We start from the raw sequence: 326,252 nt of genomic DNA, 5'->3' as shown, positions 1-326,252 counted from the left end.
CCGCCGCGGATCGCCAGAAAGACGCCAGCCATGAGAGCAGTGAATGAAAATATCAAAATGGCGATCGCCATAAATCCTCCACGAATCTTTAGGAGCAATTTTAAGGCTTAATTCCCAGCCAGTCGAGTCAAAGGAAAATTTAAAATATGTAGAAATTATAGAATGAACCAACGCCCGACACCTCGAAAGTGTTAGGCATTGGTTCATCAATTAAATTCGGCACATGAATCTACGCATGCATCAAAACCCATTTAGGCAATTTAAATTGCTTGCGCAGAGAGTTTTTATTTATGGCCCAAAGCCAGCGCCGAGCCGCGCACGATTCGCGGTATCGGCGAGCTCTGCTTCGGAGGCGGGCCCATCACCGCTTAGATCTCTATTTGCTATATATCCCCCTGCAGCAGCTCCTGCCATAGCACAGTAAGGGGCGGCTTTGGTTATAGGGGGCGGAGAGCATACAGCGGCTCCAATAACTCCGCCAATCAGTGATCCAAGAATAATGTCATCATTATCGTTCCACCAGGGATTGTCGTCAACCGATTCGCTCTCCTTTTCGGGTTCAGGTTTAGAACCTCCATTATCATCTTCGCCGAATCTGAAACCTCCGGCAACCAAACCCACCTCATCCAAATTCAACTCACGCAGCATCTCTATTCCTCCGGTTTGGAGTGACACCCTATGCATCACATTAGAAATCCTAAGGAGGGAAAATTACTCGCGTCAAGAGGCGATTTAAATTTCTAAGATTGTGCTTCGGATTATCCGCCCCTGCCCCACCCCGGGCTAAACTCCCGCCCATGGCTCATCGCGACCCGCGCGCCGCGCCCCGCAAGCGGAGGCGTCTATCATCCCCGCATCAGCGGACCGGACGGGCGCAGAAGGAGGATGGTGATAATAGTGATAAGAACCGTCCCGGGGCGTTTTTCACGAAAACTCTCACCCCACGCTCGCCGGCGGGCTGTCGCACAGCCCTAGCGCGGCGCGCGCTTGGCCAGGATGCGCTGCAGGGTGCGGCGGTGCATGTTCAGGCGGCGGGCGGTTTCGGAGACATTGTGGTCGCACAGCTCGAACACGCGCTGGATATGCTCCCAGCGCACCCGGTCGGCGCTCATGGGATTGTCGGGCGGTTCGGGCTTGGCGTCGGGCGAGGCGAGCAGGGCCTTGACCACATCGTCCGCATCGGCTGGCTTGGACAGATAATCGATGGCGCCCGATTTCACCGCCGCTACCGCGGTGGCGATATTGCCGTAGCCGGTGAGCATCACCACCCGGCAATCGGGGCGCGAGGCGTAGAGCGTGCGCACCACGTCCAGCCCGTCGCCATCGTCCAGGCGCAGATCCACCACCGCGAAGGCGGGCGGCGCGCTGCGCGCCTGGGCCATGGCTTCGGCGACGCTGGATACGGCGGTGACCTCGAAGCCGCGCGCGGTCATGGCCCGGCCCAGCCGGTTGAGGAAGGGCGCGTCGTCATCAACGATGAGCAGGGTCTTGTCCTCGGGCAGTTCAGGATCGCTCATGGGCAGGCCTCCGGCGCAGGGCGGGTTTGCCGGATAGTTAGACGATGCCGCGCGGTTTTCGAAGCCTTTTGGCCAAAACGCCGCACCCCCTTGCGGCATATCCCCCCGGCCCGGGCCTAGGCGGATGCTTCCAGCCCGGCGCGCGGCAGGGCGATCTCCACCCGCGCACCGCCGCCGGGCGCGTTGGACAGGGCCACAACGCCGCCCACCCGCTCCACCAGGGTCATGGCGATGAACACGCCCAGGCCCAGCCCGCCATGGCCGGGCTCGGCCTGGCGGGTTGTGACATAAGGCTCGCCCAGCTTGGCCAGGATGTCCGGCGGAAAGCCCGGCCCGTCATCGGCCACGATGAAACGCACCTGGCGCGCATCCCAGGCGCCGGTGAGGGTGACGCGCGCATTGGCGAAATCCACTGCGTTCTCGATGAAATTGCCCAGCGCATAGAGGATTTCCGCCCGCCGCTGCAGGACCGGCGCGCCGGGCTCGCCCGGCGGCGGGTCCAGCTGCACGCTCACCGGCGCGCCCACCCCGCGCAGGGGCGCAGCGGCCTCTTCCATGGCCTCGGCCAGGCCCAGCCGGTCATGCATGCGGTCGCCGGGCTCCTTCATCTGGGACAGGCGCTGCAGGATTTCCCGGCAGCGCCGGGCCTGGGACACCAGAAGCTCGGCGTCTTCTTTCAACAGCGGGTCCTCGGCGGCGCGCAGCATCTCCTTGGCGGTGAGCTGGATGGTGGCCAGCGGCGTGCCCAGCTCGTGGGCGGCGGCCGCCGCCAGCGCGCCCAGCGCAGACAGGCGCTGCTCACGCGCCAGCACGCTCTGGGTGGCCGCCAGCGCCGCGCCCATGCGCCGGGCCTCGGCGGCCACGCGCCAGGCATAGACGGCGGTGAACGCGATGGCGATGGCCAGCGCCAGGCCCGTGGCGGCCAGATACAGGCTGGGCAGGGCGAAAACCTCGCCGGGAAGCCAGGGCATGGGCATATGCCACACCCCGATCACCGCAGCGCCGGTAATGGCCACCGCGCCCAGCGCCAGCCACCAGCGCGCGGGCAGGGCGGCCACCGAGATCACCACAGGCCCCACGATCATCACCGCGAACGGATTGGCCAGCCCCCCGGTCAGCGCCAGCAGGGCCATCAATTGCACCATGTCCCAGGCCAGCTGGGCGAAGGCTTCGCCGTCGCGCGCCAGGCGCTGGGTGGAGACAAAGACCGGCAGCACGGCGTTGAGCCCGGCGCTGGCCGCGATCAGGGCGAGGCAGGCGGCCAGCGGCAGGTCAAAGCCGAGCCCGTAATGCACGCCCAGCACGGTGGCGGTCTGCCCCGCCACCGCCAGCCAGCGCAGGAAGATCAGCGTGCGCAGGCGCACCCGGCCGAAGACCGGGGCCAGATCAACCCCGTCAAGCCAGTCGTCCGGACCGGGCGGACGGGCGGCGGGCGCCGTCGGGACTGCATTCATGGGCTTGGGTGATCCTTGATGGCGAGCGTGTCAGGCGCCGCCAGCAAGCGCGACGGCGCAGCGCGCGTCAAGCGGACCGGAAGCCGCAGGCTGGCCATGGAGATAAGGGCGTCAGCCGTCGAGCAGCTCCAGGCGCATGGCGGTGAAGTCGATGAGATAGCCCGAGCGGGCGCGCAGCACGTCCTGCCCGAGCAGGCCGTGCAGGCCCGATTGCTGGTGGCTCAGCATGCGCACATCCTCCAGCGTGACGCTCTGGTCTGCGACCAGAAGCGTGAGCCGGGGAAGGCTCATGGCGTCTTCATCGACCCTGACCCCGCCAGCTCCGCCCAGGCGCGTGGGCGAGGCCTCAACGCCGTGCAGAAGCCCGGGAATGGCTTCACCCGCTGAAAGGTACAGAAGCGTGGCGCGCGCGCCGGTATCGATCATCAGACGCAACCGGCCTTCGCTTGCCTCCACGCGGGCCAGCAACACCGGGCGCAAACCCTCCATCACCATGTTGGGCGGCGGCCCGCCGCCTGTGGAGAGCTCGAAATCGAGGGTTTCACGCCGTCCATCCGGCGTTATGCGCAGCCGCTCCAGTCGCGCCAGCACGGGCAGGCCGAGGATCGCCGGGATGCGGTACGCCCCGCCGGCAAAACTCAGCGCCTCATCCGGAAGCACAATGAAAACAACATTGTGGAAGATCACTCCGCCAAAATCGAGCTGGTTGGCGACACCCAGCCGGCCCGGCACAGACTCTTCCACCGAGGAGCCGACCGAGATATCGGAGTCCAGCATCCGCACGCCCAGCCGCTCTGCGGTGCTTTCGGTGACAGTGGAGAAGGCCGCGCCGGTATCAATCACCATATCCTGACGCCGTCCGTTCACCTGCACGCGCGCGCGGGGCAGGCCGGCCCTGTCCCGGCGCATGCTGACCGAACCGGGGATCAACGCCTCGCGGGTCATGGCCGGTTCGTCACGCAGGGCGGCGGCCAGATCACGCGCCTGACGCTGGCCCGGCTCCAGCGCTTCTCCTGAGGCGGCCTCAGCGGCGTCGTAGGCGATGACTGATGCGGCATAATCCCCGGCCCGCAGGCGCACCCCGGCCAGCGTCAGGGACGCCTCCCGGCGCAAGGATGGCGCGAGCGTTTCATCACGCTTGAGGGCAGCCAGCCGCGTCTCGGCCTCGCCGTCCCGGTTGAGCATGGCGGCCAGCGCGCCGCGCAGGAGATCAGCCTGTGGGCCGGAATACGCATCGCTGGCGATCGCTTGCGCGTAGACCGCCGGATCCCCGCTGGCGATCACCGTCTCGAAATCAGCCCCCTGGGGGCCAGACCGGGCCCCGGCGTCCGCCCCTTGGACGAGCACCAGACAGGCCGCCGCACACAGCACTCTCAACATATCAACATCTCACATGTGAGTTTTCACATGTGACAAGATAGAAAAGCATCGGGAATCCGGCAAGGATGCAACGCATTCATCAATGGAGCCGGCCGCCGCCATGACCTTGCGTCACGCCATACTGGGCATAATCGCACAAAAGCCATCCACCGGATTCGAGCTGCTGCGTGAGTTTGATGCGGGCCATTCGGTGATCTGGCCGGCCCCTCAGAACGAGGTCTACCGGGTCTTGCGCCAGCTCAAGGACGAGGGGCTGGCCGAGATCGTGGCCGAGGGCGCGCGCGGCAGCCGGACCTATGCCGCGACCGATGCCGGACGCGCGGAGCTGGGCGCATGGCTGGCCGCCCCCAGCGACTACACCTTGCGATATGAGCCTGTTTTGAAAGCCTGTTTTCTTGACCAGACCGATCCGCAGTCCCGGATCGCACGGGCGCGCCAGGACCTGGCCTTCTTTCAGGAACAGCTGCGCGTTATCGAACGCACGGCCCGCCAGAAAGCCGGGCAGCCCGGTCCCGTGCGCGAGGATGCGCGTGCGATGGCCGTCGCCCTCTACACCGCCCTTTCCGGTTGGGCGCGGGCCATCGTTGAAGAGGGCGGCTCAGAGCCCTAGCGGGGCGGCCAGGGCGCCGGTCCGGCTCGACAGGGCGCGGGCTGCGGGCCATGTAACAGGGCGCAACGCGCCAAGCGGACCGCAAGCCGCAGGCCTGAAGCTGACAGGCGAGGACATGACATGATCGATCTGAAAAACCGCCCCGTCTGGCTGATCCCGGTGATCGCCACCGTGCTGGCCACCGCCGCCGGCATCGCCCTGCTGCTCTCCGCCCTGCCCGGACAGGGCGGGGACGGGACGCCCCGCCCGTCGCCGGTGCGCGTGAGCGGCGAAGCCCAGATCGGCGGGTCCTTCACCCTGGTCAATCACCATGGCGAGACGGTCACCGACGCCGATTTCGCCGGGCGGGCCATGTTGATCTATTTCGGTTTCACCTATTGCCCGGATGTGTGCCCGGCCTCGCTGCAGGTGATGGGCGCGGCCATGGACCAGCTCAGCGAGGCCGAGCGCGCCCATATCCAGCCCATACTGATCAGCGTGGACCCCGAGCGCGACACGCCCGAGCTGCTCGCCCAATACGTCACCGCCCCGGCCTTCCCTGAAGGACTTGTGGGCTTGACGGGAAGCCTTGAACAGGTACGCAATGCTGCGCGTGCTTACAGAGTCTTCTTCGCCCGGGTGGAGGATGACGGCGTGTCATCGGACTATACCGTCGATCACAGCTCCATCCTTTACCTCATGGACCGCGAGGGGCGGTTCGTGGAGCTGTTCCCGCACGGGACGGCGCCGGCGGTCATCGCCGCACGCCTGCAAGCCTTTCTTGAGACATCCCCGTCATAATCTGATCTGAACACAAGCGCCCCCAGAGGGGCGCGCACCGGAGGCCGTAGCGGCCATGCTCTATTCGTTTCTGGAAATGTCGCGCGCGGCCATGCTGCCCTGGCGCGCGGCGGCCAATGTTACGCGGCGCACCCTGCGCAATCCGCTCAATCCGGCCGGCGAGACCCTGGCCGGGCGCGCCATGGCCGCCTCGGCGGACCTGTTTGAAAGCCTGACGCGCCAGTATGGCAAGCCGGCCTGGGCGCTGGAGCCGCTGGAGGTGAACGGCCAGACCATTCCCGTCGAGATCGAGACAGTATGGAAAAAACCCTTCTGTGCGCTCACCCGCTTTGCCCGTGACGAGGCGGCGCTTGCCGCGGCGCGGGGGATCAAGCCGGCTGAGATCAAGGATCCCAAAGTGCTGCTGGTGGCGCCCCTGTCGGGCCATTACGCCACCTTGCTGCGCGGCACGGTGGAGGCCTTCATCCCCGATGCCGACGTGTACATCACCGACTGGGCCGATGCGCGCATGGTCTCGCTGTCCGAAGGCCGGTTCGATCTGGATGACTATGTCGCCTATGTGCGCGAGATGATCAGCGCCATCGGCGCGGGCGTGCATGTGGTTGCCGTGTGCCAGCCCGGCCCGCCGACGCTGGCGGCCTGCGCCCTGATGGCCGAGGATGACGATCCGCTGCGCCCGGCCTCCATGACCTTCATGGGCTCGCCCATCGATGCGCGCAAATCGCCCACCGTGCCCAACAAACTGGCCGAGGAGCGCCCCTATGCCTGGTTCCGGGACAATCTGATCCAGACCGTACCGGTGCTCTATCCGGGCGCGCTGCGCCGGGTCTATCCCGGCTTCCTGCAGCTCACCGGCTTCATCAACATGAATTACGAGCGCCATGTGGACGCTCATTACCGCTTCTTCCAGCAGCTGGTGGACGGCGATGGCGACAGCGCCGACAAGCACCGCGCCTTCTATGACGAATATCTCGCCGTGATGGACCTGACCGAGGAATTCTACCTCCAGACCATCCGCGACGTGTTCCAGGAACACAAACTCGCGCGCGGGACCATGACCGTGAAGGGCCGCCCCGTGCGCCCCGAAGCCATCACCGACATCGCCCTGATGACGGTGGAGGGCGAGAACGACGACATTTCCGGCATCGGCCAGACCCAGGCCGCCCACACGCTGTGCGCCAATCTGCCCGCCGCCCTGCGCCTTGACCACGTCCAGCCCGAGGTGGGCCATTACGGCGTGTTCAACGGCCGCCGCTTCCGCGAACAGATCGCCCCGAAAATGAAGGCGTTTATGGCGCAGCACGCGCGCGATGGCGTGAAGGCGCGCAAGGGGAAGGCGGCCTGACCCCTACCCCCCGTTGCCGGCGTCCCGCCCGGCCTTGATCAGGCCGCTGAGATAGGCGCCATAGCCGCTGCGGCCGATGGCGCGGGCAGAGGCGGCGAGCTGGGCGTCGGTGAGCCAGTTCTGGCGCCAGGCGATTTCCTCGGGCGCGCAGATGGACACGCCCTGACGGTCGGTGAGGCTGGCCACGAAATTGGATGCGTCCAGCAGCGAGCCGTGAGTGCCGGCGTCAAACCAGGCATAGCCGCGCCCGAAGCGCTCTACATGCAGGTCGCCGCGCGCCAGATAGGCGCGGTTCACATCGGTGATCTCCAGCTCGCCGCGCGCGGACGGGGCGAGCCCTGCGGCGATCTCCACCACGTCATTGTCATAGAGATAGAGCCCGATCACGGCGTAGTTGGATTTGGGCTTTTTGGGCTTTTCCTCGATCGAGACGGGCCGCCCCTCCGCATCGAAGGCGATCACGCCATAACGGCCCGGATCGGCCACCTGATAGCCGAAGACGGTGGCGCCGCGCGGGCGGGATGCTGCGCCCGAGAGAATATCTTTCAGCGCGTGGCCGTAGAGGATGTTGTCGCCCAGCACCAGCGCCACCGGGTCATTCCCGATGAACTCGCGCCCGATGATAAAGGCCTGGGCGATGCCATCGGGCTTGTTCTGGACGGCGTAGGTCAGGGACACGCCAAAGCGCGAGCCGTCGCCCAGCAGCGCCTTGAACGCGCCCGCGTCGCGCGGCGTGGTGATCACCAGGATCTCGCGCACCCCCGCCAGCATCAGCAGGGAGAGCGGGTAATACACCATAGGCTTGTCATAGACCGGCAGGAGCTGTTTGGAGACCGCCAGCGTGACCGGATGCAGGCGCGAGCCTGCGCCGCCGGCCAGAATAATGCCCTTCATGTGCTGGCGTCCTCCCCTGACGCGGCCGGACCGGTCTGTGCGCCCAGCCCGCGCCGCTGCGCCCCGCCGCTGCGGGCGAGCACGCGCCGCCACCAGTCCTCATGTTCGAGATACCAGTCAAGCACGCCCTTGAGGGCGTCCTCGAAATCATGCACCGGCGTCCAGCCCAGGGCGGCGGTGAGCTTTGAGTGATCCATGGCGTAGCGGAAATCATGGCCGGGCCGGTCGGCGACGAAGGCGATGAGATCGCTATGGGGCGCAGCCTCCGGAAAGCGCGCATCCAGCGCCGCGCACAGGGCGTGGACGACCTGAAGATTGGTGCGCTCGGCGCCGCCGCCAATATTGAACGTATCGCCCGCCCGGCCGCGCTCCAGGATCAGATGCAGGGCGCGGGCGTGATCGTCCACATGCAGCCAGTCGCGCACATTCGAGCCATCGCCATAGACCGGCAAAGACTGGCCGCTGATGGCCCGGGCGATCATGTGGGGGATGAGTTTTTCCGGGTGTTGCCAGGGGCCGTAATTGTTCGAGCAGTTGGAGATCATCACCGGCAGGCCGAACGTCTCGCCCCAGGCCCGCGCCAGATGGTCGGACGCCGCCTTGGACGCCGCATAGGGCGAGCGCGGGTCATAGCGCGTGGTTTCGGAGAAGGCCGGATCGTTGGGGCCCAGCGATCCGTATACCTCGTCGGTTGAGACGTGCAGGAAGCGAAAACTCGCGCGCGCCGCCGTGTCCAGCGTGTCCAGATGGGCGCGGGCGGCCTGCAGCAGCACATAGGCGCCGGTGATATTGGTCTCGATGAAGGCGCCCGGGCCATCAATCGAGCGGTCCACATGGGTCTCGGCGGCCAGATGCACCACCCGGTCCGGGCGCCAGGCCTCGAACACAGCCCGAACCCGGCCTGCGTCGCGGATATCGCCCTTTTCCAGATGATAGCGCCCGGTGGGCTTGCACATGGCCACCGCCTCGGGGCTGGCGGCGTAGGTCTCAGCGTCCAGCACCACCACCGTGCCACCGGTGTGCTCGATCAGCCGGCGCACCAGCGCCGACCCGATAAAGCCAAGCCCGCCAGTGACCAGCGTGATGATAGGGCGCGCCGCCTGCGTCATGACTGCAGTCTTAGCGCGACACGCCGCGACAGTGGAACGGGTTTTGTCGCCTGCAGGGCAGCTCGCCTGAACCTCTCAACCCGCGTTTCCCCGGCGGGCGCGGAAGAAGTTTTTGAGCAGGGCTGAGGATTCTTGCGCGCGCACGCCGCCAGTGACCTCCGGGCGCCAGTGGCAGGTGGGCTGGGTGAAGAATTGCGGGCCGTGGGCCACCGCCCCGCCTTTGGGATCGTCTGCGCCATAGACCAGCCGCCCGATGCGCGCATGGCTGATGGCGCCCGCGCACATGGCGCAGGGCTCCAGCGTCACATAGAGCGTCAACCCGGTCAGCCGGTAATTGCCCCGCTTCGCCGCCGCCTGGCGCAGGGCGCGGATCTCGGCGTGGCCGGTGGGATCGATGTCGCCAATAGGCGCATTGCCGGCCTCGGCGATGATCTCGCCAGAGGCCGGATCGACGATCACGGCGCCCACCGGGGTCTCGCCCGCCGCAGCCGCGGCTTGCGCCCGGGCCAGCGCCCGTCCCATAAACTCATCATCACGCGCGCAGGTCATAGCCTGCGCGCCTTACCCTTGGCCGGGAGCGCCGTAAAGCCTTGAGCGGGACTGAAGACAAGGATGCCGGACCAGGCGAGCGCATCGCCAAGGCGCTGGCCCATGCAGGCGTGGCCTCGCGGCGCGAGGCCGAGCGCCTGATCACAGAAGGCCGGGTGGCGGTCAATGGCAAGGTGCTCGACACGCCTGCCTTCAAGGTCACGGCCGATGATCTCATCACCGTGGACGGCAAGCTGGTGGGGCCGCGCCCGCCCACGCGCCTGTGGCGCTATCACAAGCCCGCCGGGCTGGTGACCACCCATGCCGATCCGCAAGGGCGCGAGACGGTGTTCTCCAAACTGCCGCCGGAGCTGGGCCGGGTGATCTCGGTGGGCCGGCTCGATCTCAATTCCGAAGGCCTGATGCTGCTGACCAATGATGGCGAGCTGGCCCGGGTGCTGGAATTGCCCGCCACCGCCTGGACGCGGCGCTACCGGGTGCGCGCGTTCGGGGACGCCGACGAGGCCGCTCTGGCCAAGCTGGCGGGCGGGGTGACCGTGGAGGGCGTCGCCTACGGCCCGGTGGATGTGGCGGTGGACCGGCGCACCGGCGCCAATGTCTGGCTCACGGTCGGCATCAAGGAAGGCAAGAACCGCGAGGTCCGCAAAGTGCTCGCCCATGTGGGGCTGAATGTGAACCGGCTGTTGCGCACCGCCTATGGCCCGTTCCAGCTGGGCGCGCTGGCGCCCGGCGCGGTGGAGGAGGTGCGCCTGAGCGTGCTGCGTGAGCAGATGGGCAAGCTCTATCCGCTGGGCGCCGACGGCCATCCGCTGAAAGCCGGCGCGGCGTCCGCCCCGGCCCAACCCGATGGCGTGCGCGGCCCGGGCCGCGCCCAGCGCCGCGAACGCAAGGGGCCGTCCCATGCGGATCGTCGCCGGCGTCCATAAGGGCCGCCCCCTGGCCGCCCCGCGCGGCATGACCACACGCCCCACCGCCGACCGGGCGCGCGAGGCCCTGTTCAACAAGCTCGCCCACGCCCCCTGGGCGCCGGACATCGCTGGCGCGCGGGTGATTGACGTGTTTGCGGGCTCCGGCGCGCTGGGCTTCGAGGCGCTGTCGCGCGGGGCGTCTTTCGTGTTGTTCGTGGAGACCGATCCGGGGGCGCGCGGGGCGATCCGCACCAATGTGGAAGCCCTCCAGGCTTTCGGAATCACCAAGCTGCACAAGGGCGATGCGGCGCATCTGGGGCTCAAGCCGGAAAAGGTCGGCGCGCCGTTCGCGCTCGCCTTTCTCGATCCGCCCTATGGCAAGGGTCTGGGCGAGCGCGCGCTCCAAAGGCTCCATGAGGGCGGCTGGCTGGCGCCGGGCGCGCTGGCGGTGCTGGAGACGGGCGCGGAGGAAACGCCAGACCTCTCAGGCTGGGATGTACTGGATACGCAAGACGCAGGCGCGGCGAAGTTCTGGTTCGTGCGGCGGGGCTGACGCCCTACTTGCCCTCTATCGTCTTTTCCTGACGGGCCATCAGGGCGCGCGCCAGCGGGTCGGGCAGGATGCGGGCCAGGGCGGTCATGAATTTGTAGAAGGCGCCGGGCACGCGCAGCGGCACGCCACGCTCCACCGCGTCATAGCCTGCGGCCGCCACGTCCTCGGCTTTGAGCATCCAGTAATCGGGCACATTGTTCACGGTCTCGCGCGCGCCGTTGACGTCGTGAAACTCCGACCAGGTATAACCCGGCGCCACGACGGTGACGTGGACGCCCTGATCGCGCAGCTCCGCGCCCAGCGCCTCGGACGCCTTGATCAGCAGCGATTTGATGCCCGGATATATCGTACCCGAATAGCGCGTATGCGCCTTGGCGGTGGGGACCAGGGCGGAAACCGACGAGATATTGATGATGCGCCCGAAACCGCGCTGCGCCATGCCCGGGGCGGTGAGGTGCATGAGTTTGAGATAACTTGTGACCATCAGCTCCAGAAAGCGCGCCTGATCGGCCCATTCGGTATCGCAGAAATGGCCCGGCTGGCCGGCGCCGGCGTTATTGACCAGGGCGTCGATCTGGCGTCCGGCCTTGGCCACCTTGTCCACAATGGCCTGGGGCGCGCCGGGGTCGGCCAGATCGGCGGCGATCACCAGCGTTTTCGCGCCGTGCTTTTCTTCCAGCTCGCTGGCGAGTTCCTTCAGCTTGTCCTCGCGGCGGGCGACCAGCGCCACGTCCCAGCCCTGACGGGCGTATTCGCGCGCGAAGGCGGCGCCGATGCCGGAGGAAGCGCCGGTGATCAGGGCGAGACGGCGGGCCATGGGGGTCTCCTTGGCGAAATCATGTTGCAGGGCAAGGGTGTGCGCACACGGCGCGCTTGTCCAGCCGCTCAGGCGGGCAGAAGGCTCGCGCGCATGACGTCGGCCAGCGTGCGGGTCTCGTCGGCGCGGGCCGAGCCCTTGCGCCAGACCATGCCGATCTCGCGGCCCGCCACCGGCGGGTCGAAGGCGCGGATGGCCAGATCCAGCTGGTCGGCCAGTCCCGCCTCCACCGCCAGGCGCGGCAGGAGGGTGGCGCCCAGCCCGCTTCTGACCATTTGCACCAGGGTGTGCAGGCTGGTGGCGGCGAAATCCGACCGGCCCGCGCCGCGGCGTTCAGAACTGACCGCACACACCGCCAGCGCATGATCACGCAGGCAATGGCCGTCCTCCAGCAGCAGGAGCGGGGTATCGCCCAGCATGTCCGGACGCAGCGGATCGGCGTCGGCCAGCGGATGACCGGGCGGGGCGGCGAACAGGAATTCGTCGGCCATCAGCACCTGGGCCTCCAGCCCGTCGGCCTCATAGGGCAGGGCGATGACCGCCGCGTCCAGGCGCCGCTCGCGCAAGGCGTCCACCAGGCGGTGGGTGAGATCCTCGCGCAGGAATAATTCCAGTTCGGGAAAGCGCGTGCGCAGATCGGGCAAGGCGCGCGGCAGGAGGAAAGGCGCAATGGTGGGGATCACCCCCAGGCGGAACGGCCCGCTCAAGGGCTGGCCGGCGGCGCGGGCGGCGTGGACCAGGTCTTCAGCCTCGGTCAGCACCACGCGCGCGCGCGTCACCGCCGCCTCTCCCGCCGGGGTCAGCGCCGCGCCGCGCGCGCTGCGCTCCACCAGTACGGCGCCCAGAATGCCTTCAAGCTCCTTGATGGCGGCGGACAGGCTCGGCTGGGTGACGTGACAGGCCTCGGCGGCGCGCGAAAACGTGCCGGCATCGGCCAGCGCGACGAGAAATCTCAATTGCCGGAGTGTGGGCAGAAGCGTGCTCATGACCATAGGGTTAGGCTATAGCCGCCAAAGATACAAATGATTTGAACTAAGACGCAGCGCACTGCATGTACGTGGCGATTGCTGCGCCGCACCAGATTGTGCTGCAGCGCAGCGTTCCGCGCGGCGGCGCCGCGATCCCGCGCCGTTCAGGTTCAAGGTCAACAGGAGAGTCACATGCTCGGCATCGGCGACAAGCTGCCCGAATTCGAAATCACCGGCGTGAAGCCGAAATTCAACGCCCATGAGGAAAACGGCGTAAGCGCGTTCGAGGCGCTCACCCATGAGAGCTTCCCGGGCCAGTGGAAGGTGATCGTGTTCTACCCGAAGGACTTCACCTTCGTGTGCCCGACCGAAATCGTGGCTTTCGCCAAGCTGAACGGCGAGTTCGCCGACCGCGACGCGGTGGTGATGACCGGCTCCACCGACAACGAATTCTGCAAGCTGGCCTGGCGGCGCGAGCACGCTGACCTGCGCTCGCTGGACCAGTGGCAGTTCGCCGACCCCACCGGTTCGCTGGTGGACGCTCTGGGCGTGCGCTCTCCTGAAGGCGTGGCCTACCGCTACACCTATATCGTGGATCCGCATGGCGTGATCCAGCACGTCTACGCCACCAATCTGAATGTCGGGCGCAACCCGGAAGACACGCTGCGCGTGCTCGACGCCCTGCAGACCGACGATCTGTGCCCCTGCAACCGCCCGGTGGGCGGCGATACGCTGGCGGCCTGATAGCGCTGCGGCCAGCCGGGCGGGACCTCAGTCCCGTCCGGCTGGCAAGCGCAAAACGCTTCCTCCCCTCCTCCCCTTCAGTTTTCAGGATTGCCGCGATGAGCCTCGACGCGCTGAAAGACGCCCTTCCCGACTACGCCAAGGACATCAAGCTGAACCTGTCCACTCTGGCGCGTGAGAGCGTGCTGGACGACCAGAAGAAATTCGGCTGCTTCCTGGCCAGCGCCCATGCCTGCGGCGAGCCCGCCGTGATGCGCGCCCTGACCGCCGAGTTTGAAGACCGGCTCGCGCCCGAGGCCGCCCAGGCGGCCAAGGCGGCGGCGGCGGTGATGGGCATGAATAATGTCTATTACCGCTTCGTCCACCTGGCTGCGGCCAAGGATTACAAGACCTTGCCCGCGCGCCTGCGCATGAACGTGATCGCCAGTCCCGGCGTGGACAAGGCCGATTTCGAACTGTGGTCGCTGGCGGTCTCGGCCATTAATGGCTGCGGCATGTGCATCGACGCCCACGAGCACGAATTGCGCAAGGCCGGGCTCTCCGCCGAGCAGATCCAGGCCGCCGTGCGCATCGCCTCGGCGGTGAACGCCGCCAGCGCCATCCTGCGCGCGGAAGCCGCCCTGGCTGCCTGATCCTGCCGTTTCAGTCTGTCCGGATCGCCCGTCTGCGCGCCCCGCAGGCGGGCGCAAGGCGTTTTAAATCAGGCTTTGACAGCGCGCGGATTTATCCGTATTCTGAACATATGAGCACGTTGTTGAACCATAGCGAACAGATGCGCCGGGCCCGGGACCGGGGCCGGACATCGCGCGCCTGGCGCTGGTTCTCGCGGCGCACCATTCATGCCGGGCGTCATTATCATGATCTCAGCTGGCGCACGGTCGCCGTCCAGGCCGGGCTGTCGGCGGGGCTGATCGCGCTGTCGCGCATCGATCCCGGTTTCGCGCTGGCGCCCTGGATGCTGATCGCGGGCGTGGTCTGGGCCGTGCTGATCGCGCGCATCGCGCTGCTCAAGCTGTCCGGCCCGGCGCAGCGCGGCTGACGCAGCAGCGTTGACCTGACACGCGGGCGGCTTAGGCTGGCGCGTCAGTGAGCAGCGTCCAGCTGGAAGGGGCTTTCATGAACTGGTGGTTCGGGACCGCGCTGTGGATGCGCGTCTTGGGGGCGCTTGCGCTGGGCGTGGCGTTTGCATTGATCGTGGTCCAGATCATGGGCCAGGAGGCCGGTGCGGCCTTTATCGAGGCCTTCATCAAGCCGGTCGGCGACCTGTTCTTCAACCTCATCCGCATGCTCATCATCCCCCTCATCCTGACCACGCTGGTGGCCGGGGTGGCGAGCCTGGGCGACCCGAAAAAGCTCGGCTCCATCGGTGGCAAGGCGGTGGCGCTGTATCTGTGCACAACCTTCTTTGCGGTGTGGATCGGCATCGGCTTCGGCCTCGCCTTCCAGCCCGGCGCCGGGGTGAATCTGGGCGGCGCCGACCCGATCCCGGTGGACACCGACCAGCCCGGCATTGTCGAGCGCCTGATCGCCATCGTGCCCACCAATCCGGTGGCGGCGCTGGCCGACACCGATGTGCTGGCGGTGATCTTCTTCGCCATCCTTCTGGGCATCGGCATCATCATGGCCGGCAAGTCCGGCAAGCCGGTGGGCGATCTGTTCAACTCCGCCGCCGACGTGGTGCTGAAAATCACCCATATCGTAATGGAAGTGGCGCCGTTCGGCGTCTTCGCCCTGGTCGCCTATACCGTGGCGGCGCAAGGGGTGGAGGCGCTGGCCTCCATCGGGGTGCTGATCGCCACGGTCTACGCCGCGCTCATCGCGCACGCCATTCTGGTCTACGGGGGATTTGTCCGCTTTGTCCTGAATCTGCCGGTGTTCAGCTTCGCGCGCGGCATCGTGGACGCCCAGGCGGTGGCCTATTCCACCGCGTCCAGCGCGGGCACCCTGCCGGTGACCATCGCCAATGTGACCGAGAATCTGGGCGTGAAGCGCTCGGTAGCCGGCTCGGTCCTGCCGCTGGGCGCCACCATCAATATGGACGGCACGGGCATTTATCTGGGCATTCTGGCGCTGTTCACCGCCCAGGCCTTCGGTTATGACCTCACCCTCACCCAATACGTGCTCATTGCGGTAACAGCTGCGCTGGCCTCCATCGGCGCAGCGGGCATTCCCAGCGCCGGGCTGTTCCTTCTGGCCATCGTGCTGGGCACGTTCGACGTGCCGCCCGAGCAGATCGCCATCATTGTCGGCTTCATCCTGCCGGTGGACCGGATCATGGACATGGCGCGCACCGCGCTCAACGTCACCGGCGACGCCATGGTGGCCACCGCTGTGGCCAAATGGGAGGGCGAGCTGGACGAGGACCGCTTCCGCGCCCCCGCCGACAAGCCCTATGAGGCGCCGGAGCCCGCGCGCGAGATCGCCGACGCCGACCGCGACTGATCGCGGGCGGCGCACGGCCTGCCAGATCTGCTGAAAAACGCCGCTCAGGCCGCGTTGGAGTGCACGCCGCCTGACAGGATCGCGCTGATGGCGTTGGCGTCGGGCGCGGCGCGCACGGCGCGGCGCACATCCTCGCGCCGGAACAGGCGCGAGATCTGGGCCAGCGCCTTGAGGTGCTCGGCCCCGGCGTCTTCAGGCGCCAGAAGCAGGAACACCAGATCGGCGGGCTGGCCGTCCACCGCGTCGAAATCCACGCCCTGTTTGAGCCGGGCGAACACCCCGCACACCCGGTCCACATGATCGGTGCGCGCATGGGGAATGGCCACGCCGTCGCCCACGCCGGTGGAGCCGAGGCGCTCGCGCTCGATGACCGCCTCCAGCACCGGACGGGCCGGGATATTCAAGCTGCGCTGCGCCAGCTCGGCCAGGCCGTGCAAGGCTTGCTTGCGGCTGGTGGCGTTCATGTCCGCCACGATGCCGCCCTGCGGTATCAAGTCGATCAAGGCCATTCCCTGCTCAGCCTGGCTGCTTCTGGCGCGAGGCCGCGCCCGATGCCCTACCCCTATGCGCGGGCTGGAGCGCCCGCCGCCGGTTTCGCGCCGTCTTTAGCGCTTCGCGCCGGATCAATCCACCCCACATGACCGTCCGGACGGCGGTAGACGATATTGACCGAGCCGTTGGCCGCATTGCGGAACATCAGGAAGGGCGCGTCGGCCAGATCCATTTCCAGCACCGCCATGGAGACGGTCAGGGTGCGCAGCTCGCCCGCGGTCTCGGCGATGATGACCGGCTCGTCGCCGCCTTCAGCGCCGCCATCATCCTCATCCTCGTCCATGTCGGCGTCCTCGCCGCCATTGATCCGGGCCGATTGCAGCACCCGGATCGGCGTTTCCTCCGCAGGCAGGGCCAATTTGTTGTCGTTGTGATGGTCCTTCAGCTTGCGCTTGTAGCGGCGCAGGCGCTTTTCCAGCCGGATCGCGGCGGCCTCGGCGGCGGCATAGGCGTCCTCGCCGGCGCCCGAAGCCTGCAGGAAGGCGCCCGAAGGCAGATGCAGCGAACAGTCCACCTTGAATCCGAACCCTTCCTTGGCGGCGACCACGAAGGCTTCAGAGGGACGGTTGAAATATTTCGCCGCCGCGTCGGAGACGCGAAGCTCGATGCGCTCGCGCAGCGCCGGAGAAACATCAATGCCCTTGGAGACGAACTGGATGTGCATGGGAACTCCCTTTGCAGCTGACGCCGCACACCGCATTCGGCGCGTTCGGGTTCTCCCGCCGCGCCGGTGCGCGGCCCCGGTCTGAACCAGACCCGGACAAACACGGTATCGGCGCAAGTCAGGGGGCGTCAATGCGCGATGCAGGCGCCAGACCCGCCCGGCGCTGCTTGTGCTGAAAAATCCGTCAAGGATCGAAACGGCCTAGCCTGCGCCCTTCATGATCCGGCGGCGCTTGACCGAGGAGGGGATATTCATCGCCTCGCGGTATTTGGCCACGGTGCGCCGGGCGATATCCACCCCGTCGGCCAGCAAGCGCTCGACAATGGCGTCATCGCTGAGCACGCCGTCGGCCGTCTCGGCGTCGATCATGGCCTTGATGCGGTAACGCACCGCCTCGGCCGAATAGGCCTCCCCGCCATCGGCCGACGCGATGGACGAGGTGAAGAAGTATTTCAGCTCGAACAGGCCGCGCGGCGTGGCGATATATTTGTTCGAGGTGACCCGGCTGACCGTGCTCTCATGCATGCTTACCGCATCGGCCACGGTCTTGAGATTGAGCGGGCGCAGCCAGGCCACGCCCTTGGCCAGGAAGGCGTCCTGCTGGCGTACGATCTCGCTGGCCACTTTCAGGATGGTGCGCGCGCGCTGATCCAGGCTTTTGACCAGCCAGGAGGCGTTCTGGGTGCATTCGGAGATGAACTGCTTTTCCTCGTCCGAACGCGCGCCGCGGCTGATCTGGGCGGCGTAGCGGTTATTCATCAGGACGCGCGGCAGGGTGTCGGTATTGAGTTCCACCGCCCAGCTGCCGTCCGGGCGCTCGCGCACCGTCACGTCAGGCTCCACCGAGCGCGCGCCGTCAGCGCCGAAGCCGAGACCCGGCTTGGGCGTGAGGCGCTTGAGCTCGGCGATCATGTCCTCGAGATCCTCGCCATCCACATCGCAGGCGGCTTTCAGCGCGGCGTAATCATGCTTGGCCAGCAGGGGCAGATTATCCACCAGGGCGGCCATGGCCGGGTCCAGCCGGTCGCGCTCTTTCAGCTGCAGGGCCAGGCATTCCTGAAGCGAGCGGGCCATCACCCCGCACGGCTCGAATTGCTGCAAGCGCTCGAGCACGGCTTCGGTTTCCGAGCGGGTGACTCCCAGGCGCTCGGCCGTCTCTGTGAGATCAGCGCGCAGATAGCCGTCCTCGTCAGCCAGATCGATCAGATGAGCCGCGATCATCCGGTCCGAGGCGCACAGCGCCAGGTCGGCCAGCTGGTCATGGAGGTGCTCGCGCAGGGTTTTCTCGCGCGCGCTGTTGGCGGCGGCGTCATAGGCCTCGCCGTCAAAACCTGCGCCCCCGCCCTTGCCCGCGCGCGACCAGTCCACCGCGCCGCCCGCCGGCTCGGCGCCGGCCATGTCGGACTTGGAATCGGAATACATCGTCTCGGCGTCGGCATCGATGGCGTCGTCGGCGCGCCCGGGCGCGTCAAAGCTCAGCTCCTCGCCGTCAGACGCATCCGCCTTGACCTCGCTGCGCTCCTCGCTCTCGGCCTGTTCAGCGCGTTCGTCACGCTCCAAGAGCGGATTGCGCTCCAGCTCGGCTTCAACGAACTCGGCCAGCTCCATATTGTTCAGCTGCAACAGCTTGATCGCCTGCTGCAGCTGGGGCGTCATGACGAGCCCCTGGCCCTGGCGCGCCTCGAGCTTGTGTCCGAGCCCCGCCATACGCCCTCCTAGTTGAACAGCTCGCCGAGATAGTGACGGCGCACGCTTTCGTCGCGCCGCACTTCCTCGGGCGTGCCCTCAAAGAGCACTTCGCCATCAAAAATGATCGTGGCGCGGTCGGTGATCTCCAGCGTCTCGCGCACATTGTGATCGGTGATGAGAATGCCGATGCCGCGTTCCTTGAGATAGGTGATCAGCTCGCGGATATCGGAAATGGCCAGCGGGTCGATGCCCGCAAACGGCTCGTCGAGCAGGATGAAGCTCGGCTGCGCGGCCAGGGCGCGGGCGATCTCCACCCGGCGGCGCTCGCCACCGGACAGGGCCACAGCCGGGCTCTTGCGCAGATGGGCGATGTTAAGCTCGTCAAGCAGCTCGTCCACCAGCGCCTTGCGCCGGGTGCGGTCCGGCTCGGCCAGCTCGGCCACCGCCGCCACATTGTCCTCAACCGACAGGCCGCGGAAGATCGAGGCTTCCTGCGGCAGATAACCAATGCCCAGGCGCGCGCGCTGGTACATGGGCAGGTCGGTGATGTCGGCCCCGTCGAGCATGATGGTCCCGCTATCGGCCCGGATGAGCCCCGTGATCATGTAGAAGCAGGTGGTCTTGCCCGCGCCGTTCGGCCCCAGAAGTCCCGCCACCTCTCCGCGCTGGAGAGCGAGCGACACGTTCCGGACCACCGCCCGCCGGCCATAGGTCTTGCCCAGACCACTGACCGAAAGCCCCGAATCGCCAGCTGCGGGTGCGTGCGCATCCGCCTGCTTCGCCGTATCCGTCATGGTTAGCTCCAGCACGCCTAAGAATTCGTGAAGCCCGCGCCGCGCGTGCGGGGCATGGAAAGGGCCCTTGCCGCCAGGGATGCAGGTCAGCGCCCGCCCGGGAAGGGGCGCGGGCCCTCGCCCGGCACGTCCGGGGCCGGGCAGTCGCGCGTGTCCGCGGGCCCTTCGGAACCGGTGAAGAAGATCGAGCGCACCCGCCCGCCTTCGCCGCCGAACAGGCGCGCCATGCCGCCGTCCAGATCAGCTTCCAGCCGCTCGCCGGTGGACACGTTGCAGCCCTGGGTCAGCACCACCGCCCCGGTCAGGGTGATGGTGTTGGCTTCCAGGTCATAAATGCCGTGATCACCGCGGGCGATTTCGCCGGGCCGGATATAAAACACCTCGCCCGTGGCGATGACCCGGCGCAGCCCGCCGTCTCCACCGTCCTGGCGGCGATTGAACAGGGCCTCGACCCGGTCGGCGCGCAGGCGCTCCTCACCGCGGATGATATTGACATCGCCCCAGTAGATGAGGCGGCCCTGAGGATCGAGAATCTCGGAGTTTTCAGCGCTGATATCCAGCGGGCCTTGCTGCTGGGTCTGGGCATGAGCGCCCGTCAGGGGACAGACGGCGGCGAGAAGGGCGGCGCAGAACAGGCGGCGGAACATGGGATCGGTCTCCTGACGTCACGGCGCCTCACCGCCGGGATAGATACGGGTGCGCACATCGCCGGTGAGGATAACCCGGTTGGCGCCGTCTTGCACCTCGAACGCATCAGCGCGCACCCCGCCCCAGGGCGCCGTGCCGGACACGCCCTCATCTCCGCTTACTGTGCCCTCGCGCAGGCTGATGCGCGCGGACGGAGCGTTGAAGCTGTAGCCGGTGGGCGTGGTGAAGCGCACATTGGTGCGCAGGAACAGGGTCTCGGCGGCCTCGTCAAAGACGCCGGTTTCGGCCAGCGCCTGGGAGCCGTCATCAGCGCCCTCCAACCAGGCATAGCTCAATGCCGGGCGTTCAAGATCGGTCAGGGGGGTCACGCCGCCCAGCCGCCGCACGGCGGCGTCGGCGATGACTACGAAGGGCGTGCCCGCCCGGTCCCGGCCGGTAAAGCGCGGATTGGTGATGCGTTCGGCGTCGCTGGCCGGGGCGAAGGCCGGCTCGGAGGATGCGCGCGCGCCGGACAGGACGGCCTGGACGATGGCGTTGCCGGCCACCGCGGCCATGGCGATCAGCAGGGCGGCGCGCAACAGCCTGATCCGGACCGTCTGCGCGCGCGCTCCCGCCAGCGAGCGGGCCCGGCGCTCGCCGATCAGGCTGTCATGCGTAGCGGCGGCGGAGGTCATGAGTGCGCAAAGATATCCGTGTCAGCCCAGCCCGCCAGATCCAGACGCGCCCGGGCGGGCAGAAACCCGAAACAGGCCCGGGCCAGCGCCGTGCGGTTCTCGCGCGCCAGCATGGCCGACAGGCCGTCGGCCACCTGATGGAGATACAGGACGTCCGAGGCGGCGTATTCCAGCTGGGCCGGGCTGAGATCATCCGCCGCCCAGTCCGAGCTCTGCTGCTGCTTGGACAATTCCACCCCGGCGATCTCGCGCACCACGTCTTTCAGTCCGTGGCGGTCGGTATAGGTGCGGATGAGCTTCGAGGCGATTTTGGTGCAAAAGACCGGCGCGGTCTCCACCCCCAGATCGCGCAGCAGCACGGCCACGTCGAAGCGGGCGAAGTGGAAAATCTTCTCCACTGACGCGTCGGCCAGCAGGGCTTTCAGGTTCGGACAGTGATAGCCGTCCCGGTCAAGCTGGACGATATGGGCGTCGCCGTCCCCGGACGAGAGCTGGACCAGGCAGACCTTGTCGCGCACCAGGGACAGGCCCTGGGTCTCGGTGTCCACCGCCACGCGCGCACCCAGATCAAGTCCGTCAGGCAGGTCGCCCGCATGCAGATGGATGGTCATGATTTCGTCTGTATGCCCGGCTGTGATAAGGAAGAGACATGGGTATCGGTCCTTCCGCGCGGCGCGTCAATGCGTGCACGCGCCTTGGCGCAAGACGGCCATGCGCCCATGGCCTTGCTGCAAGGGATGCGATCAGGGCAAGCGGCGGATCCAGCCGCCAGCAGGCCGAGGCATACAGGACGCCATGCTCAAATTCCGCCTGACGAGTGACAACGCCGCCGCCGTAGATATCCGGTTAGAGCGCGAAGCGGGCCTGATCAGCTTCCTGTTTGAGGGGGTGGTCAGCGAGGCGGACTTGTACAAGGCCCAGCGCGAGGCCGAGAACATGGCAAGCGGACATGCTGTGCGCGCCATGATTGTGGATGTGCGGCGGTCAAGTCCCGGCTATCAGGCTCAACAACTGGTCGAGCCTCTGTCAGCCGTTCTCGAAGACATGATGATCCAGCGCCTGGCTTTTGTCTCCACGCGCGGGCGCGATGATGTTCTGGGCGTCATCGAGGCGGTGAGCCTGCCTTACGCCGTGCGCATACGCGCGTTCGAAGACGGCGAAGACGCGCGCGCCTGGGTGCTGGGGCTCAGCTGAACAGCGGCCAGCGGCCCTTGCGGAAAGTTTCGTACAGCGCCGGATCCGCGGCATCGGTGATGCGGGTGAAGAATTGTGCGTGCAGATCCTCGCGCACAAACACCGCATCACACTGCCAGAACGCGCCGTCATAATAGCATGGCTCGGCCAGGTCGAAGAGGCGGAAGCCGGCCGCCTGCACCGCGGCGATGCGCTCACAGAGCGTGTCAGCCGTGCATTCCACGATCACAATCGAGCAGCGCTCCAGGGTTTCTTGTGCACCGGCCAGCACCTGCAGCTCCGCCCCGTCCACATCAATCTTCAGAACAAAGGGCTCGGGCAGATCGCGGCCTTTGAGAAAGCCGTCCAGCGTCACCGCCGCCGTCGTGCGGCGCGCGCCGCCGCGTCCGGCGCCGGGGGCGACCATGCCGGCATGGGTCACAGCGCCATTGTCCTTGTCGGTGTGTATCTCGATCTCCACCTCGCCCTCGGCGTCGCTCACCGCCGCCGTCACGATCTGGTGCAACACGCCGCGATAGGTGGCGCTGATGGCGTCCTTGAGCTCGGCCACCGGCTCGAACAGGATATGGGGCAGGTCCGGATAGGCGCGGATCAGCTCCGGCGTTCCGGTGAGCACGCCCACATCCAGAACGCAGCGTGCAGGAACGGCGCGGCGCACCAGCTGATCTAGCGCGTCTTGCTTGAGCGGGGCGCGGCGGGGCATGGTCTTCGAGTCTCCGGTGAGGGCGTGTGCGGCATACAACGCCGCAGCGCGCCGCCGGGCAAGGCGCTGCGGCGCCTGTTGCCTGCAGGACGGTCATGGCGCTGGTCAGCTATCGCTACGGGTTCGTGTTCATCAAGACCCAGAAGACCGCCGGCACCAGCCTGGAGGCGGACCTTTCCGCACGCCTTGAGCCCGATGCGGTGGTGACGCAGCTGTTCCCGCCCGTACCCGGCCACGCCGCGCGAAATCACACCCGCGACGGCGTCACCCTCAAGGCCCACGCGCCGGCGAGCGATATCCGCGCTTTTATTGGAGAGGCGGATTTTTCGAGCTTTACCCGCTTTTGCGTGGAGCGCGAGCCGGTGGACAAGTGCCTGAGCCATTTCCACATGCTCCACCTCTCCCCTGACCATGCCGAAGCGGATGGCGGGCGGCCTGAAAGCTGGGACGCCTATTGCGAGGCCGGGCGCTTTCCGGTGGACATCGCCAAATACGCTGAAGCAACACCGGACGGCTGGCGCCTGCAGGTCCATCACGTGCTGGCCTATGAGCGCCTGGCGGGCGATGTGCGCGCTCTGATGGCCCTGCTGGGCCTTTCAGGCTTCCAGCTCGCCACCCGGGCCAAGTCGGACTATCGCGCCCGTCCGGTGGTGCGGCGCGAGGATGTCACGCCCGCCCAGATCCGGCGCATCCGCGCGGCCTTTGCCGAAACCTGCGCGCTGACAGGGCTGTACCGCGATTAGGAGGCTTTAGCGGCTGCCCGCGCCGCCCAGGGTGAACAGCACGATTTCGAACTTCAGGGATTCGCTCGGCCCCAGCCTGCTCACGCGCTCGTTCTCGCGCTGGTAATACACGCGCAGGATCGTGCATTCGTCACGATACAGGAAACCGGTCTGAATCCGGCGCGATTCGCCCGCGTCGAGATCGTGCAGGTGACGGTAGAAGCCGGACCAGCGGTCGGTCAGCTCCAGCTGGGTGGAGACGCTGATTTCGCGCAGGTTCCGCGCTGCGCCCGCGCCCGACACATCGGTATAGCGCGCTGACAGGCTGGCCCGCCATAATTGCACGGCGGCGTTGGCGTCCACCCGGTTGGCGCTCCATGTATCGCCATCCAGGCGCGCGCGCGCGCCCAGGCGCAGCCAGTCATAATCGAGCCGGCCTTCAGCCACCCAGTCGGAACGGTCCTCGGAGACCCCCGAGCCTTGTGGAAAGCGTTCATCGCCTGACAGGCGGATGCTGCGTCCGGCGAACAGCTCCACGCCGCGCGAACCGCCTGCCTCGCTGAACTCCGCTGACAGGCCGATATCCGCCCGCGCGCCATCCTCCCATAGATCAAAGCCGGGCGAACGCACCGGCGCGAACATGAAGGAACGGTCCAGATCGATCGTCTGGCTGTCGAAATTGGGAGGGATGGTTGCGTCCACACCCGTCGCCGCCACCGCTGACAGGCGCGGCGCCAGGATCACGTCCACCCGGTCGCCCGGGCGCAGGAAGGGCCAGCTGACATCCGCTCCGGCCGCACCCAGCGCGCGCGATCCGTCAAACCGGCCGGTCTCCACACCCGCATTGGTGCGCTCTGTGATGTCGAAGATATCGGCCCGGCCCACCGCGAAGGGCTCGGCGCGCAGCCCGCCGGGCAGAATCACGGGCCGGCTCCACTCCACGCCCGCACTGGCGCGGTGATAGTCATCGCCCAGCTCTCGCGTCAGGCTGAGGGCATTGAACGAAAACTCTGCAACGCCCGTATTGGCGGGCAGAGCCAGCTGGTAATGGCCGCGCAGCTGGGGGGCGGCGACCGGCAGGCGCTTGTCGTCGAAGGTGTCGCTGAGCCGGTTGAACTGATAGGCGGCTGCATCGGCATACCAGGCCTGGCCGCGCCCGGCGGTCCAGATCTGGCTGATCAGATCGCGGCGCGGGGCGGTGAACAGGCTCTCGAAACCCTCGGCGTCTTCCGAATAGCCATAGCGGCGCAGGAACAGGTCTCCGCCGGTCACGGCCTGCACGCCAAAGCCCCAGCGCCAGAAGCGGTTGATGTCAAATTCGCCGGTGGCGAACATGTGCCCGCGCAGGCCGGCATCCCCGAACTTGCCGTCCCGGTCGAACTCACGCTCCCAGGTGGCGGCGGTCTGGGCGCGCACATAGCCAGACCAGAAGCGCTTGCGCCAGGTCAGCTCCAGAAGCGGATTGGCCTCGGTCATCACGCGCGGCGCGATGGTCAGGTCCTGATGCGGGCTGATGGCCCAGAAATAGGGCTGGCGCCAGGTGAAGCCGAGCCGGTTTGAGATGTCGATATCGGGTCCCATGAAGCCCGATTTGCGGCCCACGCTGGGGTCGGCATGGGCGAAGACCGGCGCGTAGAAGACCGGCACGCCGCGCACATCCAGGCGGACATTGCGGTAGCGGATCATCTGGCTGCCGGTGTCCTGGATCACCTGGTCGGCGCGCAGCCTCCAGGTGGGCTGGCGCGATCCGTCCTCGCACAGCTCGCAGGCGGTGTAATAGGCGTCGCTCAGCTCCACGCCGCCATCAGCGCGGCGCAGCGCCAGCGCCGCCGCGGTGCGGCCATTGTTTTCAAGAAGTGCGGCGAAGCCGCGTGCGAAACCCTCGCGCAGCTCGTCATCCAGCTCCACATACTCGGCGGTCTGGCCGGGCTGGCCGGGCTCGTGGATTTCCACCGAGCCGCGCGCGGTGATGCGTCCCAGCGCCGGGTCATAATGGATCTCGTCGGCGCGCACTGTGCGCCCGTCAGAATACATGACGACCTGGCCGCGGGCGATATAGACCCCGCGGGCCCGGTCCTCGACCAGTTCATTGGCTTCCAGATAGGCGCGGCCGTCCTCGTCCTGCAGGGCTTGCGCAGGGACCGATATGATGGCGAACGCCAGGGCGCACCCTAATGACAGCAGAGCCCGTCTCACCATGCCCCTCGCTCGCGCTGTGCGCCACAGGCGCCTGAATGAGCGGGTTTACCGGAACTCTCCGGCGCCGTCCACGGGCCGCTCAGACGGCGGGCAGCGCCGCGCTCAGCCGCCCGCCTGCGCGCACCGGCTCGCAGCGCAGGGCCAGGCCTGTTCTGGAATCGGTCTCGATGAACACCCCGCTCACTGTCGCCTCGCCGCTGGCGGGGGTGAAGCGGCCGCCGCGCATATGGGTGACAAAGCGCGAGATGGGCTCGGCCTTGTCCATGCCGATCACCGAATCATAATCGCCGCACATGCCCGCATCGGTCATATAGGCCGTACCCTCATTGAGGATCATGGCGTCCGCGGTGGGAACATGGGTGTGAGTGCCCACCACCAGGCTCGCCCGCCCGTCGCAATAATGGCCCAGCGCCATTTTCTCGGACGTGGCCTCGCCATGCATGTCCACGATGACAGCGTCGGCGGCCTGGCCCAGCGGACAGGCCGCCAGCTGGCGGTCCACCGCCGCGAACGGGTCTTCCAGCGGCTGCATGAACAGGCGCAGCAACACGTTCATCACCAGCACCTGGCGGCCGTCCGGCAGGGCGTAGAGCGAGGCGCCGCGTCCGGGCGCTGCGCCTTCGGGATAATTGACCGGGCGCAGGAGGCGCGGCTCGCGCTCGATATAGGTGAGCGCTTCGGCCTGGTCCCAGGCGTGATTGCCCAGGGTGAGCACGTCCGCGCCCGCATCAAACAGCTCCGCCGCCGTGCGCTCGGTGATGCCGAAACCGCCCGCCGCATTCTCGGCGTTCACGACCACGAAATCGAGCTTCAGGCGCTTGCGCAGACCGGGCAGGTGCGCGGCCAGTCCATCGCGGCCGGACTTGCCCACCACATCGCCGAAAAACGCCAGACGCATGATTTGTCCTTATCCTTGGCGCCCGGGTGAACGGGCCGTTTCTGGCGCGCGATATAGCGCACTGCGCCCGTCACGGCCATGCGCGGGGTCAGGGCGCCAGCAGGGCGGCGGCGGAATCGGCGAAGGCGCGTCCGGACCGGGTCAGCACCAGGCGAGACCCCTCGCGCCGCACATGGCCGCGTGCGAGGGCCCGGGTGAGCCCGTCCTCATCCACGCCATGGCCGGTCAGGGCGGCGAGGCGGTCTGTATCGAGCCCCTCCTCCACCAGGCGCAGCCCCATCAGCACGCGCTCTATCGCCTCGGCGCGCGCGTCCAGCGTCTCCAGGCTCTGGGCCGCGCCGGACGCCGCCCCGGCGATATAGTCCGCCGGGCGGCGCGCCGCCTCCGCTGCGACCCGCCCGCCCCTGGCATGGGCGCCCAGGCGCGAATGGGCGCCGGGCCCCACCCCGATCCAGTTCGCCCCTTCCCAGTAGAGCCGGTTGTGCACCGAGTGATGGGCCGCGCTGCGGGCGTGATTGGAAATCTCGTAGGCGGGCAGCCCCGCCGCTTCGGTCATGCCTTGCGTCAAGAGATACATGTCCGCCGCTGCATCATCGGGCGGCGGAATGAGACTGCCGCGCTCGGCCTGACGGGCGAAGGCGGTGCCCGGTTCGATGGTCAGCTGGTAGAGCGAAAGATGATCAAGGCCCAGATCCAGCGCCCGGCCCAGCTCGCGCGCCCAGCCGTCCGGGCTCTGGCCCTCGCGCGCATAGATGAGATCGATGGAGACGCGGGCGAACTGCCTCTGTGCGGCCTCTGCGGCCTTGAGGGCCATGGCCGCATCATGATCGCGGCCCAGCCGGGCAAGGCTCGCATCATCCAGCGCCTGCACCCCCAGCGACAGCCGGTTGATCCCGGCCTGCGCCAGCCCGGCGAAGGCCGGCGCTTCCTTGGGATTGGCTTCCAGCCCGATCTCCGCCCCGGGCGCCAGGCCCCAGAGCGTTTCGGCGCGGTCCAGCACCGCCGCCACCTGAGAAGGGTTCATCAGCGAGGGCGTGCCGCCGCCGAAATGGACGCTGGCCAGCGCGCGCGGCCCGGTGCGCGCGCGCCAGTGATCGAGATCGGCGAGGATCGCCGCCGTCAGTGCGTCTGCATCCGCGTTGGCCGCCTTGTAGACGTTGAAATCGCAATACGGGCAGATGCGCGCGCAATACGGCCAGTGCACATAGAGACCCAGAGCGGCTGGGGCCGGGCTCATGAGCCGAAGATATCCGCCGTCAGGCGCGCAAAGGCGCGCGCGCGGTGGCTGAGGGCGCGTTTTTCATCTGCGGTCATCTCGGCGAATGTACGCTTATGACCGTCGGGCACGAACACCGGATCATAGCCGAACCCGCCCGTCCCGCGCGGCGGGAAGGTGAGGGTTCCGCGCACCTCGCCCTCATAGAGCCGGACCTCGCCTTCAGGATGGGCCAGCGCCAGCACGCACACGAAGCGCGCGGCGTGTGTCACATCGCCCAACGCCTTGAGTTCGCGGCGCACGCGGTCCATGGCCAGCGAGAAGTCCTTGTCCGGTCCCGCCCAGCGGGCCGAATACACGCCCGGGGCGCCGTCCAGCGCATCCACCGCCAGACCGGAATCATCAGCCAGCGACACGCGGCCCGACGCACGCGCTGCAGCCTCGGCTTTCAGCTGCGCATTGCCCGCAAAACTGGTTTCAGTCTCTCCGGGCTCGGGCAAACCGAGCGCGCCAGCGCCCAGAACCGATAGTCCGCGGGGCGCCAAAAGCGCATCTAACTCTTTGATTTTGCCTGCATTATGGCTTGCGAGCACCCAGGCGTCTGTCCGTATGAAGACATTCATGCATAACCGTCCTGTCAAAAATTCATATCGCCTTTCGGAAAATTAATATCGAATTTCGATATATTTTTGTTGCCAAGCGATGTCGGATGTCCTAGATAGGGTCTCGAGGCGAGCGGGAACGCAAACCTCATAAAGCCGACAGCCCGGCGGAACAATGACCGGGCGGGGCAAAAAGTTGGTCGACACGAGACACAAGGAGAGTATGAGATGGTCAGGACCACTAACACTGCCGGGCACGCCGCCCTCGCCATGGTAATCAACCTGGCTCTGGTGGCGGGCGTGTTCGCCGGGATGGCCGCCGCGATCGCACCGCTGGTCGCGTGAGGCTGTGGCGACGGCTGACAGCCGGAAGCCCTGAACCGACCCGCTCCTCCCCGGCGGATCCCGGTCCTGGCGCTTCCGGCTCAAGCCGGTTCGTCGCCCGCAACTGAAGTACGCACGGGGAGGGGAGCAGCATGAGAACGCTTGGCGCCGGTTCGCTGGCTTCCATCCTGAAGCTGCTGCTGGATATCGGGTTTTTCGCCCTGCTGGCCATTCTTGGCCTGGCGAGCCTGATCTTTGTCCTCATTATTTTCAGCGGTGTTTACGCGCTGATCGGGTTCGGGCCGGAGCTGCCGGGCGCCCTGCGGCAGTGGCTGGCGCGCGATTTCGTACTGGCCTTGCCCATGGCGATTCTGGCCTGGGCGGCGCTGACCTTCATCATCTACCGGCTGCGCCTGATCTTCGCCACGCTGACGGCGGGCGATCCCTTCGTGCCGGAAAACGCCAATCATCTGCGCGCCATCGCGCTGGGGATCGCGGTCTATCAGCTGCTGCACTACGCCGCCCATGGCGTGCTGGCGCTGGTGATTACGCTGCTGGGCCGCGCGCCTGTGGAGAGCGGGGCGCGCATCATCCCCGATTTCAGTCTGAATCTGGCGGCCTGGTTCTCGGTGCTGGCGATCCTGGTCCTGGCGGAAGTGTTCCGCGAGGGCGCGCGCCTGCGCGACGAACAGAAATTCACCATTTAGGGGAGCGCGGGAAACACCATGCCCATCCGCGTCACCCTTGACCGCATGCTCCTGGAGCGGCGCATGTCGCTCACCGAGCTGTGCGACCGCGTGGGCATCACCATGGCCAATCTGTCCATCCTGAAGACCGGCAAGGCCAAGGCGGTGCGCTTCTCCACGCTGGAGGCGCTGTGCCGCGAGCTGAACTGCCAGCCGGGCGATCTTCTGGTGTTCGATCCCGACGGCGATCCGGACGATGACGATCCGGACGTGGATGAGAGCGGGTAAGCGCGCCTACTCCGTGCAGAACATCAGTATGGCGCAGAACACCAGCGGCACGCTGGCCATGGCCAGGAACACCATCACGCCCGGCCCGAACACCCACACCAGCGCAGCCAGCGACAGGGCGAGATTGAGCGCGATCCACGGCCCGGCCCGGTTCGGATCGGCGGCGATCTCGCGCAGCATGTGGCCGATCACCGGCACGGCCAGCAAGAGCCGCCCGGCCTGACGCAGACCCATGAGCACGCCCGCCGCAGGCGCGGTCAGCATATGGCCGAAGGAGCGGCTGCTTTCCGCCCCGGCCAGACTCAGCGCCATGAACAGACCCAGCGCGGCCACGCCCGCCATCGCATAGGCGCTCTCGCCCAGTGAAGCGAGCCAGGCCAGCGATCCGGCGGTCAGCAGAATGGTGAGCGGCGCCATGGCCTGGCCGAAACGGCGCGCCGGCGTCCAGACCGGGGCGGTCTCGCCCGTGCGCCCGGCCATGGAATTGGCCACAAACGCCAGCCCCGCCAGCGAGTGATAGGCCACCAGCGGCAGCGACACCATCAGCATGGAGGCTGTCAGCGGCGCATCGGTGACGCCCCATTTCGGCCCGGGCATGATCACGTAGAAGCCGGCCCAGATGAAAAAGGGCGTGAGCAGGAATATCCCGATAGCGTAGGGCAGGAACTGCATGACGGCGCTCCAGCATTTGCGGTGGCGTTTGGATGGCCGTGCATATCCCGTCCGGCGGCGCCGGAATCAAGGCAGACTGGTGCGGCCTGAAAGCGCCCGCTGGGAGTGGGGATATTACCCCTTCCGCCCCGCAATCAGGCTGTCCACCACGCCGGGATCGGCCAGGGTGGATGTATCACCCAGCGCGCCGGTCTCGCCTTCGGCGATCTTGCGCAGGATGCGGCGCATGATTTTGCCTGAGCGGGTCTTGGGCAGGCCGGGGGCGAACTGGATGGCGTCCGGGCTCGCCACCGGCCCGATCTCCTTGCGCACCTGATCCTTGAGGGCCTTTTCCAGCGCCGCATCCGGCTCGCGCCCGGCGGCGAGGGTGACATAGCAGTAAATTCCCTGGCCCTTGATATCGTGGGGATAGCCCACCACGGCCGCCTCTGAGACCGCCTCATGGGCGACCAGCGCGCTTTCGATCTCGGCGGTGCCCAGCCGGTGGCCGGAGATATTGAGCACGTCATCCACCCGGCCGGTGATCCACCAGTATCCGTCCGCATCGCGGCGCGCCCCGTCGCCGGTGAAATACATCCCCGGATAGGTGCTGAAATAGGTGTCGATGAAGCGCTGGTGATCGCCATAGACCGTGCGCATCTGGCCCGGCCAGGAGCCCAGCAGCACCAGATTGCCCTCCTGCGCGCCCGTCTCGGGCAGGCGATTGCCTTCATTGTCCACCAGGGCGGGCCGCACGCCGAACATGGGAAAGCTCGCCGAGCCGGGTTTGAGCGCATGAGCGCCGGGCAAGGGCGTGATGAGATGGCCGCCGGTCTCGGTCTGCCACCAGGTGTCCACCACCGGGCAGCGCCCCTCGCCGCACACCTGATGATACCAGCGCCAGGCTTCCGGGTTGATCGGCTCGCCGACACTGCCCAGCAGGCGCAGCGATGACCGGTCATGGGCGCGCACGGGTTCGTCGCCAAAGCGCATCAGCGCGCGGATGGCGGTGGGCGCGGTGTAGAGCACGGTGACCTTGTGCTTGGCCACCACCTCCCAGATGCGGTCCGGACCAGGCCAGGTGGGCACGCCCTCGAACATCAGCGAGGTCGCGCCATTGGCCAGCGGGCCGTAGACGATATAGCTGTGCCCGGTCACCCATCCCACATCGGCGGTGCACCAGAACACGTCATCCTCGCGATGATCGAAGGTATAGGCGTGGGTCATGGCCGCCCACACCAGATACCCGCCCGTGGTGTGCAGCACCCCCTTGGGTTTTCCGGTGGAGCCCGAGGTGTAGAGGATGAAGAGCGGGTCCTCGGCGTTCATGGGCTCGGGCGCGCAATGGGCGTCGGCGTCCAGAAGCCGCTCATGCAGCCAGTGATCGCGGCCCTCCACCCAGCCTACATCGGCGCCGGTATGGCGCACGCTCAGCACCGCCTTCACGCCCGGCGCCAGCTCAAGCGCGGCGTCCACATTGGCCTTGAGCGGCACCGGCTTGCCGCCGCGCACGCCCTCGTCGGCGGTGATGACAAACGCGCTCTCGCAATCGCGGATGCGCCCGGCCAGCGCCTCGGGCGAGAAGCCGCCGAACACCACCGAATGCACCGCGCCGATGCGCGCGCACGCCAGCATGGCGTAGGCGGCTTCCGGGATCATCGGCATGTAGAGCGTGACCCGGTCGCCTTTCCTCACGCCCAGACCTTTGAGCACATTGGAAAAACGGCAGACATGGTCATAGAGCTGGGCGTAGGTGATGGCGTGATGGCGCGAGGGGTGATCGCCCTCCCAGATCAGCGCCGGCTTGCTGGCGCGTGCGGGCAGATGCCGGTCGATGCAGTTCCAGGCGACATTCAGCACCCCGTCCTCGAACCAGCGAATGTGCAGATCGTCCCGGTCAAACGACACGTCCGAGATCTGCGAAGGCGCCCTGATCCAGTCCACGCGCTTCAGTTCCTCACACCAGAACCCGTCCGGGTCAGCAATCGAGCGCTGATAAAGTTCGGCGTAACGCTCTGGCGTGATGCGCGCGTCCTTGAATGAGGCGGGGACAGGGATGGGGGCGTCGGTCATCGCTCGCTCCGGATCAGGCTGGCGGAAGCCCAGACCATGGACCGCAGGGCGGGCCCGGAGCAAGCCGGGCACACGCACGCGCACCCTTATGGCTCGCCGGCACTTGCGCGCCTCAGGCTGTCAGGCTGGCCGTGTCATCGCGGTCCCGGTCCGGCGTGCGCCCGCCTGCGCGCGCCATGACGGCCAGGCCCGGAACATCCGCTCCGCGTTCGCGGCGCAGCGTGCAGGCGCTGATCTCCACCCTGGTGAAGCCGGCCTGGTCCATCAGAGCGCTCAGGTAATCAGGCGCGTGGGCGAAACGCATCGTCTCGCGCAAGGTGACGCCCGCCTCGCCCGCTTCCAGCGCGCAGGCGAACCAGCCGCCCGGCTCCAACGCATCAGCGCACCAGGCCACCACGCGCTCCAGCGCGCCCACATAGGTGAACACGTCCGCCGCGGCGATCAGGTCATAGCGCGGCCCGCCCATCTCCAGCGCATTGATGTCGCGGCGCGCCAGCGCGTCATAGACGCCCCGCGCGCGGGCGCGGGCCAGCATGGCCGCGGAGATATCCCAGCCTTCGAGATGATCGCAAGAGCTACGCAGCGCCGCGCCCATCAGCCCGGTGCCGCAGCCCAGATCCAGCGCCCGGGCGGCGCGCGCAAACCCGGCGCGGCCCAGAACCTCCATCACGATCTGCGGGCCGCGATAGCTCAGCGATCCGGTCAGGGACGCGTCAAAGCGCGGCGCATACTGGTCGAACAGCGTCTCCACATAGGCCGGCGGCAGGCTTTCCGATACCGGCGCGCCGCTCATCAGATCAAGCCGGGCGCGCGCGCCGAACCGATCGCGCGGATCGGCCTCCAGCGCCCGGCGCCAGGCCGAAGCCGCGCCATCCCGGTCGCCGGACGCCAGACGCCACTCGCCCAGCCGGTGCCAGCCCGCCGCCCATCCCGGCGCACGCTCCAGCGCCCCGGCCAGCGCCTCGGCGGCGGCCTCCATATCTCCTGACGCCGCCAGCGCCTCGGCGAACCCATGCCGGCGGTCCGCCTGGGGATCGCCGGAAGAAAACCCGTACGGGCTCATATTCGGTCCATGGTGAGAGTGTCTTGCTGGCGCGCATTTAGGGCGCACGCCGCATTTGCGCCAGAGGAATTTTTTCAGACAAAGGCGCTCTCACCCCTCTCCCCCATGGACATGGGGGAGAGGATAAAGGTGTGGGGGCGCGGTTAAACATCTGAACGCCAGCCTCCTCACCCGCGTTTCCCCGGCGAAAGCCGGGGCCCAGGAGAGCCGCTGGTCTGGATCCCGGCTTTCGCCGGGAAAACGCAAAGGGGGGGATGGATAGGGCCTTTTCAGCCACCCCTAGCCCAGCGTTTCCACCGTCAGATTATTATTGGAGAAGACGCAGATCTCGGACGCGATCTCCATGGCGCGGCGGGCGATGGCTTCGGGGTCGTCGAGATGGTCCGTCAGGGCGCGCGCCGCCGACAGGGCGAACTGGCCGCCCGATCCGATGGCGGCGATGCCGTGCTCGGGCTCAAGCACGTCGCCGGCGCCGGTGAGGATGAAGGTCTCACGCGCATCGGCCACGATCAGCATGGCTTCCAGCCGGCGCAAATACCGGTCGGTGCGCCAGTCCTTGGCCAGCTCCACACAGGCGCGCGCCAGCTGGGCGGGATATTGCTCCAGCTTGGCTTCCAGCCGTTCAAACAGGGCGAAGGCGTCCGCCGTGGCGCCGGCGAAGCCTGCGATCACCGCCCCGCCCGCCAGCGGGCGCACCTTGCGCGCGCTGGCCTTGACCACGGTATTGCCAATGGAGACCTGGCCATCGCCGGCGATGCACACGCGCACGCCCTTGCGCACGCACACAATGGTGGTGCCCCGCCAGCCGGGAAAGGCGCGCTCTTCGCTCATGCGAGCCTGCGCTTGTCGGCAAACTGCCCGCCCTTGCGGTAGCGGGCGAGATAGGCGGGGGTGACCGCCTCGATGCTTTCAGGGCTGACGCCGAAATCGGAGATCCGGCCCGTATCGGCGCCCCCGGCGCCGGCCACATTGTCGGACTTCAGAAGCGTCACCTGATCACGGGTCAGGAAGGGCTCCACGAAGGGCAGCGCACCCATGATCTCACCGGCGAGCCCCATCATGGAGGCGATGGGGAACGGCACGGGGATGAGCAGGCGCGGGCGCTCGATGGTGTTCAGGATGAAGGCCATCAGCTCACGGAAGGTGTAGGTTTTCGGTCCACCCAGCTCATACACCCGCCCGCGATGGGCCTCGCCTTCCAGCGCCTTGAGGGCGCATAGCGCCACGTCGTCGCAATAGACCGGCTGGAATTGTGTCGCGCCGCCGCCGATCAGCGGCAGGGCGGGGGCGAAGCGGGCCATGTCGGCGAAGCGGTTGAAGAAGCCGTCCTCGGGTCCGAACACGATGGAGGGGCGAAGGATCACCGCGCCGGGCATGGCTTCGAGCACGGCCTGCTCGCCCAGCGCCTTGGTGCGGGCATAGCGCGACTTGCTGTGGGCGTCTGCGCCGATGGCCGAGATGTGGACGAAGCGCTCCACCCCCGCCTCGCGGGCGGCGCGCGCCACCAGGCCTGCGCCTTCGGCCTGCAGGGACTGGAAGGTCTGGCGCCCGCCCTCGGCCAGAATGCCCACCAGATTGACCACGCCATGGGCGCCGTCCACCGCGCGCGCCACCGAGGCGGGATCGCGCAGATTGGCCTGCACCAGCTGCACCTGGCCCACCACGCCCATGGGCTTGAGCTCATGAGCCAGATGCGGGCGGCGCGTGGCCGCGCGCACCCGGTAGCCCGCCTTGGCCAGGCGGCGCACCACATACCGGCCGATAAAGCCGGAAGCGCCGAACACCGTGATCATCTCGTCGCGCAAAATCGTCATGGGGCCTCCGGCTCGTCAGCGGCTGGCGGCGCGAAGGGCCGGCCAGCGCGCCAGGGGGACTGCGTGCTGACACGCGATAGACCAAAAATCACCGCCCCTGTCCATGCGGCCCGGCGTCCCGGCTGCACAGGCCTGAGATAAGAACGCCGGCGACCCATGTGCAAATCGCCGCCGCGCCCCCGCGCGAGGGCGTTGACACCCCGCCCCCCGCGCCGTATCACCCGCGGCCTCTGTTGCCTTGCCCAGGTGGCGGAATTGGTAGACGCGCTGGCTTCAGGTGCCAGTTCCCGAAAGGGAGTGGAAGTTCGAGTCTTCTCCTGGGCACCACAGACCTGCGTCCGATCCTTTGAAATTCATAGTTTTTGAAGCGGGGGTTTTCACCCCCCGTGCGCCCCCTTTGGCGCTTTGGCCGAGCAAGCTCCGCGCTGTCACCGCAGCGGGAGCGGAGCGGTCAGGCCGCAGGTTTCGCTGTGGCGCCAGCCTTTAAATTTTACTCTGAGGGCTGTGGCAAGGCCGCATAATCGGGCGCCACAAGGAAGAGAATCAGGACGGGCGCGACCAGGAGCGCGAGCAAAGCGGCACGCCGTGTCGAAGCGCGCAGCGCCAGTGTGACCGCCACATAAACGGTAACGGCGACATAGAGCACAGCCAGAAGGTATTTGATCGCATATTGGGGATCCGCAAAGCCTGCGGCCTGTCCCACAAAAAAGAAAATAACCAAAATCAGGCCGCCATAAACCATGCCGGCAAGTGCGGTGAGGGCGCCAAAAACCCTCAGCGCTATTTCGACGACCTTATGCAATATGAAGTCTCCTGCATGGAATTTTGATGCAGCTGATAAGCCAGCCGACATTACCTAAGCTGATCTGCAATTTGACCCAAAGCTTGCCTGATGGGCTCGCGGAATCAAGCACTCTCACGCTTGAGGACCCCTGCCCCGCGCCATCGGGATTAGGGTGGCGGCCCGTGCCCTCACCCCTCCCCCACGCACAGCCACCGTGTCGGATTGATCACCCGGGCATGGGCGATCCAGCCCTCAACGCGGGGGGAGACCAGGGCGCGCTGGTTTTCGAAAAAGATCGGGATGTAGTGGGCGCTGTCCAGCAGCATCTGCTCGGCCTCGGCCAGCAGCGCGCCGCGCGCGTCCGGGTCCAGCTCGAAATGGGAGCGAGCGAGGAGCGCGTCGAATTCCGGGTCGGTCCAGCGTGAGTAATTATACTCTCCCGCCGCGCTTTCGGTGACCATGAGATAGCCGTAGGCGTCGTCGAAATAGGGCGCCCAGCCATCACTGGCGATGTCGAAATCGCCCGCCTGCATCTGGGCGTAATGGATGGGCGTGTCGGCGGTCTCGATGGTCACTGTCACCCAGGGCGCGATCGCGGCGAGATCGGCCTGGATCACCGGCGCCAGGCGCGGCCAGCCGGCGGCGGGCTGGTGGGAGAAGGTCAGGCGCAAGGGATTGTCGGGGCCGTATCCGGCCTCGGCCAGCAGGCCCCTTGCGGCGATGCGGCGCGCCGCCATGGGATCGTCCGCGAAAGCCATCCGGGCCGGGCCGGTGCGCCCGGGCACGTCATCGGGCATGAACTGGACGGCGGCGGCATCGGCGCCGGCCAGCACCTGATCGGCGATGAAGCCGGTATCGATGGCCATGGCCACCGCCTGGCGCGCGCGGATATCGTCAAAGGGCGCGCGCGCAGCATTGAGCGTGATCATGCGCAGGACCCGGCCCGGAACCGATTGCACCAGCTCCGGCGCCTGGCGGCGCAGGAAGGCTTCATTGCTGGCGAGATAATCGGCGTTGAGGTCCAGCTCGCCATTGCGCACCCGGCGCTCGGCGGCGGCGGCATCGGCGGTGGGGTAGTAATAGACCGTGTCGATGCAGGCCTCGTCCGCCTCATGGAAGGCCTCATTGCGCACCAGACGGATATGTTCAAACGAGCGCCAGGCCGCCAGCTTGTACGGCCCGCTCACCACCATGTTTTCAGGCCGCGTCCAGCGCTCGCCATGCGCGGCGATGACGTGCAGGGGCACAGGCACGGCGGTGCTCTGCATCAGCACATCCAGAAGATAGGGCGCGGGATAGGCGAGGGTCAGCCTGACCGTGCGCTCGTCCAGCGCCTCAGCCCCCAGCGCCTCTGGCGGCGCCTCGCCGGCGTTCACCTGCGCCGCGTTCTCGATGGAGAACAGGAGGGCTGGAAACGGGTTCAGGGTTTCAGCATCCAGCGTGCGGCGCAAACTGCCGACCACGTCATCAGCCGTGATGGGCTGGCCATCCGACCAGTTCGCCTCGCGCAAATGGAACACCCATTCCAGGCCGTCTTCGCTCACCGTCCAGCGTTCGGCGAGGCCGGGGATAGGCCGCCCGTCTGGGCCAGGCTGAGCCAGGCCCAGGAACAGATCATAGAGGATCGCCTGCTCATTGGAGATCAGCGCGCGGTGAGGATCGAGCGTGCCCGGCTCGATGGAATTGCCGCGATGCAGGACCGCGCCGTCATCACGCGCCGGCTGGCCGCAGGCCGCCAGCGTCAGACAGAGCGCCGCCAGCGCTGCAGAACAGGTCCATCGGATCATATCGCTCTCCCTTTGCGCCAGAGTGGACGGGCCGCACGCGCGGGACAAGGCCGCGCTGGAGCCATTTGCCTGACACGGGCTCGCGTGTTGAACTGCGGGACACGCAAGCAGAGGAGACAGCCATGGCCAACCCTCTCGTCCTCCTGCGCCGCCGTCTGTTCAGCGCGCCCATGCTGGGCTTTGTGCGCAAGGTTCTTCCGCCCCTGTCAGACACCGAGAGCGCAGCGCTGGAGGCCGGCAGTGTCTGGTGGGACGCCGAGCTGTTCTCCGGCGATCCGGACTGGTCGAAACTGCTCGCATCCGGCCCCTTTGCGCTCACCGGCGAAGAGCAGGCCTTCATTGACGGGCCGGTTGATACGCTGTGCGCCATGCTCGATGAATGGCGCATCACGTTCGAGCAGCGCCAGCTGCCTCACGACGCCTTCGAGTTCATGAAGGCCAACGGCTTTTTCGGCATTATCATCCCGAAGGAGTATGGCGGGCTGGGCTTTTCCGCCGCAGCGCATTCCGAAATCGTATCGCGCCTGTCCACCGTCAGCCTGACTGGCGCCATCACGGTGATGGTGCCCAACTCGCTCGGCCCCGGAGAGCTCTTGATGCTCTACGGGACCAAGGACCAGCGCGATCACTACCTGCCGCGCCTGGCCAGCGGCGAGGACATCCCCTGTTTCGGCCTGACCAGCGAAAGCGGCGGCTCGGATGCTGCAGGCATGGAGGATGTGGGCATTGTCTGCGAGGGCGAACATGATGGCGAGCGCGTGCTGGGCATCCGGCTGAATTTCGCCAAGCGCTACATCACTCTGGCGCCGGTCGCCACATTGATGGGTCTGGCGTTCAAGCTGCGCGATCCTGACGGCTTGCTGGGCGGCGCCGAAGACCTTGGCATCACCGTGGCCCTCATCCCCGCTTCCGCGCCGGGCGTCACCATCGGGCGGCGTCACTATCCCGCCTTCCAGCCATTCGCCAACGGCCCCATCGAGGGCAAGGACGTGTTCGTGCCGCTCGACGCCATCATCGGCGGGCGGGCGCGCGCCGGCGATGGCTGGCGCATGCTGATGGGCGCGCTCGCCGCCGGGCGGGGCATATCCCTGCCGGCGCTCTCGACCGGCTCGGTGAAGTTCGCTGCTCACGCAACGGGCGCCTATGCCCGCGTGCGCGAGCAGTTCGGCCTGCCGGTGGGCAAGTTCGAGGGTGTCCAGGAAGCGCTCGCGCGCATTGCGGCCACCGCCTACGAGATCGAAGCGGCCCGGCGCCTGACCGCCCAGGCGATCGATGCCGGCGAGAAGCCGGCCGTCATCTCGGCGATCATGAAAGCTCACGCCACCGAGCGCATGCGCCAGGCCGTCAACGACGCCATGGACGTGCATGGCGGCAAGGGCATTTGCGACGGACCGAAGAATTATCTCGGCTCGGCCTACCGCGCGCTTCCCATCGGCATAACGGTGGAAGGGGCCAATATCCTGACCCGCAGCCTCATTATTTTCGGCCAGGGCGCGATCCGCTGCCACCCCTATCTTCTGGACGAGATGCACGCGGCGCAGAACCCGGACAAGAGCCAGGGCCTGGCCGATTTCGACAAAGCGCTCGCCGGACATCTCGGCCACCAGATCGCCACGGCTTTGCGGGCATACTGGCGCGCCCTCACCTTCGGGCGCACGGTGCGCGCATCCGAGTTCGGCGCGCTCGCTCCCTATGTGCGGCGACTGACCCGGTATTCAGCGACGCTGGCCTTCATGGGCGAAATCGCGCTGGTGTCGCTTGGCGGCGAGCTGAAACGCATGGAGATGATCTCGGCGCGGCTGGGCGATGTTTTGTCCGAACTTTATATCGCCAGCGCCGTGGCGGCGCGCTTCGTCCATGACGGCCAGCAAGAGGCCGATCTGCCGCTGGCCCGGTTGTCACTGGAGAACGCCCTGCATCGTATTGAACAGGCTCTGGACGGGGTGATCGCCAATTATCCCTCGCGCACGCTTGCAGTTTTGATGCGCCCGGCCGCCTTCCCTTGGGGACGCCGCCGCCGCCCGGCGCCGGACGCGCTGCGCCGTGAAGCCGCCGAGCTGCTGCTCGCCCCGTCCGCAGCCCGCGACCGGCTGGTGGACGGGATATATTTGGGCCAGGAGGATGACGAGATCGCCCTTCTCACCCGCGCCTTCGCCAAGGCGCACGAGAGCGCGCCCTTGCGCCGCAAACTCCGGGACGGCGATTTCGAGACCTCTCAAGCTGCGCTGGAGGCGGGCGCCATTACCGCTGAGGACAAGGTCCTGCTGGATGACGCTGACCGCCTGGCGCGCGCCGTGATCGCCGTGGACGATTTTGCTGAAGACGGGCTGTGCGCCGCCGAGGCGGACGCCGGGACGCTCACCGCCGCCAGAAAGGCGGCGTCATGAGCGGCGCGCCTGTGATCCATACCCGCGTCGAGGCCGCAGTCGACGCCCTTCTGGCCGAAACCGGCAACGACATCGTGCTCGGACTTCCACTGGGGCTGGGCAAGCCCAACCCGTTCGTAAACGCGCTCTACCGGCGCGCCGTGGATGACCCCGCTCTCAAACTCACCATCCTGACCGCGCTGACCCTGGACGTTCCCGAGCCGGCCCCTGGCCTGGAGTCGCGGTTCATGGCCCCGATTCTCGAGCGGCTCTATAAGGATTATGAACCCCTAGCCTACGCGGCTGACCGGCGGCGCGGAACACTGCCGGCGAATGTGCAGGTGCACGAATTCTTCATGCAGCCGGGCGCCCTCACCTCAAACAGCCAGGCCCAGCAGGCCTATATGAGCGCCAATTACACCCATGCCGCGCGTGACCTGCTGGATCGCGGCGTCAATGTGATCGCCCAGCTCGTCGCGGTGGAGGGCGCCGCGCGCGACCGGGTGAGCCTGTCGTGCAATCCGGACGTGGCGGCCGATCTCATGCCTGTTGTGGAGGCCGGCCGGCGCGGGGGACGGCGCATCCACGCCGTCGGCCAGATCCACCCCGGCCTGCCTTACATGTATGGTCCGGCCGATCAGCCCGCCTCGGCCTTTGATCACCTAATCGATGATCGCGATGCAGACTTCACCCTCTTCGCCACGCCGCGCCGGCCGGTGGATTCGGCGGACCAGGCCGCGGCCCTGCACATTGCTGGGCTGGCGCCGGATGGCGGCACGCTGCAGATCGGCATCGGCTCGCTGGGCGATGCCGTCTCGGCGGCCCTGATCCTGCGCCATGAACAGCCCGGGACCTTCGCCGAGGCCCAGGCGCGCCTGGCCGCCAGCGATGCTCAACATGCGCCGGAGACCGGCGCCTTCGAACAGGGGCTGTATGGCTGCAGCGAAATGTTTGTCGACGGCTTCCTCCAGCTCTATCGCGCCGGCGTGCTCAAACGCCGCGTCTATGATGATCTGGACACCCAGCTGGCGGTGAATGCCGGCAAGCCGGGCCCGCACGATGGCGGCGCGGTGCTGCACGGGGGCTTCTTCCTTGGTCCGCCTGATTTCTACACCGCCCTGAACGCCCTGAGCGCCGGGGAGCGCGCCCTGTTCCCCATGGCGCCGGTCAGCCAGATCAACCAGCTCTATGGCGGCGAGGCGCTCAGGCGCGCCCAGCGCCAGGGCGCGCGCTTCATCAATAACGCCATCATGGCGACGCTGATGGGCGCGGCGGTGTCCGACCAGCTGGAGGACGGACGCGTCATCTCCGGCGTTGGCGGGCAATATAATTTCGTCGCCCAGGCCCACGAGCTCGACGGCGCGCGTTCCATCCTGATGGTGCGCGCCACCCGCACCAAGGACGGGGAGGTGCGTTCCAACATTGTGTGGAATTACGGCCATGTGACCATCCCGCGCCATTTGCGCGACATCATCGTCACCGAATACGGCGTTGCCGATCTGCGCGGGCAGTGCGACCGCGACGTCATCGCCGCGATGCTCAACATCGCCGATTCACGCTTCCAGCCCGGCCTGCTGGCGCAGGCCAAAAAAGCGGGCAAGATCGAGCCGGACTATGAAATCCCCGCCGGCTACCGCAATAACAGGCCCGAACGCATCGAGGAGGCGCTGGCGCCTGCGCGCAAGACCGGGGCTTTGAAACCCTTCCCGTTCGGCAGCGAGTTTACCGATGAGGAGATTCGCCTGGCCAAGGCGTTGCGCCAGTTGCAGGCGCGCACGCGCTCACCCTTGCGCAACGCCGCCTGGCTGGCCGGAGCCCTGCTGCGCAAGCCCCGCGCAAATCATGCCAGCGCGCTTGCAAGAATGGGCCTGGCCGAGCCCGGCAAGCTGCGCGATCGCGCCTATGCGCGCCTGCTGTCCGCAGTCCTGCCGCAGGACTGACGCGCCTTCACCCTCATTAGCAACCAGGCGGAAGAATCCCCGGCCCGGCAGGTGTCAGGAGAAAAAAATTGTGCGAGTGTCCAATTTGCTAGACACTTGCCGCTCTGGCAGTTCGAGGCGCATTCATGACCCCAGTTTTTCCCTTCCCCGCCATTGTCGGGCAGGAGGAGATGAAGCAGGCCCTGCTCATCGCGTGCGTGGAGCCGCGTGTGGGCGGGGTGCTGGTGTTCGGCGACAGGGGCACGGCCAAGTCCACTGCAGTACGCGCGCTGGCCGGGCTTCTGCCCCCCATCGAGACCTATGAGCACTGCCCCTACAACTCCGCGCCCGGCTCGGCGCCGGTCAATGGCGACGGGCGCTCGCGCGGCAATGTGGTGAGCAAGCCCGCCCCGGTGGTGGATTTGCCGCTGGGCGTCACCGAGGACCGGGTGGTGGGCGCGCTGGATATCGAAAAGGCGCTGCGCAAGGGCGAGAAGGCGTTCGAGCCGGGTCTGCTGGCGCGCGCCAACCGGGGCTTTCTCTATATCGACGAGGTCAATCTTCTCGAGGATCACATCGTCGATCTCTTGCTCGACGTGGCGGCCACCGGCGAGAATGTGGTGGAACGCGACGGGCTGAGCGTGCGCCATCCGGCGAAATTCGTGCTGGTGGGCAGCGGCAATCCGGAAGAGGGCGAGCTGCGTCCGCAATTGCTCGACCGGTTCGGCCTGTCGGTGGAGGTTGAAACGCCGCGCGATATCGAGATGCGCATCGAGGTGGTGCGCCGGCGCGATGCGTTTGAACGCGATCCCCATGGCTTCTGTGCTCAGTGGGCCAGCGAGGTGGATGCGCTGCGCACGCGCATCGCCGAGGCGCAGGGACGCATCGGTGCGCTGGAAACCCCCGAGGCGGTTCTGCGGCGCGCGTCTGAAATCTGTCTGGCGCTGGGCGCGGACGGGCTGCGCGGCGAGCTGACCCTGATCCGCGCGGCGCGCGCAGCGGCGGCGCTGAACGCAGCCGACGAGATATCGCTGGAGCATTTGCGCGCCGTGGCGCCCGCCGCCCTACGCCACCGCCTGCGCCGTGATCCGCTGGACGAGGCGGGCTCATCGGCGCGCATCGAGCGGGGCCTGGCCGAGGCGTTCGCCGCGTGAGCGCGGACATTCCCCTTCCCCATGCGCCGCCCCTTGAGGGCTGGGCGCTGGCGCGTCTGGCGGCGGCCTTGATCGCCGTCGATCCGGGTCTGGGCGGGGCGCTGGTGACCGCGCGCGCCGGGCCGGTGCGCGAGGCGTTTCTGGACACGGTGCGCGCGCTGATCAATGAGGACGCGCCCTGGCGGCGCATCCCGGCAGGGATCAGCGACGAGGCGCTGCTGGGCGGGATGGATCTGGCCGCCACGCTGAAAACCGGCAGGCCGGTGATGCGCGAAGGGCTTCTGGGCGAGATACGCGGCGGGGCGGGCGTGCTGGCCATGGCCGAGCGCGCCGGGCCAGGCCTGGCCGCCCGGCTTGCGATGGCGCTGGACGGGCCGGACGCGCCGGTGATCCTGGCGCTGGATGAAAGCGCGGACCCGGATGAAGGCGCGCCGCGCGCGCTGGCCGAGCGCCTGGCCCTGCATATCAACCTCAGCCAGGTGGCGCTGGGCGATCTGGATGCCGCAGGCGAGGGTGTGGACCGCGAGACGGCGGCCATGGCGCGCATGCATCTGCCTCATGTGCTCAGTGGCGAGGCGGCGCGGGCGCTCACCGAAACGGCCGCCGCGCTGGGCATAGATTCCTTGCGCCCGCCGCTGATGGCGCTGCGCGCGGCGCGGGCGGCCGCCGCGCTGGAGGGGCTGGACGAGGTGACCGACGCGCAGACCGTGCTGGCCGCCCGGCTGGTGCTGGCGCCGCGCGCCACGCAGCTGCCCCGGGCCGAGGGCGATGAGAATGACGCGCCGCCGGACGATCCGGCCAATGATCGCGAGACCCGCAATGAAGACCCGCCCGCCAGCGATGACGAGACGCCGAGCCCGGACGCCCTGACCGAGATTACCCTGGAGGCGGCGCGCGCCGCCATTCCGGCTGATCTGCTGGCGCGGCTGGAGGCGGGCGTGCCGAACGCGCGCAGCCGCGCTGCCGGCAAGGCCGGGGCGGCCAAACGGGGCGGCCTGCGCGGGCGTCCGGCCGGCTCGCGCCGGGGCGATCCGGGCGAGGGGCGCCGGCTGGACGTGCTGGCGACGTTGCGCGCGGCGGCGCCCTGGGGCCGCATGCGCCGCAAGGGCTGGAAGCGCCTGGCGCCCGGCCCGGCGGTGGAGGTGCGCCGCGAGGATTTCCGCATCAAGCATTTCAAGGAGAAGGCCGAGACCCTGACCCTGTTCGTGGTGGATGCGTCGGGCTCGCTGGCGCTCAACCGCCTCGCCGACGCCAAGGGCGCAGTGGAGATGATGCTGGCCCAGTCCTATGTGCGCCGCGACCAGGTGGCGCTGATCGCGTTTCGCGGGCGCGGGGCGGAGACGCTGCTGCCGCCCACCCGCTCGCTGACCCGCGCCAAGCGGTGTCTCGCCGCCTTGCCGGGCGGGGGCGGCACGCCGTTGGCCGCCGCCATCGAGGCGGCTGAGGCCCTGGCCCATGGCGCAGCGCGTCAGGGGCGCACGGTGACGCTGGTCTTTCTCACCGACGGGGCCGCGAACGTCACCCGCGACGGCCATGGAGGGCGCGAAGCGGCCATGGCCGAAGCCAGCGAGGCCGCCCGGCGCCTGCGCGCGGCGGGTCATGGCGCGATCATCGTGGATGTCTCCAAGCGCGGGGCGGAGACCGCGCGCGTCATCGCCCAGGACATGGCCGCGCGCTATGTGCGCCTGCCCGCCGGCGATTGCGGCGCGTTGGCCCAGCTGGCCCGCAAGGCGGCGGCATGAGGCGCGCGCGCATCCCCGCCGGCTGGCCCTTCGCGGAGGCCAGCCAGATCGTGCCTGCAGGCGGGGTGAACTGGCATGTGCAGCGCTTCGGCGCCGGCCCGGCCCTGCTGCTCATTCATGGCGCAGGCGCCTCGACCCACTCCTTCCGCGAGCTGGCGGCCCGGCTCAAAGACAAGTTCGAGATCGTCATGATCGACCTGCCCGGGCTTGGCTTTTCCAGCAGCCTGCGCGCGCCGGACGTGGCGGCGGTGGCGCGCGCGCTGGGCGCTTTGCTGCGCGAGATCGGAGCGGCCCCGGCTGTGATCGCAGGCCATTCGGCGGGCGTGGCGGTGGCCCTGCGCCTGGTGCTGGACGGTCATGCAGCCCCGCGCGCCATTGTGGGCTTCGCCCCGGCGCTCAAACCCTATGGCGGGCGCGCGGACGGCATCGCCTCGAAAACCGCGCGCCTGGCCCTGCTCAATCCGCTGGCCGCGCGCCTCCTGTCGGCCCAGGCGAGCCAGACCCGTGTGGCGCGCCTGATCGAGCGCACCGGCTCGCGCCTCTCGCCCGAGGGTCTGGCGCTCTATCAGCAGCTCTTGCGCCAGCCCGGCCATATCGCGGGCACGCTGCGCCTGATGGCGCACTGGAAGCTGCGCCCGCTGCAGGCCGAGCTGCATAACATCGCCCTGCCTGTCACCTTCGCAGCCGGAGAGGCCGACAGCGCCACCCCCGCCCGCGCCATTGAAGCGACCGCGCGGCTGATCCCGGACTGCCGCCTGATCAGCCTGCCGGGCCTTGGCCATCTGGCGCACGAGGAAGATCCGGCGCGCGCCGCGGACATCATCCTTGAGGCGGCGCGGGCGGCGGGCGTCACCGTCCAGGACACGCAAACCGACACTCATCCCGGGTTGCGGCTCGCAGGAGGCGCATCATGCCCAGCCTGACCCTGCCGGCCAGCCATCCCCACCGCACCGCGCTCAGCGAGGAGGTGCATGCGCGCCCGCCCCAGCCGCTGACCGGGCCTTTGAGCGCGTCCTATCTGGTGCTCTATACCGGACCGGAGGACCGGGATGCGGACCGGGCCGCCATCGCCGATCTGGCCAAGCGCTTCAGCGCCGCGGCGCCCTCACCGGACGCGACCCATTACAGCGCTCATCTGGGCCCGGTGCGGGTGATCTGGGAGCGCCATACCGAGTTCACCCGTTACACATTCATCCGCCAGAATGGAGACGAGCGCGCCCCGTTCGACAATCCGCCCATCGCCGAGGCGCCGTCGGACTGGCTGGAGAGCCTGCCCGGCGAGATCATTTACGCCGCTCATGTGCTGATGGTGAATGCGGCTGGAGACGGTCCGGCGATTGACGAGACCGCGCGCGCCCTGTTCGGAGACGCCGAGCTGGTGGGGGCGCGCATCGGGGCCGGTCACAGCGTGGTGCTGACCAGCTTCCGCAGCCATGGCGACGGCTTCAACCGCTTCCTGATCCGCAATGCGTCCCTGAATCCGATCCAGGCCGGGCGCCTGATGCGCAATCTTCTGGAGATGGACACGTATCGCATGATGGCCCTTCTGGGCCTGCCGCCGGCGCGCCAGATGGGCCGCACCCTGACCGAGCGCGAGCGCGAGCTGGCCGAAATCACCCATGAAATGGCGGACGGGGTGCATAGCGACGAGAGCGGGCTGCTGGACCGGATCACGCGGCTGCAGGCCGATATCGAACGGCGCCATTCCCAGCACCGCTTCCGCTTCACCGCCTCGGAAGCCTATTACGGCATAGTTCAGGCGCGCATTGACGAGTTGCGCGAGCAGCGCCTTGAGCGCCTGCAGACCTTCGCCGAATTTGTCGAACGCCGTCTGGCGCCCGCCATGAACACGGTCAAGGCCGTGTCCGAGCGGCTGGGCTCCATGTCGGAACGCCTTTCACGGGTGACCCAGCTCTTGTCCACGCGCGTGGCGCTGACCCAGGAACAGCAGAGCCGCAAGCTGCTGGCCGCCATGGCCCGGCGCGCCAAGCTGCAGCTGCGCCTGCAGCGCACGGTGGAGGGGCTCTCCATCGCAGCCATCAGCTATTACGTGGTCGGCCTGTTCGCCTATCTGGCCAAGGGCGGGGAGGATCTGGGCCTGCCCTACAACGCCACCCTGGTCACCGCTGCCGCCATTCCCATCGTGGTGTTCATGCTGGCCTATGGCCTGCGCCGGGTGCGCGCCGGCCTCAACCGGACGGGAGACTGATCCATGCCCAGAGACACAGCCGACACACGGCCCCATGCGGTGGTCATCGGCGCCGGGTTTGGCGGGCTCGCTGCGGCGGTGCGCCTGGGCGCGCGCGGCTACCGGGTCACCGTCCTGGATAAACTCGATGCGCCGGGCGGGCGAGCTTATGTCTACCGCGAAGGCGGCTATGTGTTCGACGCCGGCCCCACCATCATCACCGCGCCCTTCCTGTTCGAGGAATTGTGGGCGCTGGCCGGTCGCAAGCTGGAAGACGATGTGGAGCTGCGCGAGATCTCGCCTTTCTACGGCATTCGCTTTGATGACGGCTCGGTGTTCCAGTGCTCGCGCGACGCCGGGGCCATGCGCGCCGAAGTGGCCAAATTCAATCCCGCAGACGTGGCCGGCTATGAACGCTTTTTGAAGAAGAGCGAGGAGATTTTCCGCGTCGGCTTCGAACAGCTCGGCCATGTGGCGTTTGACACCATCGCCGACATGGCGCGCATCGCGCCGGACCTGATCCGCCTGTCCGGGCACCGCTCGGTGCATGATCTGGTCTCGCGCTATGTGCGCGACCCGAAAGTGCGCACGGCGCTGAGCTTTCACCCGCTTCTGATCGGCGGCAATCCGTTCGAGGCGAGCGCGGTCTACTGCCTGATCTCCTATCTCGAACGCAAATGGGGCGTGCATTTCGCCATGGGCGGCACCGGCCAGCTGGTCGACGGACTGGTCAGCCTCATCGAGGGCCAGGGCGGCGTGGTGCGCTGCAATACCGAAGTCAGCCAGATCACCGTGGACGCCGGCCGCGCCACGGGCGTGCGCCTGAGCGATGGGCAGGAGATCAGGGCGGACATCGTGGTGTCCAATGCCGAAACCGGCCACACCTACAAACACCTTCTGTCTGACGCCCCGCGCAAGCGCTGGACCGACGCCAAGGTGGACAAGGCGCGCTACTCCATGAGTCTGTTCGTGTGGTATTTCGGCGTGCGCCGCACCTATCGGGACGTGGATCACCACACCATCGTTCTGGGCCCGCGTTACAAGGGCCTTCTGGACGACATTTTCCGCCGCAAGCATCTGGCGGACGATTTCAGCCTCTATCTGCACCGGCCCACCGCCACCGACCCCAGCCTGGCGCCGCCGGGATGCGAGGCGTTTTATGTGCTCTCGCCCGTACCCAATCTGGAGGGCGATGCGGACTGGACTGAAATCGCCGAGCCCTACCGCCAGGCCATCGAAAAGCGTCTGGAGGAGACGCTCCTGCCGGGGCTGAAGGAGGCGGTGGAGGTGTCGCTGACCCTGACGCCGCTGGATTTCCGCGACCGGCTCAATTCGCTGCGCGGCGCGGCCTTCGGGCTGGAGCCGGTACTGACCCAGAGCGCCTGGTTCAGGCCCCATAACCGCAGCGAGGACATCATGGGGCTCTATCTGGTGGGCGCAGGCACCCATCCCGGCGCAGGCGTGCCGGGGGTGTTGTCCTCGGCCCGGGTGCTCGACAGCGTCGTGCCGGATGCGAGGGCCCATGTCTGAGCGCTTCGCCAGCCCCGCCGATCTCGAGGCCTGCCGCCGCGCCATCCGGGGCGGGTCGAAGAGCTTCTACGCCGCCTCGCTCCTGCTGCCGTCCGGCGTGCGCGCGGACGCCTATGCGCTCTACGGCTTCTGCCGGCGCGCCGATGACGCGGTGGATGACGGGCGCAATCCGGGCGCGGCCTGCATTGATCTGAGCCGGCGTCTGGACGCCATCTATGCCGGGCGCCCCGGACCGGACCCGGTGGATCGGGCCTTCGCCGATCTGGTCGAGGCGCGCGCCATACCCCGCGCCCTGCCCGGCGCCCTGATCGAGGGGTTTGTCTGGGACGCGCAAGGCCGGCGCTTTGACACTATTGGCGATGTGCGCGCCTATGGCGCGCGGGTGGCGGGCACGGTGGGCGTGATGATGACGCTGGTCATGGGCGTGCGCGATCCGCACGCGCTGGCCCGCGCCAGCGATCTGGGCGTGGCCATGCAATTGACCAATATCGCGCGCGATGTGGGCGAAGATGCGCGCGCGGGCCGGCTCTACCTGCCGCGTCAATGGATGGAGGAGGCGGGGCTCGACCCGGACGCCTTCCTGGCCGCGCCCTGCTTCAGCCCGCAATTGGCCCAGGTCATCGCGCGCGTGCTGGACGAGGCCGACCGGCTGTATGAGCGCGCCCGGCCGGGCGTGGCCCTGCTGCCTTCAGGGTGCCGGGCCGCCATCCATGCCGCCTCGCGCATCTATCGCGATATCGGCGGGCAGATCCGCCGCGCAGGGTTTGACAGCGTCACCCGGCGCGCGGCGACCTCGAAACGGCGCAAGCTGGCGCTGGCCGCCGCCGGGCTTCTGGACGCCGCCGGCGCCGGGCGGCAGGACGCTGGAGGCCCGCTGGCCGAAACCCGGTTTCTGGTGCAGGCCGTGCCGCCCGCCCCGCCCCGGGCGCCGGACCTGGCCTGGTGGCGGCTGGGCGAACACTGGGGGCGGATGTTTGAGATTCTCCACGCCCTGGAGCAGCGCGAACAGGCCGCCTTGCGCCAGTCCATGGCGAGCCGCCAGCGGAGAGGGTGATGCAGGCCTATCTGCCGCTGGTGTTTGAGCTTCTGATCGCCGGCGCCGTGATCGGCTGGTGCGTGCGCGAGCTGATCCTTCTGCGGCGCGACGACGCCAAGGACAAGAGCGATAGCGAAGACGGGCCGTCCTGAGCCGCACCGTTCTGGATCCGCCCCATTGCCGCCCCCGCGCCCGGCTCTAGTCTCTGGGGGCCCTTCCTGCATCAAGGACACGCCATGACCGAAGCGCCGCTCTGGACCCTCGCGCCTTTTCTGGGCCTGGTCTTTCTCGCCTCGCTCACCGGCGCGGTCTTCCGTCCGGGCGCCTGGTACAAATCGCTCCGGAAACCGTCCTGGACGCCGCCCGATTTCGTGTTCCCGTTGGTCTGGGGCCTTCTCTATGCGGCCATGGCCTATGCCGCATGGCGGGTGTGGGCCACCGCCGAACTGCATCCCGCGCTGGCGGTGTGGGGCGTGCAGCTGGCGCTCAATGCGCTGTGGTCGGCAGTGTTCTTCGGCCTCAGACGCCCCGGCTGGGCGCTGGCGGAGGTGGCGCTGCTCTGGCTGGCGGTAGCGGCGAATATCTACGCCTTCACCCAGGTGGACGCCCTCGCCGCCTGGCTGCTGGCGCCGTATCTGGCCTGGGTGAGCCTGGCCGCCTTTCTCAACCTGGAGATCGTGCGCCTGCGAAAGGCCGCAGCATGAGCAATGACATGATCTTCCTGGTGGAGCTGATCCTGATCTTCGGCGCCATCATGGCGTTCGGGGTCTGGGAGCTGATCAAGCTCCACCGCGAGGAAAAAAAGGACGACCAGAACCCAAGCTAGCGCCAGAACGCGCGCGGCATGCGGAAGGGCAGCATCATCTTGACCACGGGTGACGAAAACCGCGTCAGGTCCAGGCTCTCATGCATGGACTTGCGCGGCGCGCCCAGGAGCTCCGTGCTGATCAGCGAGCGCGCATAGAAGGGCGTGTCTTCCAGCGTCTGTTGCACCTGCGCTGACCCTTCCGAACGCGCCGCGCGCGCCACCCGCCACCCGGTCAGGGGCAGGTCCTTGAGCGGCGGGGGATCGAAGGCGGCCGCCTTGCCGTCCGGCCCGATGCGCAGGGCGAGGCCCTGGCCGCCGCCGTCTTTCCAGACCGAATCATAAAGAATCGCCGCGCCGTCCGGCAGCGCCGTGCGCGCCCAGTTCCAGGAGCGAAACCCCGCTTCCAAAGGCTCCTCGCCCGCATTCATGTCCACATAGGCCTCGCCGGAAAAGCGCAAGTCCGGCGCGGTGAAGCGCGCCTCCACCCGCGCGCGCGGCCAGATCGGACGCCAGACATGGCGGCCTGCCGCATCCAGCGTGAAGGTCTCGCTCTGCTCGGCCTCGGGGCGGATCACCACCTGGCCGCGCACGCGCAAGGGGACGGGCGCGCCATACTCGGCGATGTCATAGATCAGCGCCCCGTCCTCAAACCGCACCGCGCTGGGGCCGAGCCGCACATGATCTTCACCCGCCTCCACCTCGCCTGCGCGGCGCTCGGTCATGGCCCAGCGGCGCACCCCGGGGCCATAGAGGCAGACATTGAGCGCGCAATGATCCAGGGGCGCGCGCCGGCCCGCCCAGGCGTAATAGGGCGAGAATACGCTGCCCAACAGGGTGATCAGGACGAGGCTGAAGCGTCCGTCCGCGCTGATGGCGTCGGCGTAGAGCCAGCGATACCCGCCGGGCGCCAGCGGGGCGTCGAAGCGAAATCGGCCAGAATCGCGCGCGCCGCCGTGCGGCCCGACAGCATGGAGGTCGGAACCCCCGGCCCAGGATGGGTCCCGCCCCCCGCCAGATAGAGGCCCGGCAGGCGCGTCTTCGCCCCCGGCCGCGCAAACGCCGCCCGCCATCCGTGCAGGGCCCGCCCGTAGAGCGCGCCGCCCGTCCCGGGAAAGCGCGCCGCGAAGCCGTCCGGCGCCGTCGTCTGATACGCATCCAGTTCCAGCGTCAGCCCGCTGGCCCTGAGGCGCGCCTTCACTTGGGTCAGCCATGATCCGGTCTCCTGAAGCCCATAGGCGCGCCGCTCCCCGTCGGGCGGCGCGTTGATGAGGATGAGAAAGCGCTCTGCGCCCCGCGGCGCCGGTCCCGCCCCTCGGTCCTGGGCGCAGATATAGATGGTCGGATCATCGGGCATGCGCTGCTCATCGAACAGGGCTCCGAACTCGGCGCGGTAATCGCCCGAGAAGAAGACATTATGGCGCTCCAGCGCAAAGCCCTCAGCCTCGCCTACGCCCGTCCAGACCACAGCCGACAGCGAGCGCGGCCCGTGGGCGGGCGCCATGGCCTGCGCCGCCGCCGGCCCCAGACACCCGGCCCGCAGGGCGTCGGGATCGCCATTGGCCAGCACGGCGCGCGCCGCAATGATCTCGCCGCCCGCCAGGCGCACCCCGCTCACCCGGCCATGCGCGGTCAGCACCGCCTCGGCTTTCGTGTCATAGCGCAGCTGTGCGCCCAGCGCGCGGGCGAGCCCGGCCATGGCGCGCGATAATTGCGTCATGCCCCCGTCCACAAACCACACGCCCTGCTGCTCGAGGGCGGCGATCATCATCAAGGTGGCCGGCGCCTCGAAAGGCGAGGACCCGCAATAGGTGGCGTAGCGGCCATACAGCTGGCGCAGGCGCGCATCGGGGAAATACCCGCCCAGCACATCCCACAGCGCGGAGAAGGGCCGCAGGGTCGTGACGCCCGCAGGGTTCTGCGCCAGCATGCGAAGGGTCAGACCGGGCGGGCTGGGCCTTGAGGCGAACAGGAAGCTCGGCTCAAGGGCCTCATAGAGCTTTTGTCCGTCGCGCAGGAAGCGCGCGAAGGCGCGCGCCTGGGCTGCGCCGGCGAAGCGCCCGGCTTCATCCACGCTGCGTTCGGGGTCAGGATAGAGATCAAAGCCCTGATCATCGCCCCAGGCATGACGGGCCAGGCGCTCTGCGCGCGTCAGGGAAACATGATCGGCCAGCGATGCGCCCGCATCGGCGAATAATTGCTCAAACCCGGCGCGCAGGGTGAGGACGGTGGGTCCGGCGTCGATTGCGGCGCCGCCCGCCTCCAGCGTGCGCATCTTGCCGCCGGGTTCCGGGGCGCTTTCCACCAGGGTCACCGGTACGCCGCGCGCGGCCAGATCAATGGCCGCGGCCAGACCACCCATCCCCGCTCCGATGATCACGGCGCGATCCGGTCCGCGCGCGCCGCTCATTGACAGGCCGGGAAAGAGTGTCCAGTCTTCATGACAGTCAAACTGACAGGAAAACTGGACGCCGACAACCGCAAGGTCAGGCTTCAGGGGGAGGACGACGCCATGGAGGCCGATGCACGCATCGAGGCGGAGCTTCGCGCCGCCCTGGGACGGGCCGCCGGGACGGGATGTCCGCCCCGTTTCGCCGCCGCCCTGGAGCATGCGGTCTTCCCGGGCGGGGCGCGGGTGCGGCCCAAACTCTGCCTGGCGGTGGCGGGCGCCTGCGGCGATCCGGACCCGGCCCTGTCGGGCGCGGTGGCGGCGGCTCTGGAACTCTTGCACTGCGCCTCCCTGGTTCATGACGACCTGCCCGCTTTCGACAATGCTGATGAGCGCCGCGGCCACCCGTCGGTGCACGCCGCCTATGGCGAGCCGCTGGCGATCCTGGCGGGCGATGCGCTGATCGTGCTGGCCTTCGAGACCGTGGCGCGCGCCGGCGCAGCCGCGCCCGAGCGCCTGCCCGGCCTGTTATCGCTGATCGCCCGGGCCGTCGGCGCGCCGGTGGGAATCGCCGCCGGTCAGGCCTGGGAAAGCGAACCGGAGGTGGACGTGGCCACTTATCACCGGGCCAAGACCGGCGCGCTGTTCGTCGGTGCGGTGATGGCGGGCGCTGTGTCGGCGGGCGCAGACCCGGCGCCCTGGCGGCTGATGGGTGAAAAGATCGGCGAGGCCTATCAGGTGGCCGATGACCTGCTGGACGCCATGGGCTGTGCGGACGCGGGCAAGCCCATCGGGCAGGACGCGGCCCTCAACCGGCCCAGCTGCGCGCGCGCGCTGGGGCTGGACGGGGCGGTGGCCCGGCTGAGGACCCTGGTGGCCGAGGCCGCAACCGCCGTTCCCGACTGCGCCGGCGCGCCCATGCTGCGTGAGCTGGTGACCGCGCAAGCCAAGCGTCTGGTTCCGAAAAACCTCGCCGCAGCCGCCGCTTGAGCGCGGCCATGGGCTGGCGCGCCGTGCTCGGGGACTGGCGCAACCGGCTGGTCTCCCGCCCGGGTTTCCGCCGCTTCGCCAAGGCCTTCCCCCTGACCCGCGCCAAGGCGCGCGCCGAGGCGCGCGCGGTGTTCGATCTGATGGCGGGCTTTGTCTATACCCAGACCCTGCTCGCCTGCATCGAGACCGGCCTGTTTGAATGTCTCGCTGACGGCCCGCAATCGCTGGACGCCATCGCCGGTCACGCCGGACTGCCGCGCGAAGGCGCACAGCGGCTCGCCGAAGCCGCCGCCTCGCTGGATCTTCTGGAGCGCCGCTCGGGCGGACGCTATGCGCTGGGGCGGCTGGGCGCGGCGCTGGCGGGCGAGACGGGCCTTGCGGCCATGACGCGCCATCACGCCCTGCTCTATCACGATCTGCAAGACCCGCTGGCGGTCCTGCGCGGCGAGGCGCGCGAGGGACGGCTGGCGCAATTCTGGGGCTATGGGCGCGGCGAGGGCGTGGGCGGGCGCACCGACGCCTATTCGGAGCTGATGGGCGCCACCCTGCCCATGGTGTCCGAGGAGATTTTCGCCGCCATAGATCTAAAGCGCTACCGCCAGCTGCTCGATGTGGGCGGAGGCGAGGGCGCCTTCCTGATCGAGGCGGCGCGCCAGGCGCCCCGTCTGAACCTCGCCCTGTTCGACCTGCCCGCCGTGGCGGACCGGGCCCGCCAGCGCCTGGAAGCAGCGGGGCTCGGCGCCCGCGCGGCGGTCCATGGCGGCAGCTTCCTGACAGACCAGCCCCCGGCCGGCGCCGATCTCATCTCGCTGGTGCGCATCGTCCACGACCATGACGATGAGGATGTGATGACGCTCTTGCGCGCCTGCCGGGCGGCCCTGGCGCCGGGCGGGACCTTGTTGCTGGCCGAGCCCATGGCCGATGCGCCGGGCGCCGCGCCTATGGGGGAGGCGTATTTCGGATTTTATCTGGCCGCCATGGGCAAGGGGCGCCCGCGCAGCGCGCCGGAACTGATCGCCATGCTGGAGGCGGCGGGCTTTGAGCAGGTGCGTCTGCACCCTCCCAGAATGGCGCTCATCGCCAGCGTCATGACCGCCCGGGCCGCGCCTGATCGTAAATCATAATTGACTGTTGTGAGTGTCAATGTAAACTGACACGCAATTGGCGAATGAGAGATAAAGCCTGGGGAGGCGGGATTTGGACGCCCTAGCCATCGTACTGGAAGAGCCCAAGCGCATTGCGCTGAACCGGCTGGCGATCGCCGCCGCGGGGCCGCAGGACGTGGTGGTCGAGATCGCCTGGTCAGGCGTCAGCACGGGCACCGAACGCCTGCTCTGGTCGGGGGCGATGCCGCCCTTCCCGGGCATGGGCTATCCGCTGGTCCCCGGCTATGAATCCATCGGACGCGTGATCGAAGCCGGAGCGGACTCAGGCCGGCATGAAGGCGACTGGGTGTTCGTGCCCGGCGCGCAATGCTTCGGCGCGATCCGGGGCCTGTTCGGCGGCTCGGCGTCGCGCGTCACCGTGCCCGGCGCCCGGGTCACCCCGGTGGATGAAAATCTGGGCGAGCGCGGCGTCATGCTGGCGCTCGCCGCCACCGCCTGGCACGCCATGGCGGGCGATCACGCCGCGCCGGACCTGATCATCGGCCACGGCGCGCTGGGCCGGCTGCTGGCGCGTCTTACGCTGGCCGCGGGCGCGCCTGCGCCGGTGGTGTGGGAGATCAATCCGGACCGCATGGACGGGGCTGAGGGCTATCGGGTCCTGCGCCCCGAAGACGATCCGCGCCGGGACTATCGCGCCATTTATGACGTGAGCGGGGATGCGAATCTCCTGGACTCGCTGGTGGGCCGCCTGGCCAAGGGCGGGGAGATCGTGCTGGCGGGCTTCTACGCCGAACGGCTGAGCTTCAATTTCGCACCCGCCTTCATGAAGGAGGCGCGCCTGCGCATCGCGGCGGAGTTCAGCCCCGCCGATCTGGACGCCGTCGGGCGCCAGATCGCCAGCGGCGCGCTCGGCCTGGACGGCCTCATCACTCACCACAGCGCGCCCGGCGAAGCCGGGAAGGCCTATGACACCGCCTTCACTGACGCGTCCTGCCTGAAGATGGTCATTGACTGGAGAACGTGCTGATGGACGGCGATTTCAAGGCAAACGGCAAGTCTGGCGGCCAATCGGACGCGCTGCGCCGCGAGGCGGCCCAGGCGCCTGATCCGGTGCACACAGGACCGGTGAAGAAAGAGACCCAGATCATCGCCATCTACGGCAAGGGCGGGATCGGCAAGTCGTTCACCCTGTCCAATCTCAGCTATATGATGGCCCAGCTGGGCAAGAAGGTGCTGCTGATCGGCTGCGACCCCAAGAGCGACACCACCTCGCTTTTGTTCGGCGGGCGCGCCTGCCCGACCATTATCGAGACCTCCTCGCGCAAGAAAGAGGCCGGCGAAAGCGTCCAGATCGGCGATGTCTGCTTCAAGCGTGACGGCGTGTTCGCCATGGAGCTGGGCGGTCCCGAAGTGGGCCGCGGCTGTGGCGGGCGCGGCATCATCCACGGCTTCGAGCTCCTGGAATCGCTGGGCTTCCACGAGTGGGATTTCGACTATGTCCTGCTCGATTTCCTGGGCGATGTGGTGTGCGGCGGGTTCGGCCTGCCGATCGCGCGCGACATGTGCCAGAAGGTGATCGTGGTCGGCTCCAACGATCTGCAATCGCTCTATGTGGCCAATAATGTGTGCTCGGCCGTGGAGTATTTCCGCCGGCTGGGCGGCAATGTGGGCGTAGCCGGCCTGGTCATCAACAAGGATGACGGCACGGGCGAGGCCCAGGCCTTCGCCGAGAAGGTCGGCATTCCGGTTCTGGCGGCCATTCCCGCCGACGACGATATCCGCCGCAAGAGCGCCAATTACGAGATCATCGGCAAGCCGGGCTCGCCCTGGGCGGCGCTGTTTGAAGAGCTGGGGATCAATGTCGCCGAGGCGCCCCCGGTCCAGCCCCGCCCGCTCGACCAGGACGGGCTGCTGGCCCTGTTTGATTCCGAAGAGGCCGAAGGCATGGCTCTGGTGCCCGCCACATCGGCGGACATGTGCGGGGTCAATCACGTCGAAAAACCCTCCCTCGAAGTCGTGTACGACGAAGTCTGAGGGGCAAGGCCATGGCCAAAGACACCGTCACCCTCCTCAATACGCGCCCTCAGGGCGCCGGCGACGCAGCTGCGCCGCGCGAAGAGGCCGTGCCGGCGGACGCCAACGCATCCGGCTGCCATGCTGGCGCGGAGAAAATGCGCGCCCAGGCCGCCGCGTCCGGGGCCGCCGAAATCCTGGAGCAATACGAAAAAGACTATCCCAAGGGGCCGCATGACCAGCCCCAGTCCATGTGCCCGGCCTTCGGCTCGTTGCGCGTGGGCCTGCGCATGCGGCGCACGGCGACGATCCTGTCGGGCTCGGCGTGCTGCGTGTACGGGCTGACCTTCACCTCCCACTTCTACGGCGCGCGCCGGACGGTGGGCTATGTGCCGTTCAATTCCGAAACCCTGGTCACGGGCAAGCTGTTCGAGGACATTCGCGACGCGGTGTTCGATCTGGCCGATCCCGAGCACTACGACGCCATCGTGATCACCAATCTGTGCGTGCCCACCGCCTCGGGCGTGCCGCTGCGGCTTTTGCCCAAGGATATCAATGGTGTGCGCATTATCGGCATAGACGTGCCAGGCTTTGGCGTGCCCACCCATGCCGAGGCCAAGGACGTGCTGGCGGGCGCCATGCTCAATTATGCGCGCACCGAGGCCGAGCTGGGCCCGGTCCAGGCGCCCGACCGCGCCCGCGACGAGCGCCCGTCCGTGACGCTGCTGGGCGAGATGTTCCCGGCCGATCCGGTGGTGATCGGGCGCCTGCTCGACCCCATGGGGCTGGCCGCCGGGCCGGTGGTCCCCACGCGCGAATGGCGCGAGCTCTATGCCGCGCTCGACAGCCCGGTGGTGGGCGCGATCCATCCTTTCTACACCGCCTCCATCCGCGAGTTTCAGGCCGCAGGCCGCGCCATTGTCGGCTCGGCGCCGGTGGGCCTGGACGGCACGGCGGCCTGGCTGGAAGCCATTGGCGAGGCCGCCAATGTCCCGGCGGCCAAGATCGAAGCGGCCAAGCAGGCCGTGCTGCCCGCCATCAAGGGCGCGCTGGCGGCCAAGCCCATCAAGGGGCGCATCACCCTGTCGGGCTATGAGGGCTCGGAATTGCTGGTGGCGCGCCTCTTGGTCGAGAGCGGAGCCGATGTGCGCTATGTAGGCACGGCCTGTCCAAAAACGCCGTGGTCTGGGGCCGATCTGGCCTGGCTGGAAGCCCATGGCGTCCAGGTGCGCTTCCGCGCCTCGCTGGAACAGGATCTGGCCGCGGTGGACGAGTTCAAGCCGGACCTGGCCATCGGCACCACGCCCGTGGTGCAGGCGGTCAAGGAGAGCGGCACGCCCTCGCTCTACTTCACCAATCTGATCTCGGCCCGGCCCCTGATGGGTCCGGCGGGCGCCGGCTCGCTGGCCGATGTGGTCAACGCCGCCATGGCCTCCAAGCCGCGCTTTGACGAGATGCGCGCCTTCTTCGAGGGCGTGGGGACCGGGCATGCAGCGGGCGTCTGGGAGACCACGCCCGAAGACAGCCGCACCTTCCGCATGAAGGAAGCGCGCAAGCGCATCAGCGCCGAACAGGCGCGCCAAAAAGCGATCGAGGCGCCCACAGGATGCTAGTGCTCGATCATGACAGGGCCGGGGGATATTGGGGCGCGGTGTATGTGTTCACCGCGATCAAGGGCCTGCAGGTGGTGATCGACGGGCCGGTCGGGTGCGAGAACCTGCCCGTCACCTCGGTGCTGCACTATACCGACGCGCTGCCGCCGCACGAGCTGCCCATCGTGGTCACGGGCCTGAGCGAAGACGAGATGGGCGCTGGCACCGAAGAGGCCATGAAGCGCGCCCATGCCGTGCTGGAGCCGGACCTGCCCGCCGTGGTGGTCACCGGCTCCATCGCCGAGATGATCGGCGGCGGGGTCACGCCCGAAGGCATGAATATCCACCGCTTCCTGCCGCGCACCATCGACGAGGACCAGTGGCAGAGCGCGGACCGCGCATTGCTGTGGCTATGGACCGAGTACGGCGCCAAGCACGGCAAGCGGCCCAAGGCCAAAAAGCGCGCCGAAGGCGCCAGGCCGCGCGTGAATATCATCGGCCCGTCCTACGGCATGTTCAACATGCCCTCCGATCTGGCTGAAATCCGCCGTCTGGTGGAGGGGCTGGGCGCGGATGTGAACATGGTCATGCCGCTGGGCAGCCATCTGGCCAATGTGCCGCGCCTGGTGGATGCGGACGTAAATATCTGCATGTACCGCGAGTTCGGGCGCCTGCTCTGCGAAGAGCTGGACATGCCCTATCTGCAGGCGCCCATCGGCCTGCACTCCACCACCAAATTCCTGCGCGCCCTGGCCGAATTGCTCGGTCTGGACGCCGAGCCCTTCATCGAGCGCGAGCGTCACACCACCATCAAGCCCTTGTGGGATTTGTGGCGCTCGGTGACCCAGGATTTCTTCGGCACGGCAAGCTTCGCCATCGTGGCCAACGAGACCTATGCGCGGGGCCTCAAGCACTTCCTGGCCGACGAGATGGGCCTGCCGTGCACGTTCGCCGTCTCGCGCTGCGCCGGGGTGAAGCCTGACAACGCCGCAGTGCGCCAGGCGATCAAGGACACGCCGCCCTTCATCCTGTTCGGCAGCTATAACGAGCGCATGTATCTGGCCGAGAGCGGGGCGCGCAGCCAATACATCCCGGCCTCCTTCCCCGGCGCGGTGATCCGGCGCCATACCGGCACGCCCTTCATGGGTTATGCCGGGGCGACCTATCTGGTACAGGAAACCTGTAACGCCCTGTTTGACGCCCTGTTCCACATCCTGCCGCTGGCGACCGACATGGACCGCGCGCCGGCCACGCCCGCGCGTCTGGCGCGCGAGCTGACCTGGGAGGCCGAGGCGCGCGACGCGCTCGACGCCCTGGTGGAGCGTCAGCCGGTCCTGACCCGCATTTCAGCCGCCAAGCGCCTGCGTGACGCAGCTGAAGCGCGCGCGCGCCAGGACGGCGCGGCCCGCGTGAGCCTGGCGCATGTGCGCGCAGGCGAGACATCTCTTCTGGAAAGGCAAGGCGCGTGAGCGCGCGCAAACCCTTCCTTCCTGCGTTCCGGACCGGTGATGAGCCGGTCCGGGAACGTGCCGGACCACGCTTGGCCCGGCATGACCCGCTGCGGGGATGCCGCAGCGTCTATGGGAGTAATGTCTCATGAGTGACTCAATGTCCGGACTGTCGGAAGGAGAGGCGAAGGAGTTTCACAAGATCTTCGTCTCTAGCTTCCTTGGATTCACGGCAATTGCGGTCGTCGCCCACGTTCTCGTGTGGTTCTGGCGTCCGTGGCTCGGTTAGGAGGAAAGAACCATGTGGAAAATCTGGCTTCTTTTCGATCCGCGCCGGGCGGTTATCGCCTTGTTCGTGTTCCTCTTCACCCTGGCCATCCTGATCCATTTCATCCTGCTCTCTAGCGAGCGGTACAACTGGATTGATGGCGCCGCAGGTGGCGGCATGGCCGCCATTACGACCGAGTCTGTCAACTTGTAACGAGTTGGCCGGCGCTTTGACGCCGTCTTTGACGGGCGGCGAGCCAGACGCGCAATAGCGTTCTGGTCAATCCTGACGGCCGTACAGCGGGGCCGGGCGCTACGGCGCCCGGCGCCGCCCGGGCGACCGATAACGGAGATAGTGCAATGGCATTATTGAGTTACGAGCGCAAATATCGGGTCCGAGGCGGGACGCTTATCGGCGGAGATCTGTTCGATTTCTGGATTGGCCCCTTCTTTGTCGGCTTTTTCGGCGTGACGACACTGTTCTTCTCGGCGATCGGCACCGGCCTGATCCTTTACGCCGCCTCTCTGGGCGATACCTGGAACCCCTGGCTGATCGACATTCAGCCGCCTGACATCAGCTACGGGCTCGCCCTGGCGCCGATGCGTGAAGGCGGGCTGTGGCAGATCATCACGATCTGCGCGACGGGCGCCTTTGTTTCCTGGGCCCTGCGGGAGGTGGAGATCTGCCGCAAGCTGGGCATCGGCTATCACGTGCCCATCGCTTTCGGGGTGGCGATCCTGGCCTTTGCGACCTTGAACATCTTCCGGCCCTTGCTCCTGGGCGCCTGGGGGGAAGGTTTCCCCTACGGCATCATGAGTCATCTCGATTGGGTCTCGAACGTGGGCTACGCCTTCGTCAACTTCCACTACAACCCGGCGCACATGATCGCGGTGAGCTTCTTCTTCGTCACCACGTTCGCGTTGGCGCTGCATGGCGCGCTGGTCCTGTCGGCCACCAATCCCGGCAAGGGCAAGACGGTGAAGACCCCCGACCATGAGGACACCTTCTTCCGGGACATCCTGGGCTATTCCATCGGCCCGCTGGGGATTCACCGGCTGGGGCTGTTCCTGGCTCTCTCGGCGGGCTTCTGGAGCGCGGTCTGCATGATCATTTCCGGCCCGTGGGTCCGGTCATGGGTGGACTGGTGGAGCTGGTGGCGCGAGCTGCCGATCTGGAGCTGAGCGGAGACATATGATGACCACTTATCAGAATATCTTCACCCAGGTTCAGGTCCGCGGTCCTGTCGAGCCGGGGGTCGAATTGCCCCCGGGTGACGAGGCGCGGACCGGCAAGGGCTTTTTCAGCCATCTGATCGGACGGATCGGCAACGCCCAGATCGGCCCGATCTATCTCGGCTTCACCGGCGTGGCGTCGCTCATCTGCGGCTTCATCGCCATCGAGATCATCGGCTTCAACATGCTGGCCTCGGTCAACTGGGATCCCATCGCCTTCGGGCGGGAGTTCTTCTGGCTGACCCTGGACCCGCCGGGGCCGGAATACGGCTTCCAGCCTTTCGTGCCTCTCAATGAGGGCGGATGGTACATACTGGCCGGGTTCTTCCTGACAGCCTCCATCATCTTGTGGTGGGTGCGCACCTACCGGCGCGCCATCCAGCTGGGCCTGGGCACGCATGTGGCCTGGGCGTTCGCCTCGGCGATCTTCCTCTATCTGGTGCTGGGCTTCATCCGGCCGATGTTGATGGGCGATTGGTCCCAGGCGGTGCCCTTCGGCATCTTCACGCACCTGGACTGGACGAACAATTTCTCCCTTATGTACGGGAACCTGTTCTACAACCCCTTCCACATGCTCTCGATCACCTTCCTGTATGGGTCAGCCCTGCTCTTCGCCATGCATGGCGCGACCATCCTGGCGGTGGGCCGTTATGGCGGCGACCGGGAGATCGAGCAGATCAGCGACCGGGGCACGGCCACCGAACGGGCCGCGCTGTTCTGGCGCTGGACCATGGGCTTCAACGCCACAATGGAGTCCATTCACCGCTGGGCCTGGTGGTTCGCGGTCCTGACCACCCTCACCGGCGGTATCGGGATCCTGATCACAGGCACTGTAGTGGACAACTGGTTCATCTGGGCCAGCGAGAACGGGATCGCGCGCCCGCTCTGAGAGCGGAACCGCCTTCCCGTCCCGGCTGACGGTAAGACCCCCCCCACCCCCGGACCGCACGCGCGGCCCGGGGGTTCTTTTTGTCTGGTGAAATGAGGAGAAGCACTCGGGCGGCGCGCCGCCAGCGGGCGCTCAGAGAAACCCTAACGGTCCAGTCCCAGCGCGGCCCAGCGTTCGAGATAGATGCGCAGCCAGGGTGCGAAGCGGTCCGGCGCGGCGGCGATTTCCGCAATCAGGGCCGGGCGGCTGATCCAGCGCACCTGCGCCACTTCGGCAGGATCGGGATTGAGGACGAGATCGCGCCGGTCCACCCGGGCGCGGTACAGGCGCACGCGCTCATGCTCGATGAGCCCGCCGCCCACATCGGCGTGATAGGTGGTCTCGCCGCAGGCGGTCAGGGGCAGGTCCGCGCCCAGCTCCTCGCGCACGCGCCGGCGCGCGCTCGCCTCATGGCGCTCGCCCCAGTCGGGATGGGTGCAGCAGGCGTTCGCCCACATCAGCGCGCAGTGATACTTGCCCGCCGCGCGTTGCTGCAGGAGCATGTCGGCGCCGTCGAACACAAACACCGACACCGCATCATGCAACAGGCCCTGGCGGTGCGCTTCCATCTTGTCGACGGGATAGCGCGTTCCGTCCGCGGCTATGGCGGGGATGATACGGTAATCGGACCGGCCGCTCAGGCCACGTTGTAGTTTCTGTGCAGGGCGCATTCCGACCAGATTTCCGACAGGGCTGCGATGAGCCGGTCAATATCGCCGTCGCTGTGCACCGGAGAGGGGGTGATGCGCAGGCGCTCGGTCCCCTTGGGCACGGTGGGATAATTGATCGGCTGGACATAGATTCCGTGCGTGGCCATCAGCCAGTCGCTGATGCGCTTGCACTTGACCGGATCGCCCACCATCACCGGCACGATATGGCTGGGATTGTCCAGCGTGGGAATGCCGATGCCCGCCAGCCGCGCGCGCACCAGGCGCACATTGCGGCGCTGGCGCTCGCGCTCCATCTGGGACGTCTTGAGATAGCGCACCGCCGCGCACGCGCCGGCCGCCACGGCGGGCGGCAGGGCGGTGGTGAAGATGAAGCCCGAGGAGAAGGAGCGCACGAAGTCGCACATGGCCGCCGAGCCGGCGATATAGCCGCCCATCACGCCATAGGCCTTGCCCAGCGTGCCCTCGATCACCGTGATGCGGTCCATCAGCCCTTCGCGTTCGGCGATGCCGCCGCCGCGCGGGCCGTACAGGCCCACCCCGTGCACTTCATCAAGATAGGTCATGGCGCCATGGCGCTCGGCCACGTCGCAAATCTCGGCGATGGGGGCGATGTCGCCATCCATGGAATAGACCGATTCAAACGCTACCAGCTTGGGCGCGTCCGGATCGAGCTGGCTCAGGCGCCGGTCGAGATCGGCCGGGTCATTATGGGCGAAGACATGCTTCTGGGCGCGCGAATGGCGGATGCCCTCGATCATGGAGGCGTGATTGAGCGCGTCGGACAGGACAATGCAGCCGGGAATGCGCGAGGCCAGCGTGCCCAGCGTGGCCCAGTTGGACACATAGCCCGAGGTGAACAGGAGCGCAGCTTCCTTGCCGTGCAGATCGGCCAGCTCGCGCTCCAGCAGCACGTGATAATGATTGGTGCCCGAGATGTTGCGCGTGCCGCCGGCGCCCGCACCGCACCGCTCAAGCGCCTCGTGCATGGCCTCGAGCACCACCGGGTGCTGGCCCATGCCCAGATAGTCGTTGGAACACCAGACCGTGACCTCGCTCTCGCCATCCTCATGGTGGCGGGTGGCGCAGGGGAAGGCGCCCTTGCGCCGTTCGATGTCGGCGAAGACGCGATAATTGCCCTCGGACTTGAGGCGGGCGAGCGAGTCTTGGAAAAACGCGTCGAAATCCATGGAACGTTCCTTCCGTCACAGATCAGGCGAGCGGCGCGGGTCGCGCGCCGGAAGCAGCCACCGCCACAGCGCCCCGTCGGGCACGGGCAGAGCGAGAAACAGGTGCTCGAGCACCCCCAGAGCGGCCAGCGTGGCCAAAAGCGCAAAGGCGGCGGCCTCGAACGGCGAGGCGGCGGAGGCTGCGGCCCAGAACAGGGCGCCGGCCACGACCGCCATGGCGGCGGTGGTCACGGCGAAGAAGGCCCCGGCCGGGCGGGGGCTGAAATAGCTGCGCAGATGCGACAGCCGGCCCGGCAGGAAATGGTCGGTGAAGTGCGGCGCGGCCACAAACAGGTTGAGCTTGGAGCTCAGGCGCAGGACGAACAATAGGGCGAACACTTGGAAGGCCACTGCGTTGGCCGCTCCCAGACTCATCACACCCAGACCGATCACCGTGGCGGCCAGCGCCAGCTCGTGATGGATCAGGGTCGCCGCCGCAGCGCGGAAGCGCGGCCAGCCGGTCAGGCCCGGCGGGCAGGGCGCCCGGTTGGGTCCGGTGACATAGCCGAACAGGAAGCTCATCTCGTGCCAGGCCCAGATCGCCAGCGCGCTCAGCGCCCCGGCATAGGCGGCCATGGGCGCGGTGATGTCGCGCAGGCCCCACACGCCCGCCATCCCGGCCAGCGCCAGAACGCCCGCCGCCGCCATGGCCGCCCGCCGCGCCCCATCTGACCGCTCGCCCAGGACCAGAATGATCCCGGTGGACAGCCACCAGAGCGCCAGCGTGGCCAGGATGGGGGCGATCAGGCTCATGGGCGCGCCTACCAGACCGGCTGCAGGCGCACGGTGTCCGGCGCATCATTGCGCTCGACCCGGTGCATATAGAGGCCCACAAACGTCCCGAAAGCCTGCAGCGCGCACACGCCGCGCTTGAGGCCGCCGATCACCCCGCCTTGCGCCTTGGCCGCGTCCATGCGCGCGCTGATGGCGCGCATGCGCTCCAGCCCGGCGCGGAATTTGGGGCTGTCGGTATCCAGCGTGATCGGGAAGACCTGGCGGGTGATCTCGGTGGTGAGGGCGAACACCTCGTGGTCGTACTCGGTGGGATCAACGCCCAGCGCCGCATGGAAATGGGGCCGGTTGTGATCGCGCACATACATGGTGGCGTAGACCGCCACCAGGAAGAAGCGGATCCACAGCTTGTTGACGCCCCGCAACAGTTCGGGATTGCCCCGCATGATCAGGGCGAAGGCCTCGCCATGGCGGAATTCGTCATTACACCATTCCTTGAACCAGTTGAAAATCGGGTGGAACTGGTATTGCGGATTGCGCTCGAGCTGGCGGTAGATGGTGATGTAGCGCGCATAGCCGATCTTCTCCGACAGATAGGTCGCGTACAGGATGAATTTCGGCTTGAAGAAGGTGTATTTCTTGGTCTTGGTCAGAAAGCCCAGATCCACCCCGATGCCATAATCCTTCAGACAGGTATTGATGAAGCCGGCATGGCGGCTCTCATCGCGGGCCATCATCTTGAACAGCTTGCGCCAGTCGGGGTTGGAGGTGTTCTTGACGATCTCCCCGTACAGGACGCAGCCGGAGAATTCCGAGGTCAGCGAGCTGACCAGGAAGTCGACGAATTCCTTGCGCAGCCCTTCGGGCAGGCTCATCAGCGCATTGTCGAAGGCCTCGGTGCGCTTGAAATGGCCGCGATTGGGATCGGCCTCCATCTCCGCGATCAGCTTGTCCCATTCGGCGCGCACGGCGTCCACGCCCAGCGCGTCCAGCTCCTTGAAATCGGTGGTGTAGAAGCGCGGGCTGAGAATGGTGTCGGTCTGGGCCAGGCGCGTGGTTTCGCTCGGCTCGGTGCGGGCGCGCCCGGCGGGCGCGGCGTCTAGGGTCGCGGTGGTCATAGTTTCCTCGCGGCTGAAAAGCTGACTTCGTAGAGTTCCATGATCTCCAGACGCGCCATCAGGCGCGTCCACTGACGTGACAGCCAGCCCGCGCGCATCACGGTGGCGACCCGGTCATAACGGGCCGCCTCGCCGTACTGGACCGTGATGGGAGAGCCGTGCACGCGCACCCGGTCGCCCGGATAGATCGGCACATCGCCCTCCAGCGCCACATGGGCGTGGAGATGCTCGTTAGTGTGCTCCACCTCGATGGTGCAGTTCACGTCAAAACGGCGGGGATTGCGGCTCATGGCTGGCCTCCGGCGGCCTCGGCGCGCAGGCTGGCTGTGCTGCGCTCGAGCAGATCGTCGAACGCATCGCGATTGTCCGGGCCGAAAGCGTTGAGATAGATGTTCACCCCGCTGGCCGGGTCGATCAGCCAGAGCTGGCCGTCCTCGAACCGGGCGAGCCGGACGGGGGTCTCGCGCCCCAGGCCGCGCATGCGGCGCTGGCGTGCGACAGTGCGCATCACGCCGCGTACAAACACGCCCTCATTCTCGCCATACTCAATGAGGCGCGCGCCATTGGCGGCATTGTTAACCGTGACCAGGCCCCGGGCGCCATCGTCGAACAACAGCTCGGCGGAGAACACCGGATCATCACCCGGCGCATATCGCGCGCCGGCCCCGGTCCACTGGGCGAAGGCCGCGATGATCATGGTCGCCACCACCAGCACGCACATGGCGAAGACCGCACGCTGGTGGATGATTTCCTGACGGCTCTGGGACATGGGTGACACTCCTGCTGGTCCGTTATGAATTGGCGGCGGCGGCGCGGTCCGGCATGGGCTGGCGGCGCGGGCGCGCGGCCGGCCTGGCGCTGGCCGTCCTGGCCACGCGCACCGGCGACTGGCCGGCTTTCTCTGCCAGCGCAGCGCCCAGCACCTCGGCCGCCTTCGCCGCGTCAGGCACGCCGCGCAGCATGGGCTGGGCGTTGTTCAGCCGCCACGGACGCACATGCGGCCACAGCGAGAGATACGCCGCCCGGTCCGGGCCGCTGAGCTGGAGCGGGATGTCGCCATGACCGCTGGCGCGCACATTGAGCGCCGCCGAGCCGATGATGGCGAACGGGATGTTGACCGCCTTGGGCAGGGCCACGCCGGCGCGTATCACAACCCGGCCTGAGGTGATCGTGTAGACGGTGGACCGCGCGATCAGCCATGCGAACAGGCACAGCAGGGCGATGGCCGCTGCGCCGGTGAGCGCCTGAAGCGAGGCGGTGGAGGCCGCCAGCCCCGCCCCGCCGCCGCCTGACAGGGTGGCGCTGGCCTCCCAGGTCATCAGCACGGCGAAATAGAGCGCTACAAAGCGGATGTGGAATACATGCACCGCCAGCGATTTCCAGTCAGGCGCGCCTTGCCAGAGGACGCGCTCGCCCTCGGGCAAATCATCCGGCAGGCCGGGAATGGGCTCAGGCTTCATTTTGTCAGGATCACACATCAGAACCACGGCTCCGCTTTGTCAGACGTGGCGTACAGCGTACCCGCCCCGTAATAGGCGCTGATCTTCTCTTCCTCGAGGCGCGTGACCTGGTCGGGAGACTTGTGCGCGGGAACCCCGGCGAACTGGCTGGCCTGGATCGCGCTGACCAGGGCCTTGCGCGCCTTGCCGCGGATATTGGTGAAGGCGAAGGGCAAGAGCACCTTGCGTCCGCCTTTAGCCAGCTCGACTTCGTAATATCGCACCAGCGCCTCGGCCCGGTCGACCCAGATATCGCTGATCACGCCGGCGCTTTCGCCATCGGCGCCGATCACCGTCATGCCGCGCGGATCGATCTTGGGCCGGGCCACGTCAAAGTCCGGCAGGGCGCGCATGGGCACGATCTTGGGCAGGTTTTCATGGGTCAGGTCCGGCTTGTCCTCACGCTGGGCGTAGGCGCCCGGACCGACGCCCGCCGCCATGGGATCGCCCACCGGCTGGGACGGGGCGCCGGGCCACACGGCCAGACGCTCCATATTGGGCGACGGGGCGTCGCGGGTCATGTCCGGCTTGAAGACCGTCTCACCACTCGGCAGCTTGAAGGCTTTGCGGGTGGGGAACCACACCGCGCCGGGCTCTTCCAGCTTGCCGGTGGTGTCGGCCTCGAGGGGATAGCCCTCGCGCCGGTCCTCGCGGCGCAGGTAGAAGACCAGGCCGATGAAGAACAAGGTGAACGCCATGAAGAGCAGCGTTGTGAGGTCCAGTGACCCGATAATCGCTCCGTCAGACATGATAAGGCCTCCCTTTCGAGCCTCTTATCCGGGGAATTCGGCCAGGCCGAACTTTCCGGGTTTGCGCTGCGCCAGGCCGCCGGCATGGCGGGCGAGCGGACCGATCGCCGCCAGGGCGGCGAACAGCAACGCGATTTCGATGTGATAGACGACTGAATATCCGACCGAGGGACCGGTCATGGCCGGGCCGAGATGGCCGGCTTGGGCGAACGCTTCGACCAGATCGCGCACCCCCCCGCCAATGGCGATGGCCGCGCCGGCCGCCGTGGCCTGCACCGCGCCCCAGGCGCCCAGCGCCATGCCTGATCCGCTGCCCTTGCCCAGCTCCATGACCGCGGTCAGCGTGCCCACGGCGAACAGGCCGCCGCCCAGACCGATCAGCACCGCGCCGGCCTGGAACAGGATGGGCGAGCCCAGCGGGTCGGAGAGGATCACGAAAGCGAAGGCGAACACGCCCACCACCATGCCGTAAGCGGCCAGGCGATGGGGGTCGAATCCGGCGCCGAGACCGCGCGCGGCCAGGCCGAAGCCCGCCAGCGCGCCCGCCGCCCACAAGGCGGTCAGCACCGTAGTGCCCGCCACCGACAGCCCCAGCACTTCCGCGCCATAGGGCTCCAGCAGCACGTCCTGCATGGAGAAAGCCGCAGCCCCCAGGCCCACCGCCACCAATAGGCGCATATGCCGGCCGCTGGCGGCGAATACCGCCCAGGCCTGAGCGAAACTTGGCCGGTCGCGGCCGGCGCGGGTCAGTTCGGGCGCGCGCGCTTCCTGGCGCCACAGCGCGGCGATATTGAGGATGATGGTCAGCGCCGCCGCCCCCTGCACCACCCGGATCAGTTTCAGCTCGGAGAAGTCCACCAGGAGCAGGCCGATGACGATGGCGCTGAGCACCATGCCCACCAGCAGCATCACATAGAGCAGCGCCACCACGCGCGGGCGGTTCTCCTCGGTGGCCAGATCAGTGGCCAGCGCCAGTCCCGCCGTCTGGGTGGTGTGCATCCCTGCGCCCACCAGCAGGAAGGCCAGCGCGCTGGCGGCGAAGCCCACCCAGGCCGGAGCGTTGGAATCGCCCGACAGAAGGATCAGGGCGAACGGCATGATCGCCAGCCCGCCAAACTGCATCAGCGAGCCGAACCAGATGAACGGCACGCGCCGCCAGCCCAGCGCCGAGACATGGGTGTCGGACTTGAACCCGATCAGGGCGCGCAAGGGGGCGAACACCAGCGGCAGGGCCACCATCACCGCCACCAGGACGGCGGGCATGCCCATATCGGCGATCATCACCCGGTTGAGCGTGCCGGTGAGCAGCACCGCGGCCATGCCCACGGAAATCTGGAACAGGGACAGGCGCAGGATCTGGCTTAGGGGCAGGTCCTTCGTCGCCGCATCGGCAAAGGGTAGCAGGGCGATGCCCAGCTGCGCCCAGCGGCGTGAAAAACGGGCCCCGTCGCGTTTCATCGGCGCACCAGCTCCATGGCCTGGGAGATGTAGAAGAAGCTGTCGATGCGCACGGTGCGCCCGATGCGCCAGTCCTGCAGGCCCGGATGGGCGCCGATGCGCCGGCGCAGGCCCTGCTCGGAGATCGGCACGATGGCCGGGGCGCGGTCAGACTTGGGAAACAGCTTGCCCGCCGCATGCATCACCGTCAGGAGCGGCGTGCGCGGGGCGAAGCTGAACATCACCGAGGTGCGCGCCCGGCCGGCGAGAGCCGCGATCATGGCGGTCATGTCCTCGGGCCCGTAATGGATCACCGAATCCATCGCCACCACCCGGTCCACCGGACCGGCGGACGCGTCGAGCATGTCGCCGGCGCGGAAGCGGACCGTGCCGGGCAGGTCCTTCGGCGCGCGCTCGGCGGCCAGGTCCAGAAGGGTGGGCGACAGGTCGACCGCCTCCACATGGGCGCCGCGCGCGGCCATGGCGAAGGCCAGCTGGCCCGCCCCGCAGCCCGCGTCCAGCACCGCCTCGCCGCCCATGTATGACGGCAGCCAGGACAGGAAGGTCTCGCGCAGCTTGTCGCGTCCGGCGCGCACGGTGGCGCGCACGCCGCTGACTGGCGCTTCGGAGGTGAGCTTGGCCCAGGCCTCCACCGCCGTGCGGTCGAAATAGGTCTCCAGGGCGTCGCGGCGCTGATGATAGGTGGTGTCAGCCATCATTCGAACCCCAGGAAGTCGAAGATTTCGCGGTCTTTCATGGGCGTGGCCACGCACGGATCGATGCCCGCCAGCAGCGAGGCGGCCAGGCGCAGATATTCTTCCTTCACCGCCTCGAGCTCGGGGCTTGAGTCCATCTCGAACAGGGTGCGCTTTTTCAGGCGCGACAGGCGGATGGCGTCCAGATCCGGGAAATGGGCCAGGCGGTTGAGCCCGGTCTCGGCGGCGAAACGGTCGATCTGGTCGGTGGCCGCCGAACGGTTGGCGATCACCCCGCCCAGACGCACCTGGTAGTTTTTCGACTTGGCGCCGATGGCGGCCATGATGCGGTTCATGGCGAAGATGGAATCGAAATCATTGGCCGCCACGATCAGGCCCCGGTGGGCGTGCTGGAGGGGCGAGGCGAAGCCGCCGCACACCACATCGCCCAGCACGTCGAAAATCACCACATCGGCATCGTCCAGCAGGTGGTGTTCTTTCAGCAGCTTCACCGTCTGGCCGACCACATAGCCGCCGCAGCCCGTGCCCGCAGGCGGGCCGCCCGCTTCCACGCACATCACCCCGTTATAGCCCTCGAACACATAGTCATCGGGGCGCAGTTCCTCGGTGTGGAAATCGACGCTCTCGAGCACGTCGATCACGGTGGGCGCCAGGCGCTTGGTCAGGGTGAAGGTGGAATCATGCTTGGGGTCGCAGCCGATCTGCAGCACCCGCTTGCCCAGCTTGGAGAAGGCCACCGAGAGATTGGACGAGGTGGTGGACTTGCCGATCCCGCCCTTGCCGTACACGGCGAAGACCTTCGCTGAATCGATCCCCAGAGAGGGGTCCAGATGCACCTGCACGCTGCCCTCTCCGTCAGGGGGGCGGGGGATGGTGCGGCTGATGTTCAGCATGGTCATGTGGAGATCCTTGCAAACGCGGTCATGCGATTTTCACAGCGGCGGGGGCGACGCCCTCCAGCCGGTCTTCCAGAGCTTCTCCGGCGCGCTGGAGCGCGGCCAGGGTTTCGGGATCCGGGCGCCAGTAGGCGCGCTCATGGGCCTCGATCAGGCGTTCAGACAGGCGCGCAGAGGCCTTGGGATTGAGCGCAGCGAGCCGCTCGCGCATGGCCTCGTCGAGCACATAGGTCTCGGTGATTTTCTGATAGACCCAGGGGTCCACCTGGCCGGTGGTGGCCGACCAGCCCATGGTGTTGGTCACATGGGCCTCGATATTGCGCACGCCTTCATGGCCGTGGCGCAGCATGGCCTCGTACCAGCGCGGATTGAGCATGCGGGTGCGCGTTTCCAGCGCCACCTGTTCGGACAGCGAGCGCACCTTGCCCTCACCCGAGGTCTGGTCGCCGATATAGACCGGCGCCTCGGCCCCGCCGCGCGCCCGGCTCACCGCCCGGCCGATCCCGCCCAGCGTATCGAAATAATGGTCGATGGTGGTGACGCCCAGCTCGATGGAATCGAGATTCTGATAGGCCATGTCCACATCGGCCAGGATGGCGCCCAGAAGCCCGTCCTGCTTGGCCGGCTGGCCGTTGCGGCCGAAGGCGTAGCATTTGCGGGTCTGATAGGCGTCGGCCAGCTCGTTCTCGTCATCCCACATGCCGCTGTCGATCAGCTGGTTGACATTGGCGCCATAGGCCCCGTCGGCGTTGGAGAACACCCGCAAGGCCGCGGTTTCCATGTCCACGCCGTGGGCCGCGGCATAGGCCAGCGCATGGCGGCGGATGGGATTGAGCTCGGCGGGCTCGTCGGCGGTGGCGGCCAGATAGGCGGCTTCCGCCAGCATTTTCGTCTGCAGGGGCAGGAGATCGCGGAAAATGCCCGACAGGGTCATAAGCACGTCAATGCGCGCCCGGCCCAGCTCTTCGAGCGGGATCAGCTCCGCGCCAGACAGACGTCCGAAGGAATCCTGACGCGGGCGCGCGCCAATCAGGGCCAGCGCCTGGGCGATGGGCCCGCCCTCGGTCTTGAGATTGTCGGTGCCCCACAGTACCAGCGCGATGGTTTCGGGAACAGCGCCGGTGTCCTGCACATGGCGGTCGATGACGCGCCGGGCCTGGGCCGCGCCGTCGCGCACCGCCCAGGGGCTGGGCAGGCGGAAGGGGTCAAAGCCGTGCAGATTGCGCCCGGTGGGCAGGATGTCGGGATTGCGCACCAGATCGCCGCCCGCCACCGGCGCCACGAAGCGCCCGCCAATGGCTCGCAGGGTCGACTCCAGCTCGCGGTTGGCGGCCAGGCCCGATTTGGTCGCCGCCAGACGGTCAAAGACCGGCGCCCACTGGGCGCGCTGGGCGGCGGGCAGAAGCGACAGGGCCGAGGCCGCCTGGCCGGTTTCCATCAGCGCGTCCAGCGCCGCGTCGGGCGGCGGCGCCCCGCGCTCGATCTCGGCGATGGCGGACAATAGATCGCGCTGGGCCGCGTCATCGGGGATTTCACCCAGCACATGCAGGCCATTGGGAATGAGGGTGGCTTCCAGCTCGGTGAGCTGATCACGCAGCGCCTCGATCTCGCTGACATGGGCGCCGGTCCAGACCGGCTCGGGCGCGGCCAGATCCAGCACGCCGGCTTGCGACTGGATCAGCTCGGCCAGCCCATCGCGGCGCGCGGCGGTCGCATCGGGGGGCAGAAGGCGCCAGTCGCTGAGCGAGGCCTTGAGCTCGGTCATGCCCCGGTACAGCCCGGCCTTGGAGATGGGCGGGGTGAGATAGCTGATCAGGGTGGCCGCGCTGCGCCGCTTGGCGATCAGGCCTTCGGACGGGTTGTCGGCGCAATAGAGATAGAAATTGGGCAGATCGCCGATCAGCCGGTCCGACCAGCACTCGCCCGACAGGCCGGTCTGCTTGCCCGGCATGAATTCCAGCGCGCCATGGGTGCCGAAATGCAGCACCGCGTCGGCGGCGAAATCCTCGCGCAGATAGCGGTAGAAGGCCGAGAAGGAATGGGTCGGTGCAAATCCGCCCTCGAACAGAAGGCGCATCGGGTCGCCCTCATAGCCGAAGCCCGGCTGCAGGCCGACCATCACATTGCCGAACTGCGCGCCCATGACGTAGATCGAGCGGCCATCAGTGTCCTTGCGGCCCGGCGCCGGACCCCACTGGGCCTCGATGTCTTTGAGATAGCGCTCTCGCCGGACATGATCGGCCACAGGAATGCGCGCCAGGATATTGGCGTCCGTGCCCAAGCGCTCGGGATCGCCCTCCAGCAGCGCGGCGCGCAGGGCGTCAATGCTGTCGGGGACCTCCACGTTATAGCCTTCGGCCTTCATGGCGCGCAGGAGATTATGAAGCGAGGCGAACACCGACAGGTTCGCCGCTGTGCCCGCCGCCCCGGCATTGGGCGGGAAGTTGAACAGCACCACGGCGATCTTGCGCTCTTTCAGCCGCGCGCGGCGCAGGGCCACCAGGCGTGCGGTGCGCGCAGCCAGCATTTCGGCGCGTTCGGCGCACACCTGCATGGCGCGCGGATGGCCGGGCGCGAACGCGCACTGGCGCGCGCAGCCCCGGCACACTTCGCCATCGGCGCAGCGCCCGCCGAACACCATTGGATTGGTGGCGCCGTCCAGCTCGGGGATGGTCACCATCATGGACGCTTCCACCGGGGTCAGACCGGCGGTGTTGGCGCGCCAGTCCTCCAGCGACTGGAATTCCAGCGGATGGGCGGCCAGATACGGCACGTCCAGCTTGGCCAAGAGGGCCTCGGCGGCGCGCGCATCATTATAGGCCGGCCCGCCCACCAGCGAGAAACCGGTCAGCGAGATGACCGCGTCCACGCGCGCCCTGCCCTGCTCGATGAAGAAATGCTCCACCGCCGGGCGCGCATCCAGCCCGCTGGCGAAGGCCGGGATCACATCCAGCCCCTGGGCCTCCAGCGCGCGGATCACGCCGTCATAATGGGCGGTGTCGCCCGCCAGCAGATAGGAGCGCATGACCAGGAGGCCCACCGTCCCCTTGCCCGCGCGGCGCCCGGCCGGCAGAGCCGAGACCTGTTCGGCGATGCGGCCGGGGCAGTCGGGGTGGTAGAGGCCTTCCTCGGGATACTCCACCGGCGGCGCAACACGCACCCGCCCGCGAAGACCCGCGCGCGGTCCCGCAGCGTAGCGGTCCACCAGATTGCGGATCATGTTGGCGAAATTGGTTTCAGACCCGGCCAGCCAGTATTGCATGGTCAGGAAAAAGGCGCGCAGGTCCTGGGCCTTGCCCGGCAGGAAGCGCAACAGCTTGGGCAGGCGGCGCAGCATGGCCATCTGGCTCTTGCCGCCCGCCTTGGGCGCGCCGTTATTGGACGCTCCCCCGCGCAGCTTCTTGAGCGCCATCATCAGCCCGCTCTGGGGCGCGCTCATGTCGAGCCCGCCCAGGCGCGTCAGGCGCACCACTTCCGGCGCGGACATGGAGCCCACAATGGCGTCGCATTCGCCCGCACGCGCCTGCAGGGCGGGCAGGACGGCCTGGATATGGTCCTCCAGGAACAGCATGTTGGCGGCGATGATGTCGCCGCGCGCAATGTCATCGCGGCAGCGATCCAGCGCGTCCGGGCTGGCGGCCCAGTCGGCGGCGGCGTGGAAGGCGAGCTCCAGCCCGGGATAGTCGGCGCGCAGGGCGTCGCGCGCACGTCCGGCGGCGCCCGCCAGATGATTGTCCAGCGTGACGATGACGACGCGTATCGGGACCGCCTCAGCGGCCAAAATGGGCTTTGGCATCGTAAAGCGTCTCCAGCGTGATCACCTCTGCGCCACACTCGGCGGCGTAGACTTCGGCGTTGCGGCGCGCCTTGCCACGCACGAAGAAGGGGATCTTCTTCAGCTCGGCCAGAGCGTCCTCACGCCACACGGCGTCAGCTGTCTCGGGTTGATCCCCGGCCGGTCGGGCCGGGGCGGCAGGCATAAGCTCATGCATGATTTCGGACGCCGCCGCCGCAGGCGCGGCGCGCGGCGCGCCATGGGCGCCCAGGTGAGAGGGTCCGGCGTCGTGGCCGAATTCGAAATCCTCCCGGAACATGCCCAGAAGGTGCTCTTCGAGCCCCATGACCAGCGGATGCACCCAGGTGTCGAAAATCACATTGGCGCCCTCGAACCCCATCTGGGGCGCGTAGCGGGCGGGGAAGTCCTCCACATGGACCGGGGCGGAGATCACCGCGCAGCCAATCCCGAGGCGCTTGGCGATATGGCGCTCCATCTGGGTGCCCAGCACCAGCTCGGGCGCGGCGGCCTCGATGGCGGCCTCCACCTCGAGATAATCGTCGCTGATCAGCGCCTCGACGCCATAGCGGGCCGCAGCCTCGCGCACAGGGCGCGCAAACTCGCGGTTATAGGCGCCCAGCCCGACCAGCTCGAAGCCCATTTCCTCCACCGCGATGCGCGCGGCGGCGGCGGCATGGGTGCCGTCGCCGAACACGAAGACGCGCTTGCCGGTGAGGTAATTGCTGTCCACCGAGCGTGACCACCAGGGCAGGCGCAGATCGCCATCCTCCAGCGCAGGCGCGGGATCGACCCCGGCGAGCCGGGCGGCTTCCTCGATGAAGTCGCGCGTGGCGCTGACCCCGATGGGCACGATGGTGGTGCGCGGCTGGCCGAAAGCTTTCTCCAGCCAGCGGGCGGCCTCTTCGGCGATTTCGGGATAGAGCACCACGTTGAAATCGGCCTCGCCCAGCCGGGCGATGTCCTGCGGGCCCGAGCCCATGGGCGCGCTGACGGCGACCTCGATGCCCATGCGGGCGAGCAGGCGGGTGATTTCCTTGACGTCGTCACGGTGACGGAAGCCCAGCGCCGAAGCGCCCAGAAGATTGCAGCGCGGCGGGCCGGGGCGGCGCTCGGCGCGCGCCTCGCCCGGGGCCGGCGCGTAAGGTCCGGCCAGCCCGCGCACCAGGCGGTAGAAGGTTTCCGACGCGCCCCAGTTCTCCCGACGCATATAGGAGGGCAGCTCCAGCGGCAGCACCGGACAGGGCAGGCCCAGCGTGGTGGCGAGCCCGCCAGGATCGTCCTGGATCAGCTCCGCCGTGCACGAGGCGCCCACCAGCATGGCGGCGGGCTTGAAGCGCTCATAGGCGTCTTTTGCCGCATCCTTGAACAGCTCGGCCGTATCCGAGCCCAGATCGCGGGCCTGGAAGGTGGTGTAAGTCACCGGGGGGCGATGGCCGCGCCGCTCGATCATGGTGAAGAGGAGGTCGGCATAGGTGTCGCCCTGGGGGGCGTGCAGCACGAAGTGCACGTCCTTCATGCCGGTGACCACCCGCATGGCGCCCACATGGGGCGGACCTTCATATGTCCAGACCGTGAGCTTCATGAGACCCTCAGCACGTCGCGGCGGCGCAGGGGCCGGGTGAACAGCTCGGCCAGATCGCCGGCCTGCTCGAAGCCCTGGATGGGGGTGAACACCAGCTCGATGGCCCATTTGGTGGACAGGCCCTCGGCCTCCAGCGGATTGGCCAGGCCCAGCCCGCACATCGTCAGGTCCGGACGCGCGGCCCGGCAGCGGTCGAGCTGGCTGTCCACGTGCTGGCCTTCGCTCAGGAGCACGTCCGCGGGCAGGCGCGGCAGCTCGCAATCGAGATGACCGCGATGGAGATAGGGCGTGCCCACCTCGATCAGGCGCGCATCCAGCTCCTCATGGAGAAAGCGCGCCAGCGGGATTTCCAGCTGGGAATCAGGGAAGAAGAACACGCTGCACCCGCTCAGCGCCTCGCGATGGCGGGCCAGAGCCTTGGCGGCCCGGGCGCGCGGCGCGGCGACCACGGTCTCAAAGCGTTCGCGGTCCACGCCCCAGGCGTCCGCCGCGGCGCGCAGCCAGGCTTCGGTGCCTCTGGCGCCCAGTGGAAACGGCGCGGCGATGCGCTTGGCGCCCCGGCCCTCAAGGGCTGCGCCCGTGCGCCCCAGGAAGGGCTGGGCGAGAAGATAGCGGGTGTTGGGGCCCACGGGCGGCAGACCGGACGCATTGCGCGCAGGCAGAAACCGCACCGGGCCCACGCCCAGCATGTCGAACAGCCGGGCGAACTGGTCCTCCACCACATCGGCCAGCGCCCCCACCACCAAAAGAGAGGCGGGCGCGTCAGGGTCTTCGGCGGGCAGTTCGGGCACGAGCGCTTCCAGGCAGGTGTCCTCGCCCTCGGTGAAGGTGGTCTCGATGCCGCTGCCCGAATAGGCCAGCACCCGCACGCCGTCATGGGCGGCGTTGAGCCGCTCGGCGGCGCGCGACAGGTCCATCTTGATCACTTCGCTGGGGCAGGAGCCCACCAGAAACAGCATCTTGATGTCCGGGCGCCGGGCCAGCACCTGGGCGGCGACGCGGTCAAGCTCGTCATTGGCGTCGGCCATGCCGGCCAGATCGCGCTCTTCAATGATGGCGGTGGCGAAGCGCGGCTCGGCGAAGATCATCACCCCGGCGGCCGACTGCATGAGATGGGCGCAGGTGCGCGAACCCACGATCAGGAAGAAGGCGTCCTGGATCTTGCGGTGCAGCCAGACAATGCCGGTGAGGCCGCAAAACACCTCTCGCTGGCCGCGCTCGCGCAGGACGTCCCGCTTGGCGCCGGGAGCGGCGATGGCTGTGTCCGGGGCGCAAGCCAGGGTCAAGAGGCCGCCCCCTCCAGCCGCGCCAGGCGCAGCTTCCACAGGAACTGGCCCGCATTGATGACGTAGGTGAAATAGGCCGCCAGCGCGATCATCATCTGCTGGTCAGCCGTGCCGATGGAGAAGATCACCGCCGCCAGATAGGCGGTGTGCAGGGCCAGCACGACCATGGAGAAGACGTCTTCCCAGAAGAAGGCCGGGGCGAACAGATAGCGCCCGAACACCACCTTCTCCCAGATCGCGCCGGTGACCATGATGGCGTAGAGCACCAGGGTCTTGATCACCACCGAGGCCGTGGCCAGCGCATAGCCCTCGCCCACAGCCAGATAGCGCACCACCAGATAGAGGCTGGCTGCGAAGATCACGAATTGCAGGGGCGCGAGCACGCCCTGGACCAGCGTCCAGGGGGTCGCGTCACGGATGCGGCGCTGCTCGGCGGTGTAGATCGGTGCGCGCGTCCCGGCGCGTACGGCGCGCACCCGGCGGCGCGCCGCGATGGAACTGCCGGCATGAGCCGTCCACGGACAGGGCGCCACGGTGTCGATAAACGCCTGAAGCCAGCGGTCCGTCATGCCTCCTAGGCCTGCCGCAACATCTCTTTGGCGGCCTTGGCTGAGTGAAAACTGGCGATGATTGCGTCCGGTATCGGCCTGCATGACTCGCCCTCCCTTGCGCTTCTTGCAGCCTGGAGCGTAAGGCAGCGATAAAGCGAGTGTCAACAAAATTGGACGTTCTGTTGATTTGACAGTCGCTTGCCCGCGGGCAACGGGCTCTATCGGGCGGCGCAGCAAAGATTTCTCTGGCGCACGCACCGATTAACTGTCAGGTTTGAAGCATAATTAGGGGCGGTCCGATCCTCAGGCGCCCTAGCTAAGTCCTGGGCGGTCCGTCACCGCCGCTACCACCCGAAATTGGCAGCGGTCACTAAAAGCGTGGCGCCCGGGCGGCCCCTCCGCCCCCGGCAGACCGCGTGGGGAGGATAGGCATCTGGCATGGCGCAAACGGAATTCGACCCGTTCAAACTGGCCGGTCTTGCGAAGCAAAGGCACGCGCCGTTCGCCTGGAAGTTATGGGGGCTAGGCCCGAAGCCGGGTCCCTGCCAACTGGACAAGGCCGGCCCGCCCAAGGATGTGCTCGACAAGCTGATCGAGGCGGAGATCATTCCCCGCCTGATGCTGATCAATCGCGAGGCGGCGGCGGCGCTTGACACCCCGCCGCGCCCGTTCCCGCCCGCCCCGTTCAGCCCCTCGCAGATCGAACAATTCGCCCGCCGGGCCGTGGACAGCGATGCATGTGTGCTGGTCGATGACATTGATGCACTCATCCAGGACGGCTTCAGTCACGAAGACATACTGCTCAAGCTGCTCACCCCGGCCGCGCGTCATCTGGGCTGGCTGTGGGAAGAGGACCTGGTTGATTTCACCGATGTCACCATCGGTCTGATGAAGCTGCACCGCGTGCTCGACGGGCTGAGAGCCGATACGCCCGGCAGTCTGGGCTCGGGTAAAGCCTCGCCGCGCATCCTGCTGGCGCCCTCGCCAGGCGAACAGCATGTATTCGGCGTGGTTATGGTGGGCGAATTCTTCGCCCGGTCAGGCTGGCGCGTGCACTGCGAATCCGCGCCCGAGGCAGGCTATCTGACCGAGGCGGTGGCCCAGACCCGCTATGACGTGGTGGGCCTGTCGGCGAGTTGTGCGGTCAAGGTCAAGCCGCTGCGTGAGCTGATCCGTCAGCTGCGGGCTCAATCCCGGAACCCTGATCTGATCGTCCTGGTTGGCGGACCGGCGTTCAATGGGGATATGGAAATGGCGCGGCGCATCGGCGCGGATGCGACCGCAACGGACGGCGTGCGCGCGGTTGTCACAGCGGAACGTTTGGTCCATAGGCTTACAGCTGCTGTGTGAATACAAGGCATAACGGTCACAAGGCGATTCCATGGACACAAAGGCCACCGAAGGCCCCAATGCCCAATTCCGGTCCAGAGATGTCGCCCTCTCGGCCTTCATTGATGAGATGGCGGCGGACCTGGCCGCGAATGCGGCTGATCTCGCCCTGCTGGTCGATCACCGCGGGGTGATCCGTGATGCAGCCTATTCCGGTGACGAGTTCGCCGACGAAGACGCCGTGGACAGCTGGATCGGGCGTAAATGGATCGAGCTGGTCCAGGATGATTCCCGCGACAAGATCAGCGCGCTTCTGAACGCGCCGGCTCATGCCGGCAAGCGCCGCTGGCGCCATGTCAATCACGCCCAGCCTGGCGGGCATGACCTGCCGGTGCGCTACTTCACCCTGCCCACAGGGCGCGAGGGGTGGACGCTGGCCATCGGGCGCGATTTGCGCGCGGCGGCGCGCATGCAAAAGCGCCTGATCGAGGCCCAGCGCGCCATGGAGCAGGACTATGCCCGCGTGCGCGAGGCCGAAACCCGCTTCCGCCTCCTGTTCCAGCTGTCGTCCGAAGGCGTCATCATTGTTGAAGGCGCCAGCTCCAAGGTCACCGATGTCAACGCAGCGGCGGCGCGCCTTCTGGGCCGGCCGGCCCAGCGTCTGGAAGGGCGCACGCTGGACGGCGTGTTCGGACCGGCCCGGTCCGAAGCGGTGCGCGAGACGCTGGCCGTGGCGCGCAAGACCGGACGCACCGAACGCGTGGAGCTGACGCTTGAGGGCGCCCATCAGCCCTGCCAGCTGTCCGCCTCGATCTACCGCCAGGGGCGGGATGTCCATTATCTGGTGCGCATCGCGGAGATGAATGCGCCCGCCGCCGCCCAGAGCGGCGCCTCGCTGGCGCGCCTGGCCGCCATACTGCCTGACGGGCTGGTGCTGACCGGCGAGGACGGCAAGATCCTCTCGGTCAACGAAGCCTTCGCCGACATCGTCCAGCTGAGTGATGTCAAGGCCGCAGCCGGCACGCCTGTCGAGACCTATCTGGGCCGCACCGAAACCGAAGTGAACGTGTTGATGGCCAATCTGCGCGAGCACGGCGTGATCCGCAATTTCGCGACCATGGTGCGCAGCCAGCATGATCTGCGCGAGCCGGTGGAAGTGTCCGCCGTGGCCGCGCCTGGACCATCGGGCACGGTGTACGGATTTTCCATCCGGCCCGTGGGCCGGCGCCTGGTGGCGGGCCGCCGCGAGAGCGGGGCGGCCATGCCCGCCAGCGTTGACCAGCTCACCGATCTGGTGGGACGGGTGGCGCTCAAGGATATCGTGCGCGAAAGCACGGACATGATCGAGCAGAGCTGTATCGAGGCGGCGCTGGCCCTGACCAATGACAACCGCGCCTCGGCGGCGGAGATCCTCGGTCTGAGCCGCCAGAGCCTGTACGCCAAGATGCACCGCCACAAGATCGGCGAACTGACTCCCAAGCCCGAACATTAATTCGGCCCCGATGGAGCCGGAAGGCGTCAAGTTTGGTGGACATTATGCACTTTACATACCGGCGACAATTGAGGCATTTTAGCCCAAACAGGCAAGCGCATAACTGCCGAATATTCTTGCTAAATCAGGGGGATTCACATATATAGATAGCACAACGGCCCGCCGGGGTGGAACCAGACGAGCCATTGCTCCTTTCCCCCGTGTGGACTGGGGGTGGAAATATGATTGCCGATTAAAGGCCGCGATCTTTCCTTGTCACGGGAGCGGGATCGCGGCCTTTCCTGCTTTTCCGGGCCCGCAACGCCGGTCGGCGAAGACGAAGCGGGCTCTTACCCTCCTGAACATGGCGCACCGCCCTTTCTGCGAATCGCGCGGCTGGATGCCGCGGGTCCTATATCGCCATAGCGTGGTGGCGCCGTCAACCCGGGAACTCCGGTTGCTTCCGCTTCGTTTGCTTTTTCCGCTGAGCGGCTGTATACGTCTTTGCAGTTCGGAATAGAAGCGGAGAAAGCCATGCCTCGCCAGCAAAGCCCTGGGTACCCGAATATGTCGCTTCAAAAGGCGATTGATCGGGTCCGAAAAATTCATGACGCCGATCGCACTGCTGAGATCGATCGGGAAACCGCCGCAATCCACCTTGGATATAGCGGCCTCTCCGGCGCTTCGGATAAGGCAATTGCCTCTTTGGTCCATTACGGCCTGCTGGAACGCGGCGGTAAGGGGCTCGTGCGCGTGAGCAAGATGGCCGTGGACATACTTCACCCCGATAGTCCTGCGGGGAAGCGTCGGGCGCTTGTAGAGGCCGCGTTCCATCCACAGGTTTTTCGCTCGATAAAAGAGCGGTTCCCGCATGTGCCGTCCGAGCCCGCTCTGAAATCATGGCTCGTACGGGAGAATTTTCAGGACCGGGCTATCGGTCCTGTCACTCAGGCCTACTTGGACACTTGCCGCTATCTTGAGCAGGAAGAAGTTGACGGAAGTGGTGGCCCTTCCGCCGGTGAAGCGGGAGAATCGTCGTCAATGCAGCCCCTAGAAGGGTCCGCGACTACACCGAAGGTCGGTGACTACGTCCAATGGGACTCTGGCGGAGCGCTGCAGTTCGAGAAGCCACGCCGGATACGCTGGGTCAGTGATGACGAGGCGTGGCTGGCCGTGGAAGGCAGCGACACAGGAATACCCATGACCGAAGTATCAATTGAAAAGCCGCCAGCTCCTCCGTCAGGCGTTCGAGTTCCGCCGGAGGGCGGGATGACGCCTCCGCCAGCTCCGCCCTCGCCAAACACTTTAAAGACGCAGGGGGGTGAGCGGCCTCCCTTCAAGGTCATTCAAGAGGGGGCTAAAATCCATGTTGAGGCGTATGACCTCAATGCGAGCAGTCTCGCACGCCTGCGACGGAAGCTTGAGAAGTATCAAGAGATACTGGAGATGGATACCGATGAGGACGAAGAAGAAGGCGATCTCTGACCCAAAGGGCTGTCTGGAAGCTGACGCGCGGCGTGATGAGGTGCTCAGGATTATGCTCGCCACGCCGCCGAAACCGAGGCCTAAATCTGAGCCGGGCGGAAGACGCGGCAGGCCTATCGCCGCCGCGTCTTCGTCCACCAGCGGGAACGACGCTTCTTAGCCTGCAAGCGCCGCCGTTTCCGGGCCACAAGGCCTTTGATATTTGAGGCGCTTGCCAATGGCTCCAGTGATCGCTTTCGCAGCCCGCATATCGTCGTCCACGCCGCGCGCGATGCGGTGGGTATAGCGGAAATCGAACTCAGCCATGTAGCGGTGAAGGTGCCGCTTGGCGCAGTGCTGGTATATGCCGCGCATCCCTCGCTTAAAGATCGCGAAGAAACCTTCAATCGTCTGCGTGTTGATGGTGCGATCCTCCCGAGAGACATACTCATCGCGGGCGTGAGAGACAGAGCCGTGCGCGGCGAAGTCTTTGCCGAGAGCCCGGTAGTGGGCGGCCTCGTCGGTGATCAGACGGGCCTCCTTCGCGATGTTCTCTTGCAGGATCGGTGCGATGGTTTTGGCGCTGAGATGATCCATGACGAATGAGCGAGCGCGACCGGTGTCCCGGTCTACCAGCGTCAGAACCTTGCACATGCTGCGGTAAGGCAAACGGCTTTCCGGCACATCGGAGTCACGACCGATGAACGTTTCATCGGCTTCCACATCGCCGCCACCACCGCCCATCGGGGTTTCAAGGCTGCCCTCGCGCATCGCTTCGCGGATACGGTGAGCCACAAACCAAGCCGTCCGGTAGGAGCCGAGGCCGAGATTACGTTGAAGTTGGGCCGCGCTAATGCCCTTCTTGCTCGATACCATGAGTTGAACCGCCAACAGCCACTTGGTGAGGGGCAGCTTCGAGGACTCAAAAACGGTTCCCATCGTGGCAGTGAACGGCTTCTCACAGCCCTTGCACTTATAGAGGCCAGGGCGGTGGGATTTGCCTTGCATGAGGGTGGAGTTATCGACCTCGCCGCAGTGCGGGCAGGTGCGCCCGTTCGGCCAGCGCAGCTTCTCAAAATGCTCGCGAGCGGCTTGTTCATCGTGAAAGATCGGACTGGTAAGATCGGTCATTGCTCTAACTCCTTGAGCAAGAACCTAGCCGATCACGCTCGGTATGTAAAGTGCATAATGTCCAGTTTGGTTGACGGTATTGACTGTGAGCCGTAGCTTACAGTCATGGATCACACTGCGGCAGCACCGGCCCCGCGCCTGAAAACATCGCTTCTGGCGGTGGTGGAGCTGTCAAAGCCTGTCACCTGGTTTCCGCCCATGTGGGCGTTCGGCTGCGGGGTGGTGTCCTCGGGCCAGATGAGCTTTGACAATCTCTGGCTTCTGATCGGCGGGGTCTTGCTGGCCGGGCCGCTCCTGTGCGCGGGCAGCCAGGCGGTCAATGACTGGTTCGACCGGCATGTGGACGCCATCAACGAGCCCGGGCGCCCGATTCCGTCGGGCCGGATTCCCGGCCGTTGGGGCCTATGGATTGCAATTTTCTGGTCTGTGGCCGGGCTGGTCTGGGCGAGCTTTCTGGGCGTGTGGGTTCTGGCGGCGGCGGCGGCGGGCGTGGCCCTGTCCTGGGCCTATAGCGCGCCGCCCGTACGCCTGAAGCGCAGCGGCATATGGGGCCCGCTCTCGGTGGGCTTCTCCTATGAGGGCCTGGCCTGGTTCACCGGCGCCGCCGTGATGGCCCAGGCCCTGCCCGATGCGCGCACCATCACCTTGGCCGTGCTCTACAGCCTGGGCGCTTACGGCATCATGGTGCTCAATGATTTCAAGGCCATCGAGGGCGACCGGGCCATGGGGCTGAAATCCCTGCCCGCCGCGCTGGGCCCGCGCAAGGCGGCCTGGATCGCCTGCGTGACCATGGCGGTTCCCCAGGCGGTGGTGATCGCTCTGCTGATGATCTGGAACACGCCCCTTCATGCCGGACTGGTGGGCCTTTCCCTTGCGATCCAGATCGCCCTGATGGCCCGCCTGATGCGCGATCCCAAGGCCCTGGCGCCCTGGTACAACGCCACCGGCGTGATGCTTTACGTGCTGGGCATGCTGGCGAGCGCTTTCGCCCTGTCCGGACTGAACCAGGCCGCGCTGTAACGCGCGCCAGACCTGCGCCGTGCGCGGCGCGTCTTGAAGGAGGCCCTTCGCGTGAGCCAGACGATGGAAACCTATGACGCTGTCGTGGTCGGCGGCGGGCCCGCCGGGGCCACCGCCGCCCAGACGCTGGCCAGGGCCGGCGCTTCGGTGCTGCTGATCGACAAGCCCGGACGCATCAAGCCCTGCGGCGGGGCGGTGCCGCCCAAGCTGATCCGCGAATACCGCATACCCGACGCCCAGATCGTGGCGCGCACCCAGGGTGCGCGCATTCTCGCCCCTTCCGGCAAGGAAGTGGATATGCCCATTGGCCAGGGCTATGTGGGCATGGTGGACCGCGAGCATTTCGATGAATTCCTGCGCCAGCGCGCCGCCGACGCGGGCGCGGTGCGCCGCGACGGCGCGTTTGACCGGTTCGAGCGCGATGAAGACGGGACGGCGGTCATCGTGTTCGCGCCCGCCGAAGCGCCTGACGACGAAGTGCGGGTGCGCGCGCGCGTGGTGATCGGCGCGGACGGGGCGCGCTCCAGGCTCGCCCGGCAGACGGTGAAGGGCGCGCACAAGGTCAAGAGCGTGTTCGCCTATCATGAGATCGTGCGCGCGCCTGAGGCCGGTTCGGGCTCACATTACGATCCGCGCCGCTGCGACGTGTATTATGACGGGCGCATCTCGCCGGACTTCTATGGCTGGGTCTTTCCCCATGGCGCCGTCGCCAGCGTGGGCACGGGCAGCCAGGTCAAGGGCTTTTCCTTGCGCGGCGCGGTCAAGGCCTTGCGCCAGTCCGCCGGACTTGACGGGTGCGAGATCGTGCGCCGCGAAGGCGCGCCTTTGCCCTACAAGCCCGCGCCGCGCTGGGATAATGGCCGCGACGTGGTGCTGTGCGGCGACGCCGCCGGCGCCGTCGCGCCGTCATCGGGCGAAGGGATATTTTACGCCATGACCTCGGGCGAGATGGCTGGCGATGGCGCTTTGGCGTTCCTGGCCACCGGCGATGCGCGCGCTCTGGCGGGGGTGCGCAAGCGCTTCATGAAGGATCACGGCAAGGTCTTCTGGATCCTGGGGATCATGCAGCACTTCTGGTATCGCAGCGACAAGCGGCGCGAGCGCTTCGTGTCGATCTGCGCCGATGAGGATGTGCAGCGCCTGACCTGGCAGGGCTATATGGAAAAAGAACTGGTGCGCCGCGATCCGGGCGCCCATGCGCGCATCTTCTTCAAAGACCTCGCCCATCTCCTGGGCATGTCGCCGCGCTGAGCGGGGCGGGCATGCCTGTCTGGCTGGAAAGCCTCTTCGTCACGGGGCGCGTGGTCGATCTGATCCTGGTTCTGGTGGTGGCGGAATGCGCCGTGCTGGCCCTGTGGCCGCGCCTGCGCGGGGCGATGAGCCTTCTCGACATCGCCGCGCTGATCGCGCCGGGCGTGATGCTGCTTCTGGCCGTGCGCGCGGCGCTGACCGGCGCCCCCCACATGCTGACGGCGGCCATGCTGGCCGCCGCCTTTGCCTGTCATATCGCGGATGTGGCGCGCCGGCGCCGGTTCAAGGCGCCGGACCGGCCCTGACGTGAGGCCTATTCGGCCACCCCGCCATTCTCTTTCATCCAGGCGATGAGATCCGCACGCTGCTGCTCATTGCGGATGCCGGGGAACACCATATTGGTGCCCGGCATGAAGCGGCGCGGATTTTCCAGATACTCGAACATGACTTCGGCGTCCCACACCACGCCGGAATCGCGGTTGGCGGCGGAGTAGCGGAAGCCTTCCACCGTGCCCGCAGTGCGCCCGAAAATACCATACAGGGACGGGCCGGTGCGGTTCACGCCCTCGTCCATGACATGGCAGGTCTGACACTGCACGAACACACGGCGGCCCGCCTGGGGATTGCCGGTCAGGCCAGCAACCAGGAACTCGCCATCCCCCACGGCGCCGGCGCCATTGCCATTGGTCTCGCTGGCGGCGGGTTCTTCAGCCTCAGGCTCTTCCCCGGCGGCGGCCTCCGTCTCAGAAGGGCTGTCAGGCGTTTCATCAGCGGCGTCTTCAACCGTTTCTTCCGCGTCGGCCGCGTCTTCATCCGCTTCGGTCTGCGCGGCGGCCTCATCGGGTTCGGGCGCAGCGGCCGGGGGCGGCGCCGGCTGGTCCGCCGCAGGCTGGTTATTGTCTCCACATGCGGCCAGAGCCGTGGACGCCATAAGCGCTACAAAAAGATGCGTCGTCTTCATTGAGCCTGCTCCTCCCAAATTGGCTGAGTGAAGATAGCGCTGAATAGGCTGACGGCTAGTCCCGCCGGAAAATTTCACACACACCCGCCCGGAAGGCCGTGAGCGGGCCTTATTGCGGCGGGATATGACGCACTGACAGGCCCAGATCGGACAGGACGGACATGTCCTCGTCCAGCTTGAAAAACAGGTCCATGCCCACGGGCTCGTCCGGGTTCATGACCAGCTCCACCGCGCCGCCCTCCGAGATCAGGGCGCTGATGGCGCCGCCCAGCTGCAGGGCCAGGCCGTCAGGCAACATGCCCCCAGCCATGGCGATGCCCAGGCTGACCATGGTGGCCGCCTGCATGCGCGCCTCTTCCGGGCTGACGCCCTGCATCTGCGCATTCATGGCGATCAGGCGCGACACCAGATCGCGATCTTCGATGCGGATCGTCATCGCGTTCACCTTGAGATGGCCATAAGCCTCCAGAAGGCGCTCATCGGCGGCGTCAAGCTGGGCCGGGTCCTCCTCGGCCAGGATGATCATCTCGCTCATCAGGGCGGCGGTGGCGTCCGAATAGGCCTGCAAGCCGGTCACGTCCTGGGCCAGGGATATGCGCAGCCCGTCCGTGAGCTCGAACCAGTAATCATCCAGCGTGGTGGTGGCCCGGTCGGCTTGCGGATCGAAACGGGTGCGGCTGTAAGCGGCGAACTCCAGAACCTCATAGCCCATCATCGCCAGCATCTGTGAGGCTTCAGCCATTTCAGGGGCGTCCGGGGACAGCGCGATGCGCAGGCTGGGCATCTCGGCGATGATGTCGATGCTGTCATCACGCCGCGTCTCATAGCGCATGTCCATAGAGGGCATGTCGATGGACGCGCCGCCTGCAGCCAGCTCAAGACCGCGCACACGCATGGCGTCAAACGCGCCCGTCGGGCGCATCCAGGCTGACATGGCGTCGCCGAACGCGTCGCCCAGCGCCGGGAAACCGGTCTCGTCGTCCAGATTGAGGAAGATTTCCGCAAACAGGGCGTCCATTCCGGTCATGGAGAATTCCTCCAGAGCGAACATGAACGCTTCGCCCGCCTCGCCCGCATCACGGAAGGCCATGCCCTCGATCACCGCGCGGCCCAGCTTCTGACCGTCGAAATCCTCCAGCGCCATGCGCGCGATCCGGCCCGTGGGGGCGGCCCCATTGTCGCGCGGGGCAATGGTCATGCCGCTCATGGAGACTTCGGAGAACGTGTAATCGGCGGCGCTGCGCGAAGGCGGCTCATAGCCCCCCTCATTCATCCGGCCCGCCATCACGTCGGACAGCCACTGCGACAGGCCCGGTCCGGGCTGGTCCACCTTCAGGCGCTCCAGCCGGGTGATCTGGTCCTCGTCCTCAACGGTGAGGTCTTCGGCCTCCAGCGCATCAAACCGGGTCACCCCGCCTTCCACGCGCGGCGCGGCGATGGAGAAGCGCCCGATGCGTCCAGGAAGCTCGCTGTCCGGGCGGGTCACGCCGGTGAAAACCGCCACGCCCCCGTCAATGACAGAGGAGTCCCATTCCATGCGGGACTCTTCGGCCATGCCCAGAGCGCCCAAGCCTTCCTCGATCTGATCGCGGGTGACCTCGGTGCGCGGTCCCTCGCCCGGGCGATCCGGCCCGCAGGCGGTGACGGCGATGGCGGCGAAGGCGCTAATGGCGGCCAGCTTGGATAGGCGGATGGCGTCAGTCATGGCGAGGTCCCCTGTTTCGCACGGCAAGGCGCGCACATTAGCGCCTGAGTGTGCGGCGCGCATCTCATAGTTTTGCGTCAAGCAGTTGATTTCAGTCCCCGCCCATGCGTCCCAACAGGGCCGCGATAGGGTCGTCCCCGTCCGGTTCCGGATCGGGCTCTGGCGCAGGCGCCGGCATCTCGAGCAGGGCCGCTATGGGATCATCCCGGCGCGCAGGCTCGATCAGCAGGGCGTCCAGCGGCGCGGGATAAACCGGCGCAGCGTTGATGAAGCGGGCGAAGACCTGGGCCGGACCCGCCCCGCCCAACGCTTCCTGCGTAGGGGAGAAATCGTCATTGCCCATCCACACCACAGCGGCCATCCCCTCCGACCAGCCCGCGAACCAGGCGTCGCGATGGCCGTTGGTGGTGCCGGTCTTGCCGCGCACCTCACGGCCGGGAACGCGCGCGCTGCGCCCGGTGCCGGTCTCCACGGCGGCGGCGAAGATGCGGTCCATGTCCGCGGCCACGCGCCCGGCCAGCACCACCGGTCCCGGCGCGTCCTCGCGCGCCCAGATCACCCGGCCGTCCGGCGCCTCGATGGCGGTGATGGCGTAAGGCTCAGCCGCACGCCCGCCATTCATGAAGGGCAGATAGGCGCCGATCAGCTCCAGCGGGGTCACCTCATAGGCGCCCAGGGCCGCCGACGCCGTGTTCTGGATCGGGCTGGTCACGCCCATGCGGCGCGCCGTGCGCAACACCCAGCCGCGCCCGGTGGTCTCTGAGACCTGCACGGCGACCGCATTGGAGGAACGCGCGAACGCGGTCTCCAGCGTCATCGGGCCCTCATAGCGATTGTTGAAATTCTCCGGCGCCCAGGAGCCGTAACGCACCGGCTGGTCCTCGAACACGTCATCGGGGGTCAGCCCGCCCTCGAACCCCGCGGCGTAGACGAAGGGCTTGAACGCCGAGCCGGGCTGGCGCCGCGCGCTGACCGCCCGGTTGAAGGGCGAGCGCACATAATCGGCCCCGCCGGCCATGGCCACCACGGCGCCGGTGTGATCAAGCGCCGCCAGCGCGCCTGTTCCGGCGCCGCGCGCCAGGGCCGGATCATTGAGGCCCTCGCGCAGGGCCTGTTCGGCGGCGCGCTGGGCGGCGATGTCGAGCGTGGTGCGCACCACCAGATCGCCCGTGTGACCGGGCGCGAGCTCGCGCACCTGGGGCAGCACCCAGTCGGCGAACCAGCCCGCGCCCGGGCTGGCGTTTCCACGCGACACCCGGATGGGCGCCTCGGCGGCGGCGATGCGTTCAGCCTCGGTGATCCGGCCCGCCGCCAGCATCAGATCGAGCACCACCGTGGCGCGCACCGAGGCGCGGCGCGCGTCCGAGGTGGGGGCGTAGCGCGAGGGCGCCTTCAGAAGGCCCGCCAGCAGGGCCGCTTCGCCCAGGGTGAGTTCGTGCGCGCTCTTGGAGAAATAGCGCTGGGCGGCGTCCTCCGCGCCCCAGGCGCCGGCGCCGAAATAGACCCGGTTGAGATAAAGCGCGAGGATCTCGTCCTTGGTGAAGCGCTGCTCCAGCCAGAAGGCGAGCATCATTTCCTGCACCTTGCGCTCCAGCGTGCGGTCGGGCGTCAGGAACAAATTCTTGGCCAGCTGCTGGGTGATGGTGGACCCGCCCTGCACCACGCGCCCGGCGCGCATATTGGCCAGCGCCGCCCGGCCTGCGCCGATCAGATCGACGCCGAAATGGCTGTAGAACCGCCGGTCCTCCACCGCCAGAACCGCGTCCACCAGCGTGCCCGGCAGATCCCCGGCGCGGATGGCGGCCTGTCCGGCCTCGCCGCGGCGCACAATGGTGCGCCCGTGCCGGTCCAGCAAAACGATCGCGCCCGCCGAAGGCGCAGGCTCCAGCCCGGACAGCTCGGGCAGGGTGCGCGCCAGCGAGGCCAGCCACACCGCGCCGGCCAGAGAGGCCAGCAGAACCGCCGACGCCCCCAGACGCAGCCAGCTCCCCGCCCCCGCCCGGCGTTTGCGGGACGGGCGCACGCGCGAATAGGGCCGCGGGCTCTTATGATCAGGCATGGATTGCGCGCTCTGTCTGACCGGTCATGACCGGCCCCACAAAGCGTCAGCAGGGTTAAGGGCGGGTGAAACATCATCCCGATTCCTGTCTTGCCCGCGCGCCTGGGCCGCGCGATCATGGGCGTTGAGCCTCCAGAGGGAATGATCTCATGGCCCGACGCTTGTTCAACCGCGCCGCCTTGCGCGGCGCCGCCGCTGCGGGAGGCGCGCTGGCGCTCGGGGCGTGCGCGCTGATGCCTGATGGCGAGAGCGTGTGTCCCGACCGCGGACCCAATACCGGCAGCTGGCCCTATTGCGGCGAAGCCCCGCCGGGCGGACCGGGCGCAGCGGACGACCGGGTCAATCCGCGCGGCGGGCCCAGCCGGGGCTGACAGGCGCATGAACGCCCTGTGAACCGGGCCTTCAGGCGCGGTTCGCCCGGCCTGGCGTGATATGGGCGGTGCACGCGCGCCGCGTGCGGACAAGACCGGTGGGGAGGGCGTGATGCTGGCGGAATACCCGGCTGAGCTGGTGATGATCGCATTGGCGTTGACGGCGAGCCTTGTCGTGGGCCTGCCGGTGCGCATTGTGGGCTGGCGCGCGACGCTGGCCGGTTTTGGCCTTGTGCGCCGGGGCCTTCGCGCCCACCGGTGGAAAATCCTTCTGGTGCTGGTGATCGGATCGCTGGCGGGGCTGTGGCGCTTTGACAGCGTGCGCGATCTGGCCTTCTCGCTGTTCTGACGGGCGAAGCCGTCACGAAATCATCACGCGCAGGCAAGGGCGCGATTGGCTAGTGTGCCCGGGCGCTGATTCACGCCTGCCGGAGGCCCGCCATGATCCGCCTTGCCGCCCTGACCTTGTGGGCATCCCTTGCCGCCGCCCTGGCCGCTTGCAGCGGCGCGGCGGATACGCCCGCTGCGGCTGAAGCCGGCTGGAACACGCTGACGGGCGAAGCCCCGCAAGTGGTCGCCCATCGCGGCGCTTCGGGCTACCGGCCCGAACACACGGTCAGCGCCTTCCGCCTGGCGTTTGAACAGGGCGCAGACATTCTCGAGCCCGATCTGATGATGTCATCGGATGGCCAGCTGATCGTGCGCCATGACCCGTATCTGTCCACCTCCACCGATATCGCCGACCGGCCCGAATTCGCCGATCGCCAGCGCACGCTGATGGGCCGCGAGGACTGGTGGGTGATGGATTTCACCGCTGACGAGCTGCGCTCGCTGCGCGCCCGTCAGGTCTTCGCCGACCGAAGCCAGGACTATAACGATATCGATCCGGTGATGACGCTGGATGATTTCTTCGATCTGGTGGAAGAGCTGGAAGCCGAATGCAGCTGCACCATCATCACCGAGCCTGAAATCAAGCTGCCCGCCGAGCACGCCGCCTTCGGGCTCGACCCGCTGCCTGCCTTGCTGGACGCGCTGGAGCGGCGCGGCCTGAACCGTGAAGGCGCTCCGGTCATCGTCCAGTCGTTTGACGCGCCCTTCCTGCAGCGCCTGCGTCCGCTCACCCCGGTGACGCTGGCCATGCTCTATTACGGCCCTGACGCGCAGGGCTTTGATGCCGGCGGGCTCAGCCTTGAGGAGATCGCGCAATTTGCCGACGCGGTGGGGCCGCACATCTCGGTGCTGCTCAATCCGGACGGGACCAGCACCGGTTATCTGGAGGCCGCCCATGCGCTGGGCCTCGCCGTCCATGTATGGACCGTGCGCGATGACCGCCCGCCCCATGCGGGCGAGAGCGTCCAGGACGAGCTGCGCGCGCTCTATCAGCTGGGCGTGGACGGGGTGTTCACCGACCAGCCGGACACGGCTGTGGCCGTGCGCGCGGCGATGTCAGCGGCGGAGCAAGCGCGCCGTCAGCGGCAATAGCCCGCCGCCTGGTTCAGCGCGGCGGTCACGCCCAGGAGCGAGAATTCATACACCGTCGCCGTGCCGCGCTGGCTGGAGGCCTCCACCCGCATGGTCGCGCCCCGGCGCATGGCGCTCACCAGGCGCGAGGCGTCGCGCTCGGCCTCGATAAAGCCCTCGTTCTCGGAGACATACATGGCGAAGCGGTCCGAGCCCACGCGCGCGCGCGGCGGGCTGTCGGGGCGCAGGGGATAGCCGGCCAGGAAGCTGGGCTGTTCGCTGGCCGCGCCCGAGGCCCAGCTGGAGATCAGGAAGAACACCTCGCCATGCTGGACATTGGCCGGCAGGGACTCGGTGGGGCGGCTCACCACATAGCAGATGCGCTCGCGCCCTTCGCCCTTGGTGAAGACCAGCCAGGCGTTATGGGTGGCCCTGAACACAGGCTCGGGGCCAGATTCAGACTGGAGGGCGGCGGCAGGCGCGGCGGCGGCGAGGGCAAGGCTCAAAACAGCAGCAATCAGGCGCATCATGGGTCTCGGCAGGTTGCGGGGGCTGGCGTGACGTCTCGTCCGGCTATAAACAAGTGCTTGAGGGCGGATTCAAGGCGAGGCGGGTTGATAAATCCTCTCCAAGCCTGTGTGATGTTCCCTAAATCCAGCCGCTAGGTGATCCAGACTTGCCCGACGCGCCCGCCCCCGCCGAACCGGCGCTTGACCGGGATGAGCTCGACCGTCTGGTCGAAGCCGCGGCGGCGCGTGACCGGGATGCGTTCGCTGCGCTGTTCAATTTCTACGCCCCGCGGGTGAAGGCCTATCTGTTGCGCCTCAATGCCGGTGACACGCTGGCCGAGGAGCTGACCCAGGAGGTGATGCTCACCGTCTGGCGCAAGGCCGGCCAGTTCGACCGCACCCAGGCCTCGGCCTCCACATGGATTTTCCGCATTGCCCGCAACCGGCGCATAGACGCCGCCCGGCGTGCGGCGCGCCCGGCGCTGGACGAGACCGACCCGGCCCTGCAGCCTGAACCCTGCGCTCCGCCTGACGAGATGGCCCATGCCGCTGCGCGCGACGCCCGGGTGCGCAAGGCGCTGGAGGACCTGCCCGGCGAACAGGTGGAGTTGTTGCGCCTGGCCTTCTTTGACGGATTGTCTCACCGCGATATCGCAGAGCGTCTCGGCGCGCCCCTGGGCACGGTCAAGTCGCGCCTGCGCCTGGCCTTCGACAAGCTGCGCCGGGTGCTCGACCCGGACACGCTTTGAGCTGCCGGTGTGATGATTATGCCATGCGCGCGCCCGGACCTCCGCCTTGCCCTTGAACTGATCCTCGCGCGCTCAATATTGCGCCTCCTGAAGACGCCAGCCTGGCCACAGACGCGACGACGCCCATGACAAATCATCCTCTCGGTGACGAGCTTTACGCCGCTTACGCCTCCGGCGCCCTGTCCGCGCCCATGCGCCTGCTGGTGGAGACCCAGGCGAGCCTGAACGGGGATGTGGCGCGCCAGCGCGCGGCCGCCGAGGCGGTCGCCGGCGTGATGCTGGAGACCTCATCGCCCGCCCCCATGCGCGCCGGTGCGCTCAGCGAGGTGATGGCGGCGATCGATGCTGAAGAGGCCGGAATTGGCGAAGCGGCCCTGCGTCCCGGCGCGGGCGACGCCGCCGCCCGGCGGGCAGCGCAGGCGGCGGGCAAGGCGCTGGACGAAATCCTGAAATTACCGGCGGGCGTGCGTGATCTGGCGCTTGACGCCGGCGCGGCCTGGCAGTTCGCCGGACCGGGCGTGCGCACCATGACCTTGATGGAAGAAGACGGCGCCAAGGCCGAGCTGATCCGTCTGGAGCCGGGCCGGGGCGTGCCTCGTCACGGCCATGACGGGCGCGAGATGACGCTGGTGCTGACCGGCGCGTTTCACGACGGGCTGGGCCGCTATGCCCGCGGCGAGCTGTGCGCCGCCGATCCCGATACCGAGCACAAGCCGGTGGCTGAAGCGGGCGAGGTGTGCATTGCGCTGGCGGTCACCGACGGTCCCCTCGCCTTCACCGGCCCGCTGGGCTGGGTGCAGCGCGCGCTGGGCGTCTAGTTTTCGGATTTTCAGTGTCTTTGGGCCACGGCGCTGTTGCGGGTGACGCGGCCCGCCGCGACCAGGCGCCCGCCTTCGCCAGCCTGCACCAGCACCGCGCTGGACAGGCTCGCATCATCAGGCCAGGCCGCCTCAAAGGTCTGGACGCCGCCGGACCATAGCCCGGCATGTTCGATGGCGCGGACCATGTTGTAATGGGTCATCTCCACGCCTTCATTGGCCCCGGTTTCGATCACGCGCACATGGCGTCCGGGCGCAAAGTGGATCACCCAGACATCCGCTCCGCCCTCCGGCGCGGCGCCCTCCAGATGGATGGTGATGGCGCCATTGTCGCGTACAGCGCTGACCTGAGCCAGCGGTGCGGCGGCCTCGAAGGCGGCCTGCATGCGCTCGGGCGAGAAACGGATGCGCTCAGGCCCGCCATTGATCACGAAATGCGGGGTGAACACCCGGCGCGCCTCGCCAGCCTTCACATAGGCTTTCTGGCGGGCGGCGAAGTCGGGATGGGCGTATTCATCGCGCCAGCCATGGATCACGTCCCAGTAATCCACCCCGTAGGCCAGGGCGAGCATGTCTGCGCGCCCCTCGGCGGCGTCGGCGAACCAGGCGTTGGCGGACGGGCAGAAGCGGCAGGCCTGGCTGGTGAACAGCTCGGCCACGACCAGCCCGGCGGACGGATCGCGCTCCGGCGCAGGCGCTGCAGCTTGGCCATTGGCCTGCACCAGAGCCAGCACGGCGATGATCGGGACAGCAAATATGCTCATGGTGATTTAGCTAGCCCAAAGCGCGTGAAGATTGAAGTCACAGCGCCGTGACGGACTGCATCACTGCGCCGGCGAACCGGCCTCATCGCCCGAACCCGGTTCGCGGGCGTATTTGAGCGTGATCGGCACGTTCAGCAGCACGAAGATGAAGAATAGCGGATAGGTAGCCCAGAAGCGGAAATTCACCCAGAAGCTTTCGGTGATCTCGAAGCCCTCGATCCAGCGCGCGGCCTGCATGAAGGCCGGGTCCACCGATGAGTCGGTGATATGGCGCCACAGCGATTCATTCATCAGCGCGAGGAAGGCGAAGAACAGCGCCCAGCGAATGGCCAGGATTGTCCAGGCGCGCTCGGGCATCTCGAAAATGGAGCCGAACAGGGCCCGCCAGACATTGAAGCCGAACGCGAAGGAAATCAGGATCGAAAAGCAGAACAACAGATTGATGATGGTCGGCTTGATATAGATGAAGACCGGATCCTGCAGATAGATGGTCATGGCGCCGAACGCCGTGACGATGACGAAGGTCACCACCAGCATGGGCGGAAAGCGCTTCTGGGTGATCAGCGCCCAGACCAGCGCCAGCGCCGTGGCGGCCATGAACAGGCCGGTGGCCCAGTAGATCGCCTGATCGCCGATCTGGCCGCGCGCCACGTTATAGCTGATCATGAACACCGCCGCCGGGCCCACATCGACCAGCAGCTTGGAGCCTTGTCCCACCGTCTTGCCGGCGGCTTTGCCCTTCGCGGTCTTGGTGTCCGCATTTTCGGGCCGGGCTTGGGTCTCGGTCATGGGGCGCTCCGTGGCTTCAAATCCCGTCATGCCTTAATACGCCCGCCAAGGCCAGCCGGATCGCAGGGGCGCTGCAGGCGGGCTCAGCCGGTGCGCCGGCCCCAGCGCGCGCGCCAGCCGCGCTCGTCCACATGGACGAAGCCGCCATGGAAACGGGTCGGGCCGTACTCGCCCAGCCCGCCCAGATGGCGGGCGAAGTCGGGGCTCGCGCCATACAGATTCTCGATGAGGTCAAACAGCAGCGCCGCATCGCGCCGGTCGACCACCCCGTCGCCATTGAGATCGCTCATGCGCCCGTCGCCTTCCAGATCGATGAAGATATCCGCCGCCCCGCCATAGACATGGCGCGAATTGGCGCCATTGCCGATGGCCCGGTTATAGGCCGGCGTGCGGTAGCCGCTCATGACCCCCAGCGTATCCACGCGCCAGCCCGCCTCGTTCACCGCCTCCAGGATATGCTCCAGCTTGACCAGCAGGGCCTCGGTCACCAGCACGTAGGGCGTGCCGTCATGGGCCTGCTTGCACAGGAACTGACCCAGGGTGAAGTGCGGCGTGACGCGCAAGTTCGCCAGCGCGCCGCTCACCTCCACCAGCGCCTCGGGCGCGCGGTAGGCCGCCTCGCCGCGATAGGGCTCTGAAGGGTACTCGCCGATGCGGTAACCGTTGAGCACGCCGCCGCGCGCTTCCGCGAGGGCGCGCATGGTGACCAGATTGAGCGTCATCGCCGCCCCCTCTTCGCCCTCAAGAATGAGGGTGGACAGGCCCGGCTGTGACGGCGCCGTCCAGACATGGCGCGGCGACGGCGCTGTCGCGCCCGGCCAGCGCACCGGCGCATCGGCTTCCAGCAACACCCGCTCGCCAGGACGGGCGAACACGGTGAACACGGCCAGGTCCGTCACCAGCTCGCCGCGAAGGGTCAGATTGAACCCGGCTTGCTTCCGGGCGAAAGGCGCGCGCGGCGGCGCGCGGCGCGGAGACAGGCGCGGCACGGGGGCTTCAAGCCGGAGCGGCTCGGGATCAGCCACAGGCTCCATAGCCCGCACCGGGGCCAGCCGGGGCGCAGGCGCGCGGACGAGGTCGCTGGCGCTTGATTGCGCAGGCGCAAGCGGCGCTGCGGCGGCCAGGGCGAGAGCGCAAAGGGCGCCCGCGGGCGCACGCATCCATGGGGTCAAGCAGGGTTACTCCACGCGCGGCGCGGCGGCATCCAGCGCCGCGATCAGGCCCCCGTCGCGCTCGTATAGATCGTCCACGAACCGCACGCCAGCCTCTGCGTCAGAGACGGCGGTGAGATAGAGGATATGGACCATGACCGGCCGGCGAAGGCTGACCCGGGTCTCATTGCCCCGCTCCACGATGGTGCGCATGCGCTCGGGCGTGAAGTCGGGGGTTTCCGCCGCCACCCAGTCGGCCAGGCGCATGGGATCGTGCACCCTGATGCAGCCCGAGGAGAAGTCCCGGCGCACCCGCGCAAACAGCCCGCGCGTGGGCGTGTCGTGGATATAGACATTGTGCCGGTTGGGGAACATGAACTTGACCACGCCCAGCGCGTTGAGCGGTCCGGGCGCCTGGCGCACCCGGTAGGGGAAGTTCTGGGCCGGCACGGCGTGCCAGTCGATGGTGGACGGGTCCACCAGCTGGCCCTGGCGGTCAATCACCTGGAAGCCCAGGCGCTCCACCGAGCCGGGATCATTGCGGAAGGCGGGCAGCTTGTCACGCACGGTCAGGCTCGGCGGGGTCTCCCACCACGGATTGAGCACGAAATAGGTCATGGAGGCCGAGAAGACCGGCGTGCGCCGGAACAGCCGGCCCACAATCACGTCATGGCGCTGCTCCACCACGCCGCCTGCGCGCGCCTCCAGCGTGAAGTCGGCGATATTGACCCGGATATGGCGCTCGCCCAGATCCTCGGGCAACCAGCGCCAGCGCTCCATATTGGCGCGCAGCTGGTTGATGCGCTGGGCGGGCGTGGTGTTGAGCTGGGCCAGCGTGCGCGCGCCCACAACCCCGTCCGGCTCCAGGCTCAGCCGGCGCTGGAAACCGCGCACGGCGGCCTCCAGGGCGCTGTCGAACAGCTCCGGGTCTTCGCTTTGCGCATCGGCTTCGGCCAGATCGCCCGACGCCGCCAGGCGCGCGCGCATCTGGGCCACGCGCGCGCCCCGGTCGCCCGGGCGCAGAACGCCGCCTTCATCCACGCGCGCCCAGCCCCCCGCCGCCTCCAGCGCCCGGTAGCGCTCCAGCATATCCATCAGCGCGCGATAGCTGTCAGACGCCGGAGCCAGGCCTTCCAGGCTCTCCTCCACGGCGTCTTGGGTCAGGGCCACATGAAGATAGGCCGCCAGATCGCGCTCGCGCCGCGCTGCGGTCCAGTTGGGCTCGATGCTCACCGGATCCACCCGGCCCGAGAGCAGATGAGCGGCCAGCGTGATATAGGCATCCGTGGCCAGGCGGTCGATGCGTTCGTCAGGCGTTTCAGCGTCCGCCGCCGCCAGCTCGGCCAGATGATAATCGGCGGCGCGCAGGCCATGACGCTGCGCGCCCTCCACCGCGCGCACCAGCGCACCGAGATGATGGGCGTTGGCCGGACCAGTCCAGGACAGGGCGCCCGCGCGCAGATCATAGAAGCGCTGGGAGGTCTCGCAGGCCCGGCAGTCGAACACTGCGCTGGCTGAAGCCGGCGCGCTCCACATGCAGGCGGCGGCGAGGCTGGCGGCGATGAGCAGGCGCATTATGGTCTCCAGGCGTCTTGGCCAAGGGGCGTTTCAGGTCTCAAAGATGGCGGATTATGGCCGGGTTTCAACGCCGCGTCAGGGGCGATCTCCTTTCGATAGCGCGTTCATGGCCCTGAACCGGGGCTGAACCGGGGGTCCAGCACGCGTTCAGACGGCAGGGGGGATGATCGGCTCCAGCATCGCGGCGCCTAGCGCCCCGATCATCCGCCACAATGTTGAAGGAGACCGCGACATGCGCGCCTTAGCCGTTCTGTTCGCAGCGGCCGCCGCCTTCTCGGCCGCCGCCGCCCTGCCTGCCCCCGCCGAAGCCCAGCGCTATGCGCCGCGCGCACCCGAGGGCCATTTCGTCGTCAACGCCTCCGCCTGCCCCCAATTGCAGCGCGTAGCGGTGAACTTCCATCGTTCGCAACCGGCCCGGTTCAGCTGCCCGCGCCAGGCCTGGCGCTATGTGCCCAGCCGCCGGGAGGTGCGCTTGGGCGTTCCCGCGCCGCGGCACAATGCAACGGCTCAGTACAGCCGCCGGGCCGACAGCTATGTGATGCGCACCCGCGCCGGCGCGGTTCCGGTGCGTATTGTCTGGCGCGCGCCCGCGCCCCGGCGTGCGCACCCTCATCACAGGGCGCCGCGCCGGGTGTTCTAGATCCGGATGACGCCGTCGAGATAGCGCCGGGCTCCGCCGGTCAGCACCACCCGTCCGTCCGGGCGCGCCTGCAGGGTCAGGGCGCCCGGGCGCGGACCGATCTGGCGGGCGGTGAGCGTGCCGCGGCCCAGCACCCCGGCCCAGTAGGGCGCCAGCGTGCAATGGGCCGAGCCGGTGACCGGGTCTTCATCCACGCCGCTGGCCGGCGCAAAGAAGCGCGAGACCACGTCCGCGCTTCTCCCCCGGGCCGTGGCGATGACATTGATCCCGGCGCGCTTCAGCGCGCCGGTGTCCGGGCGCAGGGCCGCGATCTGGTCTTCGCTTTCAAACACCAGCATCTGATAGCGTGCGCCGTGGACCCGCTCGACCTCGAACGCCGCCTGCGGGGTCCCTGCGCCCAGCGCCTTTACCGCCTCGCTCGCCGCCTCGCCCGCGCGCCAGCCGATCACCGGCAGGTCCATGGCGTAGCGCCCGGGCTCAAGCCGGGTCACGCTGAGCCGTCCCGAGCGGGTGTCGAAACGGGCCTCGGGCCCTGTCACATGACCGCCCTCGAACAGGAAAGCCGCCGAGGCCAGCGTGGCGTGGCCGCACAGATCGACCTCCACCTCCGGCGTGAACCAGCGCAGACCCCACGCATCGGCCTCGCCCGAGGCGCTCAGATAGGCGGTCTCGGACAGATTATTGGAGCGCGCGATCCCCAGAAGGTCCGCGTCCGCCAGCGGTGCGTCGAGCCACACCACGCCGGCCGGATTGCCGCTATGGGGCCGGTCTGCGTCCGGGAAGGCGTGAATCTCGGCATAGGCCAGTTCCATCAGCCGGCCACCGCCACGCGGTCGGTTTCATCCGGCGCAGGCGCGGTGATGAGGGCATGGAACCAGTCGGCCACGTCCTGGGGCGAGCGCTCGCGCGCGGTGCGCCATTCGGCGGCGTTGGCGCGGTTGATCACCACGCCGTCCGCCGTGGTCACCACCACGGTGGGATAGCCCTCCAGCCGCCCCTCATAGCCATAGCGCGCCAGCGCTTCGGCATTGAGTTCGCCGGTGCGTTCGGCGTCGATCTTCACGATCACGAAATGGCGCTCAACAAAGGCGGCCAGCTCAGGGATCTCCAGCATGCCCGCAAAAATGCGGCAGTCCGGGCACCAGTCCCCGCCAAAGATGGCGGCCACGCGCCGGCCGTCGCGCGCGGCGGCCTCAAAGGCGGCGTCCAGCGCTTCAAGCGCGGGCGGGGCGGCGGCGTAGGCGTCTTCGGGCGCGGTGATTTCAGCGTCAGCGGGGATGATCGGGCGGTCCAGGGCGGTCTCTCCTTCAGGGGCGCTGCAGGCGGCCAGCAGGATCAGGGCGAAGGCGGGGGCGAGGGCGGTCAGGACTATGCGCATGGCGTCACTCCATCAGATATGCAATCGCCACAGCTAGCCGCCTGAAGCCGGCAGGCAAGCCCAGCGCGCCTGCCTGCTGGTTTAGCCAGGCTAAACAGTCAGCCTTACAAGGCGGCATCCGCCTCGCCCCGGTCGGCCTTCACCCGCAGGCGGGTGATCTGGTTGCGCTTGCGTTCGAGGATTTCAAACTGAACGCCGTGGAAGCGGAACACCTGGCCGGTTTCGGGGATGGTCTGGGCCTCGTGGATCACCAGGCCGGCCAGGGTGATCGCCTCGCTGTCGGGCAGGCTCCAATCCAGCGCCCGGTTGACGTCGCGGATCGGGGTGGCCCCGTCCACCAGCACGAAACCGTCAGCCATGGGGGTGACCCCCGCCACGCTCACGTCATGCTCGTCCTCGATATCGCCGACGATCTCCTCAAGAATGTCTTCCAGCGTCACCACGCCCATCAGCGCGCCATATTCATCCACCACCAGGGCGAAATGCTCGCGCTTGGTGCGGAAGGCGGCCAGCTGGTCCTGGACCTGGGTGGTTTCGGGCACGAACCAGGGCTCGCGCATGACCGCGGCGATATCCAGCGCGTCCGGATCGCCCCCGGCCTGGTGCAGGGCGCGGGCGAGATCGCGCGCATGCAGCACCCCGACGATATTCTCCGGATCGCCCTGATAAAGCGGCAGGCGGGTGTGCGGGCTGTTGAGCGCGGTCTCCACAATGTCCCGGTTGGGCGCGTCGATATCGAGCATGATCAGGTTCTTGCGGTGGATCATGATGTCCACCACCGACAATTCGCGCAGATCCAGCACCCCGCCCAGCATGTCGCGGTCGGTCTTCACCAGGGAGGCTTCCTGGTGATGCAGGTCGATCTGGCCGCGAATCTCCTCATGGGCCGACAGGACCGGGCCCTCCACCCGCGCGCCGATCAGGCGCAGCGTGGCGCGCACCAGGGTCTGCACCGCGGCCACCACAGGCGCGAAGAGAAAGACGAAAAACCGCAGCGGCCAGGACACCGCCAGCGCCATCCGGTCCGGATTGGACAGGGCGTAGGTCTTGGGCAGCACCTCGGCGAAGATCAGCACCAGCAGCGTCATCACCAGCGTGGCGATGGGCACGCCCGCCTCGCCGAACAGGGTCAGGAACACGGCCGCGGCAATGGATGAAGCCAGGATATTGACCAGATTATTGCCCAGAAGGATCGCCCCGATCAGGCTCTCGCGGTCGGCGATCAGGCGGTTGACCCGCGCGGCGCGGTGATCGCGGTCCTTCTCCAGCGCCAGCATGCGTGCGCGCGAGGTGGCCGTCAGCGCCGTCTCCGATCCGGAGAAGAAGGCCGAAAAGGTCAAAAGGACCAGAACGCCGCCGCCCGCCCAGAGCATCCAGGGTTCGATTGTGACGCTCACCGGTCTGTCTCCTCTTGCAGGAAGGCGGTCAGGTCCGCCGCGTCCGCGCCGGGCGCGATCATGGCCTCGCCGATGGCGCGCGCAAGCACCAGCGTGATGGCCCCGCCTGTATTCTTCTTGTCCGAGCCCATGCGCGCTGTCAGCCGGGCCGGCTCATACGGCCCGCCAGGCAGATCGGCGATGCGTGCGGGCAGGCCCGCCGCGGCGATATGGGCTTCAGCCCGGTCCGCATCGGCTTGAGGGCACAGGCCGCGGCGCACCGAATACCGGAACGCCAGCACCAGGCCTGCGGCCACCGCCTCGCCATGGACCAGGGCGCCGGGACGCGCCTCGGCCTCAAAGGCGTGCGCGAAGGTATGGCCCAGATTGAGCAAGGCGCGCACGCCGCGCTCGGTCTCGTCCTCGGCGACGATGCGCGCCTTGAACGCCACGGCGTCTGCTATCGCGCGCACCAGCGCATCGCCCTGCAGCGCCTTGGGTCCCAGCGCCTCCAGGCGCTCGAACAGCGGCGCATCGGCGATCAGCCCGGCCTTGATGATTTCAGCATAGCCCGCGCGGATTTCGCGCTCCGGCAGGGTGTCGAGGACCCGCGTGTCGGCGATCACCAGGGCGGGCTGGTGGAAGGCGCCGATCAGATTCTTGCCCTGGGGCGTATTGATGCCGGTCTTGCCGCCCACCGAGCTGTCCACCTGGGCCAGGAGGGTGGTGGGGATCTGGATGAAGCCGCAGCCGCGCTTCATCACCGCAGCCGCGAACCCGGCCAGATCGCCCAGCGTGCCGCCGCCAAAGGCGATCAGCGCCTCGCCGCGCTCCATGCCCTGATCCAGCATCCAGCCGGTCAGGGCGTCCAGCCCCGCCCAGCTCTTGGCGCGCTCCCCGCCTTCAATCTCATGGACGAGGGGCGTCAGCCCGGCGGCGCGCACCGCGGATATCAGACGTTCGCCATGGGCGGCGAAGGCGGCGCGGTCCGCCGCGATCAGGGCGCGCCCGCGCGGGCAGTATTGAGGCAGGCGCGCCGCCCCGGTCTCCAGCGCATCGGGGCCGATAAGCACATCATAGCTGCGCGCGCCCAGGGCGACGGGGACGGTGAGCGCGCTCACGGACGCGCCCCCTCCAGCCAGTCCGACAAGGCTTCAAGCACCAGGCGGGCGGTGACGTCATGGGAGCCTGCATCGGAGTCCACCACGATATCGGCCTGGCCATAGGCCGGCGCGCGCGCCTCCATCAGCCGGGCCATCACCGCGCGCGGATCATCGTCATTGAGCAAAGGGCGCACGCCGGGGCGGCGAGAGACCCGGCTCATCAGCGTGTCGAGATCGGCGCGCAACCAGATCGAGATGGCGCGCGCCTTGACCAGGGCGCGCACCTCGTCCTGGACAAAAGCGCCGCCGCCCAGCGCCAGCACCATGGGCGACGGGCTTTCCAGAAGGCGCGCAATCACCCGGCGCTCGCCGTCGCGGAAGGCGGCCTCGCCGAAATCGGCGAAAATCTCCGCGACAGGCCGCCCGGCGGCGGCCTCGATTTCCTCGTCGGCGTCGATAAAGGGGCGGTTGAGGCGCGCCGCCAGGCGGCGGCCCACCGTGGTCTTGCCCACGCCCATCAGTCCTACCAGGACGACGGGGCGGTCCAGAGCGCGCAAGGGATCAGGATGGTTCATGGCCTAGGGTATACGCCAGCGCGCCCGCGCGCCGCAATCGCGCGGGCCTTCTGGATGCGCTGTCTGGAAAACGCCCCAATCTCCTGCGATATAGAAGCCTGAAAGCGCAAGCGAAGGAGCAGTGGCGCGATGCGGGGTGTGCTGATCGGACTGGCCGTGGCGGTGGTGATCGCCGCTGGCGCCTTGGGGGCTTTGCTGGTGATTGCCGAATCCGGCGCGCCCGAGCCGCAGGAAATGCGCGTCGAGGTGGGCGATGAGCTGGGCCTCTAGCCTCGTCCCGTCCGTGCTGGCGCTGGCGTTGAGTGCGCCTGTGGCCGCCAGCGCCGCGGCCCAGCAGCCCGAACGCCGCCCGGTGGAGGTGCGCACGCTGGAAGTGGCCGATCCGTTCGAGATCGGCGCCCCCGGCGGGGCGCTAGAGGGGGACGCCTGGTCCTCGGGCGATGCGCGCGCCTTGCGCGCCCTTCTCGACGTGCTGCCTGAAAGCGCCGGCCCCGGCTGGCGCTCGCCTGCCGCCTCGCGCCTGGCCGTGCGTGCGCTTCTGAGCGCGGGCGAACCGCCCCGGAGTGCACGCGGCGACAGCGAGCTGGCCGCCATGCGCGCGGGACGGGCGCTGTCTGCGGGACGGGCCGAGCCGGTCCATGCCCTCATGCAGCGCACCCCGCGCACCCATGAATCGCCCGCCCTGTCGCGCATCTATGCCGAAACCGCCTTTGCGCTGGGCCACCGCGAGGAAGGCTGCCGCATCGCCGAGACCCTGATCCGGGGACGCGAGACATCCTACTGGCTGCGCGCGCGCGCCGCCTGCCAGGCCTTCGCGGGCAATATCGCCGCCGCCGAGCTGAGCGCGGAGCTGGCCCGCGCCCAGAATGAAAACCCGGCCTTCGAGCGCCTGTTTGACGCCCTGGCCCTGGAGCGGGGGCTGCCTGAGAACGCCGCGCCCATGAGCGGGCTGCAGCTGGCCATGGCCGAGTTTCTGGCGCCGGAAACGCGCATCACCCCGGGCCAGGAGGCGCCGCGCTGGCTGCACCGCGCCGCCGAACGCACCGGCGAAAGCGTGGTGCTGCCTGAGGATCTGGGCGAAGCGCTGGAGGCGGCGGAAGCCATGGAGGGCGCCCTGCGCGCTGCGGCGCTGGGCGCGCTGATCCAGCAGGATCTCGACCGGGAGATCGCCGCCGAGGCGCTGGCCATTGCGCTGGACGATGCGGCGCGCAACGGATCATTCGTGGAGACCGCCAGCGCCTATGGCATCGAGGTGGCCGAGATTCCCATCACCGCCGACACGCTGGCCCACGGCCCCCGCTTCATGCTGGCCGCGCTGGCGGCCGACGACATCATCGCCGCCAATGCCTGGCGCGAGGCGCTGCTGAGCGGGCCGCCGCGCGAAGTCTCGCCGTTTGAAGGTGCACCCTGGCTCAGCGATGAGGATGCGTATGGAGAGGGGTTTGAGGCCCCTCCGCCGCCCGCCTCCGCCCGGACTGAACCGGATCCCGACTGGACCCCGCCGCCGCCCGGCGTGCTGGTGGCGCTCGATTTCGCGCGCGCCGTGGCCACTGGTGAAATCACCGGCGGCGGGTTCGAGGCCCTGCTGGCTGCGCGCATGGAGGCGCCCAATCCCGCCCGTCTGTGCCAGGCTGCGGCGCTCAGCGCGCTGGGCGCGCCGGACGGGGCGGCCATCCGCACGGCTTTGACCGGGCTGACGCGCGATCCTGAAGTGCCCGCCCCCCTGATCGTGCCGGCCTTGCTGGCCGCTGTGGCGGGCGCCAAGGGCGAGACCCAGCTGCATGCCGCGCGCCTGATCGAGCAGGGCGGGCGCGACCCCGAAGCCTGCGCGGGCGCGGCGCTGGCGCTGGACCGGGCGGGTCTGCGCATCGAGGCGCTGCGCTTTGTGCTGGAGCTGATCCTGGACGAGGAAGCGTGAGCGCGCGCGCCATCGCGCTGTTCCTGGACATGATGGCCGCCGAGCGCGGCGCGGCGCGCAACACGCTGGACGCCTACCGGCGCGATCTCGAAGACGCCTCGGCGCGCCTGACGGCGCGTGGCGTGGACCTGGATGACGCCGCCACGCCCGATCTCGAGGCCCTGCTGGCGGCTCTGGCCCGCGACGGGCTGGCGCCGGCCACCACGGCGCGGCGGCTGAGCGCGCTCAAGCGCTATTACCGCTTCCTCCTGAAAGAGGGCCTGCGCGCCGATGATCCCGCCGCGGCGCTGTCAGGCCCCAAACGCGCCCGGCCCCTGCCCAAAGTGCTCAGCGAAGCCGATGTGGACGCGCTGTTTGCTGCGGCGGACGCGCTGGACGGTCCGGGCGGCGCGCGGGCGCGCGCCCTGCTGGAGTTGCTCTATGCAGGCGGGTTGCGCGTCACCGAGCTGGTCAGCCTGCCGCTGGCCGCGTTCGCCCGCGCCGAGCGCTGCGTCATCGTCACCGGCAAGGGCGGGCGCGAGCGCCTGGTCCCGCTCACCAACGCCGCGCTCGAGGCGGTCAGCGCCTACAAGGCGGTGCGCGATGTCCATCTGCCGCCCAGGACCGCGCCCTCAAGATCACGCGCCGAGCGCTATCTCTTTCCCTCGCGCACCGGGACGCAGGGCCATCTCACTCGCGAGCGCTTCGCCCAGCTGCTCAAGGACATCGCGCTCGAAGCCGGGCTCGACCCCGCCGCGATCAGCCCGCACGTGCTGCGCCACGCCTTCGCCACCCACCTTCTGGCCCATGGCGCGGACCTGAGGAGCGTGCAGCTCCTGCTGGGCCATGCCGACGTGTCCACCACCCAGATCTACACCCATGTGCTCGAGGAGCGCCTGACGCGCCTGGTCCATGATGCTCACCCGCTGGCCCGCAAGCCGGAGTGAAGCGCCGCCGCGCCGGGTGATTGCGCCGGGCGAAAGCGGGCTCTAGTTTGCAGTTCATCACAGTGACACGCCTTTCCAGGACGGCTCATGTCGGATCCGACACGCACCTATCTCGACTTTGAACGCCCCATCGCCGAACTCGATTCCAAGATCGAGGAATTGCAAGGCGTGCTCGCCCGCAATGGCGATGACGCCCCGGACGCGGCTGAAGAAGTGTCCAGGCTGCGCCAGAAATCGGCCGAGCAGCTCAAAGCGCTGTATTCAAAGCTGGACGCCTGGCGCAAGACGCAAGTGGCCCGCCATCCCGAGCGCCCGCATCTGCGCGATTATCTGGACGCGCTGGTCAGTGATTTCGAAGAGCTGTCCGGCGACCGCCGCTTTGGCGAGGATTGCGCCATTCTGGGCGGGATGGGCCGGTTCCGCGGCCGCCCGGCGGTGATCATGGGCCACGAAAAGGGCCACGACACCCAGACCCGCATCAAGCATAATTTCGGCATGGCCCGCCCGGAAGGCTATCGCAAGGCGATCCGCCTGATGGATCTGGCCGAGCGCTTCGGCCTTCCGGTGATCACGCTGGTGGACACCGCCGGCGCCTATCCCGGCGTGGGCGCGGAGGAGCGCGGCCAGTCCGAAGCCATCGCCCGCTCCACCGAGCGCTGCCTGACGCTGGGCACGCCGCTGGTTTCGGTGATCACAGGCGAGGGCGGATCGGGCGGCGCGGTGGCGCTGGCCTCGGCCAACACCGTGATGATGCTGGAGCACTCGATCTATTCGGTGATCTCACCGGAGGGCTGCGCCTCGATCCTGTGGCGCGACGGCGCGCGTGCGCGCGATGCGGCCATGGCCATGAAGATCACCGCCCAGGACCTGATCGAGCTGAAAATCATCGATTCCATCATCCCCGAGCCGGTGGGCGGCGCCCATCGCGACCGGGCCGCAGCCATCGCGCGCGTCGGTGATGCGGTGGAAAGCGCCCTGTCGGCGCTGGACGGGCTGGAGCCTTCGGAGCTGCGCAAGCGCCGGCGCGAGCGCTTCCTGGCCATCGGACGCACGCTGGGCGAGGCGTAAGGCCTCAGGCCAGTCAGGCCAGCCCGCCGCGCCCGGTCTTCTTCCAGTCGGCCAGAAACGCTTCCAGCCCCGCATCGGTGAGCGGGTGGCGGATCATCTGGTCGAACACTTTGGGCGGAATGGTCACCACATCACAGCCAATGCGCGCAGCCGCCTCCACATGGGCCGGCGAGCGCAAGGACGCGGCCAGAAGCTCGGTCTCGTAACCGAAATGGTCATAGACCTCGCGAATGCCCATCAGCAGGTCCATGCCGTCCCCGCCCATATCCTCCACCCGGCCCACAAACGGCGAGATATAGCTGGCCCCCGCCTTAGCTGCGAGCAGGGCCTGATTGACCGAGAAGCACAAAGTGACATTGGTCTGCACGCCCTCGCTTGCGAAGACGTGGCAGGCTTTCAGGCCATCGGGGGTGAGCGGCAGCTTGACCACCACATTGGGCGCGACGGCCGCCAGCTTGCGTCCCTCGGCCAGCATGGCGTCCAGGTCCGTGGCCACCACCTCGGCGCTGACCGGCCCGTCCACGGCGGCGCAGATCTGCGCAATGCGCTCGAATATATCCGCGCCCGAGGCGGCGATCAGCGAGGGATTGGTGGTCACCCCGTCCACCAGCCCGCCGCCGGCGCGCGCGGTGATGGCCTCGATATCGGCGGTGTCGAGAAAGATCTGCATGGCGGGCTCCATCGCGGGGGGCGGCGTCGTCCCCGTCTTATCGGGCGCGCGTAACGATTTGGCAAACGGGGCTGGCCCTTCAGGCGGTCTGGCCTTCATCGCGCCCGCGCGCAGGCAGCGCCAGCTCCGGCGGCGCGGCGGCCGGATCGGCGATCAGCGGCAGGTGACAGGTCACGCGCGTGCCCTCGCCCGGCGCGCTTTCCAGCGCCACCCAGCCGCCATGCAGGCGCACGATGTCATTGACCAGCGCCAGGCCCAGCCCGGCGCCGCCGCCCTCGCCGCGCTCGAAGCGCTCGAACACATGGGCCTGGCGCTCGGCGGCGATGCCCGCCCCGTCATCGCTGACCCACAAGGTCACGTCTTCCTCGCCCGCCCCGGCGCCGATCTCCACCTGGCCGCCCGGCTGGATATGGTCCAGCGCATTGGTCAGCAGATTGTAGAGCACCTGCTTGAGCCGCTTGGCGTCGGCGCGCGCGGTGGGCAGTTCGCTGTCAGCGGCGATGGCGATGCGCACGCCGGCGTGCTCGGCGCGGGTGGCGATCAGCTCGGCGGTCTCGGTCACCAGCGCGTCCAGGCGCACATCGCCCAGCTCCAGCTCCAGCTGGCCGGCGTCGATGGCGGCGATGTCGAGAATGTCGTCGATCAGCTTGCCCAGCTGGCTGGAGGCCTGCTGGATGGCGGTCAGATGATCGCTCTGACGCTCATTGAGCTCGCCGGCGAACCCGCCCGCCAACAGATCGGCATAGCCATGGATCGTGGTCAGCGGCGTGCGCAGCTGATAGCTCACATGCTCCACGAAGCCGGTCTTGATCTTCTCTGATTCCTGCAGCGCCTCGGCGCGGTCGCGCAGGGCGGCCTCCACCCGGCGGGTGTCGGTGATGTCGTCCCAGGCGATCAGGGTGGCGCCATCGGGCAGGGGCCGGGTCAGCCAGGTCAGCACGGACTGGTCGGTGCGCCGGATCTCGCCGGCCACGGGCGTGCGCGCCTCGGGGCTGGGATCGGTGATGCGCGCCTTGAGCGCCTTCCAGGCGTCAGCGTTGGGATACAGCGCCATGCACCCCTCGGACACATCGTCGAAACCGGCCTCGTCCAGCCCGTCCGGATCCAGCCCCCAGAGCGTCTCGAAGGCGGCGTTGCGCAGTTTCAGCCGCCCGTCCGAGCCGAACACCGCCACCGCCTCGTGCAGCTTGTCCAGCGTCGCGCGCTGGACCTTGATCAGGGTGTTGTAGCGCGCCTGCAGGGCGAGCTGGTCGGTCATGTCCTCGAAAATCAGCAACAGCCCGCCCATGAGATGGCGCTGGCGCGCCACGCGCAGCATGCGTCCGTCGGGCAAGGCCCACAGCTCGTCAGGCATGTCCGCGCCGGGCGGGGATTCATAGAGCGCCAGCTCGGCCGCCTTCCAGCGCGCATAATCCTCCTGCTCGGGCAGACGGCGCGCGGTGCGCAGCCGGTCCAGCAGGGCCGAATGGGCCGGGCGCTCGTTGAGCATGGCCTCTTCCAGGCCGAACACGCGCACAAAGGCCTGATTGTAGAACACCAGCCGCTTGGCCCGGTCGAAAATGGCCACCGCCTCGGCCATGTGGTTGAGGGTCTGGTCGTGGGCCTGACGGAAGCGCTTGAGGGCGGCCTTGGCTTCCTCCCCGTCAGTGACGTCCACGGCGAAGCCCGCCACGCCGCCGCTCACCGGATAGACATGGAAGGCCAGGATGCGCCGCTCGCCCTTGGCCACCGCGCCGCGCACGCTTTGCTGGGCGGACCCGGCCTTGAGCGCCTCGCGGGTCTGCTCGGCCAGCGCCGGCTCCAGCAGGATCTGGTCCTCCACCACATCGGCGGCGCTGCCAGCCTCCACCGCCTCGGCATAGGCGTCATTGACCCAGACCAGCCGCCCGGCGGCATTCATGCGCCAGGCCGGAACGGGGCTGCGCGCAGCCATGTCGAGACAGGCCGCCGGGTCCGCGTCCGCCGAACGGCGCGCTTCCTCCACACGTCCCTTGAGCCCGGCTTCCTCCAGCTCGCGTATGGTGGCGTCGGTGAGCCAGACCACCAGCTGGCGCCCGGCGGCGCGGCCATCGGCTTCCAGCAGCCGGCCTGAGGGTCCGGCGATTTTCAGGGAAAAGCCCTGCCCGGTCTCCATCAGCCGGCGCAGGCGCTGGCGCAGGGTGACCGTGTCGCCGCGCGCGCTGCGCGCCTCGAAATCGGCGATGCCGTCGAGAATCTCGCGCCCCGCATCGCCGCTGGCCGCGGCGCCCTGGCCGAGATCGGCGAACTGCACCATGGAGGCCAGCGCCTCGGGCGAGCCGTAAATGCCCGGCTGGCCCCAGTCAGGCGCATCGGCGTCAGGCGGCGCGTCCCAGACCAGTATCAGGCCGGGATGGGCGCCCAATACGCCGCCGGCGCGCTCCAGCCGGTCTTCCAGCCGGGCCATTTTCGCGCGCCAGTCCGCCCGCGCCGCGCGCGCCCCGGCGGTCATGCGAAAAGCCCACACGCCCGCCGACACGGCGAAAGCCACCGCGCCTCCGGTGACAATCAGCGTGGCGAGCTGGATCGGCTCGGCGTCCGTCATGCGTACTGGCGCCCCCGGGCTGACCGGCCGCGCCTAGACGGGCGGGCCATGAACGAATCACATCTTACCGGAAGGTGAATCGCGAGGCGACGGGGCAATGCCCCGGGGTCTACCGGACCCGCACAAGCCCTTGCGTGAACTCGAACAGCACCACGCAGCCAGTCAGTTGCTCGCCCGGTTCCAGCGGGGCGAAGCGCCAGTCACGCACAGCGCGCTCGGCTTCACGGTTGAAACTGCCGCCGGGCACGCCGCGGGCCACATGCACGCCTTGGGTGAGGCCATCCTCGCGCACGTCGAATTGCACCACCGTCCAGCCCTGCAGGCCCCGCGACCAGCCCCTTGCGGGATAGTCAGGCAGGCGCGCCTCCACCGCGTTGAGCTGCCCGCCGGAGCATCCCGATGCGTCAGCGGCGCGCTCCACATTGGGCGGCACAGGCATGTCGGAGGTGACGCGGAACACCTGATCGCGCGGATCGGCGAACGGATTGGCCGAGGCGCACCCCGCCAGGGCGAGCAGTCCGCAAGTCATCAGGAGGGGGCGCAGGGCGGTCATGAACGGACTGTGCCGGGAGCCGGGCGCGCCATCAAGCCGCTCGGGCGCCGCGGCTGAGATTGTCATGTGTCAAACGCGCGCGGAGCCATTAGGTTACACGCCATGACACGCGCCGAGCGCCGCCTGGCGGCCCAGATCGCGACCGCCCGCGCCGCGCTCCTGTGGGAGCGCGCCGCCCCCGTGCTGGCTGCGCCTCTGGCTGCGCTCATCGCCTATCTGATCCTGGCTGTGTTCGGCGTGTTCGAGCGTCTGGGCGATCCCTGGCGGGTGATGGCCCTGCTGGCGCTGATCGCGGCGGGCGCCTGGGGCGCGCTGATCATGGCGCGCGGCTGGCGCTGGCCCTCCGCACGCGAAGCCGAGCGCCGGCTGGAGGCCGATTCCGGCCTGGACGGACGTCCCATCGAGGCCTTGCGCGATGCGCCCGCCCGCGCTGGCAAAGAGGGCTGGTGGGCCGCCCACCGCGCGCGCATGGCCGCCCGGCTTGGGACCGCCCGCGTCCGGCGTCCGCGCGCGGCCTGGGCGCAGATGGACCCGTGGGGCCTGCGCCTGTCAGCCCTGGTCGTGTTCGCCAGCGGCGTCTTCCTGGCCGGCGATCTGGCCGCGCCGCGCCTGTCCGAGGCCTTTTCACCGCGCCCGCTGGCGGGCGGGTCGGCCCTGGGCGCCAGCGTGGAGATGTGGATCGAGCCGCCCGCCTATACCGGGCGCCCGGTGATGTATCTGCGCGACCGGCGCGAGGCGCGCGCGCCCGAAGGCTCGGTGCTGGCCGTGCGCATCGCCGGGCTGGCGCGCGATCCGTCCGTGCATGGCGCGCCGGCCGAGCTGGAGGCGCTGTCGCGCGATGTGCGCCAGCTGCGCATCACCCCTGATGGCGATGGCGAGATCCTGATCCGCGCCGGAGGCCTGCGCGAGCGCGTCAACCTGACCCTGATCGAGGACCGGCCGCCCGAGGTGCGCCTGGCCGCCGAACCGTCCGGCGACGCGCAGGGGCGCCTGGTGCTGGAGATCTATGCCGAGGATGATTACGGCGTGGAGGCGCTGGCCTTCGAGTTCGCCCCCGAGGCGGGCGGTCCGCACGAGCACATGGAGATACCGCCCGGCGCGGTTACGGATACAGGCGATGACGGGCTCAAGCGTATCCGGCTTGATCTCTCGCGCCATGCGCTGGCGGGCGAACGGGTGACGGCGCGCGTGGCCGCATTTGACGCCATCGGCCAGCGCGGGGCGTCCGGAGAGATCAGCCTGACCCTGCCCCAGCGCGTTTTCCTCAACCCGCTGGCCCGGGCCGTGGCGTCGGAGCGCCGCCGCTTCATCCAGGTGGGAGAGCCTTACGCGCCCATGCCCGACACGGTGTCGGTGCTGACCCTGGCGGACGCGTTTGTCGACGACCAGCCTGACCGGCGCATTGACCGCGCCCCGCCCGGCGTGCAGCGCCTGGCGCTGGCGCTGGATGCGGTCAGCGATGCGCCCCATCCCTATTTCGACGACCCGGTGGTGTGGATGGGCCTGCGCACGGCCCTGCGCGAGGTGCGCCGCGCCCGCGAGCTCGACGCCCTGGCCCATCTGGATGAAGACCTGTGGCAGATCGCCCTGCGCGCCGAGCTGGGCAGCCTGGCCGACGCTGAAGCCGCCCTGCGCGCCGCCGAGGAGGCGCTGATGGATGCGCTGGCGCGCGGCGCCGACCCGATCGAGCTGGCCGCCCTGTTCGACGCCTTCGAGCGCGCCGTGCAGGTCTATATGCAGGCGCTGGCCCGCGAGGCGGCCGAGGCCGGGCGCTTCGCCGAGGGCAATGGTGCGGCGGGCATGAGCGGCATGGACGCCAACGCCCTGCAGGAGCTGCTCGACGCCATCCGCGAGGCCGCCGAGCTGGGCGATACGTCCGGCTCGCGCCAGGCTCTGGCCCAGCTGGCCGAGCTGTTGCGCAACATGCAGCTGACCCTGTCCCAGGGCGGGGGGGGAGGCGAGGCGGACAGCCCCATGGCGCGCGCCCTGCGTGAAGCCCTCGAAGAGCTCTCCGAAGCCATCGGCGAGCAACGCTCCCTGAGCGAGGACACCTTCCAGCGCGACCGCCAGGGCGGCGGGGCCGGAGCGCCGCCGCCGCCGGGTGCGGACGCTGTCCCGGAGGAAGATGAGGACGGTACGGGCGAAGGCGCGCGTCCTGACGAGACAGGGCCGGCGGATTTCGCCGATCTGGCCGAACGCCAGCGCGCCCTTCGCGACCGGCTGGAGAACGCCGAAGAAGCCCTGTCCATGATCCCGGGCGAGCGCGCGCAAGACGCGCTGGAGGCCGCCCGGCGCGCCATGGACGCCGCCGAGCGCGCCTTGCGCCAGGGCGATGCGGAGCGCGCGCTCAGCGATCAGGACGAGGCCGTGCGGGCCTTGCGCGAAGCCTCGCGCGAGGCGGCTGAAGCGCTCGAACAGGAAGGCCAGGGCGAGGGCGGCGACCCGCTGGGCCGTGAAGGCGGCGTGGAGGGCGAGACCGCCATCCCCAGCGAAGCCGAACGCCAGCGCGCCCGCGACATACTGGAAGAACTGCGCCGGCGGGCCGCCGAACGCGGCCGCCCCCAGGAAGAACTTGATTACATCGACCGCCTGCTGGAGCGCTTCCGGCGTTAGCGCACCGCCGCTTGCAGGATGGCGGCCACGATGGCCAGGGCTGCGCGGTACTGGTCCAGGGTCTCGGGCTTGCGCACCGAGGAGACCACATTGGGGAAGCTGGACGAGGCGCGCTGGATGCGCTGAAGATCGCCGGAAAAGACGATGACGGGAATGCGCGCCAGCGCCTCATCCTCCAATAGCCGGTCCAGCAGCCACAGCCCGTCCTCGCCGCTCAGCCGCAGATCCAGCACGATGCAGTCCGGCGCCGGGCCCTGTTGCAGCATCTCCAGCGCGCCAGCGCCTTCCACTGCGCGGTCGATCTGCGCCGCGCCGGCCTCCTCGCGCAGCATTTTCGAGAACAGAAAGGCGTCCTGCTCGTCATCCTCGACCAGAAGCACGCGCGCACCGCTTCCATTGTCCGTCATTGAATAACATCCCCAAATGCCTGTCCGGGAATGAGCGTAGCGCGTTTCTTTCAGCCAATGGAACTGGAATCGGGACGGCGCTGGACGGGCGCGGCCATGCGCCGCTCAGGCGATGTCTGCGCCCAGGGCGGCCATGTCGTCAAAAAAGCCGGGATAGGAGGTGGCGATCATGGCGGCGTCATCCACGCTCACCGGCTCGCGCGCGCCAAGCCCCATCACCAGCCCGCTCATGGCCAGGCGGTGATCGTGGCGGGTCTCCACCCGCCCGCCGCCGGGAACCCCGCCCGCGCCGCAGCCATGGACCACCAGATAATCCTCGCCCAGCTCGATCCTGACCCCGTTGGCCGCCAGCATCGCCGCCGAAGCGGCCAGACGGTCGCTCTCCTTGGCGCGCAGTTCGGCCAGCCCCTTCATCACGGTGGCCCCTTCGGCGAACGCCGCGATCACGGACAATATGGGATATTCGTCAATCATGGATGGCGCGCGATCGGCCGCCACCTCGATCCCTGTCAGCATGCCCGAGCGCGCGGAGATATCGACCAGCGTCTCCCCGGCGCGGGTTCCGGCGGGTGTGAGGGTGAGATCGGCGCCCATATCGCGCAAGACCGCGTAGAGCCCGTTGCGGGCGGGATTGTCCATCACGCCGGTGAGCGTCACATCGCTGTCCGGCGTGATCAGGGCGGCGGCGATGGCGAAAGCCGCCGAGGACGGATCGCCGGGCACCGCCAGATCATGGGGCGTCAGCACCCGCCCGCCGCGCACCCGCGCGACAAGGCCCGCCCCGTCCGCCCGGGCCGACATGTCCGCGCCATAGAGGGGAGCCATGGTTTCGGTATGGCCACGCGTGGCGTGGGCCTCGCGCACGGTCGTCTCACCGTCGGCGCCCAGCCCGGCCATGAGGATTGCGCTTTTCACCTGGGCGGACGCCACCGGCGGGGCGTAATCAATGGCCCTGAGCGCGCGCGAGCCGGTCAGGCGCACCGGCAGGCGGCCGTCGCGCGAGCGGCTCTTCACCCCCATCAGGGCGAGCGGATCGAGCACCCGGGCCATGGGCCGGGCCGACAGGCTCTCATCGCCGGTGAACACCGCTTCGAGATCAAAGCGCGCCGCCGCGCCCATCAACAGGCGCACGCCTGTGCCCGCATTGCCCAGGTCCAGCGGCCCGGCCGGACTGGTCCATGCGCCGCGCCCCGTCACCGTCCAGGCGCCCGGCCCGTCGCGGCGCACATCGGCGCCCAGCGCCGCGACCGCGCGCGCCGTGGCGGTCACGTCGGCGCTTTCCAGCAGGTTGGAAATCCGGCTGGTCCCGTCCGCCAGAGCGGAAAACATCAGTGCGCGATGGGACACCGACTTGTCCGCCGGGGCTGGCAGGCGCCCGGCCAAACGCTTGACGGGACTGGCGGTTCTCGGTCCGCTGACAGACGGATTGGCAGGGATCATGGGCACGGATCGCTCATAAGGGTGGAAAAACGCGAAATCGGGTTTTGACAGCGCGCGCCGAACGTGGCAACTGGCGCGCCGATTTAAAGCCGCCATCCAGCGCTGAAGGACCCAACCCCGTGCCCAAGACCGATCTCGGCGTGAAGCGCGTCTGCCCCGAAACGGGCAAGAAATTCTACGACCTGGGCAAGGACCCGGTCGTATCCCCGTTCACCGGCAAGGAATATCCCGTCTCCTTCTTCGAAGAAGAGGCGGTCAAGGCGCCCCCGCGCAAGGCGCCCCGCCCCAAGCCCGATCCCAAAGAGGATGAGGACGAGGACGATAACGAGGACGAAGCGCTCGACGACGCCGGCGACAGCGATGACGAGGACGGCGATGATGACGCGCCCGAGCTCGACGAGGAGCCCATCGATATGGGCGAGGACGAGGATGACGACACCGACGCCGCGCCGGTGAAGGCCAAGACCGCCGCGCCGGCCGATGAAGACCTGGACGGCTTCTCTGACGAGGAATCCGATCTCGACGATGACGAGGACGATAGCGGCATCCTCCTGGACGACGATGACGATGATATTGATGACGTCGTGGTCGGCGATGATGACGACGACGATCTGTAAGCAATAAGGGGCGCCAGCGGCCGGGCGTGAGCCTGGCGCACGCCCGCCCGGCCGCGCTGCACAAGGCGGCGCCGGGCAGGCTTGATCGGGGCGCGGCGCGCGACTAATGTCCGCGCTCCTGATCCGGCGGGGGTCCCTCCCCGCCCGCCCTACGGGCGATTTCGGGGCCATAGCTCAGTTGGTAGAGCGCTTGAATGGCATTCAAGAGGTCGGCGGTTCGATTCCGCCTGGCTCCACCAGTTCTCCAGACCCCCGCAGCCCGATGGCGCGGGGGTTTGTTGTGTTTGGCTCAACCCTTGACGCGTGCGCGCCTGCTTCCCACGTACTTGTCCAGACATTGCGCCAGGAAAGGAGCGCGTCATGAGTGAAGCGATGACCCATAATCCGGACGAAACGGCCGAATCCGGCCCGACCGTTTATGTGCGGGCCATAGCCGGCGCCGAGGTGATGGACGCGGCGGCGGCCAGCGACATCCAGATCCGGGCTGACGACACGCTGTACGCCATTCATGACGAGCGCGGACAGCGCATGGCCGTGTTCTCCGACCGCGACGCCGCCTTCGCCGCGGCGCGCTGGCACGGCGCCCAGCCGGTGAGCGTGCACTAAACCCGAAACCGGTTCCCGATCTGGCTCGAATGGCTCTAGAAAAGGGCCATGAGAGGTTATTTCGCAGTCGGGCTGGAGGGCGTGTCCAAGGCGATGAATCTGGGCGCGGTGATGCGCACGGCTCACGCCTTCGGCGCCCATTTCGTCTTCACGCTCGGCGCTGAACACCGCGCGCGCGAGATCGCCCACGCCGATACCTCCCGCACCCAGGACAGCGTCCCGGCCTATCACTGGCAGGGGGTGGAAGAGATGCGCCTGCCGCGCGGCTGCCAGCTGGTGGGGGTGGAGCTCACCGATGACGCCGTGCCCATGCCCAGCTTCCGCCATCCGCACGCGGCGGCCTATGTGTTCGGCAGCGAGCGCGGCGATCTGAGCGAAGACCTGCTGGCGCGCTGCGCCCATGTGGTGAAAATCCCCACCCGTTTCTGCCTCAACCTGTCCATGGCTGCTGCGATCACGCTCTATGACCGCACGCTGTGCCTGGGCGGGTTCGCAGAGCGGCCCGTGCGCCCCGGCGGGCCCCATCCCGCCCCGCCGCACACATGGGGCGCGCCGCGCAAACGCACCTGACCCCTTCAGAACGCGCCGAACAGACCGCCCAGCACCACCACGGCGGCCAGCGCGGCCACCGGGATCACCACCGCCACCATGAAGATATCGCCATAGGCCTGGCGGTGGGTCAGCCCGCACACCGCCAGCAGCGTCACCACCGCGCCATTATGCGGCAGGGCGTCGAGCCCGCCGGTGGCCAGCGCCGCCACGCGGTGCAGGAGCTCGGGCGAGATCCCCGCCGCGCGCGCCTGTTCAAGATAGCCCGCCCCCAGCGCGTCCAGCGCAATGCTCATCCCGCCCGAGGCCGAGCCGGTCATGCCCGCCAGCACGCTGGCCGAGACCGCCAGGCCCAGCACCGGGCCGCCGCCCAGCCCGTCTATCGCCGCGCGCACCAGTTCAAAGGCGGGCAGGCCCGCCGCCACCGCGCCAAAGCCCACCAGGCTGGCGGTGTTGAAAATCGGCAGGAGGGCGGTATTGGCCCCGGCGCCCAGCGTGGCGGCGGGACTGGCCAGGCGCCGGACATGCACGGCCAGCAGCACCGCGATCGCCAGCGTCAGGGCGGCGATGATGGCCCACAGCCCGCGCACCGCGCCGATATCGGTGGCGCCAAAGCGCGGCTCGGCCAGATAGGGCGCGTCCATGGCGCCGAAAACTATAGTGCTGAAGACATAATTGCCCGCCAGCACCAGGGCGATGGGCGCTACCGCCAGCCATAGCGGCGGATCGCCGGCCCGCGTCCCGGTCTCGCCCGGCGCGCCGATGGCCGGCGTCAGCTGCGGCGCGCCATGATCATAGCCCTGGCCCAGCGCTTTTGCCCGGCGCAGCCGCCAGCTGATCCAGGCCTGGCCCAGACCCAGCATGACCGCCGCGGCAATCAGGCCCAGCCCCGGCGCGGCGAAGGGCGTGGTGGAGAAATACGGCATGGGGATGGCGTTCTGGATGGCCGGCGTGCCCGGCAGGGCGGTCATGGTGAAGGTGAAGGCGCCCAGCGCCACCGCCGCCGGGATCAGGCGGCGCGGCAGGTCCGCCTGGCGGAACAGGGCGTCGGCCACGGGATAGATGGCGAAGGCCACCACGAACAGCGACACCCCGCCATAGGTCAGCACCGCGCAGGCGATCACCACGGCCAGGCTCGCCTGGCCCGGCCCCAGCCGGCGCGCGGCGGCGTCAGCGATCACCCGGGCCGAGCCGGTATGATCCATCAGCCGGCCAAACACCGCGCCCAGCAGGAACAGCGGAAAGAAGCGGGCGATGAACTCCGCCGCGGCGGGCATGAACACCTGGGTATAGCTGGCCATGACCGGCTCGCCCGGCGCCGCCAGCACGGCGGCCAGCGCCATCACCGGCGCCAGCACCAGGACGCTGACGCCGCGGTAGGCGAGCCAGATCAGCAGCCCCAGCGCCGCCAGCATGCCCAGTAAGGAGATCATGACCGCACTCCGCCCAGCGTTTCGCTGCACTGCAGCATAAGCCATGGCGCGGGACTTCAGGCAAGGTCCGGCTTGCCGCAGGCGGCGTCAGATCAGGCCGCAACCACCATCCCGTCCGCCACCTGCACCGGCACCGCGGTCAGGCGCGATCCGCCCGCCGGGCCGCCAGCGCAGGCGCCGGTGGCGATATCAAAGCTGGCGCCATGGAACGGGCAGACCAGAAACCGGCCCTCGCTGACCAGCGTGCGCCCGGATGGCAAGCAGAGGGGGCGGCCCTGATGGGGGCAGACATTGAGAAAGGCGGTGACCGTCTCGCCGCTGCGCACGATGAGGATCGGCGCAGGCGCGTAATCGGCCGGCGCGCCGCCGGGATCGGGAATGGCGTCCAGGGCTTTCAGCGCCGTGCCCGGCGCGGGCAGGGCCGCGCTCACGCCAGCCCCTGCGGCGGATTCAGCGTCCAGCGGAAAGGCATCCAGACCACATCGGCGAACAGATCCGCCCTGGCGTAGGGGTCCTCTTTCAGAATGGCGCGCAAATGCTCGCCATCCTCGGCCTCCACGATCAGGAGCGAGCCCGCGGGCTGGCCCTCGCCATCGAGCAGCGGCCCGCCCATTTTCACCGGCGAGTCCGGCGCGCCCGCCCAGGCCAGATGGGCCGCGCGGTTTTCAAGGCGTACAGACAGGGCGCCCGCCCGGTCGGTACAGGTGACAGCAAACAGCATGGGGCCTCCGGTTCAGGCATGATCATCGCACGCTGGTTACCCCGCCCGCCCGTTCCCGCCAAGCCCTGCGCGGCGGGCTTGGCGGGCGCGAACGGACAGCCTAGCTCTGCGGCCCATGACCCTCGCCTCGCTCGCCGCCTTCGCCGGCGCCATTTTCGTGCTGTTCTTCACGCCGGGGCCGGGCAATCTGGCCATGGTGGCGCGCACCCTGGACGCCGGGCCTGTGCATGGCTGGGTTTATGGCGCAGGGATCATTATCGGCGATCTGTTCTGGCTCACCGTGGCGGTGTTCGGCCTCGCCGCCGCCGCCCAGCTGGCGTCTGATCAGCCCGGCCTGTTCTGGGCGGCGCGGCTTGTGGGCGCGGGGCTGTTGTTCTGGTTCGCGTATGGCGCCTTGCGCGGGGTCTGGCGCCCGGCCAAGGCCGCTGCGCCCCTGCCGCGCGTGACGCCGGGCGGGCTGGCGGCCACGCTGGCGGCGGGCGTGGCCATGCCGCTGACCAATCCCAAGCCCATCGTGTTCTATCTCGCCTTCCTGCCCGCCTTCTTTGATCTCTCCCGCGTGGATGCGGCCAGCTATCTGGCCATGGTCGCGATCATGCTCATCATGTTCGCGCTGACCGCCGGGGTGCATGTGACGCTGGCCGACCGGGCGCGCGGCTGGATGGCGGCGCGCGGCGTGCGGCGCTGGGCGGATCTGGTCACCGGGCTGGTGCTGGCGGGCGTCGGGCTTGTGTTGCTGGTGCGCTGAGCGCCCTCGCGCGCGCGCGCGAAACCCTCTAAAAGGACACCCATGTCAGAGAACCCGAATCAGGAATACGGCGCGGACTCCATCAAGGTCCTCAAGGGGCTGGACGCCGTGCGCAAGCGGCCGGGCATGTATATCGGGGACACCGATGACGGCTCGGGCCTTCACCACATGGTCTATGAGGTGGTCGATAACGCCATCGACGAGGCGCTGGCCGGCCATTGCAGCCAGGTCACCGTGACCCTGCACGCCGACGGCTCGGCCTCGGTCACCGATGACGGGCGGGGCATCCCCACCCAGATTCACGCCGGCGAGGGCGTCTCGGCGGCCCAGGTGATCATGACCCAGCTCCATGCGGGCGGAAAATTCGACCAGAATTCCTACAAGGTCTCCGGCGGCCTGCACGGCGTGGGCGTGTCGGTGGTCAACGCCCTGTCGGACTGGCTCGATCTCACCATCTGGCGCGACGGCAAGGAGCACTATATGCGCTTCCGGCTGGGCGAGCCGGAAAATGGCGAGGATCTGCGCGTCACCGGCGACGCCAATGGCCGCAAGGGCACCAGCGTGCGCTTCCTGCCCAGTGAGGCGACCTTTTCTGAAATCGTGTTCGACCGCTCGCGCCTGCACCACCGCCTGCGCGAGCTGGCCTTCCTCAATTCGGGCGTGCGCATCGTGCTGCGCGACGAGCGCGAGGCCGAGCCGGTGGAGGAAGTGCTGCAATATGATGGCGGCGTGGCCGCCTTCGTCAAGCATCTCGACCGCAACCGCTCGGCCCTGTTCCCCGAACCGGTGCTGATCGCGGGCGAGCGCGACGGCGTCTCGGTGGAAGCCGCCCTGCAGTGGAATGACGGCTATCACGAGACCATGCTGTGCTTCACCAACACCATCCCCCAGCGCGATGGCGGCACGCACCTGGCCGGTTTCCGCGGCGCCCTGACCCGGGTGATCAACCAGTATGCGGCCACCTCCGGCGCCGCTGCCAAGGCCAAGGTCGCCATCACCGGCGATGATGCGCGCGAGGGGCTGACCTGCGTGCTTTCGGTGAAAGTGCCCGACCCGAAATTCTCCAGCCAGACCAAGGACAAGCTGGTGTCCAGCGAGGTCCGCCCGGCGGTGGAAGGCGCGGTCTATGACACGCTGTCGGAATGGTTCGAGGAGCACCCGTCCGAGGCCAAGGCCATCGTCGCCAAGATCGTCGAGGCCGCAGCCGCGCGCGAGGCCGCGCGCAAGGCGCGCGAGCTGACCCGGCGCAAGAGCGCCCTGGACATCACCTCCCTGCCCGGCAAGCTGGCCGATTGTCAGGAAAAGGATCCCGCCCGCTCCGAACTGTTCATCGTGGAGGGCGATTCGGCCGGCGGTTCGGCCAAGCAGGGCCGCAACCGGGAGAACCAGGCTGTGCTGCCCCTTCGCGGCAAAATCCTCAATGTGGAGCGCGCGCGCTTCGACAAGATGCTGTCCTCAGACCAGGTGGGCACGCTGATCACCGCGCTGGGGGCGGGCATTGGCCGCGACCAGCTCGATCTGGACAAGCTGCGCTACCACAAGGTCGTGATCATGACCGACGCCGACGTGGACGGCGCCCATATCCGCACGCTCTTGCTGACCTTCTTCTACCGCCAGATGCCCGAGCTGATCGAGCGCGGCCATCTCTATATCGCCCAGCCGCCGCTCTACAAGGTGAGCCGGGGCAAGTCGGAGCGCTATCTCACCGATCAGGCCGAGATGGACGCCTTCCTGATCGAGGAAGGCGCCAGCGAGGCGGTGTTGGAGCTGGCCAGCGGCGCCAGCATCACCGGCGCCGATCTGGCCGGACGGGTCAAGGCCGCGCGCGGCGTGCTCTTGTCGCTCGAACGCCTGGCCGCGCGCGCGCCCATGTTCGCGCTGGAAGCCGCCGCCCTGTCCGGCGCGCTCAGCCCTGATGCGGAAGCTTCCGCCATCGAGGCCGCCGCCAGGCGCCTGGCGGCCATGGCCGACGAGGGCGAGGACGGCTGGACCGGCGGTCCGGCGCCCGAGGGCGGCATCGTGTTTGCGCGCGAGGTGCGCGGCGTGACCGAAAGCGTGACGCTGGACGACCGGGTGCTGGCCAGCCCCGACGCCCGGCGCCTGGCCGAGCGGGCCATGGCCATTGCCGGCGATTATGGCGGCCCCGCCGTGTTCCGCCAGCGCGGCCAGGAGACGATCATCCACACCCCCGCCCAGCTGGTGCGCGCGGTCCAGGCGTCTGGCGCCAAGGGCCTCAAGATCCAGCGCTACAAGGGTCTGGGCGAGATGAACCCGTCCCAGCTGTGGGAAACCACGCTGGACCCCGAGGCGCGCTCGCTCCTGCAGGTCTCCATCGAGGAAGCCGACACCGCCGACGAGCTGTTCTCCAAGCTCATGGGCGACCTGGTCGAACCTCGCCGCGACTTCATCCAGGAGTTCGCGCTGGAAGCGGAGGTGGATGCTTAAACCTGCCTTCCCGGGCGACCGCAGGGAGACCCGGGACCCATCCACCGGTCATTCGCCACTGTTGAGGCGGTCGGACTCTATGGGGGATGGATCCCGGATATGGGCTTCGCCCATTCCGGGAAGGCAGATGTGGGCCGGGGCGAGCTTTACTGATCTCCCGCACCCCCTCACCTTTATCCTCTCCCCCATGGTCATGGGGGAGAGGGGTCATCCACGCCGCGCTTTATCCTTTGGGCTTGGGATCAGGCTTTTCCGAAAGAATCTCAACGCCTAAGCCCCCTCTCCCCTCTGGAGGGGAGAGGATAAAGGTGAGGGGTGCAGCGCCAGCACCCAAGGATTATCCGCGCGCTTTCCATTTTGCGTTTTCCCGGCGTTCGCCGGGGAAACGCGGGTGGAGAGGGCAGAGCCCCTTCAATCCCCCGCCACGCTCACCGACGGCGCCGCGGCGAACGGTCTGATGCCGAACTCGGGATAGATCTCTTCGGGGAAGTAGACGACGCCGTCAGCCATCACCATGGAGATGGTCTTGATGGCCTTCAGGTCCTCAGTCGGATCGCCGGGGATGAGGAAGACATCGGCGTAATAGCCCGGCGCGATACGGCCCAGCTCATCGCCAGCGCCCAGATAATCGGCCATGCCATGGCCGGCCCAGGCGAGAATCTCCGCCGGGCTCATCCCGGTCTCCTGATAGAGCTCCAGCTCGCGGTGATAGGTGAAGGAGCCGCCGGTATCGGTGCCGGGCACCAGGAAAATCCCCCGCTCGCGCATGCGGCGCAGGGTTTCGAGGATCTGGTCGAACGCGCCGCGATAGGCCGCGTCATCGTCCTCGCTCTCAATGGCCACCCAGGCGCTGCGCGCCGAGCGCTGGCTCGCCACCGGCATGTGGTCGATATAATCCACCGCGCCGGGATTGATCTCGCCATTGCGCGACAGCAGAAGCGATTCATGTATCACCAGGGTGGGATCGATGGACACGCCCCGCTGGGCCATCGCATCCAGCGTCGCATTCACCGCTGCGCTGTCCAGATCGAGATCCGGCAGGCGTTTCAGCGCGGTGAGCCGCAGCAGCGTGCGCGTGTCCTCGTCGGCATCGAGCACCCAGCCCAGCATGAGCTGGTTGATATGGGTGATCTCGTCATAGCCCGCCGCGATCATGGCGTCGGCGTTTGTGAAGGCCGGGATATGGCCGGACACGCGCATATCGCGCTCGCGCGCCGCGGCGATCACCTCGGGGATCCAGTCCGGGCTCATGGAGTTGTAGATCTTGATCTGGTGGAACCCGCCCCGGTCGGCATAGGCGTGAACGGCGGCCACGGCGTCCTCCACCGAATCCACCAGCACGCCGGAATTGGAGTTGAACGGGCTGCGCCCCTCGATGAAGGCGCTTCGGAAAATGCGCGGCCCCGCCATGCGCCCGGCTTCGATCTCCGCTTCCAGCCGGTCCAGGCTGTCATTGTCATTGCCCATATCACGCACGCTGGTCACGCCCGCAGCCACATTCAGGAAGGCCGCCGTCTCGCCTAAGTGCGCATGCATTTCAAACAGGCCGGGGACCAGCGTTCCGCCCGCGCCATCGATGACCGTCTCGCCCGCGCGGCGCACATCCGGCGCGTCTAGGCTCACAATGCGCTCGCCCTCGATGAGCACCGACACCGGCGCCGTCAGCGCCTGCGCATCGGGATCGAACACGCGTACATCGGCGATGCGCACCGGCCCGTCATAGCGCCGGGCGACGCGGCTCTGGATACCGGCATAGCGCTCGGCCTCCCAGGCGCCGGCGCGCTCGCGCAGGCGCGCATCCTCGCCCTCGAACCCTTGGGCGATCACGGCAAAGCGCGGCGAGACGCTGGCGAAGAACCGGTCGCCATCCATGATCACCCAGGACGGGTTGAGGCTGGCGCCTGACAGGGCCCAGGCCTGCACCTGGCGCACCGCGCCGTCTGCACCCGTCACCTCGAGGGTCTCCACCGGGTCCAGCCGCAGCTGCCCGCCGGGCAGGGCCGGAAGCGTGCGCCCGGGCGCGGCCATCAGCGCGCGCGCAGCCAGTCCCAGCGCATAGGGGCTGGCGTTCTGCGGCACATAGAGCGCCGGGCCGCCGGGGTGAGCCTGCCCCTCGCCGGTGGAATCGCGCCAGTGCGCTGCGCCGTCACCCTCGCCCTCGTCCTCGCGATGAAAATGCTCGTCCACCTGATTGCCGAACGTGGTCGCGCCCTCAATCGTCCAGTGGACGGGATGGCCGCCGGCGCCCAGATGGATGGCCTCCTCAAAGGTCGGCCCGCGCCCGTTATTGCGGAACTCGTAGCCGATGGCGTAGCGGTCCGCCTCGCGCCAGACCTCCAGCGCGCCAATGGGCGTGCCGCTGGTCATCACGGTGAAGACGGCATCCGCCGCCCGGGTCTGGCCCCAGCGATCAGCCCCCGCCGCCGCCTCGCCCGCCGCCTCGTTCCCGGCCTCACGCGTGCCCGAAGGCTCGCCGCACGCCGCCAGCGCCAGCATCGCACCCGCCGCCATCCCGGCCGCGCCCCGCGCCATCCATCCCGCCATCACCCATACTCCCGCACAAACCATCGTGAGCGCAAAGGGTTAGCACGCGGGCGCGGGGCTTGTCTGTGCGTTATAGAATTACGGGGGGTGTGGGTCTTTTCCCTCCCCTTGATGGGGAGGGTGGGCCGGAGCATCGCTCCGGCTCGGGTGGGGTGGAGAGGCAAGCGCCCGGCGATCTCCCGCACCCCCTCACCTTACCTCTCCCCCATCTCCATGGGGGAGAGGGGGCTTCGGGCGCAGCGATTTATCCTTTGAGCCAGGCGACTGGCAGTTCCGAGAAGAATTCAGCGTCAAAGCCCCCTCTCCCCTCTGGAGGGGAGAGGTAAGGTGAGGGGTAGGCGCCAGCGCGCGGTGATCCTCTACGCGCTCAGCGTCTTGCGTTTTCCCGGGCGGCCCCGGACTTGATCCGGGGGAGACCCGGGACCCATCCACCGGTCGTGCGCCGCCGCTGAGGCGGTAGAGCCTTACGGGGGCTGGATCCCGGATATGGGCTTCGCCCATTCCGGGAAGGCAGATATGGGTCAGGTCACGCTGGAGCGATCTCCCGCACCCAAGGATTGTCCGCGCGCATTCCATTTTGCGTTTTCCCGGCGAACGCCGGGGAAACGCGAGGTGGAGAGGGTAGCGCTGAAATGATGTCCGGCGCCTGTGAGCTCCCCCCTTATCCACCCCAACCCCGCCCGGGCCTAAACTCCCGCCCATGGCTCACGCAGACCCACGCCCCGCGCCTCGCGAGCGGAAGCGCCCATCATCCCCGCACCCGCGGGACGGGTGGGCGCAGAAGGGGGATGGTGATAACAATGATAAGAACCGTTCCGGGGCGTTTTTCGCGGAAACTCTCACGCGGCCCTCGCCGGCGCCCCCCTCACTCCGCCGCCTTGGGCGCTTCGCCCGCATCATAGCGCTCCCCGTCGGCCTTCATCTCGTCGATGCCCAGAAGCGTGTTGAGCTGGCCGAAATCGAGCATGCGGTCGCGGTATCGCGCTGTGGCGCCGTCGGTTTTCAGGGCAGCCAGGAAGTCGCGGGCCATGAAGGCCAGGGCGCGCACCAGCGCGCCCGGCGTGATCACGAGGCGGTATCCGGCCGCGGACAGATCGTCCAGGGTGCGCAGGGGCGTGCGTCCGCCCTCCACCATATTGGCCAGCAGCGGCGCACGGCCGGCAAAGCGGGCGGCGGCGGCGTTCATCTGGGCCATGTCCTGGGGCGCCTCGATGAACAGGATGTCGGCTCCGGCTTCGAGATAGGCTTCGGCGCGCTCCAGCGCGGCGGTGAAGCCCTCCACGGCGATGGCGTCGGTGCGCGCAATGATCAAGGTGGCCTCGCTGGCGCGCGCATCGACCGCCGCGCGCACCTTGCCGGCCATTTCGGCCAGGCTGACCAGGCTCTTGCCGGCCAGATGGCCGCAGCGCTTGGGCAATTGCTGGTCTTCGAGCTGGATGGCGCTGGCGCCCGCGCGCTCGAAGGTTTTGACCGTGCGCTGCACATTGAGCGCATTGCCAAAGCCGGTATCGGCGTCGACGATCAGGGGGATGGGCGTGCGCTCATGGATGCGCGCGATCGTGTCGGCCACCTCCTTGGCGCTGACCAGGCCCAGATCGGGCCGACCCAGCTGGGTGTAGGCGATGGAGGCGCCCGACAGATAGGCCGCCTCGAACCCGGCCTCGGCCACCAGCAGCGCGCTGAGCGCGTCATACACGCCCGGCGCCAGCACGGCGGGGCCGTCAGCGGCCAGACGGGTCTTGAGATCGGTCATGTGAGGCTCCCTGGGGCCGCGCCGTGTCCGGCGTCTTGTGGTTCTGGGTTAAAGCGGCGGGCCAGGCTGGCCATCAGCCCGCCCTCCGCGATCATGGCCATGAGGTGCGGCGGCAGGGCCGCCACCGTCCAGCCCTCGCCTGTGGTCAGATTGTCGAGGCGCCCCGCCGCCAGATCAAAGCGCAGCCGGTCGCCGGTCTTGATGCGCCCGGCCGGATCAAAGCGCATGGCGGGCAGGCCGATATTCATGCAATTGCGATAGAAAATGCGCGCAAAACTCGCCGCGATCACCGCCGACACGCCCAGCGTCTTCAGCGATATGGCCGCCTGCTCCCGGCTGGATCCGATGCCCAGATCCTCGCCCGCCACCAGCATGTCGCCGGGCCGGACCTGCGCCGCGAAATCCGGATCGACGGCTTCCAGCGTGTGCCTGGCCAGCTCTTCAGGGCTTTTCTTCATGGCGTAGCCGGGGGCCAAGAGATCGGTGTCGATCCCGCCGCCATAGACCCAGGCCCGGCCCTCGCGCACGCTCATGCCGCCGCCCTCCGTCCGGTGAGGAAGGGGCGCGGATCGGCCACCCGGCCCTCAATGGCGCTGGCCGCCACGGTGTAGGGCGAGCCCAGATAGACCGAGGCGTCCTTGTGGCCCATGCGGCCCTTGAAATTACGGTTGGTCGAGGAGATGCACACCTCCCCCGCCGCCAGCAGCCCCGCGCCCAGCCCGGCGCACGCGCCGCAGCCCGAGGGCAGCATCACCGCACCCGCCTCGATCAGGGTTTCCAGCGTGCCGTCTTTGGCCGCCGCCGCCGTCACCCGCGCCGAGGCCGGCGCCACCAGAAGCCGCACGCCAGGCGCGATCTTGCGGCCTTTGAGCACCGCAGCGGCCATGCGCAGATCGGAGAGCTTGGCGCCCACGCAGGCGCCGATATAGGCCTGATCAATGCGCGCGCCGTCATGATCGCCCACATCGGCGCTGTTGGCGGGCGAATGGGGCGCGGCGGCCTGGGGGGCGAGCGCCGCGCCGTCGAGCTTGAAGGTCCGAGCGAACACCGCATCACCATCGGAGCGCCAGCGGTCGGGCGCATCATCCCCGACGGTCCCGCCATGGGCGCGGATATGGGCGAGCGTCACGTCATCCGGCGCGATCAGGCCCGTCTCCGCGCCCAGCTCGGCGGCCATATTGGCCAGCACCATGCGCGCCTCCATGTCCATGGCGCGCACCGCCTCGCCGTCATACTCCACCGCCTTGAAGTGATTGCCCATGCCCAGATCCCGGCACAGGGCGAGCATCACGTCCTTGGCTGTGACGCCGTCGCTCAGGGTCCCGGTGATCTCCACGCGGATGGTGTCCGGCACGGTGGTCCAGGTCTCGCCCGTGGCGGCTATGGCGGTCATGTCGGTGGCGCCAAAGCCCGCCGCATAGGCGCCGAACGCGCCGGCATTCGTGGTGTGGCTGTCGCCGCCCGCAATCACCATGCCGGGGATCACGTGCCCGTTCTCGGGCAGGATCACATGGCAGATGCCCTTCATGTCGTAGAAATGCTTCACGCCATAGTCGCGCGCAAACGCGCGGGTCTGTTTCAGGATGGCGGCGGATTCGGCGTCGACAGCCGGGACATAATGATCCGACACGATCACCACGCGGTCCGGATCCCACAGCCGCGCGCCCAGCGCTTCCAGCCGGGCCTGCCAGCGGCGGGGCCCGGACGAATCATGGGCCATGGCCAGATCCACGCCGATGGTCACGATGTCGCCCGGCGACACCGCGTCGCGCCCGGCGGCGCGTGCGAGGATCTTTTCAACAAGGGTTGCGGCCATAGCTTGCCCTCAGTACCACACTGCCAGACTACACGCCGAAACGGTTTTCGGGCAAAGGATATATCTTTATAACATTTCTGACCCAAGCCCCCGCCTCAGACTGGCGGCGATGGTTTGGACCTGACGAGGAGATGACCATGGCCGCGCTGGACGCCGCACACGAGACTTCGCTGAGCTTTTCCTGGGAGGACCCGCTCCATCTTGATCACCAGCTGAGCGAGGAGGAGCGCATGATTTCCGACGCCGCGCGCGCCTATTGCCGCGAGCAATTGCTGCCGCGCGTGATCAGCGCCTATCGCGAGGAGCGCTTTGACCGCGAGATCATGACCGAGATGGGCGAGCTGGGCCTTCTGGGCGCCACGGTGGCCGAGGAATATGGCGGCGCAGGGCTCTCCCACGTGGCCTACGGCCTGATCGCGCGCGAGGTGGAGGCGGTGGATTCAGGCTATCGCTCGGCCATGAGCGTGCAGTCCTCGCTGGTCATGTACCCGATCGAGGCGTTCGGCACTGAAGAGCAAAAACGCAAATACCTGCCCAAACTCGCTACCGGCGAATGGGTGGGCTGTTTCGGCCTGACCGAGCCTGATGGCGGGTCGGATCCGGGCGCCATGCGCACCACGGCGAAAAAGGTCGAGGGCGGCTATCTGCTCAACGGGTCCAAGATGTGGATCACCAATTCGCCCATCAGCGATCTGGCTGTGGTGTGGGCCAAGCTGGACGGCGTCATCCGCGGCTTCGTCGTGGAGCGCGGGGTGAAGGGCTTCGAGACCCCGAAGATCGAGGGCAAGCTGTCCTTGCGCGCCTCTATCACCGGCTCGATCTCTTTAAGCGACGCGCTGGTGCCTGAAGACGCGCTGCTGCCCAATGTGAAGGGCCTGCGCGGGCCGTTCTCCTGCCTCAACAAGGCGCGCTACGGCATCGCCTGGGGCGCCATGGGCGCGGCGGAATTCTGCTGGCGCGCCGCCCGCGACTACGCCATGGAGCGCGTGGTGTTCGGCAAGCCCATCGCCGGCACCCAGCTGGTGCAGAAAAAGCTCGCCGACATGCAGACCGAAATCGCGCTGGGCTATCAGGGCGCGCTACAGCTGGGCCGCCTGCTCGACGAGGGCGCTTTCGTGCCCGAGGCCATCTCCCTGATGAAGCGCAATAATTGCGGCAAGGCGCTGGCCATCGCCCGCGAGGCCCGCGACATCCATGGCGGCAACGGCATCGCGGAGGAATACCATATCCTGCGCCATGCCATGAATCTGGAAACCGTGAACACCTATGAGGGCACCCACGACGTGCACGCCCTCATCCTCGGCCGGGCCATGACCGGCCTGCAGGCGTTTTCGTAAGGGACACAGCGGGCGCGGCGGCCCAGGCCGCGCTTCCGCGCTAAACGCCTTTTCGCGGTGCAGCATGCGCGCTATGTGACACGGCTTCGCCCGTGACCGGCCTTTTCTTGTCCGAGACCTGACCCATGCCCGCTTCAGCATCCCGCCCCCCGTCCGCTGACTGGTCCGCTTCGGCCCGCCCCTGGGTGGTGATGAAGTTTGGCGGCACGTCGGTGGCCGCGCCCGAGCGCTGGCGTGTGATCGCCGATATTGCGCGCGAAAGGCTGGACGCCGGCGAGCGGGTTCTGATCGTGCACTCAGCGCTGGCGGGCGTGTCCAACCTGCTTGAAGCCCTGCCCGCCGCCGCGCTGGCGGGCGCGGGCGAGGGCGCAGCCGAAGCGGTCAAGGACGCACACCGCGCCTTCGCGGCCAAGGCCGGGCTGGACGCGGACGCGCTGCTGGCCGGACCCTTCGATCTCATCACCCGGCGCGCCGCCGGCATCGCCTATTCGGGAGAGGCCAGCGCGCGCCTGCGCGCCGAGCTGATGGCCCAGGGCGAGCTGATGGCGAGCGTGCTGGGTCTCGAATGCCTCAGGGGCGCAGGGCTCGAAGCCGAGACGCTGGACGCGCGCGAGGCGCTGGTAGCCCTCAACACCGCCGACGAGGCGCGCGCATGGCTCGACAATAGCGCCGGCGAGGACGCCGATCCCGCCCTGCAGGCGCGCCTGGCAAACGCGCAGCTGGTCCTCACCCAGGGCTTTATCGCGCGCCACCGCGATGGCGGCACGGTGCTGTTGGGCCGGGGCGGGTCGGACACCTCGGCGGCCTATTTCGCCGCCCGCATCGGGGCCGCGCGCCTTGAAATCTGGACCGACGTGCCCGGCCTGTTCAGCGCCGATCCGCGCCTGACCGAAGGGGCCAGGCATTTGCGCGCGCTCTCCTATGAAGAGGCGCAGGAAATCGCCACCATGGGCGGCAAGGTGCTGCATCCACGCTGCATCGGCCCGGCGCGCCGGGCCAACATCCCGCTGGAGGTGCGCTCCACCTTGCGCCCGGAGCTCGCCGGCACAACCATCAGCGCCTCGCCCGGCGATGACGCCCCGCGCCTGAAGGCCGTCTCGGTCAAAACCGGGGTGCGCCTGGTGGCCATGGAAGGCTCAGGGATGTGGCGCCAGGCGGGTTTCCTCGCCGATGTGTTCGCCGGCTTCAAGGCGTGCGGGGTGTCGGTGGATCTGGTCTCCACCTCGGAAACCAACGTCACCGTCAGCCTCGATCCCGATCCGGGCCTGGACGCGGCGCGGCTGGAGCGCCTGCGCGAGACCTTGGCGCCGCTGTGCCGGGTGCGCATTATCGAGAACGCGGCCGCCGTGAGCCTTCTGGGCTATGGCATCCGGCGCATTCTCCACCAGCTGGCCCCGGCGCTGGAAATGTTCCAGGACAAGCCGATCCGGCTGGTCAGCCAGGCCGCCAATGATCTCAACTTCACCGTCGTGGTGGACGAGGCCGAAGGCGCAGCGCTGGCCAAGCGCCTGCATGAGGAACTGATCAGCCCGGCGCCCGAAGGCCCGGTCTTCGGTCCAAGCTGGGCCGAGCTCGCCCGCCCCGCCGATGCGCGCCCGGCCCGGTCCGCGCCCTGGTGGCGCACGAAGCGCGCCGCACTTCTCGACGCAGCGCCCGATACCGGCGGGCTCTATGTCTACGATCTTGAAACCGTCAGCGCGCGCGCACGCGCCGTGGCGGGTATCCAGTCGCTCTCGCGCGCCTTCTACGCCATGAAGGCCAACGCCCACCGCGACGTCTTGCGCGCCATCCGCGCAGCGGGCCTCGGATTTGAGTGCGTGTCCCCCGGCGAGATCGCGCGGCTGCAGGAGACGTTTTCAGACCTCACCCCGGACGAGGTGCTGTTCACGCCCAATTTCGCCCATCGCAGCGAGTATGAGGCCGCGCGCGCCTTTGGCGCCCATCTGACCATTGACGGGCTACACCCGCTCACCCACTGGGCGGAGACTTTACGCGGGGCGGAGGTGATCCTGAGGGTCAATCCCGACCGCCCGCGCGGACACCACCAGCACGTCAAGACCGCCGGGCCCAAGGCCAAGTTCGGCATTCCGCTCGAAGCCCTGGACGAAGCGCGCGCAGCCGCCGAGGCCGCAGGCGTGCGCGTTATCGGCCTGCACGCCCATGCCGGGTCTGGCGTGACCGAGGCCGATCACTGGCGCGAGATCGGCGCGATCCTGGCCAATGCGGCGCGCCATTTCCCGGATGCGCGCATCCTCAATTGCGGCGGCGGGCTCGGCGTGCCTGAAAGCCCCGACGCGCCCGCCCTTGATCTGGCCGAAGTGGACGCCCAGCTGGCGCTGCTAAAAAAAGCCCATCCGCGCTTCGAGCTGTGGATGGAGCCCGGGCGCTATCCAGTGGCCGAAGCCGGCGTGCTGCTGGCGCGCGTCACCCAGGTCAAGCACGCCTTCGGGGCGCGCTTTATCGGGCTGGGCACGGGCATGAACTCGCTGATCCGCCCCGCCCTCTACGGCGCACGCCATGAGATCGTGAACCTCACCCGCCTGGATGAGCCCGGCGCCGGCCTCGCCTCGGTGGTCGGCCCGATCTGCGAAAGCGCGGACCTGCTAGGCGCTGAACGCCTGCTGCCCGAGACGCGCGAGGGCGACGTGATGCTCATCGCCGAAGCCGGCGCCTACGGCGCGGTCATGGCCTCGCGCTATAATCTGCGCGAGCCGGCGGGGGAGAGAGTGATTTAACGTCTGGAGTCTAGCCCGCCCGCCTCTCATCGCACAGCGTGCGGCGGACCAGTACGCCGTCCCTGAACCAGTGCCAGGTGCGCGCGCGGGTGCGCCCGTCCGGAGCCATGACGATGATTTCGGTGAAATGGGCGCCCGGCTCGTCCTTGCGGTCCAGATTGAGCAGGACCAGCCCTGCGCTCTCCCAGGCCCGGCCGGAGAATGTGGGCGTGTCGAACACGATCTCATCGCCTGAAATGCGCCCGTCAAACCGGTCCTCGCGCAGCCGCCCGTCCGGCCACTCAAAGCGAATATGCTGGACGTAGAAAGGATCGCCGGAAGCCGGGAAGTCACAGATCACCCGCGCCTTATGCCGGTCGACCACCGCGCCGTCAGTATCGAGATGGGTGTAAACCCCCTCCCAGACGCCTTCATGGGCGCGCATGGCGGGAAAGTGGGTCATCACCGGCTCCTGTGTTGAGGTTGGGCGCCGCACCCCTCACCTTTATCCTCTCCCCTCAAAGAGGGGAGAGGAGGCTTATGCGCTGCGTTTGTTTCGGAAATGCTTGACCCCAAGCCCAAAGGAAAAAGCGCGGCGTCAATGCCCCCTCTCCCCCATGGAGATGGGGGAGAGGATAAAGGTGAGGGGGTGCGGGGAATCATAAAGCGCGACCTTCAAATCACCCCGCGCGCCTTCATCTCTGCGATGCGCTCAGGATCAAACCCGGCCTCTCTGGCGAGCGCCTCGGAGTGCGCGCCAAACCCCGGCACGGACGGATCGGGCTGAGGCGGCTCTTTCGCGAAACGGATGGGCGGGCCGATATGGCGGTTGCCGGCGGCGTCCTCGAACACCATGCCGCGTGCGCGCGTATGGGGATCGTCGAACGCGTCTTTCAGCGAACGCACGGGCGCCCAGCACACATCGATGTCTTTCAGGAAATCGCTCCATTCGGCCAGCGTGCGGCTGGCGAAGGTCTCTTTGAAATAGTCTCGCAAGGGCGCCTGGTCCGGGCCGGGCTCAAGGCGGGCGAAGTGCAACAGGTCCGGACGGCCCAGCGCCTCGAGCAGGTTGGCGGCGAACTTGATCTCCGACCCACCCAGCACCAGGTGTTTTTCGTCTTTCGTTTCATAGACATGATACATGGCCGCCCCGCCGAACGAGCGCATGTCCTTCACCGGCGGATGAGCGTCCTCAGCGAAGACAGGCCCGGTGACATTGGGCGTCCAGGCCAGCGCCGCATCATACATGGCCAGATCGATGAAATCGCCCTCGCCCGTCTGCTGGCGCCTGTAGAGCGCCATGAGCACCGCTGACAGCGCCATCAGCGAGGCGGCCATGTCGGCCACCGGCATGTTGGGGCTGGCCGGTTTGCCATCCTCCAGCCCGCGATTGAGATCGGCGAGCCCGGCCAGCGCCTGCACGGTCAGGTCATGGGCGGGCTTCATCGCATAGGCGCCGTCCTGCCCGAAGGCGGAGATGGAGCAATAGACCAGACGCGGATTGATCGCGCTGAGCGTCTCGTAATCGGCGCCGAGCCGCTTGGCGACACCGGGGCGGAACGCCTCCACCACCACATCGGCCTCGCGCGCCAGCGCGTGTAGCAGGGCCTGGCCGTCCGGGTCTTTCAGGTTCAGCGCCAGCGAGCGCTTGCCGCGCGCGATATTGCGGAACCAGACCGACACGCCGTCGGCGGTCTTCCAGCCGATCTCGCGCGTCGGCTCGCCGGTCCCGTTGGCCGGCTCGATCATCACCACATCCGCGCCGTGATCGGCCATCATCAGGGTCATGTGCGGACCGGGCAGGAAGGCGGAGAGGTCAAGGACTTTGAGGCCGGAGAGTTTCATGGGGAAGGCTTCCCTTCAAAGGGCGCACGCGAATGGCGCGATCAGTGACGACAACGAAATGGCCCGTGACGCGGTGCAGCGTGTCCAGCACGGCTTGCGTGCAGCGGGCAGGGTCATCGCAGCGGAAATAGACAACGCCGACAGCGTCACGAGAATCACGAAACAGCAGCGCGCCAAAATCGCGATCTTCGGTGAGCAGAACCGCTCTGCTTTTCAAAGCCGCCTCAAGCACACTGTCATCGGCTGCACCGCGAGCAGAAAAATCGGGCTGGAGGACTTCGTGGCCTGCGCTGCGCAATGCGCGCACGATGCGCATATCCACGCATTCGTCAGCGAAGAACCGCACTACTGGGCCGCCACGACAGGCTCTTCCAGCTGGTCGGCGGCATACGCCAAGACGGCCTGCACATCGCCTTGTTCAAGGTGCGGATAGGCCTCGTGAATCTCCGCCTCGCTCATCCCGGACGAAAGCTTTCTCAAAATCAAGTACACCGGCACGCGCGTGCCCTTGATGCACGGCTTGCCGAACATGATCGCGGGATCGATGGAAATCCGGGGATGGTCCTGCTCGATATTCATGGGTTCAGCCTAGCATATCCGGCGGACAAAATCCCTCATCCCTTTGGCCACAGATTGAGCTGGGTCTGGAGGGTGATGGAGACGAGCTTGCCCGCTTCGGTCTCGATGCGGGTCTGCCAGACCTGGCTGGTGCGGCCCTTGTGGACGGGGGTCGCCGTGGCGATCACCACGGCGCCTTCAGGCGGGCTGGAGATCATGTTGGTCTTGCTTTCCGTGGTGGTGGTGCCGACAGCCCCTTTGGGCAGGCTGATATAGGCGCCGGTGGCCCCGGCGATGTCGGCCAGGCTCATCATCGCCCCGCCATGCAGCGTGCCGCCCAGGGTGCAGATCTCCGCAGTGACCTTCAGGCGCGCCACCACGCGCTCGGGGCCCGCCTCCACCATCTCCACCCCCAGCGTGCGCGAGAGCGGGACGGGATGCTGGTTCAGAAGCTCGGGCGTGAGGATCATGTCTGGCCTCGTCTCAGCGGTCCCAGCACCGCGTCATCATGCTCGCCCAGCTGCGGCGCGCGGGTCTGGGAGGGCCGCTCGCCATTGATGCGGATGGGTTCGCGCAGCAGCTTCAGCCCGTCCGGGCGCTCGGGGTGCTCCACCGTCTCTATCATGGCGCGCGCATCGGGCGCGTCCAGCGCCGCGGCGATGTCATGCACGGGCGCCACCGGCACCTTGCCGCCAAGCGCCGCCATCCAGTCTGCTGTCGTGCGGGTGCGGAACAGGGCGTCGAGCTCGTCCTGCAGCGCCGCGCGGTTGGCGGCGCGCGCACCCACGTCGGCGTAATCGGGGTGGTCCGCCAGATCACTCCGGCCCGCCGCCTGGCAGAACACGTTCCAGAATTTGGGCAGCTGGCACATCAGGAAAATCCAGCCGTCCCGGGTGGGAAAGAGCTGGCTCGGCATCACCGACGGATGGGAGGAGCGCGCCAGGCGCGTGGTGACATCGCCCTCATTGAGATGCCAGGTGGCCGGATAGGAGAGCTGGTGCAGGGCGGTGTCGAGCAGCGACACGTCCACGTCACAGCCCTGACCGTTGCGCCGCGCACCCAGAACCGCCGAGACCAGGCCCAGCGCCATCATGGTCCCGGTCATGAAATCGACCATGGACAGGCCAAAGCGCGCCGGCGGGCCGTCCGGCTCGCCCGTCAGCGACAGAAAGCCGGCTTCGGCCTGCATGAGATAGTCATAGCCCGGCCAGGCCGCCCGCTCCCCCTCGCGCCCATAGGCCGAGAGATGGGCGCACACGATGGACGGCTTGATGGCCTGCAGCGCGGCGTAATCCACCTTCAGCTTGGCCGGCAGATCACCGCGCAGATTATTGGCCACCGCGTCAGCGTCCTTCACCAGCGCCTCGAACAGGGCGCGGTCCTCAGTCTCTTTCAGATCAAGGCAGACCGATTTCTTGCCCCGGTTGAAGGTCTGGAAGAACTGGCTGTCATGCGCGCCGAGGAAATGCGGCCCCGCCGCGCGCGAGGAATCCCCGCCGCCGGCCCGGTTCTCGATCTTGATCACGTCTGCGCCCAGCGCCGCCAGAAGCTGGGTGCCGTAAGGCCCCGCGCCATACTGCTCGATGGTCAGGATGCGCAGGCCTTGAAGCGGTTTGTGCATGGGTGATCCTTAAATGTGGGCGGGGCGGCTGGTTTGTCCTCCCCCGCCTGCGGGGGAGGTGTCCGCGAAGCGGACGGAGGGGGGATAGCAACGCCTCAAACCCTTGCGTCTGCCTGAACCGCCCCATCCCCCCTCGGCCCTTCGGGCCACTCCCCCCGCAGGCGGGGGGAGAAAGATGTTTGCGCTTTGAGCCCCCTCAGACCGGGTTCCGCTTGACCAGCTGTTTGGCGATGATGATGCGCTGCATCTCGTTGGTGCCCTCGCCAATGCACATCAGGGGCGCATCGCGGTAAAGGCGCTCGATCACATATTCCTTGGAATAGCCGTAGCCGCCATGGATGCGCATGGCTTCGGTGGCTACTTCCACCGCGGTTTCAGAGGCGAAATACTTGGCCATGCCCGCTTCCATGTCGATGCGCGCCCCGGTGTCGTAGGCGCGCGCGGCGTCCTCCACCAAGAGCTCGGCGGCGCGGGTGCGCGCGGCCATGTCGCCCAGCTTCAGCTGGATCGCCTGATGCTCGCAGATGGGCTTGCCCATGGTCTTTCGGGTCTGGGCGTAGGCGACGCTTTCGCGCAGGGCCCGCCTGGCGATGCCCACCGAGCGCGCGGCGATATTGATGCGGCCTATCTCCAACCCGCCGGTAGCCATGAAGAAGCCCTGGCCCTCCTCGCCGCCGACCAGCGACAGCTCGGCGTCGCACTCATAGTCCTCGAATACGAACTCGCCTGAATCGATGCCTTTATAGCCCAGCTTCTCCAGCTTCTTGCCGTTGCGGATGCCGGGCAGAGCTGCGCCGGTTTCCGGGTCCGTCTTGGTGACGATCAGCATGCTCATGCCCTTGTAGCGGGGCTCGGCGGCCGGATCGGTCTTCACCAGAAGCGCGCTCGCATGACCCTGGATGGCGTTGGAAATCCAGGTTTTCGCGCCGTTGATGACGTATTTGTCACCCACACGCTTTGCCGTGGTGCGGATGGCCTGCAGGTCTGTGCCGGCGTCCGGCTCGGTGAGCCCCAGCCCGCCGCGAATCTCACCCGTGGCGAAGCGCGGCAGCCAGTATTCCTTCTGCTTCGCCGTCCCAAAGCGCTGGACGATCTGGGCCATCATCAGGTGGGAGTTGAAAATGCCGGTCAGGCTCATCCACTCCTCGGCGATCATCATGACGATCTTCGAATAGGTGGCCGCGCTCAGGCCCAGCCCGCCATATTCGGGATCGATGAGCGCGCCGAACAGGCCGAGCTCCTTCATGTCCTCGACCAGCTCGGCCGGCCAGACATCGTCATGCTCCAGCTGCATGGCCACGGGCGCGACTTTCTTCCCGATCCATTTCTGGATCGCGTCGAGCATCTGGCGCTCGTCGGCCTCGGTCATCTGATAGGTTTCGGCAGCAGCCATGACGAGCTCCCTGATGTGTTTTCCTCCCCCGCTGGCGGGGGAGGTGGATGACGCGAAGCGTCAGACGGAAGGGGGGAGAATGAAGCGGCGCATCCCCCCTCAGTCCGCTTCGCGGACAGCTCCCCCGCAAGCGGGGGAGCAAAACGCCGGCGCGGCTCAGTAATTTCCAACCTTGTCCTCGACCGCATTGCCGCGGCCGGGGATGAGCATGTTGCGCTTGAAGGTGCAGACCATCTCGCTGCGCTGGTTGAAGCCGCGGGTCAGGACCGTGACGATGCCCTGACCGGGGCGAGACTGGCTCTCGCGCTTGGCCAGCACCTCGCTCTCGCCATAGATCGTGTCGCCCGCAAACACCGGCGCGGTGAATTTCACCTCGTCCATGCCAAGATTGGCGATGGCCTTCTGGGACACGTCGGTGACGCTCATCCCGATCAGGATCGCCAGCGTGTAGGGGCTGACCACCAGATTGCGCTTGAACTCCGAGCCCTTGGCGAATTCGGCGTCGAAATGCATGGGATGGGTGTTCATCGTCATCAGCGTGAACAGGTGATTGTCGTATTCGGTCACCGTCTTGGCCGGGCGGTGCTCATACACATCGCCCACGGTGAAATCCTCGAAATAGCGCCCGAAGGTCTCGCGATAGCGCTGCGGGCCGATTTCCTTGATATTCTGGACCAAGATATTCCCCTTCAATCCTGGGCGGCGGCGAGCGTGCGGCGCGCCGCGCGGATCACCGGCAATTCGATCAGCTTGCCCTTGAACAGCGCCGCCCCGCCCTCGGCCGCCTCGAAGGCCTCCAGAACCGCGCGCGCGTGTTCCAGTTCTTCCGTTGAGGGCGTGAAGGCGGCGATGACGCCCGCCACTTGCGCCGGATGGATGCAGGAGCGGCCGGTAAAGCCAAGGGCCCTGGCCCGGCGCGTGGTCTCGATAAGGCCCGCCTCATCAGCCACATCCAGAAACGGCACGTCCATCAGCGCCACGCCCGCCGCCGCCGACGCAGACACCAGCGTTCCGCGCGCATGCAGGAGCGGCTCCCAGTCCAGCGAAATTCCAAGATCAGCGGCGAAATCGGCGCCGCCGAACAACACGCCCTCCACGCCCGGCGCAGCGGCGATGGCGTAGGCCTGCTGGAGCCCCGCCGCGCTTTCCACCACCGGCCAGAGCGCAGGGCAGTCCGCCCCGCCCAACGCCTCGCGCACGATGGCGAGCTCCTCGGCGTGGGAGACTTTGGGCAACATCAGGAAATCAGGCCGCGCCGCGCCTTGCGCCAGCGCCGCCAGATCGGCCAGCCCGGCCGGCGTGCGCGGGGAATTGACCCGCAAGCCCAGGCGCGGCGAGACCGCTCGCGGCTCGGCCAGCGCCGCCAGCACGGCGGCGCGCGCGCCGGTCTTGTCCGCGGGCGCCACCGCGTCCTCAAGGTCCACGCACACCCCATCAGCCCCGGCGCCCAGCGCCTTGGCGATACGGTCAGGGCGCGATCCGGGCACGAAGAGCAGGCAGCGCATGGAAGTCCTTTGCGGGATTGTTGTCCGGACAAATTAGGCTCGCCAACTTGTCCGGTCAACCCGCTCATCAAAGCAGGGCGCAGCCCGCCGCAAGCCGCGCCTGTGGCGATTTCGTGACCAAAGATTAAGCTGCTCAAGGCTTGGCCCGTTACGCTCTGGCGGCCTAGATTGCGCATTGCAACTTGTCCGGGGAGGGAAATCCATGATCGCTCAGAGCAGCCGCTGGATCGCGGCGCTGATTGCTCTTGTCTTGTTCAGCGCAGGCGCGCTGGCTGATGACAAGACCATCGAGGAATACACCGAGGACGAAAAGTTCGAGCGCACGGACGGCCTGTTCCCGCTTTATCGCAATACCGAGAACGGCGATCTGTTCATGGAGATCTCCGGCGACATTCTCGGCGATGAGATCATCTATTTTACCTATACCGAGGACGGCGCGCCGCGCGTCGGCCATTTCCGCGGCATGTTCCGCGCCAACCGGGTGCTCGTGTTCGAGCGCCGCTTCGGCAAGATCGAGATCGAGGCGGTCAATACCAGCTTCTCCTTCGATGAGGACAACGCCCTGTCGCGCGCCGCCGACGCCAATATCACCCGCGCCCTGCTGGCGGTGCTCGATGTGGTCGCTGAAACGCCGGCTGAAGACGGTGAAGACGGCGAGGCGGGAAGCCCGGCGCGCTATCTGATCAATGCCGGCCGCTTGTTGCAGTCGGAAGACATGCACCAGATCAAGCCGACCCCGCCCACCGGTCCGGCGGCGCAAAACATGTTCCAGCTGGGCCGCCTGGACTCGGGCCGGACCCGGGTGCTGGAGGCGCGTTCCTATCCGCTCAATACCGACGTGATCGTGGAATACGTCTTCACCAACGACACGCCGCGCGGCGCCATCGGGCCGGAAATCACCGATCCGCGCACGGTAGCGGTCAAGCTCCAGCACTCCTTCATCGCCATGCCCGAAAACGGCTATGAGCCGCGCAGCGATGATTTCCGCGTGGGTTATTTCGGCCAGCGCGTGACCAATCTGACCGACACCACCGTCACGCCCTTCGATGACGTGATCAATCGCTGGCGGCTGGTCAAACAGGATCCGGACGCGGAGATTTCCGATCCGGTCGAGCCCATCGTGTGGTGGATCGAGAACACCACCCCGCACGAGCTGCGCGACGATATCCGCGAGGCGGCGCTGACCTGGAATATCGCATTCGAGGCGGCGGGCTTCTCCAACGCCATCGAGGTGCGCGTCCAGCCCGACGATGCGGACTGGGATGCAGGCGATATCCGCTACAATGTCCTGCGCTGGACCTCGTCGCCCACCCCGCCCTTTGGCGGCTACGGGCCGAGCTTCACCAATCCGCGCACCGGCGAGATCATTGGCGCGGACATCATGCTGGAATACGTGTTCATGACGAACCGTATCCGCTTCTCGGAAATCTTCGACGTGGCCGGGCTCACCCCTTGGCTGCCCGCAGACATGCTGGCGGAAATGACCGGCCGGCCCGAGCTGGCCCATGTGCACGACCACGCCCATGGCGAGATGTGCAATTTCGCCGAACACCTGCAGTTCGAGACACAGGCCGCGCTCGCCACATTGCAGGCGCGCGGCGCCAGCCAGATGGAAATGGACGAGCTGCAGCGCCAGTCGCTGGCCTATCTGGTGATCCACGAGATCGGCCATACGCTGGGCCTGATGCACAATATGCGCGCCACCTCCGAGGTGCCGCTCGAGCATCTCCATGACGGGCGGCCGGTGACCAACTCGATCATGGATTATCCCGCGCTCAACATCGCCCCGGCGGGCGTGGAGCAGGGCCCCTGGTCGCTGGACACGCCCGGACCCTATGACATCTGGGCGATCCAGTACGGCTACACCACCGACGAGGACGCCCTGCCGGCGATCCTGGCGCGCTCCACCGAGCCGGAGCTGGCGTTCGGCAATGACGCCGACGACATGCGCGCGCCCGGACGCGGCGTCGACCCGCGGGTGATGATCAATGACCTGTCCGACGATCCGGTGGGCTGGGCCGCCCAGCGTGTTGATATCATCAATGACACCCTGACGGCCCTGCCTGAGCAATTCGAGAAGGAAGGCGAGACCTATCAGGCGCTGCTCACCAGCTATCTGATCCTGACCGGGCAGCGTTTCGGCGCAGCCAATGTGGCCACGCGCCATATCGGCGGGGTGTACAATAACCGCGCCGTGGTCGGCCAGCCCGGCGCCGAGCGGCCCTTCATCCCGGTGCCCCGCGCCAAGCAGGAAGAAGCCCTGCGGGTGCTGGAGGCGTCCATGTTCGGCCCGGACGCCTTCACCGCCGAGGAGGCCTTCGCCGACCGGCTGCAGCGCCAGCGGCGTTTCTTCGACCATTTCGGCTCCAATGAAGACCCGTCCCTTCACAGCCGCGCCTTCGCCCAGCAGATGGCGCTTCTGGCCCATCTCACCCACCCGAACGTGCTTGAGCGGCTGCAGGATTCCCGGCGCTATGGCGGGACCTACAGCCCGGCCGAATACATGCGCGACCTGACCCGCATCATGTACCAGGCCGATGTGGGCGGTGAGCCCAACTCCTACCGGCAGAACCTGCAGGTGGCCTATCTCCAGCGCCTGATCGCCATCACGTCCGACTCCAGCTTCTCGCCAGCTTCGCGCTCGGCGGCGCTGGCCTCGATCGGCGACATCAAGGGCTGGGTCGGGCCGGGCTGGATGCCGGACCTGTTCGGTTCACGCGAGGCGCGCGCCCATCGCGCGCATCTGCGCCGGCTGATCGCCGCTTCCGAGGCCTGATCTGGCGCATGGCGGGGGCAGGCTGCTCAAGTCCGCCCCCGCTTGTCATTGGGGTTCCGCCCTTCGTATTCGAGCCATTGGCCCGCCTAGGCGTCGTTTGAGTCATCGCGCCCGCCGCGAATAATGCGCAGCGCCGGGCGGGCGGCGCGGGCAGGCGACAAGCCCGGCGCCTCATCGCGAACAGTGGCTTCCGGCGCCGGCGCCGCCTCCGGCATGTCCTCGTGAATATCGCGCGCCCGGGCCCTGGAGGCCGGCGCCTTGGGACGGAAGCTGGAGCGGCGGTTAAAGCCCTTGCGGGGCTTGCCGCGGGCCTTGGCCTCGATCTCTTTGAGCTTGACCAGCTGCAGATGGGACAGCGCCTCGCCCGGCGCGCCCTTGGCCGGATCGGCGAAGGCCGAGCCGAAGCGCGTCAGGCGCGCCTCCACCGAGCTCATGAATTCATCTTCCCAGTCGGTCAGCGCGGCGCGGGCGGCCTGAGCCGCGTCCGGGTCCTCGGCGTCCGCGATGGCGCGGTCCACGGCGGCGCGCGCCTTGCGGATGCGGGCCAGCGCCTTGCGCGCGGCCCGGTCATCGCGGGCGGCCGGCTTGCCGTCTGGCGGCGCATCATCACGCCCGCGGGCCATCAGCGCCCCTTTTTGGTTTCCGGCCCGGTGTCCGGCGCAAGATGTGCGGCTCAGAACTCTCCCACCGCGCCCAGATACAGCTCCAGCAGGGCTTCCTGCTCCTGGCGCTCATTGCGGTCCTGCTTGCGGATCGAGATCACCTTGCGCAACACCTTGGTGTCGAACCCGAAGCTCTTGGCCTCGGCATAGACTTCCTTGATATCGGCGGCGATGCCGGCCTTTTCCTCTTCCAGGCGCTCGATGCGCGACACGAAGCTTTTCAGCTGATCGCGCGCCGCCGCGCCGATGGCGTCGGATTCGTCTTTTTCGGGAAGGGCGGCGATATCGGCCATGAGCGTGTCTCCTGGGTGGGCGGGGTCAAGGGATCGGCCCGGATGCATAGGCGAGGCGGGGCCTCAAGGGCAAGCGCGCGGCTCAATGGTTACGCGCATCCGGCGCGGTCAAACGCGCCCGCACGGTCTCCAGCGCCTCCACAACCGCAGCCGCGCCCGCCTCGCCATGGTGCGGGTTATGGCCCGCCGCGTCCAGCTCGCGCAGCTCGCCCGCCGGCAGGGTCTCAGCCACCGGGTGCGCGTGGCGCCGGGTGGAGACCACCGAGTCCTGCGGCCCGGCGATCAGGATCACCGGCTGGGTGATCTCGCCATAGCGCTCTTCCTGGGCGGCCAGATGGTCATTGACCCGGGCCATGTCTTCGGCATTGGCCCGCCACGGGCCGGGGCGCAGGATCAGCGCCAGGCGAACGCGCTCCACATAATTGTCCGGCAGGGGTTCGGGATGGAAGGCGCTCGCCGCCCCACTCTCCAGCTGGCCGGGACCGGACAGCGGAACCACCGCGTGCGTGATCACCGGACCCACCACCGGCCAGAGCGTCGCCCGGTTGTAGAACGCCGCCTCGCCCACATGGGCGCGCAGGGCCGGCGCGATCAGCACCGCCCCGGCGGTCTTGTCAGGATGGTCCATCATCAGGCGCAGCGTGATCGCCCCGCCCCAGGAATGACCGATCACCGTGACCGGTCCGGTCTCCATCGCATCCAGAAACGCCGCGATCAGCGCCGCCTCGCGCTGCGGGCTCCAGGCGCCGGACGGGCGTTCGCTCCAGCCCAGCCCCGGCCGGTCGAGCCAGATCACCCGGTAGTGCGCCAGCGGGCCTTCCAGCGCGCTCCTGAGCTCATGCAGATTGGCCGAGGCGCCGTGCAGCGCCAGCACCGCGGGCGCGCCCTCCGGTCCCGTCACATGATAGTGCAGCGCCACGTCCTGCACGGTGAGGAACGCCCCATCGGGGGCGAAACGCTCGGCGATGTCTGATGACCGCCCGGCGCCGGCCGCGCACGCCGACAGCACCAGAACCGCCATTATCAAAACGGAAATCGCCGTTATCACTACGGGAACCGGGGGATAAGCAAGGCTAGCGCTCACAGGGCGCGCCCCGCCAGATCACGCGACAGACGCGCTTGCGCCTGGCCCGCACGGGCGTGGTGAGGATGGACGCCGAGCGCCTCTTCATACGCTTCCAGCGCCGCTTCACGCGCCCCCGCGCGCTCCAGCGCCTGGCCCAGCATGACCCAGGCGTCAAACCGGCGCGGCTCATGGGTGACAGCGGTGTTGAGCGCCTCCAGCGCAAAGCTCCAGTCCTCGTCCTCGGCGGCCAGCCGGGCCGCCGCGACCCAGCCTTCGGCAAAGTCCGGTTCCAGCAAGTGCAAGTGATTCAAGGATCTGCGTGCGGTGTCCCGGTCGCCGCGCTCGCTCGCCTCATGCGCCCGCTTGAGCAGGAGATCGGCCACGGGACCGGCCTGCTGGCGCCAGAGTGAGATGACCTCATCGGCGATCATGTCCGCCGAGGCGGGCGTCTCCGCCTCTTTCAGGGCGGACAGACGCGCCTCAAGGCGCTCCTCCAGCGTCTGATGCGCCCGCGCTTCGTCGAGACGAATCACGGGGGCGGCATCGGCCTGGGCTAGGGCAAGAACCAGCTCAATCATGGGGTTTGAACAATAGGCGTCTGTGCTCTCCAGGCAAGCGCAGCCGCGCAGATCACGCCCCTCACAGACTTGTGACCGACGCACGCTTGCGCCTGTCCGCGCCAGCACGCTCTAATGACAATGAAGTTAACGGGGCATGGGCAGAACAGCCCGGGCAAGAAAATCAGACTCTTGGCGATTTCGGGTTCATCGCGCGCACGCGCGCCGGACCCGGCCGGCAGGCAAGGCGGGGCGGATAACACACAGCGAACAGTGCTTGCACATTGCGTGCTGCGTATTATATCTCGGGACAGGTTGAACAGCTTCACAAAACGCGTACAGCAAACAGGCCTCAGAGTGCGTCCCCCCAGCCTGCCCGATGAGGCCTGCAGGCGCCGCCGGACATGCCTGTCCCCGTCCGGCGGCGCCGTCCCCTCAAGTCAAACGCCCCGCGCTTGAGCGCGGGGCGTTTTGCATTTCAGCTCAAGAGCCTGAACTACCAGGGCAGGTCCTGGCCGCTGACATGGAAGAAGCGCCCGCTCATGGCCGGATTGGCCCGGGCGATCAGGTCAAGCTGCCCTTCCACCGATTCGGTGACCGTCAGCTGGCCGCCCGGCCCGCCCATATCGGTTTTCACCCAGCCCGGATGCAGGATCAGCACGATCACGCCCTTGGGCTTGAGATCGATGCTCAGCGATTTGCCCACAGCGTTGAGCGCCGCCTTGGAAGCGCGGTAAGCGTACATCCCGCCCGACGTATTGTCGGCGATAGAGCCCATGCGGGTTGATTGCAGCGCAATCACCTTGAGCTGGCTGCGCGCCACCTGGTCGGCGAACGCTTCGGCCAGCGCCAGCGGCGCCTGAGCGTTGATCTGCATGGCGGTGATGAAATCCTCGCCGGCGGCGGAGCCGAACCCGGCGCGGCTCATCACGCCGGCATTGGCGAACACGATGTCCAGCGGGCCGCTGACCTTCGACTGCAAGGCTTTGGCCGCGCCGGGATCGCTGGCGTCATAGGCCTCGATGCGCAGGCGCCCGTCGCCGGGGTCAAGCGATTTGAGGTCTGCAGCGCCCTGGGGATCGCGCACGGCGGCGGTGACGGTCCAGCCGCGCTGCAAGAGCTGGCGGACATGTTCCAGGCCAAGGCCGCGATTGGCGCCGGTGATCAGGGCATGGGGCATGGGGCGATCCTTCCGATAAAGGGACGTTTTGGCGTCCTTGCGTGCTGGCGCGCACATGACCACAGCCCCGATGACAGGTCCAGACGCCGCGCAGCGCTTGAACGGTACGGCGGGCGCAGTAGTGTGCGGCCAGTCATCTTTCCTTGGAGGCGCGCCGCTTCGCGCGCGCCCCACACTCCGGGAGCCGCCGGTCATGAACGCTGTCGTCAGCGTCGCACACGCTTACAATCAGGACGCCTTCGAGAAGGCTGGACAAACCCTGTTCGCCAAGCGCTTCAAAGCCTGCGGGTCGGATGCGCAGAGCTATCTCCAGCAGGTCTGGAGCGACGCTCTGGCCGATGACATGTCTGGCCTGTCCATGGACGATGCGCTGGCCCTGGCCGCGGAGTTCTGGGCTTACGCTGCGGAGCGCCCGGGTGAAAAAATCAAGGTGCGCGTGCGCTGCGCCCAAGGCGCGGACGGGCGCGAGCTGGACCGCGATATTCTCGAGGTGATCGGTCAGGACCGCCCCTTCCTGGTGGATTCGGTAATGGGCGAGATCGCAGGCATGGGCCTGGATGTGCTGGCCATGTTCCATCCCATCGTCCAGGTGCGCCGCGATTCGGACGCCAACCGGGTCGGGAGCGGCGGGCGGGTGATCAAGGAATCCATGATCCAGGTGCATGTGGACCGGCTCTCGCCGGAGAGCCGCGCCCGCCTGGAGCAGGAGATCATGGCCGCCCTGATCGATCTGCGCGATGCGGTGGATGACTGGCAGGGCATGCTCGACCAGATGGACGAGGTGATCGGCCATATCGCCTCGGCGCCCACCAGTGCGCCCAAGGACGAGCTTGAGGAGTCGCTGGCCTTCCTGCGCTGGCTGCGCGAGGGCCATTTCACCTTCCTGGGCTGCCGGGACTATCGCTATATCGTGGGGCCGGACGGCAAGCTGGAACGCAAGGAGCCCGATATCGTGCCCGATTCCGGGCATGGCGTGTTGCGCGATCCCGACCGCAATGTGCTGCGCTCCACCGCCGAGCCGCTGCTCCTGAGCCCGGCCATCGAGGCGTATTTGCGCGCGCCGTCTCCGGTGATCGTCGCCAAGTCCAACATGAAAAGCCGCGTCCACCGGCGCGTCTACATGGACTATATCGGGGTCAAGCGTTACCGCAGCGACGGCTCGGTGATCGGCGAGACCCGGTTTGTGGGCCTGTTCACCTCCGACGCCTATGACCAGATGGCCCGCGAGGTGCCGCTGATCCGGCGCAAGGTGCGCCGGGTGATCGAGCGCTCGGGCAAGCCGGCGGGTTCGCACTCCTACAAGAAGCTCCAGAACATCGTGGAGAACTATCCGCGCGACGAGCTGTTCCAGACAGAGGAAGACGATCTGCTGCAGCTGGCGCTGGGCATTTTGCATCTCAATGACCGTCCGCGCACCAAGCTGTTCATGCGCCGCGACCAGTTTGACCGGTTCGTCTCCTGCCTGCTGTTCGTGCCGCGCGAGCGCTATAACTCCAAGGTTCGCGAACAGGCGGGCGAGCTGATCCGCGAGGCCTTCAACGGACGGCTGTCGGCCTTCTACCCCAATTTCGGCGACGGCCCGCTGGCGCGGGTCCATTTCATCATCGGCCTGGACCCGTTCAAGCATCCCGAGCCCGATCCGGCCGAGCTGGAGCGCCAGGTGGCCGAGCTGGCGCGCACCTGGGAGGACGAACTCAACGCCGCGGCGCGCGCCGCCTCCGACACGGCCCTGCGCCGGGCGGCGCTCAATTATCTGGACGGCTATTCGGCCGGCTATCGCGAGCGTTACAACGCCGCCGAGGCGCTGGCCGACATCCAGCGCATGGAGACCATCAGCGCCGACCGCCCCCTGGCTGCGCGCGCCTTCAACGCGCCGGGCGAGGGCGCCGGGCGCATGCGCCTGAAGCTCTACCGCCACGGCGAGCAGGTGGCCCTGTCTGAAGTCCTTCCCGTGCTGGAGAATCTGGGCCTGCATGTGCAGGCTGAATCGGGCTATGCCGTGCGCCGCAAGCGCGAGGGTGAGGACGCCGAAACCTTGTGGGTGCACGAGTTCGAGGCGCGCCTGACCACCGGCGCCATCAAGGACGCCGCCAGCGCCGCCGAGCCCTTCGAGGCGGCCCTGCTGGCGGTTCTGTCGGGCCAGGCCGAGGATGACGGCTTCAACCGGCTGGTGCTGGCCATCGGCGTGACCTGGCGCCAGGCCGCCTTCCTGCGCGCATGCGCGCGCTACCGCCAGCAATCGGGCCTGGACCCCTCCCAGTCCTTGCAGGAAGAAGCCTTCGCCGCCCATCCGGACATTGCGCGCGGGCTTCTGTCACTGGCGGAAACCCGGTTTGACCCGGCCCTCGAACTGGACCTCAAGGCGCGCGAGGCCAAGGCCAAATCCATCGCCCAGGAGCTGCGCGTCCAGCTCGATGCGGTGGAGAGTCTCGATCATGACCGGGCCCTGCGCCGCATACTGCGCCTGATCGAGGCGGTGCTGCGGACCAATTTCTACCAGACCGATGAACACGGCGCGCCCAAGCCCTGGATCTCGCTCAAGATCGCCAGCCGCAAGCTGCGCGACCTGCCCGAGCCCAAGCCCTATCGCGAGATTTTCGTGTGGAGCCCCCGGGTGGAAGGCGTGCATATCCGCTTCGGTCCGGTGGCGCGCGGCGGCTTGCGCTGGTCGGACCGGCGCGAGGATTTCCGCACCGAGGTGCTCGGTCTGGTCAAGGCCCAGCAGGTCAAGAACGCGGTCATCGTGCCGGTCGGCTCCAAGGGCGGGTTCTACGCCAAGCAATTGCCCGACCGCTCCGACCGCGAGGCCTGGCTCGCCGAAGGCCAGGAGGCCTACAAGGTGTTCCTGCGCGGGCTGCTGGACATCACCGACAACCTCTCCGAGGACGCGGTCAAGCGGCCCGGAAATGTGGTGTGCTGGGACGATGAGGATCCCTATCTCGTCGTCGCCGCCGACAAAGGCACGGCCACCTTTTCCGACATGGCCAACACCGTGGCCCAGAGCGAGTATGATTTCTGGCTCGGCGACGCCTTCGCCTCGGGCGGATCTGCGGGCTATGACCACAAGAAGATGGGCATCACCGCACGCGGCGCCTGGGTCTCGGTCCAGCGCCATTTCCGCGAGATGGGCAAGGACATCCAGACCGAACCCTTCACCGTGATCGGCGTGGGCGACATGTCCGGGGACGTGTTTGGCAATGGCATGCTGTTGTCCAAGCAGATCCGGTTGCTGGCCGCCTTCGACCATCGCGATATCTTCATTGATCCGGACCCGGCCGATCCGGCTGTCTCCTGGGCCGAGCGCGAGCGCCTGTTCAAGCTGCCCCGCTCCAGCTGGCAGGACTATGACGCCTCGCTGATCTCCAAGGGCGGCGGCGTGTTCTCCCGCTCAGCCAAGGCGATCACGCTCAATGACGCGATCCGCGCCCTCACCGGCCTTGAGGGCAAGACCGCTACGCCCAACGAGTTGATGCGCGCCCTGCTCAAAGCCGAGGCCGAGCTGATCTGGTTCGGCGGCATCGGCACCTATGTAAAGGCGTCCCAGGAACAGGACTATGAAGTGGGCGACCGGGCCAATGACCCGATCCGCATCAATGGCGCCGAACTGAAGGCCGCCGTCATCGGCGAGGGCGCCAATCTGGGCCTGACCCAGGCTGCGCGCATCGAATACGCCCGCAGCGGCGGGCGCTGCAATGCGGACTTCGTGGACAACTCGGCCGGAGTGGACAGCTCCGACCATGAGGTCAACATCAAGATTTTGCTCAACCCCATGGTCCGCGACGGCCAGATGGACCTGAAGGCGCGCAACGCCCTGCTGGAATCCATGACCGACGCGGTGGCCGAGCACGTGCTGGCGCATAATTACGACCAGTCCCTGGCGCTCACCATCGCGCGCGAGCACGCCGCCGAGGACATCGACGCCCATGAGCGCCTGATGGACCGGCTGGAGCGCGCCGGGCGCCTGGACCGCAAGGTGGAGGGCCTGCCCTCGGCCGAGCAGATCCGCGAGCTGAAAGAGCAGGGCCTGGGCCTGACCCGGCCCGAGATCGCGGTGCTGATCAGCTATGCCAAGATCACATTGTTTGATGAGATCGTGGCCTCCGGCGCGCCGGACGACCCCCATTTCACCGACATGCTGGTCACCTATTTCCCGCATCAGCTGGCCCGCCACGGCGAAGCCATGCAGGGCCACCGGCTGAAACGCGAGATCATCGCCACGCGCCTGGCCAATGACATGGTCAATCTGGGCGGCCCCACCTTCCTGTCGCGCGCCATCGAAAGCACGGGCGCATCGGCGGACGCCATCGCCCGCGCCTTCGAGGCGGGCCGGCGCATCTTCCGCTTCAAGGACTTCACCGACCGCATTAATGCGCTGGACAACCAGGCCCCCGCCTCGGTCCAGACCGCCTTGCATGACGAGGTGATCCGGTTGTTGCGCCGTCAGACCTACTGGCTGGCGCGCCGGGCCATGGGCGGCGAGGCGGTTCCGGTCGCCGATGTGATCGCGGCCTATCAGCCCGGCGTGGATGCGCTCAAGGCCATGGCCGACGACGTCATCTCGCCGTTTGACGCCGATGGCGTCGCCCACCGCATGGCCGGCTATGCCGAGCAGGGCGCGCCCGAAGACCTGGCGCGCGACGTGGCGCGGCTCAAGCCCCTGACCTCGTCCTCGGACGTGATCGATCTGGCGCGCGAGGCGTCCTGGCCGCTGGCCGCGGCGGCCTGTCTCTATCACGCCGTGGGCGCGCGCTTCCGGTTCGACGTCCTGCGCGGGGCGGGCGGCCAGCTCTCCTCCAGCCTGCACTGGGACCGCCTGGCCATGCGCCGCCTGATCGAGGACCTGTACGCCAGCCAGTACGCCCTGACCCATCAGATCATGGCCTATGCCGGCGAGGCGGGCGGGTCCCTGGCGGCCGGCGTGGAATCCCCGGACCGCAACTGGGCCGGGGAGCTGGTGGCCTCCTGGACCTCGCGTCATGACGCGGAGGTGGACCGGGCCGACCGCACGCTGGAGGAGCTGGGATCGTCGGGCGTGTGGGCGCTGTCAAAAGTGGCCATCGCTTCGACCCAGCTGCGCGAGCTGGCCACGCCTCAGACCGGTTCGTAGCCGCCTGCAGAACGGCGGCGCACGCCGAACACCTGCGCCAGCAGCTCTGCGTTCAGCGCAGCGCGGGGCGCGGCGTCGGCAGCCACCCGGCCCTGATCGAGCACGATCACCCGGTCGGCCCACAGCATCACAGCGTCCAGATCGTGCAGTGCGGCGATCACCGAACGGCCCAGATCGGCTTCGGCGCGCAGCACCGCCATGGCTTCATATTGATGACGCAGATCCAGCGCGGCGGCCGGTTCGTCCACAGCCAGCAGCGGCGCGCGCGCCGCCAGGGCGCGGGCCAGATGGGCGCGCGCCTGCTCACCGCCGGACAGGGCGTCCAATGGCCGGTCGGCCAGCGCCGCTGCGCCCGCCCGGGCCAGCGCGTCATCGACGATTGCCCGGTCCGCCTCAGCCAGCCGCTCATAGGGCGCGCCCGACCAGGCGAACCGGCCAAGGGCGGCCAGATCCTTGACCCGGATCGACCAGGCGCTGGCGCGCTCCTGGGCGAGCCAGGCCGCCTTGCGGCCCCGCTGGGTGGGCGAGAGCGTTTTCACATCCGTCCCGCCGAGCTGCGCCTCGCCTGCGCTCAAGGGCGCCAGGCCTGCAAGCGCGCGCAGCACTGTGGACTTGCCCGCGCCATTGGGTCCAGCCAGCGCCACCAGCTCGCCGGGCGAAACAGACAGGCTCACCTCCTCCAGCACGCACCGTCCGCCCAGCGTGACGCTGGCGTGGATGAGGGCCCCCGCGCTCATCGTCCTATGCTCCGGCTGCGCGCGGCGATCCAGATGAAGGCGGGTGCGCCCACCAGCGCAGCGGCGACGCCGAGCTTGAGCTCCTGGGGGAAGGGCGCCAGGCGCAAGGCAAGATCGGCGAGCGCCAGCAGCGCGCCCGCGGCCAGCGCGCTGGGCAGGACCAGGTCGCCGGGATCATGACGCACCAGCGGGCGCACCAGATGCGGGGCGACAATGCCGACAAAGCCGATAATCCCGGCCACCGCCACCGCTCCGCCGGTCAGGAGCGCGCTGGCGATAATGGCGCACAGCCGGGTGCGGGTGATGTCCGCCCCCAGGCTCGCCGCCGTCTCCTCGCCCAGCGTCAGGGCGCGCAGCCCCGGCAGGGCGAACACGGCGATGACGGCGCCGGCGATCCAGAAGGGCGCGGCCAGCGCCAGATCGGCGAAGGACCGGTTGGCCACCGAGCCCATGAGCCAGTTGACCAGATCACTTAAGGTGAAAGGCGTGGGCGCCAGATTCATCGCCAGCGCGCTCAGCGCCCCGGCAAAACTCGACAGCCCCACCCCCGCCAGGATGAGCTGCACCACCGACAGGCGCGTGGCGGCGAGCCCGGCCAGCACCGCTGCGGCCAGGCCCGCAAACGCGATCGCCATGACCGGCACGGCGAAAGCGCTGAGCGCCGAAAGGCCGAACCAGATGGCGATCACCGCGCCCAGCGCCGCCATGGCGCTGACGCCCAGCACGCCCGGATCAGCCAGCGGATTGCGCAAGAGACCCTGCAGCAACGCCCCTGACGCGCCCAGCGCCGCACCGGTGAGGAAGGCCGCCAGCACGCGCGGCAGGCGGATCTCCAGAACGATCAGGCGCGCGCCGTCCGGTCCCGCGCCGATGAGCCCGGCCAGCGTATCGGCAAGCGAGAGCGGCGCGCTGCCCGCCATCAGCCCGGCGAGGATCGCAGCCAGCCCCGTCAGCGCCAGCACGCCATTGAGTTGAAGCCGCGTCATGAGCCCGGCTCCAGCAGGCTGTCGGCCTGCTCGCGCACCTGCCGGGCGGCTTCAGCCAGCGTCCAGTGGCCGCAGCCGATCATGGCGCCGCCGAGATGAATGACCGGCGTGCGCTCCAGAAGGCGTGTGAGCACCGGATGGCGGGTCTGGCTCCAGTGATCGGCGGCGATGTCGGGCTGGTCGAAAAATCCGGTGATGATCAGTTCGGGCGGGTCCAGCACCAGCGCCTCCAGCGGCAGGCTGGTCCAGCCGATAGCGCCATCGCTGGCGGCGGCGTTCTCCAGCCCCGCCGCCTCGATCATGGCATGGATCAGCGTGCCCGAACCGGTGGTGACGCCGCCCGGCGTCAGATATAACGCGCGCGCGCGCGCGCCCGGCCTGGCGGCGGCGGCGAGATCGGCGCGCATTTGTGCGATCAGGGCCGTCCCGCGCTCACCTTGACCCAGCGCTTGCGCGGTGCGGGCGATGACCGCTTCCATATCCTCGAAACTGCCCGCATAGCCCAGATCATGTACGGCGAGCCCGGCGCGGGCGTAGAAGCCTTGCGCGCGCACGCCGCCGCCAAAACTGCGCACGATGAGATCGGGATGGAGCGCCAGCACGTCCTCGGCGTTGTCGCGCACCCGGCGCAATCCGGCCGCACGCGCGCGCAGGGCGGAATGGGCGTCATCGGGACCGGTGGCGAGGCCGGCGATCTGGTCCCGGTCGGCCAGCGCCAGCACGTATTGATCGGCGCAGAAATCAAGGGAGACAACGCGCGGGCGCTCACCCGCACCGGCCGGGCCGGTGAGGATGAGGGCGGCCAGAGCCGCCAGAACGCCCGCGCGCTGCACCATCTTCACTCCCTAGCGCGACAGCCTGACGCCCACCCAGGCCGAGCGGCCCGGCGTGCCGAAGCCGAACACCTGCTGGTAATGGCGGTCGAGCAGGTTCTCCACCCGGCCATAGAGCTGCAAACGCGGCGTCAGCTGGTAATGGGCGTTGAAGTCCAGACGCGTCCAGGCGCCCGCAGTCCCGAAGGAGTCGGTTTCCGAGCTGTTATAGCGTCCCGAAAGCGTGGCGCCCCAGAGCTCCTGGGTATAGCTCAGCGCCGCATCGGCGGTATGGCGCGGCAGGCGGGCCAGCCGGTTTCCATCGCCGTCCTCGGCCTCCAGCCAGGTATAGCTGGCGCTGGCGCTCCAGCCCTGCGCCAGCCGCACCCGGGCGCCCAGCTCCACGCCGGACGTGTCGGCCCTGGCGATATTCTCGTATCCGCCGGCGGCGAAGGAGAAATCGATGAGGTCGGTGATGTCCTGGGCGAACCAGGTCGCCTCCAGCATCACCGCGCCGCCGGCCAGCGCCAGATCGGCGCCGATATCATAGCCTGCACTGCGTTCGGCCTTCAGGTCCGTGTTGGGTCCCGCGGCCCCGCAGCAGAAAAAGGTGGTCTGGAAAATACTCGGCGCCTTGAAACCCGTGCCGGCATTGGCGCGCAGGCGCAGCGTACCGGCCGCCTGGACCGAGGCGCTGACGCGCCCGGTGGTGGCCCCGCCATAGCGGTCGGATTCATCACGGCGCACGCCGCCGGTCAGCACCACGCCCTCAGCCGGGCGCAGCTCGCCCAGCACGAACAGGCCCTCCTGCCGCGAGCTTTCGCCATCGGCCTTGGAGCGCTCCAGATCCAGCCCCGCCGCCAGGCGGTGGCCCGCCTGAAGCGTCCAGGCCCCGTCCAGGCGCCCGGTCACGCGCTCGCCGCGCGCATCAAAGGAAAACGCGCCATTGGCGAAGGCGTCACGCTCGATATCGGCATAGCCGATCAGGGCCGAGGTGGTGAGGGAGTCACCGGCGAAGCTGTTGGACCAGCGCAGCGAGGCCGAGCGGTCGCGGGTCTTGTCGAATTCGTCGCCATCTTCAACGCCGGTGACCGCGCCGAACGAGTCGTATTCGGTGCGCGCGCGGGTCTGGCGGGCCGCCAAATCCAGCTGCCCGGCTTCACCCAGCTCCAGCCGTCCGCTGGCGTGCAGCGTCACGGCGTCGAACCGGTCGCGCTCGGTATTGCCGTCGCGCTCGTCAGCCTTGGAGATGCCCCCCGTGGCCGTGCTGGTGACGCCCAGACGCAGGGCGCCCGGCTCGCCGGAGGCTTCAAAGGCCGCGCCCCCGCGCAGCGTGTCGAACGAGCCGGCCTCAACAAATCCGCTCACGCCGGTTCCCGGCGCGGCGCGGCGGGTCTCGATGGCGACCACGCCGCCAATGGCGTCCGACCCCCACAGCACCGACTGAGCGCCGCGCAGCACCTCGATGCGCTCCACCGCGTCCGGGTCCAGCGCCGCGAAATTATAGGCGCCGCCCGGCGAGGTGGCGTCATTGACCGGCACGCCGTCGATCAGCACCAGGGTCTGGCCGCCCGAGGCGCCGCGAATGCGCACCGTGGAGGCGCCGCCGAACGCGCCGGTCTGATTGATGGTGACGCCCGGCGCCGCAGCCAGCGTCTCCACCAGAAAGGCGGTCTGGTCCAGTTCGGTCCGTCCGATCACGGTCAGGGCCGTCCCGCTCTCGCGCGCCAGCACCGGCAGGCGCACGGAGGTCACCTTGATCACGTCGGACGTTTCAGATGTTTGAGTGTCAGCCGCCGGCGCGCCTTGCGCCAGCGTCAGGGCCGCAAGGCCCGCAAGGGTGAGGGTCATGTCAGACTCATCCCGATGATGCGCAATCGTGCGGGAGTGAGCGCCCCGCCGCCGCGACTTGTTGAACACCGCGCGCCGGGGAATGCAGACAAGGGCAAACACCGGCGCTCACGCGCTTATCGGTGTCGTTTCACGTGGGATGAACCCGCGCCGGCCTTGGCGTTTTCCCGCGCCCGGTCCGCACGACGTGACGGCAGGTCTCCTGGCTTGCAGATCAACGCGCGTCCGCCGCCTTCCCGAAGCCTTGCGGCCCAGTGGCGATGCTGGCGGACGCCCTCCCTGCTCACAGTTGCGGGTACAGCCCCGGACCTGGAGGCGTTCAGGCCTCCGCACCGGTGTTCCCTCTTTCACCCGCTCGCGCGGGACCGTCGGGGCGCAGGCTTAGGCCCCGTGCGGCTATGCGTCAAGCGTGGCCGGGCGCAGCGCTGCCCGCGCACCCTGTCCGGACATATGAAGTCAGAGCCGATTGCCTTCCCCTGCATCCGGCGCTAGACCCCTTGCCATTGCATTTGTGCGCCTGCGAAGCGGGCGCGGCGGCTCACTTTCCAACCCTCAAGGGGATTAGCTCACATGGCTCGCAAGAAGATCGCCCTGATCGGCGCCGGCATGATCGGCGGCACGCTCGCTCACATCTGCGCCCGCGAGGAGCTGGGCGATGTGGTGCTGATGGATCTGGCCGAGGGCGTGGCCAAGGGCAAGGCGCTCGATCTGGCCCAGGCCAGCCCGGTGTTCGGCAAGGACAGCGCCCTGTCTGGCGGCTCGGTGGAGGATTACGCCCCCATCGCCGGCGCCGATGTGTGCATCGTCACCGCCGGCGTGCCGCGCAAGCCGGGCATGAGCCGCGATGACCTGCTGGGCATCAATCTGAAAGTCATGAAATCGGTGGGCGCGGGCATCAAGGCCCACGCGCCGGACGCCTTCGTGATTTGCATCACCAATCCGCTGGACGCCATGGTGTGGGCGCTGCGCGAGTTTTCCGGCCTGCCTCACGAGAAGGTGGTGGGCATGGCCGGCGTGCTGGATTCGGCGCGCTTCCGCTGGTTCCTGGCCGAGGAGTTCGGCGTCTCGGTGGAGGACGTGACCGCCTTCGTCATGGGCGGGCATGGCGACACCATGGTGCCGCTGACGCGCTATTCCACCGTGGCGGGCATTCCGGTGCCGGACATGATCAAGATGGGCTGGTCGACCCAGGAGCGCATTGACGCCATCGTCCAGCGCACCCGCTCGGGCGGCGGCGAGATCGTCCAGCTGCTGGGCACCGGCTCGGCCTTCTACGCCCCGGCCGAAAGCGCCGTGGCCATGGCCAAATCCTATCTCAACGACAAGAAGCGCATCCTGCCCTGCGCAGCCCATCTGACCGGCCAGTTCGGCGTGGACGGCATGTATGTCGGCGTGCCCATCGTGATCGGCGCGGGCGGCGTGGAAAAGATCGTCGAGATCAGCCTCAACGCCGACGAAAAGGCCATGTTCGACCACTCGGTGGACTCGGTGAAGGGTCTGGTGGAAGCCTGCAAGGGCATTGATCCGGAACTGGCCTGAACCTTTCCTCCCCCGTTTGCGGGGGAGGTGTCAGCGAAGCGGACGGAGGGGGGAGGCCGCACGTTCAAAGTTTGATGATGCGTGCTCCGCCGCTGCCCCCCTCGGTCCTTCGGACCACTCCCCCCGCATGCGGGGGGAGGAACCCCATTCGAGGAACCCGCCATGCCCCTCAATATCGCCGTTCTGGGCGCCACCGGTGCGGTCGGCGCGGAAATGCTCACCATCCTGGCCGAGCGCCTGTTCCCGGCTGAAACTGTCCATGCGCTGGCCAGCCGCAAGTCCATCGGGCGTGAGGTCTCCTATGGCGAGCGCACGCTGAAGATCAAGGACGCCGAGACCTTCGACTACGCAAGCGTCGATCTGGTGCTGATGAGCGCGGGCGGCGATCTGTCGAAAGACATGGCGCCGAAAATCGCCGCGGCCGGCGCGCTGGTGATCGACAACTCCAGCGCCTGGCGCATGGATCCGGACGTACCGCTGGCGGTGCCGGAGGTGAACCCGGACGTGCTCGGCCAGCGGCCGAAAAAGAACATCATCGCCAATCCCAATTGCTCGACCATCCAGACCGTGGTGGCGCTCAAGCCCATTCATGATGCGGCCGGCATCGCGCGCGCCAGCGTGGCGACCTATCAGTCGGTCTCCGGCGCGGGCAAGGAGGCCATGGACGAGCTGTGGACCCAGACCCGGGGCATTTTCGTCAATGACGAGGTGACCCCTGAGCATTTCATCAAGCAGATCGCGTTCAACGTGATCCCCAAGATCGATGTCTTCCTGGACGATGGCTCCACCAAGGAAGAGTGGAAGATGACGGCCGAGACCCAGAAAATTCTCGACCCCTCCATCCGCCTGTTCGCCACCTGCGTGCGCGTGCCGGTGTTCGTGGGCCATTGCGTGGCCGCACATCTGGAGCTGGACCGGCCCTTGAGCCCGGCCAAGGCCCGCTCGATCCTGCGCGAGGCGCCGGGCCTGATGGTGGTCGACCGCGCCGACGAGGATGATCCCCAGCTGGTCACCCCCATCGAGAGCGTGGGCGAATTCGCCACCTTCGTCAGCCGTATCCGCAAGGACCCCACCGTGGAGAACGGGCTGGCCCTGTGGATCGTGTCCGACAATCTGCGCAAGGGCGCCGCGCTCAACGCCGTCCAGATCGCCGAGACCTGCCTGAATGCGGGCTGGCTGAAGGGGCGGTGACCGGGCAGGAAAACCGGCTTTTGCGTTGATCGCCCCGGCAGGCTCTTCTAGGCTCGCGCGTGACGCGAATGGAGAGCCCCATGCTCGCAACACTTTTGCTTCTGACAGCAGGCGTGACGGAACACAGCTGCGACATCCATTTCCCCGAAGGCCAGAACCGGCCCCAGGCGGTCTGCGCAGATGCATCAGCGCAAGCCGCACTGGATCAGCGCCTGGCCGGCGTGCGCCTGCCGCGCGATCTGCAGGGCGCCCCGCCCGTCACGGCGGCGCTGACGCCTGACGCGGATGGCGGCTGGCGGATCCCAACTCAGAGACTGGCGGGTCCGGGATTTGCGATCCCCGCTCAAGCCGTCGGCCGGGGCTGGCACCCGGCCGCCTGCGCCGTGGCCGCGAATGTAAGGCCGAACGGCCGCAGCTCGGATTTACGCGTCGAATGCGCCTTCGGCGCGCCGCCGGGCGAGATGGATTCCCGGCATGTCAGTCTGGCCACATCCGACTACCGCAACGCCGTGAGCCGCTGGCTGCGCGCCCAACGCTTCCTGCCCGGCGATGACGGAGCATGCTTCTCCACCTTGCTGGTGGTCGAGATCAACCATCACGCCTGGGATGAGGCGCTCGAAGAAGGCTGGGCCACGGAGCCTGAGGCCGCCGCGCTGTGCGGACGCTGACGCCTTAGCCCGTAAACGGCGGCGCCTGGCGCGGCTTGGGCGCCTGGAAGGCGCGCTCCGCGCGGCGGGGCGGATAGATCAGCGACAGGGTCGAGCCCAGCGTGTAGTAGGAGCGCAGGAAACGGAAACCCATATAGAGCGGCAGCACCCATAACAGGTCAAAACGCCGCCAGACGATCAGCACGGTCAGCGCCAGAATGAACGGCATGCCCAGGATCACCGCCACCACGGTGGCGAAATCGGGGTGGCCGTAAACGCCCCCGAAAATGAAGAACACGATCAGCCCGTAGATCAGCAGCGGCGTCATCATCGCCCGGCGCGCGCCATTGAGCAGTGTGAAGGGCAAAACCACGCACCCGATGATCGAGCCGTTGCGGAACAGCGCGGTGCGGTTATGGGCGGTCACGTGGTAGAGCGAGCGGAACCAGCGCGTGCGCTGCTCGCGCAGGAAAGCCAGCGTGTCGGGCGTCTCGGTATAGAATTTCGCACGCGGGTCGGAGACCATCCGCCAGCCCAGGCTGGTCATGGCCAGGGTGATGTCGGTGTCCTCGCCATTCATGCCCTCGGTGAAACCGCCCGCCTCGTCCAGCGCGCGCCGGCGATAGATCACGAACATGCCCGGCAGGCCGAAAATCCCGCCGAAAGCCCCAAAGCTCACCTGCACGAAGCCGTGGCGCAACAAGACCTCGATGGCGCGCACCTTGGAGAGCAGGCCCTCATCCTCCTGGGGCAGGGGCAGGCCGCCCACCCCGCCGACCTTGGAATTGGCGAAATGGCGCATGGCGGTACGGATGGCGTCCGGCCCGATCATGGTGTCGGCGTCAATGCGCACCACATACTCGTCCTCGATGAGATCGAGCCCGCGATTGAGCGCCTTGGCCTTTCCGGGAATGGTGCTGACGTCCACCGTCCAGCCTGCCAGATGAAGGCATCCGCCCAGCGTGGTTTCTGCCAGCCGGGCGGTGGCGTCGGTGGAGCAGTTCTCCATCACCACCACCCGCACCGGCCCGTCATAACGCTGCGCGGCGGCGTCCACCGCCAGCAGGGTCTCGCGGATCTGGTGGGCCTCGTTATGAGCCGGCACCAGCACGGTGACCGGCGGGGCGTAGGCGCGCCGGCGCGAGACCATATTGCGCATCCAGCCGATGGTGGCCAGCTGGCCGGTCATCAGCTGCTGGGCCAGGAACACGCCCGGCCCCATCCCGCCCAACAGCGCGATGGAGCGCACATAGCCCGCCTCGTCGGCATAGACCGTGGCCACAATGATCGCGATCACCGCGGCGATGCCCGCCGCAATCAACAGCACCGCGTATTCATGGATCTTGCCGGTGCGCAGATTGGCCACGCCGGAATCCACCGGCAGGCGCGCATTGGAGATGAGGGTGTGGGGAAAGATGGCCAGCCCCGCCATGCCGGCCAGGAATTGCTGGAAATGGATCGGCCAGACCGCGTCCACAAAGCGCCAACTGGCCCACGCCGCACCGTCAATGACCGCGCAAGCCAGGGTGAACTTCAACACAAACAGCCCGCCCAGCCTCATGCGCGTCAGCCGCGAGCCATAGGCGAAAATGGCATAGGTCAGGAAGAAGGACAGGATGAAGCTGCGCACCGGCAGCATGACATTCACCCGGTCGGCGGTGAACAGCACATAATCGCGCGCCACAGGCAGATTGAGCACGCCGGTCTGGACCAGCTCGGGCAGGGCCAGGACGATCACCGCCACGAAGGCGAATGTGACCAGCGCCACGTCCTGCACCGAGCGCGGCCGCGCGACAGACACCGCCTTGGGCGCGGAATCCACGGATCGGAAAAAATCCGCCGCACGGCCCTGATCGTCCAGCGCCTGGCGTGCAGGACGCGATTTGACGGCAGCCTCGCGCGGCGCATCGGGCCGTGTGCGCGCCTTGATCTCATCGTCCATGGCAGGCCCCCTCGCCTGAAAATCGCCCAATCTGCGCCCCTTCAACTCCCCATTCGGGCGCGATGACCCTATCTTAACGCCGCATTAACCGGCAAAATAAAGGCGAAACTGATATCGGGCCGGGCCAGGGCCGAAATTCTTTGAGGGGGACCCCATGCGCAACACCATCGCAGCCGCCGGCCTGGCGCTGGCCGCAAGCGCAGCGGCCGAGGCCCAGCAAGGCCGGTTCGAGTTCACGTCCGACACCATGATCGCGCGTGATGATCCGTTCGCGCCGGACGAGGCGCTGGACGCCGGACCGGGCGGCCAGCCGTTCGGCCTGGCCACGGGATTTGACTCCAATAACTGGGCGCGCTGGGTGCAGCCCCTGTCGGGCCGCCAGGTGCTGCGCTTCGAGCAACAAGCGCGCGTGCGCAGCTTCTTCGACCGCGACGGGCTGGACTCTGTCCTGCTCACCCCGCGCATCCAGTACTGGAACACCACCCAGGACAATACGATCCAGTTCCGCATCCATGCCGCCTACAGCCATTTGTCGCGCAGCGGCTCGACCCACTGGACCCGGCCCGAGGCCGAGGCCCAGCTGCGCTGGCGCCCGCGCGGCGACCGCACGCTGGAAACCGTGGGCCGGCTGCGGCTGAACGCCTATGACTTCCGCAGCGCGCCTTTGCAGGGGCTCAGCTCCACACGCGTGCGCGCCGGACTGGAGCAATACTGGCGCGCGCCGGACGACGCCTGGGAAGTGCGCCTGTCGGCTTTTCGCGAAAGCGCGGATGCGGACGAGCGGCGCTTTTCCTTTGACGAGACCCGCGTGGGCGCGGGCGTGAGCTGGCGCGCGGGCGACCGCACCACGCTGGGCCTGGCCGCCGATTACCGCATGCGCGACTATCGCGGCGCCTTCTCCCAGGCCCTGCCGGTCAACCGCGAGGACCGCCGCCTGCTGGCCGAAGCGCGCGTGGAACGCCAGATCAGCGAGCGCGCGAGCCTGTTCGCAGCGGCCGGTTATCTCGACAATGACTCCAATATCGCCGCGCGCGATTATGGCGGTCCAGCCTGGCGGGCCGGGTTGCGGTTCCGGTTCTGACAACCCGAGTGGCGGACCATTCTGACACAAAGGCGCCTTAATATTACCCGCCAGGCGCCTAATTCGGGTCGCGTGGGGGCCTCATTGGGCGGCGAGACAAGTATGGTGAATTCTCTCTTAACGCCGGGGGCGGGCGAGAGCGACAAAGAGAGCTCAGGGGCTGATCATGAAATCCAGCAAAGAAGACAGACGCCGCTTTCCGTGGTTTTCCGCCTCGCTTGGCGTGATTGCACTGGCGAGCGTGGCGACCTTGTTTGTTTCCGGCCAGCTCAATGCCGGCCAGGGCGATTTCGGCCTGTTCGTCACCCGCATGGCCGAGCGCGTCACCAACGCCCAGGCGGTGATCGGCGTGGAGGGCCGCCACCGCATCAAGTTTGAGGACGCGGGCGCTGACAGCGGCGTCGTTGTCGCGGGCTTCCCCTCGTTCGGCTCTGTGACCCTGCCCCTGGTGCGCGACCAGGCCCCGCGCGCCGTGCGTCTGGTGCTGACCGGCGAACAGGATGTGGGGCCGGACACGGTCACCGCCCTGCAGGTGACGGTCAATGGCCGGCGCGTGATGGAACGTCGCCTGACGCCGGGCCGGCGCAATTTCAACTGGGTGTTCGACCTGACCCAGGAACTGGCCGGCGCTCCCAATGCCCGCGTGGCCTTCAATCTCAGCGGCGACCTGCCTGAAGACCTCTGCCATAACGAGCGCTCCATGGGCGCCATGGTGTCCTTCGCCGCCCAGTCCGGCCTTGAAGTGGATCTCGAGGGTCCGCTGAGCTCGGTGCGCGACGTGATGGCCCTGACCCCCCACCGCGTGACCCTGGCGCTGGACGAAGGCGAAGCCTGGTTTGAACTGGGCGTGCGCCTGGCCGCGCGCCTGGCCCGCAATGGCTATCAGATCGATATCGTCGATCTGGCCACCGCCGCGGCGGACGTGCGTCCTGATACGCGCGGTCTGATCCTGGCCGCCTCTCCCGAAGCCCTGCGCCGGGCCGGCTTCTCGCCTGTGCGCGAGCGCGCACCGGCGGGTGCGGGCCTGTACCGCCGCGCCGGCTCCACCATGGTGGCGGTTCTGGACGCCAGCCGGTTTGAAACCGTCGACTTCCTGACCAGCGAGCTGGCGGCCATCGCCCGCGCTGACGTGATCGACCCTGTGGCTTTCGATGTGCTGGGCCCCGAGTCCGCCCATACGCCGCTGTCCGCCTTTGGCGCCGACACCTCGGTCCAGAACATCGCCAACAGCCGCAACTGGCGCGTGGATTACGCCCTCTCCGACCTGCCGGGCGGACGCCTGCCGCAAGCCGTGGCGCTGGATCTGCGCCTGCCGGAAGGCCCGGACGGCTACACCAATCTCATCCACACCCTGCTCAATGGCGAGATGATCGATTCACGCCGTCTGCAGCCGGGCATGGAGAACCGTTTCACCGTCAATCTGCCCGCTCATCTCCAGGGTCTGGGCAATGCGCTGGAAATCCGCCTGCAGCGCCACAGGGACGTGGGCGGTTGCGCCATCGCCCAACAGCGCTATCCGGTGCAACTGAGTGCTGACAGCGCCCTGGTGTTCGACCAGGGCGAGGGCGCGGCGGGCTTTACCGCCCTGCCGCCGGCTTTCGCCAACGGGCTTGTGGTGCGCCTGCCCGGCGATCTGGAGGGCGCCGAGCGTCTGACCACTGCACGGGTGACCGCCGAGGCGCTGGCGCGCTTCGCGCCGCGCAACACGGCGCTGGAGTTTGAGTTCACCTCTTTGGACAATGGCGCCAGCGGGCGTATCACCCGCCCCTTCCTGGCGATCAATAACGCGCCGTCCAACGCCGAGGCGCCGCTGCGCATCATCGGCGACCGGGTGGCGATGGATTCGCGCGCCGACGTGCGCGATCTGACCAATCTCGCCCTTGTGCAATTCGCACGCGCCCGCCTCAATCCGGGCGCGCCCGAGGACGAGGCGCCGCGCTATGTGCAGGGCCTGATGGTGCACGCTATTGAAGATGCGCCCTCGCTTCTGGGCGCAGCCTTCGGGCGGGAGTTTGTGAGCATCGTCCATGCTGACGGCGAAGCGGTCGTTCCGCGCACCGCCTCCGTGGCCGGCATGAATGCGGTGCTGCCGAGAGGCTAGACGATCAGGCCAGCGCCTTGAGCTGTTCGCGGGTGAGGCCGGCGGGAATCACCGTGACCGGAATCACCCGCTCGTCGAACAGGCCCTTGCCGCGCGCCAGCCCCGCCACCAGCGGACCGGGCCCGTCGCCTTCGGGCGCAGCGCCCAGCACCAGGATGGCGATGGCGTCATCCTCACTGATCAGCTTGCGCAATTCATCCAGCATGACGCCCTCGCGCAAGATCACCTCCGGGCGCGCGCCGGTGACCTCCTCCACGTCTTCGGCCAGGCATTCCAGCGCCGTTTCGGCCCGGGTCAGCGCCTCGGCGCGCATGGCCTCGCCCACGCCCAGCCACAGCTCGCCCGAGCCGTCGGCTTCCGCCACCGCCAGGATCGTCACCGCTCCGCCGGTATTGCGCGCCCGGCGCGCAGCGAAGTATGCAGCCATCCGGCTCTCGTCCGAGCCGTCGGCGACCAGAAGGAATTTGCGCGTCATGGTCATGGAAACAACGGTGGCCTGTTCGCGCGCCCGGAGCAAGAGCGGGCGCGCGTCATGAGGTCAGACGCCCCGCTGATCGTCATGGAAGTGCGCCGCTCGCCGTTTGCGCCCACGCGCACGCTCAGCCTCTATCGCGACCGGATGGACCTGTCGGACAAGGGTTCGCTGGCCCTGCGCATTGATCTGGCCCAGGTTACAGAAGTGCGCCTGACCGTGGAGCCTGCGCCGGGCGTGAAGGGCGCCGCGCTGGTGGTGTGCCGGGTGCGCGCGGGCGGCAAGACCATGGCTTTCGCCTCGCGCCGCCTGCGGCCCGATGGCGGGTGGAGCGATGAAAGCTATGCCTTCCGCCGCGCGCTGACCGGCCTGCATGACGCGCTGAGGCCGCGATTTGGCGAAATCGCCTTCCGCGAAGGCCCGTCCTTGCGCGCCCGGCTGATCCTGTCAGGGACCGGCGCTGCGCTGGCGGCGGGCGCCGTGCTGTTTTCCGGATTTATGCTGTTTGAGCGCCAGGCCGGGCTGCTGGCCGTGATCGGCCTGCCCTTCGCCCTGACCGGCGGCGCCATCACCTGGATGTTCCGTCCGCGCGCCGACAAGGCCTATGACCCGGACGCCCTGATCCAGCGGTTTTCAGGATAGGCCTGCGACAAGGCGAGGTCGCGCGCCGCGCGCACATTCGCATCTGTGACATTTTCCGTGACGAAGCGGTCCACGGGCAAATCAAGGCCCAGCGCCTGAACCGCCATGGATTGCGCCTCCCACTGCCCGCCCACGGGCCAGGCGCATCCGGTTGAGGCAAAGGCCGAGACCCGCAGCGGCAAACAGCCCGTCAGGCAGGCATAGGCCTCGAACGGGCGGGTCACGGCGTCCGGCGCATCCAGCGGCGCTATGGGCACGCCGTCATAAATCTCGCCGCGATCCTCGGTGGCGTTCATCGTCTCGTAGTCGGCATCACTAAGCAGCGTCGCCCACACCCGCGCGGTCCCGCCGGGACGCCCCACCAGCGTGGCGGGCACCGAGCCATAGGCCGCCAGCCGGTTGGCGTAGGCCACGATATGGTCCGGCACGGTGATCTCGATCACCGGGATGGCCACATCATCCAGCTTGTGAGCGAATTTGCGCCGCAACTGGCCCGGCGCGGCGTTGGAGCCCACCGCAGCCACCGCGTGATACTCGCCCGCCTCGAACGCGCCCAGCTGTCGGCCGGTGAGCAACGCCTTCAGGCGCACAGCCTCCCGGCCCGTCTGCACGCGCCAGCCGCCAAACCCGCCCTCGCTGGACAGCAAGGGCCAGCTGGCGCCGTTGACGAAGATGAAGGCCTGCTGCGGGCGCGCGAAGGGATAGCTCAGCGCCCATTGCAGGCTCAGCGTGACCGGGTCGATCGCGCTCATGCGCGCTTCGCCTCGATCCAGTCGGCGATGACGGCCGAGCCGTCCACGCCGGAAAACCGCCGCAGCTCCTGCAGTCCTGTGGGCGAAGTGACGTTGATTTCAGTCAGATAGCGCCCGATCACATCAATGCCCACAAAAACGAGGCCCCGGCGCTTGAGCTCCGGGCCGATGATGGCGCAGATTTCCAGATCGCGCTCGGACAGAGCCGATTCCACCGCCTTGCCGCCCACATGCATATTGGCGCGCACCTCGCCCTCGGCCGGCACCCGGTTGATCGCCCCGATGGGTTCGCCATCGATCAGGATCACCCGCTTGTCGCCATTGCGCACGTCGGGCACGAAGGCCTGGGCCATCAGCGGATCACGGCTGACCTGCTGGAACAGCTCCACCAGCGAGGCGAGATTTTCCGCCGTGTCGCGGATGCGGAACACGCCCGCCCCGCCATTGCCGAACAGCGGCTTGACCACGATGTCGCGGTTATGGAAGGCGAAAAAGGCCCGGATTTCCTTTTCGTCCGAGCTGATCAGGGTCGGCGGCATCAGGCCTTCAAATTTGGTCACGAACAGTTTTTCAGGCGCATCGCGCACATGGCGCGGATCATTGACCACCAGCACGCCGGGCTGGAGATGCTCTAGGATGTGGGTGGAGGTGATATAGCTCATGTCAAAGGGCGGGTCCTGACGCAGGAAGACCACGTCCACGCCATGCAGGTCGAGCGTTTCCGGCGCCGACAGCTTCACATGCCCGCCCTGTACGCGCCTGAGGTCCTCGACCTTTTGCGCCTTTGCGCGCACCCGCCCGTCCTCGAAGCTGAGATGGCGCGGCTCATACACCCACAGCTCATGGCCGCGATTGAAGCATTCCAGCGCAATGTCGAAGGTGGAATCGGCGTTCACATCGACCCCGGTGATGGGGTCCATCTGGAAGGCGATGGTCAGCATGGGCGCGCTCCGGTCAAACAATGAGCGCTAGAGGTAGGCGATGGCGCGGCGCGATGGAAGGCGCTGGACTCTCCTGGCCCCCGCCCGCACTCTGGCCTCATCGCCATGACGAGGGGGGATGGCCTGGGGGGATGGGACTGGATGGACGCCGCCGCGCAAGGCTGGAGCGGGCTGCCCGGCTGGGTGCAGGGCGCGGTGCTGACGCTGGCGGGCGTGTATGCGCTGTGGGCGGTGCTGTTCGTGGCCCAGCGCCGGCTGATCTATTTCACCGACCCCACCCGCATCGCCCCCGCCGAGGCCGGCCTGACGCGCGCGCGAGAGACCGAGCTAAAGACCCGCGACGGCCAGACGCTGGTGCTGTGGCGCGCTGACCCGGCCTGGGAGGGCGCGCCTCATATCCTCTATCTGCACGGCAACAGGCGGGCGCTGTGGCGCCGGGCGCGCTTCTTTCGCATGTTCCTGGCCGCCGGCTGGGGCTTCACGGCGCTGGCCCACCGGGGCTTTAACGGCTCCACGGGACGTCCCGGCGAGCGGGTCAATGTGGCCGACGCCATTCTCACCCTCGACCAGCTCGCCTGCGAAGGCGTCGATCCCCAGGGCATTGTCATCTATGGCGAATCCATGGGCTCGGGCACGGCGGTGCAGGCCGCCGCAGTGCGGCCTGTGGGCGGGGTGATCCTGCATGCGCCCTATGACAGCTTCCGCGATATCGTGCGCGCGCGCACCGGCTGGATCCTGCCGCGCATGCTGTTCCGGGAGCGCTATGATTCCATCCGCCAGATCGCCCGCGTCACCGCGCCCATCCTGTGGCTGCATGGCGATGACGACCGGGTGATACCGCTCAGGCGCGGGCGCAGGCTCTATGACGCCGCGCAAGGGCCGAAATACGCCGCCCTGGTGAAGGGCGCCAACCATTTCGGCATCTATACCCAGCAGGTCTTCAACCAGCATATCCGGTTTTTCTGCGAAAGCGCCGCGCGCGCCAGCGCCGATCCGCGCGCCGAGGGCGAGATGAGCGTCATCGACCCGGTCATCCCCACCGAGGACGCCCGCCCCGAGCTGTGAGCGCTAGAGCGGCGCTTGCGCCCAGGCCACGAAGGGGCCGTTGAGATAGTCGGTTTCGGTCTTGCCGTAGCGGAAAGGACCGCCATCAGGACGCGTCACGGCGCCCCCCGCAGCGCTGAGCACGGCATGGCCTGCGCCGGTATCCCACTCCTTGGTGGGGCCGAAGCGCGGATACACGTCCGCAGCGCCTTCCGCCACCCGGCAGAATTTCAGCGACGAGCCGGCGCTCACCGCATCGGTAACACCCAGTTTCTCGGCGAAGCGGCGGGTTTGTTCGTCCGCGTGAGAGCGGCTCATCACAGCGGTCAGGCCGTTCGCCGGCGGCTGGCGCGTCGCGATGGGGCGGGCAGCGTCAGGATCGAAGGCGGCGCCCGGCGCCAGCTCTGCAGACGCCGCGCGCGCGCCGCCCAGCCAGATGCGCGACAGGGCCGGCGCGTAGACGCAGCCGGCCACCGGCGCGCGATCGCTGATGAGCGCGATATTGATGGTGAACTCATCATTTTTATTGATGAATTCCTTGGTGCCGTCGACCGGGTCCACCAGCAGGAATTCGCCTGCAATATCCGGGCGCAGGCCCGCCTCGAAGCTCTCTTCGGCCAGCACGGGCACGCCGGGCATCAGGCCTGCCAGTTCGTGCAGGATCACCGCTTCGGCGCGCTTGTCCGCCTCGGTCACGGGGGAGCGGTCGGATTTCTGCTCTGCCGAGAACTCACCGGCATAGACCTCCATCACCGGCACGGCGGCCTTGGCGCAGATGACCGCGAAGGCGCGCGCGAGCTGGTCGATATCGGTGATCATGACTTCTCCTTGCCGCCTGGCGCTCAGGCGCGCGCCGCTGCGCTGACCGCTGCGCAGATATCATCGACCACATGGGCCACCAGCTTGCGCTCGCCCTCGGCCATGACCCGGATGAGAGGCTCGGTGCCCGATTTGCGCACCAGCAGCCGGCCCTTGCCATTCAGGCGCGCCTCGCCCGCCGCGATGGCGGCCTGGACCGCGTCGGCGCCCAGCGGGTCGGCGCCGGGCGCATAGCGCACATTCTTCAGGATTTGCGGCGCCGGCGTGAACACGCGCATAAGCTGGCTGGCCTTCTTGCCGGACTCCACCAGCAGCGCCAGCACCTGCAGAGCGGCGATCAGCGCATCGCCCGTGGTGGCGAAATCGGACAGCACCAGATGGCCTGACTGCTCGCCGCCCAGATTGAAACCGCCCGCGCGCATGGCCTCGACCACATAGCGGTCGCCTACCTTGGCGCGCTCCATGCGGATGCCGGCCTCGGCGAGCGCTTTTTCCAGCCCGATATTGGTCATCACCGTGGTGACCACAGTGTCATGGGCCAGCCGCCCCGAGGCCTTGAAGGCCAGGGCGATGAGGCCGATCAGCTGATCGCCGTCAATGACCCGGCCGGTTTCGTCGCTGACGATCAGCCGGTCCGCATCGCCATCAAAGGCGATGCCGATATCAGCGCGGTATTTGAGCACCTGCTCGGCCATGGTCTGGGGCGAGACCGCGCCGCATTCCTCATTGATATTGAAGCCGTTGGGATCGATGTTCAGCGGCACCACGTCCGCGCCCAGCTCCCACAGAATGCGCGGGCCCACCTTGTAGGCCGCGCCATGGGCGCAATCGACCACGATGCGCAAATTCGACAGGCGCATGGCGCGCGGGAAGGTCGCCTTGACGATTTCCATATAGCGCGCGGCGGCGTCATCCACGCGCTTGGCCCGGCCCAGATCGGCGGGCGCGGCCAGCGCCTCGGCCGGATCGGAGTCCATCAGGGCCTCGATCTCCAGCTCGGCCGCGTCATCCAGCTTGAACCCGTCAGGGCCGAACAGCTTGATCCCGTTATCCTTGTAGGGGTTGTGCGAGGCGGTGATCATCACGCCCAGATCGGCGCGCAGCGAGCGCGTCAGCGTCGCCACAGCCGGGGTCGGCACCGGTCCGAACAGGGACACGTCCATCCCTGAGCTGGTGAAGCCCGCCGTCAGCGCGTTTTCCAGCATATAGCCCGACAGCCTTGTGTCCTTGCCGATCACCACTGAATGGCGCCCGCCCCCGGCGCGGCGGAAATAGCGCGACGCCGCCATGCCCAGGCGCAGCGCGGTTTCGGCCGTCATGGGGAAGCTGTTGGTCTCGCCGCGCACGCCGTCCGTGCCGAAATAGCGCTTGGTCATGAAGCTCTCCTGCGCGTCAGGTCCCAAGACCTGTCTGACTTATGGCTGATCCGCAAGACCGGCGCCAGTGCGCGGGTCTGCGCGCGCCCTCACGCATCGCTTGAACTTTTCCGCGCAAAAGCGGATTCTGCCGTCCATGAGCGAGGCTGCACCCCCTGACGACGCCGATCCGCTGGCCGAGGCCGGCGCCCGGCTTGAGCGCGCGGTTTCGGCTGTGGCCGCCCGCATGGACGGCCTGTCCCGGCGCGCCGGGGATGCGGGGGCGGAATCCGCCGCCGCCCGCAGCGCCGATGAAGACCGCGCCCGGCTCGCCGCCGCCCTGGACGAGGCGCGCGGGCGCGAGCACGAACTGGCCGGGGCCGCCCGGGACGCCAGCGCCGCGCTGGTCCAGGCCGAACAGGCGCTTCAGGCCCTGCTCGACGCCAAACCGGCGCCAGAAGACCCCGCGGTGGATGATGCGGAGGACGAGGCGTGAGCAAGGTCACGATTTCCCTCAATGGCCGCGCCTTCACCATTGGCTGCGAGGACGGCCAGCAGGCCTATCTGCGCGAGCTCGCCGCTCATCTGGACGGGCATGTGCGCGATCTGGCCGAGCGTGTCGGACAGATCGGCGATGTGCGCCTCCTGCTGATGGCCGCCCTGATCGTGGGCGACGAGCTGCGCGAGGCGCAGGGGCGCATCGAGGCGCTGGAGGAGGACCTGACCGAAACGCGCGGGCGCCTGTCCCAGGCCGAGGCGCGCAGGCGCGCCGACAGGGCGCGCGCCGCCGAAGCGATCAATACTGCAGCCGCCCGGCTGGAAGCGCTGGTTCAACCCGGCGCAAGCGATGAGCAAGACGCTTGAGGCCGGACCGGTTCAGCCCCATCTTCTGTAACGGCGGTAGCTCGTTCGTGCGCCAGGCCTTAACATCCCGGCGACCTTACATCTCTGAGAGGGAGCTGCCTCTGACGCGGACCGTGGTCCCCGTCACGCGGCGCCCACCTGGTTTACCGGGTCATCAGGGTTGGACAACGGCCAGCGGCGAAACCGGCGCCGCCACCTTTCCCCTTCCAAACAGGACAGGGGCATGCTGACCATCTGGCGCAAACAGCAGGCGCGCAAGCGCGCACTGAAAACCCGCCTGGCGGCTCACAAGGCCGATCCGCAAGCCGGCGAACGTCTGGCCGCCCGCTTCCCTGACGCCCTCTGGCCGCCGCTCCACAGCGTTGTGGCCGGCTACCGCCCGGTGCGCGGAGAGATCGACCCCGGCCCGCTGATGGAAACCTTCTGGTGCGAGCAGGCGCGCCTGGCCCTGCCCTGCGTCGACGGGCCGGACCAGCCACTGACATTCCGGGCCTGGGCGCCGGGCGATGAGCTGGAAACCGGCGCCTATGGCATCGAAACGCCCGGCGCGGGCGCGCAAACCCTCACCCCCGCCCTCATCCTGGTTCCCCTCCTGGCCTTCGATCATGAAGGCCGCCGGCTGGGCTATGGCGGGGGATATTATGACCGCACGCTGGCGTCCTTGCGCGCGCAAGGCCCCGTCACGGCGGTGGGTCTCGCCTATGCCGCCCAGCGCATGAAGCGCGTGCCCTGCGCGGGCCATGACATGCGCCTGGACTGGATCGTCACCGAAGAGGGCGCGCTGAAGGCGGGATCGTGAGTTCCGGCCCCCCTGCGACACAGTGCGGCGGTTGGCAAGCGCATGGCGCGCGCCTAGAAGCCTTGCCAGACTGAGGCCAAGGACGGGGTTCGCGCATGGCGGCGGTGACGGAACAGACTGTGCTTTCGGTGCGTCATTACACTGACCGGCTGTTCGCCTTCCGGGTGACGCGCCCGCAGAGCTTCCGCTTCCGCTCGGGCGAGTTCGTGATGCTGGGGCTTGAGGTGGACGGCAAGCCGCTTCTGCGCGCCTATTCGGTGGCCAGCCCCGCCTGGGACGAGGAGCTGGAATTCTTCTCCATCAAGGTGCCTGGCGGCCCGCTGACCTCGCGCCTCCAGCACATCCAGGTGGGCGACAGGATCCTTCTGGGAACCAAGTCGGTGGGCACTCTGGTGCTGGACGCGCTCGTGCCCGGAGAGCGGCTCTATCTTTTGTCCACCGGCACCGGCATCGCGCCCTTCGCCGCCGTCGTGCGCGACCCGGAAACCTATGAGCGCTTTTCCAAGGTGATCCTTACCCATACCTGCCGCGAAGCCGCAGAGCTGGATTATGGCCATGAGCTGGTGGCGGCGGCGCGCGCGGACGTTCTGGTGGGCGAGATGGCGTCCAAACAGCTCATCCACTACCCCACCACCACGCGCGAACCCTCAGAGCGCATGGGGCGCATCACCACGCTGATCGAATCTGGCGAACTCTTCAATGAACTGGGCGTGGCGCCGTTTGATCCGGCCCGCGACCGGGTGATGATCTGCGGCTCCATGGAGATGCTCGCCGACCTCAAGGCCCTGTGCGAAAAAGCCGGTCTGGAAGAAGGCTCCAACGCCCGCCCCGCCCATTATGTGGTTGAAAAGGCGTTTGTGGGGTAGGGGGCGCTTGCCTGAGTCTGAACGCGGGCGTTAATCTCGCGCATCAGGAGTGCAGGAGGGGCAAATGCTCGCACTGATCTTAGCGCTGACGCTGGCAGGCGGCCTTCCCGGCACAGAAGTTATCTGCACTCTCCTTGCAGAAAGCGAACAGCCAGATGGTGAGCGCGGGCCTGACCGGCTGTTGGCTGACTGCCCTGCCGGTCTTCCCGAAGCGGCAGACATACAACTGGCCGCCGACTCCGCCCTAGCGGCCATTTCATTGCCATTGCCGGAGCCAAGCAGGCGTTGGGGACCGCCTCCTCATATCGAAATTGCCGAAAATCTGGTCATGGTGCGCCATGAAGCGGGCTGGGCGCCAGCGTTGGGTCAAATTCTGGTCCGCGCAGAGCCGTTAATGCCGGTTTCGGCCGTAGAGATGGGTGCACGCCATATGGCCTGCGCCCTGGCGCTGCGGCCTGATTCCGCTGGCGTGCCGGTTGATCCCGAGGTCCATTGCGCTTCTGGGCGACAGACCCGGCGCGTTAGCCGTGTCACCAATCCCGCCATGCAGGATGCTGCAACCCGTATGCGGCTGGCCCCGGTGGAAATGCTCTACTGTCTCGATGAACAGGTCGCTGTGCGGGCCCTGGTTGTCTACCGGGACTCAAGCGCGAGAAACTCTGAAGGCCAGATACCTATATCCGATATCAACGCTCTTCCCAATTTGTGCGTCACGCCTGATTAGCCTGTTAGCCCCATCCATTTGCGCGGCAATGCTGGAACAACAGTTGAGACCTTCCGCCTCACCCCTCCACGATCACCTCGACGCGCACCGCGGCGTCGGGCGGGGCGGTCATCAGGGTGCGGAAGCGCTCTGACCCGCCGCCTGGCAGGGCGGTGGATTCCAGAACGACGCGCCATTCGGCCAGCACATTGCCGTGCTCATCCAGCGCCATGGCCTTGAGCGGCGCAGTACGGCGCAGGCGCGCTGTGGTGTTGCGCACCACGCCTTCCACGATCAGGGAGGGCGCGCCGTCCACATCTTCAAACATCGCGCCGAGATCTTCCACCTTCAGGCCTGTGGGATGGGTCTCCAGCCCCACAGCGGCATAGGCGCCCGCAGCATGCGGGAAGGCCGACACGATATCGGCGCGCAGGAACACCGCGCCAGCCAGCATGACCACCAGGGCGGCTGCCACGCCCGCCCAGCCCGCGCCTTCGGCGGCCAGGCGCGCCTTGCGGCGGCGGGCCTCGGCGCGCGCGCGCACGGCGGCGGCGGGCTTGTCCTTCAGGCTGGGCGCAGGCTCAGGCTCGGGCGCGGCGGGTTTGGGGCGCGGCTCGGCGGGTTCTGACAGCGTCAGCGCCTCGGCCTCCACCTGCCAGTGATGGCCACAGGACGCACAGCGCACCCGTCCGCCCCGCGCCTCCAGCGCGGCAGGCTCGACGCGGTATTTCGCATCACAGCTCGGACAGGTGACGATCATGGACGCACGGCTCGCTTTTCCTGCATAGTTGACGGCGAATCCTGCAACTTCGTACAGGCCCGCACCGCCGAGTGATGACCCCGACACCGCGCCCTTCACCGGACCTGACGCGCGAGACCGACCCTGCGGTGCGGTTCGATGCGGTAGGCCTGCGTTATGGCCGCGGACCGGAAATCCTCAGCGATCTCAGCTTTGATCTACCAAGCGGAAGTTTCCATTTCCTCACCGGACCGTCCGGCGCGGGCAAGTCGTCGCTCCTGCGCCTGATCTATCGCGATCGCCAGCCCTCGCGCGGGCTGATCTCCCTGTTCGGGCGCGACACCGCCCTCATGCCGCGCGAGGATCTGCCCGGGCTGCGCCGCCGGATCGGGGTGGTGTTCCAGGATTTCCGCCTGCTGGGGCATCTTAGCGTATTCGACAATGTGGCCCTGCCGCTGCGCGTGGCTGGACAGGCGCGCGCCAGTTACGCTGATGACGTGGCCGATCTGCTGGCCTGGGTGGGGCTGGGAGAGCGGCTCCACGCCCTGCCCGCCAGCCTGTCAGGCGGAGAACAGCAGCGCGCCGCCATCGCCCGGGCGGTGATCTCGCGCCCTGATCTCCTGATCGCAGACGAGCCCACCGGCAATGTGGATCCGGCCATGGCGCACCGGCTCCTGCGTCTGTTTGTGGAGTTGAACCGGCTGGGGACCACCGTGCTGATCGCCAGCCATGACATCACCCTGGTGCGCTCGCTGAACGCGCCGGTTCTGGAGCTGGCGGAGGGACGGCTTGTCAGCAAGCCGAAAGCCGCATGAGCACACAGGACAAGCCCCGCCGCACCGCGCCGCTGCTGCCGCCTGACCATGCGCGCGACCGGCCCCTGTTCGCCGTAGCGGCGATCCTGGTGTTCCTGGCGAGCCTGGCCGCTCTGGGCGCGGCGGGCGCCTGGCGCGCCTCGGATGGCTGGACCGCTCAGTTGGCGGGCGAGTTGACCGTGCAGCTCATCGCCGTGGATGGCCGCGATGCGGACGCCGACGCCTATCTGGCCGCCCAGCAGATTGCGCGCCTGCCCGGCGTGATTTCCGCCGATGCGCGCAGCCGGGCCGACGCCGAAGCGCTGCTGCGTCCCTGGCTTGGGCCGGCGGGCCTGCCCGATGACCTGCCCGTGCCGCGCCTGATCGCCGTGCGCATCGATCCCGAAAACCCGCCCGCGCCGGGCGCCATCGAGACGCTCCTGAGCGATGAGCCCTATGAGGTGGCGGTGGATGATCACGCCCGCTGGGAGGCCGCCGTGCAGCAGGCCGCCGGGGCGGTGCGCTATTTCGCTCTGGCGCTGATGGGCGTGCTGGTGCTGGCGGCGGGCGCGGTGATCACATTCGCTGCGCGCGCCTCGCTGGCGGCGCGCTGGGATGTGGCCGAGGCGCTGCACCTGGTCGGCGCGCCGGACCGGTATGTGACCGGGATATTCCAGCGGCGCTTCTTCTTCCTGGGCCTGAAGGCCGGGCTGGCGGGCGCGGTGCTGGCCGTGGGCGCCGGGCTGGCGCTGGCTGAAGCGGGCGGCGCGGCGGGACAGGCCTTCTTCCTGCCCGGGCTGGATATCGGCTGGAGCGCCGCGGCCATCCCGCCCGTGGCGGCCCTGGCCTCGGCCCTGATCGCCGCTGGCACGGCGCGCCTGGCCGTGGGTGCCGAGCTGAAGGCGCGCTGGCCATGAGGGGCGCATTGTCGGCTGCACGCCTGATCGCGTTTGTGGCGCTGTTCGCCTTCGCCACCGGATTCGCCCTGTTCCTCAACGAGGCGCGCGGTTATGGCCCTGACCCGTTGGTGAGCGCGCCGGGCGCGGTGGTGCTCACCGGCGGGGGCGGGCGGGTGGCGACGGGGGTGGAGCTGTTGCAATCGGGACAGGCCGGGCGCCTGCTCATCTCCGGGGTCAATCCGGGCAGCCCGCCGGCTGATATCGCCGCCGCCGCCGGCGCGCCGGACGATCTGTTTGACTGTTGTGTGGATTTCGGGCTGGAGGCGGCCAACACCGCTGGCAATGCGATTGAAACCGCGGCCTGGGCGCGCGAACGCGGCTATGGCGCCATCCTGGTGATCACCAGCGATTACCACATGCCCCGCGCCCTGCTGGAATTGCGGGCTGCAGCACCCGATCTTGACCTGATCGCCTATGGCGTGTCCGCTCCCGCTCCCTGGTCCAGCACCGCCCAGGCGCGCCGCTGGCTGCAGGAATATCTCAAATACGCCGCCGTGTTCGCGCGCGAGCGCGCGGCGGGCCGCTGACGGCCCCAGACCCTTGGATGACCCCTTGTGATGCATGTGATCGGTTCGGCCCTGTTTGTAGTGTGGATGTACGGGCTTATGGCCGTGCTGGGCGTCCTGTTCGCGCCCACCCTCCTGGGTCCGCGCGAATGGACGCGCGCCGCCTTCCGGGTCTATCTCGCACTGGTTTTCGCAGGCTTGCGCGTGCTTTGCGGCGTGCGTTACCAGGTGAAAGGGCGCGAGTTCTTGCCCGAGGGCGGAGCGCTGGTCGCCTCCAAGCACCAGTCCATGTTCGAGACCCTGGCCCTGTGGGCGATCCTGCCCGATCCGGCCATCATCCTGAAAAAAGAGCTCAGCTATCTGCCCTTTTTCGGCTGGTACGCCATGAAGCTGAAAAATATCAAGGTGGACCGCGCCGCCGGGGCCAAGGCGCTGCGCGCCATGCTCAAACAGGCCCGCGAACGGGCGGGCGAAGGCCGCCAGGTGGTGATCTTTCCGCAAGGCACCAGACTGGCGCCGGGCGAGCATGAGAGCTACAAGCCGGGCGTGGCCGGGCTGTATTCGGCCATGGGCGCGCCCTGCATTCCGGTGGCGCTCAATTCAGGGCTTTACTGGCCGCCGCGCGGCTTTGTGCGCCGGCCCGGGACCATCATCGTGGAATTCCTGCCCGCGATTGAGCCGGGCCTTGCCAAGGACGCGTTCATGGCCGAGCTGGAAACCCGCATCGAGACCGCCTCCAACGCCCTTCTCGCCAGCGCCCGGGAGGGCTGACCCCAAGATGAGCCGCTCCGCCTCACCATCCTCGCGCCTGACCCTGTTCATCCCGTTCGCCCTCTTGGCGGCTGCGGTCATCATCCATGGCGCCTACTGGGTCTGGATGTCGGGCGAGATTCGCGCCGCCGCTCATGACTGGATCGAAGAACAGGAAGAGGCCGGTTACACCATCGCCTATCAGGACCTGGAGGTGACAGGTTATCCCTTCCGCTTCTCGGTGCGCGCATCTGACCCGCACATCACAGCGCCGGCGCAAGCGGGCGGGTGGAGCGCGCGCTATCAGCGCCTGGCGGCCACGGCGCAGTTCTACAATCTCAATCACTGGATTTTGGTGCTCGATGGCGCAGGCGAATTCGCCGTGGATATGGCCGGCGGCCCGGCGCGCTACCGCATCGATGCGGACGCCGCGCGCGTCTCCGTGGTAGCGGCTGGCGGCGCCACCACGCGGTTGGGCGCAGAGTTCACAGGCCTGGCCCTGACAGCGCTGGAAGGCCCCGAACCGGTGTTCAGCGGTCTGGACCGGCTGGTCGCCGAAGGACTGGCCGGCGCGGACGACACCTTCGCCCTGCGCCTGGAAGTCACCGGGGCGCGCTATGGCGCTGGCGCCTTGCCGGAGAATGTGGCGCAGGCCTTCGGGCGCGAGGCGGAGCTGGTGCGGCTGGATGCGCGCCTGCGCGCCTGGCCCTTGCTGGCGGCCACGGGCGATACCGGACACTGGGCGCGCGAGGGCGGCGCCATCGAGGTGCGTCAGGCGCGCCTGGAATGGGGCGCGGCCCTGATCAGCGGTTCGGGCGAGCTGACGCTGGACGCGCTGACGCGCCCGGCGGGACGGCTCAGCGTGATCGTGTCCAATCCCGAACGCCTGTCGGGCGCGCTGGTGGCGGCCGGCCTGGTCAATGAAGAACAGGGCCAGGCCCTGCGCCTGGCCGCGCTGATGGCGCCGCCGCGCCAGGAAGGCATCGCCTTGCCCCTGCGCCTGCAGGACGGTGCGGTGTTTCTGGGGCCTGCGCGGCTGGGCGCGCCGCGCCGCCTGAATCCGGAAACGGGCGCGCCTGCGGAAAACCCGCTATAAGTATCGCTAGAGCGTAATCGGCAAAACTGGGAACCGGTTTTCGGATAAATTGCGCTCCAGATCATAGCCCTGGAGCGTGTGGCCTGACGCAGTCAGGTCCGGTCACGCTCTAAAGGCTGAGCGGCTCGCCGCGCAGAAGGGCAGGCAGATCGCCAGTCTCGCCGCCCGCCGTGCGCATGAAGAAGCGCCGGGCCGCCGGAATGCGGTCCACCATGGACAGGCCGAGCCCGCGCACGGTGCGGATCATGGCATGATCATTGGCGAACAGGGCGTTGATGGCGTCCGTGCCCAGGGCCAGCGCCGCTGAGTCGGTCCGCCGCCAGCGGTCATACCGCCCCAGCACCGCTTCAGATCCGATATCCAGCCCGGCCCGCTTGGCCTCCACCACGCCGTCGGCCAGCGCCGCCGCATCGCGTATGCCCAGATTGAAGCCCTGACCGGCGATGGGATGGATGGCCCGGGCCGCATCGCCCACCAGCGCCAGGCGCGGCGCGTGAAAGCGCTCGGCCATGCGAAGACCCAGGGGATAGCGCCAGCGCTGGCTGACCGGGCGCACCGCGCCGAGAAAATCACCAAAGCGCGCCTCCAGCGCCTCCTGGAAGCCGGCCTCGTCCATGGTTTCAAGCGCATGGGCCGCCGCTGTGCGTTCGGTCCACACCAGGCTGGAGCGCTTGCCCGGCAGAGGCAGGATGGCGAAGGGACCGGCGGGCATGAATACCTCATAGGCCACGCCCTGGTGATCGCGCTCATGCTCCACCGTGAGCACCAGCGCGTCCTGATTATAACGCCGCCCGAAAGTGCGGATGACCGCCTGTTCGCGCAAGGGAGAGGCCTTGCCGTCGCACGCCGCCACCATCGCGGCCTCCAGCATGCGCCCGTCGTCCAGGGTCACGCGCGCGCGCGCGCCCAGATCTTCCATGCCCGTTACCCGGGCGGGCGCAAACACAGTCAGCCCCGCCGTATCAGCGGCCCGGGCCAGCGCCAGGCGCGTATGACGGTTTTCGGCCATCCAGCCCAGCGGCTCGCCATCGTCTTCGGGATGAATTTCGCGGCGGTCGAAATGCAGCTGGTCCGGGCCCGGCCCGCCGCGCTTCAGCCCGTCCAGGGGCCGCGAATCCACCACCAGAATGTCTTCAATGCGCCGGGCATGGGGCTGGAGATGATCCGCTGCGCCCACCGCCTCGAGCACGCGCCAGCTGGTGTAGGCCAGCGCCGAGGCGCGCCCGTCAAAGGCTGGCGCGGTGCGCGCGTCCAGCGCCAGCGCATCCACCACCGCCACGGCAAGGCCCGCGCGGTGCAGGGCCAGCGCCAGCGTCAGGCCGGCCAGGCCGCCGCCCGATACGATCACATCACCGGAAAACACAGCTTTGCTCATGGGCCACACCATAACGCGCGCAGCGCCCGGGAAAAGCGCCACGGCGCCGCAGGGCGCGGGCAGGCCAGCGCTGAAACGGAAAACGCCCGCAGCCGAGGGGGGGCTGCGGGCGTTCCTCTAAAGGCGATGGTGGAGCCAGGCTCTCGTCCGATCGAGGGGGGATGGACGGTTAGACACCAAAGCCTTTGAACTTGTCCTTGAATTTCGAGACGCGGCCCGCGCGGTCCAGGAGGGTCTGGGTCCCGCCGGTCCATGCCGGATGAGTGCGCGGGTCGATGTCCAGGTTCAGAACATCGCCTTCTTTGCCGTAGGTGGAGCGGGTCTTGAACCGGGTCCCGTCGGTCATCACCACCTCGATGAAGTGGTAGTCCGGGTGAATGTCCTGTTTCATTGCGCCGCTCCGGCCCTCATCCGTCAGCCCCGCCCGAAGGCGGACAGTCTGACATGTGTTGCGTTTCGATCCTCCGGACAGTCTGCACGCGGGACTTGCCGCCCGCACATGCAATCCTGCCGAAATTGAGCGGCGGTGTATATACCCCACACGCGCGCGAGACAAGCGCCCAGACTCAGCGTGAAGCAGGTCAAGGACTTAACCGTAACAGCGCCGTTACAATCTTGTGGATATCCGTGCCCGGACGGTTTGGCGGCGCCTCTGATCGCCTATCGCGCGTCCAGTTTCAGCTCGATTCTGCGGTTGCGGGCATAGGCTTCCGCGGTGCGCCCCTGGGCGATGGGGTGATGCTCGCCAAAGCCCGCCGCCAACAGGCGCCGCGACGGCACGCCGCGCGATTCCAGATATTCGATCACTGACAGGGCGCGCGCGGTGGACAGCTCCCAGTTGGACCGGAAGGGCGCGCTGGGACCCAGCGGCACCCGGTCGGTATGGCCGTCCACGCGCAGCACCCAATCCAGATCGGAGGGCAATTCACCGATCAGCTGCAGAATCGCGTCGGCGATGGGGGTGAGCGCCGCGCGGCCATCCTCGGACAGCTCCGCTGAGCCCGAGGCGAACAATATGTCGGTTTCGAACACGAAGCGGTCACCCGATACGCGCACGCCCGAGCGGTCGCCCAGAACGCCCATCATGGCTTCCAGAAAATCGGAGCGGTAGCGCGCCAGGCGCGCCACCTCGCTGGCCAGCGCCGCATTCAGCCGGCGGCCCAGATTGACCACTTCGGCCTCCAGCTCGGCCTCGCGCGCCTCGGCGGCGTTCAGAGCCTCATTGAGGCGCGCCAGCTCCTCGCGCAGGGCGGCCATCTGGTTGTTCAAAAGCGCGATGGTGGCCTGGGCCTCCTCGCTCAGCGCCTCTTCCTCCTCCAGCGCAGCCCGGGCCGCGGCCAGCCCTTCGCGCAGGCCCGCCATGGAGGCTTCCAGCGCCAGGTTGGTGGCGGCCAGCGCGTCGCGCTCGCTCTCCAGCCCGCGCACGCGCAGGGCCAGCTGCTCGTTCTCGCTGCGCGCCAGATTGAGCTCCTGGGCCAGGGTGGACAGGCGCGCATTGAGCTCGGCGAGCTGTTCGTCCCGGCCTGACAGGGCGGTGGAAAGGGCGAACTGGCCCGCCGTGAACACCGCCAGCAGGAACACGATCACCAGCAAGAGCGTCGCCAGCGCGTCCACAAAGCCCGGCCAGTAATCGCCCTGGTCGTTCTGGCCGAACTGGATATGGCGCGGCAGGGCCATGGGCTAGCGTCCCTCGCCGCCGCGTTCGCGGTTGAGCCGGGCCTGGGCTTCCAGCGCGCGCACCAGCACCTTGATCTCATCGCGCAGGAGCCGGGCGGCCTCGCGCTGGCTTTCGGCCGAATCCTCGGCGAAGCGCGTCATGATGGTTTCCAGCTGGCGGGTGTGGCGCTCCAGCGTGTGGGAGAGCCGGTCGAGCGCGTCCGCGCTCTGCTCCAGCAGCGCGCCCACATAGGCGCCGCCCGTCTCCTCGCCCGCCCCGGCAGGCCCCGCCGCCGACAGGCGCGAGATGGAGGAGAGCCATTCCTCCACCTCGTTATAGAAACGGTTCTGCGCCCGGCTCGCCTGCAGCTCCAGGAACCCGATGATCAGCGACCCGGCCAGGCCGAACAGGGATGAGGCGAAGGCCGTGCCCATGCCCTGGACCGGTTCTTCAATGGCGGCCATCAGGGCCATGGCGTCGGCCTCGCCGGCGCCCGTGGCGGTGGCTGACACTGCGCGCACGGCGTCGCCCACATCCGACACCACCAGCAGCAGGCCGTAGAACGTGCCCAACAGGCCGAGGAAGATCAGAAGCCGCCCGAAATAGCGTGTGAACGCGCCGCTCTCCGCCATGCGCGCAGCCACTGAATCCAGCACCACGCGCGCCGAGGCCGCCGACAGGCGCGAGCGCCCGTCCGCCGCATCGGTGATCAGCGCCGCCATGGGCGCGATCAGGGCCGGCGGAGACGGCAGGTCTTCAGGGTGATCGGCATCATGCAGGCGCACCAGCCAGCGCGCGCTCGGCCCGATGGCCAGCGCCTGCTGGAAGGTGTAGGCGATGCCGATCACCAGCACGCCCAGAATGACGCCATTGATCGCCGGATTGGCCTGAAATGCGGTGACCAGCGGCGCAGCCAGCAAGGCGCATATGCCCGCCACCGCGGCGATGAACACCATCATCCACAGGATGTACTGGCCCGGCCCGGTAAAGCGCGCCTTGCGCGCCACAGGCTGGCGGGTGGCGGAATCATACTGCGTCATGACCGTCCCTTGATCTGGCGGTACCGTTCGCCGTCGGCTGGCAGGCCTGCAGACTGGCTTGGCCCCTTCAGCCATGAAAGGCAAGGCTTCGGGCGGAAATTGGGCGCGCCGGGACCGTCATGCAGCGCACGCGCCCGGCTTGACCGCGCCCCGCCCCGCGCCCACTTTGCGCGCGCATGAACGAGCTGGACGCCATCACCGCCCCCGAGGTTCCCGAACAGGGCCCTGACGCGCCTGCGCGCGGGGTGGAGATCGTCACCTTCGGCTGCCGGCTGAACGCCTGGGAGAGCGAGGTGATGCGCGATCACGCCCGCGCCGCCGGCCTTCAGGACGCCGTGATCGTCAACACTTGCGCGGTCACGTCGGAAGCCGTGCGCCAGGCGCGCCAGACCCTGCGCCGGCTGCGCCGCGAACGCCCCGATGCGCGCCTGATCGTCACCGGCTGCGCCGCCCAGATCGAGCCCGAGCGCTTTGCGCGCATGGCCGAGGTGGACACAGTTCTGGGCAATGCCGAGAAGCTGCGCGCCGAGAGCTTCCAGACGCTGGCGGTATCCGGCGGCGAGCGGGTCAGCGTCGGCGATATCATGCAGGTGCGTGAAATCTCGCCCCATCTGGTGGACGGGCTGGAGGACCGGGCCCGCGCCTTCGTGCAGGTCCAGACCGGATGCGATCACCGCTGCACGTTCTGCGTCATCCCCTATGGCCGGGGTAATGCCCGCTCCGCGCCGGCGGGCGAGGTGGTCGATCAGGTGCGCCGCCTGGTGGAGACCGGCCATAGCGAGGTGGTGCTCACCGGCGTCGATCTGACCAGCTGGGGCGGCGATCTGCCCGGCGCGCCCAAGCTCGGCCGTCTGGTGCGCGCGATCCTGAAGCAAGTCCCCGAGCTGAGGCGCCTGCGCCTGTCGTCCATCGACGCCATCGAGATTGATTCCGACCTGATGCGCGTGATCGCCGAGGAGGAGCGGCTGTGCCCCTATATGCATCTGTCGCTGCAGGCGGGCGATGACATGATCCTGAAACGCATGAAGCGCCGTCATCTGCGCGATGACGCTATCGCCCTGACCCGGACTTTACGCGCCGCGCGGCCCGATATCGCGTTCGGCGCAGACCTGATTGCGGGCTTTCCCACCGAGACCGAAGACATGTTCGCCAACACGCTGGCTCTGGTGGAGGAGTGCGATCTCGCCTTCGTGCACGCCTTCCCCTTCTCGCCACGGCCCGGCACGCCCGCCGCGCGCATGCCCCAGCTGGACCGCGCGGTGATCAAGGATCGCGCCGCGCGCCTGCGCGAGGCCGGAGCGAAGGCGCTCGCCCGCCATCTCGAGCGTCATCAGGGCGCCGAGCTGGAGGTGCTGATGGAGCGCGGCGGCCAGGCCCGCGCGGCCGATTTCACCCCGGTGCGCATCGACGCCCCCGCCCGGCCCGGCGCGCTGATCCGTGCGGCGGTCACCGGTCATGACGGGCAGAGACTGACCGCCCAGGCGCTGGAGGCCGCCCCATGAGCTGGTTCCGTTTCGGTTTTGGCAAGAAGGATGCGGCAAAAGACGCGGTGAAAGACGAAACGCCCACGCCGGAGGCTGTTGAGTCTGAGGCTGTTGAGTCTGAGGCTGTTGAGATTGAGGCGCTGGCGGAGCCGGACGCCGCCTCTGAACCTGCGCCGCAAGCTGCACCTGCCCCTGAACCCGCCCCACAACCTGCCACCGAACGGGCCGCAGAACCTGAACCCGCCCCGGCCCCTGACATTCCCGCCGAGCCTGCCCGCAAGGGGCTGCTGGCGCGGCTGGCGGCGGGGCTGAAGAAATCCTCCTCGCGCCTGTCGGACTCCTTCACCACGCTGTTCTCAAAGCGCCGCCTGGATGATGCGGCGCTGGAAGAGCTGGAGGAATTGCTGATCGCGGCCGATCTGGGCGCCGCCGCCGCAGCACGCGTCACCGCCCGGCTGGCCCGCGACAAGTTCGACAAGGAAGTCACCGGCGACGATATCCGCGAGGCGCTGGCCGGGGTGGTCGCCGAAACTTTGACCCCGTGTGAGCAGCCGCTGGACATGTCCGGCCCGGCCCCGCGCGTGGTGGTGTTCGTGGGCGTCAACGGCTCGGGCAAGACCACCACGCTGGGCAAGATCGCAGTGAAAATGGCGCGCGAGGGCGCCTCTGTCGTCACCGCAGCGGGCGACACGTTCCGCGCCGCCGCCGTTGAGCAATTGCAGGTCTGGTCAGAGCGTGCGGGCGCGCGGTTTTTATGCCGGCCCATCGGCTCGGATGCGGCGGGGCTGGCCTATGACGCGGTGGAGACGGCAAGGCGCGAGGGCGCGAACGCCGTGCTCATCGACACGGCAGGACGGCTGCAGAACAAGGCCGAGCTCATGGAGGAGCTGCGCAAGATCATCCGTGTGATCCGCAAGATCGACGAGAGCGCGCCCCACCATGTCATTCTGGTGCTGGACGGCACGGTGGGCTCCAACGCCCTGTCCCAGGCCGAAGCCTTTATCGAGGCGGGCGGGGTGACCGGCGTGATCATGACCAAGCTGGACGGCACCGCCAAAGGCGGCGCGCTGGTCCAGGTGGCCGAGCGGTACAATCTGCCCATCCACTTCATCGGCGTCGGGGAGGGCGAGGCGGACCTGCAAGCCTTCAGCGCCCGGGATTTCGCCCGGGCGCTGTCCGGTCTTGAAGTGTGATGGCTCAGGCTTGAGCGCGCGTCAGGACAGGATCGACGCCGCCGTATCAAAGCCGAGCTTGGGCAGGCGCGGGAATAGCTTGTCCTCGGTGCCATAACCCAGATTGATCAGGAAGTTGGAGCGCCAGGCGCCCATCTTCTCATCACCCTTGAAGAAGGTCTCGTCCACGCCCGCCTTGTCAAAGCCGGACATGGCGCCGCTGTCCAGGCCCAGCGCGCGCGCGGCCAGGATCAGATAGGCGCCCTGGAGCGAGCTGTTGCGGAAACCGTTCTCAAAGCGCGCCTCGTCGCTGGCGAACCAGTCGCGCGCTTCGGGATTGTGCGGGAACAGCTCGGGCACCTTGTCATGGAAATTCCAGTCCCAGGCCAGCACCACGGTGACCGGCGCGGTCATGGTCTTCTCCACATTGGACTCAATCAGGTGCGGGCGCAGACGCGCCTTGGCGTCACCTTTCAGGAACAAAAAGCGGGCCGGGCTCTGATTGGCGCTGGTGGGGCCGTATTGCAACAGCTCGTAGAGCGCCTTGAGCGTGGTGTCGGAGACATCCCGGTCAGTCCAGGAATAGAAGGTGCGCGCGCCGCGGAAAAGCTGGTCGAGCGCATGATCGTCCAGCGGATTGTGACGGTCGGCAAGGGCGAGCGGGGCGTTGGACATGGGCAGGTCTCCTGAAAGCTTGGGCCGTTATGATCAGGGTCTGGACTTAGGTCACGGCCCCGCCAGGCGCCACCCCGCGCCCGGGAAACACCCTGTTTCGCAGCCGGAAACGGCCTAAACCACCGCCTCCACGGCCGTGACCTCAGGCACATAGTGCTTGAGCAGATTCTCGATGCCCTGCTTGAGGGTGTAGGTGGAGGACGGGCAGCCCGCACAGGCGCCGCGCATGTGCAGCTGCACCACGCCGCTGCCCTCGTCATAGGCGTGGAAGACGATATCCCCGCCATCGCGCGCCACAGCCGGGCGTACGCGGGTGTCGATCACGTCCAGTATCTCTTTCACAATACCTTCGGCCTCGCCCTCATAGGCGGCGTGGCCGGTTCCGGCGGCGCCGTCGAACAGAGGCCGGCCCGACTGCACCGCATCCATGATCACGCCCAGAATGGCCGGGCGGATATGGATCCAGTCAGCGTCCTCGTGCTTGGTGACGGAGACGAAATCCTCCCCGGCGAACACCCCGGCCACGCCTTCAATGGCGAACAGATCACGGGCCAGCAGAGAGGATTGCGCAGCTTCCGCCGTGGCGAAATCGCGCGGCGTATCCGGCGAGATGGCCTGGCCGGGCAGGAATTTCAGCGTGTCGGGATTGGGGGTGGGTTCGGTCTGGATGAACATATCGGGGCCGCCTTTGCCGTGTCGGTCAACACATGGCGCGGCGGCGGCGCAGGTTCAACCCTTCGAGGTTTGCGGGCTTTGCGCCTTACCGAGCCGCATCACGCAGCGCCTCAAGTGCGCGCGCGTGCAGGCCGGGGCTGGCCGCGGCGACCACCTGACCGCCTTCATGGCAGGGTCCGCCGCGCCAGTCGGTGATGACGCCCCCGGCGCCGGTCACAACGGGCGCCAGCGCGGCCACGTCCCAGGGCTTGAGCCCGTTCTCCACCACCAGATCCACACCGCCCAGCGCCAGGGCGGCGTAGCCATAGGCGTCCAGCCCGTAGCGGCGCACCCGCGCCTGAGCGGCCAGACGGCTGAAGGCTTCAGCCTCCGCGCCCGCAAACAGGCCGGGGTCGGTGGTGGAAATGATCATCTCGTCCAGCCGGGTGACGGGCCGGGTGGCCAGCGGCGTGCGTTCGCCCTGGTGATCGAGCCAGGCGCTCTGGCCCGTGATCCCCAGAAAGCGCTCGCCGGTGAAGGGCTGGTCGATAACGCTGGCCAGAGGGCCGTTCGCATCGTTGAGCGCGATCAGTACGCACCAGGTGGGCAGACCCGCGATATAGGCGCGCGTCCCATCAATAGGGTCAATGACATAGGTGCGGCCGGTGCGCGATGGGCTCGCCGCATGCTCCTCGCCCAGCACGCCATCGCCGGGCCTGTGTTGTGCGATCAGGGCGCGCAGGGCGGTCTCGATATCCCGGTCCGCAATGGTGACAGGATCATACGCCGCGCCTGAAGCAGCGCCCTTGGAGTCAGCGCCGATCCCGGTGCGGAAATGGCGCAGGGCCAGCGGACGCGCCGTATCCGCCAGCTGCGCCAGAAAGACCAGCTCGTCCTGAAGGCCGTGTGCGGACCGCATCGCGGTCAGGCGGCGTCAGTCTTGCTATCGGGATCCAGCGAGCGGGCCAGCTCCAGCAGACGCCGGCGCGGACGCTCATTGAGCTTGTAATAGGCCCGGATCAGATCGAGGGTCTCTTTTTGCGACAGGATGTCGGCGGCGATGTGCTCGCCTTCAGGCACCGCGCTCTCGCCGCGGCCCGACAGCCCTTCGTAGAAATACTGGACCGGAACGTCCAGCGCTTCAGCGATCTCGAACAGGCGGCTGGCGCTCACGCGGTTGGCGCCGCTTTCATATTTCTGGACCTGCTGGAAACGGATGCCCACGGACACCGCCAGCTGCTGCTGGGTCAGGCCCAGCAGGCGGCGGCGGCGGCGAATGCGCTTGCCGACATGGTGATCAATGGCGTTGGTCATGTCCGTCAGTTCCTTACAAACGTCCGAAGCGCCGAATCGGCGCGATATGGTCCGGACAAATTATATTAGCGCTCGGGCACCAAGTCACACGCTTTTTCCCCGTGCAAGGGTATAGCGCAGGCTTGCTCGCCATGTCACGGTAAAGTCACTGAATCATTCAGCAGCCCGCAGCACGCCGGTGCTGTCTTCGATCATCGCTTCAATCCATTGAGTCAGCGCTTTTGTCAGGGCTGGCATGCGCGCCGAAGGCCGCACCTGGCGTTCATCCAGATACAGGCCGCGATTGATTTCGATCTGAAGCGCCTGAACCCCGGAGGCCGGGCGCCCGTAATGTTCGGTTGTATACCCGCCCGCATAGGGCCGGTTGCGCATCACCGTGAAGCCGAGGGCGCGGAACTGGGTCTCGGCGCGCGCCGTCAGGGCGCGGCTGCAGGATGCGCCATAGCGGTCGCCCAGAACAATATCCGCGCCGCGCGCACTGGCCGCCGGCATGGAATGCCAGTCAATCAGCACCGCCTCGCCACAGACTTGCCGGGCCGCCTCCAGCTCGCTGCGCAAGGCTGTGTGATAGGGCCTGTAACAGTGCGCCAGCCGCTCATGCGCCTCGCTCAGCGCCAGGCGTCCGGCATAGAGCGCGCGGCCATCCGCCGCCACGCGCGGGATAACCCCCAGCCCCGCAGCCGCCCGGGCGCTGACCTGAGCCAAACCGGCAGGCGGCGGATCAAACATGTCGGGGTCCAGCTCGTCTTCACTGCGGTTCACGTCCACAAAGACACGCGGGAACAGCGCCTTGATCACCGGCACGCCCAGATCCGGCGCCCGTGCAAGGAGCTCGTCCACATAGGCGTCTTCAGACTGGCGCAGCACGCCCAGCGGCAGGCTGGCGCGCGCCAGGGCCCGCCCTGTATAATCCCGGCCTGAATGAGGGGACGCAAAGACAAGGGGCGAAACCCGCCGGGCCGGCGCGTGCACGTGTACCGGCGCTCTTTCAGGCGCCGCATCAGTTTTGGGATCGGGGCCGGTCATATATTGCAGTCTCGCCTTGCGCTCATGTGAGGTCAATCTCTGGCCCGCCAACACCGTTCAGCAGACCTTTACCCTGATGTGTCAGGCTGAAAGACGGTGGAAACAAGAAGGGGGCGCCTGATGGCCCGCATACTCCTGGCCGAAGACGACGATTCCATGAGGGATTTCCTGGCCAAGGCGCTGGAACGCGCCGGCCATGAGGTGGACAGCGTCGCAGACGGCGAAGAAGGTCTGACCGCTCTGGGCGAAGCGCCCGGCGGTTATGACCTGCTGCTGACCGATATCGTCATGCCCGGCGTGGACGGGATCGAGCTGGCCCGGCGGGCCGCCGAGATCGATCCGCGCCTGAAGATCATGTTCATCACCGGCTTCGCCGCCGTGGCCCTGAACGCCGGCGCCAACGCCCCGGCCCAGGCCAAGGTGTTGTCCAAGCCCTTCCATCTGCGCGATCTGGTCAATGAAGTCGCCCGGGTCATGGAAGCAGCCTGAGACGCCAGCGCCGCTGACATACAGACCATGATGAAAAAGGCCCGCCGGATCGCTCCGGCGGGCCCTTTAGCGTCTGGAGCCGTGAGCGGGATTACATCCCGCCGGGCCCGCAATCATTGGCGAGATAGTTCTCGATCAGACCAAGGGTCTCGGTATGGTGACGCGGATACCAGGGCAGGCTGTGAGGCATGTCCCGGATGATATGCAGCTGAGCCGGCACCCGATTGCGCACCTGGTTATAGAAATTGCGCGCATGGAAGGCCGGGGTCCGCACGTCGCGGTCACCCACATAGAGCATGACCGGGATGTTGGCGCGGTCGGTATGACGGATCGGGTCCATACCCGAGACCGTCCGGCCCTGGAAAGCACGCTGCAGGCGGTTGCTGCTCCAGTTATTGCCAATCCTGGTCAGATCGGTCACCGGCGCGCCCGAAATCGCACAGCGGTAAGGGCTGTTCTCGCGCACCACAGCCGCCGCAGCCGCAAACCCGCCATAGGAATAGCCAAAGATGGCGATGCGGTCGCGATCAGCGATGCCCTGCTCGACGAGCCATGCCGCGCCGTCATCCTTGTCATCCTGCATCGCCTGGCCCCACTCATTATCGCCGGCGAGCCAGAGCTCACGGCCGAAACCGGTGCTGCCGCGATATTGAGGCTGCAGCACGGCATAACCGCGCGAGGCCAAGAATTGGGGCCAGCCCGAGCTGTCCCAGGCCGTTGTGTCACGCACCCACGGGCCGCCGTGCGGCAGAACGATCGACGGCAAGGGGCCGTCCTCAGGCGACCAGCCTGCCGGCAAGGTCACAATGCCCGGGATTCTCAGACCGTCACGCGCCTCATAATAAATCAGCTCGGGGTCGCTCATGGGATAGTCCGCCAGCCACGGACGCGAGTGCCCGACGAGATGCACGTTCTGCATATTGGAGAGCAGGTAGTATGACGGCGCGCGTGCGCCACTGCTCACAGAGAACAGGATGCGGTCCAGATTGTCTGACCAGCTGTTCAAAGACACGTTCAGTCCCGGGAAGGCGGCATCAAGCCCGTCCTGGATTGAGCGCATCTGCTCATCGAGCCAGAACACCTCGCTGCGCGCGCCCAGATATCTGAAGCCCAGCAATTGGTTGAACTGGGACGGGTTGCGGCCGAGAATGACGCTGGACGCACTGAAATCAGGATGGGCCAGAATAGGCTCATCGCTGAACTGGCGCTCATTGGCGTCGTAGAAGTAAACCGCAGCCAGATCAGAAAACTTGTCAGTCACGACATAATACTGGCCGCTCTGCTCGTCGCGGCCAACGATGTTCACATTGAAACGGTCGGTCGCCCGCGTCGTGAACGCGTCATGGAGCTCGAACTCGCCATTGCCATCATTGCGGATCAGGTATTCGATCCGGAAGTCAGATCCTTCCGCCACCGTGCGGCTTTGCACGAGAACCGAACCGTCGCGCGGATCGATCACGTCCGGACGCGCGCGGCCAGCGATACGCTGGTGCAGCTCGGTCGAACCCGTGCGCAGGTTCATCCGGTAGTAGTCCGAGCTGGAGGTGCGCGGATTGAACTGGCTGACCAGCACCACATCCGGCTCAAGCGGCAGCGTGCTCACCAGCCCTGACGTATTGACCAGATCCAGGCAGCGCTGCTGTTCGCGGCTGATATCGACATTGCGGGAAACGTTCTCGAACGCCCGGTCGAAGCTCGAATGCTGCTGGTCGGTGATATATTGGCGGAAAATGAAGGTGGAAGTGGCGCCGGAAGTAAAGCCCTCGCCGCACCCGCCAAGCCGGCCCGTCCAGGCCTGACGGCCGACAGCCAGCACCTTGCCGCCGGGCAGCGCGCTGGCCTGGACGAACTCCATGCGGTCGCCGCTGGGCGTAATCACGCTGGCGGACAAAACCTGGGGCAGCGAGTCACCACTGAGATCCCATGTGGCCAGCGCCGTGCGCTGATTATCCGATGACGGATCCGCCACCAGCCCGACCAGCGTCCGGCCGTCATCCGACATGGACACGGACTGGATATCGGGCACCTTGGCGAACGCCTCAGCCGGTATCGGCCGGGCGCTCTGGGCGGACGCGTCATGCGCCAGGATGATCGCAGCAGCAGCCGCCGCCATCACGTGAAGATGCATGATTAACCTCTCCTGATCTCAGATATACGGCGCATATGCGCAATCCCCTGCTGCTTGCAAGGTAAGCCATGGGCCGCGCCTGTCAACGCAGACACGCTGATCGGCGAACAAGCCCCGAGCCTTAAAAAAGCAATGGGGCGGCGCTTTCGCACCGCCCCAAAACCTTGGCGTCAAGCCTGTGTGCCGTCCGCGTCTAGAAGCGGCGCGACACGTTCACGAAGCCGGTCCGGCCGCGCAGGTCGTACTGGGTGCCGAAGATCGGCGCAGTACCGACCCGCGAGGACCCGGCGCCTGACGAGATCGCCGGCGGCGCCTCGTCAAACAGGTTGTTGATGCCGGCGATGATCTGCCAGTCAGACGCTTGGTAACGCACCGAAGCGCCATGGTAGATCGTGGTTTCGGCGTGACGTTTGCGCAGGGTGTTCGGGCGCCCCAGATAGGTGAAGGGGTTGGCCGCCGTCACAATGTCCTCGTTGGAGGCGCGCTGCACATAGCGGGAGAACCAGCTGAACGTCCAGTCGCCACGGTTGAATTGAAGCGTGCTGTTGGCGACGAAGTCAGGATCACCGATGGTCCCGTTGAAGTCATTGGTTTCAAAGCCGTCCAGGCCGCCAAAGACATCGGTCTCGTCGGTGAAGGTCCAGGTGCCGGCAAAATCAGCGACCAGCCGGCCGAAGGAGAACTCGTGCTCATAGCGCGCGGTCACGTCGATACCAGAGGTGCGCTGCGAGTTGATGTTCACATAGTCGTCCTGGATGCGGGTCAGCGTCAGGAACGTGCTCGAAGCGGGATCGCGGTTCCGCTCGATCAGGTCACAGAACGCATTCGGGAAGTTCGGACGGCCATAGCAAGCCGCCAGAATGTTTGAAGCCCCCAGAACCGTGATCTGGTCGTTCACCTCGATCTCGAAATAGTCGAGCGCCACGGACAGATTGAGTTCGGTCGGCGTAAAGACGAAACCGAACGTCATGGCGTCAGAGGTTTCCGGGGTCAGGGCCGAACCGCCGCCACGCACCGTGGTGAAGGTCGGCGCGGACGTGTTGAAGTCATCCGGAATGCCGTCCGCCGCACAGTTGTCGCGCAGGGTCTGGTTCGTGCTCAGCCCCCAGTTCCGGCACGGGTCAACGCTTTGAGCGGTGAAGCCGGTCTGGTCGGCCAGGAAGCGCTCGAACAGAGCCGGGGCCCGGAACGAGGTGCCGTAGGTGCCGCGCAGGCGGATCAGCGGATTGACCTGCCAGTTGGCGCCCAGCTTGTAGACATAGTCAGAGCCGAAAGCCTGATAGTCGAAATAGCGGATGGAGCCGCTGAAGGTCAGGTCCTCGATCAGCTGAACGCCCCGAATGATCGGCACTTCAACCTCGGCCACGGCTTCCCAGACGCGGTCGGTGCCCGCCGTGCGGCCAGCCGAAGCGCGGCCCCAGGACGTGCCGCTGATGCTGAGCGGGCCAGGCGTGTCGTCAATGGAGACTTCACGGTACTGAACGCCAAACGCAGCGCCCACAGGACCGGCCGGCAGCTCGAAAACATCGCCGGTGATCAGCGCATTGACCATGGTCTGTTCAAAGATCGTGGTGCCCTTGTCCGAAGAGAACACGAAGTTGAACTCTTCATCGGTCAGGTCGCCGCGCAGCACGCGGGGGTCAAGATAGTTGACCACCGGGCAGGACGAACCGTCGGCGCGCGTACAGATGATGTTGCCGCCCGCATCGAAGGAGTGGCTGATCTGATTGCCCGGACGCGCGGCGTCATCCACATTATTGCGGTTGATGGCCGTCACGTCATAGCTGCCGTCCGAACGCGAATAGCTGACATTGACGTCATAGGTCCAGTTGGCGAGCAGACCGGCGTCAGAGCCGAAATCACCGGTGAAACCAGCCACGCCATAGTAATAGTCCACGGTCGTGTCCTGGTTGGACGGCACCAGGATAATCGGATCGATCTCTTCGACCAGAATGCCAGGCGCCACCTGCACCACCGGCGGACGGCCGGCGAACGGGTTGCCCATGGCCGGACCGAACGCGTTCTCAACGAACGGATGGTCGGCCATAACACGCGGGAAGAACTGACGGATGCCGCGCGATTTCGTTTCACGGCGGTTATACAGCAGCTCGCCATACAGCTCGCCGCCCGCGACATCGAAGCTGGCCGTCGAATAGAGGCTGAAGCGGGTCACTTCAGGCAGGATGTCCGCTTCACGCGTGCGCGGATCATTCCATTCCATTTCACGGTAGCCGGTAAGATCCGCCACCACCCAGCGGCCCAGCTGGGCGTTGTCATTACCGATCAGGCGCATGCCGTCGATAAAGCCGGAGCCGGGCTTGCCTGCGGCATCGGGATCAAACACGAAGTAGTGCGAAGAAAGGGCCGCACCGGCGCCGCGCAGGTTGATCCCGAAGGCGTCAAACGTGTTGCCGAAGGGATTGAAGCAGATCGGATTGCCGATATCGCCCGGCGCGTTGGGCGTCAGGGCCGTGATATCCACGCGCTCACCGGTCGTGGCGTCGAACATGTAGTCTTTGCCGCACGCCAGGAAGTCACGGTCGCCGCGGCGCAGGCGCTCGAAGCGCTCATATGAAGCCGACAGCGTGATATTGCCGCGGTCGAAGTTGAAGCCATAAGCGCCGTCAATGCTATAGTTGGCGCCGCCGGACTCGAACGGCACGCTGCCGCGCACCGTCAGCTCGGGACGATCAATGGAGCGGCGGGTGATCACGTTGATCACGCCGGCCAGCGCGTCAGAGCCATAGATCGAGGACGCGCCGTCCTTCAGGATCTCATAGCGCTGCACAACCGATTGCGGGATGACGTTCAGGTCAACCGCGCCGACCTGGCCCTGGGTGCCCGCCGGGCCGAGACGGCGGCCGTTGAACACGACCAGCGTGCGCTGCGAGCCGAGGCCGCGGAGCGACACGGTGTTAACGCCCACGCCGCCCTCGATCACGAACCCGCCAAACTGCGTGTTGATCTGGGTCGAGCCGGCCGCCACAGAGGCGCCCTGGAGGATTTCAGCGGTGTCGATCAGACCCTCGAGAGTCGCCGCTTCAGCGGTGATGACCTGGATCGGCGAGGATGAGGTGAACTCGTCGCGGCGCAGCAGCGAGCCGGTGACCACAACGCGGTCTTGCACGGCGGCCGGCGGCGGCGTCTCTTCTTCATCTTCCTCATCGGCCTGAGCAAAGGCTGACGCGCCGGTCATGCTGACCGCGGCGAAGCCCGCCAGAATTGTGGAGCGCAGGAGACGCTCCTTTTCCCAAATTTTCACGATCGTTCCCCTTGTGTTTGGACCGTTTTGTTGCGCCGGCGACCGGCCGCAAGCGCGGATCGCCGCACTTGACCGGGACTATGGAGGGCGCATCACAGATACGTAAAGCGCCCTGTGTGGTTAATCCCCCGCCCTGAGGCGCTTTTGACAAGGAAATGTTGCAGAAAAGCCATAATCGGGTCCGGCAGCCTCAACCGATTGACAGCCCGGGCGCGGGCGGACTAATACCCGCCACCTTCAGCGGGCGCGCCACAGCGCCCGGAAATGCAGTGCGGGCGCGTAGCTCAGTTGGTTAGAGCGCTACGTTGACATCGTAGAGGTCACAAGTTCGACTCTTGTCGCGCCCACCATTTTTCTTGTCCTTCCTCACATCCGTTCGGTCGGTTCCGGCCATCAGGCCGGGCGCGCGGTCGCGCTTGCGGCGCTATCGCGCCGGGGAGATAGCCCCTGCCTGACCCGTATTTGCGCCCCGGCCCCGCCAGGGGCCGCAAGGCCGAATGGCCGCCCGCGCTCATGCGCGGAACATCGCAGCCCGGACGGGCTGCGGAGCTAAAATCCCGCTAAAACCCTTTATTTTCCATCAGGCGCTCGAACTGACGCAGGCGGGCGCGGGCCTTGCGCCATTCCCACCACAGGATCAACACTTTGGGCCCCTCAACGAGATAGCGTTTCCACATCCGCCCGGGTTCCTCGAGCAAGCGGTGCAGCCATTCCAGCCGCGCGCGCTGCATCCAGCGCGGCGCCCGGCGCGCCTCGCCGGACAGGAAGTCCAGCGCCGCGCCCACGCACAGGCCCACGCCCTTGCAGTCGCCGCGATTGAGGCAGGCCTCGGCGATCATCTCCTGCTGGGGCGAGCCCACGCACAGGAACACAAACCGCGCCGGATTGGCCGCCACGAAGGCGGCGCACTCGGCGATCGCCTCGGGCTTGTGGCGCAGGCCCATGGGCGGGACATGCCAGCGCACGTCGGTGAGGCCATAGCGCTCTTTCAGCCCGGCCATCATGGCCTGGCTGCCTCCGACCACCACCACCGGCTCGTCGCGGTCGATGGCGGTCTCGAACAAGGCTGCGGCCAGGTCCGAGCCCGGCGTCACATCGATATCCTCGCCCGACAGGGCCGCGATCAGCTCCAGCACCCGGCTGTCGCATACGGTCAGCCAAGCCTGGGCGTAGAGCGTGGCGAAGGCGCCATCGCGGCGCAGGCGCACCAGATGATCCACATTGGGCGTGACGATGAAGGCGAAGGGCGCGTTCGGATCACGCATGGCCACGCGCTCCAGCGCGGTGTCAAAGCCGATGCGGTCAAAGGCCGAGTTCAAAAACCACACATGGCGCTCACGCACCCGGCGCTCGACAGCCGGACGCCCCGCGGGCGCGGCGCCGGTCAGCATGTCTTGTGTCACGGGCGCAGTCATGGCGTGCCGTTTTGCTCCAGAGAGGCGGCGTTCGCCCTCCTCCGCGCAAAACCCGTTCCGCCCGGGCCTTTACACGCTGCGCCGCAGCGCTCTGAAGGCCAGCCGGGCCGGATGCAACGCCTCCATCCCGGCGCGCTCCAGCGCGGCAGGCTCGCCGCCGAGCGCCGAGGCCAGTGCCTCGGCCAGCAGGGGCGCATGGGCGAAACCGCGCGCGCCAAAAGCGCTGAGCGCCATCACCCGCCGGGACAATCCTGCGCCCGGCTCTGGCGCAGTCCTGACCGCGCCCCGCGCCCACGCGCGCCAGATCTCGTCAAAACCGGCTGAAGCAACCGGCCCCGTAACCGGCAAGCGGTCCGCCGCCGCCGCGCGCACGCCCGCCCAGCTCTGGTTCACTGGCCCCAGCGCCTCAGCCAGCCCCGGCGGCCCCTCAGCCGCCAGCGCGCGCAACAGGGCTTCAGCCCGGGCCGGATCACCGGGATCATCGCCCTTGTCATGGGTGGCGCCCGCCATCAGCCCGCGCGGTGCAGCCGCCGCATATCCGCCCCAGGCCGCGGGCGTACGCGGCGCCAGATCACTGTCAAACACCGCCACCCGGCCAGCGCCCGGCTCCAGCGGCAAGGCCGAGCCCAGAAGGCTCCGCCCCGCCGCCCCGCCCGCCAGAATCACCCCGGCGAACTCACCCAGCACATGCCCGTCCGCGCCGGTCAGGCGCACGCCGTCTTGCGTTTCCTCAATCCCCGCGACCAATGCATCGCGGGCCGGAGCACCGCCCGCCAGCGCCTGGACCAGACGGGCCGGCTCGAACGATCCGGCCCGCGCCATGAACAGGCCATCCGCCGTCCAGCCGGTGCGTTCATGGGCTGCTTGCGCCTCCAGCCAGACAAAATCCTCGTCCAGCGCGCCTGCGAGCCTTTGCAGCCGGGCGTCCTCGCCCAGGCGCAATACGCCCTCGCCCCGCCAGCCGGCCAGATCCGCGTAGCGATGCGCGGCGAAATCAAACGCGGCCAGCAGCGCACGGCCATGAGGCCTGTCGGCAGCCTCAAGGCGCGGCGTCAGAAGGCCCAGCGGCGCACCGGACGCCCCCGACGCCCAGCCGCCCTCAGCCAGTACGCTCACTTCGCGGCCCCGTCTTGAAAAGGCGTCCACAAGGCTTGCCGCCGCGATCCCGCCGCCGACCACCGCCAGAGGTCCGTCCAGCGGGCGGGCCGGCGCTAGCGGACCGGGGGCGGCCTGGCCTTGCGGGCCCTGACAGACCGCCTCCAGCCGTTCGCGCTTGCGCCCGAAGCCGGGCTGTTTGGAGACGGCGAAGCCGGCGTCCGCCAGCGCCCGGCGCACCGCACCCGCCACGGTGAAGGTCGCCACCCGCGCGCCGGGCTTTGACAATCGTCCGATCCGCGCCATCAGGGCGGGCGTCCACATGTCCGGGTTTTTCGACGGCGCGAAGCCGTCCAGGAACCAGGCGTCTGCGGCCATGTCCATGGCCTCCAGCGCACGCGCGGCTTCGTCATGCCAGACGGTCAGCGTGACGCGTCCGCCCTCGAACACCCGCCGGTGCGGCCCGCAATGGGGCGAGGGCCAGGCCTCCACCAGCGGCCCGGACAGGGCCTCCAGCTCAGGAAACATCGCCAGCGCCCGGCGCGCATCGGCGCGCGCCAGCGGAAATCCCTCCACGCTGACAAAATGCAGGCGAGCGCCCGCAGGCGCATGGCGGCGCAAAGCGTCCCACAGGGCGAGAAAGTTGAGCCCGGCGCCAAAGCCCAGCTCGCCTGCCACATTCACCCCGTCATGGAAGCGCTCAGGATATCCCGCGCCCGCCACATAGACCGCGCGCGCCTCGGCCAGCCCGTCCTCGGGCTGGAAATACACATCGCCCATATCCGCCGCCGCCAGTCCCGAAGACCAGTCGAGGCGCGCATGGGGACGCTTGAGCGTGAGGGTGTCAGAACCATGCGATGACATGGCCGCGTGTCTAGCCACTTGCCGCGCCCGCCGCCAGCGCCTCGCGATCACGCTGGCGCGCAGGGCTGCAACTTGTATGATGGGCGGAGTCGGGCATTACAGTCGCGGGGGCGGCATGGCAGCGGACGGCTTTCGGCGGATCAGCGCCCTCTGGCGCACCAGCCTTGGTGCTGTGCTGTCGTGCTTGAAGCGCTGCTGGCGCTTCGCGGCATCACTTCCAAAGATGGCCGCTGACTGGCTGCGCCGCCTGGGGCTGCTCTCGCGCTATGTGATGGCCCTGGCCCTGGGCGCAGGCCTGGCCTTCGCCAGCCCGTTCAATCTTTCCGACTATACAGACCAGGGCCTGCGCTCGATCTTCATGCGCATCGCCAGCTTCACCCTGATGGACGAGTCCCGTTGGGTGGCCGTGGCGATCCTCAATGACCGGGCCCTGCAGGAGGAAGAGCTGACCTGGCCGCTGGATGCGGTGACCCATCTGGCCTTGCTGGAGGGTTATGCCCGGCTCGACCCGTCCCTGATTTTCATCGATCTTCTGTTTCTCGACGAGCGCGATGACCCGACCATGCCCGCCCTGGCCAGCGGATTGGCCCGGCTGGCGGACGACACCCCGCTTCTGATCGCCGCTCCCCCGCGCACCGAGCCTGGAACGCCGCTGGCGATCGCCCCGATCGCCGCGCTCGAAGCCCATCCCAATATCCATTTCGTGTCGGTGGAATCGCGCTTCAGCAACCGCATTCCCGGCGCTTACGACTTGCGCCAGGATCAGCGCGACAGCGCAGCGCTGCGGGCCTATGCGATGACGTGCGAGCACAGGCGCAAAGGCTGCGTAGACCTGTCGGAGCTGGAGGTCATTGACCCGGTCTGGCCGCCGCCTTCGGCCCATGCCTGCGAGCAGCACCCGGAGCGCTGCGCCCAGGTCCCCCGCAACGCGCTGAGCCGCGCCACCCGGATTTTCTTCAGCGGCCTGCTTCAGAATTTGGGGCTGAGCCCGCCCGCTCAGCTCAATCCGGTGGGACTTTATCCGGTCAATGCATTCGACGCGTTCGAGCTGGCCGATGGCGACTTCGCCGCCCGCCAGCGCAGCCGCGTGGAAGGCCGGGTGCTGATGTATGGTCAGTCCCTGCTGGGGCTGGGCGATGTGGAGCATACGCCGCTCTATGGCGCGCAGCCCGGAATCATGACGCACGCCGTCGCCTATGAAAACCTGATGCAAAGAGATCGCTCGAGCCTGAGCGCCGCCAGCGCCCTGTCCAATCCCAAGGTGGGTATATCCGTACTCGCCGCCTGCCTGGCCGCGCTGGGCTATGCCGCCTGGCGCGCCGCGAAGAGTCAGGACCGGTCGGTCTCGCGCCTGATTATATGTGCGGTGGCTTTCGCCGCCCTTTTGATCGCCGGCGCGATATATCTTGCGGACCCGTCAGGCAGCCTGTTTGCAAGCACTGACCAGTACAGCGATCTGGCGCTGTTCCTGATGGGGTTTTCATGCCTGACCCTTCTGGGCGCTGCTTGCCGCCAGGCGATGACGCGCATTGGCCGGCCCCATGCTGACCGTCTGGCGAACCTTGTGGCGATCATCCTGTTCAGCATCGCTGCAGCTGGCGTTTTCGTCTATGCCTTCAACCTGTCGCCCGCCTTCTGGTACGGCCTGCTGATGACCCCGCTGGGCGCGCTGTCGGTTTTCCGTCCCGCTTCAAGCAGATAGTCCGGCAGAGCCGGAAAATGGGGTTCTGCGCCCTGTTTGCGCTGGCTTTGCAACCTCCAAGGCATTAACATCCTCTTCATAACGACCAGGGGGGGCGATAATGGGCTTATCCGGCTTGCTCACGGCCATTCTCAGCCTGGGCGCTGCACAAGCAGCCCAGCCGGCTGTTACTGAGTTCACGATTGATATGGTGCCGCTCTATGACGAGACGCGCACCCAGACCGGCGAACGCCATCACTGCGATTTCGGAGACTTGCCGCTGGCGGTGCTGGAGCGCAGCACGCGTCTTGGCTTGGTCCAGATTGACAGCGAGGACGGCCCCGTCTGGTTGCGCATCTCGGATGTGCGCATGGGCGACCGTCAGTTCCGCATGGTGGAGGCCCCGCCGTCCAGCGGCGCGCCCCGGGCAGGCCGCGCCCTGCGCCCGGTGACCGGCACGGACTTATCCCGCCCTGAGGGCTGCCCCCAACCCGATTGACGCCGGCCGGGCCCTCGCCCCCGTCCCATTATGGAGTATCAGCATGCCCATGCGTTTCCTGATGCGCGCCGCCCCCTTTGCTGGCGCATTTTTGTTGTCCGCCTGCGCCACGACGGCCGATCCGTCACTGTCGCGCAGCTTCGTCAACCAGGCGATGGAAGCGCGGGTGTCGGACAATATTCACAATCAGCCCGAAGTGCTCTCCGAATGGCGCACGCTGAACGCCAATCCGCAAGGCATCACTCGCGCATTGCAGCGCGAACAGGTGCTCCATGGCGCGCCCAGCCAGCCGCCGGCCCTGATCAGCCGGACAGTGGATTCGGTATTCCGCCGGGTGGCCGCCGCTGCGCCGGACGGCTCTGCGGCCCATATCCAGCTGATCGTGAATGATTGTTCCGATTACGGCGCGGAAGCGGTTTCAAGCGGGTTCATCCGCCTGTGCCGCGGCGTGGTGGAGCGCGCCGAGACCGAGGACGAGCTGGCCTTCGTGATCGCCCATGAAATGTCGCACCTGATCCTGGGCCATGAGCGCGCCGATTCCCGGATCGCAGCGATGGCCGATTACACACGCATGGGCACAGGCCTGGTGATGGGGACCGACGCCGTTCAGAGCCGGCTGCAGAATATCGGGCTCAATGACGAATGGACGCAGCGCGTCACCGCCTTCAGCACCAATATCGGCGGCCATCTCGCCGGCTCCATCGGCCAGCGCGAAGTGCCCATGCAGGAAAAGGCCGCCGACCTCTATGGGCTCGATCTTCTGGCCGCAGCGGGATATTCGCCCGAAATCGCCCTGGCCGCTTTCAGCCACATGGCCGACAACCGCAATAGCGCAACCTCCAGTGCGGACGGCATGCGCGTGATGAAAATCCTGACGGGTGAAACCGTGGCCACGCGCGATTTCGGCGACGCCCACCCGGACCTTTCGGAACGCCGCCAGCTGGCGCGCAATTACGTGGCGCGCCATTATCCCGATTTCTCGCCCTCCACGCCGGTCCCCTGGCATCCCGAGGCCGAACCGGGCGCCGCCAGCCCGGCGGAAATCGCCCAGGTGCAGCTCTATTTTCAGGCCTTCCGCCAGGCCGGCCTGGCCATTTATGAGGCGGCCTACGCCAGACAGCTCGAAAATCAGAACGACCAGGCCGGTCATCAGGAGGCCTGCGCCTCGGCGACGCTGCGCATGCGTCATGCCCTGATCAATGGCGGCGAGTTTGACCGCGATCTGCGCCGCCGCGCCCTGGCCATCGGTTATGTGTGCGAGGACGGCAATCTGCTCAACAACCCCATGGCCGGGCTTTCAAGCAGCGACCAGGCGGGCATAGAGGCCCTGTTCGACGTGGCCTCTGCGGCCCTCGTGGTGGACAATACCCGCATGTATAATGAAAGCAGCCAGGCGCTGCTGGCCCGGGTGGTCCCCGGCGACACCTATGAGCCGGTGGTGCAATATTTCTTCCGCGTCGGCGATGAGCGAAATGCCGGTGCCGCCCGCCGCGAATGCCGCACGCAGGTCTCGCGCGGGTATAATGAGCGCATCAGCGAACTGGACGGCCAGATCCGCCAGGCCCGGCAGGCCAATAGCGGCACGGAACTGCTCCAGAACCAGCGCACCCGGGTGCGCGAACAACGCGATGCGGCCCTGACCTCGCGCTGTGACACGCCCTATGAGCGCATCGAGGCCAGCATGCGCTCCATGCTGGACGCCAACCGCAATAACCGGCGCGGGCTGGCGGCCCATGCCGCGGCCAATGGCGGCTATATCCGCGAGCTCAGCCGCATGGCCGAGGCCCGGGCTATCGACAATCCCGAGGAGCTGCGGGCGAACTTTGTCCGCGATCCAGAAGGCCCCGCCACCTTGCGCGCCGCCTCCACCGTCAATATGCGCGCCGGGCCCGGGACCCAGCACCGTGTGGTGGGACAGCTGCGCGCAGGCGCGGCGGCCCAGTCGCTCGACATTGTCCAGGGGGGCTGGGTGCTGGTGCGCTCGGGCCGGACCCAGGGCTGGGTGCGCCGCGACTTCATCCAGCCCCTGCCCGGCGCCGCGCGCGCCACGGCCGCCTGACTCACAGCGAAAGCCGGTTCAGCGTCATGCTGAACCGGCTTTGACCGCACGATCAGACAGGCCTCAGGCGGCCTGGACGCTGGAGATGGCTTCTTCCAGCTCAAGGAAGCTCGGCTGGAAGGCGCTGGGCACCGAGCCGCGGCCGATCTCCACCGAGATCTGGGCGGCGTTGCCGTGCAGATGGGCTACCAGCACATTCTGGATGATCTTGTAGAAGATCGCTTCCTCGTCATAGACCGCCTGCAGGCGGGTGGCGAACGGCCCCACAAAGCCATAGGCCAGATAAACGCCCAGGAAAGTGCCGGTCAGTGCGCCGCCGATCATCTTGCCCAGGATTTGCGGCGGCGCGTCGATGCCGCCCATGGTCTTGATGATGCCCAGCACGGCGGCCACGATGCCCAGCGCCGGCAGGGCGTCGGCCATCAGCTGCACCGCATGAGCCGGCGCGGCGGCCTCGTGATGGTGCTTTTCGAGCTGTTTTTCCATCGCATCCTCGACCTGGTGGGGATCTTCCAGATTCATGGTCATCATGCGCAGCGTGTCGCAGATGAAATCCACCGCGAAATGGTCCTTGAGGATGCGCGGATAGGCGGTGAAGATCGCGCTTTCGTGGGGCTTCTCGATATGGGTCTCGAGCGCGATCACACCCTTTGTCTTCATGGTTTTGGTCAGCTGGAACAGCAAGGTGAGCAGGTCCACATAGTCCTGCTGTTTCCACTGTGATCCGGAAACGATCTTGCCGAAATCGCCCAGCGTCTTCATGACGGTCTTGGGCGCATTGCCGATCAGGAAGGCGCCGACCGCCGCCCCGCCAATCATCATCATCTCGAAGGGCAGCGCCTTCAGGATGATCTCGAAATTGCCCCCCGACAGCATAAAGCCGCCGAACACGAGCACGAACACGGCGATAACGCCGACGATCTGGAACATATCCCACCACCCGTTTCCTGCCCGGCCGTCTCCGCCCTGGCGGGTGATCCCGCTCTTTGAGCACTCCAGGAGACGTCCGATTTCGGGACGGTTATCGCAGAAGAGGCTTAAAGCCCGGTTTGCGAGGCGTTAGCCGGTGATTCACCATCACAGCGCCGCGCAGCGTCAACCAGTGCGCGGAACAGAACCCGCATATCACGCCGATGGAGCATCAGCTCCGGATGGAATTGCACGGCCATGCGCAAGACGCCCGGCGGGCCTTCCAGGGCCTGCGCCTCGCCATGCTCGCCGCGCGCGCTGACGCGCAACCCCTCGCCCAGCTCGGCCACCGCTTGGCGGTGCAGCGAATTGACCCGCGCGCGCGTCCGGCCCCAAAGCTCGGACAGCCTCGTGCCGGGCGCGATGTCGACGCTTTTGCGATAGAGCATGTATCCCAGCGGCGTGGAGGGCAGCGTGCGGAGCAAGTCCTCGTCCAGAATATCGTTCACCGCGCCGCCGCGGGCCACATTGAGAAGCTGCATGCCCCTGCAGATCGCCAGCACGGGACGCTTCAGCGCCCAGAAGGCCTGCGCCCATTCCAGCTCCAGCCCGTCGCGGCCGCGGTCATAGCGGGCTGCGGGATTGACGGCGCGGCCATAGTTATCAGGATGAATATTCAACCCGCCCGCCAGTATAAGGCCATCAAACGCATCGGGCTGCACATCCCGCGTGCGCGAAGTGACCCGCACAGCGCGCCCGCCGGCCAGGCGCACCCCCGCCCAGATCAGCGCGAATACGCCATAATCGGTCCCGGCCGAACTGGTGACGGCGATAACCGGACGGCGCGCGGCACAGGAAGGCTCACTCATCGAATCTCAACTCCGGCGGCAACTGGCCGCGCCGGATCATGGAGGACAGAACGAACAACACCCCCAGCGTGGCGCCCGGATCATCCAGCGGGATGAAATCCGTGGCCGCTCCGGCAGTCTGTTCGCGGGTCTGCCTTAGCGCCTTGAGGTAGGCGCCCAGCGATTTCACATCAAACAGGCCGTTGACGAAGGCGCCAAAACCCTTCTGATCACGGTAGGCCAGCTTGTCCCATCGCTCCGAGAGGGTCTTGAAATAGGAGTCCTCTTCGGCAATGGCCTGGGCGGCGCTCAGGAAGGCCAGAAGCGGCACCTTGGAGCGTCGGCCGATCGTCACCTTGGGCGGCTCCATCACCGGATCGCCGGTGACCTGACGGTACAGCAGCCAGGGGAAGTCCACCCCGCTGGCCACTGACTGGAACAGGCCGGCCCAGAAGCGCGGATTGACCTCGATCAAGGACGGCGTGTCTTCGGGCTTGCCGGTCCAGCGGTAATCGATCTCGCACACGCCCGACCATTTGAGATGGCGCAGGAGTTTCGCTGCTTCCTCCTTGAATGGCGCGCTGTCCACGGTCTCGCGCAGGACCCCCGCGCCGCGCTTGGGCGGGAAGCCGTGCAGGCTGCGATAGGTCATCCAGGCGCGCAACTCGCCATCCTCGCACAGGGCGCAGAAGCAATAATCATCCCCCGGCGCCGCCTCCTGGATCAGCGGCCATTCCGCCTTGCTGCGCGGCGGCTTCGCCTCCAGCCAGGCTTTCAGTTTCGCGGCGCTGTCATGGCGCGCCACGCCGCGCCCGCCCACGCCGCGCGCCGGCTTGGTGATCAGGGGCAGAGCAAGGCTCTCCAGCGCCGCATCCAGAGCCTCCATGGAATCGGGATAGATCGTGCGGGGGAAATTCACCCCGGCGCCCTGCGCCGCCGACGGCAGCCGGTCCTTGGGCTCCACCTGCACGATGGAGCTGTGGTCGGGCGCCGCCACGATCAGGCCGGCTTCGCGCAGCTCACCGGCATGCTCGGCGATGATCGAGGTTTCCTCGAAGATCGGCATCAGCACGAAGGGGGCGTCTCCGCGCGGGCGAAGCGCGTCGGCCGCCTTGATGAGATCAGAGATGAATTTCTCCGGCTTCTCCCGATGATCAGCGAGCAGCTTGTGGCCTTTGCAATGCTTGGAAAACTGCAGCACCGTCATGTCGACGCTGTCACAGCCCACCACGTCTATGCCGTGATCGGACAAAGATTGCGCGGCCGTCAGCGCCATGAGGGAGCGCGAATAGGTCAGCAGGACGCGCGGGCGGGGCTGTTTGGTCATTGGGTCTCCGTCAAAACAAGCTTATCCGCCAAGCCTAATGCCTCCGGCGCGTGAGCGTTAGGCGCCATAGACGCCGCCATAGAGCGGGCGTAAGTCTGGCGCTGTCATGAACCCGCCCTTCAACCCCGCCAATCCGTCCGGCCCGCAGGCGCGCAGCCGCGCCTTCCGGCTGTTATTCGTGTGCCTGATGGCCACCGGCATCGGCAATTCCATGCTGTTCGCCATCCTGCCGCCGCTGGCGCGCGAGCTGGATGTGGCCGAGGTGTATGTGGGCGCGATTTATACGCTCTCCGCCCTCCTCTTCCTGACCATGAGCCCGGTCTGGGGCGCGCTGTCTGACCGGCTGGGCCGGCGGCCGCTGATCGTGTTCGGGCTGGCGAGCTTTGCGGTCTCCACCCTGGTGTTTGCAGCCGGCGCCTGGGCGGGACAGATCGGGCTGTTGCCGCCTTTGGCCGCGATTGTGGCCATGGCGCTGGCGCGCTGCCTGTTCGGCGGGCTGGGCTCGGCCACCAATCCGGCCGCCCAGGCCTATGTGGCCGACCGCACCAGCCCCATGGAGCGCACCAAGGCGCTGGCCGGGCTCACCGCCGCGTTCGGACTGGGCGGCATGATCGGCCCGGCGCTGGCGGCGGGGTTTGTCGAGCGCATCGGCATCGCGCCCTTCATGATCGTCATCGCGGCCCTGGTGGGCGCCGGCGCGCTGGTGGTGCGCTTCACCCTGCCGGAGAACACTCCGCCGAAACGCCAGGGCCGGCCGATCAATCCGCTGGTCCAGTTCCGCTTTGCGCTGGACCCGCGCCTGACCGCCTTCATGATCTATGGCTGCGCGCTGTGGCTGTCCCAGGCCGCCAGCCTGCAGGCCCTGTCCTTCTATGTGATGGACCGTCTGGCCATCGGCCCGGATGAGGGCCTGCAGCTGGCCGGGGTGGCGCTGAGCGCAGGCGCGGCGGCGCTGATCTTCGCCCAGCTGGCGGTGATCCCGGCGCTCAAGACCAGTCCGCGCGTGCTGATGATAATCGGGGCTGCGCTGGTGGCGGCGGGCAATCTGGAAATGGTGTTCGCGCCCAATTACGCGGCCATCGTGGTGGGCTTCATGCTCAACAGTTTCGGCTTTGGCCTGGCCCGGTCCGGCTTTACGGCAGGCGCCTCGCTGGCGGTGAGCCCTGAGGAGCAGGGTCGCGCAGCCGGGCTGACCACCGCCACGGCGGGCGTGGGCTTCCTGATCGCGCCCCTGACCGGGCTGTGGCTCTATCAGGTGCTGGCGCCCGAAGCCCCGTTCTGGCTCAACGCCGCGCTGGGCCTTGTGGGCCTGGCGGTGGCCTTCGCCCATCCGCGGGTGCGCGCCGCCGCCGCCCGGGCGCTGGAAGAGCCCGGCCAGGACGGGACAGGACCGGTCTAGCGCTGGCCCTGCTGGGCGTGCGCGGCCATCACCGCGTCATAGGCGCGCCGCCCGGCATAACCGTCAGGCGTCAGCCCTGCGCCCGCCTGGAAGCGCTTGAGCGCAGCGCGGGTATTGGCGCCGACAATCCCGTCCACCCCGCGCGTGTCATAGCCCAGCGCGGTCAGCGCCTCCTGCAGCTCGCGCGACTGGGTGCGGTTGATGGGCGGATCGTTTTCCGGCCAGCCGCCCGGCGGCTCGGTCCCGTCCTCCAGGCGCCGGGCCAGATAGGCCACGCCCAGGCCATAGGCGGTGGAGTTGTTATAGCGCATCAGCGCCTCGAAATTGCCGAACGCCATAAAGGCCGGCCCCGCCGCCCCGGCCGGCAGGATCAGGCGGGCGGTACGGTGCAGATCGTCCGCCGCCCACTCCCCGCTGGCCGGGCGCAAGCCGTCCAGCGCCCAGGCCCGCAAGGGCCGGCGGGTGTTTTCATTCCAGCCCTGATAGTCGAAATCCTCCGGCAGGACGGTGCGGACCGCCACCGGCGCGCCGCGCTCCCAGCCCGCCTGGACCAGGAGATTGGCCGCCGAGCCCAACGCATCGGCCTCGCTGGTCCAGATATTGCGCCGCCCGTCGCCATCCACGTCCACGGCGCGTTCGAGATAGGTGGTGGGGATGAACTGGGTCTGGCCCATGGCCCCGGCCCAGCTGCCTTTCAGCTCGGCGCGTGTGGCGTAGCCGCGCTCGATCATGCGCGCCGCCGCGATCAGCTGGGCTTCGGCGAAGGCGCGCCGGCGTCCTTCCCAGGCCAGCGTGGCCAGCGAGCGCACCACGTCGAAATCGCCCTGAATGGCGCCATAGGCGCTCTCCAGACCCCAGATGGCGGTGAGAATCTCGCGCTCGACCTCAAAGCGCGCCGCCACCTGATCCAGCGCGCCGGCATGACGCTCGGCGGCCCGGCGCCCGCCCGCAGCGCGCTCGGCGGAGGCTGCGCCGGCCAGATACTGCCAGATGGGGCGGACGAATTCGGGCTGGGTGCGGTCGCGCTCGACAATGCGCAGATCGGGCTCCAGCCCCTCCAGCATGGCCGCACGCACATCGGCGCGCACGCCCTCGGCCTCCAGGCGCTGGGCGAAGGCCTCGCGCCAGGCCGGGAAGGTGGCCGGATCGGGCATGTCCGCGCGCGCAGGCGCAGACAGCGCTATCATGATCAGCGCAATCAGAGCCCAGAAGCCGGGATTGGAAGGGGTCTTGAACAGGTTGGCGGCGCGCATGGACGGATCGTCTCCCGGTGTCAGGCTCAAGGTCTGTAATCCGAAGCCTAACCCGGCGATTGCGGCGAGGCGAGGGCGCCCGGCGCCCTTCAGCCAGGCAGGCCAATTGTACAATGCCGCGCGTTTACCAGGCGCTAACCCTCTCTCCCAATCGGGCATTAACGCCGCCGCCCTAGACTGGCATGAAATATGAACGCCAAGGGGCGTATGCGCCGACCCGGCGCAGGAGGTGGTCATGATGAAGCTGCTCAAGGACAAGGCGGGCAATGTGGCGGTGACGTTCGCCCTCGCCCTGGTGCCGCTGTGTGGTGCTGGCGGGCTGGCTGTGGACACCGCCCAGCTGATGGGCGTGCGCGCCTTTCTCCAGAACGAGGCCGACCAGGCCGCGCTCAATGGCGCGGTGGAGGGGCCGGATGGCGATTATGCGCGCTACCGCTCCATCGCCGTGGACCGCATTCAGTCCCGGCGCAATATGCAAAATCTCGCCGTCACTGGCGCCTGGACCGGCCATGATTACGCCGTCGAGATCAGCGGTACGGTCAATACCGCCCTGGTCCATGTCATGCCGGGCCTGGGCGACAGCGTGAATGTGCGCGCCGAGGCGGTGGCCCGTCTGCACCAGCCCTTGCTGCAATACGAGCCCCCGCTGATCAGCGAGCTCGACCCGGATGCCGGCGACTATAACCGCATCTATGTCTATTGCTTCGACCCCGATCCGGAATCGGACAAGACGCTGGAGGAGCGCCGCACCCAGCGCACCGCCATCCAGGACAATGCGGGCACGCATTATTCCTATACCTGGCCGCGCTGCGAACCGGGCGAGACCATCAGTTTCGAGCTGTACAATGTGCGCTTCTCGCGCACCGCGCCCCACCGCTGGGACGATGCGTCCAATGATCACGGCTCCTGGTGTCATCACCGGCCCGATCCGTGCCGCTTCAACTATTTCACCGACACGCGCCTCATCAATAATGTGGAGCACCATTCCGGTCTGGAACTCGATATTCTCGAGACCAAGCTGTGCGATACTTATGAGGAGTGCAAACCGGTCAGCCAGGGCGGGGTGATCCCGCAGGGAACCAATCGCACGCCCAACCGCGAAACGCGCCCATGCCAGCCCGGCAAGTTCATGTATTATGGCTGGGAAGACCGCCCGCCGGGCATGCCTGGGCCGGACAGCAACTGGACCCAGATCGGGTGGACCGACCGTGACTATGACGATATCCGCGTGATCATGGAGTGCCCGCAATACGACGAGGTGGGCGAGCGCTTCGTGCGTCTGGTCCGCTAGTTCGTCCAGCTTTGCCGGGTGCGTCAGCGCGCCAGCCCGGCGGCCTGGAGCCGCCGGGCGTAGGCGTCCATGAGATCGCCCGCATTCTCGCCCAGCTCGCGCAGATAGCGCCAGGAATAAATCCCCGAGGCATGACCGTCATCAAAGGTCAGGCGCACCGCATAACGGCCCACGGGCTCGGCGGCGGTGACCTGGACGCGCGACTTGCCCGCCACCAGTTTTTTCTGATGCGGACCGTGGCCCTGCACCTCGGCGGACGGGCTTTCCACGCGCAATAATTCAAAGGGAATGGCCAGGGTCTCGCCGTCATCAAAGCGGACCTCGAGGGCGCGCGCGGCGGCGCGGAAGACCAGTGTTTCAGGCCAGGGACCCGATCCGGTCATGACCCTCAGCCCTCCAGTTCACGCGCTTCCTCGACCAGCATGATCGGCACGCCCTCGCGGATCGGATAGGCCAGCCCGGCCTGGCGCGAGATCAGCTCCTGGGCGGCGCGGTCGTATTCCAGCGGCCCGCGCGTCTGGGGGCAGACCAGGATTTCCAGCAATTTGGGATCAAGCCCGGCGCTGGCGCGCGCGGCGGCGTCCGGATCGGGGCGGTCAGCGTCAGAAGTCTTTGTCATGGCTCAGCACATAATCCCGGCGGGCGGGCGCGTCCAGTGCGCGCAAGTGTCAGGCATGCCCCGCCGGGCGGGTCTTGGCCAGAGCCTCTTCCATAAGGGCGCACAGGCATTCGGCGCGCGGCGCGCCGCCGGGCGCGGCCAGCAGGGCCTGCTTGTCTTCCACGCTGAACGGCGCGGCCATGGCCACCCGGTCCACCAGCGCATTGACAGGCGCCGCGCGCAGCGCGTCCCAGTCCGCCGTCAGTCCGGTATGAGAGAAATATCCGGTCATCAGGCCCATGAGCCGGGCGCGATGGCCTTCAGCGGGCGCGGGCGCGATGAGATCGCCCTCAAATTCTGCATAATCGGCCCGCGCCACCCGGTAGGGCGTCTTGCGGTCCAGTTCGGCGGCGATGGCAAAGCGGCTCACACCTGTCAGCACGATCAGATAACGGCCGTCCTGGGTTTCGGTATGGCTGACAATGCGCCCTGCTGTGGCGATACGCTCCAGCGCGGGCTTGTCCGGCGCGCCGCCCGGGCGCGGCTGCACCATGGCGATATGACCGCTGCCGGCCATGGCGTCGTCCACCATGTTGAGATAGCGCGGCTCGAAAACGTTCAGCGGCAGATTCTCGCCGGGCGGCAGGATGCAGCCGCGGATCGGAAACAGGGCGATCTCCCTGGGCAGGGCGTTGGTCTGGCTCATGGCGGTCCGAATTGTGGCTTACGAACTAATCTAGTCCAACACCTTGCGCTGGCCACCCATGGCGTGCGGGCGCAGCGTGACCCTGCGGCCACAGCCCGGCGCCGATCTGGCGCATGGACCGCGCTTGATGCTGGCCAGGCCCGCCGGGCTGGTTCACCTTGACTTGGCCTTGTGCGCTGACTGCGCCATGCACCGGGAGGCTAGACGGAACCATGCTGCGAGCGGCCTGAGACATTTGACGCGGCCCGGCTTGACGCCGGGCGCGCTGCGCTTGGCCCTTTCCCGGCGCGCCCGCATGAGGGGCGCGCGCATGCTTTTTTCCGGATCATTCTTATGACTGACATCTCCGCCGCCGCGCCCGGGCGCGAGGCCCGCACCCTGTCCAATCTGGCTGTGGCCGGCTTTGTCTGGCGCCAATGGATGCGCAAGCCGCGTCTTTACGGGGCCTTTATCGGCTTTATGGGGTTGGCCACGCTGGCCGATGTATTTGTACCCGTCGCCGCCGGGCGGCTGATCGATTCCCTGTCGGGCGGGGGCGCGGATGCGTCCGGCCAGGCCCACTGGCTGGCGCTGGGCCTGTTCCTGGCGCTGGCCGCCGGGGTCAATATCGCCCGCCAGATCGGCATCCGCATGGAAATCCTGGCCTCCAGCGCGGTCATGGCCGACATGACCGCCGACGCCTACGCCCGGGTCCAGTCCATGTCGGCGGACTGGCACGCCAACGCGTTCGCCGGCGCGCTGGTGCGCAAGATCACCCGCGGCATGCACGCCTATGACGAGATCACCATGTATTTGTGGGGCGGCGTCCTGCCCGGGCTGGGCGTGACCTACGGCCTGGGCGTCTACATCCTCATCAACTGGCCGCTGGCGGGCCTCTATGTGCTCGCCGTCAACACGCTTTTCATCGTTATGACGATGGCGATGATCGAGCGCTATGTGCGGCCGCAGAACCTGGTCTCCAATGCCCGTGACGCCGATCTGGGCGGCGCGGTGGCCGATGCGCTGACCTCCATCAACACCGTCAAGAGCTTCGGTGCGGAGGCGCGCGAGACCGGACGCTTCGCCCGGCTGGCGGGAGACTGGCGGCGCGAGGTCCGCAAGACCTGGTACCGCTTCGCCAATACCTGGCTGGTGCAGATGATCGCCGTGCTCGCCCTGCAGGCGGGGCTGGCCGGGCTGTTGCTGGCCCAGTGGCAGGCGGGCGAGGCCAGCGCGGGCGATGTGGCCTTCGCCCTGACCGCGTTTCTTGTGATGGCCGGCTATATGCGCCGCTTCGGCGAGGAGGTTCAAAGCCTGCAAAAGGGGCTGGACGATATCCAGGATATCGCCGGCTTCATGGCGGGCGAGCCCCAGATCGCCGATGCGCCCGGCGCGCCGGACTTCCGCCCCGGCGCGGGCGCCATCGAATTTGATCAGGTGCGCTTCACCTATGGCGGGCAGGACAGTCCTCTCTATGAGGGTTTTGACCTGACCATCGCGCCGGGTGAGAAAATCGCGCTGGTGGGACCGACAGGCTCGGGCAAGTCCACCTTCGTGAAGCTGATCCAGCGCCTCTATGACATTGATAGCGGCGCCATCCGCATTGACGGCCAGGACGTGCGCAGCGTGACCCAGGCGAGCCTGCGCCAGTCCATTGCGGTGGTGCCCCAGGACCCGGCGCTGTTCCACCGCACGCTGGCTGAAAACATCGCCTATGCCCGCCCCGGCGCCAGCCGGGAGGACATTATCGAGGCGGCCCGCCGGGCGCGCGCCCATGACTTCATCACCGACCTGCCCCAGGGCTATGACACGCTGGTGGGCGAGCGCGGGATCAAACTGTCGGGCGGGGAGCGCCAGCGCGTGGCCATCGCCCGCGCCATACTGGCCGATGCGCCCATCCTGGTATTCGACGAGGCCACCAGCTCGCTGGACAACGAGACCGAGCGCGACATCCAGGCGGCGCTGGCTGAGGTGATGGCGGGCAAGACCGCCATCGTCATCGCCCACCGCCTGTCCACCATTCGCGACGCCGACCGCATCCTGGTGTTCCAGGACGGCGCCATCGTGGAGCAGGGCACGCACGAGGCGCTCAGCGCGAAGGCCGGCGGGGTTTACTTGCGCCTGGCGCAGCTGGCGCGGCCCTAAGCGCAATCGGCAAAAGTGGGAACCGGTTTTCGGAAACATTGCGCGCCAGACCATAGACTTAGAGCGTACGGCCTGACCCAGTCAGGCCGTACGCTCTAAGCGGCGCGGCGGCGCGTCGCGAACAGGATCACCAGCGGCGGGATCCAGGGCAGGAGGCGCTCATAGAGCCCGCCTGGCCCCTGGCCGGTCTGGTTGAACCAGACCGTCAGGGCGAAACCCGCCAGCATGGCCGCAATCACCGGCCCCGCGCCCGGGCGCCAGCGGAAAACCCGCGCCAGAATGATCGGACCGAAGGCGGCGCCCAGCGCATTCCAGGCGAACAGCACCCGGCTGAAAATGTCCGACGGGGCGGCCAGCGTCAGATACACCGCCGCCGCGCACAGGCTGGCCATCACCACCCGCGCGATCAGCACTTCGCGGCCCGGCCACAGGCGCGAGGCGCGCGCATCATGGGAAATTGACGCCGAGGCGCTCAAAAGCACCGAATCCACCGTGCTCATAACCGCTGAGAGAAGCGCGGCCAGCACCACCCCGGCCATCACCGGCGGGAAGAGCTGATAGATGGCCGCGAACAGCACCTGCTCATGCTCGCCGGCCTCGAGGCCCAGCGCCAGCGTGCGCCCGGCCAGACCCAGGATCGCCATGCCGATGAAGACGCTGACCGCCCATGTGATGGCGATGGCGAAGGCGCGCCGGCGCGCGGCGTCGTCCCTCACCCCCATCACCCTTGCGGCCAGCTGGGGCTGGCCCGCCGTGCCGAGGCCTATGGCCGAGAGCCCCAGAATAAAGCCCGCCGCAGCCATGCCGGCCCGTCCGCCAAAGGTTTCGAGATGTCCGGGATGATCGGCGGCCAGAGCGGCGAACACCGCCTCTGGCCCGCCCGCAGCAATCACGGCGGCAATGGGCGCGATGATGGCGATGAAGGCCATCACCAGCCCTTGCAGCATGTCGGTGACCGAAATCGCCCAGAACCCGCCCAGCAGGGAATAGATCAGCACCACGCCTGTGCCCAGCAGCACCGATTCGGCCACGCCCAGGCCGAAATAGCTCTGCATGGCCGTGCCGGCGGCCTGCAGCTGCGCGGCCACGTAGAAGATGAAGCAGAACACCACCAGCGCCGCTGAAATCAGTCCGATCAGGCGCTTGCCGCGCTCGCCCGCATCGCCTGAGAGATAATCGGCCAGCGTGATATGGCCGCGCTCGGCCGCCTCGCGGTGCATGGCGCGGCCCATGACGATCCACAGCAAGGCATAGCCGCCCCAGATGCCCGGCAGCATCCACAAGGCGCTCACCCCCACCAAAAACACGAAGCCGGAAAAGCCCAGCAGCACCCAGGCCGAGGACGAGGTGGCCGCATAGGACAACCCCGCCACCCACGGCCCCAGCGTGCGTCCGCCGATCAGGTAATCGGCTTCAGTGCCGGTGCGACGGCTCGCCCACACGCCGATGGCGATGAGCAGGCCCTTGTAGACGATAAGCGTGGTCAGAATGATGGCGGCATTGGACATGGCTTGCCCCTCCCCCTTGAGCGACGGCGCCACCTCAGGCCATTCGCGCCGGGCTGGCAAGCCTGACGGTTCGCTTGCGGGTCCGTGCGGCTTGATCCAAAACCGGATTTCAGTACGCAGACCATACGGTTTTCATGAAGGGAGCGGGGCATGGCGGCCAGGCCGGATCAGGCGTCCCTGACGGGCGTGATGGCGCTGCTGACCGCAGCCTGCGTGATCGGGTTCGCTGCGCCGCTGGTCAAGCTGAGCGAGCTGGGCCCCCAGGCCATCGCCTTCTGGCGCCTGGCGCTGGCGGTTCCGGCGCTGGGGCTGTGGCTGATCTTCGAGGAGCGGCGCAATCGCGCCCGCCCGGCCCCCATCAATCCTGCCCCCGCCGGGCGCCAGTGGCGGCTTCTGGCGCTGGCTGGCGTATTCTTCGCGGGCGATCTGGCTTTCTGGCATGCGGGCATCAAGATCACCACGGCGGCCAACGCCACTCTCCTGGCCAATCTCACCCCCGTGATCGTGGCTATCGCGGCCTGGCTGCTGTTCAAGGAGCGCATCTCCACCCGCTTCGTGATCGCCGCCATACTGGCGCTGGGCGGGGCGGTGCTGTTGTCGGCCGCCAATGTGCGATTCGCCCCCGAACGGCTCACCGGCGACATCCTCTCGGCGCTGACGGCCTTGTGGTATGCGGCCTATATCCTGACCGTGCGGGCTGCGCGCATGACCGGGGCGGGCACGGCCAGGGTGATGTTCTGGTCCACGCTGGCCGCTGCGCCGATTTCGCTGGCCATCACGCTGATCGCAGGCGAGCGCGTGTTTCCGCAAACGCTGGAAGGCTGGGCGCCCTTGCTGGCGCTGGGCGTCATCGTCCATGCGCTGGGACAGGGCGGCATCGCGTTCGGCCTGGGGCGCACGCCTGCTTCCATCGCCTCGCTGGTCATTCTGGTCCAGCCTGTGGTGGCCGCGGCGGCGGGCTGGATCCTGTTTGGCGAGACCCTGGTCATGGTGCAATGGTTCGGCGCCGGGCTGGTGCTGAGCGGGGTCTATCTGGCCCAACGCACCGGGCCGCGCGCCGGGCCAGGACCGCGTCCGCGCGGCTGATCAACGCGCGCCCATGCCCTCGATCAGCAGGGCCAGGCGCTGGCTGAGCGCGGCGTGGGGATCCTCGCCATCAGGGCGCCGGCATTCGCGCAAGGCGCCCATGAACACGTCAATGGTGCAGGCGAACGCCACGGACGGATCGAGATCGGCGCGCAACTCCCCCGAGCGGACGCCCGCCTCGAACACGCGGCGCACCGGCTCCCAGGCGAAAGCCATATCGTCGAATGCGCGCTGAAACGCCTCGCCATCATCAAGCCAGCTATGGCCAATGGCGGCGGAGATCAGCTCGATCTGGCGCAGATGCGCATCCATCATCAGCTGCAACAGGGCAGCCAGACGGTCTCCGGCCCGGCCCGAAAGTGCAGACTCCAGATGGCCGGCGCTTTCGGCCAGCGTCTCGTAATGATCGCGCATGATCGCCATCAGCAGCGCGGCCTTGGACGGCTCTGCATTGAGCACTGTGCCTGCAGACACGCCGGCGCGCTGGGCGATCATCTTGATCGTTGCGCCCTCATAGCCCTCGCTGAGAAAGACTTCCCGGGCCGCCAACAGCACGGAAGTGCGCGTCGCCTCGCGGCGCTCGTCGCGCCGGGTTATCCGCTTGCCTGCCATATCACGCATAGGTGTCCCTGCCCGTCCCTTATGCACCCGGGCCGTGATATAGGCCGATCCGGTTGGGGCTCCACATACACGCGCACACAATTTGTGACAAAGAAAATTAACCATGATCTGCGCTTAGGACTTATGTCCTTCACACTGCTCTGCACGGGCTGGTGCGCGGCCCCACCGCACCCGGCCTGCATTGCGCCTGATCACCGCCCGGTGTAGGTCAGCGCTCATGAACACCGTTCTAGATCTTATCGTCTATGGCTCGATCGCCATCGTCTTCGTCATTCTCCTGGCGGGCATCTACGCCTTGTTCCGGGGGGGCGATTTCGGGCGCACCTGGTCGAACCGGCTGATGCGCGCGCGCGTCCTGTTCCAGTTCATCGCGATTGTGGCGGTGGTCGGAGCCGTCTGGGCCAAGCAGGCCTTCGGGCTTTAATCGTCCGCCAGCGCTGCGCGCACCGGGCCGGACACCTGGTCGAGACGGCCGTCATTGACGCCGGCCACGCCAGCCCAGCCGGCCTGCGGGTCGATCACCGCCTGCACCAGCCAGAGCGTGTTGGACCCGGCATGGGATAGCCGCCCGTCCTCGCTTACGCCCCAGCCCAGCGCGTATTCGCCCTGGGGCGCATGAAGCCGGGCGAAGCTGCCCGCCTGGAGATAATCCGTCGCCGCGCCCGCCGCGCCGCGCCGGTGCAGGTCTAGAAAAGTCAGAATATCGCGTGCGTTCATATGGATGCGCCCGGCCGGATTGAGTGCGGGGGGATTATCCGCGTCAGCGCCAGGCTCATGGCTGCGCACCCCCATCCCGAACAGGCCGGGGCCATGACCGCGCGGCTGATCCATCCGGCCCGGCTGGCCGGGCGGCCCCCAGCCCGCACTCCCCAGCCCCAGCGGGTCGAACACTTCGCGCGCCATCAGCGCCTCGTAAGCTTCGCCCGCTGCGGTCTCCATCATCAGGGCGGCGACCACATAACCGGCATTGGAATAGACAAACTCGCCCGGCGCGCCGCCCGGACGGCGCAACACCTCGCGCGCATAGACCCGGCGGTCCGCCGCCGCGTCCCGGTCACCATCCGCGCCAGCCAGGCGCACGCTGGTCAGCAGCCCCGCATTGGCGCGCATGCCCGACCGGTGGGACAGAAGTGCTGTCAGGTCAGCGCGCGCCAGATCAGGGTGAATGTCCAGATCCAGTCCCGCCAGCACATCGCCAACACGCGCATCCCAGCTGATCACGCCTTGCTCCACAAGGCGCGCGGCCAGCGTGGCCGTCACCGGCTTGGTGACCGAGCCCAGATGCCACAGATCGTCTTGCGTCACCGGCGCTTCAGACCCGTGCGCGCGCACGCCTGCCACGGCGATCTCATACCCCTCATCACTGATGACAGCGACCAGGGCCGCCGGCGATCCGCTCTCATCCAGAAGGGTGTTGACCCGCGCGTCCAAATTCCATTGCCCCGGCGCCAGCGCCATCATGGCGGCTATCAGGCTCAGCATGGCCGTTCCTTTCATGGCAGGCTATGACAGCCATCATGAAACATCGCGCTGCGCGCGCAAGCATTCCCGCCCGGAGGCCGCCATGGTTCGACTGACGAAAATCTACACCCGCACCGGCGATGAGGGCCGCACCCGGCTGGGCGACATGACCGAGACCGTCAAGCATGACCCGCGCGTGGAGGCCTATGGCGCAGTGGACGAGGCCAATGCCGCGATCGGCCTGGCCGCAGCCGCGCTGGAAGACGGCCATGAGTTGCTGGCGCTGCTTACCGCCATCATGAACGACCTGTTCGATCTGGGCGCCGATCTGTGCGTGCCCGAAAGCGACGAACCGCGCGAGTGGACCCCGCTGCGCATGACGCCCGGCCAGACCGTCAGGCTGGAACAGGCCATCGATGCGCTCAACGCCCGGCTGGACCCGCTGGACAGTTTCATCCTGCCCGGCGGGTGCGAAGCGGCGGCCCGCCTGCACATGGCGCGCACCATAACGCGGCGGGCCGAGCGGCGAGTGGTGGCCCTCAAAGACACCGGCGCTGCGGTGAGCGCTGCGGTGATCACCTATCTCAACCGGCTGTCCGACCTGTTATTCGTGGCCGCACGCATCGCCAATAACGAGGGCCTGGCGGATGTGAAATGGATTCCCGGCGCAGGCCGGGGCGCTTAGCGGCGCCCGCCTTTTTCCGAACCGGAAACTCTGGATTTTCGCCAGCGCCTCTGGCGCCGGGGCGGAGGCGGCCATATGTCCATCCCGGTGCGGCAGCCCGCCGCACGCCTGAACCATGCGATTACAGATCAAAGGGGACCCCCCATGAAGACCGCCTACGCCGCCGCCTCGCTGGCGGCCTTCCTCCTCGCCCCGGCCCTGACCGCTGACGCGTTCGCAGACCCGCGCGAGTACGCCTTCGACAAGACCCACACCACCATCCGCGCCACCTGGGACCATCTGGGCCTGTCTTTTCAGTCCCTGCACTTCACCGATTTTGACGGCGTGCTGCTGCTGGATTTCGACTCACCGGAAAACTCCACCGTGGACGTGACCTTCAATCTGGAGGGCGGCTACTGGGTTGGCCCCGATCAGGGCCGGTTCGAGGCGCACCTGGCCTCGGACGACCTGTTCCACGTGGCAGAGCATCCCACCGCCCGTTTTGTCGGCACGCGCTTTGAGACCGAAGATGGCGAGACCGGGCTGATGACCGGCGACCTGACCCTTCTGGGCCAGACCCATCCGGTGACCCTGGAAGTGACCCTGAACCAGCGCGGGCCGCATCCGATGGGCGGCCATGAAGTGGCCGGCTTCTCGGCCACCGGCGTGATCCAGCGCTCCCAGTGGGGCATGGGCTTCGCGGTCCCGGCGGTGTCGGACGATATCCGTATCGATATCGAGACCGAACTCAGCCTGGTCACTGCAGACGAGTAACCTATCTCAATATAGCGCGCCGCCGCCCCCGAGGCGGCGCGCCTCCCTGCCGGCCGGCGCTTGCCCTCAAGCGCCGGCCGTGCGCGTTTCAAGGGGCTGCTGGCGCATTGCCGCGGCATAATGTCCGGACAATTGGGCGCATGCGTTGACATCGCCGGGAGGCGAGGGCAGTTTCCGCGCCGACTGACAGTCCTTGCGGACGGCGCGCGCCGTCCGGCCTATCTTTTTCTGGATAGTGTCATCCAGCCAACAGAGCACCGGAGCCGTTGATGAAGATCCTCGTCCCCGTCAAACGGGTGGTCGATTACAACGTGAAGGTCCGCGTCAAGCCGGACCAGAGCGGGGTTGATCTGGCCAATGTGAAGATGAGCATGAACCCCTTCTGCGAGATCGCCGTGGAAGAGGCGATCCGCCTGAAGGAAAAGGGGCTGGCCGAAGAGATCATTGCGGTCTCCATCGGCCCGGCGCAGGCCCAGGAAACCATCCGCACCGCGCTGGCCATGGGCGCTGACCGGGGCGTGCACGTGACCACGGACGCCACGGTCGAGCCGCTGGCGGTGGCCAAGATCCTCAAGGCGGTCGCCGAAGAGGAACAGCCCGGCCTGATCATCCTGGGCAAGCAGGCCATTGACGACGACACCAACGCCACCGGCCAGATGCTGGCCGCCCTGCTGGGCTGGCCCCAGGCCACCTTCGCCTCGAAGGTGGAAAAGGACGGCGATGCGCTCAACGTCACCCGCGAGATCGATGGCGGGCTGCAGACCCTGAACGTGGCCCTGCCGGCCATCGTCACCACCGATCTGCGCCTGAACGAGCCGCGCTACGCCTCGCTGCCCAATATCATGAAGGCCAAGCGCAAGCCCATCGACGCGAAAACCCCTGAGGATTACGGCGTCGACATCACGCCGCGCCTTGAGGTGCTCAAAGTCGCCGAGCCGCCCAAGCGCCAGGCCGGTGTGAAAGTGGAAAGCGTGGCCGATCTGGTCGCCAAGCTGAAAAATGCAGGGGTGCTGTGATGACGGTCCTGGTTATCGCCGAACACGACAACGCCGCCCTCAATGACGCCACGCGCGCCGCAGTCACCGCCGCGCAGGCGATGGGCGGTGACGTGCATGTGCTGGTCGCGGGCAAGGGCGCCAAGGCTGTCGCCGACGCCGCAGCGAAGCTCGACGGGGTGAAAACCGTCCTGCACGCCGACGCGGACGCGCTGGACAAGCGCCTGGCCGAGGCCATGGAGACTTTGGTGCTCTCCATCGCCGACCGCTATGACGCGATCCTCGCCCCGGCCACCACCGGCGGCAAGAATTTCATGCCCCGTATCGCCGCGAAGCTCGATGTGGCCATGATCTCCGACATCACCTCGGTGGAAAGCGCCGACACCTTCGTGCGCCCGATCTATGCCGGCAACGCCATGATGACGGTCAAATCCAAAGACCCGAAGAAAGTCATCACCGTGCGTCCGACCACCTTCGAGAAGGCCGGCGATGGCGGCTCCGCCAGCGTGGAGGCCCTCGACGCGCCCGCACCTGCGGCGGCGTCGAAATTCGTCAAGGAAGAGCTGTCCAAATCCGACCGCCCGGAACTGGCCCAGGCCAAGATCGTGGTGTCGGGCGGGCGCGGCATGGGTTCGGGCGAGAATTTCGCCATTATCGAGAAGGTGGCCGACAAGCTCGGCGCAGCCGTGGGCGCCTCACGCGCAGCGGTGGATGCGGGCTTTGTGCCCAATGACTACCAGGTCGGCCAGACCGGCAAGGTGGTGGCGCCCGAGCTCTACATCGCCGTGGGCATTTCCGGCGCCATCCAGCACCTGGCGGGGATGAAGGACTCCAAGGTCATCGTCGCCATCAACAAGGACGAGGAAGCCCCGATCTTCCAGGTAGCCGATTACGGCCTGGTGGCCGACCTGTTCAAGGCGATCCCTGAGCTGGAAGAAGAGCTGGGCAAGGCCGGTTACTGACCGCCCTGAGCGCTTCTTGAGACTGTAAAAGCCCCGGAGCCCGCTCCGGGGCTTTTTTCTGGACAGGGCTGCGCGTTTCAGGGACGCTTGGCGCCATCCCTGATGGAGGTCCCGCCCATGGCGCCGCGCCGTTTCCTGCTTGCCGCCGCCGGCGGGGCGGGCCTGCTGGCCCTGATCTACGCGCTGGCGGGCAGCGCGGTCATCGCCTTCGCCGCCAGCCGCATGCTCACTGTGGGCCTGCTGCTCGAGGCCTTTGAACCAGACGAGCGCCCGTCCGATCCGCTGGTGCTGGGCTATCGCGGCGATCCGGGCGAGGCGTTCGGGCTCGCCTTCGAGACGGTGGAGATCACAACACCCCTGGGCCCGGCGCCGGCCTGGTGGGTTCCAGCCCCCGAATCCGGGGCCGATGACGCCCTGTCAGGCCTCGCAGCGGTCTATGTCCATGGCGTGGCCGGAGCGCGCGAGGACGGCTATCGCCATCTCTCCCTTCTGCACGCGCGCGGCATTCCGGTCCTGCTCATCACCTACCGCAATGATCTCGGCGCCCCGCCCGCGCCCCACGGACGCTACGCCTTCGGGATGGAGGAGTGGGAGGACCTGGAGGCCGCCATTCTCTGGCTGGAGGGCGAGGGCCATGACAGGCTCATTCTGGCAGGCGAATCCATGGGCGGCGCCATAGCGGGCCAGTTCCTGATTCACTCGACCCACGCCGGACACATCGTCGGGCTGGCGCTGGATTCACCGGCGCTGGACTTCACCCCGGTGCTGGTGCGTGTGGGCGAGGCGATCGGCCTGCCCGGCGCCGGCCTGCTGGCCCCGCCTGCGCGTCTCCTGCTCAGCCTGACCGGCCCCACCGATTTCTCGCGCACGACTCTCATCGATGACATAGCCGGCTTTGACCGCCCGTTCTTCCTGGCCCATGGCCAGACCGACAGCGCCGTGCCCTATGCCATCAGCGCCCGGCTCGCCGCCCGGCGCACAGGCCCCATGGTCTTCATCACCACCCAGGCCGATCATCTCCAGTCCTTCGCCGAGGACCCCGATCGCTATCGCAGCGCCTTCAACGCCTTTCTGGACACGGCAGCGCAGGACCTGACGCAGGCGCAGGACGGCGCGCCCTAATCTACCGCCTCGAACGCCCGGTCCACCGGCCAGTCCGCATCGGCGGCGCGCCAGGCGATGGCGGCGATTTTCCAGTCTGAGCCCACGCGCATCAAGGTGACCATATTGACGCCCACGGCCACCTCCTCGCCGGTATCGGCGCGCACCGCCTCATAGGCGCTGAGGATATGGGCCAGAGCGCCATAGACATGGGTCTGGCGGCGCGTCTCGACCTCGGTGAAGCCGATCTCGGCCAGGCGCTCGCCATTGAGCGCGATATAATCGTCCACCGTCAGGGTCACGGCCCGGTCCGCGCCCTCCGGGCCGGTCACCGACACATGCATGCGCGCGCCGTCCAGGAACAGGGCGCGTAAGGAATCCCAGTCGCGCGCCTGCCCCACCGGGCCGGAAATCGCCGCGTACAGCGCCTCCAGCGCCGCGCCGGGCGTCTCCTGCGCCTCAGCCTCTTGCGCCGCGCCCAGCGCCAGCGCCAGCGCCAGTGCGGCCCCAGCCATCCATGCCTTGCCCATCACGCCCTCCATGATCACGCGCCAATCCTCGAAGCCTCCAGACAAGCCCGGATCGCGCCAGCGCGCACCTTAAGGATCGGAGAGGCGGGGCCATCAAACCCGCCCATCTGACAAATCCCGCCCGCCATCGGCGCCGCGGCTTTGCAATGCGGGCGCTTTGCGCCGATGATTGACGCAAACGCCTTATAGGGAAGGACACACTCATGGCCGTCAGCCGCAAGGATGAAGCCCGCCTGTTCAGCAAGGACGAGCTGGAGCTGGTGGAGCGCTCGCACCACCCCGCCCTCGCCGACATCGACGATAAAACGCTGGCCGAGACCCGCAAGCTGGTGCGTGAGCGCCGTCAGCGCGCGCTGGACATATCCAAGCGCCAGCGCCGCGAGATGCGCGGCAAGGCCAAAGCCCAGGGCGCCAAGCCGGCCGCTGACAATCTCGGCTCCAAGGAAAAGGCCGCCGCCCTGTCCAACGCGCTCAAACGCCTCAATGCCGAGCACGCCCGGCGCTCAGAGGCTTCAGCGCGCGAAGCGACCCGCTCGGGCATGAAGAAGGCGCTGGAGATGAAGCGCGCGGCCTCTGCGGCCAAGCGCCCCGCCTCGCGCACCGCCAGCGAGGGCATGAAGAAGAAGACCAGCGCCAAGCGCGAGCAGATCACCGATCCGCGCGAGGTGGGCCGGGTGTCCCAGAAGATCAAGAAGGCCCAGGCCAAGCGCGACGGCTAGGCGCAGCTGGCGGAGCCCGGCATGGACGCGCGTGAACAGCCCGGAACCCTCTATCTGGTGGCCACGCCCATCGGCAATCTGGAGGATCTGACCTACCGGGCGGCGCGCATCCTGGCCGAGGCCGACGTGATCGCGGCTGAAGACACGCGCCATACCCGCAAGCTTCTGGATCATTACGGCATTGCGCCCCGGCGCCTGATCGCCTGCCATGACCATAATGAGCGCCACAGCGCGTCCGGCATCGCCGATCTGGTGGCGCGCGGGCAGACCGTCGCGCTGTGCAGCGATGCAGGCACGCCGGGCGTCAATGATCCGGGCTTCCGCGTGGTGTCGGCCTGCTATGAGCGCGGACTGGAGGTGCGGGTGATCCCGGGCGCCTCGGCGGTCTTAAGCGCGCTGGTCCTGTCCAACCTGCCCGCCCACGAGTTTGTGTTTCTCGGCTTTCCCCCGCGCAAGAGCGGCCAGCGGCGCAACTGGCTCGACCGCGCCCGGCGCCATCAGGCCACGCTGGTGATGATGGAGGCGCCCCACCGTCTGCCGGGCCTTCTTGAGGATGCGCTGGCGGTGCTGGGCGATATTCAGGGCGCGGTCTGCCTGGAAATCACCAAAATGTTCGAGCTGACCGAGCGCGCGAACCTCTCGGCACTCAGCGCCCGCTTTTCCGAGCCCCCGCGCGGAGAGGTGATGGTGGTCATTGACGGCGCCAGCGCCCCGCCGCCCGAGCCCGAAGCGCCCCGCCGCGAACGCGGACGGCGCAAGGACGCGGACAAGGATTAACCGGCCTTCCTGAACCGGGCGACGAAGAAGGCTTCCAGAAACGCGCTGGGCAGCACCCGGCGGGCGTGGCTGAGACGCGGATCGAAGGCCTCGCCCTCCCAGCGCGTGCGCGCCGGGATCAGGCCGGGCGCAGCGATGTCCACAGGCTCCAGCGTCATGTCTGCGTTGCGCGACAGCAGGGTGTGGACCGGCGCCTCGTTTTCTTCCGGGGCGATCGTGCAGGTGGAATACACCATCACCCCGCCGGGCTTGAGCAGCTTGGCTGCAGCGCTGAGCATCTTGCGCTGCAGCCGGCCATATTCGGCGATGCGCTCCATGGACCAGTAGCGCAAGCTCGCCGGGCGGCGCAGATCGATCATCCCCTCCCCGGTGCACTGGGCGTCGATCAGGATGCGGTCGAACGGCCCCTCCAGAAAGCGGTCGATGAACTGGCCGGGATGGCCGGTGATCTCAACCGTTTGCACATGCAGGAGATCCAGCACCTCGTGCAGCTTGGGCAGGCGGGCGGGCAGAGCGTCATTGGCCCAGATCTCGGCGCTGTTGCCGGTCAGCGCGGCGATATGGGAGGTCTTGCCCCCCGGCGCCGCGCACAGATCGAGAATGCGCTCGCCCGGCTGCGGGTCGAGGGCCAGCACCGGGATGAAGCTCGAGGCGTTCTGGATGAAGGCCTGGCCGCTGACGAACATGTCTTCGGGCAAGACCCCGCCGGGCGGCAGATCCATGTGCCAGGCGCCGTCGCACCATTCTATGGGCGTCAGGCCGTCCGCCCATGGCGCCAGGGCGGCCTCGAAGGAGGCGCGCGGCGCGCCCGCCAGCGGGTTGAAGCGCAGGCTCTGGCGCCGGCCCTGGCTCATGAGCTGTTCGGCCGCCGTCTCCGACAGATCGAACACGCGCGCGGTGCGGGTCAGGAATTGCTGGCGGCGTGACGCCGCGCCGCGCCCTGACCGGGAGGGTTTTGAGCGGCCCGCGCCCTTGCGTTTTGCGTTGCGAGCCATGGCCCCGCCTTTCTGTGCGCGATGGCGCCTGGCGGACCGGTTTCAGCTGAGCTCGCCGAAGCCGGACTCCACCAGCGCCGCCAGTGCGTCGACGGCGCTTTCAGCCGCTTCGCCCTCGGCGCGGATCGTAATCGCCTCACCCGGGCCGGCGGCCAGCATAAGGAGCTCCATGATGGAATCAGCGGCCACTTCCTCGCCCTTGCGCGCCACAGTCACCCGAGCCCCGGTGGCGGCGGCCTCGGCCACGAATTTCGCCGATGCGCGGGCATGCAATCCTTTGGGATTGCAGATGGTCACCGTACGCTCCGCCTTCATGCCGGCCCGTCCATCAGCCGCGACGCCACGGCGATATAGCGCTTGCCCGCATCACTCACGCAATCGGCCAGAGCGGTGAGCGGCAAGCTTCCGCGCGCTTCAGCCAGCTTGATCATCATGGGCAGATTGGCGCCGGCAATGACCTCCACCCGGCCCCGCTCGAGGAGCGAGATGGACAGATTGGAGGGCGTGCCGCCGAACATATCGGTGATCACGATCACGCCTTCGCCCTGATCTGCGCCGCGAATCGCATCGCGAATGTCACCGCGGCGGGTCTCCATATCGTCGTCCGCGCCGATGGAGACCGCCCGGCACGCCTTGAGAGGCCCCACCACGTGCTCGGCGGCCAGGATCAGCTCGTCGGCCAGACGGCCATGGGTGACGACGACGATGCCGATCATGACGGCGCAATCAGTTCCTGTGTCCGTGAGCCGCTTTTCAGGGCGGGCGCTTGTGACAGCCATGTAAGACTGGTTTTTCGTCTGCGAAAAGACCCGGCGGGCAGAAGGGTCACACACTGTGGCGCCAGAGACGCGTCAGCGGGCGGCGGGCAGGTCCACCGTGAACACCGCCCCGCCCCGGGTCCGGTTGCCCGCCCGGATGGTCCCGCCATGGGCGTTGATGATCTGGCGCGCAATGGCCAGGCCCAGCCCGGAATGGGCGCCGAAGGCCGTCCCGTCAGGGCGCTTGGTGTAGAAGCGCTCGAAAATCGATTCCAGCGATTCCTCGGGAATGCCCGGCCCTTCATCCTCCACCGTCACGATCAGGCGCCCATGAGCACCGCCGGCGCGGCGCGCCGTTACGCGCACGCGGGCGCCCTCTGGCGAGAAGGTGCGCGCATTGTCCACCAGATTGATGAAGACGCGGCTGAGCGGGCCTTCATGGCCGCGCATCACAAGCGGCCCGCCCGCAGACTCCAGCACCACTTCTGCGCCGGGTTCATCGGCGTCCGGATCGGGCCGGTAGAGCCCGGCGATATCGCCCAGCAGGCGTTCGAGATCGATGAGGGCGAGATCCTCGCGCGCCAGCTCCGCATCCAGGCGCGAGGCGTTGGAGATGTCGGTGATCAGCCGGTCCAGCCGGCGCACATCATGCTGGATCACCGCGATCAGGCGCGCACGCTGGGCGTCATCGCGGGCCGAGGGCAGGATTTCCGCCGCAGAGCGGATCGAGGTGAGCGGGTTCTTGATCTCGTGGGCCACGTCGGCGGCGAAGCTTTCGATGGCGTCCAGCCGGTCATAGAGCGCATTGGTCATCTGGATGAAGGCGGTGGAAAGCGCGCCGATCTCGTCAATCGTTCGCCCCAGCTGGGGCATGGGCACGCGCGCCCCGCCCGCCAGCCGGACCTGACGGGCCGCATGCGCCAACCGGCTCAAGGGCCGCGCAATGGACACGGTCAGCAGCACCGTGCCCACGAAGATGATCACGAAGGCGGTGAGCAGGAAATAGGTCAGGAAGACCCGCTCCTCAGCGATCAGCTCGTCAAGATCGTAGGATTCATAGGTCACCGTGCCCACCACCGCCTGGATCAGCTGGATGGGCAGGGTGACCGACACCACGCGCGAGCCGTCGGCTGCGCGCCTCACCCCGCGCTGGGGATCGCCGGTCTCGAAGGCCAGCGCCACTTCATCGGCCAGGGTGAGATCGAGATAGGCGCGCGTTTCGCGCGTGGTCCACAGCATGGAAATCCACTCGCCCAGTGGAGCCAGCAGGTCGCCGGCGGGGCGGGACGGGGCGGAGGGGGCTTCGCCCGGCGGCGGCAGGAGCGTGGTCTCCACCTGTCCTGCGATCAGGTCGCTGTCAGCGATGCGCGACGGGCCGGGGGCGTGCAGGATGGCGCGCGACTGGGCGGGCACGTAGAGCGAGGACAGCCGCCGCAGCACTTCGCGCGCCGAATCATTGTCCATGCGCGGGCCGGGCTCGTCGCCATAGACCGCCGTTTCGGTGATCACGCTGGAGATGATCTCGGCCTGGGCGGTGAGGGAGTCCAGCTTGGCGGCCACCAGGCCGCGGCGCGCCTCGGTGATGGCGTACATGCCGATCGCCATGACGATCAGGGCCAGAGCATTGACCCCGGCGATCCACATCCACAGCCGCAAGGGCGGCAGGCGGGTCAAACGCAGCCGCTTGAACGCCCGGCGCAGGCGCGCGCGCAGGGGCTCAAGCCTCCTTGTAACGGTAACCCACGCCATACAGGGTCTCGATGCCGTCGAACTCGGAGTCGACCTCCCGGAATTTCTTGCGGATGCGCTTGATATGGCTGTCGATGGTGCGGTCATCGACATAGACCTGATCGTCATAGGCCGCGTCCATGAGATTGTCGCGGCTCTTCACGAAGCCCGGCCGGTTGGCCAGCGCCTGCAGGATCAGGAATTCGGTCACGGTCAGGCGCACGGGCCGGCCGTCCCAGGTGCAGGCATGGCGGTTGGGGTCCATGATCAGCCGGCCGCGCTGGATCGCCTTCTGGTCGCTCTCGCCCGCTGCGCCCGGCGTATCGGGATCAAACTGGGCGCGGCGCAGCACCGCCTTGACCCGGCGCGCCAGCAGCTGGTGGGAGAACGGTTTGGCGATATAATCGTCCGCACCCAGATCGAGCCCCAGCGCTTCGTCAAACTCACCATCCTTTGAGGTCAGGAAGATCACCGGAAGGTTGGAGGTCTGGCGCACCCGGCGCAACAACTCCAGCCCGTCCATGCGCGGCATCTTGATGTCGAAAATCGCCAGATCGGGTGGTTGGGCCGACAATTCGCCCAGGGCGGCCGCCCCGTCAGTATAGGTGCGCACCGCATAGCCTTCGTTTTCCAGAAAGATCGAGACCGATGTGAGGATGTTCTCGTCATCGTCAACCAGCGCGATCGTGGCCATGGGCGCTCTTTCCTGTTGCAGCGTCGAGCGATTCACTGGCGAACCGCTCCCTTGTCGACGTCTAGCTTATCGGCGCCCGGCGCGCGTGCAAAGCATGGTTACGCGCGGTTAAGCCTGCGGCGCCATTCTGACCCCTGTGATTGAACCGGGGGCAGACCGGCATGGCGGGCAGAGACATCCATTTCGAGGTGTTCGTCAAGAAGCACCGCAAGGCGTCCTGGACGCTGGCCGAAGCCCTGCATGACCGCGACGCCGCCCTGAAGCTGGCGCGCGAACTCAAGGACAAGTCGCCCCAGGGCTCGGTGCGCGTGGTGCGCGAAGTCTGGAGCGCCGAAGAAGGCGCGTTCCGCGGCGGCGCGATTTTCGAGGCCGGCCCCGAGCGCTTCAGCGCATCAGACGAGAAGACCGGCGAGGCGAGCCTGCCTTGCGTTACGCCCTCGGACTTTTTTGGCGCCTCGGCGCGCGACACGATCCGGCGGGTGTTGTCGGGCTGGCTGGAGCGCCGACAGGTCTGCCCGCTTGAGCTGCTCAGCCGGCCAGACCTCATAGAGGATCTCGACGGCTCGGAGACCGATCTCCAGCACGCCGTGCAGAAAGTGGCCATCGCCCGCGCCCAGTCCAGCGACGCGTCGGTCCAAGCCTATGTCAAACTGCTCAACGCCCTGGTGGAACGCGCCACCACCGAGGCCCGGCGCGAGATCAAGGCTGGCAAGGCGCCGCCCAAGGCCAACAGCTTCGCCGAACTGACCGACAAGATTCTCGCCGAAGGGGGGCCGGAGAAGCGTATGCGGCGGGCCATTGCCGACCGGCTGGCCGATGCACGCGATATCAGCGCCAAGACCGTGCTCCTGCTGGACATGCTCGAGGACCTGCCCGCCGCGCCCGAGGCGCGCGCCTTCGCCCTGGCCCAGGCCGACGCCTTCCTGGCTGAAATGCTGAGTTTCGAGAGCGCGGTGAATGCCCTGACCGGTCCCGGCCCGGACGCCGGCGCCCATGTGGAGCGGCTCACCGGCCTTTATGAGGCCAAGCCCGCCCACCCCGATCTGGCCAGCGCCCCGGACGAGGCGCGGCGCCTGGCCGCCCGCTTCGCGGCGCGCGAACTGCCCGATGCGAAGGGCCAGATCGCCAGCCGCATCCTGTCGCTGCTGCGCTCGCCCAAGCGGCTGCGTCCTGACAGCGTGATGCGCGAGATCGAGCTGTCGCGCAAACTCGCCCAGCGCCTGATCATGGTGTCAGGCCCCGATCTGCATCCCGATGCGCTGGTGGAGGCCTTCACCAGCCGGTCCGGGCGATTGCTGGCGCCAGAGGCCGTGGAAGAGGCGCTGGAGGGGTGCATGGGCCCGCCCGAAGCCTTCGACCGGCTGTTCGCCATGGAAGACAATATTGTGGGCGAGACCAACAAGAAGAAGCTCGCCAGCTATATCCGGGCCCGGCTCAAGACGCCGGGCGTTGAAACCTGGTTCCTGCGCGGGCCGGGCCAGCCGCTGGAAAGGCTCTCGCGCCTGACCCAGCTGCAGGCGCGCGCCCTGAAAGGATCCTTCCCCGAAAGCGACAAGGCCGAACTGGTCGAGGCCTTCGACGCGCTGGGACTTCAGATACTGGACGAGACGAAAATTCTGGCGCGGGTGGATGAATCCGGGCGTCCCGCCCTGGACCGGGCCGCCGCCTTGCTCAAGCTGGCCGCTTCGGGCGTACTGCCCCTGGGGCGTTGCCGCCAGGACGCTCAGGGGCGCGCCATGCGGGCGCTGTCATCGGAAATGGGCCGTACCGAAGCCGCCAGCCCGGACGCGCGGCCCAAGTTGGCGCAAATCCAGTCCCTGCTGGCGGGCGGGGAGGCGGCCTAAAGCCTTTTCAGTGAAAGCGGGAACCGGTTTCGCGGTTCGAAAATGCGCCTGAAAGCCGGTCACAGACCCATCTGGCGCACGGCCAGATCGCGCATGATCTCCTCCGACCCGCCGCCAATGGCCATCACCTTGACCTCGCGATAGATGCGCTCCACGGCGCACCCGCGCAGATAACCCGCCCCGCCCAGCACCTGCATCGCCTCGCTGGCGCAGTGCTCGGCCACGCCCGAGGCGAGGAATTTCACCTTGGCCAGGCCCGCCGCCGGCAGCGGGCCGCCCGTCTCGCGCGCGGCGTTGATGGCGGCGGCCAGCACCTGCAGATAGCCGTCCAGCGCATCAATCCGCGCACTCATCTCAGCGATCTTGTGACGGATCACCTGATGGCGGATCAGCGGCTTGCCGAAGGTCTCGCGCTGACGCGCCCAGTCCACCGCGTCATCCAGGCACCGGCGGGCCATGCCCAGGCACCCGGCCGCCAGGGACAGGCGCTCATAATTGAAATTGTCCATCACGGCGAGCAGGCACAGCCCCTCCTCGCCCAGCTGGGCGGAGGCCGGCACGCGGCAGGCGTCAAAATGGAGCGTGGCTGTGTCTGAACACCACCAGCCCATCTTGCGCTCCAGCGGCGTGCGGGCGAACCCCGGCGCCTCACGAGGCACCAGGAAAAGCGAAATGCCGCCAAACCCCTCACCGCCCGTGCGTGCGCCCACCACATACCAGTGCGCCTTGATGCCGCCGGTGATGAAGGTCTTCTCCCCATCAATCAGCCAGTCATCGCCCTCGCGCCGGGCGCTCGTCTTCATGCGCGCGAGATCCGATCCGCCCGACGGCTCGGTCATGGCCAGCGCCCCGCCGACGCGGCCCGAGACGATCTCGGGCAGCACAGCTCGCTTCACGTCTTCGCTGGCCAGCGACAGGATCGGACCGGTCATGATGTTGCGCGCGCCCAGCGAGGCGTTGACTCCGCCCACCCCCGCATAACCCAGCGCCACGCCGGCATCGAGGCGCATGAAGGCGTCGTCAAAGCCCGCCCCGCCGTATTCCTCAGGGATGCCCAGGCCAAACAGGCCCAGCGCGCCGGCCTTTTCGTGCAATTCCCAGGGAAAATCCCCCGCCTCGTCCCAGACGTCAGCATGAGGCGCGATCTCGCGCGCGACAAACCGCTCCACGCTCTCGCGGAAAGCCTGGCGCTCGGGCGTATCGAACGGACGGGCGACGGGATCGGAAACGGGCATGGGCGCTCTCTTGGGCTGGAAGACTCGCGGCGCAGTCTAGACCCCCAAACCCGCCAGAGGCATAGCCCGCAGCGCATGACGCATTGACGCCGCCGCGCGGGCGCGCTCGATTGCCGCTCATGAATTTCCTGTCCGACACCACCGCCCCGGCCCACCCCGTCCTGATCGAGGCGATCGCGCGCGCCAATGAGGGCTTTGCGCCCAGCTATGGCGCTGATCCGTTGAGCGCGCAGGTCACGCAGCGCCTGCGCGATATTTTCGAGACCGATCTGGCGGTTGTGCTGACCGTGTCGGGCACGGCCGCCAATGCGCTGGCCCTGTCTGTGCTGTGCCCATGCGATGCGCAGGTATTGTGCCATGACGAGGCCCATATCCACCGCGACGAGCGCGGCGCGCCGGAGTTTTTCACCGGCGGCGCCAAACTGCTGCCGCTTCAGGGCGAACACGGCAAGATCGATCTCCAGGCGCTGGACAGCGCGCTGGCCCAGTGGCCCGCCGATTTCGTCCACGCCCCGCCTCCGGCCGTGCTGAGCCTGTCCCAGCTCAATGAGGCGGGTTGCGCCTATAGCCTTGATGAACTCCACGTCCTCACGAGCCGGGCGCGCGAGCGTGGCCTGTTCGTACACATGGACGGGGCGCGCTTCGCCAGCGCGCTGGTCTCGCTGGGCTGCACGCCTGCGGAAATGAGCTGGAAAGCCGGCGTGGACGCGCTGTGCCTGGGCGCCACCAAGACCGGGGCGCTGGGCGCGGAAGCGGTAATCCTGTTCCCGTCCGTGATGGACCGCCTGCCCGCCCTGCAGGCGCGGCTCAAGCGGTCCGGCCACATGGCGCCCAAGGCGCGCTTCATGGCCGCCCAGATGGATGCCTGGCTCAAGGGCGATCTCTGGCTGACCCTGGCCCGCCAGGCCAACGCCGCCGCCGCGCGCCTGGCCGAGCGCCTCGCCCGTGCGGACGGCGCCGAACTCGCCCACCCGGCTGACGGCAATGAGGTGTTCGTGCGCCTCACCCCGGCCCTCAGCCAGCGCCTGCGAGACGCCGGCGCGCAATTCTACGCCTGGCCCGACGGTTCAGCCCGCTTTGTCACCAGCTGGTGCACCACCAGTGAAGAGATTGACGCAGTGCTGAAAGCGGCGCGGGGTTAGGCGAAGCCCTAACCGGCGTCCTTGTCCGCGTTCTGCTCGTCCGTGGCGCGGCGCCAGGGGCCGTTATAGCGCGGATCCTGGCGGCGGCGGCGGTCGGGGCCGAAATAGCCGGGCGCCTTGACGAAACGGCGCGGGCGCTCGATCAGCGAGACCAGCCGGTTATACAGATCTACCGGGCGCACCGGCTTGGCCAGATACTCGTTCACGCCCGCATTGATCGCCTCCATCACCCGTTTGCGGTCGGTATGGCCGGACACCATGATGATGGGCAGGTATTTGTTGGGGCTGTCGGACGCGGTGCGGATCAGGCGGGTGAATTCCAGCCCGTCCACATCGCCCAGCATGTAGTCCACCAGCGCCAGGTCGGGATTGGTGCTGCGCATGGTTTCGAACGCATCGGCGGCGTCGCGCGTCTCGGCGATGGCGCGCACGCCGAACCCCTGCAGAATCGTGCGCAGGATGGTGGACATGTGCGCATTGTCCTCAAGGATCAGGACCCGCACGCGATCAAAGCTGCCTGACATGGCTTTCCCGCCCCGGCGTGGACTGGACCCCACACTGCCCGGGCAGGGTTAACCAACACTTGCGCGCCTGTTCAAGCCCGCCGTCACCCGCCATATTGGCCGTCATGGCGCGCATTACCGCAGACGATACGCTGGCCCCGGACGGGGTGTCGGACATGGGTCAGGCGGCCTTTGAGGGCGGACCCCTGCCCGATGGAATCACCGATCCGCTGAGCCTGCCGGCCAGCTGGACGCCCCACCGCCCCGACCGCCCGGACAAGTCCGAGGGCGGCAAGGCCTTCATCCTGGACGCCGAATACCGGCCCGCCGGCGATCAGCCCCAGGCCATCGAGGCCCTGTGCGCGGGCGTGAAGGAGGGCGAGCGCGACCAAGTGCTGCTGGGGGTGACCGGCTCTGGCAAGACCTTCACCATGGCCCAGATCATTGACCGGCTGCAGCGCCCGGCCCTCATCCTGGCGCCCAACAAGACGCTGGCGGCGCAGCTTTATGGCGAGTTCAGATCATTTTTTCCGGAAAATGCGGTGGAGTATTTCGTTTCCTATTATGATTATTACCAGCCTGAAGCCTATGTCCCGCGCACCGACACCTTCATCGAGAAGGATTCCTCCATCAACGAGGCCATAGACCGCATGCGCCATGCGGCCACGCGCTCGGTGCTGGAGCGCGATGACGTCATCATCGTCGCCTCGGTCAGCTGCATTTACGGCATAGGCTCGGTGGAGACCTATACCGCCATGGTATTCGACCTGAAGCGGGGGGAGGAGAAAAATCCCCGCGAGGTGATGCGCCAGCTGGCCGCCCTGCAATACGCCCGCAATGACGCCGCCTTCACCCGCGGCACGTTCCGGGTGCGCGGCGATGTCATCGAGATCTTCCCCGCCCACGCCGACTCCCGCGCCTGGCGCGTCAGCTTTTTCGGCGACGAGATCGAGTCCATTGACGAGTTCGACGTGCTCACCGGCCGCGCCGAGGCGAGCCTGGACGCCGTGCGCGTCTACGCCAACTCCCACTATGTCACCCCGCGCCCCACCCTCAACCAGGCCATCGCCGCCATCAAAACCGAGCTGAAAGAGCGCCTCGACTGGATGGAGGCCAATGGCAAGCTGCTGGAAGCCCAGCGCTTGGCCCAGCGCACCGCCTTCGACCTGGAAATGCTGGAAGCCACCGGCAGCTGCAACGGCATCGAGAACTATTCGCGCTATCTCACCGGCCGCAAGCCCGGCGAGCCGCCGCCCACCTTCTTCGAATACCTGCCCGACAACGCCCTGGTCTTCGTCGACGAGAGCCATGTCACCATCCCGCAGCTGGGCGCCATGTACCGCGGCGACTTCAACCGCAAGCGCACCCTGGCCGAGCACGGCTTCCGCCTGCCCTCCTGCCTGGACAACCGCCCGCTCAAATTCGAGGAATGGGAGGCCATGCGCCCGGCCACCATCCATGTCAGCGCCACGCCGGGCAAATGGGAGCTCAACCAGACCGGCGGCGCCTTCATCGAACAGGTGATCCGCCCCACCGGCCTGATCGACCCGCCGGTGGAAGTCCGCCCCGTGGCCGCCAAGGGCTTCAGCCAGGTCGATGACGTCATCGACGAGGCCCGCGCCGTGGCCGCCAGGGGCCTGCGCACCCTCATCACCACGCTGACCAAACGCATGGCCGAGGACCTGACCGAATACATGCACGAGCAGGGCGTGCGCGTGCGCTACATGCATTCGGACGTGGACACGGTCGAACGCATCGAGCTGATCCGCGATCTGCGCCTGGGCGTCTATGACGTGCTGGTGGGCATCAACCTGCTACGCGAGGGCCTCGACATCCCCGAATGCGGCCTGGTCGCCATTCTCGACGCCGACAAGGAAGGCTTCCTGCGCTCCGAAACCAGCCTCGTCCAGACCATCGGCCGCGCCGCGCGCAACTCGGAAAGCCGCGTCATCCTCTACGCCGACCGCATCACCGGCTCCATGCAGCGCGCCATGGACGAAACCGAACGCCGCCGCACCAAACAGATCGCCCACAACACCGCCCACGGCATCACCCCCACCACCGTGGTGCGCGGCGTCTCCGACGTGCTCCAGGGCGTGATGGAAGAAACCGCCAAGGGCCGGTCAGCGAAGGCGCGGGGGCGCGGGCGGGATAGCAAACGCTTGACGGTTGCAGAAGAACACGCTCCATTTGAACCCAATAATCTGCGGGCGGTCATCGCCGATCTGGAGAAACGCATGCGCGAAGCGGCGGCGAACCTGGAGTTCGAGGAAGCGGCGCGGTTGCGGGATGAGATAAAGCGGTTGGGGGAGTAAGCAGGGGCAAAAAAGTTCAACCTTCCGCTCATATCTCGTGGAAGCTTCTCTACACAAGCCTATACAAATTGGCAAAAATAATAACTAAAGAATGAACATCCCATGGGAAAGTAATTATAATGCTTACAAACATCAAGGTTGACGGATATAGGTCCCTTCACGAATTCGAGATAGCGCTCGAACCGGGATTAAATGTTTTTATTGGCCCAAACGGATCTGGGAAGACAAATATATTTGCCTTTTTCGAATTTGTATCAAATTTATCTAAAATTGGCCTCCGGCGGGCAATCGGTCACTCAGGGGGCGCCCCTGGTGTATTTAGCCACGAGAACCTTCAAAGCGGCTCACCAATCCTCAACTTTACGCTTTATGGCCTGAGCAAAGCTTATGGAAATGAGGCGGAAAGTGGAATTAAATCGTTCCGCTATAGGTATGAGGGGAGCATATATTTTGACAAAACAATCTCAGAGGCACGATTTAGGCGTCAGTCTTTTTCTGTTAAAGCAATGTCACGGCAACCACGGACTTTGTCGCTAATCGCCCCAGACAATGTTGATTGGGACTTCAACGCAGAGATAATAGAAAATAATGAAGGCCCCAAGCCATTTATAACAAAAGTTGAAGTAAAAAATGGCGATCTATTTGATGAATATGTTAGAAAATACCCCAGGGAAGAGTCTATTGATTCAGTAAAGCGGTCTCTATCTTATGCCGCCTACGAACAGGCGTGCATTTTAAGGTCTCTCTCATTAAGCTTCAGCGTTATGCGGTCTATCGAAGCGGATTTGGCAGCTGGATCTCCTTACAATATTGATCCAACCAAAGCCAAAGCTCCTGACGATATTGCAAGTGGGTTTGGTTTGGGATCCGATGGATCAGGTCTAGCAGCGACCCTTCACTCACTCAAACTCGCGCAGGAAGGCCTCCGCCCACAAATCCGTTATATTGGCGGTCAACGCCACCGTGTTTCTCGAAGCGCCTTTAAAATAATATCGAAATACATGAAACTAATTAATACCAGCATAGAATCTATGAATGTAAAATCAGACTATCTCCTTAACAAGCACATAGTTTATTTTCAAATGAAAGTCGATGACAAAAATATTGATATACCACTTTCATCGATGAGTGACGGAACTGCAAAATGGCTTTCTTTAGTCACTGCTCTTCATAGTGAATTTGGTATATTTAGCATTGAAGAGCCAGAAAACTTTCTACACCCTAAGATGCAAAGAGAGCTATTCGATCTGATTAGAGAGAACAGCTCCATATCATCGGGTCGCGGGATTGCTATGGTTTCAACACATAGCATGACTCTGCTCGATTACTGCCAACCTGAAGAGGTGATCGTAACAGACTATAGAGATGGGAGGACTGTCGCATCAAGGCCGAAAAATTCTGAAATTATCCGGGAAGAAATAAAAAATACCGGCTTTGGACTTAGTTATTATGCCCTTGCAGGATCCCTTGGAGATTACTAGATATGATATTTATAGTAGATGGAGATATGGAACGGGATTTCATTGAGGCTATTTGCGGCAGGCGCTTTCCAATAAGGATTATTCCCAATGGCAACACTGTATGTAAAGAACGCTTATGGAAACACATTTCAACTCACCTAAGAGCACTAAGGAATTCTCATCAGTGCGCAATCATCTGGATCGATCATGAATCGAACCCAGAACCGATTGATGAGGTAATTAGTTACCTAAAATTAGAGTGCAAAAATGAATTGGGTCCGGGTTTTGATTTACGCATCGGCATTGCTAATAAAATGAAAGAAAATTGGATGCTTGCAGACGAGATCGCTATGCAAAACCACTACGGGCATGGCTATGTTTATGATCCAGATTATGAGGGCTCCGGCGGAAAAACAAAAATAAAATCCTTTGCAAAAAAATGTGACGACAATTATCTTGAAAGAGTAGACGGGGTTCAAATATTACGTAACTCCTGCATATACAGGATGGCAAGAAATAGCGCTTCTGCTGCAATTTTTTTATCACAAATGCAGGGAATCAATTGCGCGTGGTTTTGGAGAAATGGTCAGCAATAAGATTAATGTAACTTATATTGGTAATTGATTTGGTTTTCATGCTCCATTTTGGAATTATCATAGAATAGACAGAGCGCCCATTTCCCGTCTCAGCCTTCCCCTCAACCCCACAGCCGCCCATTCTCGGCAGCGCTCCGGCGGTTCAAGGCTGACCGGACTGAAGTCCGGGACGGTATGGGGGATTATCACATCAACCCACGCTGCCTTCCCGGGCGACCCCGGACTTGATCCGGGGGAGACCCGGGATCCATCCACCGGTCATTGGCGGCCGCTGCGGCGGTTGGAAACTATGGGGGATGGGTCCCGGATATTTGCTTCGCAAATTCCGGGAAGGCAGATGTGCGGATTGAGGGCGGTGTCACTTTTGCCCTCCCCTTGATGGGGAGGGTGGGCCGGGGCGTCAGCCCCGGGCCGGGTGGGGTGAAGCGCCATACGGTGCAGGATTGTAGGGGCCGCCTTCGGCGGCGCTCCCGCCCGGCATCGCTGCGCTCAGCCACCCTCCCCACGAGGGGGAGGGGGAAATATGTCTTTTTTCCTCCCCTGCTTGCGGGGGAGGTGTCCGCGTAGCGGACGGAGGGGGGATGGGGCGGTTCCGGGTTTGAAGGCGGTGCAGGCGGCGCGGGGCGTTTCCCCCCTCCGGTCCTTCGGACCACCTCCCCCGTAAACGGGGGAGGAAAGGGCGGCTGCATCTCCCCCCTCACCGTTCAGCCCGTCGAACGATCCCCCGGACCAGACTTTACGGCCTCACCCCCGGAAAGCTCCCCACTTCCTGCACCCTTATATCCGGGAAGCTGTCCACATACGCGATGGTGAAGTCGGGAAAGCTGGTGACCTCGCGCCAGCGGCCGCATGAATCGGGGAAGCTGGACACCCACTGGACGCGCAGATCGGGGAAGCTGGTGACGCGCTGGACGCGGATATCGGGAAAACTGGTGACCACCTGGACCCGGCCGTGCAGGGGCTGGCCGTTCCAGGTGCAGTCCGGCGCGATATCGGCCGCACTGGCGCCGCTTACAAGCGCGAGCCCCGCCGCCGCCGCCTGTCCCGCCCCGGTGAGCATCGCCGCCATGAGACGCCTCCCCCTGTCTTGCGCCCGAGCGTGATCGGGCCGGGCTGAACCGGCGGTGAATGGGGGCGCAGGCCATCCCCCCCTTTGCGTTTTCCCGGCGCACGCCGGGACCCAGAGCCGCGGTCTGTCTGGGCCTAGTCTTTCGACGGGGAAACGCCGGTTGTGGCGGGGCGTGAGTTCAGGGGATCGTCCCGGCGCCAATCCCCCTCCCGGCCTGCGGGCCTTATCATGTCACCCATGACAAACTGGCGATGTGATGAGGAACGGGCGGATCTGATCGCGGCGGCGCGCGCGATGCGCGAGGAAGGCGTGGTGATGCACGAGGTCGCCCGCCAGCTGGGCGTGCCGGTCTCCACCCTGCACCGCTGGGCGGCGGAAGGGGGCTGGCGCACCATGGACATGGCCGCGGCGCGCATGCGCGCCGCCTTCGGCGAACGGGCGGAGGCAAGCCCGGCCCCAGGCGAAACCGGAGCGGACACGGCGCCGCAGGCGGAGGGCGGGCCGGAGCCTCACCCTGAGCCCGGACCTGAGCCTCAAGCCGGGCCCGCGCCCGAGCCTCGGCCTGAACCCGGACCGGGGGACGAGCCGGACGCCCCGTATCAGTTCATCTGCCCGATACAGGCCCGGATTGCGGGCGAGCGGGCGATGAAAGCCGCCTTTGCGCTGATGGTGGACGGCGAGCTGAAATCGGCCAGCCAGACCATGCAACTGGCCGAGCGCATGCTGGGCGCCGCCCGGGTGCTGGGGGAGCTGCCCCTGCCGCCGGAGAATGATGAGGCCGCCCGGCGCGAGAGCGAGAAGAACCACGCCGAGCTGACCCGGCGGATCCGCAATCTGGTGAAGATGGCGCTGCGCGGCGAGGTGAGCTGCCTGCCGAAATGGGCGACGTCGAAATCCTTCCTGGCCGACACGCTCTATCCCGACCAGTATAACTGGGACGATACGGCCGAGCAGGAGTGAGGCGCGGGCGCAGCGCGCCGCCTACAGCGCGTCCACCGGGATTTTCAGATAGGTCAGGCCGTTATCGTCCGCCGGGGGGAAGTGGCCGGCGCGCATGTTCACCTGCACCGACGGCAGGATCAGCACCGGCATGGCCAGCGTGGCGTCGCGCTGTTCGCGCATTTTCACGAATTCATCCTCGCTGACGCCCTCATGGACATGGATATTGTGCGCCTTCTGGGCGCCGACCGTGGTCTCCCACTGATAGTCGCTGCGCCCTTCGGGCAGATAGTCGTGGCACATGAACAGGCGCGTCTCGTCCGGCAGGGCGAAGATTTTCCGGATGGAGCGGTAGAGCTGGCGCGCATCGCCGCCGGGGAAATCGCACCGCGCCGTGCCGTAATCGGGCATGAACAGCGTGTCGCCCACAAACCCCGCATCGCCGATCACATAGGTCATGCAGGCCGGCGTGTGGCCGGGCGTGTGGATCGCCTTGGCCTCGATAGAGCCCAGTTGAAACGTCTCGCCGTCCTCGAACAGGCGGTCGAATTGCGAGCCGTCGCGGGCGAACTCGGTGCCGGCGTTGAACACCTTGCCGAACACGTCCTGCACGGTGCGGATATTCGACCCGATGGCCAGCTGCCCGCCGACCTGGTCTTTCAGATAGGGCGCGGCCGAAAGGTGGTCGGCATGCACATGGGTCTCCAGGATCCACTGCACGGTGAGGCCGTTCTCGCGCACATAGGCGATCATCGCATCGGCGCCAGCCTTGGAGGTGCGGCCCGATTTCGGGTCGTAGTCCAGCACCGAATCGACCAGGGCGGCCTGCTTGGTGGCCGGGTCGGACACCACATAGCTCACCGTATGGGTGGCTTCGTCGAAAAAGGCTTTCACATCCGGTCTGGCGGTCATGGCGGTCAGTCCTTGTGGGTTTGCGCCGCTGGGGGCGATTTGAGGTCGGAGGCGAAGGCCGCGCACAGCGCGCCCATCAAAAGCGTGATGCGCGCATCCTTCAGCCGGTAATGCACCGTCTTGCCGTCCCGGCGCGCGGCCACCAGGCCGGCGGCCCGAAGCCGGGCGAGATCACGCGACAGATTGGGCTGGCGCACGCCGGTGCGCTGCTCGATCTGGCTGACCGTGCGCTCGCCCTCCATCAGCTCGCACGCGATCAGCAGGCGGCCGGGATTGGCCAAGAGCTTGAGCAAGCCGCTCACCTCGCCCGCCCGCATGCGCAGCTGGGCGATGTCGATATCCGGGACTGGCTTTGCAGGCGGGACGGAATTCATGGACGGGCCTCTTGCGTTTCGATGAGACATATATCATTTATCAAAACTGATAATCAAGGGGCCGGACCCGGATGCGCCCGTCTGCCGCACCCGCTCACCCACCCCGGCTGAACCGAAAGGATGTCTCATGGACGCCGTTACGCCCTTCACCCCGGTCTCCGCCCTTGTGGGCGGCGCGCTGATCGGGCTCTCCGCCGTCTGGCTGATGGCCGCCAATGGCCGCATCGCCGGCATATCGGGCATTGCCGGCGGCGCGCTCGCCCCGTCCATCCCCGACCGGCTCTGGCGGCTTATGTTTGTCATCGGCCTGATCGCCGCGCCGCTGATCGTCATGCTGGCCGCCGGACCGGTGGCGATCACCATCGAGGCCGGCCCCCTGACCCTGATCGCCGCCGGCCTGCTGGTGGGCATCGGCACGCAGATGGGCTCGGGCTGCACGTCCGGCCATGGCGTATGCGGGATGAGCCTTCTGTCCCCGCGCAGCCTCGTCTCCGTCGCCGTATTCATGGCCGCGGGCGCCGCCGCCGTCTTCATCACCCGCCATCTGATCGGATGAGGTTCGTCATGACCGATACGCAAACCGCCCGCCCCGCCGCCTCGCTGCCCGCTCCGCTCGCCGCCCTGGGCGCCGGGCTCTTGTTCGGGCTGGGGCTTGTCATTTCCGGCATGATCAATCCGGCCAAAGTGCTCAATTTCCTCGATGTGGCCGGAAGCTGGGATCCCTCGCTGGCTTTCGTGATGGGCGGGGCGCTGGCTGTAACCGCCATCGGCTACCGCCTGGTCCTGCCGCGCGGCAAGCCGCTCTTCGCCGAGCGTTTCGCCCTGCCCGCGGCCCGCCAGCTGGACCCGCGCCTGATCGGCGGCGCCGCCCTGTTCGGCATTGGCTGGGGCCTGGCCGGCTTCTGCCCCGGCCCGGCCCTCTCCGCCGCCGCACTGGGCATGGCAGAGGTCTATATCTTCCTCGCCGCCATGCTGGCCGGCATGGCCGGGTGGAGATGGATTGTGAAGTAGGGGGAAAGCCGTTCTTTCCCCTCCCCTCGATGGGGAGGGTGGGCCGGAGCGTGAGCTCCGGCTCGGGTGGGGTGGAGAGGCAGGGCGCCTAAGTCCCAATAGCTAGCGCCTTCCCCCCTCCGCACGCTTCACGGACGTTCAGCCCGTCGAACGATCCCCCGTATCGGGGGAGGAAAGAAACGAAGCAGCCAAGTCTTCTCTCCCTAATCCCTTGACAGCCCATTCTCGCAAGCGCTCTGGCATAGGGTTAAGGGCTGGTCCGGACTCGAATGCCAGCCCACCCTCAACGCAGACGCGCAGGACGCAAATCCGTCACGATTTTCCGCTTGCCCGCCTGACGTGTATTAACCATTATGAACGCCTCTGACGGGGAGGCTGGCATCATGAAACGGATCAAGCACACCGTTCTGGCGGTGGTGATCGCGCTGTCGACCAGCGCGTGCGCCAATCTGAGCACGGTGTACCGGGCGCCGGATCTGACCGGCGCAGAGAATCGGACTCTGCTTCAGCCTCGCGCCCGCAGCCTGGTGCTGGACGCCAACCAGTCTGTGGTGCTGCAGGGCACGCCGAGGAAGGGCGATAAAGAAAATCATACATATAATGTCTTCTGCGCCCAGCCTTCGCCTGACGCCATCACAGCGGTCGCGGCATCAGGGGGGCTGAACGCCGCCTTCCGCGACATCAGCGCGGAAACCGCCTTCGCGCTTGGACAAACCACCGCCTCTATCGGCCTGCGAACCCAGTCGATCCAGCTCCTGCGCGATCACAGCTACCGCCTGTGCGAAGGTTATCTCAGCGGCGCCATTGATGAATTCAATTTCCGCATCCTGCAGCGCCGCTATCAGAACCTGATGACCGCCGTGCTGGCGATTGAACAGCTGACCGGCCCTGTCATGGCGCAACAGGCCGCGATCGGCGTACACGGTGATGCGTCCGCAGGCGCGTCAATCCGCAGCCTGGTCGATTTGCGCATAGACCTCACTGAAAAGATCGCCGCTGACGAAGCCGCCCTCAAAGAGGCCCGGGACACAGCTGCGGCTGATGATGACTCCGAAGAGAAAAAGCAAGACGAGAAGGACCCTGGAATCACGGCCATCGAGGAGCGGCTGGATTCCCGCCGCAAGGGCGTCGCCGCCATTGATACGCTGATGGGAAACCTTGAACCTGGCTCCGCCAGCACGCACGTAGTCCAGGCCCTCGCCGATCTGCGCCAGGCCGCATCGCTGGACGCGGCCTCTATCAAGCATGTATCCAAAGCAGTCGAGAATATATCAAGATTGGTCCTTGAGGCGGATTATACTGGACAAATGTGTTTTGATTTCCTGATGCAAGGCGGACAATCATCTGGTCCAGCCAATCAAGGTAATGATAATTTGACAAAATTCTGCAGAGATTACTTTAAGTCCATTAATTCTATTAACGCCCTTGCCGTAGACATTATAAACGAAGAAAAATATAAAGGGCTTAGCAACGATGAAAGGTTGGAATTATTCAGGCTGCTTATCGGATCGCGCGGCCAAATCAGAAATGCGAATATTAAAGAAAATGAACCCGATATATTTGGGGGCATAAATCACAGAATAATGATTCCTATAGACCCTAGCTTCTAATCCGCACCAATAAAATCATGGATAGAAGCGAAGATAGAGACTTACAGAGTGAATAAAAATCATTAGCATTGATAGGGTTCCTTCCCCCCGCGACATGCGCCCCTGACCCCGCTAGGCTCCGCTGCGTCACGTCCCGCCTGATCCGGAGCCGCTATGTCCGCCTTTGCCTTGCTCGCCGCCAACGCCGCCATCGTGATCGTGTTGTTCACTGCGCTCTGGCTATTGGCCCAGCGCACGCGCGATCCCAGCTTTGTTGACGCCTTCTGGGCGTTCGGCATCACGCTGATGGCGGTGACCAGTTTTGCGATGGCGGATGGCTGGGAGATGCGCCAGCTGGTGATCACCGGGCTGGCGCTGGTCTGGGGCCTGCGCCTGGGCGGCTATCTGTTCTGGCGCTGGCGCCATGAGGGCGCCGACAAGCGCTATGCCGCCCTGGTGCGCCACGCCGGGGAGAAACGCGGCTGGAGCTTTGGCAGGACCACGGCCCTGTTCGTGTTCGGGCCGCAAGCCGGCCTGCTCTTCATCGCCAGCCTGCCGGTCCAATTGGGCCAGGTCGCGGCCGAGCCCGCCGCCTTCGGCGTCCTGGCCTTTATCGGCATCACGCTGGCCGTGTTCGGCATCGGCTATGAGACCCTTGCCGACTGGCAACTCGCCCGCTTCAAGGCCGACCCGGCCAATAAGGGCAAGGTGCTCGATACCGGGGTGTGGGGCTGGAGCCGCCATCCCAATTATTTCGGCGAGGCCTGCGCCTGGTGGGGCATCTGGCTGATCGCAGCCGAAACCACGCCCGGCCTGTTCGCGGTCATCGGCCCCCTGTTCACCACCTGGACCCTGATGCGCTGGTCCGGCGCGCCCCTGCTGGAGCGCGGGTTGAAGAAATCGCGCCCTGGCTATGAGGATTACGTGGCGCGGGTGTCAGCCTTTGTGCCCATGCCGCCGAAGAAGGGGTGAGGGGGCATCGACCTCTATCCTCCCCCGCTTGCGGGGGGTGAGGCCCTCAACGATCCGGGGGATCGTTCGAAGGGCCGAACGCCCGAAGGACCGGAGGGGGGACACGCCCGTAACGCCCACATCGCCCTGCCTTCCCGGAATGGGCGAAGCCCATATCCGGGATCCATCCCCCATGCCTTATAGCCGTCTCAGCGGTGACGAATGAGCGGTGGATGGGTCCCGGGTCTCGCTCCGCTCGCCCGGGAAAACAAGTTGGGTTGTCTGATCCACACACGCCCTCCAAACCCCATGCTGAGGCTCCCCCGAGGCGTCTCCATGGCGCAAAAAGCCGCCCCCTCTCCGGGTCAGATAGAGTGTGCTTGCTTGATGTGTTGAAGGAGGCCGAACATGACGATCGAAGAATTCAAGTACATGCTGCCTTGCCCGATCTGTGGCGGGCAGTTTCAGTGCGGTCCGCACCGCTACGAAGGCCACACGCTGGATGTCTACCGTGTCCACGTCTGCGGGGGCTGCGAGCTTGGCAATCACGATGGTTGGGGGCGTGAACACGAAGCCAAGCTCATTGCGCTTTGCGAGCGGAACGGTGAATCCATCCCGGAAAGACTGCCGAATGGCCTGCTGCCGTTCAATCCGCCGCGTCGGAGAGGGTAAGGGTGAACATTAGCTAAGATCATACCTTCGCTGCTAGAGACCGCATTCTACTGTTTCAACTCAAGCACCCTTTCATAAAGACTAAAAAGTGCTTCGCGTTGTTTCCCGTGATCTGATGACTCATACTCCAGTGCTTGGCAGTTGAAGCTGGTTTCGAGTGAGCGAACTTGGGATCGATTTCGCTCTTTCGGCAGAAGAATGACATGCTTCATAGAAGTCGAATGTTTGAGATTAATGTTCTCGAGAATAAGTCTTAAATCCGGATCAGATAACGAATACCCAAAGAAAATCACAGTATTTAATGTAAATAATGATTCTAAAAGATCAAAAAATGCTTGGTCGGTTCTTCTTGACCGAAAATAGTCGCCACGGCTCAGTAGAGCTTTATCCGGATCAGATATACATCCATGAATTTTCAAAATCGGTATTGAGCGCGAGCGAATATCATTTAGCGCATGCTGCTGATAGTATGTGCATACGTTGTGTCCATGATCGGCACCGGATTTAACAAAGCTATTTTCAATAGCTTTGTCAAAGTTAGTGGTTACAATAGCAGGAAAGTCAATCAGCGCTATTTTCTCGTACAATTCGCTATCGATCACGTTAATATTTTGAAAGTAGCTTCTTAATATAGCATTTATTTCATGTTGCTGCAAATTATCTTTTATAATCTGAGCCGCATCAAGCGGGTGTCCATTTTTATACAATTTTCGAGCTTCTTTTTTTCTTGTTTCTATATTTATTTTGCTGAGCATTTTTTCCAATAAATCTCCCCATGTGGGCAGGGGATTGCCTTCGCTATCTTGGCAGGTCGCTCGTGAAATCCCAGAACCAATAAAAATTATCGCGCGACGATCAGCTACTTCTTGTACAACTGTGTCTGGCCACGGATCATACATCTTTTTGACCCTCCAGATTCTTATATAGATTCTTTGAGACTTGTCCAATAATGTCCGTATAATTTGATACTTGTATATATTGACTGCCGACCAATCCGTCCCTGGTTTTTAACTCGAACACGGGAGCGCTAACTCCCTGTGCGAGTGGAATAAGAGAAAACATATTTGGCACATCGCCAAGATGAAGCCTTGTATTATTTAGTCCCCTAGGGGTAAACTCACCTAAGCGCCCATGGACCTCATCTGGAATAGTTTGAATTATTCGCTCAAATGCCTTGGTGGGGCGCTTAACGCCTTTCTTGCGTTTTGCTATATATTGTTGCATCGTGTAGCCAACAAAGCCACTTGTAATTGAAACGGTATCATCTATACCAAACCGCTCCATTGCCTCAGGATTCAGCCGCACTCCTTGCTCTATCCCAGCCGTGTAATATTTTTTCCAAAGGCTGATCCATTGAGATATATTCCTCAGCCCCAAAACACTAAATACATCGGCGCTGAGAGGCGACACAAAGTAGTCACAATTAATCAAAATTGATCGATTAAGAGATCCCAATGAGGGGCTTACGTCAATAAATACATAATCATAGTCCGCGTTCAATGTTTCAATTAAACTGCCAAGCCAGCGAGTAATTCTTATCGCGCCTGGTTTGCCTGCTGGTAGTTCAGTCCATGCACGAGATATCGGATCTTCTAATAATGAGAGCTGCGGGTGTCCCGGTATTAGGTCAACACCAAATCTATTATTTTTTCCTCTTTCCATCTTCCTTGGCTTTTCTATATTTGAATCGCCATCAAGTATGGGTTCGACACAGTCTTTAATTGTATCGACATTATTCTGCTTGCCATCATTCCAATATAGGTTTATCGTTTTTTCGTCACCAAGTATCAGTTGCGTTATATTGCATTGAGGATCGCAATCTATAACTAGTACTCGCTTTTCAAGTTTAAGAGCAAAATATGCAGCTATGTTTGCAGTAAGGGTGGTTTTTCCAACACCTCCTTTGTTGTTAAAAAAAGTCATCGTTTTCATTGGTTAAATATCCCTATCTGCCAATTATCAGGCTTGACCTATCGACCTTAGTGCGCACACACATTGTAGTGGTTAGCTCAAATTGAGCGTGTTCTTCTGCAACGGTCAAGCACATGTTATGGAAGCTCGCGCGCCTGGCACGTGGCTTGCGCCGAAAAAATCGTGACTTGGGTAGACTATTCCCCAGCCCAAAAGCTGGAAGGGAAGCCTGCCCCCTCCCCCCTAAGCCTCCACCTTCGCGGGCGCGTTGGCTGACGCGGCAGGCCGCTTGAGCATCACGCGCAGGAGATTGCCGATCACGCGGGGCAGGTCCTGGCGGGCGACCACCTTGTCCACCATGCCTTTGGCCAGCACGTATTCGGAGCGCTGGAAGCCTTCGGGCAGTTTTTCGCGGATGGTCTGTTCGATCACGCGCTGGCCGGCGAAGCCGATCAGGGCGCCCGGCTCGGCGATATGGACATCGCCCAGCATGGCGTAGCTGGCCGTCACCCCGCCCGTGGTGGGGTCGGTGAGCACCACGATATAGGGCAGGCGCGCATCTTTGAGCATTTCCACGCCCAGCGTGGTGCGCGGCATCTGCATCAGCGACAGGCAGCCCTCCTGCATGCGCGCGCCGCCCGCGGCGGTGAACACCACTAGCGGGGTGCGCCGGGCCAGCGCCGTCTCGCAGGCTTTCAGGAAGGCTTCACCCGCGCCCATGCCCAGCGAGCCGCCCATGAAGGCGAAATCCTGCACCAGCACGGTGGTCTCCACGCCCCGGATCGATCCCACGGCGATGGCCATGGCGTCCTCGCGGCCGGTTTTCTTGCGCGCCGCGGTCAGGCGGCTGACATAGGGCTTGTCATCGCGGAATTTCAGCGGATCGCGCGCCACTTCGGGCAGGGGGATGTCGGTCCAGTCGCCATCGAACGTGAACTTGAAGCGGTGCGCCGGGCCGATGCGCATGTGATGGCCGGCGGGCGTGACGAACTGGCCGGCTTCGAGATCCTTGGTGAACACCATCTCGCCGGACACCGGACACTTGACCCAGAGATTCTCCGGCGTGTCGCGCTTTTCGAACATTTTCTGGACGCCCGGGGGGGTCAGTCTCTGCAGCCAGCTCATCGCTTACCCTTTCAAAGGCGCATTATCTCTTTGGCCCATGGCCTGGTCTTCTAGCGCGCGGCGGCCCGCACCGCGCCGGCCAGATCGCGCGCCAGCGCCAGCGCGGCGCCTTCGCCCTCGCGGTGCAGGGCCTCGACAATCGCCGAGCCCACCACCACCGCATCGGCGGCCGCCGCGATCTCGGCGGCCCGCTCAGGCGTTTTTACGCCAAATCCCACCGCCACGGGAAGCCCGCTGGCCGCACGCACCCGCGCCACCGCTGCGGCGATGTCCCCGGTTTCGCCCGAACCGGCGCCCGTGACGCCCGTGGTGGAGACGTAATAGACAAAGCCCGAACAGTGCGCGGCCACCTGGGGCAGGCGCGCATCGTCCGTGGTCGGCGCAGCCAGGCGCACGAAGGCGAGCCCGCGCCCCTCCAGCGCCGCGCGCAAGGGCGCATCCTCCTCGGGCGGAATATCCACGCAGATCACCCCGTCCGCGCCCGCATCGGCCGCCGCATCGGCGAACGCCTCATAGCCCATGGCGTGAAACGGATTGGCGTAGCCCATCAGGATCACCGGCGTATCGGGGTGGGTGGCGCGGAAATCGCGCACCAGATCGAGGGTTCCGGCCAGCGTCATGCCGCCCGCCAGCGCCCGGATCGCCGCGCGCTGGATCACCGGCCCGTCGGCCATGGGATCGGTGAACGGCACGCCCAGCTCCAGAATGTCCGCGCCCGCATCGGCCAGGCCGCGCATGGCCGACAGCGTCGCGCCCGCATCCGGATCGCCCGCCATCACATAGGCGATGAACCCGGCGCGGCCTTCAGCCCGCAATTGCCCGAAAACGCCCGAAAGCCGCGTCATCACTCCGCCTTCCACCCCCGCAGGAACAGGACAATCCCCGCCCCGCCAACACGAGCCGCCAGCTTCACGATGACCACGCCAGGGTCAAGCGGGGGGATGCAGGGGGCTAATCCTGATCCATTTTCAGCGCCGCGATAAACGCTTCTTGCGGAATCTCCACGCTGCCGTACTGGCGCATTTTCTTTTTGCCGGCTTTTTGTTTTTCCAGCAGCTTGCGTTTGCGCGAGACGTCGCCGCCATAGCATTTGGCGGTCACGTCCTTGCGCAGGGCGGCGATGGTTTCGCGGGCGATCACGCGCCCGCCAATGGCGGCCTGGATCGGGATTTTGAACTGGTGGCGCGGGATCAGGTCCTTGAGCCGCTCGCACATGCCCCGTCCGCGCATTTCGGCGCGGGTGCGGTGCACGATCATGGCCAGCGCGTCCACCGGCTCCTCATTGACCAGCAGCGACATTTTCACCAGATCGCCCTCGCGGTGCTCGAGGAACTGGTAGTCGAAGCTGGCGTATCCCTTGGTCACCGATTTGAGCCGGTCATAGAAGTCGAACACCACCTCGTTGAGGGGCAGTTCATAGACCAGCATGGCGCGGCTGCCGGCATAGGTCAGGTCGCGCTGGATGCCGCGCCGGTCCTCGCACAGCTTGAGCACTCCGCCCAGATACTCGTCGGGGACCAGGATGGTCGCCTTGATCCACGGCTCGGCGATGGCGTCGATCTTGACCGGGTCGGGCATGTCGGCCGGGTTGTGCAGATCCACCACCGAGCCGTCGGTGAGGGTCATCTTGTAGATCACCGAGGGCGCGGTGGTGATCAGGTCCACATCATATTCGCGCTCGAGCCGCTCGCGGATGACCTCCAGGTGCAACAGGCCCAGGAAGCCGCAGCGGAAGCCGAAGCCCAGCGCGGCCGATGATTCCATCTCAAAGCTGAACGAGGCGTCATTGAGCGCCAGGCGCTCCACCGCGTCGCGCAGATCCTCAAACTCGGCTGAATCCACCGGAAACAGGCCGCAGAACACCACCGGCACCGCCGGCTTGAAACCGGGCAGAGGCGTGGTTGTGGGGCGTTTTTCCTCGGTGATGGTGTCGCCCACGCGCGCATCGCGCACCTGCTTGATGGAGGCGTTCAGAAAGCCGATCTCGCCCGGGCCCAGCGTGTCCACAGTGACCTTGGCCGGGCGGAACACGCCCACCCCGTCCACGCCATAGCTGGCGCCCGTGCCCATCAGGCGCACGCGCATGCCTTTTTTCAGCGTGCCCTCGATCACGCGCACCAGACAGATGACGCCCAGATAGGTGTCGTACCAGCTGTCCACCAGGAGCGCCTTGAGCGGCGCTTGCGGATCGCCGGCGGCGGGCGCGGGCAGGCGCTCGACAATGGCGTCCAGCACGCTCTCGATGCCGATGCCGGTCTTGGCCGAAATCTCCAGCGCGTCATGGGCCTCGATGCCGATCACGTCCTCGATCTGCTCGCGCACCCGGTCCGGGTCGGCGGCGGGCAGGTCGATCTTGTTGAGCACCGGCACGATTTCCAGATTCACATCGATGGCCTGATACACATTGGCCAGGGTCTGGGCCTCCACGCCCTGGGCTGCGTCCACCACCAGCAGCGCGCCCTCGCAGGCATAGAGCGAGCGCGAGACCTCATAGCCGAAATCCACATGGCCGGGCGTGTCGATCAGATTGAGCACATAGGTCTGGCCGTCCTTGGCCGGATATTCCAGCCGCACGGTCTGGGCCTTGATGGTGATGCCGCGCTCTTTCTCGATATCCATATTGTCGAGGACCTGTTCGGTCATCTCGCGCGCGGTCAGCCCGCCGGTGACCTGGATCAGCCGGTCGGCCAGGGTGGACTTGCCGTGGTCGATATGGGCCACGATGGAGAAATTGCGGATCAGGGCGGGATTGGTGCTCATGGCGCGGGAGTTAGCACTGGCGCCGCCCCGCGCCAAGCACAACAGGCGGTGCGGGCCGAGCGCCGCGCATTAACGGTCAGTCAAGCGGGGCGCCCCATCCCTGCCCCATGCCCGCCGCAATCGGGGGCAAGGCTCGTGCGCTTGATAGAGGCGCCGTTGCTGAAAGGGAGAATCGTCACCATGACCTGCCTGTCTTCCGTGCGCCCCCTGGCCGCTTTCGCCGCGGCCCTGGCGGGCGCAGCCCTGCTTGGCGCGTGCAGCGCCACCGGTTCGGGATCCTCCGACGCGCGCGCCAGCGCCGCGTCCGACCGCCCCGATTACGGCCAGCCCAGCCAATACCAGTCCGATATCGACACCTATTCGCGCGACGAGATCGTGGAGGCCGCGGCGGATTTCTTCGGCGTCACCGCTGAAGCCGCCGCCAGCGCGCTGGAGCGCGTGTTCGCCGATCTGGGCCGGCCCGTGGGCTATATCGCGGGCGAGGAAGTGTCCGGCGCGGTGGGCGTGGGCCTGCGCTATGGCGAGGGCTATCTGGTGATGAAATCGGGCGAGCCGCGCCGCAAGGTCTACTGGCAGGGCCCCTCGGTGGGCTTTGACGCGGGCGGCAATGCCAGCCGGGTCTTCACCCTGGTCTATGACCTTCATGACACCGACCGGCTGTTCCAGCGCTTTCCCGGCGTGGAGGGCTCGGCCTATTTCGTGGCCGGGCTGGGCGTGAACTACCAGCGCGCCGACAATATCACCCTGGCGCCGGTGCGCTCGGGCGTGGGCCTGCGGGCCGGGGCCAATGTGGGCTATCTGTCCTATTCGCGCCGCCGCAACTGGCTGCCCTTCTGATCGCGTGACGCCGATTTAAGGGTTAACGCCCCTCGCTCCGCGCCCCGTCAGCGTCTAGACTGGCGGGGCGCGGCTGTGAGGGGGCGCGCCGGACGCCATGAGGACCGGACCGCCGGTCCGCTATCGAGGGGGATGCGCGCGTGACCGAGACCGTGACCGAGGGCCTGTCCAATCTGGCCTGGCTCGCCGCAGGGCTGGCCGCCGGGCTGATCCTGGCGCTGATCATCTATATCGTGCGCGCCAGCGCCCGCCCCCTGGTCAGCGGGCTGCTGCGCGCGGCCACCTTCCCCTACCGCTTCGTCCTGCGCCTTCTGGGCTCGGGTCGGCGCGCCGCGGCTGGCGCCGGTGATGAGGCTGTGGAGGCGGCGGCCGCCGCGGCCGTATCGGGCCGGCGCACCCTGACCGAGGCCGCGCTGGGCGATGATTTCGCCCATGAAGACAGCTTTCTCCAGCGCCAGGGCGTGTTCTTCAAATGGCTGTCGGTGCGGGTGGGCTATATGCGCATGCCCGAAGAGCTGACTGACGCGCTGGCCAAAGACTACGCCAGGCTCGCCAACGGATTTCTCGGCGGCAAGGTGCCCATCGAGTCCGATGCGCGCGCCCTGTTCGAGGACGTCGAGGGCGCGGTGATCGCGCACCAGTTCCATGAATCCGACCGCGGCGCGATCTATCTGCTCAATGAGAGCCGCAAGCTGATGAACGCCAATGTGCTCAAGCTGGCCAGCTGGTTCTCGCTGATCCTGGGCGCGGTGCTGCTGATCAATATCGTGCTCAACGATACCGGCATGATCGCGGCGCTGAGCCCCATCGCGGACGAGGCCGCCGGGCCGATCACCGGGGCGCAGCTGTCCTCGCTGATTGCGGGCGCGGGCTCATGCCTGCTGGCCGCGCTGGTGATGTGGGCGCTCTACTATGCCGAATACAGCCCCTATCAGCGCAACACCGCGCGCGAGACAGCCAATTTCCTCACCCGCTATCTGGCCCGGGTGAACGATCATTACCGCACCGCCATCGGCAAGGCTAAATCGGTCACGGTGGGCCAGGAGCGCGATTCCAAGCATCTGGCCGAAGAGGCCCAGCTGTGGGCGCTGAACATCAACTGGCTGGCCCTGCGGGTGTTCTTCATCGAGACCTATGTGCGCAATATCCAGTTCCAGATCCGGCGCAACTCCATCTATTATCTGATCTTCGTGCCGGCGGCCTTCCTGGGCGCGCTGATCGGCGTGCTGACCATCCTGGCCTCGTTCACCGGGCTGAGCCCGTTCGAGACCATCGCCGCGCTGGGCTGGGTGTTTCTCATCCTGTTCGTGCTGGTGGCCGCGCTCTACGCCTTCTTCCTGTCCAGCTCCATGAAAAGCCTGGACGAAATCGACCAGGGCGAATGGATCAGCTTCCACACCCTGCGCCTGAACGCCGTGCTGGGCGAGGTGGTGGGCAAATACGCCGAGGATGTGGGCTATTGGAAGAACCGGGTCGGCGGCGGGCTGTGAGCCGTCAGGCGCCAGCCCCCGCCCCATCCCCCGCCCTTGCCCTTGGCGCTGTGATGGCGTAGATACGCGCGCGCTTTGAACACGGCCCCGGCCGGATTTGAAGCGTTTCGCCGGGCGGCGTGCGCCGCCCATCGTCATCAACCCGACGCCTTGCGCCTAAGCGGTCCTGCCGCGCATCGCAAGGCCCAGACCCGAACGGTTTGCCCCGCGCGCGCCATTGAACCTCGCGCCCGCCGCCTGCCCGCGCTGATGCGCTGGGCCCCGCAGACCGGATTGAGATCAAGAAAGCCATACATGTCCAACACCTCCACCGCGGCGCCGAGCCGTGATGATTTCGCCCAGATGCTGGAAGCGAGCCTGGCCGGCCGCGACCTGATGGAAGGCGCCGTTGTTCAGGGCCGCGTCACCGCGGTCGAAAACGACATCGTCGTCATCGATGTGGGCCTGAAGACCGAAGGGCGCATCTCGCTGCGCGAGTTTACCGGCCCCGGCGCCGAGACGCCCAAGACCGGCGACACCGTCGAGGTGTTCCTGGAGCGCATCGAAAACGCCATGGGCGAAGCGGTGCTGTCGCGCGACAAGGCCCGCCGCGAGGAAGCCTGGGACCGCCTGGAGCAGCAGTTCGAAGGCAAGGAGCCGGTCACCGGCGCCATTGTCGGCCGGGTCAAGGGCGGCTTCACCGTCGATCTGGGCGGCGCCAGCGCCTTCCTGCCGGGCAGCCAGGTGGATATCCGCCCGGTGCGCGACGTCACCCCGCTGATGAACAAGGAACAGCCCTTCGCGATCCTGAAAATGGACCGTCCGCGCGGCAATATCGTGGTCTCGCGCCGCGCCGTGCTCGAAGAGTCCCGCGCCGAGCAGCGCGCCGAGCTGGTCGGCCAGCTGGGCGAGGGCGAAGTGCGCGAAGGCGTGGTCAAGAACATCACCGATTACGGCGCGTTTGTGGATCTGGGCGGCATTGACGGCCTGTTGCACGTCACCGACATGAGCTGGAGCCGCGTGGGCCATCCCAGCGAAGTGGTCGAGGTGGGCCAGACCGTCCAGGTGCAGATCATCAAGATCAACAAGGAAACCCAGCGCATCTCGCTGGGCATGAAACAGCTCCAGTCCGACCCGTGGGAAGGCGTGGGCGCCAAATATCCGGTGGGCGCGACCTTCAAGGGCCGCGTGACCAATATCGCCGAATACGGCGCCTTCGTGGAGCTGGAGCCGGGCGTGGAAGGCCTGGTGCACGTCTCCGAGATGAGCTGGACCAAGAAGAACATCCACCCGGGCAAGATCGTCTCCACCTCCCAGGAAGTGGACGTGATGGTGCTGGACGTGGATTCCGAAAAGCGCCGCGTCTCCCTGGGCATCAAGCAGACCCAGCGCAATCCCTGGGAAGTCTTCGCCGAGACCCACCCCGCCGGGACCGAGGTCGAGGGCGAGGTCAAGAACATCACCGAGTTCGGCCTGTTCATCGGCGTGGACGAGGACATCGACGGCATGGTGCACCTGTCCGATCTGGACTGGGACCGTTCCGGCGAAGAGGCCATCCAGGACTACAAGAAGGGCGATATGGTCCGCGCCAAGGTGCTCGATGTTGACGTGGAGAAGGAGCGTGTCTCCCTGGGCGTCAAGCAGCTGGCCGGCGACCCGATGGAAGACGGCGCCTACAAGCGCGGCCAGACGGTGACCTGCACCGTGACCGAAGTGACCACCGGCGGCATCGAGGTGGCGCTGGGCCCGGACAACCAGGTCAAGGCCTTCATCCGCAAGTCCGACCTGTCGCGCGACCGCGCCGAGCAGCGCCCCGAGCGCTTCGCCGTGGGCGACAAGACCGACGCGCGCGTCACCGCCGTGGACAAGGCCACCCGCAAGGTGTCGGTCTCGATCAAGGCGCTGGAAGTGGCCGAGGAGAAGGAAGCGGTCGAGCAGTACGGCTCGTCGGATTCCGGCGCCTCTCTGGGCGATATCCTGGGCGCTGCGCTCAAGCAGCAGGAAACGACCAAGAAAGACGACTGATCACGCATCCGGGCTGCGGCCCGGTGAGGATCGCCCCCGGCGCTCGCCAGCGCCGGGGGTTTTTCTTTGCCCGGAAGGTTTTTTGGCGATTGACGCGACTTGTCCGGACTCCCTAAAGTCGTGTTGGATAAAGGGGACGCGTCATGATCAAATCCGAACTCATCGACCGGCTGGCCCAGGCTCACCCGCATCTCTACCAGAAGGACCTGGAGCGCGTGGTGAACGCCGTGCTGGAGGAAATCGCCGGAGCGCTGGAGAACGGCGACCGGGTGGAGCTGCGCGGCTTTGGCGCCTTCTCGGTGCGCAACCGCCCGCCGCGCCAGGGCCGCAATCCGCGCACCGGGACCTCGGTCTCGGTCAAGGAAAAGCACGTGCCCTTCTTCAAGACCGGCAAGGAATTGCGCGAACGCGTCGACGGCAAGGGCTGACGCGGGCAGGGGCGCCAGATCCGCCCATCCCTTACAATCTCCGGACATGGCTGCGCCGCCCGGACACGCCCGCCGCGGCGCCGGGCCGCATCGCTCTGGCGTGCGCGCCATCTTGCCGCGGCGGGCGCTGACCGCTAGGTGAGCGGACATGTGGAGTTATCTGGCCAATCCCGAACGCTTCGAGCGCATGGCGCGCGTCCTGGTCCCGGCGCTGTGGGCGCTGGCCGCGGTGCTGTTTCTCATCGGGATCCCGTGGGCGCTGGTGTTCTCGCCGCCGGACTATCAGCAGTCCGACACGGTGCGCATCATGTATGTCCACGTGCCCGCCGCCTGGCTGTCCATGGCCGCCTATGCGGGGATGGGGATCGCCAGCTTCGTGTATTTCGTCTGGCGCCATAACCTGGCCGATCTGGCCGCGCGCGCGCTGGCGCCGGCGGGGGCGGTGTTCGCCTTTGTGTGCCTGGCCACCGGCTCCATCTGGGGCCGGCCCATGTGGGGCGCCTGGTGGGTGTGGGATGCGCGCCTGACCTCCATGCTGGTGCTGTTCCTTCTGTTCCTGGGCTATATCGCCCTGCGCGCGGCCATTGAGGACGAGCGCCTGTCGGCGCGTTCGGGCGCGATTCTGGCCATGGCGGGCCTGATCAATCTGCCGGTGATCAAGTTCTCGGTGGACTGGTGGAACACGCTGCACCAGCCCGCCAGCGTGCTGCGCTTTGACGGGCCCACCATCCACGCCAGCCAGCTCTGGCCGCTGCTGATCATGGCGCTGGCCTTCACCATGCTCCTGGGCGCGCTGGCGCTCACCGCCATGCGCACCCAGATCGCCCGGCGGCGCGCGGACATGCTGTTGCGCCGGCGCGAGCAGCGCCTGGAAGCTGAAGAGCTGAAGGCCGGGGAGTTGAAATCATGAGCGCCATCGCCGACTGGGCCGCCATGGGCGGCTATGCCGGATGGGTGTGGAGCGCCTGGGGCCTCACCGCGCTGGCCGTCGGGGCGCTCAGCGTCCTCACCGTGCGCGCGCGCCTGGCCGCCCGGGCGCGCCTGAAGGCGCTGGAAGCCGAGCTCAAAGACGAGGCCCGGTCATGAACCGGCTGGTGGTCTGGGCGCCGCTGGCGGTGATCGCGGTCCTGATCGCCGTGTTCGCCATCGCCTTGCTGGCGCCGTCGCCCGGCCATGACAGCCATGAGGGCCGGCCCCTGCCCGACATGCCGCTTCAGCCCTTTCCCGGCGGGCGCGGCGCCTATGTTCCCGATGCGGTGGAGGGGCCTTACCTGCTCAATGTCTGGGGGTCCTGGTGCCCGCCCTGCCGGGTGGAGCATCCCGTCCTGATGGCCCTGCACGACAGCGGCGCGCCGATCTACGGCATCGTCTATCGCGACCGGCCCGAGCGGGCGCTGGCGTTTCTCGACGAGCTGGGCGATCCCTTTGCCGGGCTGGCCAATGATCCAGAGGGACGCGCCGCCTTCGAGCTGGGCGTCACCGGCGCGCCGGAAACCTTTGTGATTGATGGCGAAGGGCGCATCCAGGCGCGCTGGCGCGGGGCGGTGACCGATGTGGTGTGGCTGCGCCATCTCGAACCGGCCTGGCGGGCCGCCGGCGGCGCGCCGGTGGACCATGAGTCCTTGCGCGAGGCCTCGCGCTGGTAGGGGCCAGAACCGTCCGGGCTGCGGACTATTTGTCCTTTTTCTTCTTTTTCTTCTTCTTCTTGTCGCCGCGGCCCTTGTCGGCCTTGGCCTTCTTGGCCTCGGCGCGCGCGGCCTCGGCGCCCAGATCGATGGCGCGGGAGATGCGGGCGAGGGCTTCGGCGAAGCTGGCGCGCTTGTTCTTGGGCAGGGCGGACAAAATCGCCTCGTCCGCCGCGCGCGCACCGTCAATGGCGGTGCGGTAGAGGGCGCGGCCCTCATCGGTCAGGCGCACCGCATTGGCGCGCGCATCGCCCGGCGCCTTCTCGCGCAGGAGCAGCCCCTTGGCCGCCATGCGCGAGACCAGCTCGGCCAGGGTGGAGCGGTCAATCCCTGTGGCCTGGACCAGCTGGGTCTGGGTCAGGCCTTCGGCGTCATGGACCGCGCACAGAACCGCGAACTGGCGCTGGGTCAGTTCGACGCCGCCCGTGGCCTCCGAGAACTGGTCGGACGCAAATTGCTGGGCGCGGTGCAGCAGATGGCCGGGAGAGGCCGCGAGGATGAAGGCCGGCGGCGCGGATTTATGTGCCTGGGGCATGTGTGACCTATGTTCAGGCAACGGAATGATTGCACTCTACGCGAATTTGATGACGTTTCAATTAGCGCCCTTTCCTTGTACGGATCAACGCCATCTGAGCGGCCAGAGGAGACCGTCCGCGCCATGACCGCATCCGGGCCCAGCTTTGAAATACGCACGCCTGAAGGCGAGGACCGCGAACGGCGCGTGTGCGGCCAGTGCGGCTTTATCGACTATGTGAACCCGAAAATCGTCGCCGGGGCGGTGGTGGCCGATGATCTGGGCCGCATCCTGATCTGCCGGCGCGCCATCGCGCCGCGCACAGGCTTCTGGACCCTGCCGGCCGGCTATATGGAAGAGGGCGAGAGCGTGGAGGCCGCCGCCCGGCGCGAGGCGCGCGAGGAGGCGTGCGCCGATATCGAGCTGGACGCGCTGCTGGGCGTCTATTCCATCCCGCGCATCTCCCAGGTGCAGATTTTCTTCCGCGCCCGGCTGAAGTCAGAGATTGCGCCGGGTCCGGAAAGTCAGGAAGTGCGCCTGTGCGCGTTCGAGGACATCCCGCGCGCCACCCTCGCCTTTCCGTCCGTGCACTGGGCGCTGGACGACTGGATGGCGGCGCGCGGCCAGCCCGCCCCGGTCCCGGTCATGCGTACGCAGAACCCGGGCGATCAGCCGTATTGACCGCCGGTGAGGCGGGCGAGACCGGGACGCTCAGCACGGACAAATGCTTGCCTGCGAACGCCAGGCGCGCGGCCAGCTGTACGGGGCTGGCGCGCTCCCAGGGGGTGGCGGCGTCCGGCAGCGCCGGGGCGTCAGCGGCGTCCATGAAGGCCATGGACCAGTTTTCGAACAGGCGCCTAGACGCCCGCGTGCGCCAGAGTATCTTGAACAGGCCGTGGCGCACATCGGTCTCGATATCGTCCAGCAGGGCGTCCACCGCCTCTGCCGGGCCCTCCAGCAGCTGCACGAAGCGCCCGCGCTCATAGATCAGCACGCCGGTGACGCCCAGGCGCGGATTGCGCCGGGCGCAGGCTTCCAGAATGGAGGCCATCTCGGCCCGGAACGCGCCCGGCGACCGGCTGATCAGGCTGGTTGAGAGATAGACCACGCGCAACAGATCGCCATTTTCCTGGCTCATGAGGCTTGCCTTCCCTGGGCTTGCGGACCCGGCGCCGTTGCGGTCAGGTCCAGTTGATACGGGGGCCGGGCCCGCCGCGCCGGCTCGCCGGTCAGCGGCCCCGAAATATAGTGCACGCCTGCATCCAGCGCCGCGGCCAGCTGGGCGGCGTCGCAGCACCCGCCCATGGCGGTTCGCGCCCCCAGCCGCGCAGCGCGCTCGCTCAACCGACTGATCGCCTCCAGGGCGGGCGCGCTGAACGGCGCCGGACCGGGCGCTGTGAAAAAGAACACATCCGCGCGCGCATCCACGAAGCGGTCGAGCTTCACCTTCATCAGATCGATCTCCACGATCACCCGGGGAAAGAGCGCCTTGGCGCTGCGGCAGACTTCGGTGAGCCGGGTATAGGGCGCGTCAACCGGGGACGCCCGGATGAGGGCCATAACCGCCTTGCGCTCGGCTTCCTCCAGCGCGCTGAACGAGGCCAGATAGGGCAGGCGGCATTTGAGCTGGGCCAGGGTCTCGTAATGCACCGGCGCCGCCAGCACGCCCGGCGCCCCGCCCCGGCCTTCACGCCAGGCGCGCGCCGCCGCCATCAGCACGCGCCGGTCCAGCTCCATGCGCATCGCCGCGCCGCCCGCCGAGGGCGCCAGCGCGTGTCCGCGCATCAGGCCCGCCCCCAGCGAGGACACGCCCGCAGGCTCCGCCGCATGCAGGGCCACAAACCCCGATGCTGCAGTCCAGACCGGCTCGAAATACAGCTCGAAATCGGGCAGGACAGGCGGCGCCGGTTCATCAGGCGCTGCGGCGGCCTCATGGGCTTGAGCGGCCTCTTCCATGGCGCTCGAGCCCAGCGCATCCAGCAGACACGCTGCGGGCAGGGGCGTGTGCCGGGCCTGCACCTGCAGCGACTGGAGATGCTCCACGCCCAGGAAAAACGCCTGCAGCTCGCGCTCGATGCGCGCTGTGAAGGCGGCCGCCGTCTCGGTGCGCCCGGGACCGGGCAGCACCAGAAAGCCTGTCGCGGCGCGCACGGCCAGATCACCCGGCGCCAGGCGCCGCTTCACGAAGGCGTCGCAGACATCGAAAATGCGCTCGCGCACCTGCGGCCAGCGCGCACCATAGCGATCGCGCAAGGGGCCGAGATTGATGAACTCGATCTGGGTCGCATCCAGCGGATCACGATCGCGGACGGACGCGCGATACTGAGCCAGTGCAGCGTGCAGATCCATGGGTTCAACAGCCATCCCTTGCGGCGCTCTGCCGGCACGGATCGGCCGAGCCGGTCAGAGCCCGTATTTGTCACATGACACGTTAATGACAGGCTGTGCATGTGGTCGGGCGCCTGGCTGACGGCGCGCGCCCCTCTGGCGAACGATCGTTCTAGGTTTCGGCGCCCGAATCGGACGATCAGGCTTCTCTTTACCTTTCATACGTCATACATAGCGGCGACCCCTCGCCCGCGCGCCCCAGGGCGCGTTTCTCCGCTCGCGGACATATGGCATCCATGGCTGACGCACGCTCCTCTGCAAACCAGACCTTCCTAGACACCGCCTTCCTGTTCGGCGGCAACGCCGCCTATATCGAGCAGATGGCCGCGCGATACGCCGAGGATCCGGCCAGCGTACCGGACTCCTGGCGCGCCTTCCTGGATGAAGTGGGCGATGAGGGCGGCGATGCGCGCCAGGCCGCCAAGGGCCCGGCCTGGAAGCGTCAGGGCTGGCCGCGCCGCCCCAATGGCGAGCTGATCGCGGCGCTGGGCGATATGGAAGCGGCCATGACCGCCCTGCCCGACGCGGTGGCCCGGCACGCCGGCGCCAGCGCTGCGCCCGCCGATGTTCACAAGGCGGTCAAGGATTCCATCGCCGCCATCATGCTGATCCGCGCCTATCGCATGCGCGGGCATCTGGCCGCCGATCTGGACCCGCTGGGCCTGACCGATTTCGGCCCCCAGCCGGAGCTGGAGCCGGAGAATTACGGCTTCACCGAAGCCGATTACGACCGCGAGATCTTCATCAACGGCTATCTGGGGCTGGAAACCGCCACGGTGCGCCAGATGCTGGACATCCTCAAGCGCACCTATTGCTCCACCTTCGCGGTGGAGTTCATGCACATCTCCAACCCCGACGAGAAAGCCTGGCTGCAAGAGCGCATCGAGGGGCCGGACAAGGGCGTGGCCTTCTCGCCCGAGGGCAAGCGCGCCATCCTGCGCAAGATCATCGAGACCGAAGGCTTCGAGCGCTTCTTGCACAAGCGCTATCCCGGCACCAAGCGCTTCGGCATTGATGGCGGGGAATCCCTGATCCCGGCGCTGGAGCAGATCATCAAGCGCGGCGGCGCGCTGGGCGTTGAGGAAATCATCATCGGCATGCCCCACCGGGGTCGGCTGAACGTGCTCGCCGCCGTGATGGGCAAGCCCTATCACGTGATCTTCCACGAGTTCCAGGGCGGGGATTCGCTGGGCGACGAAGACTACGCCTCGGGCGATGTGAAATACCATTTGGGCTCGTCGTCCGACCGGGAGTTTGACGGCAATACCGTCCATCTGTCGCTCAGCCCCAACCCGTCCCACCTGGAGGCGGTGAACCCGGTGGTGATGGGCAAGGCCCGCGCCAAGATGAGCAAGATGCTGCGCGAGACCGGCGAACCGTCCTGGCACCGGGTCATGCCGCTGCTGCTGCACGGGGACGCGGCCTTCGCCGGCCAGGGCATCGTGGCCGAGTGCTTCGGCCTGTCCGGGCTGAAGGGCCACCGCACCGGCGGGGCGGTGCATTTCGTGGTCAATAACCAGATCGGCTTCACCACCGACCCCAAGGATTCGCGCTCCTCGCCCTATCCGTCCGATGTGGCCCTGATGGTCCAGGCGCCCATCTTCCACGTCAATGGCGACGACCCCGAAGCGGTGGTGTTCGCGGCGAAAATCGCCGCCGAATACCGCCAGAAATTCGGCAAGGACGTGGTGGTGGACATGTTCTGCTACCGCCGCTTCGGCCATAATGAGGGCGATGATCCCTCCTTCACCCAGCCGGTGATGTACCGGGCCATCTCCAAACACCCCACCACGCTGGAGCTTTACGGCCAGCGCCTGATCGATGAGGGCCTGGTCACCCGGGACGAGATCGACGGCTGGGCCGAAGACTTCGCCGGTTTCCTCGACGCCGAGTTCGACGCCGGCAAGAGCTACAAGACCAACAAGGCCGACTGGCTGGACGGCGTGTGGTCAGGTCTGGGCCTGCCTGAAGAGGATGACCGGCGCGGCCAGACCGCGGTGGAGACCGACAGGCTCAAGACCGTGGCCGACCGGATGACCACGATCCCCGACGGGATCAATATCCACCGTACGCTCAAGCGCGTTCTGGAAGGGCGCCGCAAGGCGGTGCTGGAGGACGGGGACGGCATTGACTGGGCCACCGCCGAGCATCTGGCCTTCGGCACGCTGGCGATGGAAGGCTTCCCGGTGCGCCTGTCGGGCCAGGATTGCGGGCGCGGCACCTTCTCCCAGCGCCATTCCCACATCATCGATCAGGAGACCCAGGAGCGCCACACCCTGCTCAATCATCTCAGCGAGGACCAGGCCCGCTATGAGGTGATCGATTCCATGCTCTCGGAAGAGGCGGTGCTGGGCTTTGAATACGGCTATTCCACCTCCGCGCCCAACACGCTGGTGATGTGGGAGGCCCAGTTCGGCGATTTCGCCAACGGCGCCCAGATGATCGTCGACCAGTTCATCTCCTCGGCCGAGCGCAAATGGCTGCGCATGTCGGGCCTGGTGATGCTTCTGCCCCATGGCTATGAGGGCCAGGGTCCCGAGCACTCCTCGGCGCGGCTGGAGCGCTTTCTGCAGCAATGCGCCCAGGACAATATGCAGGTGGCCAACTGCTCCACCCCGGCGAATTATTTCCATATCCTGCGCCGCCAGATCCATCGCGGCTTCCGCAAGCCGCTGATCCTGATGACGCCCAAGAGCCTTCTGCGTCACAAGCGCTGCGTGAGCGCGCTCATCGAGTTCGGCCCGGGTTCGGCTTTCCACCGCGTCTTGTGGGACGATGCCGACAGCCATGCCCGCAAGAGCCATCCCGACACCGGCCCGGCGCGCACCACCGTGACCTTGCAGGCGGATGACAAGATCCGCCGGGTGGTGATGTGCTCGGGCAAGGTCTATTTCGACCTGCTCGAGGCGCGCGAGGAGCGCGGGCTGGACGACATCTATCTCCTGCGCGTGGAGCAGTTCTATCCCTTCCCGGCCAAGTCGGTGATCGACGAGCTCAAGCGCTTCCCCAACGCCGATGTGGTCTGGTGCCAGGAAGAGCCCAGGAATATGGGCGCGTGGACCTTCGTGGAGCCCTATATCGAGTTCTGCCTGGACAAGGCCGCCACCCGCAGCGCGCGTCCGCGCTATGCAGGCCGGGCGCCGTCCGCCTCCACCGCCACCGGCCTGCTGTCGCGTCACCAGGCCCAGCAGAAGGCGCTGGTGGACGAGGCGCTGACCCTCGACGCTGACGACTGATCCCCTTCCGCCAATCCTTCCGCCCCGCGATACAGAAAGACCCATCATGACCGAGATCAAAGTGCCCACACTGGGCGAATCCGTCTCCGAGGCCACGGTCGGCGCCTGGCAGGTGTCCAAGGGCGATTCGGTGAAAAAGGATGATGTGCTGGTCGAGCTGGAGACCGACAAGGTCGCCGTCGAGGTGCGCGCCGAGGAAGACGGCGTGATCGAGGAGATCCTGGCTGAGGAAGGCGACACGGTGGAAATCGGCGCGGCGCTGGCCAGGCTGGGCGCCGGATCGGGCGCCAAGACGGACAAGTCCGGCGACAAATCCGCCGCAAAATCCGAAGGCAAGGATCAGGACAAGGACAAGTCCGGCGAAAAGGACAAGGAGAAGTCCGAAGGCGAAGCTGACGACAAGTCCGCGGACGCGTCCGGCGCCAAGGCCATGCCCGCGGCCAAGCGCGTGGCGGCGGAAAACGATCTCGACCTGTCCAGGGTCGAGGGCACGGGCAAGGATGGCCGGGTGACCAAGGGCGACGCCCTGAAGGCGCTTGAGGGCGGGGCGTCTGCACCCGCGCCTGCAGCCTCCGCGCCGTCCGCGCCGCGCGAGACCGGCGAGCGCGAGGAGCGGGTGAAAATGACCCGACTGCGCCAGACCATCGCCCGGCGCCTGAAAGAGGCCCAGAACTCGGCGGCCATGCTCACCACCTATAACGAGGCGGACATGAGCGCCATCATGGCCCTGCGCAAGCAGGTCCAGGACGATTTCACCGCCAAGCATGGCGTGAAACTCGGTTTCATGAGCTTTTTCGTGAAGGCCTGCGTGGCGGCCCTGAAAGACATCCCGGCGGTCAATGCCGAGATCGACGGCACCGATATCATCTACAAGAATTACTACGATATCGGCGTGGCCGTGGGCACCGACAAGGGCCTGGTGGTGCCGGTGGTGCGCGATTGCGACGTGAAATCCCTGGCCGAGATCGAATCCGGAATCGGCGATCTGGGCAAGCGCGCACGCGACGGCAAGCTGGCCATCGAGGACATGCAGGGCGCCACCTTCACCATCTCCAATGGCGGGGTGTATGGCTCGCTGATGTCCTCGCCCATCCTCAACGCGCCCCAGTCGGGCATTCTGGGCATGCACAAGATCCAGGAGCGCCCCATGGCCATCAATGGCGAGGTGAAAATCCGCCCGATGATGTATCTGGCCCTGTCCTATGACCACCGTATTGTCGACGGCAAGGAAGCCGTCACCTTCCTGGTGCGCGTCAAGGAAAGCCTGGAAAACCCGCAAAGGCTGCTGCTGGATATCTGACGTTTCCCTGTGGCCCCGCCGCCACGCGCTGGCATAGCCGGCGCGCGAGGCATTGAACCAGGGCCGCCTCTGGCGCCATGGTGCAAGCGTGGGAGAGGGGGCGTGATGAACCCGCACGATGAGGGCCGGCGCTTCAGCGCGCTGTTCGCTGATACGGCGTCTGCGCAGCCCGCGCTGGCCTCGCCGCGCGCGCCGCGCACCGGCGCGCTGATGACCGATCTGATCGCCGGCCTGGCCGTGCGCGCCGCCCTGGCGGTCCAGTTCTGGACCTGGGCGCGGGCCAACGCCCTGCCGGTGAGCGAGCGCGCCGACTGGCGCGCCTGGGTGACGCCCGATCCGGGCCTTGTGGACGCCGCCCGCCTGTGGACCCAGAACCAGATCGACCCGGCGCTGGCCGCCATGGCGCTGCTGGCGGCGGCCAGCCTGATCGCCATGAGCCTTGCTGCAGGCCTGCTTGCCCGGCTGGCGGGGCTGGCGGTGTCCGCAGGCGCGCTCTGGCATATGGCCTTCATCCTGCCTGAAGCCTGGCCCTCGACCCTGGCCTGGGGCGCGCTGGGGCTGTATCTGGCGCTGCGCGGGGCCGGGCCGGCCTCGCTGGACTGGATGATCGCGCGTCTGGCCCGGCTGGGCTGAAGCCCGCTTCAAATGCATGAGCGGGCGCCAGCGCCGCGTCTTGCGCCGCAAGCGCGCGCGTGATGTCTTGCCTCATCGCCACAGCAGCCGCCCGAAGGACCCGGTCATGGTCATCTACCGCAATGTCGCCACGGTGATGGCCGCCACGCTGCTGCTGCAGGTGGCGGTGGGGGCGCTGGGCGTCGCCCTGCCGCTGGCCATGAATGCGGCCGCCTGGTCAGCGCTGTCCATCGGCGCGGTGGTGGCGGGCTATAGCGCGGGCTTCATGGCCGGCGCCTTCACCGCGCCGCGCATCATCCGCTCCATCGGCCATATCCGCGCCTATGCCGCCTATGCCGGCGGGGGCGCGGCCCTGACGCTGGCGCTGGCGCTGGATTCGGATTTCACCTGGTGGCTGCTGGCGCGTTTCGGCTTCGGGGTGTGCGCGGCGGGCATTTTCGCCGTGGCCGAAAGCTGGATCGCCGACGCCACCCCGTCCGAGCGCCGCGGCACGGTGATCTCCATGTATCAGATCCTGGGCCGGGCCGGGCTGATACTGGGCCCCTTCCTGATCGCCATTCCCGGCCTGGTGCTGGGCGACAGCTTCGTGATCGCGGGCATTTTCCTGTCCCTGGCCCTGATCCCCATCGTCTTCACCCGGCGCGGCGAGCCGTCCCTGCCCACCGGCGAGACCGTTTCGCCGCTGCGCCTTCTGTCCATCGCGCCGGCCACCGCTGCGGCCGTCTTCATCGCCGGAGTGGTCAATTCAGGCACGCTGGCTTTCGTGCCCATCTGGGCCGAAACCCTCAATCCCGAAGCCGCCGCCGGCGCGGCGGCGCTGGTGATGGCGGTGATCTACGCCGTGGCCATGCTGGCCCAGTGGCCTGCAGGCTGGGTATCCGACCGCATTGACCGGCGCCTGGTGATCGCAGCCCTGGCTGCGGCGTCGGCGCTGTTCGCCATCGTGCTGGCCGTCCTGCTCAATCCCGGCCTCGCTGGCGGCGCCGTGCTGGCGGGCCTGTGGGGCGCGGCCAGCCTGTCCTATTACGCGGTGGGCATCGCCCACGCCGCAGACCGCTCACGGGTCGAGGACCTGCCGGCCATCGCTTCGGGAACCCTGCTGGTCTGGGCCGCCGGATCGGTGATCGGGCCGATCCTGGCCGGCATCGCCTATGCCGGACCGCTGGGCGCGCGCGGCCTGTTCCTGTTCGCCGCGGTATTCAGCGCCATCCTGGCCGCCGCCATGATGTGGCGGCGCACCGTGCGCGCGCCGGTCGCTCAAGAAGAGCGCGAACCCTTCCTCTATCTCACCGCCACCTCGGCGGAGCTGGCCGAGATCGAAGCCCCCGAGGACAGCGCCGATGAAGCTGATGAAGCCGATGAAAGCCCGGCAGGCGCCCCGGCGCCGGAGCCGCGACCATGACCTTCTTCGCCCTGCTCGCCATCGCCGCGCCGGCAGCCGCATGCGCGGGACTGGCCCTGTGGCTGCGCGCCTGGCTTCGCGCACTGACCTTTGCCGGCTGGATGGGCTGGACGCTGGTGGGCGCGGGCCTGCCGGTTCTGGCCGGCCAGCTGACCGCGCTGGCGCTGGCCGCCATGCTGGAGACCGCCGCCGAAGCCTGCATCGCGGCGGGGGGAACGCCGCAGAGCTGTGCGGGCGACCCCGCCGGCGTGATCCTCGCCCTGAGCGCCGGTCTGGCCGGCGGGCTGGGCTGGGCGGCGGGCGCGATTTCAGCGCGCCTGGCCCCGGGCGCCCGGCGCGAATGAGCCTGCGCAACTGCATTGCCCGCACAGCTGCGTTGCCAGCACCCTGACGGGTGTTATAACGCGGCCCGGCGCGCCGTTGCTGCGGCGCATCCTTCCTTTCCGCCTGATCAGGAGCGTGCGGCCCCATGAACATCCACGAGCACCAGGCCAAGGCCCTGCTGAAATCCTTTGGCGCCCCGGTCGCCGACGGCGTCGCCGTGTTTTCCGTGGAGGAAGCGCGAAAGGCCGCTGACCAGCTGCCCGGCCCGCTCTGGGTGGTGAAATCCCAGATCCATGCCGGCGGGCGCGGCAAGGGCAAGTTCAAGGAGCTGGGGCCGGACGCCAAGGGCGGCGTGCGGCTGGCCTTCTCCAAGGACGACGTGGTGCGCCACGCCGAGGAGATGCTGGGCAAGACCCTGGTCACCCACCAGACCGGCCCGGCGGGCCGGGTGGTGAGCCGGCTCTATATCGAGGACGGCGCCGATATCGAGCGCGAGCTCTATCTGTCCCTGCTGGTCAACCGCGATGCCGGGCGCGTGGCCTTTGTGGTTTCCACCGAGGGCGGGATGGATATCGAGGAGGTGGCCGAGCACACGCCCGAGAAGATCATCACCCTCAACATCAATCCCGAGACCGGGGTGACCGGCTCTGACGCCGCGGCCATCGCCGATGCGCTAAAGCTCACCGGCCCGGCGCGCGAGGACATGCTGGCGCTGGCCGGCGTGCTCTACCGCGCCTTCACCCAGACCGATATGAGCTTGCTGGAGATCAACCCGCTGATCGTCATGAAGGACGGGCGCATCCGCGTGCTCGACGCCAAGGTCAGCTTTGACGGCAACGCCCTGTTCCGCCACGACGATGTGCGCGCCCTGCGCGATCTGACCGAGGAGGACGACAAGGAAATCGAGGCCTCCAAATATGACCTGGCCTATATCGCCCTGGACGGCGAGATCGGCTGCATGGTCAACGGGGCGGGCCTGGCCATGGCGACCATGGACATCATCAAGCTCTATGGCGCCGAGCCGGCCAACTTCCTCGATGTGGGCGGCGGCGCCAGCAAGGAGAAGGTGACGGCCGCCTTCAAGATCATCACCGCCGACAAGAACGTCAAAGGCATTCTGGTCAATATCTTCGGCGGCATCATGCGCTGCGACGTGATCGCCGAGGGCGTGGTCGCCGCGGTGAAAGAGGTGGGCCTGAAAGTCCCGCTGGTGGTGCGCCTGGAAGGCACCAATGTGGAGCTGGGCAAGCAGATTCTCGACCAGAGCGGCCTGGACATCACCAGCGCCGACGATCTCGACGACGCCGCCCAGAAAATCGTCAAGGCGGTGCGGGGGTAGGCTCGTACTCATGGCCTCGCTCCCCACCTTGAAAAACTGCCTTTAGGAAACCCAAACCCATGTCCATTCTCGTCAACAAAGACACCAAGGTCATCGTCCAGGGCCTGACCGGCAAGACCGGCACCTTCCACACCGAGCAGGCGCTGGCCTATTACGGCACCAAGATGGTGGGCGGCGTGCACCCCAAGAAGGGCGGCGAGAGCTGGACTAGCGGCATGGACGGCGCGGCGGACCTGCCGATCTTCGCCTCCGTGGCCGAAGCGCGCGAGGCCACCGGCGCGGACGCCAGCGTGATCTATGTGCCGCCTGCGGGCGCAGCCGACGCCATCATCGAGGCCATCGAGGCCGGGATCGGCTTCATCACCTGCATCACCGAAGGCATTCCGGTGATGGACATGGTGCGGGTCAAGGCGCGCCTGGAGCGCTCCAGCTCGCGGCTTCTGGGCCCCAACTGCCCCGGCGTGCTGACGCCTGAAGAGTGCAAGATCGGCATCATGCCCGGCTCCATCTTCAAGAAGGGCTCGGTGGGCGTGGTCTCGCGCTCAGGCACGCTGACCTATGAGGCGGTGTTCCAGACCAGCCGCGAGGGTCTGGGCCAGACCACGGCGGTAGGCATTGGCGGCGACCCGGTCAAGGGCACCGAATTCACCGACATTCTGGAGCTGTTCCTGGCTGATGAGGCGACGCAGTCCATCATCATGATCGGCGAGATCGGCGGCTCGGCCGAGGAGGAAGCCGCCCAGTTCCTCAAAGACGAAGCCAAGAAGGGCCGCAAGAAACCAACGGTCGGCTTCATCGCCGGGCGCACCGCGCCTCCGGGCCGCACCATGGGCCATGCCGGCGCCATCGTGTCTGGCGGCAAGGGCGGCGCGGACGGCAAGATCGAGGCGATGAAATCGGCCGGGATCGTGGTCGCCGACAGCCCGGCGCGCATGGGCGCCACGCTGGCTGATCTGCTGAAGTAGCCTCTACTCCAGGCGGGCGCGCAGGGCCGCGCCCGCGCCCAGCGGCGCCAGCACCATGGCGGCCAGCGAGAAGGCCAGCGCCAGCATCAGATTGGCGCCGGTCAGTCCCGTGCCGTCCATGGCCGCGCGCGCCGCACCGGCGGCGAACACCAGAAGCGGCGCCTGCAAAGGCGCGGCGATCAGCGCGATGATCAGCCCGGCCCGGCGCAAGCCCGCCGCCAGCGCTCCGGCGAAGGCGGCGATGAACACCAGGCCCGGCGCGGCCAGCGCGATCCCCGCCGCCAGCGCCAGCGCCGCCTCCAGGCTCAGCCCGTAGGCGAGAGCGCCCATCCCGGCGATCACCGGCGCGGGCCAGAAGGCGGCCAGCGTATAGGCCAGCGCCTTGATCAGGGCGCACGCCGACAAGGGCAGTCCGGACAGGGCGTAAAGCTCCAGCGTGCCGTCAGAGGCGTCGTCGGCGAACATGCGCTCGGCGCCCTGCAGGCTGGCCAGCAGGGCGCCGAACACGATCACGCCCGGCCCGGCGGCGGCGAGAATGGCCGCATCCGGCCCGATGGCCAGCGGCGCCAGCGCCAGCGCGGCGAGATAAAACGCCGCCGGCCCCGCCGGACCGCCGCCGCCCGCAAACGCCAGGCGCGCCTCGCGAATGAACAGCCCCCGCGCGCTCACGCCGCCGCCTCCGCACCCAGATCCAGGCGCTGCACGTCCGGCCAGCCCAGATCGGCATGGGTGGCGGCCAGGATGATCCCGCCGCGCGCACGGTGGGCCTGCGCCAGCCGGGACAGGCGCTCGCGCCCGGCGGCGTCCAGCGGCGCAGACGGCTCATCCATCAGCCACACCGCCCGGCCCGACAGGGCGAGGCGGGCGAGGCCAGCGCGCCGTTTCTGGCCCGCCGACAGGGCCCCGCAGGGCCGGCGCGCCAGATGGCCCAGCGCCAGAGCGCGCATCACACCCTCCACCGCGTCGCGGGGCTGATCAGACAGCGCAGCCCAGAAATCCAGCGCCTGACGCACGGTTTCGGCCGGTTTCAGCCCCTCGGCATGGCCCAGCCAGCCCGCAGGGCCGGGCTCCAGCGCAATCTCGCCGGCCGCCGGGCGCAACAGCCCGGCCAGCGCGCGCAGGAGCGTGGTCTTGCCCGCGCCATTGGGCCCGGTCAGCACCAGCGCCTGCCCCGGTTCCAGCGCCAGCGAGATATCGCGCACCAGCACCCGGTCCCCGCGCTCCAGGGTCAGGTTTGTGCATGAAAGAACTGCATCGTAGTGGGTCATTGCAGGGAAGCGATAATGCGCTACGGCTCTCGTGTCCAAGAGCACGTTGTTGCCAAGTGCGTTCGGTGCCCGATAGTCTACTTCTGATGAATCATTTCACGTTATCTATGTAAGATCATGAGGCCTTAACAAGTTGAGCACTGAGCCATGGCTGCAACGCATTGCACTCGCGGTCGATACAGCCGATCGTGACGGCAACCTTATTGCACTGTATGGCGCAATCCGACGCTGCAACGCCCTTTCATTTCGCGCCCCGGACAAAGTCGCCCTCGAGCTATATTATTATGAATCAAATTGTTGGTCAGCTATTGCCAGGCTGAAGCTATCATCAAAAACACAATGGAGCTGGCATCAGCCGGAATATGTAAACCAGGTTTTTTGTCTAAGGCGAATTCTAAATTCGCCGACATTCAATGAACTCTCTGTGACTCGTCAACAGCAAACACGAACAAACTTCGCTAATATTATGAACACACTCGGTCGCCCAATCGCTGCGATCAACGCGTGGGGAGAAGTGATTGCTGAGGTGCCGGAGTTTGCCGCGGCGCTCGGAAATCGGGGTTTCGGTCTCATATATCTTGCAAAGCATTTACCTGATATTCAAGATAAAATTCGAATAGCAGAGCTGGCCCGACATCATTTGACACTAGCAATATCTGACGAAGCTATTTGGGACAGCGGACAGAAAGAGGAAGCGCACCCAATATTCGTAAAGCACCTAAAAGAAGTTCGTAACTTTTTGGATGGAAAGAAAAATAAACCAAGAAAATCAAAATTTAAATCAACAGATAAAAATTATTATAATTGGTGCGAAAAAGAAAAGCTTCATATTGATCCATTGAATATTTTTGGCATAGACAATTTTGAACGGGAAGACTGGATGCATTTGCCTCCTCACACGTATAATATCCGCACTAATTCACTCCGATATGTTAATATGTACAATCAATTAAAATCCGACTATGCATACGCGCGACGGAATTTATATGAGGGCATTAATTATAAAGGTTTTGATCACACACCAGTTAATTTGTTTGACCCGTTTGATGATACTATTTATGGACACAGTATTGAGAAATTTAAATCTTCTCTCTGTGATTCATACGCAATTTTTGATAAAATTGCTGTATTTATCAATGACTATTTCAATTGTGAAGCAAATATTAAGAGGGTAAATTTCAGAAAAGTATGGTACGATAAATTAGACGAAAACAAGCCGATAAGAGCTGCATTTTACGGAAACAATAATTGGCCCCTCCGGGGACTCTTTTTCCTTTCTAAAGACCTCTTCGATAAAGATTTCAATGGCATTGCCGATCCAGACGGGGAAACCCTTGACCGAATTCGAAACCAAATCGAACATCGATTCTTATCGGTCACGGCTGATGAATCAACGGTGCTAGGCGACGAAACACTTTCATACATAAATTTGGATGCCCTTCAAAAGTATGCTCTTCAAATGCTGGTGAAAGCTCGCGAGGCTTTAATTCTTCTGTGCTTGGCAATGCATACGGAAGAATTCCAGCGAAAGCAAAACGCCGCTCAACACGATAAAGATTCTATTGTGATTCAAGAGCCAGCTAGACCCGCAAATAAGATGAGTGCGCCCTAACGCGGCTATATCGAGACCTATTTGCGGCTGTGTCGCGCTTCCGTCTGCGGTGATGCACGCCCAGTCGCATTGCAGGGCGGGCCTAGGGGCGCTAAAAGGCGCGCGACCCTCATTGCGTGCTGCGCTGCGGTATTCCGCGCGCCGCCGCAGCCACACCACGAAGGATGACCCCCATGGCTTCACTGGACAGCTTCAAATGCCGGCGCGAAATGACCGTTGCGGGCAAGACCTATGTCTATTTCGACCTGAAACAGGCCGAGGCCAACGGGCTTCAGGGGGTCTCGAAGCTGCCCTATACGCTCAAAGTGCTGCTGGAAAACCTGCTGCGCTTTGAAGACGGACGCACGGTGACCAAAGCCGATATCGAGGCGCTGGCGGCCTGGGTGAAGAGCGGCAAGTCCGATCACGAAATCCAGTACCGGCCTGCACGCGTGCTGATGCAGGACTTCACCGGCGTGCCCGCCGTGGTCGATCTGGCCGCCATGCGCGACGCCACCACGGCCCTGGGCGGCGATCCCAAGAGCGTCAACCCGCTGGTGCCGGTCGATCTGGTCATCGACCACTCGGTGATGGTGGATTATTTCGGCGGCGCCGACAGCTTCCAGCGCAATGTGGACCGCGAATACGAGCGCAATGGCGAACGCTACAAATTCCTCAAATGGGGCGCCAGCGCGTTCGACAATTTCCGCGTGGTGCCGCCGGGCACCGGCATCTGCCACCAGGTCAATCTGGAATATCTCGCCCAGACGGTCTGGACCAAGGATGAGGACGGCGTCACCTACGCCTTCCCCGACACGCTGGTGGGCACTGACAGCCACACCACCATGATCAACGGCCTGGCGGTGCTGGGCTGGGGCGTGGGCGGCATCGAGGCCGAAGCGGCCATGCTGGGCCAGCCGGTCTCCATGCTGATCCCCGAAGTGATCGGCTTCAAGCTCACCGGCAAGCTGCCCGAAGGCGCCACCGCCACCGATCTGGTGCTGACCGTCACCCAGATGCTGCGCAAGAAGGGCGTGGTGGGCAAGTTCGTGGAATTCTACGGCGCGGGCCTCGACAGCCTGTCGCTGGAGGATGCGGCCACCATCGCCAACATGGCCCCTGAGTATGGCGCGACCTGCGGCTTCTTCCCCGTGGACAACGAGACGCTGGAATACCTCACCGCCACGGGCCGCGAGGCCGGCCGGGTGGCGCTGGTGGAGGCCTATTCCAAGGCCCAGGGCATGTTCCGGCCCGAGCGCCAGGACGATCCGGTCTATACCGATACCCTTCATCTCGATCTGGCCAGCGTGGTCCCCTCTCTGGCCGGGCCCAAACGGCCCCAGGACCGGGTGGCGCTGGCCGATGCGTCAGACGCCTTCGCCTCGGCGCTGGCGGGCGAGTTCGGCAAGGCCGAGGACGGCGCGCGCCGGGTCAAGGTCGAGGGCGGCGATTACTCCATCGGTCATGGCGATGTGGTGATCGCGGCGATCACCTCGTGCACCAACACCTCCAACCCGTCGGTGATGCTGGGCGCGGGCCTGGTGGCGCGCAATGCGCGCAAGCGCGGCCTGACCGTCAAGCCGTGGGTGAAGACCTCGCTGGCGCCGGGCTCCCAGGTGGTGACCGATTATCTCGCCCGCGCCGGCCTGCAGGACGATCTCGACGCCATGGGCTTCAATCTGGTGGGCTATGGCTGCACCACCTGCATCGGCAATTCCGGCCCGCTGCCCGAGCCGATCTCGAAAGCAGTCAAGGACGGCGATCTGGTGGCGGCCTCGGTGCTGTCGGGCAACCGCAATTTCGAAGGCCGGGTGAGCCCGGATGTGCGCGCCAATTATCTGGCCAGCCCGCCTCTGGTGGTGGCCTATGCGATTGCGGGCACCATGAACATCAATCTGACGCAAGACCCGGTCGGCTATGACGGCAATAACGAGCCGGTCTATCTCAAGGACATATGGCCGAGCTCGGCGGAGATCGCCGATGTGGTGCGCCAGGCCGTGACGCCGGAGATGTTCGCCAGCCGCTATGCCGACGTGTTCAAGGGCGACGAGACCTGGCAGGCGGTGGAGACCGCCGGCGGGCTGACCTATGACTGGCCGTCCAGCACCTATGTGGCCAACCCGCCCTTCTTCGAGGGGATGTCCACCGATGTCACCGCCCCGGGCGAGGTCGCCAATGCGCGCATTCTCGGCCTGTTCGGCGATTCCATCACCACCGACCACATCTCCCCGGCCGGCTCGATCAAGGCCGACAGCCCGGCAGGCCTCTATCTGCAGGAGCACGGCGTCAAGCCGCTGGACTTCAACTCCTACGGCGCGCGCCGGGGCAATCACGACGTGATGATGCGCGGCACCTTCGCCAATATCCGCATCAAGAACCAGATGGTGCCCGGCGTGGAGGGCGGCGTGACCGTGCACCAGCCCTCCGGGCGCCAGATGGCCATTTATGACGCGGCCATGGCCTATCAGGGCGAGGGCGTGGACCTGGTCATTTTCGGCGGCAAGGAATACGGCACCGGCTCCTCACGCGACTGGGCGGCCAAGGGCACGCGCCTTCTGGGCGTCAAGGCCGTGATCGCCGAGAGCTTCGAGCGCATCCACCGCTCCAACCTGATCGGCATGGGCGTGCTGCCGCTGGTGTTCCAGAACGGCGAGAGCTGGTCCTCGCTGGGCCTGACCGGCGCGGAGACCGTCTCGCTGGACGGCGTCGGCGCCCTGACCCCCGGCGGCGAGGTGACCGCTTCGATCACGTTTGCGGACGGTTCGGAGAAGACCACACGCCTCAAAGCGCGGATCGATACCGAGAACGAGCTGGATTACTTCAAAAACGGCGGCATCCTGCACTACGTCCTGCGCCAGCGCGCCGCGGCGTAAGGCGCTTCAGCCGCCCGGCAGACAAAACCCCCGGCGGATCGCTCCGCCGGGGTTTTTTCATGGGCGTGGATCACCGGCTTTTGTGTCAAACCGGCGCGCCATTCCGGACTTTGAGTAAAATGAAATGCGTTTCGTTTGACATTAACGGGTGAATGCCCGCCGCCGCCCGGTCCTGACCCCATGAGCCCTGACGCCATGACCCCTCAAGCCCCCGCCCTTGACGCCCTCGCCCGCGCGCTGGCGGGTTTGCGGCCCGGCCATACCGCCCGGGTGGCGGTGGACGGGCGCACGGCGGCGGGCAAGACCACGCTGGCGGACGCGCTGGGCGCGGCGGTCCAGGCGCTGGGCCGGCCGGTGATTCGCGCCGGGTTGGACGGGTTTCACCATCCGCGCGCCCGCCGCTACCGCCAGGGCCGCTTCTCGGCCCGGGGCTATTATGAGGACGCGCGCGATCTGGACGCCCTGCGCCGCCTTCTGCTCGACCCGCTGGGGCCGCAAGGCGATGGCCGCTTCCGGCTGGAGAGCTTTGATCTGGAGGCCGACCGCCCCGTCAGCGCCCCGGTGATGACCGCGCCGCCCGGCGCGATCCTGATCCTGGACGGCAGCTTCCTGCAGCGCCGCGAACTTGGCCCATGCTGGGAGGCGGTGGTGTTCGTGGACGTGTCCGAGGCCGTCGCCGCAGCCCGCGCCGCCGCGCGCGACGGGGATGGCGCTCATCGGCTCTATGCCGAGCGCTATGGCCCGGCCTTCGGCCTCTATGAGGCCGAAGCGGACCCTGCGCAAACCGCCGATGCGGTCTGGAACAATGAAGATCCCGGCGCGCCTCGCCTGCATATCCGCGCGAACGGGCGGCTGGGAGCGTGATCCGCCCCGGGCGCTTTACGCCGCCGGGCTTGTTTCCTGAGCGGCCTGGCGGCGCCAGACCGTCGGGCTGACGCCGAAGCGCTTTCTGAAGGCGCGCGAGACATGGCCCATATCGGCAAAACCCCATGAACTCGCAATATCGGTGACCGAGCGCGAGCCATAGCGCGGGTCGCGCAGATCGCGCGCGCAGCGTATCAGGCGCTGCTCCGTCACCCAGGCGGTCAGCGTGGTGTCCTCGCTCTGGAACAGGCGTTGCAGCTTGCGCCGGGTGATGTTGAAGCGCGCCGCCAGCGCCGCGCCGTCGGCGCGCACCGGATCGGCCAGGCGTGAGGCCAGATCGGCCTTGATCCGCCCCAGCAAGAGCCGGTCGCGCTCGGCGCGGCTCGCCGCCAGCGGCTCCAGCGCCGCATCAATACTGGCCGCGGCCATGCCCAGGAAATGGGTGTAGAGCCGGTTCTCCAACGCGGCCGATCCGTCCTGGGCCTTGATGGCGGTGAGCAGGGCGGCCACCGCCGGGCCGGCCGGCGGGGCGATCTCGCCGCCATGGGCCAGCGCATAGCGCGGCGTGAGCGCTTCGATATCTTCAGCCGGGATCATGGCGCTGATAAAGGCGAAATCGGCCTCGAACTCCAGCGTGAACGGCGTGTCGCCCGACACATAGGTGACCTTGCCCGTCTCGCCGCCCCGGCGCGCGCCATTGGCCTCCAGCCAGCCGCTATGGCGCGTCATGGTGGAGATGAAGCACACCCCGCGCGCGCCTGCATCGATCTGGGCCTGGTCGCGGATCAGGCGCTGGGCCGAGCCGGACACGTCAATCAGGGTGATCGGGCCGAACGGGCGCAGGCGCAGCCGGGCGCTGAACGGCCCCGCCCCGGCCTCCACCCGCATGGGCAGAGCCATGCGCGCCAGCGTGGCGCGCCAGCCCGCCAGCGCCGCGGCGCTGTCCAGACCCTGGCTGGACCAGCTCCAGCCGCCGGGCAGATTGTCGTTTGCGTCAAGCAGGTTTGTCGCTCCCGGCGAAGCCTCGATGCGCCCGAGCCGCTAGCCTCAAAGACCTGATTATAGAGCGTAAAGGCGGAACGTCACCTTTGCGGCCAGCGCAGCTTTGCCCGTCTGCCAGAACGGCGGGGCCCCCGGCCGGTCCGCTGCGCCACGAGCAGGAGCTGAACCATGCCGAATGTTTTCAAGTCACGGGGCGCCCAGGCGCGGCGGATCAAATGGGCCGTGCTGACCACGACAGCCCTCCTGCCGCTGGCGCTGGCGGCCGAGGCGGCCGGGCAGACGCCTCGCGAATGTCCTGATGGCACGACCGGGCCGGGCGAGCAGGACGGAACCGGAAATGCGGCCTGCCAGACCACCGCCAGCGCCTATGGCCAGTTCAATCTGGCGAGCGGCGGCAGCAGCAGTGCCTTCGGAAGGTCCAACACCGCCAGCGGCGGCGGTAGCAGCGCATTCGGCATTTCAAATATCGCCAGCGGCAGCGGCAGTAGCGCGTTCGGTAGACTCAACATCGCCAGCGGCTTCACAAGTAGCGCGTTCGGAAACGACAGCACCGCCTCTGGTGGATTTGCTTCAGCCTTCGGGTGGGGCAACACCGCTAGCGGCAATTCCAGCATTGCAGTCGGAACCGGCAACACCGCCAGCGGAGCTCAGAGCAGCGCTTTCGGCTTCCGCAGCATTACCGATCCGGGTGCAGATGGCGCGCTGGCGGTCGGTGGCTGGTATGACCGCAACGGCAACACGGCGGTCAATGCGGCAACCGAGCTTACCTTTGCCCTTGGCCGCTATTCAGCCGCTGTCGGGTCCGGTGTGCGCGCGGAAGGCGAAGCCTCGTCCGCCTTCGGGGTGGGCAGCACGGCTGAAGGCGATTTCGCCAGCGCGTTCGGATTTCTCAACACTGCGGGTGGCGATAACAGCGTTGCTTTCGGTTATGAAAACACCACGGGCGCCAATTTCAGCAGCGCGGTCGGCTATACGAACACGGCCAGCGGCGAGGAAAGCCATGCCCTTGGCGGCTTCAATGAGGCGCAGGGCTTCCAGAGCAGCGCGGTGGGGTATTTCAATATCGCCTCCGGACTTCAGGGCAGCGCCTTTGGCGCGTTCAGCCAGGCCAGCGGCGATCGCAGCAGCGCCTTCGGTTACGGCTCGATCGCCAGCGCGGAAGGGGCCACCGCCATCGGCTTTGAAGCCGTGGCGGACAGGGCCTTTACGGTCGCAATCGGCTCGTTGGGCAATGAGCGCAATCTCATCCATGTCGCGGACGGGGTGGAGGACACCGACGCGGTCAATCTGCGCCAGGTGACCGGCCTGACCGATGCGCTCGACGCCCGGATCACAGCCAATACGGACGGGCTCGGCGTTCTGGGCACGGATCTCGGCGCGCTGGACGGGCGGGTGACGACAGCAGAAAGCGAGATCGCCGCCCTGCAGGGGCAGATTTCCACCGGAAGCGTCGGCCTGGTGCTGCAAGCGGGCGCCGATGCGGTGGTGACCGTAGCGGCCGCCACTGGCGGTGCGGCGGTTGATTTCACTGGCGCGGACGGCGCGCGCACGCTCTCGGGCGTGGCCGAAGGCGATGTGTCCGCCAGCAGTGACGAAGCCGTCACAGGGGCGCAGCTTTTCGCCGCCAATGCCGCCATTTCCAGTAACAGCACGGGCATAGAGCTGGCCAATCAGCGCCTGGCGGACTCGCTGGGCGCCGGCGCGGCCTTTGATGCGGGAACCGGGCTGTTCACCGGGCCGTCCTTTGTGGTGATGGGCAATCCCTACGATAATGTGGGCGGGGCCATCGGCGCGCTCAACACCCAGGTGGTGGAGAACACCGCCGATATCGCCGATCTGAAATCAACGGGCGCCGGCGGCGGCGGGACGGGCGGAAGCGGCGATCCGGCCCAGGACGCGCGCATCGCGGCGCTGGAAGCCCAGCTGGCCGCTTTGCAAGGGGCGCTGCAAACCGCATCCGACCAGCTGGCCGCGATCCAGCAGGGCAATGTCATCGGCGGGACGGTGACCGACAGCACCAATCTGGCCGCCGGTGACGGGTCGCAAGCCACAGGCCATGGCGATACCGCCTATGGCGTGGGCGCATCGGCCACGGGCGATCCGTCCACCGCCATCGGCTTCCAGGCCCAGGCCTCGGGCCAGCACTCCACCGCGATTGGCGGCAATGCGCAGGCCACGGGCGATCTCTCCGTGGCCCTGGGCCAGGCCTCCGGCGCCAACGCGACGGCGCTGGGTCAGGGCGCTGCGGCCAGCGGGGCCAACAGCACAGCGGTCGGTCAGGGCGCGTCAGCGGCGTTCGACAACGCCATAGCCATCGGTCAGGGCGTCGCCGCCACGCGCGACAACCAGGTCGCCATCGGATCAGGGTCGAACACCTACACCCTGGCCGGCATCAATTCGGCCGCCAGCCGCGCCGCCCAGACCGGGCGCACCTATATGGTCACCGCCGACGCCATGGGCAATCTGGCGACCATGGATATCGAACCCTGGTTCGCCCGAATCGAGGGGCTGGAAGATAGTGTCAGCCGCACTGACGGGCGCCTGCGCACCCAGGCGGACGGCATCGCGGTGTCGCTGGCGCTGGGCGGCGCGCAGGTGATACAGCCGGGCCAGACCTTCTCGGTCTCGGCCAATCTGGGCCATTTCGACGGCTCCAGCGCCGTCGGTTTCGGCGCCATCGGGCGGGCGCGCGAGAATGTGTTCGTCAATGTGGGCATAGGCGCAGGCAGCCGCACCGGCGCCGTGGCCGGCCGGGCCGGGATCAGCTGGGGCTGGTAGCCCCGGCCCCTCACGGCCCCAGCACCTCACCCTTGAGCGGTGGCGGGGGCGGCGGGGCGGTCCAGACGCGCATCAGGGGAAAGCCGGCGGCCAGCACTTGCGCGGCCAGGCCGAGCTGGTGGCGGGGATCGGCATAGAGAGCGAAATGGGCGATAAGCGAGCGCCCGCTGAGAATCTGGGACAGGAGCGCCTCGGCGATCAGCAGAACGATCAGCGCCACGATCCCCGCCGCAACGCCGCCCGCCCGGTCCAGCTCGCGGCCCTCCACCGCCAGCGCGCTCAAGCGCCAGGCGCCATAGAGAATGACCGGCAATTCAATCAGCAGCGCCGGCCAGGCGCCCAGCCAGGGCTCGATCAGGAATGTGCGGAACGCGCCCAGCACCACCCCCAGAGCCAGCAGGGCGAGCGCATAGACCAGGCCGGCGATGAGGGCGGGGCGCATGATGGCGATCGCCTGGAACAAACGCCCGGCGCCGCGCGAAGATTGACCCTTCGCGCGGCCCGCGGGCGCGTATGATGAACAGCCGGCGTTAGTCGGCGGCGCGCAGATTGATGGCCTTGGGGCCCTTGCCCCGGCTGTCCGGCTCGGTGTCGAAGGCGATGCGCTGGCCGTCGCTCAGATCGGCCATGCCCGCGTCCTTGACGGCGGTGATGTGCACGAAGACGTCCTTGCCGCCCTCGTCCGGAGTGATGAAGCCGAAGCCCTTCTCGGCGTTGAAGAACTTCACGATGCCTGTCGTCATGGAAGGCAGTCCTTTCCCGGAGGCGCGCGGCGTCCCGCGCATCGTTTGAACGCTGGCGGCGTCCCGCCCGCGGCATGCGGTCTGTCGGTCGGGGAAGGAACAAGTCTCAGGCGCAAGGGCAACCGGTCGTCTCGCTAGGCTTCACCGGGCCTTGTTCAGGCCGCTCGTGCAGGTCAAACTATGCCTCAAACCCGTTCGCCTCACAAGCGCAGACGAAATGCTGGCTTGCCGGGAGCGCCGGCGGACAAGGAGACCCTCACATGACACGGCGGCGTTACGAGCGTCAGGCCATGCGCCAAGCGCGCCGGGTGCGCGATGGCGGCGCGGACGCGGGCGCGACCATGCGCCTGGCGGTGCTGGTGGCGATGGTGCTGGTGGCGCTGGCCGTGGCGGCGGGCTTCCAGGGCGAGCGCCTGGCCGAAGCCGCCGCCGGGCGCCTGTCCGCTCTGGAGCCCTTGATCCGTCCGGTCTTTCTTGGCGCCAGCGCGCTGGAGCTGATCGCGGTTCTGATCATCGCCCTGATCGCCGGGGGCGTGATCTGGCGCGCCTTCCGGCGCTGACGCACGACATACGGGCCTTGCCATACGCCCCCATCAGGGTGAGGCTCCGCCCCTTCCGCCCTCTCGCCCTGTCGCCCTGTCGCCTCAAAGGACTGCTCTTCCATGGATCTCACCGGCAAGACCGCCATCGTCACCGGCGCCGCCAGCGGCATCGGCAAGGCCATCGCCACCGCCCTTCACGCCCATGGCGCGCGCATCGCCGCCATAGATCTGGACGGACAGGGCGCTGAAGTGACCGGCGCGTCGCTGGGCGGGCTGGGCGCACAGGTGGACGTGACCGACGAGGCGGCCCTGACGCGCTTCATCAACAGGACAGAGCGCAGTCTGGGCCCGGTGGACATCTATATCTCCAATGCCGGCATCGGGGTGACCGACGGGCCGGGCTGGGGTGCGGGCGATGCGCCCAACGCCGCCTGGCAGGCCTGCTGGGACGTCAATGTAATGGCCAGCGTCTACGCCGCGCGCCATCTCGCCCGCAAGATGGCCGCGCGCGGCGGGCATTTTCTGGTTACCGCGTCGGCCGCCGGCCTGCTCGCCCAGATCGGCGACGCGGCGTATTCGGCCACCAAGGCCGCTGCGGTGTCCTTCGCTGAGAGTCTGGCCATCACCCATGGTGATGACGGGCTGATCGTCCATTGCCTGTGTCCCGAAGGGGTGCGCACGCCGCTGGTGGAGGGCGTGGAAGGCGGCGCGCAAGGCCTGTCGGGCTATATCGAGGCCGATGAGGTGGCCGCCAGAGTGCTCGAAGCCATGGCCGAAAAACGCTTCCTCATCACCACCCACGCCAACACCGCCCAGTACGCCGCCCTGAAAGGCGCCGAGCGCGACCGCTGGGCAGCCGGCATGCGCAAGCTGCGCCGCCAGGTCATGGCCGCCAATGACGGCCGGCCGATGTAAGGGATCAGGCGAAGGCAAACCCGGCTGCAAACAACAGCGCTATGGCGAGCGCCGCGCGCACCGCAAACACGGTGAGTTCGTGGCCAATGGTCCAGACGCGCACGCGCTGGCTGGCCTGGCGCGCGCCCCAGGCTGACAAGGCCCACAGCGAAGCTGCGCAGACCGTCAACACCACGATCCTGAGCGCGTCCGCCACAGCCTCTTGCGTTCCAGCCAGGCCGGCCAGAAGGGCGGCGATCAGACAGGCGGCCACAGTGACCCAGAAAGCAGCCTGACGGCTGCGCCGGACATCCTGATCGCTGAGGGATGGCTCAATGGCGTTGGTGAAAATCCCCATATCGCACCTCATGGACTATGTGCGTCAGAGCCATGACCGGCTCTGACGCACAATAATTCGCCTAGCTGCAGGCTACAGCATGGGCGCCTGCACCTCCGGCCAGGCCGACCACCATGCCGCTGACCGCGCCGATGATAGCGCCTGCAATGGCGCCTTTGACGCCGCCTGCAGCGCCAATTTTCGCCCCTGTTTTCATTCCCTGCACGCCGAGCGCCGCACCAGCCGCGAGGCTGCCTGCGCCCACAACCGCACTACAGCTCACCACACTTCCATCAGACTCGCCACCGCAGACGAAATCGATTTCATCTGCGGAAAGAAGGCGGCCCGCTGCATTATCGAAAGGAACAAGGTGATGGGTCATGGCTTATCTCCTCTGATTATGCATCCACAAGATGCATAATCATACTGCCACAATGATAGATGTGTTCAACCTTTTTGTGTGACGCCTGGGCGCAAACAACCATCAGCCCCGCAAGGCGAACGGAACCGGGTCGCACACGCTTCGCACGTCGAACAGGCGCGGATCGGTGATGATGTCGGCGGCGCGCAAGGGCGCCGACAGCTCCAGACCCGCCAGCGAGCGGGCGCGAGACAGCGCCACATAGGCCTGACCGTGTGCGAACAGCCGGCGCGACACGTCCAGATACACCCGCTCCAGCGTCAGGCCTTGCGCCTTATGGATGGTCATCGCCCAGGCCAGGCGCAGCGGATACTGGACATAGGCGCCCACGGTCTCGCGCTTGAGCCCGCCTTCAGTGTCCGGCGCGGCGGCGTAGCGCGTGCGCTCCCAGCTCACCGGCTCCACCCGCACGCTCTCGCCATGCACGCGCACGATCACCGCCCCGTCGGCGAAGCCGGTGACCTCGCCGATGGAGCCGTTGACATAGCGTCCGGCCGGATCATTGCGGATCAGCATGACGCGCGCGCCGGTCTTGAGGATCAAAGGATCCTCGGTGGGAAACAGGCGCGCGTCGAAATCACCCTCCACCTTGCCGGCAAAACCGCGCGGCTCGCCCACCAGCGCGTCGAGCCGGGCCTGATTGATGGCGCTGGCGGACTGGTTGGTGGCGGTGAGCACCACATGGGTTTCGCTGGCCTGGAGGCCTGAACGCCCGCTGACCCGGGCGTTGAGCTGATCGGCCTGCTCGCGGTCCAGCTCGCCCTCGCGCACGGCGTTGAGAATGTCGATGAAATCGCTGTCGTCCTGACGGCGCACCTCATTGAGCTCCACCAGGGTGAAGCCCGCCTCCCGGAAGGCCGGGGCGTGGAAGAAGAACGGCCCGCCAAACACGTCCTCGAGATGGGCGGCCTCCTCGCCGCGGATCACCGGCGGCAGCTGGGCCAGATCGCCGGCCACCACCATGCGCACGCCCCCGAAGGGCGCGTTGGAGCCCCGGTTGAGGCGCAAGCTGGCGTCCACGGCGGCCATCAGGTCGGCGCGCACCATGGAGATCTCGTCAATCACCAGCGTGGTCAGGGCGCGCATGGCCCGGCCATTGCGCGAGCGGCGCACATCCTGGGGCAGGATCAGGCGCGGAGGCAGGTTGAAAAAGGAATGCAGCGTCTGCCCGCCCGCCGTCATGGCCGCCACGCCGGTGGGCGCCAGCACCGCCGCGCGCGATCCCAGGGCGCGCAATATGGCGCGGGTGACCGTGGTCTTGCCTGTGCCCGCCCGCCCGGTCAGGAACAGATGCGCGCCCCCGCGCACGGCCAGGTCAAAGGCGGCTTGCTGCTCGGAAGAGAGCACGGTGTCGGGCGCGGCAGGGGTCATGCGGCTCGTGAAGGGAGAGGATCAGGACTTCCCCACCCTGCCGCGCTTTGGCGGCCCGCGCCAGCGCGCGGGGCTAGTAAATCTCCGGCGCCACGCAGCCCTCGCCCTGGAAGCGGAAATCGGTCACCCGCCGGTCGGGGGAGAGGATGAAGCGCGTCTCGCACTCCACCGTCCATTCGCGCGGGGGCTCATAGACCGTGTCGGTGTATTGCTCGGTGCGCTCGCGCCTACGGCCCTCGCTGTCGCGATAGGTGATGCGGCGTTCGCGCGGCACCGAGCGGTAGCCGCCCGGCTGGAAACGCCGCTCGCGCGACTGATAGGTCCACACCTCCGAGCCGTCCGAGAGGCGGTCGCGGGACATGGGCGAGCCGAACTCCACGATCAGCGTGTCGGCATGGGCGCCCAGAAACTGCTCGGTTTGCTGGCGATAGCCTTCGGACGTGGCGCAGGCGGCCAGCGCCATCGCCGCTGCGGTGATGATCAGTGCATGACGCATGGAACCCTCCTGAAGACCGTGCCATGTGTTATCTCTGTCTTCAGCCTAGCGGGCAAGGCTGAACGCCGCATGACTGCCCGCGCCCGGAGAGCTCGATTGCCTGCCGATCCCGCCCGCCATGCCCGCCATATCCTGCTCAAGGAAATCGGCGGCCCCGGCCAGCAGCGCCTGGCGCGCGCGCGTGTGGCCATTATTGGCGCGGGCGGGCTTGGCGCGCCGGCCGCGCTGTATCTGGCCGCCGCCGGGATCGGGACCATCCGCCTGATCGATCCTGATGATGTCAGCCTGGATAATCTCCAGCGCCAGATTCTCTACCGCACCAAGGATGTGGGCCACCCCAAGACCGAGCGCGCCAAGGCCGCGCTCAACGCCCTGGATCCGGCGGTGGAGATCGACGCCCGGCCCGTGCGGGCGGATGCCAACACCCTGCCGGGTTTGCTCGAGAGCATGGATCTGGTGCTGGATGGCTGTGACGATTTTTCCACCCGCTTCGTCGTCAACCAGGCCGCCCTCGCCGCGCGCATCGCGCTGGTCTCGGGCGCAGTGGGGCGCTGGGAGGGGCAGGCGGGCGTGTTCGCGCCGCATCTGGGCGAAAGCCTGCCCTGCTATCAGTGCTGGACGCCCGCCGAACCGCCCGGCGCCGAGCCCTGCTCGGTGACCGGCATTGTCGGCGCGCTGACCGGGATTATCGGCTCGGTGATGGCGTTGGAGGCGATCAAGCTGATCACCGGGGCCGGCGATCCCCTGACCGGACGGCTGTTCATCCATGACGGATTGTCAGGCCGGGCGCGCACCGTGCGCGTGCCCCGCGATCCCCACTGCCCGGCCTGCGGCAATCGGGCGCAATAAATGGCGGCAAATGGGGCTCAGCCGCATTCTCCCCGATCAGACCGCGCCCGGATCAGACGCATAAACACGCAGGCAGGCGCTGCGTGAAGGGGTCGTGTCCGTGATGTCAGAAGGCCGCTCGCTAGAAGCGGAAAGCGGATTCGAAGCGAATCTCGGGCGTGCGCTCTTCGCCTTCCTCGCCGAACATTTCGTCCTCGGGCGAGGTGAAGCGCAGCTGGCCGCCAAAGCGGAAGCGCTCATTGACGCTGAAAAACGCGCCGGCGGAGAAATCCTGCAGGCCGAAACTCTGTTCGCGCCGGTCGCTGTCGGCATAGCCCAGCGTCACCGCCCAGCGCTGACCGGCCTGGATCTGGAATTCCTGCACGGTGCGGGTGCCCCAGACCGAGCGGGTCTCGGCCGGCGCCAGGGTGAAACGCTCATACCAGGGCAGGGCCGAGGCCGATCCGGTGTCCTGCAGGCCGGTGGCGGGGGTCATGGCGCTGGAATAGGAGTCCGCGCCGGACGCGCCCTCGCGCAGGCTCTGAAGAGTGTCGGCGTCAAGGCCGGGCTCGCCTGCAGCGGCCTCAAGACGGCGTTGCAGCTCCGGGTCCAGACCGGCGGGCGCAGACAGCTCCGGCGCCAGGCGCAGCTGGGATGAGGGTGACAGGCCCGGCAGGGTCAGGCGCACGCCGCCCTGCTCGTCCAGGCCATAGGCGGCCGGCGCCGCAAACGCCAGAGCGGCGGCGCTGATGCCCAGAAATGTCGCCCGCGTCAACATGACGAACCGGCTCCGGTCAAGACTGTCATCGTGCGGCGCAAGCCGCCACAATCCCACTCTATACCGCAAACCCTGACAGGATGTAAGCGACCTGCGTGCGAACCGGCGCCGGAATCAGCCGGGCGTGTCAAAAACGCAACCCGGTCTCCAGCGCCGCGCGCACCCGGCGCCGGTCCGGCGCGCCCGGGCGGTTTTCCCCGGCCAGCGATACCGACAGCCCGATCACGGCCCGCTCCCCGATCAGGCGCGAGGCGCCCGCCTGAACGCTGCGCCCGTTGCGCTGCGCCAGGCCCGCCGACGCCGCGCCCGCCTCCAGGCTGAACAGCCAGTCGCCGTATTCATACGCCGCCGCCGCGCTCACCGCCTCATAGCGCGCATCCGCCAGCCCGTCATTGCCGCGCAGCCAGGACGCCGCCAGCGTCAGATCACCGGACTGGCGCACCAGCCGCGCCGAACCCGCCCAAGGGTCCCGGAACGCGCCCGCATGGGGGCCGGCCGCGCGCCCCGCCTCCCATCCCGCCTGGGCCTGCCAGCGCACGCCGCTGGCCGGACTGCGCCGGTCAAACGAGGCGCCCAGCGACCACACATCGCGGATGTCAGCGCGCACCGCCTCATCGCTGGCGGGCCAGGCCCGGCGCACGCTGCGCCACTGGGCATCGGGCGTATAGGAGGCGGTGGCGCGCAGGCCGATGATCCGGCGGGTCTGGACCGAAACGCCCGGCGCCGGTCCGGCCAGCGGCAGGGACGTATCCACCAGCGCCAGACCCGTGGGATCGAACAGGGCGCCATCGGCGCGCACCGTGCGCAGGGCGCCGGGCAGATCCGGGCGCTCCTGGGCCGCAGCGCCCTGAGCCACCCCCGCCCGGACCCGCAGCCAGCCGCCCTGCGCCCAGACCGAGGCCTCCTCCAGCGCCGCGCGCCCGGAGGCCGCATCGCCGGACGCGCCGGACAATCCGGTCATCAGCCCGGCCAGCGGACGGCCGCCGGCGTCCAGCGGACAAGGACAGGGGCCCTCCAGGGGCCGGGCCAGGCCCCGGCGGCCATCGCCGGTTATCGCTTTACCGGTGATATCAATGCCCCAGCGCAGGCCCGAATCCCGCACGCCATCGGCCTGCCAGTACAGCGCCGCTGCGCCCCAGGGCGCGGTGCGCTGCGCATCCGCGCGCGCCGCCGTCACCAGATCAAAATCAGCCGAGGCCCTGACCCGCACGCCATCCAGCCAGCCTAGCTGGGCGGTCCGGGCCTGTGCGCCGGAGGCGGCGGCGGCCAGCGCCGCAAGACTGCAGGCGGCCATCAGGGTCAAACGGGTCATCATGCGGTCCGGAGCTTGCGATGGCGCGAGGATGGCGCGCGCGGGCGCAGGCGGCAAGGCCGCTGCCGGCATCAAGCGCAATGAAAGATCAGGAAAAATAGCGAGCGGGCCGTACGCAAGCGCCGCATCCCAGGATCGGGATTGGCTTGACGTGCGGCCCGCGCCGCTCAGCCCCGTCCCCCCGGACGTGCGGACATACTTGTGCAAACTAATCCATGCAGGGGTCAAGCCCGGTCATCGCCCCGAGACGCTCTCGCAGCGCATATGTGGCGTTGAGGCCACGATCGGGCACTGAAACCGGCGCCGTTCGCGGTGCTGGCCAGCGCCGCGCTGCATGGTATAACCCTCTCGCCTGACCGCACCGGAGACGCGACCGCATGACCCTGAAACGCCTGACTTTCCTGACCGCCGCCGCACTTGGCTGCGCCGTGGCCCTGTCCGCCTGCGGCACCCGCGAGCGCCCCAGCGACGCCTCCGCCTCCGCTGGTGACCGCGGCTTTCTGGGCGGCGTGTTCAATCGCGGCGCCCCGCGCGTGGATGACGGGTCCGAAGCCGGAATCGGCGTCAACAGCCTGCTGTGGCGCGCCAGCCTGGAAGTGCTCCACTTCATGCCCATGGCCGAAGTCGATCCGTTCGGCGGGGTGATCATTACCGACTGGTACGCCATCCCCGAAGCGCCGTCCGAACGCTTCCGCGCCACGGTCTATATTCTCGACACCCGTCTGCGCGCCGATGCGCTGACGGTGCAGCTGTTCAAGCAGGTCCGCGGCGAGACCGGCGAATGGGTTGAAGCCAATATCGATCCGGCGACCCAGCTGCAGGTGGAGAACGCCATCCTCACCCGCGCCCGCCAGCTGCGGATCCAGCGCATTCCGGGCTAGGTCCGGGATCAGTCAGGGAGCCGCCCATGAAGCGTCCGGTTCGCCTCGCCGCCCTGATGGCCGGCATGGCGCTGTTCTCGGCCGCCGGTTGCGGCTTCCAGCCGCTCTATGCCGGCGGGGGCGGGTTTGACACCCTGCCGGGCCTGGCCATCCAGTCAGGCGAGGACCGCTTTGATTATCTCGTCGACGCCGCCCTGCGCCGGCATCTGGGGCAGGGCGACAGCGCGCACCGTCTGGAGCTGACCACGCGCGTGCGCGACCGCGCTATCGGCATTTCCGCCAGCGGCGTGGCCCGGCGCTATTCGCTCACAGCCCAGACCCGCTATGTGCTCCATCCCTCAGGGGACCGGAGCCCAGTGCGCGGCATGGTGAGCGACACCGTGCAATTCGACGCGCCTGCCGATCCGGCCGCCGTGATCGCCGCGCGCAGTGACGCCGAAGAACGCGCCGCGCGTCAGATCGCCGAGCGCCTGGCCTTCGCCCTGGCGGCCGATCTGCGCCGCCTGCCGCCGCCCGGCTCGCCGTGAAGATCAGCCCGCGCGAGGCCGAACGCGTCATTGACCGCCCGGACCGGTCTGTGCGGGCCTTTCTCATCTACGGACCCGATACCGGGCTGGTGCGCGAACGCGCCGCCCGGCTGGCCAAGACGCTCACTGGCGATCCCGACGATCCGTTCAATGTCAGCCGGCTCAGCGAGGACGATCTCAAATCCGATCCTGCGGCGCTGGCCGACGCCATGGCCGCCATGTCGCTGACCGGCGGGGAGCGGCTGGTGCGGGTGCGCGTTTCAGGTGATTCGGCGCCGCTGGGCGCCTATCTCGCCGAGCTGGACGATGGCGGCGCGCCGGCCGAGGCCCGCCTGATCATCGAGGCGGGCGATCTGAAAAAAACCGCCAAGCTGCGCAAGACGGCGGAAGCCGCCAAAACCTGTGCGGCCATCGCCTGCTATAGTGACGAGACCCGCGATCTCATCGCCATCGCCGAAGCCATGCTGGGCGAAGAGGGGCTGCAGCTGGAGCCGGACGCGCGCGCAGCCCTGGCCCCCTATCTGGAAGGCGACCGGGCTCTGGCCCGGGGAGAGATCGAAAAGCTTATTCTTTACAAGGGACTGAAGGTTCAGCGCCGGGATGGCGACGACACCGTCACCCGCGCCGACATCACCGCCATCTCTGCGGCGGGCGCCGAAGCGGCCATGGACCAGATACTGGACGCGGCCCTGGGCGGCGCGCCGGCCGATGCCGACCGGGCCTATCAGCGCGCCCTGGGGTCGGGACAATCGCCGGTGGGGGTGCTGCGCGCCCTGCAGCGCCGGCTCGACCAGTTCGATCAGGTGCACGCCGCCGGGGGCGACCCCCAGGCGATGATGCGCTCGGGCGCGCCGCGTTTCGGCCCGCCGGCCGAGGCGTTCAAAAAAGGCTTGCGCGCCTGGCGCGGGCGCCGGCTGGACCAGGCCCGCCAGCGCGCGTTTCAAGCCGAGCGCGCAGTCAAGCGCACGGGCGCGCCGGCCGAGGCCATTGTGGGCGATCTGCTCGCCCGCCTGGCCCTGGCCGCCGCGCCCGCCTCAAACCGCCGCGATTAATCGGCCGAAGCAGCCGCTTCGAAGCGCTCGCTGGCCACCGACCAGTCCACCACATCCCACCAGGCGGCCAGATACTCGCCGCGCCGGTTGCGGTAGTTCAGATAATAGGCGTGCTCCCACACATCATTGCCCAGAATGGGCGTGCCGCGCACGGCCGCCACATCCATCAGCGGGTTGTCCTGATTGGGGGTGGCGGTGATCTCCAGCGCGCCGGCCTCATTGACGATCAGCCAGGCCCAGCCGGACCCGAACTGGCCGCCGCCGGCGCGGTTGAAGGCGTCCTTCATGGCGTCCAGCGAGCCGAAAGCGTCATCGATGGCCGCGGCGAAGTCTGCGGACGGCGCGCCGCCCGTGCCCGGCGCGGTCATGGAATTCCAGAAGAAGTCATGGTTCCAGTGCCCGCCGCCATGATTGCGGAAGGCCACAGGCAGGCCGGAAACCTGGGCCAGCAGGTCCTCGAGCGCCACGCCCTGCAGATCGGGGCGGTCTTCCAGCGCCGCGTTGAGCCCGTTCACATAGGCCTGGTGATGCAGGCCGTGATGGATCTCCATGGTTTCGGCGTCGATCACCGGTTCCAGGAAATCGGCCGCATAGGGCAGCGGCGCCAGTTCAAAGCGCCAGTCCGCCGCGTGCTCATCGGCATGGGCCGCCGCCGCGCCCTCAGTATTGGCCGCGCCAGCAGCGTTGGCCGCACCCTCAGTTCCGGTCTCGCCGCAGGCGGCCGCCGTGATGAGGCCGGCGCCGGCCAGGGCGGCCAGAATCGCGCGCAGGGAAGTCTGACAGGTCATGGGGGAGTCTCCTGTTATGGCTGATGGGCCTGTAATCTGGCGCCCCGGGGGCCAGAGTCCACCCCAAAGCATCCGGTTCCAGCCCGTTTACAGCCCGCCCCGGGCGGCGGGGCAGGCCTCCAGCAGCGCCCGGGCGCGGGCGCGGGCGTCAATCGCCGCAGCCGCCGCGGGCACATCGTCCACGGCGATGATCTGGGCGCCGGCTTCAGCCCAGGCGGCGTAATCGGCGGTCCCCTCGCGCTCGGCGCGGAAATTTCCGAAATTGGTCTCGATCCCGCGCGCGGCGAGCTCGGCCGACAGCGCCGCATCGCCATCACCCAGCCCCAGCCAGGCCACAATGCGCGTCAGATCCACCCCGGCGGCTTCCAGCGTCTCCACATCGTCCATGGAGCGAATGCCCGCCGAAATCATCACTTCAGGGGCCATCTCATGGACCGCGATGGCCTGGTCCAGCCGGTAGGTGATGACGAACACCCGGTCCAGCGCATCCAGCGCGCGCACCTCGTCCAGCAGCCGCTCATGGGTGAGCGAACCTTTCAGGTCCAGCTGGGCGAAGGCGATGCCGTCCGCCGCCGCCATGAATTCGTGAAATTCGTCGGCGCGCCCGTCCAGCACCTGGCCGTCATTATCCACCAGGCGAAAAGCGGCGATCTCGTCGAAACTCATCTCCTCCACCCGGCCCGTGCCGGTGGTGGTGCGGTCAATGGTGCGGTCATGCATCAGCACCAGACGGTCATCGGCGGTGAGCCCGATATCGAACTCGATGAACACCGCCCCGTCGGCGACCGATTCCAGCATGGCGAGATGGTCGTTCTCGGCAAAGCCCGGGCGCGGGCCGGCGCGGTGGGCGCTCAGAAACGTCACCCCCTGCTCACGGGCGCAGTCGAGATAGGCGCCCATGTCCACGCCGTCGAGCCAGCGCCCGGCCTCCTGCGCGGCCGCACGGGTCTCCTCCTGGGCCTCGTCCTGCAGCTGTTCCAGCGCAGGCGGGGGCGGCGGCGCTTCGGGCGCGGGCGCCGGATCACACGCGGCCAGCAGGGCAAAGACGGGCAGGAGCGAGGCGCGGGCGAGGAAATCGGTCATGGATCTCACTTCAGATGGGTCTGGAAGAAGGCGCGGGTGCGGGTATTGGCGAGATCTGCGTCTTCAGCGTGATAGTGCGCCCCGCCCACCCGGGCGAAGGCGTGGTCGCGCCCTGCATAGCTGTGCAGTGTGACATGGGGATGATCCTTCAGACCGGCCTTGATCTGCGCCTGGGCCTCGGGCGGCACGAACTCGTCCTGTTCGGCGATATGGAGCATGAGCGGGCGAGCGATCTTGTCCGCCTCATCCAGCCGGTTCTGGATATTGACCCCGTAATAGCCCACGCTCGCATCGCAATCGGTGCGGCAGGCGGTCAGATAAGCCAGCTGGCCGCCCAGGCAGTAGCCCACAGCCCCCACCTTGCCTGTCCCGGCCCGGCGCGCGTAATCGACCGTGGCGGCGATATCCTTCAGGCCCGTCCCGATATCGAATTTACCAAATAGATCAAAAGCTTGCTTCCATTCGGCCTCGGTCTTGTCGGTGATCTCAATGCCCGGCTCGATGCGCCAGAACAGGTCCGGACAGACCGCCAGCCAGCCCTGGCCGGCCAGATCATCGCAGATCTCGCGCATCACATGATTGACGCCGAAAATCTCCTGCAGCACCACGATGGCCGGGCCTGATCCGGCGGCGTAGGCGGAAAACGGCCCGTCGGGGCCGGCGATTGTGATCTTGGTTCCGGACATGGATTATGCCTCCTTCGTATCGCGTCTGCCCGCTTTGAGGGGCGGGCTGGCTATGATAGGGCTGCGGGCCGGACAGTGAAGCGAGGCCGTCATGAAGGTCAATATTGAAATCGACTGCACCCCCCAGGAGGCGCGCGCCTTTTTCGGCCTGCCCGATGTGACCCCGCTCAACGAGAAACTGGTCGCCGAAATGAGCGAACGCCTCTCGGCCAATATGAGCGCCATGGAGCCCGAAGCCCTGATGCGCAGCTGGATGACGTTCGGCGGCGAGTGGCAGAAACAGTTCATGGACCTGATGGGCAAGGCCGCCGGCGGCCCCTCGCGCTGAGCGCCTTCATGACGGACACGATTTTCGCCCTGGCGAGCGCGCCCGGCCGGGCCGGGGTGGCGGTGATCCGCCTGAGCGGGCCGCTGGCCGGCCCCGCCCTCGACGCCCTCACACAGCGCCCCCGTCCCGCGCCGCGCGCCGCCGCCCTGCGGCGTTTCCATGATGACAGCGGCGCGGTGATCGATTCCGGCCTGGCGCTGTGGTTTCCGGCCCCGGCCAGCTTCACCGGCGAGGATTGCGCCGAGTTGCAGGTGCATGGCGGCCCCGCCGTCATCGAGGCGCTGGCGCGCGCCCTTGAAGCGCTAGACTTGCGCGCTGCAGGACCGGGCGAATTCACCCGCCGCGCCTTTGAACATGGCAAGCTGGACCTCACCGAGGCTGAAGGCCTGGCGGACCTGATCGACGCCGAAACCGAAGGCCAGCGCGCCCAGGCCCTGGCCCAGATGACCGGCGCCCTGCGCGCCCTCTATGAAGGCTGGCGCACGCAGCTGATCTCCATCCTCGCCGCCCTGGAAGGCGAGATCGATTTTCCCGACGAGGACGACGTCCCCGATCATCTCTCCGAAGCCGCTACGGAGCCGCTGGACGCGCTGATCAAAGCCCTCGCCGCCCATCTGGATGACGCCAGACGCGGCGAGCGGGTGCGCGAGGGCTTCGCCATCGCCCTGATCGGTGCGCCCAATGCCGGCAAATCCTCCCTCCTCAATGCGCTGGCCCGGCGCGAGGCGGCCATCGTCACCGACATTCCCGGCACCACCCGCGATGTGGTGGAGGTGCGCCTGGTCCTGGCCGGCTTCCCGGTCATCCTCGCCGACACAGCGGGTTTGCGCGAAGCCGCCGATCGGGTGGAGGCCGAGGGCGTACGCCGGGCGCTGGCCCGGGCCGAAGACGCCGATCTGCGCTTGGGCGTGAGCGATGTTTCACGTGAAACATCCCTGGACGCGCTTCACGAGCGCCTGCGCCCCGGGGATGCGCTGATTCTCAACAAGACCGATCTGGCTGGGGCCCCGGACTTCGCTTCGCCTGAGGGCGTCACGGCCTTCCCCCTCTCTGCGACCACCGGCGAGGGCGTCGCGGCGCTGGAAGCCTGGCTGGAGACGGCCGTGCGCCAGCGCCTGTCGGCCCGTGAGGCGCCGGCCCTGTCGCGCGCCCGCCACCGCCAGGGCGTCACCCGGGCGCTGGATCATCTGACCGCTGCCCGAGAAGCGCTGGCGCGCGGGCCGGAACTGGCGGCGCTGGAGACCCATCTGGCCATCCGCGCGCTGGAGGGCCTCACCGGACGGGTGGATGTGGAGGATGTGCTGGACGCGGTGTTCAGCCAGTTCTGCATCGGCAAATAGCGTTTGCAGAGCGCCCTGGACCATGCTCTGCCTCGACTCCGCCGTGATCCTTCGCTAGAGCATGCCGCCAAGAGCGCCCCATGCGGACGGGCGCGCCAGAGCTGACACTCATGACCCTTGATCCTGCCCTCGCCCAGGCGCGCGTCTGGGACGTTATCGTCATCGGCGGCGGACACGCCGGATGTGAAGCCGCGGCGGCGTCCGCGCGCGCCGGCGCGGCGACTCTTCTCATCACCCACAAGGCCGCCACCATCGGCGAGATGAGCTGCAATCCGGCCATTGGCGGGCTGGGCAAGGGCCATCTGGTGCGCGAGGTGGATGCGTTGGACGGCCTCATGGGCCGCATCGCGGACGCGTCCGGCATCCAGTTTCGCCTGCTGAACCGCTCCAAGGGCCCCGCCGTGCGCGGGCCGCGCACCCAGTCCGACCGCAAGCTGTATCGCCAGGCCATGCAGGCCGAACTCGCCGCCACCGACAACCTCTCCATCCTGGAAGCGGCGGTGGAGGATCTTATCCTCGCGGACGGCGTATGCGCCGGGGTGATGGACGCGCAAGGCCGCGCCTATCGTTCCGGCGCCGTGGTGCTGACCACGGGGACGTTCCTGAAAGGCGTGATCCATCGCGGCGCCGAGCGCATTCCCGCCGGGCGTCACGGGGAACAGCCCGCCATCGGCCTGTCGGACCGGCTCTACGGGCTGGGCCTGGCCATGGGCCGCCTCAAAACCGGCACGCCGGCGCGCCTGGACGGATCGACCATCGACTGGGCGGCGCTGGAGATGCAGGAAGCGGACGCCGAACCCGTCCCCTTCTCCTTCCTCACAGACACAATCACCGTGCCCCAGATCGCCTGCGGCATCACGCGGACCACGGAAGCCACCCACGCCCTGATCGGCGCCAATCTGCAGCACTCTGCGGTCTATGGCGGGGCGATCTCCGGGCGCGGCCCGCGCTATTGCCCCTCCATCGAGGACAAGGTGGTGCGCTTTGCCGACCGCACCAGCCACCAGGTGTTTCTCGAGCCCGAGGGGCTGGACGATGACACGGTCTATCCCAATGGCATTTCCACCTCCCTGCCGGCAGACGTCCAGGACGCCTTCCTGAAGACCATTCCTGGGCTGGAGCAGGCGAAAGTGCGCCGCTATGGCTACGCCATCGAGTATGATTATGTGGACCCGCGCGAGCTCAGCGCCACGCTGGAGGCCCGTCGCCTGCCCCGGCTCTGGCTCGCCGGCCAGATCAACGGCACCACGGGGTATGAAGAGGCCGCCGCGCAAGGCCTGATGGCCGGGCTCAATGCGGCCCTGGCCGTATCGGGCGCCGCGCCCTTCATTCTCGACCGCTCCGAAGCCTATATCGGCGTGCTCATCGACGATCTCATCACGCGCGGCGTCACCGAGCCCTATCGCATGTTCACCTCGCGCGCCGAATACCGGCTGACCCTGCGCGCCGACAATGCCGATCAGCGCCTGACGGACAAGGCCATCGCCCTCGGGGCGGCGAGTGTTTCACGTGAAACATCCTGGCGCGCCAAGGCGGCGGCGCTGGCCGATGCACGCGCCCTGGCCCGTGAGCTGAGCCTCACCCCCGCCGAGGCGTCCCGCGCCGGGCTGCAGGTCAATCAGGACGGCAAGCGCCGCAATGTGCTGGAGCTGCTTTCCTATCCGTCAATCCAGTGGGCGGACATGATGCGGGTCTGGCCGCAGCTGGCCGATCTGTCCGCGCCCGTCGCCGAGCAGATCGAGATCGATGCGGTCTATCACGGCTATCTCGACCGGCAGGAGGCCGACATTCTCGCCTTCCGCCGTGATGAGGGCGTGCGCATTCCCGCCGGGTTTGATTATGCCGGCGTGAGCGGGCTCTCCAACGAGGTGCGTGAGAAGCTGATCGCCGCCGCGCCGGCCACGCTGGGCCAGGCCGCGCGCATCGAGGGCGTCACGCCCGGCGCGCTGACCGCCCTGCTGGCCCATCTCAAACGCGCTGACCGGCGGGCGGGCTGAGCCATGAGTGACGGGTTTGACGCGGCGGCCTTCCAGACCGAGACCGGTGTTTCACGTGAAACACTCGCCCGGTTCGAGCGTTGGCGTGATATGCTGGAAGAGACCAATGCTCACACCAATCTGGTGGGCCGGTCCACGCTGGAGGATTTCTGGTTCCGTCATGCGCTGGACAGCTGGCAGATCCATGCCCTGGCCCCCCGGGCCGCGCGCTGGGCCGATCTGGGCGCGGGGGCAGGATTTCCGGGCCTGGCCATTGCTTACGCCCTGATGCAGTCCGGCCTGCCCGGCGCCCATGTCTGGCTGGTGGAATCCATCCAGAAGAAAGCCCAATTCCTCAAGGCCGTCGCTGCCGCCACCGGCGCGCCGGTCACTGTCCTGGCCCAGCGGGTGGAAACACTTCATCCTGTGCCTGAAGTCGACATTGTGACCGCCCGCGCCATGGCGCCTTTGGAGGTTTTGCTGGGATATGTGCATCCTTTTGTGGAAAAGGGGGCGCGCGCCCTGCTTCCCAAGGGCGCCCGCTATCGTGAGGAATTGACCCGGGCGCGGAAAAGCTGGACCTTTGAGGCCGAGGTCATACCGAGCCGTACGTCTCCGGAGGCCGCCATCCTGTCCATCACGGAGCTCGTCCCTTGTCAGATGACCGCGCCGCGCCGCCGAAAGTCATAGCCATCGCCAACCAGAAGGGGGGCGTGGGCAAGACCACCACCGCCATCAATCTGGCCACCGCGCTCGCCGCCATCGGCCAGCGCGTGGTGGTGCTCGATCTCGACCCCCAGGGCAATGCCTCCACCGGGCTCGGCGTCTCGCGCGCCCAGCGCCGGGCCACGTCCTATGACGTGATCGTCGCCGAGCAGCCCATGGAAGAGGCGCTGATCGACACCAGTGTACCGGGCCTGGCCCTGATCCCGTCGGACGCCGATCTGTCCGGCGCCGAGATCGAGCTGTCCAATGCGCCGCGGCGGTCCTACCGCCTGCGCCATGCGATTGACCGCTTCCGCCGGGCGCTGTCGGCCAAGGGCCAGCGCTGCGATTATGTGCTCATCGACTGCCCGCCCTCGCTCAATCTCCTGACCGTCAACGCCATGACCGCCTCGGATTCGGTGCTGGTGCCGCTGCAATGCGAGTTCTTTGCGCTGGAGGGTCTGACCCAGCTCATGCGCACCATCGAACTGGTCCGGGGCAATCTCAACAAAACCCTTGATATTCAAGGTGTTGTCCTGACCATGTATGACAAGCGCAATAACCTCTCCGCCCAGGTGGCCGCCGATGTGCGCGATCACTTCGGCGACAAGGTCTATGACACGGTCATACCGCGCAATGTGCGGGTCTCCGAGGCGCCGAGCTTTGGCAAGCCGGTCTTGCTCTATGATCTCGAATGCTCGGGCTCCAAGGCCTATCTGGGCCTGGCCAAGGAACTGGTCCGTCAGGAGCGGCGCGCCGCTGACGCGCTGGCGCCGGCATGAGCGGGGCTGAAGACCGCCCGCGCAGCCGCGGCCTCGGCCGGGGCCTGTCCGCCTTGCTGGGCGAGGGCGAAGAGGCTGAAGCCCTGCGCTCCGATGCGCCTGACGCCCCTGCCCGCACCGGAACAGGCGGCGCGCGCACCCTGCCCGTGGCGGTGTTGAGCCCCAATCCCGACCAGCCGCGCAAGCGCTTTGACGAGGCCGAGCTGGACGCGCTGGCCCAGAGCATTTCCGGCCAGGGCCTGTTACAGCCCATTCTGGTGCGGCCCCTGCCCGGGGATCCAGAGCGCTACCAGATCGTGGCTGGCGAGCGGCGCTGGCGCGCGGCGCAACGGGCCGGCCTGCATGATGTGCCGGTTGTCATTCGCGAGCTAACCGACCGCGAGACAATGGAAATCGCCATTGTCGAGAACGTCCAGCGCGCCGATCTCAATCCCGTAGAAGAAGCACGGGCCTTGAGCCAGCTGGTGGAGCGCTTCGGCCATACCCAGGAAGATGTGGCCAAGGCCATCGGCAAGTCGCGCGCCCATGTGGCCAATATGCTCAGGCTCCTCGCCCTGCCTTCAGGCGTGCTCTCCATGCTGGAGAGCGGCGCCCTGACCGCCGGGCACGCCCGGGCCGTGGCCGCCAGCGATGATCCCGAAGCCCTCGCCCGCCAGATCGTGGATGGGGGCCTGTCAGTGCGCGCGGCGGAACAGCTGGCGCGCCAGGCTGCGGGGAAGACCGGCGCAGGCCGGTCCGCACCCGAGCGCAAATCGCAACAGAGCGATCCCGACACAAGGGCGCTGGAAGCCGACCTCTCCGAACGGCTGGGCCTTTCAGTGGCCATCCGCCATGACGGAGAGAGCGGCGAGGTCCGCATCAGCTTCTCCTCCCTCGAACAGCTGGACGAGGTTTGCCGCCGGCTCACCTCAAGCGCGATGTCAGGAGCTTACTGAGCCCAAGAGTTGCGGCTCTCAGAGGCGCTGAAATTGCATTGGCCCTACCCAGATACGCCCTGGGCGCTGAAAATCGCAATTTTTTAAAACGCTCGTTCAGGTGTTTGATTTAATTGATATTTTCTGAGACCAAAATCGCCTTCAAACCGTCCCGCCAGTGCGGATAGGCCGGGCGCCAGCCCAAAGCCGCCTTGGCTCGGGCGTTGGAGACCCGCCGGCACTCACTGAAAAAGCTGGCGAGCATGGGGCTCGCCTCGCCGGGATCGAACGTGCGTTCCTGAGGCGGCGCCGCGCCCAGCATATCGGCGGCGCCCCACAACACCTCCGCCTGATCCGACGGCCAGTCATCGACCAGGTTGAACACGCCGTGCGCCGACGGCCGGTCCATCGCCAGCACCAGGGCCGAGGCGATATCGTCCACATGGATGCGCCCGAACACCTGACCGGGCTTGATCCAGGCGATGGCCCCGCCTTCCCGGATGCGGTCAATCGCGCTGCGGCCCGGTCCGTAAATTCCGCCCAGCCGGAAAACGCGCGCGCCCCGCGCCTGCCAGGCCAGATCCGCCTCAGCCCTTGCGCGCGATCGCGCCGGGCCGGGATTGAGCGCGTCCCACTCGAACGACCATCCGCCCTGGCGGTCGCCATAGACGCCAGTGGTGGAGAGATAGCCGAGCCAGGTCTGGCCCGTATCCATGTCCTCCAGCGCCTTGAGCACCGGATCGCCGCTCATCCCCGGCGGCACGCTGGAGATGGCCGCGTCATGGGCTGACACCGCCGCGCGCAGCGCTGCTGCGCCCTCCATCGTGGCCAAATCAGCGCGCACCACCGCCACGTCATCGGCCCTCACCGCAGCTTCCGATGTCTGGGAGCGCACGGTGGCGCTCACCTGCCAGCCCGCTTCACGCAGGCGCCGGGCTGTGGCGCGCGCGACATAGCCATAACCGATGAGCAGGCATGATCGGGCAGATGTCATGGCTAATCCTTCTGTTTGCGGTTAGCCTTAAAATCAAGCCACAGCCTTGAGGAGCCCGCCATGGCGCGCACCGCTACCGCCCTCGTCCTGTCCTGCGCCCTGACAACAGCGCTCGCCGGCGCGGCGCACGCTGATATGACCCAGGAGCGTTACCGCGCCTGCCTCGACCAGGTCTCCGCCAATGCGGAGGAGGCCTATGAGGACGCCATGATCTGGCGCGCCCAGGGCGGAGGCTGGCCGGCCGAGCACTGCGCCAGCCTGGCCCAGATCGCGCAAGGCTGGTCCGCCACCGGCGCCGCGCGCCTGCGCGCCAATGCCGAAGGCGCGACCCAGGCCAGTGATATGAGCCGGGCCATCATGTTCGGCCAGGCCGGAGACGCCTTTTTATATGCGCGTCAGTTCGATGAAGCCGCCGGCGCATTTGCGCGCGGGCTGGATTTCGCCCCTTCAGATGCGGGCCTGGCCCGCGGGCTCGCCGACGCCGCCTATGCGCGCGGCGATCTTGACGGGGCCGTGGCCGCGGCTGACGCCGCGCTGGATATCAATCCGGGCGAACCGGGCGCGCTGGGCGTGCGCGCGGCGGCGCGTCTGGAGCAGGGCGCGTTTGATGCCGCCGCCGATGATATCGCCACGGCGCTCAGCGCCGATCCGGAGAATATCGAGCTTCTGGTGCTGCGCGGCCGGCTCAATGAAGCCCGGCGCACCGGCCAGATCCCGGAGCGCAACTAACCCCCTGTCCGGCCATCGAGTTTCGCCCAGATGCTGTCATCCAGCCCGGCGATGAAAGCGGCGTGGGCTTCGGCCTCGGCTGGGCTGATCCGGGTTTCCAGGGGGGTGGGACGCGGCGGACGTGCGGGGAAGCTGACCGAAGTGGCGGCCCGGTCCTCGCCCAGCAGGCCCAGCGCCTGTTCACGCCCGCCATGCAGCTCCAGCCAGACCTCGGCCAGCAGATAGGCGTCGATCAGGGCGCCGTGCTTGGTGCGGCTCTCCAGCGAGATATCAAACCGCTTGCACAGCGCATCCAGGCTGGCCGGCGCGCCGGGGAATTTCTCCCGCGCCAGCGCCGCGCTGTCGATAAAGCGAGAAGGCGCAATGGGTTCGCGCCCGCAGCGCTCCAGCTCCATATTGATAAAACCCATATCGAAGCCCGCATTATGGGCGATGATCTCGCTATCTTCAAAAAAATCAATGACCTGGTCGGCTATCTGCGCGAAGACCGGCTGGTCTTTGAGCATCTCGTTGGTCAGGCCGGTGATGCGCACCGCCTCGGCGTCCACATCGCGCTCAGGATTGACCAGAAGGCGCAGATCCCGGCCCGTGGGGGTCATGCCGATCAGCTCCACACAACCGATCTCGGTGATCCTGTCGCCCTGATCATGATAGAGGCCGGTGGTCTCGGTATCGAATACGACCTGACGCTGGCTCATGACTGGTCTCCTGTCAGCGCATTCATCACGGCGCGCACCTGAAGGCGGGCCGCGTCGAGCCCCTGGCTGGTGTCGATCACGAAATCAGCCCGGCCGCGCTTGAGCGAATCATCCATCTGGCGCGCCAGTATGGCCTTCAGCTTGGCCTCGCTCATACCCTGCCGCGACAGCACGCGCTCACGCTGCACATCGTGTGGAGCGCTGACCACCACCACGGTGTGGACCCGGTCTTCTTGCCCGGTCTCGAACAATAGCGGCACGTCCAGCACCACCACCGTCCGGCCCTCGGCCCGCGCGCGGGCGAAAAACGCCTGGCGTTCAGCCTCCACCAGCGGGTGGACGATGGCCTCCAGCCGGGCGAACCCGGACGGATCGGCCTGCAAAGCGGCGGACAGCGCGGCGCGGTCCACCCCCGTCTCCACGCTGGCGCAGCCGGGAAAAGCGTCCGCAACCCCCTGAACAGCCGCGCCGCCGGGGGCGTATAGCGCGGCCACGGCGGCATCGGCGTCAAACACGGCGGCGCCTTCCTCGGCGAAGAGTTTCGCCGTGGTGGACTTGCCCATGCCGATAGAGCCGGTGAGGCCGACAATGATCATGCGCGCGCCTCCAGCGCCGCTTCCAGCAGGGCGCGCACGCTGTCATCGTCGGGCGGCGGCGCGCCGAAGAAAGCCTCGAAACTCGGCCGGGCCTGGCCGATGAGCATGGCAAGTCCGTCTGAGGTGCGCAGACCCAGCGCTTTGGCCTGTCTCAGCAATCCGGTCTCCAGCGGCGTATAGACCATGTCGAACACCAGCGCGTCAGGCGCAACCGCCTCCAGCGCCGCCTCCAGCTGTGGTTGGCCGCTCATGCCCATCGAGGTGGCGTTGATGATCAGACGCGCATCCTTGAGCACGGTCGCGGCAGGTTTGTCATATATATCAACGTCCAAACCAAACGCCTCGGCCAGAGCCCGCGCACGCACGATCGTTCGGTTCACAATGCGGATGTCCCGATCCTGGCGGGACAGACGCCACAGGGCCGCGCGCGCCGCGCCCCCCGCCCCGATCAGCACCGCCGGTCCCGTCCCGTCATCTCCGGCCAGGGCCGCGTCCAGTCCGTCGATATCAGTATTGCCGGCGAGAACCCGCCCGCCCCGGAACACCAGAAGATTAGCCGCGCCGACAGCGATCGCCGCCGCGCTCGCCTCGTCCGCCAGGGCCAATGCCTGTTCCTTGTGGGGAATGGTGACATTGAGCCCGGCATAGCCCTCGGCGGCCAGGCCCCGCACCCGCGCCTCGAATTCATGCGCTGCGACGGGCAGCTTGTCATAACTTCCGGGCAATCGCGCCGCCTTCAGCCAGGCACTCATCATCAGGGGCGACAGCGAATGGTCCACCGGCCACCCGCATACGCCTGCGCGTGGACCCGCCCCGCTCATGTGGCGATCAGCCCTTCTGTGCGCAGGAATGACAGGAGAGGCAGAAGCGGCAGGCCCAGAATGGCGAAATAATCGCCCTCCACAGCCTCGAACAATTGCGCCCCCAGGCCCTCGAAGGCGTAACCACCCACCGTGCTGGTCAGGATCTCGCCGGCCTGGCGGCCATAATAATCCAGAAACGCGTCCGAGCATGGTCTCATGGTCAGGGCGCAGCGGCTGGCATGACGCCAGAGAATCTGGCCCTCGCGCGCGGCGGTCAGACCGCCCGCCAGATAGTGGGTGCGCCCACGCCAGAGTTTCAGCCGGGCAAGCGCTTCATCATCATCGCGCGCCTTGTCATAGGCGCGGCCGTCAAACTCCAGCACCTGATCGGCGCCGATCACCAGGCCCGGCCTTTGCGCTGAGACAGCCAGCGCCTTGGCGTCCGCCAGCGCCTGGGCCAGCGCCCCGGGAGTTCCGGTGAAACCGCGTTTCAGTGCATCCTCGTCCACACCCGAGGCCTGCACCTCGAAATCCACCCCCGCGCCAGAGAGAATGGCCCGGCGCGAAGCGGAGCCGGATGCCAGAATGAGCGTCATGATTTCAGTGTCGCGCGATGTTCGGTGAGCAGATTGATCACCTTGGCCGCCGTCTCCTCGATGGAGCGCCGGGTCACGTCAATGGACGGCCAGCCATGGCGGGTGAACAGGCGCCGGGCATGGATGAGCTCATCCTTGACCGCCTCGGCGTCCACATAGCTGGTGGGCGCCTCTTCGCCCAGATTGACCAGCCGGTTGCGCCGGATCTGCACGATCCGCTCGGGGCTGGCGGTGAGGCCCACAATGAGCGGTTTTTTCAGCCGCTCCAGCCCTTCAGGCAGGGCCGCGCCAGGCACGAGCGGGATATTGGCGGTGCGGATGCCGCGATTGCCCAGATACACGCTGGTGGGGGTTTTGGACGTGCGGCTGATGCCCAGAAGGATCACATCGGCGCTGGCCAGATCATCGCCCTGGCCGTCATCATGGGCCATGGAATAATTCATCGCCTCGATGCGCCGGTAATAATCGGCGTCCAGCACGCGCTGGGCGCCGGCCTTGCCCTGGGCCGGGGCGCCCAGAAAAGCCGATAATGTCGCCTCGATGGGATCGAGTACGGCGACGGCCGGCACGGACAGGGCCGCACAGCGGTCTTCCAGCGTGCGCCGCAGGTCCTGATTGACCAGGGTGTACATCACCACCCCGGGATGGGCCTCGATATGGGAGAGCACCCGCTCCATCTGTCGCGGTGAGCGCACCAGGGCGAACAAATGCTCGATCGGATGCACGCCGGGGAACTGGGCCACCGAGGCGCGCATCACCCCCATCAGGGTCTCGCCGGTGGAATCCGACACCATGTGGACATGGAAATGCAGCCCGTCCGCTGCGGCGTCGACAAGTCCCGCTGGGGGGTCGGAGCGTGGCATGGCCTGTCCCTTGAACGCCCGCCGGACGGGCAGGCGGTGAGCCCTAACCGTTAAACCAGCCCGCCGCGCCTGTGAACATCTCCTGTGGCCAGGCGTGCACAAGCGCCCGGTTACGCACAGGCGCGAGCCAAGATGGACCCGCTTTGCCTCCATTCCTCCCGGCGGCGCCCGGGCCTGGCGAAACTTGCCGACAGGCTGTGGAAGACGCCCGCTTGTTGAGAGTCCTGCCCAAGGGTGTTGAACACGATCGCGCATGGCCCCCGGCAAATCGGGTTAACACTTTGTCAATCAGGGTGAAGAAAGGGTTAATGTCCGCCATGCGGATGATCCGCCCCAGGGCAAAACCAGTGTCCACATCCTTGTGGATCAGCGGCGCCGGTGTGGAGGGCGCATTTATCCCCACTGGCGCCCGGCCTTGCTACTGATCCCTCTCTTTTCTCATTTGAGAAAAAAAGGATATGAGGGGATGGCCCCGTTCGGGGATAACGCCCATTCTTCGATATCCCTTGCACGATCACAGAGGCGCTGACGCGATGACTGACAAGCCGTTCCTGAAAGTCCTGGGCGGAGAAACCGTCTCGCCGCCTCCCATCTGGCTCATGCGTCAGGCCGGGCGCTACCTGCCCGAATACCGCGCAGTGCGCGCCCAGCAAAAAGACTTCATCGCCTTTTGCCTGAACCCTGAAGCGGCCGCCGAGGTGACCCTGCAGCCAATCCGGCGTTATGGCTTTGACGCCTCCATCGTGTTCGCCGACATCCTGCTCATCCCCTTCGGACTGGGTCAGAAGGTGTGGTTCACGCCCGGTGAAGGCCCTCGCCTGGAGCCGGTGACGCCCGCTGACATCGCCCATCTCTCTGTTGCGCGCGCCCGTGAGGTGCTGGCGCCGGTGAGCGAGACCATCCGCCTGGTGCGCGCTGGACTGCCCGCCTCCACCTCGCTGATCGGTTTCGCCGGCTCGCCCTGGACGGTGGCCACCTATATGATCGAGGGTGGCGGCTCCAAGGACCGTTTCGCGGCCCGCGCCCTGGCCTGGAGCGATCCCGAAGGCTTCGACGGCCTGCTCGATCTCATCGCCGACGCCAGCATCGCCTATCTCGCTGACCAGGTGGAGGCGGGCGCCGATACGCTAAAACTGTTTGATTCCTGGGCCGACAGTCTGCCCGATCCCCTGTTTGACCGGGTGGTGATCCGCCCCACCAAGCGCATTATTGAAGGCTTGCGCGCGCAAGGGATCACAGCTCCCGTCATCGGCTTTCCCCGCGGCGCCGGGCCGCAGGCGGTACGCTATGCGCGTCAGACTGGTGTGACGGCGCTGGCCCTTGATCACGGCATGGATAGCCACTGGGCGCGCGCCAACCTGCCTGAAACCCTGCCGGTGCAGGGCCAGCTGGACCCGTCGGTTCTGAAAGCCGGCGGCGCGGCGCTGGATGATGAAATCAGCCGCCTGCTTTCCGCATGGGCGGGCCGGCCCTATGTGTTCAACCTCGGACACGGAATCAATCTCGAAACGCCCCCTGAACACGTGGAGCAGCTCATCGCCCGCGTGCGCGGCGGCTGAGGTCAGGACACGCTTATGGGCCGGCGCATCGCAGTGGTGTTATTCAATCTGGGCGGGCCGGACGGCCAGGACAGCGTCAAGCCGTTCCTGCGCAATCTGTTCAATGATCCGGCGATCATCTACGCCCCGCCGCCCCTGCGCCAGATGCTGGCCTGGCTGATCTCCAATACGCGCGGACCTAAAGTGGCCAAGGAATACGCCAAGATGGGCGGCGGCTCGCCCATCGTGCCTGAAACCCTCAAACAGGCCGAAGCCCTCAAAGCCCGCCTTGAGCAGGCCCTGCCCGGCGATGAGGTCAAGGTGGTGCTGGCCATGCGCTACTGGAAACCGTTCGTGGCCGATGCGGTCAAAGCGCTCAGAGCCTTTCAGCCTGACGAAACGGTTCTGCTGCCGCTTTATCCCCAGTTCTCCACAACCACCACCGGCTCCTCGCTGAAAGCCTGGCGCGATGCGGGCGGCGGGCCGGCGCGGATTGTGTGTTGCTACCCGCAAGAGGCCGATTTCATCGCCGCCCACGCCAAGCTGATCGAAGAGAGCTGGATCAAGGCCGGATCACCGGAAAACCCGCGCGTCCTGTTCTCAGCTCATGGCCTGCCCGAAGTGGTGGTGGAGCGTGGCGACAGCTATCAGTGGCAGGTCGAGCAGACCGTGGCCGCCGTGGCCGCGCGCCTGCCGCAAGCCCTGCGCGATCACATGGTCTGCTATCAGTCGCGCGTGGGCCCGCTCAAATGGATCGGGCCGTCCACCGAAGAGGCCATCGAACGCGCCAGCGAAGATAAGCGCCACATCATCCTGTCGCCCATCGCCTTTGTATCCGAGCATATCGAGACGCTGATCGAGCTGGACGAGGAATATGCCGAGCTGGCCCATGAATATGGCGCGCCGGGCTATACCCGCGTGCCCGCCCTGGGCGATCATCCCGATTTCATGGCCGCTTTGGCGGGCCTGACCATGTCGGCGCTGGATGGCGAGCCCGGGCTCAAACCCCCGCCGGGCGGCGCGGCCTTGTGTCCGGCTCAATTTGGCCGTTGCCCCTGCCGTCAGGCCGGCGCAGTCTTGACCGGTGAGCAGGAGGCTGCGTGATGCTGGACTTTCTCGCCCCCGGCGGCGGCGCCTATGAGGTGATCAAGGGGCTGCATATCGCTGCGGTGATCTTCTGGATGGCCGGCATGCTCTATCTGCCGCGCCTGTTTGTGTATCACCACACGGCGGCGCGGGGCGGCGAGCTGGAGACTGCGCTGCTCAAGCAGCAGCACAATCTCCTGAAAATCATCATGAACCCGGCCCTGGTCGCGGTCTGGCTCCTGGCGATCATCATGCTGGCCGCCAATCCGGCCCTGCTCTCGCAAGGCTGGATGCACGCCAAGCTGGTCTTGGTGCTGGCGCTGAGCGGGGTGCATGGATTTTACGCCGCCAGCGCGCGCAAATTCGCCAACGCGCAGCGCCCGCGCACGGAAAAATTCTGGCGGATCATGAATGAAGTCCCGGCCATCGGCGCGCTGATCATCGCTGTGATCGCGGTCTGGAAACCGTTCTGAAAACGGCGGCTTGCGCTTGACGAGCGCGCCCGCGTGTGTCAGGGCTGAAACCAAGTCCTGACATCAGGATCCTTCCCCTTCGCCTGCGGCGGCAGCAGTGCTTGATAGCGCGCACGCCCGGGTGCGCCAGCCAGACCCCCCATCGCGGACCGCCTTCCCGGCGCTGTCCGGCCCGCCTCACGCCTGGATGACCGCCCGCACGCCCGCCTGCATCAGCCCTAGAGACCAAGATGACCGACGATAACCGTTATGATGACGATCTGGATGACGAGGCGGGCGACGAAGAGTCCGGCTCTTCGGGACAAAGCCGCGCCGGCGAGCGCATGTCGCTCCAGGAGCTGAAGGAAAAGAGCCCCGCCGAGCTGGTGGCTCTGGCCGAACAGCTCGATATCGAGAACGCCGCCAATCTGCGCAAGCAGGGCATGATGTTCGCCATCCTCAAGGCGCTGGCCGAGGAGGGCGCGTCCATCTCCGGCGGCGGCACGCTGGAAGTGCTCCAGGACGGGTTCGGTTTCCTGCGCGCGCCGGAGTCCAATTATCTGCCCGGTCCGGACGATATCTATGTCTCGCCCAGCCAGATCCGCCGCTTCGGCCTGCGCACCGGCGATACGGTGGAGGGCGAGATCCGCTCGCCGCGCGACAATGAGCGCTATTTCGCGCTTCTAAAGGTCTCCAGCATCAATTTCGAGGAGCCGGACAAGGCGCGCCACAAGGTCCATTTCGACAATCTGACGCCGCTCTATCCCGATCAGCGCTTCCAGATCGAGAACCCGGACCCCACCCGCAAGGACCGCACCGGCCGGGTGATCGATATCGTGGCGCCCATCGGCAAGGGCCAGCGCGCCCTGATCGTGGCGCCGCCGCGCACCGGCAAGACCATGGTGCTGCAAAACATCGCCCACGCCATCGAGACCAATCACCCCGAGGTGTATCTGATGGTGCTGCTCATCGACGAGCGGCCCGAGGAAGTCACCGACATGCAGCGCACGGTGAAGGGCGAGGTGGTGGCCTCCACTTTCGACGAGCCGGCCACGCGCCACGTCCAGGTCGCTGAAATGGTGATCGAAAAGGCCAAGCGCCTGGTTGAGCACAAGCGGGATGTGGTGATCTTGCTGGATTCCATCACCCGCCTGGGCCGCGCCTACAACACCGTGGTGCCCAGCTCGGGCAAGGTGCTCACCGGTGGCGTGGACGCCAACGCGCTGCAGCGGCCCAAGCGCTTTTTCGGCGCGGCGCGCAATATCGAGGAGGGCGGCTCGCTGACCATCATCGCCACTGCGCTGATCGACACCGGCTCGCGCATGGACGAGGTGATCTTCGAGGAGTTCAAGGGTACGGGCAATTCCGAGATCGTGCTGGACCGCAAGGTGGCCGACAAGCGCGTCTTCCCGGCCATCGACATCCTCAAGTCCGGCACACGGAAAGAAGAGCTGCTGGTGCCGCGCGCGGACCTGCAGAAAACCTATGTCCTGCGCCGCATCCTCAACCCGATGGGCACCCAGGACGCCATCGATTTCCTTCTGTCCAAGCTGAAGGAAACCAAGACCAATTCCGACTTCTTCGACTCCATGAACGCGTAAAGCGCGCTCGGGATCGAGGCCGCAAGAAAAACGCCCCCTCCATGCGGAGGGGGCGTTTGGCGTTTCAGACCTAGCGCCGGCAAAAGCGCCGTCAATCGGGTTTGCTTGGCGAGCGTTTCAGTCTGACCACATTATTCGCCAGCGCCGTTTCCAGCTTTTGCTCAAGCGCCTTAAGCGCGTGGGCCTCGTAGGCGTCCTTTCTGTCGCGCACCAGCAGAACGACGATCAAAACTTCATTATATATGTGATAAATAACGCGGAAATTGCCGACGCGAAGACGCAGGAAGTCCGGATAGCCCTTCAGCTTTTCCGCCCCGTTCGGGCGCGGGTCCTGCTGCAGGGCCTTGAGGGCGTGGAAGATGCGCTCCTGGCTCTTTCGATCCAGTTGCCGGATTTCTTTCGACGCTGACCGGGCGAACTCGATATCGAGCGCCACGCTCGCCTCCCTGGCCCCGTCAGAGCCTAATCAATCCCGAGCTCTTTCATCAGATCGTCCATCCTGACCCCGCCCTTTTGCCGGTAGTCCTCGAGTGCGCGGGCGGCATCCTGCTCGTCCAGGCGCGCTTCAAGCGCCACCAGGCGGTCATAGGATTCCCGCGAGATCAGGACGGCCTCCTGTTGACGGCGGCGCACGAAGACCGGCCCTTTGTGGACGGCCTCATCCATCAAAGTGGCGAAGTCCCGGCGCGCATCCGTGGCCGAATAGACCGGACGGGTTTCAACCTGGCTCGTAAGTCCTTGTGACATGGCAGTCCTAGCATTCCGATGCTCGAATATGATCATATTGTACAAAATCATCAAATTGTGTCAAATGCGCATAAGCCGCTCAGAGGCTGCCGTGCAAACAAAAACGCCCCCTCCACGCGGAGGGGGCGTTTGGCGTTTCAGACCTGGCGCCGGCGCGCGAGCCGTCAGGCCGTTCCCTGCGGGGCGCCGCCCGATTGTTGCTGGGCGAGCTGCTGGCGATAGAGGGCGGCGAAGTCCACCGGCTCGAGCATCAGCGGCGGGAAGCCGCCATCGCGCGTGGCGTCGGCCAGGATGCGCCGGGCGAAGGGGAAGATCAGGCGCGGGCACTCGATCAGCAGGAAGGGCTCGCGTGCGCGCTCATCAAGATTGCGGATGGCGAACAGGCCCGCATAGGTCAGTTCGGCGATGAAAAGCGGGCCGGTTTCGGCCTTGGCGTTGGCGCTGAGCACCAGCACCACTTCGAAGGTTTCGTCGTCCAGGGCGCGCGCGTTCACGTCCACGGACAGATCAATCTCCGGCTGGCCCTGGCCGCGCAGGCTGTCAGGCGCATTGGGGTTTTCGAAGGAGAGATCCTTCACATACTGGCCAAGCACGCGGATCATCGGGGCGGCGCCAGAATCGCCGCCGGGCTGGGGAGCGGGAGCGTCAGTCATGGGCTGTCTCTTTCAGGTCGGGCCGGGCGCGCCCGGCGGATAAGCGCAAATTCAGGAGGGCCGGGGGCCGGTAGCATGCCCGCGCTGCATCGGCAAGCGCAGCCCCGGCGTGACGCGCGCGCCTTCAATGTCTATATCAGTCAGGAGACGCGCCGCACGGGCGCACAGATGACGGGCCTTTCGCGCCATGGATATGGACGTTTTACAGCTTCTCTTCTTCGCCGGCCTGGCGGTTTTCCTGGGCGTGCGCCTCTACATGCTTCTGGGCAAGCCCAGCGGGCGGACCCATGAAGAGCACATGCGCGAGGAGCGTGAGCGCGCCAGGGCCGCCGGGCGTGAACCCCGGCCCGCCGATCCGCACGCCGAACCGGCTCCGGCCGCCGCGCCCGCCGGCCCGGCTTTCTCCGGCCCGGCGGCGGCGGGCCTGACCGCCATCGCCGGCCAGGACCCGTCCTTTGATCCGGACATGTTCGCCAAAGGCGCGCGCCAGGCCTATGACATGATCGTCCAGGCCTATGCCGCAGGCGACAAGGAGGCGCTGGAGACGCTTCTCAGCGAAAAGGTGATGAAAGCCTGGGGCGCCTCCATCGATGCGCGCGCTGAAGCCGGCCAGACCCTGGTCACCGAGATCGAGCGGCTGAAAAAGGCCGAGATCGTGGAAGCCTCTCTTAACGATAACCGGGCCAGGGTGAAGGTTGCGTTCAGCGCCGAAATCGCCAGCGAGACCCGGGACGCCGACGGTGCCGTGATCGAGGGCGATATCAACACGCTGAAGACGGTGGAAGAAGTCTGGAGCTTCGAGCGTGATGTCACCAGCCGCAATCCGAACTGGCGCCTGGCGGGCGTGCGCGCCGCCTAGCCTGATCGCCGCGATGGCGCTGACGCTGGCCGCGTGCGCCTCAACGCCTGCGCCCGGACCCGCTCCAACCCGGCCCGACGCCCGTCCGCCTGCGCCGCCTGCCGCCGTGCGTGCGCCGGAGCTGAGCCCGGTGAGTTTTTCCGCTCTTCCGGGCTGGGGCGAAGCGGACATGCGCGGCGCGCTTTCGGCCTTCGTGGAAAGCTGCCGCCGGATCGAGCCGCGCGCCGATAGCGCGCCCATGAATCCCAACGCCCCCTATGCCGGAACCGCCGGCGACTGGCGTGAAGCCTGCCTGGAAGCGGCCATGCTGGCCGGGACGGCTGATGCGCGGGGGGCGCGGGCGTTTTTCGAGCGCCAGTTCACGCCGCTGCGCCTGGGCGATCGGGGCCGCCTCACTGGCTATTACGAGCCCTATGTGCAGGTGCGCGAGGCGCCCGATACCGAATTCTCAATGGCGATAAGGGGCCGGCCCGGGGATCTGCTCACCGGAGATCTGGGCCAGTTCATCGCCGGTCTTGAAGGCCAGCGCATCATGGGGCGCGCAGCCGACCAGAGTTTCGAGCCCTACCGCCCGCGCGCCGAGATCGAGGCGATGAATCTGGGCGTGCCGCTGGCCTGGGGCCGGCCCATCGATGTGTTCTTCCTGCAGATTCAGGGCTCCGGGCGGCTTGTCTACCGCGATGGCGGGCAGGCGCGGGTGCGTTTTGCCGCTCATAACGGCCTGCCATACGTGTCCATCGGGCGCATTCTCATCGACCGGGGCGAGCTGGCGCCCCACGCCGCCTCCAAGCAGGACATCGAGCGCTGGCTGATGCGGCGCGGGCCGGATGCCTGGACGGCGCTGTTCAACGAAAACCCGCGCTATGTGTTCTTCTCGCTGGATGTGCTCAGCGATCCCGATGAAGGCCCGCTGGGCGCCCAGGGCGCGCCTTTGACCCCCATGGCCTCCATGGCGGTGGACCCGCAATACCATGCCTGGGGTGTGCCGGTATTTGTCGAGGCGGCCCTGCCGGGCGCGCCTCACTGGTCAGGTCTTGTGATCGCCCAGGATGCCGGCGGCGCCATTACCGGCCCGGCGCGCGGCGATCTGTTCTTTGGCTGGGGCGATGAGGCGGGCGCGCGCGCTGGACGCCAGAATGATCCGGCGGCGCGATGGACGATTCTGGCGCCGCGCGCCCTGGCCCGCCGGCTGACCAGCTGATGACCCGTCGCCCGCCCCGGCCCCTGCGCGCCGACGAGCGGGAGCTGTGGCGGCGCTTCGCATCAGGCGTCAAACCGCTGGACCCCGACCGGCTCAAGGCGCTGGAGGCGCCCGAACCGCCTTCGGCGCCCCCGTCCTCACCCGCCCGCGCCATGGATCAGCGGCCCTTGCCCATGCCGGAAGCGCCGCGCGCTGCGCCACCGCCGTCCGGAATGCGCAGGCCAACCGATCGTTCGTCAGACAAGCGCCTGCGCCGGGGCCGGGTGGAGATTGACGCGCGGCTCGATCTCCATGGCCTGACGGCCCAGGCGGCGCGCGGTGAATTGCTGGCGTTTCTCGCCCGCGCTCACCGGCGCGGCTTTCACACCGTTCTGGTGATTACCGGCAAGGGTGCGCGGGGCCGGGCGCTGGACGACAGCCGGTTCGAGCCCTGGAGTCTGGATGCCCGGCCCTTGCCGGGCGTGCTGCGCCGGGCGTTCGAGGGCTGGATGCGCGAGCCGGATCTGGCCGCGCTGTGCGCCGGCTACAGCCCCGCCCATGCCCGTCATGGCGGCGATGGGGCCTTCTATGTGATCCTACGGCGCTGACAGCGCCATGCGGGCCAGGGCGCCCAAAGCCGCCCGCGCGCGCCGCCAGCCTTCATCATCGTCCAGCTGCACGCCCGCCAGCGCGCCCGAGGCGGCGCGCGCCAGCACGATCTGATGCACCGCCGCGATCAGCAGCGCATTGACTGCGGGCGCATCCACGCCGTCAGGCGGTTCCAGCCGCCCGCGCCGCCTGGCGATCCAGCCGGCCAGCGCCCGGGCGCGCGCTTTCGCCAGCCCCTGCAGGGCCGGTCCGGGCTCTGACAATTCCCATAGCACCAGGCGCTGGGCTTCGCGGTCAGCGGCGAATACGTCCAGATAGGCCAGCACCAGCGCTTCGATCAGTGCGCCATAGCTTTGCGCCGCGCCGTCCGGCGCGCGCGCGTCCAGCGCGGCGGTGAGGCTGGCTGAAAACGCTTCGCCCAGTGCGCGGCCCAGCCCGTCCAGCCCGCCGAAATAGCGATAGATCAATTGCTTGTCGCAGCCCGCTGCGCGCGCCACAGCGTTCACGCCCAGCCCCTGAAATCCCTTCTCGATCAGCACGGCCCGCGCCGCCTCGATCAGACGCGCCTCGGTGGCCGCCCGGTCGCGGGCGGGCGCGCCGCCGGTGCTGGCGTCTTGGGCGGGGTCAGGCTGAGCGATCTCCATGGCGCTCACATCACCACCCGGTGACGCGCCGTGACAAGGGGGCTTGCACATGTCACCACCCGGTGATAATAAAAGTCACCGTTCAGTGACATATGAGGCGGCCATGACCGAATCACCGACTGAAACCCGCGCCGCCTCCCGCCCCCTCATCGGGACCGGACTGATCGCGCTCGCAGCCGGGTTCAATCTCGCCTATGCGGGGCTGGTCTGGGCTTACGAGTATCCGGCGATCCTGCGCCGTCCGGCGGCCGAGGCGCTGGCGCTTTATGCGCAGGGCGGGGCCGGCCTGACGGCGCTCTGGCACGCCTTTGCGCTCAGCGCCTTCTTGCTGATCCCGGCGGCGTGCGCCATTTCGCTGGAGCGCGGCCATCTCGTTCGCCAGCCGGGTCTGGCGGTGAGCGCGGCCATCACCGGCGCGTTGGCCGGGGCGGTGCAGGCTGCGGCGCTGTGGCGCTGGGTGTTCGCCCTGCCGCCCATGACGGGGGCGGATGCGGACCCGCTTCAGGCGGCTTTCGCCTTCGATCTGCTCAATCACTATGCCGGCGCCGGGCTGGGCGAGCATATGGGCCAGCTCCTGACCGCGCTGTTTCTGGTCCAGTGCGCCGCGCTGCAGGCCGGCGCGCGCGCCCGGGTCCTGGCGGTTCTGGCCGCACTGTCTGCAGCGCTGATTGCGCTGGGGACGGGCGAGAGCCTGTCGCTGGCGCTGGGCCTTGCCGATCCGGGCTTCAGCTTGGCCACCATCGCCGGCTTTGCCGGCTTCTCCTTCTGGCTCGCCGGTGCAGGGCTGCGCGCCCTGACCGGGCCGCGTGTACCGCCTGCCGCCTGATTCTCAAATCACAACAACAAGGACCCTCCCCATGAAACCGATCCTTCTCGCCTTCGCTTGCCTGGCGCTCACCGCCTGCGCCGGTACGCCCCAGCGCGCCCCGGCTGACGCCTTTGCGGCCATGGCCGAGACCGCGCACCTCATCAGCGCCCACGGGCCTGAGGCCATCAGCGCCTGTTTCGAGGCCCAGGGCGATTTCCTGCCCGGCGCGCGCTTCCTGTCCGATGAGGCGGCCGGCGTCTGGCTGTACCGCCTGCGCGGCTTTGGAACCACGTTCGAGGAAATCGCCTTCACGCCCGGGACTGCCGGAGGCAGCGCGATCGAGGTGCGCCTGTCGCCGGGTCTGCGCGCGCGCTGGCGGCGCGACTTTGAACGCGACCGGCTGGCGGCGCTGGAGGCTTGCGCGCTAGATCCGGACGGCGCCCGCACCCCCCTTCGTTAACGCTTCTTTACCCGGCGGGCAGGCAGGCTGGGCGCGAATCAGCGCGTCTGTCAGGAAAGCCGCCCCGCCATGCCTGCGCCCCGGTCCGAACCTTCGCCTCTGCGCGGCCCCTTGCTGGCCGGGCTGGGCGCGGCGTGCGCCTTCATCGTGCTGGCCGGCGCCCTGTCGGTGTTCGCCGGGGGCGAGCCCGCGCCAGCGGGTGCGGCCGCCGACATCGCCGCGCGCCCTGATCCGGTGATCCTGGCCGAGGCTGAGCCAGAGGTGGATGCGCCAGCCGCCCCGTTTGATGACGGGCCGGTTGAGGATGTCACCCTGCCGGGCGTGGCCGATACCGAAGCCGCGCTGACCGCGCCGCCTGCGCCCGAGCGCCCCGCCGCGCCGCGTGCGCCCCTGCCGGGGCTTTATGAGGACGGTCCGGGCGGGCCGCTGCCGGTGATTGGCGCCGACGGGCAGCGTCCTGACGCGGCCTATGCCCGCGCCCACAGCCAGCGCACCGGCCCGGTGGTGGCCCTGATCGTGGGCGGGCTGGGCATGTCCGAGCGCCTGACGCTGGAGGCCATCGAGACCCTGCCCCCCGAAGTCACCTTGAGCTTTGCGCCCTATGCGCGCGATCTGCAGGGCTGGATCGACCGGGCGCGCGCCGCGGGCCATGAAGTGCTGATCGAACTGCCCATGGAGCCGTTCGATTATCCCAATAATGATCCCGGCCCCCACACCCTGCTGGCCGAGGCGGGCGCGGCGGAGAATGAACGGCGCCTGACCTGGCTGTTGTCGCGGGCGGCGGGCTATACCGGCGTGATCAATTATCAGGGCGCGCGCCTGGGCGCGTCCCAGGCGCCGCTGGCCCGGGTGCTGGCCCGGCTGGAGGCGCGCGGCCTGACGGTGTTCCATGACGGGGCGGGCCGCAGGCCGGTGATCGAGGCGGCAGGCCGCGAGGCGGGCGCGCGGCTGGTGCTGGCCGACCGTGTGATCGATTCCGATCCCGGCCGCGATGCGGTGGAGCAACGCCTTCTGGAGCTGGAAGCCCTGGCGCTGCAAAATGGCGCGGCCCTGGGCTCGGGTTTCGCCTATCCTGTCACGGTCGAGGCCGCACGCGCCTGGGCCGAGGGTCTGTCGCGGCGCGGCTATGTCCTGGCGCCCGCCAGCCACGTGGCCAAACTGCGCCACGCCCAGACCCGAGAGACATGAGCCAGGACCCGTATCCCGAACACCGCCCCAATGCCGGCATTGTCCTGTTCGACCGGCGCGGCCTGGTCTGGCTGGGCAAGCGCTACGCCCATCACGGGCCCTGGGCCTGGCAATTTCCGCAAGGCGGGCTGGACGCCGGTGAAGACCCGGAGACCGGCGCCCTGCGCGAGCTGTACGAGGAAACCGGCGTCACCGATGATCTGGTTGAGAAGATTGGCGAAATTCCAGGCTGGCTCGCCTATGACTTTCCGCCCGACATCCTCGCCCAGCGCCGGCGCAATAACTGGAAAGGCCAGAAACAGCGCTGGTTCGCCTACCGCTTCCACGGCACGGACGTGGCGTTTGACCTGAAAGCCGTGCCGCCCCAGGAGTTCGAGACCTTCCGCTGGGCGCATCTGGCCGAAGCGCCGCCCCTGATGATCCCCTGGAAGCGCCCGGTCTACGAAATCGTGGCCAAGGGCTTCGCCCATCTGGCGGCGCGGTAAGCGGCGCACCGACCGTCCGGCGGGACACGGGCGCCGCCCGGCCGGAGGCGTCATCGCTCATGGATCAGGCCTCCAGCCGGTTTGCGTCCGGGCTCAGGCGCCGGGCGCGCGCGCCACGGGGCCGAGGTTACTCACCACCTGGCGTGCATCGAACGCATCGGGGCCGCCGGGCGATTCGCCTGAGACCAGCATGATTTCAGCCATGGCTTCGAAGCGGGTCACCTCGCGCACATGGACATCGTCCCAGAACGGATCGCGCCAGCCATGCCAGCCGAAGCGGGGATGGTAATACCGGTAGCCGAAGCCATAGCGCGAGCGGAACCGATCGCCCGTGCCGACAAAGCGCCGGTCGGTGTCGGTGTCGCGGCGCACCAGGATGAAATGGTCCGCTCCGCGCTCCAGGGTCAGCTCGGCGGCGCGCAGCAGCAGGAAGGTCTCCACGGTCTCGCGGTCGGTCAGGGTATTGCCCCGGAAGCTGACCGCAAACCGGTTGTCCTCGATCTGGCGTTGATTATAGCCGAAGCCGCCGCTTTCGGCCTGTTGATAGGGGGTCGGAGTGGCGCAGGCCGCCAGCGCCCCGACCAGCACGATGATCCCAAACACTCTCAGCATGGCCGTCTGGTCCTTCTCGTTCGCCCCCCGCACGTCTAGTATGGTCAACAAGGCCCCGGCTGGAAAGCCTTGGCGGTCTTAAATCGGGGAGGGCCGGCGCGGTGGACATGGCGATGCGCAGCTTCCTGCTGGCGGGCGTGCTGGCCGTGATCGCGGCGGCGGCGCTGGCAGGCTGGTGGTTTCTGGGCGGCGGCCCGGACCGGGACGCGCTGGACGATGATCCCTTTGTGCGCGGTGATTACGAGCGCATCGAAGGCTCCTTGTATGACGAGTTCGGCGACCCGGGCCAGACGCGCGGGCAAGCCGGAGATGACGAGATCCGTATCACCGTGGGCCAGGGCCAGGCCGGGCGGGCGGACGGCTCGGCGCTGGACGGCCCGCCGCGTTTCGCCGGGACGCCTGCACCTGACGAGCCGGAGCCCTGGTGGCGACCGTCCGGCGGCGCGCCTTTTGTTCCCGAACCGCCGCGCGAGCTGCCCCGCGCCACACCCTCCGAGCGGGTCGAGGCCGATTGCCGGGACCGGGGCGGGCGCTCCTGGGCCTGCCGCTGCCTGGTGCGGGTGGCGCGCGCGCGCCTGAACGAGGCCGAGTTCGAGTTTCTCTCTCTGGCCGAAGAGCCCGGCGAGCCCGCCGCGCGCCTGACCCGCTCAGGCCTGGCGCCGGGCGCCTTGCCCGCAGTCTCGGCGGCGCTCGTCGGGGTGCATGTGGAGGCCGGCCAGCGCTGCGGGACGGGTCTGACGCCCTGACCGGGCCGGGCGGGGGCCTGTCCCCCGTTCTTTTCACGTCCCGTTTGGCGCTCCGCCCCTATTGCAGGCGCAGCTCCAGATCGGCGCGCCGCCAGGCCATGGGCTTGATCAGCCCGGCATGGGCGACCTCCACGGTGTGGATCACCGCCTCGATCTCGCGCCGCCAGAACTCCAGGAAAGTCATGAGCCTGGGATAGTCCGGCGCGCGGTCATAGGTCTGCCACAGAAAGCTTTGCAGCAGGCCGGGATGGTCGGGCATGTGATAGAGCACCGAGGCGGTGGTCAGGCGCGCGCCCTTCAGCGCGCGTTCAAAATCAGGATCTGTGCGCATGCTTTCCCTCCATGTGCCAGACGCAGGAGCTTGACATCGTCCAGCGTCTCCATCAAGAGGATGCGCGCCCAAACATGAATGAAATCAATACGCTAGCAGCGCTCCTACAAGAGTGCTGCCAGGCCTTATCCCCTATCGCTCTGCGCCGGGCCGATCAGCTCTCCCCGCCTTGTCCCCGGCCTCCCTGTCTGCGGCGCCCTTGAACCAGGGATGGCCGTGAAACGCGCCTGCGCTTTCCGGCTCGGGATGGATGATCACATCGGCCGCCGGCCAGGCCGCAGCGATGCGCGCCTCGGCGGCCGAGAGCACGTCATGGGCCTCGGCCAGGGACAGCGAATCCTCAAGCTGCATGTGCATTTGCACATGGATGAAGGGACCGGAGGCGCGGGTGCGCAGCTGGGTGATCCCGCGCACGCGCCGATCATCACCGGCCAGCGTGCGGATCTCGGCGCGCGCCGCGTCAGGCAGTTCGCGGTCCATGAGGTTTTCGATCGCCTTGCGGGCGATGGAGAGCGCCGTCCACACCAGCCAGAACGCCACCCCGGCGGCGATCAGCGGATCGGCCCGCTCCACCCCGGTCATGGCCAGCACGATGGCGGCGATGACAGCCAGATTCGCTCCCAGATCAGACAGATAGTGCGCCCGGTCGCCGCTGACCGCCAGCGATCCGGTGCGCGCAATCGCCCGGGTCTGGGCGCGCACCAGCAGCACAGTGGCGATGATGGAGATGACCATCACGCTCACCGCAACACCGCCCGCCGCCACCGGCTGGGGATCAAGAAATCGCAAGCCCGCCTCGCGCAGCAGCAGCGCAGCGGAAAAAGCCACCAGCACCGCCTGGAACAGGCCCGCCAGCGCCTCGGCCTTGCCATGGCCGAAGCGGTGGGCGGCGTCCGCCGGGCTGGCCGCGTAGCGCACAGCGAAAAACGTGATCAGCGAGGCGGCCAGATCCAGCGCGCTGTCCGCCAGCGAGGCCAGCATGGCCACCGAGCCGGACAGGAGAAACGCGATCAGTTTCAGGATCACTAGCGCGCAGGCGGTGAGCACGGACAGGCGCGTGATGCGCGTGGTGATGGCGCGCGCCTCCAGTGGCGAAAGCTTGCCCGGACCGCCGGGCGCGGCGTCATGCGCCATGGGATCTGTCCCGCGCTGATGGTCAGGGCGGATGGCCGCCCGGTAGAACGTTTGGCCTATCAGCCGCGGCGCGCCTTGTCATCAGGGGTGCAGGACCGGCCGGGGACCCTCTCCCGGCCGGTCCCTGGCCCGGCCCTAGAAGCGATAACTCAAGGACACGCGCACATCGCGCCCGGCCTCGGCTGTGGCCAGGCCGTCCTGGGTCAGGGTGGAGTGGGCGATATAGAGCTCGTCGGTCAGATTGGTCACTGACAGCTCCATGCCGACCCCCTGCCAGCGCCGGGGCGCCCAGCTCAGCTGGAGGTCATGCAGGGTATAGCCCGGCTTGGGGGTGTAGACGATCTGGCCCTCGGGCACGTCGCTGAGCGCCCGGGTGTGGCGCAAGGTATAGCCCGCCGAGATTTCAGGCGTCAGGCTGACGCGCGTGTCCCAGACCAGCTGGTCCCCGCGCGGCGCGCCCAGCCGGGCGATGAACTGGGGCTCGGGCGGCAAGTTGCTGATATCGCTGGTGCTGTAGCGCAGCGAGGTGAGGATCCGGTCCAGGGTGTAATCCAGGCCCGCCTCCCAGCCCTCGATGCGGATGGTCTGGCCGTGATTGCGCAGATTGGTCAGCGGGCGTCCGCCAAGACCGCCCGAGCCGGGCTGGTCAAACAGCACCGCTTTCGAGATGTCTGTGCGGAAAACAACGCCCTGATAACCCAGCAGGCCGGGACCCAGGGGCAGGGCGCGCCCGCGTGCGCCGGCCTCCCACTGGCGCCCGCGCTCGGACTCTAGTTGGCCGTCTGCGGCGCCGTTGAATGTCAGATCCGCCGTGGCGTTGCGGGCGAAATGGATGGGCAGATTGCCAAAACCGCGCGCGCTCTCGCCATAGCCGGCGAACACGGTGAAGCCGGGATGGAAGGCGGCTTCGCCGCCGGCATTGAAGGAAATCGCATCGCCGCTGGCCGAGCGCGGGCCGTAATCGGCGCTGAACTCATCATGGCGCACCCCGGCGTAAAGCCGCCAGATGCCGGCGTAGAACCGGTTCTGGACATAGAGGCCGCGATTGCGGTTGGTGGTGTAATGCGTGCCCTGGTCAGTGCGCGAGGCGGTTCCGCCGTCATCGAAATAATCAGCGCCGACCGTGGTTTCGAGCTGTGCGCCGCCCAGATCGAACCGGGCGGTGTTGCGGATATCGCCGCCGGTCACCTGGCTGATGAAGCGCTCGCCATTGCTGGCGGGGGCGAAGAAATCATTGCGGCTGGAATAGGCTGACATGCCCACGTCCAGCCAGGATGTGGCCGGTGAGTACGCATAGCGCAGGGTATAGGTGTCGCGCACCAGGGACTGATCCTGAGGCGGACGGGCCCGGACATCCTCGGGCTGAAGCTGCCACGGATAATCGCCGCGCTGCATGAAGTTCAGCCCGCTGGCGTCATTGCGCTCATAGGCCGCGCGCAAGGCATGATCGCCCATATCCAGCGCGCTGAGCTTGATCAGATAGGTGCGGTCCTCGCCGCCCGAAAAGGGAACCCGCTCGCCGCCGCCCGTTCTCAGATCGCTGAAGCGCGTCCCGGTGGCGTAAGCCAGCACCGCCACCTGGTCCGACAGCCGCAGCGAGGCGCCTGCCGCCACCCGCTCCGCCTCACTCGCACTGGCATAGGCGGCGCGGATAAATCCGCCCAGGGTCTGACCTGGCGCCAGCTGGTCCTGGGCGTCGATGGTTTCAAACCGGATCGCGCCGCCCAGCGCGCCAAAGCCCTGATCGGCGCCGGCGGGACCGGGCTGGATATCCACACGCTTGAGGATTTCAGGATCGATATTCAGTAATCCGCCCCGGTGGTTATAGAGATTGCGCCCCTGTCTTGCCCCGTCCACGGTGATGTTCAGATTGGAGCCTTCGACCCCGCGCAAAAACAGGCGCTGGCCATTGCGCGTGCCGCCCGCGATATCAATGCCGGGCTCGGTGTCGAAGATATCGCGCACCTGGCGCGCCTGAAATTCCAGCGCCCGGTCGAGGGTGGAGACCGGGCTGGCCCGGCCGATCACGATAACGATATCCGGCGTGGATTGTTCAGCTGTTTCAGCATCTTCAGCCTCACTGCCTGGCGATTGGGCGTGGGCCGTGAACGGGAGTGCGGACGCCGCGCCGAGCATGGCGGCCAATGCAGTGCGGATGAACATGATGGTCCCCTTTTTGAGAATGATGCGCAAGTGCATAACGGGCGCCACCATGATGTCAATGCGTATCATTCTCAAAAAGGAGCGCAGGTGCAGGCCGGTCCGATCCGGGCTTGGCGCGCGGGCGCGAATAGTGCATGCCTCACGGTTTCCCGCAGTCCCGGAGCCCTGTCATGACCGTGTTCACCCTGATCCTGCTGGCTGTGGTGCAAGGGCTGACCGAGTTTCTGCCGGTCTCGTCATCGGGCCATCTGATCCTGGCGCCGGAAGCGGCTGGCTTTGATGATCAGGGCGTGCTCATCGACCTCATGGCCCATGTGGGCTCTTTGGCCGCGGTTCTGATCTATTTCCGGCGTGATGTGGGCGCGGTGGCGACCGGCAAGTTCGCGCTTCTGCGCGGTCAGATAACGCCCGGGGGCCGCCTGGCCTTGCTCATCGCCGCAGCCACCCCGCCCGTGCTGATCTTTGGCGGCATTCTTTATTTTGCGGGCCTGGCCGAGGCCATGCGCTCGCCGGAACTGATCGCCTGGATGATGATCGCCTTCGCTGTCCCGCTCTGGGCGGCCGATCATTTCGGGCGCAGGATCGTCACCACCGAGACCCTGGGCTTCCGCTCCGCCGTGCTGATCGGCCTGGCCCAGGCTTTGGCGCTGGTCCCCGGCGCCAGCCGCTCGGGCGTGACCATGACAGCGGCGCGCGCGGTGGGCATGGAGCGTCCCGAAGCGGCGCGCTTTTCCATGCTGATGTCGGTGCCGGTGATCGCCGCTTTCGGCCTTGTCGCCGTCATCGAGCTGGCCCGCGGCGCCGACACCGGCGCCAGCCTCATGGACGGGCTGATCATTGCGGTCTTGTCGTTCGCAGCCGCCTATGCGGCCATCGCCTTCCTGATGCGCTTCGTGGCGAAAATCGGCTTCCTGCCCTTCGTGATCTACCGTTTCGCCCTGGGCGCAGCGATCCTGATCTGGCTGGTCTAGACCGTTTTGAGGCCTGCCCGGTAGCGCCGGCTGACCGGCAGGCTCCCGCCATCCGCCAGACGCACCTGCGCGCCGCCGTCAGGTCCGGGAATGATCTCGCGTATGGCCGCGTGCACGGCCAGATGTGAGCGGTGCAGTCGCACCGGACGAACGCCGGCGCCGGCCAGCATGGTTTCCAGTTCCGACAGGGGAATGCGGGCGAGATGCGATCCGGTCTGCGTTCGGATTTCGGCGTAATTGCCCGCCGCGCTGGCCGACACGATCTCGCTGGCGGGCAGGCGGATCTCCCGTCCCCCGCAGCGCAGGGCGATCATCCCGCCCTCGCGCGCCTCCCGGCGCAGGGCGGTGATGGTCATGCGCGCGCGGGTCAGGGCGCGCAGCAGCATCAGCACCGCCTGGAAGCTGATATAGGTCAGCGCATCCTTGCGCAGCTCGTAGATGAAGGTCTCCAGCGGTGACCCGAAGCCCTGATAGGGCCGTTCCAGCAGGAGCGGCCACAACATGCTGCGAAATCCGGTCATCAGGCCGGTATGGAGCGCCGCAAAGGCGGCCAGCCCGGCCAGGTGCACCGCCAGGCTGATGCGCCAGCGTCCGGTCTCCAGCGGAAAGGCGGCGCCCAGCGCCAGCACGGCGGGCAGGAGCATCAGGGTCGCCGCCCCGCTCGCGCCTTCCAGAATATAGGGATACAGCCCCGGCGCAGCGCCTGAGCGGGTTATCTCGTCGGCCAGCGACAGCGCATTGATGGTCACCACCGCGGCGACGCCCGCAGAACATGCAAGGCCCGCCATGACAAAAGCGCGCCGGTCGGCGGCGCGGTCCCGGTCGCGGTCCTGGAGGGTCAAGGCGGCGCCTGTCATGGCGATGAGTGTGCCGTGCGCCGCACGCCAGGGCCAGCGCCGTTCGGCCCTGCAGGCGCGTCATTCATCCCCGTAGAGACCTCAATACAGCCCGTTCGTCCCGCCTGGCCGGCGCCGGTCACGATCCGCAAGACCGGAGCGTCATCGTGGTTCAGTTATTACGGCCTCAGCTTCCCGGAGAGCCTGATGACGCTGCCTGACCGCCGCCCGGATCTCGACGCCTTGCGAATTTTCGCCTTCGCCGTGCTGATTTTTTATCACACCGGCATGGGCTATGTGACGTGGGGCTGGCATGTGAAGAGCGTCTATGCCGGGCCGGTGCTGGAGCCGCTGATGGCGCTGGCGAGTCCGTGGCGCCTGCCGCTTTTGTTTTTCATCTCCGGCGCGGCCATGGCGATGCTGCACGCCCGGCTGGGCGCGGCCGGTTTCGCGCGCGACCGTATGGTGCGCCTGATGGCGCCGCTGATCCTGGCCATGACCGTGATCGTGGTTCCGCAAGCCTATGGCGAGCTGCGCCAGTCAGGCGAGATCGAGGCGGGATATCTGGCCTTCTGGGCGCGATATCTCTCCTTCCAGGGCGGGTTCTCCATCATCACCCCGACCTGGAACCATATGTGGTTCGTGGCCTATCTGCTGGTGTACGCGGTGCTTCTCGCCCCGGTCATGGCCGGGCTCAGCCGGGCGGGCGCAAGGGGTCTTGATGCGTGGCTGTCCGGGCCGCGCGCCGGGCTCATATTGCTTGTGGCGCCGGTGATTCCGCTGCTGGCCATCCGTTTCACGCTGGGGGAAACCTTCCCGGTCACCCATGATCTGGTGAGCGACTGGGCCACCCACGCCTTCAGCCTGACTTTCGTGCTTTATGGCGTGGCGGCCGCGCGGTCGCAGGCCGCATGGCGGGCTGTGGACCGGTGCGGGCCGGCCGCTCTTGGCCTGTGCCTGCTGGCGGGCGCAGGCCTGGTCATGGCCTGGCAGACCTGGGACGCCCTTGCCGCCCAGCCCTGGCAGGCGGCGCTCTGGCGCGCCCTGAGGCTGGCCTATGCCTGGTGGGTGATCCTGGCCCTTCTATGGGTGGCGCGCCGGTTGATACGCCGCAGCGGGCCGACGCTGAAGCGCGCCAGCGCGCTGGTCTTTCCGGTCTATCTCATCCACCAGACGATCACGGTGATGGCGATCTATCTGATCACGGCGGCGGGCTGGCGGCTGGGCGCGGTGACCGAATTCGCCCTGGTGGCGGGCCTGACGATTGCCGGCGCCATCGCCTTTGCGATGGCGGCCGAACGCACCGGGCCCTTGCGGATCTGGTTCGGGCTCAAGCCCCGGCTTTAGCGCCGGCGGCTGCGGCGGCGCTCGGAGATCACGTCCTCATCGTCCAGGATGAACAGGCGCGGCTCCAGGCGCATGCCGGTCTCCACATTGCTGAGCAGCACCTCGGTCAGCCCGCCCATGGCGTCCACCGCGTACCAGCCGGCCAGTTGCAGCGTCTCGGCGGGCAGGGCCGGATCAGGATCCTCGAACACCAGGGTCAGCCGGCCGCCCTCCTCGCCATCGGGATCAGCCAGCGTCACATAGAGCCGGCCGCGCGCATGGCCGGCATCGGTCACCGCACCGCTCTCGGACAGGGTGGGACCGGCGCCCAGCACATGGCGCAGCGGGGTGGAGGCGATGGGGGCGCGGTCAATGGTCTCCAGATCGAAATCGGCGATGGCCACCGTGCTGCCATCGGCCACCATCAGCACCGGCGTGGGCGCATCATAGGCGAAGCGCGCCCGGCCCGGCCGGCTCAGCGCCAGATCGCCGGTGGTCAACGAACCGTCTGGCGCGATCTGCTCGAAACGCGCGCGCAGCGTGGTCACGCCTTCAAACCAGGCTTCGGCCCGGGCCACGCCCAGACGCCGCTCGGCCTCGCCCGTCGCGTTGTCGCCGGAGGGCAGGGGCACGATGGCGTCCGGATCCGGATCGGGCTCGGCCATATAGACAAAGGACGCGCTCGCCATCAGCGGCGCGTCGGCGCTGGCGTCTATTGCGCTGGGCGCCGCCAGCGCGGCGGCGGCGGAAAGGGCGGAGGCGTAAAGAAGCGCGGACAGGGTCATGACCGGTTCTGGGCTCTGTCAATTGTGGCGCGGGCGGGGCGCCCGGGCGTCATGAAACCGACCTTAGTGACTGATTTTGACGCGAGAAAGGCGTGCGCGTTCATCCAGCCTGCAGGATGCAGTTGCGTCACGGCCCCCGCGCCCTTGGGCGGGCGGGGGATGGCGCGCTATATTGGCCGTCATGGAGCGCCGCCGCATCTATGAAACCTGGCCCTCTGAAGCCC

At 67.3% G+C, this 326,252-nt stretch carries 321 protein-coding genes, 3 tRNA genes, 1 other RNA gene and 1 riboswitch (1 of these 326 only partly in view); of the genes, 157 read left to right on the top strand and 168 right to left on the bottom strand.

Annotated elements, in window-relative coordinates:
• Positions 1-288: 288 nt before the first annotated feature.
• The 4 genes from F1654_RS09975 to F1654_RS09960 form a co-directional block, all read right to left on the bottom strand.
• Positions 289-648: a hypothetical protein gene (locus tag F1654_RS09975; protein WP_150023358.1), complete on the bottom strand. Its 360-nt coding sequence runs from the start codon at positions 646-648 to the stop codon at positions 289-291.
• Between the two features lie 323 nt (positions 649-971).
• A complete protein-coding gene (locus F1654_RS09970) occupies positions 972-1,517 on the bottom strand; it encodes an ActR/PrrA/RegA family redox response regulator transcription factor (protein ID WP_150023357.1) in 546 nt (181 codons plus the stop codon).
• A 116-nt stretch (positions 1,518-1,633) separates the two neighbouring features.
• Complete coding sequence (locus F1654_RS09965; RefSeq protein WP_150023356.1) at positions 1,634-2,971, bottom strand: ActS/PrrB/RegB family redox-sensitive histidine kinase; 1,338 nt, start codon at positions 2,969-2,971, stop codon at positions 1,634-1,636.
• A 111-nt stretch (positions 2,972-3,082) separates the two neighbouring features.
• Positions 3,083-4,351, bottom strand: coding sequence for a retropepsin-like aspartic protease family protein (locus F1654_RS09960; protein WP_150023355.1), 1,269 nt, complete (start codon positions 4,349-4,351; stop codon positions 3,083-3,085).
• 100 nt (positions 4,352-4,451) lie between these two features.
• Between F1654_RS09960 and F1654_RS09955 the strand changes: the two genes are divergently transcribed.
• From F1654_RS09955 to F1654_RS09945, 3 genes are all read left to right on the top strand, one after another.
• Entirely contained in the window at positions 4,452-4,961 is a 510-nt protein-coding gene (locus tag F1654_RS09955; protein ID WP_199200530.1) for a PadR family transcriptional regulator, read from the top strand.
• A gap of 120 nt (positions 4,962-5,081) precedes the next feature.
• Positions 5,082-5,741, top strand: coding sequence for an SCO family protein (locus F1654_RS09950; RefSeq protein WP_150023353.1), 660 nt, complete (start codon positions 5,082-5,084; stop codon positions 5,739-5,741).
• A 55-nt stretch (positions 5,742-5,796) separates the two neighbouring features.
• Positions 5,797-7,086, top strand: a complete 1,290-nt coding sequence (locus tag F1654_RS09945; RefSeq protein ID WP_150023352.1) for a polyhydroxyalkanoate depolymerase — start codon at positions 5,797-5,799, stop codon at positions 7,084-7,086.
• 3 nt (positions 7,087-7,089) lie between these two features.
• On the opposite strand, the gene rfbA is transcribed toward F1654_RS09945, so the two are convergent.
• The 3 genes from rfbA to tadA all read right to left on the bottom strand — a co-directional run bounded on the left by rfbA (position 7,090) and on the right by tadA (position 9,638).
• Complete coding sequence (gene rfbA, locus F1654_RS09940) at positions 7,090-7,980, bottom strand: glucose-1-phosphate thymidylyltransferase RfbA (RefSeq protein WP_150023351.1); 891 nt, start codon at positions 7,978-7,980, stop codon at positions 7,090-7,092.
• Positions 7,977-9,089, bottom strand: a complete 1,113-nt coding sequence (gene rfbB / locus F1654_RS09935) for a dTDP-glucose 4,6-dehydratase (RefSeq protein ID WP_233205224.1) — start codon at positions 9,087-9,089, stop codon at positions 7,977-7,979. Before rfbB ends, rfbA begins: the two co-directional genes overlap by 4 nt.
• A 75-nt stretch (positions 9,090-9,164) precedes the next feature.
• Complete coding sequence (gene tadA / locus F1654_RS09930; RefSeq protein ID WP_233205223.1) at positions 9,165-9,638, bottom strand: tRNA adenosine(34) deaminase TadA; 474 nt, start codon at positions 9,636-9,638, stop codon at positions 9,165-9,167.
• Positions 9,639-9,679: 41 nt separating this feature from the next.
• Here tadA and F1654_RS09925 point away from each other — a divergent pair, with 41 nt between their 5' ends.
• Together F1654_RS09925 and rsmD are read left to right on the top strand one after the other, a co-directional pair.
• Positions 9,680-10,564 carry a pseudouridine synthase gene (locus F1654_RS09925; RefSeq protein WP_150023350.1) on the top strand — a complete coding sequence of 295 codons (885 nt, stop codon included), beginning with the start codon at positions 9,680-9,682 and terminating at the stop codon, positions 10,562-10,564.
• The gene (gene rsmD / locus F1654_RS09920) at positions 10,539-11,099 is read left to right on the top strand and encodes a 16S rRNA (guanine(966)-N(2))-methyltransferase RsmD (protein WP_150023349.1); all 561 of its coding nucleotides are present in this window, start codon (positions 10,539-10,541) and stop codon (positions 11,097-11,099) included. Before F1654_RS09925 ends, rsmD begins: the two co-directional genes overlap by 26 nt.
• Positions 11,100-11,103: 4 nt before the next feature.
• On the opposite strand, the gene F1654_RS09915 is transcribed toward rsmD, so the two are convergent.
• Together F1654_RS09915 and F1654_RS09910 are read right to left on the bottom strand one after the other, a co-directional pair.
• The gene (locus F1654_RS09915; protein ID WP_150023348.1) at positions 11,104-11,916 is read right to left on the bottom strand and encodes an SDR family NAD(P)-dependent oxidoreductase; all 813 of its coding nucleotides are present in this window, start codon (positions 11,914-11,916) and stop codon (positions 11,104-11,106) included.
• A 68-nt stretch (positions 11,917-11,984) separates the two neighbouring features.
• Complete coding sequence (locus F1654_RS09910; RefSeq protein WP_150023347.1) at positions 11,985-12,902, bottom strand: hydrogen peroxide-inducible genes activator; 918 nt, start codon at positions 12,900-12,902, stop codon at positions 11,985-11,987.
• 174 nt (positions 12,903-13,076) lie between these two features.
• Here F1654_RS09910 and F1654_RS09905 point away from each other — a divergent pair, with 174 nt between their 5' ends.
• The 4 genes from F1654_RS09905 (at position 13,077) to F1654_RS09890 (ending at position 16,070) form a co-directional block, all read left to right on the top strand.
• The gene (locus tag F1654_RS09905) at positions 13,077-13,628 is read left to right on the top strand and encodes a peroxiredoxin (RefSeq protein WP_150023346.1); all 552 of its coding nucleotides are present in this window, start codon (positions 13,077-13,079) and stop codon (positions 13,626-13,628) included.
• A gap of 98 nt (positions 13,629-13,726) precedes the next feature.
• The gene (locus F1654_RS09900; protein WP_150023345.1) at positions 13,727-14,260 is read left to right on the top strand and encodes a carboxymuconolactone decarboxylase family protein; all 534 of its coding nucleotides are present in this window, start codon (positions 13,727-13,729) and stop codon (positions 14,258-14,260) included.
• A gap of 122 nt (positions 14,261-14,382) precedes the next feature.
• The gene (locus tag F1654_RS09895; protein WP_150023344.1) at positions 14,383-14,667 is read left to right on the top strand and encodes a hypothetical protein; all 285 of its coding nucleotides are present in this window, start codon (positions 14,383-14,385) and stop codon (positions 14,665-14,667) included.
• Between the two features lie 77 nt (positions 14,668-14,744).
• Positions 14,745-16,070 (top strand): dicarboxylate/amino acid:cation symporter, encoded by a 1,326-nt coding sequence (locus F1654_RS09890; RefSeq protein ID WP_150023343.1) that lies wholly within the window; start codon positions 14,745-14,747, stop codon positions 16,068-16,070.
• Between the two features lie 44 nt (positions 16,071-16,114).
• Here the strand turns inward: F1654_RS09890 and F1654_RS09885 are convergent, their stop codons facing one another.
• From F1654_RS09885 to F1654_RS09855, 7 genes are all read right to left on the bottom strand, one after another.
• Complete coding sequence (locus F1654_RS09885; RefSeq protein WP_150023342.1) at positions 16,115-16,579, bottom strand: PTS sugar transporter subunit IIA; 465 nt, start codon at positions 16,577-16,579, stop codon at positions 16,115-16,117.
• Positions 16,580-16,632: 53 nt separating this feature from the next.
• Positions 16,633-17,286 (bottom strand): ribosome hibernation-promoting factor, HPF/YfiA family, encoded by a 654-nt coding sequence (gene hpf / locus F1654_RS09880; RefSeq protein WP_150023341.1) that lies wholly within the window; start codon positions 17,284-17,286, stop codon positions 16,633-16,635.
• Positions 17,287-17,487: 201 nt separating this feature from the next.
• Complete coding sequence (gene rpoN, locus F1654_RS09875; RefSeq protein ID WP_150023340.1) at positions 17,488-18,993, bottom strand: RNA polymerase factor sigma-54; 1,506 nt, start codon at positions 18,991-18,993, stop codon at positions 17,488-17,490.
• 8 nt (positions 18,994-19,001) lie between these two features.
• Entirely contained in the window at positions 19,002-19,769 is a 768-nt protein-coding gene (gene lptB, locus F1654_RS09870; protein WP_150023339.1) for an LPS export ABC transporter ATP-binding protein, read from the bottom strand.
• A gap of 86 nt (positions 19,770-19,855) precedes the next feature.
• Complete coding sequence (locus tag F1654_RS09865; RefSeq protein WP_150023338.1) at positions 19,856-20,416, bottom strand: LptA/OstA family protein; 561 nt, start codon at positions 20,414-20,416, stop codon at positions 19,856-19,858.
• Between the two features lie 18 nt (positions 20,417-20,434).
• On the bottom strand, positions 20,435-21,091 hold the full coding sequence (locus tag F1654_RS09860) for an LPS export ABC transporter periplasmic protein LptC (protein ID WP_150023337.1): 657 nt from the start codon (positions 21,089-21,091) through the stop codon (positions 20,435-20,437).
• Positions 21,088-21,702, bottom strand: coding sequence for a ribonuclease D (locus F1654_RS09855; protein WP_150023336.1), 615 nt, complete (start codon positions 21,700-21,702; stop codon positions 21,088-21,090). The genes F1654_RS09860 and F1654_RS09855 overlap by 4 nt, the downstream gene beginning before the upstream one ends.
• Before the next feature lie 184 nt (positions 21,703-21,886).
• Here F1654_RS09855 and F1654_RS09850 point away from each other — a divergent pair, with 184 nt between their 5' ends.
• Positions 21,887-22,285 carry a hypothetical protein gene (locus F1654_RS09850; protein WP_150023335.1) on the top strand — a complete coding sequence of 133 codons (399 nt, stop codon included), beginning with the start codon at positions 21,887-21,889 and terminating at the stop codon, positions 22,283-22,285.
• On the opposite strand, the gene F1654_RS09845 is transcribed toward F1654_RS09850, so the two are convergent.
• On the bottom strand, positions 22,278-22,988 hold the full coding sequence (locus tag F1654_RS09845; RefSeq protein ID WP_150023334.1) for an FkbM family methyltransferase: 711 nt from the start codon (positions 22,986-22,988) through the stop codon (positions 22,278-22,280). The genes F1654_RS09850 and F1654_RS09845 overlap by 8 nt on opposite strands.
• 95 nt (positions 22,989-23,083) lie before the next feature.
• Between F1654_RS09845 and F1654_RS09840 the strand changes: the two genes are divergently transcribed.
• Positions 23,084-23,731, top strand: a complete 648-nt coding sequence (locus F1654_RS09840) for a hypothetical protein (protein WP_150023333.1) — start codon at positions 23,084-23,086, stop codon at positions 23,729-23,731.
• A 6-nt stretch (positions 23,732-23,737) separates the two neighbouring features.
• On the opposite strand, the gene F1654_RS09835 is transcribed toward F1654_RS09840, so the two are convergent.
• From F1654_RS09835 to rdgB, 4 genes are all read right to left on the bottom strand, one after another.
• On the bottom strand, positions 23,738-25,909 hold the full coding sequence (locus tag F1654_RS09835; protein ID WP_150023332.1) for an LPS-assembly protein LptD: 2,172 nt from the start codon (positions 25,907-25,909) through the stop codon (positions 23,738-23,740).
• Between the two features lie 79 nt (positions 25,910-25,988).
• The gene (locus F1654_RS09830; protein ID WP_150023331.1) at positions 25,989-26,807 is read right to left on the bottom strand and encodes a TIGR00282 family metallophosphoesterase; all 819 of its coding nucleotides are present in this window, start codon (positions 26,805-26,807) and stop codon (positions 25,989-25,991) included.
• An 88-nt stretch (positions 26,808-26,895) separates the two neighbouring features.
• Positions 26,896-28,044, bottom strand: coding sequence for a radical SAM family heme chaperone HemW (gene hemW, locus F1654_RS09825; protein WP_150023330.1), 1,149 nt, complete (start codon positions 28,042-28,044; stop codon positions 26,896-26,898).
• The gene (gene rdgB / locus F1654_RS09820; RefSeq protein ID WP_150023329.1) at positions 28,041-28,646 is read right to left on the bottom strand and encodes an RdgB/HAM1 family non-canonical purine NTP pyrophosphatase; all 606 of its coding nucleotides are present in this window, start codon (positions 28,644-28,646) and stop codon (positions 28,041-28,043) included. Before rdgB ends, hemW begins: the two co-directional genes overlap by 4 nt.
• A 455-nt stretch (positions 28,647-29,101) precedes the next feature.
• Between rdgB and F1654_RS09815 the strand changes: the two genes are divergently transcribed.
• Together F1654_RS09815 and F1654_RS09810 are read left to right on the top strand one after the other, a co-directional pair.
• The gene (locus tag F1654_RS09815) at positions 29,102-29,656 is read left to right on the top strand and encodes a DUF2975 domain-containing protein (RefSeq protein WP_150023328.1); all 555 of its coding nucleotides are present in this window, start codon (positions 29,102-29,104) and stop codon (positions 29,654-29,656) included.
• 18 nt (positions 29,657-29,674) lie between these two features.
• Positions 29,675-29,923, top strand: a complete 249-nt coding sequence (locus F1654_RS09810; protein ID WP_150023327.1) for a helix-turn-helix domain-containing protein — start codon at positions 29,675-29,677, stop codon at positions 29,921-29,923.
• 6 nt (positions 29,924-29,929) lie between these two features.
• Here the strand turns inward: F1654_RS09810 and F1654_RS09805 are convergent, their stop codons facing one another.
• The 5 genes from F1654_RS09805 to F1654_RS09785 form a co-directional block, all read right to left on the bottom strand.
• On the bottom strand, positions 29,930-30,595 hold the full coding sequence (locus tag F1654_RS09805; protein WP_150023326.1) for a hypothetical protein: 666 nt from the start codon (positions 30,593-30,595) through the stop codon (positions 29,930-29,932).
• 114 nt (positions 30,596-30,709) lie between these two features.
• The gene (gene acs / locus F1654_RS09800; protein ID WP_150023325.1) at positions 30,710-32,647 is read right to left on the bottom strand and encodes an acetate--CoA ligase; all 1,938 of its coding nucleotides are present in this window, start codon (positions 32,645-32,647) and stop codon (positions 30,710-30,712) included.
• A 112-nt stretch (positions 32,648-32,759) separates the two neighbouring features.
• Complete coding sequence (locus F1654_RS09795) at positions 32,760-33,710, bottom strand: class I SAM-dependent DNA methyltransferase (protein ID WP_150023324.1); 951 nt, start codon at positions 33,708-33,710, stop codon at positions 32,760-32,762.
• A gap of 279 nt (positions 33,711-33,989) precedes the next feature.
• Positions 33,990-34,541 carry an ATP-dependent protease subunit HslV gene (gene hslV, locus F1654_RS09790; RefSeq protein WP_150023323.1) on the bottom strand — a complete coding sequence of 184 codons (552 nt, stop codon included), beginning with the start codon at positions 34,539-34,541 and terminating at the stop codon, positions 33,990-33,992.
• A complete protein-coding gene (locus F1654_RS09785) occupies positions 34,538-35,524 on the bottom strand; it encodes a complex I NDUFA9 subunit family protein (protein ID WP_150023322.1) in 987 nt (328 codons plus the stop codon). The genes hslV and F1654_RS09785 overlap by 4 nt, the downstream gene beginning before the upstream one ends.
• A gap of 240 nt (positions 35,525-35,764) precedes the next feature.
• Between F1654_RS09785 and F1654_RS09780 the strand changes: the two genes are divergently transcribed.
• Positions 35,765-35,851: transfer RNA gene (locus tag F1654_RS09780), tRNA-Leu, on the top strand.
• A gap of 163 nt (positions 35,852-36,014) precedes the next feature.
• Here the strand turns inward: F1654_RS09780 and F1654_RS09775 are convergent.
• Positions 36,015-36,326 (bottom strand): hypothetical protein, encoded by a 312-nt coding sequence (locus tag F1654_RS09775; protein WP_150023321.1) that lies wholly within the window; start codon positions 36,324-36,326, stop codon positions 36,015-36,017.
• Positions 36,327-36,496: 170 nt separating this feature from the next.
• Positions 36,497-38,095 carry a peptide ABC transporter substrate-binding protein gene (locus F1654_RS09770; RefSeq protein ID WP_150023320.1) on the bottom strand — a complete coding sequence of 533 codons (1,599 nt, stop codon included), beginning with the start codon at positions 38,093-38,095 and terminating at the stop codon, positions 36,497-36,499.
• 122 nt (positions 38,096-38,217) lie between these two features.
• Here F1654_RS09770 and F1654_RS09765 point away from each other — a divergent pair, with 122 nt between their 5' ends.
• From F1654_RS09765 to F1654_RS14115, 11 genes are all read left to right on the top strand, one after another.
• Positions 38,218-40,482 (top strand): acyl-CoA dehydrogenase, encoded by a 2,265-nt coding sequence (locus F1654_RS09765; RefSeq protein WP_150023319.1) that lies wholly within the window; start codon positions 38,218-38,220, stop codon positions 40,480-40,482.
• Positions 40,479-42,401, top strand: a complete 1,923-nt coding sequence (locus tag F1654_RS09760) for an acetyl-CoA hydrolase/transferase C-terminal domain-containing protein (RefSeq protein WP_150023318.1) — start codon at positions 40,479-40,481, stop codon at positions 42,399-42,401. The genes F1654_RS09765 and F1654_RS09760 overlap by 4 nt, the downstream gene beginning before the upstream one ends.
• A gap of 125 nt (positions 42,402-42,526) precedes the next feature.
• A complete protein-coding gene (gene bchI, locus F1654_RS09755) occupies positions 42,527-43,534 on the top strand; it encodes a magnesium chelatase ATPase subunit I (protein ID WP_150023317.1) in 1,008 nt (335 codons plus the stop codon).
• The gene (locus F1654_RS09750) at positions 43,531-45,276 is read left to right on the top strand and encodes a magnesium chelatase subunit D (protein WP_233205221.1); all 1,746 of its coding nucleotides are present in this window, start codon (positions 43,531-43,533) and stop codon (positions 45,274-45,276) included. The genes bchI and F1654_RS09750 overlap by 4 nt, the downstream gene beginning before the upstream one ends.
• Positions 45,273-46,199 (top strand): alpha/beta fold hydrolase BchO, encoded by a 927-nt coding sequence (bchO, locus tag F1654_RS09745; protein WP_150023316.1) that lies wholly within the window; start codon positions 45,273-45,275, stop codon positions 46,197-46,199. Before F1654_RS09750 ends, bchO begins: the two co-directional genes overlap by 4 nt.
• Complete coding sequence (locus tag F1654_RS09740; protein WP_150023315.1) at positions 46,187-47,485, top strand: DUF3422 family protein; 1,299 nt, start codon at positions 46,187-46,189, stop codon at positions 47,483-47,485. Before bchO ends, F1654_RS09740 begins: the two co-directional genes overlap by 13 nt.
• Positions 47,486-47,488: 3 nt before the next feature.
• The gene (locus F1654_RS09735; RefSeq protein ID WP_150023314.1) at positions 47,489-48,994 is read left to right on the top strand and encodes a phytoene desaturase; all 1,506 of its coding nucleotides are present in this window, start codon (positions 47,489-47,491) and stop codon (positions 48,992-48,994) included.
• Positions 48,987-50,048 carry a phytoene/squalene synthase family protein gene (locus F1654_RS09730; protein ID WP_233205220.1) on the top strand — a complete coding sequence of 354 codons (1,062 nt, stop codon included), beginning with the start codon at positions 48,987-48,989 and terminating at the stop codon, positions 50,046-50,048. The genes F1654_RS09735 and F1654_RS09730 overlap by 8 nt, the downstream gene beginning before the upstream one ends.
• Positions 50,048-50,182, top strand: coding sequence for a hypothetical protein (locus tag F1654_RS14120; RefSeq protein WP_269844613.1), 135 nt, complete (start codon positions 50,048-50,050; stop codon positions 50,180-50,182). The genes F1654_RS09730 and F1654_RS14120 overlap by 1 nt, the downstream gene beginning before the upstream one ends.
• A gap of 84 nt (positions 50,183-50,266) precedes the next feature.
• Positions 50,267-50,734: a TspO/MBR family protein gene (locus F1654_RS09725; protein ID WP_150023312.1), complete on the top strand. Its 468-nt coding sequence runs from the start codon at positions 50,267-50,269 to the stop codon at positions 50,732-50,734.
• On the top strand, positions 50,731-50,856 hold the full coding sequence (locus F1654_RS14115) for a hypothetical protein (protein ID WP_269844612.1): 126 nt from the start codon (positions 50,731-50,733) through the stop codon (positions 50,854-50,856). The genes F1654_RS09725 and F1654_RS14115 overlap by 4 nt, the downstream gene beginning before the upstream one ends.
• Here F1654_RS14115 and F1654_RS09720 read toward each other — a convergent pair.
• Complete coding sequence (locus F1654_RS09720) at positions 50,853-51,668, bottom strand: hypothetical protein (RefSeq protein WP_233205219.1); 816 nt, start codon at positions 51,666-51,668, stop codon at positions 50,853-50,855. The genes F1654_RS14115 and F1654_RS09720 overlap by 4 nt on opposite strands.
• An 8-nt stretch (positions 51,669-51,676) precedes the next feature.
• Positions 51,677-53,215 (bottom strand): 1-hydroxycarotenoid 3,4-desaturase CrtD, encoded by a 1,539-nt coding sequence (gene crtD / locus F1654_RS09715; RefSeq protein ID WP_233205218.1) that lies wholly within the window; start codon positions 53,213-53,215, stop codon positions 51,677-51,679.
• 132 nt (positions 53,216-53,347) lie between these two features.
• Here crtD and F1654_RS09710 point away from each other — a divergent pair, with 132 nt between their 5' ends.
• The 10 genes from F1654_RS09710 to pufM all read left to right on the top strand — a co-directional run bounded on the left by F1654_RS09710 (position 53,348) and on the right by pufM (position 62,762).
• Positions 53,348-54,214: a polyprenyl synthetase family protein gene (locus F1654_RS09710; protein WP_150023408.1), complete on the top strand. Its 867-nt coding sequence runs from the start codon at positions 53,348-53,350 to the stop codon at positions 54,212-54,214.
• An 8-nt stretch (positions 54,215-54,222) separates the two neighbouring features.
• Entirely contained in the window at positions 54,223-55,338 is a 1,116-nt protein-coding gene (locus F1654_RS09705) for a methyltransferase (RefSeq protein WP_150023310.1), read from the top strand.
• Positions 55,339-55,411: 73 nt separating this feature from the next.
• Positions 55,412-56,347 (top strand): chlorophyll synthesis pathway protein BchC, encoded by a 936-nt coding sequence (gene bchC / locus F1654_RS09700; protein ID WP_150023309.1) that lies wholly within the window; start codon positions 55,412-55,414, stop codon positions 56,345-56,347.
• Positions 56,347-57,354, top strand: a complete 1,008-nt coding sequence (locus F1654_RS09695; protein WP_150023308.1) for a chlorophyllide a reductase iron protein subunit X — start codon at positions 56,347-56,349, stop codon at positions 57,352-57,354. Before bchC ends, F1654_RS09695 begins: the two co-directional genes overlap by 1 nt.
• Before the next feature lie 11 nt (positions 57,355-57,365).
• Complete coding sequence (bchY, locus tag F1654_RS09690) at positions 57,366-58,946, top strand: chlorophyllide a reductase subunit Y (protein ID WP_150023307.1); 1,581 nt, start codon at positions 57,366-57,368, stop codon at positions 58,944-58,946.
• Positions 58,940-60,394 carry a chlorophyllide a reductase subunit Z gene (bchZ, locus tag F1654_RS09685; RefSeq protein ID WP_150023306.1) on the top strand — a complete coding sequence of 485 codons (1,455 nt, stop codon included), beginning with the start codon at positions 58,940-58,942 and terminating at the stop codon, positions 60,392-60,394. The genes bchY and bchZ overlap by 7 nt, the downstream gene beginning before the upstream one ends.
• Positions 60,395-60,521: 127 nt before the next feature.
• Positions 60,522-60,662: a light-harvesting antenna LH1, beta subunit gene (pufB, locus tag F1654_RS14190; protein WP_150023305.1), complete on the top strand. Its 141-nt coding sequence runs from the start codon at positions 60,522-60,524 to the stop codon at positions 60,660-60,662.
• Between the two features lie 12 nt (positions 60,663-60,674).
• Complete coding sequence (gene pufA, locus F1654_RS09675; RefSeq protein ID WP_150023304.1) at positions 60,675-60,854, top strand: light-harvesting antenna LH1, alpha subunit; 180 nt, start codon at positions 60,675-60,677, stop codon at positions 60,852-60,854.
• A gap of 146 nt (positions 60,855-61,000) precedes the next feature.
• The gene (pufL, locus tag F1654_RS09670) at positions 61,001-61,822 is read left to right on the top strand and encodes a photosynthetic reaction center subunit L (protein ID WP_150023303.1); all 822 of its coding nucleotides are present in this window, start codon (positions 61,001-61,003) and stop codon (positions 61,820-61,822) included.
• Between the two features lie 13 nt (positions 61,823-61,835).
• Positions 61,836-62,762 carry a photosynthetic reaction center subunit M gene (gene pufM / locus F1654_RS09665; RefSeq protein ID WP_150023302.1) on the top strand — a complete coding sequence of 309 codons (927 nt, stop codon included), beginning with the start codon at positions 61,836-61,838 and terminating at the stop codon, positions 62,760-62,762.
• 143 nt (positions 62,763-62,905) lie between these two features.
• On the opposite strand, the gene F1654_RS09660 is transcribed toward pufM, so the two are convergent.
• The 15 genes from F1654_RS09660 to bchF are packed head-to-tail and all read right to left on the bottom strand — an operon-like array spanning position 62,906 to position 79,078.
• A complete protein-coding gene (locus F1654_RS09660; RefSeq protein WP_150023301.1) occupies positions 62,906-63,472 on the bottom strand; it encodes an isopentenyl-diphosphate Delta-isomerase in 567 nt (188 codons plus the stop codon).
• Positions 63,439-64,659 carry a 5-aminolevulinate synthase gene (gene hemA, locus F1654_RS09655; RefSeq protein WP_150023300.1) on the bottom strand — a complete coding sequence of 407 codons (1,221 nt, stop codon included), beginning with the start codon at positions 64,657-64,659 and terminating at the stop codon, positions 63,439-63,441. The genes F1654_RS09660 and hemA overlap by 34 nt, the downstream gene beginning before the upstream one ends.
• A 15-nt stretch (positions 64,660-64,674) precedes the next feature.
• The gene (puhE, locus tag F1654_RS09650; protein ID WP_150023299.1) at positions 64,675-65,451 is read right to left on the bottom strand and encodes a putative photosynthetic complex assembly protein PuhE; all 777 of its coding nucleotides are present in this window, start codon (positions 65,449-65,451) and stop codon (positions 64,675-64,677) included.
• An 8-nt stretch (positions 65,452-65,459) separates the two neighbouring features.
• Positions 65,460-66,548 carry a magnesium-protoporphyrin IX monomethyl ester (oxidative) cyclase gene (gene acsF, locus F1654_RS09645; RefSeq protein WP_150023298.1) on the bottom strand — a complete coding sequence of 363 codons (1,089 nt, stop codon included), beginning with the start codon at positions 66,546-66,548 and terminating at the stop codon, positions 65,460-65,462.
• A complete protein-coding gene (locus F1654_RS09640; RefSeq protein ID WP_150023297.1) occupies positions 66,545-66,838 on the bottom strand; it encodes a hypothetical protein in 294 nt (97 codons plus the stop codon). Before F1654_RS09640 ends, acsF begins: the two co-directional genes overlap by 4 nt.
• Positions 66,835-67,317, bottom strand: coding sequence for a photosynthetic complex assembly protein PuhC (gene puhC / locus F1654_RS09635; protein WP_150023296.1), 483 nt, complete (start codon positions 67,315-67,317; stop codon positions 66,835-66,837). The genes F1654_RS09640 and puhC overlap by 4 nt, the downstream gene beginning before the upstream one ends.
• A 22-nt stretch (positions 67,318-67,339) precedes the next feature.
• A complete protein-coding gene (puhB, locus tag F1654_RS09630) occupies positions 67,340-68,008 on the bottom strand; it encodes a photosynthetic complex putative assembly protein PuhB (RefSeq protein WP_199200529.1) in 669 nt (222 codons plus the stop codon).
• A 17-nt stretch (positions 68,009-68,025) separates the two neighbouring features.
• Positions 68,026-68,796, bottom strand: coding sequence for a photosynthetic reaction center subunit H (puhA, locus tag F1654_RS09625; RefSeq protein WP_150023294.1), 771 nt, complete (start codon positions 68,794-68,796; stop codon positions 68,026-68,028).
• A gap of 24 nt (positions 68,797-68,820) precedes the next feature.
• Complete coding sequence (locus F1654_RS09620; RefSeq protein ID WP_150023293.1) at positions 68,821-70,254, bottom strand: BCD family MFS transporter; 1,434 nt, start codon at positions 70,252-70,254, stop codon at positions 68,821-68,823.
• Positions 70,251-70,949 (bottom strand): magnesium protoporphyrin IX methyltransferase, encoded by a 699-nt coding sequence (bchM, locus tag F1654_RS09615; RefSeq protein ID WP_150023292.1) that lies wholly within the window; start codon positions 70,947-70,949, stop codon positions 70,251-70,253. Before bchM ends, F1654_RS09620 begins: the two co-directional genes overlap by 4 nt.
• Complete coding sequence (bchL, locus tag F1654_RS09610) at positions 70,949-71,848, bottom strand: ferredoxin:protochlorophyllide reductase (ATP-dependent) iron-sulfur ATP-binding protein (RefSeq protein ID WP_199200528.1); 900 nt, start codon at positions 71,846-71,848, stop codon at positions 70,949-70,951. Before bchL ends, bchM begins: the two co-directional genes overlap by 1 nt.
• A 22-nt stretch (positions 71,849-71,870) precedes the next feature.
• On the bottom strand, positions 71,871-75,641 hold the full coding sequence (locus tag F1654_RS09605) for a magnesium chelatase subunit H (protein ID WP_150023291.1): 3,771 nt from the start codon (positions 75,639-75,641) through the stop codon (positions 71,871-71,873).
• Positions 75,616-77,223, bottom strand: a complete 1,608-nt coding sequence (gene bchB, locus F1654_RS09600) for a ferredoxin:protochlorophyllide reductase (ATP-dependent) subunit B (RefSeq protein WP_150023290.1) — start codon at positions 77,221-77,223, stop codon at positions 75,616-75,618. The genes F1654_RS09605 and bchB overlap by 26 nt, the downstream gene beginning before the upstream one ends.
• Positions 77,220-78,503, bottom strand: a complete 1,284-nt coding sequence (locus tag F1654_RS09595; protein ID WP_150023406.1) for a ferredoxin:protochlorophyllide reductase (ATP-dependent) subunit N — start codon at positions 78,501-78,503, stop codon at positions 77,220-77,222. The genes bchB and F1654_RS09595 overlap by 4 nt, the downstream gene beginning before the upstream one ends.
• Positions 78,504-78,505: 2 nt before the next feature.
• Positions 78,506-79,078, bottom strand: coding sequence for a 2-vinyl bacteriochlorophyllide hydratase (gene bchF / locus F1654_RS09590; RefSeq protein ID WP_150023289.1), 573 nt, complete (start codon positions 79,076-79,078; stop codon positions 78,506-78,508).
• Positions 79,079-79,498: 420 nt separating this feature from the next.
• Between bchF and F1654_RS09585 the strand changes: the two genes are divergently transcribed.
• The 3 genes from F1654_RS09585 (at position 79,499) to F1654_RS09575 (ending at position 83,345) form a co-directional block, all read left to right on the top strand.
• Positions 79,499-80,410: a cobalamin B12-binding domain-containing protein gene (locus F1654_RS09585; protein ID WP_150023288.1), complete on the top strand. Its 912-nt coding sequence runs from the start codon at positions 79,499-79,501 to the stop codon at positions 80,408-80,410.
• Positions 80,411-80,441: 31 nt separating this feature from the next.
• Positions 80,442-81,881: a transcriptional regulator PpsR gene (gene ppsR / locus F1654_RS09580; RefSeq protein ID WP_150023287.1), complete on the top strand. Its 1,440-nt coding sequence runs from the start codon at positions 80,442-80,444 to the stop codon at positions 81,879-81,881.
• Positions 81,882-82,394: 513 nt separating this feature from the next.
• Complete coding sequence (locus F1654_RS09575) at positions 82,395-83,345, top strand: hypothetical protein (protein WP_233205213.1); 951 nt, start codon at positions 82,395-82,397, stop codon at positions 83,343-83,345.
• Positions 83,346-83,501: 156 nt separating this feature from the next.
• Here F1654_RS09575 and F1654_RS09570 read toward each other — a convergent pair whose 3' ends face one another.
• On the bottom strand, positions 83,502-84,455 hold the full coding sequence (locus F1654_RS09570) for an IS1595 family transposase (protein WP_150023285.1): 954 nt from the start codon (positions 84,453-84,455) through the stop codon (positions 83,502-83,504).
• A 105-nt stretch (positions 84,456-84,560) separates the two neighbouring features.
• Here F1654_RS09570 and chlG point away from each other — a divergent pair, with 105 nt between their 5' ends.
• The 3 genes from chlG (at position 84,561) to F1654_RS09555 (ending at position 87,031) form a co-directional block, all read left to right on the top strand.
• Positions 84,561-85,475, top strand: a complete 915-nt coding sequence (gene chlG / locus F1654_RS09565; protein ID WP_150023284.1) for a chlorophyll synthase ChlG — start codon at positions 84,561-84,563, stop codon at positions 85,473-85,475.
• A gap of 63 nt (positions 85,476-85,538) precedes the next feature.
• On the top strand, positions 85,539-86,726 hold the full coding sequence (locus F1654_RS09560; protein ID WP_150023405.1) for a geranylgeranyl diphosphate reductase: 1,188 nt from the start codon (positions 85,539-85,541) through the stop codon (positions 86,724-86,726).
• A gap of 11 nt (positions 86,727-86,737) precedes the next feature.
• Positions 86,738-87,031, top strand: a complete 294-nt coding sequence (locus tag F1654_RS09555) for a hypothetical protein (protein ID WP_233205211.1) — start codon at positions 86,738-86,740, stop codon at positions 87,029-87,031.
• Positions 87,032-87,039: 8 nt separating this feature from the next.
• On the opposite strand, the gene F1654_RS09550 is transcribed toward F1654_RS09555, so the two are convergent.
• The 3 genes from F1654_RS09550 to F1654_RS09540 all read right to left on the bottom strand — a co-directional run bounded on the left by F1654_RS09550 (position 87,040) and on the right by F1654_RS09540 (position 91,451).
• On the bottom strand, positions 87,040-87,687 hold the full coding sequence (locus F1654_RS09550; protein ID WP_233205210.1) for a c-type cytochrome: 648 nt from the start codon (positions 87,685-87,687) through the stop codon (positions 87,040-87,042).
• A gap of 109 nt (positions 87,688-87,796) precedes the next feature.
• Positions 87,797-89,392, bottom strand: coding sequence for a hypothetical protein (locus F1654_RS09545; protein ID WP_150023283.1), 1,596 nt, complete (start codon positions 89,390-89,392; stop codon positions 87,797-87,799).
• Between the two features lie 91 nt (positions 89,393-89,483).
• The gene (locus F1654_RS09540) at positions 89,484-91,451 is read right to left on the bottom strand and encodes a transglycosylase domain-containing protein (protein ID WP_150023282.1); all 1,968 of its coding nucleotides are present in this window, start codon (positions 91,449-91,451) and stop codon (positions 89,484-89,486) included.
• A 149-nt stretch (positions 91,452-91,600) separates the two neighbouring features.
• Here F1654_RS09540 and F1654_RS09535 point away from each other — a divergent pair, with 149 nt between their 5' ends.
• The 3 genes from F1654_RS09535 to F1654_RS09525 all read left to right on the top strand — a co-directional run bounded on the left by F1654_RS09535 (position 91,601) and on the right by F1654_RS09525 (position 93,304).
• Positions 91,601-91,822, top strand: a complete 222-nt coding sequence (locus F1654_RS09535; RefSeq protein WP_150023281.1) for a hypothetical protein — start codon at positions 91,601-91,603, stop codon at positions 91,820-91,822.
• Between the two features lie 112 nt (positions 91,823-91,934).
• Positions 91,935-92,171: a hypothetical protein gene (locus F1654_RS09530; protein WP_150023280.1), complete on the top strand. Its 237-nt coding sequence runs from the start codon at positions 91,935-91,937 to the stop codon at positions 92,169-92,171.
• A gap of 92 nt (positions 92,172-92,263) precedes the next feature.
• Positions 92,264-93,304, top strand: a complete 1,041-nt coding sequence (locus tag F1654_RS09525) for a glycerophosphodiester phosphodiesterase family protein (RefSeq protein ID WP_150023279.1) — start codon at positions 92,264-92,266, stop codon at positions 93,302-93,304.
• Here the strand turns inward: F1654_RS09525 and F1654_RS09520 are convergent.
• Positions 93,292-93,813, bottom strand: a complete 522-nt coding sequence (locus F1654_RS09520; protein ID WP_233205209.1) for an invasion associated locus B family protein — start codon at positions 93,811-93,813, stop codon at positions 93,292-93,294. The genes F1654_RS09525 and F1654_RS09520 overlap by 13 nt on opposite strands.
• A 146-nt stretch (positions 93,814-93,959) precedes the next feature.
• Between F1654_RS09520 and F1654_RS09515 the strand changes: the two genes are divergently transcribed.
• Together F1654_RS09515 and F1654_RS09510 are read left to right on the top strand one after the other, a co-directional pair.
• On the top strand, positions 93,960-94,541 hold the full coding sequence (locus F1654_RS09515; RefSeq protein WP_150023278.1) for a sigma-70 family RNA polymerase sigma factor: 582 nt from the start codon (positions 93,960-93,962) through the stop codon (positions 94,539-94,541).
• 125 nt (positions 94,542-94,666) lie between these two features.
• Positions 94,667-95,359 (top strand): ChrR family anti-sigma-E factor, encoded by a 693-nt coding sequence (locus F1654_RS09510; protein WP_150023277.1) that lies wholly within the window; start codon positions 94,667-94,669, stop codon positions 95,357-95,359.
• A gap of 11 nt (positions 95,360-95,370) precedes the next feature.
• Here the strand turns inward: F1654_RS09510 and F1654_RS09505 are convergent, their stop codons facing one another.
• From F1654_RS09505 to F1654_RS09490, 4 genes are all read right to left on the bottom strand, one after another.
• Entirely contained in the window at positions 95,371-96,123 is a 753-nt protein-coding gene (locus tag F1654_RS09505) for a DUF1223 domain-containing protein (protein ID WP_150023276.1), read from the bottom strand.
• Positions 96,124-96,183: 60 nt separating this feature from the next.
• The gene (locus tag F1654_RS09500) at positions 96,184-96,912 is read right to left on the bottom strand and encodes an inner membrane-spanning protein YciB (RefSeq protein ID WP_150023275.1); all 729 of its coding nucleotides are present in this window, start codon (positions 96,910-96,912) and stop codon (positions 96,184-96,186) included.
• A gap of 83 nt (positions 96,913-96,995) precedes the next feature.
• Positions 96,996-98,072 (bottom strand): D-Ala-D-Ala carboxypeptidase family metallohydrolase, encoded by a 1,077-nt coding sequence (locus F1654_RS09495; protein WP_150023274.1) that lies wholly within the window; start codon positions 98,070-98,072, stop codon positions 96,996-96,998.
• 18 nt (positions 98,073-98,090) lie between these two features.
• Entirely contained in the window at positions 98,091-99,638 is a 1,548-nt protein-coding gene (locus F1654_RS09490; protein WP_150023273.1) for a L,D-transpeptidase family protein, read from the bottom strand.
• 235 nt (positions 99,639-99,873) lie between these two features.
• Here F1654_RS09490 and F1654_RS13915 point away from each other — a divergent pair, with 235 nt between their 5' ends.
• The gene (locus F1654_RS13915; protein WP_199200527.1) at positions 99,874-100,281 is read left to right on the top strand and encodes a hypothetical protein; all 408 of its coding nucleotides are present in this window, start codon (positions 99,874-99,876) and stop codon (positions 100,279-100,281) included.
• On the opposite strand, the gene F1654_RS09485 is transcribed toward F1654_RS13915, so the two are convergent.
• From F1654_RS09485 to F1654_RS09465, 5 genes are all read right to left on the bottom strand, one after another.
• Positions 100,278-101,093 (bottom strand): PhzF family phenazine biosynthesis protein, encoded by an 816-nt coding sequence (locus tag F1654_RS09485; protein WP_150023272.1) that lies wholly within the window; start codon positions 101,091-101,093, stop codon positions 100,278-100,280. The genes F1654_RS13915 and F1654_RS09485 overlap by 4 nt on opposite strands.
• Positions 101,093-101,659 carry a thioredoxin family protein gene (locus F1654_RS09480; protein WP_150023271.1) on the bottom strand — a complete coding sequence of 189 codons (567 nt, stop codon included), beginning with the start codon at positions 101,657-101,659 and terminating at the stop codon, positions 101,093-101,095. Before F1654_RS09480 ends, F1654_RS09485 begins: the two co-directional genes overlap by 1 nt.
• A gap of 104 nt (positions 101,660-101,763) precedes the next feature.
• Complete coding sequence (locus F1654_RS09475; protein WP_150023401.1) at positions 101,764-103,032, bottom strand: HlyC/CorC family transporter; 1,269 nt, start codon at positions 103,030-103,032, stop codon at positions 101,764-101,766.
• 20 nt (positions 103,033-103,052) lie between these two features.
• Positions 103,053-104,156: a 3-dehydroquinate synthase gene (aroB, locus tag F1654_RS09470; protein ID WP_150023270.1), complete on the bottom strand. Its 1,104-nt coding sequence runs from the start codon at positions 104,154-104,156 to the stop codon at positions 103,053-103,055.
• Positions 104,153-104,713: a shikimate kinase gene (locus F1654_RS09465; RefSeq protein WP_150023269.1), complete on the bottom strand. Its 561-nt coding sequence runs from the start codon at positions 104,711-104,713 to the stop codon at positions 104,153-104,155. The genes aroB and F1654_RS09465 overlap by 4 nt, the downstream gene beginning before the upstream one ends.
• Positions 104,714-104,842: 129 nt before the next feature.
• Here F1654_RS09465 and F1654_RS13910 point away from each other — a divergent pair, with 129 nt between their 5' ends.
• The 4 genes from F1654_RS13910 (at position 104,843) to F1654_RS09450 (ending at position 108,625) form a co-directional block, all read left to right on the top strand.
• Positions 104,843-104,983, top strand: a complete 141-nt coding sequence (locus F1654_RS13910; RefSeq protein ID WP_199200526.1) for a hypothetical protein — start codon at positions 104,843-104,845, stop codon at positions 104,981-104,983.
• Positions 104,967-106,631, top strand: coding sequence for a hypothetical protein (locus F1654_RS09460; RefSeq protein WP_150023268.1), 1,665 nt, complete (start codon positions 104,967-104,969; stop codon positions 106,629-106,631). Before F1654_RS13910 ends, F1654_RS09460 begins: the two co-directional genes overlap by 17 nt.
• Complete coding sequence (locus tag F1654_RS09455) at positions 106,628-107,557, top strand: tyrosine recombinase (RefSeq protein WP_150023267.1); 930 nt, start codon at positions 106,628-106,630, stop codon at positions 107,555-107,557. Before F1654_RS09460 ends, F1654_RS09455 begins: the two co-directional genes overlap by 4 nt.
• Positions 107,558-107,644: 87 nt before the next feature.
• Positions 107,645-108,625, top strand: a complete 981-nt coding sequence (locus tag F1654_RS09450; protein WP_150023266.1) for an acetyl-CoA carboxylase carboxyltransferase subunit alpha — start codon at positions 107,645-107,647, stop codon at positions 108,623-108,625.
• A gap of 13 nt (positions 108,626-108,638) precedes the next feature.
• On the opposite strand, the gene fsa is transcribed toward F1654_RS09450, so the two are convergent.
• The 3 genes from fsa to F1654_RS09435 form a co-directional block, all read right to left on the bottom strand.
• Positions 108,639-109,295 carry a fructose-6-phosphate aldolase gene (fsa, locus tag F1654_RS09445; protein ID WP_150023265.1) on the bottom strand — a complete coding sequence of 219 codons (657 nt, stop codon included), beginning with the start codon at positions 109,293-109,295 and terminating at the stop codon, positions 108,639-108,641.
• Positions 109,296-109,374: 79 nt separating this feature from the next.
• Positions 109,375-111,858: a sensor histidine kinase gene (locus F1654_RS09440; protein WP_150023264.1), complete on the bottom strand. Its 2,484-nt coding sequence runs from the start codon at positions 111,856-111,858 to the stop codon at positions 109,375-109,377.
• Between the two features lie 109 nt (positions 111,859-111,967).
• Entirely contained in the window at positions 111,968-112,411 is a 444-nt protein-coding gene (locus tag F1654_RS09435; protein WP_150023400.1) for an energy transducer TonB, read from the bottom strand.
• A 102-nt stretch (positions 112,412-112,513) separates the two neighbouring features.
• On the opposite strand from F1654_RS09435, the gene F1654_RS09430 reads away from it, so the two are divergent.
• Positions 112,514-115,024, top strand: a complete 2,511-nt coding sequence (locus F1654_RS09430) for a DUF4175 domain-containing protein (RefSeq protein WP_150023263.1) — start codon at positions 112,514-112,516, stop codon at positions 115,022-115,024.
• On the opposite strand, the gene F1654_RS09425 is transcribed toward F1654_RS09430, so the two are convergent.
• Together F1654_RS09425 and aroA are read right to left on the bottom strand one after the other, a co-directional pair.
• Positions 115,021-115,431, bottom strand: coding sequence for a response regulator (locus tag F1654_RS09425; protein ID WP_150023262.1), 411 nt, complete (start codon positions 115,429-115,431; stop codon positions 115,021-115,023). The genes F1654_RS09430 and F1654_RS09425 overlap by 4 nt on opposite strands.
• Positions 115,432-115,536: 105 nt before the next feature.
• A complete protein-coding gene (gene aroA / locus F1654_RS09420; protein ID WP_150023399.1) occupies positions 115,537-116,871 on the bottom strand; it encodes a 3-phosphoshikimate 1-carboxyvinyltransferase in 1,335 nt (444 codons plus the stop codon).
• A gap of 119 nt (positions 116,872-116,990) precedes the next feature.
• Between aroA and F1654_RS09415 the strand changes: the two genes are divergently transcribed.
• From F1654_RS09415 to F1654_RS09400, 4 genes are all read left to right on the top strand, one after another.
• Positions 116,991-117,488: a TIGR02300 family protein gene (locus F1654_RS09415; RefSeq protein ID WP_150023261.1), complete on the top strand. Its 498-nt coding sequence runs from the start codon at positions 116,991-116,993 to the stop codon at positions 117,486-117,488.
• 163 nt (positions 117,489-117,651) lie between these two features.
• Positions 117,652-117,727 (top strand) — tRNA-Ala (locus tag F1654_RS09410).
• Between the two features lie 121 nt (positions 117,728-117,848).
• Positions 117,849-118,094: a DUF1150 family protein gene (locus tag F1654_RS09405; protein ID WP_150023260.1), complete on the top strand. Its 246-nt coding sequence runs from the start codon at positions 117,849-117,851 to the stop codon at positions 118,092-118,094.
• Between the two features lie 48 nt (positions 118,095-118,142).
• Positions 118,143-118,664 carry an RNA methyltransferase gene (locus F1654_RS09400; RefSeq protein ID WP_150023259.1) on the top strand — a complete coding sequence of 174 codons (522 nt, stop codon included), beginning with the start codon at positions 118,143-118,145 and terminating at the stop codon, positions 118,662-118,664.
• Between the two features lie 5 nt (positions 118,665-118,669).
• On the opposite strand, the gene F1654_RS09395 is transcribed toward F1654_RS09400, so the two are convergent.
• The 3 genes from F1654_RS09395 to F1654_RS09385 all read right to left on the bottom strand — a co-directional run bounded on the left by F1654_RS09395 (position 118,670) and on the right by F1654_RS09385 (position 120,797).
• Positions 118,670-120,076, bottom strand: a complete 1,407-nt coding sequence (locus F1654_RS09395; protein WP_150023258.1) for a GntP family permease — start codon at positions 120,074-120,076, stop codon at positions 118,670-118,672.
• Positions 120,077-120,168: 92 nt separating this feature from the next.
• Positions 120,169-120,507: a Rieske (2Fe-2S) protein gene (locus F1654_RS09390; protein ID WP_199200525.1), complete on the bottom strand. Its 339-nt coding sequence runs from the start codon at positions 120,505-120,507 to the stop codon at positions 120,169-120,171.
• Positions 120,504-120,797, bottom strand: a complete 294-nt coding sequence (locus tag F1654_RS09385; protein ID WP_150023256.1) for a YciI family protein — start codon at positions 120,795-120,797, stop codon at positions 120,504-120,506. The genes F1654_RS09390 and F1654_RS09385 overlap by 4 nt, the downstream gene beginning before the upstream one ends.
• Before the next feature lie 115 nt (positions 120,798-120,912).
• Between F1654_RS09385 and F1654_RS09380 the strand changes: the two genes are divergently transcribed.
• Both F1654_RS09380 and gyrB read left to right on the top strand, forming a co-directional pair.
• Positions 120,913-121,545 (top strand): LysE family translocator, encoded by a 633-nt coding sequence (locus F1654_RS09380; protein WP_150023255.1) that lies wholly within the window; start codon positions 120,913-120,915, stop codon positions 121,543-121,545.
• Positions 121,546-121,587: 42 nt separating this feature from the next.
• A complete protein-coding gene (gene gyrB, locus F1654_RS09375; RefSeq protein WP_150023254.1) occupies positions 121,588-123,990 on the top strand; it encodes a DNA topoisomerase (ATP-hydrolyzing) subunit B in 2,403 nt (800 codons plus the stop codon).
• Between the two features lie 411 nt (positions 123,991-124,401).
• On the opposite strand, the gene F1654_RS09370 is transcribed toward gyrB, so the two are convergent.
• From F1654_RS09370 to F1654_RS09355, 4 genes are all read right to left on the bottom strand, one after another.
• On the bottom strand, positions 124,402-126,534 hold the full coding sequence (locus F1654_RS09370; protein WP_150023253.1) for an amidohydrolase family protein: 2,133 nt from the start codon (positions 126,532-126,534) through the stop codon (positions 124,402-124,404).
• A gap of 865 nt (positions 126,535-127,399) precedes the next feature.
• Positions 127,400-128,287, bottom strand: a complete 888-nt coding sequence (locus F1654_RS09365; RefSeq protein ID WP_150023252.1) for an isocitrate lyase/PEP mutase family protein — start codon at positions 128,285-128,287, stop codon at positions 127,400-127,402.
• Complete coding sequence (locus tag F1654_RS09360) at positions 128,284-128,820, bottom strand: LeuD/DmdB family oxidoreductase small subunit (RefSeq protein WP_150023251.1); 537 nt, start codon at positions 128,818-128,820, stop codon at positions 128,284-128,286. The genes F1654_RS09365 and F1654_RS09360 overlap by 4 nt, the downstream gene beginning before the upstream one ends.
• Entirely contained in the window at positions 128,817-130,103 is a 1,287-nt protein-coding gene (locus tag F1654_RS09355; RefSeq protein ID WP_150023250.1) for an aconitase/3-isopropylmalate dehydratase large subunit family protein, read from the bottom strand. Before F1654_RS09355 ends, F1654_RS09360 begins: the two co-directional genes overlap by 4 nt.
• A 137-nt stretch (positions 130,104-130,240) precedes the next feature.
• On the opposite strand from F1654_RS09355, the gene F1654_RS09350 reads away from it, so the two are divergent.
• Complete coding sequence (locus F1654_RS09350) at positions 130,241-131,440, top strand: acyl-CoA dehydrogenase (RefSeq protein ID WP_150023249.1); 1,200 nt, start codon at positions 130,241-130,243, stop codon at positions 131,438-131,440.
• 125 nt (positions 131,441-131,565) lie between these two features.
• A complete protein-coding gene (locus F1654_RS09345) occupies positions 131,566-134,175 on the top strand; it encodes a bifunctional aspartate kinase/diaminopimelate decarboxylase (RefSeq protein WP_150023248.1) in 2,610 nt (869 codons plus the stop codon).
• A gap of 10 nt (positions 134,176-134,185) precedes the next feature.
• Here the strand turns inward: F1654_RS09345 and F1654_RS09340 are convergent, their stop codons facing one another.
• The 9 genes from F1654_RS09340 to F1654_RS09300 form a co-directional block, all read right to left on the bottom strand.
• On the bottom strand, positions 134,186-134,617 hold the full coding sequence (locus F1654_RS09340) for a hypothetical protein (protein WP_150023247.1): 432 nt from the start codon (positions 134,615-134,617) through the stop codon (positions 134,186-134,188).
• 212 nt (positions 134,618-134,829) lie between these two features.
• Positions 134,830-135,999 carry a CaiB/BaiF CoA transferase family protein gene (locus tag F1654_RS09335; RefSeq protein ID WP_150023246.1) on the bottom strand — a complete coding sequence of 390 codons (1,170 nt, stop codon included), beginning with the start codon at positions 135,997-135,999 and terminating at the stop codon, positions 134,830-134,832.
• Positions 135,971-136,345 carry a DUF5615 family PIN-like protein gene (locus F1654_RS09330; RefSeq protein WP_269844611.1) on the bottom strand — a complete coding sequence of 125 codons (375 nt, stop codon included), beginning with the start codon at positions 136,343-136,345 and terminating at the stop codon, positions 135,971-135,973. The genes F1654_RS09335 and F1654_RS09330 overlap by 29 nt, the downstream gene beginning before the upstream one ends.
• Complete coding sequence (locus F1654_RS09325; protein ID WP_150023244.1) at positions 136,345-136,578, bottom strand: DUF433 domain-containing protein; 234 nt, start codon at positions 136,576-136,578, stop codon at positions 136,345-136,347. The genes F1654_RS09330 and F1654_RS09325 overlap by 1 nt, the downstream gene beginning before the upstream one ends.
• A 35-nt stretch (positions 136,579-136,613) precedes the next feature.
• Complete coding sequence (locus F1654_RS09320; RefSeq protein WP_150023243.1) at positions 136,614-137,027, bottom strand: PaaI family thioesterase; 414 nt, start codon at positions 137,025-137,027, stop codon at positions 136,614-136,616.
• Positions 137,024-138,178, bottom strand: a complete 1,155-nt coding sequence (locus F1654_RS09315) for a CaiB/BaiF CoA transferase family protein (RefSeq protein WP_150023242.1) — start codon at positions 138,176-138,178, stop codon at positions 137,024-137,026. The genes F1654_RS09320 and F1654_RS09315 overlap by 4 nt, the downstream gene beginning before the upstream one ends.
• A 196-nt stretch (positions 138,179-138,374) precedes the next feature.
• Positions 138,375-139,571 (bottom strand): acyl-CoA dehydrogenase family protein, encoded by a 1,197-nt coding sequence (locus tag F1654_RS09310; protein WP_233205206.1) that lies wholly within the window; start codon positions 139,569-139,571, stop codon positions 138,375-138,377.
• A 156-nt stretch (positions 139,572-139,727) separates the two neighbouring features.
• A complete protein-coding gene (locus F1654_RS09305) occupies positions 139,728-140,249 on the bottom strand; it encodes a MaoC family dehydratase (RefSeq protein ID WP_150023241.1) in 522 nt (173 codons plus the stop codon).
• An 11-nt stretch (positions 140,250-140,260) separates the two neighbouring features.
• The gene (locus F1654_RS09300; protein WP_150023240.1) at positions 140,261-141,076 is read right to left on the bottom strand and encodes an HpcH/HpaI aldolase/citrate lyase family protein; all 816 of its coding nucleotides are present in this window, start codon (positions 141,074-141,076) and stop codon (positions 140,261-140,263) included.
• 202 nt (positions 141,077-141,278) lie between these two features.
• Here F1654_RS09300 and F1654_RS09295 point away from each other — a divergent pair, with 202 nt between their 5' ends.
• Entirely contained in the window at positions 141,279-143,852 is a 2,574-nt protein-coding gene (locus F1654_RS09295; protein WP_150023239.1) for a zinc-dependent metalloprotease, read from the top strand.
• 86 nt (positions 143,853-143,938) lie between these two features.
• Here F1654_RS09295 and F1654_RS13905 read toward each other — a convergent pair whose 3' ends face one another.
• The 5 genes from F1654_RS13905 to F1654_RS09270 all read right to left on the bottom strand — a co-directional run bounded on the left by F1654_RS13905 (position 143,939) and on the right by F1654_RS09270 (position 147,610).
• Positions 143,939-144,475: a hypothetical protein gene (locus F1654_RS13905; protein WP_199200524.1), complete on the bottom strand. Its 537-nt coding sequence runs from the start codon at positions 144,473-144,475 to the stop codon at positions 143,939-143,941.
• 50 nt (positions 144,476-144,525) lie between these two features.
• Positions 144,526-144,807, bottom strand: coding sequence for a DUF2312 domain-containing protein (locus F1654_RS09285; RefSeq protein ID WP_150023238.1), 282 nt, complete (start codon positions 144,805-144,807; stop codon positions 144,526-144,528).
• A gap of 82 nt (positions 144,808-144,889) precedes the next feature.
• Complete coding sequence (locus tag F1654_RS09280) at positions 144,890-145,828, bottom strand: alpha/beta fold hydrolase (RefSeq protein WP_150023237.1); 939 nt, start codon at positions 145,826-145,828, stop codon at positions 144,890-144,892.
• Between the two features lie 59 nt (positions 145,829-145,887).
• Positions 145,888-146,406, bottom strand: a complete 519-nt coding sequence (locus F1654_RS09275; RefSeq protein WP_150023236.1) for a tetratricopeptide repeat protein — start codon at positions 146,404-146,406, stop codon at positions 145,888-145,890.
• 520 nt (positions 146,407-146,926) lie between these two features.
• Positions 146,927-147,610: an SDR family oxidoreductase gene (locus F1654_RS09270; protein ID WP_150023235.1), complete on the bottom strand. Its 684-nt coding sequence runs from the start codon at positions 147,608-147,610 to the stop codon at positions 146,927-146,929.
• Between the two features lie 193 nt (positions 147,611-147,803).
• On the opposite strand from F1654_RS09270, the gene F1654_RS09265 reads away from it, so the two are divergent.
• Positions 147,804-152,717, top strand: a complete 4,914-nt coding sequence (locus F1654_RS09265) for an NAD-glutamate dehydrogenase (protein WP_150023234.1) — start codon at positions 147,804-147,806, stop codon at positions 152,715-152,717.
• Here the strand turns inward: F1654_RS09265 and F1654_RS09260 are convergent.
• Genes F1654_RS09260 through F1654_RS14110 form a run of 4 tightly spaced genes read right to left on the bottom strand, consistent with a single transcriptional unit; the run spans position 152,702 to position 157,103 of the window.
• On the bottom strand, positions 152,702-153,454 hold the full coding sequence (locus F1654_RS09260; RefSeq protein WP_150023233.1) for an ABC transporter ATP-binding protein: 753 nt from the start codon (positions 153,452-153,454) through the stop codon (positions 152,702-152,704). The two genes, F1654_RS09265 and F1654_RS09260, sit on opposite strands and share 16 nt — an antisense overlap.
• A complete protein-coding gene (locus F1654_RS09255; protein ID WP_150023232.1) occupies positions 153,451-154,440 on the bottom strand; it encodes a FecCD family ABC transporter permease in 990 nt (329 codons plus the stop codon). The genes F1654_RS09260 and F1654_RS09255 overlap by 4 nt, the downstream gene beginning before the upstream one ends.
• A complete protein-coding gene (locus F1654_RS09250) occupies positions 154,437-155,276 on the bottom strand; it encodes an ABC transporter substrate-binding protein (RefSeq protein WP_150023231.1) in 840 nt (279 codons plus the stop codon). The genes F1654_RS09255 and F1654_RS09250 overlap by 4 nt, the downstream gene beginning before the upstream one ends.
• A gap of 9 nt (positions 155,277-155,285) precedes the next feature.
• Positions 155,286-157,103, bottom strand: coding sequence for a TonB-dependent receptor plug domain-containing protein (locus F1654_RS14110; protein WP_199200523.1), 1,818 nt, complete (start codon positions 157,101-157,103; stop codon positions 155,286-155,288).
• A gap of 175 nt (positions 157,104-157,278) precedes the next feature.
• A riboswitch (cobalamin riboswitch) is annotated at positions 157,279-157,488 on the bottom strand.
• 185 nt (positions 157,489-157,673) lie between these two features.
• On the opposite strand from F1654_RS14110, the gene mdh reads away from it, so the two are divergent.
• From mdh to F1654_RS09230, 3 genes are all read left to right on the top strand, one after another.
• Positions 157,674-158,642 carry a malate dehydrogenase gene (gene mdh, locus F1654_RS09240; protein WP_150023230.1) on the top strand — a complete coding sequence of 323 codons (969 nt, stop codon included), beginning with the start codon at positions 157,674-157,676 and terminating at the stop codon, positions 158,640-158,642.
• 162 nt (positions 158,643-158,804) lie between these two features.
• The gene (locus tag F1654_RS09235; protein ID WP_150023229.1) at positions 158,805-159,833 is read left to right on the top strand and encodes an aspartate-semialdehyde dehydrogenase; all 1,029 of its coding nucleotides are present in this window, start codon (positions 158,805-158,807) and stop codon (positions 159,831-159,833) included.
• A gap of 80 nt (positions 159,834-159,913) precedes the next feature.
• Positions 159,914-160,501 (top strand): hypothetical protein, encoded by a 588-nt coding sequence (locus F1654_RS09230; RefSeq protein ID WP_150023228.1) that lies wholly within the window; start codon positions 159,914-159,916, stop codon positions 160,499-160,501.
• Between the two features lie 4 nt (positions 160,502-160,505).
• Here F1654_RS09230 and F1654_RS09225 read toward each other — a convergent pair whose 3' ends face one another.
• The gene (locus F1654_RS09225; protein ID WP_233205205.1) at positions 160,506-162,422 is read right to left on the bottom strand and encodes a glycosyltransferase family 2 protein; all 1,917 of its coding nucleotides are present in this window, start codon (positions 162,420-162,422) and stop codon (positions 160,506-160,508) included.
• A gap of 154 nt (positions 162,423-162,576) precedes the next feature.
• On the opposite strand from F1654_RS09225, the gene F1654_RS09220 reads away from it, so the two are divergent.
• Together F1654_RS09220 and F1654_RS09215 are read left to right on the top strand one after the other, a co-directional pair.
• On the top strand, positions 162,577-163,503 hold the full coding sequence (locus F1654_RS09220; protein ID WP_150023227.1) for a porin family protein: 927 nt from the start codon (positions 162,577-162,579) through the stop codon (positions 163,501-163,503).
• A gap of 166 nt (positions 163,504-163,669) precedes the next feature.
• Entirely contained in the window at positions 163,670-165,604 is a 1,935-nt protein-coding gene (locus F1654_RS09215) for a hypothetical protein (protein ID WP_150023226.1), read from the top strand.
• 4 nt (positions 165,605-165,608) lie between these two features.
• Here F1654_RS09215 and F1654_RS09210 read toward each other — a convergent pair whose 3' ends face one another.
• On the bottom strand, positions 165,609-166,085 hold the full coding sequence (locus F1654_RS09210; protein WP_150023225.1) for a universal stress protein: 477 nt from the start codon (positions 166,083-166,085) through the stop codon (positions 165,609-165,611).
• A 51-nt stretch (positions 166,086-166,136) separates the two neighbouring features.
• Between F1654_RS09210 and F1654_RS09205 the strand changes: the two genes are divergently transcribed.
• Positions 166,137-166,718 carry a hypothetical protein gene (locus F1654_RS09205; protein ID WP_150023224.1) on the top strand — a complete coding sequence of 194 codons (582 nt, stop codon included), beginning with the start codon at positions 166,137-166,139 and terminating at the stop codon, positions 166,716-166,718.
• Here the strand turns inward: F1654_RS09205 and F1654_RS09200 are convergent.
• Both F1654_RS09200 and gshB read right to left on the bottom strand, forming a co-directional pair.
• On the bottom strand, positions 166,679-167,470 hold the full coding sequence (locus F1654_RS09200; protein ID WP_150023223.1) for a hypothetical protein: 792 nt from the start codon (positions 167,468-167,470) through the stop codon (positions 166,679-166,681). The two genes, F1654_RS09205 and F1654_RS09200, sit on opposite strands and share 40 nt — an antisense overlap.
• A complete protein-coding gene (gshB, locus tag F1654_RS09195; RefSeq protein ID WP_150023222.1) occupies positions 167,467-168,411 on the bottom strand; it encodes a glutathione synthase in 945 nt (314 codons plus the stop codon). The genes F1654_RS09200 and gshB overlap by 4 nt, the downstream gene beginning before the upstream one ends.
• Before the next feature lie 105 nt (positions 168,412-168,516).
• On the opposite strand from gshB, the gene F1654_RS09190 reads away from it, so the two are divergent.
• Complete coding sequence (locus tag F1654_RS09190) at positions 168,517-169,476, top strand: alpha/beta hydrolase (protein ID WP_150023221.1); 960 nt, start codon at positions 168,517-168,519, stop codon at positions 169,474-169,476.
• Between the two features lie 3 nt (positions 169,477-169,479).
• Here the strand turns inward: F1654_RS09190 and cysQ are convergent, their stop codons facing one another.
• Together cysQ and glmM are read right to left on the bottom strand one after the other, a co-directional pair.
• Positions 169,480-170,274: a 3'(2'),5'-bisphosphate nucleotidase CysQ gene (gene cysQ / locus F1654_RS09185; protein ID WP_150023220.1), complete on the bottom strand. Its 795-nt coding sequence runs from the start codon at positions 170,272-170,274 to the stop codon at positions 169,480-169,482.
• Between the two features lie 23 nt (positions 170,275-170,297).
• Positions 170,298-171,650: a phosphoglucosamine mutase gene (gene glmM / locus F1654_RS09180; protein WP_150023219.1), complete on the bottom strand. Its 1,353-nt coding sequence runs from the start codon at positions 171,648-171,650 to the stop codon at positions 170,298-170,300.
• Positions 171,651-171,786: 136 nt separating this feature from the next.
• Here glmM and F1654_RS09175 point away from each other — a divergent pair, with 136 nt between their 5' ends.
• The 6 genes from F1654_RS09175 (at position 171,787) to F1654_RS09150 (ending at position 174,882) form a co-directional block, all read left to right on the top strand.
• Positions 171,787-172,125: a DUF4164 family protein gene (locus F1654_RS09175; RefSeq protein WP_150023218.1), complete on the top strand. Its 339-nt coding sequence runs from the start codon at positions 171,787-171,789 to the stop codon at positions 172,123-172,125.
• Complete coding sequence (locus F1654_RS09170; protein ID WP_150023217.1) at positions 172,122-172,493, top strand: cell division protein ZapA; 372 nt, start codon at positions 172,122-172,124, stop codon at positions 172,491-172,493. The genes F1654_RS09175 and F1654_RS09170 overlap by 4 nt, the downstream gene beginning before the upstream one ends.
• Before the next feature lie 34 nt (positions 172,494-172,527).
• Positions 172,528-172,687, top strand: a non-coding RNA gene (gene ssrS / locus F1654_RS09165) — 6S RNA.
• Between the two features lie 29 nt (positions 172,688-172,716).
• Positions 172,717-173,292, top strand: a complete 576-nt coding sequence (locus F1654_RS09160) for a 5-formyltetrahydrofolate cyclo-ligase (RefSeq protein ID WP_150023216.1) — start codon at positions 172,717-172,719, stop codon at positions 173,290-173,292.
• A 95-nt stretch (positions 173,293-173,387) separates the two neighbouring features.
• Complete coding sequence (locus tag F1654_RS09155) at positions 173,388-174,158, top strand: ferredoxin--NADP reductase (RefSeq protein ID WP_150023215.1); 771 nt, start codon at positions 173,388-173,390, stop codon at positions 174,156-174,158.
• A gap of 64 nt (positions 174,159-174,222) precedes the next feature.
• Positions 174,223-174,882 (top strand): hypothetical protein, encoded by a 660-nt coding sequence (locus F1654_RS09150; RefSeq protein WP_150023214.1) that lies wholly within the window; start codon positions 174,223-174,225, stop codon positions 174,880-174,882.
• Positions 174,883-174,940: 58 nt separating this feature from the next.
• Here F1654_RS09150 and F1654_RS09145 read toward each other — a convergent pair whose 3' ends face one another.
• Positions 174,941-175,621 (bottom strand): zinc-ribbon domain-containing protein, encoded by a 681-nt coding sequence (locus tag F1654_RS09145; protein ID WP_150023213.1) that lies wholly within the window; start codon positions 175,619-175,621, stop codon positions 174,941-174,943.
• Positions 175,622-175,695: 74 nt separating this feature from the next.
• Here F1654_RS09145 and ftsE point away from each other — a divergent pair, with 74 nt between their 5' ends.
• Genes ftsE through F1654_RS09120 form a run of 5 tightly spaced genes read left to right on the top strand, consistent with a single transcriptional unit; the run spans position 175,696 to position 179,705 of the window.
• Positions 175,696-176,415: a cell division ATP-binding protein FtsE gene (gene ftsE / locus F1654_RS09140; protein WP_150023212.1), complete on the top strand. Its 720-nt coding sequence runs from the start codon at positions 175,696-175,698 to the stop codon at positions 176,413-176,415.
• On the top strand, positions 176,412-177,311 hold the full coding sequence (locus F1654_RS09135; RefSeq protein WP_150023211.1) for a cell division protein FtsX: 900 nt from the start codon (positions 176,412-176,414) through the stop codon (positions 177,309-177,311). Before ftsE ends, F1654_RS09135 begins: the two co-directional genes overlap by 4 nt.
• A complete protein-coding gene (locus tag F1654_RS09130; RefSeq protein WP_150023210.1) occupies positions 177,308-177,880 on the top strand; it encodes a YdcF family protein in 573 nt (190 codons plus the stop codon). Before F1654_RS09135 ends, F1654_RS09130 begins: the two co-directional genes overlap by 4 nt.
• Positions 177,881-177,910: 30 nt before the next feature.
• Positions 177,911-178,630, top strand: a complete 720-nt coding sequence (locus F1654_RS09125; RefSeq protein WP_199200522.1) for a lysophospholipid acyltransferase family protein — start codon at positions 177,911-177,913, stop codon at positions 178,628-178,630.
• 7 nt (positions 178,631-178,637) lie between these two features.
• Entirely contained in the window at positions 178,638-179,705 is a 1,068-nt protein-coding gene (locus F1654_RS09120; RefSeq protein ID WP_150023209.1) for a DUF2125 domain-containing protein, read from the top strand.
• A 109-nt stretch (positions 179,706-179,814) separates the two neighbouring features.
• On the opposite strand, the gene F1654_RS09115 is transcribed toward F1654_RS09120, so the two are convergent.
• From F1654_RS09115 to F1654_RS09100, 4 genes are all read right to left on the bottom strand, one after another.
• Positions 179,815-181,080, bottom strand: coding sequence for an FAD-dependent monooxygenase (locus F1654_RS09115; protein ID WP_150023208.1), 1,266 nt, complete (start codon positions 181,078-181,080; stop codon positions 179,815-179,817).
• Between the two features lie 169 nt (positions 181,081-181,249).
• Positions 181,250-181,471 (bottom strand): 50S ribosomal protein L31, encoded by a 222-nt coding sequence (gene rpmE / locus F1654_RS09110; RefSeq protein WP_150023207.1) that lies wholly within the window; start codon positions 181,469-181,471, stop codon positions 181,250-181,252.
• Between the two features lie 269 nt (positions 181,472-181,740).
• The gene (locus tag F1654_RS09105; protein ID WP_150023206.1) at positions 181,741-182,757 is read right to left on the bottom strand and encodes a peptidoglycan -binding protein; all 1,017 of its coding nucleotides are present in this window, start codon (positions 182,755-182,757) and stop codon (positions 181,741-181,743) included.
• Positions 182,758-182,760: 3 nt separating this feature from the next.
• On the bottom strand, positions 182,761-183,777 hold the full coding sequence (locus F1654_RS09100) for a hypothetical protein (protein ID WP_150023205.1): 1,017 nt from the start codon (positions 183,775-183,777) through the stop codon (positions 182,761-182,763).
• Between the two features lie 176 nt (positions 183,778-183,953).
• On the opposite strand from F1654_RS09100, the gene mtaB reads away from it, so the two are divergent.
• Both mtaB and ftsY read left to right on the top strand, forming a co-directional pair.
• On the top strand, positions 183,954-185,279 hold the full coding sequence (gene mtaB, locus F1654_RS09095) for a tRNA (N(6)-L-threonylcarbamoyladenosine(37)-C(2))-methylthiotransferase MtaB (protein WP_150023204.1): 1,326 nt from the start codon (positions 183,954-183,956) through the stop codon (positions 185,277-185,279).
• Entirely contained in the window at positions 185,276-186,454 is a 1,179-nt protein-coding gene (ftsY, locus tag F1654_RS09090; protein ID WP_150023203.1) for a signal recognition particle-docking protein FtsY, read from the top strand. The genes mtaB and ftsY overlap by 4 nt, the downstream gene beginning before the upstream one ends.
• Before the next feature lie 21 nt (positions 186,455-186,475).
• On the opposite strand, the gene F1654_RS09085 is transcribed toward ftsY, so the two are convergent.
• The 5 genes from F1654_RS09085 to F1654_RS09065 all read right to left on the bottom strand — a co-directional run bounded on the left by F1654_RS09085 (position 186,476) and on the right by F1654_RS09065 (position 190,048).
• The gene (locus tag F1654_RS09085) at positions 186,476-187,108 is read right to left on the bottom strand and encodes a malonic semialdehyde reductase (RefSeq protein ID WP_150023202.1); all 633 of its coding nucleotides are present in this window, start codon (positions 187,106-187,108) and stop codon (positions 186,476-186,478) included.
• Positions 187,109-187,222: 114 nt separating this feature from the next.
• A complete protein-coding gene (locus F1654_RS14105) occupies positions 187,223-187,783 on the bottom strand; it encodes a NifU family protein (RefSeq protein ID WP_150023201.1) in 561 nt (186 codons plus the stop codon).
• A gap of 85 nt (positions 187,784-187,868) precedes the next feature.
• The gene (locus F1654_RS09075; RefSeq protein WP_150023200.1) at positions 187,869-188,681 is read right to left on the bottom strand and encodes an inositol monophosphatase family protein; all 813 of its coding nucleotides are present in this window, start codon (positions 188,679-188,681) and stop codon (positions 187,869-187,871) included.
• Between the two features lie 5 nt (positions 188,682-188,686).
• Complete coding sequence (locus tag F1654_RS09070) at positions 188,687-189,076, bottom strand: helix-turn-helix domain-containing protein (protein ID WP_150023199.1); 390 nt, start codon at positions 189,074-189,076, stop codon at positions 188,687-188,689.
• A gap of 153 nt (positions 189,077-189,229) precedes the next feature.
• A complete protein-coding gene (locus F1654_RS09065; protein ID WP_233205204.1) occupies positions 189,230-190,048 on the bottom strand; it encodes an N-formylglutamate amidohydrolase in 819 nt (272 codons plus the stop codon).
• Positions 190,049-190,222: 174 nt separating this feature from the next.
• Here F1654_RS09065 and cpdR point away from each other — a divergent pair, with 174 nt between their 5' ends.
• Complete coding sequence (gene cpdR / locus F1654_RS09060) at positions 190,223-190,591, top strand: cell cycle two-component system response regulator CpdR (RefSeq protein WP_150023197.1); 369 nt, start codon at positions 190,223-190,225, stop codon at positions 190,589-190,591.
• A gap of 91 nt (positions 190,592-190,682) precedes the next feature.
• Here the strand turns inward: cpdR and F1654_RS09055 are convergent, their stop codons facing one another.
• The gene (locus F1654_RS09055) at positions 190,683-192,719 is read right to left on the bottom strand and encodes a S9 family peptidase (protein WP_233205203.1); all 2,037 of its coding nucleotides are present in this window, start codon (positions 192,717-192,719) and stop codon (positions 190,683-190,685) included.
• Between the two features lie 193 nt (positions 192,720-192,912).
• Positions 192,913-195,981 (bottom strand): TonB-dependent receptor domain-containing protein, encoded by a 3,069-nt coding sequence (locus tag F1654_RS09050; protein ID WP_233205202.1) that lies wholly within the window; start codon positions 195,979-195,981, stop codon positions 192,913-192,915.
• A 273-nt stretch (positions 195,982-196,254) separates the two neighbouring features.
• Here F1654_RS09050 and F1654_RS09045 point away from each other — a divergent pair.
• Positions 196,255-196,331: transfer RNA gene (locus F1654_RS09045), tRNA-Val, on the top strand.
• 210 nt (positions 196,332-196,541) lie between these two features.
• Here the strand turns inward: F1654_RS09045 and F1654_RS09040 are convergent.
• Positions 196,542-197,396 carry a WecB/TagA/CpsF family glycosyltransferase gene (locus tag F1654_RS09040; protein WP_150023196.1) on the bottom strand — a complete coding sequence of 285 codons (855 nt, stop codon included), beginning with the start codon at positions 197,394-197,396 and terminating at the stop codon, positions 196,542-196,544.
• A 69-nt stretch (positions 197,397-197,465) separates the two neighbouring features.
• Complete coding sequence (gene mnmD / locus F1654_RS09035) at positions 197,466-199,355, bottom strand: tRNA (5-methylaminomethyl-2-thiouridine)(34)-methyltransferase MnmD (protein WP_150023195.1); 1,890 nt, start codon at positions 199,353-199,355, stop codon at positions 197,466-197,468.
• Positions 199,356-199,578: 223 nt separating this feature from the next.
• Between mnmD and F1654_RS09030 the strand changes: the two genes are divergently transcribed.
• The 3 genes from F1654_RS09030 (at position 199,579) to F1654_RS09020 (ending at position 203,594) form a co-directional block, all read left to right on the top strand.
• Positions 199,579-201,057, top strand: a complete 1,479-nt coding sequence (locus F1654_RS09030; RefSeq protein WP_199200521.1) for a CHASE2 domain-containing protein — start codon at positions 199,579-199,581, stop codon at positions 201,055-201,057.
• Between the two features lie 100 nt (positions 201,058-201,157).
• Positions 201,158-201,535 carry a hypothetical protein gene (locus F1654_RS09025; protein ID WP_150023193.1) on the top strand — a complete coding sequence of 126 codons (378 nt, stop codon included), beginning with the start codon at positions 201,158-201,160 and terminating at the stop codon, positions 201,533-201,535.
• 43 nt (positions 201,536-201,578) lie between these two features.
• The gene (locus F1654_RS09020; protein WP_150023192.1) at positions 201,579-203,594 is read left to right on the top strand and encodes a M48 family metalloprotease; all 2,016 of its coding nucleotides are present in this window, start codon (positions 201,579-201,581) and stop codon (positions 203,592-203,594) included.
• Between the two features lie 63 nt (positions 203,595-203,657).
• On the opposite strand, the gene motA is transcribed toward F1654_RS09020, so the two are convergent.
• The 3 genes from motA to F1654_RS09005 all read right to left on the bottom strand — a co-directional run bounded on the left by motA (position 203,658) and on the right by F1654_RS09005 (position 206,678).
• On the bottom strand, positions 203,658-204,524 hold the full coding sequence (gene motA, locus F1654_RS09015; RefSeq protein WP_150023191.1) for a flagellar motor stator protein MotA: 867 nt from the start codon (positions 204,522-204,524) through the stop codon (positions 203,658-203,660).
• A 107-nt stretch (positions 204,525-204,631) separates the two neighbouring features.
• Positions 204,632-205,372 carry a gamma-glutamyl-gamma-aminobutyrate hydrolase family protein gene (locus F1654_RS09010; protein ID WP_150023190.1) on the bottom strand — a complete coding sequence of 247 codons (741 nt, stop codon included), beginning with the start codon at positions 205,370-205,372 and terminating at the stop codon, positions 204,632-204,634.
• Positions 205,365-206,678 carry a carboxylate--amine ligase gene (locus tag F1654_RS09005; protein ID WP_150023189.1) on the bottom strand — a complete coding sequence of 438 codons (1,314 nt, stop codon included), beginning with the start codon at positions 206,676-206,678 and terminating at the stop codon, positions 205,365-205,367. Before F1654_RS09005 ends, F1654_RS09010 begins: the two co-directional genes overlap by 8 nt.
• 106 nt (positions 206,679-206,784) lie before the next feature.
• Between F1654_RS09005 and F1654_RS09000 the strand changes: the two genes are divergently transcribed.
• Positions 206,785-208,077 carry an MFS transporter gene (locus F1654_RS09000; protein WP_150023188.1) on the top strand — a complete coding sequence of 431 codons (1,293 nt, stop codon included), beginning with the start codon at positions 206,785-206,787 and terminating at the stop codon, positions 208,075-208,077.
• Here F1654_RS09000 and F1654_RS08995 read toward each other — a convergent pair.
• Positions 208,074-209,360, bottom strand: coding sequence for a lytic murein transglycosylase (locus F1654_RS08995; RefSeq protein WP_233205201.1), 1,287 nt, complete (start codon positions 209,358-209,360; stop codon positions 208,074-208,076). The genes F1654_RS09000 and F1654_RS08995 overlap by 4 nt on opposite strands.
• Positions 209,361-209,565: 205 nt before the next feature.
• Between F1654_RS08995 and F1654_RS08990 the strand changes: the two genes are divergently transcribed.
• Positions 209,566-210,621, top strand: a complete 1,056-nt coding sequence (locus tag F1654_RS08990) for a TadE/TadG family type IV pilus assembly protein (RefSeq protein ID WP_150023187.1) — start codon at positions 209,566-209,568, stop codon at positions 210,619-210,621.
• Positions 210,622-210,644: 23 nt separating this feature from the next.
• Here the strand turns inward: F1654_RS08990 and F1654_RS08985 are convergent, their stop codons facing one another.
• From F1654_RS08985 to F1654_RS08975, 3 genes are read right to left on the bottom strand one after another with little or no spacing between them, the layout of a single operon-like run.
• Positions 210,645-211,004 (bottom strand): gamma-butyrobetaine hydroxylase-like domain-containing protein, encoded by a 360-nt coding sequence (locus F1654_RS08985; protein ID WP_150023186.1) that lies wholly within the window; start codon positions 211,002-211,004, stop codon positions 210,645-210,647.
• 5 nt (positions 211,005-211,009) lie between these two features.
• Positions 211,010-211,240, bottom strand: a complete 231-nt coding sequence (locus tag F1654_RS08980) for a Trm112 family protein (protein WP_150023185.1) — start codon at positions 211,238-211,240, stop codon at positions 211,010-211,012.
• Between the two features lie 49 nt (positions 211,241-211,289).
• On the bottom strand, positions 211,290-211,925 hold the full coding sequence (locus tag F1654_RS08975) for an LON peptidase substrate-binding domain-containing protein (protein ID WP_150023184.1): 636 nt from the start codon (positions 211,923-211,925) through the stop codon (positions 211,290-211,292).
• 333 nt (positions 211,926-212,258) lie between these two features.
• Here F1654_RS08975 and F1654_RS08970 point away from each other — a divergent pair, with 333 nt between their 5' ends.
• Positions 212,259-214,049, top strand: coding sequence for an ABC transporter ATP-binding protein (locus tag F1654_RS08970; protein WP_150023183.1), 1,791 nt, complete (start codon positions 212,259-212,261; stop codon positions 214,047-214,049).
• Between the two features lie 95 nt (positions 214,050-214,144).
• Here the strand turns inward: F1654_RS08970 and F1654_RS08965 are convergent, their stop codons facing one another.
• Positions 214,145-215,557 carry a sodium/proline symporter gene (locus F1654_RS08965; protein WP_150023182.1) on the bottom strand — a complete coding sequence of 471 codons (1,413 nt, stop codon included), beginning with the start codon at positions 215,555-215,557 and terminating at the stop codon, positions 214,145-214,147.
• A gap of 150 nt (positions 215,558-215,707) precedes the next feature.
• Between F1654_RS08965 and F1654_RS08960 the strand changes: the two genes are divergently transcribed.
• Entirely contained in the window at positions 215,708-216,643 is a 936-nt protein-coding gene (locus tag F1654_RS08960; RefSeq protein WP_150023181.1) for a DMT family transporter, read from the top strand.
• Here F1654_RS08960 and F1654_RS08955 read toward each other — a convergent pair whose 3' ends face one another.
• Positions 216,644-217,264 carry a TetR/AcrR family transcriptional regulator gene (locus F1654_RS08955; protein ID WP_150023180.1) on the bottom strand — a complete coding sequence of 207 codons (621 nt, stop codon included), beginning with the start codon at positions 217,262-217,264 and terminating at the stop codon, positions 216,644-216,646. It abuts the gene before it with no gap.
• Between the two features lie 217 nt (positions 217,265-217,481).
• Between F1654_RS08955 and F1654_RS08950 the strand changes: the two genes are divergently transcribed.
• Positions 217,482-217,688: a twin transmembrane helix small protein gene (locus F1654_RS08950; RefSeq protein WP_150023179.1), complete on the top strand. Its 207-nt coding sequence runs from the start codon at positions 217,482-217,484 to the stop codon at positions 217,686-217,688.
• Here the strand turns inward: F1654_RS08950 and F1654_RS08945 are convergent.
• Positions 217,685-218,746 (bottom strand): serine hydrolase domain-containing protein, encoded by a 1,062-nt coding sequence (locus F1654_RS08945; RefSeq protein ID WP_199200520.1) that lies wholly within the window; start codon positions 218,744-218,746, stop codon positions 217,685-217,687. The genes F1654_RS08950 and F1654_RS08945 overlap by 4 nt on opposite strands.
• Before the next feature lie 82 nt (positions 218,747-218,828).
• Between F1654_RS08945 and F1654_RS08940 the strand changes: the two genes are divergently transcribed.
• The 5 genes from F1654_RS08940 (at position 218,829) to F1654_RS08920 (ending at position 223,242) form a co-directional block, all read left to right on the top strand.
• Complete coding sequence (locus F1654_RS08940) at positions 218,829-219,410, top strand: cob(I)yrinic acid a,c-diamide adenosyltransferase (protein ID WP_150023177.1); 582 nt, start codon at positions 218,829-218,831, stop codon at positions 219,408-219,410.
• 144 nt (positions 219,411-219,554) lie between these two features.
• The gene (locus tag F1654_RS08935; RefSeq protein WP_150023176.1) at positions 219,555-220,163 is read left to right on the top strand and encodes a YceI family protein; all 609 of its coding nucleotides are present in this window, start codon (positions 219,555-219,557) and stop codon (positions 220,161-220,163) included.
• A gap of 269 nt (positions 220,164-220,432) precedes the next feature.
• Positions 220,433-221,179, top strand: coding sequence for an electron transfer flavoprotein subunit beta/FixA family protein (locus F1654_RS08930; protein ID WP_150023175.1), 747 nt, complete (start codon positions 220,433-220,435; stop codon positions 221,177-221,179).
• Complete coding sequence (locus tag F1654_RS08925) at positions 221,179-222,120, top strand: electron transfer flavoprotein subunit alpha/FixB family protein (RefSeq protein WP_150023174.1); 942 nt, start codon at positions 221,179-221,181, stop codon at positions 222,118-222,120. Before F1654_RS08930 ends, F1654_RS08925 begins: the two co-directional genes overlap by 1 nt.
• A gap of 117 nt (positions 222,121-222,237) precedes the next feature.
• Positions 222,238-223,242: an alpha/beta hydrolase gene (locus tag F1654_RS08920; protein WP_150023173.1), complete on the top strand. Its 1,005-nt coding sequence runs from the start codon at positions 222,238-222,240 to the stop codon at positions 223,240-223,242.
• Here the strand turns inward: F1654_RS08920 and F1654_RS08915 are convergent.
• On the bottom strand, positions 223,239-223,769 hold the full coding sequence (locus F1654_RS08915) for a hypothetical protein (RefSeq protein ID WP_233205200.1): 531 nt from the start codon (positions 223,767-223,769) through the stop codon (positions 223,239-223,241). The genes F1654_RS08920 and F1654_RS08915 overlap by 4 nt on opposite strands.
• 185 nt (positions 223,770-223,954) lie before the next feature.
• Between F1654_RS08915 and F1654_RS08910 the strand changes: the two genes are divergently transcribed.
• Together F1654_RS08910 and rsmI are read left to right on the top strand one after the other, a co-directional pair.
• On the top strand, positions 223,955-224,470 hold the full coding sequence (locus F1654_RS08910; protein ID WP_150023171.1) for a hypothetical protein: 516 nt from the start codon (positions 223,955-223,957) through the stop codon (positions 224,468-224,470).
• A gap of 21 nt (positions 224,471-224,491) precedes the next feature.
• Positions 224,492-225,247, top strand: a complete 756-nt coding sequence (gene rsmI / locus F1654_RS08905) for a 16S rRNA (cytidine(1402)-2'-O)-methyltransferase (protein WP_150023170.1) — start codon at positions 224,492-224,494, stop codon at positions 225,245-225,247.
• On the opposite strand, the gene F1654_RS08900 is transcribed toward rsmI, so the two are convergent.
• From F1654_RS08900 to F1654_RS08880, 5 genes are all read right to left on the bottom strand, one after another.
• The gene (locus F1654_RS08900) at positions 225,244-226,242 is read right to left on the bottom strand and encodes an RsmB/NOP family class I SAM-dependent RNA methyltransferase (RefSeq protein ID WP_150023169.1); all 999 of its coding nucleotides are present in this window, start codon (positions 226,240-226,242) and stop codon (positions 225,244-225,246) included. The two genes, rsmI and F1654_RS08900, sit on opposite strands and share 4 nt — an antisense overlap.
• A 42-nt stretch (positions 226,243-226,284) precedes the next feature.
• A complete protein-coding gene (locus tag F1654_RS08895) occupies positions 226,285-226,557 on the bottom strand; it encodes an HPr family phosphocarrier protein (RefSeq protein WP_150023168.1) in 273 nt (90 codons plus the stop codon).
• On the bottom strand, positions 226,554-226,958 hold the full coding sequence (locus F1654_RS08890; protein WP_150023167.1) for a PTS sugar transporter subunit IIA: 405 nt from the start codon (positions 226,956-226,958) through the stop codon (positions 226,554-226,556). Before F1654_RS08890 ends, F1654_RS08895 begins: the two co-directional genes overlap by 4 nt.
• A gap of 135 nt (positions 226,959-227,093) precedes the next feature.
• Entirely contained in the window at positions 227,094-228,749 is a 1,656-nt protein-coding gene (locus F1654_RS08885; RefSeq protein WP_233205199.1) for an ATP-binding protein, read from the bottom strand.
• Complete coding sequence (locus F1654_RS08880; RefSeq protein WP_150023166.1) at positions 228,718-229,422, bottom strand: response regulator transcription factor; 705 nt, start codon at positions 229,420-229,422, stop codon at positions 228,718-228,720. Before F1654_RS08880 ends, F1654_RS08885 begins: the two co-directional genes overlap by 32 nt.
• Positions 229,423-229,583: 161 nt before the next feature.
• On the opposite strand from F1654_RS08880, the gene F1654_RS08875 reads away from it, so the two are divergent.
• Positions 229,584-231,266 (top strand): hypothetical protein, encoded by a 1,683-nt coding sequence (locus F1654_RS08875; protein WP_150023165.1) that lies wholly within the window; start codon positions 229,584-229,586, stop codon positions 231,264-231,266.
• A gap of 59 nt (positions 231,267-231,325) precedes the next feature.
• Here F1654_RS08875 and F1654_RS08870 read toward each other — a convergent pair whose 3' ends face one another.
• Positions 231,326-232,501: an acyl-CoA dehydrogenase family protein gene (locus F1654_RS08870; protein WP_150023164.1), complete on the bottom strand. Its 1,176-nt coding sequence runs from the start codon at positions 232,499-232,501 to the stop codon at positions 231,326-231,328.
• Between the two features lie 119 nt (positions 232,502-232,620).
• Between F1654_RS08870 and F1654_RS08865 the strand changes: the two genes are divergently transcribed.
• Complete coding sequence (locus tag F1654_RS08865) at positions 232,621-233,643, top strand: threonine aldolase family protein (RefSeq protein WP_150023391.1); 1,023 nt, start codon at positions 232,621-232,623, stop codon at positions 233,641-233,643.
• Positions 233,644-233,651: 8 nt separating this feature from the next.
• Here F1654_RS08865 and F1654_RS08860 read toward each other — a convergent pair whose 3' ends face one another.
• A complete protein-coding gene (locus tag F1654_RS08860) occupies positions 233,652-234,167 on the bottom strand; it encodes a response regulator (protein WP_150023163.1) in 516 nt (171 codons plus the stop codon).
• A 104-nt stretch (positions 234,168-234,271) separates the two neighbouring features.
• Between F1654_RS08860 and uvrB the strand changes: the two genes are divergently transcribed.
• The 3 genes from uvrB to F1654_RS08845 all read left to right on the top strand — a co-directional run bounded on the left by uvrB (position 234,272) and on the right by F1654_RS08845 (position 238,517).
• Complete coding sequence (gene uvrB / locus F1654_RS08855; RefSeq protein WP_150023162.1) at positions 234,272-236,461, top strand: excinuclease ABC subunit UvrB; 2,190 nt, start codon at positions 234,272-234,274, stop codon at positions 236,459-236,461.
• Between the two features lie 119 nt (positions 236,462-236,580).
• The gene (locus tag F1654_RS08850) at positions 236,581-237,942 is read left to right on the top strand and encodes an AAA family ATPase (protein WP_150023161.1); all 1,362 of its coding nucleotides are present in this window, start codon (positions 236,581-236,583) and stop codon (positions 237,940-237,942) included.
• Positions 237,943-237,944: 2 nt separating this feature from the next.
• Positions 237,945-238,517: a hypothetical protein gene (locus tag F1654_RS08845; RefSeq protein ID WP_233205198.1), complete on the top strand. Its 573-nt coding sequence runs from the start codon at positions 237,945-237,947 to the stop codon at positions 238,515-238,517.
• Between the two features lie 736 nt (positions 238,518-239,253).
• On the opposite strand, the gene F1654_RS08840 is transcribed toward F1654_RS08845, so the two are convergent.
• On the bottom strand, positions 239,254-239,586 hold the full coding sequence (locus tag F1654_RS08840; RefSeq protein ID WP_233205197.1) for a hypothetical protein: 333 nt from the start codon (positions 239,584-239,586) through the stop codon (positions 239,254-239,256).
• A gap of 228 nt (positions 239,587-239,814) precedes the next feature.
• Between F1654_RS08840 and F1654_RS08835 the strand changes: the two genes are divergently transcribed.
• The gene (locus tag F1654_RS08835) at positions 239,815-240,546 is read left to right on the top strand and encodes a helix-turn-helix domain-containing protein (protein WP_150023159.1); all 732 of its coding nucleotides are present in this window, start codon (positions 239,815-239,817) and stop codon (positions 240,544-240,546) included.
• 21 nt (positions 240,547-240,567) lie between these two features.
• On the opposite strand, the gene F1654_RS08830 is transcribed toward F1654_RS08835, so the two are convergent.
• Both F1654_RS08830 and F1654_RS08825 read right to left on the bottom strand, forming a co-directional pair.
• Positions 240,568-241,437 (bottom strand): MBL fold metallo-hydrolase, encoded by an 870-nt coding sequence (locus F1654_RS08830; protein WP_150023158.1) that lies wholly within the window; start codon positions 241,435-241,437, stop codon positions 240,568-240,570.
• A gap of 5 nt (positions 241,438-241,442) precedes the next feature.
• On the bottom strand, positions 241,443-241,811 hold the full coding sequence (locus F1654_RS08825) for an ArsR/SmtB family transcription factor (RefSeq protein WP_150023157.1): 369 nt from the start codon (positions 241,809-241,811) through the stop codon (positions 241,443-241,445).
• Between the two features lie 127 nt (positions 241,812-241,938).
• Here F1654_RS08825 and F1654_RS08820 point away from each other — a divergent pair, with 127 nt between their 5' ends.
• The 5 genes from F1654_RS08820 to F1654_RS08800 all read left to right on the top strand — a co-directional run bounded on the left by F1654_RS08820 (position 241,939) and on the right by F1654_RS08800 (position 246,034).
• On the top strand, positions 241,939-242,367 hold the full coding sequence (locus F1654_RS08820) for a YeeE/YedE family protein (protein WP_150023156.1): 429 nt from the start codon (positions 241,939-241,941) through the stop codon (positions 242,365-242,367).
• An 8-nt stretch (positions 242,368-242,375) separates the two neighbouring features.
• Entirely contained in the window at positions 242,376-242,822 is a 447-nt protein-coding gene (locus tag F1654_RS08815) for a YeeE/YedE family protein (protein WP_150023155.1), read from the top strand.
• A gap of 383 nt (positions 242,823-243,205) precedes the next feature.
• The gene (locus F1654_RS08810; RefSeq protein ID WP_150023154.1) at positions 243,206-244,432 is read left to right on the top strand and encodes a hypothetical protein; all 1,227 of its coding nucleotides are present in this window, start codon (positions 243,206-243,208) and stop codon (positions 244,430-244,432) included.
• Between the two features lie 153 nt (positions 244,433-244,585).
• Entirely contained in the window at positions 244,586-245,383 is a 798-nt protein-coding gene (locus F1654_RS08805; RefSeq protein ID WP_150023153.1) for a DUF1295 domain-containing protein, read from the top strand.
• Positions 245,384-245,770: 387 nt separating this feature from the next.
• Positions 245,771-246,034 carry a hypothetical protein gene (locus tag F1654_RS08800; protein ID WP_150023152.1) on the top strand — a complete coding sequence of 88 codons (264 nt, stop codon included), beginning with the start codon at positions 245,771-245,773 and terminating at the stop codon, positions 246,032-246,034.
• Between the two features lie 47 nt (positions 246,035-246,081).
• On the opposite strand, the gene F1654_RS08795 is transcribed toward F1654_RS08800, so the two are convergent.
• The 5 genes from F1654_RS08795 to lepA form a co-directional block, all read right to left on the bottom strand.
• The gene (locus F1654_RS08795) at positions 246,082-246,933 is read right to left on the bottom strand and encodes an SIR2 family protein (protein WP_150023151.1); all 852 of its coding nucleotides are present in this window, start codon (positions 246,931-246,933) and stop codon (positions 246,082-246,084) included.
• Entirely contained in the window at positions 246,926-247,966 is a 1,041-nt protein-coding gene (locus tag F1654_RS08790) for a ParA family protein (RefSeq protein ID WP_150023150.1), read from the bottom strand. The genes F1654_RS08795 and F1654_RS08790 overlap by 8 nt, the downstream gene beginning before the upstream one ends.
• 222 nt (positions 247,967-248,188) lie before the next feature.
• Positions 248,189-249,070: an acetyl-CoA carboxylase carboxyltransferase subunit beta gene (locus F1654_RS08785; protein WP_150023149.1), complete on the bottom strand. Its 882-nt coding sequence runs from the start codon at positions 249,068-249,070 to the stop codon at positions 248,189-248,191.
• 50 nt (positions 249,071-249,120) lie between these two features.
• Positions 249,121-249,915 (bottom strand): tryptophan synthase subunit alpha, encoded by a 795-nt coding sequence (gene trpA / locus F1654_RS08780; protein WP_150023148.1) that lies wholly within the window; start codon positions 249,913-249,915, stop codon positions 249,121-249,123.
• 106 nt (positions 249,916-250,021) lie between these two features.
• A complete protein-coding gene (gene lepA / locus F1654_RS08775; protein ID WP_150023147.1) occupies positions 250,022-251,830 on the bottom strand; it encodes a translation elongation factor 4 in 1,809 nt (602 codons plus the stop codon).
• 180 nt (positions 251,831-252,010) lie between these two features.
• Here lepA and F1654_RS08770 point away from each other — a divergent pair, with 180 nt between their 5' ends.
• The 7 genes from F1654_RS08770 (at position 252,011) to F1654_RS08740 (ending at position 258,235) form a co-directional block, all read left to right on the top strand.
• Positions 252,011-252,667 carry a DUF1134 domain-containing protein gene (locus F1654_RS08770; RefSeq protein WP_150023146.1) on the top strand — a complete coding sequence of 219 codons (657 nt, stop codon included), beginning with the start codon at positions 252,011-252,013 and terminating at the stop codon, positions 252,665-252,667.
• A 140-nt stretch (positions 252,668-252,807) separates the two neighbouring features.
• Complete coding sequence (locus tag F1654_RS08765) at positions 252,808-254,157, top strand: hypothetical protein (RefSeq protein ID WP_233205196.1); 1,350 nt, start codon at positions 252,808-252,810, stop codon at positions 254,155-254,157.
• Between the two features lie 294 nt (positions 254,158-254,451).
• Entirely contained in the window at positions 254,452-256,161 is a 1,710-nt protein-coding gene (gene rpsA / locus F1654_RS08760) for a 30S ribosomal protein S1 (RefSeq protein WP_150023145.1), read from the top strand.
• A gap of 143 nt (positions 256,162-256,304) precedes the next feature.
• Entirely contained in the window at positions 256,305-256,589 is a 285-nt protein-coding gene (locus F1654_RS08755) for an integration host factor subunit beta (RefSeq protein ID WP_150023144.1), read from the top strand.
• 148 nt (positions 256,590-256,737) lie between these two features.
• Positions 256,738-257,499 carry a heme ABC transporter permease gene (locus F1654_RS08750; RefSeq protein ID WP_150023143.1) on the top strand — a complete coding sequence of 254 codons (762 nt, stop codon included), beginning with the start codon at positions 256,738-256,740 and terminating at the stop codon, positions 257,497-257,499.
• Positions 257,496-257,675 (top strand): heme exporter protein CcmD, encoded by a 180-nt coding sequence (gene ccmD / locus F1654_RS08745; protein ID WP_233205195.1) that lies wholly within the window; start codon positions 257,496-257,498, stop codon positions 257,673-257,675. Before F1654_RS08750 ends, ccmD begins: the two co-directional genes overlap by 4 nt.
• Positions 257,672-258,235 carry a DsbE family thiol:disulfide interchange protein gene (locus tag F1654_RS08740; RefSeq protein ID WP_150023142.1) on the top strand — a complete coding sequence of 188 codons (564 nt, stop codon included), beginning with the start codon at positions 257,672-257,674 and terminating at the stop codon, positions 258,233-258,235. The genes ccmD and F1654_RS08740 overlap by 4 nt, the downstream gene beginning before the upstream one ends.
• A gap of 25 nt (positions 258,236-258,260) precedes the next feature.
• Here F1654_RS08740 and F1654_RS08735 read toward each other — a convergent pair whose 3' ends face one another.
• A complete protein-coding gene (locus F1654_RS08735) occupies positions 258,261-258,809 on the bottom strand; it encodes a MarR family winged helix-turn-helix transcriptional regulator (RefSeq protein ID WP_150023141.1) in 549 nt (182 codons plus the stop codon).
• 123 nt (positions 258,810-258,932) lie between these two features.
• Between F1654_RS08735 and F1654_RS08730 the strand changes: the two genes are divergently transcribed.
• Positions 258,933-259,469 carry an NUDIX hydrolase gene (locus tag F1654_RS08730; protein WP_150023140.1) on the top strand — a complete coding sequence of 179 codons (537 nt, stop codon included), beginning with the start codon at positions 258,933-258,935 and terminating at the stop codon, positions 259,467-259,469.
• Here the strand turns inward: F1654_RS08730 and F1654_RS08725 are convergent.
• Both F1654_RS08725 and F1654_RS08720 read right to left on the bottom strand, forming a co-directional pair.
• Positions 259,432-259,926, bottom strand: coding sequence for a BLUF domain-containing protein (locus F1654_RS08725; protein ID WP_150023139.1), 495 nt, complete (start codon positions 259,924-259,926; stop codon positions 259,432-259,434). The genes F1654_RS08730 and F1654_RS08725 overlap by 38 nt on opposite strands.
• Positions 259,923-261,152 carry a hypothetical protein gene (locus F1654_RS08720; protein WP_150023138.1) on the bottom strand — a complete coding sequence of 410 codons (1,230 nt, stop codon included), beginning with the start codon at positions 261,150-261,152 and terminating at the stop codon, positions 259,923-259,925. Before F1654_RS08720 ends, F1654_RS08725 begins: the two co-directional genes overlap by 4 nt.
• Before the next feature lie 260 nt (positions 261,153-261,412).
• On the opposite strand from F1654_RS08720, the gene F1654_RS08715 reads away from it, so the two are divergent.
• The 7 genes from F1654_RS08715 (at position 261,413) to sucD (ending at position 270,375) form a co-directional block, all read left to right on the top strand.
• Positions 261,413-264,412, top strand: a complete 3,000-nt coding sequence (locus tag F1654_RS08715; RefSeq protein ID WP_150023137.1) for a 2-oxoglutarate dehydrogenase E1 component — start codon at positions 261,413-261,415, stop codon at positions 264,410-264,412.
• Positions 264,413-264,458: 46 nt separating this feature from the next.
• Entirely contained in the window at positions 264,459-265,712 is a 1,254-nt protein-coding gene (odhB, locus tag F1654_RS08710) for a 2-oxoglutarate dehydrogenase complex dihydrolipoyllysine-residue succinyltransferase (RefSeq protein WP_150023136.1), read from the top strand.
• Between the two features lie 105 nt (positions 265,713-265,817).
• Positions 265,818-266,345, top strand: a complete 528-nt coding sequence (locus F1654_RS08705) for a hypothetical protein (protein WP_150023135.1) — start codon at positions 265,818-265,820, stop codon at positions 266,343-266,345.
• A gap of 106 nt (positions 266,346-266,451) precedes the next feature.
• Positions 266,452-267,747 (top strand): MFS transporter, encoded by a 1,296-nt coding sequence (locus tag F1654_RS08700; RefSeq protein ID WP_150023134.1) that lies wholly within the window; start codon positions 266,452-266,454, stop codon positions 267,745-267,747.
• Complete coding sequence (locus F1654_RS08695) at positions 267,744-268,091, top strand: hypothetical protein (protein ID WP_150023133.1); 348 nt, start codon at positions 267,744-267,746, stop codon at positions 268,089-268,091. Before F1654_RS08700 ends, F1654_RS08695 begins: the two co-directional genes overlap by 4 nt.
• Before the next feature lie 125 nt (positions 268,092-268,216).
• Complete coding sequence (gene sucC / locus F1654_RS08690) at positions 268,217-269,410, top strand: ADP-forming succinate--CoA ligase subunit beta (protein WP_150023132.1); 1,194 nt, start codon at positions 268,217-268,219, stop codon at positions 269,408-269,410.
• Between the two features lie 59 nt (positions 269,411-269,469).
• Positions 269,470-270,375: a succinate--CoA ligase subunit alpha gene (gene sucD, locus F1654_RS08685; protein WP_150023131.1), complete on the top strand. Its 906-nt coding sequence runs from the start codon at positions 269,470-269,472 to the stop codon at positions 270,373-270,375.
• Positions 270,376-270,378: 3 nt separating this feature from the next.
• Here the strand turns inward: sucD and F1654_RS08680 are convergent, their stop codons facing one another.
• On the bottom strand, positions 270,379-271,044 hold the full coding sequence (locus F1654_RS08680) for a heme exporter protein CcmB (RefSeq protein ID WP_150023130.1): 666 nt from the start codon (positions 271,042-271,044) through the stop codon (positions 270,379-270,381).
• Positions 271,041-271,643 (bottom strand): heme ABC exporter ATP-binding protein CcmA, encoded by a 603-nt coding sequence (gene ccmA / locus F1654_RS08675; protein WP_150023129.1) that lies wholly within the window; start codon positions 271,641-271,643, stop codon positions 271,041-271,043. The genes F1654_RS08680 and ccmA overlap by 4 nt, the downstream gene beginning before the upstream one ends.
• 133 nt (positions 271,644-271,776) lie before the next feature.
• Between ccmA and F1654_RS08670 the strand changes: the two genes are divergently transcribed.
• From F1654_RS08670 to F1654_RS08660, 3 genes are all read left to right on the top strand, one after another.
• Positions 271,777-273,255, top strand: coding sequence for an LA2681 family HEPN domain-containing protein (locus F1654_RS08670; protein WP_150023128.1), 1,479 nt, complete (start codon positions 271,777-271,779; stop codon positions 273,253-273,255).
• A gap of 173 nt (positions 273,256-273,428) precedes the next feature.
• Positions 273,429-276,107, top strand: a complete 2,679-nt coding sequence (acnA, locus tag F1654_RS08665; RefSeq protein WP_269844610.1) for an aconitate hydratase AcnA — start codon at positions 273,429-273,431, stop codon at positions 276,105-276,107.
• 195 nt (positions 276,108-276,302) lie between these two features.
• Positions 276,303-276,971: a nucleoside/nucleotide kinase family protein gene (locus F1654_RS08660; RefSeq protein ID WP_150023126.1), complete on the top strand. Its 669-nt coding sequence runs from the start codon at positions 276,303-276,305 to the stop codon at positions 276,969-276,971.
• A 15-nt stretch (positions 276,972-276,986) separates the two neighbouring features.
• Here the strand turns inward: F1654_RS08660 and F1654_RS08655 are convergent, their stop codons facing one another.
• The gene (locus F1654_RS08655) at positions 276,987-277,880 is read right to left on the bottom strand and encodes a helix-turn-helix transcriptional regulator (protein WP_269844614.1); all 894 of its coding nucleotides are present in this window, start codon (positions 277,878-277,880) and stop codon (positions 276,987-276,989) included.
• Between the two features lie 261 nt (positions 277,881-278,141).
• Here F1654_RS08655 and F1654_RS08650 point away from each other — a divergent pair, with 261 nt between their 5' ends.
• On the top strand, positions 278,142-280,751 hold the full coding sequence (locus tag F1654_RS08650; protein ID WP_150023124.1) for a YadA-like family protein: 2,610 nt from the start codon (positions 278,142-278,144) through the stop codon (positions 280,749-280,751).
• A 10-nt stretch (positions 280,752-280,761) separates the two neighbouring features.
• On the opposite strand, the gene F1654_RS08645 is transcribed toward F1654_RS08650, so the two are convergent.
• Both F1654_RS08645 and F1654_RS08640 read right to left on the bottom strand, forming a co-directional pair.
• The gene (locus F1654_RS08645; RefSeq protein WP_150023123.1) at positions 280,762-281,193 is read right to left on the bottom strand and encodes a hypothetical protein; all 432 of its coding nucleotides are present in this window, start codon (positions 281,191-281,193) and stop codon (positions 280,762-280,764) included.
• Between the two features lie 88 nt (positions 281,194-281,281).
• Positions 281,282-281,494 (bottom strand): cold-shock protein, encoded by a 213-nt coding sequence (locus tag F1654_RS08640; RefSeq protein WP_150023122.1) that lies wholly within the window; start codon positions 281,492-281,494, stop codon positions 281,282-281,284.
• Between the two features lie 260 nt (positions 281,495-281,754).
• Here F1654_RS08640 and F1654_RS13895 point away from each other — a divergent pair, with 260 nt between their 5' ends.
• Together F1654_RS13895 and F1654_RS08630 are read left to right on the top strand one after the other, a co-directional pair.
• Positions 281,755-282,054, top strand: coding sequence for a hypothetical protein (locus F1654_RS13895; RefSeq protein ID WP_199200519.1), 300 nt, complete (start codon positions 281,755-281,757; stop codon positions 282,052-282,054).
• 102 nt (positions 282,055-282,156) lie between these two features.
• The gene (locus F1654_RS08630; RefSeq protein ID WP_150023121.1) at positions 282,157-282,951 is read left to right on the top strand and encodes an SDR family NAD(P)-dependent oxidoreductase; all 795 of its coding nucleotides are present in this window, start codon (positions 282,157-282,159) and stop codon (positions 282,949-282,951) included.
• 4 nt (positions 282,952-282,955) lie between these two features.
• On the opposite strand, the gene F1654_RS08625 is transcribed toward F1654_RS08630, so the two are convergent.
• The 4 genes from F1654_RS08625 to F1654_RS08610 all read right to left on the bottom strand — a co-directional run bounded on the left by F1654_RS08625 (position 282,956) and on the right by F1654_RS08610 (position 285,555).
• The gene (locus tag F1654_RS08625) at positions 282,956-283,288 is read right to left on the bottom strand and encodes a hypothetical protein (protein WP_150023120.1); all 333 of its coding nucleotides are present in this window, start codon (positions 283,286-283,288) and stop codon (positions 282,956-282,958) included.
• Positions 283,289-283,349: 61 nt separating this feature from the next.
• On the bottom strand, positions 283,350-283,649 hold the full coding sequence (locus F1654_RS08620) for a hypothetical protein (RefSeq protein WP_150023119.1): 300 nt from the start codon (positions 283,647-283,649) through the stop codon (positions 283,350-283,352).
• 102 nt (positions 283,650-283,751) lie between these two features.
• Complete coding sequence (locus F1654_RS08615) at positions 283,752-285,059, bottom strand: ATP-dependent DNA helicase (protein WP_150023118.1); 1,308 nt, start codon at positions 285,057-285,059, stop codon at positions 283,752-283,754.
• Between the two features lie 73 nt (positions 285,060-285,132).
• Entirely contained in the window at positions 285,133-285,555 is a 423-nt protein-coding gene (locus F1654_RS08610; RefSeq protein WP_150023117.1) for a hypothetical protein, read from the bottom strand.
• Between the two features lie 96 nt (positions 285,556-285,651).
• Between F1654_RS08610 and F1654_RS08605 the strand changes: the two genes are divergently transcribed.
• Positions 285,652-286,404, top strand: a complete 753-nt coding sequence (locus tag F1654_RS08605) for a HesA/MoeB/ThiF family protein (protein WP_233205194.1) — start codon at positions 285,652-285,654, stop codon at positions 286,402-286,404.
• A gap of 121 nt (positions 286,405-286,525) precedes the next feature.
• On the opposite strand, the gene F1654_RS08600 is transcribed toward F1654_RS08605, so the two are convergent.
• Together F1654_RS08600 and F1654_RS08595 are read right to left on the bottom strand one after the other, a co-directional pair.
• A complete protein-coding gene (locus tag F1654_RS08600; protein ID WP_150023115.1) occupies positions 286,526-287,161 on the bottom strand; it encodes an NtrZ family periplasmic regulatory protein in 636 nt (211 codons plus the stop codon).
• 127 nt (positions 287,162-287,288) lie between these two features.
• Positions 287,289-288,473, bottom strand: coding sequence for a hypothetical protein (locus F1654_RS08595; protein WP_150023114.1), 1,185 nt, complete (start codon positions 288,471-288,473; stop codon positions 287,289-287,291).
• 377 nt (positions 288,474-288,850) lie between these two features.
• Here F1654_RS08595 and F1654_RS08590 point away from each other — a divergent pair, with 377 nt between their 5' ends.
• From F1654_RS08590 to holA, 3 genes are read left to right on the top strand one after another with little or no spacing between them, the layout of a single operon-like run.
• Positions 288,851-289,354: a DUF3576 domain-containing protein gene (locus F1654_RS08590; protein WP_150023113.1), complete on the top strand. Its 504-nt coding sequence runs from the start codon at positions 288,851-288,853 to the stop codon at positions 289,352-289,354.
• A gap of 26 nt (positions 289,355-289,380) precedes the next feature.
• The gene (lptE, locus tag F1654_RS08585; RefSeq protein ID WP_150023112.1) at positions 289,381-289,881 is read left to right on the top strand and encodes an LPS assembly lipoprotein LptE; all 501 of its coding nucleotides are present in this window, start codon (positions 289,381-289,383) and stop codon (positions 289,879-289,881) included.
• Positions 289,878-290,933, top strand: coding sequence for a DNA polymerase III subunit delta (gene holA, locus F1654_RS08580; protein ID WP_150023111.1), 1,056 nt, complete (start codon positions 289,878-289,880; stop codon positions 290,931-290,933). The genes lptE and holA overlap by 4 nt, the downstream gene beginning before the upstream one ends.
• Here holA and F1654_RS08575 read toward each other — a convergent pair.
• From F1654_RS08575 to F1654_RS08565, 3 genes are all read right to left on the bottom strand, one after another.
• Positions 290,930-291,721 carry a superoxide dismutase gene (locus tag F1654_RS08575; RefSeq protein WP_150023110.1) on the bottom strand — a complete coding sequence of 264 codons (792 nt, stop codon included), beginning with the start codon at positions 291,719-291,721 and terminating at the stop codon, positions 290,930-290,932. The genes holA and F1654_RS08575 overlap by 4 nt on opposite strands.
• Positions 291,722-291,808: 87 nt before the next feature.
• A complete protein-coding gene (locus tag F1654_RS08570) occupies positions 291,809-292,804 on the bottom strand; it encodes a glycerophosphodiester phosphodiesterase family protein (RefSeq protein WP_150023109.1) in 996 nt (331 codons plus the stop codon).
• 5 nt (positions 292,805-292,809) lie between these two features.
• Entirely contained in the window at positions 292,810-293,490 is a 681-nt protein-coding gene (locus tag F1654_RS08565) for a dienelactone hydrolase family protein (protein ID WP_150023108.1), read from the bottom strand.
• Between the two features lie 91 nt (positions 293,491-293,581).
• Here F1654_RS08565 and F1654_RS08560 point away from each other — a divergent pair, with 91 nt between their 5' ends.
• The 6 genes from F1654_RS08560 to F1654_RS08535 all read left to right on the top strand — a co-directional run bounded on the left by F1654_RS08560 (position 293,582) and on the right by F1654_RS08535 (position 299,556).
• The gene (locus F1654_RS08560) at positions 293,582-293,818 is read left to right on the top strand and encodes a DUF6489 family protein (RefSeq protein ID WP_150023107.1); all 237 of its coding nucleotides are present in this window, start codon (positions 293,582-293,584) and stop codon (positions 293,816-293,818) included.
• 8 nt (positions 293,819-293,826) lie between these two features.
• Positions 293,827-295,158, top strand: coding sequence for a tRNA uridine-5-carboxymethylaminomethyl(34) synthesis GTPase MnmE (gene mnmE, locus F1654_RS08555; protein WP_150023106.1), 1,332 nt, complete (start codon positions 293,827-293,829; stop codon positions 295,156-295,158).
• Between the two features lie 110 nt (positions 295,159-295,268).
• The gene (gene mnmG / locus F1654_RS08550) at positions 295,269-297,155 is read left to right on the top strand and encodes a tRNA uridine-5-carboxymethylaminomethyl(34) synthesis enzyme MnmG (protein ID WP_150023105.1); all 1,887 of its coding nucleotides are present in this window, start codon (positions 295,269-295,271) and stop codon (positions 297,153-297,155) included.
• 3 nt (positions 297,156-297,158) lie between these two features.
• Positions 297,159-297,824, top strand: a complete 666-nt coding sequence (gene rsmG / locus F1654_RS08545; RefSeq protein ID WP_150023104.1) for a 16S rRNA (guanine(527)-N(7))-methyltransferase RsmG — start codon at positions 297,159-297,161, stop codon at positions 297,822-297,824.
• A complete protein-coding gene (locus tag F1654_RS08540; protein WP_150023103.1) occupies positions 297,788-298,621 on the top strand; it encodes a ParA family protein in 834 nt (277 codons plus the stop codon). Before rsmG ends, F1654_RS08540 begins: the two co-directional genes overlap by 37 nt.
• Positions 298,618-299,556, top strand: a complete 939-nt coding sequence (locus tag F1654_RS08535; protein ID WP_150023102.1) for a ParB/RepB/Spo0J family partition protein — start codon at positions 298,618-298,620, stop codon at positions 299,554-299,556. Before F1654_RS08540 ends, F1654_RS08535 begins: the two co-directional genes overlap by 4 nt.
• 109 nt (positions 299,557-299,665) lie before the next feature.
• Here the strand turns inward: F1654_RS08535 and F1654_RS08530 are convergent, their stop codons facing one another.
• A complete protein-coding gene (locus F1654_RS08530; RefSeq protein WP_150023101.1) occupies positions 299,666-300,529 on the bottom strand; it encodes an NAD-dependent epimerase/dehydratase family protein in 864 nt (287 codons plus the stop codon).
• Positions 300,530-300,589: 60 nt separating this feature from the next.
• Between F1654_RS08530 and F1654_RS08525 the strand changes: the two genes are divergently transcribed.
• Positions 300,590-301,258 carry a tetratricopeptide repeat protein gene (locus tag F1654_RS08525; RefSeq protein WP_150023100.1) on the top strand — a complete coding sequence of 223 codons (669 nt, stop codon included), beginning with the start codon at positions 300,590-300,592 and terminating at the stop codon, positions 301,256-301,258.
• Here the strand turns inward: F1654_RS08525 and dnaQ are convergent.
• The 5 genes from dnaQ to F1654_RS08500 are packed head-to-tail and all read right to left on the bottom strand — an operon-like array spanning position 301,255 to position 304,814.
• On the bottom strand, positions 301,255-301,956 hold the full coding sequence (gene dnaQ, locus F1654_RS08520) for a DNA polymerase III subunit epsilon (RefSeq protein ID WP_150023099.1): 702 nt from the start codon (positions 301,954-301,956) through the stop codon (positions 301,255-301,257). The two genes, F1654_RS08525 and dnaQ, sit on opposite strands and share 4 nt — an antisense overlap.
• Entirely contained in the window at positions 301,953-302,552 is a 600-nt protein-coding gene (coaE, locus tag F1654_RS08515) for a dephospho-CoA kinase (protein WP_150023098.1), read from the bottom strand. Before coaE ends, dnaQ begins: the two co-directional genes overlap by 4 nt.
• Positions 302,549-303,373 carry a shikimate dehydrogenase gene (gene aroE, locus F1654_RS08510; protein WP_150023097.1) on the bottom strand — a complete coding sequence of 275 codons (825 nt, stop codon included), beginning with the start codon at positions 303,371-303,373 and terminating at the stop codon, positions 302,549-302,551. The genes coaE and aroE overlap by 4 nt, the downstream gene beginning before the upstream one ends.
• Positions 303,370-303,951, bottom strand: a complete 582-nt coding sequence (locus F1654_RS08505; RefSeq protein WP_150023096.1) for a Maf family protein — start codon at positions 303,949-303,951, stop codon at positions 303,370-303,372. Before F1654_RS08505 ends, aroE begins: the two co-directional genes overlap by 4 nt.
• The gene (locus F1654_RS08500; RefSeq protein WP_150023095.1) at positions 303,948-304,814 is read right to left on the bottom strand and encodes a pyruvate, water dikinase regulatory protein; all 867 of its coding nucleotides are present in this window, start codon (positions 304,812-304,814) and stop codon (positions 303,948-303,950) included. The genes F1654_RS08505 and F1654_RS08500 overlap by 4 nt, the downstream gene beginning before the upstream one ends.
• A gap of 533 nt (positions 304,815-305,347) precedes the next feature.
• On the opposite strand from F1654_RS08500, the gene hemE reads away from it, so the two are divergent.
• The 4 genes from hemE to rho all read left to right on the top strand — a co-directional run bounded on the left by hemE (position 305,348) and on the right by rho (position 309,491).
• Positions 305,348-306,373 (top strand): uroporphyrinogen decarboxylase, encoded by a 1,026-nt coding sequence (hemE, locus tag F1654_RS08495; protein ID WP_150023094.1) that lies wholly within the window; start codon positions 305,348-305,350, stop codon positions 306,371-306,373.
• A gap of 15 nt (positions 306,374-306,388) precedes the next feature.
• Positions 306,389-307,456, top strand: coding sequence for a ferrochelatase (gene hemH / locus F1654_RS08490; protein WP_150023093.1), 1,068 nt, complete (start codon positions 306,389-306,391; stop codon positions 307,454-307,456).
• Positions 307,456-307,911, top strand: a complete 456-nt coding sequence (locus F1654_RS08485; protein WP_150023092.1) for a CopD family protein — start codon at positions 307,456-307,458, stop codon at positions 307,909-307,911. Before hemH ends, F1654_RS08485 begins: the two co-directional genes overlap by 1 nt.
• Before the next feature lie 323 nt (positions 307,912-308,234).
• A complete protein-coding gene (gene rho / locus F1654_RS08480; protein ID WP_150023387.1) occupies positions 308,235-309,491 on the top strand; it encodes a transcription termination factor Rho in 1,257 nt (418 codons plus the stop codon).
• A gap of 91 nt (positions 309,492-309,582) precedes the next feature.
• Here the strand turns inward: rho and F1654_RS08475 are convergent, their stop codons facing one another.
• From F1654_RS08475 to secB, 3 genes are all read right to left on the bottom strand, one after another.
• A complete protein-coding gene (locus F1654_RS08475; protein ID WP_150023091.1) occupies positions 309,583-309,927 on the bottom strand; it encodes a type II toxin-antitoxin system RelE family toxin in 345 nt (114 codons plus the stop codon).
• A 26-nt stretch (positions 309,928-309,953) separates the two neighbouring features.
• Complete coding sequence (locus F1654_RS08470) at positions 309,954-310,238, bottom strand: type II toxin-antitoxin system Phd/YefM family antitoxin (RefSeq protein ID WP_199200518.1); 285 nt, start codon at positions 310,236-310,238, stop codon at positions 309,954-309,956.
• A 164-nt stretch (positions 310,239-310,402) separates the two neighbouring features.
• Entirely contained in the window at positions 310,403-310,891 is a 489-nt protein-coding gene (secB, locus tag F1654_RS08465) for a protein-export chaperone SecB (RefSeq protein WP_150023089.1), read from the bottom strand.
• Between the two features lie 187 nt (positions 310,892-311,078).
• On the opposite strand from secB, the gene F1654_RS08460 reads away from it, so the two are divergent.
• Genes F1654_RS08460 through F1654_RS08450 form a run of 3 tightly spaced genes read left to right on the top strand, consistent with a single transcriptional unit; the run spans position 311,079 to position 313,538 of the window.
• Positions 311,079-311,750 (top strand): Tim44/TimA family putative adaptor protein, encoded by a 672-nt coding sequence (locus F1654_RS08460; protein ID WP_150023088.1) that lies wholly within the window; start codon positions 311,079-311,081, stop codon positions 311,748-311,750.
• Between the two features lie 13 nt (positions 311,751-311,763).
• On the top strand, positions 311,764-312,951 hold the full coding sequence (mltA, locus tag F1654_RS08455; RefSeq protein ID WP_233205193.1) for a murein transglycosylase A: 1,188 nt from the start codon (positions 311,764-311,766) through the stop codon (positions 312,949-312,951).
• Complete coding sequence (locus F1654_RS08450) at positions 312,951-313,538, top strand: Smr/MutS family protein (protein ID WP_150023087.1); 588 nt, start codon at positions 312,951-312,953, stop codon at positions 313,536-313,538. The genes mltA and F1654_RS08450 overlap by 1 nt, the downstream gene beginning before the upstream one ends.
• On the opposite strand, the gene F1654_RS08445 is transcribed toward F1654_RS08450, so the two are convergent.
• On the bottom strand, positions 313,527-314,183 hold the full coding sequence (locus tag F1654_RS08445) for a TetR/AcrR family transcriptional regulator (RefSeq protein ID WP_150023086.1): 657 nt from the start codon (positions 314,181-314,183) through the stop codon (positions 313,527-313,529). The genes F1654_RS08450 and F1654_RS08445 overlap by 12 nt on opposite strands.
• 103 nt (positions 314,184-314,286) lie before the next feature.
• On the opposite strand from F1654_RS08445, the gene F1654_RS08440 reads away from it, so the two are divergent.
• The 4 genes from F1654_RS08440 (at position 314,287) to F1654_RS08425 (ending at position 317,124) form a co-directional block, all read left to right on the top strand.
• Complete coding sequence (locus F1654_RS08440) at positions 314,287-315,009, top strand: DUF4386 family protein (protein WP_199200517.1); 723 nt, start codon at positions 314,287-314,289, stop codon at positions 315,007-315,009.
• Between the two features lie 31 nt (positions 315,010-315,040).
• Positions 315,041-315,451: a hypothetical protein gene (locus F1654_RS08435; protein WP_150023084.1), complete on the top strand. Its 411-nt coding sequence runs from the start codon at positions 315,041-315,043 to the stop codon at positions 315,449-315,451.
• 69 nt (positions 315,452-315,520) lie between these two features.
• Complete coding sequence (locus F1654_RS08430) at positions 315,521-316,639, top strand: divergent polysaccharide deacetylase family protein (RefSeq protein WP_150023083.1); 1,119 nt, start codon at positions 315,521-315,523, stop codon at positions 316,637-316,639.
• Positions 316,636-317,124 carry an RNA pyrophosphohydrolase gene (locus F1654_RS08425; RefSeq protein ID WP_150023082.1) on the top strand — a complete coding sequence of 163 codons (489 nt, stop codon included), beginning with the start codon at positions 316,636-316,638 and terminating at the stop codon, positions 317,122-317,124. Before F1654_RS08430 ends, F1654_RS08425 begins: the two co-directional genes overlap by 4 nt.
• A 93-nt stretch (positions 317,125-317,217) precedes the next feature.
• On the opposite strand, the gene F1654_RS08420 is transcribed toward F1654_RS08425, so the two are convergent.
• Entirely contained in the window at positions 317,218-317,736 is a 519-nt protein-coding gene (locus F1654_RS08420) for a CC0125/CC1285 family lipoprotein (protein ID WP_150023081.1), read from the bottom strand.
• 107 nt (positions 317,737-317,843) lie between these two features.
• Here F1654_RS08420 and F1654_RS08415 point away from each other — a divergent pair, with 107 nt between their 5' ends.
• On the top strand, positions 317,844-318,482 hold the full coding sequence (locus tag F1654_RS08415; protein ID WP_150023080.1) for a hypothetical protein: 639 nt from the start codon (positions 317,844-317,846) through the stop codon (positions 318,480-318,482).
• 58 nt (positions 318,483-318,540) lie between these two features.
• Here the strand turns inward: F1654_RS08415 and F1654_RS08410 are convergent, their stop codons facing one another.
• From F1654_RS08410 to F1654_RS08400, 3 genes are all read right to left on the bottom strand, one after another.
• Positions 318,541-318,813 (bottom strand): usg protein, encoded by a 273-nt coding sequence (locus tag F1654_RS08410; RefSeq protein ID WP_150023079.1) that lies wholly within the window; start codon positions 318,811-318,813, stop codon positions 318,541-318,543.
• A gap of 132 nt (positions 318,814-318,945) precedes the next feature.
• Complete coding sequence (locus F1654_RS08405; protein ID WP_150023078.1) at positions 318,946-319,947, bottom strand: cation diffusion facilitator family transporter; 1,002 nt, start codon at positions 319,945-319,947, stop codon at positions 318,946-318,948.
• A 135-nt stretch (positions 319,948-320,082) separates the two neighbouring features.
• Positions 320,083-322,110 carry a TonB-dependent receptor plug domain-containing protein gene (locus F1654_RS08400; RefSeq protein ID WP_199200516.1) on the bottom strand — a complete coding sequence of 676 codons (2,028 nt, stop codon included), beginning with the start codon at positions 322,108-322,110 and terminating at the stop codon, positions 320,083-320,085.
• 170 nt (positions 322,111-322,280) lie between these two features.
• Between F1654_RS08400 and F1654_RS08395 the strand changes: the two genes are divergently transcribed.
• The gene (locus F1654_RS08395) at positions 322,281-323,081 is read left to right on the top strand and encodes an undecaprenyl-diphosphate phosphatase (RefSeq protein WP_150023076.1); all 801 of its coding nucleotides are present in this window, start codon (positions 322,281-322,283) and stop codon (positions 323,079-323,081) included.
• Here the strand turns inward: F1654_RS08395 and F1654_RS08390 are convergent.
• Positions 323,078-323,923 carry a LytR/AlgR family response regulator transcription factor gene (locus F1654_RS08390; protein ID WP_199200515.1) on the bottom strand — a complete coding sequence of 282 codons (846 nt, stop codon included), beginning with the start codon at positions 323,921-323,923 and terminating at the stop codon, positions 323,078-323,080. The two genes, F1654_RS08395 and F1654_RS08390, sit on opposite strands and share 4 nt — an antisense overlap.
• Before the next feature lie 201 nt (positions 323,924-324,124).
• Here F1654_RS08390 and F1654_RS08385 point away from each other — a divergent pair, with 201 nt between their 5' ends.
• Entirely contained in the window at positions 324,125-325,264 is a 1,140-nt protein-coding gene (locus F1654_RS08385) for an acyltransferase family protein (protein ID WP_150023074.1), read from the top strand.
• Here F1654_RS08385 and F1654_RS08380 read toward each other — a convergent pair.
• Positions 325,261-326,028 (bottom strand): LolA family protein, encoded by a 768-nt coding sequence (locus tag F1654_RS08380; protein ID WP_150023073.1) that lies wholly within the window; start codon positions 326,026-326,028, stop codon positions 325,261-325,263. The two genes, F1654_RS08385 and F1654_RS08380, sit on opposite strands and share 4 nt — an antisense overlap.
• 181 nt (positions 326,029-326,209) lie before the next feature.
• On the opposite strand from F1654_RS08380, the gene F1654_RS08375 reads away from it, so the two are divergent.
• On the top strand, positions 326,210-326,252 hold the beginning of the coding sequence (locus F1654_RS08375) for a DUF2244 domain-containing protein (RefSeq protein WP_150023072.1). Its footprint extends 521 nt past the window's final position; 43 of the gene's 564 nt are visible here — the first part of the coding sequence; it begins with the start codon at positions 326,210-326,212; the stop codon falls past the right edge of the window.

The sequence above is a fragment of the Alkalicaulis satelles genome (assembly GCF_008630495.1).
GTDB lineage: Bacteria > Pseudomonadota > Alphaproteobacteria > Caulobacterales > Maricaulaceae > Oceanicaulis > Oceanicaulis satelles.
This window is presented reverse-complemented; position numbering and strand designations above follow the sequence as displayed.

Coding starts and splice junctions, on each gene's coding strand:
- F1654_RS09250 (WP_150023231.1), bottom strand. CDS start 155,276: ATGGTGCAGCGCGCGGGCGTTCTGGCGGCTCTGGCCGCCCTCATCCTC.
- motA (WP_150023191.1), bottom strand. CDS start 204,524: ATGTTCCAGATCGTCGGCGTTATCGCCGTGTTCGTGCTCGTGTTCGGC.
- chlG (WP_150023284.1), top strand. CDS start 84,561: ATGGATCACACTGCGGCAGCACCGGCCCCGCGCCTGAAAACATCGCTT.
- F1654_RS08380 (WP_150023073.1), bottom strand. CDS start 326,028: ATGACCCTGTCCGCGCTTCTTTACGCCTCCGCCCTTTCCGCCGCCGCC.
- F1654_RS09840 (WP_150023333.1), top strand. CDS start 23,084: ATGGCGCTGGTCAGCTATCGCTACGGGTTCGTGTTCATCAAGACCCAG.
- F1654_RS08970 (WP_150023183.1), top strand. CDS start 212,259: ATGACTGACATCTCCGCCGCCGCGCCCGGGCGCGAGGCCCGCACCCTG.
- hemW (WP_150023330.1), bottom strand. CDS start 28,044: ATGAGCCCGGCCCCAGCCGCTCTGGGTCTCTATGTGCACTGGCCGTAT.
- F1654_RS08565 (WP_150023108.1), bottom strand. CDS start 293,490: ATGTCCGGAACCAAGATCACAATCGCCGGCCCCGACGGGCCGTTTTCC.
- F1654_RS08880 (WP_150023166.1), bottom strand. CDS start 229,422: ATGGCCACGATCGCGCTGGTTGACGATGACGAGAACATCCTCACATCG.
- F1654_RS09260 (WP_150023233.1), bottom strand. CDS start 153,454: ATGAGCGCGGGGGCCCTCATCCACGCCAGCGTCACGCTGGGCGGACGG.
- F1654_RS08720 (WP_150023138.1), bottom strand. CDS start 261,152: ATGGCTGTTGAACCCATGGATCTGCACGCTGCACTGGCTCAGTATCGC.
- F1654_RS08385 (WP_150023074.1), top strand. CDS start 324,125: ATGACGCTGCCTGACCGCCGCCCGGATCTCGACGCCTTGCGAATTTTC.
- F1654_RS08755 (WP_150023144.1), top strand. CDS start 256,305: ATGATCAAATCCGAACTCATCGACCGGCTGGCCCAGGCTCACCCGCAT.
- F1654_RS09085 (WP_150023202.1), bottom strand. CDS start 187,108: ATGTCCAACGCCCCGCTCGCCCTTGCCGACCGTCACAATCCGCTGGAC.
- F1654_RS08430 (WP_150023083.1), top strand. CDS start 315,521: ATGCCTGCGCCCCGGTCCGAACCTTCGCCTCTGCGCGGCCCCTTGCTG.
- rho (WP_150023387.1), top strand. CDS start 308,235: ATGTCGCTCCAGGAGCTGAAGGAAAAGAGCCCCGCCGAGCTGGTGGCT.
- F1654_RS09560 (WP_150023405.1), top strand. CDS start 85,539: ATGGAAACCTATGACGCTGTCGTGGTCGGCGGCGGGCCCGCCGGGGCC.
- F1654_RS09160 (WP_150023216.1), top strand. CDS start 172,717: ATGCTGACCATCTGGCGCAAACAGCAGGCGCGCAAGCGCGCACTGAAA.
- F1654_RS08985 (WP_150023186.1), bottom strand. CDS start 211,004: ATGACCGGATCGGGTCCCTGGCCTGAAACACTGGTCTTCCGCGCCGCC.
- F1654_RS08615 (WP_150023118.1), bottom strand. CDS start 285,059: ATGACCCCTGCCGCGCCCGACACCGTGCTCTCTTCCGAGCAGCAAGCC.
- lptB (WP_150023339.1), bottom strand. CDS start 19,769: ATGACGGATACGGCGAAGCAGGCGGATGCGCACGCACCCGCAGCTGGC.
- F1654_RS08575 (WP_150023110.1), bottom strand. CDS start 291,721: ATGACCTGTCAGACTTCCCTGCGCGCGATTCTGGCCGCCCTGGCCGGC.
- puhA (WP_150023294.1), bottom strand. CDS start 68,796: ATGTCTGACGGAGCGATTATCGGGTCACTGGACCTCACAACGCTGCTC.
- F1654_RS09970 (WP_150023357.1), bottom strand. CDS start 1,517: ATGAGCGATCCTGAACTGCCCGAGGACAAGACCCTGCTCATCGTTGAT.
- F1654_RS09395 (WP_150023258.1), bottom strand. CDS start 120,076: ATGATCTCCTTACTGGGCATGCTGGCGGCGCTGGGGCTGCTGATCTGG.
- F1654_RS08530 (WP_150023101.1), bottom strand. CDS start 300,529: ATGACATCTGCCCGATCATGCCTGCTCATCGGTTATGGCTATGTCGCG.
- F1654_RS08425 (WP_150023082.1), top strand. CDS start 316,636: ATGAGCCAGGACCCGTATCCCGAACACCGCCCCAATGCCGGCATTGTC.
- F1654_RS08450 (WP_150023087.1), top strand. CDS start 312,951: ATGACCCGTCGCCCGCCCCGGCCCCTGCGCGCCGACGAGCGGGAGCTG.
- F1654_RS08910 (WP_150023171.1), top strand. CDS start 223,955: ATGGCCGTCAGCCGCAAGGATGAAGCCCGCCTGTTCAGCAAGGACGAG.
- F1654_RS09435 (WP_150023400.1), bottom strand. CDS start 112,411: ATGACCGCCCTGCGCCCCCTCCTGATGACTTGCGGACTGCTCGCCCTG.
- hemA (WP_150023300.1), bottom strand. CDS start 64,659: ATGGATTTCGACGCGTTTTTCCAAGACTCGCTCGCCCGCCTCAAGTCC.
- F1654_RS08845 (WP_233205198.1), top strand. CDS start 237,945: ATGATATTTATAGTAGATGGAGATATGGAACGGGATTTCATTGAGGCT.
- F1654_RS09205 (WP_150023224.1), top strand. CDS start 166,137: ATGAGGTCAGACGCCCCGCTGATCGTCATGGAAGTGCGCCGCTCGCCG.
- F1654_RS09385 (WP_150023256.1), bottom strand. CDS start 120,797: ATGCTGTTTGCTGTCACCTGTACCGACCGGGCGGGCGCCCTGTCTGTA.
- rdgB (WP_150023329.1), bottom strand. CDS start 28,646: ATGAATGTCTTCATACGGACAGACGCCTGGGTGCTCGCAAGCCATAAT.
- F1654_RS08395 (WP_150023076.1), top strand. CDS start 322,281: ATGACCGTGTTCACCCTGATCCTGCTGGCTGTGGTGCAAGGGCTGACC.
- bchL (WP_199200528.1), bottom strand. CDS start 71,848: ATGACCATGCTGAACATCAGCCGCACCATCCCCCGCCCCCCTGACGGA.
- F1654_RS09210 (WP_150023225.1), bottom strand. CDS start 166,085: ATGACCATGACGCGCAAATTCCTTCTGGTCGCCGACGGCTCGGACGAG.
- F1654_RS09055 (WP_233205203.1), bottom strand. CDS start 192,719: ATGCATCTTCACGTGATGGCGGCGGCTGCTGCTGCGATCATCCTGGCG.
- bchB (WP_150023290.1), bottom strand. CDS start 77,223: ATGAAGCTCACGGTCTGGACATATGAAGGTCCGCCCCATGTGGGCGCC.
- puhB (WP_199200529.1), bottom strand. CDS start 68,008: ATGAAGCCTGAGCCCATTCCCGGCCTGCCGGATGATTTGCCCGAGGGC.
- F1654_RS09100 (WP_150023205.1), bottom strand. CDS start 183,777: ATGACGCAGTATGATTCCGCCACCCGCCAGCCTGTGGCGCGCAAGGCG.
- F1654_RS08950 (WP_150023179.1), top strand. CDS start 217,482: ATGAACACCGTTCTAGATCTTATCGTCTATGGCTCGATCGCCATCGTC.
- F1654_RS09885 (WP_150023342.1), bottom strand. CDS start 16,579: ATGGCCTTGATCGACTTGATACCGCAGGGCGGCATCGTGGCGGACATG.
- F1654_RS09830 (WP_150023331.1), bottom strand. CDS start 26,807: ATGCGTCTGGCGTTTTTCGGCGATGTGGTGGGCAAGTCCGGCCGCGAT.
- acsF (WP_150023298.1), bottom strand. CDS start 66,548: ATGACCACCGCGACCCTAGACGCCGCGCCCGCCGGGCGCGCCCGCACC.
- bchF (WP_150023289.1), bottom strand. CDS start 79,078: ATGACGGACCGCTGGCTTCAGGCGTTTATCGACACCGTGGCGCCCTGT.
- bchM (WP_150023292.1), bottom strand. CDS start 70,949: ATGGCTGACACCACCTATCATCAGCGCCGCGACGCCCTGGAGACCTAT.
- F1654_RS08695 (WP_150023133.1), top strand. CDS start 267,744: ATGACCTTCTTCGCCCTGCTCGCCATCGCCGCGCCGGCAGCCGCATGC.
- F1654_RS09005 (WP_150023189.1), bottom strand. CDS start 206,678: ATGACCAAACAGCCCCGCCCGCGCGTCCTGCTGACCTATTCGCGCTCC.
- F1654_RS09425 (WP_150023262.1), bottom strand. CDS start 115,431: ATGACGGACAATGGAAGCGGTGCGCGCGTGCTTCTGGTCGAGGATGAC.
- F1654_RS08650 (WP_150023124.1), top strand. CDS start 278,142: ATGCCGAATGTTTTCAAGTCACGGGGCGCCCAGGCGCGGCGGATCAAA.
- F1654_RS13915 (WP_199200527.1), top strand. CDS start 99,874: ATGCGCGCCTTAGCCGTTCTGTTCGCAGCGGCCGCCGCCTTCTCGGCC.
- F1654_RS08935 (WP_150023176.1), top strand. CDS start 219,555: ATGAAGACCGCCTACGCCGCCGCCTCGCTGGCGGCCTTCCTCCTCGCC.
- pufL (WP_150023303.1), top strand. CDS start 61,001: ATGGCATTATTGAGTTACGAGCGCAAATATCGGGTCCGAGGCGGGACG.
- pufA (WP_150023304.1), top strand. CDS start 60,675: ATGTGGAAAATCTGGCTTCTTTTCGATCCGCGCCGGGCGGTTATCGCC.
- rsmG (WP_150023104.1), top strand. CDS start 297,159: ATGAGTGACGGGTTTGACGCGGCGGCCTTCCAGACCGAGACCGGTGTT.
- F1654_RS08625 (WP_150023120.1), bottom strand. CDS start 283,288: ATGGGGATTTTCACCAACGCCATTGAGCCATCCCTCAGCGATCAGGAT.
- F1654_RS08700 (WP_150023134.1), top strand. CDS start 266,452: ATGGTCATCTACCGCAATGTCGCCACGGTGATGGCCGCCACGCTGCTG.
- F1654_RS09460 (WP_150023268.1), top strand. CDS start 104,967: ATGAGCTGGGCCTCTAGCCTCGTCCCGTCCGTGCTGGCGCTGGCGTTG.
- F1654_RS08630 (WP_150023121.1), top strand. CDS start 282,157: ATGGATCTCACCGGCAAGACCGCCATCGTCACCGGCGCCGCCAGCGGC.
- ftsY (WP_150023203.1), top strand. CDS start 185,276: ATGAGCTGGTTCCGTTTCGGTTTTGGCAAGAAGGATGCGGCAAAAGAC.
- rfbA (WP_150023351.1), bottom strand. CDS start 7,980: ATGAAGGGCATTATTCTGGCCGGCGGCGCAGGCTCGCGCCTGCATCCG.
- pufB (WP_150023305.1), top strand. CDS start 60,522: ATGAGTGACTCAATGTCCGGACTGTCGGAAGGAGAGGCGAAGGAGTTT.
- F1654_RS09500 (WP_150023275.1), bottom strand. CDS start 96,912: ATGACCGAGACCCAAGCCCGGCCCGAAAATGCGGACACCAAGACCGCG.
- rpoN (WP_150023340.1), bottom strand. CDS start 18,993: ATGGCGGGGCTCGGACACAAGCTCGAGGCGCGCCAGGGCCAGGGGCTC.
- F1654_RS09770 (WP_150023320.1), bottom strand. CDS start 38,095: ATGATCCGATGGACCTGTTCTGCAGCGCTGGCGGCGCTCTGTCTGACG.
- pufM (WP_150023302.1), top strand. CDS start 61,836: ATGACCACTTATCAGAATATCTTCACCCAGGTTCAGGTCCGCGGTCCT.
- F1654_RS08875 (WP_150023165.1), top strand. CDS start 229,584: ATGGCGGGCAGAGACATCCATTTCGAGGTGTTCGTCAAGAAGCACCGC.
- acs (WP_150023325.1), bottom strand. CDS start 32,647: ATGACCGACGCCCCCATCCCTGTCCCCGCCTCATTCAAGGACGCGCGC.
- odhB (WP_150023136.1), top strand. CDS start 264,459: ATGACCGAGATCAAAGTGCCCACACTGGGCGAATCCGTCTCCGAGGCC.
- F1654_RS08790 (WP_150023150.1), bottom strand. CDS start 247,966: ATGAAAACGATGACTTTTTTTAACAACAAAGGAGGTGTTGGAAAAACC.
- F1654_RS09815 (WP_150023328.1), top strand. CDS start 29,102: ATGAGAACGCTTGGCGCCGGTTCGCTGGCTTCCATCCTGAAGCTGCTG.
- F1654_RS08830 (WP_150023158.1), bottom strand. CDS start 241,437: ATGACCGCCAGACCGGATGTGAAAGCCTTTTTCGACGAAGCCACCCAT.
- F1654_RS08535 (WP_150023102.1), top strand. CDS start 298,618: ATGAGCGGGGCTGAAGACCGCCCGCGCAGCCGCGGCCTCGGCCGGGGC.
- F1654_RS08440 (WP_199200517.1), top strand. CDS start 314,287: ATGACCGAATCACCGACTGAAACCCGCGCCGCCTCCCGCCCCCTCATC.
- F1654_RS09975 (WP_150023358.1), bottom strand. CDS start 648: ATGCTGCGTGAGTTGAATTTGGATGAGGTGGGTTTGGTTGCCGGAGGT.
- F1654_RS09545 (WP_150023283.1), bottom strand. CDS start 89,392: ATGACTGACGCCATCCGCCTATCCAAGCTGGCCGCCATTAGCGCCTTC.
- F1654_RS09220 (WP_150023227.1), top strand. CDS start 162,577: ATGCGCAACACCATCGCAGCCGCCGGCCTGGCGCTGGCCGCAAGCGCA.
- F1654_RS08590 (WP_150023113.1), top strand. CDS start 288,851: ATGACCCTGAAACGCCTGACTTTCCTGACCGCCGCCGCACTTGGCTGC.
- F1654_RS09315 (WP_150023242.1), bottom strand. CDS start 138,178: ATGCACAAACCGCTTCAAGGCCTGCGCATCCTGACCATCGAGCAGTAT.
- F1654_RS09490 (WP_150023273.1), bottom strand. CDS start 99,638: ATGCGCCTGCTCATCGCCGCCAGCCTCGCCGCCGCCTGCATGTGGAGC.
- F1654_RS09900 (WP_150023345.1), top strand. CDS start 13,727: ATGAGCCTCGACGCGCTGAAAGACGCCCTTCCCGACTACGCCAAGGAC.
- F1654_RS09310 (WP_233205206.1), bottom strand. CDS start 139,571: ATGGCTGCTGCCGAAACCTATCAGATGACCGAGGCCGACGAGCGCCAG.
- bchZ (WP_150023306.1), top strand. CDS start 58,940: ATGCTAGTGCTCGATCATGACAGGGCCGGGGGATATTGGGGCGCGGTG.
- F1654_RS09200 (WP_150023223.1), bottom strand. CDS start 167,470: ATGAGCGCGATCGACCCGGTCACGCTGAGCCTGCAATGGGCGCTGAGC.
- F1654_RS08595 (WP_150023114.1), bottom strand. CDS start 288,473: ATGACCCGTTTGACCCTGATGGCCGCCTGCAGTCTTGCGGCGCTGGCC.
- F1654_RS09530 (WP_150023280.1), top strand. CDS start 91,935: ATGCTGGCGGAATACCCGGCTGAGCTGGTGATGATCGCATTGGCGTTG.
- F1654_RS09350 (WP_150023249.1), top strand. CDS start 130,241: ATGGCCGCGCTGGACGCCGCACACGAGACTTCGCTGAGCTTTTCCTGG.
- cysQ (WP_150023220.1), bottom strand. CDS start 170,274: ATGATCACCGATATCGACCAGCTCGCGCGCGCCTTCGCGGTCATCTGC.
- F1654_RS09640 (WP_150023297.1), bottom strand. CDS start 66,838: ATGAGCCGCAATCCCCGCCGTTTTGACGTGAACTGCACCATCGAGGTG.
- rfbB (WP_233205224.1), bottom strand. CDS start 9,089: ATGACGCAGGCGGCGCGCCCTATCATCACGCTGGTCACTGGCGGGCTT.
- F1654_RS09265 (WP_150023234.1), top strand. CDS start 147,804: ATGAACGCTGTCGTCAGCGTCGCACACGCTTACAATCAGGACGCCTTC.
- F1654_RS09865 (WP_150023338.1), bottom strand. CDS start 20,416: ATGTTCCGCCGCCTGTTCTGCGCCGCCCTTCTCGCCGCCGTCTGTCCC.
- F1654_RS08600 (WP_150023115.1), bottom strand. CDS start 287,161: ATGTTGACGCGGGCGACATTTCTGGGCATCAGCGCCGCCGCTCTGGCG.
- sucC (WP_150023132.1), top strand. CDS start 268,217: ATGAACATCCACGAGCACCAGGCCAAGGCCCTGCTGAAATCCTTTGGC.
- F1654_RS13895 (WP_199200519.1), top strand. CDS start 281,755: ATGACACGGCGGCGTTACGAGCGTCAGGCCATGCGCCAAGCGCGCCGG.
- F1654_RS08405 (WP_150023078.1), bottom strand. CDS start 319,947: ATGGCGCATGACGCCGCGCCCGGCGGTCCGGGCAAGCTTTCGCCACTG.
- F1654_RS08940 (WP_150023177.1), top strand. CDS start 218,829: ATGGTTCGACTGACGAAAATCTACACCCGCACCGGCGATGAGGGCCGC.
- F1654_RS09400 (WP_150023259.1), top strand. CDS start 118,143: ATGAGAGGTTATTTCGCAGTCGGGCTGGAGGGCGTGTCCAAGGCGATG.
- F1654_RS09175 (WP_150023218.1), top strand. CDS start 171,787: ATGAGCGAGGCTGCACCCCCTGACGACGCCGATCCGCTGGCCGAGGCC.
- F1654_RS09340 (WP_150023247.1), bottom strand. CDS start 134,617: ATGACCCACTTTCCCGCCATGCGCGCCCATGAAGGCGTCTGGGAGGGG.
- F1654_RS13905 (WP_199200524.1), bottom strand. CDS start 144,475: ATGGCCCGCGGGCGTGATGATGCGCCGCCAGACGGCAAGCCGGCCGCC.
- F1654_RS09785 (WP_150023322.1), bottom strand. CDS start 35,524: ATGACGATTTTGCGCGACGAGATGATCACGGTGTTCGGCGCTTCCGGC.
- mnmE (WP_150023106.1), top strand. CDS start 293,827: ATGACGGACACGATTTTCGCCCTGGCGAGCGCGCCCGGCCGGGCCGGG.
- F1654_RS09510 (WP_150023277.1), top strand. CDS start 94,667: ATGACAAATCATCCTCTCGGTGACGAGCTTTACGCCGCTTACGCCTCC.
- coaE (WP_150023098.1), bottom strand. CDS start 302,552: ATGATCATTGTCGGCCTCACCGGCTCTATCGGCATGGGCAAGTCCACC.
- F1654_RS09475 (WP_150023401.1), bottom strand. CDS start 103,032: ATGCTCTGGGCGGGCGGCGGCGTTCTGGTCCTTTTGACCTTTTCGGCC.
- F1654_RS09725 (WP_150023312.1), top strand. CDS start 50,267: ATGACCGAAGCGCCGCTCTGGACCCTCGCGCCTTTTCTGGGCCTGGTC.
- F1654_RS09605 (WP_150023291.1), bottom strand. CDS start 75,641: ATGCCAAAGCCCATTTTGGCCGCTGAGGCGGTCCCGATACGCGTCGTC.
- F1654_RS09440 (WP_150023264.1), bottom strand. CDS start 111,858: ATGACGGACGCCGAGCCGATCCAGCTCGCCACGCTGATTGTCACCGGA.
- F1654_RS14110 (WP_199200523.1), bottom strand. CDS start 157,103: ATGACCCTCACCCTTGCGGGCCTTGCGGCCCTGACGCTGGCGCAAGGC.
- ccmA (WP_150023129.1), bottom strand. CDS start 271,643: ATGACCCACTACGATGCAGTTCTTTCATGCACAAACCTGACCCTGGAG.
- F1654_RS09570 (WP_150023285.1), bottom strand. CDS start 84,455: ATGACCGATCTTACCAGTCCGATCTTTCACGATGAACAAGCCGCTCGC.
- F1654_RS09070 (WP_150023199.1), bottom strand. CDS start 189,076: ATGACCAACGCCATTGATCACCATGTCGGCAAGCGCATTCGCCGCCGC.
- F1654_RS08500 (WP_150023095.1), bottom strand. CDS start 304,814: ATGCCACGCTCCGACCCCCCAGCGGGACTTGTCGACGCCGCAGCGGAC.
- hpf (WP_150023341.1), bottom strand. CDS start 17,286: ATGCACATCCAGTTCGTCTCCAAGGGCATTGATGTTTCTCCGGCGCTG.
- F1654_RS09550 (WP_233205210.1), bottom strand. CDS start 87,687: ATGAAGACGACGCATCTTTTTGTAGCGCTTATGGCGTCCACGGCTCTG.
- F1654_RS08885 (WP_233205199.1), bottom strand. CDS start 228,749: ATGGCGTGGGTTACCGTTACAAGGAGGCTTGAGCCCCTGCGCGCGCGC.
- F1654_RS09505 (WP_150023276.1), bottom strand. CDS start 96,123: ATGAGCATATTTGCTGTCCCGATCATCGCCGTGCTGGCTCTGGTGCAG.
- lptE (WP_150023112.1), top strand. CDS start 289,381: ATGAAGCGTCCGGTTCGCCTCGCCGCCCTGATGGCCGGCATGGCGCTG.
- F1654_RS14105 (WP_150023201.1), bottom strand. CDS start 187,783: ATGTTCATCCAGACCGAACCCACCCCCAATCCCGACACGCTGAAATTC.
- F1654_RS08645 (WP_150023123.1), bottom strand. CDS start 281,193: ATGCGCCCCGCCCTCATCGCCGGCCTGGTCTATGCGCTCGCCCTGCTG.
- F1654_RS09575 (WP_233205213.1), top strand. CDS start 82,395: ATGCCTCGCCAGCAAAGCCCTGGGTACCCGAATATGTCGCTTCAAAAG.
- cpdR (WP_150023197.1), top strand. CDS start 190,223: ATGGCCCGCATACTCCTGGCCGAAGACGACGATTCCATGAGGGATTTC.
- F1654_RS09695 (WP_150023308.1), top strand. CDS start 56,347: ATGGACGGCGATTTCAAGGCAAACGGCAAGTCTGGCGGCCAATCGGAC.
- hslV (WP_150023323.1), bottom strand. CDS start 34,541: ATGAGCGAAGAGCGCGCCTTTCCCGGCTGGCGGGGCACCACCATTGTG.
- F1654_RS09115 (WP_150023208.1), bottom strand. CDS start 181,080: ATGAGCAAAGCTGTGTTTTCCGGTGATGTGATCGTATCGGGCGGCGGC.
- F1654_RS09295 (WP_150023239.1), top strand. CDS start 141,279: ATGATCGCTCAGAGCAGCCGCTGGATCGCGGCGCTGATTGCTCTTGTC.
- F1654_RS09555 (WP_233205211.1), top strand. CDS start 86,738: ATGCCTGTCTGGCTGGAAAGCCTCTTCGTCACGGGGCGCGTGGTCGAT.
- rsmD (WP_150023349.1), top strand. CDS start 10,539: ATGCGGATCGTCGCCGGCGTCCATAAGGGCCGCCCCCTGGCCGCCCCG.
- uvrB (WP_150023162.1), top strand. CDS start 234,272: ATGGCGCGCATTACCGCAGACGATACGCTGGCCCCGGACGGGGTGTCG.
- F1654_RS08415 (WP_150023080.1), top strand. CDS start 317,844: ATGGCGATGCGCAGCTTCCTGCTGGCGGGCGTGCTGGCCGTGATCGCG.
- F1654_RS09525 (WP_150023279.1), top strand. CDS start 92,264: ATGATCCGCCTTGCCGCCCTGACCTTGTGGGCATCCCTTGCCGCCGCC.
- mtaB (WP_150023204.1), top strand. CDS start 183,954: ATGAACGAGCTGGACGCCATCACCGCCCCCGAGGTTCCCGAACAGGGC.
- F1654_RS09845 (WP_150023334.1), bottom strand. CDS start 22,988: ATGCCCCGCCGCGCCCCGCTCAAGCAAGACGCGCTAGATCAGCTGGTG.
- F1654_RS09950 (WP_150023353.1), top strand. CDS start 5,082: ATGATCGATCTGAAAAACCGCCCCGTCTGGCTGATCCCGGTGATCGCC.
- F1654_RS09960 (WP_150023355.1), bottom strand. CDS start 4,351: ATGTTGAGAGTGCTGTGTGCGGCGGCCTGTCTGGTGCTCGTCCAAGGG.
- F1654_RS09760 (WP_150023318.1), top strand. CDS start 40,479: ATGAGCGGCGCGCCTGTGATCCATACCCGCGTCGAGGCCGCAGTCGAC.
- F1654_RS09120 (WP_150023209.1), top strand. CDS start 178,638: ATGAGCCGCTCCGCCTCACCATCCTCGCGCCTGACCCTGTTCATCCCG.
- F1654_RS08770 (WP_150023146.1), top strand. CDS start 252,011: ATGACCTGCCTGTCTTCCGTGCGCCCCCTGGCCGCTTTCGCCGCGGCC.
- acnA (WP_269844610.1), top strand. CDS start 273,429: ATGGCTTCACTGGACAGCTTCAAATGCCGGCGCGAAATGACCGTTGCG.
- F1654_RS09495 (WP_150023274.1), bottom strand. CDS start 98,072: ATGCGTGCGCCCGCGGGCGCCCTTTGCGCTCTCGCCCTGGCCGCCGCA.
- F1654_RS09280 (WP_150023237.1), bottom strand. CDS start 145,828: ATGGCGGTTCTGGTGCTGTCGGCGTGCGCGGCCGGCGCCGGGCGGTCA.
- secB (WP_150023089.1), bottom strand. CDS start 310,891: ATGACTGACGCTCCCGCTCCCCAGCCCGGCGGCGATTCTGGCGCCGCC.
- F1654_RS09740 (WP_150023315.1), top strand. CDS start 46,187: ATGCCCAGCCTGACCCTGCCGGCCAGCCATCCCCACCGCACCGCGCTC.
- F1654_RS08705 (WP_150023135.1), top strand. CDS start 265,818: ATGAACCCGCACGATGAGGGCCGGCGCTTCAGCGCGCTGTTCGCTGAT.
- lepA (WP_150023147.1), bottom strand. CDS start 251,830: ATGAGCACCAATCCCGCCCTGATCCGCAATTTCTCCATCGTGGCCCAT.
- gshB (WP_150023222.1), bottom strand. CDS start 168,411: ATGCTGACCATCGCCTTCCAGATGGACCCCATCACCGGGGTCGATGTG.
- F1654_RS08865 (WP_150023391.1), top strand. CDS start 232,621: ATGAATTTCCTGTCCGACACCACCGCCCCGGCCCACCCCGTCCTGATC.
- gyrB (WP_150023254.1), top strand. CDS start 121,588: ATGTCAGAGAACCCGAATCAGGAATACGGCGCGGACTCCATCAAGGTC.
- F1654_RS08930 (WP_150023175.1), top strand. CDS start 220,433: ATGAAGATCCTCGTCCCCGTCAAACGGGTGGTCGATTACAACGTGAAG.
- puhE (WP_150023299.1), bottom strand. CDS start 65,451: ATGAGCCTGATCGCCCCCATCCTGGCCACGCTGGCGCTCTGGTGGCTG.
- F1654_RS09040 (WP_150023196.1), bottom strand. CDS start 197,396: ATGACTGCGCCCGTGACACAAGACATGCTGACCGGCGCCGCGCCCGCG.
- F1654_RS08890 (WP_150023167.1), bottom strand. CDS start 226,958: ATGATCGGCATCGTCGTCGTCACCCATGGCCGTCTGGCCGACGAGCTG.
- F1654_RS08620 (WP_150023119.1), bottom strand. CDS start 283,649: ATGACCCATCACCTTGTTCCTTTCGATAATGCAGCGGGCCGCCTTCTT.
- F1654_RS08410 (WP_150023079.1), bottom strand. CDS start 318,813: ATGCGCACAGATCCTGATTTTGAACGCGCGCTGAAGGGCGCGCGCCTG.
- F1654_RS09370 (WP_150023253.1), bottom strand. CDS start 126,534: ATGGCGGGATGGATGGCGCGGGGCGCGGCCGGGATGGCGGCGGGTGCG.
- F1654_RS08810 (WP_150023154.1), top strand. CDS start 243,206: ATGAAACGGATCAAGCACACCGTTCTGGCGGTGGTGATCGCGCTGTCG.
- F1654_RS08640 (WP_150023122.1), bottom strand. CDS start 281,494: ATGACGACAGGCATCGTGAAGTTCTTCAACGCCGAGAAGGGCTTCGGC.
- hemE (WP_150023094.1), top strand. CDS start 305,348: ATGACTGACAAGCCGTTCCTGAAAGTCCTGGGCGGAGAAACCGTCTCG.
- F1654_RS09710 (WP_150023408.1), top strand. CDS start 53,348: ATGGAGGCCGATGCACGCATCGAGGCGGAGCTTCGCGCCGCCCTGGGA.
- F1654_RS09190 (WP_150023221.1), top strand. CDS start 168,517: ATGACGAGGGGGGATGGCCTGGGGGGATGGGACTGGATGGACGCCGCC.
- F1654_RS08470 (WP_199200518.1), bottom strand. CDS start 310,238: ATGTCACAAGGACTTACGAGCCAGGTTGAAACCCGTCCGGTCTATTCG.
- F1654_RS08460 (WP_150023088.1), top strand. CDS start 311,079: ATGGATATGGACGTTTTACAGCTTCTCTTCTTCGCCGGCCTGGCGGTT.
- F1654_RS09235 (WP_150023229.1), top strand. CDS start 158,805: ATGCCCCTCAATATCGCCGTTCTGGGCGCCACCGGTGCGGTCGGCGCG.
- F1654_RS14115 (WP_269844612.1), top strand. CDS start 50,731: ATGAGCAATGACATGATCTTCCTGGTGGAGCTGATCCTGATCTTCGGC.
- F1654_RS09905 (WP_150023346.1), top strand. CDS start 13,077: ATGCTCGGCATCGGCGACAAGCTGCCCGAATTCGAAATCACCGGCGTG.
- F1654_RS09450 (WP_150023266.1), top strand. CDS start 107,645: ATGTCGGATCCGACACGCACCTATCTCGACTTTGAACGCCCCATCGCC.
- F1654_RS09810 (WP_150023327.1), top strand. CDS start 29,675: ATGCCCATCCGCGTCACCCTTGACCGCATGCTCCTGGAGCGGCGCATG.
- rsmI (WP_150023170.1), top strand. CDS start 224,492: ATGGACGCGCGTGAACAGCCCGGAACCCTCTATCTGGTGGCCACGCCC.
- F1654_RS08400 (WP_199200516.1), bottom strand. CDS start 322,110: ATGTTCATCCGCACTGCATTGGCCGCCATGCTCGGCGCGGCGTCCGCA.
- F1654_RS08980 (WP_150023185.1), bottom strand. CDS start 211,240: ATGACAAAGACTTCTGACGCTGACCGCCCCGATCCGGACGCCGCCGCG.
- F1654_RS08925 (WP_150023174.1), top strand. CDS start 221,179: ATGACGGTCCTGGTTATCGCCGAACACGACAACGCCGCCCTCAATGAC.
- ppsR (WP_150023287.1), top strand. CDS start 80,442: ATGGACACAAAGGCCACCGAAGGCCCCAATGCCCAATTCCGGTCCAGA.
- F1654_RS09805 (WP_150023326.1), bottom strand. CDS start 30,595: ATGCAGTTCCTGCCCTACGCTATCGGGATATTCCTGCTCACGCCCTTT.
- F1654_RS08610 (WP_150023117.1), bottom strand. CDS start 285,555: ATGCGTCATGCACTGATCATCACCGCAGCGGCGATGGCGCTGGCCGCC.
- F1654_RS09365 (WP_150023252.1), bottom strand. CDS start 128,287: ATGACCGATCTCAAGACCCGTCTGGCCGCTGACGGCCCCGCCGTGCTG.
- ftsE (WP_150023212.1), top strand. CDS start 175,696: ATGACCCCGACACCGCGCCCTTCACCGGACCTGACGCGCGAGACCGAC.
- F1654_RS09030 (WP_199200521.1), top strand. CDS start 199,579: ATGGCCGCTGACTGGCTGCGCCGCCTGGGGCTGCTCTCGCGCTATGTG.
- dnaQ (WP_150023099.1), bottom strand. CDS start 301,956: ATGAGCCAGCGTCAGGTCGTATTCGATACCGAGACCACCGGCCTCTAT.
- F1654_RS09890 (WP_150023343.1), top strand. CDS start 14,745: ATGAACTGGTGGTTCGGGACCGCGCTGTGGATGCGCGTCTTGGGGGCG.
- F1654_RS09660 (WP_150023301.1), bottom strand. CDS start 63,472: ATGCGCCCTGCACAGAAACTACAACGTGGCCTGAGCGGCCGGTCCGAT.
- trpA (WP_150023148.1), bottom strand. CDS start 249,915: ATGACGCGGCTTTCGGGCGTTTTCGGGCAATTGCGGGCTGAAGGCCGC.
- rpsA (WP_150023145.1), top strand. CDS start 254,452: ATGTCCAACACCTCCACCGCGGCGCCGAGCCGTGATGATTTCGCCCAG.
- F1654_RS09255 (WP_150023232.1), bottom strand. CDS start 154,440: ATGACGCGGCTTCAACTCAATGGCGTGCTGGCGCTGACGGGGCTGGCT.
- F1654_RS08840 (WP_233205197.1), bottom strand. CDS start 239,586: ATGGCGGCGATGCTCACCGGGGCGGGACAGGCGGCGGCGGCGGGGCTC.
- F1654_RS09355 (WP_150023250.1), bottom strand. CDS start 130,103: ATGGCCGCAACCCTTGTTGAAAAGATCCTCGCACGCGCCGCCGGGCGC.
- F1654_RS08800 (WP_150023152.1), top strand. CDS start 245,771: ATGACGATCGAAGAATTCAAGTACATGCTGCCTTGCCCGATCTGTGGC.
- F1654_RS09020 (WP_150023192.1), top strand. CDS start 201,579: ATGCCCATGCGTTTCCTGATGCGCGCCGCCCCCTTTGCTGGCGCATTT.
- F1654_RS09860 (WP_150023337.1), bottom strand. CDS start 21,091: ATGACCTCCGCCGCCGCTACGCATGACAGCCTGATCGGCGAGCGCCGG.
- F1654_RS09480 (WP_150023271.1), bottom strand. CDS start 101,659: ATGCGCATAGTCCTGACCGCCCTCGCCCCCGCCTTCGCCCTGATCCTG.
- F1654_RS09850 (WP_150023335.1), top strand. CDS start 21,887: ATGCTCAAATTCCGCCTGACGAGTGACAACGCCGCCGCCGTAGATATC.
- F1654_RS09145 (WP_150023213.1), bottom strand. CDS start 175,621: ATGATCGTCACCTGTCCGAGCTGTGATGCGAAATACCGCGTCGAGCCT.
- F1654_RS09345 (WP_150023248.1), top strand. CDS start 131,566: ATGCCCGCTTCAGCATCCCGCCCCCCGTCCGCTGACTGGTCCGCTTCG.
- F1654_RS09135 (WP_150023211.1), top strand. CDS start 176,412: ATGAGCACACAGGACAAGCCCCGCCGCACCGCGCCGCTGCTGCCGCCT.
- F1654_RS09155 (WP_150023215.1), top strand. CDS start 173,388: ATGGCGGCGGTGACGGAACAGACTGTGCTTTCGGTGCGTCATTACACT.
- F1654_RS09320 (WP_150023243.1), bottom strand. CDS start 137,027: ATGATCCTCACGCCCGAGCTTCTGAACCAGCATCCCGTCCCGCTCTCG.
- F1654_RS09125 (WP_199200522.1), top strand. CDS start 177,911: ATGCATGTGATCGGTTCGGCCCTGTTTGTAGTGTGGATGTACGGGCTT.
- F1654_RS09380 (WP_150023255.1), top strand. CDS start 120,913: ATGACCCTCGCCTCGCTCGCCGCCTTCGCCGGCGCCATTTTCGTGCTG.
- F1654_RS08860 (WP_150023163.1), bottom strand. CDS start 234,167: ATGTCAGGCAGCTTTGATCGCGTGCGGGTCCTGATCCTTGAGGACAAT.
- F1654_RS08785 (WP_150023149.1), bottom strand. CDS start 249,070: ATGAGCTGGCTGCAGAGACTGACCCCCCCGGGCGTCCAGAAAATGTTC.
- aroE (WP_150023097.1), bottom strand. CDS start 303,373: ATGAGCGGGGCGGGTCCACGCGCAGGCGTATGCGGGTGGCCGGTGGAC.
- F1654_RS09585 (WP_150023288.1), top strand. CDS start 79,499: ATGGCGCAAACGGAATTCGACCCGTTCAAACTGGCCGGTCTTGCGAAG.
- fsa (WP_150023265.1), bottom strand. CDS start 109,295: ATGCAGATCTTTCTCGACACCGCCGATATCGAGGCCATCACCGCGCGC.
- F1654_RS08740 (WP_150023142.1), top strand. CDS start 257,672: ATGAACCGGCTGGTGGTCTGGGCGCCGCTGGCGGTGATCGCGGTCCTG.
- F1654_RS09855 (WP_150023336.1), bottom strand. CDS start 21,702: ATGACCATCCATCTGCATGCGGGCGACCTGCCTGACGGACTTGATCTG.
- F1654_RS08805 (WP_150023153.1), top strand. CDS start 244,586: ATGTCCGCCTTTGCCTTGCTCGCCGCCAACGCCGCCATCGTGATCGTG.
- F1654_RS09025 (WP_150023193.1), top strand. CDS start 201,158: ATGGGCTTATCCGGCTTGCTCACGGCCATTCTCAGCCTGGGCGCTGCA.
- F1654_RS09540 (WP_150023282.1), bottom strand. CDS start 91,451: ATGCCTGATCATAAGAGCCCGCGGCCCTATTCGCGCGTGCGCCCGTCC.
- F1654_RS09010 (WP_150023190.1), bottom strand. CDS start 205,372: ATGAGTGAGCCTTCCTGTGCCGCGCGCCGTCCGGTTATCGCCGTCACC.
- F1654_RS09465 (WP_150023269.1), bottom strand. CDS start 104,713: ATGAACCATCCTGATCCCTTGCGCGCTCTGGACCGCCCCGTCGTCCTG.
- F1654_RS09360 (WP_150023251.1), bottom strand. CDS start 128,820: ATGAGCGTGCGCGAGGGCCGGGCCTGGGTCTATGGCGGCGGGATCGAC.
- F1654_RS08795 (WP_150023151.1), bottom strand. CDS start 246,933: ATGTATGATCCGTGGCCAGACACAGTTGTACAAGAAGTAGCTGATCGT.
- F1654_RS08420 (WP_150023081.1), bottom strand. CDS start 317,736: ATGCTGAGAGTGTTTGGGATCATCGTGCTGGTCGGGGCGCTGGCGGCC.
- glmM (WP_150023219.1), bottom strand. CDS start 171,650: ATGACCAAGCGCTATTTCGGCACGGACGGCGTGCGCGGCGAGACCAAC.
- rpmE (WP_150023207.1), bottom strand. CDS start 181,471: ATGAAACAGGACATTCACCCGGACTACCACTTCATCGAGGTGGTGATG.
- F1654_RS08570 (WP_150023109.1), bottom strand. CDS start 292,804: ATGACCGATTTCCTCGCCCGCGCCTCGCTCCTGCCCGTCTTTGCCCTG.
- mltA (WP_233205193.1), top strand. CDS start 311,764: ATGGCGCTGACGCTGGCCGCGTGCGCCTCAACGCCTGCGCCCGGACCC.
- bchI (WP_150023317.1), top strand. CDS start 42,527: ATGACCCCAGTTTTTCCCTTCCCCGCCATTGTCGGGCAGGAGGAGATG.
- F1654_RS09620 (WP_150023293.1), bottom strand. CDS start 70,254: ATGAAACGCGACGGGGCCCGTTTTTCACGCCGCTGGGCGCAGCTGGGC.
- mnmG (WP_150023105.1), top strand. CDS start 295,269: ATGACCCTTGATCCTGCCCTCGCCCAGGCGCGCGTCTGGGACGTTATC.
- F1654_RS08900 (WP_150023169.1), bottom strand. CDS start 226,242: ATGGCTCGCAACGCAAAACGCAAGGGCGCGGGCCGCTCAAAACCCTCC.
- tadA (WP_233205223.1), bottom strand. CDS start 9,638: ATGACCTGCGCGCGTGATGATGAGTTTATGGGACGGGCGCTGGCCCGG.
- F1654_RS09730 (WP_233205220.1), top strand. CDS start 48,987: ATGTCTGAGCGCTTCGCCAGCCCCGCCGATCTCGAGGCCTGCCGCCGC.
- F1654_RS08945 (WP_199200520.1), bottom strand. CDS start 218,746: ATGCTGAGCCTGATAGCCGCCATGATGGCGCTGGCGCCGGGGCAATGG.
- F1654_RS09955 (WP_199200530.1), top strand. CDS start 4,452: ATGACCTTGCGTCACGCCATACTGGGCATAATCGCACAAAAGCCATCC.
- F1654_RS08850 (WP_150023161.1), top strand. CDS start 236,581: ATGCTTACAAACATCAAGGTTGACGGATATAGGTCCCTTCACGAATTC.
- F1654_RS09915 (WP_150023348.1), bottom strand. CDS start 11,916: ATGGCCCGCCGTCTCGCCCTGATCACCGGCGCTTCCTCCGGCATCGGC.
- F1654_RS08835 (WP_150023159.1), top strand. CDS start 239,815: ATGTCACCCATGACAAACTGGCGATGTGATGAGGAACGGGCGGATCTG.
- F1654_RS09735 (WP_150023314.1), top strand. CDS start 47,489: ATGCCCAGAGACACAGCCGACACACGGCCCCATGCGGTGGTCATCGGC.
- F1654_RS08990 (WP_150023187.1), top strand. CDS start 209,566: ATGATGAAGCTGCTCAAGGACAAGGCGGGCAATGTGGCGGTGACGTTC.
- F1654_RS09285 (WP_150023238.1), bottom strand. CDS start 144,807: ATGGCCGATATCGCCGCCCTTCCCGAAAAAGACGAATCCGACGCCATC.
- F1654_RS09910 (WP_150023347.1), bottom strand. CDS start 12,902: ATGAGCACGCTTCTGCCCACACTCCGGCAATTGAGATTTCTCGTCGCG.
- F1654_RS13910 (WP_199200526.1), top strand. CDS start 104,843: ATGCGGGGTGTGCTGATCGGACTGGCCGTGGCGGTGGTGATCGCCGCT.
- F1654_RS09230 (WP_150023228.1), top strand. CDS start 159,914: ATGCTCGCAACACTTTTGCTTCTGACAGCAGGCGTGACGGAACACAGC.
- F1654_RS08660 (WP_150023126.1), top strand. CDS start 276,303: ATGACCCCTCAAGCCCCCGCCCTTGACGCCCTCGCCCGCGCGCTGGCG.
- hemH (WP_150023093.1), top strand. CDS start 306,389: ATGGGCCGGCGCATCGCAGTGGTGTTATTCAATCTGGGCGGGCCGGAC.
- F1654_RS08750 (WP_150023143.1), top strand. CDS start 256,738: ATGTGGAGTTATCTGGCCAATCCCGAACGCTTCGAGCGCATGGCGCGC.
- F1654_RS09325 (WP_150023244.1), bottom strand. CDS start 136,578: ATGAATATCGAGCAGGACCATCCCCGGATTTCCATCGATCCCGCGATC.
- F1654_RS09945 (WP_150023352.1), top strand. CDS start 5,797: ATGCTCTATTCGTTTCTGGAAATGTCGCGCGCGGCCATGCTGCCCTGG.
- F1654_RS09520 (WP_233205209.1), bottom strand. CDS start 93,813: ATGATGCGCCTGATTGCTGCTGTTTTGAGCCTTGCCCTCGCCGCCGCC.
- F1654_RS08820 (WP_150023156.1), top strand. CDS start 241,939: ATGGACGCCGTTACGCCCTTCACCCCGGTCTCCGCCCTTGTGGGCGGC.
- F1654_RS09105 (WP_150023206.1), bottom strand. CDS start 182,757: ATGGCCCTGCCGCGCCATATCCAGTTCGGCCAGAACGACCAGGGCGAT.
- F1654_RS09535 (WP_150023281.1), top strand. CDS start 91,601: ATGGCCCGACGCTTGTTCAACCGCGCCGCCTTGCGCGGCGCCGCCGCT.
- F1654_RS09270 (WP_150023235.1), bottom strand. CDS start 147,610: ATGCCCCATGCCCTGATCACCGGCGCCAATCGCGGCCTTGGCCTGGAA.
- F1654_RS08560 (WP_150023107.1), top strand. CDS start 293,582: ATGAAGGTCAATATTGAAATCGACTGCACCCCCCAGGAGGCGCGCGCC.
- F1654_RS08965 (WP_150023182.1), bottom strand. CDS start 215,557: ATGTCCAATGCCGCCATCATTCTGACCACGCTTATCGTCTACAAGGGC.
- F1654_RS09130 (WP_150023210.1), top strand. CDS start 177,308: ATGAGGGGCGCATTGTCGGCTGCACGCCTGATCGCGTTTGTGGCGCTG.
- aroA (WP_150023399.1), bottom strand. CDS start 116,871: ATGATCCCTGCCAATCCGTCTGTCAGCGGACCGAGAACCGCCAGTCCC.
- F1654_RS14120 (WP_269844613.1), top strand. CDS start 50,048: ATGCAGGCCTATCTGCCGCTGGTGTTTGAGCTTCTGATCGCCGGCGCC.
- sucD (WP_150023131.1), top strand. CDS start 269,470: ATGTCCATTCTCGTCAACAAAGACACCAAGGTCATCGTCCAGGGCCTG.
- F1654_RS08895 (WP_150023168.1), bottom strand. CDS start 226,557: ATGAAGGCGGAGCGTACGGTGACCATCTGCAATCCCAAAGGATTGCAT.
- F1654_RS09795 (WP_150023324.1), bottom strand. CDS start 33,710: ATGAGCCCGTACGGGTTTTCTTCCGGCGATCCCCAGGCGGACCGCCGG.
- F1654_RS09225 (WP_233205205.1), bottom strand. CDS start 162,422: ATGGACGATGAGATCAAGGCGCGCACACGGCCCGATGCGCCGCGCGAG.
- puhC (WP_150023296.1), bottom strand. CDS start 67,317: ATGTCCCAGAGCCGTCAGGAAATCATCCACCAGCGTGCGGTCTTCGCC.
- F1654_RS09405 (WP_150023260.1), top strand. CDS start 117,849: ATGAGTGAAGCGATGACCCATAATCCGGACGAAACGGCCGAATCCGGC.
- F1654_RS09150 (WP_150023214.1), top strand. CDS start 174,223: ATGCTCGCACTGATCTTAGCGCTGACGCTGGCAGGCGGCCTTCCCGGC.
- F1654_RS09335 (WP_150023246.1), bottom strand. CDS start 135,999: ATGAAACTCTCCGGCCTCAAAGTCCTTGACCTCTCCGCCTTCCTGCCC.
- F1654_RS08725 (WP_150023139.1), bottom strand. CDS start 259,926: ATGAGCCAGGAAAATGGCGATCTGTTGCGCGTGGTCTATCTCTCAACC.
- F1654_RS08505 (WP_150023096.1), bottom strand. CDS start 303,951: ATGACGCTCATTCTGGCATCCGGCTCCGCTTCGCGCCGGGCCATTCTC.
- F1654_RS08735 (WP_150023141.1), bottom strand. CDS start 258,809: ATGCCCCAGGCACATAAATCCGCGCCGCCGGCCTTCATCCTCGCGGCC.
- F1654_RS08525 (WP_150023100.1), top strand. CDS start 300,590: ATGGCGCGCACCGCTACCGCCCTCGTCCTGTCCTGCGCCCTGACAACA.
- F1654_RS08485 (WP_150023092.1), top strand. CDS start 307,456: ATGCTGGACTTTCTCGCCCCCGGCGGCGGCGCCTATGAGGTGATCAAG.
- bchY (WP_150023307.1), top strand. CDS start 57,366: ATGGCCAAAGACACCGTCACCCTCCTCAATACGCGCCCTCAGGGCGCC.
- F1654_RS08730 (WP_150023140.1), top strand. CDS start 258,933: ATGACCGCATCCGGGCCCAGCTTTGAAATACGCACGCCTGAAGGCGAG.
- F1654_RS09300 (WP_150023240.1), bottom strand. CDS start 141,076: ATGCGCTGCCTGCTCTTCGTGCCCGGATCGCGCCCTGACCGTATCGCC.
- F1654_RS08870 (WP_150023164.1), bottom strand. CDS start 232,501: ATGCCCGTTTCCGATCCCGTCGCCCGTCCGTTCGATACGCCCGAGCGC.
- F1654_RS08920 (WP_150023173.1), top strand. CDS start 222,238: ATGGCGCCGCGCCGTTTCCTGCTTGCCGCCGCCGGCGGGGCGGGCCTG.
- F1654_RS09000 (WP_150023188.1), top strand. CDS start 206,785: ATGAACCCGCCCTTCAACCCCGCCAATCCGTCCGGCCCGCAGGCGCGC.
- F1654_RS09075 (WP_150023200.1), bottom strand. CDS start 188,681: ATGCGGTCCGCACACGGCCTTCAGGACGAGCTGGTCTTTCTGGCGCAG.
- F1654_RS08435 (WP_150023084.1), top strand. CDS start 315,041: ATGAAACCGATCCTTCTCGCCTTCGCTTGCCTGGCGCTCACCGCCTGC.
- F1654_RS09765 (WP_150023319.1), top strand. CDS start 38,218: ATGGCCAACCCTCTCGTCCTCCTGCGCCGCCGTCTGTTCAGCGCGCCC.
- F1654_RS09835 (WP_150023332.1), bottom strand. CDS start 25,909: ATGGTGAGACGGGCTCTGCTGTCATTAGGGTGCGCCCTGGCGTTCGCC.
- F1654_RS08975 (WP_150023184.1), bottom strand. CDS start 211,925: ATGAGCCAGACCAACGCCCTGCCCAGGGAGATCGCCCTGTTTCCGATC.
- F1654_RS08445 (WP_150023086.1), bottom strand. CDS start 314,183: ATGGAGATCGCTCAGCCTGACCCCGCCCAAGACGCCAGCACCGGCGGC.
- F1654_RS09215 (WP_150023226.1), top strand. CDS start 163,670: ATGAAATCCAGCAAAGAAGACAGACGCCGCTTTCCGTGGTTTTCCGCC.
- F1654_RS08960 (WP_150023181.1), top strand. CDS start 215,708: ATGGCGGCCAGGCCGGATCAGGCGTCCCTGACGGGCGTGATGGCGCTG.
- F1654_RS09965 (WP_150023356.1), bottom strand. CDS start 2,971: ATGAATGCAGTCCCGACGGCGCCCGCCGCCCGTCCGCCCGGTCCGGAC.
- F1654_RS08955 (WP_150023180.1), bottom strand. CDS start 217,264: ATGCGTGATATGGCAGGCAAGCGGATAACCCGGCGCGACGAGCGCCGC.
- F1654_RS09485 (WP_150023272.1), bottom strand. CDS start 101,093: ATGGAACTGGCCTATGCCGAGATTCACGCCTTCCCGGACGCAGACCGG.
- F1654_RS09430 (WP_150023263.1), top strand. CDS start 112,514: ATGACACGCGCCGAGCGCCGCCTGGCGGCCCAGATCGCGACCGCCCGC.
- bchO (WP_150023316.1), top strand. CDS start 45,273: ATGAGGCGCGCGCGCATCCCCGCCGGCTGGCCCTTCGCGGAGGCCAGC.
- F1654_RS08825 (WP_150023157.1), bottom strand. CDS start 241,811: ATGAATTCCGTCCCGCCTGCAAAGCCAGTCCCGGATATCGACATCGCC.
- F1654_RS09705 (WP_150023310.1), top strand. CDS start 54,223: ATGGGCTGGCGCGCCGTGCTCGGGGACTGGCGCAACCGGCTGGTCTCC.
- ccmD (WP_233205195.1), top strand. CDS start 257,496: ATGAGCGCCATCGCCGACTGGGCCGCCATGGGCGGCTATGCCGGATGG.
- F1654_RS08815 (WP_150023155.1), top strand. CDS start 242,376: ATGACCGATACGCAAACCGCCCGCCCCGCCGCCTCGCTGCCCGCTCCG.
- mnmD (WP_150023195.1), bottom strand. CDS start 199,355: ATGTCATCGCATGGTTCTGACACCCTCACGCTCAAGCGTCCCCATGCG.
- F1654_RS08715 (WP_150023137.1), top strand. CDS start 261,413: ATGGCTGACGCACGCTCCTCTGCAAACCAGACCTTCCTAGACACCGCC.
- mdh (WP_150023230.1), top strand. CDS start 157,674: ATGGCTCGCAAGAAGATCGCCCTGATCGGCGCCGGCATGATCGGCGGC.